Source organism: Nocardia gipuzkoensis, assembly GCF_021183645.1.
Taxonomy (GTDB): Bacteria; Actinomycetota; Actinomycetes; order Mycobacteriales; family Mycobacteriaceae; genus Nocardia; species Nocardia abscessus.
On sequence record NZ_CP089225.1, the window covers coordinates 1,372,794 to 1,834,166 of the forward strand.

At 68.7% G+C, this 461,373-nt stretch carries 369 protein-coding genes, 2 tRNA genes, 7 pseudogenes and 1 riboswitch (2 of these 379 running past the window's edge); of the genes and pseudogenes, 142 read left to right on the forward strand and 236 right to left on the reverse strand.

Translation table 11 applies throughout. The annotated features are described in order from the left end of the window. Positions 1-1,160 carry the 5' portion of a Re/Si-specific NAD(P)(+) transhydrogenase subunit alpha gene (locus LTT66_RS06390; protein WP_233065138.1) on the reverse strand. The gene continues 97 nt to the left of window position 1, outside the view, so the window shows 1,160 of its 1,257 coding nt (coding positions 1-1,160); its start codon is at positions 1,158-1,160; its stop codon lies beyond the left edge, outside the window. A 420-nt stretch (positions 1,161-1,580) separates the two neighbouring features. Here LTT66_RS06390 and LTT66_RS06395 point away from each other — a divergent pair, with 420 nt between their 5' ends. From LTT66_RS06395 to LTT66_RS06405, 3 genes are read left to right on the forward strand one after another with little or no spacing between them, the layout of a single operon-like run. Beyond that, complete coding sequence (locus LTT66_RS06395) at positions 1,581-2,042, forward strand: HIT family protein (protein WP_195067345.1); 462 nt, start codon at positions 1,581-1,583, stop codon at positions 2,040-2,042. Continuing rightward, positions 2,039-2,875 (forward strand): maleylpyruvate isomerase family mycothiol-dependent enzyme, encoded by an 837-nt coding sequence (locus tag LTT66_RS06400; RefSeq protein ID WP_233065140.1) that lies wholly within the window; start codon positions 2,039-2,041, stop codon positions 2,873-2,875. Before LTT66_RS06395 ends, LTT66_RS06400 begins: the two co-directional genes overlap by 4 nt. A gap of 6 nt (positions 2,876-2,881) precedes the next feature. Further along, positions 2,882-3,532, forward strand: a complete 651-nt coding sequence (locus tag LTT66_RS06405; RefSeq protein WP_195098478.1) for a Type 1 glutamine amidotransferase-like domain-containing protein — start codon at positions 2,882-2,884, stop codon at positions 3,530-3,532. A 108-nt stretch (positions 3,533-3,640) separates the two neighbouring features. On the opposite strand, the gene LTT66_RS06410 is transcribed toward LTT66_RS06405, so the two are convergent. Together LTT66_RS06410 and LTT66_RS06415 are read right to left on the reverse strand one after the other, a co-directional pair. Continuing rightward, complete coding sequence (locus tag LTT66_RS06410) at positions 3,641-4,150, reverse strand: GtrA family protein (protein ID WP_233065142.1); 510 nt, start codon at positions 4,148-4,150, stop codon at positions 3,641-3,643. A gap of 60 nt (positions 4,151-4,210) precedes the next feature. Continuing rightward, positions 4,211-4,540 (reverse strand): hypothetical protein, encoded by a 330-nt coding sequence (locus LTT66_RS06415; RefSeq protein WP_228820432.1) that lies wholly within the window; start codon positions 4,538-4,540, stop codon positions 4,211-4,213. Between the two features lie 198 nt (positions 4,541-4,738). Here LTT66_RS06415 and LTT66_RS06420 point away from each other — a divergent pair, with 198 nt between their 5' ends. Together LTT66_RS06420 and LTT66_RS06425 are read left to right on the forward strand one after the other, a co-directional pair. Continuing rightward, on the forward strand, positions 4,739-6,097 hold the full coding sequence (locus LTT66_RS06420) for an FAD-binding oxidoreductase (protein WP_233065144.1): 1,359 nt from the start codon (positions 4,739-4,741) through the stop codon (positions 6,095-6,097). A gap of 46 nt (positions 6,098-6,143) precedes the next feature. Beyond that, positions 6,144-6,428 (forward strand): GNAT family N-acetyltransferase, encoded by a 285-nt coding sequence (locus LTT66_RS06425; protein ID WP_233065146.1) that lies wholly within the window; start codon positions 6,144-6,146, stop codon positions 6,426-6,428. 171 nt (positions 6,429-6,599) lie between these two features. Here the strand turns inward: LTT66_RS06425 and LTT66_RS06430 are convergent, their stop codons facing one another. Further along, complete coding sequence (locus tag LTT66_RS06430; RefSeq protein ID WP_233065148.1) at positions 6,600-7,757, reverse strand: acyl-CoA dehydrogenase; 1,158 nt, start codon at positions 7,755-7,757, stop codon at positions 6,600-6,602. A 164-nt stretch (positions 7,758-7,921) separates the two neighbouring features. Next, on the reverse strand, positions 7,922-8,608 hold the full coding sequence (locus LTT66_RS06435) for a TetR family transcriptional regulator (protein WP_051046260.1): 687 nt from the start codon (positions 8,606-8,608) through the stop codon (positions 7,922-7,924). Positions 8,609-8,674: 66 nt separating this feature from the next. Here LTT66_RS06435 and LTT66_RS06440 point away from each other — a divergent pair, with 66 nt between their 5' ends. Further along, positions 8,675-8,905, forward strand: coding sequence for a helix-turn-helix domain-containing protein (locus LTT66_RS06440; protein ID WP_233065150.1), 231 nt, complete (start codon positions 8,675-8,677; stop codon positions 8,903-8,905). Between the two features lie 197 nt (positions 8,906-9,102). Here LTT66_RS06440 and purE read toward each other — a convergent pair whose 3' ends face one another. After that, positions 9,103-9,618: a 5-(carboxyamino)imidazole ribonucleotide mutase gene (gene purE / locus LTT66_RS06445; protein ID WP_043688091.1), complete on the reverse strand. Its 516-nt coding sequence runs from the start codon at positions 9,616-9,618 to the stop codon at positions 9,103-9,105. After that, positions 9,611-10,831: a 5-(carboxyamino)imidazole ribonucleotide synthase gene (locus LTT66_RS06450; protein WP_408638751.1), complete on the reverse strand. Its 1,221-nt coding sequence runs from the start codon at positions 10,829-10,831 to the stop codon at positions 9,611-9,613. The genes purE and LTT66_RS06450 overlap by 8 nt, the downstream gene beginning before the upstream one ends. Before the next feature lie 39 nt (positions 10,832-10,870). On the opposite strand from LTT66_RS06450, the gene LTT66_RS06455 reads away from it, so the two are divergent. Next, positions 10,871-11,410, forward strand: coding sequence for a GtrA family protein (locus LTT66_RS06455; protein ID WP_043688086.1), 540 nt, complete (start codon positions 10,871-10,873; stop codon positions 11,408-11,410). A gap of 2 nt (positions 11,411-11,412) precedes the next feature. Here LTT66_RS06455 and LTT66_RS06460 read toward each other — a convergent pair whose 3' ends face one another. The 3 genes from LTT66_RS06460 to LTT66_RS06470 are packed head-to-tail and all read right to left on the reverse strand — an operon-like array spanning position 11,413 to position 13,947. Further along, on the reverse strand, positions 11,413-12,717 hold the full coding sequence (locus tag LTT66_RS06460) for a sensor histidine kinase (protein WP_233065153.1): 1,305 nt from the start codon (positions 12,715-12,717) through the stop codon (positions 11,413-11,415). Between the two features lies 1 nt (position 12,718). Beyond that, the gene (locus tag LTT66_RS06465) at positions 12,719-13,396 is read right to left on the reverse strand and encodes a response regulator transcription factor (RefSeq protein ID WP_181721001.1); all 678 of its coding nucleotides are present in this window, start codon (positions 13,394-13,396) and stop codon (positions 12,719-12,721) included. Between the two features lie 17 nt (positions 13,397-13,413). Beyond that, entirely contained in the window at positions 13,414-13,947 is a 534-nt protein-coding gene (locus LTT66_RS06470; protein WP_233065156.1) for a PH domain-containing protein, read from the reverse strand. 159 nt (positions 13,948-14,106) lie between these two features. Here LTT66_RS06470 and LTT66_RS06475 point away from each other — a divergent pair, with 159 nt between their 5' ends. Continuing rightward, positions 14,107-15,060 carry an acyl-ACP desaturase gene (locus LTT66_RS06475; protein WP_233065159.1) on the forward strand — a complete coding sequence of 318 codons (954 nt, stop codon included), beginning with the start codon at positions 14,107-14,109 and terminating at the stop codon, positions 15,058-15,060. A gap of 67 nt (positions 15,061-15,127) precedes the next feature. On the opposite strand, the gene LTT66_RS06480 is transcribed toward LTT66_RS06475, so the two are convergent. Both LTT66_RS06480 and LTT66_RS06485 read right to left on the reverse strand, forming a co-directional pair. Beyond that, a complete protein-coding gene (locus LTT66_RS06480; protein ID WP_233065162.1) occupies positions 15,128-15,934 on the reverse strand; it encodes a biotin--[acetyl-CoA-carboxylase] ligase in 807 nt (268 codons plus the stop codon). Between the two features lie 28 nt (positions 15,935-15,962). Beyond that, positions 15,963-16,154, reverse strand: coding sequence for a hypothetical protein (locus tag LTT66_RS06485; RefSeq protein ID WP_233065164.1), 192 nt, complete (start codon positions 16,152-16,154; stop codon positions 15,963-15,965). Positions 16,155-16,360: 206 nt separating this feature from the next. Here LTT66_RS06485 and LTT66_RS06490 point away from each other — a divergent pair, with 206 nt between their 5' ends. The 3 genes from LTT66_RS06490 to LTT66_RS06500 all read left to right on the forward strand — a co-directional run bounded on the left by LTT66_RS06490 (position 16,361) and on the right by LTT66_RS06500 (position 19,155). Beyond that, complete coding sequence (locus LTT66_RS06490) at positions 16,361-18,001, forward strand: acyl-CoA carboxylase subunit beta (RefSeq protein WP_181721005.1); 1,641 nt, start codon at positions 16,361-16,363, stop codon at positions 17,999-18,001. Positions 18,002-18,202: 201 nt separating this feature from the next. Next, entirely contained in the window at positions 18,203-18,526 is a 324-nt protein-coding gene (locus tag LTT66_RS06495) for an acyl-CoA carboxylase subunit epsilon (protein ID WP_408638752.1), read from the forward strand. Beyond that, the gene (locus tag LTT66_RS06500) at positions 18,523-19,155 is read left to right on the forward strand and encodes a nucleoside triphosphate pyrophosphatase (RefSeq protein ID WP_181721007.1); all 633 of its coding nucleotides are present in this window, start codon (positions 18,523-18,525) and stop codon (positions 19,153-19,155) included. The genes LTT66_RS06495 and LTT66_RS06500 overlap by 4 nt, the downstream gene beginning before the upstream one ends. Here LTT66_RS06500 and LTT66_RS06505 read toward each other — a convergent pair. Next, complete coding sequence (locus LTT66_RS06505; RefSeq protein WP_233065166.1) at positions 19,084-19,860, reverse strand: helix-turn-helix transcriptional regulator; 777 nt, start codon at positions 19,858-19,860, stop codon at positions 19,084-19,086. The genes LTT66_RS06500 and LTT66_RS06505 overlap by 72 nt on opposite strands. A 169-nt stretch (positions 19,861-20,029) precedes the next feature. On the opposite strand from LTT66_RS06505, the gene LTT66_RS06510 reads away from it, so the two are divergent. The 3 genes from LTT66_RS06510 to LTT66_RS06520 all read left to right on the forward strand — a co-directional run bounded on the left by LTT66_RS06510 (position 20,030) and on the right by LTT66_RS06520 (position 24,031). Beyond that, positions 20,030-20,947 carry a sulfurtransferase gene (locus LTT66_RS06510; RefSeq protein ID WP_233069034.1) on the forward strand — a complete coding sequence of 306 codons (918 nt, stop codon included), beginning with the start codon at positions 20,030-20,032 and terminating at the stop codon, positions 20,945-20,947. Positions 20,948-21,144: 197 nt separating this feature from the next. Continuing rightward, positions 21,145-22,950, forward strand: coding sequence for an acetyl/propionyl/methylcrotonyl-CoA carboxylase subunit alpha (locus LTT66_RS06515; RefSeq protein WP_233065168.1), 1,806 nt, complete (start codon positions 21,145-21,147; stop codon positions 22,948-22,950). A gap of 142 nt (positions 22,951-23,092) precedes the next feature. Continuing rightward, positions 23,093-24,031 (forward strand): patatin-like phospholipase family protein, encoded by a 939-nt coding sequence (locus LTT66_RS06520; RefSeq protein ID WP_195067330.1) that lies wholly within the window; start codon positions 23,093-23,095, stop codon positions 24,029-24,031. A 60-nt stretch (positions 24,032-24,091) separates the two neighbouring features. On the opposite strand, the gene LTT66_RS06525 is transcribed toward LTT66_RS06520, so the two are convergent. After that, positions 24,092-26,182, reverse strand: a complete 2,091-nt coding sequence (locus tag LTT66_RS06525) for a serine/threonine-protein kinase (protein ID WP_233065170.1) — start codon at positions 26,180-26,182, stop codon at positions 24,092-24,094. Positions 26,183-26,310: 128 nt separating this feature from the next. Continuing rightward, positions 26,311-27,711 carry a serine/threonine-protein kinase gene (locus tag LTT66_RS06530; RefSeq protein ID WP_233065173.1) on the reverse strand — a complete coding sequence of 467 codons (1,401 nt, stop codon included), beginning with the start codon at positions 27,709-27,711 and terminating at the stop codon, positions 26,311-26,313. A gap of 201 nt (positions 27,712-27,912) precedes the next feature. Between LTT66_RS06530 and LTT66_RS06535 the strand changes: the two genes are divergently transcribed. Next, positions 27,913-28,257 carry a hypothetical protein gene (locus LTT66_RS06535; protein ID WP_233065175.1) on the forward strand — a complete coding sequence of 115 codons (345 nt, stop codon included), beginning with the start codon at positions 27,913-27,915 and terminating at the stop codon, positions 28,255-28,257. Positions 28,258-28,290: 33 nt separating this feature from the next. On the opposite strand, the gene LTT66_RS06540 is transcribed toward LTT66_RS06535, so the two are convergent. The 3 genes from LTT66_RS06540 to LTT66_RS06550 form a co-directional block, all read right to left on the reverse strand. Further along, positions 28,291-29,532 (reverse strand): YVTN family beta-propeller repeat protein, encoded by a 1,242-nt coding sequence (locus tag LTT66_RS06540; protein WP_233065178.1) that lies wholly within the window; start codon positions 29,530-29,532, stop codon positions 28,291-28,293. Positions 29,533-29,660: 128 nt separating this feature from the next. Next, entirely contained in the window at positions 29,661-30,995 is a 1,335-nt protein-coding gene (gene lat, locus LTT66_RS06545; RefSeq protein ID WP_233065181.1) for an L-lysine 6-transaminase, read from the reverse strand. A 65-nt stretch (positions 30,996-31,060) separates the two neighbouring features. Then, positions 31,061-31,513, reverse strand: a complete 453-nt coding sequence (locus LTT66_RS06550; RefSeq protein WP_043688065.1) for an Lrp/AsnC family transcriptional regulator — start codon at positions 31,511-31,513, stop codon at positions 31,061-31,063. 112 nt (positions 31,514-31,625) lie between these two features. On the opposite strand from LTT66_RS06550, the gene amaB reads away from it, so the two are divergent. The 3 genes from amaB (at position 31,626) to LTT66_RS06565 (ending at position 35,045) form a co-directional block, all read left to right on the forward strand. Continuing rightward, complete coding sequence (gene amaB / locus LTT66_RS06555) at positions 31,626-33,155, forward strand: L-piperidine-6-carboxylate dehydrogenase (protein WP_233065185.1); 1,530 nt, start codon at positions 31,626-31,628, stop codon at positions 33,153-33,155. A gap of 63 nt (positions 33,156-33,218) precedes the next feature. Beyond that, a tRNA-Met gene (locus LTT66_RS06560) sits at positions 33,219-33,292 on the forward strand. A 286-nt stretch (positions 33,293-33,578) separates the two neighbouring features. Continuing rightward, complete coding sequence (locus LTT66_RS06565) at positions 33,579-35,045, forward strand: subtype B tannase (protein ID WP_233065188.1); 1,467 nt, start codon at positions 33,579-33,581, stop codon at positions 35,043-35,045. 151 nt (positions 35,046-35,196) lie between these two features. Here the strand turns inward: LTT66_RS06565 and LTT66_RS06570 are convergent, their stop codons facing one another. Beyond that, complete coding sequence (locus LTT66_RS06570; protein WP_233065191.1) at positions 35,197-38,670, reverse strand: indolepyruvate ferredoxin oxidoreductase family protein; 3,474 nt, start codon at positions 38,668-38,670, stop codon at positions 35,197-35,199. Between the two features lie 285 nt (positions 38,671-38,955). On the opposite strand from LTT66_RS06570, the gene LTT66_RS06575 reads away from it, so the two are divergent. Further along, positions 38,956-39,435 (forward strand): hypothetical protein, encoded by a 480-nt coding sequence (locus LTT66_RS06575; protein WP_233065193.1) that lies wholly within the window; start codon positions 38,956-38,958, stop codon positions 39,433-39,435. A gap of 343 nt (positions 39,436-39,778) precedes the next feature. Then, positions 39,779-40,993: a lipase family protein gene (locus tag LTT66_RS06580; protein WP_233065195.1), complete on the forward strand. Its 1,215-nt coding sequence runs from the start codon at positions 39,779-39,781 to the stop codon at positions 40,991-40,993. Between the two features lie 53 nt (positions 40,994-41,046). Here the strand turns inward: LTT66_RS06580 and LTT66_RS06585 are convergent, their stop codons facing one another. The 3 genes from LTT66_RS06585 to LTT66_RS06595 are packed head-to-tail and all read right to left on the reverse strand — an operon-like array spanning position 41,047 to position 43,433. Further along, positions 41,047-41,883 (reverse strand): SDR family NAD(P)-dependent oxidoreductase, encoded by an 837-nt coding sequence (locus tag LTT66_RS06585; RefSeq protein ID WP_181721018.1) that lies wholly within the window; start codon positions 41,881-41,883, stop codon positions 41,047-41,049. Then, a complete protein-coding gene (locus LTT66_RS06590; RefSeq protein WP_233065197.1) occupies positions 41,880-42,827 on the reverse strand; it encodes a patatin-like phospholipase family protein in 948 nt (315 codons plus the stop codon). The genes LTT66_RS06585 and LTT66_RS06590 overlap by 4 nt, the downstream gene beginning before the upstream one ends. A gap of 60 nt (positions 42,828-42,887) precedes the next feature. Next, positions 42,888-43,433, reverse strand: a complete 546-nt coding sequence (locus LTT66_RS06595; RefSeq protein ID WP_233065199.1) for a histidine phosphatase family protein — start codon at positions 43,431-43,433, stop codon at positions 42,888-42,890. A 107-nt stretch (positions 43,434-43,540) separates the two neighbouring features. On the opposite strand from LTT66_RS06595, the pseudogene LTT66_RS06600 reads away from it, so the two are divergent. The 5 genes and pseudogenes from LTT66_RS06600 to LTT66_RS06615 form a co-directional block, all read left to right on the forward strand. Then, positions 43,541-47,707: pseudogene (locus LTT66_RS06600) on the forward strand (ATP-dependent helicase); the annotation flags it as partial. A 51-nt stretch (positions 47,708-47,758) separates the two neighbouring features. Continuing rightward, a complete protein-coding gene (locus tag LTT66_RS37575; protein ID WP_456299739.1) occupies positions 47,759-48,466 on the forward strand; it encodes an Lhr family helicase in 708 nt (235 codons plus the stop codon). A 93-nt stretch (positions 48,467-48,559) separates the two neighbouring features. Beyond that, the gene (locus LTT66_RS06605; protein WP_233065203.1) at positions 48,560-49,342 is read left to right on the forward strand and encodes a DNA-formamidopyrimidine glycosylase family protein; all 783 of its coding nucleotides are present in this window, start codon (positions 48,560-48,562) and stop codon (positions 49,340-49,342) included. Positions 49,343-49,430: 88 nt separating this feature from the next. Further along, positions 49,431-50,792 carry a hydroxysqualene dehydroxylase HpnE gene (hpnE, locus tag LTT66_RS06610; RefSeq protein ID WP_233065206.1) on the forward strand — a complete coding sequence of 454 codons (1,362 nt, stop codon included), beginning with the start codon at positions 49,431-49,433 and terminating at the stop codon, positions 50,790-50,792. 74 nt (positions 50,793-50,866) lie between these two features. Then, positions 50,867-51,442 carry a TetR/AcrR family transcriptional regulator gene (locus tag LTT66_RS06615; protein ID WP_233069037.1) on the forward strand — a complete coding sequence of 192 codons (576 nt, stop codon included), beginning with the start codon at positions 50,867-50,869 and terminating at the stop codon, positions 51,440-51,442. A 233-nt stretch (positions 51,443-51,675) separates the two neighbouring features. On the opposite strand, the gene LTT66_RS06620 is transcribed toward LTT66_RS06615, so the two are convergent. Then, positions 51,676-53,409 carry a glycerol-3-phosphate dehydrogenase/oxidase gene (locus LTT66_RS06620; RefSeq protein WP_233065209.1) on the reverse strand — a complete coding sequence of 578 codons (1,734 nt, stop codon included), beginning with the start codon at positions 53,407-53,409 and terminating at the stop codon, positions 51,676-51,678. Between the two features lie 697 nt (positions 53,410-54,106). Here LTT66_RS06620 and glpK point away from each other — a divergent pair. After that, positions 54,107-55,606 carry a glycerol kinase GlpK gene (glpK, locus tag LTT66_RS06625; RefSeq protein WP_233065212.1) on the forward strand — a complete coding sequence of 500 codons (1,500 nt, stop codon included), beginning with the start codon at positions 54,107-54,109 and terminating at the stop codon, positions 55,604-55,606. Positions 55,607-55,978: 372 nt separating this feature from the next. Here the strand turns inward: glpK and LTT66_RS06630 are convergent, their stop codons facing one another. From LTT66_RS06630 to LTT66_RS06645, 4 genes are all read right to left on the reverse strand, one after another. Then, positions 55,979-57,181, reverse strand: coding sequence for an aminotransferase-like domain-containing protein (locus LTT66_RS06630; RefSeq protein ID WP_233065214.1), 1,203 nt, complete (start codon positions 57,179-57,181; stop codon positions 55,979-55,981). Between the two features lie 63 nt (positions 57,182-57,244). Continuing rightward, entirely contained in the window at positions 57,245-58,252 is a 1,008-nt protein-coding gene (locus LTT66_RS06635; RefSeq protein ID WP_233065216.1) for a hypothetical protein, read from the reverse strand. 73 nt (positions 58,253-58,325) lie between these two features. Continuing rightward, a complete protein-coding gene (locus tag LTT66_RS06640) occupies positions 58,326-59,348 on the reverse strand; it encodes a hypothetical protein (RefSeq protein ID WP_233065218.1) in 1,023 nt (340 codons plus the stop codon). A gap of 340 nt (positions 59,349-59,688) precedes the next feature. Further along, a complete protein-coding gene (locus LTT66_RS06645) occupies positions 59,689-61,092 on the reverse strand; it encodes an NAD(P)H-quinone dehydrogenase (protein WP_233065220.1) in 1,404 nt (467 codons plus the stop codon). Positions 61,093-61,266: 174 nt separating this feature from the next. Between LTT66_RS06645 and LTT66_RS06650 the strand changes: the two genes are divergently transcribed. After that, positions 61,267-61,743: a gamma-glutamylcyclotransferase gene (locus LTT66_RS06650; RefSeq protein ID WP_043688019.1), complete on the forward strand. Its 477-nt coding sequence runs from the start codon at positions 61,267-61,269 to the stop codon at positions 61,741-61,743. Positions 61,744-61,820: 77 nt separating this feature from the next. Here the strand turns inward: LTT66_RS06650 and LTT66_RS06655 are convergent, their stop codons facing one another. The 3 genes from LTT66_RS06655 to LTT66_RS06665 all read right to left on the reverse strand — a co-directional run bounded on the left by LTT66_RS06655 (position 61,821) and on the right by LTT66_RS06665 (position 65,200). Continuing rightward, positions 61,821-62,963, reverse strand: a complete 1,143-nt coding sequence (locus tag LTT66_RS06655) for a M20 family metallopeptidase (RefSeq protein WP_408638825.1) — start codon at positions 62,961-62,963, stop codon at positions 61,821-61,823. A gap of 116 nt (positions 62,964-63,079) precedes the next feature. Further along, complete coding sequence (locus LTT66_RS06660; protein WP_233065222.1) at positions 63,080-64,321, reverse strand: M20 family metallopeptidase; 1,242 nt, start codon at positions 64,319-64,321, stop codon at positions 63,080-63,082. Between the two features lie 174 nt (positions 64,322-64,495). Continuing rightward, positions 64,496-65,200: an enoyl-CoA hydratase-related protein gene (locus LTT66_RS06665; protein WP_233065224.1), complete on the reverse strand. Its 705-nt coding sequence runs from the start codon at positions 65,198-65,200 to the stop codon at positions 64,496-64,498. Positions 65,201-65,557: 357 nt separating this feature from the next. Between LTT66_RS06665 and LTT66_RS06670 the strand changes: the two genes are divergently transcribed. Further along, entirely contained in the window at positions 65,558-66,337 is a 780-nt protein-coding gene (locus tag LTT66_RS06670) for a purine-nucleoside phosphorylase (protein WP_195067314.1), read from the forward strand. Continuing rightward, entirely contained in the window at positions 66,338-67,834 is a 1,497-nt protein-coding gene (locus tag LTT66_RS06675) for a phospho-sugar mutase (protein ID WP_233065226.1), read from the forward strand. Between the two features lie 15 nt (positions 67,835-67,849). Here LTT66_RS06675 and upp read toward each other — a convergent pair whose 3' ends face one another. Next, positions 67,850-68,473 (reverse strand): uracil phosphoribosyltransferase, encoded by a 624-nt coding sequence (gene upp, locus LTT66_RS06680; RefSeq protein ID WP_233065229.1) that lies wholly within the window; start codon positions 68,471-68,473, stop codon positions 67,850-67,852. Between the two features lie 144 nt (positions 68,474-68,617). On the opposite strand from upp, the gene LTT66_RS06685 reads away from it, so the two are divergent. From LTT66_RS06685 to LTT66_RS06705, 5 genes are read left to right on the forward strand one after another with little or no spacing between them, the layout of a single operon-like run. After that, entirely contained in the window at positions 68,618-68,938 is a 321-nt protein-coding gene (locus LTT66_RS06685; protein WP_181725569.1) for a type VII secretion target, read from the forward strand. Positions 68,939-68,942: 4 nt separating this feature from the next. After that, positions 68,943-70,052 (forward strand): C40 family peptidase, encoded by a 1,110-nt coding sequence (locus LTT66_RS06690; protein WP_181725568.1) that lies wholly within the window; start codon positions 68,943-68,945, stop codon positions 70,050-70,052. Continuing rightward, positions 70,049-70,390 carry a hypothetical protein gene (locus LTT66_RS06695; protein WP_181725567.1) on the forward strand — a complete coding sequence of 114 codons (342 nt, stop codon included), beginning with the start codon at positions 70,049-70,051 and terminating at the stop codon, positions 70,388-70,390. Before LTT66_RS06690 ends, LTT66_RS06695 begins: the two co-directional genes overlap by 4 nt. Beyond that, positions 70,387-70,734, forward strand: coding sequence for a YbaB/EbfC family nucleoid-associated protein (locus LTT66_RS06700; RefSeq protein WP_043687880.1), 348 nt, complete (start codon positions 70,387-70,389; stop codon positions 70,732-70,734). The genes LTT66_RS06695 and LTT66_RS06700 overlap by 4 nt, the downstream gene beginning before the upstream one ends. 26 nt (positions 70,735-70,760) lie before the next feature. Beyond that, positions 70,761-72,008, forward strand: coding sequence for a primosomal protein (locus tag LTT66_RS06705; protein WP_233065232.1), 1,248 nt, complete (start codon positions 70,761-70,763; stop codon positions 72,006-72,008). On the opposite strand, the gene LTT66_RS06710 is transcribed toward LTT66_RS06705, so the two are convergent. The 4 genes from LTT66_RS06710 to LTT66_RS06725 form a co-directional block, all read right to left on the reverse strand. Beyond that, positions 72,009-72,665, reverse strand: a complete 657-nt coding sequence (locus LTT66_RS06710) for a hypothetical protein (RefSeq protein WP_181725565.1) — start codon at positions 72,663-72,665, stop codon at positions 72,009-72,011. It lies immediately after the preceding gene. A 131-nt stretch (positions 72,666-72,796) separates the two neighbouring features. Beyond that, positions 72,797-73,894 carry an adenosine deaminase gene (locus LTT66_RS06715; RefSeq protein ID WP_233065234.1) on the reverse strand — a complete coding sequence of 366 codons (1,098 nt, stop codon included), beginning with the start codon at positions 73,892-73,894 and terminating at the stop codon, positions 72,797-72,799. 367 nt (positions 73,895-74,261) lie between these two features. After that, on the reverse strand, positions 74,262-75,551 hold the full coding sequence (locus LTT66_RS06720; protein ID WP_233065237.1) for a thymidine phosphorylase: 1,290 nt from the start codon (positions 75,549-75,551) through the stop codon (positions 74,262-74,264). A gap of 83 nt (positions 75,552-75,634) precedes the next feature. Next, a complete protein-coding gene (locus LTT66_RS06725) occupies positions 75,635-76,036 on the reverse strand; it encodes a cytidine deaminase (protein WP_233065239.1) in 402 nt (133 codons plus the stop codon). Positions 76,037-76,315: 279 nt separating this feature from the next. Here LTT66_RS06725 and sdhC point away from each other — a divergent pair, with 279 nt between their 5' ends. The 4 genes from sdhC to LTT66_RS06745 are packed head-to-tail and all read left to right on the forward strand — an operon-like array spanning position 76,316 to position 79,737. Continuing rightward, on the forward strand, positions 76,316-76,714 hold the full coding sequence (sdhC, locus tag LTT66_RS06730) for a succinate dehydrogenase, cytochrome b556 subunit (RefSeq protein ID WP_181725561.1): 399 nt from the start codon (positions 76,316-76,318) through the stop codon (positions 76,712-76,714). A 2-nt stretch (positions 76,715-76,716) separates the two neighbouring features. After that, complete coding sequence (locus LTT66_RS06735) at positions 76,717-77,148, forward strand: succinate dehydrogenase hydrophobic membrane anchor subunit (RefSeq protein ID WP_043687868.1); 432 nt, start codon at positions 76,717-76,719, stop codon at positions 77,146-77,148. Positions 77,149-77,164: 16 nt separating this feature from the next. Beyond that, complete coding sequence (gene sdhA / locus LTT66_RS06740) at positions 77,165-78,964, forward strand: succinate dehydrogenase flavoprotein subunit (protein ID WP_051168563.1); 1,800 nt, start codon at positions 77,165-77,167, stop codon at positions 78,962-78,964. After that, the gene (locus LTT66_RS06745) at positions 78,964-79,737 is read left to right on the forward strand and encodes a succinate dehydrogenase iron-sulfur subunit (RefSeq protein ID WP_043687867.1); all 774 of its coding nucleotides are present in this window, start codon (positions 78,964-78,966) and stop codon (positions 79,735-79,737) included. Before sdhA ends, LTT66_RS06745 begins: the two co-directional genes overlap by 1 nt. Positions 79,738-80,005: 268 nt before the next feature. On the opposite strand, the gene LTT66_RS06750 is transcribed toward LTT66_RS06745, so the two are convergent. Further along, complete coding sequence (locus LTT66_RS06750; protein WP_233065241.1) at positions 80,006-80,197, reverse strand: hypothetical protein; 192 nt, start codon at positions 80,195-80,197, stop codon at positions 80,006-80,008. Continuing rightward, positions 80,194-80,454 (reverse strand): hypothetical protein, encoded by a 261-nt coding sequence (locus LTT66_RS06755; protein ID WP_233065243.1) that lies wholly within the window; start codon positions 80,452-80,454, stop codon positions 80,194-80,196. The genes LTT66_RS06750 and LTT66_RS06755 overlap by 4 nt, the downstream gene beginning before the upstream one ends. A 210-nt stretch (positions 80,455-80,664) precedes the next feature. Here LTT66_RS06755 and LTT66_RS06760 point away from each other — a divergent pair, with 210 nt between their 5' ends. Then, positions 80,665-82,029, forward strand: a complete 1,365-nt coding sequence (locus LTT66_RS06760; RefSeq protein WP_233065245.1) for a hypothetical protein — start codon at positions 80,665-80,667, stop codon at positions 82,027-82,029. On the opposite strand, the gene LTT66_RS06765 is transcribed toward LTT66_RS06760, so the two are convergent. Together LTT66_RS06765 and LTT66_RS06770 are read right to left on the reverse strand one after the other, a co-directional pair. Further along, positions 82,013-82,510 carry an NUDIX domain-containing protein gene (locus tag LTT66_RS06765; RefSeq protein ID WP_233065248.1) on the reverse strand — a complete coding sequence of 166 codons (498 nt, stop codon included), beginning with the start codon at positions 82,508-82,510 and terminating at the stop codon, positions 82,013-82,015. The two genes, LTT66_RS06760 and LTT66_RS06765, sit on opposite strands and share 17 nt — an antisense overlap. Before the next feature lie 403 nt (positions 82,511-82,913). Continuing rightward, positions 82,914-84,626, reverse strand: a complete 1,713-nt coding sequence (locus LTT66_RS06770; RefSeq protein ID WP_233065251.1) for an AIPR family protein — start codon at positions 84,624-84,626, stop codon at positions 82,914-82,916. Between the two features lie 115 nt (positions 84,627-84,741). Between LTT66_RS06770 and LTT66_RS06775 the strand changes: the two are divergent. From LTT66_RS06775 to LTT66_RS06785, 3 genes and pseudogenes are all read left to right on the forward strand, one after another. Continuing rightward, positions 84,742-85,248, forward strand: a pseudogene (locus LTT66_RS06775) (succinate dehydrogenase iron-sulfur subunit); the annotation flags it as partial. A 160-nt stretch (positions 85,249-85,408) separates the two neighbouring features. Further along, the gene (locus LTT66_RS06780) at positions 85,409-85,825 is read left to right on the forward strand and encodes a prevent-host-death protein (RefSeq protein WP_195034811.1); all 417 of its coding nucleotides are present in this window, start codon (positions 85,409-85,411) and stop codon (positions 85,823-85,825) included. Continuing rightward, positions 85,822-86,247, forward strand: a complete 426-nt coding sequence (locus tag LTT66_RS06785) for a cytotoxic translational repressor of toxin-antitoxin stability system (protein ID WP_233065254.1) — start codon at positions 85,822-85,824, stop codon at positions 86,245-86,247. Before LTT66_RS06780 ends, LTT66_RS06785 begins: the two co-directional genes overlap by 4 nt. 20 nt (positions 86,248-86,267) lie before the next feature. Here LTT66_RS06785 and radC read toward each other — a convergent pair whose 3' ends face one another. Then, positions 86,268-86,939 (reverse strand): RadC family protein, encoded by a 672-nt coding sequence (gene radC / locus LTT66_RS06790; protein ID WP_233065257.1) that lies wholly within the window; start codon positions 86,937-86,939, stop codon positions 86,268-86,270. Positions 86,940-87,130: 191 nt separating this feature from the next. On the opposite strand from radC, the gene LTT66_RS06795 reads away from it, so the two are divergent. Further along, the gene (locus tag LTT66_RS06795; RefSeq protein WP_181724695.1) at positions 87,131-87,430 is read left to right on the forward strand and encodes a DUF6881 domain-containing protein; all 300 of its coding nucleotides are present in this window, start codon (positions 87,131-87,133) and stop codon (positions 87,428-87,430) included. A gap of 41 nt (positions 87,431-87,471) precedes the next feature. Here the strand turns inward: LTT66_RS06795 and LTT66_RS06800 are convergent, their stop codons facing one another. Next, positions 87,472-87,669 (reverse strand): type II toxin-antitoxin system VapB family antitoxin, encoded by a 198-nt coding sequence (locus LTT66_RS06800; RefSeq protein ID WP_233065259.1) that lies wholly within the window; start codon positions 87,667-87,669, stop codon positions 87,472-87,474. Between the two features lie 107 nt (positions 87,670-87,776). Between LTT66_RS06800 and LTT66_RS06805 the strand changes: the two genes are divergently transcribed. Next, complete coding sequence (locus tag LTT66_RS06805; protein WP_233065261.1) at positions 87,777-88,310, forward strand: DUF4396 domain-containing protein; 534 nt, start codon at positions 87,777-87,779, stop codon at positions 88,308-88,310. Positions 88,311-88,437: 127 nt separating this feature from the next. Continuing rightward, a complete protein-coding gene (locus LTT66_RS06810; protein ID WP_233065263.1) occupies positions 88,438-89,337 on the forward strand; it encodes a phenylalanine 4-monooxygenase in 900 nt (299 codons plus the stop codon). 39 nt (positions 89,338-89,376) lie between these two features. On the opposite strand, the gene LTT66_RS06815 is transcribed toward LTT66_RS06810, so the two are convergent. Beyond that, entirely contained in the window at positions 89,377-89,988 is a 612-nt protein-coding gene (locus tag LTT66_RS06815; protein WP_233065265.1) for an acyl-CoA-like ligand-binding transcription factor, read from the reverse strand. Further along, positions 89,978-91,438, reverse strand: coding sequence for an MFS transporter (locus tag LTT66_RS06820; RefSeq protein ID WP_233069041.1), 1,461 nt, complete (start codon positions 91,436-91,438; stop codon positions 89,978-89,980). Before LTT66_RS06820 ends, LTT66_RS06815 begins: the two co-directional genes overlap by 11 nt. Before the next feature lie 185 nt (positions 91,439-91,623). Here LTT66_RS06820 and LTT66_RS06825 point away from each other — a divergent pair, with 185 nt between their 5' ends. Beyond that, on the forward strand, positions 91,624-92,925 hold the full coding sequence (locus tag LTT66_RS06825) for a D-alanyl-D-alanine carboxypeptidase family protein (RefSeq protein ID WP_233065267.1): 1,302 nt from the start codon (positions 91,624-91,626) through the stop codon (positions 92,923-92,925). Positions 92,926-92,963: 38 nt separating this feature from the next. Here the strand turns inward: LTT66_RS06825 and yhjD are convergent, their stop codons facing one another. The 3 genes from yhjD to LTT66_RS06840 all read right to left on the reverse strand — a co-directional run bounded on the left by yhjD (position 92,964) and on the right by LTT66_RS06840 (position 96,085). Beyond that, positions 92,964-93,995: an inner membrane protein YhjD gene (gene yhjD / locus LTT66_RS06830; RefSeq protein ID WP_233065269.1), complete on the reverse strand. Its 1,032-nt coding sequence runs from the start codon at positions 93,993-93,995 to the stop codon at positions 92,964-92,966. Positions 93,996-94,062: 67 nt separating this feature from the next. Then, positions 94,063-95,094, reverse strand: a complete 1,032-nt coding sequence (gene trpS / locus LTT66_RS06835; RefSeq protein ID WP_195098568.1) for a tryptophan--tRNA ligase — start codon at positions 95,092-95,094, stop codon at positions 94,063-94,065. Between the two features lie 22 nt (positions 95,095-95,116). Then, positions 95,117-96,085, reverse strand: coding sequence for an oxygenase MpaB family protein (locus tag LTT66_RS06840; protein WP_233065272.1), 969 nt, complete (start codon positions 96,083-96,085; stop codon positions 95,117-95,119). 63 nt (positions 96,086-96,148) lie between these two features. Between LTT66_RS06840 and LTT66_RS06845 the strand changes: the two genes are divergently transcribed. Next, a complete protein-coding gene (locus LTT66_RS06845; RefSeq protein ID WP_233065274.1) occupies positions 96,149-96,784 on the forward strand; it encodes a TetR/AcrR family transcriptional regulator in 636 nt (211 codons plus the stop codon). 9 nt (positions 96,785-96,793) lie between these two features. Here LTT66_RS06845 and LTT66_RS06850 read toward each other — a convergent pair whose 3' ends face one another. From LTT66_RS06850 to LTT66_RS06860, 3 genes are read right to left on the reverse strand one after another with little or no spacing between them, the layout of a single operon-like run. After that, a complete protein-coding gene (locus LTT66_RS06850; RefSeq protein ID WP_233065276.1) occupies positions 96,794-97,288 on the reverse strand; it encodes a barstar family protein in 495 nt (164 codons plus the stop codon). After that, positions 97,288-97,782 (reverse strand): ribonuclease domain-containing protein, encoded by a 495-nt coding sequence (locus LTT66_RS06855; RefSeq protein WP_233065278.1) that lies wholly within the window; start codon positions 97,780-97,782, stop codon positions 97,288-97,290. The genes LTT66_RS06850 and LTT66_RS06855 overlap by 1 nt, the downstream gene beginning before the upstream one ends. Beyond that, positions 97,779-98,555, reverse strand: a complete 777-nt coding sequence (locus tag LTT66_RS06860; RefSeq protein WP_233065280.1) for an exodeoxyribonuclease III — start codon at positions 98,553-98,555, stop codon at positions 97,779-97,781. The genes LTT66_RS06855 and LTT66_RS06860 overlap by 4 nt, the downstream gene beginning before the upstream one ends. 62 nt (positions 98,556-98,617) lie before the next feature. On the opposite strand from LTT66_RS06860, the gene LTT66_RS06865 reads away from it, so the two are divergent. Beyond that, a complete protein-coding gene (locus LTT66_RS06865; RefSeq protein ID WP_233065283.1) occupies positions 98,618-99,508 on the forward strand; it encodes an alpha/beta fold hydrolase in 891 nt (296 codons plus the stop codon). A gap of 134 nt (positions 99,509-99,642) precedes the next feature. Here LTT66_RS06865 and LTT66_RS06870 read toward each other — a convergent pair whose 3' ends face one another. The 5 genes from LTT66_RS06870 to LTT66_RS06890 form a co-directional block, all read right to left on the reverse strand. Beyond that, entirely contained in the window at positions 99,643-100,887 is a 1,245-nt protein-coding gene (locus LTT66_RS06870; protein WP_233065285.1) for an acyl-CoA dehydrogenase family protein, read from the reverse strand. Positions 100,888-100,913: 26 nt separating this feature from the next. Further along, positions 100,914-101,789 carry an SDR family oxidoreductase gene (locus LTT66_RS06875; RefSeq protein ID WP_233065288.1) on the reverse strand — a complete coding sequence of 292 codons (876 nt, stop codon included), beginning with the start codon at positions 101,787-101,789 and terminating at the stop codon, positions 100,914-100,916. A gap of 73 nt (positions 101,790-101,862) precedes the next feature. After that, positions 101,863-102,741, reverse strand: coding sequence for a MaoC/PaaZ C-terminal domain-containing protein (locus LTT66_RS06880; RefSeq protein ID WP_233065290.1), 879 nt, complete (start codon positions 102,739-102,741; stop codon positions 101,863-101,865). A gap of 220 nt (positions 102,742-102,961) precedes the next feature. Then, positions 102,962-103,399, reverse strand: a complete 438-nt coding sequence (locus LTT66_RS06885) for a type II toxin-antitoxin system Rv0910 family toxin (protein ID WP_195067290.1) — start codon at positions 103,397-103,399, stop codon at positions 102,962-102,964. Between the two features lie 44 nt (positions 103,400-103,443). Further along, positions 103,444-104,661 (reverse strand): lipid-transfer protein, encoded by a 1,218-nt coding sequence (locus LTT66_RS06890; RefSeq protein WP_233065292.1) that lies wholly within the window; start codon positions 104,659-104,661, stop codon positions 103,444-103,446. A 397-nt stretch (positions 104,662-105,058) separates the two neighbouring features. Here LTT66_RS06890 and LTT66_RS06895 point away from each other — a divergent pair, with 397 nt between their 5' ends. Continuing rightward, a complete protein-coding gene (locus tag LTT66_RS06895; RefSeq protein ID WP_233069044.1) occupies positions 105,059-105,640 on the forward strand; it encodes a TetR/AcrR family transcriptional regulator in 582 nt (193 codons plus the stop codon). A gap of 68 nt (positions 105,641-105,708) precedes the next feature. Here the strand turns inward: LTT66_RS06895 and LTT66_RS06900 are convergent, their stop codons facing one another. From LTT66_RS06900 to LTT66_RS06910, 3 genes are all read right to left on the reverse strand, one after another. Then, positions 105,709-106,521, reverse strand: a complete 813-nt coding sequence (locus LTT66_RS06900; RefSeq protein ID WP_233065294.1) for a toxin glutamine deamidase domain-containing protein — start codon at positions 106,519-106,521, stop codon at positions 105,709-105,711. Positions 106,522-106,644: 123 nt separating this feature from the next. Next, positions 106,645-107,799 carry an MFS transporter gene (locus tag LTT66_RS06905; protein WP_233069046.1) on the reverse strand — a complete coding sequence of 385 codons (1,155 nt, stop codon included), beginning with the start codon at positions 107,797-107,799 and terminating at the stop codon, positions 106,645-106,647. Between the two features lie 385 nt (positions 107,800-108,184). Continuing rightward, positions 108,185-109,273, reverse strand: a complete 1,089-nt coding sequence (locus LTT66_RS06910) for a GlxA family transcriptional regulator (RefSeq protein ID WP_233065296.1) — start codon at positions 109,271-109,273, stop codon at positions 108,185-108,187. Between the two features lie 125 nt (positions 109,274-109,398). Here LTT66_RS06910 and LTT66_RS06915 point away from each other — a divergent pair, with 125 nt between their 5' ends. Beyond that, positions 109,399-110,292 carry an NAD(P)-dependent oxidoreductase gene (locus tag LTT66_RS06915; RefSeq protein WP_233065299.1) on the forward strand — a complete coding sequence of 298 codons (894 nt, stop codon included), beginning with the start codon at positions 109,399-109,401 and terminating at the stop codon, positions 110,290-110,292. Positions 110,293-110,444: 152 nt separating this feature from the next. Here LTT66_RS06915 and LTT66_RS06920 read toward each other — a convergent pair whose 3' ends face one another. Together LTT66_RS06920 and LTT66_RS06925 are read right to left on the reverse strand one after the other, a co-directional pair. Then, positions 110,445-111,662 (reverse strand): NADP-dependent isocitrate dehydrogenase, encoded by a 1,218-nt coding sequence (locus tag LTT66_RS06920; protein ID WP_040864988.1) that lies wholly within the window; start codon positions 111,660-111,662, stop codon positions 110,445-110,447. A gap of 361 nt (positions 111,663-112,023) precedes the next feature. After that, positions 112,024-113,523: an MFS transporter gene (locus LTT66_RS06925; RefSeq protein ID WP_195098602.1), complete on the reverse strand. Its 1,500-nt coding sequence runs from the start codon at positions 113,521-113,523 to the stop codon at positions 112,024-112,026. A gap of 128 nt (positions 113,524-113,651) precedes the next feature. Between LTT66_RS06925 and LTT66_RS06930 the strand changes: the two genes are divergently transcribed. The 3 genes and pseudogenes from LTT66_RS06930 to metX all read left to right on the forward strand — a co-directional run bounded on the left by LTT66_RS06930 (position 113,652) and on the right by metX (position 116,077). After that, on the forward strand, positions 113,652-114,380 hold the full coding sequence (locus LTT66_RS06930) for a TetR/AcrR family transcriptional regulator (RefSeq protein ID WP_233065302.1): 729 nt from the start codon (positions 113,652-113,654) through the stop codon (positions 114,378-114,380). Positions 114,381-114,406: 26 nt separating this feature from the next. Further along, positions 114,407-114,517, forward strand: a riboswitch (SAM riboswitch). A gap of 226 nt (positions 114,518-114,743) precedes the next feature. Continuing rightward, positions 114,744-114,923, forward strand: a pseudogene (locus LTT66_RS06935) (PLP-dependent transferase); the annotation flags it as partial. Next, positions 114,920-116,077 (forward strand): homoserine O-acetyltransferase MetX, encoded by a 1,158-nt coding sequence (gene metX, locus LTT66_RS06940; RefSeq protein ID WP_195067284.1) that lies wholly within the window; start codon positions 114,920-114,922, stop codon positions 116,075-116,077. The pseudogene LTT66_RS06935 and the gene metX, both read left to right, overlap by 4 nt. A 20-nt stretch (positions 116,078-116,097) precedes the next feature. On the opposite strand, the gene LTT66_RS06945 is transcribed toward metX, so the two are convergent. Continuing rightward, complete coding sequence (locus LTT66_RS06945; RefSeq protein ID WP_195150610.1) at positions 116,098-116,475, reverse strand: winged helix-turn-helix transcriptional regulator; 378 nt, start codon at positions 116,473-116,475, stop codon at positions 116,098-116,100. 69 nt (positions 116,476-116,544) lie between these two features. On the opposite strand from LTT66_RS06945, the gene LTT66_RS06950 reads away from it, so the two are divergent. Continuing rightward, positions 116,545-117,192 (forward strand): nitroreductase family protein, encoded by a 648-nt coding sequence (locus tag LTT66_RS06950; protein ID WP_233065304.1) that lies wholly within the window; start codon positions 116,545-116,547, stop codon positions 117,190-117,192. A gap of 47 nt (positions 117,193-117,239) precedes the next feature. Here the strand turns inward: LTT66_RS06950 and LTT66_RS06955 are convergent, their stop codons facing one another. Continuing rightward, on the reverse strand, positions 117,240-117,485 hold the full coding sequence (locus LTT66_RS06955) for a DUF3017 domain-containing protein (protein ID WP_233069048.1): 246 nt from the start codon (positions 117,483-117,485) through the stop codon (positions 117,240-117,242). A 560-nt stretch (positions 117,486-118,045) separates the two neighbouring features. Between LTT66_RS06955 and LTT66_RS06960 the strand changes: the two genes are divergently transcribed. The 3 genes from LTT66_RS06960 (at position 118,046) to LTT66_RS06970 (ending at position 120,011) form a co-directional block, all read left to right on the forward strand. Next, positions 118,046-118,948, forward strand: coding sequence for an NAD(P)-dependent oxidoreductase (locus tag LTT66_RS06960; protein ID WP_233065306.1), 903 nt, complete (start codon positions 118,046-118,048; stop codon positions 118,946-118,948). A 116-nt stretch (positions 118,949-119,064) separates the two neighbouring features. After that, positions 119,065-119,490 carry a hypothetical protein gene (locus LTT66_RS06965; protein ID WP_233065308.1) on the forward strand — a complete coding sequence of 142 codons (426 nt, stop codon included), beginning with the start codon at positions 119,065-119,067 and terminating at the stop codon, positions 119,488-119,490. 56 nt (positions 119,491-119,546) lie between these two features. Then, positions 119,547-120,011, forward strand: coding sequence for a tRNA (cytidine(34)-2'-O)-methyltransferase (locus LTT66_RS06970; protein WP_233065310.1), 465 nt, complete (start codon positions 119,547-119,549; stop codon positions 120,009-120,011). A gap of 45 nt (positions 120,012-120,056) precedes the next feature. On the opposite strand, the gene LTT66_RS06975 is transcribed toward LTT66_RS06970, so the two are convergent. From LTT66_RS06975 to LTT66_RS06990, 4 genes are all read right to left on the reverse strand, one after another. After that, on the reverse strand, positions 120,057-120,287 hold the full coding sequence (locus tag LTT66_RS06975) for a DUF167 domain-containing protein (RefSeq protein ID WP_233065312.1): 231 nt from the start codon (positions 120,285-120,287) through the stop codon (positions 120,057-120,059). Then, positions 120,244-121,236, reverse strand: coding sequence for a DUF4349 domain-containing protein (locus LTT66_RS06980; protein WP_233065315.1), 993 nt, complete (start codon positions 121,234-121,236; stop codon positions 120,244-120,246). Before LTT66_RS06980 ends, LTT66_RS06975 begins: the two co-directional genes overlap by 44 nt. Before the next feature lie 87 nt (positions 121,237-121,323). Then, positions 121,324-124,677 (reverse strand): error-prone DNA polymerase, encoded by a 3,354-nt coding sequence (locus LTT66_RS06985; RefSeq protein ID WP_233065317.1) that lies wholly within the window; start codon positions 124,675-124,677, stop codon positions 121,324-121,326. Between the two features lie 55 nt (positions 124,678-124,732). Continuing rightward, on the reverse strand, positions 124,733-125,188 hold the full coding sequence (locus LTT66_RS06990) for a hypothetical protein (protein WP_181725556.1): 456 nt from the start codon (positions 125,186-125,188) through the stop codon (positions 124,733-124,735). A gap of 221 nt (positions 125,189-125,409) precedes the next feature. On the opposite strand from LTT66_RS06990, the gene LTT66_RS06995 reads away from it, so the two are divergent. Beyond that, complete coding sequence (locus LTT66_RS06995; protein ID WP_233065319.1) at positions 125,410-126,372, forward strand: SDR family NAD(P)-dependent oxidoreductase; 963 nt, start codon at positions 125,410-125,412, stop codon at positions 126,370-126,372. 80 nt (positions 126,373-126,452) lie between these two features. On the opposite strand, the gene LTT66_RS07000 is transcribed toward LTT66_RS06995, so the two are convergent. Next, on the reverse strand, positions 126,453-127,208 hold the full coding sequence (locus tag LTT66_RS07000) for an alpha/beta fold hydrolase (protein ID WP_233065321.1): 756 nt from the start codon (positions 127,206-127,208) through the stop codon (positions 126,453-126,455). A gap of 186 nt (positions 127,209-127,394) precedes the next feature. Here LTT66_RS07000 and LTT66_RS07005 point away from each other — a divergent pair, with 186 nt between their 5' ends. Continuing rightward, positions 127,395-128,093 carry a class I SAM-dependent DNA methyltransferase gene (locus LTT66_RS07005; RefSeq protein ID WP_233065323.1) on the forward strand — a complete coding sequence of 233 codons (699 nt, stop codon included), beginning with the start codon at positions 127,395-127,397 and terminating at the stop codon, positions 128,091-128,093. A gap of 45 nt (positions 128,094-128,138) precedes the next feature. On the opposite strand, the gene LTT66_RS07010 is transcribed toward LTT66_RS07005, so the two are convergent. Both LTT66_RS07010 and LTT66_RS07015 read right to left on the reverse strand, forming a co-directional pair. Continuing rightward, positions 128,139-129,653 (reverse strand): DNA polymerase Y family protein, encoded by a 1,515-nt coding sequence (locus tag LTT66_RS07010; RefSeq protein WP_233069050.1) that lies wholly within the window; start codon positions 129,651-129,653, stop codon positions 128,139-128,141. A 100-nt stretch (positions 129,654-129,753) separates the two neighbouring features. Continuing rightward, the gene (locus LTT66_RS07015; RefSeq protein WP_408638753.1) at positions 129,754-130,542 is read right to left on the reverse strand and encodes a hypothetical protein; all 789 of its coding nucleotides are present in this window, start codon (positions 130,540-130,542) and stop codon (positions 129,754-129,756) included. 394 nt (positions 130,543-130,936) lie between these two features. On the opposite strand from LTT66_RS07015, the gene LTT66_RS07020 reads away from it, so the two are divergent. Beyond that, positions 130,937-132,058: a serine/threonine-protein kinase gene (locus tag LTT66_RS07020; RefSeq protein ID WP_233065325.1), complete on the forward strand. Its 1,122-nt coding sequence runs from the start codon at positions 130,937-130,939 to the stop codon at positions 132,056-132,058. Between the two features lie 46 nt (positions 132,059-132,104). Here LTT66_RS07020 and LTT66_RS07025 read toward each other — a convergent pair whose 3' ends face one another. Both LTT66_RS07025 and LTT66_RS07030 read right to left on the reverse strand, forming a co-directional pair. Next, the gene (locus tag LTT66_RS07025; RefSeq protein ID WP_195033003.1) at positions 132,105-132,740 is read right to left on the reverse strand and encodes a response regulator; all 636 of its coding nucleotides are present in this window, start codon (positions 132,738-132,740) and stop codon (positions 132,105-132,107) included. A gap of 109 nt (positions 132,741-132,849) precedes the next feature. Next, the gene (locus LTT66_RS07030) at positions 132,850-134,070 is read right to left on the reverse strand and encodes an ATP-binding protein (protein WP_228820460.1); all 1,221 of its coding nucleotides are present in this window, start codon (positions 134,068-134,070) and stop codon (positions 132,850-132,852) included. 311 nt (positions 134,071-134,381) lie between these two features. Here LTT66_RS07030 and LTT66_RS07035 point away from each other — a divergent pair, with 311 nt between their 5' ends. The 3 genes from LTT66_RS07035 (at position 134,382) to LTT66_RS07045 (ending at position 136,504) form a co-directional block, all read left to right on the forward strand. Then, positions 134,382-136,040 carry a PspC domain-containing protein gene (locus tag LTT66_RS07035; protein WP_456299734.1) on the forward strand — a complete coding sequence of 553 codons (1,659 nt, stop codon included), beginning with the start codon at positions 134,382-134,384 and terminating at the stop codon, positions 136,038-136,040. Further along, positions 136,033-136,251: a hypothetical protein gene (locus tag LTT66_RS07040; protein ID WP_181722491.1), complete on the forward strand. Its 219-nt coding sequence runs from the start codon at positions 136,033-136,035 to the stop codon at positions 136,249-136,251. Before LTT66_RS07035 ends, LTT66_RS07040 begins: the two co-directional genes overlap by 8 nt. 112 nt (positions 136,252-136,363) lie before the next feature. Next, a complete protein-coding gene (locus LTT66_RS07045; RefSeq protein WP_233065331.1) occupies positions 136,364-136,504 on the forward strand; it encodes a hypothetical protein in 141 nt (46 codons plus the stop codon). A 61-nt stretch (positions 136,505-136,565) separates the two neighbouring features. On the opposite strand, the gene guaA is transcribed toward LTT66_RS07045, so the two are convergent. After that, the gene (guaA, locus tag LTT66_RS07050; protein WP_233065334.1) at positions 136,566-138,140 is read right to left on the reverse strand and encodes a glutamine-hydrolyzing GMP synthase; all 1,575 of its coding nucleotides are present in this window, start codon (positions 138,138-138,140) and stop codon (positions 136,566-136,568) included. A 118-nt stretch (positions 138,141-138,258) separates the two neighbouring features. Here guaA and LTT66_RS07055 point away from each other — a divergent pair, with 118 nt between their 5' ends. Next, positions 138,259-139,059, forward strand: coding sequence for an alpha/beta fold hydrolase (locus tag LTT66_RS07055; protein WP_181722497.1), 801 nt, complete (start codon positions 138,259-138,261; stop codon positions 139,057-139,059). Between the two features lie 21 nt (positions 139,060-139,080). Here the strand turns inward: LTT66_RS07055 and LTT66_RS07060 are convergent, their stop codons facing one another. Together LTT66_RS07060 and guaB are read right to left on the reverse strand one after the other, a co-directional pair. Then, a complete protein-coding gene (locus LTT66_RS07060) occupies positions 139,081-140,244 on the reverse strand; it encodes a GuaB3 family IMP dehydrogenase-related protein (protein WP_181722499.1) in 1,164 nt (387 codons plus the stop codon). Between the two features lie 293 nt (positions 140,245-140,537). Next, entirely contained in the window at positions 140,538-142,082 is a 1,545-nt protein-coding gene (gene guaB, locus LTT66_RS07065; protein WP_269821998.1) for an IMP dehydrogenase, read from the reverse strand. 227 nt (positions 142,083-142,309) lie between these two features. Here guaB and LTT66_RS07070 point away from each other — a divergent pair, with 227 nt between their 5' ends. After that, positions 142,310-142,723: a DUF5319 domain-containing protein gene (locus LTT66_RS07070; protein ID WP_039795739.1), complete on the forward strand. Its 414-nt coding sequence runs from the start codon at positions 142,310-142,312 to the stop codon at positions 142,721-142,723. A gap of 226 nt (positions 142,724-142,949) precedes the next feature. Here the strand turns inward: LTT66_RS07070 and LTT66_RS07075 are convergent, their stop codons facing one another. The 3 genes from LTT66_RS07075 to LTT66_RS07085 form a co-directional block, all read right to left on the reverse strand. Continuing rightward, the gene (locus LTT66_RS07075; protein ID WP_233065337.1) at positions 142,950-144,101 is read right to left on the reverse strand and encodes an anti-sigma-D factor RsdA; all 1,152 of its coding nucleotides are present in this window, start codon (positions 144,099-144,101) and stop codon (positions 142,950-142,952) included. Further along, positions 144,094-144,672 (reverse strand): sigma-70 family RNA polymerase sigma factor, encoded by a 579-nt coding sequence (locus LTT66_RS07080; RefSeq protein WP_043687710.1) that lies wholly within the window; start codon positions 144,670-144,672, stop codon positions 144,094-144,096. The genes LTT66_RS07075 and LTT66_RS07080 overlap by 8 nt, the downstream gene beginning before the upstream one ends. Before the next feature lie 130 nt (positions 144,673-144,802). Beyond that, positions 144,803-145,687 (reverse strand): hypothetical protein, encoded by an 885-nt coding sequence (locus tag LTT66_RS07085; RefSeq protein ID WP_233065340.1) that lies wholly within the window; start codon positions 145,685-145,687, stop codon positions 144,803-144,805. A 630-nt stretch (positions 145,688-146,317) separates the two neighbouring features. Here LTT66_RS07085 and LTT66_RS07090 point away from each other — a divergent pair. From LTT66_RS07090 to LTT66_RS07100, 3 genes are all read left to right on the forward strand, one after another. Next, on the forward strand, positions 146,318-146,611 hold the full coding sequence (locus tag LTT66_RS07090) for a WhiB family transcriptional regulator (RefSeq protein WP_040865039.1): 294 nt from the start codon (positions 146,318-146,320) through the stop codon (positions 146,609-146,611). Between the two features lie 436 nt (positions 146,612-147,047). Further along, the gene (locus LTT66_RS07095) at positions 147,048-147,623 is read left to right on the forward strand and encodes a sigma-70 family RNA polymerase sigma factor (RefSeq protein ID WP_043720182.1); all 576 of its coding nucleotides are present in this window, start codon (positions 147,048-147,050) and stop codon (positions 147,621-147,623) included. Position 147,624: 1 nt separating this feature from the next. Continuing rightward, on the forward strand, positions 147,625-147,876 hold the full coding sequence (locus tag LTT66_RS07100; protein WP_181722509.1) for an RskA family anti-sigma factor: 252 nt from the start codon (positions 147,625-147,627) through the stop codon (positions 147,874-147,876). 225 nt (positions 147,877-148,101) lie between these two features. Here LTT66_RS07100 and groL read toward each other — a convergent pair whose 3' ends face one another. Then, the gene (gene groL, locus LTT66_RS07105) at positions 148,102-149,712 is read right to left on the reverse strand and encodes a chaperonin GroEL (RefSeq protein WP_233065342.1); all 1,611 of its coding nucleotides are present in this window, start codon (positions 149,710-149,712) and stop codon (positions 148,102-148,104) included. Positions 149,713-149,865: 153 nt separating this feature from the next. Further along, positions 149,866-150,168 carry a co-chaperone GroES gene (groES, locus tag LTT66_RS07110; RefSeq protein ID WP_028479292.1) on the reverse strand — a complete coding sequence of 101 codons (303 nt, stop codon included), beginning with the start codon at positions 150,166-150,168 and terminating at the stop codon, positions 149,866-149,868. Between the two features lie 584 nt (positions 150,169-150,752). On the opposite strand from groES, the gene LTT66_RS07115 reads away from it, so the two are divergent. Next, complete coding sequence (locus tag LTT66_RS07115) at positions 150,753-152,288, forward strand: Hsp70 family protein (RefSeq protein WP_233065345.1); 1,536 nt, start codon at positions 150,753-150,755, stop codon at positions 152,286-152,288. 174 nt (positions 152,289-152,462) lie between these two features. Here LTT66_RS07115 and tsaD read toward each other — a convergent pair whose 3' ends face one another. The 7 genes from tsaD to LTT66_RS07150 all read right to left on the reverse strand — a co-directional run bounded on the left by tsaD (position 152,463) and on the right by LTT66_RS07150 (position 159,429). Beyond that, positions 152,463-153,506 carry a tRNA (adenosine(37)-N6)-threonylcarbamoyltransferase complex transferase subunit TsaD gene (gene tsaD / locus LTT66_RS07120; RefSeq protein ID WP_043687684.1) on the reverse strand — a complete coding sequence of 348 codons (1,044 nt, stop codon included), beginning with the start codon at positions 153,504-153,506 and terminating at the stop codon, positions 152,463-152,465. Continuing rightward, a complete protein-coding gene (gene rimI / locus LTT66_RS07125; protein ID WP_181722517.1) occupies positions 153,503-154,009 on the reverse strand; it encodes a ribosomal protein S18-alanine N-acetyltransferase in 507 nt (168 codons plus the stop codon). Before rimI ends, tsaD begins: the two co-directional genes overlap by 4 nt. 5 nt (positions 154,010-154,014) lie before the next feature. Next, complete coding sequence (tsaB, locus tag LTT66_RS07130) at positions 154,015-154,731, reverse strand: tRNA (adenosine(37)-N6)-threonylcarbamoyltransferase complex dimerization subunit type 1 TsaB (RefSeq protein WP_233065347.1); 717 nt, start codon at positions 154,729-154,731, stop codon at positions 154,015-154,017. Positions 154,732-154,786: 55 nt separating this feature from the next. Beyond that, positions 154,787-155,239, reverse strand: coding sequence for a tRNA (adenosine(37)-N6)-threonylcarbamoyltransferase complex ATPase subunit type 1 TsaE (gene tsaE, locus LTT66_RS07135; RefSeq protein ID WP_043687676.1), 453 nt, complete (start codon positions 155,237-155,239; stop codon positions 154,787-154,789). After that, positions 155,232-156,320 carry an alpha/beta fold hydrolase gene (locus tag LTT66_RS07140; RefSeq protein ID WP_233065349.1) on the reverse strand — a complete coding sequence of 363 codons (1,089 nt, stop codon included), beginning with the start codon at positions 156,318-156,320 and terminating at the stop codon, positions 155,232-155,234. Before LTT66_RS07140 ends, tsaE begins: the two co-directional genes overlap by 8 nt. Beyond that, positions 156,317-157,459: an alanine racemase gene (alr, locus tag LTT66_RS07145; protein WP_274749926.1), complete on the reverse strand. Its 1,143-nt coding sequence runs from the start codon at positions 157,457-157,459 to the stop codon at positions 156,317-156,319. Before alr ends, LTT66_RS07140 begins: the two co-directional genes overlap by 4 nt. 524 nt (positions 157,460-157,983) lie before the next feature. Continuing rightward, positions 157,984-159,429, reverse strand: coding sequence for an NAD(P)H-hydrate dehydratase (locus tag LTT66_RS07150; protein ID WP_233065352.1), 1,446 nt, complete (start codon positions 159,427-159,429; stop codon positions 157,984-157,986). Between the two features lie 42 nt (positions 159,430-159,471). Between LTT66_RS07150 and LTT66_RS07155 the strand changes: the two genes are divergently transcribed. Then, positions 159,472-159,900: a cupredoxin domain-containing protein gene (locus LTT66_RS07155; protein ID WP_233065354.1), complete on the forward strand. Its 429-nt coding sequence runs from the start codon at positions 159,472-159,474 to the stop codon at positions 159,898-159,900. Positions 159,901-159,930: 30 nt separating this feature from the next. Here LTT66_RS07155 and LTT66_RS07160 read toward each other — a convergent pair whose 3' ends face one another. Then, the gene (locus LTT66_RS07160) at positions 159,931-160,422 is read right to left on the reverse strand and encodes a MarR family winged helix-turn-helix transcriptional regulator (RefSeq protein WP_195098704.1); all 492 of its coding nucleotides are present in this window, start codon (positions 160,420-160,422) and stop codon (positions 159,931-159,933) included. A 136-nt stretch (positions 160,423-160,558) separates the two neighbouring features. Here LTT66_RS07160 and LTT66_RS07165 point away from each other — a divergent pair, with 136 nt between their 5' ends. Then, on the forward strand, positions 160,559-161,743 hold the full coding sequence (locus tag LTT66_RS07165; protein ID WP_233065356.1) for an MFS transporter: 1,185 nt from the start codon (positions 160,559-160,561) through the stop codon (positions 161,741-161,743). Positions 161,744-161,796: 53 nt separating this feature from the next. Here the strand turns inward: LTT66_RS07165 and glmS are convergent, their stop codons facing one another. Beyond that, positions 161,797-163,680 (reverse strand): glutamine--fructose-6-phosphate transaminase (isomerizing), encoded by a 1,884-nt coding sequence (gene glmS / locus LTT66_RS07170; protein WP_233065359.1) that lies wholly within the window; start codon positions 163,678-163,680, stop codon positions 161,797-161,799. A 36-nt stretch (positions 163,681-163,716) separates the two neighbouring features. Here glmS and LTT66_RS07175 point away from each other — a divergent pair, with 36 nt between their 5' ends. Beyond that, positions 163,717-164,574 carry a poly(ethylene terephthalate) hydrolase family protein gene (locus LTT66_RS07175; RefSeq protein WP_181722530.1) on the forward strand — a complete coding sequence of 286 codons (858 nt, stop codon included), beginning with the start codon at positions 163,717-163,719 and terminating at the stop codon, positions 164,572-164,574. Between the two features lie 27 nt (positions 164,575-164,601). On the opposite strand, the gene LTT66_RS07180 is transcribed toward LTT66_RS07175, so the two are convergent. From LTT66_RS07180 to LTT66_RS07200, 5 genes are all read right to left on the reverse strand, one after another. Continuing rightward, positions 164,602-164,940 (reverse strand): hypothetical protein, encoded by a 339-nt coding sequence (locus LTT66_RS07180; RefSeq protein WP_181722532.1) that lies wholly within the window; start codon positions 164,938-164,940, stop codon positions 164,602-164,604. 48 nt (positions 164,941-164,988) lie between these two features. After that, positions 164,989-166,800, reverse strand: coding sequence for a hypothetical protein (locus tag LTT66_RS07185; RefSeq protein ID WP_233065361.1), 1,812 nt, complete (start codon positions 166,798-166,800; stop codon positions 164,989-164,991). 58 nt (positions 166,801-166,858) lie between these two features. After that, complete coding sequence (locus tag LTT66_RS07190) at positions 166,859-167,170, reverse strand: hypothetical protein (RefSeq protein ID WP_195067255.1); 312 nt, start codon at positions 167,168-167,170, stop codon at positions 166,859-166,861. 127 nt (positions 167,171-167,297) lie between these two features. Continuing rightward, positions 167,298-167,606 (reverse strand): DUF6802 family protein, encoded by a 309-nt coding sequence (locus LTT66_RS07195; RefSeq protein ID WP_043687643.1) that lies wholly within the window; start codon positions 167,604-167,606, stop codon positions 167,298-167,300. A gap of 96 nt (positions 167,607-167,702) precedes the next feature. Further along, positions 167,703-167,894, reverse strand: coding sequence for a PspC domain-containing protein (locus LTT66_RS07200; RefSeq protein ID WP_233065365.1), 192 nt, complete (start codon positions 167,892-167,894; stop codon positions 167,703-167,705). 146 nt (positions 167,895-168,040) lie between these two features. Between LTT66_RS07200 and LTT66_RS07205 the strand changes: the two genes are divergently transcribed. Then, positions 168,041-169,696, forward strand: a complete 1,656-nt coding sequence (locus LTT66_RS07205) for an ABC-F family ATP-binding cassette domain-containing protein (RefSeq protein WP_233065368.1) — start codon at positions 168,041-168,043, stop codon at positions 169,694-169,696. A gap of 500 nt (positions 169,697-170,196) precedes the next feature. Here the strand turns inward: LTT66_RS07205 and glmM are convergent, their stop codons facing one another. The 5 genes from glmM to LTT66_RS07230 all read right to left on the reverse strand — a co-directional run bounded on the left by glmM (position 170,197) and on the right by LTT66_RS07230 (position 177,211). Beyond that, on the reverse strand, positions 170,197-171,573 hold the full coding sequence (gene glmM / locus LTT66_RS07210) for a phosphoglucosamine mutase (protein WP_181722540.1): 1,377 nt from the start codon (positions 171,571-171,573) through the stop codon (positions 170,197-170,199). Positions 171,574-171,788: 215 nt separating this feature from the next. Beyond that, the gene (gene rpsI / locus LTT66_RS07215; protein ID WP_233065372.1) at positions 171,789-172,298 is read right to left on the reverse strand and encodes a 30S ribosomal protein S9; all 510 of its coding nucleotides are present in this window, start codon (positions 172,296-172,298) and stop codon (positions 171,789-171,791) included. Next, positions 172,295-172,738, reverse strand: a complete 444-nt coding sequence (rplM, locus tag LTT66_RS07220) for a 50S ribosomal protein L13 (RefSeq protein WP_040864934.1) — start codon at positions 172,736-172,738, stop codon at positions 172,295-172,297. Before rplM ends, rpsI begins: the two co-directional genes overlap by 4 nt. Positions 172,739-172,914: 176 nt before the next feature. Next, on the reverse strand, positions 172,915-174,603 hold the full coding sequence (locus tag LTT66_RS07225) for a hypothetical protein (RefSeq protein ID WP_408638754.1): 1,689 nt from the start codon (positions 174,601-174,603) through the stop codon (positions 172,915-172,917). A gap of 106 nt (positions 174,604-174,709) precedes the next feature. After that, complete coding sequence (locus LTT66_RS07230) at positions 174,710-177,211, reverse strand: FHA domain-containing protein (RefSeq protein ID WP_195067251.1); 2,502 nt, start codon at positions 177,209-177,211, stop codon at positions 174,710-174,712. 108 nt (positions 177,212-177,319) lie between these two features. Here LTT66_RS07230 and LTT66_RS07235 point away from each other — a divergent pair, with 108 nt between their 5' ends. Next, positions 177,320-178,765 carry a neutral zinc metallopeptidase gene (locus LTT66_RS07235; RefSeq protein WP_233065379.1) on the forward strand — a complete coding sequence of 482 codons (1,446 nt, stop codon included), beginning with the start codon at positions 177,320-177,322 and terminating at the stop codon, positions 178,763-178,765. 86 nt (positions 178,766-178,851) lie between these two features. Here the strand turns inward: LTT66_RS07235 and LTT66_RS07240 are convergent, their stop codons facing one another. Further along, a complete protein-coding gene (locus tag LTT66_RS07240; RefSeq protein ID WP_233065384.1) occupies positions 178,852-180,192 on the reverse strand; it encodes an FHA domain-containing protein in 1,341 nt (446 codons plus the stop codon). A gap of 145 nt (positions 180,193-180,337) precedes the next feature. On the opposite strand from LTT66_RS07240, the gene LTT66_RS07245 reads away from it, so the two are divergent. The 4 genes from LTT66_RS07245 to LTT66_RS07260 all read left to right on the forward strand — a co-directional run bounded on the left by LTT66_RS07245 (position 180,338) and on the right by LTT66_RS07260 (position 185,696). After that, a complete protein-coding gene (locus LTT66_RS07245; protein ID WP_233065386.1) occupies positions 180,338-181,543 on the forward strand; it encodes a DUF7373 family lipoprotein in 1,206 nt (401 codons plus the stop codon). 109 nt (positions 181,544-181,652) lie between these two features. Further along, positions 181,653-182,852, forward strand: coding sequence for a DUF7373 family lipoprotein (locus tag LTT66_RS07250; RefSeq protein WP_233065388.1), 1,200 nt, complete (start codon positions 181,653-181,655; stop codon positions 182,850-182,852). Beyond that, entirely contained in the window at positions 182,849-184,078 is a 1,230-nt protein-coding gene (locus LTT66_RS07255; RefSeq protein WP_233065391.1) for a DUF7373 family lipoprotein, read from the forward strand. Before LTT66_RS07250 ends, LTT66_RS07255 begins: the two co-directional genes overlap by 4 nt. A gap of 82 nt (positions 184,079-184,160) precedes the next feature. After that, entirely contained in the window at positions 184,161-185,696 is a 1,536-nt protein-coding gene (locus tag LTT66_RS07260; protein ID WP_233065393.1) for a serine/threonine-protein kinase, read from the forward strand. Between the two features lie 89 nt (positions 185,697-185,785). Here LTT66_RS07260 and LTT66_RS07265 read toward each other — a convergent pair whose 3' ends face one another. Next, positions 185,786-186,271, reverse strand: coding sequence for an imine reductase family protein (locus tag LTT66_RS07265; protein WP_233065395.1), 486 nt, complete (start codon positions 186,269-186,271; stop codon positions 185,786-185,788). A 507-nt stretch (positions 186,272-186,778) separates the two neighbouring features. Here LTT66_RS07265 and LTT66_RS07270 point away from each other — a divergent pair. Together LTT66_RS07270 and LTT66_RS07275 are read left to right on the forward strand one after the other, a co-directional pair. Further along, positions 186,779-187,096: a WXG100 family type VII secretion target gene (locus LTT66_RS07270; RefSeq protein WP_043720033.1), complete on the forward strand. Its 318-nt coding sequence runs from the start codon at positions 186,779-186,781 to the stop codon at positions 187,094-187,096. A gap of 36 nt (positions 187,097-187,132) precedes the next feature. Then, positions 187,133-187,435 (forward strand): WXG100 family type VII secretion target, encoded by a 303-nt coding sequence (locus tag LTT66_RS07275; protein WP_062973176.1) that lies wholly within the window; start codon positions 187,133-187,135, stop codon positions 187,433-187,435. Between the two features lie 121 nt (positions 187,436-187,556). Here the strand turns inward: LTT66_RS07275 and LTT66_RS07280 are convergent, their stop codons facing one another. Both LTT66_RS07280 and eccCa (LTT66_RS07285) read right to left on the reverse strand, forming a co-directional pair. After that, the gene (locus LTT66_RS07280) at positions 187,557-188,999 is read right to left on the reverse strand and encodes a type VII secretion-associated protein (protein ID WP_233065397.1); all 1,443 of its coding nucleotides are present in this window, start codon (positions 188,997-188,999) and stop codon (positions 187,557-187,559) included. After that, positions 188,999-193,033 carry a type VII secretion protein EccCa gene (gene eccCa, locus LTT66_RS07285; RefSeq protein ID WP_233065399.1) on the reverse strand — a complete coding sequence of 1,345 codons (4,035 nt, stop codon included), beginning with the start codon at positions 193,031-193,033 and terminating at the stop codon, positions 188,999-189,001. Before eccCa (LTT66_RS07285) ends, LTT66_RS07280 begins: the two co-directional genes overlap by 1 nt. Before the next feature lie 170 nt (positions 193,034-193,203). Here eccCa (LTT66_RS07285) and eccD (LTT66_RS07290) point away from each other — a divergent pair, with 170 nt between their 5' ends. Continuing rightward, positions 193,204-194,670: a type VII secretion integral membrane protein EccD gene (gene eccD, locus LTT66_RS07290; protein WP_233065402.1), complete on the forward strand. Its 1,467-nt coding sequence runs from the start codon at positions 193,204-193,206 to the stop codon at positions 194,668-194,670. 88 nt (positions 194,671-194,758) lie between these two features. Next, the gene (gene mycP, locus LTT66_RS07295) at positions 194,759-196,150 is read left to right on the forward strand and encodes a type VII secretion-associated serine protease mycosin (RefSeq protein WP_233065404.1); all 1,392 of its coding nucleotides are present in this window, start codon (positions 194,759-194,761) and stop codon (positions 196,148-196,150) included. An 86-nt stretch (positions 196,151-196,236) separates the two neighbouring features. Here the strand turns inward: mycP (LTT66_RS07295) and LTT66_RS07300 are convergent, their stop codons facing one another. Next, positions 196,237-196,476 carry a hypothetical protein gene (locus LTT66_RS07300; protein ID WP_233065406.1) on the reverse strand — a complete coding sequence of 80 codons (240 nt, stop codon included), beginning with the start codon at positions 196,474-196,476 and terminating at the stop codon, positions 196,237-196,239. A 255-nt stretch (positions 196,477-196,731) separates the two neighbouring features. On the opposite strand from LTT66_RS07300, the gene LTT66_RS07305 reads away from it, so the two are divergent. Both LTT66_RS07305 and eccE (LTT66_RS07310) read left to right on the forward strand, forming a co-directional pair. Further along, positions 196,732-197,013: a hypothetical protein gene (locus tag LTT66_RS07305; protein WP_233065409.1), complete on the forward strand. Its 282-nt coding sequence runs from the start codon at positions 196,732-196,734 to the stop codon at positions 197,011-197,013. 171 nt (positions 197,014-197,184) lie between these two features. Then, positions 197,185-198,828, forward strand: coding sequence for a type VII secretion protein EccE (gene eccE / locus LTT66_RS07310; protein WP_181722567.1), 1,644 nt, complete (start codon positions 197,185-197,187; stop codon positions 198,826-198,828). Positions 198,829-198,831: 3 nt separating this feature from the next. On the opposite strand, the gene LTT66_RS07315 is transcribed toward eccE (LTT66_RS07310), so the two are convergent. After that, positions 198,832-199,392, reverse strand: a complete 561-nt coding sequence (locus LTT66_RS07315; protein ID WP_233065411.1) for an NADPH-dependent FMN reductase — start codon at positions 199,390-199,392, stop codon at positions 198,832-198,834. A gap of 260 nt (positions 199,393-199,652) precedes the next feature. Next, entirely contained in the window at positions 199,653-199,859 is a 207-nt protein-coding gene (locus LTT66_RS07320) for a hypothetical protein (RefSeq protein WP_233065414.1), read from the reverse strand. 450 nt (positions 199,860-200,309) lie between these two features. Here LTT66_RS07320 and LTT66_RS07325 point away from each other — a divergent pair, with 450 nt between their 5' ends. Beyond that, positions 200,310-201,152, forward strand: coding sequence for an NAD(P)H-binding protein (locus LTT66_RS07325; protein ID WP_233065417.1), 843 nt, complete (start codon positions 200,310-200,312; stop codon positions 201,150-201,152). A 33-nt stretch (positions 201,153-201,185) separates the two neighbouring features. Here the strand turns inward: LTT66_RS07325 and LTT66_RS07330 are convergent, their stop codons facing one another. Together LTT66_RS07330 and LTT66_RS07335 are read right to left on the reverse strand one after the other, a co-directional pair. Beyond that, on the reverse strand, positions 201,186-202,181 hold the full coding sequence (locus LTT66_RS07330) for an NAD-dependent epimerase/dehydratase family protein (protein WP_233065420.1): 996 nt from the start codon (positions 202,179-202,181) through the stop codon (positions 201,186-201,188). 5 nt (positions 202,182-202,186) lie between these two features. Next, positions 202,187-202,996, reverse strand: a complete 810-nt coding sequence (locus LTT66_RS07335; protein WP_233065423.1) for an S-methyl-5'-thioadenosine phosphorylase — start codon at positions 202,994-202,996, stop codon at positions 202,187-202,189. Between the two features lie 209 nt (positions 202,997-203,205). Here LTT66_RS07335 and LTT66_RS07340 point away from each other — a divergent pair, with 209 nt between their 5' ends. Continuing rightward, entirely contained in the window at positions 203,206-203,529 is a 324-nt protein-coding gene (locus tag LTT66_RS07340) for a metal-sensitive transcriptional regulator (RefSeq protein WP_043687917.1), read from the forward strand. Positions 203,530-203,759: 230 nt separating this feature from the next. Here LTT66_RS07340 and LTT66_RS07345 read toward each other — a convergent pair whose 3' ends face one another. From LTT66_RS07345 to LTT66_RS07365, 5 genes are all read right to left on the reverse strand, one after another. Continuing rightward, positions 203,760-204,692, reverse strand: a complete 933-nt coding sequence (locus LTT66_RS07345) for a TAXI family TRAP transporter solute-binding subunit (RefSeq protein ID WP_233065427.1) — start codon at positions 204,690-204,692, stop codon at positions 203,760-203,762. Then, a complete protein-coding gene (locus LTT66_RS07350) occupies positions 204,689-206,110 on the reverse strand; it encodes a sensor histidine kinase (RefSeq protein WP_233065431.1) in 1,422 nt (473 codons plus the stop codon). Before LTT66_RS07350 ends, LTT66_RS07345 begins: the two co-directional genes overlap by 4 nt. Before the next feature lie 28 nt (positions 206,111-206,138). Further along, entirely contained in the window at positions 206,139-206,798 is a 660-nt protein-coding gene (locus LTT66_RS07355) for a response regulator transcription factor (RefSeq protein WP_233065434.1), read from the reverse strand. Positions 206,799-206,844: 46 nt separating this feature from the next. Then, complete coding sequence (locus tag LTT66_RS07360) at positions 206,845-208,251, reverse strand: MFS transporter (RefSeq protein WP_233065437.1); 1,407 nt, start codon at positions 208,249-208,251, stop codon at positions 206,845-206,847. 169 nt (positions 208,252-208,420) lie between these two features. Next, entirely contained in the window at positions 208,421-209,254 is an 834-nt protein-coding gene (locus LTT66_RS07365) for an LLM class F420-dependent oxidoreductase (RefSeq protein WP_233065440.1), read from the reverse strand. Between the two features lie 174 nt (positions 209,255-209,428). Between LTT66_RS07365 and LTT66_RS07370 the strand changes: the two are divergent. After that, positions 209,429-209,860 (forward strand): annotated as a pseudogene (locus LTT66_RS07370) (Hsp20/alpha crystallin family protein); the annotation flags it as partial. Between the two features lie 137 nt (positions 209,861-209,997). Here LTT66_RS07370 and truA read toward each other — a convergent pair. The 8 genes from truA to infA all read right to left on the reverse strand — a co-directional run bounded on the left by truA (position 209,998) and on the right by infA (position 214,859). Beyond that, positions 209,998-210,867, reverse strand: a complete 870-nt coding sequence (truA, locus tag LTT66_RS07375; protein WP_233069056.1) for a tRNA pseudouridine(38-40) synthase TruA — start codon at positions 210,865-210,867, stop codon at positions 209,998-210,000. A gap of 97 nt (positions 210,868-210,964) precedes the next feature. After that, positions 210,965-211,492, reverse strand: a complete 528-nt coding sequence (rplQ, locus tag LTT66_RS07380; protein WP_181722588.1) for a 50S ribosomal protein L17 — start codon at positions 211,490-211,492, stop codon at positions 210,965-210,967. A gap of 49 nt (positions 211,493-211,541) precedes the next feature. Beyond that, entirely contained in the window at positions 211,542-212,600 is a 1,059-nt protein-coding gene (locus tag LTT66_RS07385; protein WP_039796155.1) for a DNA-directed RNA polymerase subunit alpha, read from the reverse strand. Between the two features lie 106 nt (positions 212,601-212,706). Then, on the reverse strand, positions 212,707-213,312 hold the full coding sequence (gene rpsD, locus LTT66_RS07390) for a 30S ribosomal protein S4 (RefSeq protein WP_040864912.1): 606 nt from the start codon (positions 213,310-213,312) through the stop codon (positions 212,707-212,709). A gap of 20 nt (positions 213,313-213,332) precedes the next feature. Next, positions 213,333-213,746, reverse strand: coding sequence for a 30S ribosomal protein S11 (gene rpsK / locus LTT66_RS07395; protein WP_014349147.1), 414 nt, complete (start codon positions 213,744-213,746; stop codon positions 213,333-213,335). Between the two features lie 9 nt (positions 213,747-213,755). Further along, positions 213,756-214,127, reverse strand: a complete 372-nt coding sequence (gene rpsM / locus LTT66_RS07400) for a 30S ribosomal protein S13 (RefSeq protein ID WP_043687550.1) — start codon at positions 214,125-214,127, stop codon at positions 213,756-213,758. A 248-nt stretch (positions 214,128-214,375) separates the two neighbouring features. Beyond that, the gene (gene rpmJ, locus LTT66_RS07405) at positions 214,376-214,489 is read right to left on the reverse strand and encodes a 50S ribosomal protein L36 (RefSeq protein ID WP_011207363.1); all 114 of its coding nucleotides are present in this window, start codon (positions 214,487-214,489) and stop codon (positions 214,376-214,378) included. A 148-nt stretch (positions 214,490-214,637) separates the two neighbouring features. Continuing rightward, entirely contained in the window at positions 214,638-214,859 is a 222-nt protein-coding gene (infA, locus tag LTT66_RS07410) for a translation initiation factor IF-1 (protein WP_003418601.1), read from the reverse strand. Between the two features lie 481 nt (positions 214,860-215,340). Here infA and LTT66_RS07415 point away from each other — a divergent pair, with 481 nt between their 5' ends. Further along, positions 215,341-218,553, forward strand: a complete 3,213-nt coding sequence (locus LTT66_RS07415; RefSeq protein WP_233065443.1) for a MinD/ParA family ATP-binding protein — start codon at positions 215,341-215,343, stop codon at positions 218,551-218,553. Between the two features lie 48 nt (positions 218,554-218,601). Here the strand turns inward: LTT66_RS07415 and LTT66_RS07420 are convergent, their stop codons facing one another. Then, entirely contained in the window at positions 218,602-218,913 is a 312-nt protein-coding gene (locus LTT66_RS07420) for a DUF4254 domain-containing protein (RefSeq protein ID WP_233065445.1), read from the reverse strand. 359 nt (positions 218,914-219,272) lie between these two features. Between LTT66_RS07420 and LTT66_RS07425 the strand changes: the two genes are divergently transcribed. Together LTT66_RS07425 and LTT66_RS07430 are read left to right on the forward strand one after the other, a co-directional pair. After that, complete coding sequence (locus LTT66_RS07425) at positions 219,273-220,076, forward strand: GntR family transcriptional regulator (RefSeq protein ID WP_233065447.1); 804 nt, start codon at positions 219,273-219,275, stop codon at positions 220,074-220,076. Between the two features lie 4 nt (positions 220,077-220,080). After that, positions 220,081-220,689 carry a GNAT family N-acetyltransferase gene (locus LTT66_RS07430; protein ID WP_233065452.1) on the forward strand — a complete coding sequence of 203 codons (609 nt, stop codon included), beginning with the start codon at positions 220,081-220,083 and terminating at the stop codon, positions 220,687-220,689. A gap of 71 nt (positions 220,690-220,760) precedes the next feature. Here the strand turns inward: LTT66_RS07430 and eccCa (LTT66_RS07435) are convergent, their stop codons facing one another. Genes eccCa (LTT66_RS07435) through eccD (LTT66_RS07445) form a run of 3 tightly spaced genes read right to left on the reverse strand, consistent with a single transcriptional unit; the run spans position 220,761 to position 227,728 of the window. Further along, complete coding sequence (gene eccCa / locus LTT66_RS07435; RefSeq protein ID WP_233065454.1) at positions 220,761-224,840, reverse strand: type VII secretion protein EccCa; 4,080 nt, start codon at positions 224,838-224,840, stop codon at positions 220,761-220,763. Between the two features lie 45 nt (positions 224,841-224,885). Further along, entirely contained in the window at positions 224,886-226,265 is a 1,380-nt protein-coding gene (gene mycP, locus LTT66_RS07440; RefSeq protein ID WP_195098814.1) for a type VII secretion-associated serine protease mycosin, read from the reverse strand. Positions 226,266-226,297: 32 nt separating this feature from the next. Next, entirely contained in the window at positions 226,298-227,728 is a 1,431-nt protein-coding gene (gene eccD, locus LTT66_RS07445) for a type VII secretion integral membrane protein EccD (protein ID WP_233065455.1), read from the reverse strand. A 290-nt stretch (positions 227,729-228,018) separates the two neighbouring features. On the opposite strand from eccD (LTT66_RS07445), the gene eccA reads away from it, so the two are divergent. Continuing rightward, the gene (eccA, locus tag LTT66_RS07450; RefSeq protein WP_233065457.1) at positions 228,019-229,851 is read left to right on the forward strand and encodes a type VII secretion AAA-ATPase EccA; all 1,833 of its coding nucleotides are present in this window, start codon (positions 228,019-228,021) and stop codon (positions 229,849-229,851) included. Positions 229,852-229,908: 57 nt separating this feature from the next. Here the strand turns inward: eccA and eccB are convergent, their stop codons facing one another. Further along, positions 229,909-231,417, reverse strand: a complete 1,509-nt coding sequence (gene eccB / locus LTT66_RS07455) for a type VII secretion protein EccB (protein ID WP_233065458.1) — start codon at positions 231,415-231,417, stop codon at positions 229,909-229,911. 142 nt (positions 231,418-231,559) lie between these two features. On the opposite strand from eccB, the gene eccE (LTT66_RS07460) reads away from it, so the two are divergent. Then, positions 231,560-233,335, forward strand: coding sequence for a type VII secretion protein EccE (gene eccE, locus LTT66_RS07460; protein WP_233065460.1), 1,776 nt, complete (start codon positions 231,560-231,562; stop codon positions 233,333-233,335). Positions 233,336-233,404: 69 nt separating this feature from the next. Here the strand turns inward: eccE (LTT66_RS07460) and LTT66_RS07465 are convergent, their stop codons facing one another. From LTT66_RS07465 to dtd, 19 genes are all read right to left on the reverse strand, one after another. Next, a complete protein-coding gene (locus tag LTT66_RS07465; RefSeq protein ID WP_195067224.1) occupies positions 233,405-233,698 on the reverse strand; it encodes a WXG100 family type VII secretion target in 294 nt (97 codons plus the stop codon). Positions 233,699-233,758: 60 nt separating this feature from the next. Beyond that, entirely contained in the window at positions 233,759-234,064 is a 306-nt protein-coding gene (locus LTT66_RS07470; RefSeq protein ID WP_043687506.1) for a WXG100 family type VII secretion target, read from the reverse strand. 90 nt (positions 234,065-234,154) lie between these two features. Continuing rightward, the gene (locus LTT66_RS07475; protein ID WP_233065461.1) at positions 234,155-234,946 is read right to left on the reverse strand and encodes an ESX secretion-associated protein EspG; all 792 of its coding nucleotides are present in this window, start codon (positions 234,944-234,946) and stop codon (positions 234,155-234,157) included. Then, entirely contained in the window at positions 234,943-235,932 is a 990-nt protein-coding gene (locus LTT66_RS07480; protein ID WP_233065463.1) for a PPE domain-containing protein, read from the reverse strand. Before LTT66_RS07480 ends, LTT66_RS07475 begins: the two co-directional genes overlap by 4 nt. Before the next feature lie 43 nt (positions 235,933-235,975). Further along, positions 235,976-236,317 (reverse strand): PE family protein, encoded by a 342-nt coding sequence (locus tag LTT66_RS07485; RefSeq protein WP_233065464.1) that lies wholly within the window; start codon positions 236,315-236,317, stop codon positions 235,976-235,978. Between the two features lie 32 nt (positions 236,318-236,349). After that, complete coding sequence (locus LTT66_RS07490; protein ID WP_233065465.1) at positions 236,350-237,729, reverse strand: hypothetical protein; 1,380 nt, start codon at positions 237,727-237,729, stop codon at positions 236,350-236,352. Next, a complete protein-coding gene (locus LTT66_RS07495; protein ID WP_181725608.1) occupies positions 237,726-238,043 on the reverse strand; it encodes a type VII secretion target in 318 nt (105 codons plus the stop codon). Before LTT66_RS07495 ends, LTT66_RS07490 begins: the two co-directional genes overlap by 4 nt. 99 nt (positions 238,044-238,142) lie before the next feature. Further along, positions 238,143-238,430 (reverse strand): YbaB/EbfC family nucleoid-associated protein, encoded by a 288-nt coding sequence (locus LTT66_RS07500; RefSeq protein WP_233065467.1) that lies wholly within the window; start codon positions 238,428-238,430, stop codon positions 238,143-238,145. A 38-nt stretch (positions 238,431-238,468) separates the two neighbouring features. After that, the gene (locus LTT66_RS07505; protein WP_195067220.1) at positions 238,469-238,825 is read right to left on the reverse strand and encodes a hypothetical protein; all 357 of its coding nucleotides are present in this window, start codon (positions 238,823-238,825) and stop codon (positions 238,469-238,471) included. Positions 238,826-238,883: 58 nt separating this feature from the next. Continuing rightward, positions 238,884-239,663, reverse strand: a complete 780-nt coding sequence (locus LTT66_RS07510; protein WP_233065468.1) for an ESX secretion-associated protein EspG — start codon at positions 239,661-239,663, stop codon at positions 238,884-238,886. After that, the gene (locus LTT66_RS07515) at positions 239,660-241,504 is read right to left on the reverse strand and encodes a hypothetical protein (protein ID WP_233065471.1); all 1,845 of its coding nucleotides are present in this window, start codon (positions 241,502-241,504) and stop codon (positions 239,660-239,662) included. The genes LTT66_RS07510 and LTT66_RS07515 overlap by 4 nt, the downstream gene beginning before the upstream one ends. Positions 241,505-242,079: 575 nt before the next feature. After that, complete coding sequence (locus LTT66_RS07520; RefSeq protein ID WP_233065474.1) at positions 242,080-243,729, reverse strand: hypothetical protein; 1,650 nt, start codon at positions 243,727-243,729, stop codon at positions 242,080-242,082. A 109-nt stretch (positions 243,730-243,838) separates the two neighbouring features. Beyond that, positions 243,839-244,282: a TY-Chap domain-containing protein gene (locus tag LTT66_RS07525; protein WP_233065477.1), complete on the reverse strand. Its 444-nt coding sequence runs from the start codon at positions 244,280-244,282 to the stop codon at positions 243,839-243,841. Then, positions 244,279-244,770, reverse strand: a complete 492-nt coding sequence (locus LTT66_RS07530) for a DUF6301 family protein (RefSeq protein ID WP_233065479.1) — start codon at positions 244,768-244,770, stop codon at positions 244,279-244,281. The genes LTT66_RS07525 and LTT66_RS07530 overlap by 4 nt, the downstream gene beginning before the upstream one ends. A gap of 40 nt (positions 244,771-244,810) precedes the next feature. Continuing rightward, positions 244,811-245,098 (reverse strand): hypothetical protein, encoded by a 288-nt coding sequence (locus LTT66_RS07535; RefSeq protein ID WP_228820422.1) that lies wholly within the window; start codon positions 245,096-245,098, stop codon positions 244,811-244,813. Positions 245,099-245,142: 44 nt separating this feature from the next. Then, a complete protein-coding gene (locus LTT66_RS07540; RefSeq protein WP_233065481.1) occupies positions 245,143-281,619 on the reverse strand; it encodes a WXG100-like domain-containing protein in 36,477 nt (12,158 codons plus the stop codon). Between the two features lie 37 nt (positions 281,620-281,656). Then, entirely contained in the window at positions 281,657-282,157 is a 501-nt protein-coding gene (locus LTT66_RS07545; protein ID WP_181722753.1) for a YbaB/EbfC family nucleoid-associated protein, read from the reverse strand. Between the two features lie 17 nt (positions 282,158-282,174). Next, entirely contained in the window at positions 282,175-282,498 is a 324-nt protein-coding gene (locus tag LTT66_RS07550) for a hypothetical protein (protein WP_233065483.1), read from the reverse strand. Positions 282,499-282,702: 204 nt separating this feature from the next. After that, positions 282,703-283,146 carry a D-aminoacyl-tRNA deacylase gene (dtd, locus tag LTT66_RS07555; RefSeq protein WP_233065485.1) on the reverse strand — a complete coding sequence of 148 codons (444 nt, stop codon included), beginning with the start codon at positions 283,144-283,146 and terminating at the stop codon, positions 282,703-282,705. A gap of 166 nt (positions 283,147-283,312) precedes the next feature. Between dtd and LTT66_RS07560 the strand changes: the two genes are divergently transcribed. The 4 genes from LTT66_RS07560 to LTT66_RS07575 all read left to right on the forward strand — a co-directional run bounded on the left by LTT66_RS07560 (position 283,313) and on the right by LTT66_RS07575 (position 286,915). Next, positions 283,313-284,836: a hypothetical protein gene (locus tag LTT66_RS07560; RefSeq protein WP_233065487.1), complete on the forward strand. Its 1,524-nt coding sequence runs from the start codon at positions 283,313-283,315 to the stop codon at positions 284,834-284,836. Positions 284,837-285,195: 359 nt separating this feature from the next. Further along, entirely contained in the window at positions 285,196-285,654 is a 459-nt protein-coding gene (locus LTT66_RS07565) for a DNA-directed RNA polymerase subunit beta (protein ID WP_233065489.1), read from the forward strand. Next, complete coding sequence (locus LTT66_RS07570) at positions 285,651-286,079, forward strand: DUF4254 domain-containing protein (RefSeq protein WP_181722756.1); 429 nt, start codon at positions 285,651-285,653, stop codon at positions 286,077-286,079. The genes LTT66_RS07565 and LTT66_RS07570 overlap by 4 nt, the downstream gene beginning before the upstream one ends. 35 nt (positions 286,080-286,114) lie before the next feature. Continuing rightward, on the forward strand, positions 286,115-286,915 hold the full coding sequence (locus LTT66_RS07575; RefSeq protein WP_233065491.1) for a class I SAM-dependent methyltransferase: 801 nt from the start codon (positions 286,115-286,117) through the stop codon (positions 286,913-286,915). 448 nt (positions 286,916-287,363) lie between these two features. Here the strand turns inward: LTT66_RS07575 and map are convergent, their stop codons facing one another. From map to rpsH, 9 genes are all read right to left on the reverse strand, one after another. After that, a complete protein-coding gene (gene map, locus LTT66_RS07580) occupies positions 287,364-288,161 on the reverse strand; it encodes a type I methionyl aminopeptidase (RefSeq protein WP_181722758.1) in 798 nt (265 codons plus the stop codon). 30 nt (positions 288,162-288,191) lie between these two features. Next, entirely contained in the window at positions 288,192-288,737 is a 546-nt protein-coding gene (locus LTT66_RS07585; RefSeq protein ID WP_043687391.1) for an adenylate kinase, read from the reverse strand. Beyond that, positions 288,734-290,056: a preprotein translocase subunit SecY gene (gene secY, locus LTT66_RS07590; protein ID WP_181722759.1), complete on the reverse strand. Its 1,323-nt coding sequence runs from the start codon at positions 290,054-290,056 to the stop codon at positions 288,734-288,736. The genes LTT66_RS07585 and secY overlap by 4 nt, the downstream gene beginning before the upstream one ends. A gap of 171 nt (positions 290,057-290,227) precedes the next feature. Then, a complete protein-coding gene (gene rplO, locus LTT66_RS07595) occupies positions 290,228-290,671 on the reverse strand; it encodes a 50S ribosomal protein L15 (protein WP_051168540.1) in 444 nt (147 codons plus the stop codon). 1 nt (position 290,672) lies between these two features. Then, positions 290,673-290,852, reverse strand: coding sequence for a 50S ribosomal protein L30 (gene rpmD, locus LTT66_RS07600; protein ID WP_043687386.1), 180 nt, complete (start codon positions 290,850-290,852; stop codon positions 290,673-290,675). Then, positions 290,852-291,511: a 30S ribosomal protein S5 gene (gene rpsE / locus LTT66_RS07605; RefSeq protein ID WP_159922822.1), complete on the reverse strand. Its 660-nt coding sequence runs from the start codon at positions 291,509-291,511 to the stop codon at positions 290,852-290,854. The genes rpmD and rpsE overlap by 1 nt, the downstream gene beginning before the upstream one ends. Before the next feature lie 31 nt (positions 291,512-291,542). After that, positions 291,543-291,950 carry a 50S ribosomal protein L18 gene (rplR, locus tag LTT66_RS07610; protein WP_051168539.1) on the reverse strand — a complete coding sequence of 136 codons (408 nt, stop codon included), beginning with the start codon at positions 291,948-291,950 and terminating at the stop codon, positions 291,543-291,545. A 2-nt stretch (positions 291,951-291,952) separates the two neighbouring features. Next, entirely contained in the window at positions 291,953-292,492 is a 540-nt protein-coding gene (gene rplF, locus LTT66_RS07615) for a 50S ribosomal protein L6 (RefSeq protein WP_181722761.1), read from the reverse strand. A 14-nt stretch (positions 292,493-292,506) separates the two neighbouring features. Next, positions 292,507-292,905, reverse strand: a complete 399-nt coding sequence (gene rpsH / locus LTT66_RS07620) for a 30S ribosomal protein S8 (RefSeq protein WP_039795549.1) — start codon at positions 292,903-292,905, stop codon at positions 292,507-292,509. Positions 292,906-293,187: 282 nt separating this feature from the next. On the opposite strand from rpsH, the gene LTT66_RS07625 reads away from it, so the two are divergent. Next, positions 293,188-293,841: a Uma2 family endonuclease gene (locus LTT66_RS07625; protein ID WP_233065494.1), complete on the forward strand. Its 654-nt coding sequence runs from the start codon at positions 293,188-293,190 to the stop codon at positions 293,839-293,841. A 916-nt stretch (positions 293,842-294,757) separates the two neighbouring features. Further along, entirely contained in the window at positions 294,758-295,012 is a 255-nt protein-coding gene (locus LTT66_RS07630; protein WP_233065496.1) for a hypothetical protein, read from the forward strand. A 597-nt stretch (positions 295,013-295,609) separates the two neighbouring features. Here LTT66_RS07630 and LTT66_RS07635 read toward each other — a convergent pair. The 6 genes from LTT66_RS07635 to LTT66_RS07660 form a co-directional block, all read right to left on the reverse strand. Beyond that, positions 295,610-295,819, reverse strand: a complete 210-nt coding sequence (locus LTT66_RS07635) for a hypothetical protein (protein WP_233065498.1) — start codon at positions 295,817-295,819, stop codon at positions 295,610-295,612. Continuing rightward, positions 295,816-296,349, reverse strand: a complete 534-nt coding sequence (locus tag LTT66_RS07640; RefSeq protein ID WP_233065500.1) for a hypothetical protein — start codon at positions 296,347-296,349, stop codon at positions 295,816-295,818. Before LTT66_RS07640 ends, LTT66_RS07635 begins: the two co-directional genes overlap by 4 nt. Before the next feature lie 324 nt (positions 296,350-296,673). Further along, entirely contained in the window at positions 296,674-297,831 is a 1,158-nt protein-coding gene (locus LTT66_RS07645) for a helix-turn-helix domain-containing protein (protein WP_233065502.1), read from the reverse strand. A 97-nt stretch (positions 297,832-297,928) separates the two neighbouring features. Next, the gene (locus tag LTT66_RS07650) at positions 297,929-298,420 is read right to left on the reverse strand and encodes a hypothetical protein (protein ID WP_233065504.1); all 492 of its coding nucleotides are present in this window, start codon (positions 298,418-298,420) and stop codon (positions 297,929-297,931) included. Between the two features lie 165 nt (positions 298,421-298,585). After that, positions 298,586-300,013: a WXG100 family type VII secretion target gene (locus LTT66_RS07655; RefSeq protein WP_233065506.1), complete on the reverse strand. Its 1,428-nt coding sequence runs from the start codon at positions 300,011-300,013 to the stop codon at positions 298,586-298,588. A 3-nt stretch (positions 300,014-300,016) separates the two neighbouring features. Continuing rightward, the gene (locus LTT66_RS07660; RefSeq protein WP_233065508.1) at positions 300,017-300,337 is read right to left on the reverse strand and encodes a hypothetical protein; all 321 of its coding nucleotides are present in this window, start codon (positions 300,335-300,337) and stop codon (positions 300,017-300,019) included. A gap of 467 nt (positions 300,338-300,804) precedes the next feature. On the opposite strand from LTT66_RS07660, the gene LTT66_RS07665 reads away from it, so the two are divergent. After that, positions 300,805-301,287 (forward strand): DUF4352 domain-containing protein, encoded by a 483-nt coding sequence (locus LTT66_RS07665; protein WP_233065510.1) that lies wholly within the window; start codon positions 300,805-300,807, stop codon positions 301,285-301,287. A gap of 293 nt (positions 301,288-301,580) precedes the next feature. Here LTT66_RS07665 and LTT66_RS07670 read toward each other — a convergent pair whose 3' ends face one another. After that, complete coding sequence (locus LTT66_RS07670; RefSeq protein ID WP_233065512.1) at positions 301,581-302,981, reverse strand: Fic family protein; 1,401 nt, start codon at positions 302,979-302,981, stop codon at positions 301,581-301,583. Positions 302,982-303,294: 313 nt separating this feature from the next. Here LTT66_RS07670 and LTT66_RS07675 point away from each other — a divergent pair, with 313 nt between their 5' ends. Continuing rightward, a complete protein-coding gene (locus LTT66_RS07675) occupies positions 303,295-303,954 on the forward strand; it encodes a hypothetical protein (RefSeq protein WP_233065513.1) in 660 nt (219 codons plus the stop codon). 150 nt (positions 303,955-304,104) lie between these two features. On the opposite strand, the gene LTT66_RS07680 is transcribed toward LTT66_RS07675, so the two are convergent. From LTT66_RS07680 to rplE (LTT66_RS07690), 3 genes and pseudogenes are all read right to left on the reverse strand, one after another. After that, positions 304,105-305,658 carry an acyl-CoA carboxylase subunit beta gene (locus LTT66_RS07680; RefSeq protein ID WP_233065515.1) on the reverse strand — a complete coding sequence of 518 codons (1,554 nt, stop codon included), beginning with the start codon at positions 305,656-305,658 and terminating at the stop codon, positions 304,105-304,107. A gap of 400 nt (positions 305,659-306,058) precedes the next feature. Then, a complete protein-coding gene (locus LTT66_RS07685; RefSeq protein ID WP_014981705.1) occupies positions 306,059-306,244 on the reverse strand; it encodes a type Z 30S ribosomal protein S14 in 186 nt (61 codons plus the stop codon). A gap of 4 nt (positions 306,245-306,248) precedes the next feature. Then, a pseudogene (gene rplE, locus LTT66_RS07690) lies at positions 306,249-306,686 on the reverse strand (50S ribosomal protein L5); the annotation flags it as partial. 31 nt (positions 306,687-306,717) lie between these two features. Between rplE (LTT66_RS07690) and LTT66_RS07695 the strand changes: the two are divergent. The 3 genes from LTT66_RS07695 to LTT66_RS07705 all read left to right on the forward strand — a co-directional run bounded on the left by LTT66_RS07695 (position 306,718) and on the right by LTT66_RS07705 (position 310,209). Continuing rightward, the gene (locus LTT66_RS07695) at positions 306,718-307,080 is read left to right on the forward strand and encodes a serine hydrolase domain-containing protein (protein WP_233065518.1); all 363 of its coding nucleotides are present in this window, start codon (positions 306,718-306,720) and stop codon (positions 307,078-307,080) included. A 442-nt stretch (positions 307,081-307,522) separates the two neighbouring features. Continuing rightward, positions 307,523-308,731 (forward strand): cytochrome P450 family protein, encoded by a 1,209-nt coding sequence (locus tag LTT66_RS07700; RefSeq protein WP_233065520.1) that lies wholly within the window; start codon positions 307,523-307,525, stop codon positions 308,729-308,731. A gap of 236 nt (positions 308,732-308,967) precedes the next feature. Beyond that, positions 308,968-310,209 (forward strand): AraC family transcriptional regulator, encoded by a 1,242-nt coding sequence (locus LTT66_RS07705; RefSeq protein ID WP_233065522.1) that lies wholly within the window; start codon positions 308,968-308,970, stop codon positions 310,207-310,209. A gap of 170 nt (positions 310,210-310,379) precedes the next feature. Here the strand turns inward: LTT66_RS07705 and LTT66_RS07710 are convergent, their stop codons facing one another. From LTT66_RS07710 to rplN, 4 genes are read right to left on the reverse strand one after another with little or no spacing between them, the layout of a single operon-like run. Then, positions 310,380-310,565: a type Z 30S ribosomal protein S14 gene (locus tag LTT66_RS07710; protein ID WP_014981705.1), complete on the reverse strand. Its 186-nt coding sequence runs from the start codon at positions 310,563-310,565 to the stop codon at positions 310,380-310,382. Between the two features lie 4 nt (positions 310,566-310,569). Further along, a complete protein-coding gene (rplE, locus tag LTT66_RS07715; RefSeq protein WP_063021292.1) occupies positions 310,570-311,133 on the reverse strand; it encodes a 50S ribosomal protein L5 in 564 nt (187 codons plus the stop codon). 1 nt (position 311,134) lies between these two features. Next, positions 311,135-311,452, reverse strand: a complete 318-nt coding sequence (gene rplX / locus LTT66_RS07720; protein ID WP_040864865.1) for a 50S ribosomal protein L24 — start codon at positions 311,450-311,452, stop codon at positions 311,135-311,137. A gap of 1 nt (position 311,453) precedes the next feature. Next, the gene (gene rplN, locus LTT66_RS07725) at positions 311,454-311,822 is read right to left on the reverse strand and encodes a 50S ribosomal protein L14 (RefSeq protein ID WP_039795505.1); all 369 of its coding nucleotides are present in this window, start codon (positions 311,820-311,822) and stop codon (positions 311,454-311,456) included. Between the two features lie 337 nt (positions 311,823-312,159). Here rplN and LTT66_RS07730 point away from each other — a divergent pair, with 337 nt between their 5' ends. Continuing rightward, entirely contained in the window at positions 312,160-314,208 is a 2,049-nt protein-coding gene (locus tag LTT66_RS07730) for a M13 family metallopeptidase (protein ID WP_233065524.1), read from the forward strand. Between the two features lie 135 nt (positions 314,209-314,343). On the opposite strand, the gene LTT66_RS07735 is transcribed toward LTT66_RS07730, so the two are convergent. Beyond that, on the reverse strand, positions 314,344-314,808 hold the full coding sequence (locus tag LTT66_RS07735; protein WP_233065526.1) for a TetR/AcrR family transcriptional regulator: 465 nt from the start codon (positions 314,806-314,808) through the stop codon (positions 314,344-314,346). A gap of 50 nt (positions 314,809-314,858) precedes the next feature. Between LTT66_RS07735 and LTT66_RS07740 the strand changes: the two genes are divergently transcribed. Both LTT66_RS07740 and LTT66_RS07745 read left to right on the forward strand, forming a co-directional pair. Next, complete coding sequence (locus tag LTT66_RS07740) at positions 314,859-315,167, forward strand: cupin domain-containing protein (RefSeq protein ID WP_233065528.1); 309 nt, start codon at positions 314,859-314,861, stop codon at positions 315,165-315,167. Positions 315,168-315,285: 118 nt separating this feature from the next. Then, the gene (locus tag LTT66_RS07745; protein WP_233065530.1) at positions 315,286-315,726 is read left to right on the forward strand and encodes a nuclear transport factor 2 family protein; all 441 of its coding nucleotides are present in this window, start codon (positions 315,286-315,288) and stop codon (positions 315,724-315,726) included. Here the strand turns inward: LTT66_RS07745 and LTT66_RS07750 are convergent. Further along, complete coding sequence (locus LTT66_RS07750) at positions 315,675-316,808, reverse strand: MAB_1171c family putative transporter (protein ID WP_233065532.1); 1,134 nt, start codon at positions 316,806-316,808, stop codon at positions 315,675-315,677. The two genes, LTT66_RS07745 and LTT66_RS07750, sit on opposite strands and share 52 nt — an antisense overlap. A 255-nt stretch (positions 316,809-317,063) precedes the next feature. Here LTT66_RS07750 and LTT66_RS07755 point away from each other — a divergent pair, with 255 nt between their 5' ends. Next, complete coding sequence (locus tag LTT66_RS07755; RefSeq protein ID WP_233065534.1) at positions 317,064-318,044, forward strand: ABC transporter substrate-binding protein; 981 nt, start codon at positions 317,064-317,066, stop codon at positions 318,042-318,044. A 12-nt stretch (positions 318,045-318,056) separates the two neighbouring features. After that, complete coding sequence (locus LTT66_RS07760) at positions 318,057-319,436, forward strand: SagB family peptide dehydrogenase (protein WP_233065536.1); 1,380 nt, start codon at positions 318,057-318,059, stop codon at positions 319,434-319,436. On the opposite strand, the gene LTT66_RS07765 is transcribed toward LTT66_RS07760, so the two are convergent. From LTT66_RS07765 to LTT66_RS07805, 9 genes are all read right to left on the reverse strand, one after another. After that, positions 319,411-320,499: a DUF6545 domain-containing protein gene (locus LTT66_RS07765; RefSeq protein ID WP_233065538.1), complete on the reverse strand. Its 1,089-nt coding sequence runs from the start codon at positions 320,497-320,499 to the stop codon at positions 319,411-319,413. The genes LTT66_RS07760 and LTT66_RS07765 overlap by 26 nt on opposite strands. Before the next feature lie 124 nt (positions 320,500-320,623). Beyond that, the gene (locus tag LTT66_RS07770) at positions 320,624-324,124 is read right to left on the reverse strand and encodes a non-ribosomal peptide synthetase (RefSeq protein WP_233065540.1); all 3,501 of its coding nucleotides are present in this window, start codon (positions 324,122-324,124) and stop codon (positions 320,624-320,626) included. Positions 324,125-324,165: 41 nt separating this feature from the next. Next, on the reverse strand, positions 324,166-328,488 hold the full coding sequence (nbtC, locus tag LTT66_RS07775) for a nocobactin polyketide synthase NbtC (protein ID WP_408638826.1): 4,323 nt from the start codon (positions 328,486-328,488) through the stop codon (positions 324,166-324,168). A 7-nt stretch (positions 328,489-328,495) separates the two neighbouring features. Beyond that, positions 328,496-329,770, reverse strand: coding sequence for a beta-ketoacyl [acyl carrier protein] synthase domain-containing protein (locus tag LTT66_RS07780; RefSeq protein WP_233069057.1), 1,275 nt, complete (start codon positions 329,768-329,770; stop codon positions 328,496-328,498). A 64-nt stretch (positions 329,771-329,834) separates the two neighbouring features. Further along, positions 329,835-330,593 (reverse strand): thioesterase II family protein, encoded by a 759-nt coding sequence (locus LTT66_RS07785; RefSeq protein ID WP_181722786.1) that lies wholly within the window; start codon positions 330,591-330,593, stop codon positions 329,835-329,837. Between the two features lie 98 nt (positions 330,594-330,691). Then, on the reverse strand, positions 330,692-335,293 hold the full coding sequence (locus LTT66_RS07790; RefSeq protein WP_233065544.1) for a non-ribosomal peptide synthetase: 4,602 nt from the start codon (positions 335,291-335,293) through the stop codon (positions 330,692-330,694). 335 nt (positions 335,294-335,628) lie between these two features. After that, positions 335,629-340,698, reverse strand: a complete 5,070-nt coding sequence (locus LTT66_RS07795; protein WP_233065546.1) for a non-ribosomal peptide synthetase — start codon at positions 340,696-340,698, stop codon at positions 335,629-335,631. Between the two features lie 71 nt (positions 340,699-340,769). After that, complete coding sequence (locus LTT66_RS07800; protein ID WP_233065548.1) at positions 340,770-341,705, reverse strand: methionyl-tRNA formyltransferase; 936 nt, start codon at positions 341,703-341,705, stop codon at positions 340,770-340,772. A 73-nt stretch (positions 341,706-341,778) separates the two neighbouring features. Next, positions 341,779-343,113 carry a SidA/IucD/PvdA family monooxygenase gene (locus tag LTT66_RS07805; protein ID WP_408638755.1) on the reverse strand — a complete coding sequence of 445 codons (1,335 nt, stop codon included), beginning with the start codon at positions 343,111-343,113 and terminating at the stop codon, positions 341,779-341,781. Between the two features lie 105 nt (positions 343,114-343,218). On the opposite strand from LTT66_RS07805, the gene LTT66_RS07810 reads away from it, so the two are divergent. Continuing rightward, positions 343,219-343,689 (forward strand): hypothetical protein, encoded by a 471-nt coding sequence (locus tag LTT66_RS07810; protein WP_195098924.1) that lies wholly within the window; start codon positions 343,219-343,221, stop codon positions 343,687-343,689. A gap of 111 nt (positions 343,690-343,800) precedes the next feature. Further along, a complete protein-coding gene (locus tag LTT66_RS07815; protein ID WP_233065551.1) occupies positions 343,801-344,508 on the forward strand; it encodes a siderophore-interacting protein in 708 nt (235 codons plus the stop codon). Between the two features lie 71 nt (positions 344,509-344,579). Here LTT66_RS07815 and LTT66_RS07820 read toward each other — a convergent pair whose 3' ends face one another. The 3 genes from LTT66_RS07820 to LTT66_RS07830 all read right to left on the reverse strand — a co-directional run bounded on the left by LTT66_RS07820 (position 344,580) and on the right by LTT66_RS07830 (position 349,119). Beyond that, the gene (locus tag LTT66_RS07820; RefSeq protein WP_233065553.1) at positions 344,580-346,316 is read right to left on the reverse strand and encodes an ABC transporter ATP-binding protein; all 1,737 of its coding nucleotides are present in this window, start codon (positions 346,314-346,316) and stop codon (positions 344,580-344,582) included. Next, complete coding sequence (locus LTT66_RS07825) at positions 346,313-348,157, reverse strand: ABC transporter ATP-binding protein (RefSeq protein ID WP_233065556.1); 1,845 nt, start codon at positions 348,155-348,157, stop codon at positions 346,313-346,315. The genes LTT66_RS07820 and LTT66_RS07825 overlap by 4 nt, the downstream gene beginning before the upstream one ends. 144 nt (positions 348,158-348,301) lie before the next feature. Then, a protein-coding gene (locus LTT66_RS07830) for an IS5 family transposase (protein WP_408638756.1) occupies positions 348,302-349,119 on the reverse strand; the annotation gives its coding sequence in 2 pieces (ribosomal slippage) (positions 348,302-348,763 and positions 348,766-349,119; 816 coding nt in all). Positions 349,120-349,366: 247 nt separating this feature from the next. On the opposite strand from LTT66_RS07830, the gene LTT66_RS07835 reads away from it, so the two are divergent. The 6 genes from LTT66_RS07835 to LTT66_RS07860 all read left to right on the forward strand — a co-directional run bounded on the left by LTT66_RS07835 (position 349,367) and on the right by LTT66_RS07860 (position 356,051). Beyond that, a complete protein-coding gene (locus tag LTT66_RS07835; RefSeq protein WP_181725700.1) occupies positions 349,367-349,546 on the forward strand; it encodes a hypothetical protein in 180 nt (59 codons plus the stop codon). 122 nt (positions 349,547-349,668) lie between these two features. Then, positions 349,669-350,121: a TIGR03667 family PPOX class F420-dependent oxidoreductase gene (locus tag LTT66_RS07840; protein ID WP_233065558.1), complete on the forward strand. Its 453-nt coding sequence runs from the start codon at positions 349,669-349,671 to the stop codon at positions 350,119-350,121. A 5-nt stretch (positions 350,122-350,126) separates the two neighbouring features. After that, entirely contained in the window at positions 350,127-350,708 is a 582-nt protein-coding gene (locus LTT66_RS07845; RefSeq protein ID WP_233065560.1) for a putative glycolipid-binding domain-containing protein, read from the forward strand. Between the two features lie 50 nt (positions 350,709-350,758). Then, on the forward strand, positions 350,759-351,688 hold the full coding sequence (locus LTT66_RS07850; protein WP_233065562.1) for an RluA family pseudouridine synthase: 930 nt from the start codon (positions 350,759-350,761) through the stop codon (positions 351,686-351,688). A gap of 183 nt (positions 351,689-351,871) precedes the next feature. Then, positions 351,872-352,615: a CPBP family intramembrane glutamic endopeptidase gene (locus tag LTT66_RS07855; protein ID WP_233065564.1), complete on the forward strand. Its 744-nt coding sequence runs from the start codon at positions 351,872-351,874 to the stop codon at positions 352,613-352,615. 322 nt (positions 352,616-352,937) lie between these two features. Next, positions 352,938-356,051, forward strand: a complete 3,114-nt coding sequence (locus LTT66_RS07860) for a helix-turn-helix domain-containing protein (RefSeq protein ID WP_233065566.1) — start codon at positions 352,938-352,940, stop codon at positions 356,049-356,051. Between the two features lie 337 nt (positions 356,052-356,388). Here LTT66_RS07860 and LTT66_RS07865 read toward each other — a convergent pair whose 3' ends face one another. From LTT66_RS07865 to LTT66_RS07885, 5 genes are all read right to left on the reverse strand, one after another. Continuing rightward, entirely contained in the window at positions 356,389-358,584 is a 2,196-nt protein-coding gene (locus tag LTT66_RS07865; protein WP_233065568.1) for an MMPL family transporter, read from the reverse strand. Positions 358,585-358,623: 39 nt separating this feature from the next. Further along, complete coding sequence (locus LTT66_RS07870; RefSeq protein WP_233065570.1) at positions 358,624-359,091, reverse strand: EXLDI protein; 468 nt, start codon at positions 359,089-359,091, stop codon at positions 358,624-358,626. A gap of 192 nt (positions 359,092-359,283) precedes the next feature. Beyond that, complete coding sequence (locus tag LTT66_RS07875; RefSeq protein ID WP_233065572.1) at positions 359,284-359,673, reverse strand: NUDIX domain-containing protein; 390 nt, start codon at positions 359,671-359,673, stop codon at positions 359,284-359,286. Positions 359,674-359,831: 158 nt separating this feature from the next. After that, entirely contained in the window at positions 359,832-360,278 is a 447-nt protein-coding gene (locus tag LTT66_RS07880) for a type II toxin-antitoxin system VapC family toxin (RefSeq protein ID WP_233065574.1), read from the reverse strand. After that, the gene (locus LTT66_RS07885; protein ID WP_051046219.1) at positions 360,275-360,499 is read right to left on the reverse strand and encodes a ribbon-helix-helix domain-containing protein; all 225 of its coding nucleotides are present in this window, start codon (positions 360,497-360,499) and stop codon (positions 360,275-360,277) included. The genes LTT66_RS07880 and LTT66_RS07885 overlap by 4 nt, the downstream gene beginning before the upstream one ends. 107 nt (positions 360,500-360,606) lie before the next feature. Between LTT66_RS07885 and LTT66_RS07890 the strand changes: the two genes are divergently transcribed. Next, complete coding sequence (locus tag LTT66_RS07890; RefSeq protein ID WP_233065576.1) at positions 360,607-361,620, forward strand: NAD-dependent epimerase/dehydratase family protein; 1,014 nt, start codon at positions 360,607-360,609, stop codon at positions 361,618-361,620. On the opposite strand, the gene LTT66_RS07895 is transcribed toward LTT66_RS07890, so the two are convergent. The 12 genes from LTT66_RS07895 to rpsJ all read right to left on the reverse strand — a co-directional run bounded on the left by LTT66_RS07895 (position 361,532) and on the right by rpsJ (position 367,832). Beyond that, on the reverse strand, positions 361,532-362,353 hold the full coding sequence (locus LTT66_RS07895; RefSeq protein WP_233065578.1) for a phosphatase: 822 nt from the start codon (positions 362,351-362,353) through the stop codon (positions 361,532-361,534). The two genes, LTT66_RS07890 and LTT66_RS07895, sit on opposite strands and share 89 nt — an antisense overlap. Positions 362,354-362,567: 214 nt before the next feature. Then, the gene (gene rpsQ, locus LTT66_RS07900) at positions 362,568-362,840 is read right to left on the reverse strand and encodes a 30S ribosomal protein S17 (protein ID WP_181724136.1); all 273 of its coding nucleotides are present in this window, start codon (positions 362,838-362,840) and stop codon (positions 362,568-362,570) included. Next, positions 362,837-363,076 (reverse strand): 50S ribosomal protein L29, encoded by a 240-nt coding sequence (gene rpmC, locus LTT66_RS07905; RefSeq protein ID WP_043687268.1) that lies wholly within the window; start codon positions 363,074-363,076, stop codon positions 362,837-362,839. Before rpmC ends, rpsQ begins: the two co-directional genes overlap by 4 nt. Further along, positions 363,076-363,492, reverse strand: coding sequence for a 50S ribosomal protein L16 (gene rplP, locus LTT66_RS07910; protein WP_040864842.1), 417 nt, complete (start codon positions 363,490-363,492; stop codon positions 363,076-363,078). Before rplP ends, rpmC begins: the two co-directional genes overlap by 1 nt. 3 nt (positions 363,493-363,495) lie before the next feature. Then, positions 363,496-364,290: a 30S ribosomal protein S3 gene (gene rpsC / locus LTT66_RS07915; protein WP_043687258.1), complete on the reverse strand. Its 795-nt coding sequence runs from the start codon at positions 364,288-364,290 to the stop codon at positions 363,496-363,498. Further along, positions 364,291-364,695, reverse strand: coding sequence for a 50S ribosomal protein L22 (rplV, locus tag LTT66_RS07920; RefSeq protein ID WP_043687255.1), 405 nt, complete (start codon positions 364,693-364,695; stop codon positions 364,291-364,293). Continuing rightward, the gene (rpsS, locus tag LTT66_RS07925; RefSeq protein ID WP_043687250.1) at positions 364,692-364,973 is read right to left on the reverse strand and encodes a 30S ribosomal protein S19; all 282 of its coding nucleotides are present in this window, start codon (positions 364,971-364,973) and stop codon (positions 364,692-364,694) included. The genes rplV and rpsS overlap by 4 nt, the downstream gene beginning before the upstream one ends. A 15-nt stretch (positions 364,974-364,988) precedes the next feature. Continuing rightward, on the reverse strand, positions 364,989-365,825 hold the full coding sequence (gene rplB / locus LTT66_RS07930; RefSeq protein WP_181724135.1) for a 50S ribosomal protein L2: 837 nt from the start codon (positions 365,823-365,825) through the stop codon (positions 364,989-364,991). 33 nt (positions 365,826-365,858) lie between these two features. After that, on the reverse strand, positions 365,859-366,164 hold the full coding sequence (rplW, locus tag LTT66_RS07935; protein WP_011207266.1) for a 50S ribosomal protein L23: 306 nt from the start codon (positions 366,162-366,164) through the stop codon (positions 365,859-365,861). Beyond that, positions 366,161-366,850: a 50S ribosomal protein L4 gene (gene rplD / locus LTT66_RS07940; RefSeq protein WP_181724134.1), complete on the reverse strand. Its 690-nt coding sequence runs from the start codon at positions 366,848-366,850 to the stop codon at positions 366,161-366,163. The genes rplW and rplD overlap by 4 nt, the downstream gene beginning before the upstream one ends. Next, positions 366,847-367,512: a 50S ribosomal protein L3 gene (gene rplC, locus LTT66_RS07945; protein ID WP_043687243.1), complete on the reverse strand. Its 666-nt coding sequence runs from the start codon at positions 367,510-367,512 to the stop codon at positions 366,847-366,849. The genes rplD and rplC overlap by 4 nt, the downstream gene beginning before the upstream one ends. A gap of 14 nt (positions 367,513-367,526) precedes the next feature. Next, on the reverse strand, positions 367,527-367,832 hold the full coding sequence (gene rpsJ / locus LTT66_RS07950) for a 30S ribosomal protein S10 (protein ID WP_003938093.1): 306 nt from the start codon (positions 367,830-367,832) through the stop codon (positions 367,527-367,529). A 573-nt stretch (positions 367,833-368,405) separates the two neighbouring features. Here rpsJ and LTT66_RS07955 point away from each other — a divergent pair. Further along, entirely contained in the window at positions 368,406-368,882 is a 477-nt protein-coding gene (locus LTT66_RS07955; RefSeq protein WP_233065580.1) for a hotdog fold domain-containing protein, read from the forward strand. A gap of 74 nt (positions 368,883-368,956) precedes the next feature. Here LTT66_RS07955 and LTT66_RS07960 read toward each other — a convergent pair whose 3' ends face one another. The 3 genes from LTT66_RS07960 to LTT66_RS07970 are packed head-to-tail and all read right to left on the reverse strand — an operon-like array spanning position 368,957 to position 371,617. Continuing rightward, positions 368,957-369,610, reverse strand: coding sequence for an ATP-binding cassette domain-containing protein (locus tag LTT66_RS07960; RefSeq protein WP_233065582.1), 654 nt, complete (start codon positions 369,608-369,610; stop codon positions 368,957-368,959). Between the two features lie 49 nt (positions 369,611-369,659). Then, on the reverse strand, positions 369,660-370,595 hold the full coding sequence (locus LTT66_RS07965; RefSeq protein ID WP_233065584.1) for an esterase/lipase family protein: 936 nt from the start codon (positions 370,593-370,595) through the stop codon (positions 369,660-369,662). A 17-nt stretch (positions 370,596-370,612) separates the two neighbouring features. Then, the gene (locus LTT66_RS07970) at positions 370,613-371,617 is read right to left on the reverse strand and encodes an alpha/beta hydrolase (RefSeq protein ID WP_195067162.1); all 1,005 of its coding nucleotides are present in this window, start codon (positions 371,615-371,617) and stop codon (positions 370,613-370,615) included. A gap of 233 nt (positions 371,618-371,850) precedes the next feature. Between LTT66_RS07970 and LTT66_RS07975 the strand changes: the two genes are divergently transcribed. After that, positions 371,851-373,047: a lycopene cyclase family protein gene (locus tag LTT66_RS07975; protein WP_233065586.1), complete on the forward strand. Its 1,197-nt coding sequence runs from the start codon at positions 371,851-371,853 to the stop codon at positions 373,045-373,047. Positions 373,048-373,077: 30 nt separating this feature from the next. Here the strand turns inward: LTT66_RS07975 and LTT66_RS07980 are convergent, their stop codons facing one another. The 3 genes from LTT66_RS07980 to LTT66_RS07990 are packed head-to-tail and all read right to left on the reverse strand — an operon-like array spanning position 373,078 to position 375,757. Next, entirely contained in the window at positions 373,078-373,956 is an 879-nt protein-coding gene (locus tag LTT66_RS07980; protein ID WP_195098964.1) for an ABC transporter permease, read from the reverse strand. Continuing rightward, positions 373,953-374,777 (reverse strand): ABC transporter permease, encoded by an 825-nt coding sequence (locus LTT66_RS07985; protein WP_195154513.1) that lies wholly within the window; start codon positions 374,775-374,777, stop codon positions 373,953-373,955. Before LTT66_RS07985 ends, LTT66_RS07980 begins: the two co-directional genes overlap by 4 nt. Further along, positions 374,774-375,757: an ATP-binding cassette domain-containing protein gene (locus tag LTT66_RS07990; RefSeq protein WP_195154512.1), complete on the reverse strand. Its 984-nt coding sequence runs from the start codon at positions 375,755-375,757 to the stop codon at positions 374,774-374,776. Before LTT66_RS07990 ends, LTT66_RS07985 begins: the two co-directional genes overlap by 4 nt. A 434-nt stretch (positions 375,758-376,191) precedes the next feature. Here LTT66_RS07990 and LTT66_RS07995 point away from each other — a divergent pair, with 434 nt between their 5' ends. Beyond that, positions 376,192-377,718, forward strand: coding sequence for an aldehyde dehydrogenase family protein (locus LTT66_RS07995; protein ID WP_233069060.1), 1,527 nt, complete (start codon positions 376,192-376,194; stop codon positions 377,716-377,718). Positions 377,719-377,732: 14 nt separating this feature from the next. Here LTT66_RS07995 and LTT66_RS08000 read toward each other — a convergent pair whose 3' ends face one another. Continuing rightward, positions 377,733-378,971 carry a TetR/AcrR family transcriptional regulator gene (locus LTT66_RS08000; protein ID WP_233065588.1) on the reverse strand — a complete coding sequence of 413 codons (1,239 nt, stop codon included), beginning with the start codon at positions 378,969-378,971 and terminating at the stop codon, positions 377,733-377,735. 127 nt (positions 378,972-379,098) lie between these two features. Here LTT66_RS08000 and LTT66_RS08005 point away from each other — a divergent pair, with 127 nt between their 5' ends. Both LTT66_RS08005 and LTT66_RS08010 read left to right on the forward strand, forming a co-directional pair. Continuing rightward, positions 379,099-379,917, forward strand: coding sequence for an enoyl-CoA hydratase (locus LTT66_RS08005; protein WP_233065590.1), 819 nt, complete (start codon positions 379,099-379,101; stop codon positions 379,915-379,917). A gap of 48 nt (positions 379,918-379,965) precedes the next feature. Next, a complete protein-coding gene (locus tag LTT66_RS08010; RefSeq protein WP_233065592.1) occupies positions 379,966-380,991 on the forward strand; it encodes an SDR family oxidoreductase in 1,026 nt (341 codons plus the stop codon). 24 nt (positions 380,992-381,015) lie between these two features. Here LTT66_RS08010 and LTT66_RS08015 read toward each other — a convergent pair. The 7 genes and pseudogenes from LTT66_RS08015 to LTT66_RS08045 form a co-directional block, all read right to left on the reverse strand. Further along, positions 381,016-381,798, reverse strand: a pseudogene (locus LTT66_RS08015) (Nramp family divalent metal transporter); the annotation flags it as partial. A gap of 98 nt (positions 381,799-381,896) precedes the next feature. After that, on the reverse strand, positions 381,897-382,886 hold the full coding sequence (locus tag LTT66_RS08020) for an alpha/beta hydrolase (RefSeq protein ID WP_233069061.1): 990 nt from the start codon (positions 382,884-382,886) through the stop codon (positions 381,897-381,899). Between the two features lie 237 nt (positions 382,887-383,123). After that, the gene (locus LTT66_RS08025; RefSeq protein ID WP_233065594.1) at positions 383,124-399,875 is read right to left on the reverse strand and encodes a non-ribosomal peptide synthase/polyketide synthase; all 16,752 of its coding nucleotides are present in this window, start codon (positions 399,873-399,875) and stop codon (positions 383,124-383,126) included. A 234-nt stretch (positions 399,876-400,109) separates the two neighbouring features. Then, positions 400,110-412,391, reverse strand: coding sequence for an amino acid adenylation domain-containing protein (locus LTT66_RS08030; RefSeq protein ID WP_408638757.1), 12,282 nt, complete (start codon positions 412,389-412,391; stop codon positions 400,110-400,112). A 220-nt stretch (positions 412,392-412,611) separates the two neighbouring features. Beyond that, the gene (locus LTT66_RS08035) at positions 412,612-419,958 is read right to left on the reverse strand and encodes a non-ribosomal peptide synthetase (RefSeq protein WP_233065598.1); all 7,347 of its coding nucleotides are present in this window, start codon (positions 419,956-419,958) and stop codon (positions 412,612-412,614) included. 293 nt (positions 419,959-420,251) lie between these two features. Next, on the reverse strand, positions 420,252-421,235 hold the full coding sequence (locus LTT66_RS08040) for a helix-turn-helix domain-containing protein (RefSeq protein WP_233065600.1): 984 nt from the start codon (positions 421,233-421,235) through the stop codon (positions 420,252-420,254). Between the two features lie 143 nt (positions 421,236-421,378). Then, positions 421,379-422,263, reverse strand: a complete 885-nt coding sequence (locus LTT66_RS08045) for a M23 family metallopeptidase (RefSeq protein WP_228820963.1) — start codon at positions 422,261-422,263, stop codon at positions 421,379-421,381. A gap of 201 nt (positions 422,264-422,464) precedes the next feature. Between LTT66_RS08045 and LTT66_RS08050 the strand changes: the two genes are divergently transcribed. From LTT66_RS08050 to LTT66_RS08060, 3 genes are all read left to right on the forward strand, one after another. Continuing rightward, positions 422,465-423,511 (forward strand): nitronate monooxygenase, encoded by a 1,047-nt coding sequence (locus tag LTT66_RS08050; RefSeq protein WP_233065602.1) that lies wholly within the window; start codon positions 422,465-422,467, stop codon positions 423,509-423,511. Between the two features lie 61 nt (positions 423,512-423,572). Continuing rightward, complete coding sequence (locus tag LTT66_RS08055) at positions 423,573-423,965, forward strand: SCO5389 family protein (protein ID WP_043698802.1); 393 nt, start codon at positions 423,573-423,575, stop codon at positions 423,963-423,965. A gap of 118 nt (positions 423,966-424,083) precedes the next feature. Then, positions 424,084-424,632: an HD domain-containing protein gene (locus tag LTT66_RS08060; RefSeq protein ID WP_233065604.1), complete on the forward strand. Its 549-nt coding sequence runs from the start codon at positions 424,084-424,086 to the stop codon at positions 424,630-424,632. Positions 424,633-424,647: 15 nt separating this feature from the next. Here LTT66_RS08060 and LTT66_RS08065 read toward each other — a convergent pair whose 3' ends face one another. From LTT66_RS08065 to LTT66_RS08080, 4 genes are all read right to left on the reverse strand, one after another. Then, the gene (locus tag LTT66_RS08065; protein WP_233065606.1) at positions 424,648-426,288 is read right to left on the reverse strand and encodes a long-chain fatty acid--CoA ligase; all 1,641 of its coding nucleotides are present in this window, start codon (positions 426,286-426,288) and stop codon (positions 424,648-424,650) included. A 30-nt stretch (positions 426,289-426,318) separates the two neighbouring features. Further along, positions 426,319-426,465, reverse strand: coding sequence for a hypothetical protein (locus LTT66_RS08070; RefSeq protein ID WP_233065608.1), 147 nt, complete (start codon positions 426,463-426,465; stop codon positions 426,319-426,321). Positions 426,466-427,327: 862 nt separating this feature from the next. Further along, a complete protein-coding gene (locus LTT66_RS08075; protein WP_233065610.1) occupies positions 427,328-428,359 on the reverse strand; it encodes a cation diffusion facilitator family transporter in 1,032 nt (343 codons plus the stop codon). Continuing rightward, positions 428,356-428,751, reverse strand: a complete 396-nt coding sequence (locus tag LTT66_RS08080) for an ArsR/SmtB family transcription factor (protein ID WP_233065612.1) — start codon at positions 428,749-428,751, stop codon at positions 428,356-428,358. Before LTT66_RS08080 ends, LTT66_RS08075 begins: the two co-directional genes overlap by 4 nt. Before the next feature lie 571 nt (positions 428,752-429,322). Here LTT66_RS08080 and LTT66_RS08085 point away from each other — a divergent pair. The 4 genes from LTT66_RS08085 to LTT66_RS08100 all read left to right on the forward strand — a co-directional run bounded on the left by LTT66_RS08085 (position 429,323) and on the right by LTT66_RS08100 (position 433,004). Beyond that, positions 429,323-430,465 (forward strand): acyl-CoA dehydrogenase family protein, encoded by a 1,143-nt coding sequence (locus LTT66_RS08085; RefSeq protein ID WP_233065614.1) that lies wholly within the window; start codon positions 429,323-429,325, stop codon positions 430,463-430,465. An 81-nt stretch (positions 430,466-430,546) separates the two neighbouring features. Then, entirely contained in the window at positions 430,547-432,013 is a 1,467-nt protein-coding gene (locus tag LTT66_RS08090) for a flavin-containing monooxygenase (protein WP_195104523.1), read from the forward strand. Between the two features lie 85 nt (positions 432,014-432,098). After that, positions 432,099-432,836, forward strand: coding sequence for a DUF1542 domain-containing protein (locus LTT66_RS08095; protein ID WP_233069062.1), 738 nt, complete (start codon positions 432,099-432,101; stop codon positions 432,834-432,836). A gap of 95 nt (positions 432,837-432,931) precedes the next feature. Next, positions 432,932-433,004, forward strand: a tRNA-Arg gene (locus LTT66_RS08100). A gap of 26 nt (positions 433,005-433,030) precedes the next feature. Here LTT66_RS08100 and LTT66_RS08105 read toward each other — a convergent pair. Both LTT66_RS08105 and LTT66_RS37355 read right to left on the reverse strand, forming a co-directional pair. Then, positions 433,031-433,243 carry a hypothetical protein gene (locus LTT66_RS08105; protein WP_233065617.1) on the reverse strand — a complete coding sequence of 71 codons (213 nt, stop codon included), beginning with the start codon at positions 433,241-433,243 and terminating at the stop codon, positions 433,031-433,033. A 186-nt stretch (positions 433,244-433,429) separates the two neighbouring features. Continuing rightward, positions 433,430-433,633 (reverse strand): EndoU domain-containing protein, encoded by a 204-nt coding sequence (locus LTT66_RS37355; protein WP_408638827.1) that lies wholly within the window; start codon positions 433,631-433,633, stop codon positions 433,430-433,432. 141 nt (positions 433,634-433,774) lie between these two features. On the opposite strand from LTT66_RS37355, the gene LTT66_RS08110 reads away from it, so the two are divergent. After that, positions 433,775-434,032, forward strand: coding sequence for a WXG100 family type VII secretion target (locus tag LTT66_RS08110; protein ID WP_233069063.1), 258 nt, complete (start codon positions 433,775-433,777; stop codon positions 434,030-434,032). 31 nt (positions 434,033-434,063) lie between these two features. On the opposite strand, the gene LTT66_RS08115 is transcribed toward LTT66_RS08110, so the two are convergent. Then, complete coding sequence (locus LTT66_RS08115) at positions 434,064-435,305, reverse strand: IS256 family transposase (protein WP_233062422.1); 1,242 nt, start codon at positions 435,303-435,305, stop codon at positions 434,064-434,066. Between the two features lie 710 nt (positions 435,306-436,015). On the opposite strand from LTT66_RS08115, the gene LTT66_RS08120 reads away from it, so the two are divergent. After that, positions 436,016-436,858 (forward strand): MerR family transcriptional regulator, encoded by an 843-nt coding sequence (locus tag LTT66_RS08120; RefSeq protein WP_233065619.1) that lies wholly within the window; start codon positions 436,016-436,018, stop codon positions 436,856-436,858. A gap of 78 nt (positions 436,859-436,936) precedes the next feature. Further along, positions 436,937-437,269: a hypothetical protein gene (locus LTT66_RS08125; protein WP_233065621.1), complete on the forward strand. Its 333-nt coding sequence runs from the start codon at positions 436,937-436,939 to the stop codon at positions 437,267-437,269. Between the two features lie 77 nt (positions 437,270-437,346). Here the strand turns inward: LTT66_RS08125 and LTT66_RS08130 are convergent, their stop codons facing one another. From LTT66_RS08130 to LTT66_RS08140, 3 genes and pseudogenes are all read right to left on the reverse strand, one after another. Then, the gene (locus LTT66_RS08130; protein ID WP_233069548.1) at positions 437,347-437,541 is read right to left on the reverse strand and encodes a hypothetical protein; all 195 of its coding nucleotides are present in this window, start codon (positions 437,539-437,541) and stop codon (positions 437,347-437,349) included. 12 nt (positions 437,542-437,553) lie between these two features. Then, positions 437,554-437,802: pseudogene (locus LTT66_RS37220) on the reverse strand (hypothetical protein); the annotation flags it as partial. A 562-nt stretch (positions 437,803-438,364) separates the two neighbouring features. Then, a complete protein-coding gene (locus LTT66_RS08140; protein ID WP_233065623.1) occupies positions 438,365-439,318 on the reverse strand; it encodes an NAD(P)-dependent alcohol dehydrogenase in 954 nt (317 codons plus the stop codon). Positions 439,319-439,677: 359 nt separating this feature from the next. Here LTT66_RS08140 and LTT66_RS08145 point away from each other — a divergent pair, with 359 nt between their 5' ends. Then, entirely contained in the window at positions 439,678-440,763 is a 1,086-nt protein-coding gene (locus LTT66_RS08145; RefSeq protein WP_233065626.1) for a fatty acid desaturase family protein, read from the forward strand. Positions 440,764-440,767: 4 nt separating this feature from the next. Here the strand turns inward: LTT66_RS08145 and LTT66_RS08150 are convergent, their stop codons facing one another. Beyond that, entirely contained in the window at positions 440,768-441,991 is a 1,224-nt protein-coding gene (locus tag LTT66_RS08150) for an FAD-dependent monooxygenase (protein WP_233065628.1), read from the reverse strand. Positions 441,992-442,334: 343 nt separating this feature from the next. Next, the gene (locus tag LTT66_RS08155; RefSeq protein ID WP_233065630.1) at positions 442,335-442,487 is read right to left on the reverse strand and encodes a hypothetical protein; all 153 of its coding nucleotides are present in this window, start codon (positions 442,485-442,487) and stop codon (positions 442,335-442,337) included. Positions 442,488-442,672: 185 nt separating this feature from the next. Between LTT66_RS08155 and LTT66_RS08160 the strand changes: the two genes are divergently transcribed. Continuing rightward, positions 442,673-443,335, forward strand: coding sequence for a hypothetical protein (locus tag LTT66_RS08160; protein ID WP_233065632.1), 663 nt, complete (start codon positions 442,673-442,675; stop codon positions 443,333-443,335). Between the two features lie 120 nt (positions 443,336-443,455). Here LTT66_RS08160 and LTT66_RS08165 read toward each other — a convergent pair whose 3' ends face one another. The 9 genes from LTT66_RS08165 to hppD form a co-directional block, all read right to left on the reverse strand. Beyond that, complete coding sequence (locus LTT66_RS08165) at positions 443,456-443,812, reverse strand: hypothetical protein (RefSeq protein ID WP_233065634.1); 357 nt, start codon at positions 443,810-443,812, stop codon at positions 443,456-443,458. Further along, the gene (locus tag LTT66_RS08170) at positions 443,809-444,291 is read right to left on the reverse strand and encodes a hypothetical protein (RefSeq protein WP_233065636.1); all 483 of its coding nucleotides are present in this window, start codon (positions 444,289-444,291) and stop codon (positions 443,809-443,811) included. Before LTT66_RS08170 ends, LTT66_RS08165 begins: the two co-directional genes overlap by 4 nt. 106 nt (positions 444,292-444,397) lie before the next feature. Further along, on the reverse strand, positions 444,398-445,588 hold the full coding sequence (gene tuf, locus LTT66_RS08175) for an elongation factor Tu (RefSeq protein WP_043698828.1): 1,191 nt from the start codon (positions 445,586-445,588) through the stop codon (positions 444,398-444,400). Positions 445,589-445,701: 113 nt separating this feature from the next. Continuing rightward, positions 445,702-447,804, reverse strand: a complete 2,103-nt coding sequence (gene fusA, locus LTT66_RS08180) for an elongation factor G (protein WP_181724429.1) — start codon at positions 447,802-447,804, stop codon at positions 445,702-445,704. 137 nt (positions 447,805-447,941) lie between these two features. Then, positions 447,942-448,412 (reverse strand): 30S ribosomal protein S7, encoded by a 471-nt coding sequence (rpsG, locus tag LTT66_RS08185; protein WP_040739280.1) that lies wholly within the window; start codon positions 448,410-448,412, stop codon positions 447,942-447,944. Position 448,413: 1 nt separating this feature from the next. After that, the gene (gene rpsL, locus LTT66_RS08190) at positions 448,414-448,788 is read right to left on the reverse strand and encodes a 30S ribosomal protein S12 (RefSeq protein ID WP_039801925.1); all 375 of its coding nucleotides are present in this window, start codon (positions 448,786-448,788) and stop codon (positions 448,414-448,416) included. Positions 448,789-449,132: 344 nt separating this feature from the next. Next, a complete protein-coding gene (locus LTT66_RS08195) occupies positions 449,133-449,690 on the reverse strand; it encodes a DUF3558 domain-containing protein (RefSeq protein WP_233065638.1) in 558 nt (185 codons plus the stop codon). A 10-nt stretch (positions 449,691-449,700) separates the two neighbouring features. Further along, entirely contained in the window at positions 449,701-450,228 is a 528-nt protein-coding gene (locus LTT66_RS08200) for a DUF3558 domain-containing protein (RefSeq protein ID WP_233065640.1), read from the reverse strand. A gap of 134 nt (positions 450,229-450,362) precedes the next feature. Beyond that, complete coding sequence (gene hppD, locus LTT66_RS08205; protein WP_233065642.1) at positions 450,363-451,565, reverse strand: 4-hydroxyphenylpyruvate dioxygenase; 1,203 nt, start codon at positions 451,563-451,565, stop codon at positions 450,363-450,365. 161 nt (positions 451,566-451,726) lie between these two features. Here hppD and LTT66_RS08210 point away from each other — a divergent pair, with 161 nt between their 5' ends. Further along, positions 451,727-452,251 carry an Lrp/AsnC family transcriptional regulator gene (locus LTT66_RS08210; RefSeq protein ID WP_181724432.1) on the forward strand — a complete coding sequence of 175 codons (525 nt, stop codon included), beginning with the start codon at positions 451,727-451,729 and terminating at the stop codon, positions 452,249-452,251. 10 nt (positions 452,252-452,261) lie between these two features. On the opposite strand, the gene LTT66_RS08215 is transcribed toward LTT66_RS08210, so the two are convergent. After that, entirely contained in the window at positions 452,262-453,374 is a 1,113-nt protein-coding gene (locus LTT66_RS08215) for a winged helix DNA-binding domain-containing protein (protein WP_233065644.1), read from the reverse strand. A gap of 22 nt (positions 453,375-453,396) precedes the next feature. Beyond that, on the reverse strand, positions 453,397-454,371 hold the full coding sequence (locus LTT66_RS08220) for an NADPH:quinone oxidoreductase family protein (RefSeq protein ID WP_195069042.1): 975 nt from the start codon (positions 454,369-454,371) through the stop codon (positions 453,397-453,399). Between the two features lie 146 nt (positions 454,372-454,517). On the opposite strand from LTT66_RS08220, the gene LTT66_RS08225 reads away from it, so the two are divergent. The 3 genes from LTT66_RS08225 (at position 454,518) to LTT66_RS08235 (ending at position 457,004) form a co-directional block, all read left to right on the forward strand. Then, the gene (locus tag LTT66_RS08225) at positions 454,518-454,847 is read left to right on the forward strand and encodes a type VII secretion target (RefSeq protein ID WP_043698844.1); all 330 of its coding nucleotides are present in this window, start codon (positions 454,518-454,520) and stop codon (positions 454,845-454,847) included. Next, on the forward strand, positions 454,844-455,965 hold the full coding sequence (locus LTT66_RS08230; protein ID WP_233065646.1) for a transglycosylase SLT domain-containing protein: 1,122 nt from the start codon (positions 454,844-454,846) through the stop codon (positions 455,963-455,965). Before LTT66_RS08225 ends, LTT66_RS08230 begins: the two co-directional genes overlap by 4 nt. A 235-nt stretch (positions 455,966-456,200) precedes the next feature. Beyond that, a complete protein-coding gene (locus tag LTT66_RS08235; RefSeq protein WP_233065647.1) occupies positions 456,201-457,004 on the forward strand; it encodes an acyl-[acyl-carrier-protein] thioesterase in 804 nt (267 codons plus the stop codon). Between the two features lie 71 nt (positions 457,005-457,075). On the opposite strand, the gene LTT66_RS08240 is transcribed toward LTT66_RS08235, so the two are convergent. Then, positions 457,076-458,746, reverse strand: coding sequence for an FAD-dependent oxidoreductase (locus LTT66_RS08240; RefSeq protein WP_233065649.1), 1,671 nt, complete (start codon positions 458,744-458,746; stop codon positions 457,076-457,078). A 182-nt stretch (positions 458,747-458,928) separates the two neighbouring features. Between LTT66_RS08240 and LTT66_RS08245 the strand changes: the two genes are divergently transcribed. Then, positions 458,929-459,420, forward strand: coding sequence for a SixA phosphatase family protein (locus tag LTT66_RS08245; protein ID WP_233065651.1), 492 nt, complete (start codon positions 458,929-458,931; stop codon positions 459,418-459,420). Positions 459,421-459,442: 22 nt separating this feature from the next. Here LTT66_RS08245 and LTT66_RS08250 read toward each other — a convergent pair whose 3' ends face one another. Beyond that, complete coding sequence (locus tag LTT66_RS08250; protein ID WP_043698854.1) at positions 459,443-459,646, reverse strand: hypothetical protein; 204 nt, start codon at positions 459,644-459,646, stop codon at positions 459,443-459,445. Between the two features lie 58 nt (positions 459,647-459,704). Here LTT66_RS08250 and LTT66_RS08255 point away from each other — a divergent pair, with 58 nt between their 5' ends. From LTT66_RS08255 to LTT66_RS08265, 3 genes are all read left to right on the forward strand, one after another. Beyond that, complete coding sequence (locus LTT66_RS08255) at positions 459,705-460,073, forward strand: glyoxalase superfamily protein (RefSeq protein WP_181724440.1); 369 nt, start codon at positions 459,705-459,707, stop codon at positions 460,071-460,073. A 115-nt stretch (positions 460,074-460,188) separates the two neighbouring features. Then, positions 460,189-460,674 (forward strand): MerR family transcriptional regulator, encoded by a 486-nt coding sequence (locus LTT66_RS08260; protein WP_233065653.1) that lies wholly within the window; start codon positions 460,189-460,191, stop codon positions 460,672-460,674. Next, positions 460,671-461,373, forward strand: partial view of an aldo/keto reductase gene (locus LTT66_RS08265; RefSeq protein ID WP_233065655.1) — the 5' portion only. The gene runs 308 nt beyond the window's last position; the window shows 703 of its 1,011 coding nt (coding positions 1-703); the start codon lies at positions 460,671-460,673; its stop codon lies beyond the right edge, outside the window. The genes LTT66_RS08260 and LTT66_RS08265 overlap by 4 nt, the downstream gene beginning before the upstream one ends.

Sequence of the window (461,373 nt, forward strand, 5' to 3'; positions counted from 1 at the left end):
GCCGCAGGCGACTCCGCCGCAGTTGGCTCCGCCGCCTCGGCCGCCTCGGTCGCGTCACGGGTGACGCAGGAATCCGCCAGCACCTGGTCGCTGAAATCGGGCGCGAGTCGGCCGTCGACCAGCATCAACTCCAGCAGCGCCGCGATGTTCTTGGAGTACAGCTCCGAGGCGTGCTCGGGCATGGTGGCGGGCAGATTCAACGGCGAGGCGATGGTCACCTCGTGCTTCACCACGGTCTGGCCGGGCTCGGTCAGCTCGCAGTTGCCGCCGGTCTCACCGGCCAGATCCACGATCACGCTGCCGGGCTTCATGCCTTCCACCGCCGCGGCTGTCACCAGCCTGGGCGCGGGACGCCCCGGCACCAACGCGGTCGTGATCACCACGTCGAAGCCCTTGATCGCATCCTCCAAAGCCTGCTGCTGCTTTGCCTTCTCCTCGTCGGTGAGTTCGCGGGCATACCCGCCCTCACCGGCGGCATCGATCCCCAGATCCAGCCACTGCGCACCCACCGACCGCACCTGATCGGCCACCTCGGGCCGCACGTCATACCCGGTCGTGCGTCCACCGAGACGCTTGGCCGTGGCCAACGCCTGCAACCCGGCAACGCCGACACCGAGCACCAGCACCGTCGCCGGTTTCACCGTGCCCGCCGCCGTGGTCAGCATCGGGAAGAACCGCGTGGACTCCGACGCCGCCAGCAGCACCGCCTTGTAACCCGCGACGTTCGCCTGGGAGGACAACGCGTCCATCACCTGCGCACGCGAGATCCGCGGAATCGCCTCCACCGCGAACGCTTGCACCCCCGCCGACTTCAACGCACCGATCTGATTCTCGGCGTTGCGCGGCGCCAGGAAACCGATCAGCGTCTGCCCCGACGACAGCTTGCCGACCTCGGCGTCACTGGGCGGGGCCACCTTCACGACCACATCCGCCGACCACGGGTCACCGATCGACGCGCCCGCTTCCACATAGGCTTCATCCGGAATCAGCGCGCCCTGCCCGGCACCGGCCTCGACGACGACCTCCACGCCCTGCTTCAGCAGGCTCGGAATGATCTTCGGCACCAAAGCGACACGTCGCTCGCCCGCGTTCGATTCGCGAACGACACCGACACGCGCGCCGCGCGGCGATGGATCGCCTACGCTCTGCGTTGTCTCCACTTGTCAGACTTCCTTCTCTTACCGAGCTTCAGGCAACGGGTAGACGCTCAGACGATGTTACTGTCGAGTAAGTTCGCCTAAATCCTCGCAACTGTACCTGGCCCGCGGTGAGCGCAGCTGAGATGCCCGTCACACACGCCGGACGAGTCGCGCCGAGCCGCCGGATGCCCTCCGCTCGCCGCGGAGCGAGTTCGTACGCCGTCGAGTGACTGTTCGCCCGGTCTGCCCGTTTTCCCTTGTCGATCTGTGATCGTCGTCTCTGCAGGTGAACACGGCAAGACCGTACGGAGAAGTTCGTTACCAACCTCGAGGTTCGGCACCTGGTCACGGGGTCAGCCGATCGCTGCGCCGTGACGCGCGTCATACGGATCGGCACTCCGGGGGTGTTCCGCTCCGCTCGTACGCCGTATGGTCCAGCGTGTGAACGACTGCGTCTTCTGCCGCATCGTGGCAGGCGAGGCACCGGCGGCGAAAGTGTACGAGGACGACACGCTCTGCGCGTTCCTCGACATCCGGCCGGTCGCCCGCGGGCACACGCTGGTCATACCGAAACGGCACGCCGCCGAGTTGGAGGATCTCGACGCCGAGCTCGGCGCCCAGATCTTCCGTGCGGGGCATCGGCTCGCGCTGGCGATCCGGCGCAGCAGCCTCGCCGCCGACGGCGCCAACTTGGTGCTCAACGACGGCACCGCGGCGTTCCAGACCGTCGCGCATGTCCACCTGCACGTGATCCCGCGCAGGCACGGCGACACGCTGCGGTTCGCCAAGGGATTCCTGCTGCGGCGTCCGCACGACCCGGTCGGCACCGCCGCGGCCATCCGGGACGGCATCGCGGCACTGGACAACGAGGGCGAAGGCCCGGAAAAGGAAAGCGACGGATGACCGAGACGTTGGACCGGGCCACGCTGATCGGCCTGCTGTCGCGCCAATGGGAGGCGATCGACGCGCTGGTCGCTCCACTGGACGAGGGCCGCTGGCGCACTCCGTCGTCGCTGCCGGGCTGGACCGTGTTCGACCTGGTCGCCCACATCATCGGCACCGAGTCCTGGCTGCTCGGCGATCGCCCGCCCGCGCACGACCCGACCAGGGCCAAGACCGATGTGCGCACACTGCCCTACGTGCGCAACGAGACCGCGGTGCTCAACGAGATCTGGGTCGACCGGCTGCGCCCGCTGCCCGGCGCCCGGCTGCTCGAGCTCTATCGCGAGGTCGTGGAGCGCAGGCGTGCGGCGCTCGCGGCGATGAGCGACGCCGAGTGGGAGAAGGAGACGGTCTCGCCGATCGGGCAGGTGACCTACGGCAGGTTCATGCGGGTGCGGCTGTTCGACTGCTGGATGCACGAACTCGACATCGCCGACGCGCTCGGCGTGCCGGTCGAGGAAGGCGGGCCACGCGGCAAGCTGGCGTTCGACGAGTTCGCGGGCAGCATCCCGCGCGTGGTGGTCAAGAAGGGCGACGCGCCGGACGGTGCGCGGATCACCTTCGCGCTGAGTGGTCCGCTGGCCAGAACCTTGCGCATCCAGGTGGCGGGCCGGGCGAGCTACGTGGAGGCGTTCGACGAACCGTCCACCGTCGAGATCGGTTTGGACTCGCGGCTTTTCGTGCGGCTCGGCGGCGGCCGGACGACCGCCGAGGAGCATTTGGACGAGATCACCATCCACGGCGACGGCGAACTCGGACAGCGCCTGATCCGCCACCTGGCCTTCACCATCTGACCCGCGGTGCGACTCTTCCTGTCCAGCTACCGCTTCGGGGCGCACTACGACCGGCTCGTCGCGCTCGCCGGCCCGCCCGGCCGGGTCGCGCTGATACCGAATGCCTGCGACGCCTGGCCGGAAGCGTGGGCGGGCGCGGTGACCAGCGATATGTCACCGCTGCGCCAGCTCGGCTACCGGCCGGAGGTGCTCGACCTGCGCGAGTACGTCGGGCGGGAAGCCGAGCTGGAACGGAAGCTGGCCGAATTCCCGCTGGTGTGGGTGCGCGGCGGCAACACCTTCGTGTTGCGCGCCCAGTTCGCCCGCAGCGGCGCGGACCGGGTCCTCCCCCGGCTGCTCGCCTCCGATGCTCTCGTCTATGCCGGATACAGCGCCGGAGCCTGCGTGCTGACCCCGGACCTGCACGGCCTGGAATCGGCCGACGATCCGGCCGAGGTCGAACCGGCTTGCGGAATCGAACCGCGGTGGGACGGGCTGGGATTGGTCGATCGCCGCATCGTGCCGCACATCGATTCGGCCACCGACCCCGACGGTCACTGCACAAGGCTCGCGGCCCGTTACCGCGCCGAAGGCGTCGAGCACTGGGCGCTGACCGACGACGACGCGATCGTCGTCGACGGTCCGCGCACCGAAGTGCTGATCAATCCTGTGACGTAATGAAAGTCGGCAGCCGCAGACCGGCCCGCGCTGCTCGAGAACACGGCGCGGTCGGACGACGCGCTTGCCCGCCCGCGCCACGGGTGAGCGGCGCTCCCGCCCGGCACCTCAGTTCGCGCCGGGTATCAGTTCCGCTCTCGGCTCGACCGAGCGGCGGAAGACCACCCAGCGCATCGCGCTGTACATGTAGACGGCCTCGCACGCGCCCGCCAGCAAGCGGGACACGTGGTATTGCAGGCCGAGCGCGGCGAGTCCGCTGCCGACGCCGAGGATGAACGCGAGATAGTTGACGATCACCACCACGACGTACACCGCGGCCTGCCTGCCGACCGGCGCGTGCGAATGGAAGTTGAACGTGCGGTTGAGCACGAAGCCGAGTCCGAACGCGCACACGTAGGCCACGGTCACCGACAACCAGATCGGCAGATCGAACCAGCCGTGCAAGACGGTGAGCAGCGCCAAGTCCACAGCGAAGGTGCCGCTGTTGATCAACGCGAAGCCGAGGAAGGTCGGCGGGACAAGACGATTCAGCCCGAATGGCAAACGGCCGACGACGGCCTCGCACCAATGGGTGAACCGATCGGCGATCGTGTCGGCGGTCTCGGACAGCTCGTGCACGCGATCAGCGTGCCAGCGGTAGGTGTCCGTCAGATGAGCGGGTGGCGACCGCCCGGTGGCTCAGCTGATCTGTGCCCGGCCGGGGCCGTCGGCGCTGTGGTCCAGACCGGACCAGGCCGCGAGGCAGCGCCGCCGCGCGACGTCGTCGGCCTCCGCCAGCAGCGCCTCCAGCAACTCACGGGGGTCGCGGCGCCAGATGTCGGCCAGGTCGGCCAGCGCCTCCTTGCCGAAGACGCCCGAACGGTCCAGCGCGTTCAGCCATTCCTCGTGCTCGCCCGCGTGCACCCGGCGCAGCACGTCGGGATCGATACCGCCGTCGACGAACTCGCTGGAGAACATCGCGGCGACCAATTCCCGGCGACTCGGTTGTTCGCCCTGCATCCGTTCCATCCCTCCAAGTGGTACGCGGCGAGCCGCGTGGACTGCAGGCGCCATGGCGTGGCGGCAAGCCCCTGTCGGCATTCTGGTCTTCCGAAGGCGGTAATACCACTGTGGCGGGTGACATCACATTCCGGGGCTTTCGTTTGCCACACGCGCAGGGGTCGGCCGATCAGCAAATCTCGGGCGCCGGACGCTAGCGTGAAGGTTGTGGAACTGCATGACCTGATCGCGGCTCTCCCCGACGGCACGGTGCTCACCGACGCCGACCTGATCGCCGGCTACCGGCAGGACTGGGCGCGCGACCCCGACGCGGGCACCGCCCTGGCCGTGGTGCGTGCCACCAGCACCGAAGACGTGGCCGCCACGCTGCGGTGGGCCACCGCGCACCGCGTCCCGGTGATCCCACGCGGAGCCGGTTCCGGGCTGTCCGGCGGCGCGACCGCGGTCGACGGAGCGATCGTGCTGACCACCGAGCGGATGCGCGAGATCTCCGTCGATCCGGTGACGCGGACCGCGGTGGTGCAGCCGGGCCTGCTGAACGCCGAGGTCAAGCGCGCGGTCGCGGAGCACGGCCTGTGGTACCCGCCCGACCCGTCCTCGTTCGAGATCTGCTCGATCGGCGGCAACGCCGCGACCAACGCGGGCGGGCTGTGCTGCGTCAAGTACGGCGTGACCACCGATTACGTGCTCGGGATGCAGGTCGTGCTCGCCGACGGCGCTGTCGTGCGGCTGGGCGGACCGCGTTTGAAGGACTCGGCCGGGCTCTCGTTGACCAAGCTGTTCGTCGGCAGCGAGGGCACGCTCGGGGTGATCACGGAGCTCACCCTGCGTCTGCTGCCCGCGCAACCGCCGCAGAGCACGGTGGTCGCGAGCTTCGCCACGCTCACCGCGGCCACCGAGGCGATCCTGACCATCACCGGTGAACTGCGGCCGTCGATGCTCGAGTTCATGGACTCGGTGTCGATCAACGCCGTGGAGGACGAGTTGCGCATGGGCCTGGACCGGCAGGCGGCCGCGCTGCTGGTCGCGCGTTCCGACGCACCTGGCGAATTCGCCCGGCGCGAGGCCGAGATCATGGCGGCCGCCTGCGAGAAGGCAGGCGCGACAGAGGTTTTCCACACCGAGGACCCCAGCGAGGGCGAGGCCTTCGCGGCCGCACGGCGTTTCGCGATTCCCGCCGTGGAGAAACTCGGGCCGCTGCTGCTCGAGGACGTCGGCGTGCCGCTGCCCCGGCTCGGCGAGCTGGTGACCGGCATCGCCGAGATCGCCGAACGCAACGCGGTGACAGTGTCGGTGATCGCGCACGCGGGCGACGGCAACACCCACCCGTTGATCGTGCACGACCCGTCCGACGCGGACCTCACCGCGCGGGCGCACCGCGCTTTCGGCGAGATCATGGACCTGGCCATCGCCCTCGGCGGCACCATCACCGGTGAGCACGGCGTCGGGCGGCTGAAGAAGGCCTGGCTGCCCGATCAGCTCGGCCCCGACGTGATGGCCCTGACCCGGCGCATCAAGGACGCGCTCGACCCCGACGGCATCCTCAACCCCGGCGCGATCCTGTGACCGCCGCAACGGAACATACCCCGCCGACAAGGAGTTCTACCCGAACATGACGACCAGGCTCGAGCACAACGTCGCCGACACCCGTTTCGAGATCTACATCGATGACACCCTCGCTGGGTACGCCGACTACGCCGAACGCGAGAATCCGAAAGTCCGCGACTTCCACCACACCATGACCTTCCCCGAATTCCGGGGCCGGGGAGTAGCCGCCCAGGTCGTCGGATTCGCCCTCGACGACTCCCGCGCCGCCGGGTTCTCCGTCATCCCCACCTGCTGGTACGTGGAGAAGTACATCGCCGAAAACCGGGAGTACGCAGACTTGGTGAAGTGACGCGCACCTTGACCGTCCGGCTCCGGCCGAGCCCGAGATAGCCCCGCCTCTCGACAGCCCGCGCCTGAGGCGCAATACACCACCTCGAGCCTTGGAACGACACAACCGACCAGAAGACCGACAGCCGTCGCGGTGCACAAACCAGGACGGCAGTCGGTCTTCAGCGAAACATCACTTCAGCAGCGCGCGCGACATCACCAGGCGCTGGATCTGGTTGGTGCCCTCGTAGATCTGGGTGATCTTGGCGTCACGCATCATGCGCTCCACCGGGAAGTCGGTGGTGTAGCCCGCGCCGCCGAACAGCTGGACGGCGTTGGTGGTGACTTCCATGGCGACGTCGGAGGCGAAGCACTTGGCGGCGGCGGAGATGAAGCCGAGGTTCTGCTCGCCGCGCTCGGCGCGGGCGGCCGAGGTGTACACCATGAGGCGGGCTGCCTCGACCTTCATTGCCATGTCGGCGAGCATGAACTGGGTGTTCTGGAAGTCGGCGATCGACTTGCCGAACTGCTTGCGGTCCTTGGTGTAGGCGATGGCCGCGTCCAGCGCGCCCTGGGCGAGGCCGACGGCCTGCGCGCCGATGGTGGGGCGGGTGTGGTCGAGGGTCTGCAGCGCGGTCTTGAAGCCGGTGCCCGGCTCGCCGACGATGCGGTCACCCGGCACCCGGCAGTTCTCGAAGTACAGCTCGGCGGTGGGCGAGCCCTTGATGCCGAGCTTGTGCTCCAGCGGGCCGACCACGAAGCCCTCGTCGTCGGAGTGCACCAGGAACGCCGAGATGCCGTTGGCGCCCTTCTCCGCGTCGGTCACCGCCATCACGGTGTACCAGGAGGACTTGCCGCCGTTGGTGATCCAGCATTTGGAGCCGTTGATGATCCAGTCGTCACCCTCCCGCTTGGCCCGGGTGCGCATGCTGGCCGCATCGGAGCCCGCCTCGCGCTCGGACAGCGCGTAGGAGGCCATCTCGCCGTTGACGATGTCCGGCAGTACCTTCTGCTTCAGCTCCTCGGAGCCGTTCAGGATCAGGCCCATGGTGCCGAGCTTGTTGACGGCGGGGATCAGCGAGGACGAGCCGCAGACCCGGGCGACCTCTTCGATCACGATGCAGGTGGCCACCGAGTCGGCGCCCTGGCCGCCGTAGGCCTCGGGCACGTGCACGGCGTTGAAGCCGGAGGCGTTGAGGGCGGTCAGCGCCTCTTCGGGGAAGCGGGAGTGGCCGTCGACGTCCTTGGCGTGCGGGGCGATCTCCTTCTCCGCGAGAGCACGGATCGCGGCGCGCAGCTCATCGTGGAAGTCCTCGAGCTTGAACAGGTCGAAATCGGGGTTTCCCGCCATCGGGCTCACTCCTGGTCGTCGGTGGTGATCGCTGATTTCCGCCGAGCGAAGTCAGCGTATCGGCACTCAGTGCCACATCTTGGTCAAGTATACCCACATGGACGCTCTTCACATGCGTATACAGTGTGGCACTCAGTGTCAGATTGGTCGCACCCCGAGCCGGGTCACAGCGTACCGAGCTTGCGGACCAGCAGGTCCGCGATCTGCCTGGGCGGTGCGTCCCGGGGGAACACCGCGACGACCAGCTCGTCGGCGTTCGCGGCACGCCCGGCGCCGCGCGGAATCGCGGACAGCTCCACCCGCAGGTCCGCGGCGCCCGCGTCCGACTCTCCGCGCACCATCCGGCGCAGCAGATAGTTGTGCGTCGCCGTCACCGCGGCGGTGAACTGCACCCGCGCCAGATCGGGGACCTCGGGCAGCCGCTCGCGCAGGTAGTCGGTGAACAACCGCTCGTAGCGGAACACCGTGACGATCTCCCGCTCCCGCAGCGCGGGCACCCGGCGCACCACTTGATACCGCCGTGCCGCGATCTCCCGCCACTGCGTGAATCGCTCGAACACCAGCACCACCGCGGCGCACACCGCCTCCCACGGGTCCTCGCGCGACGCGGATAGGAACTCCGCAGCCTGCGCCAGCTGTGACTCGTGATCGGCGAAGATCACGTCCTCTTTCGACCGGAACTGCCGGAAGAACGTCCGCCGGGAGATTCCCGCCGCCTCCGCGATCTCGTCCACAGTCGTCGCCTCGTACCCCTTCTCGGCGAACAACCGCAACGCCTGATCCACCACCGTGAGCCGAAAATGCGCGGTGTCGTCGCCTCCCCGCGTCCGAGCGATATCCCCTGTAGTCACGCACCCACCGTAGTCAGGGGCCGAAGGCACAAGTTCCCCACGCCGGATCGTTTCGACTATTTCGCCGTGGTGCCCTCGTATGCCGAACTCACCACCCAGCAGGCAGCGGACATGCTGAACGTGTCGCAGCCCTTCGTTGCGGCACTCCTGGATACAGGCGAGATCCCGTCCCGCCTGGTCGGGCCGCACCGCCGAATTCGCTACGACGACTTGGAGCATTACCGGCGACGAGCCGATGCCGAGAGCCGGGCCGCGATGGACGAACTGGCGCTGCTCGGCCACGACCTCGGCATCTGACCACCAGCCGGTCGACTACAACGCGCCTTCCAGTTCGGCGCGGCGCTCGGTGACCCACCGGTGCGCGGCGCGGATGCGTGCAGGCACGCCATCCGCGCGTAGGCACATCATCGCGGGTTCGCCTGCCGCTGCGGCGGCTTCGATTCCGCGCTGGCATCGGTCCCCCACGCAGCGGAACTTCCCGCACCGCGTGCGGCTCAGCCCAGGAGCTTGGTGCGCAGTGCGTCGTCCTTCTCCAGGACCATCTGCTCGAGCCCGGCTTGGAACTGTTCCATACGGGTGCGCAGGGCTGGGTCGTGGGCGGCGAGGATGCGGGCGGCGAGCAGGCCGGCGTTGCGGGCGCCGCCGATGGAGACGGTGGCGACGGGGACGCCCGCGGGCATCTGGACGATGGACAGCAGCGAGTCCATGCCGTCGAGGTACTTGAGCGGGACCGGCACGCCGATCACCGGGAGCGGGGTGGCGGAAGCGACCATGCCGGGCAGGTGGGCCGCGCCGCCCGCACCGGCGATGATGACCTTCAACCCGCGGTCGGCGGCGTCGCGCGCGTAGTCGAGCATGCGCTGCGGGGTGCGGTGCGCCGAGACGACACCCACCTCGAAGCGGATACCGAACTCCGCCAGCGCCTCGGCGGCGGCCTCCATGGTCGGCCAGTCGGAGTCGCTGCCCATGATCAGGCCGACCGCCGGGGTCACAACCCCTGCTTCACTCATGCGGATCCCATCCATCGGTCCATACCGCGTGCGACATCCAGTGCGCCGCACGCTCGGCCTTCTCCCGTACCTCGGCCGCGTCGTCGCCGAGGATGTTGACGTGCCCGATCTTGCGGTCGGGACGCTCGCCCTTGCCGTACAGGTGCACCTTCGCCTCGGGAATCCGGGCGAACAGGTGGTGCAGCCGCTCGTCCATCGACATCGCCGGAGCCTGCGGCGCGCCGAGGATGTTCGCCATCACGGTGACCGGCGCCAGCGGCGTGGTGTCGCCCAGCGGATAGTCGAGCACCGCGCGCAGATGCTGTTCGAACTGGCCGGTGCGGGCGCCGTCCATCCCCCAGTGCCCGGAGTTGTGCGGGCGCATCGCCAGCTCGTTCACCAGCAGCTTCCCGTCGGTGGTCTCGAACAGCTCCACCGCCATGACGCCGACCACACCGAGTGCCCCGGCGAGGTTCAATGCCATGGTCTCCGCCGCGGCGGCCGTGTCCTCCGGCAGGTCGGGCGCGGGCGCGATCACCACGGCGCACTGCCCCTTGCGCTGCACGGTCTCCACTACCGGCCAGGTCGCCGCCTGCCCGAACGGTGAACGGGCCACCATGGCCGACAACTCTCGTTTCAGGTCGATCTTCGCCTCGGCGAGCAGCTGCACGCCGTGCGCGAGCTGGTCGGTGACGATCGCCGCGGCGGCCTCCGCGGACTCGGGCATCCACACGCCACGCCCGTCGTAGCCGCCGCGCACCGCCTTCAGCACGATCCGCCAGCCGTGCTCCTCGCCGAACCGCACCGCGTCGTCCACCGAGGTCACCGGCGTGAACGCGGGCACGGGCAGGCCGAGCGTGCTCAGTTTGGTGCGCATCGCCAGCTTGTCCTGCGCGTAGACCAGCGCTCGTGGCGGCGGCTGCACATTCACGCCCTCCGCGACCAGCGCCTCCAAGTGCTCGGTCGGCACGTGCTCGTGGTCGAAGGTCAGCGCGTGCGAACCGACCGCCGCCTTGCGCAGGGCGGTCAGGTCGGTGTGGCTGCCGAGCACCACCTCCGGGCTCACCTGGGCGGCCGGGTCCTCGGGGTTCTCGGCGAGCACGCGCAGCCGCTGGCCCAGCGCGATCGCCGCCTGGTGGGTCATGCGCGCCAATTGACCGCCACCGATCATGGTCACGGTGGGCATGGCGGATGGATCGAAGGAACGTGCGCTCACGTCGGACAATATTGTCATGTCCGGCGGGAATGATCGGTACCGGTACACTCCGGTCTTGTGTCATTCGTCGACGACGTGGTCAGCGTCCTCCCCAAGCCGCTGCAGGATATCGCGTACCGGCATCGGGAATTGATCAAGTTCGCGATCGTCGGCGCGACCACGTTCGTGATCGACAGCGGCATCTTCTACGCACTGAAGTGGACGGTGCTCGCGGAGAAACCGGTGACGGCCAAGATCATCTCCGGCGTCATCGCGGTCATCGCGTCCTACATCCTGAACCGGGAATGGTCGTTCAAGAATCGCGGCGGCCGGGAACGGCATCACGAAGCGCTGCTTTTCTTCGGCGTCAGCGGTGTCGGCGTCGTGCTGGCCTTCACGCCGCTGTGGATCTCCAGCTACGTCTTCGACCTGCGCCAGCCCAACGTGAGCTTCACGGTCGAGAACATCGCCGACTTCATCAGCGCCTTCGTCATCGGCAATCTGCTGCAGATGGCGTTCCGTTTCTGGGCGATGCGCCGCTGGGTCTTCCCGGACGAAATGAGCGAACTGGAAGCCGAATTCGTGGATCTCGTGGAAGAGGAACTCGGCCGCAACTGAAGTCACCGCGGCTCGGGCGCCCCCGCGTTCGCCGGCCGGACCTTCGAGGACCCGAGGAACACCGCGAACAGCGCGGGCCTGCGCCGCTGCAATTCCAGCCGCCCGCCGTCCGCCTCGACCAGCGCTCGCGCCAGCGCCAGCCCCACACCGGTGGAACCGCCCGCGGAGAAGCCCCGATCGAAGATGTGCGGCGCCAGCTCGTCGCGCACCCCGTGGCCTTCGTCGGCCACCTCCACGCACACCAGCGGCTCGCGGCCCACTCCCGGCCGCACCGTGCGCACCGACACCGTGCAGGTCCCGCCGCCGTGCATGAGGGCGTTGTCCACCAGCACCGCCACCGCCTCGCGCAATCGCGACCCCGTGATCGGGGCGCGCAGCGACTCGTCACCGGTGAGGGTGAGCGTCCGGCCCGCCTCGGTGAACGGGTGGGTCCATTCGGCGACCACCCCGCGCAACTCGGCCATCACCGGCACCGGATCGCGATCGGCCGCGTCTTCGTCGCGGGAGGCGCGGACCAGGTCGTCGATCGCGTCGGTGAGCCGGTCGACCTGGGCCATCGCCTCCTCGGCCTCGTGCACCACCTCCGGATCGGCGTGCGCGGACAGCTCGTCCAGCCGCAGCCGCACGGCGGTCAGCCTGCTGCGCAACTGATGTGAGACGTCCGCCACCAGGGCGTGTTCGCGCTGCAACCGTCCGGCGATCTCCACGGTCGCGGAGTCGAGCACGTCGGAGACGCGGTCCAACTCCGCGATGCCGTGCCTGCGCGGGTCGGGCCGGAAGTCACCCATCGCCAGCCGCGCCGCGCGCGCCGCCACGTCCCGCAGCGGGTCGGCCACCCGCCGCGCGGTGACCACCGCGACCGAGACCGCCGCGCCGAGCGAGGCGAGCACCGCCAGCGCGACCACCGCGACCGCCTGGCGCTGCATGGCGTGCATCGGGGCCGAGGGCACCTCCAGGCGCAGCGACCCGGACGTGCCCATCGACAGCGACTCGATCAGCGGGTCCGCTACCTCGGCCACCCCGATATCGCGGCGCGAGGCGTTGTCGGTGCGCGATGGATAGACGATGGTGAGCCTGCCGTTCTCGGGCACCAGCGGCGCCACCGAACGGATGTCCAGCTCGCCGGACACCATGCCGTCGCGCTCCTGCGCGATGATCTCCGCGGCGATGCGGTCCAGCCGGTTCTGCAGGTCGTTGCGCGTGATGTCCTCCACCCACAACCACGCCGTGTAGATCAGCGGCACACCGAGCACCACCGTGGTGAGAGTCAGCACGGTGAGCATCGAACGCAGGATGCGGCGGCGCACGTCAGTCGGTGTTCAGCCGGAATCCGACACCGCGAACGGTGACGATGCGGCGTTCCGCCATGGGCCCCTCGTCGCCGATCTTGCGGCGCAGCCAGGACATGTGCATGTCCAAGGTCTTGGAGCCGCGCAACTCCGCGTGGCCCCAGACCTCGCGCAGGATGGTCTCGCGCGGCACCACCTGTCCCGCCCGGTCGATCAGCACCTTGAGCAGCTCGTATTCCTTGTTGGCCAAACCGATTTCGACCCCGTTGACCAGCACCCGGCGCGCGGCGGGCTCCAGGCGGATACCGCCCACCTCGACCGTGTCATCGCCGATTCCGCTGCGCCGCAACAGCGCTCGCACCCGGGCGAGCAGCTCGGCGAGCCGGAACGGCTTGCCGACGTAGTCGTCGGCGCCCGCGTCCAGCCCGACCACGAAGTCCACCTCGTCGGTGCGCGCGGTGAGCATCAGCACGGCCAGGTCGGCCCCGCGGGCGCGCACCTGGCGGCAGACTTCCAACCCGTCCATGCCGGGCAGGCCGAGATCGAGGATCAGCAGGTCGTGGCCGCCTTCCAGAGCCCGCTGCAGCACGGCGGGGCCGAAACTCTCGACGGTCACCGAGTAACCCTCGCGGCCGAGCGCGCGCGACAGCGGGGCGGCGATGGCCTCGTCGTCCTCGGCCAGCAGAACAGCGGTCATACGCCCAGGTTACGGGCTCACCGGTAGCTGCGACGGTCGTCCCGGCCGTCCCGGTGGCGCTCCACCTCGAACACCTGGTGGTACAGCAGCGCGTGCACCTGCTGGACGGCCGGGATGTCGTCGTACTCCAGCGGCTCCGAGGAGGACGACTCGATGATCAGCGTGCCGGTGCCGAGCAACCGGTCGAACAGCCCGTGCCGGAATTGCACACTGGAGACCCGGCTCATCGGAATGTCGATGCCGCTGTGGGTGATCACGCCCTGGCGCACCAGCACCCGCCGGTCGGTGACGATGAAATGTGTCGACGTCCAGCTGACAATCGGTGCGAGACAACGCCACAGCAGAATCGCCACGTACACCACGAGCACCGCGAGCAGCAGCACCGAGCGTGTGGTGCCCTCGGCCTTCTGTGAGGCGAGCCCCCCTGCGAAACCGGCCAGCGCCGTGGCGACGATGAGCGTCACGATCGGCCAGAAAAGCATTTTCCAATGCGGATGGCGATGCAGCAGCAACTGTTCGTCGGGCGCCAGCACATCCTCCGGGTAACCCATGCCGAAAACCCTACCGCGTGAAGATCCCGGATCGGCTGACACCGCAGCGCGTCATACTGCACAATCAGCAGCCTGCGTGTGACTATTCCGCGCAGTGGCTCTCTGTATCGCGCAACGCCCGGATCACCATCATCACCGATTCCGACCGTGGAGGAACGCGTGACCAAGGACCTGACCCCGCTGCAAATCCTGACCGAACTCGAACCGGTCGCCGAGCAGAATCTGAATCGGCACCTTTCCATGGCGAAGGACTGGAATCCGCACGATTACGTTCCATGGAGCCAGGGCCGCAATTTCGCCGCCTTGGGCGGCGCGGACTGGGCGCTGGAGCAATCGAAGCTCAGCGAGGTCGCCCGGGTCGCCATGATCACCAACCTGCTCACCGAGGACAACCTGCCCTCCTACCACCGGGAGATCGCGCAGAACTTCTCCGAGGACGGCCCGTGGGGCGTCTGGGTGGACCGCTGGACCGCGGAGGAGAACCGCCACGGCATCGCCATGCGGGACTATTTGGTGGTGACCCGAGCCGTCGATCCGGTCGCCTTGGAAGAAGCCAGGATGATCCACATGAGCAACGGCGTCCAGTCGCCGGACGGCTGGGGCGGATTCCTGACAAGCGTCGCCTACGTCACCTTCCAGGAACTCGCCACCCGTGTGTCGCACCGGAATACCGGCAAGGCATGCAACGACGCCGTCGCCGATCGCATGCTGCAGCGCATCGCCGCCGACGAGAACCTGCACATGATCTTCTATCGCAACCTGTGCGGCGCGGCGCTGGACCTGGTGCCCGACCAGGCGCTGCCCGCGATCACCAAGATCCTGACGAATTTCCTGATGCCCGGCGCCGGGATGCCCAACTTCCGCCGCTACGGGGTGCTGATGGCCAAGCACGGCATCTACGACCTGCGCCAGCACTTGGAGGAGGTCGTTCAGCCGGTCCTCAAACAGTGGAACGTCTTCGACCGCACCGATCTCGGGCCACGCGGCGAGCAAGCGCGCCAGGAACTGGGCGAGTTCGTGGAGAAGCTGGGCAAGGACGTGATCAAGTTCGAAGAGCAGCGCGAGCGCGCGCTCGCCCGCGATGCCACACGCGGCATCGGCCAGTACGCCTGAGGCCCACCGCGCGCTGTCCGGTCGGCGGGCGATCCGGGGAGCGCGCGCCCGGCGCCGGTCGGCGCGCTCAGTACTGCGCGCGCAGATGAGTAACGTCGCCCGCGGACACCGCTTCGCCGCCGATGAGCAGGCGGCCGTAGTCGTCGACGTCCGCGGCGACGCCGGTCAGTGCCCGGCCGCCGGGCAACTCGGCGCGAACCTCGGTGCCGATCGTGGCGCACCGCTCACGGTAGGCGGCGGCCAGTTCGTCGATCGCCCAGTCCGCGTCACGCCAGGCGGTGAAGCGACGGGCGAACTCGGTCAGCAGCGATCGCACCAGCACCGTGCGATCGGTCTGCCGCGCGCCGGCGAGGGTCAGCGAGGTGGCGTGCGGCACCGGCAGTTCTGCTTCGGTGAGACTCACGTTGAGCCCGAGGCCGATCACGACGGCGGGCGCGCCACCGCCCGCGCCCGCCGCGACCTCGGCCAGGATCCCCGCGACCTTACGGCCCTCGATCAGCACGTCGTTGGGCCATTTGAGTTCCGCGGCCACGCCGGCCGTGGTCCGCAGCGCGTCGACCACGGCCACGCCGGTCAGCAGCGCCAGCCAGGCGAGCGAGGCCGGGCCGATCCCGGGCAACCGCACCAGCAGCGACATCGCGAGCTGAGCACGGGGCGGGCTGACCCAGCTCCGTGCGTGCCTGCCGCGACCCTGCACCTGGGTCTCCGCCAGCAGAACGACGTGGTCGGCGTCCGGATCGGCCGCCCGCGCGATCAGGTCCGCGTTGGTGGACCCGGTCGACTCGACCACGTCGATCCGCGAGAAGAACGCCAGTTCGGGCGACTCGACGGCGCTGCGCCGCAACTGCTCTGCATCCAACGGTGGCCTCTGCACACCGGCAGGCTACTCGCAGTCGACGGCACTACCCGGCCAGGTCGTACCCGGAGACGATCGGGTCGCGTGCCGCCATGCCCGCGCCGTCGCCCTCCTCCGGCTCGCCTTCGGCGGTCTCGGCCCAGTACTCCGGATCGCCGTACTTCGGCGTCGTTTCGGTGGTCTGCGTCCACGCCGTGGCGGCGCCGTATCCGGCGAACGCTCTACCCCATTCCCACATGACGCGCTCCTCCCCTGAGCCCGGAAATCCGTCGCCCCCACGCTATCCGGACCCCACCGGCGAGCGATACTCATTTTCCGCCTTCCCAAGCCTGCTACCGACCAGGAAGTTTGTCTGAGAAATTTGATCTAGCTGCGGTTTTCTACTCGCCGGTAGCACGGTCTGGGTTAGTAAGGACGCACTGGTACTGGTTACACTCCGAAGCCATGACGAGTGTCCAGCAGCAGCCCGCGTCAGGTCCGGCGGGCTCCCCCGATATCCACACCACCGCCGGGAAGCTGGCTGACCTGCGGAATCGGCTGGAAGAGGCCAAGCACCCGATGGGTGAGGCCGCGGTCGACAAGGTGCACGCGAAGGGCAAGATGACCGCCCGCGAGCGCATCCTGGCCCTGCTGGACGAGGGTTCCTTCGTCGAGCTCGACGCCCTGGCCCGTCATCGCAGCGTGAACTTCGGGCTGGAGAACAACCGTCCGCTCGGTGACGGCGTGGTGACCGGTTACGGCACCATCGACGGCCGCGACGTGTGCATCTTCAGCCAGGACGTCACGGTGTTCGGCGGAAGTCTCGGCGAGGTCTACGGCGAGAAGATCGTCAAGGTGATGGACCTGGCTTTGAAGACCGGCCGCCCGCTGATCGGGATCAACGAGGGCGCGGGCGCGCGCATCCAGGAAGGCGTGGTCTCCCTCGGCCTCTACGGCGAGATCTTCCACCGCAACATCCAGGCCTCGGGCGTGATCCCGCAGATCTCGCTGATCATGGGCCCGGCCGCGGGTGGGCACGTGTACTCCCCCGCGCTGACCGACTTCGTCGTGATGGTCGACGGCACCAGCCAGATGTTCGTCACCGGCCCGGACGTCATCAAGACGGTCACCGGTGAGGACGTCACCATGGAGGACCTGGGCGGCGCGCACACGCACATGACCAAGTCCGGTGTGGCGCACTACGTCGCCTCCGGCGAGCAGGACGCGCTGGACTACGTCAAGGATCTGCTGTCCTACCTGCCGAGCAACAACCGCGCCGAGGCGCCGCGGTTCCCGGCCACCGACCCGATTCCGGGCGCGATCGAGGACTCGCTCACCGACGAGGATCTCGAGCTGGACTCGATCATCCCGGACTCGCCGAACCAGCCCTACGACATGCACGAGGTCATTCGTCGCCTGCTCGATGACGACGAGTTCCTCGAGGTGCAGGCCGAGCGCGCGATGAACGTCATCGTCGGCTTCGGCCGCATCGACGGGCGCAGCGTCGGCATCGTGGCGAATCAGCCCACCCAGTTCGCGGGCTGCCTGGACATCGACGCCTCGGAGAAGGCCGCGCGGTTCGTGCGCACCTGCGACGCGTTCAACGTCCCGATCATCACTCTGGTCGACGTGCCCGGGTTCCTGCCCGGCACCGGGCAGGAATACAACGGCATCATCCGGCGCGGCGCGAAGCTGCTCTACGCCTACGGCGAGGCCACTGTGGGCAAAATCACGATCATCACTCGCAAGGCCTACGGCGGCGCCTACGACGTCATGGGTTCCAAGCACATGGGCGCGGATGTGAACCTCGCCTGGCCGACCGCGCAGATCGCCGTCATGGGCGCTTCCGGCGCCGTCGGATTCGTCTACCGCAAGCAGCTGCAGCAGGCCGCCAAGGAAGGCGGAGACGTCGATGCGCTGCGGCTCGAGCTGCAGAACGAGTACGAGGACACGCTCGTGAACCCGTACGTCGCCGCCGAGCGCGGATACGTGGACGCGGTGATCCCGCCGTCGCACACCCGCGGCCAGATCGTGTCCGCGCTGCGACTGCTCGAACGCAAGATGGTGACCCTTCCGCCGAAGAAACACGGCAACATCCCGCTGTGATCTAGCGATACCCTCGATAGGCCGCGCACAAAGGGTGGCATCAGACTCGGTACCACTTACCCTGGCGTGTACCGCCTTGTTGCGAAGAGGCAACAAGTGAATCCGAGGATGATCGCTTCATCCATAGCTTGCCGGAAAACGGGAACAGCCTGATCAGTTCACCTGATCGAGGCGAAGAGAGGACCTGGCACTGTGACGACCGTGGCAGAAGAAGATGTGTTGAGCGCCGTCGAGCTGGATCTCACAGTCGACCCGATCGCGGACGAGGGCGGTGCGACCACCTCGAACGCGGCCGCGCTACCCGCCGAGGCCACCGCTGAGCCGTTCTTCCGTGTCGTGAAGGGCTCGCCCACCGACGAGGAGCTCGCCGCGCTGGTGTGTGTGCTGTCCGCGGTCGCGAACGGCACCGCGCCGACCGGCCCCGGCGGCCCGCCCGACATGTGGGGCCGTCCCACCCTGATGCACCGCGGCTCTTCGCCGTTCTCCCCGTACGCCTTCCCACAGTTGTCCCATCTGCGCGGGTGACCCGCCTCATCCTGGCTTCCGCGTCCCCGGCCCGCCGGGAGGTTCTCCGCTCGGCGGGCATCGACCCGATCGTCCGGGTCTCCGCCGTGGACGAGGACGCGGTCGCCGCCGCCCTTCCGCAGGGCACGCCACCCCAAACGGTGGTGGTGGAGCTCGCCCGCGCCAAAGCGGCCGCTGTGGCCGCCGACATCCCCGAACTGGCTGCCGATTGCGTTGTGGTGGCCTGCGATTCGATGCTGCTCGTCGACGGCGAGTTGCAGGGCAAGCCGCACACACCGGAGGTCGCCCGCGCTCGGTGGGGTGACATGGCAGGGCGCAGCGCCGATCTGGTCACCGGTCACTGCGTGCTGCGGATGCGGGACGGCCAGATCACCGCGGAAGCGGTCGACTGCAGCAGCACCACCGTGCATTTCGCCAAGCCGGAACCGGACGAGCTGGACGCCTACATCGCGACCGGCGAGCCGCTCCAGGTGGCGGGCGCGTTCACCCTCGACGGGCTCGGCGGCTGGTTCGTCGATCGCATCGATGGCGATCCCTCCAGCGTCATCGGCATCGGGCTACCACTGCTGCGCCGACTGCTTGGCGATATTGGGATCGGCGTTACGCAACTGTGGGGCCACACGGCCTGACGGCGCGGTCAACGCCTCGGCGTCACCGCCCGTGGACATCGTCGCCGCGTCCGCGGCCTCCTCGCGCCGCGCGGCGATGAGTTCCAGTCGAGCCACGCACAACTCCGGCTCGACGAAAGGATGCATCCGCACGTCGATCGCGCCGCGCGCGCCGCCCCGGTCGAGCACCTCTTCGATCAGGCCCAGGTGCACACCGCACACCACCTCGGAGTGCGTCCGCGCGAGTTCGCGCAGCGGACACGCCGTCAGCCGGATCAGCACCTTGCCCTCGGTCTCGGCGGACGGGTCGCGCTCGGGCGCGAAGCCGAGTTCGGACATCAGCGTGATGGTCAGGTCCTTGGCGTCTTCCAGCGACTCCACCCGATGATCGCCGACGTCGAGTCTGGAGCCCCACGCGCGGCCCGCCGCGACCGCGGCTTCCGATCTGCGCCGCGGATCGGGGCCGAGCTGATCGGCGAGCACCTGCGCCAGATCCTGGTAGCCGACCGATCGCTGCACCGCGCTGTACCCGATGCGCGGACGCCCGCGGCCGCGCGGCGGCTGCTGGAACTGCCGGACCAGGGATTCTCTGGTGAGCACATCGAGGTGGAACCGGACCGTGGTGACGTGCTGTCCGGTGATTCTGGCCAGTTCCTGGGCGTCGAGAGGCTCGCTGGCGCCACGTAGGATCGCGAGCAGTCGCCGCCGCGGCCAAGAATCGGACATAGCTCACCCCTCCTCCCGGGAGACTTTATCGGATGTAGGTGCCCTTTATTCGGCCCTCATCCGATTTGTGATCTGAAACGAGAGTCACTGTCGACTCACACCTACCATCGCTGTGAGACTCCGAACCGCTGCCACCACCGTCCACCCATGCGTGAAGGACCCTGACACCGTGCCCGTCGCCCCGGACCCTCATCCCTCACTCGGTTCCTACGCACATCCTCACCGACTAGTAACCACGGAGTGGCTGTCGGCAAACATAGGCGCGCGGGGACTCAAGATCATCGAGGCCAACGAGGACACGCTGCTCTACGACATCGGGCACGTTCCGGGCGCCACCAAACTGGATTGGCGAAGCGATCTGAACGATCCGGTCACGCGCGACTATATCGACGGAACCCGCTTCACCGAACTGATGCGCGCCAAAGGGATAGAACGTGACGACACAGTCGTGATCTACGGGGATCGGGACAACACGCAGGCGGCGCACACGGCGTGGGTGTTCACCCTGTTCGGACACGAGGATGTGCGGCTGCTCGACGGCGGGCGCGCGGCCTGGATCTCCGAGGGGCGCGACACGACCTTCGAGCCCGACTACCCGGCGCGCAGCGGCTATCCGGCCGCGCGCCGCGACGACAGCACCTTCCGCGCCTTTCGCGAGGACGTGCTCGCCCACCTCGGCAAGCCGGTGATCGACGTGCGCTCGGCCGAGGAGTACTCCGGCGCGCGCACCCTGGCACCGGGCACCCCCGAGGAGGCGGCGTTGCGCGGCGGCCATATCCCCAGCGCGTCCAATATTCCGTGGGCCGAGGCGCTCAACGCCGACGGGCGATTCCGATCGCGCGCCGAACTCGGCGAGGTATACGGCGCCTTGACCGATCCGGACGAGGTGATGGTCTACAGTCGAGTCGGCGTGCGATCCAGCCACAGCTGGTTCGTGCTGACCTACCTGCTCGGGCGTCCGGGCGTGCGCAACTACGACGGTTCCTGGACCGAGTGGGGCAACTCCGTGCGCATGCCGATCGCCAAGGGGAACGAACCGGGCGAGGTACCCCCGCGGAGTGGTGCGCGACGCATGCGGAGCAGGTAGGGCCGGGCGAGGTCCCAAACACAGCCCGCATACGTTGTGATCCGCGACCTACTGCTCAGTAGGACTGGCCGAGTGCGGCGTCTGTTGGCAGACTGCCTACACTCGCCCCAGACGTAAGTTTGTCGATCACGGGAGCGGAGCCTACAGCAACCCATCCCCCGGCGAAGCGACCAAAAAGAATGCACACAGGAGGCTCAGTGCCCAGCCATGCCAGCGCGCGGATCACGAAGGTACTCGTAGCTAACCGAGGCGAGATCGCCGTGCGCGTGATCCGGGCGGCCAAGGACGCCGGTATCGGCAGCGTCGCGGTCTACGCCGAGCCGGACGCCGACGCCCCGTTCGTCAAGCTCGCCGACGAGGCCTTCGCCCTGGGCGGACAGACCTCAGCCGAGTCGTACCTCGTGTTCGACAAGATCCTCGACGCCGCCGCCAAGTCCGGCGCCGACGCCATCCACCCCGGCTATGGCTTCCTGTCCGAGAACGCCGACTTCGCCCAGGCCGTCATCGACGCCGGGCTGATCTGGATCGGCCCCTCGCCGCAGTCCATCCGCGACCTGGGCGACAAGGTCACCGCGCGGCACATCGCCGAGCGGGCGAAGGCGCCGATGGCCGCGGGCACCAAGGACCCGGTCAAGGACGCGACCGAGGTCGTGAAGTTCGCCGAGACCTACGGCGTGCCGGTCGCCATCAAAGCGGCGTTCGGTGGTGGTGGGCGCGGCATGAAGGTCGCGCACTCCATCGAGGAGATCCCGGAACTGTACGACTCGGCCGTGCGTGAGGCGACCGCCGCGTTCGGTCGCGGCGAGTGCTTCGTCGAGCAGTACCTGGACAAGGCCCGCCACGTCGAGGCGCAGGTCATCGCCGACAAGCACGGCAACGTCATCGTCGCAGGCACCCGCGACTGCTCGCTGCAGCGGCGCTTCCAGAAGCTCGTCGAGGAGGCCCCCGCGCCGTTCCTGTCCGACGAGGTCCGCGGGAAGATCCACGCTTCGGCCAAGGCCATCTGCAAGGAAGCCGGCTACTACGGCGCGGGCACCGTCGAATACCTGGTGCAGGGCGAGACGGTCTCCTTCCTCGAGGTGAACACCCGCCTGCAGGTCGAGCACCCGGTCACCGAGGAGACCGCAGGCATCGACCTGGTGCGCCAGCAGTTCCGCATCGCCAACGGCGAGAAGCTCGAGATCACCGAGGACCCCACCCCGCGCGGGCACTCCTTCGAGTTCCGCATCAACGGCGAGGACGCCGGCCGCGGCTTCCTGCCCGCCCCCGGCCCGGTCACCGTGTACTCCGAGCCGTCGGGCCCCGGCGTGCGCGTGGACTCCGGCGTGGTGGCAGGCAGCGTGATCGGCGGACAGTTCGACTCGATGCTGGCCAAGCTGATCGTCACCGGCGAGAACCGCACCCAAGCGCTGGAGCGGGCGCGGCGCGCGCTGGCCGAGTTCGAGGTCGACGGCCTGGCCACGGTCATCCCGTTCCACCGCGCGATCGTCGAGGACCCGGCGTTCATCGGTGACGGCGAGAAGTTCGAGGTCTACACCAAGTGGATCGAAAACGAATGGGTCAACACCATCGAGCCGTTCGCGGGCGCGGGTGTTCCGGCCGAGGAGGACGAGGACGAGCCGCGGCAGAAGGTCGTCGTCGAGGTCGGTGGACGCCGGGTCGAGGTGTCGCTGCCCGGCAACTTCACCGTCGGCGCGGGCGCGGCCGGCGCGGCGGGCAACGGCGCGGGTGTGATCCGCAAGAAGCCCAAGCCGCGCAAGCGTGGCGGCGCGGGCGGCGGCGCGGCCTCCGGTGACGCGGTCACCGCTCCGATGCAGGGCACCGTGGTCAAGGTCGCCGTGGAAGAGGGCCAGACGGTCGAGGCGGGCGATCTGATCGTGGTGCTCGAAGCCATGAAGATGGAGAACCCGGTCAACGCCCACAAGGCGGGCGTGGTCACCGGCCTGTCCGTCGAGACGGGCGCGGCCATCACCCAGGGCACGGTTCTCGCAGAGATCAAGTAATACCGGCGAAGACCGCACGGAGCGGGCGCGTGACGACGGAGTCCGCGCCCGCTCCCACTGTTTACGAGGTGGTCCTCGCCTGGTCACGTGCGCTGCCTCCGCCGGACCCGATCCGCACACTGTGGTGTCGTATCGTGATCCGGTGACCAGCTCGACAAGCGTCTCCCCCGTCGCGGAGCTGCTCCGCGCGCGCCGTGCCACCTCCAGCCGCGCCGACGGTCACCGCTTGGCGCTGGTGGTGGAGGGTGGCGGCAGCCGGGGCGTGTACTCCAGCGGCATGGTGTCCGCGCTGGAGGAACTCGGACTCGCCGGGGTGTTCGACGCGGTGTACGGCACGTCGGCGGGCGCGATCAACGGCGCCTGGCTGCTGTGTGGGCGCGCCATTCCCGGCATGCGCTCCTGGACCGATCCGGTGATCATGCGCCGCGCCATCGACCCGGCCCGCCTGCTGCGCGGCCGTCCGGCGTTCGATCTGCGGTATCTCGTGCACCAGGTGTACGACGGCGTCGAACCGATGGATTTCGAGGCGATCCTGGCCAACACCACGACGTTCCATCCGATCGCCACCGATATCCGCACCGGGCAACCGGTGGATCTGCATCCGCACATCACCGACAAGCGGACGCTCATGCGCGCGTTGCGGGCGTCGGCGGGCCTGCCCATCCTGGCCGGTCCACCGGTCGCCCTGGGCGACTCGGCCTACTTCGACGGCGGCCTCTCCGAAACCGTTCCGATCCGCACCGCGGTCCGGGCGGGCGCCACCCATGCCGTGGTCCTGCGCACCCGGCGAGTGGACGAAAGGCGTCCGCCGGCTTCGCGCCTGCACCAGATCGTCGGCGGCGGCTATCTGCGCGCGGTGGCGCCCGGCGCGTACCGGGCCTGGCTCGAACGCCCGCGCCAGCAGGACATCGAGGACCGGGCGCTCGCCGGTCTGGGCGACTCGGTCCTGCAGATCCACCCGCCCGCGGGCTCTCCCGATATCGACAGCGCCACCCGCGACACCACCCTGCTGGCCGCTGCCCTGCAGATCGGCCGCCGAGCCGTCCTCAGCGCGCTGTCCGCCGTCCTGCCCGCCGTCTGACCGCTTTCGCGCGTGCTCTGCTTCGCGGAGCGCAGCGCGACAGCGGCAGTGGGAATGCGGTCAGTCGAGGCGGACTCGGACGCCGTTGGACAGCACGAAGTCGTGCAGTTCGAGGTGCCCGGGAGTGGCGGTCGCGGGGAGGTCGAAGACGAGCTGGGTGGTCGCGGATTGCCCGGGACGCAGTTCGAAGGAGTAGCCGAGGCGCTGCTGGGTGTTCTGCCATATCGTGGCGGTGGCGTTGTGGTCGAAGGCGGTGCTCTGCGTGTCCAGCAGGCGCTGGCCCAAGGGGAGGAACCACTTCGTCTCGTCGGAGATATTGCGCACGGCCAGTGTGACGATCAGGAACGAGCCCGCGGCCGTCTGTAGCCCGACCCGTGACACGCCCGCGTCGACCTTCGTCACGACGAACTCGAACTTGCCGTCGCGAACGGGTGTGCCCACCGCCGGGTCGGGCGCGCGATCATCGCCGGGCGGTCCCGGATGCTCCACCGCCACCGCTGAAGGCGGCAGTGCAGGCCCGGGCGTGCCCGCGTCGCCGGTTCTGCTGCCCGCCGCGATCAACGCGACGCAACCTGCCGCGAACGCGAACGGGGCAAGGAAGACGACGACCAGCGCGCCGATCATCTTCGACAGCAGGCCGCGGCGGCGGCGCGGCCGTCGGCGCGGGACCGGGACGCCCGGCCGCCGCTGTGCGGACGGCGGATAGCCCGGTCGCTGCACCGCTGGGAAAACTTTCCGCGCCGGTAGCCCCGGCCTCGGATACGGCGGTACGACCGGACCCGGCTTCGGGGTCAGCACGCGCGACCGCAGCGCGAGCAACCGTTCATGCCAACCCGGCTGTCCCCGCCGGGCGGCTCCAGCGGCAGACCCGTTTTGATACCACCGCCGTGCCGCTGGATAAGGCTGCCCGGCAAACGGATAGCCATTGCCCGCGGGACGCTGCGGATCGGCATACCCCCGCACCGACGAGCCAGGATTCGAAACGTGCCCGCCCGGTGCGGGATTCGGGCTGGGCGTGACCGTAGACCAGTCGAGCTTGGTCGCCACGAGCGTCGGGGTCGGACCCGGCTCCGGCAACACTTTGGTCGGGTGAGGCGTTTGCCGCCGTTCCGGCTCCGCGGCCACGGGTCCCGGTGTGCCGCCTTCCGCGACAGCGGATTTCGAGATCGGCGTCGAATGCCGCTCTCCTGCGGCCGGATTCGCCGGACCGGCGCCTTCGGGCCGATACGCGTCGCTCCTCTGCGGCGGCACGGCTGCCCCGGCTACCTCCGGCACCGGCTTTGTCGGCGGACGACGCGATCCGAACGGCGTCGGCGGCACGGCTCGCGAGTCAGGCGCGAAAGCGCCGATCGCGGCGCGCGCGGCCGCCGCGAATTCTCCTGCGGTGGAGTACCTTTCGTTCGGCTCCTTGGCCAGCCCGCTGGCGATGACGGCGTCCAGCGCGGCGGGGACGGCGGCGCACACCGCACCGGCTCGTGGCGGCGCCGCCATCAGGTGGGCATGCATCTGCTGCGCGGGATCGGCGTCGCCGTAGAGCCGGGAGCCGGTGAGGCATTCGTAGAGCACGCAGGCCAGCGAGTAGACGTCGGCGCGTCCGTCCACCGTTCCGCCGAACCTTTCCGGCGCCATGTACGCGAGGGTGCCGATCGCCATGCCGGTGGTGGTCACGGCCGACTGGCCGAGAGCGTGCGCGATACCGAAGTCGATCAGGTAGGTGAAGCCGCTGGGATGGACCACGATGTTCGACGGTTTCACGTCGCGGTGCACCAGTCCGGCCCGATGCGCCACGTCGAGCGCGATGGCGACGTGCCCGATGATGCCGACCGCCACGGCCGGTGGCATCCGCCCCTCGGCCGCGAGCTTGCCCGCCAGGTCGTCACCCTCGACGAATTGCATGTCGATGTAGAGCCGTCCGTCGATCTCGCCGAATCGGTGGATCCTGGGTACATGCGGGTCGCGCAATTGCGCCACCGCCTCGGCCTCGCGCTCGAATCGCTTGCGGTATCCGCCGGTGGAGGCCAGGTCGGCGGGCAAGAGTTTCAACGCCACCCGCCGTGCCGCCGCCATGTCGTACGCCAGCCACACCTGCCCCATGCCACCCTTGCCGAGCAGCCGTTCCAGCCGGTAACCCGCGAATCGCACCTCCCCCATCGCGAACCTCCAGTCACCGTCGACGTCTGGTCGGCCGGCCTCCCGAAGACGTGGCCTCTTTCGGAGCGTAACCCCACCCCGCGTCACGCACCACTGTGTGCTGGACGACAGTCACGCGACGGTCCGGCCTACTTCTTCGGTTTGGGCTTGTCCCTGCCGCTGCCCTGGTTGGAATGGCCGGGTTTGCCCCGGTCACGCTTGTCGTCCGAGGATTGGGGCCCTGGCCCTGCCTCGTTCGCGCCGCCTTCGGCGCTCCCGGTGGCGACGCCGGTGGAGGCCGCCGTCGGCGGCAGCCAGCTCGCCCGCCCGGCCACCAGCGGAGTGCAGGTCAGCACGAGGCCGTCGACGGTGACGCTGTGCACGTCTACCGCCGGGTCACACGGCTGACCCGCACCGGGCACGACCAGCAGGGGCGCGGAGATCGGCACCGGCGCCGGTGTGGCCGGGCCATGCGACGGCAGAGCCGGTGGGAGCGCGCCTTCCTTCTTCGAGGACGGAATCGGGGATGCCTCCGGGCCCGCGTCGGCCACCTCGGGCCGGCCGAGCCACAGCGTCCCGGCGGCCGCCGCGGCGAGCGCCCCGAACGCCGCCAGCGCCAGGCGCGGACCGATGGACGCCCGCGCCCGGGGCGACGAGCCACCGGTCCGGGCCCCCCAGCGCGGTGGCGGCAGCACGGCGGTCGGCACCGACGACGACAGTTCGACCGTCGTCGCGTCGCGGCCCGTCACGGCCGCGTACCCCACCGACGCCAGTTCACCGGCGCTGGACCACCGCCGGGCCGGGTCTTTCGCCATGCCGCGCGCGATCACCGCGTCCAGCTCCGGCGGCACCGCCGGATTCAGCACGGACGCGAGCGGCGGCGTTTGCATGAGGTGGGCGCGCAACAGGCGCGGCGGGTCATCGCCGTCGAACGGCCTGCGCCCGGTAAGACACTCGTACAGGACGCAGGCCAGCGAGTACTGATCGGACCGGGGTCCCGACGTACCGTCGAACCGCTCCGGCGCCATGTAGGCCAGCGTGCCCACCACGGTGCCGGTGGCGGTGATCGAGGGCTGGTCGCTGCGGTGCGCGGTGCCGAAGTCGATCAGGTAGACCGTGCCGCCCGGCGTCACCATGATGTTGGACGGCTTGACGTCGCGGTGCACCAGGCCCGCGCGATGCGCGATATCGAGGGCGGTGGCCGTCTGCGACACGATCTCGATCGCCCGCTCGGGCGCCAGCCGCCCCTCGCGGCGCAGCAGCGCGGCCACGTCCGAGCCTTCGATGAACTCCATATCGATGTACAGGCGGCCGTCGAGTTCGCCGAAGGAATGAATCGGCACCAGGTGCGGCCCGCGCACCTGGGCGGCGAGCCGGGCTTCCCTGGTGAATCGCTGCCGGAATCTCGTATCCGCCGCGTATCCGGCGGCCAGCACCTTCAATGCGACGGCACGGTCAGCTCTGGTGTCGTGCGCGAGCCAGACTTCGCCTGTACCGCCGCTGCCCAGCAGCCGGTCGAGGCGGTAGTGGCCGAACCATAGCTCGTCCATCTCGATAGAACCTCCCGCTAGCCTTTTCCGCATGATCGAGCTACCCGAAATTCACGTCCGCACCGCGGAAAGCGCAAAAGCGACGTCGCGGCCATCCGATCATGTCCCAGCGAGGCCGCTCGGCGTCGCGGAATTCGCGGGAGCGTTTCCGGGTGCGCCGGCCGCCGCACCGGGCAGCGGGCACGGGACGGGTGAGCGCTGATGGAGCCGATCGAGATCAACGCGGGCGCGTGGTATCTGCGCGCGCTGCGCGCCGACGACCGCATCGATGACCGCCCCGCCTTGGCGGCGGGCGGCATCACCGAACCGGACTACGTGGCCCGGCGCACTGCGGGCTGGGCGGAGGAAACGCACTTCTCCTGGGCGGTCTGCGAACCGACGACCGCCGAACTGGTGGCCGAGATCGGGGTGACGCCCGCGAGTGACGGAACCGCGAACGTGCGCGGATGGGCGCGCCCAGGCCACGAAGCCGCGCTGGACGCCGGGCTGAAGTCCGTATGCCGCTTCGTCGAAGGCGGTTTGGGGCTGCGCCCGGTCACGTCCTGACCGGCGCACCGGGGTGTCGGTGGGACCGCGGGTTCAGCGCATGACGCCGGTGTGCCCGGTGGAGTAGCGTCCGGGCTGCGGCCAGATGGTGAGTCCGTGCGGGCCTTTGCCGACGGGGATGCGCGCCAGGAGTTGCCAATTGACGATGTCGATGGCGTACACCTCGCCATGGTGACGGCCGGATGCCCAGAAGACGCGCCCGTCGGTGGAGATATTGCCCATATCGGGACTGCCGCCTCCGGGCACGAACCACTTGTACACCAGCCCTTTCGCCGCGAAGTCCCACACCGAAACGCTGCCTTCGTGCCGGTTGGTGATGAGCATCCGGGCGGAATCACGAGTGATGTAGAGCCCGTGGGTCCCCTTGCCGGTGGGCACGAATCCGGTCTGGTCGAAGGTGTGCGCATCGAAGAGGTAGACGCCGTCGGCGGCCATGTCGGCGACGAAGAAGGTGTGCCCGTCCGGCGACAGCTTCACATCCTGCGGCTTGCCCGAGCGGCCGCCGGGCAGGTCGATCATTTTGACGATTTTGCGCTCGGCCACGTCGAAAGCCAGCATCCGGCCGATGAATTCGCACGATGCCAGGGCGAAGCGGCCGTCGGCGGTGAAGTCCATGTGGTCGACGCCCGCGCAGTCGGGCACCGCCATGGCATGCGCCTTCTGCCAGGTGAGCGGATCGTAGAAATCCAGCGACTTGTCCGCTTCCGCGACGACCAGCGCGTACCGGCCATCCGGCGTGTAGTACATGTTGTACGGATCGCGGACGGGAAAGGGTTCGCCCGGCTTGCCGGTCCGCGGATCGATCGGACGCAGGCTGCCGCCGCCCAGCGGCATGTCGTTGGTGACGTAGAGCGTCTGCATGTCATAGGACGGCACGACGTGCTGCGGCTCGAACCCGCCCGCGGGGAAGGTGTCGATCACCCGGAAGGTGCCCGGATCGATCACCGACACCGTGTTCGACCGACTGTTGGGCACGTAGACCAGCGGGCGATGGTCGGCCACGGTGGGGCTGAGCTCGCGGTTGGCCGCGTACACGTCGGTCGGTGAGAGCGGCGGCGGCATCCCGGGCAACAGATCGCGCATGTGCGGCGGGAACACATCGGTGGCCGGTTCGGCCGGGGTGGTCGGTGCGGCCACGGTGGTCCCGGCGGCCCGGCTTCCCTCGGTATCCACGGTGCCCGCGTCGCTGGCGGCGCAGCCCGCCACCGCGGACAGCACGACGAGAGGGACCACGAGGTGCGGCGCGCAGCATCGGTACGTGCGCTGTCGATTCACGTGCCGCACCTGCTCGGGGAGTGGTGAAGACGAGAGGACATGGCTGCGAAGCCTAGGAGGTGGATCCGGGATTCCGGCGGACCCCGCGCCGGAGCACACCGGAATGCCCGGATCATCCTGTTCGGACGCTATTCGAGGCTGGTCAGCACCCGATCGAGCGCGTCGACGGCTTCGTCGAGCTCGGCGACGGTGACCGTGAGCGGGGGACGGAACCGGATGCCCCGCTCACCGGTGCCCAGGATCAGCACGTGCTCGCGCTCGCGCAGCGCGGCGAGCACCTCGTCCCGCAGCCGGGACGACGACAGCGTGATCGCGCACATCAGGCCGCGCCCGCGCGGCTCGCTGACATCGAGGCGGCGGGCGGCCAGCGCGCCCAGCCGCTCGAGCAGGTGCGCACCCAGCGGACGGGACCGTTCGATCAGCTCGTCCCGCTCGAGCACCTCCAGGACGCGCCTGCTGCGCACCATGTCGGCGAGGTTGCCGCCCCAGGTCGAGTTGAGCCGGGAGCTGACCGCGAAGACGTTGCCGGACACCTCGTCCACGCGCCCACCCGCCATGACGCCGCACACCTGGGTCCGCTTGCCGAAAGCGACGACGTCCGGCTCCAAGCCGAGTTGCTGGTAGGCCCAGGTGGTTCCGGTCATGCCCACGCCGGTCTGCACCTCGTCCAGCACGAACAGCGCGTCGTTCTCGTGGCACAGCTGCTGCACGGCTTGCAGGAATCGCGGGCGCAGATGCCGGTCACCACCCTCGCCCTGGATCGGCTCGGCGATGAAACACGCTATGTCGTGCGGGCTTTCCTCGAATGCCCGCCGCGCCTGGGCGAGCGCGCACGCCTCCGCCTCCTCGACGTCGAAGGCGTCGGTGAGGTAAGGCGACTTGATGCGGGGCCAGTCGAACTTCGGGAAACGCGCGGTCTTCACCGGATCGGTGTTGGTGAGCGACATCGTGTAACCGGTGCGGCCGTGGAACGCCCCGGTCAGGTGCAGCACCTTGGAGCCGAGTTCCGTTGCGCGGCCGTGTGATTCGTTGTGCCTGCTCTTCCAGTCGAACGCGACCTTGAGGGCGTTCTCCACCGCGAGGCCGCCGCCGTCGATGAAGAACAGATGCGGCAGCCGCGGATCACCGAGCACCCGCACGAACGTCTCGACGAAGCGGGCCATCTCGACGGTGTAGATGTCGGAGTTGCTGGGCTTGTTCAGTGCCGCGGTGAGCAGTTCGGCACGGAACTGCGCGTCCTCGGCCAGGGCGGGATGGTTCATGCCCAGCGCGTTGGAGGCGAAGAAGCCGAACATGTCGAGGTAGGAGCTGCCGTCGCGTTCGTCGACGAGACGGCAGCCGCGGGACCGGTTGAGGTCGAGAACCAAGTCGAAGCCGTCGGCCAGAATGCTCGCCGACAAGATCTCACGAACCCGGGCGGCGGGGGTGACCGCCGGGCGGGTGCGTTCCAGTTCGATGGTCACGCCCCTGAGGGTACGTAAAAATTTACGGAACCTCTACAACAAAACGGATTAATTCCGAGCTAACCCTACCTGTCATAGAATGTCTGCAAGATGATGGTGCTCCGGGTTCGCACGTTGGCGGTGGCTCTGATCTCCTGGAGCAACTGCTCGAGGTGCCGCGGGGACGCCACTCGCACCAGCAGGACGTAGCTCTCCTCGCCGGCCACCGAGTGGCACGCCTCGATGCCGGGGATGTGCTGCAGGACCGCGGGAGCGTCATCGGGTTGCGACGGGTCGAGAGGAGTGATGGCGACGAATGCCGACAGCAGTTGGCCGAGCGCTTCGGGATCGACGTGCGCGGTATACCCGCGGATCACACCGCGTGCCTCTAATCGGCGGACCCGGGACTGCACCGCGGACACCGACAGACTCGCCTTCTCCGCCAGGTTCGACAGGGTGGCCCGTCCATCGGCCATCAGTTCACGAATCAGCAGGCGATCGATGTCATCGAGTACGGGTCTTGCCGGTGTATCCGCCATCAGCGAAGGCTAACTCAGCCGACCCGCCTCGTGTCCGAAACCTGACCTCCATCCTCCCGCCCTGTGGGACAGAAACGCCGCGACGCGGCCGAAAGGTACGGCGGAACAACACATGACCGAAGTACTCGACGACCAGACCACCCAGCGACTCGCCGCCCGCGCGGAGGCGGTGCTGCGCGAATTCGCCGCGGGACCACCGGAACCCGGCGACCTGCCCGCCCGCACTCCGATCACCGGAGGGCAGCTGATGACCCTGCGGTCCAGCTCGCTCACCGAGGTCGACGCCGCGATCGGCCGGGCCGCCACCGCCTTCCGCGCCTGGCGCGGCGTTCCGGCGCCCGCCCGGGCCGCGGTCGTGCGCAGGCTGGGGCAGCTGCTCACCGCGCACAAGAGCGACCTGGCCGAGCTGGTCACGCTGGAGGCGGGCAAGATCCCCGCCGAGGCCGCGGGCGAGGTGCAGGAGATGATCGACATCTGCGAATTCGCCGTCGGCCTGTCCCGCCAGCTGTACGGCCACACCATGCCCTCGGAGCGACCTGGCCACCGGTTGATGGAGACCTGGCACCCCCTCGGCGTGGTCGGGGTCATCTCCGCGTTCAACTTCCCGGTCGCGGTCTGGGCGTGGAACACGGCGATCGCGCTGGTCTGCGGCGACACCGTGGTGTGGAAGCCCTCCGAGACGACGCCACTGACGGCGCTGGCCTGTCACGCGCTGCTGCGGCGCGCGGCCGGCGAAGTCGGCGCGGATCCCGAAGTACATCAACTGATCCAGGGCGGCGGCGACGTCGGGTCGCGACTGGTCGACGACGAGCGAGTGCCGCTGGTCAGCGCGACCGGCTCGGTGCGGATGGGGCGGCTGGTCGCGCCGCGGGTGGCCGAGCGGCTCGGGCGCTGCCTGCTGGAGCTCGGCGGCAACAACGGCGCGATCGTCACCGCGTCCGCCGACCTGGACCTCGCGGCGCGGGCCATCGTGTTCGCGGCGGCGGGCACAGCCGGGCAGCGGTGCACCACGCTGCGGCGGCTGATCGCGCATCGTGACGTCGTCGGCCCGCTGCTGGACCGGCTGGAGCGGGCGTACCGGCAACTGCCGGTGGGCAATCCGCTCGACGAGGGGGTGCTGGTCGGGCCGCTGATCGACGGGAAGGCCCACACCGGGATGCGCGCCGCGCTGGACAAGGCGGTGACCGACGGCGGCGAACTGGTCTGTGGCGGCGAGCGAGTCGACGGGTTCGGCGACGACGCCTACTACGTGCGGCCCGCCATCGTGCGCATGCCGGCGCAGACCGCGGTGGTGCGGGAGGAGACCTTCGCGCCGATCCTCTACGTGCTCACCTACGACGACTTCGACCGCGCGATCGCCCTGCACAACGAAGTGCCGCAGGGTCTGTCGTCCGCGATCTTCACCACCGACCAGCGCGAGGCCGAACGCTTCCTCGCCGCCGACGGATCCGATTGCGGCATCGCCAATGTCAATATCGGCACCTCCGGCGCCGAGATCGGCGGCGCCTTCGGTGGCGAGAAGCAGACCGGCGGTGGGCGCGAATCCGGCTCGGACTCCTGGAAGGCCTACATGCGCCGAGCCACCAACACCGTCAACTACTCCACCGAGCTCCCCCTCGCCCAGGGCATCGAATTCGGCTGAGCCACCCCGTCCCACCAGGCGATTCGGTCATTCGCACCCACCTGTGTAGTGTTATCCGTACGACGCGGGGTGGAGCAGCTCGGTAGCTCGCTGGGCTCATAACCCAGAGGTCGCAGGTTCAAATCCTGTCCCCGCTACTGGAGGCCCGGGTCGGCGGTTCACACCGCCGACCCGGGCCATTTTGCTGTCGCCGTCAGGGACGACGATCGCCTTCCTGTGCCGCGGCACAGTAGCCGACAGATGGCCGATCGGGTCTCTTACCGCCTCGCGCAGCCGGAGATTTGCGCGAATGTGTGCCTCCGCGCCGCTATTCTTCGATCTCGGCTGCCTGATCACCACGTAAGACGTTTCGACGCAAGTTCCGGCGACGCCGACGCGGCCCGCGATGCCCGTGGTTTTGCCACGAACGCGAAGGAGAGAGCTGTGCAGCGCAGAGCGATGCTCACGGGATGTGCGGCGGCGGTCGCCGTGCCGATGTTCGCCACCGCCTGCGGTGTGCTGGACGGCGGCGCGAAAGCGGTGGACGAGCTGGCCTTCGACCCCGACGCGTTCACGACGGAGAAGAAGACGGTCGCCACCTTCGATCGCGACAAAGAGGTGACCTATCGCCGCTACACGGGGGTGGTCTATGTCGCGAAGCCGGTCGACAAGGCGTACCAGAGTTTGAACGTCAGCGTGCCCGTCGAGATCGATGGCCGCTCCGTCGACGCGAGCAAGGCGCCCATCCTCTTGAGCAACTCCGTCGCGGGGTATCTGTCATCGTCGGTGACGAACGGCGAACCGGACGACGGCGGTGATCGGGCCAGGAACCAGGATCTCGCCCTCGCGGCGGGTTATGTCGTCGTCGATTCCGGCGCTCGCGGGCGCGACCTGGTCGCCCCCGACGGCACGTACTACGGCGTGGCTCCCGCCGCCATCGTGGATCTGAAGGCCGCCGTCCGGTACCTGCGGCACAACTCGGGCCGCGTGCCGGGAAACACCGACCGGATCGTGGTCACCGGGGTCAGCGCGGGAGGCGCGCTGTCCGCCTTGCTCGCCGTGTCCGGGGACAGCCGGATGTACGACCGGTATCTCGCCGAACTCGGCGCGGCGGACGCCAGCGATGCCGTCTTCGCCGCCGCGCCCTACTGCCCCATCACCGATCTCGAGCACGCGGATATGGCCTACGAGTGGAATTGGGGCGCCAACCCACTGCGCTCGGGCGAACTCGACGCCGCTGCCTCGCGGGATCTCGGCACGGCGTTCGCGAACTACCAGGCGTCACTGGAACTGCAGGGCAAGAACGGATTCGGGCCCGTCACGGCCGACAACTACGGCCGTTACCTGGTTCGGACCTACCTCGAACCGGCGGCGACCGAGTACTTGACCGCGCTGCCGGACGCCGACCGCTCGAGCTACCTCGCGGCCAACACGTGGATCACCTGGGCGGGTGATCGGGCGGAGTTCACCTGGCCGAACTTCCTCGCGCACGTCGGTGAGCGGAAGAAGGGCGTACCCGCGTTCGACGCCTTCGACCTGTCCTCGGGCGAGAACAACGAGTTCGGTGGCGCAACCGTCAAGGCCAGGCACTTCACCCTGTTCAGCCTGCGGCGAGCCACCGGAGACCCCAGCGCGCAACTCGACAGCGACCTGCCCGAGAAGATCAGCATGATGAACCCCATGTTCTTTCTCCGACAGCGCAATCCCGCCCGAGCGAAGCACTGGTGGATCCGCGTCGGCACCAAGGACACCGATACGTCGCTGACGATCGTGGGCAACCTCGCCGCGAGCCTGGAGAATCTCGGCGCCGAGGTCGACGCCGCGATGTACTGGGACGCGGGCCACGGCAGCAACGAGGACGCCGCGGATTTCATCGAGTGGATCGGAAGGGTGACCGGCTACGCCGGGTGAGTCGGCACGGCGAGGTGCGACCGTGGCACCGGGCGTCGCCCGCGCCGCGTTCCGGTGACCGCGGCGGCGGAGTCCCCGGCCGCTCCGATGATCAGCCGACGGCCGGTCGCCGCGGCTCGCGCCACCGAGCAGCACCGCAGAAGACACCCCGCTAGCGGCGCGGCGGCTCGATACCGAGCTCCCGCAGACGCTCGGCGTAGACCGCGACGTTGGCGAGCTTGATCTCCTCGTACCCGCGCACCACGTCGGCGAGGGCCGCCGCCTGCACGGCGCGGTCGTAACCGGACCGGTCCAGCGTGTCGGCGAGGGTCGTCACCATCGCGCGGTAGTGCGCGAGCAGTTCGCGTTCCACCCGTCGCACGTGCGCGTACCCGAACGGATCGAACTTCGTGCCGCGCAGCCGCTTTCCCTTGGCCAGCAGGCGGAGGGCGAAGTGGCTGCCCGGCCCCATTCCGATCTTCTTCTCCCGTCCCATCGCGCGCAGGATCGGCGGGTGCAGCCGGTAGGTGAGCTTCGCCCCGCCGGGCACCTGCGCGGCGACCTCGGCCAGGAACGCCGGATCCGTGAGCCGTCGCGCCACCTCGTACTCGTCTTTGTAGGCCGTGAACTTGTACAGGCCGCGCGCCACCTGCTCGCTGAACTCGGTGCGATCGGTGACGCGCCGCTCCGCATCCCAGACGCGCTGCACGGTGCGCACATAGTCGCGGGCCACCGCCGCGCTGTGGAAGCCGATCAGCTCGGCGGCCCGCGACCGCAGCAGGCGCCGCGTCTCCCCAGTGGCGGTCACCCCGTCGAACAGGTCATCGGGCACCTTCACCGCGGCGGATTCGGGCACGCGCCGTGCGGTCGCCGCGGCGAACTCCTCCGGCCGCGCGATCGCGACCCGCCCCCAGCGGAAGGCCGCGAGGTTGGCCGCAACGGCGACGCCGTTGATCTCGATGGCCTCCTCGATCGCGGTGCACGGCAACCGCAGACCGCCGGTCTGATAGGCGGCGCCCACCAGCAGGAAGTTCGCGGCGGCGGTGTTGCCGAAGAGGGCCTGCGCGGCGGCCAGCGCGTCGAAGGACCGTACCGACCGCGAGACCTTCGCCAAGCGCTCCAGCAGCACCGCCTCGTCCGGATGGGCGACCGACTTGTCGTAGACCATGTCACCGGTCGGGGTTCTGCTGGTGGAGGCGACCGACACGGTGGTCGTGGCGCGGCCGTAGGACAGGTTCTTGTTGTCGGTCGCGGCCAGCAGATCGAAGGCCACGATGCAGTCGGCGGAGGCGGGGGCCAGCCGGTTGGCGGGCTCCAGCGCGCGCACGGCGAAACGCAGGTGCGAGACCACGGGTCCGGCCTTCTGGCTCATGCCGATCTGGTCCAGGCTCGCCACCTCGTACCCGGCTCGCATCGCGGCGGTCGCCAGCACCTGGTTCACGGTGACGATGCCGGTGCCGCCGATGCCTGCGAGGAAGACGTTCTGCGTGGTCGTCGGCGGTTCGTGTACGAGGTCGGGCAGTCGTGGCGGCTGCGGCCCGCGCTGCGCCGGGCGCGGCTTCCGGTCAGCCGGATCGGGTAGCTCCACCGTGACGAACGAGGGGCAGTCGCCGTCGAGGCAGCTGTAGTCGGTGTTGCAGGAGGTCTGGTCGATCCGGGTCTTGCGCCCGAAATCGGTGTCCACCGGCTGCACCGACAGGCAATTGCTCCGCACGCCGCAATCACCGCAGCCTTCGCACACCGCCTCGTTGATGACCACCCGCGTGCGGCGCGCCGGAAGGGTGCCCCGCTTGCGCTGCCGCCGTGCGTCGGCCGCACAGTGCTGGTCGTAGATCAGCACCGTGACACCGGGTACCTCGCGCAGCGCGCGCTGCGCTTCATCGAGTCGGTCCCGGTGCCACAGCAGGGTGCCCGGAGCGAGATCGCGCTTGCGGTAGCGCTGGGGCTCGTCGGCGCAGACGATGATCCGGCGGACGCCTTCGACGGTGAGCTTGTGGGTGAGCATCGGCACCGTGAGCGCGCCCTCGGCGTGCTGCGCGCCCGTCATCGCGACGACGTCGTTGTGCAGCAGCTTGAACGTGATGTTCACCCCCGCCGCGACGCACGCCTGCACGGCGAGCTGACCGGAGTGGAAATACGTTCCGTCGCCGATGTTCTGGAACAGGTGCGGTACGTCGGTGAACGGGGCCTGGCCGATCCACTGCGCGCCCTCGCCGCCCATCTGGGTCAGCCCGGTGACCTTGCTGTCGGCGCGGCCGGACATGGTGACCAAGGTGTGACAGCCGATGCCGCCGCCGGCCAGTGAGCCGTCCGGAACGGCGGTGGAGCGGTTGTGCGGACAGCCGCTGCAGAAGTAGGCCGCGCGCTTGGCGGGCAGCACGGACAGCGACAGCGGCTGCGGCAGCGCGCGTTTCAGCGCTACGTGACCGTCGAGCACGCGGCGCAGCGGTGCGGCGATCCGCCCGGAGGTGAGCTCGCCATCGCTGGCGAACAGCGGGCGGCCCGCGCCGTCGCGCTTGCCGACGATCTCGGGCGCGCCCGCGGCGCCGTACAGGATGTCGCGGATCTGGGTCTCCAGGAAGGCGGTCTTGTCCTCGACGACGATCAGCCGGGTGAGCCCGGCGGCGAACTGCCGGACCCGTTCGGGCGCCACCGGATACGGCATCCCGATGCGCAGCAGCCGGATGCCCGCCTCGTGCAGCGCGTCGTCGTCCACGCCGAGATCGATCAGCGCTTGGCGGACCGCGTCGAAGGTGGTTCCGGCGGCGGCGATGCCGATCGTGGCGCGCGCCGGGTGGACCTCGATCACGTCCAGCCCGTTACGCGTGCTGTAGGCCCGCACCAGCTCCCAGCGCGGACCGTAGAGATCCGCCTCGGCGAGCAGACTGTCGGCCGGAGCGGCCATCGGACGCTGCCGGTAGCGGAAAGGCGCGCCCGCCCAGTCGATCTCGGGCACGACGATGTCGATGTCACCCACCGAACCGTCGACGGTCCATGCGCCGTCGGCGACGTCGGCCACGATCTTCAGCGCCACCAGACAGCCGGACGCGCGCGACAGGGCCACGCCGTGCAGGCCCATGGTGATGACCTCGCGGGCGTTGCGCGGGAACAGCACCGGGATGTTGAGCGCCGCCAGCGAACGCTCGCTCACCGCGGGCACGGTGGAGGACTTCGACGCCGGATCGTCGCCGACCAGCAGCAGGACGCCGCCGCGCGGGTTCGCCCCGTACAGGTTCGCGTGGCGCAGGGCATCGGTCGCGCGGTCCAGGCCGGGGCCTTTGCCGTACCAGACACCGACCACCCCGTCGTGGGTCGCGGCGCCCGCGGGCAGCACCGCCTGACTGCCCCACACCGAGGTCGCGGCGAGTTCCTCGTTCAACCCGGGCACGAACGAGATGTCGTGCTCGGCGAGCACGTCCGGCATTCCGGCCAGCATCTTGTCGACGCCGCCGAGCGGACTGCCCTGATATCCGGAGACGAACGTGCCGATCCGCGAACCGGCGCGCAGATCACGCACGTGCTGCTCGACCAGCTGCCGGGCGATGGCCTGGACACCGGTGAGGACGACGGTCCGCGAACCGACGCGGTAACGGTCGGCCAGGTCGTAGGGGGCTGCGATCAGATCGCGGTCGGCGAGCTCGGTCATACAGATCCACCCGTCCACTCGGCGCCGATCCGGCGCTGGGCCTTGTTGAGCACTTGTTGCCGATATCGTGTCCCTGAAGAACGGAACGCACAACCTTGGTCTGAAACTCTGAGCAATATGCGCAATTTGTCAGCATCTCGATGGGCACAGCCTAAGCAGAGTGCGAGGTCCGTGTGACAGCGCGCACACCAATGCGTCGCAGGCAGGTGGCATTCGGCGAGCCCGTCCGGTGCCACACCGGGATACCTCCGCCGCCCCCGCGCCCAGCTGTGTGAAGGTGGAGAGATGGCATTGCTCAGGAGGGGCACGGCGATCCTCGCCGCCATCGCGTTCGGGGCGCTGACCGCGTGCGGGCAGCAGCCGGACCCGGCCGTCCCCTCCACGCCGGATCAGGCCGCGGCAGCGGCGCCCGGGACGCGGGCCGACCCCGGCCCCCGGCGCTACGCGGGCGGAACGATGGTCGTCATCCCGCAGGCCGCGGATCTGGAACCCAGTTCGGCGATGCCCTTCTCGGAGTACGACGTCGAAGACGGCACCGACAAGCTCGCGATCCACATACCGGGGCCGGTCGGCTGCCCGAGCATCGGGTTCACCGCGCGGGTCGAGGAATCCGCCGACCTGGTGCATGTGCGGCTGATCCGCGGCCTGCATCGCGGCATGCCACCGTGCCAGGGCGCGAACCCGGAGCAGAAGCGCGAGTACGGTGTGGTGGTCGTCGATCTGGAACGCCCGCTGGGCGATCGGACGGTGCTCAGCTTCCCATGAGCCACGCGACACGGGGTCGAGCCGGCGGACGACCGGGGAGGCCGCCTCCGTTAGTGATCTTGTCGAATGGCGGGCCACGGGCATTGTGAATTGTCCGGTTTTTCTCTCGCCGATTCGGTGTTCTTCCCGGTCGGGCGCTACTTTCGCAGCGGATGGTGCCGCCTTCGCGGCTACCGGCGGTCCCGGAGTCGAAGGAGGTGCGCCAGTCCGCCGAGACCGCTCAGGCCGTTCCGGCGGCGGTTCCTTCTGCTCTGTCCCGCAGTGAACGAGGTTCGCTGCGGATTTCCGTGTAGTGCCGGTCCGTCCGGCGCACCCGCGGCGGGCACGCCAGGCCGGTGCGCCGATGACGGCTGACTTTCGAAGGAAAACCGTGTCCAGAGTTCCGTTCAGGATTGCGATCTTGCTGGTGAGCATCGTCTCGCTCGGCCTGCTCGGCCTGCCGGCAACGGCTCAGCCGTTGTATCCCACCCCCGATCCTGATTTGTTCTACTCCGCGCCGTCCGACCTGGCGGCGTACGCACCCGGCGACGTAGTGCGCACCCGCAAGATCGACACCGGCCCCTACCTGGGGACCGAGGGCTGGCAGGTGGCGTTCCGGTCCACCAACTCGCAGGGCAATCCCGTCATGGGCATCACGACGGTCCTGCTGCCCGCCGGGGTCAAGAACCCGCCGCTGGTCTCCTACCAAGCTCTGATCAATTCCCTCGGCACCCAGTGCAACCCGTCGCGCTCGCTGTTCAACGGTGAACTGCAGGACGCGGTCGGCGCCATGCTGCCCATCGGACGCGGATGGGCGATCTCGCTGCCCGACTACCTGGGTCCGACTTCCGCCTACGGCGCCGCGCGACTGGCCGGCATGATGACGCTGGACAGCGTGAAGGCCGTGCGCAAGGTCGCCGAACTCGGCCTGTCCCAGTCGCCCGTCGCCATCGCGGGCTATTCCGGCGGCGGCATGGCCACCGCGTGGGCCGCCGCGATGCAACCCACCTACGCGCCGGATCTGCGGCTCGCCGCCGCCGTGGCCGGTGGCATCCCCGCCGACATGGAGGAGATGGCGATGTCGCTGGGCTTCGACCCGCATCCCGGGTTCGGCCTCGCCTTCGCCGCGGCCATGGGACTGGAGCGGGAATACCCGGACCGGCTGCCGATCTCGGATCAGCTCAACGAGAACGGTCTGTGGTTCCGCGAATTCACGCACGACGCGTGCCGGCGGTTCCTGCTGTTCCACGGCGCCTTCCGCAGCGCCGAGCAGATGGCGGCGACCAAGAGCCTGATGGACAGCCCGGAGGCGCACGCCGTCCTGCGGGAGAACAGCCTGCGGTACTTCGACGGCGTGCCGGCCGTGCCGACCTATCTGTGGCAGGGCCGCTTCGACACACTCACCTTCTACCGGCCCGTCGCCGAGGTCGCCGACCGGTACTGCAAGGCCGGCGCGCCGGTGCAGTTCCACACCGTCGACATCTCCGAGCACATGACCGCGGCGGTCGCCGGATTCGCCGACGCGTGGAACTACGTCGAGGCCAGGTTCCGCGGCGAACCCGCGGCGACGACCTGCTGATCGCACACGCTTCGCGGCCCGGGAGATGTTCTCCCGGGCCGCTTTTCGTTCGGTCAGTCGATGGAGCGCACTTCTCGCTCATACGCCGCGCGAGTCTGCTCGTCGGCCGGATGCAAAGCGCGATCACCGTCGAAGAGGCCGCGGACCAGGCGTACCGCGCGTTCCGGCGCGGCGGCCAGCGCGATGTCCACCGGGCCGAGGTAGCTCGGCACGGCCACTTCGGCCTTGCGGGTGGCGCAGGTGCGCAGGATGGCGGCGGCGACGTCCTCCGGGTCGACCGTCGGCATGCCGTGGCCGAGCCGCAATCCCGAGGAGAGGCGGGTTCGCACGGCCGACGGCAGGACGCAGCTGACGCTGACGCCGTGCGCGGCGAATTCCAGACGGGTCGCCGCCGAGAGGCCGACGGCCGCGAACTTGCTCGCGTTGTAGACGGCCAAGCCGGGGATGGGGACCTTGCCCGCCAGGGAAGCGACGTTGACGATATGGCCGCGGCCGCGCTCGATCATGCCCGGTGCGGCGGCCCGCATGCCGTGGATGAGACCCCAGACGTTGATGTCCAGCGTTGCCCGGCCGACCGCGTCCGGTTCCTCCAGGAACGCCCCGGCGGGCATCACACCCGCGTTGTTGATCAGGACGTCGACGCCGCCCACCGCCGCGACGACCGCGTCCCACTGATCGCGCGAGCGCACGTCGAGCTCGAACGCGCTCGCCCCGATCGCGGCGGCGGCCGCGTCGGCGGCGGGTTTGTCCACGTCCGCGAGCACGACCTGCGCTCCCTTCGCGGCGAACGCTGCCGCGGTGGCCCGGCCGATGCCCCGCCCTCCGCCGGTGATCAGGACTCTGGCCTCGCGCAGGTCGATGCCCGGGTAGCCGGATCCGGTAATTCTCATACGAAGGCTCCTCGTTCGAGTGCGCGCCGGGTACTGCGCAGGCTGTGTTCGAAAGTGGCGAGACGACGGCGTCCGTCCATGAAGTTGGGGCCCATCACCGCGAGATCGTCGGCGGTGGCGCCCAGGAAGAGCACTTTGGTGCCCGCCGCGCGCAGCTGCGCGATCTCGGCGAGGAGCTTGTCGCTCATCCGATCGCGCAGCTGTCGCTCGAGGAAATGCCCAGGCCCGGTAGCCGGGATTCGAGTCGCCGAGGCCATCGGGGCGAGCACGAGCACCTCGTCCAGTTTCTCGGGAACGAGCAGGTCCGCCGACGCGGTCGAGCCCGCGCCGCCGTCGACGAAACGACGGCCCGCGATCGTGACCGGCGGAAACCAGCCGGGAACGGCCCACGAGGCCCGCAGCGCCGCGCCGATGGTCGTGTCGGGGGCGCCCGGCGAGCCGAAGGCCACCCGTTCTCCGGTCGCGTAGTCCATCGCCACCAGCCGAGTCGCCGGATGCGGCACCCAGGTGCGGCCCGGAGTGAGCCGCTCGGCCAGCCGTTGCAGCCAGTTCGGGTCGCCGCCGCCGACCGGCAGCAGTCCGCTGGCGGCGGCCAGGAGCGCCTGCCCCGGTTCCTGGCGCCGCAGCGACAGCCGGGGCGAGCCGAGCCGAGGACGCGGCAGCGGCGGAAAGCGACCGGGCTCGCAGGCACGGTGCTCGCGCAGGATCGGATCGGTCGACGTGCCACGCTGCGCGGCCACCAGGTCGTCGACCGAGACGCCGCTGCCGAGCAGCGTCACCGTCTCCGCCCCCGCCGAGGTGCCGAGCAGCACATCCGCCTCGCGCGGATCCCAGTCGAGCACGTCACGGGCGGCGGCGAGCGCGGCGACGATCCACGCGGCCCCCACGGTGCCACCGCATCCGATGGCCAGGCCGCGCCGATACGACCCATTGTTGTTACCCATAGTCTCAGACACTAGCCCGACGCGGCTCGAATGCCACCCGTCGCGCGATCGGCCGGAGCGTCAGGCCGTGAAGTGCAACGTCCATTCCCCGCGATAGTGCAGGCGGGTGACGCTGCCGGGCGGGATATCGATGCGCCAGAAGGATTTCGGCGGCGCGTCCAGCGTCACCAGCAGCGCGGCCCTGATGATCGCCGGGTGGGTGACCGCGATGGTCGACACGGCCTGCGCGGCGACCTCGGCCATCCACGACCTGGTCCGTCCGATCACGTCCACCACCGACTCGCCGCCGTGCCCGCGGAAGGCCGGGTCGGTGAGCCAGGCGTACAGCTCGTCCTGGGGCACCGACATCAGTTCACCGCCGCGCCAGGCGCCCGCGTCCAGGTCGCGCAGCCGGTTGTCCTCCTCACCCGGCAAACCCAGCAGCGCGGCGGTCTCCACCGTCCGGCGCTCCGGCCCGGTGAGCACTCGGGGAGCGGTGAGCGGTCCGCACCCTGCCATCGCACGCCGGCCTGCCTCGGTGAGGGATTCGTCCACCGGGAAACGTGCCTTCCGCATCGCCTCGGTCATCCCATGGCTGACCAGGTCGAGTCTGAGCACTTTTTGCACCTGTGGAAGCGTACGGCCCGGCATCGGCGGCTGTCGTTCGATTGCTCCGGCTTCGCTCGCGAAACGGTACGGGCGTGCTTGTCGGTGGGCCGGTGCACACTGAATCCATGGCCCAGTTCTCCCGCGCCACCCAGGAGTGGTTCGACGGCGCGTTCCCCGCGCCGACCTCCGCTCAACTCGGAGCGTGGCGGGCGATCGCGGCGGGCGAGCACACGCTCGTCGTCGCGCCGACCGGGTCCGGGAAGACGCTCTCGGCGTTCCTCTGGGCGATAGACCAGCTGGCCGCCCGGGAGCAGCGGCCCGAACAGGCCGGTACCTCCGTGCTGTACGTGTCCCCGCTGAAGGCGCTCGCGGTGGACGTGGAACGCAATCTGCGGGCGCCGCTGGTCGGCGTCACGCAAACCGCCAAGCGCCTGGGGCTGGAGCCGCCGGACATCACCGTGGGCGTCCGTTCCGGCGACACCAGCGCGTCCGATCGGCGGTCCATGCTGCGCACCCCGCCGGACATCTTGATCACCACGCCCGAGTCGCTGTTCCTCATGCTCACCTCGGCGGCCAGGGAGACGCTGCGGAACGTGCGCACGGTGATCGTGGACGAGGTGCACGCGATCGCCGGTTCCAAGCGCGGTTCGCACCTGGCGCTGTCGCTGGCCCGGCTCGACCTGCTCACCGAACGGCCCGTCCAGCGCATCGGGCTGTCGGCCACCGTCCGGCCACCGGAGGAGGTCGGGCGATTCCTGGTCGGCAACGCGCCGATCACCCTGGTCGCGCCGCCCGCACCGAAGACGTTCGACCTTTCGGTGCGGGTGCCGGTGGCGGACATGACCGAGCCGGGCGAGTCCGATCAGCCGGGCTCGATCTGGCCGCATGTGGACGAGGCGATCGTGGAACTGGTGCTCGAGCACCGGTCCTCGATCGTGTTCGCGAATTCCCGCAGGCTGGCCGAGCGTCTCACCGCACGGCTGAACGAGGCCTACGCCGCGCGGCTCGGCGAACCGGTGGAGGTCGAGCACAAGCCGCCCGCCCAGCTCGGCGCGTCCACCGAGGTGATCCACGGCGCCGGGCCCCTGCTGGCGCGAGCGCACCACGGTTCGGTCAGCAAGGAGCAGCGCGCGCTGATCGAAGACGATCTCAAGAGCGGACGGCTGCGCTGCGTCGTCGCGACCAGCAGCCTGGAACTCGGCATCGACATGGGCGCCGTCGACCTGGTGGTGCAGGTGGAGGCACCGCCCTCGGTGGCCAGCGGATTGCAGCGGATCGGGCGGGCCGGGCACCAGGTCGGCGAGATCTCGCGCGGGGTGATCTTCCCGAAGCATCGCACCGACGTCATCCACTGCGCGGTGGCCTCGCAGCGGATGACAGCGGGACAGATCGAGGCGATCCAGATCCCGGCGCACCCGCTGGACATCCTCGCGCAGCAAACCGTCGCCGCGTGCGCGCTGGACCCGGTCGACGTCGACGAGTGGTTCGAGGTGGTGCGCGGCACCGGGAGTTACGCGGCGCTGCCGCGTTCGGCCTACGAGTCGGTGCTGGATCTGCTGTCCGGGCGCTATCCGTCCGACGAGTTCGCCGAGTTGCGTCCCCGGCTGGTCTGGGACCGCGACGCGGGGACGCTCACGGGGCGGCCCGGCGCGCAACGCCTTGCCGTCACCTCGGGCGGCGCGATCCCCGATCGCGGCATGTTCGCGGTGTACATGGTGGGCGAGAAGGCGTCCCGGGTGGGTGAACTCGACGAGGAGATGGTCTACGAGTCGCGAGTCGGCGACGTGTTCGCGCTCGGGGCGACGAGCTGGCGGATCGAGGAGATCACCTTCGACCGCGTGCTGGTGACGCCCGCGTTCGGACAGCCGGGCCGGTTGCCGTTCTGGCACGGCGACGGGCTCGGGCGACCGGCCGAGCTCGGCGCGGCACTGGGCGAGTTCGTGCGCACGGTCGCACAGGACCGGGCCGCCGAAGCGGCCGCTCCGGCGAGCAGGAAGACGTCTCGACGCGACGGGAGTGCGCCGTCGAAAACGTCACGCGCGCAGACACAGCCGCGACAGGACGGGGCCGAGACATCCGTCGGGCGCGGAGCGCGCGACATTCCGGTCCCGGAGCGCGTCGCGGGACTCATGCGCTCCGCCGGCCTGGACGACAACGCGACCGCCAATTTGCTCACACTGCTGGACGAACAGCGCACCGCGACGGGGCATCTGCCCACCGATCGCACCCTCGTGGTGGAGCGGTTCCGCGACGAACTCGGCGACTGGCGGCTGGTGCTGCACTCGCCCTACGGCCTCCCGGTACACGCGCCATGGGCGCTGGCCGTCGGAGCGCGGCTGCGCGAACGGTTCGGCGTGGACGCCGCGCCGAACGCCTCCGACGACGGCATCGTCGTTCGCCTGCCCGACACCACCGACGACCCACCCGGCGCCGAACTGTTCGTCTTCGAGTCCGACGAGATCGATGACGTCGTCACCGAGCAGGTGGGCGGCTCGGCGCTGTTCGCCTCCCGGTTCCGCGAATGCGCCGCGCGGGCGTTGCTGCTGCCCCGCCGCGATCCCGGCAAGCGCGCACCGCTGTGGCAGCAGCGGCAGCGCTCGGCCCAGCTGCTCGACGTGGCGCGCAAGTTCCCCGAATTCCCGATTCTGCTGGAGACGGTGCGCGAATGCCTGCGCGACGTCTACGACCTGCCGTCGCTGCGCGAGCTACTCGGCCGGGTGGGGCGGCGCCAGGTACGGCTGGTCGAGGTGGAGACGGCGACGCCGTCACCCTTCGCGAACGCCCTGCTGTTCGACTACATCGGGCAGTTCATGTACGACGGCGACAGTCCGCTGGCCGAGCGGCGCGCCGCCGCGCTATCGCTCGACTCGGGGCTGCTGGCCGAGTTGCTCGGCCGGGTCGAGCTGCGCGAACTGCTCGACGCCGCGATCATCGAGCAGACCGAGCGGGAACTGCAACGGCTCACACCGGAGCGGCACGCGCGCGACGCCGAGGGTTTGGCGGATCTGCTGCGGCTGCTCGGCCCGCTCACCGCCGCCGAGGCGGCCGAACGCTGCGACGAAGACCCCACCGCCTGGTTCGAGAGCCTGGTCGCCACCCGGCGGGCACTGCACGTTTCCTTCGCGAACCGCACCTGGTGGGTCGCGGTGGAGGACGCGGCCCGGCTGCGTGACGCACTCGGAGTCCCGCTGCCGATCGGCACGCCCGCGGCGTTCATCGAGCCGGTGGCCGACCCACTCGGCGATCTGATCGGCCGTTACGCCCGCACGCACGGCCCGTTCGGCACCGAGGCCGTAGCGGCCCGGTTCGGTCTCGGCACCGCGGTCGCCGCTACCGCGCTGCACCGGCTCGTAGCCGAGAAGCGCGTGGTGGAGGGGGAATTCACGCCGGGAGCAGCCGGGTCGGAATGGTGTGACGCGCAGGTACTGCGCCGGCTGCGGCGCCGGTCGCTCGCCGCCGCCAGGCACGAGGTCGAGCCGGTCTCGACCGCCGCGTTCGGATGCTTCCTGCCGTCCTGGCAGCACATCGGCAGCGGCGAGCTGCGCGGCGTCGACGGCGTGGCGGCCGTCGTGGAACAGCTTGCCGGCGTGCCGATTCCGGCCTCCGCGTGGGAATCGCTCGTCCTGCCCGCGCGGGTGCGGGACTACACCCCCGCCATGCTCGACGAACTCATGGCGACCGGCGAGGTGATCTGGTCCGGGCACGGCGCCATCACCGCCAAGGACGGCTGGATCGCGCTGCACCTGGCCGAGCAGGCGCCGTTCACACTGGCGCCGCCGGACGAGATCGACCTCACCGACGTGCAGCTTCGGCTGCTCACCGCGCTGGGCGCGACCTTCGTGCCGTGGACGCCGCCCGACCCCGAACAGACCGTGCCGGATCGAGTGCCGGTGCCGTTGGACGAGCCGGATCCGCCGCCCGGCAGCGCGGTCGACGGTCGCGGCGCGCACCGGCGATCCGCCGAGGCAGCCGGTCACACCGGCGGTGCTGCCACACCCAACGGGTCTGGGCCGGATGGCGGCCGACGTGGCCGACGATCACCGGTCGACTCGGAATCAGCGGCCGCCGTTGGGCATCCGATCTCCGGCACCCCGTCGGAACGGCTGATCCCGGTGCCACAGAGCGGCGGGGCCTACTTCTTCCGGCAACTCTCGGACGCCACCGGCCTGCTCGATGACGCCGCGGTGGCCTCCGCACTGTGGGAACTGGCCTGGGCGGGCATGGTCGCCGGGGACACGTTCGCACCGGTGCGGGCGCTGCTGTCCGGCACGACCCGCACCACCACGGCCCATCGCACTCCCCGGCGCGCCCCACGGGGCCGTGCCTACCTGCCCCGCCCGAGCATGCCCACCCGTTCCGGTCCGCCCTCAGTCGCCGGGCGATGGTCGCTGCTGCCCGAGCGGGTGTCGGACAACACGGTGCGCGCACACGCCACCGCCGATCTGCTCCTGGAGCGATACGGGGTCCTGACCAGGGGCTCGGTGCAGAACGAGGGCGTCCCCGGCGGATTCGCGCTGATGTACCGGGTACTCACCGAGTTCGATGATCGCGGTCGTTGCCGCCGGGGTTATTTCGTCGACTCGCTCGGCGGCGCCCAGTTCTCGACCACCGACGTGGTGGACCGTTTGCGTTCCTTCGATACCGAACGCGCCCGTCCCGAGTCCAGGCAGCCGACCGGCACCGTGCTGGCGCTGGCCGCGTGCGATCCCGCGAACCCGTACGGCGCCGCGCTCGCCTGGCCGAAGAGCGACGTCGAGGGCGGGCATCGCCCCGGTCGCAAAGCCGGGGCGCTGGTGGTGCTCGTCGACGGTGAACTCGTCCTCTACCTGGAGCGGGGCGGCAAGACCCTGCTCACCTTCACCGAGGACCCAGAGGCCCGCCGCGCCGCAGCAGCAGCGCTCGCCGACCTGGTCCGCCGCCGCCGGGTGGACTCGCTGGTGATCGACCGCGTCAACGGAGACACCGTGCACGGCAACACTTTCGCCGTATTCCTCACCGAAGCGGGCTTCTCCGCCACCCCGCGCGGGCTCCGTCTCCGGAGCCGCCCGTGAGTACTCACCTCGCTGGCCTCCGGCACGAACCAGACCGGGGTTCGAACGGCAGGCCGCGAAATCACGAGGTCGTGAGCGCGCCGGGGCCGTCGTATGCCTGAGGGCGACACCGTCTTTCTGGCCGCCGCACGGCTTCGCGCCGCGCTGGCGGGAAAAGAACTGACGCGCAGCGATTTCCGGGTACCTCGCTATGCGACGGTCGATCTGCGGGGACAGGTGGTCGAGAGCGTCGGCAGCTACGGCAAGCACTTGTTCATCCGGACACCGACCGTGAGCGTCCACACTCATCTGAAGATGGAGGGCAGCTGGCGCGTGTTCCACTGTGGACAGCGCTGGACCAAGCCCCGCGTCACCGCCCGGGTCGTCCTGAGCACGGCGGACGTCGAGGCCGTCGGGTTCTCCCTCGGCACCGTCGAAGTGGTGCGGGTGGGCGACGAACACCGGGTCGTCGACCATCTCGGACCCGATCTGCTGGGGGCGAATTGGGATGCTGCGGAGGCCGTCCGGCGATTGGAGCGCTACCCCGACCAGCCCATCGGCGTTGCCCTGCTGGACCAGCGCAACCTCGCCGGGATAGGCAATGTCTTCCGCAGTGAGGTGTGCTTCCTGCGCCGCGTCCACCCCGCGACCAAGGTCGGTGACGTCCCCGATCTGCTCGCACTGGCGAACGAGGCGCACCGCATTCTGGCCGAAGCGGCCGCGAAACCACCGCCACGGCCGCTGGCCTACGGCCGCACCCACCGTCCGTGCCCGCGCTGCGGCACGCCGTTCGCCGCCGACCTGCTCGGTGATACCGCACCCGATTACGACCGCGTGGCGCAACGAGAACGCGGCATCTTCTTCTGCCCCCAGTGCCAGCCGGTCCCCGCTGACTGACCCGCATCAGGCCAAAAGCCGCTCCGCCCTTGACGAGTCACTCCCGCCCAGCTTAACTTACAACTTGTCAGTTATAACGGGAGGCACCATGGGCGACCCACGGCGATACGTGGTGATCGGAGGCGGCCTGGCCGGGCTCGCCTCGGCGGTCTGGCTGGCAGAGGCGGGCAAGCAGGTCACCCTGCTGGAGCGCAGAGGCCGGCTCGGTGGCCGCGCCCACGCCATGCGCGCCGAGGCGGTGGACGATACGCCGGACAACGGTCAGCACGTGATCGCCAGTGGCTACGACCACTTGTTCCGCTATCTCACCAGTGTCGGCACGCGGCAGTACGTCGCTTTCCCGCACGGCGGCACACTGCGCTGGCCCGATGGCCGCAGCGTCACCATGCGCACCAAAGGAATCGCCGCGCTGCGCACGTTGTCCGGCGCGCATCCCGACGCGAACCCACTGGAACGCGTGCGCGCGGCCCTCGCCACGCTCCGGCTCGGCTGGCAGTGCCTGCACCAGCCCGCCGACCTGCCCGACCTCACCACCGAGCAATGGTTCAACCGGGTCGGCATGCCCGCGAAAGCGCGTGAGGCGCTGTGGGATTGGCTGGCCCTCGGCATCGCGGCGGAGCCGGTGCAGCGGGAATCGGCGAAGGTGTTCGCCGACGTGCTGGCCACCGGCATCCGGCTCGGCCTGCGGCACCGGCAGGCCGTCGACATCGGTTACCCGACCACCGACCTGGACACCCTGTATGTCACCGGGGCGCTGCGGATCTTCGATCAGCACGGCGTGCGGGTGCGTCATCGGGCCGTGGCTCGTCGCATTCATATCGCGGAGGGCCGGGTCACCGGCGTCGCCTTGGCCGACGGCACCACGATCCCGGCCGACGCGGTGGTGTGCGCGGTGCCCAACTCCAGCATCGGCGGCCTGCTCGATGAACTGCCCGAGCATGCCGAGATCTACGCGGCCGCCGACAAACTGGGCTACACGCCGATCGTCAGCACCAATCTCTACCTCGACCGCCCGCTGGGCACCACGGCCGAGTTCGAGGCGCTGATCGGGGGCACCGGCGTCATCGATGAGGTCTTCGACCGCCAGCGGATGACCGGGCGCAGCACCGCGAAAGCCTGGCTGTACTGCCTGACCACCAGTGGCGCGTACGAACAGATCCACAAGTCCAGCGATGAGATCGTCGCCGAGCAGATGGCGCTGCTGCGCCGCTATTATCCCGAGGCACGAGCGGCGAACGTGGTGCAGGCGCAGGTCGTGCGCATGCCGAAAGCCACTTTCTCGCAGGTCGTCGGCACCCACGGGCTGCGTCCGGGCCAGCGGACCTCGGTGCCCACAGTGGTACTCGCGGGCGACTGGACCGCCACCGACTGGTCGGCGACGATGGAGAGCGCTGTGCAGAGTGCGGCACGGGCGGTGGATCTGCTGCTCGAGCTACCTTCGATGGCGTGACCACGGACAGCTCCACGTCCGAGCGCGGCACCGCCGAACACCCGGATCCGCCTCGGGCGCGGCCGAAGCGCCGGATGTCCGCCGCCGACCGCCGTACCCAACTGTTGAACGTGGCGCGCGACATCGTCGCCACCGAGGGCTTCGGCGCGGTGAGCATCGACCGGGTCGCGCGCGAGGCGCGGGTGACCCGTGCGCTGGTGTACCAGCAATTCACCGATCTGTCCGGGCTGACGTCGGCGCTGCTGGATCGCGAGTCGGCCATCGCGTTCGCCGGTGTGCGCAGCGTGGACTGGGACCACGGTGACGTGGACCGGGTCGGCCGGGGCGTCCTCGCCTACCTGCACGCCGCGCCGACCAGCTGGCGCATCATGCTCAGCCCGTTCGACGGCGGGCCGCCCGAGCTCCGCGAGCGGCTCGCGCTCGGCCGCGCCTACGCCCGTGCGATCGGTGCGCGCCATCTGTCCCGATACCTCGGGGTCACCGTGGATCCGAACGGCCCGACAGAGCGAATCCTGTTGGCCGCCATGGAGGAACTGGCCCGCCTGCACCTGACCGACCCGATCGAGTACCCGGACGAGCTGGCGCTGCGCTATCTGCGCTCACTGGTCGCCTGGGCTATGCGGATGGAAACGCCCGACGGCGAGGACTGATCGAGCCGATCCGCCTCGGGCGGTGTTGCACAAGTAACCGCCAAGGGCTGGCTCGATGACTGCGGTCAGGCCAGGGGTGAGCCGCCGGTACTGGCGACACCGCGACCGCATCGTGCCGACCTTCACCCGCGCATCGCCGATACCAGGGGGCGCGGAGCAATCGTGCCGCACCGATGGATCAGCATGCGGCCATCCGGCTCAGCTTCCTGCGCCCGCCGGGTATGCCGGTCGGCTCACCCTTCCGATGGCACCGGCTCCAGAATCTCCGGGCGCGGCTCCGGAGCCGCGATCCGCAGGGCGTCGGCGGAGGCGTCGTCCGGTTGGGTCTGCGAGTGGACCTCCGCGTCGACCCGCGCCTGATAGGTGCGGACCTCCCGGTCGATTTCCTCGTCGTCCCAGCCCAGGATGGGTGCGATCAGCTGAGCCACCTGCTCCGCGCAATTGGCCCCGCGATGCGCGTACTCGATCGAGATCCTGGTCCGCCGGGCCAGGACGTCGTCCAGGTGCAGGGCGCCCTCGGCAGCCACCGCGTAGACCGCCTCCACCTGCAGATAGGACGGTGCGTCCGTAATCGGTTGCAGGAGTTCGGGTTTGTCCTCAGCGAAGGCCATGACCTCCTCGATGAGCGAACCGTACCGATCCAGCAGGTGCTTGATCCGGTAGGGATGCACGCCGAAGGTCTCGGCCAGCTGAACCGTCTGGTTGACCAGCGCGAAATAGCCGTCGGCGCCGAGCAGCGGCACCTTCGCCGTGACCGAGGGCGAGACCCGGGCCGGAATGTCTTCCGCCACCTCGTCCACCGCGTCGTAGGCCATCACGCGATACGTGGTGTACTTGCCTCCCGCGATACCGACCAGGCCGGGGGACACCCGGGCGACGGCGTGCTCACGCGAGAGCTTGGACGTCTCGTCGCTCTCACCCGCCAGCAGCGGGCGCAGACCCGCGTACACGCCGTCGATGTCGTCGGGCGTGAGCGGTGTGACCAGCACCTCGTTCACCCGTCCCAGCAGGTAATCGATGTCGGCCTTGGTCGCGGCGGGATGCGCCAGGTCGAGGTTCCACTCGGTGTCGGTGGTGCCGACGATCCAGTGCGCGCCCCACGGGATGACGAACAGCACCGAGGTCGCGGTGCGCAGGATGATCGCGGTGTCGCTGACGATCCGGTCCCTGGGCACAACGATGTGCACGCCTTTGGAAGCGCGCACGTGGAACCGGCCCCGCTGATGCGACAGGGCTTGGACTTCGTCGGTCCATACGCCGGTCGCGTTGATCACCACATGTCCACGGACCTCACCGGTACGCCCGTCCTCGGTGTCGCGCACCTTCACGCCGACCACCCGGTCCGCCTCCCGCAGGAACCCGACGACCTGGGTGGACGTGCGGATCACCGCGCCGTAGTGGGCGGCCGTACGCGCCACCATCATGGTGTGGCGCGCGTCGTCCACCACCGTGTCGTAGTAGGCGACACCGCCGATCAGCGAGTCGCGCCGCAACCCCGGCGCCAGCCGCAGAGCGCCCGCTCGCGTCAGATGCTGTTGACCCGGTACGGATTTGGAGCCGCCCATGGTGTCGTAGAGGACCAGGCCCGCGGCCACGTACGGACGCTCCCAGACACGGTGGGTCAGCGGGTACAGAAACCGCAGCGGCTTCACCAGGTGCGGCGCCAGGGTGGACAGCGTGAGCTCGCGTTCCCGCAGCGCCTCGCGCACCAATCCGAACTCCAGCTGTTCCAGATAACGCAGCCCGCCGTGGAACATCTTCGACGACCGGCTGGACGTGCCGGACCCGAGATCGCGGGCCTCGACCAACGCGACCTGCAAGCCCCTGGTCGCCGCGTCCAGCGCGATACCCGCCCCGACCACACCACCGCCGACGACGACGACATCGAAATGATCCTTGCCGAAGCGCTCCCACGCCGCACTGCGCTGCTCCGGGCCGAGGAACTGCGAATCCGGTTTCTTGGCCATGCTCGACTCCTCCAGCCGACGCGGATGTGTCCGATCGAGCCTTCAGGTCCAGGCTAGGCGAATCGCCGCGAATCGACCGCCGCACCCGAATCCGTGTCGCCCCGACCTACTCACCAGTAATAAGCCCCACCCTACCGACTCACGAACCTGCATCCACGCCCCAGTGAGGCAAGGAACACCGCACACCGCATCGACCATCGCAGCGAACCGAGACCCGCCCCGGCCACGCATCGAGCCTCACGATCACCCTCCGCCTTCCGAACCACCGGAGCGAAGCCGAAGAGACCGAACACGCACAGTTGGGCTGGCCACGTCGGCGCCGAAGGAAAGCAGCCGCCACTCCGACGCGAGTCCCAATACGGCCGCAAGCATCCAGCGCGCACAGCCTGGTCAACGGACAAGGTCGGCACACACCTCAGCGGCTGCCGCACAGGCGGTTGACCAGTACCGGTCGACCTGACGATCAGCCACCCGAACAGCGTGCGCTTCATCCGGAGCGCGAATGCCAACGCGCCCGGCGCACCCCAACCCCGGGTTCCGAGCGAAGCGAGACCGAGCATGCGCCGTTCGCGGCCCGGCTCGCGTCCGAGCGGCCGCCGCGTCGGCGACGAAGGAGCAAGCGGCGGTCGCTCGGACGCGAGCCACAAAGGGGCCGCGAACACGCCGCGACGAAGTCGCGGCCAAATACACTGCACGGATGCGTCGCTATGTGGCCGCCATCGATCAGGGCACGACCTCGAGTCGGTGCATCGTCTTCGACCGGCAGGGGCGTGTCGTCGGCGTGGCCCAGCGGGAGCACGAGCAGATCTTCCCGCAGCCGGGGTGGGTCGAGCACGATGCCGAAACCATCTGGCGCAATACCGAATTCGTCCTCGGTGCGGTCTTGGAGCGCAGTGGGCTCAGTGCCGGTGACATCGCCGCGGTTGGCGTCACCAATCAGCGCGAGACCACGGTGGTGTGGGACCGCGAGACCGGACGGCCGGTGCACAACGCGATCGTCTGGCAGGACACCCGCACCGACCGGCTGTGCGCCGAGCTGGGCGGCGATGCGGGACCGGCCCGCTACCAGGATCGCACCGGTCTCCCGCTGTCCACCTACTTCGCCGGGCCGAAGCTGCGCTGGATCCTGGACAACGTGCCGGGCGTGCGGGAGCGCGCGGAGGCGGGTGAGCTGTGTTTCGGCACCGTCGACAGCTGGGTGCTGTGGAACCTGACCGGGCGGCACATCACCGACGTGACCAATGCGTCCCGCACGATGTTGCTGGATCTGCGTTCCTTGCAATGGGATTCGGAGATCTGCCGCGAGTTCGGCGTCCCCGAGTCGATGCTGCCGCAGGTGCACAGTTCCTCGGAGGTCTACGCGCCGATCAGTTCCGGCCCGCTGGGCGGGGTGCCGGTCGCGGGCATTCTCGGCGACCAGCAGGCCGCCACCTTCGGCCAGGCCTGCCTGTCGCCCGGCGAGGCCAAGAACACCTACGGCACCGGCAATTTCATGTTGCTGAACACCGGCACCACACCGGTGTTCAGCAAGCACGGCCTGCTCACCACGGTCTGCTACCGCCTCGGCGACGCGGACGCGGTGTACGCCTTGGAGGGCTCCATCGCGGTCACCGGCTCGCTGGTGCAGTGGTTCCGGGACAACCTCGGCATCATCTCCGCCGCCGACGAGATCGAGCCGCTCGCCCGCAGCGTGGACGACAACGGCGGCGCGTACATCGTGCCCGCCTTCTCCGGGCTGTTCGCGCCCCGCTGGCGTCCCGACGCGCGCGGCGTGATCGCCGGGCTCACCCGTTTCGTCACCAAAGCGCACCTGGCGCGGGCGGTACTGGAATCCACCGCGTTCCAGACCCGCGAGGTGGTCGACGCGATGCGCGCGGACGCCGAGTCCCAGCGACTCGGCCTGGAACTGACCACGCTGAAGGTGGACGGCGGCATGGTCGGCAATGACCTGCTCATGCAATTCCAATCCGACATCCTCGACGTACCCGTGGTACGGCCGGTGGTCAACGAAACCACCGCGCTCGGTGCCGCGTACGCGGCCGGGCTCGCCGTCGGCTACTGGTCGGGCACCGACGACATTCGCGACAACTGGACCGCGGACAAGACCTGGCACCCCACCATGCCGGAGGTGGACCGGGACGCGCACTTCGCCGCATGGAACAAGGCGGTCGAGCGCACCTACGGCTGGGTGGACTGATCACGCCGGATCCGACGGCGAAAACCGCGCGCGTCCAACGATGACGTCGCCCGGCGCGGTTGCCGCCGTGCACCCGTTCTCGCCGTAGATCCGGAGACAAAGATCGGGCCGGTTCGATATCGAACCGGCCCGATCGAGGTAGGCGTGATTCAGTTCCCGGCCGACGACTCGACTAGCTCGGATGGCACCACGTCGTCACCGGCTGGCAGTGGTGTGCCGAAGCGACACCCGGCACCAGCGAAATCATGCCGACGGCAATCACAGCGCTCGCAAGAAATTTCACGATCATCGAATTACTCCCCTCCTATTGGATGTCCGCAACCCTATCGGGCGAACCCACGCGCAGGCAACCGAAAGTCTCTGTGTCCGAAGCTATTCACCTATCGCACGCGCCAAGCGCGCGACCGCCTCCCGAAGCGTCGCCGCCTCGGAGGTGGTGAAGCACAGGCGCATCGAATTGCGGTGGCCGCCGGCCACCGCGAACGCATCGCCGGGGACGTAGGCGACGCCGAGATCGATGGCGTGGGGCAACAAGTCCACCGTGTCGGTCCCATCGGTGAAGTCGACCCACACGAACATGCCACCCGCTGCCTCGGTGCTCACCAGCCGGTCACCGAAGCGCGCTCGCAGCTCGTCCACCAGGACCCGCGCTCGCGCGCCGTAGACGCGCCGGATCCCCTCCACCTGCGCCCCCAGCCAGTCGGCGTCGGCGAGCAGATCGGCGGCGATCTGCTGCGTCAGGGCCGAACCGCACAGGTCCGCGCCCTGCTTCAGCAACTCCACGCCCCTGCACACAGCGTTCGGCGCGGTCATCCAGCCCACCCGCAAGGTCGGGGCCAGCGTCTTGGACACACTCGACAGCCGGATCACGTTGGGCGAATACGTCGCGATCGGCTCCGGCGACGGCCGATCGAACCACAGCTCGCCGTAGGGATCGTCTTCGATCACCCAGAATCCGTACCGGTCGGCGAGTGCGGCGAGTTCACGTCGACGCGGTTCGCTCATGGTGACACCGCGCGGATTGTGGAAATTGCTCACCGTGTGCACCAGTGCGGGCCGCTCGCCACTGCCGAGCAGGTCGGCCAGCTCGTCGACCCGCATGCCCTCGGCGTCGAGCGCGACCGTCACAATGCGCGCTCCGGCAGCGCGGAACACCTGCAGCGCGCCGACGTAGGCCGGATCCTCGACCACGACCAGCGCGCCCGGATCCAGCAGCACCTCGGCGAGCAGCGACAGCGCCTGCTGCGAACCGTGGGTGACGAACACCTCCTCGAGCGGCACCGGCCGCCCCAGCCGCACCGTCTCGCGCTCCGCGAGCACCTCACGCAGCGGGCCCCAGCCCGCCGATTCGGTGTACTGCAGTCGCGCGCGGTCGGCCAGCGCCGCCTCGGCCGCCTGCGCGATCCGGTCCCGCGGCATCAACTGCTCATCGGGCAGGCCGCCCGCCAGGCTGATGACGTCGTCGCGGGCGGCCACCTTCAGCAGATCGCGAATCGCCGAACTCGTCAGGCCGTCGAGACGCCGGGCCAGCGGTGGAGTGATCGGCGACAGGGACACCTCCGAGAAATGCGCCATAAGGCACTGTCGCACATTCATATCAGAATCTGAAATATGAATCTCACATTCTGAGAAATGAACTCAGTCGATCAGGTAGATGAGGGTCCGTCCGTCCAGGTTCACGGTCGTGATCACCGGGAAGTACCTGGCCTCGGTGCCATCGGGACGGCGCTCGGTGATCTCGACGTTGAAGCGATCGGGGGCCATCTCCGCGATCCGCAGGCAATAGGCCGTGCCCTGCGGGATGTGCTGGTCAATGGTCTTCTGAAGGTCCGCAGGCGGCTCGACGTTCGCGCCAGGGGCCACGAACGTGTGCGCGCGGGTAGCGCTGCGCTCGGAATAGTACGCATGCTCGAAGCCGAGAATCGCCTTGATCCCACTGCTCGTATCCCCCGCCCCGTTGCCGAAGGTGACATTGCCCTCGGTGCGGGTCGGGCAGCTCATCGCCACGGCGCCGGTGGTGGCCGAAGCAGCCGTACCGTCCTGACCGTCCTCGCTGCCGCTGGACACCAGGATGGTCACCGTCAGCGCGACCAGCACCACCACGGCCGCGAGCGTCCCCAGCACGACCTTGCGCCGCGAGGAGTTGCGCCGCGCGGGCGAGGGCGTCTCGGGAACGCCCAGCGCAAGCCGCATGGCGATCGGGTCCTCGGCCCAGGACAGGCTCGACTCGGAGGGCGGCGGAGGCTTCGGAACGCCGCCTTCCAGCGTCGGCCGGTTCCACCAGGAGTCCTGCTTGCCGTCCGGGGACTGCGGGCGCACGGCCTCCGCGGCAGGCGGCTCGGGCTGGACGGGCGCGGGCGGTACGGACGGCCGTTCGGAGTAGACCGTCGAATCCGGTGCGCGATACTGCGGGGGCGGTGCGGACATCGCCTCCGGCTCACCCGCCGGGCGCCAGGTGAGTTCGGGGTGGTCGGTCGACTGCTGCGGCACCTGCCAGCCCGGGCCGGTGTCCGCGCCCATCGGCGGACCGAATTCCGCGACAGGCGGCCCGAATTCGGAGATCGGCGGCCCGAACTCCCCCACTGGGGGACCGAACTCCGACCCGGACTGGTCGGATTCATTCCTCGCATCACCCTCGGAGGTCACACCCAATCCTTTCCCGTGACACACGTGTGGGGCGGTCGCGAACGACCGCCCCACCCGTCGGAATCAGCTCGTGTCAGTACTGGAGTGAACCACCCCACTGGGTGGTGACACCACCCACTTCGGCGGTTTGCGGAGCGAAGTCGCCCGGCTGAAGCGGAAGCTTAACCTGTGCGGCGGCTTCCAGGGCGGCCGCGCCGCCCGGCTGCTCCCGGATCCAGTCCTCCACCGCGGCCTTGGCCTGGTTCAGCTGGGTGGTGTCGAACACCGCGGTGGTGTTGTTCGAGGCCAGGCCCTCGCCACCGGTGTAGGTGGTGAGCTTGACGGTGTTCTTGTCGACGAACTCCACCGAGACGCCCGCCTCACCGGCACCGGTCGGCGTGCGATAGCCGATGGTGCCGACGTAACCCGCCTCGTTGCTGAAGTGGTGGGTGTTGGCCACGTGGCCCGGCAGCAGGGTGCCGCCGTCGACGTTCGCGCCGATCTCCGCGTGCGGGCCGGTCATCTCCACGACCGGGGCGGCCGGGGCAGCCTCCAGACGCGGCGCCTGCCAACGCGGCTGCGCCTGTGGCTGCACCAGTGTCGAACTCTCCGGCTGCCGCGCCTCGGCATTGTCGCTCTCGGTGCCCTGCTGCGGGGCGGCCTGCTGGCCGGGCTGCGGAGCCGCCTGCGGTCCGGGCTGCGGCGCGGCCTGATCCGGCGTGACCGCGGCCTGCGGGTCGCTCGGCTTCTGCTGTCCGGGGACCGGCAGCGGCGCGACACGCGGCGGGGTCACGCCCGGCTGGGTCGGCTTGGACAGCCGCGGATCCTTCTGGTCCGGCATGGCATGATCCGGGTCCGCGTCCGGTTCCGGAGTGGTGACGCCGGGCTGACGCGGCGTCGGCTTGCTCTCCGGCTTCTGCGGATCCTGCTTGGACTCCGGCTTGTTCGGCTCCGGCTGCGTGGTCTCCGGGGTGCTCGGCGACTCGTTCACGCCCGGCTGCGCCGGAGCGGGCGTCGGCGGAGTGGTCGGCTGATCGTTGGGAGCCGCCCCCGCCGGCGCAGCGAAGAGCGTGGCCACGGCAGCCGCTGTGGCCAGTGGCAACGAGGTGCTCGCCATCGCTCGCTGCGCCCGACTCGGCTTACGATGTTTCACTTTCCGCATTCCCTTCCCGGGTGCGGCCCGGCAGGCCGCATTCAGTTGTCCCCTGGGTGAGACGCCTGATCGTCGAACGACCCGGGCCGTTCGCTCGTGCCGATTTGGAAAGGGCCATCCCCCCACACCGAACCCCGCGACCGCCTCCGATCGCATCTCTGCCGAGAGTGAACCACATGTGCGCACGATGGGCAACGCGGCGAATAGCCAAGGGTGGCAAGACCGCCCGCGTCCCGTGACCGCCCCGAGTTCGCAGGGCACGATGTCCGAGACCGGACACGGCACCGAACGCGCCAAACCGAGGTCAGTCCAAGTCGTCGTGGCGCATCAGCAATCGTGCCGCCTCGGTGACCGAACCGGTGAGCGACGGGTACACCGAAAACGTCTGGGCCAGGTCGTTGACCGTCAGATTGTTCTGCACCGCAAGGGCGATCGGCAGGATCAGCTCCGACGCGATCGGCGCCACGACGACGCCGCCGATCACCACGCCGGTCGCCGGGCGGCAGAAGATCTTGACGAAACCGCGCCGCAGCCCGGACATCTTGGCGCGCGGGTTCGTGTTCAGCGGCAGCATCACCGTGCGCGCGGGAACCTCACCGTTGTCGATCGCGGTCTGGCTGACGCCGACGGTCGCGATCTCCGGCCGGGTGAACACCGCGGAGGCGACGGTCTTCAGCCGGATCGGGCTGACGCCCTCGCCGAGCGCGTGGTACATCGCGATGCGGCCCTGCATCGCGGCCACCGAGGCCAGCGGCAGCAGGCCGGTGCAGTCTCCCGCGGCGTAGACGCCGGGCACCGAGGTGCGCGAAACACGGTCCACCCGCAGGTAGCCGCCGCGATCGAGTTCGATGCCGACCCGCTCCAGCCCGAGACCGGCGGTGTTGGGCGTGGAGCCCACGGTCATCAGCGCGTGCGAGCCGGAAACCGTGCGCCCGTCGGACAACTTGACCACGATGCCTTCGGCGGTGCGCTCCACGGCGTCGGCGCGCGCGTGCTTGACCAGTTCGACGCCGCGCTCGGCCAGCGCGTCCTCCAGCACCAGCGCCGCGTCGGCGTCCTCGCCGGGCAGCACGCGATCGCGGCTGGAGACCAGCTTCACCCGCACGCCCATTTCGGTATAGGCGGAGACGAACTCCGCGCCCGTCACACCGGAACCGACGACCACCAGGGTCTCCGGCAGCTCCACCAGGTCGTAGAGCTGACGCCAGTTGAGGATGCGCTCACCGTCGGGCTCCGCGCCGGGCAGCACCCGCGGGCGCGCGCCGGTGGCGATCAGCACCACCTCCGCCTCGATGGTCCGCTGCGCGCCGTCGGCCAGCTTGGCCAGCACCCGGTGCGCGGCAGGCCCGCTGCCGCGATCGATCAGCTCGCCGCGCCCGGCCAGCACGGTCACCCCGACAGTCTGCAGCTTGGAGCGGATATCGGAGGACTGGGCCAGCGCGAGCGCCTTGACGCGGGCGTTCACCTCGGGCAGCTGCACCTGCGCCTGGTTCGGGTCGAGGGTGATCCCGAGATCACGCGCCCGGCGCAGGTCGGTGCGGACGCCGGTCGAGGCGATGAAGGTCTTGGAGGGCACGCAGTCCCACAGCACGCACGCCCCACCGATGCCGTCGGAATCGATCAGCGTCACCGACGCCCCGTGCTGGGCCGCCACCAGGGCCGCCTCATAGCCGGCCGGTCCGCCACCGATGATCGCGATGCGGGTCATTGATACCTCCGCTCGTGCTTCGCGCCGGGATCTCCGGCACGGGGTAAACGTTATCCGGGAACCACCTCGCACTACCGACCGCGTTACCGGTGCGCAACCCTTCCCGGTCGCGCGCCGCGCCGCAGGTGCGGCAATCGAACGCGGTCTCTCCCGGTTATTGGCTACCCTTTGCTGGTGCCGATCTATGCCGCCTATGGGTCCAACATGGACTCGACGCAGATGCTCGATCGCTGTCCGCACTCCCCCATGTCCGGGACGGGCTGGTTGGAGGGCTGGCGGCTCACCTTTGCCGGTGACGACATCGGCTGGGAAGGGCCTCTCGCGACGGTCGTCGAGGACCCAGGTTCCCGGGTGTTCGTCGTGCTCTACGACGTATCCCCCGAGGACGAGCAGCGGCTGGACCGCTGGGAGGGATCGGACTTCGGTATCCACAAGAAGATCCGTTTGCGCGTCACCCGAAACGCCGACGGCGGGGGTGAGCCCACGCTGGCCTGGCTCTACGTGCTGGACGCCTACGAGGGCGGGCTACCCTCGGCCCGCTACCTCGGAGTGATCGCCGACGCGGCCGAAAAGGCAGGCGCGCCAGAGGATTACGTGCACGCCCTACGCACCCGCAACAGCCGCAACGTCGGCCCGGGCAACTTCGGCTGACCCGGGCGCCCGCGCAGGCGGCGACGGCGTGGCCGACCCGAGGGTTCGGCCACGCCGTCGCCGGTGTGACAAAGAACTCAGCGTGTGCCGAGCACGAGATTGCTCAGCACCCGGACGCCGACCGCGAGCGCGCGCTCATCGATATCGAAGGTCGGCTGGTGCAGATCCAGCTGCTCGCCCTCGCCGGACCAAACGCCGAGGCGCGCCATCGCGCCCGGCACCTCCTCCAGATACCAGGAGAAGTCCTCGCCGCCGCCGGATTGCGGGGTGTCCGAGAGCGCGTCGGGCCCGAGCGCCCGAATCGCGTCTTCGAACATGCGGGTGGAGTGCTCGTCGTTGACCACCGGCGGCACGCCGCGCCGGTAGTTCAGCTGGTAGCGCACGCCGGTCGGGGCGAGCAGGCCGTCGACGATCTCCCGCACCATCGGCTCCAGCAGCGACCAGGTCGCGTGGTCGCCGGTGCGGATGGTGCCGGTGAGCATGCCGGTTTGCGGGATGGCGTTCGGCGCCTTCCCCGCGCTCACCGCGCCCCACACCATCACGGTGCTGGTGCGCGGGTCGATGCGGCGGCTGAGCAGGCCGGGCAGGCCGGTGATGACCGAGCCGATCGCGTAGACCAGGTCGCTGGTCAGGTGCGGACGCGACGTGTGGCCGCCCGGCGAGTCGAGCACCAGTTCGATGGTGTCGGCGGCGGAAGTGATCGCGCCGACGCGGATGCCGACCCGGCCCACCTCGAGGCGCGGGTCGCAGTGCAGCGCGAAGATCCGCTCCACGCCCGTCATGGCGCCCGCGGCGACCACGTCGATCGCCCCACCGGGCATGACCTCCTCGGCGGGCTGGAAGACCAGCCGAACGCCGACCGGCAGATGCGGCACCTCGGCCAGCGCCAGCGCCGTGCCGAGCAGGATGGTGGTGTGCGCGTCGTGACCGCACGCGTGCGATACGCCCGGCACGGTGGAGGCGAAGGGCAGTCCGGTGAACTCCTGCAGCGGCAGCGCGTCCATATCGGCGCGCAGGCCGATCCGCGGCCCGTCGGGGCCGATATCACAGATCAGGCCGGTGCCGCCGGGAAGCGGCTGCGACGTGAGCCCCGCCTTGGTCAGCCAGGCCGAGACGAACTCGGTGGTGCCGAACTCGGTACGCGACAGTTCCGGATTGGCGTGGATGTGCCTGCGCCACCCGACGAGATCGACCGTGTGACCGGCCAGCCACGACTCCACCGCTGCCCGCCCGGATCCCACGGTCTCCGGCGCCGCGGAGTTCCCCGGGTCCTGCGTGATCACACGGACGCCCTCTGCCGGGCCCGTCGCCGGTGCCGCCGAACGGCCGGTTGTGCTCACCGAATGTCCTCCTGTCGTTGAACTAGCCGTTGCAACAACCTGTCTCTATGGATGTCATCGCGGGCGACGGCGATAGCGGTACGCGCGAGCGCCAGTGCACCATCGATGACCGCGCGATCCGCCGAGGCGTTGACGCTGGCCGCGGCGAAGCCTGGCTGATGTGTCACCGCACCACCGGCATCGATTCCGATGACCGGGTGAATGCCCGGAATGACGTTGGTGACGTTCCCCATATCGGTGCTGCCCAGCGGCCGCTGCGCCTCGAACTCCGGAGCGAGCGGCACGCGTCCCGATCCGGTGATCTGCTCGCGGTAGACGAGCAGTAGCTCCGGATCCGGGGTCAGCTCGGTATACGTCGGCGCGAGCGTCCGGATTTCGTGGGTGCAGCCGGTCGCGAGGGCGCCCGCCTCGAAACAAGCCGACGCTCGTCGCATCAGATCGTCGAGGGATGCGGAGTCGACTGCGCGTAGGTAATACAGCAGTTCCGCACGTCCGGGCACGATGTTGGGAGCTACGCCACCGTCGCCGACTATACCGTGCAGTTGCTGGCCCGGCAGGAGATGCTGCCGTAGCAAGCCGAGGGCAACCTGTGCGACGGTCACCGCGTCGCCCGCGTTGCGGCCCTGTTCGGGGGCCGCGCTGGCGTGCGCCTCGCGCCCGTGGAAGACCACCGACACGTCGGCCAGCGCCAGCGAGCGGGCGCCGACGATGTCGAGCGGACCCGGGTGCACCATCATCGCCATCGCGACGTCGTCGAACACCCCTTGTTCCAGCATCAGCACCTTGCCGCCGCCGCTCTCCTCGGCGGGCGTGCCGAACACCAGCACGGTGAGATCGAGCGCGTCGGCGACCTCGGCGAGTCCGAGCGCCGCGCCCACCGCCGAGGCGGCGATGACGTTGTGCCCGCAGGCGTGCCCGATCTCGGGCAACGCGTCGTACTCGGCGCAGATGCCGACGGTCAGCGGCCCGCTGCCGTAGCGCGCGCGGAAGGCCGTGGGCAGTCCGGCGACGCCGGTCTGCACCTCGAAGCCGCGCTCGGCGAGCGGTGCGATGGTCTTGGCCGCGCTGCGGGTCTCCTCGAACGCCAGCTCGGGCTCGGCGTGAATCGCGTGCGAGAGCCCGATCAGGTCGGCGGACGCGGCGCGGATCGCGGCGTCACTGCGAGCGGCCGCGCCGACCTCGCGCACAGCGTTGCCGTCGTGCTGCGATTCCGGGCGCCCGCTGCGCGGTGATGGCATGCAACACAGTCTCGCACTGTGTTTGTTTTGCCGCTCCTTCGGCGCGGCGGGTTCGCAGCTCGGTCTCGCTTCGCTCGAAACCGGGGGTTGGAGTGCGCTGGGCGCGTCAGGGGCGACCGCAGCGGCCATTGGCACGCCGTTCGAGAGACCTCCACGCCGCGCCTGGACGGCCGGTCAGTTCGCGCCGAACGCCAGGTTCTCCGGAGTCGTGGGCACCGCGAGGCCGGCCAGCGCCTTCGCGTGCAGGGCGCGCTTGATCACCGGCAGGTTCGGCTTGCGGTTGCTCGCCAGCGCGGCTGCCCGCTGCACGGCGGTCGCGAGCAACTCGGCGGCTTCGGCCTTGCCGTCCACGATGCCCGCGGCGATCGCCTCGTCGGCCGGGTAACGGTGGCCGGTGGTCATCGCCTGCACGCAGACCTGGTTGGTCAGCCGCTCGGTGAGCAAGGCGTTCATCCCGATGGTGAACGGCATGCCCAGGTGCACCTCGGGCAGGCAGTAGAAGCCGCGATCGGCGCGCATCACCCGGAAATCGTGCGAGGTGGCCAGCATGGCGCCCGCGCCGAAGGCATGGCCGTTGATCGCCGCCACGGTCGGCAGCGGGAAGGCGAGCAGACGGGTGTAGAGCGAGTGCACACGGTCGAGGTAGCCGTGCATCTTGTCCAGATTGGGGAACAGCCAATCGGTGTCCAAGCCGTTGCTGTAGAACTTCCCCGTCGCGGTGGTCACCAGCGCGGCGGGCCCCTCGGAACTCTCGACCTCGTCCAGCAGCCCGTGGAATTCATCGATCCAGTCCGGGTGGAAACGGTTCTCGCTGTCCGTGGTTCCCTCGGCGCCGAGGTACACGACGAACACTTCACCTTGGCGTTCGAGATACGGCATGCGGTGCAGAGTAACGGGCCACGGCAGACCTACCTACTCGCGGGTAGCAGTTGCTCACACCCCACCCCCGTCCCCCGATCCGGCCCCCAGCCGAACCGGCAGAGGGGCAACGAAGCGACACGCCTCCACCCAACCCGGAATCGCGCCCCAACCACCCGACGCAACCCATCACCCCGACCCCAGGTTTCGAGCGAAGCGAGACCGAGCATGCGTCGTTCGCGGCCCGGCTCGCGTTTGCGCGGCCGCCGCGTAGGCGACGAAGGAGCAAGCGGCGGCCGCGCAAACGCGAGCCACAAAGGGGCCGCGAACACCCAGCGCCGCAGGCGCTGGAAATCAAACACAGCTATCGTGACGATCATGCTTGCCGAACAGGCCGCCGAGGCGATCGCCGAACGTACGGGAGTGGCACGCCACCGGGTCGCGGTGGTGCTGGGGTCCGGCTGGCAGGACGCGGCCGCGGAGATCGGGGCGCCGCGGGCGTCGGTGCCGATGCCGGAACTGCCCGGGTTCGGGACGCCGACCGCGCAGGGCCATGTCGGCGTGATCCATTCCGTCCAGGTGGACGACAACGCCGTGCTGCTGCTGATGGGTCGCCAGCATCTGTACGAGGGCTATCAGCCCGCCGACGTGGTGCATCCGGTGTCGGCCGCCGTAGCGGCGGGCGCGGAGATCGTGGTGCTGACCAACGCCGCGGGCGGCATCCGATCCGGCCTGCGGGTGGGCGAGCCGGTGCTGATCAGCGATCATCTCAACCTGACCGGTCGCACGCCGCTGGCAGGCGCGACCTTCGTCGACCTGGTCGACGCCTGGGACCCCGAGTTGCGGGCGGTGGCCAGGGAGATCGACCCGAGCCTGACCGAGGGCGTCTACGCGGGCCTCACCGGGCCGCAGTACGAGACCCCGGCCGAGATCCGGATGCTGCGCACGATCGGCGCGGACCTGGTGGGCATGTCCACGGTGCTGGAAGCCATCGCCTGCCGCGCCCTCGGTGCACGGCTGCTCGGCATTTCCTTGGTCACCAACCTGGCCGCCGGGGTCACCGGCGCGCATCTGTCCCATGCCGAGGTGCTCGCCGAAGGGCACGCCGCGGCTCCGCGTCTGGGCAAACTGCTGCGCGGCGTGCTGGAACGGGTGTAGATGCTGCGCTTCGGCACGGCAGGTCTGCGCGGGCCGCTGCGCGACGGCCCGGACGGCATGAACGTCACCACGGTGAGCAGGGCGACCGCAGGAATCGTCGCGTGGCTGCGCGACCGCTGCCTCGGTGGCGGTGCGGTGGTGGTCGGCCGCGACGCCAGGCACGGTTCCGCCGAGTTCGCCGCGGCGACCGCGGAAATCTTTGCGGCGGCGGGCTTTCCGGTGACGCTGCTGCCGCGTCCGCTGCCCACCCCGGTGGTCGCGTACGCGGTGCGCGCGCTGGGCGCCGTCGCGGGCGTACAGATCACCGCCTCGCACAATCCGGCCTCCGACAACGGCTACAAGGTCTACCTCGACGGCGGGTCGCAGCTGATCGCCCCGGCCGACGCCGAGATCGAGCGCTGCATCGAGGCGGTAGCCGAGCCGATCGACCGTACGCCGGTCACCCCCGCCGACGACGACGTGGTGCGGCGCTATGTGCGCCGCGTCGCCGAATTGCCCACCCGGATCGGCGGATCGGGCGAGCGCGCCGGGATTCGGATCGCACTCACCCCGTTGCACGGCGTCGGCGGCGATCTCGCGGTCGAAGCCCTCGGCGCGGCGGGTTTCCCCGACGTCCATGTGGTCGCCGAACAGTTCGAGCCGGACCCCGACTTCCCCACCGTCGCGTTCCCGAACCCGGAGGAACCCGGTGCGGCCGACCTGCTGCTCGCGACAGCCGCCCGGGTCGGCGCCGACGTGGCGATCGCGCTGGACCCGGACGCGGATCGGTGCGCGGTGGGCGTGCCGCGGCGCGACGGCACCTGGCGGATGCTGCGCGGCGACGAGACCGGCGTGCTGCTGGGCGACTGCGTGCTGCGCACCGCCGCGGCCGGCGCACTGGTGGCGACGACCATCGTGTCCTCGCGGCTGCTGTCGAAGCTCGCTCCCGCGCGCGGCGGCCGCTACGCGGAAACGCTCACGGGATTCAAGTGGCTGGCCCGCGCGGGCGACGGCTTGGTCTACGCCTACGAGGAGGCGATCGGCCATTGCGTCGACCCGGCGGCGGTGCGGGACAAGGACGGTATCTCCGCCGCCGTGCTCGTCGCCGATCTGGTGGCCCGGCTGAAGGCGGCGGGCCGCGACCTGGACGACGAACTCGACGACTACGCGGTGGAATTCGGCCTGCACGCGGGCGACCAGGTGTCGCTGCGACTCGCCTCGGCCGCCGACGCAGCGGCGGTGGTCGATCGGCTGCGGGCCGACCCGCCGGACCAGATCGCGGGCGAGCCGGTGAAATACACCGATCAACTCCAGGCACGGGGCCGGATGCGCACCGACGCACTGATCTTCGAGGGCGGTTCGTCCCGCGTGGTGGTCCGTCCTTCGGGCACCGAGCCGAAGCTCAAGTGCTATCTGGAGGTGGTCGAACCGGTCGGCTCGCACGCCGATCTCCCGGCCGCGCGGGAGGCCGCGCGCGTACGTCTTTCGGCGCTGCGTGAGGTCTGTCAGCGGTTCTGACCCGCCCGCCGCCGATCAGCGCGGGCCGAACTGCCGGTCGCCCGCATCGCCGAGACCGGGCACGATGTAGGCATTCTCGTTCAGCCCAACGTCGACGACGGCCGTGACCAGCCTTACCGGGAGTCCCGAGTCGGCCAGTGCCGCAACGCCTTCCGGAGCCGCGACGACGCAGACCGCGGTGATGTCGGTGGCTCCGCGCGCCGCGAGCAGCTCGAGGGTGTGCCGCATCGAGCCGCCCGTGGCCAGCATCGGGTCGAGCACGAAGACCGGCAGCCCGGCGAGATCGGCGGGCAGCGACTCCATGTACGGCACCGGCAGGTGGCTGTCCTCGTCGCGGGCCAGGCCGACGAATCCGATCCTGGCGTCCGGGATCAACTCGGCGGCCGCGTCGACCATGCCGAGCCCGGCGCGCAGCACCGGCACCAGCAGCGGCGGCCGGGCCAGCCGGACGCCTTCGGTGGGGGCGACCGGCGTGCGGATCTCGAAACGCTCGACCTCCGCGTCGCGCAGCGCCTCGTAGATCAGGATCCCGGTCAGATCACGCAGTGCGGCACGGAAAGCCGGATTCGCCGTTCGCTCGTCTCGCATCGTGGTGAGCAGGGCGGCGACGAGTGGATGGTCCACGGTGTGGGTGCGCATGAGGGAACGATAAGGTCGGTCGCGAGCGCGCCGCCGAACGCCACCGGACTTTTTTGCGAAGCGGCGGAACCGAACCGGAACCGCGCGCGTCGAACCAAGTGGATGACGTACTCTGCCTGGGAACGACAGATGGGGGAAGCTCTGATGCGAAAGATGTCGGCGGACACCGAGGGCATTGCGGCCTACGGCGCGACCGCCCACGTCATGGCGGGTGAGATGGCGACGGCGGGAGCGAGCGCCGCGGCGGCGGAGCCCGCGTTGCTCGGTCCGATCATGGGGCTGATCGGCGGTGACTTCATGGCCGCCTATACCGCGGCGCACGCGGGCCACGTCGCGGCGATCGGCCAGCTGTCGGCGGTGCTGACCAGTATGGGCGGCGCGGCCACCGGCGCGGCCACGGTTCTCACCGAGACCGACGCCGCCCACGCCAGCGCGCTGCAGAACGCGGCCGGCGAGCTGGAGTGAGCCTGTGATCGACGTCAACGCGCTGGCACAACCCATCCTCGACCTGCTCGCCAGCTTCGGCAGCGGCGTGCTGCCCGCGGGCGGCCCCACCGACGCGCTACGCAGCACCTCGGCCGTCGTCGACCAGATCCATCAGATGGGCCGCGACAGCATCAACGGAATGAACGCCGCGTGGGACGGCCGCGCCGCCGACGCGGCCACCGCCAAGGCGCTGCGCGTGCAGACATCGGCGGCCACCATCTCCGATCGCGGCAACGAGATGGCCACGGTCGTGAACCAGGCCGCGGGCGAGGTCGAGACGGGTCAGAAGGATCTCACCGACATCGCGCAGTCCTTTGTGAACACCGCGGCGAGCATGGGCCCGGTCCTGGCGACGCCGGAGGGGCTGACGGTGCTCGTCGGCTCGGCGATCGACCATCTCAACCAGGCGCTCAATGTCGTCGGCCGGGTCCAGAACGAATTGCAGACGCACACCGCGTCGATGAACGACCTGACCCCGCCGCCCACCACGCCGTCGCTCGCCGGTGTGCCCGCTGCCGGTGTGCAGCAGGTGGTGTCCACCGCATCCGGCGCGCTGGGCAGCGCGGGTTCGTTGCTGAGCACCGTGATGGCCACACCGCTGCAGTCGCAGTCCTCGCGCAGTTCCCGCGGCACACCCGACACGTCGGGTACGCCCAGGCCGGACAGCGGTTCGTCGGGGACGGCCGACGACGGCAAGGGCGTGAAGATCACGCTGCCCGACGGCAGCGTCGTGGAGGCGCCCAACGAGCAGGCCGCCACGGCGGTGCGGTCGGCGATCGGCGCCGTCGGCACGCCCTACGTCTGGGGCGGCAACAGCCCGGGTGCGGGATTGGACTGCAGTGGGCTCACCAAGTACGCCTACGGCGAGGCGGGCGTAGACCTGCCCCGGCTCGCGGCCGAGCAGGGTAACGGAGCCACACCGGTGTCGGCCGGTGATCTGATGCCCGGCGACCTCGCGATCTGGGACGGCCACGTGGCCATGGTGATCGGCAACGGCCAGCTTGTCGAGGCGGGTGACCCGGTCCAGATCAGCTCGATTCGAACGGAGAACTCAGGCATGGACTTCTACGGTTTCTACAGGCCGACGGCATGACCCCACCCCAGGTCCCCAATGTCACGGTCGCGGCCAGCAGCAATCGGTCGGGCACCATCTCGGTCCGCGCGACCGATCAGGGTATGCCGGTGGAGATCAAGTTCGAGCGCAGCGAATACCGTTACGGCGCACAGTCGCTCGCGAACGAGATCCTGCGGCTCACCCAGCGCTCCGCCATCGCGGCCAGGGCGCGGCGGCGCGAACTGCTCGCCGAGGCGGGCATGCCCTCGGACATCCTCGACCGGCTCGGCCTGCCCACCCGTCAGCAGGCGGTGGACGAACTGGACCGGATCGATGACGCGGACACGGGACCGACGAGCTGGATGAGGCCGGTATGAGCGCGGAAATGGACGCCCTGGTGGCGTCGGCTACCCAGAAACTGGAGGCGCTGGAAGCCGCGCTGTACGGGTTGAAGCAGGTGCGCGGGCGTTTCACCTCCGAGGACGGCGCGGTGAGCGTCGAGGTGAACAGCGACGGCGCACTGGTCGGCCTCAACCTGGCGGAATCGGTCACGTCGCTGCCGCCGGCCGAGGTCGGGCAGCTGATCGTGTGGGCGTGCAGGCAGGCCGCCGAGGACGCCGGCGCGCAGCGGTCCAAGGTCGTTGCGACACTGAACGAGTCATTCGTCCCGGCCGGACAGCCGCCCGCGGGAGCGAATGGGGGCGGGCCGGATAGTGCCTGACGCGGAAGGTCGATAGGCTTCCGCACATGGCTTCTGGAGACATCGTCCCGATCGAGCTCGGCCTGACCGACGGCGATCTCGTCACCTTGTGGGCACCGCGCTGGCGAGACGGTGACGACGAGTGGGAGGCGTTCCTCGGTCACGAGGACGCCCTCTACGGTTTCGAGTCCGTGGCGGAGCTGGCCGCGTTCATCCGTACCAACACCGACAACGACCTCATCGACCATCCGGCGTGGAAGGTTGTCGCGGGTCTCTCGGCGGTCGAACTGGAGCCGGAGGAGAATTTCTCCTTCGATCTGGTCGCCGTGCCGGAGCTAGCGGCCGGCGATCCGGACGTGGACACCGTCGCCGAGCTGGAGGACACCCTCGGCATGGTGCGCAACATCGGCGAGGTGTGCGAACTCGAGACGGTGACCAAGTTCTTCGGTTCCCATCCGGTGCTCGGCGCGCTGCCCGGCGGTGTGAGCGCGTTCGTCGGTCGCGACGGCGAGGAACTGTGGGACCAGATCGGCGCCGCCATCGCCAAGGGCTGGGACGATGTGCTGGACGCCATCGACTCCGTCGTGCAGACGCCCGAGGTCGACGCCGAGGCGGTCGCGGTCGCCGAGGCCGAACTGCTGGCCGCCGAGGAGAACGTCGTAGACGCCGACGACGCGGCCGACAGCGACGAGGACGAGGAGTTCGAGCCCGTCGACCTCGAAGCAGAAGACGACGAGGACGAGGACGAGTCGTTCTGGCACGAGGTCGGCATCGACCCGGTCAAGATCATCACGTCCGAGGGCAGCGTCTTCACGCTGCGCTGTTACCTCGACGACGAACCGATCTTCCTCGGCACCAAGGGCGCGATCACGGTGTTCTCCTCCGAGCGCGCGCTGGCCCGCTACCTCGCCGACGACCACGAGCACGATCTGGCCCGCGTGAGCACGTTCGCCGACGTGCAGACCGCGGCGGTGGACGGCTCACTCGAGGTCGAGGTCACCGACGAGAACGTCTACGTGCTGCCCGGTCTGGCCGAGGACTTGGCCGAAGGCCCGGAGGCGGTCGACATCGAACAGCTCGACTTGGCGGTCGAGTTGTTCACCGACGCCGCCGACTACGCCGACGACGACACGGTCGAGCAGGCATTGGCGCAATCCACCCCGCTGGGCTGGTACGTCTCCTACCTGCTGAACCCCGACCCCACCCGGTTGGCGCCGAACCCGCCGTTCGCCGCCGAGGCCCAGGCCTGGCGCGAGCTGGAACGCAACCTGGAGTCCCGGCTCGACAAGCAGTAGTCACCTCAGCCGGATCCAGACCTGCTCGGCCTGCCCGAGCAGGCGTTCGTCGGCGCCGTAGACCGCGGTGGAGGCCCAGCATTTGCGGCCCTGCTCGCCGTGGAACTCGCCCACGACGACGCAGCGCTCACCGACCTGGGGCACATCGCGCACGGTGGCGGTCATCGAGCCGAGCAGGGCGGGACGTTCCAGCATGCCGGGCAGCGACCAGCCGCCGGGGCAGTCCATCGCGGCCCACAGCAGGGGCGGCCCCAGCGGGACGGTCTCGTCGGGAACCCACGGCGCGGCTACCCGGGCCTCGTCCACTCGACCGGGTTCGATGCGCAGCCCGTCGGCCCGCCCGCTGCCGCAGACGAAGCAGGATGCGAACATCTCGATGCTCGTGTAGCCGCGCGAGGCCGCTACCGCGTCGGCGAACGGAACAGCGTGCGGCGCGTCCCGCTCGAGTCCGCCGCTCTTCGACTCGGCGATCAGCGTGTCGCGGTCGTACAGCCGGTCCTCGCGCACGTCGAGCGGCGTCTCCAGCGGCGGGGGGCTGCGCAGGATCACGGTCGCCGTCGCCTCGTCGCGCTGCTCGGCGAGCAGACCGGCCACATAGCCGCCGTTGCCGGAGTCGGGCGGTCCGTTGAAACGGCGGGGAATACGCAAGGTCGCCATGTTCGTCACGCTAGCGAACCGGTTGCCGGGCGCCTACAAGGCCGCATCGCCGATTCGCACCTTTACGGCACGATGGGCCCGGCGGTTCCTTCGATGCCGCACCCGGCAACCGATCGTGAGGACGGTTTCCCCTACCCGATGAGCACCGCGTATCCGGGCTTGATGATGTCGTCGATGATCCGCAGCCGCTCGGGGAACGGGATGAACGCCGACTTCATGGCGTTGATGGTGAACCGCTCCAGGTCACTCCAGCCGTAACCGAACGTCTCGACCAGCTTGAGCATCTCCTGGCTCATGCTGGTGTCGCTCATCAGCCGGTTGTCGGTATTGACCGTGACGCGGAAGCGCAGCCGGGCCAGCAGGTCGAACGGATGCTTGTCCAGCGACGGCACGGCGCCGGTCTGCACGTTCGACGACGGACACAGTTCCAGCGGAATGCGCATGTCCCGGACATAGTTGGCGACCAGGCCGAGCTGTGCGTCCTCGACCGCGCCGGGCACGCTGATGTCGTCGGTGATCCGCACGCCGTGACCGAGCCGGTCGCACCCGCAGAACGCGAGGGCCTCGTGGATGGACGGCAGGCCGAACGCCTCACCCGCGTGGATGGTGAAGTGCGCACTGTTCGCGCGCATGTACTCGAACGCGTCGAGGTGCCTGCTCGGCGGGTAACCGGCCTCCGCGCCCGCGATGTCGAAGCCGCCCACCCCGCGATCGCGGAAGCGCACCGTCAGTTCCGCGATCTCCCGCGAGCGCGCCGCGTGCCGCATCGCGGTGAGCAGGCAGGTCACCACGATGGGGTGGCCCTGCTCCGCGGCGGCCGCCTCGCCCTCGCGGAATCCGGCCAACGTGTGCTCGATCACCTCGTCCAGCGTCAGTCCGCGCTCCAAGTGCTGTTCGGGGGCGAAACGCACTTCCGCGTACACGACGCCGTCGGCGGCGAGGTCCTCGGCGCATTCGCGGGCGACGCGGCGCAGGCCCTCCGGGGTCTGCATCACGGCGACGGTGTGGGCGAAGGTCTCCAGGTACCGTTCCAGCGATCCGCTGTCGGCCGCGTCGCGGAACCAGGCCGCCAGCGCCGCCTCGTCGGTGGCGGGTAGGTCGTCGTAGCCGCTGTGCGCGGCGAGTTCGAGCACCGTCGCGGGCCGCAGGCCACCGTCGAGGTGATCGTGCAGCAGTGCCTTCGGCGCTTGGCGGATCGAGGCGAGAGTCAGAGGCATCGGTCCAGTCATGTATCGACGGTAGCCGCACCGCGCCGAAACGGCAGCCGAGTCCGGCCGTGGCAACCATCTCGTTGCCCGCCGGATGCGGGCCGGTACACCGCGGGACACCGCCCGGACCTTCGCCACACGATCCGGCAGGATCGCCCGGTGTAGCGACGAGTGCCGCCGCCTCACCGCGACACCAGCCGTGAACCGGGAGGAGTTTCAAGCCACCGGACCGAGAATTCATCCCCCGAGCGCCGACGCGGATTGCCTTCGCCCGCCCATTTGCCGATTCGCGAGGAGCTGTGTGGGTGCGACCGCATACGCGGGGAGCCCGGTTAGGGACGGCTCGGCCGGGCGGGGCCGCTGTCCTCGCCCCTTGATCGCCGGAGGATCAGGAGACGATTCGGTCGAGGATCAGTGGGGCGGAGGTGAGCGAGGCGTCGGTTTCGATGGTGACGGCATCGCGCAGGGCCGCCGCCGCGCCGGTGAAGGCGTCGGGGGTGTCGGTGTGCATGGTGAGCAACGGCTGCCCCGCGGTCACCGCGTCGCCCGGTTTGGCGTGCATCTCGATGCCCGCGCCGAACTGCACCGGATCACCCTGACGTGCGCGGCCCGCGCCCAGGCGCCAGGCGGCGATGCCGACACCCAGCGCGTCGAGCCGGGTCAGCACGCCGTCGGCGTCGGCGCGCACGGTCTCGGTGTGTTTCGCGGTGGGCAGTGGCGCGTCCGGGTCGCCGCCCTGGGCGCGGACCATCGCGCGCCAGTGGTCCATCGCCCGGCCGTCGGCCAGCGCCTCGGCGGGGTCGGCATCGAGGCCGGCCAGCGCGACCATCTCGCGGGCCAAGGCGACTGTCAGCTCGACGACGTCGGCGGGCCCGCCGCCCGCGAGCACCTCCACCGATTCCGCGACTTCCAGAGCGTTGCCCGCCGTCCGGCCGAGCGGGACGTCCATGGCGGTGAGCAGCGCCACCGTCCGCACGCCCGCGTCGCTGCCGAGTTCGACCATCGCCGTCGCCAACTCCCGCGCCCCGTCCAAGGTCTTCAGGAACGCGCCGGAGCCGACCTTGACGTCGAGCAGCAGCGCAGCGGTGCCCTCGGCGATCTTCTTGCTCATGATCGAGCTGGCGATCAGCGGGATCGATTCGACCGTGCCGGTCACGTCGCGCAGGGCGTAGAGCCGCCGGTCCGCGGGTGCGAGGTCGGCTCCTGCCGCGCAGATCACCGCACCGATGGCAGGGTCGGTCAGCAGGTCCCGCATCCGCGACACCGGCACGTCCGCCTGCCAGCCGGGGATGGACTCCAGCTTGTCCAGGGTGCCACCGGTGTGACCGAGGCCGCGCCCGGACAATTGCGGCACCGCCGCGCCGCACGCTGCGACCAGCGGCGCCAGCGGCAGCGTGATCTTGTCGCCGACGCCGCCGGTCGAGTGCTTGTCCACAGTCGGGCGTGGCAGGTCGTTGAGGTCCATCCGCCGTCCGGAGGCGATCATCGCGGCGGTCCATCTGGCCGTCTCACGCCGGGTCATCCCCCGCCAGACAATCGCCATGGCCAGCGCGGACATCTGCTCGTCGGCCACCACACCGCGGGTGAACGCGTCGACCACCCAGTCGATCTGCGCATCCGACAGTTCCCCGCCATCGCGCTTGGTGGTGATGATCGAAACCGCGTCCAGTGCCGTCACGGTCGCCAGTTTGGCACGAGCCGGCGCAGACCCGGGTTCTCGCCGATGGGATGCAACCGCCTCGGCGATGCCGAGAGCACCGGCTACAGCTGTCCCGCGTCCAAGTCGTCCGGGCCGAACGCGTCCGGCAGCAGGGTGCGCAACGGCACCGCTCCCGCCTTGTGATCGACGAGCAGATCGGCCCCGCCGTGCTCGTAGAGCAACTGTCTGCAGCGACCGCAGGGCATCAGGATTTCGCCGCGAGAATCGGCCACGGAGACCGCCGTGAGACGCCCTCCACCCCCCGAAATCAAGTTACCGATGAGTACACATTCGGCACACAGGCCCAATCCATATGAGACATTCTCCACATTGCAACCGCTCACAATTCGGCCATCGGCACTGAGAGCAGCGGCGCCGACCGGAAACCGCGAGTACGGCGCATAGGCATGCTGCATGACTTGAAATGCGTTGTCGCGCAACAATTTCCAGTCGATTTCCGCCATAGGGAACCTCTCTCGGACCGACCCGATCACGGCCGCGCGAGGGCCACGACGCAACCCCGCACACATCAAGAAAGGTAAGCCTAACCCGATTGGATGTCGCGCAACGCACGGTACGCCGAATTAGTTCCGGGATTGCCGGGGGATTAGAGTCCAGAACAGATCGGTTCAGGTTTCCCCTGCGACGGGCCGGAGTACAGCCACCTGGGCATTCGCCCCCAACGCCGTCGGCGTCGGACCTGCAACCGGGGTCCATCAACGACGTTGGAGGCATCGCACTCTATGACCACGATTGAAGCTCCGGCCCAGCCGAAGCGGAAGACGCTGTACCGAGGCGACCCCGGAATGTGGTCGTGGGCGCTGCACCGGATCACCGGCGTCACCATCTTCTTCTTCCTCTTCGTCCACGTGCTGGATACCGCCCTGGTGCGCGTGAGCCCGGACACCTACAACGAGGCGATCGAGACCTACAAGACGCCGCTGGTGGCGTTGATGGAGATGGGCTTGGTCGTCGTCGTGCTGTTCCACGCGCTCAACGGCGTCCGCGTGATCCTGGTGGACTTCTGGTCCAAGGGACCGAAGTACCAGCGCCTGATGCTCTGGATCATCCTTGCGATCTGGTTCCTGCTGGCCGTTCCGGCGATCGGACGCCAGTTCTTCTACCTGTTCACGGAGCACTGATAATGAGCGCACCTGTTCTCGGTAAGTCCTACGACCGGCCGGCCAGTCTGGATCTGCCCCGCTCGCCGCGCGCGCGCTCGAGCAACAACTTCGAGAAGTACGCCTGGCTGTTCATGCGCTTCTCCGGCCTGCTGCTGATCGTGCTGGTGCTCGGCCACATGACGATCATGCTGCTGCTCGACGGCGGTGTGAAGCGACTCAACTTCGCCTTCGTCGCCGGTCGCTGGTCCAGCCCGTTCTGGCAGTTCTGGGACCTGAGCATGCTGTGGCTGGCGCAGTTGCACGGCGGCAACGGCCTGCGCACCGTCATCGACGACTACTCCCGCAAGGACTCGACCCGGTTCTGGCTCAAGACCCTGCTGGCCATCTCGATGATCCTGATCATGGGCGTGGGCACCTACGTCATCTTCACCTTCGACCCCAACATCAGTTAGGAACAGGCCCCCTCGCATGAGTGAGCGCAGCGAACGAATCATCGGGACTGGTGGATCTCGTCCTGTCCAGGAGCACCGCTACGACGTCGTCATCGTCGGCGCGGGTGGCGCGGGCATGCGCGCCGCGATCGAGGCCGGCCCGCGTGCTCGGACGGCGGTCCTGACCAAGCTGTACCCGACCCGCAGCCACACCGGCGCGGCCCAGGGCGGCATGTGCGCCGCGCTGGCCAACGTCGAAGAGGACAACTGGGAATGGCACACCTTCGACACGGTCAAGGGTGGTGACTACCTGGTCGACCAGGACGCCGCGGAGATCATGGCCAAAGAGGCCATCGACGCGGTGCTCGATCTGGAGAAGATGGGTCTGCCGTTCAACCGGACGCCCGAGGGCAAGATCGACCAGCGGCGCTTCGGCGGCCACACCCGCGATCACGGCAAGGCCCCGGTCCGGCGCGCGTGCTATGCCGCCGACCGCACCGGCCACATGATCCTGCAGACGCTGTACCAGAACTGCGTCAAGCACGACGTGGAGTTCTTCAACGAGTTCTACGTGCTCGACCTGGTGCTCACCGAGACCGAGCGCGGTCCGGTCGCCACCGGCGTGGTCGCCTACGAGCTGGCCACCGGTGAACTGCACGTCTTCCACGCCAAGTCGATCGTGTTCGCCACGGGCGGCTCGGGCCGGATGTACAAGACCACCTCGAACGCGCACACGCTGACCGGCGACGGCATGGCGATCGTGTTCCGCAAGGGCCTGCCGCTGGAGGACATGGAGTTCCACCAGTTCCACCCGACGGGCCTGGCCGGCCTGGGCATCCTCATCTCCGAGGCCGTCCGCGGCGAGGGCGGCATCCTGCGCAACGCCGACGGCGAGCGGTTCATGGAGCGCTACGCCCCCACCATCAAGGACCTCGCGCCGCGCGACATCGTCGCCCGCTCGATGGTGCTGGAGGTGCTGGAGGGCCGTGGCGCGGGACCGAACAAGGACTACGTCTACATCGACGTGACCCACCTCGGCGAGGACGTGCTCGAGGAGAAGCTGCCCGACATCACCGAGTTCTCCCGCACCTACCTGGGTGTGGACCCGGTGAAGGAGCTGGTGCCGGTGTTCCCGACCTGTCACTACGTGATGGGCGGCATCCCGACGCGCATCCGCGGCGAGGTGCTGCGCAACAACAGCGACGTCGTCCCCGGCCTCTACGCCGCGGGCGAGTGCGCGTGCGTCTCGGTGCACGGCGCCAACCGTCTGGGCACCAACTCGCTGCTGGACATCAACGTGTTCGGCCGCCGGGCCGGCATCGCCGCCGCGGAGTACGCGCAGCGCAGCGAGTTCGTCGAGCTGCCGGAGAACCCGGCGCAGATGGTGCAGGACTGGCTGGCCCAGTTGCTGAGCGAGCACGGCGACGAGCGGGTGGCCGACATCCGCACCGAGCTGCAGCGCTCGATGGACAACAACGCCTCGGTGTTCCGCACCGAGGACACGCTCAAGCAGGCGCTCACCGACATCCACGCGCTCAAGGAGCGCTACGCGCGGATCACCGTGCAGGACAAGGGCCAGCGCTACAACAGCGACCTGCTCGAGGCCGTCGAACTCGGCTTCCTGCTCGAGCTGGCCGAGGTCACCGTGGTCGGCGCGCTCAACCGCAAGGAATCGCGCGGCGGCCACGCTCGCGAGGACTACCCGGACCGCGACGACGTGAACTTCATGCGGCACACAATGGCCTACAAGGAGGGCTCGGATCTCCTCTCGGACATCCGCCTGGACTTCAAGCCGGTGGTGCAGACCCGTTACGAGCCGATGGAGCGTAAGTACTGATGACTGCTGTTGCCGAAGCACCCTCTTCGCAGAAGCCCGCTCCGGTCCCCGAGGGCTCGGTGATGATCACCGTCAAGGTGGCCCGGTTCAACCCGGAGGACGACAAGGGCGCGCACTGGGAGTCCTTCCAGGTGCCGGTCCTGTCGACCGACCGCTTCCTGAACGTGCTGATCTACATCAAGTCCTACCTGGACGGCACGCTCACCTTCCGCCGTTCCTGCGCGCACGGCGTCTGCGGGTCCGATGCCATGCGGATCAACGGCGTCAACCGGCTGGCCTGCAAGGTGCTGATGAAGGACATGCTGCCCAAGGGCGGCAAGTCGATCACGGTCACCGTCGAGCCGATCCGCGGCCTGCCCGTGGAGAAGGACCTCGTGGTGAACATGGAGCCGTTCTTCGACGCGTTCCGCGCGGTGAAGCCGTACCTGATCACCACGGGTAACGAGCCCACCCGCGAACGCATCCAGAGCCAGGCCGACCGCGCCCGGTTCGACGACACCACCAAGTGCATCCTGTGCGCCTGCTGCACCACCTCCTGCCCCGTGTACTGGAGCGACGGCAGCTACTTCGGCCCGGCCGCGATCGTGAACGCCCACCGCTTCATCTTCGACAGCCGCGACGAAGCCGCCCGCGAACGCCTCGACATCCTCAACGACGTCGAAGGCGTCTGGCGCTGCCGCACCACCTTCAACTGCACCGACGCCTGCCCCCGCGGCATCGAGGTCACCAAGGCCATCCAAGAAGTCAAGCGAGCACTGCTCTTCACCCGCTGACCTCTCGGCACCGAACCCGAAGGCCGCCTTCATCACCCGATGAAGGCGGCCTTCGTGATTCCTGAAGCGGACTGCATTTATCACGGACACTCGTTTGCCGGAAACTGTCGGCATTCGTCTTCTGCTAGCACTCGAGGTGGCAGGTAATCCGCTGTTACGTCGCAATCGTCGACAGCTTCCGAGTCGTCGACACCGATCAGATGTGGGATTCCGTACTCGTCGACCGCAGCCCAGGTCCCGTCATCCCAACGCAACCAACCGATGCGGGTCATGCCAGCGCCTCGTCCGCCAAGCCGCTGCTGTACGCCGATGCGGCGAGGTATTGCAGGCAGCTCGGGCCGTGCCCGGAATGCGTGTTGAGGACGAATCTAGCCTGGTCGAGGGAACGAAAAGCGCCCTCCACGAAACAGTTGCGATGGAAATAGCGCCACTGTTCGACGTCGGCCGAGGTAATGGTCATCGGGTGACCCGTTCCGCCCGCACCGACGGCGTGATGTGTCCGGCGTCCACCAGAGTCCAGTAGGCAAGCCGTTTGATGTCACAGGTTTCGGCGGGGCATTCGCGGTACTGCTGCATGATCCGGTGCGCTTCCACAACGGAGACACGAGGAAAGACGTCCGTGGTTCGTTCCGTTGCAGCAGAGGGTTCATCCTCGCGTTCGAGATAACGCAAACCCAGACAAAAAGCGGCGGCAGCCGCGAGCATCGTGACGACCAAGATTGCGACAAATGGGTGCATGACTGACCTCGAGTGTTTGGGGCACTATGGTGCGACGTGGACAAAGCCCAACGGCGCCGGACAGTTTCAGGAGACCGTGCACATGCCGTCATCGGTAAGACGCGCAACTCGGGCAGGTGTGTGCAACGGGTGTGTGAATGCGGGCGTGATCATGGCGTCCGCGCTGTTGTCCGTGCCACACTCCCGTACATGGGACGTCAACCCAAGCAGCCGAACAGGCACCTCGCGGAACTGCTGGAGGAAGCCGGTCTGAGTCGGAAAGGTCTCGCGCGCCGCGTAGTCGAGCACGGAAGCGCGGTCGGAGTCGAACTTCGCTACGACCACACCGCAGTAAGTCGGTGGCTGGCCGGTGAGCAGCCGAAGCCGCCTGGGCCGGAACTGGTCGCCGAAGTACTGACCGAAGTAGTCGGCCGTCGTGTAATCCCGTCCGACTGTGGAATGCCCGGCGGGCCGAGCACTGCCGACCTCGGATTGGAATTTTCGTTGAGCCTGTCGGAGGCAACAGCTGCCGCGACTGCGCTATGGAGGAGCGATGTGGAGCGACGACGTTTCTTGATAGGAGCGTCTTACGCCGCGGCGGTCTATCCGGCCGCGTCGATGCGCTGGCTGACCATGCCCGCGCCGGAACATCCGATTTCTTGCTCGGGTCTTCGCCGAATCGGCCAGTCCGATATCGACGCAGTGCGAAAGATGAACGCCGCTTTCCGCGACTTGGACAATCGTGTCGGTGGCGGCAAGGTTCGCTCGACTATCGTTCAATATCTCCACAGTTCGGTGGCGCCATTACTGCGTGGCAGCTACACCGAACCGATCGGGCGTCAGTTGTTCGCTACCACTGCTGAACTCACCAAGCTCGCCGGGTGGGCCGCGTATGACTTGGAAGAGCACGGCCTCGCACAGCGCTATCTGATCCAAGCATTACGGATGTCCCGCGCCGCAGGAGACGCCGGACTCGGCGCTGAGATCCTCGCCGCGATGAGTCATCAAGCCATCTACGTCGGCCGACCGGGCGACGCGATCGATCTCGCTCGGGCAGCGCGTATCTCGGCGCGCACCGCTGGACTGGCGGCTCTGGAGTCCGAATGCCACGTGATCGAGGCACATGGTCACGCAGCGCGCGCAGACAGTTCCTCGTGCGCCGGTTCCCTCAATGCGGCGGAACGAGCCTTCGCCCGCGCTGATAGTTCACGTCCTCCCTGGCTGGAGTACTTCGATGATGCCTATCTGTCCGCCAAGACCGCACACTGCTTCCGCGATCTCGGTGACACGGCTCGCACAGCACATTTCGCCGAACGGTCATTGAACATGTCGGACGGCTACGTCCGTGGGCGGGCGCTCAACCTGTGCCTTCTGGCATCTGCCCGCGCCGATGACGACCCCCGAGAAGCGGTAAGAGTCGGCACCGAGGCCCTTGAGATTGCCCACAGCCTGGAATCACAGCGGACGCTCGCATACCTTCGAGACCTTCGCCATCGACTCGCGCCGTACGCCACGCTCCCGGAAGTCAGCAAATTCCGACAGCAGGTGCTCTCGATCGCTAGGCGGGCAGACTGAGCGCCCGGTACACCGCCACCACTGTCGCTGCGCCGACGATCTCGCCGCGATCAATCATCGCGGCCGCTTCCTCGAGCGGAATCCATCGAACGTCCTCGGCCTCGTTGACATCGGGTTCAGTGTCGGTCAGGTCGGCACCGCGGGCAAGGTAAACGTCCTGCGGCTGATCCAAGGTGCCGATCGCAGGCTGATAAGTAACCAGCCGTTCCATTGACCGTGGACGCCAACCCGTCTCTTCTTCAACCTCCCGCGCCGCAGCGGCGGCGACGTTCTCGGCATGATCCACATAGCCACCCGGTAGTTCCCACACCCAGCGGTCGATGATGAAGCGGTGGCGGTACATGAGTAGTGCCTCGCGTCTTTCATTGAGCACCAACGTCATCGCGCACCTCGGCATACGTGCCACATACTGGGTGAACTTCACTCCGTCGGGTAGCTCGACATCGACGGTCGACAACTTGATATGGCGATTCTCGTCCACGACGTGCTCATCGTGGATTGTCCACTGCGTCCGGGCCACGGTTCGACCGTATACGCAGACGACCATCCACAGGCAACACACCCATGACTTGTTACCGCGTAGAGTCTCCGAAGCTGACTACCTGTCTTTCGCGCACGCCTACGGCGGCTACGACGTCACGACATGGCCGACCTTCCGACTCTTCGCCGACATCCAGGAACTTCGGTGGGCTGACTCGTTTGCCAAAGGACAAGCGAGGCAAACGAGTCGGCCAAGGCCATCCAAGAAGTCAACCGAGCGCTTCTGTCCACCCGCTGATGCCCCTTCCTAGCCGATAACCGAATGCCTTCTACTGAGTTCAAGGGATGCCTTCGCTGACTTGCACATACACCTCGATGCTTGGCAGGTGACTATGCAACAACGTCTAGCGATCCCGCATGAAGTGACTAATCATCTCCTGCGTGAAGGGCTGACGCTTCAGGCGATCAGCAGTGGGCAGCTGACCACCCGCCGAGCGAATGATCTTGTGGGCAGTCTCGCGAAAAATCGCCACATAGTCGGGTTGGCGTAGCGTATCCACGATCTGCTGACTTTGATCGTCAATCGATCGCTTATTCAAACTCGCAGAATTTCCGCCAAACAAATCATACTTGTAAGCAGTCAATATATGATATCGGATTGGCTTGAATTCCGGCTCCAAAGTTGTTCTGAAGGCAGTCTCTAACCGGTACGCGGCGAAGGCGGAAGCGAGGTAAGGAGCCAAACGATGACTGTCATCGAAAATCGAGTCGCCAACTTCGGCGTACAAATGCGCGGGGTACCTGGCAGCCAGATGCGGAAGATCAAGAAATGTCGCAGCAACGGCCCGCATCTGCTCACTGATCGTGACAATCCTGGTGCGGGTGACGTCGCGATAATAGAACTGACCAGCACGTCTTTCGTAGGTAAGTCCGGCGTTCATCGGATCCTGCGAGTAGAAATCCTCCAATCGCTTCTGAAATTTTGTTAGAGCAATGAGGTCGCTGTCATTTACTGCAGTTTGCGAATTCGTAGCCCGAATTATCCGAGTCGCAACATCTTCGTCGTCGGTCACCACAAGCCTCATGGGTACAAAAACCGAATCCGCGACTGCGGCCAACTGCTCCTTTGCAAGAAATATGCAATGGCTCGTCTGACACCCGTTCACAACTTGGTAGCCAGTAAGCGAGACGGCATCACCAGGCTTGGGAGCGTACGACCTAGCGACAACTGTCACGCCATTGTTGAGCACGGGCAGAAGTGACCTCGACGGCGAACCAAGTGTCTCAATGATCTGCTGGTTAACCGCATTTTCCTCGCCTTTGAATCCGCGCACGTTGTCATAAAAGACCCGCTCATTAAGCGACCCGTTCTCATTCTCAATAAGCTTTAGAAGCTCCCTTACCGAGATGACACCGAGGATCGCCTGGTTGATTCCAGGCATCTGCGGTAGGTTGACCGCCTTCTCCAGCACAATATCCGATTCGTTGGCGTGCAGCTTTCTCCTAGATGCTTCATACATACTGGCCGCGCCGTATACTTCGAATACCAATTCGCCCACGTAACTCAGGCTGCGAACTTCTTTCTGCACTGTTGCAACCCTGTCCTGCACCATACTGTCAGAAAGGGCGTCGTCATTAGCTGTTGTAACGTAAGCAAGATTTACTCGCGGCCGATCCTTAAGCCTTGAAGCATAGCCGTCATAGATCGCAAATAGCGCCTCGGAGATTGCTGATAGTTTCGGATGCTGCGCTGGGACCTCATTGGAAAGAACCTTTTTGATTGCATCACCGAAGTTGAGGATTTCCGATGTATTTACACTCGTCGATGTTTTGACTTGCATCAGAGTCAAAGTGACTTCAAGACTGCGTTTGCTGTCGCATACGGCGGATACTTCAGTTGGACCAGCAACAAGCTCACCATTGACCTCAAGGAGAGCAAGATCAATGCCGATTGTACCGGGATCAAGTAGCAAATCAGTCATGTCGATCTGATCCAGCAGGTCGTCACGCAGTAGCAGCGTCGCGACGAATAACTCGAATGCATCGGATTCGCGCATGTCAAGCAGTTCCTGCGTCTCGCGAAATTCCTTGAAAAGCCCCTTGATGAGGGGATCCACCCTGCCTCCTCGTGCAGTCTCTACCGCGCCAGACCGTCTCTGGCGCAGAGTACTTCGCTCCTTGTGGCAGCAAGATTACGCGGATTCACCGACAGGAAGCCGAGATCAGCAACCAAACCGGCTGGCCTGCAAGGTGCTGATGAAGGACATGCTGCCCAAGGGCGGCAAGTCGATCACGGTCACCGTCGAGCCGATCCGCGGCCTGCCCGTGGAGAAGGACCTCGTGGTGAACATGGAGCCGTTCTTCGACGCGTTCCGCGCGGTGAAGCCGTACCTGATCACCACGGGTAACGAGCCCACCCGCGAGCGCATCCAGAGCCAGGCCGACCGCGCCCGGTTCGACGACACCACCAAGTGCATCCTGTGCGCCTGCTGCACCACCTCCTGCCCCGTGTACTGGAGCGACGGCAGCTACTTCGGCCCGGCCGCGATCGTGAACGCCCACCGCTTCATCTTCGACAGCCGCGACGAAGCCGCCCGCGAACGCCTCGACATCCTCAACGACGTCGAAGGCGTCTGGCGCTGCCGCACCACCTTCAACTGCACCGACGCCTGCCCCCGCGGCATCGAGGTCACCAAGGCCATCCAAGAAGTCAAGCGAGCACTGCTCTTCACCCGCTGACCTCTCGGCCCAGCCGAAACGAAGGCCGCCTATCTCATCCGAGGAAGGCGGCCTTCGCCTTTCCTGCCCCAGCCCGGTTGCCGCGATCGGCAAGTACATCGCGTACTTGACGTACTTACGAATGCGCGAGACCATTGATCCAGCGATCGGGAGGTAACTGATGTCAACCGTGCACTATGACAGCTACACGGACGCACGAGCCCATCTAAAAGAACTGCTGGATGCGGCGGTACGAGGACGTGTTGCGACGGTACGGCGCGACACCGAGTACGCCGCGGTCGTCGATGCCGAGCGGCTCCGCTACATGCTTGCGAAGGTATGCCCGTCCGGCGCAGAAGTGGTTGCCGAAAACGCCGGATGGTCGGTGTTTCTACCGGGCCTGCCTGTGGCTGCCGACGGCGCCACGCTCGATGAGGCCCTCGACGAGACGATCACCGCACTGCGCGAATACGCCGACGACTGGCAAACCAGACTGCGGGATGCGCCGAACCACCGGGAGAACTGGGGCCTGATTCAGCTGATAGGCCTCAGCGATGACGATCAACTCCGTGAATGGCTGGTCGGAGCCGCCGGATGACCTGGCCGCAGCCGACTCGCAAACGGCACGAACAGTTCTGCGAGATCGAGGGGTGGGAGCGGATACGGGATGCACGGGGCCGCACTGGGACGCACCATGTCACGTACGAACTGGATCTGCCGGACGGCAGGATCTTGCGCACACGTATCTCACATCCCGTCGACCGCACAGGTTACGGCGCATCCCTGTGGTCGCATATTCTGCGAGACCAACTGGACGTCACCGAGGATTCGTTCTGGGAGTGCGTCCTGAACACTGTATTGCCGAATCGCGGTCGCCCCCAGCCGCCTAAAGCATCCCTTCCTCTAGACCTAGTTCACCTTCTGATTCATCGAGTGGGTCTCGCCGAGGACGACATCGCCGTGATGACCAAGGAGGAAGCGATCGCCCGTATCCAGCGATTCTGGACCGAAGGGCGCTGAGCACGAAAGCTTCACACAGTTCACCGGATAGCCGGAGCGCTGGCCCACCTCTCACCGGCGATCACCACGTGGTCGAGGAAGCGGAGACCCACGGTTCGGGCGGCTTCGGTGAGGAGGGTGGTGGTGCGGCGGTCGTCGGGGCTGGGCGTGGGGTCGCCGGAGGGGTGGTTGTGGACGATGGCGAAGGCTCGGCCGTCGTGGCGGAGGACGGTGTTCAGGATTTCGCGGACCGGGACGGCGACTTGGTCGATGGCGCCTTCGGCGACGAAAACCTTTTGGCGCAGGCGGTTCTGCGCGTCGCAGACCAGCACGAGCAGGCGCTCGACGCGGGCGCCGGCGAAGTGGGGGCGGGCCGCGGCGGCCACGTCGGCCGGGCTGCTCAGCCGAATCGCGGTGTCCGGCCTGCCGCGTGCTCGCGCGCCGAGGTGGAACGCGGCGATGATCGCGGCGGCCTTCGCGACGCCGACGCCTGCTCGGCGGGACAACTCCTCCGGGCGCGCCGACGCCAGCCCGGCGAGCCCACCGTGCTCGACCAGCAGTTCCACCGCTAGATCCAGCGCGCTCGCCCCGCGCCTGCCCTGCCGCAACAGCAGAGCCAGTAACTCCGCGTCGCTCAGCGCGTGCGGCCCGAGCGCCAGCAACCGCTCGCGCGGCCGCTGCGCCACGGGCACGTCGACAAGAGAGACCGCCATGACTCCCACCCCTCGCCTCACGCCAACAGTGCCCGGGATTCTGCCAGTGGCCACCGACAGTCCACGCCCATCGAGTCGCGGTCCACCCGCCCACCGGACTTCATCCCCACACCCACTGGACGTCGACCCATATGCTGGCTGATGTGGCGTTCGGTCTCCGAGTCGGTCGCGAACTGGGGAGTTGATGGACGATGTGGTACCTGAAGGCGCAATGGCACCACGACTTCGACGACGAGCCGGTCGAGCTGTTCAGCGAGATCGGCGACGACGGCTTCGAGGTGCGCAAGGTCGAGATGTTCCGCGACGGGCACAGCGACTGGGCCGAGACCGGCCGCGGCACCGGCACGACCGAACTCGGGCAGATTCCGGTTCCGACGCCGGACGAGCTGAATGCCGAGACCGAGTTCACCGCTCTCCAGATCGATGCTCAGGAGTTCGAAGAGGTCTGGCTGCGCGCACTCGATGAGCAACGGCCCACCGCTCCCCGATAGCCCCGTCCGACCGGAGGCGTCGAGCAGTGCCCGCGAGCCGCCTAGCGGTCTGCCATCGCGACGTCCGGTAGTCCGGCGAACGCGTTCGCGGCGAGCCTTTCCAAATTGTGCAGCTGGCGCTCGTGCACGACGATCCGGCGCAGGGCCTCGTTGATGGTGGCGTCGCTGGTCGCCGTGCCCATGATGGCGGCCGCCGCGGCGAGCAAATTCTGGTCGAGATCGATCCGCACGGATTTCATGCGCCCTCCTTCGTACTTTCGCCATCTTGCGGCATAGCGCCCGCTCATGTCCGGCAAATCGCGAACTCGGACTTGCATAAATACCCTACGGGGGTATAGTTCCAGCCATGGAGCACAGGCACGACCTCTCAGGCGAGCACCCCTCGCCTACCGCCCACCCGGCGATCAGCGCCGGGCAGCACACCGCGCACCATTCCTCGGCTACCTGGCGTATGGCGGCCATGGCGACGCTGCACTGCCTCACCGGCTGCGCCATCGGCGAGATCCTCGGCATGGTGATCGGCACCGCGCTGGGCTGGAACAACGCCTCGACGATGGCGCTGGCCATCGTGCTGGCGTTCCTGTTCGGCTACGCGTTCACCATGCGCGGCGTGCTGCGGGCGGGCCTGCCGCTGGCCGCCGCCGTCAGCACCGCGCTGGCCGCCGACACGGTGTCCATCACGGTCATGGAGATCGTGGACAACGCCGTGATCCTGGCCGTCCCCGGCGCGATGGACGCCCACCTGGACACCGTGCTGTTCTGGGCCACCCTGGCCTTCGCCTTCGCGGTGGCGTTCGTGGTGACCACGCCGGTCAACAAGTGGCTGATCGGGCGCGGCAAAGGCCACGCGGTGGTGCACTCGCTGCACGGCGCGCACTGATCAGCAGGGCGCGCGATTCGGGATATCTACTGCCGTGATCACGCAGGATGGCCCGTCCAGCTAGGCAGATTGCTCAGCTGGACGGGCTTTTGTTGTCGCCGGGTTCGAGCGGTGCTTGCATCGAGATATGTTCAGCGAGGCGCAGTTGTACTCGCCGGTGACCCGCACCGGCGACGGCGACGTGACCGTGCACCTGAGCGACGAGCACCCCGGCGTGCACGACCCGGACTACCGGGCCCGGCGCAACGCGATCGCCGCGTTGGCGCTGGACTACGCACCGGGAAAGCCGCTCCCCCGGATCGCCTACACCGACGAGGAGCAGCAGGTGTGGCGAATCGTGTCGGCCGAACTCGCGCGCAAGCGTCGCGAATATGCCAGCGCGGAGGTCCTCGCGGCCGCCGAGGCCCTGTCGTTGCCCACCGATCACATTCCACAACTGGACGAGGTATCGGCGGCGCTGGCGCCGCTGACCGGATTCCGCTACGCCCCGGCCGCGGGCCTGGTGCCGCTCCGGGAGTTCTTCGGCTCCTTCGCCGACCGGATCTTCCACTCCACGCAGTACATCCGGCATCATTCCGCGCCGCTGTACACCCCGGAACCGGACGCCATCCACGAGATCATCGGGCACGCCAACCAGATCGCCAGCCCGCGCTTCGCCGCCATCTACACGACGGTCGGCGCGGCGGTAGCGCGGCTGAGCACCGACCGCGCGCTGAAGTTCTTGGCCGACGTCTTCTGGTTCTCGATGGAGTTCGGCGTCGTCCGGGAACGCGGCGAAGTCCGTTGCTACGGAGCGGGTCTGCTGTCGTCCTACGGCGAGATCGAGGAATTCCGGCACGCCGAGTTGCGTCCGCTCGACATCGCCCAGATGGGGACCGCGACCTACGACATCACCCATTACCAGCCGATTCTCTACTGCGCGGACTCGATCGCCGAGATCGAGGACGTGATCGGCGGCTTCTTCGCGACCATGGACGACGACACTCCCGATAGGTTCCGGCAAGCCAGCGCCGCCGGGACGCACTAGGTCCGTATCACCCCGGCCGGGCGTGGCGGAACGAGACCTTCAGGATGGCGGCTCCGGCCTCAGCGGCATGCCCGCGCCCAGGAAATCCAATGTGCGGGTGATGTTCTCGACATTCAACGGCGTCATCGTCGCCATGGCCAGGGCCGCGCCTGCCATCGCGCCCGCCGCCACCCGCACCTCGAAATCATCGGCCGACCGGCCGACATGCTCGGCCAATAGGCTTGCGATGAGGTCGATGCTGCGGATGATCTCCAAGCCGATGGCCGACCGCAGCTCCGGCACGTGATAGAGCAGCGCCTGCCGCTCCTGCTCGAACGCGAGTTCGGCGGCGGGCAGACCGCTGAAGACCTCGAGCACGGCGTTGCGGAAGGCGGTCCACGGCGAGACCTCGCGCGGCTGGCGTTGCAACGCCTCGATCATCAGCGGATCGAGGTCGTCGGCGAGCACCAGCTGTTCCTTGGTCGGGAAATAGCGGAAGAAGGTGCTGGGCGAGACCTCGGCGGACGCGGCGATCTGCTCCACGGTCGTCTCGTTGTACCCCTGCTCACGGAACAGCCGGAAAGCCTCGAGGCGAATCGTCCGGCGGGTCCGTTCCTTCTTCCGCTCGCGCAGACCCTGCGCCGTCCCGTTCGCGGGTAGCTCAACCGACATGGATCGATTCTGCCGCACCCGGCTCGCGCACCTGGCCGGGTCGCCGCGCGCGAACCAATGTCGCCGTGAGCACCGCCGCCAGCAGGCACAGCGCGGCGCAGGCCCAGAGCATCGCGCTCATGCCGCCCAGGAAGGCGACCTGCACCTGGTGCAGCATCGACTGATCACCCAGGTCGCGCGCCGTCGCGACGCCCGCGTTGACGCCGTCGGCGATCGGTTCGCGGTTCAGCGCGCCGAGCTCCGACCGGTACCGGGTGGCCAGCACAGTGCCCAGCACCGCGACGCCGATGGTGCCGCCGGCCTGACGCAGCGCCTGCAGCAGCGCGGAGCCGGAGCCGGAACGCTCCGCGTCGAGTTCCCCCATCGCCATGCCCATCGCGGCGGGCATCACCAGCCCCATCCCGGCGCCGAGCAGCGTCAGCCACAGCGCGGTGAAGCCGTAACCGCTGTCCACGGTGGTCAGCGCGCCGAGGACGAGGGCACCGGCCAGAAGGGTGAATCCTGCGGTGATCACCCCGCGGATGCCCATTTTCGGCAGCACCTTGTCGACCAGCCTGCTGCCGACCAGGATGCCGCCGATCAGCGGAAGCAACCGCAGGCCGCTGCCGAGCGCGTCCACGCCGAGTACCGCCTGGAAGTACTGCGGAACGGTGAAGAACATGCCGAACATGGCGAAGTTCACCACAATCGAAAACGCGGTGCCCCAGCGGAACCCGTCGGCGGCGAACAGTCCTAGATCGACCAGCGGATGCGTGGTCCTGCGCTGCCAGGCCAGGAACGCGCCGAACAGCAGCACACCGGCCGCGACAGTCGCCCAGGCGGGGCCGTCGCCCCAGCCTTCCTCGCCGATCCGGATGAAGCCGTACGTCAGTCCGAGCATGCCGACGGCCGACAGCACGACACCGGGCAGATCGATCCGGAAGCGGTGCGCGCTGCGCGATTCCGGTACCAGCACCGCGACTGCGAGCGCGCCGATCACGACCATCGGCACGTTGATCAGGAACACCGAACCCCACCAGAAGTTGCGCAGCAACCAGCCGCCCACGATCGGGCCCAGCGGAAGACCGATCGCGGTGGAGGTGATCCAGATGGTGAGCGCCCGCTGGAGATCGGCCGGTTCCGGGAACATCGCGGGCAGCACCGACATCGACAGCGGCATCATGGCCGCCGCCGCGACTCCGAGCACCACGCGCGCCGCGATGAGCTCACCGGGCGAGGTGGCCAGGGCGCATGCGACGGAGGCGACGCCGAACAGCATCAGGGCGGCGAGCAGGAACTTCTTGCGGCCGTAACGGTCGCCGAGCGCGCCCGCCGGCAGCATCACCGCGGCCAGGGCCAGCGTGTAGGCGCTGCTGAACCATTGCAGCGCGGCGGTATTCGCGTGCAGGTCCACCGCGAGCGTGGGCAGCGCCACGGTCAGCACCGTGACATCGAGCCCGATGGTCAGCATCGCCGCCGCCAGAGCGCCGAGCGCCAGCCAGCGGCGGGTCGAGTCGTTCTGCACTGGAACCTCCCCGAAAATGGTATCTACAACTTTTTGATAGTAACTCCCATTTGATTGTTACTGTCAATACTGCGCTCGCATACACCAGCGTGTGCGGCCGATCACCGGATCGCTCGCTAGGCTCATCGGCGATGAAGATCACTCGCCGTGCCTTGCTCTGCGCGGGCGCCGTGCTGGCCGTCGCCGCGATCGGAGCGACGGCCGTGCCGTCCCTGGCCGTGCCGAGCACCACCACGCCGTTCACCACCCCGAACACCGACGCCTGCCCCCAGAAGACGTCGCCGCCCGCGCCGATCGACGCCTCCGAGGTGCCCGCGCCCGGACAGCCCACCCCGGCGCCGCTGCCGGTCCCCTCCCCGCCGATCGGCGGAGCCCGCCTCGGCGAGTGCGGCATCGTGCTACCCAAGGCCGCGCCACCCGCGCCGCAGGACATCTCGGCGACGGCCTGGCTGGTGGCGGATCTGGACACCGGCGAGGTGCTGGCGGCGAAGGACCCGCACGGGCGCTACCGGCCCGCCAGCACGATCAAAGTGCTGCTGGCCACGCTGGCACTGCGATCGTTGAATCTCGACAAGACGGTCATCGGCACGCAGGCCGACGCGGACGTCGACGGCACCCGGGTCGGCATCGGTCCCGGCGGCCGCTACACGAACCGGCAGCTGATGCAGGCGCTGATCATGGCCTCGGGCAACGACGCGGCGCATGCCCTCGCCGCGCAACTCGGCGGCGACGCCGCGACCGTCGCGAAGATGAACGAACTGGCGAAGTCGTTGCGCGCCATGGATACTCGCGCGGCCAGCCCTTCCGGTCTGGACGGCCCCGGCATGAGCACATCGGCCTACGACCTCGCCGTGCTGTTTCGCGAAGCCATGACCATTCCGCTGTTCGCCGAACTGATCCGCACCGAGCAGGTCGACTTCCCCGGCTATCCCGCCGACCCGGCCGTCCCGGGTGACACCGACCGACCCGGCTACCCGATCGGCAACGACAACCAGCTGCTCTACAACTACACCGGGGCCCTCGGCGGCAAGACCGGCTTCACCGACGACGCGCGCCAGACCTTCGTCGCCGCCGCGCAGCGCGACGGCCGCAGGCTCGCCGTCACCTTGCTCCAGGCCGAGGTGCAGCCGCTGCGGCCATGGGCCCAGGCCGCCCGGCTGCTCGACTACGGATTCGCGCTGCCCCGCAGCGCCTCGATCGGCAACCTGCCCGGTGCGGTACTACCCCAGCGCGACCAGAGCGCGGTCACCCTGGCCGCGCCGCCCGCGCCGGGAAGCGACCGGGCCACGCCTTCGGTGCCGGGCAGCGACCCCTCCGCTATGCCGCCGGCCGAAGATCGTCGCACCGGCGCCAGAACCACGCTGATCATCGGCGGCGTCCTCTTGGTCGCCGTACTGCTGCTGGGAGCACGGCAGGCGAACCGGCGGCGCTGACCGAACCGGCGAACGAGGAGCTCGAACCAGCGAACAGGTCAACGACGGCCGGGCAACTTGCGTAAACCGGAAAGCGCAAGGGCCGCAAGCGCGCCCGCGCCGAAGTAGGCCGCGCCCACGCCCACCGAGATGTCGCGTGCGCTGACCCGCGGGGCGATCACCGCCGGTCCGGGTGCGGGAATCTCCGCTTCCGGCTCGTTCTCCGCCGCGGTGGCGGCCCAGGCGGTGGCGAACAGGACGATGCGGTAGGTGACGTAACTGAACACCATGAGGCCGATGATCGAGCCGAAGGTTGCGCCCGCCGGGCTGCTCAGCACCGATCGCAGATAGATCTGCGCGACGATCTTGAACACCTCGAACACCACCGCGGCCAGGGCAGCCGCCTTGACGGCGCTGGCCAGCGTCACCGGTTCCCGGGGCAACCTCGCGATGACCCACGCGAACACCGCCCAGGAGGCGAGAAACCCGAGCGAGGTCGACAGCAGCCACAGCAGCACCCCGGCCCCGGGCGCATCGCCGAGACCGAGGCTCTCGAGCAGCCGCCTGCCGAGGGAGCTCGAGGCCACCGCCGACAAACCCAGCGAGACCGTGAAGGCGAGACCGAGACCGACCAGCGCCCCCAGATCGGACAGTTTGGTCATCAGCCAATTGCCGTCCGGAGACTTCTGCTCCCACTGCTCGGTGAGCGCCGCCCGCAGGTTGGACATCCAGCCCAGCCCGCTGTACACGCCGGTGACCAGACCCAGAACACCCACCGTGCTCCGCGACTCGACCGCCTGATCGACCAGGTCGTTCAACTGGGTGCCGAACGAGCCCGGGATGTTCTCGACGATCTTGGCCTGTAACTCCTCGAGCAGCTCCGGATTGTTGGACAAGACCACGCCCGCGACCGAGAAAGCGATCATCAGCAGCGGAAACAGCGACAGCACAGTGAAATACGTGATGCCCGCCGCGTAGTGGTCGCCCCGTTGCCGCTGGTAGCGCGCTCCCGTCCGGACCAGATGGTCCAACCACGGCTGCGCCTGAACCCGGCGTTCGATCCCGGCCTTGACGTTGTCGATCACCTGCACCGTTCGCCCCTTCGACCGAGAGACCTCGCGCGACACCTGACAGGCCGCACAAGGGTGAGGTAGCCGTTCAGCGACGCAGCAAACCGACCCGATCGTAAACCTGCGCGAGGGTGTTTCCCGCGATCTCTCGCGCGCGCTCGGCTCCAGCGGCGAGGATGCGGTCGAGTTCGCCTTGATCCGCCATGTACTCTTGCACCTTCGCGCGCAACGGCGTGACGAATTCGACCAGCGCGTCGGCCACGTCGGCTTTCAGCTCGCCGTAACCCTTACCTTCGAAATCCTTCTCCAAGGTGACGATCGGCGCGCCGGTCAGCGAACTCAGAATCACCAGCAGGTTGCTGACGCCCGGCTTCTGCTCCGGGTCGTAGCGGATCTCGCGTCCGGTGTCGGTGACCGCGGACTTCACCTTCTTCGCGGTGACCTTCGGGTCGTCGAGCAGGTTGATCAGGCCCGCGTCGGTGGAGGCCGACTTGCTCATCTTCGCGGTCGGATCCTGCAGGTCGTAGATCTTCGCCGTGCCCTTGACGATGTGCGCCTCCGGCACCACGAACGTCTTCTTGAACCGGGTGTTGAAGCGCTGGGCCAGGTTTCGGGTCAGCTCCAGGTGCTGACGCTGGTCCTCGCCGACCGGTACCTGATGGGCGCGGTAGAGCAGGATGTCCGCGGCCATCAGCACCGGGTAGGTGAACAGGCCCACGGTCGCGTTCTCCGCGCCCTGCTTCACCGACTTGTCCTTGAACTGGGTCATCCGGCTGGCCTCGCCGAAACCGGTGATGCAGCTGAGCACCCAGGCCAGCTCGGCGTGCTCGGGCACCTGGCTCTGCACGAACAGGGTGGACTTCTTCGGGTCGATGCCCAGCGCGAGCAGCTGAGCGGCGGCGGCCTTGGTGCGCGCCTTCAGCTCCTTCGGGTCCTGCGGCACCGTGATCGCGTGCAGGTCCGGGATGAAATACAGCGCGTCGTAGTCGTCCTGCATGGTCACCCAGTACTGCAGCGCGCCAAGGTAGTTCCCGAGATGAAACGAGGAGCTGGTCGGCTGGATCCCGGACAGAACCCGCTGTTTGCGTTCGGCGGCCGGGGTGGGCGCAGGACTGGACATGCCTCCGATTTTCGCACGCGGCTCAAGCGGAATTTCGCTGCACCCAGTTGCGCGGGTGCACACCGGGCATACTCGGCCGCCCGCCGCTGACCAGTTCGTGTTCCCGCTTGGAGAGCATTTTGTAGACCGGCGCGCTGGGGCCGGCGAGGGCGCCGCGCAGCACGGGGGGCACCAGCGGGACCGGCACGTGCGCGGTGCGGACCGCCCGGGAGAACGCCTGGTAGGCGACTTGCTCGGCCACGCCCCAGCGGATGCCGTACATGGTGCGGATCCGCCGCGGCAGACTGCCCTGCACCAGCACGTAGAACACCGAGGTGACCTGCTGCAACGGCACGCCCTGCGGGTAGGGGACGCGCTGCCCGGCCAGGTAGGAGCCGACCAGCCGCGCCTCGTCGGTGAGGAACAGTTCGTCGGAGGCCAGGTAGCCGTCGAAGAACGCGCGGAACTCGCGGTAACTGCCCGGCGCGGCGTCCGCGGGCATGCCGAACAGCTCGCCCCAGCGCACGTAGTCCTGATAGAGGCCCTCGCGCTCGCCGTCGGTCATGGGGCGCACCAGCAGGTCGTACATCACCTCGGCCGAGTCGAAGGTGAAGGCCATCGTCATGAACATCAGGTGCGGGTCGAGCGCGGAGTACCCGGTGCCTGCCGGGTGGTGGGCTCCGGCGTCCTCGGGTAGCGCGCCACGGACCTTGACGTGCCGCTTCCTGGTGAACGCCAGCGCGCGATCGGCCTCGGCCTTGCTGCCGAGGAACACCGCTTCGAACAGATGCCCGGTCAGCGCGAGCCGGGTGTAGGGCGTCGTCCGGTGCTCGGTGTTCTCGGCGGTGCCGACGTACAGCAGCGGGTGCACCGCGCCGATCACCAGAGCGCGCAGGCCGTAGGTCAGGCCCACCGCCCGTTTGCTCATCACCCGCCGAACCATCGAGTGATCGCTGAAATAGCCGGGCTCGGACACCGCTGCCTCCTCGTCGAGATCATCTGGCAATAGCATCCACCAGAATCTCCACTTCTGGCAATACCCTCTGCCAGAATTGTTGTCTGTCAGAATCGAACCGTGGCGGCGCAACGGACTTATGGAGGCATCTCCGCCGAGGAGCGCCGGGCGCAGCGGCGTGCGGCCTTGCTGGAGGCGGCGCTGGAGATCATCGGCACCGAGGGGCTGTCGAAGCTGACCGTGTCGGGGCTGTGTGGACAGGCCGGGCTCAACGAGCGGTACTACTACGAGAACTTCGACAGCCGGGACGCGGTGCTCACCGCCCTGCTCGACGGGATCGCCGCCGAACTCGCGGCGGCCATTATCGCGGCTGTGCGCACCGCACCGCCGGACACGCGCGCGACCGCACACGCCGCGATCACCGCGGGCGTCCACCTGCTCACCGACGACCCGCGCAAGGCGAAAGCGGCCCTGATCACGGCCATGGCGACGCCCGAACTGCGCGCCCGCACCACCGAGACGGTGCGCGCGTTCGCGCGGATGGTGGCCGCGGAGGGCATGGATTTCTACCGGCTGCCCGATGCGGCCCCGGACCCGGCGATCGACTTCCGCGCCCTGTATCTGGTCGGTGGACTGGTGCAGACACTGACCGCGTGGCTCCAGGGCGATTTGAATCTCACCCGGGACGAACTCATCGAGCACACCGTCGACGTATTCGTCCTGCTCGGCGAGGACCTGGTGGGCAAATTGCGCTGACCGCCCCGGTCACAGGAGCAGGGACACATCCTCGAGGTCGGGCGCGTCGCCCTGCAGCACCACCCGGAACAGCACGTCGCGCCGTGACCAGTAAGCCGCGCAATCCCGCATGGCCTCGGCGAACCAGTCGCGCTCGATCGGCTCCTCGGCGAGCAGTTCGGCCGAGTCGCGCACCACGGCAACGTATCCGGCCCCTTCGCCGAGGAAATCGTCCAGGTCGCGCAGGCATTCGTCGAAGGCGTCCTTGTTCCCCCCGAAGTAGTACGGGAACTGGAACGCGGCGGCGAACTCGTCGAACAGGCGGGCGGTGGTGGGCATCTTCGTGCCGCGAACCTCGCGCACCAGATAGCCGGGGGGCGCCTTGTCGCGCACCCCGCTGAACTCGGCCGCGTCGACCGCGAGGGCGCCGAAGGTGACCCGCGGCGGGGCGAGTTCGGCACGGGGCGGCGCATCGTCCGCGTCGGGACGGGCAAGGAACTGCGACAGCGTGACGGTCTTTGTCATCAGCGCATCCTCGTGAAGGTCTTGTAGTGGTCACCGGTGTACCACGCCGAGCCGTCGCTGCCGGTGACGATGCGTTCGGCGTCGCGGGACCGGCCGGGCTGCTTGGGATTGACGTCCCATTCCTGATAGGTGATCGACTTCCCGGAGCCGTCCGTGGCGGGCAGGTCGCCGCCGCGGTTCATCCATCGCTCGCCCCCTTTGGTACCCGGCGCGTTCGCCGAGCCCGGCCAGCGGCCCGCGTCGATCTCGCGCAGCGTTGCGTACGCGCGCTCCGGTACGCCGACGGCCTGGGTGACCGGCGACGCGGTGTCCCCGCCGCGCGGTGCGGTGGTGGGCAAGGTGACGGTGCTCGCAGCGACGGTGCTCGCGCGACTCGACGAGGGGGACGTGGTGGCATCGCCACCGTCGTACAGAGCCAGCACGGCGGCGATCAGCACCAGAGCGACCGCGCCGAGCATTCCGAGTACGCGCTTGGTCAACGGCGACCGGTTCATCGGTACTGCACCGTGACGGGCGCGTGGTCGGACCAGCGCTGGTCATAGGTCGCGGCGCGCTCCACCACCGCCTCTTTCGCACGGGCGGCAAGTTCGCCGCGCACCAGCTGATAGTCGATGCGCCAGCCGCTGTCGTTGTCGAACGCGCGACCACGGTAGGACCACCAGCTGTAGGGGCCATCGACCCCGGGGTTCAGGCTGCGCACCACATCGGCGTATCCCGCGGCCAGCAACTCATCGATCCACGCCCGCTCCTGCGGCAGGAACCCGGCCGACTTCAGGTTGCCCTTCCAGTTCTTCAGGTCACGCTCGGTGTGCGCGATATTCCAGTCCCCGGCCACCACGAAATCTCCGGTGCGGGCAGTGAGGTAGGCACCGAGTTCGGCCATGAACCGATACTTCTCGTCCTGGCGCACGGTGCCCGCGTCACCGGAGTGCACGTAGACGCTCGCGACGGTGACGTCGTCGAAGTCGGCCTCGAGATAGCGACCCGCGGCCGCGAACTCACTGCTGCCGAAGCCGATTCGCACGGCGCTCGGCGCCCGGCGGGACAGGATGCCCACTCCGGCGCGGCCCTTGGACTCCGGCTCGGCGTGCGAGAGCTGCCATCCCGCGTCGAGCGCCGGCGCGAGCGCGGCTCTGACCTGCTCGTCGGTGGCCCGGGTCTCCTGCACGCAGACGATGTCGGCCTCGGTGACCGCGAGCCAGTCCAGCAGCCCCTTGCCCGCGGCCGCGCGGACACCGTTCACGTTCACTGTCGAGATATACGGCACTCCACGACCGTACAATGCTGGTCTGATGAAGTCCCCCGGACACTGCCGTCCAGGAAGGGGTGATGACGATGTCGTCTGACGCCTCCCAGTCCTCCACCGCCGCCGCGCGCGGCTCCACCCGGGCGAACCAGCCCCAGCCGATCAAGGCATTGCACCTGGGTTCCGGCGATCCCTTGCTGTTGCTGCACGGATTCATGATGTCGCCGCACGCCTGGGAGCAGACCGCGGCGCGGCTGTCGACGCACTGCGAAGTGTTCGCGCCCGCCTTCGCGGGCCACTGGGGCGGCGCACCCAGCGACGGCCGATCGGTCGACGTGTACGCGCTCGCCGACCGGATCTGCGAACAGCTCGACGAACTGGGCTGGCGCACTTGCCATATCGCGGGCAACTCGCTCGGCGGCCTGGTCGGCGTCGAACTCGCCCGGCGCGGACGCGCCCGCACCCTCACGCTCATCGCGCCCGCGGGCGGCTGGCACGCGCCCTCGCTGACCCAGTGGCGGATCAACCTGAAATTCCTCTCCCTGGTGCCACTCGTCGAAATCGGCAAGCGGCTGGGCGGATTCGCGATCGGCAACCCACTCGCCCAGCGCGTCGCCCTGCTCGCGCTGAGCAAGAACGCCGCCGCGGTATCCCGCCGCGACGCCGCCGCGGCCCTCGCGGCCGCGCTGAACTGCTCGGCGATGATCCCGATGATCCTCGGCGCGATGCGAGCGCCGGCTCAGGAGGACCTGTCCACCCTGCGGACGCCGGTCCGGCTGCTGCTCTCGGAGTACGACCGGGTCATCCCCAACCGCGTCTACGCCCGCCGCTACCTGAAGGAACTGCCCGAATCCGCCGACCGCATCCTGGTCAACGGCGTCGGGCACGTACCGATGCTGGAAGCGCCCGACCGCATCGCCACCCTCATCGCCGAGCACGTCTACGCCAGCCGCACGCGCCTGCGCGCTGTGTAGTTCGGCCGCGACTTCGTCGCGGCGTGTTCGCGGCCCGCCTCGGGCGAAGTCGGAGACGGGCCGAGCCGGGCGCCCGGAGGTGGCACCGCTTCCACCGCGAGTGAAGTCGTCTTGGGCGCTGACGTCCCCGGGAATTACTGTGCGAGCAGACCCTTCGCTATGTGGGTCACCTGGATCTCGTTGCTGCCCGCGTAGATCATCAGCGACTTGGCGTCGCGTGCGAGTTGCTCCACGCGGTATTCGGTCATGTACCCGTTGCCGCCGAAGAGCTGGACCGCTTCCATGGCCACCTCGGTGGCCGCCTCGCTGGCGTACAGCTTCATCGCCGACGCCTCGGCCAGGGTCGGCGGTTTGCCCGCCCTGCCTCGCTCCAGGGTGTTGAACACCATGTTCTGCACGTTGATCCGGGCGATCTCCATCTTCGCCAGTTTCAGCTGGACCAACTGGAATCGACCGATCTCCTGGCCCCAGAGCTTGCGGCTCTTGGCGTACTCCACGCACAGCCGATGGCACTCGTTGATGATGCCCAGCGCCATGAATGCCACGCCGATCCGCTCGGCGGTGAAGCTGGAGCGGGCGCTGTCGCGGCCGTCGCCGCCCCGGTGCTCCTCGGTCTCGCCGAGCAGCCGGTCCCGGCCGACGCGCACGTTGTCGAAGAACAGCTCACCGGTCGGCGAGGAGTGCAGGCCCATCTTCTTGAACGGCTTGCCCTGGGTGAGGCCGGGCATGCCCTTGTCCAGGACGAAGGTGAGCACCTTGCGTTCGCGCCTGTCGCCACCCGCGCCATCGTCCAGCTTCGCGTAGACGATCATCACGTCGGCGTGGGGGCCGTTGGTGATGAAGGTCTTCTGGCCGTTGAGCAGGTAGTCCTCGCCGTCGCGCTTGACGTAGGTCTTCATGCCGCCGAACGCGTCGGAACCGGAGTCCGGTTCGGTGATCGCCCAGGACGCGACCTTCCGCATGGTGACGATGTCCTCCAGCCAGCGCTGCTTCTGCGCCAGCGTCCCCCGTGACATGATCGTGGTGGCGCCGAGACCGATGCTCACCCCCATCGCGGTGACCAGGCCCATGCACACCCCGGACAACTCACCGATGAGCACCGCCATCAGCGATTCCTGGCCGGCGAACGGGCTGCCGCCGGATGCCTTCTTCTCCGGCTTCGGCTCCCCCGCCTCCCGCGCCGCCTGCTTGGCCAGCATCTTCTGCACGGCCTCGCCGCCCATCACGTCGATGCCGAACTCTGCGAACAATTTCCGGATGACGGGGTAGGGCGGCAGTTCACCGCTGTCGAGCGCGTCCAGGTTGGGGCGGACCTCCTTGTCGATGAACGCCCGGACGGCGTCACGGATCATCACATCGGTCTCGGACCATTCGAACATCGTCGTTCTCCTCACGTTCCCCGAGGTCAGGGCAGCCGGGCGGCGATGTCGTCGATCAGCCAGGGACCCTCGGTCTCGATGGTCTTCACATCGTGCCAACCGGCCAACTCGGAGATCGCGCCGCCCTGCACCGCGAACACCTTGCCGGTGATCGGGCAGGTTTCGGCGGCCAGATAGGCGACCAGCGGGGCGATGTTGGCGGGGGCGAAGGCGTCGAATCCGCCCTCGGACGCTTCCGCCTCCGCCGCCAGCATCTCGCCCATGCCGGGAGTGGACAGGGTGAGCCGGGTGCGCGCGATCGGAGCGATCGCGTTCACCCGCACGCCGTAACGCCCCAGTTCCTCGGCGGCCACCAGGGTCAGCGCCGCGATCCCGGCCTTCGCCGCGCCGTAGTTGGCCTGACCCGCGTTCGGCAGGGTGGTGCCGGACGCCGAAGCGGTGTTGATCACCGCGGCCTTGGGCTGGTTGCCCGCCTTGGACTGCTGCTTCCAGTACGCCGCGGCGTGGTGCAGCACCGCCGCGTGTCCCTTGAGGTGCACGGCGATCACCGCGTCCCACTGCGCCTCGTCCATGCCCGCGATGAAGGCGTCGCGCAGAATGCCCGCGTTGTTGACCACGACGTCGAGGCCACCGAACTCGGTGACCGCCTGTTCGACGAGCTTCTGCGCGCCGTCCCAGGTCGCGACGTCGTCGGAATTGGCCACCGCCGTGCCGCCCGCGGCGACGATCTCGCGCACCACCTCCTGGGCGGGACCGGAGTCGGTGCCCTCCCCCGCGTTGCTGCCGCCGAGATCGTTGACGACCACCGCGGCCCCCTCCCTCGCGAACAGCAGTGCGTGCTCGCGGCCGATGCCGCGGCCCGCGCCGGTGATGACGGCGACCCGTCCGGCCAGTGCGCCCATGTTGTCTCCTGAAATTCCGCCGAATCCGGCGTGGGGTGGAAAGGTGCGGCGCAACCGCGCCGCCGCACCGGGATCAGTCGGCGATCTCCGCCAGTCCGTCGCTGAGCACGACGTCGTCGCCGCGCACGGTCTCGAAGGCGTACCGGGTGACGCCGTCGGCCGAGCCGGCCTTCCAGATGCGGGTCTCCAGGTCGTCGCCGGGGAAGACCAGCTTGGCGAAGCGCACCGCGAACCGCCTGAGCCGGTGCACATCCGATGCCGCGACCTCGGTGAGCACCGCCCAGGACGCGAAAGCCATGGTGCACAGCCCATGCGCGATGATGCCGGGCAGTCCGGCATCCTTGGCGACCTGCTCGTCCAGGTGCAGCGGCACCGGATCGCCGGAAGCCGGTGCGTAGCGGAAGGTCTGGTCGTCATCGACGTGCTGCGCCACCACCGCGACCGGCTCCTGCTCGCGCAGGCGTTCATCGAACTTGTGCGCCGGAGCGGCCTCGCCGACCGTCCTACCCGCGTCGATATTGCGGAAGAACGCGGTGAGGTACTGGTCGTTGACCGGTTCGCCCGCCTCGGTGCGGCATTCGATGCGGATGGTGATCGTCGTCCCGTTGGGGCGGCTGGTGTAGCCGATCGCCTTGGCGCGCGACACCAGCCGGTCGCCGGGCCGGATCGCGCGGTGGAAGTGGAAGTCCTGCTCCCCGTGCACGACCCGGCCGAAGATGTCCATCGGGGCGACGTCGATGACCGGCATCATCATGGCCTCGAAAACCGGGACGATGGCGAAGACCGGACCTGCCACCGTCCCGGCCAGATGCGCGGCGATCGGATCGTTGGTCGCGGCGGCGTACTCCGCGACGCGCTCAGCGGTGACCTCGAAACGTTCCTCGTCGCACCAGGTTTCCAGACCGCTGTCATCGAACTCGACCACACGGGCCGCGGCAGTATCGGAACTCATGCCGACACCTTTCCGGCACGAGCGGGGCCCTGCGTGGTCACGCTGCGCTGCCGCCTCCGGGCCTGACCGCTCATGCTGTGTCTCCTGCCGGCACGAGCGGGGCCCTGCGTGGTCACGCTGCGCTGCCGCCTCCGGGCCTGACCGCTCATGCTGTGTCTTCCGCCGGCACGAGCGGGGCCCTGCGTGGTCACGCTGCGCTGCCGCCTCCGGGCCTGACCGCTCATGCCGCTGCGGCCAGGGTGTCGAGCTGTTCGAGCGACCGGTCCAACTGCTTGACGCCGTCCTTTTCCACAGCTTTGCCGAGCGCGCCCTTGATCAAGGCGCCTTCGAAGTCACCGGAGACCAGGATGGTGCTTCCCGCGCCGTTGGGCCTGATGTCGAAGGTGAACTCGGTCTTCACTCCCGCCATTCCGGTTCCGCCGAGGGTCAGCCTGTGCGGCGCGGCCACCGAGACGATGGTCCACTCCAGCTTGTTCGCCATGCCGAGCATCACGATCTTGGCGACCAGTTTGGCGCCCTCGCTCAGCACGGCGGGCGGCTCCTCCATGAAGCGCTCGTGGATGGTGAACCACTTGTCCCAGGTCTGCGGGTCGGAGACGACCGCCCACAGCGCCTCGGGCGTGGCGTTGACGTCCTTGGTGGCTTCGATGTGTCCCATGTGTCGCACTCCTCGTCGAGTTCGTCCGCGGACCGGGCCGCGGTTCAGCGGTCGGCGCGCTGGTAGGCGGTGACGACGGCCGCGCCGCCGAGGCCGATGTTGTGTTGCAGGGCGGCGGTGACGCCGTCCACCTGACGCTTGTCGGCGGTACCGCGCAGCTGCCAGGTCAACTCGGAGCACTGCGCGAGACCCGTCGCACCGAGCGGGTGTCCCTTGGAGATCAGGCCGCCGGAGGGGTTCACCACCCACGTGCCTCCATAGGTGGTCCGGCCATCATCGATCAGCTGCCCCGCCTCGCCTTCCCCGCACAGTCCGAGCGCTTCGTAGAGCAGCAGTTCGTTGGCCGAGAAACAGTCGTGCAGCTCGATGACCTGGAAGTCGTCCGGGCCTAGCCCCGCCTGCTCGTAGACCTTCCGCGCGGCCTGCACGTTCATGTCGTAGCCGATCAGGTTCTTGGCGGTCTCGTCGAAGGTGGAGGCGAAGTCGGTGGTCATCGCCTGGCCGACGATCTCCACCGCCTGCCCGGCGAGGTCGTGGGCGTCGACGAAGGCCTCGCTCGCCAGGATCACCGCGCCGGACCCGTCGGAGGTCGGCGAGCACTGCAGTTTGGTGAGCGGGTCGTAGATCATCCGCGAGCCGAGGATGTCGTCCAGGGTGTACGCGTCCTGGAACTGCGAATACGGGTTGTTCACCGAGTGCTTGTGGTTCTTGTAGCCGATCTTGGCGAAATGCTCGGCGGTGGTGCCGTACTGCTTCATGTGCTCGCGCCCCGCGGCGCCGAACATCCACGGCGCCACCGGGAACAGCACCTCGGAGATCTCGGCCAGCGCCATGACGTGCTTGGCCATGGGCTGCTCGCGATCGTCCCAGGTGGAGCCGAGCGAGCCGGGTTGCATCTTCTCGAAGCCGAGCGCCAGCGTGCATTCCGCCAGACCGCCCCGGATCGCCTGTGCCGCGAGGTACAGCGCCGTCGAGCCGGTGGAGCAGTTGTTGTTCACGTTGACCACCGGAATGCCGGTCATGCCGAGTTCGTAGACGGCACGCTGACCGGAGGTGGATTCGCCGTAGACGTAGCCGACGTAGGCCTGCTCCACCAGGTCGTAGGCGATGCCCGCGTCCGCCAGCGCCTTGGTACCCGATTCCCTGGCCATGTCCGGATAGTCCCAGGCACGGGTGGTGCCGTCGGCTTCCTCGACGAGGCGGCGGCCCGGCTTCTCGAACTTCGTCATGCCGACACCGACGACGTAGACCTTGTTCGCCATCGAACTCCTCAGGTTGTGCGTGCACCGCGGGGGCGGCCGCCCGGAACGAGCTGAAAACAAACATACATATTTGTATGTAAGTGAGCAAGGCTCGATGGCGGAAGTGCCGCGATCACGCAATAACCAGGCAATTGCGTATCGCCTGGTACATACAGTGAGACATGCATGTGTTCTGATCACTGAGCGGTCGCGCCGCCGGTCGAACTCCTCGAGTGCCGAGGCGAACACTCCCCCGCCGATCGCGACCGAGTGACCCATTCTGCGCGTCACCGACTCGCCGGCACCCCATCCTGGCGTCCGGAACATACAGTGCTGTATGTAAGTGTAGGATCTAGCGGTGGCCAGGAGCGTAATCGTGAAACAGCAGCGCCGAACGCAAGAGCAGCGCAGCACCGAGATGCGCACCCGCCTGCTCGACGCGACCGTGGACTGCCTGGTCGAGTACGGATACGCGGGCACCACGACACCGCGGGTAGCCGAACGCGCCGGCGTGACGCGCGGAGCCCAAGTGCATCACTTCGGCTCGAAAACCGATCTGGTGGTCGCCGCGATCAGCCATCTGGCACAGCTGCGCGCCGAGAGCGCCATGCGGGAGATGTCCCGGGTGGAAGCCGGTGACGATCCAGTGGCGGCTGCGCTGGAGTTCCTGTGGGACCTGCACCAGGGGCCACTGTTCATCGCGACCGTCGAACTCTGGGTGGCGGGGCGGACCGATCCGGTGCTGGCCGCGGCGATGCAGAAGGTCGAGCCGTTCGTCAACAACGCCGTCCTGATGGCGGTCGCCCGTTTCGTGCCCGACGACGTGCGCCGCAAGGAGGCGCGCGACTTCGTCTACACGGCCATGGACGCGCTGCGCGGCATCTTGATCTCGAATTTCATCGACGCGGATGCCGAACGGGCGCAGCGCCGTTGGCGCCGTGCCTCGGCACACCTGCACGAGATCGCCGGCCGCGCCCTGGTCGGCCGACCCGCCGAGTAATCCTCGCCGGACCGCTTCGCCGGACCGCGAGGCACCAGAGTCCGGATTCCACCCGCCGCGCGAACGTTTCAGGAGTTGTTGTCGCGCATCGGGAACACGACGTAGTAATCCCCGTCGGGGATGATGTTTTCGTCCGTCACGGTGCCGACTTGACCGTCGAGATAGTAGATCTCGCCGTCGATGTTGGCGACGTTGTAGTGATGCCCGAAAGCGTCGGAGTATCGGTTCCCCGACATGATCGCGTTCTGGCCGGGCTGGTGCAGCCTCTCGGATATCGCTTCGTGGATCTCTCGATGGCTGTCGGCATGGAAACGTTCCGTCGAGGGCTCGATGAACTTCTGGGCCCCGCTCGGCCCCGCGACCGCCGGACGCCCGGCCAAGATGTCGCGCACCGCCCATGAGCACTCCATGCAGTTGCCCGCGGTCCGCGACCTGGTCGGGTTGACCAGCAGCAGTAGTTCGCGCACCTCGGCCAAGGTCGGTGACCGGTCGCCGATCCGGGACAAGATCGTGGCCTGGGCCGCGTAGGCTCGCCGCATCGCCTCCGCCTCCACCGCCGTCGGCTGATGCGCGTTGCGGATCAACCGGGACACGCCTGCGGGGCGTATCTCGGCGAGCGGCACTGTAGCGGATTCTCCGAATCGCGCCGCCGTCGATCCCGCCGAATCGTGGGCGCTTCGAGCGACCGCTTCCGCGCCTTCGCTATCGGCGCGGTCGAACCTCTGCGCCCCCTTGCGCAAGGTGTCGCCCTTTGCCCGATAGAACTGATCCAGTGCCTCACCCGCGGTGAGACGCCGACCATCGGAGTCCTTCCCGGTGCCGAGCAGTTTCTGCAGTTCTCGGCGAACCTCATCCCAAGCTGCCGACAGCGGACCTTTCATTTCGGCTTGGGAGAACCGTGGGCATCCATACGGCCACGGTGCAACGGGCGGCTTACAGTCGTCTTACCGTTGTCTTGTCACGGTCCGCTCCCGGCGATCACCTGGCGACCGATTGCGGCATGATCACCGCGCCGCTACCTGTGCCCGGGATTTCCGCGCGATCCAGACCGTCACGGCGAACAACAACACGCCGGTCGCGGCCAAGCCGGCGCCGACCACGGCCGGAGCCGTATAACCGAGGCCCGCGGCGATGACCAGCCCGCCGAGCCAGGCGCCCGCGGCGTTGGCGATGTTCAGTGCGGCGTGGTTGAGGGCGGCGGCAAGCGTCTGGGCATCGGCCGCGACGTCCATCAGCCGAGTTTGCAGACCGGGCGCCAATGCCGCCCCGGAGGCGCCGACGAGCAACGCGCCGACCGCCGCGGTGTAGGGGTTGTGGGCGGCGGCGACGAAGCCGCCCAGGATGACGGCCATCGCGATCATCGCCGCGAAGACGGCGCGATCCACGCCGCGATCGGCCAGCACACCGCCGACGATGTTGCCGATCACCATGCCCACGCCGAACAGCATCAGCACCAACGGCACCGCACCGGCCCGCAGACCCGCGACGTCGGTGAGCGTGGTCGCGATGTAGGTGTAGACGGCGAACATCCCGCCGAACCCGATGGCGCCGACCAGCAGCGTCAACAGCACCTGAGGACGGCGCAGCGCGCCGAGTTCGGTCATCGGGTTGGTCATCGTGATGCCGGTGAGTTCCGGGACGAAGCGCAGCAACGCGGCCACGGTGGCGATCCCGATCAGCGCGACCACCACGAACGCGTCCCGCCAGCCCAGATGCTGACCGAGCCAGGTGGCCGCGGGAACGCCGACGACATTGGCGGCGCTCAAGCCCAGCATAACCGCGGCAACCGCTTTGGCCCGCTGTCCTACCGGAGCGAGGGTTGCGGCGGCCAAGGAGGCGACACCGAAGTAGGCGCCGTGCGGCAATCCCGAGACGAACCGGGCCAGGACCAGCGTCTCGAACGTGGGCGCCAGCACGGTCGCGGCATTGCCCAGCGTGAAGGCCACCATGAGCGCGATGAGCAGCCGCTTGCGTGCCACCCGCGCGGCCAGCGCGGCGATCAGGGGAGCGCCGATCACCACCCCGAGCGCGTAGGCCGACACCGCGTGCCCCGCCGTCGGCTCGGAGACGTGGACGGCCGACGCGATATCCGGCAGCAACCCCATGGTGACGAATTCGGTTGTGCCGATTCCGAATCCGCCGAGGGCAAGGGCCAGCATGGCGGGCACGTGCCAATCTGTTCGCTCGGGCGGCGCGGCGGTGCTCGTGGTCACGGGACTGGTCACGTGTTCATGTAACCGTTCGCGGGCCGTCTTCGCTTCCCGGGCAAACGTGAGTTCGCCCACCGCGACGTCGATGAATGACGCAGGTCAACCCCAGAATCCCCGCAATAAGGACGAATGACCCGGTCGGCGTGCCACACTCCAGCATCGGCCCGCGCTCCCGATTACCCGACCAACCGCTGCATGCCGAAATGCCTCCGCCCCCGCTCGCTCCTGCCGCGCCCTGATCGTGGGCGAGTCCCGCGTGTCCGATTGCGGCCGCACCCGGACACGTCGAAGGCCGAACACTCGGCCCCACCACGCCTTGATGCGCGGCGACGAGCTACGCGGATCCAGGGGCACTCGCGTGCACCCGGGCGGGCCGAAGACCTCGTGCACCCGCGGGCACGATCACCCCGAACTGCCGCCCCGGGCGGACGTCCGCCGGTTCGCCCTGCCGGAAGGTGCGCCGGTACTCGGCGGGCGATACTCCGACCACACCGGAGAAGTGGCGGCGCAGATTGGTGGCGGTGCCGAGCCCGCACATCCGGCTGATCCGCTCGATGCCGTAATCCGTGGATTCCAGCAGCGATTGGGCATGGGCGAGGCGTTGCCCGAGCAGCCACTGCATCGGGGTGGCGCCCGTGGACCGTTGCAGGCGACGGTGGAAAGTGCGCTCGCTCATGTTCGCCTTGGCGGCCAAGGTCTCCACGGTGAGCGGTTCGGCGAGGTGGGCGATGGCCCACTGGAGCACCGGACCGAGGTCGTCCTCGGCGCGTGCCGGAACCGTCAGGTCGACGAATTGCGCCTGCCCACCCGAGCGGTGCGGCGGGATCACCATGCGGCGGGCCAGCCGGTTGGCCACGGCGGCACCGAGGTCCCGGCGCACCAAGTGCAGGCAGAGGTCCAGCGCGGCGGTCATGCCCGCGCTGGTCAGGATGTCGTCGTCGTCGACGTAGAGCACCGAGCCGTCGACCTCGACGCTCGGATAGCGCTCGGCCAGCAGCGGCGCGTGCTCCCAGTGCGCGGTGACGCGGCGGCCGTGCAGGAGTCCGGCTGCGGCCAGCGCGAAGGTGCCGTCGCACAGGGCCACCATGCGGGAGCCGCGGCGGTGGGCTTCGGCCAATGCGTCGAGCAACTCCCCCGGCAGTTCGCGTTCGGCGGTGACGCAGTCCTGCGCGACGGACGGCACGATCACCGTGTCGGCCGCCAGCAACTCGGCCAGGCCGTATCGCGGGCGCAGGAACGCCCCGAAGCCCATCTCTTGGGTGTCCGGTTCCGGAGTCACCGAGCACACACGCAGCTCATACCAAGGGTCGGCCAGATCGGGCTGCGGCGTGCCGAAGATCGACGCCACCACTCCCAATTCGTAGAGATCCCATGGATGCAGTGCTCCGGGAGCGATCGCCATGGCCACGGTTCTGCCGGTCATACGTCCCAGCATATGGCAGTAAACGTTCGATGCTGGTCAGTCCTGCCACTCACTGTCCTCCGCCCGAAGCGCCGACACTGATCTGCGGGCGCCCCACCCGAACTCACATATCGACGGAGGAACCAATGAACGACAACCGGACCCCGGTCACCGTCCTCGGCCTGGGGCGCATCGGCGCGGCGATCGCCGAGATCTTCCTGCGCGGCGGCCATCCGACCACCGTGTGGAATCGGTCGGCGGGCAAGGACGCGCGACTCGGCGAGCTGGGCGCCACGCGGACGGCTTCGGCGGCCGAGGCGATCGCGGCGGGACGGCTCGTCGTGGTGGCGTTGGCCGACACCGGCGCGGCCGGCGGCCTGCTCGGCGCGATTCCCGACAACCTGGATGGGCGCACCGTCCTGAACGTCGCCACCGGTCGTCCCGACGAGGCGCGCGACCTGGCCGGCGCGATCGACGCCCGCGGCGGGCATTTCCTGGATGCGGGCATCCTCGGCGTCCCGCAAACTCTCGGCACGCCCGACACCCTGCTGATGTACAGCGGCTCCCCCGCCGCACACACCGAACACCGCGCCACCATCGCCCAACTGGGCAACGCGAAGTACCTCGGCGCGGACGCGGGACTGGCGGGCCTGCACGACATGGCCGTGCTGGCGGGCATGTACGGCATGTTCTCCGGATTTTTCCAGGCGGTCGCAATGGTGGGCAGCGCGGACTTCACCGCGGGCGAGTTCACCGACGGCTTCCTGGTCCCATGGCTGCGCTCCCTGCTGGACATGCTGCCCGTGCTCGCCGCCGAGATCGACTCCCAGCAGTACCCGGTCAACTTCTCCGATCTCTCGGTGAACCAGGCCGGTCTGGCCAACATTCGGGTCACGAGCCGCGACCAGGGTGTGGCGACCGACCTGCTCGATCCCCTGCAGCGGTTGTTCGACACCGAAGTCGAACGCGGCAACGGCGCGGCGAGCTTCACCCGGGCCGTCGCGGGCCTGCTCGATCGAGCCGGGGCCGGCGCGAAGTAGCCCCGAAAACAGTCCGGGCACCCGTTCCACCGGAGGTGGGGCGGGTGCCCGATTGTGTCAGCCCGGCGCTGGGTGAGCACCCAGCGCCGGAGTCGGCCGAGGCGACGCGGCTCGGCCCCGCGGTTCGGCGCCCGAGACGGCGCCGCGCGAACTCAGCGCAGTGCGCGAGCCAGGTTGGCGTCCAGCGCGCCGAGGAACTCCTCGGTGCTCAGGTAGCCCTGGTCCCCGCCGACGAGCAGCGCGAGGTCCTTGGTCATCTGGCCGCCCTCGACGGTCTTGATGACGACGTCCTCCAGGGTCTGCGCGAAGCCGATGACCTCGGGAGTGTTGTCCAGCTTGCCGCGGTGCTCGAGGCCCCGGGTCCAGGCGAAGATCGACGCGATCGGGTTGGTCGAGGTCGGCTTGCCCTGCTGGTGCTGGCGGTAGTGCCGGGTGACGGTGCCGTGCGCGGCCTCGGCCTCACAGGTCTGGCCGTCCGGGGTGAGCAGCACCGACGTCATCAGGCCGAGCGAACCGAAGCCCTGGGCCACGGTGTCGGACTGCACGTCGCCGTCGTAGTTCTTGCAGGCCCAGACGTAACCGCCCTCCCATTTCATGGAGGAGGCGACCATGTCGTCGATGAGGCGGTGCTCGTAGGTCAGGCCCGCGGCGTCGAACTGGCTCTTGAACTCGGCGTCGAAGATGTCCTGGAACGTGTCCTTGAACATGCCGTCGTAGGCCTTGAGGATGGTGTTCTTCGTCGACATGTACACCGGGTAGTTCTGCTGCAGGCCGTAGTTGAACGACGCCCGCGCGAAATCCTCGATCGACTTGCGGAAGTTGTACATGCCCATGACGACACCGCCGTCCTCGGGCATCTTCACGACCTCGTGCACGATCGGCTCGCTGCCGTCGTCCGGGGTGAAGGTCAACGTGACGGTGCCGCCCTGGAACACCTTGAAGTCGGTGGCGCGGTACTGGTCACCGAAAGCGTGGCGGCCGATGATGATCGGCTTGGTCCAGCCGGGAACCAGCCGGGGAACGTTCGAGATGATGATCGGGGCGCGGAAGATGGTGCCGCCGAGGATGTTGCGGATGGTGCCGTTGGGCGAACGCCACATCTTCTTGAGACCGAATTCCTTGACCCGCGCCTCGTCCGGGGTGATGGTGGCGCACTTCACACCGACGCCGTGCCGCTTGATGGCCTCGGCGGCGTCGACGGTGACCTGGTCGTCTGTCTTGTCTCGGTATTCGATGCCGAGGTCGTAGTACTCCAGGTTCACGTCGAGATAGGGGTGGATCAGCTTGTCCTTGATGAACTGCCAGATGATCCGGGTCATCTCGTCGCCGTCGAGTTCTACGACGGTGCCTTCAACCTTGATCTTGGACATGGATCTTCGTGTCCTCCTAGGATGGTGCCCTCATTGCACGGCCAGGCGAACACGCTTGTGAGCGGACCCCAGCTGTTCCAACAGACAACGTATATGTCCCGCGTTGTCCGCGAGACGTGTGGTGCAAACAAGACAAGCGTACTGCTGCCGAAGTCCTCACCGCACGGGCAGCCCCCGGAGTGAGCTGGGCCACCTTTGTTACCGATTGGTAGGTCAGCGGTGCCTCTCAGCACCGCGACGGGCACCCGCGCAACCGCCGTCGCCGCTATGATCCGCCTTCCGTTCGAGCTCGGCAACTTCCCCGCAAAACGGCGAGGTCCGCACAACGCCGTGACGTTGCGCGGACCTCGCCGCCGATGGATCAGACCGCGACCGGAACCCGGGCCCCCTCCTCGGAGCCTTCGATCAGGTTCTGCGGCCGGTCCCGGATCATCAGGGCGATGATCGGGATGGCCGCGAGGAAGAACCCGGCGCCGACGTAGAAGGCCACGTCGTAGCTGTGGATCGCGGCGCGCGCGGCCAGGTTGTCGATGCCGGGGTTGTCCTGGGCGAAGGTCTCGGCGACCTGCACCGAGATGGTGGTCAGCAGTGCCGTCCCGACCGCGCCGCCGACCTGCTGCGCCGCGTTCAGCAGCGCGGACGCCACACCCGAGTCCGCTTCCTCCACCTGGTGCAGCGCCACCGTCTGCATCCCGACGAACAGCGGGCCCATGCCGAGCGCGATGAGCACCTGGGCAGGCAGCACCCCGGCGAGGAAGCTGTCGCCGTAGCCGAGCTGCGCCAGCAGTACCAAGCCGATGACACCCAGCACGGCGCCCGCCACCATCAGCGGACGGGGGCCGAGCTTCGGCAGCAGGGCGCTGGTGACACCCGCCGAGATCGCGATGCCCGCCGGGAAGGGCAGGAAGGCGAAGCCGGCTTTCAGCGCCGAGTAGCCCAACGTGATCTGGAAGTAGTAACTCAGGAACAGGAACATCGCGAACATCGCGATCGGGATGAGCAGTGCCGCGAGGAACGCCCCGCCCCGGTTGATCTCGCCCGGGATGTGCAGCGGCAACAGCGGGTTCGACGACCGCCGTTCGATCACCACGAAGGCGGCGAGCAGAACCGGTCCGGCGATCAGCAGCGCCAGGGTGCCACCGGCCAGCCAGCCGTCCTCGGCGGCGCGGCTGAAGCCGTACACGATGGCGATCAGGCCCAGCGTCACCGTGACGGCACCGGGCATGTCGTATCCCCCGACGCGCGGCGCCGGCACGTCCTTCGCCACCCAGGCCAGCGCTCCGAGCAGCGCGAGCAGCGCGATCGGCGTATTGACCAGCAGGCACCAGCGCCACGACGCGTACTCGGTGAGCGCGCCGCCCGCGATCAGGCCGAGCGCCGCACCGCCCGCGGAGATACCCGCGAACACGCCGAAGGCGGTGGCCCGCTCACCTGGCTCGGTGAACGTCACCGACAGCAGCGAGAGCGCGGCCGGGGCCAAGAGTGCGGCGAACGCGCCTTGTAGCGCGCGTCCGGCGAACAACTCCGCACCGTTCTGGGCGAGACCGGCCAGGGCCGAAGCGCCCGCGAAGCCGATCAGGCCGATGATGAAGATCCGGCGGCGCCCCAGGTAGTCGGCCATCCGGCCGCCCAGCAGCAGCAGGCCGCCGAAGATCAGCGTGTAGGCGGTGAGCATCCACTGCCGGTTGCCGTCGCTGATGTCGAGATCACGCTGCGCGAACGGCAGCGAGATGGTCACGATGGTGGCGTCCAGAACCACCATGAGCTGGGCCGATGCGATCACTGCCAGCGCGAGCCAGCGCGCTGAGCCGCCCGGTTTGTGCGGCGCGTGCACCGCTGTCGCCGTGTCCGTCACGGTCATCTCCTCGTCCCTCGATGAACTGAAGCCATCCTGGCATTGGACGCCATTTGTCGTCAAGCGAAAAATGTCGCAATACGACATTTGACTGTTACGGACAGAAGAACGGAGGGTTGGGTTACCATCGGGACATGCTCGAGTCATCGACGTCGATGGGCACGAGCGCCGCTGCAGCTGCCGCGAGCGCCCCGGGCCTGCGCGAACGCAAGAAGCAACAGACCAGGTTGCGCATCATCGCGGCGGCCCTCGACCTGTGCGACGCCCAGGGCTTCGAGGCGACCACGATCGAGCAGATCGCCAACGCCGCGGATGTCTCGCCGCGCACGATCAACCGCTATTTCGACAGCAAAGAGGACATCGTGCTGGGGCCGGTCCAGGACTTCGGCCGCACCGTGGCCGAGACCCTGCGTCAGCTGCCGCGCACCGGCAACGAACTCGCCGCGCTGCGGCAGGCCTTCCTGTCCGTGGTCGATCGAGCCGCCGAGGCGGGTGAGGCCGACCCGCTGTCGTTCCGGCAGTTCCAGAAGATGCAGCGGATCCTGCGCAGCAGTCCGTCGGTCAGCGCGCGCAGTCTCGAACACGCCGACGACAAGAACACCGCCATCGCCGCGGTGGTCGCCGAGCGCCTCGGCACCGAACCGGACGCCCGCGCGGTGCGGCTCATCGTCGGCACCTGGCAGCTGATCGGCCACGTCGGCATGGAGTGCTCGGACGACCTGTTCCTGGACGATGACATGGCCACCGCGGCCCGGGCCGGGCGCTCCAACTTCACCGAGACCTACGACGAATTCGTGCGCAGCTGCTGCGTCGCGCCGACTGCCTCCGATCAGGGGCGTGCGCTGGAGGATTTCGGACGCTGACGGACCGCCGGTTATGATGCCGGGCAGGTCATGAGTATCAGCGCCAAGCCCCGGCTCGCTGGTCGGCAACCCTCCATCCGCGGTGGGGTGCTCCGGGTGATGACCTGGCTCCCGAAAGCCGGGAGCAAGCGCGTACCAGGAGGTCGCCGGCATGTGTTGTTGTTCACACCGCTAACCCCTGCTGTACCGGCGAACACCTTTTGGGAGCAAACCATGAGTGAATCCACCGTGCGCGGGGCCGAACACGACCCGACGCAGTGGTCCTTCGAGACCGAGCAATCGGGCCGGACTCCGGACGGACCGATCGATGCGGCCGCCCTGCCGACCTACCGGACTACGCACCCCACTCAGGTCGGATCAGCCATGCACACCCGCGTGGCTAACATCGGGAAGGTGCGTTCCCTCGTGATTCACCCCGCGTCGACGACGCATTCGCAGCTCACACCCGAGGAACGGCTCGCCCCAGAACCGGTCCGTCTCGCGGTCGGCCTCGAGGACATTCCGGCCGATCTGCGCGCCGGTTTCGCGGCGGCGACGACGTGACCGTGGATACCGAACGGAGCGCCCGGACCTCCGCCGTCGCCCTGCCGCCCTCGGACGGGCAGCTCGGCACCATCGCCATCGGCGATGTGCGACTGGAGAACGGAGCGGTCATCCCGGACGTGCGCCTGGCGGTGCAACGCTGGGGTGAGCTCTCCCCCGGACTGGACAACGTCGTGCTGGTCGAACACGCGCTGACCGGCGATTCGCACGTCGTCGGCAAGCCCGACGACGTACACGAGATGCCCGGCTGGTGGGACGGCATGGTCGGGCCGGGCGCGCCGCTGGACACCGACGAATGGTGTGTGATCGCGACGAACGTGCTCGGCGGCTGCAAGGGCAGCACCGGGCCATCCACTCTCGCCCCTGATGGAAAGCCATGGGGCGCGAGGTTTCCCGAGATCTCCATCCGCGACCAGGTGACCGCGGAGGCCGCTCTGCTGGACCTGCTCGGCGTCGAGCGGCTCGCCGCCGTGGTGGGCGGGTCGATGGGCGGCATGCGGGTGCTGGAGTGGATGGTCGGCGCACCGGAGCGGGTCGCCGCGGCGCTGGTGCTGGCGGTCGGCGCTCGCGCTACCGCCGACCAGATCGGTACCCAGACCACTCAGATCGCGGCGATCAAGGCCGACCCGGACTGGCAGGGCGGTGACTATCACGGCACCGGCCGCGCCCCGACGACGGGCATGGCCCTGGCTCGGCGGATCGCGCACCTGACCTACCGCACCGAATTCGAGCTGGACCACCGATTCGAGAACAAACCGCAGGGCGACGAGGACCCGTGGAACGGCGGCCGGTACGCGGTGCAGAGCTACCTCGACCACCAAGCCGAGAAGTTGTGCCAGCGTTTCGATCCCGCCACCTACGTGTTGCTGACCGAGGCGATGAACCGCCACGACGTCGGCCGTGGTCGCGGCGGCATCGAGGCGGCGCTCGCGGCGACGCCGGTGCCCTGCGTGGTCGGTGGCGTCGACTCCGACCGGCTGTACCCGCTGCGTACCCAGCAGGAGCTCGCCGATCTGCTCCCCGGCTGCGACGGACTGGAGATCGTGCACTCCCGCGACGGGCACGACGGGTTCCTCACCGAGGCGGCGGCGGTGTCGAAACTGCTGACCGAGACCATGCGACTAGCCCGGACCGGTGTGCGACCCGAACGCTGACCGGTTCGCTGGTCGCCACCTCACAGCGCCGCGGCCCGCCGCGCCGCTTCGATTCGGTTGATATTGGTCTCGATCCACTCCCGCAGCGCCGCTATCGGCGTGCGCAGGCTGTGACCCAGCTCCGTCAGCGTGTACTCGACCCGCGGCGGCACGGTGGGATGCACTGTCCGCGTGACGAATCCGTCGGTCTCCAGCTGACGCAACGTCTGCGTCAGCATCTTCTGGGAGATGCCGTCGATGCGGTGGCGTAGATCGGTGTACCGCATGGTTCCCTCGGCGAGCGCGTCGATGATCAGCACCGTCCACTTGCCCGCGATGTGGTCCAGGACCTCCCGCGTGGGGCACTTCGCGGAGTAGACGTCGGCGGGCAGACCCGAATCTTCGAGATACGTGCGCACCTATCGGAGTGTAGCGCACTGAAAAGTGCCTTCTTCCCATTGGAGTGTGACTCTCCAATAGTAAGAAATATGGAAACACAGATACTTTCGGTGGCCGATGCGATTCGAGGACGTCGCACGGTACGGCACTATCGCCCCGACCCGGTGCCGCCCGACCTGATCGAGGAATTGCTCGAGTTGGCGATGCAGGCACCGAGCGCGTGGAACATGCAGGACCGGTCGATCGTGGTCGTCACCAGTGCGTCCGGCCGTGACGCGCTGTCGAAGGCGGCGTTCGGTCAGCCGCAGCCGAAGGAGGCGCCGGTGGTGCTGGTCTTCGTCGCCGATGCCGCCGCCTGGCGGAAGCACAACACCGATATCGCCGAACTGGCCGGCCGCAACGGCGCGTGGAACGCCGAATTCACCGCGTTGTTCGACGCGCGCGCCGAGTACCTGGCCTTGGAGCAGCGCGGACTGCTGCGGGAGAACGCCGTCAAGAACGCGATGATCGCGGCCACCTACGCGATGCTCGCCGCCACCGGGCTCGGCCTGGCCTCCGCACCGATGAACGGCTGGGACCCGGACCTGGTGAAGGAAGCCATCGGTATCGGCGACCGCGAGGATCTCGCCATAGCGGTGCTGATCACCATCGGCTACAGCGACGCAGTCCCGCCCCATCCCGGGCGACGGCCGCGTGAACGAACGATTTTCGCCGAGCGATACGCCGCTGCCCGCTGATCACCTAGGGCGACCCGGCCCGGCCGGGTCGCCGATCGCTCGAGCTGTCAGCCGACGCCGAGCGTGTTGATCGTGGCCGCGAGGAACAGGATGCTCGAGCCCAGCAGGGTCAGCGCGCCGACGTCGAAGGGTTTGCTGCGCACCGCGAGCAGCCCGACCTGCGCGGTCGGCAGGCACAATCGGAACGCCGCCGCCAGCAGCGTCGCACCGCCGAAGAAGAAGGCGCCGCGCCGCCACCGGTCGGACGCCACGAACACCACCGCCACCACCATGACCAGCGTCACAACCGCCATCGGCAGATGGCAGCGCAGAAACTGCGCCCCCAGACTCCGGGCACCACCCCGGTGCTCCGCGATAGGCGTGTCGGCATCGGTCACACCCAGATTCTTGCAGACTCCCCCACGCCCGGTCCGCCGGAGGTTCTTCGAGCCGAACGGCCGGACGGCGGCTGAGGGGCCCGGGTTGCGGCCGCTCACCTGCCAAGTGACCTCATCCATGCGTCGTGCTCAGCCGGTGAGAGCATCCGGCCGCCGCTGCACCCCGGTGCCCAGCGGGCATAGGTCTTCTGCGGCTCCACCGTGATCACGTCGACGACCTTCACCAACTCGGGCGGCACTTCCCCACCGAAGTGCCGGACTATGCCGTCGGTCTATCGGCATCGGCGGAACATAACGGCGGCCGATTGTGACTCCGGCCATAAAAGCCACGGTGTTACTCGCCGCCATCTGGCCACTTACCTGAACGTTCGGAACTGCTCCCGAAAGTGCGTACTTGTCGTTGTCGCCGGGTGGGCAAACACTCGGTCCTTGTCACGGGACCGTGAGTCTCACGCACAGCGCGCGATTGGAGTCGCATGAGCGATCAGAAACCTGCGGTATCCGTGCTCGGCACGGGTTCGATGGGTTCCGCCCTCGCGGAAGCCTTCCTCGCGGCGGGACATCCGACCACTGTGTGGAATCGCAGCCCGCAGCGGGCGGCTCCGCTGGTGGCCGCGGGCGCGCGCCAGCAGCTCGCCGTCGCCGATGCCATCGCCGCCAGCCCGCTGATCATCACGTGTCTGACTACGTTTCAGGCGACCCGTGGCAGTCTGATCGCCGCCGAGACCGAGCTGAACGGGCGAACCCTCGTCACTCTCAACAGCGGCGCCCCTGCCGACGCGCGGGATTTCGCGCGCTGGGCGAGCGGCCGAGGGGCGCGCTTTCTCGGTGGCGCGATCAAGAACGTACCTTCGGCTGTCGGAAAGCCGGACACATTGCTGTACTTCGGCGGCGAACAAGCCGTCTTCGACGAGCACAGCGAAACACTGCGAGCACTCGGTGGCGACCTTGTCCATCTGGGCGCCGAACCGGACCTCGCCGCTCTCTACGAATCCGCCGTCGGTGCCACACTTCTCCCCGCACTGCTCGGATTCTTCGAAGGCGCGGCGGTACTGTCCGCGCGCGGTCTGGCCGCACGCACAATGGTGCCGTATTCGATCAAATGGCTACAGATGATCGAGTCACTGCTTCCGATCATGGCCGACGAGATCGACAACCGGGACTTCACCCGGCTCGGCTCATCGATCGCGCTGTTCCACGCCGCGATCGGCGACGACGAGCGGCTCGGCCCGGAGTCGGGCGTCGATATGTCCTGGCATGCTCCGATGCACGACCTGCTGCGCCGAGCGGTAGCCGAGGGACTGGGTGAGCAGAGCATCACAGCGCTGATCCAGCTACTGGCACCCGACCCCCGGCGGATCAGGATCCACGAAGCCTGACATCCGCGCCCGGCCCGGATCCCGTCTCGCGCGCCGGATCAGAAAGCGTTGTCGCTCAGTTGTGTTGCCGCCCCTGGAAACAGAGGCACGTTCGGGGAGCTGACAGCATGTCGATCATGACCACTCGACGACTTCCCCTTCTCGCCGCCGCGCTTCCGGCCGTGGCGATGGCGCTGGGCTCCGGCGCCACCGCTACCGCGACCCCTCCGCTGTCGCCTCCGGTGACCGAGGAGGTCTTCTCGGTGCCCGGAACCGTGTCGGCGAAATTCCACAACCCGAACGCCGAGGGTGTGTGCTGGGTGTACAACGACGACACCGGCGAGATCTTCGGCGGCAACAACCCCACATCGTTCGCCATCGCGGACGGCAAGATGGTCCAGTCGTCGCTCGGCAACGGAAGCCTGCCCGCCGGACAGATGCACGTGCGTGGCGCATGCGCCTGGGAGCGCCCCACCGGTGATCCCCGCCACGGCTACACGTCGATGACCGACGTCATCACCGTCGACGTGATCGGCAAGCCGAGCACGGGCAGCTTCGGCTGAGCCCTGGCGGGTAGACCCGGCGCCCCGGCGGTGGCGGCGCCTGATTGACTGGAACGGTGTTCCATCTGATGTTCCACGAGCCGTGCATTCCGCCGAATACCGGCAACGCGATTCGGTTGGTCGCGGGGACCGGGTGTCATCTGCATCTGATCGAGCCGCTGGGGTTCGAGCTGTCGGAGCCGAAGTTGCGCAGGGCCGGGTTGGACTACCACGATCTGGCGTCGGTGACGGTGCACGCGAATCTGGCGGCGGCGTGGGAGGTGTTGCGCCCGGAGCGGGTCTTCGCGTTCACCACGCAGGCCGATACCCGGTTCACCGACGTGGCCTACCGCGAGAACGACGTGCTGCTGTTCGGGACCGAACCCACCGGGCTGCCCGCGGAGGTCCTCGCGGACCCGCGCATCACCGATCGGCTGCGCATCCCGATGCTGCCCGGCCGCCGCTCCATGAACCTGTCCAACGCGGCCGCGGTAACCGTCTATGAAGCCTGGCGTCAGCTCGGCTTCCCCGGCGGCGTCTGATCCACGCCACTTCGCGAATAATCTGCGAGACAGGGCGATCGACGCTCAGTCATCGATCTCGAATCGTTTGAAGCGGGAGGTCGCGCCCGCAGTCAGGCGAACGGCGGACTTGGGCACTCCGTAGTGCTCGGCGAGCAACTCGATGGCCGCTTTGTTGGCCTTGCCCTCGACGGCGGGAGCCCGCACATACAGGTGCAGGCTGCCGTCGTCGAGGGTTTCCACCATCGGGCCCTTACGGCTGTTCGGCTTGATGATCGCCCTGATCACCGTCGGCACGCTTGCCTCCTGTGCTGGTTTCCGCGCCTGCCGAGGCGCTGCTCACGGGCTCCGCGGGAGCCGGTGCCGATTCTCTCGTGCCCGAGGCGGGCTTCCCACGGCGCACGACCCGGACGATGCCCCAGAGCACGGCGGCCGCCACCGCGAGGAAGCCGAGCCATGGAATCGCCTTGCCACTGAACACGACCGCGTCCTGCAACCAGTCCACCAGGGAGTTCCAGCCGGAGACGATGCCGTCCCAGAAGCTGTCGGGGTCGTCGTCGGACTTCTTCTGATCGGTGGTGATCTCGATGGTCAGCGTGGACAGGGCGACCTGGTCATCGAGCCGCCGCTTCTGCGCGGTGAGGCTGTCCAGCTCACCTTGCCGGCTGGACAGCGCCTGCTCGGCGGTGATCAGGTCGGAGGTGTTGGTAGCACCTGCGATCAGCGCGCGCAGCCGCTCGACCGAGGCTTGCAGCGCCTTGATCCTGGCGTCCAGGTCCTCCCACTGCATGGTGACGTCGTCGCGGTTGGTGCTGACCCGGGTGACCTGCCCGATCCCGTCGAGGTCGGCGATGAACGCGTCGGTCTTGTCCGCGGGCAGCCGGACGACGAGGGTGGCGCTGGCTTCGGTGTCGCCGGTGCCGGGCTGCTCGGTGCGGCTGTCGACCCGCCCGCCCGCCGCCCGCACCCGCTCGATGACCGTGCCTGCCGCGGCGACCGGCGCGTCGGCGGTGATCTCGACGCTGCCGGTGACCACCTCCTTGCGGTCGGACATCGGTTCGCCGCCGGAGTTGTTGTCCCGCTTCGGCGGCGCCTGCTCGTGCAGCCCTGGCGGCACGAGCGCGGAGGCGGGCCCGGGGACCGCCATCGACGTCCGGTCCCGAGCGGGTTTCGCGTCCTCGTCACCGCAGCCGGCGAGCAAGATCAACCCCAGCACGCCGACACACAGCACAGCAAACTTCCTCATGCCTGGCACAGTAGCCGTTTACGCTGCGCGGACACCCCCGCATAACAGTTCTCTAGAACGCTTCTAACACTTCTCTAAAGCACTCGCTCAACGGAAGTCGCGCGACTTGGACACCATCCGCAGATCCATCCGCTGCAGATGTTCGGCGACCACGCTGACCACGCCCTCGGCATTCTGCACCCGGCCGCGGATGAGCAGGGCGGCAGCGCCCTGGGCGAGGCTCCGGTAACGCCGCCACAGCCCCAGCGAGCAGACGATGTTCACCATGCCCGTCTCGTCCTCCAGGTTGAGGAAGGTGACGCCCTCCGCGGTGGCGGGACGCTGCCGGTGCGTCACCGCGCCGCCCACCAGGACACGGGAGCCGTCGGGCACCTGCAGCAGGCTCGAGGCCGGAAGGACGCCGAGGGCATCCAGACGCGGGCGCAGGAACTGGGTCGGATAGCTGCCGGGTGAGACTCCCGTGGCCCAGACGTCGGCGGCGGCGGTCTCCAGATCGCTCATCCCGGGCAGGGTGGGCGCGGTGGTGGCCGCGCCGGTACCGGGCAGCCGGTCCGGGCGCTCGCCCGCGGCGGCGCCCGCCGCCCAGAGCGCTTCGCGGCGGGTGACGCCGAGGCTGCCGAGCGCGCCCGCCGTGGCGAGGGATTCCGCTTGGGCGACAGTGAGTTCCACCCGGCCGGTGAGGTCGAGGAAGGACGTGTAGGGCCGCTCCCCTCTGGCGGCGACGATGCGTTCGGCGAGCTCCTCGCCGATCTGCCGGACCGCGGCCAGACCCAAGCGCACCTCGGTGCCCGCCGCCTCCAGGGTGGCTTCGGCGCGGCTGGCGTTGACATCGGGGCCGTGCACCGCGACTCCGTGCCTGCGCGCGTCGGCGACCAGGGACTGCGGCGAGTAGAAACCCATCGGCTGGGCGCGCAGCAGACCCGCGCAGAAGGCGGCGGGATGGTGCAGTTTGAACCAGGACGAGTAGTACACGATCGAGGCGAAGCTCTGCGAATGGCTTTCCGGGAAGCCGAAATTCGCGAAAGCGTAGAGCTTCTCGTAGATGCGGTCGGCCACCTCGCCGGTGATGCCGTGCCGCTCGCGCATGCCCTGATAGAGCCGGTCTTTGAGGCGCTCCATGCGTTCCGGGGACCGCTTGGAACCCATGGCGCGGCGCAGCTGATCGGCCTCGACGGCCGTGAAGCCTGCGACGTCGACGGCCATCTGCATGAGCTGCTCCTGGAACAGCGGCACACCGAGCGTGCGCTCCAGCGAATTCTTCAGCGCCGGATGGTCGTAGACGATGTCCTCCACGCCGTTGCGCCTGCGGATGTAGGGGTGCACCGACCCGCCCTGGATCGGACCGGGGCGGATCAGCGCCACCTCGACCACCAGGTCGTAGAAGCTGCGTGGTCGCAGCCGGGGCAGGGTGGCCATCTGCGCGCGAGACTCGACCTGGAAGACGCCCACCGAGTCGGCGCGCGAAAGCATCGCGTAGACCTCGGGTTCGGCCAGGTCGAGCGAGTGCAGCTCGACGGTCTCGCCCTTGTGCTCGCGCACCAGGTCGATCATGTAGTGCAGGGCGGAGAGCATGCCGAGGCCGAGCATGTCGAACTTCACCAGATCGATGGCGGCGCAATCGTCCTTGTCCCATTGCAGGACGCTGCGACCGGACATGCGCGCCCATTCCACCGGGCAGACGTCGGCGATCGGCCGGTCGCAGATCACCATGCCGCCGGAGTGGATGCCCAGATGCCTGGGCAGCCCCTCGATCTCGGCGGCCAGTTCCAGCACCTCGGCGGGGATGCCGGTGTTCGTCTCGGCGCCGACGCCCGTCCAGCGGCTCACCTGCTTGCTCCACGCGTCCTGCTGGCCGGGCGAGAACCCCAGCGCCCGTGCGGCATCGCGCACCGCGGACTTGCCGCGATAGGTGATCACGTTGGCCACCTGCGCGGCGTACTCGCGGCCGTACTTGCGGTAGACGTGCTGGATCGCTTCTTCGCGGCGGTCGGATTCGATGTCGACATCGATGTCCGGCGGACCGTCGCGCTCCGGGGAGAGGAAACGCTCGAACAGCAGCTGGTTGCGTACCGGATCGACGTTGGTGATGCCGATCGCGTAGCAGACCGCCGAGTTGGCCGCCGAACCGCGGCCCTGGCAGAGGATGTCGTTGTCCTTGCAGAAGCTGACGATGTCGTGCACCACCAGGAAGTAGCCGGGGAACTCCAGGTCGTTGATCACCGCGAGTTCGTGCTCGATCTGCCGGTAGGCCTCCGGGTTCTCCTCGGGGGAGCCGTAGCGCGCCGCGGCGCCGGTCAGGGTGAGTTCGCGCAGCCAGGATTGCTCGTCGTGCCCCGCGGGCACGTCGAACGGCGGCAGGTGGGGGGCGATCAGCTGCAGATCGAAAGCGTATTCGCGGGCCAGGGCCGCCGCGTTCGCCACCGCCTGCGGGCAGTCGGCGAACAACCGCGCCATTTCCGCCCCGGATCGCAGGTGCGCGCCGCCCGCGGGGGCCAGCCAGCCCGCCATCTCGTCCAGGCTCTGCCTGGCCCGGATCGCCGCGAGCGCCATGGCTCGGCGGCGCTGGCTCGGTGCGGCGAAGTGCGCTCCGGTGGTGGCGAGCACGGGGAGGCCGAGGCGGTCGGCCAAGGTGATGAGGTGGGCGTTGCGCTCGTCGTCCTCCGGGACGCCGTGGTGGGTGAGTTCCACGCTCACCCGGTCGGCGCCGAAGCGGTCGGTCAGCTCGCGCAGCGCGGCCTCCGCCCGCTCCAGCCGGGTGCTTCCCGCGCGCAGGTCCAGTTCGAGGGCTTGGCGCAGGTGTCCCTTCCGGCATCCGGTCAGGATGTGCCAGTGTCCTTCGGCCGCCGCGCTGAGCGTATCGAGGTCGTAGCGCAGGATGCCTTTCTCGCCCGCGGCCATGTGGGCGGCGGCGATCTCGCGAGACAGCCTGCGGTAGCCCTCCTGGCCGCGGGCCAGCACCAGCAGGTGCGGCCCGGCCGGGTCCGGCGCTCCGGTGCGCGGCGCCGAGTCGGGGGCGGCGGCGTGCCCGCGTTCGGCGCCGGGAACGCGCGGCTCGAGTGCCGTGCCGAGGGACAGTTCGGCGCCGAAGACGGTGGGCATCCCCCATTCCCTGGCCGCCTCGGCGAAGCGGACGGTGCCGTAGAAGCCGTCGTGGTCGGTGAGCGCGATCGCCGCCAAGCCGAGCCGCACCGCCTCCTCCACCAGTTCCTCCGGATGGCTCGCCCCGTCCAGGAAGCTGTAGGCCGAGTGCGTGTGTAGCTCCGCGTACGGGACCGACGGCCCCTCGGCTCGGCGTACCGGCTCGGGCCGGTACTCCTCGCGTTTACGTGACCACGCCGGGCTGTCGCCGCCGTCGCCCGGATACCTCGCGCCGGGGTTCGCCCGCCCGGACAGCACCCGCTCCATCTCCGCCCAGCTGGGCGGACCGTCGCTCCAGCCCACGACTTCACCTCCTCGCCTCGAACATACATTCGAAGCCGGAGGAAGTACAGGCAGGTCAGGACGCCCGAAGCCGTTCGACGGACCCCGCGGCCAGGGCGGCCTCGACGCCCTGTAGACGACCCCGAATGAGCGCGCCGTAGGCATCGGAGGCCAGGACGTCGAGATGCCCGCGAGCGATGGCCAATTGCATCCGGGCCACTTCGAACTCGCCGACCCGGCGATGACTGTCGGCCAGGTTCAGATAGAGCGACGGCAGGAAGCCGCGCAGACCTTCGTCCAGCGGCACGCCGGGCCCGAACACCGCCGCCAGCGCGCGCTGATCCCAGCGCAGCGCCTCGGCGGCATTCTCCTGAAGGTCGGCGAGATGATGTGCGACCACACAGCGTTGCAATGCTCCGCCGTGTTCGCCGAGTTCGTCCCAGAGCTTCTCCAACGCCCGTCGCCCCGCCGCGGGGTCGACGCCACCGAGCCGCACCGCGGCAAACACCTCCGCCATCCGATCGTCCGACATGCGCCGAGTATCGCACATATGTTCGAACGTTTCGAGCGTTGTTCGATGCGTTTCCCGCGCCCGGAAACCCCCACGCCCGTGCGGTTCTCGAACACGCCCGCCGCAGCGGGCGACGCGCCACAGCGGCGGGAACAGGCATTCCCGGCCTGTGACCAGGACCACTTGGCAGTTAACTTACTTCGGAGTAAGTTCTTGGCCACCAGACCTGCAAAGGAGCAGCGATGACCGACGCAGCCGCTGAGCCCGCCCGGCGCCGCAACCGCGACCTCACCGGACGGCACGTCCTCATCACCGGAGCGTCCTCCGGCATCGGCCGGGCGGCGGCGGTGGCCATCGCGAGCAAGGGCGCCACGGTGTTCCTGCTCGCGCGCCGCGGCGACGAACTCGCCGCCGTGGTCGACGAGATCAGGGCCGCGGGCGGCTCGGCCCACGGGTACGCCTGCGACATCACCGATTCCGACTCCGTCGACCACGTCGTCAAGAGCATCCTGGACGAACACGGCCAGGTGGACATGCTGGTGAACAACGCGGGCCGCTCGATCCGCCGCGCCATCCACCGCTCCACCGACCGGCTGCACGACTTCGAGCGCACCATGGCCGTCAACTACTTCGGTGCGCTGCGGCTGACGCTGGCCCTGCTGCCGCAGATGCGGGAACGCAAGTTCGGGCACATCGTGAACATCAGCAGCGCCGGGGTGCAGATGGCCACGCCGCGTTTCTCGGCATACCTGGCGAGCAAGGCGGCGCTGGACAAGTTCACCGAGGTGGCGGCCGTGGAGACCATGGCCGACGGCGTCACGTTCACCACCATCCACCTGCCGCTGGTGCGCACGCCGATGATCGTCCCGAGTGGCGATCAGGGCCCCGCCGAGTCCCCCGAGTGGGCGGCGGCGACCATTGTGCGCGCGCTGATCGAACGGCCCAAACGCATCGACGTTCCGCTGGGCACCATCGCCGAGTACGGCGCCCTGCTCACCCCGAAGATCCGCGACCGCGTCCTGCACCGCTACTACCGCTCCCTGCCCGACTCCCCCGCGGCCAAGGGCGAGCAAACCGCGCTCGACGACGAAACGGCCGAACCAGCTGATGCGCTTCCCCCGCGACGGCCCCGATCGGCGGCGCGGCGGGTCACGGGCACGGCCTTGCGGCGCGCCGCCCGATGGGTGCCCGGCACGCACTGGTGAACCCGGTGGTCTCGTACCGAGAAGCAGGACGAGCGCGTAAGCCGCGCGTTCGGCGCTAGCTCCGGATGCCACGCACCCCGTCAGCCCGCCAGGAACGGCCGGACGGCCGCGGCGAACTCCCGGTAGCGATCGCGATGGATGCTGTGACCGCAGGTGAACGTGGTCACCGTGCAGTCGGGGAGACCGGCCCGCAAGACGGGGAGCTTGTCCGGATCCACCATGCCGCCCGGTCCGCCGCACAACAGCAAGGTGGGTGCGGTGATGTCGGAGAGCCGGTCCCACCACTCCGGGTTCGGCTTGCGGAACTGCTCGAGCGCCGTCTTCGTCATGGAGCGGTCGAACGCGAGCACCGCACGCGGGTGCCGGACCAGGCTGGAGGTGGCGTGCCACAGTTCGGGCACGGTGGGGAAGCGGCGGGTCAGGCGCAATTCCTCGGCGCCGGACTGCAACGGGAGCGGACACTCCTCGATGACCAGCCTGCGCGCCAGCCCCGGCCGCTCCTGCGCCACGCGCGACACCGCGTAGCCGCCGAGCGAATGCCCGACCAGATCCACCGAGGGCAACTCCAGTTGGTCGCAGAGGCGCAGCAGATCGTCGCCGAAATCGTCGAAGAGATAGGAATCGGTGTGCGAGCTGCGGCCGTGTCCGCGGAGGTCGGGGATGATCACACGACGTCCGGATTGCACCAGGACACGCGCGAACCGGTCCCAGGTGTGCCCGTCGCCGCCCATGCCGTGCACCAGCAGCACGGGAATGTCGCTGACCGCGCCCACACCCGAATCCCGATAGGCGATCCGCACGTCGCCGAAAGCCACTTGGGCCACCGTCAGATCCACGACGAACGAGAATACCGGCTGTTATGCACTCGACCCGCGCGGTGTAGCACGGATCACCCGCCGGTGAAAAATGCGGTACGAGTGGCGCATGCACCCGTAATTCGTGAACTCCCGCGCGGCCGAAGATGTTTCGAGCGGCCCGGTAAATGCCTGGCGCGGGAGCCGGCTCGGAACAATACTCGCGGCATGCCCTCCTTCGCCGATTTCGACCGCCGCGACTACCGCACCGTCGACGTCGCCACGGGATACGACGGGTGGGCGCCCACCTACGAGCAGACTGTCCTGGACGAGATGGATCTCGCGCTGCTCGGCCGACTGCGACTGGACCTCGGCCGAGTGCGGCGCGCGGCCGACCTCGGCTGCGGCACCGGGCGAACCGGAACTTGGTTGCGCGAGCGCGGAATCACGCACATCGACGGGGTGGACGTGAGCCAGGGAATGCTGGCATTGGCCGCCGAACGCGGCGCCCACACCACGCTGACCCGAGCGGACGTGCGGGCCACCGGCCTGCCGGAGGGCGCTTACGACCTGGTGATCGCCTCGCTGATCGATGAGCACCTCCCGGAGTTGGCGCCGTTCTACGCGGAGGCGTGGCGCCTCGCCGCACCGGGCGCGCGCTGCGTTCTGGTCAGCTATCACCCGCAATTCATCATGGTGTCCGGAATGCCGACGCACTACACCGATCCCTCCGGCGAGCCGGTGGCGATCAGCACGCATCTGCACCTGATCAGCGAGCACCTGTCGGCGGGCCTGGCCGCCGGGTGGGCCCTCACCGAAGTCGCCGAGGCAGTGGTGGACGACGCGTGGCTGGCGCGCAAGCCGAAATGGGCCGCCCTGCGCGGACATCCGTTCACCTTGGCGACGGTGTGGTCCCGCCAAGAGTGACTGGAGCCGATCACACGATTCCGCTGTGGCGCGCACTGGGGCCGGTCAGTCGTAAAGTCCCTCGGCGCGCCAGGTTTCGTCGTGGTAGACCAGCAGCAGGACCTTGTCGGCGGCGGGGGCGTCGTCGAGTTGGACCTGTGCGCGGGCGGTGAACTCCGTGTCGTCCGAATCGGGGGCCCACCAGCGCTCGTCCACCGGCCACGGTCCCGCCCAGCCGGTCAGCCGCCACTGCCTGCTTCCCCAGCGCAGCAGGACGGGGTCGGCGTCGAACATGGCGCGATCGGTGACTTTGACGAGCGCGCCGTCGGCGGCTTCCAGCCGCACCGGTGGACGGTTCAGCAGGAGCACGGCGGGGGCCGGCTCGGGCAGCCGGCCCGGCCAGGGCTGCGCGGGGTCGGCCGCGGGGACGAGTTCGTCACCCAGCGCGACCATGGTGATGCGTTCGGCGGGTCCGCGTCCGCCGCTGAGCACGCCGACCCGCACCGCTTCCCCGCCGAGCAGCCCTTGCACCCGGATCAGCGCCCGGCGCGCGCGATCGTCCTCTTCCCCGGCCCCGCCCCACAACCCGAGTTGCAGTGCGCCCGCCGTGACCACCTCGACAGGTTCCAGCCGCAGCACGGTGATCGGCGCGGTGGGCCGCGCGCCGTCGCGCCGGGTGAGCCAGCCGTCCAGCTGCCAGCGCACCCGGTCCGCCGTGCCCTCCGGCGTGAGCGGCTCCGCACATCGCCAGATCCGCGAAAGATCCTCCCCCGCCGCGGTTTCCGCGTGCACCGAGAGCCTGGTGCAGGCCAGCCCGGCGTCCGCGAGCGCGCTGTGCAGCCGGGTGGCGAGCAGGCGTCCGGCGAAGGCGGCCGCGTCGACCCGCTCGATCGGGGGATCGCAGCGGTACTCCGCCACCAGATCCGGCGGCGGCTGCCGCGCGGAGGGCGGGCGCTCCGGCTCGGCCCTGGCACAGCGATACGCCAGCACCGCGTCGGTCCCGAACCGGGAGGCGACCTCCGCCGCGGAAAGCGCGGCGAAATCACCGATCCGGCGCAAGCCCAAGCGGTGCAGCAGGTCGACCAGGTCGGCCCGTTCCGGGGCGGCCAGGCTCGGCTCGACCGCGAGTTCCCCCACCGGCAGCGGCGCGAGAAACCGCGCTCCGGCGCCCACGGGCACGACCGCGGCGCGCCGGGCGGCGATCACCGCCGTGGACAGCTCGTCGGCGATCCCGATCTGCGCTTCGGCCCCTGCCGCGGCCACCGCGTCGACCAGGCGCTCGGCCGCCGCCTCCTCGGACCCGAAGAATCGCGCCGCACCGCGCGCGCCGAGCACGAGCAATCCGGGACGCAGCACCTCCACGCCGGGCACCGTCGCGGCCACCGCCGCGACCACCGGTTCGAACAGCCGCGCGTCCCGATCCGGGTCTTGTTGCGCGAGAAACAACTCCGGGCACCGCGCCTGCGCCTCTCTGCGCTTCAGGCCGCGGCGCACCCCTTCGGCTCGTGCGATGGCCGAACAGGCCACCACCCGGTTGGCGAACAGCACCGCCACCGGCCGCGTCGCGGGCAGCCCCGCCATCGCCGCAGCGGCGACCGCGGGCCAGTCCGGGCACCACAGGGCCAGCACCCGCTTCGACCCCGGCCGGATCACGGCGACGCGCTGCCTTCCTCAGCCGCGCTCACGACACCGCCTCCTGGGTATCGGTGGCTTCCACTGGCCGAGCCGCCTTTTCGCGCAGTACCCATTCCACGCGACCCGCATTCGGGCACAGATCCAGCCGTCCGCGCCGGGGTGGTCCCGCCTTGCCCCGCACCTCGACGGTCAAGCCGAGCGAGCGCAAGCGTCCGCGCCCGCGGCCGAGACCGGTGTAGCCCGCGACGCGGGCGTCGAGCTGAAGGGACGCGCCGGGCCAGCGACCGTCGGCGACCACGAGGGTGGCGCCCTTGTTACGGGCGCGGGCCGCGATCACCCGGCTGCGGGCGGGCGCGACGGCGCCGCCGCCGAGCCCGAGCACGACCAGATCGAGCCCGTCGAGCAGAACCGCGGCCACCTCCACCGGATCGGGGCCGGGATCGCTGATCACGGCCAGCCGCCGCAGTTGCGCCCCCATTTCCACCGCGGCCAGCAGACCGAGCCGAGGCATGCCGACCACCGCGGCATGCCCACCGCTCTCGGTCACCGCGGCCAGCAGGCCAGCCAGCAGCGAACTCGCACCCGTGTACGCCACGACGGAACCCTTGCTCAAGCCACCATCGGGCAACAGCGGAGCGAGCGCCGCGGGCACCGGCAACGCCGCTTTCCGCGAACCGCTGTCGAGCGGGACGCGCTGCGCTGCCGATTCACCGCGCCCCGGCACCGCCGCCATGCGTCTGCGCAGCTCATCCAGCGTGGGAGCGCCCTGCCGCCCGCCACCGCGCAGCAGCGCGTCCCGATCCACCCCTCCCTGCGACATCGCATCCGAACCCATCTCAACCACCTACTTCCCACGATGGACCCGAGGCGAAGCATGCGGAGCGGCCCTCACGATTCGAGCGGCAGCACCGATTCAGCTATCGATCGGTATCGAATATACGTTCGATACAGACTCAGTAGAAACCGACCCCCAGGTTTCGTCAAGCGTTCCGGCCGAGTGTCGCGGCCGCGGCTCCCCTTGCGCAGTGACATGGGCCGATGCGAGGCACGACCGAGAACGCGGCGTGCGCCTGGCTACGCCGTCCAGCCCCCGTTTATCGGTATGGTGGACGGCACGCATCCGAACCGAGAGTCCGAGGGCGGGCGCGGCGCGCGATTCGTGCGCATGTCCCTCGCGTGCGCGAACACGAATCAGGCCAGCTAGCCCCATTTTCCGCTACCCTCGCACCGTGACCGAACGCGCTCGTCCCACTGTCGGCCCCCAATACCTCGTCGCAGGCCGCTACCGCCTCCAGTCGAAGCTGGGTGGCGGCGGTATGGGCGCGGTCTGGTTGGCGCACGACCGCCTGCTCGACCGGGACGTCGCGATCAAGCAGGTGCTCACCACGGCCGGGCTCGATGAGGAGGAAGCCGAGGCGGTCCGCAACCAGATCATGCACGAGGGCCGGGTCGCCGCGAAGCTCTCGCACGACCACGCGATCGCCGTGTACGACGTGGTGCTCGAGGCCGGTGAACCCTGGCTGGTGATGGAGCACCTACCCTCGCGCAGTGTCGCGAAGGCACTCGCGCTGGTCGACACGCTGCCGCCGATCGAGGTCGCGCAGATCGGCGCCCAGGTCGCCGACGCGCTGGCCGCCGCACACGCGGTCGGCATCGTGCACCGGGACATCAAACCGGGCAACATCCTCGTCGCCGACCGCGGCCCCGGCCTGGGCATGGCGAAACTCAGCGACTTCGGCATCTCTCGCGGTGCGGGCGAGGCATCCGACGAACCGGACGGCGTGATCACCGGCACCCCCTCCTACCTGCCCCCTGAGGTGGCGCGTGGAGCACAGCCGACAAAGGCCAGTGACGTGTTCTCCCTCGGCGCCACGCTCTACACCGCGATCGAAGGACAGCCGCCGTTCGGTTTCGACGAGGACAGCGACGTCATCGTGCACCGCGCCGCCATGGCGCAGATCATCCCGCCGACCCGCAGCGGCATGCTCACCCAGGCGCTGCTGCACATGTTGGAACCGGCGCCGCAGCGGCGGCCGACCATGGCCGAGGCGCGGGACGAAATCCTCACCGCCGCTTTCGGCCCCGGCACCGGACCGTACATTCTCGGGGCGCCCGTCCGCACCGAGGACGGAACCATCCCGGCTTGGGCCGCGCGCAATTCGGCGTCCGGGATCCGCAGCCCGCACTCCACGCCGCTCCCCCGCCCGCACCGCAACCTCGCTGGGGCGGCCGCGGCCCCGCCCGCGCAGCGCGCCAAGAACCCGCAGCCGAGCAACGCCCCCCTGGCCATCGCCGTGGGCCTGCTGATCGGCCTGATCATCATCATCGCGATCATCGTCGCCGTCCTCTGACGTCCTCGCACGTATGCGAAGCGCCGCGACGATCCGCGCGGCGTGATCAGTCGATGCGGCGGCGGTGGGCCCAGCGGGTCAGCGCGTTGCGGTTGGACTGCTGGGTTTTGCGCAACACGTTGGAGGCGTGCGTTTCCACGGTCTTGACCGAGATGAAGAGGGCTTCGGCGATCTCGCGATAGGTGTAGCCGCGAGCGAGCAGCCGCAGCACCTCCAACTCGCGCGGGGTGAGGGAGTCGAGTTCGGGGTCCAGGGGCGGTTCGGGTACCGGGGACTTCCCGGTGAACGAGTCCAGGACGAAGCCGGCCAGGCGCGGGCTGAAGACCGCGTCGCCACCGGCCACCCGGCGGATGCCGTCGGCCAGTTCGGCGCCCGAAATCGTCTTGGTCACATACCCTCTGGCGCCGGCCCGGATCACCGCGATCACGTCCTCGGCCGCGTCGGACACGCTCAGCGCCAGGCACACCGGCCCCGGCTCGATGCCGGCCAGCACCGCGACTCCGCCCCCGTCGGGCATGTGCACGTCGAGCAGGACGACGTCCGGACGCTCGGCGTTGATCCCGGCCACCGCCTCCGCCACCCCGCCGGCCTCGCCGACCACCTCCATGTCCGCCTCCCGGCTGAGCTCAGCACGCACACCCGACCGGAAAACGGCGTGATCATCGACGAGAAAGACCCGCACGGCCACCTACTTCTCCTAACTGACCCTTGACCCCCAACCCGTACCACACCCATCCCGCACACACCTCACGCGCTCCACGGAGCCGCGAGAACCAATCGGGTCGGGACGACTAGCGAGCAGCTCGAGCGGGCTCTTCGTCCGGGAGCCGGCAACCGGAGTCGGTGCGCGGCACGGTGATCCGGACTTCGGTGCCGCGGCCCGGCGTCGACACGATGTCCACCTGACCACCGCGGCGCTCGATCCGGCCGCGGATGGATTTGGCCAGGCCGCGGCGGTCTTCCGGCACCGACGCGAGGTCGAAGCCCGAGCCGCGGTCGCGGACGAAGACACTCACCTGGTGCGGCTCGGCCTCGGCGAACAGGTCGATCTCCGGAACACCCGCGTGCTTGGCGGCGTTGACCAGCGCTTCCCTGCTCGCGCCGAGCAGGGCGGTGAAGTGTTCCTTGGGCAGACCCGATCCGGAGCCGTCGACGTCCATCGATACGTCGCCGACGGTCACCGGCGTCACCTTCACGCCGTGCTGGTCCTCCACCTCGCCCGCGATGGTCCGCAGGGCCGCGGCCAGGCTCGACTGCGCCGGACCGGAATCCTCGAACAACCATTTCCGCAGTTCCCGTTCCTGGCTGCGGGCCAGCCGCAGCACCTCCTGCGGGTCGTCGGCCTGGCGCTGGATGAGGGCGAGCGTCTGGAGCACGGAATCGTGCAGGTGCGAGGCGATCTCCTCGCGTTCCTCGTTGCGGATGCGGGCGGCGCGCTCGGCGTTCAGCGCGCGCATCATGCGCAGCCACAGCGGAACCGTCAGCAGTCCGGCGCCGACCAGCGTGACCGCTACCGCGAGCAGCGCCGATCCGAGCGAGCTCAGGTCGATCCGCGCCAGCACCACCACGCCGAGGCCTGCCACGATCAGCGTCGCCCCGGCGACGATGCGCGACCAGGTCACCACCGAAGGCCGCGCGGGCAGCCCGAGCAGCGAACGCGGCCCGTCGACGTCGTACTCCCGCCACACCAGCGCCGCGCCGACCGCGACCACGATGATCGGCGCGATCACCTTCGCCGCGGTCCCGCTGAACACCCAGGACACGGCGACCGCGAGCCCGAGCCCGAGCATGGCGAGCCCGATCGCCTGCCGCCGCTCCGCCCCCGACGGTTTCACCTGGTCCGTGCCGCCGGGAGTGAAGATCCAGAGCAGTCCGTACGCCATGATGCCCGCCCCGGCCAGCGCGGACAGCAGCACGAACGCCATCCGCACCTTGAACACGTCGATGCCGAGATGGTCGGCCAGACCGCCCGCCACCCCGCCGACGATCCGGCCACCGGAACGGCGGACCATCCGCACCTGCGGCGGCCCGGGAACCGGCGCGAGCGCGGGTCCCGGCCCGCGGGCAGCGTCGAACCCCCGAGTGTCGAACGCGGGAACAGACGGATACATGTCTTCGATACTGGCACGGTTACGCAGCTGCCAGCCATCGGTAATCACCCTGATCTTGCTGGACGGCACCCGCCGCGACCAGGCCGAAACGCCCGCGCGCCGCCAGCCGCCGCGCATAGCTGAATGATTGCTACATCGGTGGATCGGTCCAAAGTGTTCAGGCGGTTTTTCAGGGTTCCCCCCGATGCGCCGACACGGGAGTCGGGCACACCATGAGAAACATGACGAAAACGAGCTTCGGCGACCAGGTCCAGCAGATATGGCAGACCCGGCCGGTCCGATTGCCGCGACAGGGACCGGTGGCGGGCGTCGCGGCCGGGTTCGCGCGGCGCTACGAGATCGACCCGGTGCTGGTGCGCGTCGCGTTCGTGGTCTCGACGATCTTCGGCGGGGCGGGCATCGTGCTCTACCTGCTGGCCTGGCTGCTGCTGAGCGCGGTGGGCGACCAGGCGTCCGCGGCCGAGTCGCTGGTCGGCAAGGGCTCCAGCTCGCAGTCACAGACCAAGACCATCGTGCTGATCGTGGCGCTGGCCATCGCGGTCAGCACGATGGGCCCGGTCGGCGTCGGCCTCGGCGGATCCGGCCTGATCAGCCTCGCGCTGATGCTGGCGGGCTGGTGGATGCTGCACCTGCGCACGCCCAACCCGCCGCCCGGTACCGCCGAAGGGTTCGGCGGATGCGTCCCCGACGGCGGGATCACCGCCACCGGCTACCCCGGAGCGGTCTTCCCGCCGGGAACGACCCGGACCGTCGGCGATCTGTACGTGCCGCCGACCGCCGTGTACACGCCGTACACCAGGCTGCCGGATTCGTACGTACCCGAGACACCGGTGCACGCCGCGACCGGCGACGAGGCAACGGTCCCGTTGAACAAGCCCGCGGCAGACGCGCAGGAACCGGCAACCGTGGTGCTGGACAAGTCGGCAACCTCCCTTGCTGGGCTCGAACCGAGCGCGTCCGCCGACGACGACAGCGGATCGGACGCGGCTGTCCGCGACCAGGCCGGTCCGCCCAGCACGGTCGGCGATCGAGCCGAACCGGCCGTCAGCGGCCCAGCCGATTCGGCCGCACACGAACCGGCGGCCGCGCCCATCGCGAGAACGTCACCGGTCGCACTCGGCAAAGACGCCGCCGACGGACCGGGGCACACTCCGCACCCGCACCGACCCGTGGCCGCCCACCCCGCGGTCATCGGGGGCCCCATCCCACCGTCTTGGGACCCGCTCGGCGTCGCTCCGCTCGCCTGGGACCTCCCGGAACCCACCCCCGTCCGCACCGTCGTGGCCCCGCCGCAGAAGCGCCCGCGCTCGCGCCTGACGCCGGTGGTGATCGGCCTGGCCATCCTGGCGGCAGCAGGCGCGGGCGCGGCAGCGGCCTCGGGCGTGGAGTGGATGACACCCGGCCGGATCGCCGCGGCGGCGCTGGCGGTGATCGGTCTCGGCCTGGTGCTCGGCGCGTTCCTGCGTCGCGGCTACGGCTTGCTGGTGCTCACCGCGCCGCTCGCCGGGTTCGTGCTGCTCGCCTCCGCGGTCGGTCCGGTCGAGTTCGACCAGGCCGCGATGGGCGACCACCACTGGGCGCCGGCCTCCGTCGCCGACCTGGCGGCGAACTACAAGGTGACCATGGGTTCGGGCACGCTGGACCTGCGCTCGGTGAAACTGACCGAGAACCGCGCCCTGGACCTCGACGTCCGGATGGGCGAAGCCCGCGTCCTGCTGCCCGCCGACATGACCGTCCGCACCCGCTGCACGGCGACCATGGCCGAGGCACTCTGCGTCGACGGGATCAGCGGTCCGAATACTCCCGGCGCGCCGGTGCTCGATCTCGACATCGACGTCCGCGCCGGAAACGTGGAGGTGCAGCGTGGCTGAAACCGAGAAGAACAACACGACCGAATCCCGCCGCGGCCCCGCCGCGTCTCTGCTCATCGCGGGTCTGCTGGCCCTCGCGGTCAGCGCGTGGGCCTTCGTCGGCCCCGCGTCCTGGCCCGCGACCAGCATGATTCCGATCGGTTGGATCGTCGTGCTCGCCGCGATCGTCATCGGCATAGTGCTGGTGATCTCCCCGCGCAAACGCCCCTGATCACGCCGAGCGGCCCGTCCATCCGGACGGGCCGCTCCACGTTCGTCCCCGAGCTGGAGCGCTGGAAACCCGGACCACGCTCCCCTCGCCCTTGTCCGACAGGAGAATCCCGATGAACCCCGGCGAACCCACCGATCAGGCGCCCCCGGCCGCGCGGACCGCACCGCCGGATCCTCGCCCCCGGCCCGCCGCCGCCCACGGCGCGCTGCTGGGCCATCTGATCCTGTACAGCGCCTTTCACCGCCCCCGCTGAGCTCGTCACCTCCCTTGCACGATGACGGCGTCCGGCTACCGCCCGCTGTGCGGCCGGGAGATCACTCCCACTCGATGGTGCCCGGCGGCTTGCTGGTCACGTCCAGGACCACGCGGTTGACCTCCGCCACCTCGTTGGTGATGCGGGTGGAGATGCGTTCGAGCACCTCGTAGGGCAGCCGGGTCCAGTCGGCGGTCATGGCGTCCTCGCTGGAGACCGGGCGCAGCACGATCGGGTGGCCGTAGGTGCGGCCGTCGCCCTGCACGCCGACGCTGCGGACCTCCGCGAGCAGCACGACGGGGCACTGCCAGATCTGCCGGTCCAGACCCGCCGCGGTCAGTTCCTCGCGGGCGATGGCGTCGGCCCTGCGCAGCGTCTCCAGCCGCTCCGCGGTGACCTCGCCGACGATCCGGATGGCGAGGCCCGGACCCGGGAACGGTTGGCGGGCAACGATTTCCTCGGGCAAACCGAGTTCGCGGCCCACCGCGCGGACCTCGTCCTTGAACAGCAGCCGCAGCGGTTCGACGAGTTCGAATTCCAGGTCGTCGGGCAGGCCGCCGACATTGTGGTGGCTCTTGATGTTCGCGGTGCCGGTGCCGCCGCCGGACTCGACGACGTCCGGGTACAGCGTGCCCTGCACCAGGAACTCGACCTTCGGCGCCGCGCCGTCGGCGTCGCCGTGCTCGAGCACCACCTCACCCACCGCGTCCTCGAAGGACCGGATGAATTCCCGCCCGATGGTCTTGCGCTTCTCCTCGGGATCGGTCACGCCCTTCAGCTCGCCGAGGAACTTGTCCACCGCGTCGACGGTCACCAGCTTGGCGCCGGTCGCGGCGACGAAATCCTGCTGCACCTGCTCGCGCTCTCCCGCCCTCAGCAGGCCGTGGTCGACGAACACGCAGGTCAAACGGTCACCGATGGCACGCTGCACCAGCGCCGCGGCCACCGCGCTGTCCACCCCACCCGACAGTCCGCAGATCGCGTGCTTGTCACCCACCTGCTCGCGCACCGAGGCGATCAGCGAATCCGCGATGTTCGCCGGGGTCCATGTGGCCGGAATGCCGGCCAGCTCGTGCAGGAACCGGCTCAGCACCTGCTGCCCGTGCGGCGAATGCAACACCTCCGGGTGGTACTGCACACCGGCGAGGCGGCGCGCGCGGTCCTCGAACGCGGCGACCGGAGCGCCCGCGGTGGTGCCGGTGACCTCGAAGCCCTCCGGCGCGTCGGTGACCGCGTCACCGTGGCTCATCCACACCGGCTGAATGGTGGGCAGGCCGCCGTGCAGCAAACCGCCGTCGATGTTGAGTTCGGTGCGCCCGTACTCGCGGGTGCCGGTATGCGCGACCGTGCCGCCCAGCGCCTGGGCCATCGCCTGGAAGCCGTAGCAGATGCCGAAGACCGGCAGCCCCAGCTCGAACAAGCGCGGATCCAGCTGCGGCGCGCCCTCGGTGTACACGCTGGCCGGACCGCCCGAGAGGATCACCGCCAGCGGCTGCTTCTCGGCGATCTCCTCCACCGTCGCGGTGTGGGGAACCACTTCGGAGTACACGCTCGACTCGCGAACGCGCCGTGCGATCAGCTGGGCGTACTGTGCTCCGAAGTCGACGACGAGGACCGGTCTCTGGGTTTGTGCCACCCACCCAGTTTAGTGAGCGGCGAAACGAGCGAATCATCGGCACAGTGGCCCGCGCGGGAGCCGAGCCGACCGCCCGAATCGTCACGCGCGGCCCGGCTCGCTGGTTATCCTTCTGCTCGTGCCCTTCGCCCGCGCGATCGATGCCGACATCCATTACGAGGACAGCGGCGGGGACGGCCCGGTGGTACTGCTGGCGCACGAGTTCTTCATGGACCGCACCATGTTCGCCGCCCAAACGGCCGCGCTCGCACCGGAATTCCGGATCGTCTCCTGGGATGCCCGCGGCCACGGCCGCACCAGGGACGAGGGCCTACCCTTCACCTACTGGACCGCGGCCAGGGACGCGCTGACCGTGCTCGATCATCTCGGCGCCGAACAGGCCGTCATCGGCGGCACCGCGCAGGGCGGCTTCACGGCGCTGCGCACCGCGCTGATCGCGCCGGAACGCGTCTCCGCGCTGATCCTGATCAGCACCGAGGCCCACGGCCCCACACCCGAGCAGTCGACCGCCACGCAGAAGTTCCTCGAGCAGTGGTACGACGACGGCTCCCGCGAGCGCGCCGTGCACCAGCTGGCTTCCTGGCTGATCGGCGACGACGAGTGGTACCGCTCGATCTGGACCCAGCGGTGGCTGGTGCGCGACCGCCGCGGCATCGAGGTCGCGGCGGGCTGCCTGCTGAGCCGGGACTCGGTGCTCGATCGCCTCCGCGAAATCTCCTGCCCCGCTTTGGTGATTCACCCCACCGACAGCGGCCTGGACCGCGAACGCGCCCAGGAACTGGCCCACGGGCTGTCCGGCGCCACGTTCATCGAGATCGCGGACGCGCGATTGGCGGTGACGATGACCCATCCCGAGCCGGTGAACCACGCGATCCAGCAGTTCCTGCGCGTCAGGACGAAACCGACCCGCGTGCGGTGAACCCGTTCACGCGAGCACCTCTCACGCGCGCACGCTCAGGCCGACCTTCTGGAATTCCTTCAGATCCGAGTAACCGGCCTTGGCCATCGAACGTCGCAGTCCACCAACGAGATTCAGCGACCCGAACGGATCGTCGGACGGACCGAAGAGCACCCGCTCCAAGCTCGGGCGCACGGTGTCGCCGACCGGCTCGCCACCCAGATCCCACGGATCGTCGACATGCAGCAGCGAACCGCGCGGCACCGACGGGTGCGCGGCCGCCGACGGCCAGTACCAGCCGCGACCCGGCGCCTCGGCGGCCGAGGCGAGCGGAACACCCAGCATGGCGGCATCCGCACCGCACGCGATCGCCTTCGCCAGCTGCCCGGAGGTGATGACGTCACCGTCCGCGATGACGTGCACGTAGCGTCCGCCGGTCTCGTCGAGATAGTCGCGGCGGGCGGCGGCGGCATCCGCGATCGCGGTGGCCATCGGCACGCCGATGCCGAGCACCTCGCCGGTGGTGGTCGCACCGGGGTAGGAGCCGTAGCCGACGATCACACCCGCCGCGCCCGTGCGCATCAGGTGCAGGGCGGTGCGGTGATCGCTCACGCCGCCCGCGACCACGGGCACGTCCAGCTCGGCGATGAAGGTCTTGAGGTTCAGCGGCTCACCGTCGCCGACGTGCTCGGCGGAGATGATCGTGCCGTGCACCACGAGCAGGTCGATGCCCGCCTGCAGCAGGGCCGGGGTGAGTGTGCGCGCGTTCTGCGGGCTCACCCGCACCGCCACGGTGACACCGGCGGCGCGCACCTGCGCGACGGCGGCGGCGAGCAGATCCGGCTGCATCGGCGCGGCGTGCAGCTCCTGCAGCAGCGCCACGGCGCGCTCGTACCCACCCTTGCCGACCAGCTCGAGCAACTGATCGATCTTGGCGCCGACATCCGCGTGCCGCGCCCACAGACCCTCGCCGTTGATCACGCCGAGACCACCGAGACGGCCGAGCTCGATGGCGAACTCCGGCGACACCAGGGCATCGGTGGGATGCGCGAGGAACGGGATCTCGAAGCGGTAGGCGTCCAGCTGCCAGGACAGCGAGACCTGCTTCGACGAGCGGGTCCGGCGCGAGGGGACGATGTCGACGTCGTCCAGCTCGTAAGTACGCCGGGCGGTCCGGCCCATGCCGATCTCCACCATGTCGCGCACGCGAAATCTCCTTAATTTTGGCAGCGCCTGCGGCGCTGCGTGTTCACGGCCCCTTGATGGTTCGCGTTCCAGCGGTCGAGACTCGCGCCTGCGGCGCATGCGCTTCGACAGCTGGAACGCGAGCCGGGCCGCGAACGGCGCTCGTAAGACTCGCGCCTCCAGTGGTTACGTTGTGGGGCAGGTGGGCAGCACAAGACGCGCCGCCGACTCCCGCGCAGCGTGCTCACCGCCACAGCCGGTGGGCACGCTCAATCATGCACGGACCGGTTGGTCCTGTACATGAACCTAGCGGGCTAACCCCGTCCGGTGTAGTTAGGGGCCTCGACGGTCATGGTGATGTCGTGCGGGTGGCTCTCCTTGAGGCCCGCCGCGGTGATCTGCACGAACTGGGCCTCCTGCAGGTGCGCGATCGACTGCGAGCCGGTGTAGCCCATCGCCGCGCGCAGGCCGCCGACCAGCTGGTGGATCACCTGGTTGACCGGGCCGCGGAACGGCACCCTGCCCTCGATGCCCTCGGGGACCAGCTTGTCCTCGGCCAGCACGTCGTCCTGGAAGTAACGGTCCTTCGAGAAGGACTTGGCCTGGCCGCGGCCCTGCATGGCGCCCAGCGAGCCCATGCCGCGGTAGCTCTTGAACTGCTTGCCGCCGACCAGGATCAGCTCGCCCGGAGACTCGGCGGTGCCCGCGAGCAACGAGCCGAGCATCACCGTGGACGCCCCCGCGGCGATGGCCTTGGCGATGTCGCCGGAGAACTGGATGCCGCCGTCGGCGATCACCGGGACGCCCGCGGGCTTGCACGCGGCGACCGCCTCCAGGATCGCGGTGATCTGCGGTGCGCCGACACCGGCGACCACCCGGGTGGTGCAGATGGAGCCGGGGCCCACGCCCACCTTGACCGCGTCCGCACCCGCTTCGACCAGGGCCGCGGCGCCCGCACGGGTCGCCACGTTGCCACCGACCACCTGGATCCGGTCGCCGACCTCGGTCTTGACCTTGGTCACCATCTGCAGCACCTGCGCCTGATGACCGTGCGCGGTATCCACCACCAGCACGTCGACGCCCGCGTCGGCCAGCGTCATGGCACGCGACCACGCGTCCTCGCCGACACCGACCGCGGCGCCGACCAGCAGGCGGCCGTCGCGGTCCTTGGTGGCGTTGGGGTACTGATCGGTCTTGACGAAGTCCTTGACGGTGATCAGGCCGCGCAGGCGCCCGTTGCCGTCGACGATCGGCAACTTCTCCACCTTGTGCCTGCGCAGCAGTCCCAGCGCGGCCTCGGCGGTCACGCCCTCCTGCGCGGTGATCAGGGGAGCCTTGGTCATCACGTCGGCGACGCGGCGGTCCTGATCCACCTCGAAACGCATGTCGCGGTTGGTGATGATGCCCACAAGCGCACCGGTCTCGTCCACCACCGGAAGCCCGGAGATGCGGAACCTGGCGCACATGGCGTCCACCTCGGCGAGCGTGTCGGTCGGACGGCAGGTCACCGGGTCGGTGACCATGCCCGCCTCGGACCGCTTGACCGTCTCCACCTGGGAAGCCTGGTCGGCCGCCGAGAGGTTGCGGTGCAACACGCCCATACCGCCCGCACGGGCCATGGCAATCGCCATCCGCGCCTCGGTCACCGTGTCCATGGCCGAGCTGACCAGTGGGGTGCGCAGACGGATCTCCCTGGTCAGCAAGCTGGAGGTCTCCACAGAGCTGGGGATGAGATCCGAGGCGGCAGGCAGCAACAGCACATCGTCGAATGTGAGGCCGAGCATGGCGATCTTGTTCGGATCGTCGCCACCCGTAGGAGGGCGGACTGCGATTCGTTCGCCCGGTACGGGATTACTCATTCGGATCGACCCCTCCTGGACGTCGATAGCGACCGGCGCCGGCAGAACCGGCGCCGTGACGGCTGATGGGATGGACGGTGGCGTTCGGCGGCGATGCGGTGGTGGCCCGCCGTAGCCTGTGCTCCATGGTATCTGTCCGGTGAACTCGCCGACGAAGTGAGCCCACCACCGAAACTGGCAGGCCGCATAGCTGGCGCAGACCACCCTGTTCTGCGTACCGTGGGGATGTGCGTGACCATCTACCACCTGGCTTGCCGCCGGATCCGTTCGCCGGAGACCCCTCCGACCCGTCCGCCGCGCTCGACGCCATCGAGCCCGGTGAACCGCTGGATCCCCACGAGCGCCTTGCGGTCGAGGAGGATCTCGCCGACCTCGCGGTCTACGAGGCACTGCTGGCCCACCGCGGAATCCGCGGACTCGTGGTCAGCTGTGAAGACTGCAGGCAGGACCACTACCACGACTGGGATATGTTGCGCGCCAACTTGCTGCAGCTGCTGGTCGACGGCACGGTCCGCCCGCACGAGCCCGCCTACGACCCGACGCCGGAAGCGTATGTCACCTGGGACTACTGCCGGGGATACGCGGACGCCTCGATGAACGAGGCCTTCCACGGCGACGGGTTCGACGGATTCGACGGCTGAGACCGGGCCCGGCCTGAACGCACGCGGCCTCTTCGAGGGCCGCGTATCTCACGCTTGCCGCTGTGATTTTCGACGCACACCATTACGGCGCCAATCGTTTGCCGAAACCCGTCCCGCCGGTCGAGTGCCCCTCTGATGCGCGGATTCTCGAACTGTCCGGTCCGAGAAAGACAAAAAGCCGATCGCCTGGCTGGCGATCGGTTCGTGTCTTGTTCGAAATAGTCGGTCAGCGACCGGGCGGCGTGAACGAGCCCGGGTTGGGGATGACCGGCACGCTGAAGGTCGGCGGCTGGTTGTTGTCCTGCGTCGGCGGCCGCGTAGCCGGTTGCGGCGGAGCCACCGTCGGATTCCCGGTATCCGCGGTGGGTTCACCCGTCGGCGGCTTGACGTCCGTGGTGGGCGGCTGCTGCGGCGGCGCGGGTTCCCCGGTCGCCGGCGGTGTGGTCGCCGCAGGCGGCGGCGTCGTCACCGGAGGCGCCGTGGTCGGCGTGCCACCACCGTTCGTAGTGCCGCCACCGTTGGTGGTGCCACCGCCGTTCGGCGCGGTCGCGTCGGCCGATGGGGAGGGCTTGTCCGTCTGCTCGCCCGGCTGCTGCAGGATCGTCGATCCCCCGCTGGTCGAGTTGGGCTTCGTAGTCGCACTGGTGCCCGGCGTGGCACGCGGGTCGGTGGTCTTGGGCACCGTCGACCCGAGCTGGTCGGCCAGGTCCTTGTCCACCTTGCTCAGCTCCGCGAGCAACCGCTCCCACTCGGTCATCAGCTCGGCGCGCTTGACCGGATCGCTGACCTGCGCGGCGTTCTCCTTGGCGCGCTCGAGGCGCACCTTCGCCTGCACCGGATTCTGCGTCACCAGCGTCGACGCCTCGCTCAGATCGGTGTCCGCCCGCTGCACGACGGTGGTCTGGGCCTGTTCGCTGAACACGACCTCCTTGACCCGCCACAGCGGATCACCTGGCTCCGCGTTGTACGAGAACGCCGTCATGCCGCCGATGACCAGGGCCAATGCTGCCGCGGCGCCCATGATCGGGCGTAGCAGCCGCAGTCGCCCGCCGCTGTGCGCCCCGATGCGAACCTGCCGCGCGCCGATCTCCTGGTTGACCGCGGCCACGATCGCATCCAGGTCCGGTTCGGCAGACATCGGAGCCGTGATCAGCTCCGCCCGCCAATCCGCGAGCAGCGTCGCGAGCTGATACTCCTCGGCGCTGTCGGTGTGCACCGGACCATCGCTGGCGATGGCGTCGATCAGAGCATCGTCGCGGCGTACCGCGGCGATGTCGACCGGGCCGCTGTCACCGGACGCCTCGGCGTAGGGACCGCTGTTTCGCGATCCAAGCCGCGCCTTCCAGTCACCCCGACCGCGCTCGCCATCCCTAGCCATACATTTCACCTGCCCTCGCCACTTGTGACTTGAGTTTCGCGAGTGCCCTGTGTTGGGCCACCCGTATCGCACCCGCCGTACTGCCCACGGCGACTGCGGTTTCTTCCGCTGACAAACCCATGACCAAGCGCAGGATCAAGATCTCCCGATGCTTCTCAGGAAGCGTCGCGAGCAAACGGTTCATCTGTCTGCTCGTCTCGGATTCGAGAGCTCGTTGTTCCGGTCCCTGGTCGGTGGATATGACATCTGGTACTTCGGCCATCGCCTCCGCCTTGTTACGGGCGGCATTGCGATGAGCGTCGGCGACCTTGTGCGAAGCGATCCCGTAAACGAAGGCCATGAAGGGCCTGCCCTGGTCTTGATACCTGGGCAAGGCTGTCATCACAGCCAGGCAAACCTCCTGCGCAACGTCGTCCGCGGAGAGCTGCCCACGCTCCGCGGCTCCGATCCGCGCGCGGCAGTAGCGCACCACCAGCGGGCGGACCATCTCCAGTACCTGAGCTAAAGCGGATCTGTCGCCCTGCGCAGCGGCAGCGACGGCGAGGTCCAACTCTTCGCCCGTGTGCGTCATCGTCAGAGATATTCCTGGCGTTACAAAGTGGCACGGTCCGGTGACGACCAGTGCTTCCACCGAAGGGGCGGAACGGATCTAACAATAGCGACCCGTTGCCGGGAACTGGGCAACACGGTGGTCTCCGTGATCACCTGCCCGCTACCAGGGGGCGCAATGTCCCGCCACCACGGGCGATTGCCGCTGCGCACTCGGCCGCCTCCGCCGCCGCGTTCTCCTCGCCCGATCCGGCGCGGAGCATGGCGCAAGCCCACTGCAACGGCAGCAGCCCGTGCTCGCGGCACCGTTGGGCGACCTCCTCGGCCGACACGCCGGATCGCTCGTGCGCGCCGCGCGCCGTGTCGGCCGCGGCGACCAGCAGGCGTGACTTCACCTGGTGCCGCACCGAGGGGGATCGGTCGGCCAGCTCCAGCGCGGCCGCCGCGTGCGCCGCCGCCGACTCGGAATCTCCTGTCGCCAAAGCCGTTTCCGCGGACACCCAGCACAGGCGAATCGCCGGACGCCAGCCGGCCTCGTACCGGCGCGCCGCCGAGGCGCTGCGCCGCAGCAGCCGATCCGCCAGGGCGAGCCGCCCGGTGCCCAGCGCGTCGGCGGCCAACCCGGTGAGCGCGTCGCAGATCGCGTCGGCGCGGCTGGGTCGGTAGCCACCCACCTCGTTCGCCACATCGCGGACGCCGGTCTCCGGCGCGGCATCGGCGGTGAGAATCAGCGCGGCGGCCCGGCCGTCGAACGCCGCCGCACGCTCGTGCCAGCCGAGCTGGCGGAGGAAAGAGCCCTCCGTACTTCTCGCCAGTGAGAGGAGTACGGGGTCGGTGCTGTGGTTGCATACCCTTCGCAATTCGGCGCGCGCCGCGGCGTAACGTCCCTGGCCGCCGAGCACCACCGCGCGATACCACCGGCCGAGCGCGTCGGAAGCGGGCGGCAACTCGGCGGCGGCGCGACCCGGATCGGCGCCGAAGGCGGCCTCGGCGAGGACCGCGACGTGAGGATCTCCGAGCGGAGCGGGCGCGAACACGGGCGCACTCTATCCTGACCGCCGCGCGTGCCGGGACGACGAAAGGTGATCGACCACCCGATCGGCATCCGCTCCCGCATTTCCGCGCCGAGCGGATGTTGCCATTAGGTAAATCTAGCCCCGGCAATCGCCTGGCTGCCGCGTCGGGAATTCATGCGCGTTTCGCGTAATTAACCTGCCGGCCCCGTTTCCGCCATCTTCGGATCCACGTCCCGCGAAGGCTGTCGGTGCCCGGAGTGACGGCCGCCATACGCCCGATGTCCCGGCCGGAGCGGCGCTACACCGCGGAAATCGCCGCTACCTGCGAAAACTATCGAGCGCACGGCACAAGTAGGACCGAGCCGCCTACGGCCAACCGAACAGTATCGCCGGAACCGACACGAAAAGTAAACAGTCCGGAGGTTAAATTTGGCAGCGCGAGATTTGGAAAAGTGCTGCGTCGAACTATTGACGGAATTTCGCGGCTGGACCTAACGTAGCTCATCGCCACGGACGGCGCCGCGCGAAATTGCAGCGACCGCGAAGGGCGAGCCCCCCGGGCACCCCCGCCGACACGGCGTCGTGGCCCACGAACTGTTGCAGAACAACTGCTCGACAACGCTGACGAGCTCGCACCACGAGGAGTTCACCATGCCCATGCCGACCCACCTCCCGGGACCCAACGCCGATGTCTGGGATTGGCAGATGCGAGGATCGTGCCGCGGGCAGGATTCCGCGGTGTTCTTCCATCCCGACGGCGAGCGTGGCCGAGCCCGCACCGCGCGCGAGATGCGCGCCAAGGAAATCTGCCGCACCTGCCCGGTACTCATGCAGTGCCGCACCCACGCGCTGAAAGTCAGCGAGCCCTACGGCATCTGGGGCGGCATGTCGGAGACCGAGCGCGAGATGCACGCGCGGCGCAACCGCCGCCGCATGGCCGTCTGAACCAATCTCCTCCCATCCGCACGCCAACGGGCGTCGAATCCCTAGCAAATAACGGGCCACTGCAACAGTGCTTCGGCCGAGCCGCTCACGCGACATGGTGACCGGTTCATCGCCGGAGGTCGGCGCGTGGGTTCCGATCGTCACGATCGATCGGCCGGCCGCCGTAGCGGAGGCCGGAAGCCGTGCACCCGCCGGTTCCGGCACGGCGCGACAGTGCTCGGCGTGTCACGGCGTGTCTCTTTCCGAGATGTCCGGCGTGTCGGCGCTTTTCGCCACGCGGCGCCGGCCCCATGAAGAGCTTGTGGGCACCCCACCGGAAGGGAGGTCATAGCGGCGCGCTACGGTAGTGACCGATGACACAGAATGGAGCGTTGTGACAACGCGGCCGCCAGCCGCAGAGGGCGACTCGTTCCGAAGAGATGCCTTCCCACCCCCGGTGGATTCTGCGGTTACGGCACGCGCAGCCGAAAGTATCGAGCTAGCCGCGCTTTTACATCGATGCGGCCGGGCCGACCAGGAAGCATTCGCCGAACTGTACGACCGGACGTCCGCGCGCGTCTTCGGTCTGGTATTGCGCGTCCTGCACGATCCCGGATATGCCGAGGAAACCACGCAAGAGGTCTATCTGCAGATCTGGCGGATGGCTTCGAGTTTCGACCCGGCGAAGGGTTCCGCGGTCACCTGGTTGATGACGCTCGCGCACCGGCGCGCCGTCGACCGGGTGCGGGCCGAGCAAGCCCACACCCAGCGCGAGGTCGCGTACGGGATCCGGGTGCTCGGCAACGAATTCGACGAGGTCACCGAAGAGGTCGAGCGCAGGTTCGAACAGCAGGCCGTCCTGGCTGGTCTCGCCACACTCACCGAAACCCAGCGGGAAGCCATCTCGCTCGCCTACTACGGCGGGCGCACCTATGCGGAGGTAGCCACCTACCTCGACGTAGGGTTACCTACGGTTAAGTCCCGGATTCGGGACGGATTGACACGACTGAAGAAAAGTTTGGGGGTGACGTGAGATGAACGAACGCCAGATCGATCTCGCGCACACCGTCGCGCTCGGATCGATCGACGACGAAGACCATCAGGAAGTGCAGGAATTGCTCGACAACGAGGACCCCGTGCTACGCGCGGAGTTCGTCCGGGAAGTCAGAGATACGAAAGAAGCGCTCTCCGCGCTCGCCGCAGCCACGGCGGCCACTCCGCCGCCGTCGCTGCGTGCTCGCCTACTCGCGGCCATCGCCGCCGAACAGCCCCCGGTCGCCAGCTGAATCCGGCGTTCCGCCAGGCATTCCCGCTCCGCGCGTACGGGCCGAAACGCCCGGATCATCCCGTGACCTTCGGCCCGCGGCCGATAGCGCGTCGAGCTTCGGAACACCCTCGCCCACCAGCGGAAGTCACGCCACGGCCTCGGCTTGTCGCCAGGACGGGCAAGGCCCCCGAACCACGTGGTCCGGGGGCCTTGCCTGCGGTGTTGCTCCGCAGCGGCACTGCGCTCAGTGCGCGTGGCCGTGGTGGCCGTGATCGTGCTGCTCCTCGGCGGGCTTTTCGACCACGGCGCTCTCGGTGGTGAGCACCATGCGCGCGACCGACGCCGCGTTCACGACGGCCGAACGGGTCACCTTGACCGGGTCGACCACGCCGTCGGTGAGCAGGTCGCCGTAGGTGAGCGTGGCGGCGTTGAAGCCCTCCTTGCCCTCGGCCACCTTGCTGACCACCACCGCGCCGTCCAGGCCCGCGTTGGTGGCGATCCAGTACAGCGGCGCCTGCAGCGCGGTGCGCACCACCTCGACGCCGACGGCCTCGTCACCGGACAGCGAGTCGCGCAGTTCGACGAGCTTGGCGCTCGCCTGCACCAGCGCGGTGCCACCACCGGGCACGATGCCCTCTTCGACGGCGGCCTTGGCGGCGCTCACCGCGTCCTCGACGCGGTACTTGCGCTCCTTGAGCGCGGTCTCCGTGGCCGCGCCGACCTTGATCACCGCGACGCCACCGGCCAGCTTGGCCAGCCGCTCCTCGAGCTTCTCGCGATCCCAGTCGGAATCGGTGGACTCGATTTCGCGGCGCAGCTGCGCCACGCGCGCCTCCACGTCCGCCGCGGAACCGGCGCCGTCGATGATCGTGGTGTCGTCCTTGCTGACGACGACGCGACGCACCTTGCCGAGCATGTCGAGGCCCGCTTCACGCAGGGTGATGCCCAGGTCGGGGTTCACCACGGTGCCGCCGGTGACCACGGCCAGGTCGTCGAGGAACGCCTTGCGGCGGTCGCCGAAGAACGGGGCCTTCACGGCCACGGCCTTGATCGTCTTGCGGATGGCGTTGACCACCAGGGTCGACAGCGCCTCGCCCTCGACGTCCTCGGCGATGATCAGGACCGGCTTGCCGCTCTCGGCCACCTTCTCCAGCAGCGGCAGGAAGTCCGGCAGCGAGCTGATCTTCTCGCGGTGCAGCAGGACGAACACGTCCTCCAGGACGGCCTGCTGGCTGTCGGGATCGGTGACGAAGTAGGGCGAGAGGTAACCCTTGTCGAACTGCACGCCCTCGGTGACGACGAGTTCGGTCTGCAGCGTCGAGGACTCCTCGACGGTGACGACGCCGTCCTTGCCGACGGTGGTCAGCGCCTTGCCGACCATTTCGCCGATCTCCTCGTCACGCGAGGACACCGTCGCGACCTGCGCGATGGCCTGCTCGCCGGAGACCGGGGTGGCCAGCGCGAGCAGCGCCTCGGAGACCACGTCGGCGGCCTTGGCGATGCCGGAGCCGAGGACGATCGGATTCGCGCCGGCGGCAACGTTCTTCAGCCCGGCGCGGACCAGCGCCTGGGCCAGCACGGTGGCGGTGGTCGTACCGTCGCCCGCGACATCGTTGGTCTTGGTGGCGACGCTCTTGACCAGCTGCGCGCCGAGGTTCTCGAACGGGTCTTCGAGCTCGATGTCGCGCGCGATGGTGACGCCGTCGTTGGTGACGGTCGGGCCGCCGAAGGACTTCGCGAGCACGACATGCCGTCCGCGCGGGCCGAGAGTGACCTTCACCGCGTCGGCGAGCTTGTCGACGCCGCGTTCCAGAGCCCGGCGAGCCTTCTCGTCGAACTCGATCTGCTTTGCCATGAGGATTCGCTCCTGTAGTGGATTGCGGCGCTCCGGACGCCTACGGGCCCGTCGCTCGCACCGCGTGTTTCAGTGCCGGGGATGTCGGCGCCGAACGCGTTCCGCCCCGGGTCGCGAAAGACACCGGGGCGGAACGCATGCGTGCCTGATCGGCTACTTGGTGACGACGGCCAGCACGTCGCGCGCCGACAGGATGAGGTACTCCTCGCCCTGGTACTTGATCTCGGTGCCGCCGTACTTGCTGTAGATGACGGTGTCACCCTCCTGGACATCCAGCGGGATGCGCTTCTCGCCCTCGTCGTCCCACCGGCCGGGACCGACGGCGACAACGGTGCCCTCTTGCGGCTTTTCCTTCGCCGTGTCAGGGATGACCAGGCCGGAGGCCGTCGTCGTCTCGGCCTCGTTGGCCTGGACGAGGATCTTGTCCTCGAGCGGCTTGATGTTCACGCTCGCCACGTTGAGCCCTCCACTTTCAGGGGATTCGGTCGTCCGGGACTGTTGCCCCGGACTCATCGGTTGGTCACGGTGCTGACCCTGCGCATAGCCCCGTCGTCGCGGGTGCCGGGACCCCTGCCCAGTGGTCAAGCTGCTGGCACAAGCACTACACACAGTGCCGACTAGCACTCTATACATGAGAGTGCCAGCGCTCAAGGCTGGGCGGTGCCAACTTTGCGCGGCGCGCCCATGACGGGTCCGGCTTGGCGATAAGTTCGAAGAAACAGTAACGTTCGGATAACGGATTGTGACACTATTGACGACGGTCGCTGTCCGGCCGCCACGTTCGTCGCCCGCGGGCGCGGGCGAGGCCGCACACCGGTACCACAGCGCCGCCGAAACACGCAGCGTCGCAGCACGATCTTCGCACTACCAGCTTCACCAGAGAGCAATACACACGTGATCCATGGCCGGTCCCCGCGACCCACCCGGACGAGGGGCCGGTTCGTTTCCCGGTCCGGGTCGCGCGTCATCCACACGGCGGTCCGGCAGTCCATTCGAGATGGTCGGCGACACCATGACCATCCGCTCGAAGGGAGGTGAACATGCGAACATCCCTCGGCATCTCGGCCGGGGCGGAGGTGGTGTGCTCGGCGTTGGTCGCCACCGCGTCCAACGGCGCACAGAGCTTCGATTACCGCGTCGTCTCCGCCGACGCGGCCCATTCCGATCTCGGTGACCTGGTGGCCTCCTCGATCGAGCTGATGACCACCCAGCTGCCGACCACGCAGCCGACGCGCGAGATCATCGGTCCGATCGGTGGGCGGTTCGCGGGCGCGCCGCGCGATGCCGTACCGATGACCGGTCATCCACCGACCAGTGTCGCGGTCGCCTACCGCACCAAGGAGCAGGCGCAGATAATCCGTTCGGCCACCGGCAAACAGCGCGACCTGCGGCTGATCCCGGAGGCCACCGCCGCCCTGACCTACCTGAAGCACACCGGCCTGCTGGACCGCTACGACACCGTCGCCATCGTCGACCTCGGCGCCTCCGGCCTCAGCGTCACCGTCGCCGACCGGACCGATGAGTCCGTGCTCCGTTCCGATCGCACCGCGGTCGTCAGCGGCAAGGCGATCGACGACCTGATCTACCACCATCTGGTGGACATGCACTTCGCCCGGCGCGGCGCCCGGCCCAACCGCGGCATGCTGACCAACCGGGGCCGCGCGGCGAAGGAGCACCTGTCCATCGCGCCCGCGGTCACCATCGACCACGTGGCCGGGCGTCCGCTGAAGCTGACCAGGGCCGACTTCGAAGAGCTGATCGCCGACCTGCTGCGCGATCTGGCGGTGTTCGTCACGGCCGCGTTCGCCCGAGCGCCCAGGCAACCGCAGGCGGTCGCGGTCATCGGCGGCGGCGCCAACATCCCGGCGGTGCTCGACACGCTCACCGCCGCGCTGGAGGTCCCGGTGTTCACCGTGCCGGACCCCGAGGCGGTGACCGCGAAAGGCGCCGCGCTGGTCGCGGATTCGGTGCAGCCTTCGGTGTTCCCGGTGGGCGCGCTCGGCGGCGACGCGCCGGCGGGGACGGTCACCAAGGTGTTCGGCACCCTGGCCGGAGCCCTCGTGGTCGTCGGCCTGATCGTCGGTTACGGCGTGAAGACGTTCGCGCCCACCTCGGACGACGAGGTCTCCCCCGCGGGCACCACGAGCAGCGCTTCCCAGCTGCCGCCCCCCACATCCGCACCGCCGTCGACCGCGGCGGCCACCACGCACGGCCACACCGTGGACAGCGCGGGCAGCGCGCCGACGACCACCGAACGCGGACCGCAGAGCGCGACCGGCGTTCCGCCGACCACGCAGGTGATCACCCCCACGCAGCCCACGCTGCGGCCGGACCCGAACCTCCCGCCGATACCGTTCCCCGAGCTACTCGGTCCGCTGTTCGGCAATCCGAATGCGGCGCAGACCGGTTCGCCCGAGCAGCCGTCGAGCCGCACACTGTCGCCGACGGCGCCGAGTGCCGCGGCTCCCGGCACGAACTCGGCACCGAATCAGGCACCCGCGCGGTCGAGCCTGCCGCTTCCGCCGGGAGGGAACTCGGGGTCGGCGGCGAACCCGGGACTGTTCCTCCCGAACTGAGGCGGCCGCAGTTCGATTGCTCCGGTAAGCCCAAGGAGGGGCCGGCGAGATGGGTCTCGGCGGACGAACTGGTCGGCGCTGCTGCCGGGTCTGCGAGTCGGCGGTGATCACCTCGCCGGGTCCGCGGGAAAGCAGGCCGGGGCAGCACCGGCCGCTCGCCGGGATTCGAGCAGGTCAGCGGACCATGCTGACCGACACCGGCAGACCGGGATCGGTGGCGACCGTCAGCGGCGAAGGCGCCGCGCCGCCCGCGATGACGTGCGCGCCCAGTGCGGCGATCATCACCCCGTTGTCCGTGCACAGCCGGGGCTTGGGCACCCGAAGGGTCAAACCGGCCGCGGCGCAACGCTCCTCGGCCATCGAGCGAATCCGGGAGTTGGCCGTCGCGCCTCCGCCGAGCACCAGCGTGCCGACACCGACGTCCTGCGCCGCGCGAACCGCCTTCATGGTGAGCACATCCGCGACCGACTCCTGGAACGAGGCCGCGATATCGGGAATGGGAAGATCCTCGGCGGCGACGCCGTCGCGCTGGGCTGCCTCCACGTAGCGGGCCACCGCGGTCTTGAGTCCGGAGAAGGAAAAGTCGTAGCGCGGATCGCGCGGCCCGGTCATACCCCGGGGGAAGGCGATGGCGCGCGGATCACCGCTCGCCGCGGCGGCATCCAGTGCCGGACCGCCGGGGAAGCCCAGCCCGAGCAGGCGCGCCACCTTGTCGAACGCCTCGCCCGCCGCGTCGTCGACGGTGCTGCCCAGCTCGACGATCGGCTCGGCCAGATCCGTGACGTGCAGCAGGTGGGTGTGCCCGCCCGACACCAGCAGGGCGACGCACGGCGGCATCGGCCCGTGTTCCAGGGTGTCCACCGCGACGTGCCCGCCCAGATGGTTGAGCGCGTAGAAAGGCACGTCCCAGGCCGCCGCGTACGCTTTCGCGGCGGCGACGCCGACCAGCAGCGCACCGGCCAAGCCGGGGCCGATGGTCACCGCCAGCGCGTCCGGCTTCGCGATTCCCGCCGCCGACAGCGCGCGGCGCATGGCGGGCACGATCGCCTCCAGATGGGCACGCGAGGCGATCTCGGGGACGACGCCGCCGAAGCGCGCGTGCTGCTCCACGCTGGAGGCGACCTCGTCGGCGAGCAGTTCGCACGTGCCGTCGGGGTGGCGGCGGACGATGCCGACTCCGGTTTCGTCGCAGGAGCTTTCGATGCCCATGATGATCACGACAGCACCTCGTCCGGGGTGCGCCAACGCCGGTCCTCGCTGCTCAGCGCGGGCCTGCGCATCGTGTACGCGTCCGCGCCACTGGGGTGGTAGTAGTTCTTGCGCAAGCCGATGATGTGGAACCCGTGCTTGGCGTACAGCGCGATCGCGGCCGCGTTGTCGGTGCGGACCTCCAGGAACACCGGTCCACCGCGCCTGCCTGCCTCGGCGAGCAGCGCCTCGAGCAGCAGGGTGCCCACACCCGCGCGGTGGCAGCGGGGATCGACGCCGATGGTGTGCACCTCGGCCTCGGGGTGTTCGGCATCACCCAGCAGGGCGATACCCGCGTAGCCCACCATTCGCCCGTCGTCGTCGCGTGCGGTGATGTAGCGGTTGTGCCGACCGGCCAGCTCGGACCGGAACGCCACGGCGGCCCACGGATCGTCCTCCGGGAACAGCAGCTGCTCCAGTTCGACGCAGCGGGTGATGTCGGCGGCCACCATCGGCTCGATCCGGAAAGCCACGGACGTCACGCTCCCGTCCGGTCGAGTCGGCGATAGGCGTTCTCCACCGCGTCCGGCCTGCGCAAGTACAGCGGAACCAGCGGCTCGGGCACGCTGCGCGAGAGCAGCTCGGCAGCCGCGACGCGCACCAACCCGACGGGCGACGGCGTCTCGGCGGGGACTACGGGAAGGTCGAAGAAGTCGACGTGCGAAGCGGATCCGGCGATGGCCGTGGCCTGGTCGGTATCCAGGTCGGAGGGCTTGCATACCTCGGGCCCGGCCACCCGCGTGCCTTGCCGGTACCGCGCCCAGTACACCTCGCGCCGCCGCGCGTCGGTCACCACGAGCAGTTCGGCGTCGGCCGGGAGGTCGACCGTGGGCGGCACGGCAGGCTCGACAGCGGCGTCGGCGGCGATCGCGTCGAGGCTGCACACTCCGTAGACGGGGATGCCGAGCGCGTCACCGAACGCGGCCGCGGTGGCCATGCCGACGCGCAGGCCGGTGAACGGCCCCGGACCCACACCGACGACGATCGCGTCGACTTCGGTCCTGGAACGGCCTGCCTCGGAGAGGCATTCGAGGATCTGCGGGGTGAGCACCTCGGCGTGGGCACGGGGGTCGACGCGCACCCGGGAGGCGACGGTCCGTGCCCGGACGGGATCCGCCACGTCGGCGCCCGGCTCCAGCTCCACCAGTCCCGCTGTGACGGCGGGTGTCGCGGTGTCGACGGCTAGTACAAGCATGATTGGCCCAACGATACCGGGTGGTAAGCGTCACCGACGCATAGCTACCCGATAGCTAATCCACCCATTCCCAGATCGCGGTGCGCACATCCGAATCCGGCGTACGCGACAGCAGCACGCGCAGGTGGCGCTCCGCGAGGTGCTCCACCACGCCGCGGCCCCACTCCACCACCACCACCGCCTGATGCAGATCGGTGTCCAGATCCAGTGCGTCCAGTTCATCGAGGTCGCCGCCGAGCCGATAGGCGTCCACGTGCACCATGGGCACCGGCGGCCCGCCTTCGCGCTGCCCGGCGCGGTGCTGGCGGGCGATGATGAACGTCGGCGAGCTGACCCGTCCCTGTACGCCGAGCCCCGCCGCGATGCCACGGGTGAGCGCGGTCTTGCCCGCGCCGAGCGGACCGTCCAGCACCACCAGATCACCGGCGCGCAGATCCGTGGCCAGTTCCCGGCCGAGGGCCTCGGTGTCGGCGACGGTGGGCAGCACCCGATACCCCGGATCAGCCACCGCCCACCTCCGAAGCGTCCCCGGCCACCGGCTCGATCGCACCGGCGCGTATCAGCAATCGCTCCAGCGCGGCGTTGACGATGTCCGGATACTGCATGTGCGGCATGTGCGCCGCGCCTTCCAGCCGGATGAGCTCGCTGCCCGGCAGCGCCGCGGCCAGCGCACGCGAATTGCGGAACGGGATCACCAGATCGTGGGCGCCGCCGAGCACCAGCACCGGTGTGCCCGCCAGCGCGGGCAACGCGGCCGACTCGTCGTGCAGCTCGATGGACTGGAGGAACTTCACGATGGTCTCCACCGGCGTCCGGTCGATCATCAGCGTCGTGAAACGCGACAGGGTCGGGCTCACCCGGCCGTGGAACGAGCTGACATGCAGGATCGGCGTGATCAGATGCCGCGCGGTGACGCGTCCGGCCTGCACCAGCGCGGGCGCGGTGTGCACCGCCAGCCGGAAGCCGTCGATGGCGGGATTGCGCAGCAGTTGCCCGATGCCCGCCGCGGTGACCCCGGCGGCCGCGGTCGACAGCAGTGCGATCCCGATCACCCTGGCCGCGAACAAATCCGGGAACCGCGCGGCCGCGGCCAGGATCGCCATCCCGCCCAGCGAATGCCCGACCAGCACCACCGGTCCGGTCGCGGCGGTGGCGCGCACCACTGCCGCGAGGTCGCACCCGAGCTGGGCGATCGTGCAGCTCGCGGCGCTCGGCACGCCGGAACGGCCGTGCCCGCGCAGGTCGAACAGCACCATGCGAACCCGTGCGCCCCACCGCTTTTCCAGGTCACGCCGCTGAAAGTGGAACGACGCCATGCTGTTGCAGAAGCCGTGCACGAAGATCACCGTCACCGGCGCGTCGTCGGGGCCGCAGGTCCGCGTGGCCAACGCGACGCCGTCATCGGCGAGCACCGTGCCCGCGCGGTCGGCATCGATCAGCCCGAAATCCTCGTCGCGGTGGTCGTCGCCGCGCGCGGGCCACAGCACGCGCGCGCCTGCGCGACGCAGGGCATGGGCGCCCGCCAGCGCACCCACGACACCCACGGTGGCCAGCCCGCCACGCAGCGGGGTCACCCGGAAGCGGCTCATCGCACGTCACCGATGAAGCGCCGCGTGGCCCGGCCGCGCGGCGAGCACACCACTTCGTAGTGGATGGTGCCGAGCAGGTCCGCCCATTCCTGGGCATGCGGTCGCGCGCCGAAGAGGACGGCGGTGTCACCTTCCCGGACACCGGCCGCGTTGTCGCCCAGGTCGACGACGAACTGGTCCATGCACACCCGGCCGACGTTCCTGCGGCGAGCCCCGCCGAGCCAGACGTCGAATCGTCCGCTCAAGGGACGGAACACGCCGTCGGCGTAACCCGCCGGGATCAACGCGACGGTGGTGTCGTGCGGCGCGATCCACTGGTGCCCGTAGGAAACGCCTTCACCTGCGGCCACCCGCTTGACCAGGGCCACCCGGGCCTGGAACGTCATCGCCGGACGCAGGCCGAAATCGTTGTCCGGTATCGGCGACAGGCCGTACATCGCGATGCCCGGCCGGACCAGGTCGAAGGCCAGGTCGGGCCGGGTCAGGGTGGCGGCGGAGTTGGCGATGTGCACCAGCTCCGGCTCCAAGCCGTGCTCCTTGGCGGTGGCGATCGCCTCCAGGAAGCGGGCGCGTTGCACGTCGTTGTTGGGGTGCTCCGGCTCGTCGGCGTGCGCGAGGTGGGAGAAGATCGCGCGGAAACGCACCGCCTGCTCGTCGACCAGCGTGCGCAGCGCGGCCAGTACCGCCGGGTACTCGACCGGCGACACGCCGTTGCGGTTGAGGCCGGTGTCCACCTTCACGGTGACCGTCGCCGTACGGCCCACGCCGCGCGCCGCGGCCTCGACCGCGCGCAAGTGGGCGAGCGAGGAGATGCCGATCTCCACATCGGCGGCCACCGCGGCCGCGAAGTCGGTGTCGGTGTTGTGCAGCCAGCACAGGATGGGCGCGGTGATCCCGGCCGCGCGCAACTGCACGGCCTCGGCCACCGTCGTGACGCCCAGCTCGGCCGCACCCGCCGCGAGAGCAGCCCTGCCCACCTCGACCGCGCCGTGGTTGTAGCCGTCGGCCTTCACCACCGCCAGCACCGCGGCATCGCCTGCGTGTTCCCGCAGGATCCGCACGTTGTGGGCGATGGCATCCAGGTCGATGACCGTTTCCACTTGCGCATTCACGGCAGTCGGTTCCGCCTCTCCGGGGATTCAAGCCGTACCAGTGGGGTGGTACAGGATGAGCGTTCGGTCCCTGCGTCCGATGTCCTGTGAGTTCTGGGCGTACCCGGCGAGTTACCCATGTGCTCGCGAGATCAGTCGTTGGGTTCGTTCCGGCCGAGTCTATGGGCGCGCTCGGTTCCGGTTCCACTCGGTTTGCGCGCCGGTCGGTACGCGTGATCGGCGCCACGACCGGCGCCGATTTCGACAGCGCGATAGACGCGGGCCTCGCTGGGCAGCCGTCAGGTCTTCGAATACGCACCGAAATCCGGCCCGCGACGGCACGGCGTTTGCCGGACCATCGACTTCGACACCGTCGTTCCGCCGACGCATCGGGGCATGGGTGCTCGCGAACTCGCACTGGGGATCACTAGAAGCCTGCGGCTCCGGACCGAGTGGATCGCCGTGGCGACCTGCGGGTGGCCTCGGCTCGATAGTGCGGCCGCGGTCTGTCGCCGAGTGAGCGACCTGCGTGAGCGTGCCGACCCGGTGGCCGGGAAGGGCTGCGGGCCAGGTCAGAAGGGGTGGGCGAGGCGACGCAGAACTCCGATCGCTGGACGGACATGCGCTGCCAGGACGCTTGCGGAGATGGGGGCTCCCGAGGGCGCGTCGTCATGGGCGGCGAGGTTCGCGGCCAGCGCGTGCACCCGCGCGGACGCGGCGGCGGACCAGGCCGGGTCGCGGCCCGCGGCGAGCAGCGTCCCGATGATGCCGGAGAGCACGTCGCCCGCGCCCGCGGTCGCAGCCCACGAACCGCCCGCCTCGTTGACCAGCACCGGACGGCCCGGTGCCGCCACAAGCGTGGCGCGACCTTTCAGCAGCACCGTGACCTGCCAGGAATCGGAGAACTCCCGGACCGCGGCCACCCGGTCCGGGCCGAGTTCGCGGCCGGTGAGACGAGCGAACTCGCCCGCGTGCGGGGTCAGGACCGTAGCGGCCGTGCGGCCGCGCACCAATTCCGGCTGGGTGGCCAGCAGGGTCAGGCCGTCGGCGTCGACCACCACCGGGAGGTCCGTTGCCAAAATGTCGGCAAGGAGCTGGCCGGCCTCGGCGTCGGTGCCCGCGCCGGGTCCGAAGACCCAGGACTGGACGCGACCGGCATCGGCGAGCTGCTGGGTGGCGATCACCTCGGGAAAGTGGTTCAGCACCTCGGCCGCCGCCGTTCCCGCATACCGCACCATGCCCGAAGTCGCGGCCACGGCAGCGCCCGCGCACAGCACCGCCGCGCCGGGATAGGTTGCGCTGCCCGCGCAGATTCCCGTCACACCCTGTGTGTACTTGTCGTCGGACGGGCCGGGAACCGGCCACGCGGCGCCGATCGATGCCGGCTCCAGCGCGACGAGACTCGGCTCCGGCAGGTCCAAACCGATGGGAACCAGCTCGATTCGGCCACACTGCGGCGCGGCGAGAGCGTGCACGGGCTTGTACGCGCCGAAGGCCACGGTGACCTCCGCACGGACGGCCGGTCCGTCGATCGCGCCGGTGCCCGGGTCGACACCGCTGGGCAGGTCGGCCGCGACGATCGGAGCGTGCAGCGCCGCAACGATTTCCGCCGCCCGCGGCCGCAGCGGGCCACGACCGGAGATGCCGACGATGCCGTCGATCACCAGGTCGGGGTCGCCCGGGTCGTCGGCGACCCGTCCGCCCGCCTTGCGCAGCGCCGCGAGTCCTTTCGCGTGCGCGCGCTCCGGGTTCAGCAGGACCGCGGTGACCGCGACGCCACGGCGGCGCAACTGCGCTCCGGCCCAGAGCGCGTCGCCGCCGTTGTCTCCGGACCCGACCAGCAAGGTGACCGCTCGTCCCGCCACCCCTCCGGTGCGCTCCCGGAGTTCGCCCGCCGCCACCGTGGCCAAGCCGTGCGCGGCACGACGCATCGGCACGCCGTCCGGCACCCGGGTGAACAGCTCGGCCTCCGCCGCGCGCACCTCCTCGACCGTGAAATAGCCCCGCTGCGTGGACATCGCCGCTCCCTCCGTCGGTGTGGGCTACTACGCTTGGCCATCATGCCAAGCGTCCGTCACCGCACCGGGACCCTCCGCGCCATCACGGGTGCCGCCCTCGCCGGAGCACTGCTGCTGTCCGGCTGCGGTGGCGACGAATCCGGTTCGGCCGCCACCACGACGAGGAAGCCCGCTCGGCCGACCACCACCGCTCAGCAGACCGGCGAGCGCAAGCCCGCCGCCGCCACCGTCGCGGTGGACGACATGAAATTCTCCCCGGCTGACGTCACCATCAAGGTCGGCGACACGGTCACCTGGAAATTCGATGACAAGGTCCCGCACAGCGTGCAGGGCATCGGCGACAAGGCGATGGGCATCAACAGCCCGATCTTCGACCGAGGCGAGTGGAGCTATACCTTCACCACCCCGGGCAACTACCGCTACCTCTGCTCACTGCACCCGGAGATGCGCGGGTCGGTCACCGTCCAATAGCGCGCATCCGAACGATCCGGACTCGCCTGTTCACACCGGACGGTAGTCCCGGGGGCGGGCGCCGCGGGCCGAGCTGGTGTTCAGGGCTTCGACCGCGGCTACGAGGGGAGCGAGTTCCGGATCGGCGGCGGCTTGACCGAGGGCGCCGGCCAAGGCGGCGTCGTGCGTGGGACGGGCCTGCTCGAGCAGGTCCAGGCCGGCCGGAGTGACATCGGTGTAGATGCCGCGGCGGTCGTCGGGGCAGAGGTAGCGCTGGAGCAAGCCGCGATCCTCGAGCCGGGACACCAGGCGGGTGGTGGCGCTCTGGCTCAGCACCACGGCCTCGGCGACCTGGTTCATCCGCAGGTGGCCGCCGGGCCCGTCGTGCTGACGGCTCAGGACGAGCAGCAGCGAGTACTCCCGAACGCTCAGGTCGTGGCCGGATTGCAGCGCCCGTTCGATGTGCGCCTCGATCCGGTCGTGCAGCAGCGAGAGTGCGTACCAACCATCGGCCAGGCCGGTCAGGGCGGCATCCGCGGTCATCGGCGTTCCTTCGCGTCGGGGATCGTGCCTCCAGGGTAGACGGGTTGCGCAATTGCCCGCGCTTGCAATTAAAGCGCGTCTGCAATTATTGTCTCCGCCTGTAAAGGTCGTACGCAACGTCCCTGGAGGCTCACACATGCCCCTCGCACTCCTCGCCCTCACCCTCGGGGCGTTCGGGATCGGGACGACGGAATTCGTCGTCGTCGGTCTGCTGCCCGACATCGCGGGCACCTACGCGGTATCCATCCCCACCGCGGGCCTGCTCGTCACCGGGTACGCGCTCGGCGTCGTGGCGGGTGCGCCGCTGATGACCGGGCTCGGCACCCGGGTATCGCGCAAGCGCATGCTGCTCGGCATGCTGGCGCTGCTCGTCCTCGGCAACGTCCTGTCCGCCGTCGCCCCGACCTTCGGGCTGATGCTCACCGGGCGGATCGTGGCCTCGCTCGCCCACGGCGCGTTCTTCGGGATCGGCGCGGTCGTCGCGGGAACACTCGTCGGCCCCGACCGGCGCGCCGGTGCGATCGCGATCATGTTCACCGGGCTCACCGTCGCCACGATGGTGGGCGTTCCGCTGGGCACGCTGCTAGGGCAGTACTTCGGCTGGCGGCTGACCTTCTTGTTCGTCGCGCTGGTCGGGCTGATCGGCCTGGTGGGCGTCGCGGCGCTGGTTCCGGCGCAACCCGCGCCCGCGGATGCCGCGCTGCGCACCGAACTCGCGGTGTTCCGCAATCCCCAGGTGCTGCTCGCCATGGCGATGACAGTGCTCGGCTTCGGCGGCGTGTTCGCCGCCATCACCTACCTCGCGCCGATGATGACCGAGGTCACCGGCTATGCGGAAAGCTCGGTCACCTGGCTGCTCGTGCTGTTCGGTCTCGGCTTCTTCCTCGGCAACCTGATCGGCGGCAAGTTCGCCGACCGGCACCTGATGCCGATGCTGTACCTCACGCTCGGCGGGCTCGCGATCGTCCTCGCGCTGTTCACCGTCACCGCGCACGGCAAGGTCGGCGCCGCCGTCACGATCGTGCTGATCGGCGCCCTCGGCTTCGCGACCGTCCCACCGCTACAGAAGCGCGTCCTCGACCAGGCGGCGGGCGCGCCCACCCTGGCCTCCGCGGTCAATATCGGCGCGTTCAATCTCGGCAATGCCGTGTCCGCCTGGCTCGGTGGCGTGGTGATCGCCGCGGGTCTCGGCTACACCTCCCCCAACTGGGTCGGTGTGGGCTTGGTCCTGGTCGCGTTGGTCCTCGCGGTCACATCCGGATACCTGGAACGTCGCGCCCCAGCCGTGCCGGCGCAGCCTTTGGCCACCGTGCCCGCTTAGGTGCCTGTCCCGCGGAGCAGCGGCCGCGCACTCGAGGGTGCGCGGCCGCCGAACTATTCCACGGTGACGGATTTGGCCAGGTTGCGTGGCTTGTCGACGTCGTAGCCGCGCGCCTGGGCCACCTCGGCGGCGAAGATCTGCAGCGGGACCGTCGACAACAGCGGCTGGAACAGCGTCGGCGCGCTGGGGATCTCGATGAGATCGTCGGCGAACGGGCGAACCGTGTCGTCGCCTTCCTCCGCGATCACGATGGTGCGCGCGCCGCGAGCCTGGATCTCCCGGATATTGCTGAGCAGCTTCGAGTGCAGTACCGCGCGCCCCTTCGGCGACGGCATCACCACTATCACCGGGAGGCCGTCCTCGATCAGCGCGATCGGCCCGTGCTTGAGCTCGCCGGCCGCGAAGCCCTCGGCGTGCATGTAGGCCAGCTCCTTGAGCTTGAGCGCGCCTTCCAACGCCACCGGGTAGCCGACGTGACGTCCGAGGAACAGCACCGTCGGCACCTGCGCGAGTTCCCGCGCGATCGCCCGCACCTGCGGGGCGGTCTCCAGCACGCGTTCGACCAGCTTCGGCATCGCCTCGAGTTCGGCGAACTCACGGGCGACCTCGTCCGGGTACTTGGTGCCGCGCGCCTGCGCCAAGGCGAGCCCGACCAGGTAATTCGCGGTCACCTGGGCCAGGAACGCCTTGGTGGAGGCGACGCCGATCTCCGGCCCGGCCCTGGTGTAGAGCACCGCGTCGGATTCGCGGGGGATCTGCGCGCCGTTCGTGTTGCAGATCGCGAGGACGCGCGCCTTCTGCTCCTTCGCGTGCCGCACCGCCTCCAGCGTGTCGGCGGTCTCGCCGGACTGGGAGATCGCCACCACCAGCGTGGAACGGTCCAGTACGGGATCGCGGTAGCGGAATTCGCTGGCCAGCTCGACCTCGACGGGCAGCCGCGTCCAATGCTCGATGGCGTACTTCGCCAGCAGACCGGAGTGATAGGCGCTGCCGCACGCGACGACGAACACCTTGTCGAAGTCGCGCAGCTCCTGGTCGGCGAGGCGCTGCTCGTCCAGCACGATCCGGCCCGCACCGTCGTGGTCGGTGCTGAAATGGCCCATCAGCGTGTCCGCGACCGCGGCGGGCTGCTCCTCGATCTCCTTGAGCATGAAGTAGTCGTGGCCACCCTTCTCGGCGGCGGCCAGGTCCCAGTCGATGGTGAACGGGCGGGTGCGCGAACCGGCGTCGTCGCCCGCGAAGTCGGTGACCCGGTAGCTGTCCAGGGTGATCACGACGGCTTGGTCCTGGCCGAGTTCGACCGCCTCGCGGGTGTGCTCGATGAACGCCGTGACGTCCGAGGCGATGAACATCTCCCCCTTGCCGACGCCGACGACCAGCGGCGTGGAGCGGCGCGCGGCCACGATCATGTCCGGGTGGTCGGCATGGGTGAAGACCAGCGTGAACGCACCCTCCAGGCGGCGCAGCACGGCCAGCGCGCTGGCCGCGAAGTCACCGGCGGTCGGGCCGTCGGCGTACGCACGGGCCACCAGGTGCACGGCGACCTCGGTGTCGGTGTCGCTGCTCAGTTCGACACCGGCGTCCTCCAGCTCACGACGCAGCGGAGCGAAGTTCTCGATGATGCCGTTGTGCACCACGGCGACCTTGCCGCTGTCGTCCCGATGCGGATGCGCGTTGCGGTCGGTCGGCGCGCCGTGCGTGGCCCAGCGGGTGTGCCCGATTCCCGTGGTGCCGGCGAAACGGTCCATCCCGGATTCCGCGAGTTCGGCCTCCAGATTGGCCAGGCGACCCGCCTTGCGTTCCACCGCCAGCGCGCCCGCGCCGTCCAGGATCGCCACACCCGCGGAGTCGTATCCGCGATATTCCATGCGGCGCAACGCGTCAACGACGACGCCGAGCGCGTCTCGGTACCCGACGTACCCCACGATTCCGCACATGGCTCACCACACTACTTATCGGATAACGTTCACGTCGTGTCGGCGTCTGTGAAATCGCTACTGAGCACCCTGACCAGCCGTGGCCCGCACCGCGTGTTGCGTGGCAATCTGGCCATCGCCGGCCAGCCGGGGGTGGTGTTCACGCCCGAGTCGGGGCGGAATCTGCCTGCCGTCGCGTTCGGACACGGCTGGCTGACCGGGGCGAGCCACTATCGCACCCTGCTCGAGCACCTCGCTTCCTGGGGAATCGTGGCCGCCGCCCCGGACACCGAGCGCGGGCCGATTCCGTCACATCTGGGCCTGGCCGCCGATTTGCTCACCACGCTCGACATCTGCACCGGCGTGCGGCTCGGCGACGGCGAGATCAGCGTGCATCCGGAGCGCCTCGCCCTGGCCGGACACGGCATGGGCGCGGGCGCCGCCGTGCTCGCGGCCGGCCGCCGCGACGTCGCCACCGTCGCGGCGCTGTTTCCCGCGCCGACGGCGCCCGCCGCCGAGGCCGGCGCGACCGACCTCGACATTCCGGCGTTGATCCTGGCCGGCGCGACCGACATCACCTCGGTCAGCTCCAACGCCATTCCGCTGGCCACCGCGTGGGGCGGCTCCGCCATCCTGCGCGCCGTCGACAAGGCCTCGCACAACGGCATCATCGAGGGCAGGCGCGTGCTCGCCGCCGTTGGCGCGGGCAAGCACGAATCGAAGACCGCCCGCACCACGCGCGCGCTGCTGGCCGGTTACCTGCTCGCCACGCTGGCGGGCGACAAGACCTACCGTGCCTTCGCGGACCCCGACGAGGTCATCCCGCACACCACCGTCGTGGACCCGGAAGCGCCCCAGGAGGAGGCGCCACCGAAGCTCAAGGTGGGGCAGCTCGCCGCACTGCTGCGGCGGTAGCGCAGACGCCGCGGGCCGCCGCGCCGGTCAGATCAGCCAGCTCTTGCGTTGGTAGAACTTGGCCTCTTCGTCCTCATCGTCGACCGGAGTGACCGTCTGATTGGCCCGGCGGGCGGCCATCGACCGGGCGATGGCCTCGCGCTGCTCCCGCGCTTCGTCTTCCAGCCGTTGTTCAACCTCCGCCTCGGCCGGTTCGCCCGCATGCGTGGCCCAGAATTCGTTCATGTCGGCGACCAGGCGGTCGGCGAACTCCCGGCCGGTCGCCGCGGTCTCCTCGTTGATCGCCTGGATCTCATCGAGCAGCAGTGACATTCGGCGCTGGTTCTCGGCGCCGAGTTGCCTGGCTTCCTCGGCGTAGTTCACCATGTCGCGCCTCCTCGCTCGTCCGGTACGGCGGCAGTCATCCGGCCGCGCTCACAGTGGGCCCGCCTCCGCGAGCTCCGCACCCAGCGGCCCCGCTTCGGCCAGTTCCGCGCCGCTGTCCACCGGTGTGTCCGATTCCGGCTCGCCCTGGTTCGGCATCGGCTTCGGGTAGTGCTCGCCGTCTTCTTCGCGCCGGGCGCTCGGCGGGGTGGCGCCCGGCAGACCGGGTTGCTCCGCATCGGTGTCCGGTGCGGGCGCCGGGCTGGGTGCCTTCTTCTCCTCGGCTTTCGATCCCTCGGCTTCCGGTGCTTCGGCTTCCGGTGCTTCGGACTCCGGCGCCTTGGGCTGCGCATCCTCGGCCTCCGGAGCCCCATGCTGCGCGTCCTCGGCCTCCGGAGCCGGAGGCTGCGCGTCCTCGGCTTCCGGGTCGGTCGCCGAGATGATCGGCATCCCGTGCTCGTTCAGCTCGACGGTGAACTCCCGCACCTCGCCCGTCGCCTCGGAGAGGAGGAATTTCACCTGGCCGTCCGGCCCTATCTCGAACCGCACGTGCTTGTCGCCCAGATCGAATTCCGCCTTCGGCCGGTGAGTTTCGTCCTTGTCGCCGGCGACGCCGTCGTCGGCTTCGGCGCTGTTCGGATCGGCGCTCTGCATGAGTTTTTCGATCGCGTCGTCGACTCCGCTGGTGATGGCGCCGCTCAGCGCGGACAACCCCGAATTCAGTGCCTGGCCGACACCCGTTGCCACCGACGTGATCTCCCGCGCCACCTGACTGATCGCGGCCAGTCCATCCAGCGACGGCAGTCTGAGCTCTGGGGTGGCGGGGATGCTCGGCGCTGCCGGTGTGCTGGGCGTGGCCGGAGCGCTCGGAGTGGTCGACGTGGGGATGCCGCTCGGTGTGGTGCTCACCGGGATCGTGGCGGCGGGCACGCCGGGCGGCCCGGGAGATCCCGTGGCCTTGGGCTCGTCCTGGACGGCGGGCACGCCGGGCTGCGGTGCCGCCGAGGTTTCCGGGTACGGGTAGGCCCGGTCTGCGACCTGCGCCAGCGCATCGGCCAGATTCTTGTACTGATCCTCGAACAGGCGGTCGACCTCGGCGCAAACGTCGACATAGGACGCCAGTTTCCGATCGAAGTCGGGTCGGAAGGTCTTGGTCAGCCACTCCTCGGTGACGCTGCGTACCCGGTCCCCGTACGCGCCGGTGAGCAGATTCCGGCTGTCGGAATTGATGAAGCCGAGCACACTTTTGTTGATCTTGTCCTCCGGCACGGCCAGCGCCGGGAAGATACGGCCGAGTGCGCGGACCTGGTCCGCGTCGATCCACTCCCGCGCATTGTGCACATCCACAACGACTTTCACGTCTTCGGGAGTCTTGCCGTCGATCTGGACGACTTTGCCGCCGCCCACCGGGCCCTCCAGCAGCTCCCTGGTGGCGAACGCTTTCGCGGCGACCGCCGAGCGCAGCGCAGCCGCCATGTCGGCGATCACGGCCATGGCCGCTCGGGCGTGCTGCCGGTCCTCGTCGGCCAGAACCGACTGTTTGCCGAGCATGTCGAGCGCGGCGGTGGCCGCCGTCCCCTGCCACAACTCGGGCAGCCGACGGGTGTAGCCCTGCTGCGCGTCCCATTGGCGATCGACCTCGGACAGGGCGACTTTCAGCGCCTCGCCCGCCTGCTCCAGCTTGTCCAGCCGCATGCCGCGCTGCTCGTCGTACATCGCCAGCAGTTCGGCGACATCCCCGCGCCCACCATTGCCGCCGAACGCCGCCTCGTACAGCGGCATGAACTCGATCCAGTACCGCAGCCCCGCGGTGCCCTCGTCCAAGAGGGTGTCGATCGACTTACCCTGCCAGGAAACCGTCATGATTCCGACTCCTCGAATGTGTGGCGTCGCGGGTGCGAACACGGGTCATTCGGCGGTCTCATGTCTTGTTCGTCTCGCCGGCGCGCTGCTGGTCGGTCTCGGCGTAGGCCACCACGGCGGCCCCGAGCGCGTCCGCGGTCGCGGTGGTGGCGTCACTCCACGTGCGTAGCCACGCACTGATCCGTTCGAGACCCTGATGCACCGCGATTCCCTGCGGCGCGTAGCCGCGGCCCGCCTCTCCGCCGATGCCGAACGGATGGTCGGCGATTCGCTTCGCCTGGTCGCGGACCGCGTCCGCCGATCTCCGGTAGTCGCTGCCCAGCGCACCGAGCTCCCCCGTCCGCACACCGACCGTCTCCGATCCGCCCACGATTCCCCTCCGTGCTCGTAGTGTCATTGCGCCGACGCGAATCCCGTGCGCGCCGGATGCCGCCGTACTTCCTTCGACGCAACACGCCGACACCCGGTTCCCCCGAATTCCGCTCCCGCGGCGAAGACTAGCTGCCGATCCTGCCCCGGTCGGTGCGAACCCACTCGGAGGTGCCGTCCGGGTGGCGATGGAATTCCCATGCGGCGTAGTCGCCGTCCTTCTCCACCACGGTGACGTGATCGGCGAAGCCGTCGTGGTCGTAGTCGGTCCAGACCTGCATCGCCTCCTCACCCGTCGTGGTGATGGTGTCGAGCGTGCCGTCGCCGTCGATGTCCTGGGTCGGGTGGTGCAATTCGATCGCACCCAGCCCATCGAGTGACGAGGACGCGTCGATTCCGGGTATATCCAGTCCGGGGAATTCGCCCGAGGTGATCATGACTCCTCCTCAGCGGGACTCATACGGTGGTGCGGTACCGCTCGAGCGGCATCGTTCCATCCTGTCACTCGCGCGGGCTCGACGCAGCCTCCCAGCTCACTTCTTCGGCATCAGCAACCACAGGACCAAGTAGATGATGAACTGCGGACCGGGCAGCAGGCACGAGACAACGAACAGCAGACGGACGACGTTGGCGTTCCAGCCGAGGTACTCGGCGAGGCCACCGCAGACGCCTGCGATCCACTTGTCGTGGGTGGAGCGGGTGAAACGGCGGGTCGGTGCGGTCATTGGTCTTCCCTCTCTGGCGGTGAGCGCTACGACCTCCACTGTGCCCCGCTCCGGGGGCCCCGCCATCGGCCCGGCGGCCGATACCGACCCTGATTTCTCCCGGGGCGAGGTCAGGGTGCGACCCCGAGCACGGCAGACTCGTGCAGGTGAGCACCACTCTGCATGCCCGCGGCCTGTCGGCCGGTCACGGCGAACGCACGCTGTTCGCCGACCTCGATCTGACCCTCGCGCCGGGTGACGTGATCGGCTTGGTCGGCGTGAACGGCGCGGGCAAGTCGACCCTGTTGCGCATGCTCGCCGACCGGCACGCGCCAACGGGCAGCATCACGCTCAGCCCCCCGGACGCCACGGTCGGTTACCTGGCCCAAGAGGCACAGCGGGTCGACGGCGAAACCGTCTTCGAATTCCTCTGCCGCCGAACAGGTGTCGCCGAGGCGCAGCGAACCATGGACGCCGCGGCCGAGCGCCTCGCCGAAGGCGGGCCGGACGAGTACTCCCCCGCGCTGGAGCGCTGGCTCGCTCTCGGCGGGGCCGACCTGGACCAGCGCGCCGACGAGGTCGCCGCCGACCTCGGCCTGGCCGCCAGCCTGCCGGGCGGGCTGGACACTCCGATGACCGGGTTGTCCGGTGGCCAGGCCGCGCGCGCCGGACTCGCCTCCGTCCTGCTGTCCCGCTTCGACATCCTGCTGCTGGACGAGCCGACCAACGACTTGGACCTCGACGGACTGGCCCGGCTGGAGCAGTTCGTCGCGGGCGTGCGGGTGCCGCTCATGGTGATCAGCCACGACCGGGAGTTCCTGGCGCGCACCGCGAATCGCATCGTGGAGCTCGACCTCGCCCAGCAGCAGGTCGGGCTGTACGACGGTGGGTACGAGGCGTATCTGATGGAGCGGGAGATCGCCCGCCAGCACGCGCGCGAGGCCTACGACGAGTACGCCGACACCAAAGCGGGCCTGGAGACCCGTGCCCAGATGCAGCGCAACTGGCTCGAACACGGTGTCCGCAACGCACGCCGCAAGGCGCGTGACCCGAGGAAGCTGGACTCGGACAAGGCGGGCCGCAAGATGCGCGCCGAATCCACCGAGAAACAGGCCGCCAAGGCCAGGCAGACCCAGCGCCGCATCGAACGACTCGACGTGGTGGAGGAGCCACGCAAGGAATGGGAGCTGCGCATGAACATCGCCGCCGCCCCGCGCAGCGGCTCGGTGGTGGCGACGCTGTCCCAGGCGACGGTCAGCCGCGGCGACTTCACGCTGGGTCCGATCACCACCCAGGTCGACTGGGCCGACCGCATCGTGCTCACCGGGGCGAACGGCTCCGGGAAATCCACCCTGCTGGCGATGCTGCTGGGAAGGCTCCAGCCGGACAGCGGATCAGCGAGCCTGGGCTCCGGTGTCCAGATCGGCGAAGTGGACCAGGCGCGCGGACTCTTCCGCGGGAACACCGCGCTGGCCGATACTTTCGGCGCCGAACTGCCGGACCTGCCGGAAGCGGAGATACGCACGCTGCTGGCCAAATTCGGCCTGCGCGGCCCGCACGTGCTGCGACCGTGCGACACACTCTCCCCCGGTGAACGCACCCGCGCCGCCCTCGCCCTGCTCCAAGCCCGCGGGGTGAACCTGCTCGTGCTGGACGAGCCGACCAACCACCTGGACCTCCCCGCCATCGAGCAGCTGGAACAGGCCGTCGAATCCTTCACCGGCACACTCCTGCTGGTCACCCACGACCGCCGCATGCTGGACACCGTCCGCGCAACCCGCCGCTGGCACATGACCGCGGGCGTACTCACCGAAACGCACTGACCGTAACCATCGCCCTCTGGCGAGACCGACAGTGCCACACAACCGAAGTCAGTTCCCCGCCCCCCACCAGCAACAGCCGAGACTCACAGCCGCCCGATGCCCCCTCACGAAACCCCGGCCCACCTACGGATTCGAGCGCGGGCATCCACCGTTCGCGGCCCGGCTCGCGTCCGAGCGGCCACCACGCACGCGACGAGTCACCGATACCAGCCCACCCGCGGCCAACCACACCAACCGCCTGCACTGAATCCTGAACTCGGAGAGCGAGGCGCCCTGCTCACCTCAGACCCCGGTTCAGAGCGCTGCGAGACCACAGCTTGCGCCGCCACGACCCGGATACACAAACCACCAGCACCGGCCAACCTACAACCAGCCACCACCAACCGCGTGCACTGAATCCTGACTCGAGAAACCAACGCCCCCAGCGCACCCGAACCCCAGGTTTCGAGCGAAGCGAGACCGAGCATGCGCCGTTCGCGGCGCCGCAGGCGCTGGAAAAATCACACAGCCGCGACCCGCTTGGCCAGGTCGTCCGCCAGTTGGCGCGCCTGGGCCGGGTCGGTGGCCTCCACCATCACTCGCACCAGTTGCTCGGTGCCGCTCGGCCGCAGCAGCACGCGCCCGGAGTCACCGAGCGCCCGCTCCGCCTCGAGCACGGCGTCTCGGATCTCGGGTGCGCGTGCGACCACGGCTTTGTCGCTGACCGGCACGTTCACCAGGATCTGCGGCACGGGCTGCAGCACGCTCGCCAGGTCGGCCAGGGTGCGCCCGGTCTGCGCCATCCGCGCCATCAGGCGCAGCCCGGTCAAGATGCCGTCGCCGGTGGTGCCGTAGCGCGGGAACACCACGTGCCCGGACTGCTCGCCGCCCAGCGTGAAGCCGCCGCGCCGCAGCTCCTCGAGCACGTAGCGGTCGCCGACGGCGGTCGTGCGCAATGTGATTCCGGCCGCCCGCATGGCGATGTGCAGACCGAGGTTGCTCATCACCGTGGCGACCAAGGTGTCCGCGGTCAGTTCGCCCGCCTCGTGCATGGCGAGGGCCAGGATCGCCAGGATCGCGTCACCGTCCACGACATTGCCGTAGGCGTCGACGGCCAGGCAGCGGTCGGCGTCGCCGTCGTGCGCGAGGCCGAGATCGGCGCCGTGCTCCACCACCGCGGCCCGCACCTGGTCGAGATGGGTCGAGCCGCAACCGTCGTTGATGTTCAGCCCGTCCGGCTCGGCGTTGATGGCGATCACCGTGGCGCCGGCCTCGCGGTACGCGGCGGGCCCCACCTCGGAGGCGGCGCCGTGCGCGCAGTCGACCACGACGGTCAGCCCGGACAGGTCGCGCCCGGTGGCCTCCACCAAGTGCTCCACATAGCGCTCGTGGGTGCCCGCGAGGCTGTACTGGTCCGGGATGGCCAGGCCGTTGTCCCGCGCGCCCGCCGCGTTGCGCACCCGTCCGATGCCTGCGCCGGTCGGGCGGAACGGCGTCTCGGCGGCGACGAGCGCCTCGATGCGGTCCTCGATCGCGTCGTCGAGTTTGTGCCCGCCCGCGGCGAAGATCTTGATCCCGTTGTCGGGCATGGGGTTGTGCGAGGCGGAGATCATCACGCCCAGGCACGCGTCGTACAGGCCGGTGAGGTAGGCGACGGCCGGCGTCGGCAGCACCCCCACCGAGAGCACGTCCACACCCGCCGCGGTCAGCCCCGCGGTCACGGCGGCCTCGAGCATCTCGCCGCTGGCCCGTGGGTCGCGGCCGACCACCGCGAGCGCGCGCTTCTTGCCCCGGCTCAGGATCTGCGCGGCCGCGCCGGAGACGCGCAGCGCGAACTCCGGACTGAGCGACTCGTTGGCAAGCCCGCGGACTCCGTCGGTGCCGAACAACCGTCCCATACCTCGCCCCTCATTGATGATCTGTGGCGTGAGCGTCGGCCCTGGAGGCACCGGCCTGTGCAGCACGAAGGCCCCGCGAACGCCGCGTCTTCATACAGCGCGAGAGCAGGCGACCAGCTGTTCGCTGGGAGCCTGCTCTCGTACAGCTGCCGCGACGACCGTACCGCGTCCGGCACCGCGAGGGTGCCGGACGCAGTAGGTCGACGATGCCGAAATCAGCGCTTCGAGTACTGCGGCGCCTTACGCGCCTTCTTCAGACCGTACTTCTTGCGCTCGGTGGCACGCGGGTCACGGGTCAGGAAGCCGGCCCGCTTGAGGGCGGGACGATCCTCCGGGGTGACCTCGATCAGGGCGCGGGCGATGGCCAGCCGCAGGGCGCCTGCCTGGCCGGACGGGCCGCCGCCGACCAGGCGGGCGTGCACGTCGAAGGACTCGGTGCGCTCGACGGTCACCAGCGGCGACTTGACCAGCTGCTGGTGCACCTTGTTCGGGAAGTAGTCCTCGATGGTGCGGCCGTTGAGCACGAAGTTGCCGGAGCCGGGCAGCAGGCGCACGCGCACGACGGCCTCCTTGCGGCGGCCGACGGTCTGCACCGGGCGGTCGATCACGACCGGCGGGTAGGACGCCGAGACCTCGGGGTCCTCGTAACCCGCGCCGTCCTCGACAGGCTCTACGGCGTCGAATTCCTCGACGAGGTCCTCGTTGAATTCCTCGGGAGCGGTCACTGGGCCACCTGCTTGATCTCGAACGGAATGGGCTGCTGGGCGGCGTGCGGGTGCGTCGGGCCCGCGTAGACCTTCAGCTTGCCCGCGATCGCGTTACCGAGCTTGTTCTTCGGGATCATGCCCTTGACGGCCTTCTCGACGAGCCGATCGGGGCGGGTCTCCAACACCTGACCGACGGTCCGCGACTTGAGGCCGCCCGGGTGCCCGGAGTGGTGGTGGATCAGCTTGTCCTGCCGCTTGTTGCCGCTGATGGCGACCTTGTCGGCATTGATGATGATGACGAAATCGCCACCATCGACGTGCGGGGCGTAGGTCGGCTTCGTCTTGCCACGCAGCAGATTCGCTGCCTGGACGGCGAGACGGCCGAGCACTACGTCAGTGGCGTCGATGACGTACCACTTACGGGTCACGTCACCCGCCTTGGGGCTGTACGTAGGCACAGTGCTTCCCTGTCTGTCGTCGGTGTTGCCAGCCGAGCGTGTGGTCGAGCTGTTTTCCCGGCGGCCGGTGGAGACCCGGGACTCGGTGGACGCACGGCGATTCACCAGGAATCGACCGGACGTTCCACACGCCAACGAGCCACGATACCAGCGGGGTATCGCGGGAAGAAATCGCGTCAGATCTCGATCGGCGGGCCGAGGTCGATGGCGCCGGGCGGGCCGGGTACCAGGTACCGCAGGGTGTCGACCTCGGGCCGCCCGCACTCCGCGACGCTTTGCTGGGCTTCCCTCTGGTTTCCCCGGGCGGTGGTGACCCCCGGTCGGGGCTGGGTGATGGCGTAAGGAACGGCCGGGCACGCGACGGGCTCGGCGAGTTCGTCCGAGACGATCGATCCCGCGTCGCGGACGACCGGCCGCGCGGTCAGCTCCACCCGATCACCCGCGGACGGCAGCGCGACCACGGCCAGCGCCACCGCTCCGACGACGGTATTGGCTCCGAACAAGTTGCCTTTCATCTTGTTCCAGAGCTTGCCTTTGCGGTGCCGGTCCTCGTCCTCGGACTCGGTGCCAGGGGCCTGCCATCCGCCTTGGTGCTGTTGCCCGGGGTACGGCTGCTGCTCCGCCGCTCCCGGATAGGGAGGCCGCGGGCCGAGCGGCGGCACCGGCCCGGACGGCGGGCCCGCGACGTCGCCGGCCGGAGGCCGACCGGTCTGATCGTCCGGCGAACTCGGCGGCCGGGTGAAGCGGCTGCCCAGCTCGGCGAGGTTCGGCGGGAGACCGCGGGGCACTTCGTCGCGCCCGATCCTGGTGGTCGCCTCGTCGGGCTGGGTGGGGTATCCCGGCCCGTACTGGACGCCGGGCACCGGCCGGACCGACGGCTGTTCCTGGGAGTGCTGCCCAGCCTCGGCCGGGCCCGGCTGCGCCGGTTGCTGCGGGGCGTACTCGGCCTGCGGCCGCGCTTCCATCGGGCGCTGCGGGGCGGGCGCGGGTTCGGCGTGCCTGCCCGCGGGCTCCGGTTCGTCTGCTTCCGTGTCGCTCACCAGCAGGTGCGCCGCGCCGAGCACGAGCGCGTGCATCGGATGGTCGGCCACTTGCAGCCGATGCCCGAGGTGGTTCTGGAAGGCCAGGCGCAGCGCGTCGTTGAAGCGCACGTTGCCCGACAGCAGGACCGTCGAGGTGTCCGCGCCGATCGAACGGGCCGCCGCCATGACCTCGATCACCACGTCGTCCGCCGACCGGGCGTCGCGCATGGCCGCGGCGTCGACCGGGACGTCGACCGACTCGGTGGGCTGCTCGTCATCGCCGTGCACCGCGACCACCAGCATGCTGCGGCCGTCGGAGTACACGCCCGTCGCGCCGATGCCGCGCGGCATCGTCCGGTCCGGCGGCTGCACCAGGCCGAGCGCGCGGACGTAGCCGGACAGCGCGACACTCTCCGGTAGCGGCTCCACGACGACGTCGAGTTGTTCCACCATCGCGGCGTACATCTCCACCTTCTCGTCCGGCCAGTTGTCCGGGAAGGGCAACGCCACCAGGTCCGGTTTGCCGCGCAAGTGCTTGCCGATCTCCGCGAGCGGGTTGTACATACGCGCGCGGAAGACCAGTTCGGCGGGCCAGGTCGCGCCCGCCACCACGATCTGCGGATGCCCGAGGATGTCGCGCACGTCGGCGATCGCCATCCCGAGATCCGGCCTGTTGCGTTCCACGCCTGCTGTATGCAACCGGCCCGACGAATCCGCCAGCAGATAGGCCGGCGGCGTCCACATGCCCTCCACCTGCACCGGGCGGATGGGAATCCCACCGCCACCGGCGGCCACGGACACCACATCCCAGCCGAGATGCACTGCCCCTACTCGCACCGTCACAGGCATAAGTGTGCCCGGTCCGCGGCCGAGATGCTCGTCGTTGCCTTCCCGCGCCGCTCGGCGCCGTTTCGGCGCACCGGGGCGCTCGCGAACCGTTCGGACCGCCTCACGCCGCCGACTTCTTCAGTCGCAACCGACGCCAAGTGAAAATCGCGAGCACCAGGGTGATCAACAGCAGCACGCCGACATCCAGCGCCCATATCTCCGGCTTGTGCTGCCAGAGCGTGTCGGGCTGCGCGTTCAGGAACAGCTCGCGGATGTTCACCGTCGAGGCGCCCGTCGCGTATCCCCAGCGAGCCGGGAACAGCCAGGACACCTGCTCGAGCACGACGCGACCGGTGACCGGGATCAAGCCGCCCGCCATCACCAGCTGGGCCATGATGGCCACCACCAGCAGCGGCATCACCTGTTCGTTCGATTTCGCCAGCGAGGAGAGCAACAGGCCGACGACCACGCAGCAGATCGCGGTCAGTGCGATATCGATGTACAGCTCCGCGCTGCCGGAGGCCAGCACCGCCCCCTCGCCCGGACGCTTCTTGCCCGCGAGCACGATGCCCACCAGCACCGCCGATTGCAGCAGCGCGGTCAGGCTGAACACGGCGATCTTCGCCATCAGGTACGCCGAGGGCAGCAGTCCGACCGCGCGTTCGCGGTAGAAGATCGTCCGTTCACCGACCAGGTCGCGCACCGTGAGCGTGGAGCCCATGAAGCAGGCGCCCAGAATCAATACCACCAGTAGCTGCTGTGTTTCGCTGCCGCCCTCGGGCACGAAGCTGCCGTCCGGCAGCGCTTTCAGCGCGCCGCGTTGGAAACCGTTCTTTCCCGGCACCACCAGCGAGAGCCCGCCGAGGATGAACGGCAGGATCACCAGGAAGGTCAGATAACCGCGATCGGCCAGGATCAGCCGGACCTGACGGCGCGCGAGGGTGGAGAACTGCTTGCCGCGGCTGGACTGTGGCGGACTGCCCGCGGACCCGTACGGCTGTGGGGGCGGCGGGGGCGGCGGCGCGAACGCCTGCCGGGAACGATAGGCCGCGAACGCCTGATCCGGGTTGGCGGCGACGTTGGCGAAGATCTCCGCCCAGTCGCTGGTGCCGAGCGCCGCGCCGACGCCGGCCGGGTTGCCGCAGTAGGCGGTCTTGCCGCCGGGCGCCAGCAGCAGCACCTGATCGCACATGTCCAGGTGCGCCACCGAGTGGGTCACCACGATCACCACGCGGCCCGCGTCGGCCAGTTCCCGCAGCATGACCATGACCTGGCGGTCCAATGCCGGGTCCAGGCCCGAGGTCGGTTCGTCCAGGATTAGCAGCGACGGACCGGTGAGCAGTTCCAGCGCCACCGAGGCCCGCTTGCGCTGGCCGCCCGAAAGGCGGTCGACCCTGGTGTCGGCGTGCTCGGTGAGCGAGAGCTCCTGCAGCACACCGTCGATGACCTTCTGCCGGTCCGCTTTGCTGTTGTCGCGCGGCAGCCGCAGCTCGGCCGCGAAACCGAGCGCCTGGCGCACCGTGAGCTGGCGGTGCAGCACGTCGTCCTGCGGCACCATGCCGATGCGGGAGCGCAGCGCCTCGTACTCGGCGTGCAGATTGCGGCCCTCGAAGGTGACCACGCCGCCGGAAGGCCTGGTGGTGCCCGCGATCAGGCGCGACAGCGTCGATTTACCCGCACCGGACGGGCCGATCAGCGCGGTGAGCGTCCCGCGGCTGGCCGTCATGTTCACGTCGACGAGCAGTTGCTTGTTGCCCTCGACGGTGAAGCCGACTCCGTGCACCGCGAGCCCCTGCTCGGCGACCGGCTTCTGCCGGTGCACCAGTGCGCCCTGCTGGACGACGAAGTCGACGTTGCCGACGGTGATGATGTCCCGCTCGCGCAGCACCACCCGTTGCTGGCGGTGCCCGTTGACGAAGGTGCCGTTCGCCGAACCGAGGTCCTCGATGACCAGCCCCTCCGCGGAGGAGACCAGCCGGGCGTGCTTGCGAGAGGCCAGCGGATCGTTGACGACGATCTGGTTGTCGGTGGTGCGGCCGATGCTCAGACCGGACTGGGGAATCCGGTCGGCGCGGGCGATGGGCGCGGTGCTGGCCCTGGCCCGGACCGGCGGCATGTTCGAGGTATCGGCCCTGGTCGTCATGTTGACGTTCAGCGCGGGCGCAGGCGCGTCCTGGGGCGCCGGGTACTGCGGACGCTGGAACTGCTGCGGCGGCCGCCGGACCGCGTGCGGCGGCGGACCGGGCTGCGCCGGACCGGGCTGCGGCGCCGGTTGCGCCGGGCGCACCGAAGGCCGTTGCGGGGGCTGCGGGTTCGCGGGCAGCAGGTGCAGCAGCGGGCCGCTGATGGCGTCACCGAGCCGGACCTGGGTGGGGCGGTCGATCGACACCGGCTGGGTCAGCCTGCGCGCGTCGACGAACACCCCGTTGGTGCTCTTGTTGTCGGTCAACACCCAGGCGCTGCCCTGCCAGGCCAGCGTCGCGTGCACACGCGAAACGAGCGGGCTGTCGACGAACAGCGTCACCTCCGGCGCACGGCCCATCGTGACCTGCTGGCTCGAATCGAATACTCGTTCGTTTCCATCATGGCGCACGGTGATGGTCTGCGCCCCCGGTGAAGACATGCAGCGGATACTATTCCATCGCCCGGACATCGGCGGTGCCCCCGATGCGCCAATTGCCCCGATCCGGCGACCGATGTGAACGCTGTGCCGGCCGACCTAGGGGGAGCCTTGCCGAGAGTCGACGCGCCCGCGCTTGTCGCGGCTCTGCTGGGGATTCTGGTGCTGGCCGGCGGGTGCACCCGCTCGGTCGACGGCCACGCCGTCTCCATCTACCACGATCCGTTCAAGGTCGCCGGACTGCCCACCACGAGTGGCCCGAGCGGCCCGCGCACCGGCGTACCCGACAGCCCGCTGACCGCGTCCAACGGCGACAGCGGCCCGGTGGACACCCTGGCGCTCAACGCCGTCGACGACATCCAGACCTACTGGCGCGACGCGTTCGGCAAGGAGTTCCAGGGCGAGTTCAAGCCCGTCGAGAAGCTGCTGTCCTGGAGTGCGAAGTCCGCCCGGGGCGAGGCGGTCGAGTTCTGCAAGGAGACCACCTACCGCTTGGTGAACGCCGCCTACTGCCGTCTGGACAATTCCATCGGCTGGGACCGGTCGGTCCTGCTTCCCACCATGGAGGAGACCTTCGGGAAGATGGCCGTGGTGATGGTGCTCGCGCACGAGTACGGGCACGCCGTGCAGACCATGGCCAAGCTCGTCGGGCCGAAGGACCCGGTGATCGTCAAGGAGCAGCAGGCGGACTGCTTCGCGGGCGCGTTCATGCGGCACGTCGCCGAAGGCAAGGCCGCGCACTTCACGATCAACACCTCCGACGGCCTCAATTCGGTGCTCGCCGCCACCGTCGCCATCCGCGACTCCGACCCCGACGACCCGGAGAGCGTGCACGGCTCGGCCTTCGAACGGGTCACGGCCGTGCAGATCGGTTTCACCGACGGTCCGCGCGCCTGCAAGGGCATCGACATCGATGAGATCAATCAGCGCCGCGCCGACCTGCCGCAGACGTTCAGCGACGACGCGGGGCACGGCGAGCATCCGATCACGAAGGAAAGCCTGATCGAGCTCACCAAAGCGCTCAAAGCGATCCTGCCGGTCGAGGACGAGCCGACCTACAACTATTCCCGAGCGACGATCGAATGCCGCAACGGTGTTGTCACCGCACCGGTCTCGTACTGCCCGGCCGAGAACACGATCGCGACAGATATACCGGCGCTGGCCGAGCGGGGCACTTCCAGCGTCGATGAGGACGACCCTCTGCCGCTCAAGGTGACCGGCGACTACAACGGCTACGTCGTGTTCATCTCGCGATACACGCTGGCCGTCCAGCAGAGCCGCGGCCAGAGTCTGGTCGGCGCCAAAACCGCACTGCGCGCGGCCTGTCTGTCCGGAGTGGTCACCGGCAAGCTGGCCGAATCGGGGCGGCCGGTGAACCAGGGCGATATCAAACTCGCCGCGGGCGATCTCGACGAAGCGGTTTCCGGTCTGCTCACCGACGGGCTGGCCGCGAGCGACGCGAAGGGCAAGACCGTCCCCAGCGGCTTTTCCCGTGTCGACGCCTTCCGCGCGGGAGTCCTCAACGGCGAAAGCACTTGCATGGCGCGCTACTCGTAAACAGAGGTGCCGCAACCGAATGTCTGGGCACCTATCGGTAGCCGACCACATGGTTCATGCGGGCGCCGGAAGGTCGTCGGCGGAAATCAGCGGCCGAACGGTGGCGGCGCGGCCAGTTCGAAGCGGAGCACACGGTTGCCGAGCATGATCTCGGCGCCCGGGACGAGCACCATGGATTGGTGCGGCGCCAAGCGCACCCAGTCGCGGTAGCCCGGCAGCCGGGTCCGGGTGCCATTGGTCGAACCGCTGTCCACCACCGTGACGTCCCAATTCACCAGGCGTATCTCGGCGTGCGCCCGGGACATGCCGCCGGAGGCGTCGTCGACGCGCAGCGGGACCAGTCCACTCTCCGCGGCCGGAGAACGCTCCGGGTCGCGGCCGATCACCGCGTCCGCGGCGAGCATGTAGGTCATGCCGTCGTCGAGGATCAGCATGCCCAGCGGCGGGCGGACCACTTCGATCAGCGCCTGGGTCTGGTCCACCGGCATGCCGCAGACGGTGCAGAACGCCGATCGCGGATCGCTGGGATGCGCTCGCGCACATTTGAATCCCATCACCTTGACGGTGAGCGCGGTGGCCTTCGCGGTCGCCTCCAGCCGACGCTGCAGTGCCGGGTCGGGCCGCGGCGCGGGATTGGTGCCGCCCACCTGGGTGGGCGCGTGGTGCGGGTCGATCGGCGTCTGCTCGGCCTCCGCGTCGAGCATCGCGGTGGACGGCGCGGTCGGGTACCGCGGTTGTCCGGCCACGTGCCGCGGTTGCGGCGCGGGCTGCGGCTCGGATCCGGTGCGCTGCTCGGCTTCGACGCGCGCCGTGGGCAGTGGCGCCGTCTCCGGGCGGCGATGCGCGCCCGCGGGACGGGACGCCCCGCCCTCACTCCACGCGTCGGCGCCGGAGCCCTCCGACCAGACGATCGCGCCACCCGCCTGCGCGATGCCCTCCACCAGCCGGCCGATGCCGCGCTCCGGTGGCAGATCCGGGATCCGGCCCTTCCCGTCGTCGACGAACAAGGCCGCCGCTCGTGCGGGCACCGCCGCGACCCGATCCACCGTGAACGCGGCGTCGCTGCCGCGGTATCGCTCGAACACGCCGTCACCGGCCAGCACGGCGGTGACCGCTCCGTGCAGGAAGATCGCCACGCCACCGTGCTCGGCGGCGGAGAGGATGCCGAAGTCGATCGGTTCGCCCGGGCTGATCCGCTCGGCGTGTTTCATGAGCCAGCGCGTCGCCTGCCGCGCCACCAGGGCGCCGGGCCCGTCCGGCTCCTGATCGGTCGCGTCGCGCACCAGTTCGGACAGTGATGCGAGGGCGACGGCGGCGGGCGAATCCCGGGTGGGCCTGCCCGGTCCGCGATGCGCGACGACGACGACCGCGCCCGCGACCCTGGCCACGGCGTGACTGCCTACGACGACCTCGACCTGCCGATCCATCAACGGTATCGGCCTCCACCGGGGGTGCAGTGCGGGGTCGTCGCCACACCGACAAGGGTATTGCAATAGGAACACCATCGGTCCCCCTGCCCGCCCTCCGTCGGGTAACTTCATGGTCAGCAACGGGAGGAACGAGGGGCCTGAGATGGTTCGGACGCAACGCATCGCACTCACCGCGTCTTGCCTGGCATTGGCAGGGATGCTGGCCGGTTGCGCCGGGGTGCAGGGCACGCCGACCGCGGGTGAGATCGATGTACGCATGCTGGAAGTCGGCACCTATCCCGTCGACAAGCACGAGTACAGCCAGGAGTCCGGCGGCAAAGGCGCGCTGTTGGAAGGCATGCGGATGTCCGACGCCGTGGTCCCGACCGTGCGCATCGACCCCGCGCTGAAATTCGGCCGCGGCAGCACCGTCGTCGTGGACGCCGAGCAGGCGCTCGACTTCGTCGCCAAGGTGTCCAAGCCGGTCTTCGACAATCGCAAACTGGTCGTCGGGTACGCCGCCAGCGGCGCCGACCGGCCCGATCCCGCCGGCCAGACCAACCCGGCGCCGGACACCACCGCGGTCACGAACGCCGTGTTCCGCTTCCCGGACGAGGCCACCGCGAAGCTCGCCGCGCGCGAACTCGAGGACGTCGACATCGCCGTCTCGCCGGACAACCGCAAACTCACCTCGGCGAAATACCCCGAGGCATTCATCCACTGGCGGCCGGGCGTCGCCAACGTCGGCACCTTCATGGCGCACAAGGAATTCGTCATCTCCTTGTTCATCCAGCGGCCCACCGCGGACGGCGACGACCTGGTGAAGTGGGTCGACAAAACCCTGGCCGCCGAAGTCGCACAGCTGGACAAGTTCGCCGCGACCCCGGTGAACAAGCTCGACAGCCTGAAGGTCGATCCGGACGACCTGCTCGCCCGCGTCGCGGTGGCCGACCGCAAGAACCGCGCTCCCGATCCGGCCGCGTTCGCCGTCTACGGCGGCTACCACACGGTGCACCGCGCCGACGACGAGTCCGTCCACCTGCGCCTGATCGAGGACGCGGGCGTGGATCACATCGGCCTCGTGGACGACAGCTACGTCGCCCGCACCCGCGACGCGGCCGCCGCCCAGAAGCTGCTCACCGGCCTGCAGGAGAGCGAAGGCGCCCACTACGACCCCATCAGCGCCCCCAAGGACGTGCCCGGAGCCAAGTGCTTGAAGCTCAACAGCAAGGGTGACCCGGACCGGGAGTACAAGTACCGGTGTTACGTCGCGTACAAGCGGTACGTCGGAGTCGTCACCAGTGATAAGGAACCCGACGTGCGACAGAAGGTCGCCGCGGAGTATGCGCTGTTGGCGAACAGTTTCTGAGTTCAGCACCGGTAGGCGCCCACGCTCTCGCGGTCCCTGATCGCGGGTGAGCGAAGTAGGATTCCGGCGCAACTACCGCAGTTAGGGGAGGGAAGTGCAGCACGGCGTCATGTCGAAATCGATTCGAACCGCCTGTGCCCTGGTGCTGGCCGGAGTCGTCGCCGTCGCGGGTGGCGCGTGCGGTGACTCGGAGGCCGGACCCGAGCAGTCCGCGCCGCCGGTCGACTTGGCGCAGCTCGACGTGGGCAACTACGCGACTCAGCCACGCGCGTTGGGGACCGCGAAGAATCCGGAGCAGGCGCGCATGATCGAGGCGGAGCGGCTGGCGAACTTCGTGCCACTGCCGTCGGACATCGACCCCGCGTTCGTTTCCGCGAATCCGTCCATCGCCAAGGTCTTCCTCGATCCGAAGGGATCGCTCGGGCGCATCATGGACGTCTCCCGGTTCGGCGAGGCCGCACCGGATTTCGTGTCCGGGTTCCTCAGCAGCGCGGGCAGCGCGCCGGACAACCGGGGCACGGACCTGGTCAACGCCATCCTGATCTTCCCCGACGAGCAGAAGGCGACCGCCGCGGCGGCGGCCCTGGAACGCGTCGACTTCGAGGCCAACAACCGCAACACACCCGTGCAGATCCCGAAGTACCCCGCCGCGCACGCGCACTGGCAGCCGACGGACCAGTCGATCGGGTCGTGGTTCGCCACCGGGAAATTCGTCATCTACACCTGGGTGTACGACTACGCGAAGGTCTACCTGGAGAAGGTCGACCTACCTCAGCTGCTCACCCTGGTCGAGAAGAGTCTCGACACCATCGTCCCGGCGATCGGCAGGTTCACTCCGACCCCCGTCGACCAGCTGATGAGCTTGCCGATCGATATGGACGGCATGCTCAACCGCGCCCTGCCGCGGCCACGGGAAGACTCCTGGATCGACCCGCCGGGGGCGTACACGGGCCAGGGCGCTCTGCACTTCACCACCGATTCGGCCGAGGACCGCAGGAGCATCGAAGCGGCCGGAGTGGACCGGTACGCCACCGACGGGACCGATCTGTTCCGCGCACGCGACGCGGCAGCCGCCGTACAGCTGCGGGAAGAGCGCGGTGGTCTGACGAAGAAGTTCCGCGCCACCGAGTCGCCCAAAGGGCTGCCCGCGGCGCGCTGCAAGGAGTACATCGGCAACAGGACGGTCGTCGTCCGGTTCTACTGCTCCGTGAGCTACGACCGCTACGCCGCATTCGCGTGGTCACATCAGTTACTCGATGCGCAGCAACGCATCTCCGCCCAATACGCCCTGTTGGTGAATGCCGCATGACCACATTCCGCACTGCCACCGCGGCACTCGCGTGCGCACTGGCCGCCGCGATCCTCACCGGTTGTGGTTCCACCATGCCGGGCACCGCGCATCCCGGCGAGATCGACGTCCGCCGTCTCGACACCGGCAACTACCCCACCGAGCCGCTGAACGCGCACGACGACGATTACCAACCGCTGTTCATCGACATGGGCAAGGTCGCCGCGATGCGGCTGGCCGATCACGTCGCGTCCGCCTATGACATCGATCCCCGGATGAAGTACAGCTGGACGCCCTCGAGCGTCAGCACAGGGGTGCTGCCCGGCGAACTCGGACGCCCCGAGGACATGAAGCCGATCGCGGAGCGGAACCGGATGATGTACGGGTTCCATACCAACGGGTCCGACCAGAACATCAGCCTGTTCGCCTCGGGGTGGCCCACCAAGCCCCGGCCCAACTCCACGACGGTCGCCACGACCGTCATGCAGTTCCCCGACCCGGAGCGTGCCCGCCAGGCCGCGACCGAGTTCCACGACGCCGATCTCGGCGCCTACCGCGACCAGAACGAGCCGGTCACGCTGCCTCGGCAGCCGCAAGCACGAGCGCACTGGCGTCCCGGCTCGCCGTTCCTGCGCACCGTGCTCGCGCACGGTCCCTATGTGGTGGCGTTCCTCGTCTCAGCGAACGCCCCCGACCGCAACGCCCTGATCGCGTTGGCGGAGAAGGCCTACGATGTCCAGCTACCGATGCTGGACCAGTTGCCCGCGCTCACCGAAGAAGAGATGCTGCGGCTGCCCTGGGACCCCGAGCATCTGCTCAGCCGCACCCTGAATCCGGCCAAGGTCCAATCCCCGAGCTACGACGACTCGCACGCCCTTTTGGGTCTTCGCGGAATCATCCAATACGCCGAAGACCGTGATTACGCGAAACAACGTTTCACCGCGATGGGCGCCGAGAAATTCGCGGTCTCCGGCGGAACGCTGGTCATCCGCACCGCGAGCCCGGAGGCGGCGCGCCGGGTCGCCGCGGAACGCATCACTCCGACGGTGGTCGCCACAGCGGTGGATCCGCCACAGCATCTGCCGGATTCGGCGTGTGTGGAGAACCGGTCCGGGCTTTTCGACGACCGGCGATTCACCTGCGTCGTCGCGTACAAAGAATACGTCGGATTCGTCGCGGCGAATCAACTGCTGGACGCTCAGCAGCGAGCTGCCGCACAGTATTCCATTTTCGCGAACAGCCGATAATGCCGCACTTTCGTCGCGACCCGGTTCCGATATGCTGCGTGGCGAACGCAGCGGCCCGCGTCCAGTCAGGAGATCGTGAAATATGGCGCTGAGCCCCGGGACCATCGTCGGCGGGTACCGCATCCTGCGGGTGCTCGGCGCGGGCGGGATGGGCACGGTGTATCTGGCCAAACATCCCAGCCTGCCCAGGACTGACGCGCTGAAGGTGCTCGGTGGGGAACTCAGCCGCGATTACGAGTTTCGTACCCGATTCGAGCGCGAAGCCAATCTCGCCGCCGGGCTCGATCACCCGAACATCGTCTCGGTTTACAACCGCGGTGAGGAACACGGCCAGCTGTGGATCGCCATGCAATACGTGGACGGCACCGATGCCGCCGCCGAACTGGCCCGCGATCCGCATGCGATGAATCCGCTGCGGGCCCTGCGTATCACGACCGAGGTGGGTAAGGGCCTCGATTACGCACACCGCAAGGGTCTGCTGCACCGCGACGTCAAACCGGCGAATTTCCTGCTGTCCACCCCCGCCGACGGTGAAGAAGAACGCGTCCTGCTCACGGATTTCGGCGTCGCCAAAGCCAATGACGACACCACCGAACTCACGCAGACCGGCAGCTTCGTCGCAACCATCGCCTATGCCCCGCCCGAGCAGCTCACCGGTAGCCCGCTCGACCACCGCGCCGATGTCTACAGCCTCGCGTGTTCGTTCTTCAAACTGCTCACCGGCCGCAATCCCTACCCCGGAACGCAACCCGCGCTGGTGATGATGGGGCATCTGCACGAGCCCCCACCGCTGGCCACCGCGGTCAGCCCCGGTCTGCCGCCCGCCATCGACCACGTCCTCGCCCGGGCCATGGCCAAGAACCCGGCCGAACGCTTCCACAGCTGCCGGGAATTCACCGACGCGGCCGCGAGCGCTCTCACTCCCGGCTACAACCCCGTGGCCACGAATACTTCCCCGACCTATCCGATCCAGGTTTTCGATCCGCGACCGCGGACCGATCCGCGCGTCGCCGTCTCCGGGCAGGGCAGCACCGGCACGCCACCCGCGCGGAGGAACTGGCTGCTCGCCGCAGCCGCGGGCGTCGTGACGGTCGCCCTCGCCGCGGGAATCGGTATCTGGGCACTGAATCGGGACGGATCCGCTCCCGGGCCCACGGGCGCCACACCGACCAGCACGACCGCGCTGTCACCGCTGGACCGAGCACGGGCGGACAACCCGGTGTTCCGGGGGAAGACGATCACGATGGTGGACGTGCCGCGCGGCTCACAGGTCTCGATCTTCCTGGGCGGCACTCCACAGACCAAGTTCCTGGAGGATCTCGGGTTCGTCTACAACTTCAACTACGGGCGGCAGGGCGACGAGGCGTCGCCGAGGGAACTGACGTCCTCCACCAGGCTCGAGGTCGCGCCGGACGGCTATGTGCTGGCCGTGCGCAGTGACGAAAAGGCCGGTGGCGGTGGCCTGCTCGGTCTGCCGTACCAAGTAGCGGGCACGCGCGCGACGGTGATTCCACTGGACGATCCCGCAGCCGTAGCCGCCCTTCGCAATTGGAGCGAGTCCTCGCAGCAAACATTGCTCGACCGCCTGGTGCCGGTGCTGCGCAATCGGGTGAAGTAGCCGACTCGTCGTTCATCGACGCAGCCAGGCGCCGAGAACACCGGGAGTTCGACGGAGAGCGGCTTCGTTCCGGCTCCGGGTTTCGATCGCTAACGGCGCAGGAGGTCCACGACGCCGGTGGTCGACTCGTTCCCGCCGCCTTCTGCGACCCGGCGCTGCATCAGTGCCATGAAGGGCGTGAGAAGTTCGGGGCTGACGCCCTGTTCGGCCGCGGTACGCAGCAACGTCGCGTTCGACTCGACTCCCTCGGCGTAATCGCCGCTCGCCAGCTGCGCGGCGGTGCCGTACGCGTACCCTGCCATCGCCTGCTGGTAGCCGACCAGCAGGGGCGCGAACTCTACCGGTGAGATGTCCTCTCCACCGATCAAGGCGAAGGCGTGCGCTGCACCGGCGAACATCCCCCACATCCCGCTGAGGAGAGCGATGTCGTACAAGGCCGCGAAACCGGCGTCCGCGCCGACATAAGTGACACCGGCGGGTACGGCCAAAGTCTCGGCATGGGTCTCGTGCAGTTCGGCCGAACCGCTGTAGAAGATGTACCCGCCGGGGACGAGTCCGTACCCTCCGATCGTCACTGACGATGCCCGACCGAATAGCGGACAGCAACATTCGAGTCACGTCGGATATCCCTTCGGGACACTCGAACCCGAACGGCCCGAGGGGAATCAGGGCGGGGACCAGGTCCGCTTCGTGAGCTTTTCGCGGTTGCGGACGACCGGCTTTCACCGCGGCCGAACTGCAATCTGCTGGTAGCGGCGGACTTAGGCGTTCGGTAAGGTGTACCGCAGCCAGCCCACTCGCCGATCATTTCAGCAGCGAGCAGGGGGAAGGAGGGGAGCCGAGCGCTGGCGTTGACAAGTCATGCAGACCCGGACCGCATCGTGGTCTTCCGAGCAGGCCCGTGTGTGGCCGCCGAAACCACGGACGAGCCGGGCTCAGGGGCGCAGTGCCCTGATCCCGTGGGGCGAAGCCGACTTTCTCGAGTCGGATGGAACCGATCAGACCCGCACCGCGTCCAACCAGATGTACAGGCCAACTGAGGCTTCCGCCGTTGGCCGAGACGGGAACCGAAAGGAGCCGAAATGGCAGGACAGCTCGAAGCGAGCGAAGAGGCGATCTCGAAGTTTGTAGACAACTGCCGGCAGCGGCATCAGGATCTGCAGACCGCGATCACCGCACTGAACAGCAAGTCGGATCAGACCACCGCCACCTGGAGCGGTGCGGCGCGTCAGGCGTTCGACACGTTCATGGACAGCTACTTCGCCCAGGCGCGGAAGCTGAACGACCAGCTGGATCAGACGTCGGACAAGCTCGCTCACGCCGGCCGGAAGTTCGCGGACCAGGACCAGCAGTTCGCCCAGCAGGTGGCGGCGCAGTCCTCCAGCCTGGACCTCCCCTGATCCGATAGCCGTACCACAGACAACAAGGAGCTCCCCATGGTAGCGAACGACCCCGGTCGGATTGCCTCCAACTTCGGCGAGGTCGAGGCGGGCGCACAGGCCATCGTGGCCGAGGCGCGCAGCGTCATGACCATGCTCGAAGATTTCCACAAGCAGGTCACCGACTTCGTGACGAACTACTGGAAGGGTGACGCGAACGACGCGTTCGCCTCGCTGCAGGCCCAGTGGAACACGCAGGTCACGCAGCTGAACACCACGCTGGAAAGCGCGGGCAAGATGGTCAGCAGCGGCAACTCCGATCTGCAGGGCACCGACACCGCGCTGGCGGGCCTCTTCTGAGATCCCGTCTCGGCTGATTCGAGCCCTCGGTACTTCGGTGCCGGGGGCTCGAATCGTTCTACACTCGAAGGCTTTCCATTACAGGCGACACCGCCTACAGGCGACACCGCCGCACGGCAGGTCACGGGACGACGCGGACCGAGTCTCCGAAATTCGAGCACGGGGTTTCCAACTGACTCCACCCGTCTCCCGCATACTGGCAACCGATGCTGACCTGAATGCCATGCTCCAACAGAACATGCCACCGGACGGTTGATCCGTCGCCGGGGCTTTCCGAGTAGGCCAGGCCGGAACGGCCCCCGAACACGACGTCGCGTTTCAAGTCGGTGAGCACCCCTGGCGGGCGCTGCGCGATCTGCGTCTCCAGCTTCGCGGCGACCTGTTCATAACCGGAACCCGCCGCCAGCGGCGTCTGCATCATCGTGATCCGCTGGCGGGCACCGGCTTCGGGAACGAGATCGACACGGGCGCGTCCGCCTTCCGGCGACGGAGCGACTCGCCAGCCCGGCGGAACCTGAAATCGGATGCGGCCGAACGCTTCAGGTGACGCGCCTATCGAGGTGCCCACCGGCGGCGTGGCGCTGGTCGGCGCCGCCTCGGTGCCCGGGGCGGCGGTAGCTCCGTCGTCTTCACGACCGGACAAGACCACCGCGCCGACCACCGCCAAGGCGACGGTCAACACGGCCGTGATCGCGGCGATCGCGAAACCAGCTGTGCGATAGCGCGATTGCCGCTGCTCGGCGGCGCGTTCCCGGAGCGGTTGCATCCACTCGGTGGACGCGGGCGCGGGCGACGGTTCTGGTGAATCGCCTGGTTCGAGCCGACGACCCCGGACGAGATCCACACCGGCGACCGGACGCAGCTCGACGGCAGCGCCCGCGGCCTGCTCGATCGCGGACCGCAGAAGGTCGAGTCTCGCGGTGTCTGCGAGGCCGACCACTTGGGCAAGGTCGATCAGGCCGCCGTCGAGCAGCCGAGCCACGAGCGCGCGCAAGCTCGCGAACCCCGGTGATTCCGCGGTGATGTCGTCGAGCGCGAGCGTGGGCTCGAGTTCGCAGGATTCGACATGCACGCCGCGATGGCTCCGGATGACCGCGGACGCGGTGGTGGTCAGCATGGCGAACTCCAGGACCAGCGTGCGCCGACTATGGCTGGTGCCCTCGTCCGCCGCTATCGAGCGCACCGCGATCTGCTCGAACACGACCTTCTGCGTGCAGCGGCGCGCCGCGTGTTCCAGCACATCGCGACGGTCGGCGCCCCATTCGGTGGGGCAGATCAAAGTCATCCGGGCGCAGGGCGCCGGAATGCGCAGATTCTCCAGCACATTCGCGAACACGGCCGCCATCGCGTCCACGACCGAGGGCGTACGGGGCGGCAAGGCAATGGCGTCGGCGGGCACGAACTGGACTACCGAGCCGACCTGCGTCCGCGGGTTCAGCGGCTGCCCCACCACCAGATCGAAGCCGTTGCTGCCCAGGACGACCGATGGCGGCACGTCCCAGTGCGTGTCGGCGCCCCGCGCCCAGACACGCGCCTCGGTGACGACGAGTTCGACCTCGGACATCAGAGCGACGGCATCCAAGCCGTCTGCACCAGGCCCTCGGTGTTCCGGGTGACGTAGGTGCCCCGGCCCGGGGGCATCGGGCTCGGACGCTTCGTGCCCATCAGGACACCCTCGTCCTTGCTGCAGCTCAGAATCAGGCCCGCGGAGCCCAGATCCCGCATCCTGGCGAGTGTGGCCTCGAACATCGCCCTGCTCGCACCGCCGGAACGCCGGGCGATGATCACGTGGAAGCCGAGATCGCGAGCGTGCGGCAGGTGTTCGAGCAGGGCCTGGACCGGGTTACCCGCGGACGAGGCGACCAGGTCGTAATCATCGACGATGACGTACAGTTCCGGTCCGCTCCACCACGAGCGATCCCGCAACTGCTGCGGAGTGACGTCGGGCCCCGGAGTGCGCTTGCTGACATAGGCGGCCAGGTCGTTCATGTTCTGGGTGAACTGCGGCGCCGTCGAGCCGTAACCGGCCAGGTATCCCTCCGGGACCAGACCGAGCATGCCGCGCCGGTAGTCACCGAGGATGAAGCGGGCTTGGTCTGGGGTGTTGGACGCGGCGATGCCCTCGATCAGCGAACGCAGCAGCGTCGTCTTTCCCGATTCGGTGTCGCCGATGATGATGAAGTGCGGGCTCTCCGCGAAGTCGATGTGCACCGGCGCCAGTTCGGACTCGTTGATGCCGAACGGGATGCGCAGGCACTTCGTGTTCGGGTCGACCTGCGACGGCCAGTCGCCCGCCAGGTACAGCAGTTGCTCGCGGGAGAGCTGCTCGGGCAGCATACGGACCTGCGGGGCATGCCGGCCCGGCGTCAACCTGGCGATGGTGGCGACCGCGTCCGCCACGGCCCGGGTGAGGTCGGTGGGGTCGGCGCTGCCGTCGATGCGGGGCAGACCGGTGAGCATGTGCAGGCACTCGGGCGTCATACCGCGCCCCGGCCGCCCCTGCGGAACCAGCGAGGCGAACTTGCGACCCAGATCGGAGTCCATCGGATCGCCCAGGCGCAGCTCGATCCTGGTGCCGATCTGATCCTTGAGCGCCGGCCGCGCCTCCGCCCAGCGATTCAGCGCGATCACCACGTGCACGCCGTAGGACAGACCCTGGACCGCGAGATTCATGATGGTCTGCTCGAGCATCTCGAAGTCCTGGCGGATCGAGCTGAAACCGTCGATCACCAAGAAGACGTCGCCGAACGGATCCTCGTGCGCACCGGCGGCGCCCGGGCTCGCGGCCGGGTCCATCGCGCGCAGCCTGCGGAAGTCCGCCATCGATTCGATGCCCAACTGGCGGAAGCGCGCCTCGCGCTGACGCACGATGGTGGTCATCTCGGCGATGGTGCGGCGGACCTGGTCCTCGTCCAACCGGCTGGCCACCGAGCCGACGTGCGGCAAGCCCTGGAGGCTGACCAGGGTGCCGCCACCGAAGTCGAGGCAGTAGAACTGCACCTGTTCGGCGGTGTGCGTCAACGACATCGCCATGATCAGGGTGCGCAGTGCGGTCGACTTGCCGGACTGCGGGCCGCCGACGATGGCGACATTGCCGCGGGCGCCGGACAGGTCGACGACCATCGGGTCGCGACGCTGGTCGTAGGGCCGGTCGACGATGCCGATCGGGGCACGCAGCGTGGACACCGCGGAGTACTCGCCGGTGAGGATGGAGCGCGGGAGAAGCTGGTCGAGCGTGGGCGCCTCGTCCAGCGGCGGCAACCAGATCTCGTGCGCCGGGCGGCCGTGGCCGCGGATCCGGGAGACCAGCATGGTCACGTTGGACAGCTGCTCGCCGTCCTCGTCCTGGTGTTCCTGTTCCAGGCTCGGTTCCGGTGGCAGCGGAACGCGATCCGCGGCACGGAAGTCCACATGTGTCGCGGTGAAAGGCCGTGCCTTGACGTCGATCTCGCCGGACTGCGTGGCCACGATCATGTCGCGCTGCGAGCCCCCGCCGACGTACGGGCCGGAGACATAGGAAGCCTGGAAGCGCTGGATCTCGCCGGAATCCGCCTTCAGGTAGCCGCCACCTGGATTGTTCGGCAGGTTGTAGGCGTCCGGCACACCGAGGACCTGTCGCGATTCGTTGGCGGAGAACGTCTTCAGGCCGATCCGATAGGACAGGTGGCTCTCCAGGCCCTTGAGCTTGCCTTCCTCGAGGCGCTGCGAGGCGAGCAGCAGATGCACGTGCAGCGAGCGGCCGAGCCGGCCGATCATGACGAACAGCTCCGCGAAATCCGGGTGCTGGGTGAGCAGTTCGGAGAACTCGTCCAGCACCACGAACAGCGCGGGCAGCGGATCCAGGTCGGCGCCCGCCGCCCTGGCCTTCTCGTATTCCGAGACGTTGGCGAAGTTGCCCGCGGCGCGCAGCACTTCCTGACGGCGGTTCATCTCGCCGGCCAGCGCGTCCTTCATGCGGTCGACGAGGTCGGCCTCCTCCTCCAGGTTCGTGATGACGGCGGCGACATGCGGCACTCCGTCCAGGCCGAGGAAGGTCGCGCCGCCCTTGAAGTCGACCAGCACCAGGTTCAGCTGGTCGGGCGAGTGCGTGGCCAGCAGGCTGAGCACCAGCGTGCGCAGGAACTCCGACTTACCGGAACCGGTGGCGCCGATGCAGAGACCGTGCGGGCCCATGCCGTTCTCGGCGGCCTCCTTGATGTCCAGTTCCACCGGGAGGCCGTCGGCGCCGACACCGAACGGGACGCGCAGGCGCTCCCGTCCGTAACGCGGCCGCCACGCGTGCTCCGGGTTGAAGGCCCCGATGTCACCCAGGCCCATCAGCTGCGCCCAGGTCGAGATCACCTCGGAGTCATCGGTTTCCACGTCACTGCTGCGCTGTGTGGCCGCACGGTACGGTGCGAGCCTGCGCGCCACCTGCTGCGCCTGCTCGGGGCTGATCCGGTCGATGAGCGCGAAGCGCTCCTGATTGCCGGTGGCGCCGCGGCCGACGCACTCGCCGTTCTCGACGATCATCTTGATACCGCGGGACACCGCCAGGCGCGGCGCGTAGCCGCACAGATCGATGATGGTGACACCCTCGTACCCGGATTCGCGCAGCTGATCGTCCTCGGCCTCGAGCAGGCCGCCGTCGACCACGAAGACGATGTGCACCATGTTCGCGTTGGCGGGCTGGTTGCGCGAGTAGCGGACCCGGTTGCCGAGCAACGGGTGCAGCCCCGTCATGGCCTCCCGGATCGAGCCGTAGAACATGCGCTGGGTGCCGATGCCGTCCTGCGCGTCGGGGTGCTGAGTGTGCGGGAGCCACTTGGTCCACTCCCATTCCGCAGCGGTGTCCGGGCCGCAGACGACCGCGACGAGCACCTGGTCCGGCGCCTGGAACATGCACAGCTGCACCAGCATCGCGCGGGTCATGTCCCGCGCCTGGGCGCGGTCACCGTCCAGCGCGATGGTGGCGAAGCCTTTGACCGCGATGGCGGTCGGCAGGTCGGGCACGGTCGAGTGCGCGCGCACGAAGCGGCGCAGCGAGACGGCGGCGATCGGCTCGAGCTCCTCGACCGGGCCGGTTTCCGGGGCGACCAGCCTGGTGGCCAGGCGCTGGCCGCCGAGACCGATGCGGGCGTGGCAGAAGTCCTTGTCCCCCGCGCGGCGCTCCCACATGCGGCTGGTGCCCGCGAGCATCCAGACCAGGCCGGGCTCCGGGTGGCTCCACTCGACGGAAGCGCGCTGCTGGCCGGCGGTCTCGTTGACGTCCTTGCGAACCTGGTCGAGATAACGCAGGTAGTCCTTGCGGTCCTCGTTCGCCTCGGCGGCCTTCTGCCCCTTGCCGCCCCCCTGACCGGCGAACATGCCGACCATCGAGAACAGCATCATCAGCGGGAACATCATGCTCATCGGATTGGAGGCGATACCGCCGCCCTGAGTGAACAGCAGGGCCATCATGCCGACCATGCCGATCACCATCACGACCGGCATCAGCTTCATCACCAGGTTTCCCGGTGTGACCCGGGGGATTTCGGGCGGTGGCTGTAGCGTCACCTCGCCACCGGGCGTTCGAGGCATCTCGCGGCGCGCACGGCGCTGGAAGCGGACAGTGCTCATCGACGAGAATCCCCCTTCGGCCAGCTGTGATCCGGCCTCAGTGTAGAGGTGACAGCCGACATGTCGTACAGTTCGACCAGCATTCTGCTGCCCGGACCCTGGGTTCGCAAGCTCGCACTCGGCCCGCGAGGCTGCGGAATCACGAGGTAGAAGACCGAGTTGGGGGAAGCTTGACGCACGCGCGACTTGACCACATCGACGAAGAATCCGCGCGCGGGATCGTCCGCGCTCCCGATCTCGCCCGGGTGACGATTCTGGCCAAGCACACCCAGGTCGACATGGCCATACCGGTCGACGTGCCGGTCGCGCTGGTCATTCCGAGCGTGGTCGACATGGTCGCCCAGCACAGCCGCAGCAACGACTTCGACAACGAGGGCGAGCGCTACGAGCCCGCGGATTGGGTGCTCGCCCGGATCGGCCATCCGCCGTTCTCCAACTCGCTCAGCCTCGGCGAGCACGGAGTCCGCGACGGCGAACTGCTGATGCTGGAAAGCGCTTCGCATACCGCGCCGACGCCGCTGTTCGACGACATCATGTACAACGTCGCGATCGCCGACACCGACCATTACCGCAGCTGGACCCCCCGCGTCGCGCGGATCACCGGCTCGGTGCTCGCGGCGGTCACCATGATCGTCGGCTGCCTCGGCCTGCTGCTGTCGCCCGGCTCGCTGCCGATCGCGGTGGGCGGTTCGATCGCGCTGGTGGTCGCGATCCTGCTCGTGGTCGCGGCGATGGTGCTGAGCAGGATGTACGGCGACACCGGCACCGCACTGGTACTCGGCGGCTGCGCACTGCCCGCCGCCTTCAGCGCGGGCATGCTCTTCGTGCCGGACCATTACGGCTGGGCGCACGTCCTGCTCGGATCGGTCCTGGCGGGCGCGACGGCGATCCTGGCATGGCGGGTCACCGGCGTCGGTCTCGCGCTGTTCATCGGCGTGGCCACGCTCGCCGCCTACGCGGTGCCCGCGGCACTGGTCGGCCTGCTCACCGGCCAGCCGGACCGCGCGATCGGCGCCGGCGCGGCGGCGCTCGGTCTCGTCGGGCTCTCCCTTGCCCCACGGATATCCATGCTGCTGGCGAAACTGCCGCTGCCGCCGGTCCCTTCGCCGGGCACCCCGATCGACCCGACCGAGGACGATCCGGACGATCACCGCGCGCTGCCGACCATGGAGGCGCTGCGGGTGAAGTCGGAACGCGCCCGCATGTACCTCGCCGGTCTCGTCGCGGCGACCACGCTGGTCACCGCCATCGGCGCGCTCGCGGCCACCGACCCGGCCTCCGGCGACCCGTACTGGCCGGGCATCGCGCTCGCGCTGGTCTGCGCCGCGGTACTGATGTTCCGCAGCCGCACCTACGCCGGTGCGGAGCAGGCCGTTGTGCTCATCGCGGGCGGCGCGGCGATCGTGCTGATCATGCTGGTGGGCGCCGGTTTCGCGATGCACCAGCCGCTGGCCGTCTTCGGCGCGGCGATGGTGGCCCTGGTCGCCGCGCTGATCCTCGGCATCATCATCCCGAACCAGTCGGCCACCCCGCCGATGCGCCGCGGCGTCGAACTGCTCGAGTACACCTTCGTCGCCGCCGTGCTGCCGCTGGCCTTTTGGGTAGCGGATCTCTACTCACTCGTCCGCGGGCTGTGAGCTGGGCTCGATGATCCAGAAACCCTTGGACGGCTCTCGTTTCCGTGTGGTTCGAACGGGAGCGGCCGCGTGCGTTCTCGCGCTCAGCATGTCCGTCGGATTCGGAGCGACCCCGCACGCGCACGCGGAGAAACCGACGGTGAGCCCGAATACGGCGCCGCCGCCGGGCGAGCCGGCGGCGCCGCCGGACAAGACCGAGCGGGCGTCGAACACCCCGTGCGTCAGCACCGGGTCCGGCGGCAACGGGCCGTCCACCCCGGAGGCGCAACGCGCGCTCAACCTCGAACACGCCTGGCGATTCTCCCGGGGCGCGGGCCAACTGGTGGCGGTGATCGACACCGGTGTCGCCCGGCATCCGCGACTGCCGGGGCTGATCGCGGGTGGCGACTACGTCAGCAGCGGTGACGGAACCGAGGACTGCGATGCGCACGGCACATTGGTCGCGGGGCTGATAGCGGCGACGGAGGTCGACGGTCAGGGCTTCTCGGGAGTCGCTCCGGAGGCGCAGATACTCACCATCCGCCAGACCAGCAGGCTGTATCAGAAGGAGGGCGCGAACCGGGACAAGGGGCCCGACGCATTGCCTCAGGGATACGGCACCACTCGCACGATGGCTTCGGCGATCCGTCGCGCGGCGGACATGGGCGCCACCGTCATCAATGTGTCCGAAGTCGCGTGCAGGCCGACTTCCGAACCCTTCGAAGACACCGATCTGGGGGCGGCGGTCCGGTACGCGGCGATCGAGAAGAACGTGGTCATCGTGGTAGCGGCCGGCAACAGCGGAGAGAACAACTCCGACAGCTGCAAGGGCACCAACGCGGTGATCGATCCTCTCGACCCCGCGGCGGACCCGTGGAGCAAAGTAGACCTGAACGTGTCACCGGCGCGCTATGACGACTACGTGCTCGCTGTCGGTTCCGTCAACGGGAACGGGCAGCCGTCGACGTTCACCGTTCCCGGGCCATGGCTGGGCGTCGCGGCGCCCGGCGAGAACATCACTTCCCTCGATCCACTGTTCAACGATCCGAACAGCAGAGGAACCGCGGTTCAAGTCGGCAGCGTCAATCAACAGGGACGGCTCGGGCCGATTCAAGGCACCAGTTTCGCCACGCCACTGGTTTCGGGTGTAGCGGCCCTTGTGCGAGCGCGTTTCCCGGAGTTGAGCGCGCTGGAGGTCATCAAACGGATTCAGGCCACCGCCCACGCCCCCGCGGAGGGATGGAACCCCTACGTCGGCTACGGCGCTGTCGATCCCGTTCAGGCGTTGACCGCAGAGGTAGGCCATGCGTTGCCGCCGAAGCGACCGTCTCCGGCCAAGAGTATTCAGCTCCCGATCCCTGCGCCGACACCGCCCCCGAACAATCGCGCCCGCGATGTCGCGCTGATCGGAAGCGGCGCCGTTACATCACTGCTCGTCTTGGGAATGCTCGCATCGTTCCCCATCCGGCGCAGATTCGGCCTCCACGGCGACGATACGTAGCCGAGCATGATCAGTGGCACATGGCTGCGCTATTCGCGACAACAGGTCTCCGCCATGTGCCACTGATCTTGAAACTTCGGGCGGACTCACTGTCCGGGTGCGGGCTCCAATTTGTAGTACCCGTAGCCGTCTCCGACGCAGACCGCTTCCTTGTGGTACATCCGCCGGAAGCTGTCCTTGCCCGTTGTCATGCACTCCTTGTACGTCATGCCGTGCTTGGTACGCATCGGTTGGGCGGCGGCGGTTCCTGCGGTCGACGCGGCGACCGTGCCCGCCACGATCGCGGCGGTGAACCCGATCGCCAATTTATATGCGGTGCGCTTCATCTTGGTGAATCCCCTCCATATCTGTGGCGAGAACTCCCTCTCGCCGACTCGGAGGGTACCGGAATCGGCACCGGCTACCAATCCGGGGTAAGTGCTGTTGCTCCTTCAATTTTTGTTTCCTCCCAAGCCTTTTCACCAGGTGCTTATCCGGCGTCATAATGGGCCACCATCACGTCCTGCTGGTGCTTGTACCGAAGACCGATGGCGGCTGTAGTAGACGGTGATCGAAGGCCACGAGCCCTCAGACGTGATTTCGTGGTGCAGGACAAGATCCTGGACGGAAACGTCGCCGAGCTGCTCGATCGAAGCCGCGATCGTCCGAAGCAACGCCGCAACATCCCCCTGGCCTGGACCAGCCGGGTTCGACTGCGAAAAATGGTTGATCCGGTATCGGTCGCCTGCCATGACTCCTCCTCTGGATTGCGCCCTCATCGGCGGTTGCGCTTCTACTTGTTTCTGTCACCGTTGTACGGGCCGCCCGCCGTTCGAGCGCGCCGCTTGCCGCACCCCGGTGACACCGCGCACCTCTGGATCTGACCGTCCGCGTACTCGCCGGAAAACCCAGAACACATGCGTGTGGCGGGTTTCGGAGGCACTATTCCTCCCCCGAACGGTGCTCGCGTTCGCCGAACGCAGTACAGTTCCCGGGGACTGTTGTTCAGCTCGGCCACAGTGGAGCGGCCGATATCGGGTACTTGGGGGACGACGATGGCGGAACCGGCCGGCGCGGGACCACGACCGTTGCTCGGGCGCATCTCGATGCAGAACCTGCTGGTCGCGCAGATCATCGGGTTGGTTGTCGGAGTCGTCGCGCTGTTCGCCGGTCTGCCGGGGCTTCCCGCGTTCGGCGTGGCGGTCGTCGTCGCGCTGATTCCGCTGATCCCGGTCGCCAAACGCACCATGCTGGACTGGATCGCCACCTGGTGGCGCTACCTCACCCGCCGGGATTACGAGATCGGCGACACCGTCGACTACCGCGGCACGGACGGACGTTCACTCGGCCTGTACTGGGACGGCAGCCGCGTGGTGACGGTGGTCGAGGTGCTCCCCCCGCCCGGCGGGCTGACCAGGATCGCTCGCACCACGGTGCACGCCTCGCACCTGCTTCCGCTGGCGGAGCTGGCGAAATGCCTGAACCAGCACGACATCCTGCTCAGCGGCATCGACATCATCAGCCACGGGCACCGCAGCCGTTCGGGCACGCCCGCGGGCAAGATCTACGAATCGCTGCTCGGTCCGCTGCCCGCCACCGCCCACCGCGCGGTGTGGCTGGCGATCAGCTTCGACGCGGTGGCATGCCCGGAGGCCACGGCGCGCCGCGGCGGCGGGGCGGAAGGCGCCTCGCGGGCGGTCACCATCGCCACCCAGCGGATCATGCGCACGCTCGAGGACGCCGACTGCAACGCCCGCATCCTCACCGCGCCCGAGATCCGCAAGGCGGTCTTGCAGATCACCAGCGGCTACGACCCGCGCACGCTCGAACACCGTTGGCGCTACGCCGAAATCGGCAACAGCGTGAACGTCGGCAGCGCCGTCGACCCCAAACGGCTCGACTCCGATCTGCTCGCCCAGCTGTGGGTCGCTCCGTCCCGGGGCACCACCGTGGCCGTGCGCCTGCGCCCCGGCAATTCGGCCGAGTCGGTGAACATCGGCGCCGCCTGGCGGCTGACCGCCCGCGAGCTGCCGGAGCGCTCCGAACTGCCGGGCATGGTCTCGATGAACGGCCGCCACCGCGATGGACTGCTGGCCCACCTGCCGATCGCGGTGCCCGGCGTCGACGACACCGTCCCGATGATCGAGCACCTGATCGACGTGGTCGACGATCTGCACCTGCCCTCCTCCGGCTGCGGACAGCTCATCGGATCGGACGACGAAGGCAATGGCGTCGCGGTCCGCATCGTCGGCGTCGGCATCTCGACGGTGTACGTCGCGGGCGAGCTGTACCTGGCGCAGCAGTTGGTGTTCCGCGCGCTCGCGGTCGGCGAACGGATCCTCATCCGCACCGACCGGGCGCGAGCATGGGAGAACCTGGTCACCACGATCGGAAATCCGGAGCGACTGACCATCGCGGTCGAAACCCACCAGTCCGACGCGGGATTCACCGCCACGGTGGTGGACGGGGTGCTCGCACCGGCCCCGCACGCGGGCGTCACCACCATCTACGTCACGGGCGATCCGATGGGCTGGCCCGCCAGCCGACCCGACCTGGCCATCCATCAACCGGGTGCGATCGGCAACCACGTGGTGCTGCGCACCGGCACGGCGCAGGTCGATCTGACGCTGGTGTCCATCCCCAGCGAAGCCACCTACATCGGCCAGCCACGCGGCCGCCGCGCCGTGGCGACCCACTAGCCGCTAGCCGGGATACGGATCGCCGGTCCGAGCGGCTCGCAAAGTGCGTGCCCACCAGGCCAATTGGCGCAGCATCCGGCCCGCCGCATCGATAGCGGCACCGTCGCTTGTGTCGCCGGTGTCGTCGAATCGCTTCTTGGCCTGATGAAAACTGACCGTCTCGCGGACCGAGACCATGTGGATCTCCGCGACGACTTGGCGAAGCTGCTCCACCGCCCGCAGGCCACCGGAGAGGCCCCCATACGAGACGAAAGCGATGGGTTTGGCGCGCCACTCGTGTTTCGCGGTGTCGAAAGCCGTCTTCAGCGACGCCGGGTAGCCGTGGTTGTACTCGGAGGTGACGACGACGAACGCGTCGGCATCCCGCAGCCGCGCGCGATAGGCCGTGGTCGCCTCGTTCTCGGTGAGCTCGACCGGCAACGGGGTGTGTGCCAGATCAATGACACCGGTGTCGAATTCGGGATGGGCGCGCACGGTACGCAGGAACCAGTCCCCGACCACCGGTGCGAACCGCTCCGGACGCACACTGGCCACGATGACCTCGAGCCGCAACGGAGTTTCCACCGCGCGAGCCTAACTCGGGACCTGTCCACAGTCGGTCACCGCCGCACGCGGAACCATGCGAAACCGGCCGGCTGAACCGTGCACCGCAAAGTGCTCGACGCGCTCCAGCGGCTCGTAAGCGCCACCCCGACGTTCGCGGCGCGGGCGATCTCCCGCCGACGTGCACGTGCCGGGCGATCCCACCCGCGGCGGGGTCGCGGCCTCGCTCACACGGCCGGCAGGCGCAACGCGCATTGGCGGCGGTCATCCGGTCGAGCAGCTCACGCCTCCGCGCGGTACACGACGTCTGCCGAGACCGCGCGCAGACGACGAGATGAAAGCCGCCGACCATCCCGCACGCACCACGACACGGACAACGCCACCCGCACGCCACCACAACCCGCACGCCACCACGCCCCCACACCACGATCACCCTGGCGGGCCGCCACCTCGACGCCGATCACCCGATCCTCGTCGGCTCGAAGCACCGGGCGATCATGGTGATCCGCACCTGCGATCCAGGCGCCGCCCCACACCGACACACTCGAAACTGCTCCGGCGCAACACTTCCCGTCGTTGACAAATACCTGGTCTCAAGGGCACCGGATACCCTATGGCCGACAGAAACCATTACCCGTAGCGGCACCGCAGCCACAACCCCACGATCACACCCCCGAGCCAGCGTCATGGACGCTGGTACACCGAACTGGACGGGTGAGCACTAGATGCCGCGCGTGCCCCCACACGCAACCAGCACCGGCCCAACCCCGTCTTCCGAGCGAAGCGAGACCGAGCATTGGCCGTTCGCGGCCCGGCTCGCGTCCGAGCGGCCGCCGCGTCCGCGACGAAGTCGCCAGGGGTGGTCGCTCGGACGCGAGCCACCAGGGGGCCGCGAACACGCAGCGCCGCAGGCGCTGCAAATCGAACACGGAGTAGAAATGATTCTGGTAACCGGCGCCACCGGGAATGTCGGCGCGGAACTGGTGCGGACCCTGAGCGAATCGGGCGAACAGGTGCGAGCGCTGGTGCGCGACCCCGCCAAGGCGGCGCTCGCCTCCGGTGTCGAGGCCGTCACCGGTGATCTCAACCGGCCGGAGACGCTGGCCGACGCACTCGACGGCGTGGACGGAATGTTCCTGCTCCCCGGCTACAACGACCTGCCCGGTCTGTTGGATCGCGCGAACAAGGCCGGGGTGCGCCGGGTCGCTCTGCTCTCCAGTGGTTCGGCCGCACTGCGCGACATGGACAACGCCGTGTCCCGCTACATGACGCTGTCCGAGGACGCGGTGCGCGCCTCCGAGCTGAGCTGGACTTTCCTGCGGCCGCGGTCGTTCATGTCGAACGCGCTGCGCTGGCTGCCGCAGCTCGCCGCGGGCGACGTCGTCCGCGTGCAGTTCCCCGGCGTTCGGGTCGGCGCGATCGATCCCGCCGATATCGCGGCGGTCGCGGCCGCGGCGCTCACTCGGGAGGGACTGGAGGGTCAGGTGCTCGAGCTCACCGGCCCGCAGGCGTTGCGACCGGCGGAGCAGGTCGCGGTGCTCGCCGCGGTGCTGAACCGGCCGCTGGTGGCGCAGGAACTCGGCGACGACGAGACCGAGGCCGAGCTCGCCGCCACCATGCCCCGCGAGTATGTCGACGCGTTCCTCAGCTTCTTCGTCGAGGGCACGCTCGATGAGGCGACGCTCTATCCGACCGTCGAGCAGGTGACCGGCCGATCGCCGCGCACCTTCGAGCAGTGGGCCACCGCCCACGCCGGGGAGTTCGCGCCGGCGCCGAGCTGAGCGGCCGCGTCCGGCCGACCGGGTGGCGACGGATCAGTCGGCGGCCGCGAACTCGGCCAGTCCCTGCGCAGGCGCCACGGTGGCCGTGAAATCCAATGCGTGCCTCGCCCTGGCCGGGTCGGCGACGAAATGCCGGACGTCGCCGATCCGGTAGCGGCCCGTCACCACCGGCGCGGGGCCGCCGCGGGCGCGCGCCATGATCGAGGCCACCTCCCACACCGTGATCGGCCGCCCCGAGGCGATGTTCAATGCGACGAAGCCGGGCAGCGCCCGCTCGACCGCCGCGACGGTAGCCGCGACCGCGTCACCGACGTAGACGAAATCCCGGACCTGTCCGCCATCTTCGAACACCTGCGGCGCGAGCCCCTGCGCCAGTTCGGCGCGCAGCCGCCCCACCAGTCCCGCGCGTGCTCCGGGGCCGTAGACGTTGTGCATGCGCAGCGCGGTGACCGCGCCGCCGGTCGCCAACCCCCAGGCGAGCGCGTAGTGCTCCTGCGCGACTTTGCTCGCCGCGTAGGGACCGCGCGGGCGCAACGGCGCGTCCTCCCCGACCGGTTCCCAGGTCAGCACCTCGCCGGTGTGCGGAGCGCGATGGTCGAACATGCCGCGGTCGAGATCGGCTCGGCGACGCAAGGTGGGGAAGAACGGGCCGCTGTGCGCGCCGCGATAGCGGCCCTCGCCGTAGACGGCGATCGATGAGGCGAGCACCAGGCGGCCGACCCGCGCCCGCTCCATGGCCCCGAGCAGCACCGCGGTCCCGAGGTCGTTGTGCGAGGCGAAGTCGGCGGCCTGCGCACCCGCGGTGACGCCCGCGAAGTGGCAGACCACGTCCACCCCGTCCAGCAGCGGGGCGAGCGCTTCGGCGTCGCGAACGTCGACTCGCGCGGCCTCTTCCGGCGCTCGCGCGTCCGGCCCGTGCACCTGGTCGAGCAGCAGATCCGCCCCGGCCACTTGGTGTCCCGCGGCGGTCAGCGCCCGGGACAGGTGCCCGCCGAGGAACCCGGCCGCGCCGGTGACCAGCACCCGCATCGGACTCAGGGCAGTTCGAACGGCAACGACACTCCCCCGTGGACGCGGCACCGGTCACACGTCTCGGTGCCGTCCACGGCGGCCACCGCGCGGCGGACGAGTTCCTTGAACGGCGCGAGGTTGCGTTTGAACTCGGCGAAGACGTCCACGGCGTGCACTCCCTCGCCCTCCTCCAGCCCCGCGTCCAGATCCGTGACGAGAGCCACGGCGGCGTAGCACATTTCGAGTTCGCGGGCGAGCACCGCCTCCGGGTGGCCGGTCATGTTCACCAGGTCCCAGCCCTGCGCGGCGAACCACCGGCTCTCGGCGCGGGTGGAGAAACGCGGTCCCTCGACCACGACCATGGTGGCGGCGTGCATCATGTGCAGCTCGTCGGACTCGGCTTTGATGGCGGCGGCGCGCAGTTCGTCGCAGTACGGATCGGCGAAAGACACGTGGATGCCGTCGCCGTCGAAGTAGGTCTGCGGCCGGCCGGAGGTCCGGTCGACCAGTTGATCCGGCACCGCGACCGTGCCCGGACCCCAGTCCGCCCGCAGGCTGCCGACCGCGCAGGGCGCGAAGATCCGGCGCACGCCCAGCGAGCGCAGCGCCCACAGGTTGGCCCGGTAGGGCAGGGTGTGCGGTGCGAATTCGTGGTTCTTGCCGTGCCGCGGCAGGAACGCCACCGGCCTGCCCTCCACCTCTCCGACCGCGACGCCCGCACTCGGGGCGCCATAAGGGGTCTCCACCTCGATGGTGGTCGCCTCGTTGTCGAAGAAATCGTAGAAGCCGCTGCCGCCGATGACGGCGAGCGCGGGCCGGGGGTGCGAACTCATACCTCGATTGTCTCGTCCCGCCGCGTCGCTCGCGCGGCGGGATCGGCGTTACCCTTTTCCATCCGGCAGCCAGGGCCTGGTCATCGGCCGATCCGCCTGGCAGGCTGGGCAGGCACGGCGCCGCCCGACCTGACAAGCCGGGCCGCACACTGTACCCTAGGGGGGTATTGATCCGGAGTTCCGGACCGGCAGGCAGCGAGGAGACATCGGTGGCAGCTTCCCCCCACGACCACACGGCGGCCGACCACGCGACACACGGCTACATCACCGCCAAGGACGACTACCTCAAGCGGCTGCGCCGCATCGAGGGCCAAGCGCGCGGCTTGCAGCGGATGGTCGAGGAGGAGAAGTACTGCATCGACATCCTCACCCAGGTGTCCGCCATGACCAAAGCCCTGCAAGCGGTGGCGATGGGCCTGCTGGAGGACCACATCAGCCACTGCGTGGTGGACGCGGCCGTCGCGGGCGGCCCGGAGGCCGAAGCCAAGATCAAGGAAGCCACCGACGCCATCGCCCGCCTGGTCCGATCCTGACCTCGCGACGGAAGGGACCAGCGACTCGTCCACACGGGGTAGATGTGGTGCCGGTCGACTGACAACGTCATCGAAGCGTTTGACCAGGCGACGTCTACACCGCGTGGATTTCGGGAAGAGGCCGGCCTGCCCAGCTGAGCGCTGCAACCTGCCCGGCTGCCCGACCGCCAGTCCGGCAGCCGATGGACACATGGCACTGGCACGTCCTCGACCAGTTGATCGCACGCCGGTCACCCGTGCCAGCGTCGATAGACACCAGCCGCTCCCGGGTGCAGCGGTAGAGGACCGGTGCTGACCAACGATCGACCGTCGAGGAACTGCGTTCCCGCCGCCTCGGTGGGAACTAGCGCGTCCGCGTGCCACACCAGTAGTTCCACGAGGGACGCCGCGATTTCCTCCGGCATGGAAGTCGCGGCCAGCAATAGGTTGGCCACCCCGATCGTATGTACGGCGGCGGCGCCGGGATAAGCGTCGGCGGGAACCGCGACGCTGTCATAAACCGGCCCGAACCGCTCCCGCATCGGGGCGGCTAGATCGCCCATGTCCAACAGTCGCATCCGGCCCGGCACCGCGAGTAGCGCTGTCGGCACGCCGCCCGCCCACAACAGCGCATCCACTTGACCCGCGGTCAGGGCGGCCACCGCCTCCGCCAGGGGTCGATGCGAAACCGCCACGTCGACGGCCGGATCCAAGCCCGCGACGCGCAGGATCCGTTCGCCGGTCAGCGCAGCGCCCGACCCTTCCGCACCCAGGCTCACCCGCGTTCCGCGCAGATCCGCGACCGATCCGATCGGACTGTCCGCGCGCACGACCAGTTGCAGGTAGTTCTCGTAGACCCGGCCCAACGCCGACACCCGGCCGGGGTTCTCCGGCAGCGAATCCGCGAGCGTCAGCGCGGCGTCGACTTCACCGCGTGCGAGCAAGCTCAGATTGTCCTGCGACCCGGAGGTGGTGACCCGGTCGATCTGCACGTCGCCGAGGTGCTCTGCGGCAAGGCCGAGCAACCCGGCGAAGGCGTAGTAGAAGCCGCCGACCTCGCCGGAAGCCAGCCGCACCGTCGCGCCCCGGCCGTTGGGAGCACAGCCCGCGATGCCCGCCGCGGCCAGCGCGAGGAAGCCACGCCGGCCGATGCCGCGGCGGAGGATCGATTCTCGACCGGTCATCTGGCCTCCGCCGCAGGCAATCGCATTGTCACCGCGAGACCGTGGGGAGGCACCGACGCCACGGTGAGAGCGCCGCCGCGCGCCTGCGCCAGCGCCGCGGCGATCGGCAGGCCGAGCCCCGAACCACCGGTCGCAGCCGAGGAGCCGCGGAAGAAACGCGTGGTGAGCTTGTCGATTTCGTCCGGGCGAACACCCGCGCCGTCGTCGCGGACGGTCACCGTGACCCAGCCCGGCTCGGTCTCGACGATCAGATCGGCGTGCGCGCCCGCCCCCGCGTACCGCGTCGCGTTGCTCAGCGGGACGTCGAGCATCTGCGCGAGCACGTCGGCAGGCGCCGCCACGTCCGCGCGCTCGGCCGCGGGCGCTACCCGCAATCGCTGTCCCGCGGCCTCGAACGCCGAGCACCAGGCGTCGAATCGATCGGCCACCACCTGCACGGCGTCGCACTGGTCGGCGTCCTCGGCGGTGCGCGCGACGTCGAACGCCGCGGGCGTCTCGGCCACCGCCAGGCTGAGCAGGCCGTCGAGCAGCGCGGTCAAGCGGTCGACCTCGGCGCTCGCGCTGCGGAACGTGCTCGCCGCGCTCGCCGGGATCGCCGGTTCCAGGGAATCGAGCCGGATGGTCAGGGCGGCCAGCGGGTTGCGCATGGCGTGCGCGGTGTCGGCGACCAGCTGGCGCTGCGCATCCGCTGAATCGGCGACGGCCGCGGCCATGGCGTCGAAGGATTCCGCCAGCGCCCGCATCTCCGGCGGCCCTCCGTACCTACCCGAGATCGATACCGGAGCGACGGTGTCGGCGCGCGGCTTGGGCAGCGTCGCCGTCAACTCCGCCACACCGTGCGACAGCGCCGCCAGCGGACGCAGTACCCAGCGGCCGATCGTCACCGCCAGCAGCACGAACAGCGCCATCGCGCCGACGCCGCCGAGCACGATCACCGCCCAGGCCCGCGCGATGTCGCCCCGGGCGCTCGCCGTCGACGCCTCGATCACCACGGCGCCGTTCACCTGCACACCGGTGCCGACCGGCCGCGCCACCAGCACGGTCGGCGCGCCCCACGGCGTCAGCTTGTCCACCGCGTGCGGGCGCTGATTGCGCCGTGCGGCCACCACCGCGGCGGCGATGCCGGGATCGTTCACGTCCGCGCCCGCGTTCACCGCCGCCGCGCCCCTCGCGTCGACCACCAGCACGTTTTCGCCGTACAGCTCGTGATAGCGCAGGACCTCGTCGGACAGGGTGCGGCTGTCCCCCGCCGTGACCGCGTCGTCGGCGAGGGTGGCGAAGCGGTCGGCGTCCCCGGAGCGCGCGAGCACCAGCTGCTGGGTGCGGTTGGTCGCGATGGTCAGCGAGAGCGGCACCGCGAACGCCAGCACCGCGATGGCGGCGAACGACGTCAGCGCGACGAGCAAGCGACGCCGCATGGCACACCTCCGGCCCTTCGGCCCGCGCTCACTGCCCCCACCGATATCCGTACCCGCGAATCGTGGTGATCAGGCCGGGCCGATTCAGCTTCGCCCGCAAGCCCGCCATGTGCACGTCCAGCGAACGCGAGACCGCGACGAAAGCGTCGCCCCAGATGCGATCCATCAGCAGCTGGCGGCTCACCGCCGCGCCCGGCCGTTCCACCAGCGCCTCGACCAGCTCGAACTCCTTCTGGGTCAGCGACACCGGCGCACCGGCGACCTCGACCACGCGGGCGCCGAGATCGACCCGCACATCCCCGGTGACCACCACCGACGGCGCGGGCTGGGCCGCGGCCGCTGCCCGCCTCGTCACCGTCTCCAGCCGCGCGACCAGCTCCGCGATCCGCGGCGGCTTCACCAGATAGTCGTCGGCGCCGCCGCGCAGACCGCGCACGATGGAGCGTTCGTCGCTGCGTGCGGTCAGGATCAGCACCGGAACCGAACTCACCTCGCGCAGTCTGCGCAGCACTTGAAGACCGTCGCCGTCGGGCAGTCCGAGGTCGAGCACGACCGCGTCGTAGGCGCGATGCGCGATCAGCAGATCCACGCCGCGGCGCATGCGTTCGGCGCGGTAACCGCGGGCGTTGAGCGCCTCGACCAGCGCGTCTCCCACGCCGTCGTCGTCCTCGACCACCGCAAGCCGCACGCGCCGATCCTCCCACAATGGGCGGACCGGCGCGTGTGCCGGGCGGTCAGTCACGCAGGGTGACCAACGACCGTCCCGGCTCGGCCGCCGCGGCGCCGGACCCGGTATCGGCGCCCGCGGCGAGCTCATCCGCGTCGATCGTCGACGAGGCCGAGGTCTCCCGCATGAAGTAGTAGGTGACCAGCGAGATGGCGATGCATCCGGCGACGTACCAGAAGTACAGCGACTCGTGGCCCGCTTTCTTCAGCGCCAGCGCGATCGTCTCCGCGGTGCCGCCGAAGATGGCGACGGTCAGGGCGTAGGGCAGCCCGACGCCGAGCGCGCGGATCTTCGTCGGGAAAAGCTCGGCCTTCACGATCGCGTTGATCGAGGTGTAGCCCGTGATGATCACCAGAGCCACCATCATCAGCCCCCACGCGGCGACCGGATCGGTGGTGCGCGCGAGCACCGTCATGATGGGCACGGTCAACAGGGTGCCCGCCACGCCGAAGAAGATCAGCAGCTTGCGCCGTCCCACCCGGTCCGACAGCGCGCCCGCCAGCGGCTGCAACACCACGAAGACCAGCAGCGCGACGAAGTTGATCCAGGCGACGGTGGACTTGGAGATGCCGGAGGTGTTGATCATGAACTTCTGCATGTAGGTCGTATAGGTGTAGAACGCGACGGTTCCGCCCAGCGTCAACCCCACGACCAGCAGGCATTCCCGGGGGTACTGCAACAGGATCCGCAGCGAGCCACGCGACTGCGGCGCACCGGAAGTCGCGCCCTTCGCGTCCTGCTTCGCCATCCGGCCGGACTCGGCGCGGAACTGCTCGGATTCGTCCATGCCGCGCCGCAGCCACATCACGATCAGCGCACCGGCAGCGCCGATCACGAACGGGATTCGCCAGCCCCAGGCGTTCATCTGGTCGGCGTCGAGGAACTGTTGCAGCACGATCTGCACCCCGAGCGCGACGAGCTGGCCGGCCACCAGGGTCACGTATTGGAAACTCGAGTAGAACCCGCGCTTGCCCGCCGAGGCCACCTCGGACAGATACGTCGCGCTGGTGGCGTATTCACCGCCGACCGACAGACCTTGCAGCAGCCTGGCCACCAGCAGCAGAGCCGGTGCGGCCAGGCCGATGGTCTGGTAGCCGGGCGTCAGCGCGATCATCAGCGAACCGGCCGCCATCACCGTCACCGACAGCGTCAGGGCCGAGCGCCTGCCGAACCGGTCGGCGTACCGGCCCAGCGCCCAGCCGCCGATCGGGCGCATCAGGAAGCCGACCGCGAACACGGCGGCGGTGGACAACAGCTGCGCCGTCGGATCGTTCTCGGGGAAGAACGTCTTCGCGAAGTACACGCTGAACGCGGCGTAGACGTACCAGTCGTACCACTCGACGAGATTGCCGATGGACCCGCGCAGAACGTTCGCGACCACTCGGCGCTCATTCACGGGCTGTGTCGTAGTCACAAGATCTCCTCCTCCGACGCCTCATCACGTCGTCGCAGATCAGTGTGTCGGCAGTCACAAGCTCGCGGAACGGCTCTCGATGCTTCCTAACAGTCCCTTAGGACGATCCCCGCGAACGGCTCCGGCCCCCGGCAGCAGCCGGGGGCCGGAGAAACGCGCATCGAATCGGTCAGGAGCGCGTAGTCAGCAGCGGCGCGAGAGTGCGCAGCGCCGGGAGATAGTTGTCGCCGAGGATCTGCACCGCGACGTGGTCCGCGCCGGCATCGAGGTGCTCGGACAGCCGGGCGGCGATCCGCTCCGGCGTGCCGTGCGCGACGACAGCGTCGAACAGCCGGTCGGTGGGCGGGACGGCCAAGTCGGCGTCGGTGAAACCGAACCGGCGCAGGTTCGCCACGTAGTTGGTCAGGCCGAGGTAGAACCCGACGGTCTGGTCGGCGACGGCGTGCGCCGTCGGGGCGTCGTCGGTCAGCACCACCTTGTGCTCGGTGGCCAGCAGCGCGTCCGGGCCGACGATCTCGCGGGCCTTCGCGGTGTGCGCGGCGGGTACGAAGTAGGGCAGCGCGCCCAGCGACCGCTCGGCGGCCAGCTTCAGCACGCGCGGGCCGAGCGCGGCCACCGCGCGGCGCTCGGCGGGCACGCCCGCGGCGTCGAGGTCGTCGAGATACTCGACCAGCGCGTCGTAGGGCTTGCGGTACTCACCGGTGTGCTCGGGATGCCCCACGCCGATGCCGAGCAGGAACCGCCCGGGGAAGCGCGCCTCGATCCGATGGAACGAGTCGGCCACCTCCTTCGCGGGCACCGCCCAGATGTTCACGATGCTGGTGGCCACGGTGATCGTTTCGGTCGCCTCCAGCAGCGGATCGACCGCTGCCAGATCCGCCGGGGGCGAGGCCCCCAACCACAGCGCGCCGTATCCCAGCTGCTCCAATTCCCGTGCGTCCTCCGGGCTGAACCCGTTGTACGCCCGCCACACCCCGAACCGTCCGAGACTGTCGAATGCCATGTCCGGAGCCAACACGGGCCCGCGGGTTGCTATTCCGTGTCGGCGGATCTCGGCCTTCTTCGACCCATCAGGTCGATGCCGTTCCGCTCGAAAAGGGCTAACGTGGCGATTGCACAGCTATCGGCGCCCGCCGCCGTGGCAGGCGTCGCCACTAACGAAATGGAGGTGATCGTTGTGCTCAGATTCGATCCATTCCATGACATCGACACCGTCGCTCGGCAGTTGCTCGGTGAAAGCGCTGGAACCGCTCGCGCACCCCGATTCATGCCGATGGATCTGTTCAAAGCGGGTGATCACTACGTCCTGAACGCGGACCTGCCCGGTGTCGATCCCGGCTCCATCGATGTCAGTGTCGACAACGGCACGCTCACCCTGCGGGCGCAACGCACCGTGCCGAGCGAGGAAGGCGTCCAGTGGATCGCCTCGGAACGCTTCGCGGGCACCTTCATGCGCCAGCTGTCGCTCGGCGAGAACGTCGACGTCGAGCACATCAGCGCCACCTACAACAACGGAGTGCTGTCGGTGACGATCCCGATCGCGGAGCGCGCGATGCCGCGCCGCATCCAGATCTCCGGGGCGTCCCAGGAACCGAGGACGATCGAAGCGCAATCGAGGCAGTCCGAGCAGTTGTCACCGACGCAACAGGAACAGCAGGGCGCGCAGTCGCAGCAGCAGTACCCGCAGTCCTCGAAGTGATCATCGCTACCCGCACCCGCGCACGGTGCGGGTAGCCCGGGAACAGTTCAATCGCCGCAGCAACCGGCGTCCGGAACCGGTACCGACCGCATCTCCCGCGTCTGCGCGTTGCGGGCGGCGAGTTCCCCGTCGGCCGGATAGTCGACGCCGATCAGGCTCAAACCGTGGGCGGGAGCGACGGTGACCGAGCTGGAGCGCTCCGTCTCCCGCAACAGATCGGCGACCCATTCCGGAGTGCGCCGGCCCTCGCCCACGGCGAGGACCGCGCCGACCAGACTGCGGACCATCGACCAGCAGAACGCGTCGGCGCTGACGTGGGCGACGAGCAGATCGCCGTCGCGCACCCAGTCGAAGCGCTGCAACTCGCGCACCGTGGTCGCGCCCTCTCTGCGCCGGCAGAACGCGGCGAAATCGTGCAGCCCCAGTAGTTCTCGCGATGCCGCGCGCATGGCCTCGACATCGACGCCGGATCGGCAGGCGACCACACTGCGGGCTTGCAGTGGCTCCGCCCCGTACGGCGCGGTGGTCAGCCGATAGGCATAGTGGCGGCGGACAGCGGAGAACCGGGCGTCGAACTCGGGCGCGGCCAGGCGCGCGTCCTTGATCCGCACGTCCTTCGGCAGGAAGCGCGCCATCCGGTGCACCAGTTTTCCCGAGTCCAGTTCCCCGGCGGTGTCGAAATGCGCGACCTGTGCCTCCGCGTGGACACCCGCGTCGGTACGACCCGCCACGGTCAGCTGGATCGGCTCGCGGAAAACCTTGCTCAGCGAGTCCTCCAGCACTCCCTGCACGGTGCGCAGCCCCGGTTGACGCGCCCAGCCGATGAAATCCGTGCCGTCGTAGGCGATGTCCAGCCGCACCCGCGACACCTCGGTCCCGGGCTCGCCCTCGCGCGGCCGGTCCGCACTCGATCCCACCGATTCCTCCACGGTCACATGATCCTCCGGTCGAAACGAACGAGCCCGCCGACCCAGTGCGGGTGGCGGGCTCGTACGTGAACTCCGACGCTCAGCGTCAGGCGTCCTTCTTGTCCTCGGCAGCCTCGTCGGCGGCGGGAGCCTCGGCCTCGGCGGTCTCGGTGTCGGCCGCTTCGGCCTTCTCCTCGACGACCTCGGCGGCCGGAGCCTCCTCCGTCTTCTTCGACGCGGCCACGCGACGAGCGCGATCGGCCTCGTTGGTCACGGTCTTCTCCCGGACCAGCTCGATGATCGCCATCGGCGCGTTGTCACCCTTACGCGGCAGCGTCTTGGTGATGCGGGTGTAGCCACCCTCGCGTCCCTCGAACGACGGGCCGATCTGCGCGAACAGTTCGTGCACGACGTCCTTGTTGCGGATGACCCTGAGCACCTCGCGACGGTCGGCAAGAGTGCCGCCCTTCGCCTTGGTGATCAGCTTCTCCGCGTAGGGGCGCACGGCCTTGGCCTTGGCCTCGGTGGTGGTGATCCGGCCGTGCTCGAAGAGCGCCGTCGCCAGATTGGCGAAGATCGCCTTCTGGTGCGACGCCGACCCACCGAAGCGGGCACCCTTCTTGGGCTTGGGCATTGTGGTGTCTCCTTGTATAAGGCCGGGCCGGGGCGCCTACCCCGGCGGCCTAGAGCTGTTCGGTCTCGGCGTAGTCCTGCTCGCCGCCATCGGTGTCACTGAACGTGCCGCTGTCGCTCCACGTGCCGGTGCTCGCGTCGTAGCCGACCACGCTGGACGGATCGAACGACGCCGGGCTGTCCTTCAGCGAGAGGCCGAGCGCGTGCAGCTTGACCTTGACCTCGTCGATGGACTTCTGGCCGAAGTTGCGGATGTCCAGCAGATCCGACTCGGTGCGGGCGACCAGCTCGCCCACGGTGTGCACACCCTCGCGCTTGAGGCAGTTGTAGGACCGGACGGTGAGGTCCAGGTCCTCGATCGGCAGACCGAACGAGGCGATGTGATCCGCCTCGGCCGGCGAGGGGCCGATCTCGATGCCTTCGGCTTCGACGTTCAGCTCACGGGCCAGGCCGAAGAGCTCGACCAGGGTCTTGCCCGCCGAGGCGAGCGCGTCCCGCGCGCTGATGGAGTTCTTGGTCTCCACGTCCAGGATGAGCCGGTCGAAGTCGGTGCGCTGCTCGACGCGGGTGGCCTCGACTTTGTAGGTCACCTTGAGCACCGGCGAGTAGATCGAATCCACCGGGATCCGGCCGATTTCCGCACCGGAGGCCTTGTTCTGCACGGCGGGGACGTAGCCGCGACCGCGCTCGACGACGAGCTCGATCTCCAGCTTGCCCTTGTCGTTCAAGGTCGCGATGTGCATGTCCGGGTTGTGCACCACGACGCCGCTGGGCGGGACGATGTCACCGGCGGTGACGGTGCCCGGGCCCTGCTTGCGCACGTACATCGTGACCGGCTCGTCCTCCTCCGAGGACACGACCAGACCCTTGAGGTTCAGGATGATGTCGGTGACATCCTCCTTCACGCCGGGAACGGTGGTGAACTCGTGCAGGACGCCGTCGATGCGGATGCTCGTGACCGCGGCCCCCGGAATCGAGGACAGCAGGGTACGCCGCAGCGAGTTGCCGAGGGTGTAACCGAAGCCCGGCTCGAGCGGTTCGATGGTGAACTTCGACCGGTTCTCCGCGACGACCTCTTCGGTCAGCGTCGGACGCTGTGAAATCAGCATTAGGATCATCCTCCTTTTTGGGCGCCCGCTATTTGACGCCTCGTCTCAGGGGTTGTGCGTGGCCGCCCATCGAGGGCGACCACGCACCAGCAGCACGTGTGCCGTGTTACTTCGAGTAGTACTCGACGATCAGCTGTTCCTGCAGCGGCACATCGATCTGGGCACGCTCGGGCACCTGGTGGACCAGGATCCGCAGCCGGCCCGGGATCACCTGCAGCCAGCCCGGAACCGGGCGGTCGCCGACGGTCTCGCGCGCCACCTGGAACGGCAGCGTGCCCAGCGACTTCTCCTTGACATCGATGATGTCGTACTGGGTGACCTGGAAGCTGGGAACGTCCACCTTCTTGTTGTTCACCAGGAAGTGGCCGTGCGAGACCAGCTGGCGGGCCTGCCTGCGGGTACGGGCCAGACCGGCGCGGTACACCACGTTGTCCAGCCGGGTCTCGAGCAGACGCAGCAGGTTGTCACCGGTCTTGCCCTTGAGGCGGTTGGCCTCCTCGTAGTACCGGCGGAACTGCTTCTCCATGACGCCGTAGGAGAAGCGGGCCTTCTGCTTCTCCTGCAGCTGGAGCAGGTACTCGCTCTCCTTGATCCGCGCGCGGCCGTGCTGGCCGGGCGGGTACGGACGACGCTCGAACGCCTGGTCGCCTCCGACGAGGTCGACGCGCAGACGACGCGACTTGCGGGTGATAGGGCCTGTGTAACGAGCCATTGTTCGCTATTCCTTTCCCGCTAGACGCGACGCCGCTTGGGCGGACGGCAGCCGTTGTGGGGCTGCGGGGTGACATCGGAGATCGTGCCCACCTCGAGGCCGGCGGCCTGCAGCGAGCGGATCGCGGTCTCGCGACCCGAACCGGGGCCCTTCACGAACACGTCGACCTTCTTGACGCCGTTCTCCTGCGCCTTGCGGGCGGCGTTCTCGGCGGCGAGCTGCGCGGCGAACGGGGTCGACTTGCGCGAACCCTTGAAGCCGACGTGACCCGACGACGCCCAGGAGATGACGTTGCCGCTCGGGTCGGTGATCGACACGATCGTGTTGTTGAACGTGCTCTTGATGTGCGCGTGGCCGTGCGGGACGTTCTTCTTTTCCCGGCGACGCGACTTCTGGGTCTTCTTGGGGCCGGAGGCCCGGGACTTCGGAGGCATCGGTTATCCCTACTTCTTCTTGCCGGCGACGGTGCGCTTCGGGCCCTTGCGGGTGCGCGCGTTGGTCTTGGTGCGCTGGCCACGGACGGGCAGGCCACGACGGTGGCGCAGGCCCTGGTAGCAGCCGATCTCGATCTTGCGGCGAATATCGGCCTGCACCTCGCGGCGCAGGTCACCCTCGACCTTGAACTCCGAAGCCTCGATGTAGTCACGCAGCTTCGTCAGATCGTCGTCGCTGAGATCCTTCGAACGCAGGTCCGGGCTGACGCCGGTGGCCTCGAGGATCTCCTGGGAGCGGGTACGGCCAATGCCGAAAATGTAGGTCAGTGCGATCTCCATGCGCTTCTCGCGCGGGAGGTCGACGCCCATGAGACGTGCCATCTGGCAGTTTCCTTAATCGTTGCGGAGGTCTGCTCCCTGTCCGTCCCCTCGTCTTGGTGGGGCACCGGCCTCCGAACCGGTGGTAGGCGCGCACGCCCAGGGCGAACCCTGATATCCGCAGCGTGCGGCTGGTGCTGGGAGTTCTTCTTGCCAATCCGAACTGCGGTTCGGTGCTTGGCTGGTGTCGCGTCGAGCGGCGCCTTCGGCAAGCCTCGGGCGGGTGGGGGCGAGGTCTGTCTCGCCTCCGCTCAGCCCTGGCGCTGCTTGTGGCGCAGGTTGTCGCAGATCACCATGACCCGGCCGTGACGGCGGATCACCTTGCACTTCTCGCAGATCTTCTTGACGCTCGGCTGAACCTTCACGTCCGTCCAATCTGTTGTGGTTCACAGGGGTGTGAACACAGTTTTTCCCCAGTCGGCGACTGGGGAAGCTCTGTAGTGAGTCTTTCGACTCGGCCCCGGCTCACGCCGGAGCTGCCGGTTCGGACCGACCCGATCGCAGCGAGCGCGATCACTTGTAGCGGTATACGATCCGGCCGCGCGACAGGTCGTAGGGCGAGAGCTCGACGACCACACGGTCTTCGGGGAGGATACGAATGTAGTGCTGCCGCATCTTCCCGCTGATGTGCGCGAGAACCTTGTGCCCGTTCTCGAGCTCGATCCGGAACATCGCATTGGGCAGCGGCTCGACAACTCGACCCTCGACCTCGATGGCCCCGTCCTTCTTCGCCATGTCCTCCGCGATCCCGGTTACGCTCAACCTGGTTTGTTTGCCTGGTCTGCCCGGATGGACCGGCCGCCGGAGCGGACCGCTCGCACACGAACAGGCGGCGCATAGGTGCACCGCCGCTCCAGCTTACCGATCAGTTCCGGATCGGGCAAAAATGCCTCCCTGTATACCCGCGTCGCCAGCGGTTTCGCAGCCCCCTTCCCACCCGTGGCGGGCGTCCGGTCCTGGGCCACGACGACGGCGGGTTGTCGCGTAAACTGGCCGCTGTCCAGGTATTTGGGTCGATCAGATCGAGGGGGATGCGTGAGCCGGCGGAGCGAGCGAGGCACCGGCGCGGCGCCCTTGATCACGGCCGAAGCTAGCGGCAGGGAGGCGAGGCCGTGAGTAAGCGTAGCGAGCGAGTCACCGGCAGAGCACCCCGTACCAGGACCCAGTCGAGCGGCAGACCGACCCCGACGGAGCCGAGCCGCAGCGAGGCGACGTCGTGAGCCGTGGTAACGACGGCCTGCCGATGCTGCCGCCGTGGCTGTCCGAGAGCGAGGTCACCCAGAGCGGCTACGAGGCTCCGGTACAGAATCTCCCACACGACGAACTGATCGAGGACTCCCCCAGCCGCCGACGCGGCCGGTTCAAGAATCGGTCCCCGGAAGCGGAACGCCCGGACGCCGCGCGTCCGGAGAAGCGCCGCAAGGGCTGGCGCCGGGACAAGAACGAGGGGCCCGCCGACGACGACCGACAGCTGAGCGAGGCCGCCCGCGCACCCGGGCCGGACGTGCCCGCACCCGGGCCGGACGTGCCCGCACCCCGGCCGGACGTGCCCGCGCCTGGTCAGCATCCGCCCGACGCCTGGGGGCAGCAGCCCGGCCACGACTACACCCCGCCCGCGCGGGAAAGCACCCCGCCCGCGCAGGACAACTTGTGGGAGGCTCCGCCGCAGCGCAACGCCCTTCCGCAGTCCAGCCTGCCCACCCGCAACCCCTCGCAGCCCTCACCCGGGTTCCAGCCGCTGGGCAGCAGGGCCGCGGAGCAGCCCAGTGCACAGCAGGCGCCCGCGCCGCAGCGCAGGTCCGATCTGCCGCCCCCGCCGCCGCTGCCCGACCCACCGAGGCAAGCGGTCGAGGAACGAGCGGCCCCGGCACCGCACGACGAGCCCGCCCGATCGGCGCAGAGTGAGAGCGGCCCCGGCCAGGCCACCGGCACCGGCCGACCGCCGTTCGCTCCGCAACCCGGCGGGTGGCCGTCCACCGGCAACCCTCGGCTCGACGCCGCGCTGTCGGCGGTGCGGCCGAGCCAATGGCCGGGCACGCTTCCGCCCGGGCAGCAGACCCCGCCGACGAGCAGTGGCCAGCCCGTCGCACCGCCGACGAGCCCGAATCCGGGATGGCCCGCGGGTGCCGACCCCGCAGCGCCGAGCGCCGGTGACACGCCCACGCAACCGCCCCATGGCGGGCATCCCACCGCACCTGCGCCGGGCACCGATCAGGCAGCGCGGCAGAGCGCAGGCTCGGCGGCGCCGACCGCCGCGCCGCCGGCCGGCGCCGACCCGGCAGTCCGGACCAGTGCACCAGCGGCCGGGAATGCCCCGGCGCAGGGCCGGCACGATCAGCCCCCGACGCCGACCGATCCCGTCGCCGGCTCCGAAGGCCCGCCGCCCTGGCTCGCCGGACCACGGCCCGAGGATGCCGAGGCATCCGCGCCGGGTGCGCCGCGCCGTCTCCCGCCGCTGCCCGACCCGCCCGCGCCGCACGAGCGGCCGGACAAGGGGGTAACCGGCACGCAGGCACCGGCACCGACGCACGACGAGCGGCGCTTGTCGCCACGCGGCGCGGATGGTCCGCCGCCCTGGCTCGGTCACAGCGCGCCGGAGCAGGCAGGTCAGCCGAGCGCATCCGGACTTCCCCCCGCGCCGAACGAGACTGCGGCACTAGGTGTTCAGACGCCCACCGCCCCAGCCCCGGAACAGCGATCGACGTCCAACGCGTGGCCGACGGATAGCGGCGCTACCGGAACACCTGCCGCCGCACCCACACCCGCTCCGCACGCCGGACCGAGCGGGGTCGGTGCGGTGCCGCCCGTACCCGGCGATGCCTTTGCCGCGAGTGGCCCGGCTGCTGTACAGCCGACCGAAGCCACCGGACAGCCCTCGGTGGCCGCGCAGGCGAATTCGCTCGAATCGCAGTGGGATCCCGCCGCCGCGGCGTCGGGTTGGACCGCCGCCGCCGTAGCCGGTGGCGCGTCCGCGCGACCGATCGGTGGACGCCACCGGCTGCCTGCCGAGCCGAACGCGCCGGTCACTCCGCCGGCATCTGCCGCGCAAGCGCCGGACTCCGACCAGGAACCGGTACCACAGCAGCGGCCCGCCCCGGCCCATAACGAGCCGGGCACTCCGCAGCCCGGACCGTACGCCCCGAGCGACTACGCCGGATACCCACCGCGGTTCGCGGGTGGGCAGGTGCCCGGTTCCGAAGCGCAGGCCCCGGCCGACCAGTGGACCGGCACGGGACACCCGGGCGCCGCAACGATCGCCCCCGATGGCCGCCCGGCTCAATTCGCCGGCGGTACCGCTCCCGTCGAGCAGCCCGCGGACCAGTGGCGCAGCGTCGCCGAGCGGAACTCCGCGCCCGAATCCGGTCCGGTCGCACCGCATTCCGCGCCACCGGCCCCACCGCAGCACCCCGAACCCCAGCACTACGGGCAACCAGGCGTTCAGCAGTGGGGCACCCCGCCGGGTTACGCGCAACCGCAGGCCCAGCAGCCGGGCGGCCAGTTCCACCCTTCGCTGGACAACGTGCCGATGCGCCGGGCCAAGCGGGCACCCGGATCCGGGTGGCGCAAGGCCGTGCATCACGTGTCCGGCGGCGCGATCAACCCCGGCATGTCCGCCGAGGAACGCAGGCTGCAGGAACTGGTCGCGCGGATCAGGCAGCCGGTGCGCGGTGATTACCGGATCGCGGTGCTGTCACTCAAGGGCGGTGTCGGAAAGACCACCACCACAATGGGTATCGGCTCGATCTTCGCCTCCGTCCGGGGCGACCGGGTGATCGCGGTGGACGCCAATCCGGACTTCGGGACGCTGTCGCAGCGGGTGCCGCTGCAGACCAGGTCCACCGTGCGCGATCTGCTCCTGGACTCGTCCATCCAGCGGTATTCGGACGTGCGCAGGCACACCTCGCAGGCCACCAGTCGCCTGGAAGTGCTGGCCAGCGAACGTGATCCGGCCGCCTCGGAGGCGTTCAGCGAAGAGGAGTACCGCGCGGTCGCCCGGATCCTGCAGCGGTTCTACAACATCATCCTCACCGACTGCGGTACCGGACTGATGCATTCGGCCATGTCCGGTGTGCTGGATCTGGCGCACTCGCTGGTGCTGATCTCCTCCCCCGCGATCGACGGAGCCCGCAGCGCCGCGGCGACGCTGGACTGGTTGTCGCTGCACGGCCACGACCACTTGGTACGCAATGCGGTGGTGGTGATCAACTCGCCGCGGGCCGGATCGCCGAATGTCGGTATCCAGCAGCTACGGGAGTACTTCCTGTCCCGGTGCCGCGCCGTGCACATCATCCCGTTCGACGCCCACATGTCCGAGGGCGCCGAGATCGATCTGCACCGGCTGCACAAGCAGACCAAGCGGGCCTACGTCGAGTTGGCCGCGACCGTCGCCGACGACTTCGCCACCGATCACCGCCGCTACCGTCCCTGACACCCGCCGGGCCGTGGCCCGGCGGGTAAGGGCGAGCGGATCAGCCGCTCACCACTCGGGCAGACGCCGCCTGCCCGCCATGACGTCGCGCACCAGATCGTCGTAGGCGTCCGCGAGTTCGGCGAGATGATGCCACGCGTTGTGCAACAACTCGTCGTGCGCGTCGAGAGTCATCAAGGCGTGGTGCGCGCGCACCGACGCCTCGGCGAGGCGATCGATCACCGCGCCCACCGTTTCGGTGTGCAACGTGGCGCCGAGCCGATGCTGCGGCACGCAGCGCATCACCCAGTCGTCGATGGCCATCACCAATTCGACTCTACGACGCTCGATTTCGCGGATCACCGCCACGGCGGTATCCACCGAACCACCGCGACCGACCACGCGGCGCTCATGTAGCACTGCCAGATCACGAGCGAACCACAGAAGCGGACCACCGACTACGCGGTGCCCGCGACACGCCCGAACCAATAGGTCGGACGTGGGAAGCAACCCCGGCGCCGAAGAGCGCACCGAAGGATCGACACACCTGGATGTGCCTGGGAGGGCCATTACGACCGTTGTATCCGAACCTGCCACGTTGCCTCGCCGTCATCGCCGCACAACACCGGATCAGGACGTTCATTACAATAAACCTCTGAAGGCAGCTGTCAAGCGTTAACGGGCCGAATGGAGTCACGGAGAGTACACTTCGTTACCTGCACGACCAACCGAGGAGCAAGATGGCGGACGGTCCGACGTATCACCGGATCGCAGACCTCCTCCGCGAGGAGATCCGCGCAGCCAAGTGGAAGCCGGGCGATCGTCTGCCCAGTCATTCCGAGCTTGCCGATCAGATGCAGGTCTCGATCACCACCGCTCGCAACGCGATCCAGGTTCTGGTGACCGAGAATCTGGTCTATACAGCTACTTCCCGCGGGACGATCGTTCGAAACCAAGAAGTGCTCGAATCCGTTGTGACCGACTCTATCCGCCCCGACCGGCCGCAGACCCCGCACGACATCTTCGAGGAGATCGCGCGGGCCGCGAACCGGGAGCCGTCGAAGGAGTTCAGCGCGAAAATGGAGCCGGCCAGTCCCGAGGTCGCGTCTTGGCTGGGTGTCCCCCCGGACTCCTGGGTGCTGGCCAGGACCGTGGTCCAGTATCTCGACAACGAACCGTGGTCGTGGGAGGTCAGCTTCTATCCCCGGGACCTGGCCGAGGCCACGGGAATCGACTCCCCGCACGACATTCCGGAGGGCACCACCCGCCGCCTCGCCGACCGCGGCCATGCCGAGACCGCGCACCGCGACACGCTTGTCGCCCGGCCCGCGAACGCGGAGGAAGCTTTGGTGCTCGGCGTCGCCACCGGCACCATCCTGCTCGATCATCTGCGCATCGGCGCGAACCACACCCGAGTCACCCGGGCCACCCGGCATCGCTCGCTCGCCACCGGCAATCGCCTCGCCTACGAACTCGGCGACGCCGAAGGCACCGCAGTCATCCGGAACACGCTCGCCGACTCGCCCGGGTCCGGTCCGGCCTAGCCCCATGACGATCGCGCTCCGTCAGGCAACAGTGGGCGATCTCGGCACGATCTGCCGCCTGCGCGTGCAGCGCACGGCGTGGCTCACCGCGCGTGGGTCCGACCAGTGGACGGTCGCCGGGCGCGGCCTGCCCATCGAGATCTTCGCCCGCGCCGTCGGGCACGCGCTGGACGCGGGCGAGACCTGGATCGCCGAGGTCGCGGGCGAGCCGGCGGGAACCATCACCGTCAACGACCGCGCCGACGCCGGTCTGTGGTCGCGGTGGGAACTCGACGATTCGGTGATCGTCCATTTCATGATCGTCGATCTGCGATTCGCGGGACTGCGCGTGGGCCATCGCATGCTCGCCCACGCGGGAATGCTCGCCCGCCACCAGCAACGCGAGTGGGTGCGGCTGGACGCCTGGACCACCAATACCGACCTGCACGACTACTACCGCTCGGCGGGATTCCGGCTGGTCCGCGTCGCGGGGCCGCTCGTGCTCGGCCCGTCGCGCGCGCTGTTCGAGCGGCGGGTCGACAGCTGGGAGCCCGACCTCCCCGTCCCGGTCCCCGCTGCGGTCGCGCGATCGGCTGCGGCAGCGATGTTGCGGCCACCGCAGCCGAACAACTGACTCGCGTGCGTGATGGCTGTAGCCGATTCAGCAAGTACGCCTGCCGGGTACCCGACCGCGACGCGGGCCGGTCAGACCGGCGGGAGGTGCGCGATGTGCACCATCTCGATCCCCCGGCTGCGCGACACCAAGGTCCCGCGGCCGGGCGGCAACTTGCTCGGGCGCACGTCGCCGATGAGCTTGCCCTCGTCGCGCGACCCGCTCATGATCAGCGTCTCCACCGACAGGTTCTTCATGGTGCCCAGGACCGGGTCGTACAGCGCACGGGACACACCACCGCTGCGGCGCGTGACGACGAGGTGCATGCCGATGTCGCGGGCCTGCGGCAGGTATTCCAGCAGCGGCGCGAACGGGTTCATGCCGCTGCCGGTCACCACCATGTCGTAGTCGTCGACCACGATGTAGATCTCCGGGCCGCTCCACCAACTGCGTTCCCGCAACTGCTGTGGCGTGATGTCCGAGCCGGGAATCCGCTTGGCCAGATATCCGGCCACCTCCTGGAGCATCGGACCACAGGTCTGCGACGAGGTGGAGTATCCGGCCAGGTGGTCGCCCTCGACCACGCCGAGCATGGTGCGGCGGTAGTCGATCATGATGATCCTGGCCTGCTCGGTGGTCGACTGCTCGACCACGCCCATCACGATGTTGCGCAGCAGGGTGGTCTTGCCGCATTCCACGTCGGCGAATGCCATGAAGTGCGGTTCGGCGCCGAAATCCAGCACCAACGGCTGCAATTCGGACTCGCCGAGCCCGACGACGACCCGGGTGGGGCCGAGTTCGATCCCCTGGGCTCGCGCGGAGGCCAACAGCTCGTCGCGGCCGAACCGCAAAGGCAGCATCCGTACTTCCGGCGCGCGGCGGTTCGGATACAGCTGCTCGAGTTCGGTGCGCGCGCCGGCGACGCCGTCGGCCAGGCTGCCCGGATCGGAGTCGGAATCCAAGCGCGGCAGCGCGATCAGCATGTGCAGCTGGTCGGGGGTCATACCGCGGCCGGGGCGTCCGACCGGAACCTGGTGGGCGGTGCGCCTGCCCATCTCCGAGTCCGACGGATCGCCGAGCCGCAGCTCGAGGCGGGTGCCGATCTGGTCCTTGACCACCGGACGGATCTCGGCCCAGCGCGAGGCGGCGATCATCAGGTGGATGCCGAACGACAAGCCCTGCGCGGCGATGGCGTTGATCTGCGGTTCCAGCACGTCGAACTCTTCGCGGATCACCGCCCAGCCGTCGATCACCAAGAACACGTCGCCGAATTTGTCGTCGGCCAGCGGGTTTTCCGCTCCGGCGGTGCCGTCGGGAACGCGCTGGTCATCGGTGAACTTGCGGCGCCGGAACTCGGCCATCGACTCGATGCCCAGTGCGGCGAACCGCTCCTCGCGCTGACGCATCAGCGTGGTGAGCTCGGCGACGGTGCGGCGCACCCGGTCGCTGTCGAGGCGACCGGCCACCGAACCCACGTGTGGCACTCCGGACAGGCCCGCCATGCTGCCGCCACCGAAGTCCAGACAGTAGAACTGCGCCTGTTCGGGGCTGTGCGTGGCCGCGGTCGCCATGATGATGGTGCGCAGCGTCGTCGACTTGCCCGACTGCGGGCCGCCGACCACCGCGACGTGGCCCTGCGCGCCGGACAGATTGATGGTGAGCACATCGCGCCGCTGCTCGTACGGCTTGTCGATGACGCCGATCGGCATCCACAACTGGCCGTGCCGGTTGACCGGCGACCGCCAGTCCGGGTCCGGTAGCAGCATGTCGACGGTCGGGGATTCGTCCAGGGGCGGCAGCCAGACCTCGTGCGCCGGGCGGCCGTGCCCGGTGAGTCGCTTGACGACCACGTCGAGCAGCGTGTCCGGGATGCCCTCGTCGGCGCCGGGGACCGCCCCGGCGGCCGACGGCGGCGGCGGCAGTTCCAGCAGCGGGTTCGACAGCGCCACCGGCTGCGCTTGCGTCTCGTCCTCGATCGGCTCGGGCAGTTCCACCGGCGAGGCGGTGAACAACGCGGGGCGGTGCCCGGCGACCGGGCTGCCGTCCTCGCCGGTCACCGTTCCCTGCGGCGCCACGTACGGCCCGGACACGTAACTCGCGTTGAACCGCAACGGATCCGAGGCATCGCTCTTCAGGTACCCCGAACCTGGCACGCTCGGCAGGTGGTAGGCGTCGGTGATGCCGAGCACCGCGCGCGATTCGTTCGCCGAGAACGTGCGCAGGCCGATGCGATAGGACAGATGGGATTCCAGGCCGCGCAGCTTGTTCTCCTCCAGGCGCTGCGAGGCCAGCAGCAGGTGCACGTGCAACGACCGGCCGAGCCGGCCGATCATGACGAACAGTTCGGCGAAGTCCGGCTTCTGCGAGAGCAATTCGGAGAACTCGTCGACGACGATGAACAAGGCGGGCAGCGGGTCCAGCGGCACACCGGCGGCGCGCGCCTTCTCGTAGTCGGTGACGTTGGCGTAGTTGCCCGCCGAACGCAGCAGTTCCTGGCGGCGGTTCATCTCACCGGCGAGGGCGTCCTTCATGCGGTCGACCAGCGACAGTTCCTCTTCCAGGTTGGTGATCACCGCGGCCACATGGGGCAGCGAGTCGAGGCCGAGGAAGGTCGCGCCGCCCTTGAAGTCGACGAGTACGAGGTTCAGCGCGTCCGGCGAATGCGTGGTGACCAGGGAAAGCACCAGGGTGCGCAGGAATTCCGACTTTCCCGACCCGGTTGCGCCGATGCACAGACCGTGCGGGCCCATGCCGTTCTCGGCCGATTCCTTGATGTCGATCTCCACCGGAGTGCCGTCGGGGGTGATGCCGATCGGCACCCGCAGCCGCTCCCGGGCCGTGCGCGGGCGCCACACCCGCGCCGGGTCGATCTGGGCGGCGTCCGGGATCTTCAGCAACGCCATCAGTCCCGGGTCCGTCGTGGTTCCCTCACCGAGGCTGACGATCTGCGCCGCCGTAGCGAGGCGATACCTGGCCAGCGAGCGCGCGAAGGACTCGGCCTCGGCCGTGCTCACCCGGTCCGCGGTGGCGAACTTCTCCACACCGGCCGCACTGCGTGCCGACACCTCGCCGTCGGCGGCGACCAGTTGCAGCCCGCGCCGCGCCGCGAGCCCGCCCTCCGGTGCGGTGAGGTCGAGCACCGTCACCGAATCCAGGCCCGATTCGCTGACCAGACGTTCGCTGCCGCTGACGTAGCCGTCATCGATGACGACCACGAGGTGCAGCCGCCCCTGAGTCGGCTGCGGATTGCGCATGAACCGGCCGCGTTCGAGCAGCTCGGCCGCCAGCGCCGTCTCCAGTTCGCCGAGCGAGTGGTACATCATCCGCGCCGAGCCCATGCCGTCGCGCTGGGTCGGATGTTGCAGCTGCGGCAGCCATTTCGCCCAGGACCAGGCCGGACCATCCGGATCGGCGCAGACGATCGCGACCGCGAGATGGTCGGGGCCGTGGAAAGTGACCAGCTCCATCAGCATCGCCCGCACCAGCATGTGCGCGTCCTCGGCAGGACCGCTGATGTTGATCGCGGGGAACGCGCGCAACGACACCGCGGTCGGAAGCCGATGCACCACCGAGTGGGTGCGCACGAAGCGGCGCAGCGCCACGGTGGACACCGGTTCCAGATCCTCCAGCGGCCCCGTCTCCGGGCGCGCCAATTTGGTGGCCAACCGGTGGCTGCCGACCCCGACGCGTACGTGCCCGAAGTCCGGGTCGTTGGGCCTGCGCTCCCACATCCGCCGCGTCCCGATCATGGAGGGCAGGTCGGCGGGTTCGGGATGACTCCACCGGAGCGTCTCCAGTTGCTTGCCGCCGGTGCGCCGCACGTCCTTTCGGACCTGGTCCAAGTAGCGGAAGTAGTCTTTGCGTTCCTCGTTGAGCTCGACCGCGCGCTTGGGGCCGCCGCCCCGGAAGCCCGCCATCATGCCGACCATCGACATGAGCATCATCATCGGGAACATCATCATGAACGGATTGGCCAGCATGTTGCGGCCCATCATCGCCATCATGGCGATCATGCCGACCACCGCGACCACCATGACGACGGGCATCAGTTTCATCATCAGCGGCGCGGGCAGTGCGCGCGCGATCTCCGGCGGCGCGGTCAGCGCCACCTCGCCGCCGGGTGCCCGGGGCGGTGCAATGCGGGGGCGGCGCACAAAGCCTTCGGTAGCCATGTTTCCTTCGTTCGGTCGGCGACGAGCGGTCGATGCCTCGCCGCGCTACGGATCGAACTCCGCGTTCAGGTCCTCCCCCGAGCGGCGGAACGGGATCGCCACCGCGGCGCCGATGGCCAGACAGGCCAGGCAGACGATGGAGCCGATGACGGCGATCCGGCGCGGCCGCGGGTCCGGGCCGGGCGGAATCACCGGCGCGGCAACGACCCGTGGCTGATCGGCCCCCGCGCTGACGGGCTGTTCGGGCAGCTGCGCGGTGAGCGCCGCGAGCGGATCGATCAGGCCGTGCCCGATCCGGTCGTCGCGTCCGGTGCCCGGCCCGTGGGCGGTGCGGATGATGCGGTCCATCACCTGCTGCGCGGTGAGTTCCGGGAATCGCGACCGCACCAGCGCCGCCAGCCCGGCCACGTAGGGCGCCGCGAAGCTGGTGCCCTCCACACCCCTGATTCCTTCGGTGGTCTGGACACCGTCGACCAATCCGTTGCCACCGGGCTTGCTGTCCAGCGACACGATATTGCGGCCGATCGCGGCGACGGCGACCCATGGGCCGTGCAGCGACAGCTCGGACACCTGGCCCGTCGAGTCCACCGAGCCCACCGAGAGCACGTAGGGCGTGAACCAGGCCGGGCTCGCGACCGTGACCACCGAGCCCCACCCGGAGCCCTCGTTCTGTTTCGAGCACGCGCCGTCGGGCTGCAGATTGCCCGCGGCCGCGACCACCACGACATTCCGTTCGTAGGCGTACTTCACCGCCGCGCCCAGCGAGGCGTCGGCGGTGTCCGATCCTGCTGTGGTGCAGGCGACTTCGGAGATGTTGATGACGGTGGCGCCGAGGTCGACGGCGCGGACGACGGCCGCCGCCAGCGTGAGCACGCTGCCGTAGCCGTCGCTGCTGATCTTGCCCGGCGGGTCGTCGCGGCCGCTGCGGTCCTTCGGCTCGTAGGCCAGGCTCAACTGCCGGATGGTGAGCAGGTCCGCGTCCGGCGCGACACCGGCGAAGGCGTCGCCGGGACTCGGCTGGGCCGCGATGATCCCGGCGACCAGGGTGCCGTGGCCGTCGCAGTCGACCGTCCCGTCGCTGTCGGAGACGAAGTCACCGCCCGGTTGCAGCGAGCGCAGTCGCGGATGGGGATTCACCCCGGTGTCGATGACGGCCACCTTCTGTCCCGCGCCGCGACTGAACTGCCACGCCGACGGGAGATCGAGCACCCGCTGCGCCATCGGAGGTTCGCTCGGCGGACTGCCGGTGAGCACGGGTTCGGCGCAGACGGCACGCTGTTCGGTCGGTTCCAGCGGCGCGGGCCGCCCGCTCAAACCCTGCGCGGCCCCGAGCGCGCCGGAATCGATCGCGGGCGGCGAGATCGCCTGCGCGCTCGGCCACGGCATGCCGATCCCAGCGCCGACAACCGTTGCGGCGCAAGCCATCCGCATGATTCTCCGGCGGAAGGCGCTGCCGGTCATATGTTGCGGGCCATCGAGTAGATGTTCATCACCCACAGCACCAGCGGGATCACCGCCACGATCAGCAGGTACTCGAAGATCTCGATCATCCGCCTGGTCACCGGGGTGACCTCGATGTGCGGGCCGATCACCCCGAAGCCGATCACACCTATCGCGAACGCGAGCAGCACGCCCGCCGCGAGCGGGGTGTATTCGGTGTCGCCCGCGGCCAACCCGACGACCAGGGCGACGGCGGTCACGCACCCGCCGCCGATCATCGTCGCGGCCTGGACGAGGTCGGCGAACGAGCGGCCGCGCAACGCGAGGATGATCGCGGTCAAGACCGCCAGCGTGATCCCTTGCCAGCGTGCCGAACCCAGCGGATCGGCCACGCCGAACGCGCCGATGACGGCGCTCGCGGCGCACGCCGCGATCAGGCCGGACTGGAACTGGTTGGCCGCGCGAGCCCGTTCCCCGAGCCCGGCCGCCGAGGGCAGAGCGCTGGCGCCGATGGCGCCGATGCCCTCGATGGTCGGTCGCGGTTCGTGGTCGGCCGGGTCGATCGCGCCGCCCGCGGTCGGCACCGGCGGAATCGGCAGCCGCGCGAGTACGGCCGCCAGTCGCGGCACCGCCGAGATGATCGCGATCCCGGCCACCAGCAGGCCGGCCGACAGCTTCGGCAGGCCCGGATGCCAGATCAGGTAGATCGCCGCGGCGACACCCGCGATCACCGCGAGCGCCGCGGCGCAGGAGAACAGCGTGGCGCCGGTACCGGTTATCCGATAGCCCAGCAGCGCCGCGACCAGCAGCACCGAACTGCCGAGCAGCAGATGGGGACTGCCGAGCGTCCCCGGCACGAGCAACGCGGCGCCGCCGAACAGCAGCAGCAGTCCGTCCAGCGACAACCAGGTCGCGGTGACCGGGTCGGTGTACTTGCGCGCCGCGATGCCCGCCGCGACGAATGCCGCGATGCCACTGCCGAGCAGGGCGAGTGCGGGCGCGAGCGGATCGCCGTTCCCGCGCGAAACCACCAGCACGGCCAGCGCGGTGAGCACGGTCAGGGCCGAGACGACCAAGCCCATCCAGCGGGCAGCCGTACCGGACCAGTTCTGGAATTCCTCTGCGGTGAGCCGCGATACCGCGTCGATGACGTCATCGAACAGCGCGGGCGCTTCCTTCGCGGCGACCGACCGCAGCACCAGCAGCTCACCGTCGTAGACCTCGGCCTCGGTGAGCGTGCGGCTAGGCGCGATCGCCTCCCTGCCCAGCCGGGCCAGGGTCCAGTGCTGCGCCTCCAGCGGCGCCGCCTCGTCCTCGGCCTCCGGCCGCTCCGGGTTGCGCGATTCGATCAGCGCCACCAGATCGCCGATGAAGGTGGCGATCGGCACGGTGGCCGGCAACCCGACATCGACCTGGGTGTTGCCACCGATGACCGAGACACGACTCAATACCGGCTCGGTGGCTCGTGTACCGCTCGCCGACTCGATCAACGGAAACCATCCCCCGCCCTCATCCGGAACACCGATTCACACCCCGACAACCGCATTCGACGGAACACGTCCTGAGTGAACGACTTCACCACTCGTCAAGCACTCTCACACATAGACGACTCTTGCGTTGCGACCTCCCGGCAGCTGAACCTAATGTAACGGACGCACCGGGCCACGCGCGATCGGTAGTCTGGTATCCAGATGAACGTCTCTACTACGAGAAACGAAGATTTCGGGGTTCGACAGCAATGACCGGCAACCGCCAAGCACAACGCGCATTCGACGCCGGAATCCTGTCGCTCGGATTGTCCATCGAGGGGCAAGAATCCGCACGTGATCTCGACTATGCAAAACTGGCTTTTCAACGCGCCACGGAGTGGGATCCCACGATGTGCGACGCCTGGCTCGGCCGCGCCGCCGCCGGAGAGCTGACCAAGGACGTTCTGTTCAATCTGCACAAGACCAGTGCGAGCACGCTTTATCGCGAGCAACGCAGGCTAGGTCTGCGTCCGCGTGAACTCGCCGGCCGCTTCCTGCCCGGCCTGTACATCGACTATCCGCTGACCAACCACACCGAGATCACGCTCGCCTGGGCGGCGCACCTGATCGCCGACAAGGAGTACGACGAGGCCGAGCGGGTGCTCGACGATCTCGACACGTTTCGCAGAGGTCAGCTCAGCAACACCGAAGGCGAGATCGACAACCGCATCTGCGCGTATGTGCGTGGCGTCCTGCACTACAACACTCAGCGCTGGCCCGATGTGATGACGGTGCTCGCCGGTTCGGCGGACTGGGAGGACCCGTATCTGGCGGCGGGCGCGCACGTCATGGTGGGCACCGCCTGTGCCCAGCTCGGCTTGTTCGGTGAAGCGATCCGGCGGATGCAGCAGGCCGAGGCGGGCCCGATCCCGGCCGCCCGTTCCACCGCGATGTTCTGCCGCGGTCTGTGCCTGCGGGAATCGGGCAACGAGGAGGAAGCCCAGGCGCTGTTCGAGAAGGTGTACTCGCAGGCGCCGGATTTCGAGGCGAACGCGGCCGCGATGCGCGACCGCACCTACCGGATCACCGTCACCAGCCGCGAGGTGATCGACGCGCGGACCGACAAGTGGGATCCGGCGTCCTCACCGTCGATGGAGCAGATGGAGCAGGCCGAGAGCCAGGACCGGGCGAAGAAGATCCTCGTCGAAGCCCGCGCCGAACTGGATTCGCAGATCGGCTTGGCCTCGGTGAAAACCCAGGTGGCCAAGCTTCAGTCGTCCGCGCAGCTGGCGAAGATCCGGGCCGAGAAGGGATTGGCCAGCCAGCCGCGCGGCCAGCACCTGGCCTTCACCGGTCCACCCGGCACCGGTAAGACGACCATCGCCCGGGTGGTCGCCAAGATCTACTGCGGCGTCGGGCTGTTGAAGACCGACAAGGTGGTCGAGGCCAAGCGCGTCGATTTCGTCAGCCAGAATCTCGGCGGCACCGCGATCAAGACCGAGAAGCTGATCGATACCGCCATGGACGGCGTGCTGTTCATCGACGAGGCGTACACGCTGATCCAGACCGGCCTGCAGGGCGGCGACGCGTTCGGCCGCGAGGCGGTGGACACGCTGCTGGCGCGCATGGAGAACGACCGTGATCGCCTCGTCGTGATCATCGCGGGCTACGACGGCGAGATCGACCGGCTGCTCACCGCCAACGACGGCCTGGCCTCGCGTTTTTCCAAGCGGCTCCAGTTCCCCTCCTACACCCCCGAGGAATTGGGCCGGATCGGGCAGGTCATCGCGCGCAAGCGCGACTCGGACCTGTCCGACGGTGCCCTCGAGCAGCTGGTGCAGGCCTGCGAACGCCTGTACGCGATGCAGAGCACCGACCAGAGCGGGCAGCCGCGCCGCGGCGTGGACCTCGCGGGCAACGGGCGCTTCGTCCGCAACGTGATCGAGGCCGCCGAGGAAGAGCGCGAATTCCGGTTGGCCAACGACGAATCGCTGGACCTGACCGACATCGATGAGGCGGTGCTGCGGCGCATCGAGGCATCGGATATGAAGCTGGCCCTCTCCGGCCTGCTCACCTCGTTGAACGTGGGTTGGACGGACTGAGTCCGCGCTGGTGTCTCCCGCTGCCTCGGCGGACCCGGTGTCCGGGTCCGCCTAATGTCATTGCGTGGGCAGCGAGTCGTGACTGACCAGCGCTTCGCGCGCGGACAGCGTGGGCCCGGGGACCAGCTGGCCGATGATCGCCCAAGGCGCCAGGCGCGGGGCGTTCCCCAGACCGAGCACGCTCGCGGTGGCGGCGTCCGGAATGCCGTAGCGCACACCGGTGTCGGCGACGTAGAACAGGCTGCCCCGGCGCGGGCTGCCCGGCTCCATGCCGGTCACCTGGACATACTCCCCCGAGCCCGGTGACATGTAGGCCGCGTCGACCCGGTCGCCGACGCCGTCGGAAGTGGACAGATCGACGGGTTTCGCGGATTCCGGAATCGGCAGGCGGGTGCCGACCAGCAGGCCGACCGTCGCGCGTTCGCCGGGGCCGTCGCCCGCGTCGTCCTCGCGCTGCGCCGGAGCGGTGCCCGGCGACTTCGCCCAGGCCACACAGGTCACGGGCGCGTCCTCGGCAGGCAGGATCTTGGGGTTGCGCACCGGGAAGTCATCGATCGGCAAACGCCGCACCACGGGAACCCGGTCCAGCACGTCGGGCGGCACGGTGGCGATCTCCCGCATGCCGTGCGAATCGGCGTACCTGATCACCTGTGCGGTGAACGGCGACACCGGCTGCACACCGTCGGCGAGCACGACATACAGCGCGGAATTGCCGTCGCGTCCCACGCCGGACACCGAGATGACCCCGCCGACCGGGATATCCGCCAGCGGGCCGGGCCCTCGCTCGCCCGCCTGCGGGATCTGCGGCGGAGTCAGCGGGGGTACCTGCGTCGTCGCACCGAGCAATCCGGCGCCGACCGGACGAGGCCGCTGCGCGGTGAGCTCCAACGCCCTGCTCATCACCGAATTCGCCGGGTCGATTTCGGCGCGCTTGCCGTCGTAGATCAGGTAGGTCTTCTTGTCGCGGCGGACCAGCAGCGCCTCTTCCTGGCCCGCGGTTCGGATCCGGTCGGTGAGCGCGGGCCTGCCCGCGACCACCGTCGTCGTCGCTCCCGAGGAAGCGGCGGCGCTACCGCCCTCGGACAGCGGAATCGTCTCGCACAGTGACCACTCCGAGTCGTGGCCCTGGGCGGAACCGGGCAACGCGCCCGGCGCTCCCGGAATGCCGAGCAGCGCTCCGCGCGGCAGATCGTTCAGCTTGCTGTCCTTCACCGCGTGCGGCTCGGCGTTCGCACCGGTGATCAACCGCGCCGATGCCAGGTTCAGCACCGGATGCAGGGTCTTGCCGCCGTCCTCGCGCTGCACCACCACGTACAGCGCGCCGCTCTGTTTTCCCGACACGATCAGGGCATCGCCGATCGCGCCCTGCGGGCGCAGGAAGGCCAGGATCGCGGCGCCGGCCACCACGAGCACGCCGAGCACCGCGCCGACCAGCAGCGAGCGAATCTGGGAGCGCATCGGGTCGTGCAGCATGCGCACGTCACGACGAACCAGTGCGTGATCGAGTCTGCGCAACAGGAATCGGTATCCGTTCACCTGGGCGCGGGTGGTCAGCTGTGCAGGCACGTGGTCTCCATCGAGCTATCGATCACCATCTCTTTCGACACGGTACCGTAATTCTCCGACGGCCCTGAACCGATGGAATCCGAAGCCGATCAATGGTGGCCGCAGCTAGCCGAGGCAGGGATAAACAACTGTGGACGAGACGATGAACGGCGAACCAACCGGCAGCGAAATTTCGGATGCGCCGGAGCCGGGAATTCAACGCCGGTCGGCCTACGACACATTGCGGGATCCGGAATTCTGGTTGTTTCGCATTTTTCCACTGCGCGTGGTCGTGCCCGTCGCATTACTCGCCGCCGCTGTCGCCTGGATTGTTCTCGCGCTCAGCGATTCGATCTGGGGCGCGTGTGCCGCGGGCGCGGTGGCCGGGCTCGCCGGTCTCGCACCGATCGGTGGCCGCACGCCCGCCGAACGCGTCGGCAGCGCGATCGCCCGACGCCGCCAGGGCCTGCGCCCGGCCGAGCGCCTCGCGCAGGCACCGGCCCTCGACGTGCCGCTCGCCGAGGGCGGCGGTTACGGCGTGCGCTGGGACGGCGATCTGCTGCTCACCATGCTCCGGATCGATCCGCCGCCCGACACGCTGACGCTGCTCGATCGCGGTTCACTGAGCACCGACCAGCTGCTCCCGCTCCCCGAAATCGCCCGCTGCCTGGATCAATTCGATCTCACCCTGGCGGGCATCGATGTGGTGAGCACCGGTGCGCGCACCGCGGGCACCGGCGTCGCCGCTCAGCTCTACGACCGCATCCTCGGCCCGCTGCCCGCTATCGCGCACCGCACCTGCTGGCTGGTGCTGCGGATGGATCCGCTGGCCAACGCCGAGGCGGTGGACAACCGCGGCGGCGGCAGCAGCGGCGCGCTGCGGACCGCGATCATCGCCACCCGCCGGGTCGCCAACCGGCTCGCCGCTCACGACATCGCCGCCTCGGTGCTCACCGCCACCGAGATGAACACCGCGGTGCGCCAGCTCACCCATGGCTTCGATGTCGACCAGCTCGCCGAATCGCCGAAATCGCTGGAGTTCCAAGGCCGCTTCCTCACCCAGTACCAGATCGCGGCCGACATGATCGGCCCGCGCGGACTGGCCGACATCTGGGCGGTGCCCAGCCTGTCCACCACGGTGACGTTGCGCTTGCGGCCGGGCGCGAGCCGCCATGATCGACACGCCGATTTCGCCGACACCGTGGTGCTCAACGCCGTCGTCCGCTTCGACACCGTCGTGCCGCCGGAGGAGCCGCCACTGCCCGGGTTGCGTGAGCTGGTCGGCAATCAGCTGCGAATCCTGTTGGACACCTTGCCAATCGGTTACGCGGGCCGCTGGGGCAGTGACATCGCCTATCGCGGCACCCTGGCCGCGCTCGCCGGGTTCGCGGTGCCGACCGCTGGTTGCGGCCAGCTGATCGGCGCCGACGAGCGCGGCCAGGGCATCGCGGTGCCGTTGATCGGCGACGGCACCCGGCACCTCGAGGTGATCGGCAACCTGGACCTGGCCCAGCAGGTGATCCTGCGCGCCACCGCGCTCGGCGCACACGCCATCGTGCACACCGCGCGGCCCGAGGCGTGGCACACCATGGTGGCGAATCTCGACGCGCCACACGTACTTTCGATCGCACCGCGCGCCGCGGGCGCGAGCTATCACCCGCCTGCTCCCCCGCCGCCGCCCGCCGCTCCCCATCCGAGCACGACGGTGCTGGTCTTCGACGGCATCCCGCCGATCGCACACGCGGGCGGCGCGACGATCGTGCACGTGCGGCGGCCGGACGATCCCGGCAGGTCGGTCGACGCGGACGTCACGTTGGTCCAGGACCCGCAGGCGCCCAACCGGATCACGGTGCGCACGGCCGCACGCAGCGCGACGGTGCTCATGGTCACCACGCCGGACGAGATGCACTACATCGGGGAGTCGCTGGCGGCGCGCTGACCGGCGGACACACGAAACGGCCGGCTGGAAACCCTTACCGTTCCAGCCGGCCGTCGTTCGTCCGCGCGATCAGAAAGCGGCGAAACCGTCGCCGACCTTGCCGTCGGCCTCGATGGCGCGACCCAGCGCGTTCTCCACCTTGGCGGCGAGGTTGTCCAGCTTCTGGAGGGTGTCCTCCAGCTCGGTGGTCAGGTTCTTGTGCGCGGTATCGAAGTTCGTGACCGCCTGCTCACCCTGCAGGTTCTCGCGGAACGCGGCGGCGGCGCCGTTGAGCTCGTCGATCTGCGCCTTCATGTTGGAGCCGTACTGGTTGAGGTCACCGACCATCTCGGTGATGGCGGGCGAGTTGTACTTGATCGTCATTGGTGTTTCCTTCTGGTCGTGAGGATGGCGATCCGGCTGGACGGCGACACCGTCCAGGGGTCACAGACCGCCCTGGTCGGAGCCGACGATGGTGTTCTTGCCCGAAGTCACGGCCTGCGAGAGCCGGTCGAGCTTGCCGTTGAGCGCGGTGACCTCGTCGTGCCAATCGGTGGCCGCGGTGTTGAATTCGCGGTGGGCGTCACCCTGCCAGCCGCGCGCGACGGCCTGCACCGACTCATCGATCTGGTTGATCGAGGTGCGGAGGGTGGAGATCGAATCCTCCATGCGGCTGACGACGCTGTCGATGCCGCCCTCTTCGACACCGTAGGTCTGCCCCGAGCCGTCGCCGAGAGTTGTGTAAGACATTGCGTTGATCCTTCCGTCAGAACTTGTGGTGGTGAGATCCGGACGATCTCACCGAGCAGTGAGGCAACCGAGTTACTTGCGACCCGAGAGCTACGGTGGCAGCCACCTCCCCCCGGGCAGCCCTTCCAGCAACGTGGCAATCGCCTGAGTCACCCGGTGGTCGGTGCCCGTCGTGACCGTCGACCAGATCTGCTGATCCGGCGAGACCGTGGGAGCGACGACGATGCGCCCACGGCCGGTGTCGTACACCACCACCGCGCCGGGCGCCCGGCTGGTCAGCCCGTCCTGGTAGGTGTAGGCCACGATTTCGGCGTAGGCCCGGCAGGAGCCGAACGCCAGTCCGAGCACGGCGGCGTCGCGTTCGCCGACACCGACCGCGTACATCGCGTCGGCGTAGCCGCTGGAGCCCTCGGCCGTGTCCAGCCGGTCGGCCAATTCGTCGGCGAGCGCGCTGAATCCGGCTATCTCGGCGGGCTCGCACGGCCCGAGCGCCGCCAGCAGCGGACGAGCCAGCGACACCTCCGAGCCGTCGGCCCAGATCGAATCCACCTCGAAACTGTCGCCCGAGCGCACGGCGAGCGCGTGCCGCTCTCCGCGACGCGCCAGACAGAAGCGGCGCGAACCGTCTTCGGTGTAGATGCGGGCGACCAGCTCGCAATCCGGCTGGGCCAGCACGAACAGCGCACCGGCCAGTTCCGGATCGACTTCGCCCTCCGCGTCGAGCACACCGTCGCCGGTCAGACCGGCTGCCGCGCGTTCCTGGGCGGCTCTGTATTCCTCGATCGAATCGTGTTGCGGTCCAACGGATAACGCCAGCGGCAGCGTCTGCACCCCGAGCCGTTCGGCGACGACGAGCAAGGCGTCGTTCGTCAGTGACGTCACTGCGCGCCTCCCGTCTCCGGCTTGGTTTCCGTCGGCGCCACGGCGCGAGCCGCGGGCTCGGCGCCGCCGAGTACCGCGGGCGCCGCCTGGATTTCGCCCTCGGCCCCGATCTGATCGCTCACCTCGCCTGGGAGGCCCGCGCGTGGGAATCGAGCCCCATCCTGCGCAGCCCCGGCCGAACCCATGGCGCCGGGAGCGAGCGGGGCGGGCTGGCCGCCTGCGCTCACCGCCGGAACCGGTGTCGTGCGCGGCACGACTTCGGACGTCGCGCCCGACTGGGCGTACACCGGCGCGCGGTACGCGGTGGGCACCCGGGGCATCGCGTGGACGGGCACCATCCCGAGCGGCACCGCACCGTACGGCGCCGCGGTCGATTTCGCGACCTCGGCCGGTGACGCGGTGCGTTCGGCGGTCAGCGCCTGGTCCGGCGCCACCACGGGCGGCTGCTGATGCTGCCACGGCATGGCCAGCGGTTCGGTGGCCATTTCGTAGTTCTGCATGACCCGCGAGGCCACCGCCTTCGCCATGTCCTGCTCGGCGTCGGTCTGCGCCGCGACCGCCCGGATCGGCGCACCGAGCATCCCGCTCATCGACTCGAGCGTGCGCTGAACCTGCTGAATGGCTTCCAGATCCGCGGTGTTCGGCATCGCGAGCCGGGCGATCTCGTACGCGGTGACCTGGGCCTGGAAGCGGGCGGCGTTGGCCGCCGCCGCCGCGGCCGCGTCGACCAGCCAGTCCCGCAGGGTCGTCACGCGGTGGATCACCTCGTCGCTGCGCCCCGACTGCCAGGCGCCGCGCATGTCCGCGAGCACCTTCTCGTACTCGACCACAGCCGCGCCGAACGACGCGGCCAGGCGCGACCATGCGGTGACAGCCTCGGCCAGCGGCACGGCGCCCGGCCCCGTGGTGAGGTCGCGCGCGAGCCGCTCGGGCGGTCGCGCGGTCCACACCACGCCGGTGAAACCTGGCTGCGGTGGTTCGATCATTGCTGGGGACGACCTTTCGGTTGCTCGACGACGCGGGAGCCGATCAGACGGACCGGCCGCCCGTGGTGTCGAAATCCGCGGTATTGGCCGATTCCATGCCGTCGAACCGGTTCGAGTGCAGCCGCAGCGTGGCCGCCAGCTTGCGCATCTCGTGCACGCTGGCCTGCGCGCTCGCCAGATACGACGACGCCACGTCGTTCGCGGTCTGCGCGGCCCGGCCGGAAACCTCGTCGCCGCCCGCGGGGACGACGGTCAACGCTTCCTCGGCGGAGCGCAGATCCGCCGCCAACCGGTCGGCGAGCGCGTCCAGCCCGGACGACGCCTTACCCGCCGTGACCGCGTCGAATTGCACGCTGTCGTACACCTCACCCCTCGCGTCACTCATGAGACCCTCCTGTGTACTGCTCGGCACCCGCGTCAGAGCGTGAGTTCCTTATCCGGCGGTGGTTCCGATGTGGTGTCGGCCGCGCCGACCACCGGCAGCGAGACCCCTTCGATCCGGCCGACCACCTCGTCGCCGTGCTGGCTGGTAACCATCTGGCCGCGCAACGCCTCGGTGGTCGATTCCCCCTCGCGGGCCAGGCCCGCGCCCATGGCCCCGGCGCCCATCGGCATGTATCCGCCACTGGTTCCGGTCGCGCCGGTGCTCGTCGCGGTGGTGGACGCCGCGGACGACGTTCCCGCGCCGGTACCGACCGCTCCGGGGGCGCCGGTGCCGCCGAGCGAGCCGCCGGCGACCCGGGTTCCCGGCCATGGGTTCAGCGGGGCGGCGGGCGAGGCGATCGCACCGATCCCGCTGCCGACACCGCCGGCTCCACCGGAGCCGCCCGCGGCCGAGCCCTCCCTGCCTTCCTTGCCTTCCTCCGACTGACCCGTGCCCTCGTGCACGCCAGGGCCCGCGATGGGTTTCGGCGCGAGCAACGACGGATTCGCCGCCGCCAGCTGCCCCAGCGACTGAACCACCTGGCCCGCCGTGCTGATCAGCGGCGTGATCATGCTCATCAGCTGGGTCAGTTGTTCGGCCGACTTCACACCCGTCGGCGCGTTGGTGATCGGAACCTTCTGCCCGGCCTGCGTCATGGTCGCGCTGTGCCCGACCATTTCGGCCTTCGTCTTGGCGGTGATCGCCAGCGCCTCGGTCATCGCCTCGATCGCGGAGGCGACCAGGAATCCCTGTCCGCCCGGCGAAGCCGCCAGCAGCGGCGCGAACGCCATGGTGGTGGAGAACTTCGCCACCACCGCCGACATCAGCCCGGCGCCCGTGAAGACGCTGCCCGCCGCGTTGACGAGCACCGACTTCTCCTGTGTGCTCTGCGCCGCCAGCTTGTCCGCGTCGGACTGCGCCTCACCGGCCTTCTTCGCGGCCTCCATCGCCGCCATGCCCTGCCAGACCGTCATCAAGGTCTGCACGAGCGACGAGCCGACCTGCATCACGGTCTGCATCACGGTGGACACGCTCTGTAGCAACTGAGTCGGGTCGACCGGTGGCGCGGGCGGCGCGGCGGCAGCACCGGCCGGTGCTGCCGCAGGCGCGCCGAGCTGCCCGGTGCCGAACGCGGAGGCCAGCTCGGTCAGCGGGCGCATGAGCGCGCCGAGATCGATCGCGGGCAGCGGTGGCAGATCCGGCAACTGCACGAAGGCCGGGATTTCGGGCAGGTGCGGTAGACCCATGCTGTGCAGGACATCGTTCACCGGCATGTCCAGCATGGGCGCAAGAGCGCTGCCCCGCAGCAATTCCAGAACTGCCGGATCCAGCGGATCGGCGCCGGGCGGCGGAGTGGCTCCTGGCGTCGTCATGACTGCGTGCGGATAGCTCCGATGGCCGCGCCCGACGCGGTGTCGGTGCCCTCGTACGTGGCGGCGGCCTGATGCGCCGTCACCGCGGTACCCGCGTGCACGGCGGCGAGCTGCGCCACCGACGACAGGTGGTTGGCCTGCGCGAAGGCGTACGAGACGAGGAACTCCTGGCCGATCAGGCCGAACACCGGGACCACCGCGGCGACCGTCGCGGCTTGGTCGGCCGCGGCGATCGCCCCCACACCGGCAGCCATGGCCGCCGATTCGCTTCCGTACACACGCAGCGCATCCGGGACTACTTCAATGTGGCTCATGATCATCGTCCAATCCCGAAACATCCCCCGACGTTTCGTATTCAACCTTACCTAGCCGAGACCGCATTTTGCGATCGCGTCGTGGTTAACATCCGGTGACTACCCGGTGGCCTCCTCATTGAATGCGGTGATAAGCGCACCGCGTTCCGAGAAAGCCCGGTGCGCGGCCGCTCGCGCGGTGTCCACCACCGTTTTCTCGAACTCCTCCGGCGAAAGTTTCGATACCGCACCGGAGAAACTCAGCCCCACCAATGCGGCGTTACCGTCCACTTCCGCGGTCACCGCGCCGTCGGGCGAAGTATCGGATACCCGGATCCCATTCATGGCGTCGTTGAGATCGGTGAGCCGGTAGAGCTGATTCTGTACCCGAGCGATGAGCTCGTCCATAGTTTCGACCATGACAACCTCGCGAATTCCCTTGTCGCTCAGACGGATCGCAGCCAGCTCTGCGGTTCGGTGTCGTACTCCTGCTCATCGATGATCTCCTGCCGCGCCACCTGCTGTTCGGTGGGTAATCCGGTCAGGGCCAGCATCTCCGAGGTGAATCCCAGTTGCTGCAAATGCGCCCGCCGTGCCAGACCGGCCCGGTTCGCCGCCTGTTTGCACAACCGCAGAATCTCCCCGGCCAGCGCTTCCGGATCCCGGCGCAACTGATCGGAATCGACCTTGATTCCCAATGGCAGGCCCATCTCGGTGGTGCGCACCGAAATCGACCCGGTCACCGACGTCGCCACGAATTCCGTGGGAAATTCACCCGCCTGCCCCGACTGTGCTGCGGTCATCGGCCTCCCCTTCCGAAAATTGCGATCGACAACAGGATCTCGCGCATGCCGCCCCCCATTACATTCGTTCGTCTTTGATGGATTGGACGACTTCGACTATCCGCGCATTGATCAATTCGGCCAGCCGCCTGACATCCGCCGCGACCACCGTCGGCGGCCGGCCCGGCACGATCACATAGCGCCCGTCGTCGACCAGATCGCGCCAGCCCAGATGTGAGCGGGTGATACCGCGGGGACCGAATCGCGAATGCCCCTGTTCGACCACGATCGTGCCGACTGTGGCGGCCGGCGCCCGATCGAAGGACTCGCTGCGACTCGCCGCACGGTCTTCGACGTCGTTCACCAGGGAGCGACCATAGGAATAGTCCAGGCCATCGCCCTTGCCGGCGGTCTCGATGAGATCGAAGGCAGACCGCTGACCGGCATCGACGTTCGGCAATGCGGCGGCCACGCTGTGCCCGAGCGACAACACGTCGTGTTCGACCACCGTGAATCCCCCGGTTCGCCCCTCGGCACCGGGCTTCTGGGTCACCAGGAAGGCGCGGTTTCCCTTGCGGCTGGCGAGCATTCTGATCGAGCCCTTCGCATTCCGCGCATCCCGGCCGTCGATCCCACGGATCACCAGCCGGATATCGGGAACCGCGAGCACGGCCATCAACTCCTCCAGCTCATGGCCCCAGCGCGTCCGAATCCGCTGCCACGCCTCGTACTTCTCCCGGCACGCGTCGTCGTAATACGTCGTGCCGCTGAGGTAGACGAACGGATCCGGCAGGCTCTCCTTCACCGCGTTCCACGCCGCGGCGAATTCGAGACCGGAGAACTCCCACGTGTCGGTCACTGCTCGACAACCGGTTTCGCCACCAGTGGCGCCTCGCCCAGCGCCTCTTCCAAGTGCTCGGTGGAATCCAAGTAGTCGGCGCGCTTGTGTTCCTTCTGCTGTCCGCCTTGAGCGCCGCCGCCGGGACCACCCATCGGCATTCCGCCCATCGGGGCTCCCATCATGCCCTGCCCCGCCGCGAGACCCGCGCGTGCGGCGGTGGCTGCGGTCACCCCGTTCGTCGTCGCGCGGGGGAACAACTTCGACGCCTTGTCCAGGTTCTGACTCGCAGCCGACTTCGGTGCGCCGGGACCTCCGGCCGAACCACCGGGGCCACCGGCGCCTTTCGCCAGCGCCGACTCGAGTTTCTTCGTCGCGTCCGAAAGATTCGGCATGCCGGGCAGTCCGGCCAGCGCAGCCTGCTGGGCAGCCTGCTGAGCGGCTTGTTGCGCGGCCTGTTGCGCCGCACCGGCCACTTGCTGGCCGATCTGCTGCGCCTGTTGCGCGAGTTGCTGCGCTGCCTGCTGCGCCTGCTGGGCCTGTTGCTGAGCAGCCTGCTGCGCCGCCTGCTGTTGCTGTTGTTGTTGCTGCTGGGCAGCTCGGCGCTCGGCGTCCAACTGCGCTCGGCGCTGCGCGGCTTCGAGTGCCTGGCGCTGCTGCTCGGACTGCTGCTGCGCACGCTGCATCGCTTGCAGCTGGGCCGAATTCATGCCGGGGCCAGGGCCGGGTGCGCTGGCGGTACCGGGCCCCGGGCCGCCTGGTCCGGGCACCTGGCCGGTCGTCGGCGGAATCGGGTCCGGCAGTTTCGCGATGAACTGGTCGGTTGTCTCGACGCCCGGGACATAGACCTCTTCCATCGCACGGACGTAATTCCGGACAGCCGCGTCTTCTTTCCGCTGCTGATAGGCGGCGTCGGTCTCCCCCGAGTTCCGTTGCGGCGGGTAGTCATCGCCCTGCTGAAGCCGCACTCCGGTGGTGTACAGCCATTCCGATACATATTCGAGGCTGTCCCCGATCAGCTTCATGTTCGCGTTCAGCTGGTCGGTGCCCGTGCTGTACGCGGTCATCGCCTGACGCGCGCGGTCGGCGCCGCCGTTGTTGTTCGGGCTGGTCCAACTCGATCGGCTGCTCGTCATCTGGTTACTGAGGATGTCGAACGTTTCCTTGAGTTCCCCGGCCAGCCACCGCCAGTCCGACGCGGCTTGCGCGACCTTGATCGGCATGGACGGACTGCCATCGGTGATCGACGCGATGATCGTCTGATACTGCGCGTAATCGAAGTTGTCCGGGTCGTCCGCCCGCGCGCCGCGCGGCTCGAATTCCACGTCACCCGGCTCCGCCAGGCTGGGCGGCAATCCGTGATTCTCCTCCGGGCGCCGGTTCCCGACCTCGTTCCAATCCGGATGCGCGTAGGTGTTTCCGCTGCCGTCCCCCGCAGTGGTCAAGCCGGCGGGATCCGGCCGGGCCGACAGGTTTTCGGTAATTCCTCTGTGCTCGCCCACCCGGCGTTCCAGCGTGGTGAAATCGACCCTGCTGGTGTCCTCGGTGCCCTGGTAGTGCCTGGCTGCCGCGAACAAAGTATCGGTCAGGTCGTCGAGGATGGTGATGTGGTCGTCGAGAATGCGACCGAGTTCTCGTCCCTTGTCCGAAAATCGGCTGGCGAGCGCCTGCGCCGAAAGCAGCAAGTCGGCGAACGGAGGCAGCGAATCGATCTTCGACAACTCCCGCTTGACCGACGCGACGCGAACGCGAACCCCGTTCGCCGCGTTGATCAGGCCTTCGAGCGCTCCGGGCCGCAGCTCCAAGGTGCCGTTCCCGGCCTCACGGGACAGGCCGGTCCATAGATTCGGTTCGTCAGACATGCCACGCTCCTTCCGGCTCCCCGGTCAGCACGCGCCTTCCCCCTGTTGTCACTGGTGGGAAGCGCTGGACATGAGTGCCGACGGCCCGGGGCGATACGATGCCGAGGTCCGATCCCGGAGACACAGACTCCGACCCGCACAACTGAATCCACCCCTGACGTGGGCGTCGGCTATGCGCGCGCCACGGCGCAGTGACCTGTTCGCCCCCGCGCTCGGGATCACGCTTCTGCGCCCGGCAACTCATACGCTGACGACCTTCCTCATCGCTGGCGCGCCACGACCGGCGGTGCGCCACACGTCAATATGGCAGCCGGTTCTTAAGGCATGCCAAATATTGTCTTACGAGGCACCAACGATTCTATGGGAACTCGAGTTGCCTCCGCATGTACAGACCCGAATCCTGGTGGCTCTCCGGCGCGGCCCACCCTCGCCCGACCAGCAGGTTCGCCCTCGAACCCTGGAAGAACGCGGATTTCGCCGCCACGATCCCCAGCCAAACGAGCGCGTCCGCCGGGGTGATCGATGACACAGCCTTATGGACCGTTCGGGCGACCATGGGGTCGAACGACTGCGGCTCAGTGCTTTTCGTCGTGCGAGGTGAGCGCGCCCACCCGGCCGTGCCGGTCCCGGAACCGCCGTTCGAACGCGGCGAGGTAGGCCGACGGCGCCACCGAGGACGAAGATCGTTCCAGCACACCGTCATCGGCGAGGTAGAAGATCGCCCGGCCGATCGCGATCTCGCCCGGTTCGACCGGTACGTAGACCATCCAGCCGACGCTGATCCGATCGGCGCGCAATTCCTCCGGCGGATAGTTCGCGGTGTCCACGCCACTGTCGCGGATGAACCGCGCGACTCGCGCGATCGCCTCCTCCTGCGCCATCGGCTCCGGCGCGGTGCTGGTCACCCCGGCCATGGTGAGCTGGAAGAAGGCGCCGTCGACGTCGAATCGGTCGTCGTCACCGAAGACGCTCGCGAGGGTGTCCCGCGTGAGGACACCCGCCTCGGCCGCGGACACCAGGGCGCCGACGGCGGCGCGCGGCGGCGCGGTCGAGTCGTCGCCGAGCAGCCCGGTCACGATGTCCACGACGCTGTCGGACGTCCACACGCCCGGCACCGCTTCGACGAACCGGTCCGGACCGGGCGACTCGCCGCGGTACCAACGGCCGTTCTCCCACCAGTAGCAGAACGACAGCAAACCGCTGGCGGCGCGGTGGTTCAACACTTGACCGGCCACCCACTCCGGCGCACCCGCGTACAGATCGGGCAATCGGGCGCCTTCGTTGTAGGCCGCCGCGAGTTCCGGCGCGTTCCACACGCCGCCGGAGAGCACCGCCCGCCCGCCGGGCAGCGCGTACAGCGAGCAGCCGCTGCGCTTGGCGCCCTCGAACCAGCTCAGGGAGGGCAGCAAGCGGGGGCCCCAGGGTGATCCGACCGCGACGAACGCCGCGGCCAGCACCGCCCACCGAGCCGCCATCAGCGGGAACGAGGGCAGATCGTCCTCCGACGGCACGGCACGCACACCCGCCTCCCGATCCGCCCGCGCTCGCGCCGCGGCAACCCGCGGCGGCCGCGACTGGCGATCGCCGTGACCGACATAGGCGCCGAGCCACACAGGCAGCGAATCCCGGGGATATGCCGCCAGATCCGCGAGGTAGACCTCGGGCGGAAACAATTGATCGTCCGGGAACGGCTCGTCGCCGTAGTCGTAGTCGACCTCGATCCGGCCCGCACTGGTCAACGTCAAAAGCAAACGCCACCAAGGTCCGTCGCCGAACCCGGCCGCCAGCTGCCGATGCTCCCGGACCAGCGCCACGATCCCGGGATCGGGATTCACCCGCACGACGCGGCCCCCGTCGTCGGAGTAGGCGGCCAGCGCCACCTCCGCGGCCACCGTCAGCGCGAACACCGCGTGCACTCGCTGCCAGCCCGGCGGACCGGCCGCACCCAGGTCGCGAGCAACCTGGTGCATGAGTGCCTTGGCGCGTTCGGCGACATCCTCCACCGGCGCCGCCTCGGACAGGGTAAAGCCGACATCGGGCTCCTCCCCGGCCTCGGCGTCCTCCGCCGACCGGTCGGCCGGATCGGCGGCGGCCGCGTCGGCCGTCCGCGCCTCGTCGGCCGTCCACGCCTGGCCGGCAGGCAGCGCTACGGGAGTCTCGGAATCGCCGTCATCCGCGGCGTCGCGGGGCATGTGGTCGGACGCCTCCCCGCCTGGTCTGGTCACGTCGCGGAAATCCCCTCATCTACCGCATCGGAGCCGGTGCGCACACTACGATGCCTGTGCTCTGTTCGCGGTCCATCCTGGCACAACGCCGGTTCGAGCGCGGTCCACGTCAGGGCTCCTGCCGCAGGCCGAGCAGCGGCAGGTCCAGCTCGCGATTCTCCGAACGTTCGTTCCACGCGGTGTAGGCCAGGGCGGTGGGGGCGTCGATGCCGAACCCGTCGCGCAAACCGGTGACAACCATGTCGGCCAGCCGCCGGTAACCGGCCGAGGGGCTCGGCCAGGGCAGTTCTGTCCACCAGTTGTCGTGGCTCGCATCGCGTTCCCGCCAGCCCGCATCGGCGATCACCGCGCGGCCCGCGGTGCCGGCGCGCAAGGCGGGGTCGAGCCATTCGTCATCCACCAACTCGGCCGAGAGAAGGTCGTCGAGCTGGAGGAATTGGGCATACCGCCGCCGCGGCCCCGTCTCGGATTCGACCAGCTTGACGATGGATCCGGCGCGCAGTGCGGCAAGTTCCGCGGCCAGCCCCGCGGCGAAGTCTTCCCACCCGGTCAACTCTGCTCCTGGTCCTCCAGCTCGATGGCCTGGTCGTGCAATGCGAGCCAGGAGTTGGCCACCAGGGACAGCTGCACCGAGCGGCCCAGATCCTCCAGCACCAAAGTTGCCTCCGGACCCGCCCAACGGACTTCGGCGGTGGCGCCGGGAATCCGGGCGGTGGGGGCATCGAGAGCGCCGGTCAACGCGGCGACCATCGCGGCGAAGGTGTCCCGCGAGCGTGCCCGGCCTTCCGCGTCGTCCGGGGCGAAATCGGTCACCCGCACCTTGACGTCCACGATCAGGCCCTCGCGCCCGTGGATCTTGCCGCTGCCCATCCCGAAACCGACGTCCAGCAGTGCCCGATCCGAATGGGCGGTCAGCACCTTCCAGCCGAACGACTCCGCCAGCCGGGGTAGCGCGTCCATCGGCTGGGAGCCGTCGAGCGAACGCAGGCCCCTCGCCAAGGCGACGATTTCGCTGTCGGTCAACGCGCGCCATTCCGTCATGCGCCCACCCTAGGCCGTGACATCGGCGACCACCGGATGATCACCGCGCCGACCGGCGACGATCGAGCTCCTCGATCTTGCGGGCCAGCGCCTCTTTGCGCTCGCGGGCATTGGAGCCGTCGAGCTGGCCGGCGAAGGCCGCGCGGGCCGCGTCGACCAGCGCGTCCGGCACGTCGGGATACGCGCGGGCGATCGCCCACAGCGCGTCCTCGGTCTTCATGTCGAGGCCGGTCTCGGTGTGGATGCCACCGCCGGTCAGCACCGAGCGCAGCATTTCGTCGAAGTTCTGCCGCAGTTCGTCGTCGGTCGGATAGTCGATCCGCATCATTCCTCCTCGCGTTGATGATTACTCGTTCGCATCGTCGGCTCCGATCATCCGGCGAAGATCTCGGTGCGCCGCACCGGATCGGCGACCACGGCCCGCACCAGCGCACCGATGTCCATCTCCTCCGGCACCGAGCGATAGGTCAGCTCGCAGAAGACGGCACCGTCGACGAGCACCGCGAACCGGGTGGTCCGCCACCCGACGGTGCCCCATTCGACGCTGACCGGCCCGGCGAGGTCGATCGTGCGATCACCGACTCGCAGGGTGAGCCCGCCGCCGTGTCGATAGAACACCACCGGCACCCCGCCGAGTTCACCGTAGACGCCGCTGGGCGGGCCCGCCTCCGACGGGTTGGCACGTAGCGCGCCGGTCACCGGGTCGAACTCGGCGGGCACACCGAAGCCTGCGAACGGACGGACGAAGAGAGTCTGCCCGGGATCCCGGCCCCGCTGCCCGTTTCCGTTCGGGCCGCGGTGGTCGGTGCGTCGGCCGTTGCCCGGCGGTGGGGGCATCGGCATTCCGGGCGGGATCGGAGGAGGCATGGGCATGCCGGGCGGCACCGGCGGGACCGTGCCGTCGGGGTAGCCCCGGCCGTCCGGGTGACCCGGCCAACCTGGTGGGGGCGGCGGTGCGGGTGGTCCCGGATACGGCGGTGCGGACGGTCCCGGAGTTGGCGCCGACGGATACGGGGGCGGGGTCGTCGGGTACGGCGGCAGTGGTTCCGGAGACGTCGTCGGGTACGGCGGTGGCCCCGGAGGCGTCGTCGGGTACGGCGGCCTCGGCTCGTTAGGTGTCGGCGGGCCGGGCGGCACTTGGGGTACCGGCGGAGCCGGGGGCGTGGGAGGAACCGGCGGCTGCGGCTGCGTCGGGGGCGTCGGTGGAACCGGCGGTACCGGAGGCACCGGTGGAACTGGAGGCACCGGAGGCGTCGGTGGTTCCGGAGGCACCGGAGGCGACGGCGGGTCCGGAGGCGTCGGCGGAACCGGCGGCGACGGCGGTACCGGAGGCGACGGCGGTACCGGCGGAACCGGCGGCGACGGCGGCTGCGGCGGGTCCACAGGCGACGGCGGGTTCGGCGGCACCGGCGGTTGTGGGGGCAGCGGCGGTACCGGCGGCACCGGCGGTTGCGGGGGCGGCGGGACTGGCGGCTGCGGCGGGCTCGGCGGCTGCGGGGGATTCGGCGGCTGTGGAGGTTCTGGCTGCGGCAGCGGGACGGGCCACGGCTCCACCTCGTTGTGGAACGGACCCGGCATCTCGAACTCGTAGTCCTTCGGCGGATGCGGAATGTGCGAGCGCAACGCCCAATTCGGCGGCATGCGACGGGAACGCACGCGGCCCGAAGCCGACGGATCCTCGGGCGGCTCCGAATCACCGTCGCGGGTCGAACGGGCACCACCCGACGGCTCCTCGTCACCGTCGCGATTCGCCCGAGCCCCACTCTCCGACGAATCCTCGCCACCGTCACCCTCCGGACGCGGCGTCTCCCCAGTCCTTTCCGCACCACCGCGAGCCGCCCGCGAGCCGGGCTCCCCCTCCTGCGGAGAACGATATGGGGAGTGCTCCCGATCGGCTTGGCGCACCATATCTTCGGCCTGGGCTAGCTCGTTCTCGGCATCGAGTAAACGCCGAGCGGCACGCTCCAGCTCCGCAACCCGGTCCTGCCACGGCCCCTGCTCATCCACCCGCATCGTCCGCGAACGCAGAGCGTCGAGCGCGTCGTCCAACGCATCCCGCGTCAGATCCTCATCGTTCACCGGCAACCCACGCCGAGCATCCGCCAGTTCCGCCTGCGCGTCGGCCAACTGCCGCGCTGCCGTATCCCGCTGAGCGGACAAACGCGCAGCGGCCTCAGCCTGATCCTCACCTGCGGGATCGGCGTCATGCACCGCTTTTTCGGCGCGGACGAGTTCGTTCTCGGCATCGAACACACGCCGAGCGGCACGCTCCAGCTCCGCAATCCGATCCTGCCAGGGACCTTGCTCATCCACCCGCATCGTGCGCGAACGCAGAGCATCGAGCGCGTCGTCCAACGCAGCCCGCGTCAGATCCTCATCGTTCACCGGCAACCCACGCCGAGCATCCGCGAGATCAGCCCGCGCATCGGCCAATTCGCGCAGCGCCGCATCCCGCGCAGCGGACAAACGCGTGCGCTCCGCATCCGCCTCCGCACGCGCGGACTCCTCGGCCGAACGCACCACCGGTTCTTGTGCTCGGTCGTTCGAGGGCTGGTCGGCTTCCCGGATGACCTGCGCGAGGGCGTCATCCAGCCGAGCCACTTCCTCCTCGGCATCGAACACGCGCCGGGCGGCATGCTCGAGGCCAGCGAGCCGCTCCTGCCACGGCCCCTGCTCATCGACCCGCATCGTGCGTCCACGCAACTCGTCCAGCACGTCATCCAACGCACCCCGCGTCAGATCCCCATCGTTCACCGGCAGACCACGGCGAGCATCCGCGAGATCCGCCCGCGCAATCGCCAACTGTTGTGCTGCCGTAACCCGTTGGGCGGCCAGGCGTTCCAGTTCAGCTTCGGCGGTGGCACGTGCCGACTCCTGGGCCGCTGCCTCCGAGGCAGGCGAATCCTGCTCTCGGGTTCGACCGCTCGCGGGCGGATCGGCGGCTCGGGTGGCCTGCTCGAGGGCGTCGTCCAATCGAGCCGATTCGGTGTCGGCATCGAACACGCGGCGTGCGGCGCGTTCCAACTCCGCGACCCGGTTCTGCCACGGACCCTGCTCATCGACTTGCATCGTGCGCCCGCGCAGCCTGTCGAGCACATCGTCCAACGCATCCGGCGTCAGGTCCTCGTCGTTCACCGGCAGACCACGGCGCGCATCCGCGAGATCAGCCCGCGCGTTCGCTGCTTCGCGCGCCGCCGCGTCTCGTTGGGCGGACAGGTGCTCCAGGTCGGCGCGGGCGGCGCGCTGGACGAGGTCGGTGAGGGCTGCGATGTCCGCCGCGCGCTGGACGACTTCCGCGCGCAGCTCGGCCTGTACCTCGGCGAGCTGGGCGGGGGTCAGTCGCTCGTGCTGGTCGAGTTTGCCGTCGCGGTAGACCTCGTAGACCTCGGCCCACCGTTCGGGGCCCGCGTCGGTGAGGTCCACGCCTACCAGCCGCGCGAAGTCGCGGCTGGCTCCGCGGTCCGGGCCGGGCGGGATGCCGGTCTCGCCGTCGAGCATGCCGAGGCGGGCGGGGGCCTCGGTGAGGTGGGCGACATCGCCGATGACGTCCAGCAGATGGCGAACGGCTTTGTCGTGCATCGGGAATTCGATATCCGACACGCGGGGATCGATCGCCCGATCGCCGTGGGTGTCCGGATCGAACACGTCCACCGCGGCAAGAGCGTCTGCATAGCCGGTGAGCGCGTCGATCAGGTTCGGGTGCAGGTTCGGCCGCTGCGACAGATTGGCGATCACCTCGCCGAGCTGCGCTATGCCGGTGATCCGCACTGTTCCCGGCAGGGCGTCGAGGCGCCGGACCAGACGGTCGTCGGCGGCGTCGATCGCGTCCGGGTCCATGCCGCGCAACAGCTTCGCGTACTTGACCAGCGCCTCGGCCCGCTGTTGACGCAGCGCGTTGCGGGTGTCGGTGTCCGCGATCGTCTCGGCGAGACGCCGCGGTGTCATCTCCGCGGGCTCGAGGCCGAGCCGGTGCGCCAGCAGGTTTCGCGCGTCGCCGACCTGGTGGTAGGTGTCGATATCCCAGGCTGTGCGCGCGTAGTCGATGATCGCCTCGATCTGTCCCGCGCGAATCGCGTTCTCGTCACGCAGCACCGCGAGCCGTTCGGCGAGCAGCTGCGGGGAACCCAGCTCGGCTTCGGTGATGCCGAGGCGCGCGGTGAGCTCATCGATGGCGGTGCCGATCTCCTCCCGCGACAACGACTCCGGCGCCTCGGCGGGGAGCGCGTCGGGGTCCACCGGAGCGTCGGGCACGACGCGCCAGCCGTCGCCGTCGTTCACCACCGTCGCTTCGAGCCTGCGTCCCTCGACCGCACCGGTGAAGTGACGCACCTGGGTAGCCCCGCCGTCGACGATCGCTATCCGTTCCGGGGTGAAACCGCCCTCGGGCAGCGGACGCCCCGGCTGCACGTCGCTGATCAGGTAGTGGACCTCGACGATGCCCTCGTTCACGGCCTCGGCGAGGCGGGGGTACTCCGCGAGCGCGTCGGCGATGACCCGATCGTGGTCGAGCCTGCCGTTTACGACCACCAAGCGCATCGGCCCGCCCGGCTCGCCGGGGACCAAGCCGAGCCCGGTGCCGTCCTCGAGCAGTACACCGCCCTGCGTGAGCACCCACTCCCGCCCGGCCATATCGCCGATCAGGCCGGTGAGCTCGTCCACCTCGGCGTCGGCCAGCAAGAAGTCCTCGGCGTCGGCGAGGAAGCCGGCCAGGCCGCGCGCGTGCTCGCGGATGCGGTCCATCTCCTCGGCGAGCGTGTCCGCCAGCTGATTCGGGTCGAGCGCATGCAGATCGGTGCCGAGCAGCTGCGCCCACACGGAGCGCTCGTCCATGATCTGGTCGCGGCGCAGCGCATTCTCGAAGAACGCGCGCAGACCCTGGTCCTGTCCCGGCTGGTCGGTGTCGTAGAGGTCGCCCCACTCGCGACTCGGCTCGCCACCGTTGTTGACGCCCTCCCAGTTCAGCAGGGTGGGATTGCCGCCGAAGGCGCGCACGACCTCACCCAGGAACCGGTTCATCGGGTTGGCGTCGAAGAAGCCGATCTCCTCGCTGAAGGGGATCCGCTCGTGTTCGGCGTTGTACCGGCGGGACGCCTCGGCGAGGCCGGTGAGCGAACCGATCCGGCGGACCTGCTGGTACCGCAGCAGATCGACAGCCCGGCGGACGTTCTCGGCGTTCGGCTCTCCGAGGTCGATGCCGAGGGCATCGGCCGCGGCCGCCAGGACGTCGGCCAGTTCCTGGCGCCGGGCCGATGCCTCCGACAGCTCGTGCAGCCAGTCCGCGAGCTCACCGGTGCTGGCGGGCAGCTCTTCGCCGGGTCGCATCGACTGATCCATGGTGGTGTCGGGCGTCTCGCCGTCGGTCGGTTCCGGTCTGGTCTCCGGCGCCGGGAGCGCACGGGCCGCGTCTTCGGCCTGTCGCTTCAAATCCGCGAGTTCGACACCGAGTTCCCGGCGCACCAGCTCCGGATCGGCCTCCTCCAGCCAGTACCGGTACTCCTCGCCGTCGCGGGCGGTCGGTGTGTCGTACTCGGCGGCCCGGCCGGCGACCCGGGAGGTCAGGCGCTTCAGCAGCGGGATGAGTTCCCGCTTCCGCCACATGGTGACGGCTTCCTTGAGGATGCGGGCGGGGTTGAACTTGGTCTGCAGCACGTCGTATTCGTCGCCCGGCGTGGGTGTCGGATCGTAGTGCTTGGTGAGCGGCAGCCCCGCTTCGTGGCCGAGCAGCGACTGGCCCGCGCTGTCGACGCCGGAGCCGGACGGGTACTTCGGGTTCTGACCACGGAATCCGGCCTTCAACGCCTCCCAGAGGCGACGCAACCGCGACATCGGCCGCTCCGGTTGCCGTGGTGCGGGCACGTTGGTGTCCGCGGGCTCGGGCGGGTCGAAACGTTCGGGTACCTCGACCCGCCAGCCGCCGTTCTCGTCGGCGACCAGCCGCGCGGGCACCCGCTCGTCGTCGACCTCGAGGGTGTAGCGGCGGGTTTCGCCCGGCTCGGGCGGCTCGGCGCCGGTCCGGCTGCGCGCCGCTCGAACGGCGTCGGCGAGGTCGGCGATGGCTTCCGCGTCGCGGCGCACCGCGGCGCGGGCCCGCGCCACCGTCGCGTCCGGATCGCGGTCGAGGTCCGCGGGATCGAGGCGGAGCCGCCGCGCCCAGGTGTCGCGAGTCGCCGTCGCCTGTGCGCGCAGGTCGGGGTGAACCGTGTCGCGGGCCCGCTCGGTCGCCGCGGCCAGCGCCTCGACCATGCCCGCCCGCAACAGGTTCCGGTAACGCAGGTCGGCGATGGTCGCACCAAGGTTCTCCGGCGAAAGATCGGCCTCGTCGAGGGCGAAGCGGCGCGCGAGCCGGTCGCGGGTCCGGTCGATGGGTTCGGGGCGCGGGGCGCGAGATGCCGGCGCCTCCCCGGAGCGGGCCGCTCCTTCGGCCGCATGCGGGCCCTGGCCCGATTCCGGTTCTCGGCCGGAATCATTCGACTCGGCCGGCCGGGTCGGCTGTGCGAGGGCGTCATCCAGCCGGGCCACTTCGTCCTCGGCATCGAATACGCGCCGAGCGGCGCGCTCCAGCTCCGCAACCCGGTCCTGCCACGGCCCCTGCTCATCCACCCGCATCGTCCGCGAACGCAGAGCGTCGAGCGCATCATCCAACGCAGCCCGCGTCAGATCCTCATCGTTCACCGGCAACCCACGCCGAGCATCCGCGAGATCAGCCCGCGCATCCGCCAACTCGCGCAGCGCCGCGTCCCGCTGCGCGGACGGATGTACAGACTCGCCACGCCGAGTCTCCGCACGGCCGACCTGCGCGTCCACCGACTCCCCTGACACCGCATCTCGCTGCGCAGAGGGGTGTTCCGGCCCGGCGGGAGCAGGGTCGGAGGGATCGGCGGACGTGACCCGGCCGACGGGCTCCGCGGGGGGAAGGGAGCCGGGGCCGGTGGGAGCCGCGGGCAGTTGCGGTGGACGCGGTTGCTCGATCGGCAGGCCCGCGCGGCGCAGGTCGTCGCGGACCTCGCGCAGGCCGTCGTCGGGTGCCTCGGCCAGCCAGAACTGTTCGTCGCCGTAGCGTTCGTCGCTGGTGAGGGGCTCGAAGTCGTCCGGGTAGCGCATGCGAGGGCCGTCGGCGTCATCGAGGAACCCGCGCGCTCTGGCGAGTTCGGCGAGTTCCGCCAGGGCCGCCAGCGGATCGCGCAGCACGGTGAACGTCTCGCCGAGACCCAGTGCCTCGGCCAGCAGGCGGACGTGCTCGGCCTCGGCCTCGGTGAGCGGACCGGCCTCGCGCTGGTTGGGCCAATCGCGCTGTTCCCTCAGGAACTCGACCACATCACGCACGGGATTCCCCGTGCGTCGGCGGCCTTCCGGGCGACCACCGGTAGGCGGCTCCGCGTTCGCGGGCGGAGTCGGCGGTCCGGACGGCGGGTTGCCACCCACGTCGCCTTCGGCCCGCAGGTCCGACTCGCGTGCATCCGCCTCGTCGGCCGAGCGTTCCCGCTCAGCACCGGCCTCGGCACGCGTCGGCTGCCCGGCGCCAGCATCCGCCACATGCGGAACCGCGTCCGCACCTGGGTCCTCAGAGGACTGCCCGGCACGCCCGGCAGCTCGAGCGGGATCATCGTCGTCCGCACCGGAAACCGGTTCTTGCACATCCGCATTCGAGGACGGCTCGGCGGCCCCCGTGGCCTGCGCGAGGGCGTCATCCAGCCGGGAGAGTTCGTCCTCGGCATCGAACCCACGCCGAGCGGCACGCTCGAGCTCCGCAACCCGGTTCAGCCACGGCCCTTGCTCATCCACCCGCAGCGTGCGCGAACGCAGACCATCGAGCGCGTCATCCAGCGCAGCCCGCGTCAGATCCTCGTCGTTCACCGGCAACCCACGCCGAGCATCCGCGAGATCGTCTTGGGCATCGGCCAATTCGCGCGCAGCCGCATCCCGCTGGGCGGACGGCCGCGCGGGCTCGGCATCGGCCCCGGTACGCGCCGGTCCTTCGACGGCGCCGTCAGCTGCACGCGAACTCGGGTCCACCCTGCGCGTAGCACTTCCCGTGACGGGTTCACCGGGTGGCGGCGCAGGCTGCGTATTCGGATCGATCGGGTCGGCGGTGGGTCCGTCGAGTTCGCGTTCGAGTTCGGCGAGGCGGTCCGTGGCGCGGCGGTGGATCTCGTCCAGCTCCGTCAGCAGGCGCGCGTGCAGCTCGTCCAGTGCCTGGGACTCGGGAGAATCGTCCGGCCCGGCGGACGGCTGGTCGAGTCGGGCGACGGCGGCGTCGAAGCGCTGATCGAGGTCCGCCGCGATCCTGTCGAGCTGGGCGAGCGTGTCACGCAGCAGCTCGTCGAATCGCTGGTCGGTGCGGCGGGCCGCGTCATCGAACTCGTCGCGGATGCGCTCGAGCGCCGCGTCGGGCGAGTGCTCCGGCTCCGCGTCGGGGCGGGCCGGGGCAGGCGATTCGAGCGGCGTCGCGCCTTCGGCCACCGCACCCTGGTCGGTACCCAGTTGCGCGGACAAGTCATCGAACCGCCGCGCAAGAGCGTCTTCGAGTTCGGCGAGACGGTCGAGGGCGCGCTGCCGGCTGCGGTCCAGATCCGCACTCGCCCGGCGCAACAGATCATCGAGCTGCTGGTCGATTCGACGGTGCAACTCATCGAGTTCGGCGAGCGCTCGGTGCGCATCGTCTCGCGCGGACGGAGACGGTCCGGGTTCGACCGGCGGATGGGACTGCGGCTGTTCGGCTTCACCCTGCTCGTCTTCCGGACGCGCAGCGGCTTGCGAGTCCGGCGCGTCCTGCGCACGGTCACCTGCCCCGCCCTGGCGTGCGCTGCCGGGCGCCGCGCGCGATTCGCTCCCGGGAGGCACGACCCGGGACTCCTCCAGCACGGTTCGCTCGCCATCACCCGGCTCGTCGGGCTCGTCGGGCTCATCCTGACGCGCGGTGGCCGGTGGATCCTCCGGAGGCTTCTGCGCACCACCGTCGGCGCTCGGCACACCGCGCTCGCCCTCGCCGGACCCATCCTGACGCACTGCGGCCGACGGAACCTCCGGAGGCTTCCGCACACCACCATCGGCGCTCGGCACACCCTGCTCACCGTCACCTGGCCCGTCGGACTCATCCTGACGCACCGAGGCCGACTGATCCCCCGAAGGCTTCCGCACACCACCATCGGCGCTGGTCTCCGGAAACGCGGACTCGGCCTCGTCCTGCGAACGTGTCTGCTCCCCGATGGGCAGGCGGCGGTCCGCGCCACCGGCGGGACCACCGGTCGGCCGTGGCGGTGTCGCGCCCAGTGCGCCCGGCGCGGGCGGCAGGTAGCCCCGGTTCGGCGGGAGGGGAGCCGGAGCGTACGGGATGCCCGCGCGCCATCCGGTCAGTGGCGGGCGGTCGGCGTCCCAGTGGAAGCCGAGCGCGATCGCGTGGGCGTTGGCCTGCTGCCAGCTCGCCCCGGGGTTGGCGGCGAGGAATCGGGCCTCGGCGAGCATGTCACCGAGCAGCACGAAGTCCTGTGGCAGCGGTGCGCCGTCGATCAGGCGGTTCCACGCCTCGGCGACATCGGCGAGGCGATCCATCCGGGTGTGCACGTACCGGCCGTGTGGGTCTGCGTGGTCGCGCACCCGATGCTCGTCGATCATCAGGTGGCTCTTGATCTGCGCCAGCTCCTCGCGCGTGAATGTCGGCGCGTCGACGCGCATGTGCTCGGCCAGCGCGGCCGTGATCCGGTCGGGATCGCCTCCGCCCGCCAGCAGTTCGCGAATGTCTTCGACGGTGTCGCGGACGGCGTCGGGATCGTCCGCGGCGAACCGGTCCGCGAGTTCGCCCGCGAACCGGTCGATTTCGTCGTGGATGCGCCTCAGCTGGGCGTCGACGTCGCCCAGCGGATCGATGCCCGGCTGCCGCTGGACCAGCTGCCGAGCGACGATGTCCACCACCTCGCGTGCGCGGGTTTCCTGCTCGGCGCGGCGATGACGTTCGATGCCGTCGGCGATCCCGTCGAGATCGGTGTCGTCGGCGAGGAAGCGCTGGTATTCCGCGTTCGCCCAGTCCTGGACCCGCTGCCAGGCCGCGATGTCGCGGTCCCATTCGCGCTGCAAGCCCTCCGGGATGTCGACCCGGTCACCCGGCGGCACATGATCCGCGGCGTTCCACGGCCGATGCATCGGCTGAATGTTGCGCTGCGGCGGGGCGAACCACGCATAGTTGCGGAAGACCGTGCCGAACGGCGGCAGGTGCTGCAGCCACGGCCGCGCCTGCACCCACTCGCCGATCTCCGGATGACGCTGGATCCACGCCTTCACCGCGGGATGCTTGGGCACCTGCGCCGCCATCAGCAGCAGGCGGACCACGTTGTAGGAATCCGCGCCCCAGTGCTGGCTGAACAGATCGTTGGGGTCCACACCCGACGTGTCGTATTGCGAAGGCGCCTGTGGCATGTGCACCGGCAGGGTGCTCTCCGGGACTTTGCCCGGCGGAACGTCGTCGGTCGGCAGGGTGATGTCGTTGACGACGTCCTCCATCGCCCACCCGCTGACGCCGTCCGGCGGATCCTTCGGCGTGAACTTCTTGGGCAGCTCGCCGCGGTCGCGCCCGAACTCCCAGTCCGGCCGGGTCGGGTCGACGTGGTGCCGGACGCCGTCGGCGTCGCGCCAGGAGGTGATATCCAGGCGGCGGCCGCCGATCCATCCGGTGCTCAACCGTTCGATCTCGGGCGGATCCATCTCCTCCACCCGCACGTTGTCCGCGCGGTCGGCGAGCACCCGCCGGTATTCGACGGTGGTCTCCGGCCGCACGATCGCCTGCGCCACCTCGGAGCTGCGGCGCAAGGCGTCGGCCAGCGCGGCGTCGTGGTCGGCGCGCGGGGCGCCCGGGCCGGGGCGGGGACCGAACACGATGACGCGCGGTCGTTCGCCGTCGACGATGCCGACTCGGTCGGTCACCATCCGGCCCCCGCCGCGTTCGACGAGGTCGCGGTACGCGCCCGCCACCCTGGCCATGTCGTCCTGGATGCGGCCGATCGCGTTGTGCGCGTCGTTCACCTCCCGCGCGACGGCGTCGAGTGCGTCGATGTCGCGCCGGCGAGCTGCGGCCGCGTCGTCGGAGAGTGTTCCGTCGGCGAGCCCGTCGCGGACCGCGGCGCGCAGGTCGGCGACGGTCCGGTCCAGCCGGTCCGGCTCACAGGCGGCCTGATCGACCCGCCCCTCCGAATCCAGCAGGCCCAGGCGGGCGGCGAGGTCGTCGCGCTCGTGACGCAGCGGCTTGACCTCGCGCAGCGCGTCGGCTCGCTGCTGGGCCAGCTCTTCCAGCGCGTCGATCACGTCCTGCGGGCGGGATCGTTCCACTCCCACGCCGGCCCTGCGCAACTCATCGATCTGCCGGTCCACCTGGTCGATCCGCTCATCGAGCTGGTTGACCTGCTCGGCGGCCGCCGCGAGCTTCTCGATCACCCGCCTGCGATGCTCGAGCTCCAGCGGCTCCGGCGCGACGCGGTCGGTGTGCGGCGCGTCGTCGAGGCCGCCGATGTCATCGATCGTCCGCACGTTCGCGGCTTCGTACAGCTGGAGGACGGTGGCTTCCAACTGATCCCCGCGCAGGGCCGACTCGTCCAGGTTGACGTTGTCACCCCAGAAGTCGCAGCGCGCGGCCCGGTCGTCGCGCTTGGCCCGCCAGAACTCGCGTTCACGGGTCAGCTTCTGACGCTGCTGCACGAGCCGGTCGTATTCGCCCAGCGGGGTGGTGGACAGCTCCAGATTCGCCAGTTCCGTCTCCAGCCGCGCGACTTCGGCGTCGGCGTCGGCGAAGTCCCGCGCGGCCTGTTCCAGCGCGTCGATGCGGGCGCGCCGTTCCGGCATCTCGGTGACCGCCATGGTCCGGCCGCGCAGGTCCTCGAGCGTCCGGTCCAGGCCGTCCGGTCCGGGGCGCAGGGCCGCCCAGTCGTCGGCGCCGTCGATCGGGAGCCGCCCGGCGAGGTCGTCGCGCTGCCGGCGCAATTCGTCCCGGTGGGCCTGCGCCTGCTCGAGTTCCGCCGCGAGCCGGTCGTATTCCGCCCTGGTCTCGGGGGACATCCGGTCCCGCGGGTCATCGGAACCATCGGCATCGCCGGCCCGCGACTCGTCCGCCGCGCGCGGCGATGTACCGGGTTCCGGGGTGTCGGCGGCGGATGACGCGAGGTCGAACGCATCGGCACGGCCGGTCCGCGCCTCGTCCGCGCTGCGCGGTGGAGTGCCCGGCTCCGCGATATCGGTGACCGATCCCGGGACGCCGGACGCATCGGCATCGCCGGTCCGCGATTCATCCGCGCTGCGCGGTGGAGTGCCCGGCTCCGCGATATCGGTGACCGATCCCGGGACGCCGGACGCATCGGCATCGCCGGTCCGCGATTCATCCGCGCTGCGCGGTGGAGTGCCCGGCTCCGCGATATCGGTGACCGATCCCGGGACGCCGGACGTATCGCCGGTCCGCGCCTCGTCCGCGCTGCGCGGTGGTGTGCTGGGTTTCGGAGTGGCGGGCGAATCGGCTGATGCAGCGGGGCCGGTCCGCGCCGGGGACGCCGAGTCCGGTATGCCCGCGCCCGAATCATGCTGTGGCGCGGTCCCGATCGGCGTGTACAACCTGCGCAACCACTGCGCCCGGTCCTCCGCCATCCGGGCGTCCCATTCCGCTTGTTGCGCGCGGAGTTCGGCCCACGGATCGTCGCGGTCGGCGTCGGCGGCGCGCCGCAACCGATCCGCCTCGACGGCGGCCGTCCATGCCTCGTGCTGCGCCTGCTCCAGCCGCAGCCAGGCCGCGCGGTCGGCGGCCATCCGGGCGTTCCATTCCGCCTGTTCGGCGCGCAATCGCGCCCACCGGTCATCCGGGCGGTCGTCGGCCAGCTCGCGCAGCCAGGCGGCGTGGTCGGCGGCCATGTCCGCTTCCCAGTCGGCCTGTTCGATCCGCATCTGGAAGTACCAGTCCGACCGCGGACCCGGCTCGTCGCCGGATTCGTCAGCCGAAGATGGTGTGGTGGGCGGCTTTTCCGCGCCGCCGGCGCCGGAGACGAGCTGTGCGGTGTCCGCGCCGCCCGGCTCGGCCGGGACATCGGTCCGATGCCCGCTCGCGGTGCGGTCCGGCTCGGCGGTTCCGGAGTCGGTCGCGTCCGCGCGGGGGGCGATCGGCACGACCCTGATCGTGCCGTCCGTGTCGACCCGCAACTCACGCGGCCGGGCGCCCCGGTCGAGCGCCTCCGCCACCTCCGGATACCGGGCCGCGGCATCGGCCAGCGCGCGAGGGGAATCCGTGCCGCCGAGATTCACCACCAGCACCATCGGGGGCTCCCCCGCGAGGATGCCGACACGATCGGTGATCGGCCGGGCATCGGCGCGCAGCAGCGCGTCACGTTCCAGGGCCGTCGCCATCGCCCGGTCCAGCCGCTCGACGCGCTCCTGCGCCCTGGCCAGCCGGTCCGGATCGCCCGCCGCGCGGGCGGCATCGCGTTCGCGCACCGCGGCCCGGTTCTGCGCGGCCAGCCGGTCGAGCACCGCCTGCCGCCGGTCGGCCTCGGCGCGGCGGCCTTCGTCGCGATCGGGCGGCCGCGGCGGATCGAATTGCGGTGCGTTGTGGTCCCTTTCGCCCGCGTCGATCGCGCGCGCGCCATCGTCGCGCGACCCGAAGGACAGCCGATCGGCCACCCGCCGCAGCGGTCCCCGGGGTTCGCGCCGGATCAGGTCCGCCCCGCCGTCGTCGAGCAGCCGGGTGATCCGCTTGACCAGTTTCTTGACGCTGGTGTCGGACATGCCGTGGAACAGCATGGCCAGTGCGTCGTCGAGGCTGCCGTCCCCGTTCGGGGCGGGCACCCGCCACCCGCCGCTGCCATCGGCTTCCAGCACGATGCCGAACGAATAGTCCGCGATCTCGATCGAGCCCAGCGTGGTCCGCGGCCACGACACGCCCCGTCCGCTGCCGCCCAACGGCACCTGCCTGGTGGCCAGCCGGTGCGCCACCACCGCCGGATGCGGTTCGCCGACCTCCGGTTCGGTGCGGAAGTTCGTCAGTGCGTCGTGCCGCAACGTGCCCTTGTTCTGCCTGCCCTCGTAGGCCTCGCTCCCGGCAACGTCCCGCTCGTCCTTCTTGGTGTAGAACATCTCCGGACCGAGCTGGCGCAGCCATGCCTCGAAGCCGAGATCGGTGTGCCGGGCCACCCGATAGCGCAGATACTGCGCCAGGAACTGCTTCATCGTCTCGTGGCGGTCCGGCGCACGATACGGTCCCTCCGCTTCGCGCGAGGAGAGCCAGCGGGCGGGTGCATCGGCCTCCCCCGGCGAGACCGCCAGGTACTCGAGGCGATGAGTGCCGCTCCACAGCACGTCGGCGTATGCCGAATTTCGCACGGACAGTTCGCGCAACGCGTCGATATGCCCGCCCCGCTCCGCCGCGACGACCAGCCGGTGCCCGCCCCGCTCACCGGACACCAGCGCGATGCGTTCGGTCAGGCGGACGCCGGTGGGATCGCGATCGAGCAGGGCGTTGATCGCGCGCCGCGCCGCCGCCGCGTCGGAGACCTCGGCGGCGGCGACCCGGGCGGGCGCCGCCGGATCGTCGGCCATCGGAAACGGCTGGTACTCCTCATGGTTGTCCGCCGCGGAGCGGGCCACTTCCATGACGATCTCGGCCTCGGGCAGGCCGACCTTGTCCACGTACCTGCGCAGAGCCGCCAGCCCGGCGTCCATCGCGCGCCGCTCGGGCGGCACGCCGTCGTCGGCGTTCGTCGCCTTCCGGTATGCCCGGTCGTAGGCCTGGGTGTAGGCGGTCTCGGCGGGCCCGACCGGGACGAAACGTCCCGAATCCCGCAGCACGCGTAGTGTTTCGAGTTCCACCGCGAAATCACCGGTGCGCATGCGCCGCAGCTCGGGCGAGTCCGCCCTGTTCGAATTGGGAGCGTGCTCCAAGTCGGCGGCGGTGAACCCGTTGGCGCGGTCCCATTCCCGGGCGTAATAGGTGGCGTAGTCGACGCCGTCGATCAGCGGCCCCTGCTCGACCAGCGCGGCACGCACGTCCCGCACCGCGGCCCGGAACGCCGCGGCGTCGAGCATCGGCGACCGGACCGAGGAGTTGCCGCGATAGGCACGCGCGGCGATCTTGCGTGCCTTCTTGCGCGCCTCGTCGAAGGTCCGGCGCAGCCGGTCGTCGTGCTCGGTGGTGCGCGGCTCGTCGGCGGTGAGGTCGTCCGCGCTGATCTCGTACCGCTGGCGCATCTCGCGCACCCGGGCGAATTCGAAGGCCCTGGCGTGCGCCTCGGCCTGACGGTCGAGCATGGTGCCGATGTACTCGTCCCGCGACATGGTGAGCCGATCGAGCGGCCCGGTACCGGCCCGCGCCTGCTCGGCCATGGCTGCCGCGTGGACGATCGCCTCGGCGAGTTCGATCGTCGAGGCATTCTGGTGCAGCACGATGACAGCAGCCGACGGGACGTACCCGGCGTCGGACCGCAGCACCTGTCTGCCGTCACGCGCGGTCGGTGTGTCATCGAACGTGAACCGGAGATCGACGCCGAGCCGGTCGATGACGCCCATCGCCCAGCGGCCCACGGAATTGCCGCCGCCACGCACCCGCTCGCCGCGCATGTTCGCGTAGACGCGCAGGTTGTCGCCGTCCAGCACCCGCAGCACGCGGTCGACCCTGGCGGTCAAGTGGTCGGCCGGTGCCGGCTCGTCGCCGACGGGACGGTCCGGTGCACGCTCGGCGCCGACCTGCCCCGGCTTCCGCTCCCGCATCCAGCCGCCGTCTGCCTCGGACCAGACGTCGCGCGGATCGGTCTGCTCGTGCCGCAACCGCACCGCACCGGACGCGTCGACGTCTACCCAGACCCGGTCGGCGAGCACATCCTCGACCACCAGGGTGTGCCGCAGGGACGTTTCGGGCGCCTCGGCGCCGGTCACAGGCGTGAACCGGTCGCCGGTCTCCGCGACGAACACCTTCGGCGGTGATCCGGGCAGCCACGCCACCCGGTCGGTGCGCCAGCTGCCACCGGCTTCGCGAACCTGCCTGTCCATCAGGTCGTGCCCGACGCGCGCCGCGAGCTCGAGGGCGACCTGGTCCCGCACCGCGACGGCGCGCGCACGATCGGCGGCCAGTTCGCTCAGCACCCGCACCTGAGTGTCGAACAAGGACCGCTGCTGCTCGCCGAGCTCACCGCGCACGCGTGCGAGGTCGCGCAGGTGCGCGAGCACAGCCGGGCGATCCTGGGCGAGCGCCCGGCGGTCGAAGACGTTGTTCTCGGGATCGAATCCGTCGAGCCCGCGGACCAATTGGTCCCACACCGCGTCGATGCGGCCGATCTCCCTGGTGTGGGCCGCGTGCCTGCGCACGAGTTCCTGCGTGTCGCGCGCGGCCTCCCCGGTCGCGGGCCGGTACTCGTCGGCGGCGCGTTCGTGCTGCTGGGCGGCGTCCCAGTCCCGGCCGTGCGCACTGCGCGCGCTGGTGCTCTCCTCGGCGGACCATGGCGCGTCGAACAGGTCACCGGCGAGCAGCGCGTCGACGCCCGCCGCCCGTCCCAGCTCTCGCAATCGCTCGGCGTCCAGCGCCGGATCGGCCTCCTGAGCACTGGACACCGCCGCGTCGTAGGCGTCGAGGTACTGCTCGCGCACCGCACGCTGGTAGTTCACCTCGACCGGCGCGAGCGCGGTCGGCCGTCCCGGATACCCGGCGTCCTCCAGCTGACGGAGGAATTCCGCCTGCCTGCCGGTCGCCACGGCATCGGCGCGCAACTGGGCGGCGACATATTCCTCGCGCGTCGTTCCCCGGATCCGGGAGGGCGTGACCTCCACCTCTCCGGCGCGGATCGCCTCGGTCAGCGCGGCCAGCCGCACGAGTTCGCTCGCCAGCTCCACCTGCCCGCGGTCATGGGTGTCGATCAGGATGTCCATGGTGCGGCGGTCGAAGGCGTCGGCCTCGCCGATCTCGTCGCCGAGGTCGGCGAACCGTACCCGGGCGCCCTCCGCGCGCAGCACCCGCGCCGCCTCGCGACCGACGGCGGAGTGTTCGAGCAGGTGCCAGACCTCGGTCGCGGCGACGTCGATCCGGCTCAGCTGCCACAGTTCTTCGCTGCGAACCTCGTTCGCCGTGCGCTCCGGCTGGCCGGCCTCCGCCGCGTCGTCCGGGGCCGGTTCCTGCTGGTTCTCGTTGTCGGTCCGCGGCGATTCGGCGTCGTGCGGCGTCGCGCGGGTATCCGCACCGGAGAACTCGGGCTCGGTGAAACGCAGAGTGGGCGCGGTGTTGTCGCCGGGACCGGCTGCCTCCACGCGGACTTCGGTGAAACCGTGTTCGGCGGCCAGCTGAGCGAGGAAGGTATCGAGCACCGCTTCCTCGGGCGTCCGGTAGAGATCGGTGCCGTCGGCGGCGGGATCGCCTTCCCGGTGCCACTCGCCCCGGATCTCGGTCACCAGGTGCCCGAGTTCGTCCATCGCGTCGCGGAACATGGTGGCGCGGTCGGCAGGCTCGGTCTTCGGGTGCATACGCACGCGCAGAACACCCTCGCTGTCGACGGTGGCGTAGATGCCGTAGTCGTCGGGACCGCGCAAGAAATAGACCTTAGTGAACTCGCGGACCACGGTGTGGCCGTCGCCGCCGGGGGGCCTGGTGAAGTCCGGCGGCTCGGACGGCGGCAAGGCCGGGGCGACGTCGCGTGCGCGTTCACGCACCTGCGCCAGCCGTTCCATGACCAGGTCGTGCCATTCGGCGCGGCCGTAGCGCTCGAACTCCGGCCGCAGCGCGGCGACCCGTTCGGTGAGGATGTCGACGGCCTCACGGGTGAGCGCGTTGTCTCGGTAGCGGACGTTTCCGTGGTCGTCGCGGCCGAGGAATCCCTCGGCGAACGGACTCACGGCATCGCGTGCCTCGGCGCTGTTCTCGAAGGAACGGCTGTGACCGATACCGGCGAGCTGACGGTCCGGCCCGGCGAGCCATCCGAGACGATCCCGATCCGGGAGGCGGACGAGCGTGTCCAGCAGCCCGAGGGCGCGGCCGGGAAGTGAATCGGCGTAACCGAGTTCGTGCGGATCGGCGAAGTCGCGATGCCGATCCGCGGCCGGTTCACCCGCCATCACCCGCTGGTATACGACGGTGGGCTCGTGCAGCACGGACTCGGGCACCGGCGCGTCGACGGCGCGTCCGAGCACCCCGGTCAGCACCTCGGCGACGGCGTGCCGCGGGTTGACGACGAGCTTGCGGATCAGTTCGGTGCCGTTGCCGAACCGGACCAGCTCGACGCGCCGGGCGCTGTGCACCGAATCGCCCTCGCGCAGCACGGTCACCTCGGCCTCGCCCGAGGCCAGCGCCTCCGCCACGATCTGGTCGAACGAGCGCTCACCATGGGCGGCATCCCAAGCGTCGCCGTAGAAATCGGCGTAGGTCCGGTCCGGTCCGAGGGGCTGGGCGTCCAGCAACGGACGCAGCGCCTCGAACGCGGCCTCGCGCGCCTGATCCTCGTGCTGCTCGGGCCAGGCGTTCGGCTCGGCCGCTTCGGCGGCCGCGTACGCGGCGTCGTACGCCTCGGTGTACACCCGCTCGAGCTCGGTTTCCGGGATGTCGTGCCTGGCCCGCAGCTCGCGGATCGCGGCGAACTCCATGAGACGCGCCGCGGTCTCCAGATCGAGCATCGCGCCGACGTAATCGCGGCGCGAGGACTGCGTCCGGACGCTCGCGGCGTCGGGCATGTCCGGCGCGTGGGCCAGGTCGGCGAGCGTGCCACCACGCACCAGCGCGAGCATCTGCTCGGTGTCGGTCAGCCCGGGATCGAGGACCAGCCGCCGCTGCGCCGGATAGTAGCGATCCGGCGCACCCGATTCGTATTCGATCCGCACCTTGTGCGTGGTCAGCGTCCGATCGATCTGCCTGCCGATCTCGGTCCGGGCCAGCTCCGCGCGAAGCTTCGCGGTCCGCTCGGCCGCCGCGGTCGCGGCCAGGTCGCGCGGCGTGGCGGCGCCGATCGGCTCGCTCGGCGCGATCGGCTCCGGCTCGACGGCCGCCCGGACCAGCACGCGGCCGAAGTCGTCGATCTCCACCGCGAGGAACCTGCGGTCGACGTCGTCGCGGCCGAGCAGCGCGGCCGCGAACGGGTCGCGTTCGGCGTCCCGCATAACCCGCTGCTGGTCACCGGCTTCCGCGGCGATCACCAGCCGGTCCGGCTCGCCCGGAATATAGGCGAGGTGATCGGTGAGCACCCGGGCGCCCGGCTCGCCGCGGACCGCCGCACCCAGCACGCCACGCGCGGCCAGCGCGGCAAGGCTGCGCCGCTGTCCCTCGAGCCGGGTCTCGGCCTGGTCCCGCAGATCCGCCAGGTCGGCGAGCACGCGCAGATCGTGCTGCCTGCGCCGCAGCTGCGCGCCGCGGTCGCCCTGGGTGGTCGTGTCCAGCTCGGCCTCGGCCGCCCGCAGCGCCCGCTCGATCTCCGAGCGCGAGACCGCACGTGTGCCGTCGCCGAACACCGCTTCGGCCTGTCGGGCGAACTCCGCGGCAGCCTCGCGCGCCCGCAGCCGCGCGTCCTGACGGTTCAGCGCACCCTGCCACAGTTCGTCCGCGGTCATCGGCGAGAACGGATGGTGCCTGCCCGCCTCCGCCGCGCCGTCCCGGACGGTATTGGCCTCGTCCCAGATGTTGCCGTAGTAGTCGGCGTAGTTCCGGCCGTTGTTCCATTCGGTCCGGCCGAGCGGCTCGCGCAGCGCCGCGACGCCGCGATCGTGGGCCTCGGCGCGCGTGCCCGCATTGTCCCAACCCCGGTCCGCCAGTTCCTGTTCGAACGCCTCCCGGTAGTGCTGCTCGAGCGGATGCTCCGCGATCTCGTAGCCGAGCTGCCGCAGTTCGGCCGCCAGCCGGAAGTGCCTGCCGCCGGCGGCGGCTTCCTCCTCGACCATCGCGTCGACGAACTCCTGGCGCGTCATCGCGCGGACGCGCTCGGGTGTGTTCGGCGTCGTGCGCTGCAGATGACGTTGCGCGTGCAGCGATTCGTGCGCCAGGGTCAGCGCCTGCCGCACATGCGAGTTGCCCGAGGTGAAGGCCAGCGCCGCCAGCTCGCGGCGCCGGAACTCGCCGGTCCGCCCGTCCGGCGCGGTTTCTTCGAAGCGAGTGCGGATCGGGCCGTTGTCCAGGCTCGCCAGGATCTGTTTGCCGAAGTCGGTCCGGCGGAGCAGATCACGGACCTGGTCGTCGGGGGTGTCCAGCACCAGGCGGTCGTTGGTCGGCGCGTCGACGTCGCCGTCGGCCCCGACCGGATTCTCCGCGTGCCGCAGCAGTAGGTCGTGCAGCGCGCGCACGGGTTTGCTCGCCGGGCCCTCGCCCAGCTGGTCGCGCATCACGACCTCGGCGAACGCTTCGGCCACCGCCTCGTGATCGTTCAGCAGGCCCTCGTCGTCGAGGCTGTATCCGCTGAGTTCCCGCAGCCACTGGCCGAAATCGCCGTCGGGGTCCTCGGCGGCCAGCTCGAGCAGCAGACGCTCCGCCCGCATCCGGGCGGCCAGGCCGCCGGCGTGATCGAGCGCGTGACCGTATTCGTGCACCGCGACGGCATAGGCGGGCCGCCGCAGCATCATCGGCTTGATCTGGTCGTTGCCGACGGCGTTGTGCACCGCGGCACGGAAGCCCCGCGCGCTCGTCGCGTGCTCGTAACTGAAGACGATCGCCCTGGTGAAGACCGCCTTCGTGACCTGGTCGATCTGCCCGTCGGCCCACCCGAGTTCGCCACGTTTCAGATCGCCGATGCCGACACCGCGCAGGTCGACGTGCGGGAACCGCTGGTACATGTCGACCATCGCCCTGGCGTATTCCCGCACCACCTCGGGGTCCAGGCCGGGCAGGTCGAAGCCGAACACCTCGAACTCGGGTTGGTCCATGGCTTCGCGCAGCAGATTCTGCAGCCGCTCGCCGACCTCCTGCGGACGCAACGCCGACCACTCGTCCGGGCCCGGGACGCCGAGCACCTCGGTATCGGGCAGGTCCGCGGCGATGTCCTCGGGTGGATGCGCCGCGCGCGCGGACTCGCCGGCCATCCGGTCCCGGTCGAGGTTCGGGTGGTCGCCCTCGGTGGACCGATCGTCGCGGTGGAGTCCATCGCCTTCCGACGGCCCCGGCCTGCCCGGCGTGAGCCGATCGATGAACCGGCCGAACCTGCTGCGCGGTTGACTGCGATCCGACAGGTCCGCCGAGCCGTCGTTGAGCAGCTCGACGATCCGGGCGACCAGCTTCTTGCGATCCGGCGCCGCCAAACCCTGCAGATGTATGGCCAGCACGTCGGAGTTCGATCCGGTCGACACCGGAGCGGGCACACGCCAGCCGCCGTTGCCGTCGGGTTCCAGATGGATGCCCAGATGCGTTGCCCCGACCTGGAAGACCTCCAGTTGGTGATGGGACGGGCGGCGGATGCCGGGATCGCCCGGCAACGGGATCTGGCGGGTGTACAACCGGTGGGCGACCTCGGCCGGGTGCGGCGGCGTCAGCGGCGGGTCGGCGTCGGCCGCCGTGCGATGTCCCGCCTCGTGGAAGCCCTCGACCAGCCTGCCGGGCACATGCCGGCCCTGGCGGCGGGTGCCGCGGGCCCGCTCGGCGTCTTCGGAGGTGTAGAACGCCTCGGAGCCCAACTGTTTCAGCCACTCGTCGAACCCGAGACGGGTCCGTCCTTCCGCCCGGTAGCGCAGATAATGCGCCAGCATCTGCGTGCGCGCCTCGTCCGTGCTCGGGTGGCGGTACTGCCCCTCCGCCGCCGTGACCGTGATGTGGTGCATGGTCGGCAGGCCACCGGCCCCGCGCACCGCCTCGCGGTAGTCCAGATAGTGCGACCGGTCCCAGAGCACATCGGCGAGTTCCGGGTGACTCGCCGCCAGTTCGCGCAGGGCGTCGATGTGCCGGCCGGGCTCGGCGACCACGACCAGGCGTGGACGCCGCCCCGGCTCCGAGTCGGCCGGATACCGCGCGACGCGGTCGCTGAGCCGCTCGGGCCGCGGCTCGCTGTCGAATTCCTGATCGAGGACGCGCCGCGCGAGGTCGGCGTCGTCGGGACGGCCGATCTCTTGGTTCGGCAGATCGGCGAGATCATCGGAGTCCGGCGCGATCCCGTCCTCCGGCGGCTTCGGATGACCCCACCGCGACTCGTCGTGATTTCCCGCGGCACGGACGACGTCCAAGGCGATCTCGGCGTTGTCCACTCCGACCCGGCCGAGATAGCGGCGGACCGCCTCGCGGCCCGCCCGGTAGGCGACCTCCTCGGGCGGCGCCGCCGCCGGGTTGCGGCGATGCGCCTTGTCGGCTTTGGTGTACGCCTTGTCGTACGCCTCGGTGTACGCGCGCTCGGCCGGGCTGACCGGGACGTACTCGCCCAGATCGCGCAGCTCGCGCAGGGATTCGATCTCCAGCGCGATATGCCGGGCGCGCTCGGCGACGCGGGCCCGGGTGTCCTCGCGGGGCGCCGGGGTATCGGTTCCGGCGGTGCGGTCGGCCGGCACGATGCCGTGCGCGCGGTCCCACGCCGCGCCGAAGTGGTCGCCGTAGCTGCGCCAGTCGACCATCGGGCCGAGGTTGTTCAGATGCTCGCGCACGGCGCGCACACCGGCGCGGAAGGCGGCCCGGTGGTAGAGCGGGTAGGACCGGACGACGCCGGACTTCCAGTACGTCTTCTCCGCGTACTTCAGCGCGTCGTCGTAAGCCTTGGCGTAGGCGCGTTCCAGGTCGTCGACGCCGATCCGGTGCAGATCGATCTTGCCGGTGAAATCCGCGTTCCCCGCGTACATCAGGGCGTACGCCTCGGCCATCCGATCCAGCATCAGGTCGACGTACTCGTCGCGGGACATGGCCAGCCGGGCCAGCGGTTCGCCCGCGGCTTCGCTCACCTGCTCGGCCAGCCGTGCCGCCCGGATCAGTTCCGCGGCGTGCCGGTCGGCGCCGCCGTCGGATTCGAGCACGACGGTATTGGTGACCGGGTCGTAGCCCGCGGCCGGGCGCAGGCCGTAGCGGCCGCTGTCCAGACGAACGATGCTCGCCTCGGGATCGGTGCTGAACCGGATGTCCACACCGAGCCGACCGAGCAGGTCGGCAGCCCATTTACCCTGATCAGTGCCGTACAGTGCGCGCAACGCCCGGTCGAGCATGTTGCCCGCGTGCTCGGTGATCGTCAGCGGGTAGGTCTCCTCTGCCCGGCGCCGAGGCGGATCGGTCCGGGGTTCTGTCGCGGGCGCGTCGGCGGAATCGCGGAGTACCTGCGCGACACCGGATTCATCGAGGTGGACGCGGATGCCGGTGGGTGGCGGATCACCGGCGCGGGCCGCCCGATCCGACAGGTCCCGCACGACGACATCGGTGATCTCGCCGAGGAGCCTGGCTCGGTCCGCGCTCACCCGCGCGTGCTGAGCGGTCAGTTCCGCGAGCAGCAGCACGTAGCTGGTGCCGTTCCAGATGTCGATGCGCTCGGACCGTTCCCGGAACAGGTCGAGGATTTCCTGCCGGGTGGAGGGGATCTCGTCGTCGGGCAGGTTGTAGGCACTCTTCAGCCGCCGGAACGCACGATCCCAGTCCGCCTCGATGCGCGACAGCTCGCGCATGGCGGCCGACTCCGACCGCTGGAGTCGCGCCAGCTCGCGGGCCGTCGCGAGATCGGAGGGAGCGTATTCCTCGGAGGTACGCGGGCGGTGCGCGGCGTCCCACTCCTCGCCCGCTTCATGCCGGGCGCTCAATCCGTCGCGCGGGTCCTCCCGCGAATCGAACCGCGGGTCGGCCAGCAGCGCGTCCACGCCCGCCGCGCGCCGTTGTTCGAGGTGCGGTGTCGAATCCGGTCGGCGTGCCGCCGAACCCGCGTCGAGCACGTGACGCAACTGCGCGTCGGCCCCGGCCAGCAGCTCCTCGAGGTCGATCACCCGCAGCGCCGCCCGCTCCAGCTCTGCCAGCCGGTCCTGCCAGACCCGCAACTGGTCGACGCGCGTGGTCCGGCCGTGCAACCGCTCCAGTGTGTCGGTCAGCGCGGCTCGTGTTCGCACATCCGCTTCGCTCGCCAGGCCGCGCATTGCCTCCGTGCGCCGGGCACGCGCCGCGTCGACCTCCGCGGCCACCGCGTCTCGCCGAGCGGTGAACCGGGCCGCCTCCGCGTCCCGGATCGCCTGGCGCGACGGCTCGCCCACCGGCGGGCCGTCCGTCCGATCGACGCCCCCGGTCGCGTCGAAGGCGTCCAGATAGGCCGATTCCAGCGCGCTGCGCTGGGCGGCATCGACCAGATCGCGCACCGGCCCGCCGTGCGGGTCGTAACCGGCTTCGCGCATCTCACGGTGGAATTCGGCTTGGCGGCCGAGCGCCTCGGCCTCCACGCGCACGCGCGCGGCGACGTGATCGGCCCGGTCCAGCTCGCGGATGCGGGCCGGGGTCACCTCGAGCCTGCCCTCGACGACCGCTCTGGCCAGCTCCGCTGCGCGCACGACCGCCGCCGCCTGCGCCAGCTGGTCGCGCCCACGGGTGCCGATGAACACTTCCATCGTCCGCCCGTCGAACCCGTCCGGCAGTCCCGGACCGTCGCCGGGTTCCTCGAACCGGATCGCGGCGCCGAGATCACGCAGCCGGGTGAGCGCCTGCCTGCCGATCTCGCTGCGCGCCAGCACTTCCCGCACCTCGGCCGCGGCGACGTCGATCGGCCGGTACTGCCAGCCTGCCGGCTGCCCTTCGTCCGCGCGCACGAGGTCGCGGGCGCCGGTCTCGTCGGCGGCGGAAGCGACGGGCTCATCGGCGCCGGGAGCGAAGAGTTCGTCGGCGCCGAGGCTTTCGGGCTCGGCGGGTTCGGCGTGCGGTGCGCCGGGTTCGCGTCGCGGTTCGTCCCCGTCCCTGGGCGGCCCCTCCTCCACCCGGATCGGGTGCCGCTCAGGCGCGCCCGGGGCTTCGGCGGCACTCCGTTCGACCCCGCCCGGCTCGTTGCGGGAAATGAACCGCTCCAGCCGGAGCCCGTCGAGGAACCGGCCGAGCCACCCGCGGTGACCACCACGGGCGACCGCGTCACGCAGCAGGTCGTAGGCCACGCGCACGGGTTCGCTGACCCGCCCCCGGCCACGCGATTCCACTTGGGCGAACGCCTCGGCCAGCGCCTCCGCCGGGTTGAGCAGTCCGGACTTGTCGAGGCTGTACCCGCTGAGATTGTCCTTCAGCCACGCCAGGTAGCCCTCGGTGGTCGGCGCGCCCAGTTGCTTGGACAGATAGTGGCCCAGCAGCGCGGCGTCGAGTCTGCGCCGGGCGTAACCGCTGCTGGTGATGTCGAGAATGTGGCCGAACTCGTGCAGCGCCATCGCATGGACGGGCCTGCGCGCGGCGCTCGGCTGGAGCCACCCGGATTCGACGCCCTTCTCCACGTCCTTGCGGAATTCCGTCGCGCTCGCGGCGTAGTGCGCGTTGAGCAGCAGATCGTCCGCGAACACTCTCAGGTTGCCACGCTCGATCATCTGCCCGGTTTCGGCGAAGACACCGCGCGGCAGGTCGCCGATGACGATCCGGCGCAGGTCCGCGCGCGGGAACCGCTCGAACATCTCGACCATGGACCGGGCGTATTCCCGCAGCACCTCGGCATCGAGGCCGTCCCGGTCGAAGCCACGAACCTCGAAGTCGGGATTGCCGGTGATCCGCCGCAAGGTGTCCCGCAGCTTCTCCCCGACCTGCGCGGGGCCCAGCCGCGACCACTCGTCGTCGAACGGCGCGCCGAGCAGCCGCGCGTCACCCTCGACCGCGTCGATCAACCGGTCGTAGAGCATCCGGACGGGCTCGGCCACATTGTCGCGGCCGTGCGCAACCACCTGGACCAGCGCTTCGGCCAACGCTTCCGACGAGTCCAGTCCGCTGGACGTCAGGCTGTAGCCGCTGAGGTTGCTGCGCAACCAGTCCAGGAAACCGTCCATCGTCCGGTTGTCCGGGTGGTTGTCCATGTAGTGGTCGAGCAGCTGGTCCTCGGCTCCGCCCCTGGCCGCGTTGTCACCCGCGTCCTCCAGCGCGTGCCCGAACTCGTGGACGGCGATCGAGTACGCGGGCCGCCGCAGGACGGCCGAGGAGTACAGCCCGTCGTCGACCCGGTTGTTCATCGTCTGCCGCAAGCCCTGAGCGCTCGCGAGGTATTTCGCGCTCACCGTGATCGACTTGGTGAAGGCGTGTCCGTTGTCGTATCCGGAGTTCGCCTCCGCGATCACCTTGCCCGGCAGCTCGCCGATCCCGATACGGCGGATGTCGACTTGCCGGAACCGGCCGTGCAGGTCGACCATCGCCCGGGCGATCTCGCGCACCGCCTCCGCGTTGAGACCGTCGCGGTCGAAGCCGAACACCTCGAACTCGGGGTTGTCGGTCATCCGGCGCAGGTCGTCGCGCAGCTTCTGCCCGACCTCCGCCGGGCTCAGCCGCGACCACTCGTCGGCGGCCGGGGCGCCCAGCAGTGTCGCATCAAAATCACCGGGAAGCGGCGTGGTTTCGGGTCCCAAATAGTCGGGTTCGGAGGCATCGGGCCGATGCTCGGTCTCGGGCGGGTTCTCGGTGCTGCGGGTCAACAGCTCGTGCAGCCCCAATTCGGCCGCGCCGAGGGGCCGCACGCCGCGCAGGGCGTCCGCGGCGAGGGCTTTGCGCAGTTCGACCTCGGCGAAGGATTCGGCCAGCGCCTCGGCCGGACGCAGCAGGCCTTCGCGATCGAAGCTGTGGCCACTGAGCTGCCCCAGCCATTCTTCGCCGTAGCGCCCTGCCAGGTAGGCGTCCTCCACCTGGTGCCGGGCGGCCTGCTGTCCCGCGTGGTCGAGCGCGTGGCCGTATTCGTGCACCACCGCGGCGTAGACCGCGCGGCGCAACGTGGTCGGCGAGTGCCCGTATCGGTCGACACCCTCGCGCATCCGCTCCCGGAAACCCTCCGCGCTCCTCGCGTAGTCGCTGCTGAGGACGATCGATTCGGTGAACACGCGGCCCGTGACCGGGTCCATCCGGGGCCGCGCCGCCCCGATCACCTTGGGCGGCAGTTCTCCGAGCCCGACGCTGCGCACGGCGGCGTTCGGGAAACGGTCGGCCATATCGACCATCGCTCTGGCGAATTCCCGTACCACCTCGGGATGCACGCCGTCCGCGTCGAAACCGAACACCTCGAATTCGGGATTCCCCGTCACCTGCCGCAGGTGCTCGCGCAGCCGCTCGCCGACCTCGGCCGCGCTCAGTCGCGACCACTCGTCGCCGGCCGGTGCGCCGAGCAGTTCGACGTCGCGAGCGTGCGGCGCGGAGTCCGCGTCCGGTGTGCGGTGCGGCGTCGCGGTGTCGCCCGTCTGCTGATCCGCGTTCTGCTGCGCGACCGGCTCGAAATTCGCGTCCTCGCTGAGGTATCTGATGGCCCGCGCGTCGGGCAGCGTCCCCTGGATGAGCACCTGGGCGAACTGGTCCGGCAGGTCGAAGATCGGCTTGAACTTCCACGACGCGCCCTCCGGCGGCAGCCCCGTGCGCCATTCCAGGATCACGCCGTCGCCGTTGGTGAAAGCCTCCGCCGAAGAGCGCGTGCGCGACCACGACGTGGTGTCGCTCTCCGCGGCGCGACGCTGACCGATGTGCTCTTCGGCGGACAGGCTCACGGTTCCCCGCGGCACCGCGCGGCCCGAAACCGCCTCGGTGTAGGCCGGATTGACCGAGCCGTCGGGCAGCAATCGGGGGATGCCGCGGTAGAGCGGTGCCCCGCCCTCCGGCAGATCGCCCTCGAACAGGACATCCCCGTCGCGGCCTAGCGAGTCGTCGGGTGCACCGAGGAAATCGGGCCGCTCATCGATCGGCCCGTCCGGATCGGGACGCCAGGAACCATCCGGACGCCGCGCCTGATCCGGCGTGCTCGGTTCGTCCGCCGCCCGCCCCGGCGTCGACGGCGGATCGGACGGAGGCCCGCTCGGTCGCACCCCGCCGGCGGCTTCGGGACCGTCCTCCCCGGGCTCGTCCCGCGGTGCCGAGTCGGTCCGACGCGCCTGGTCCCGCGCGGCCTCGGCGGCCTCCCAGTCCGCATCCATCCGGCGCATCCGCTCAACTGTCGCCTCGAGCTCGGTGAGCATCCCCTCCAGCACCGGATCCCGCACCGGCTCCGCGTCCGGATCACGACGCAAGCCAGAACCTTCCGGCACATCCGCCCCGGTCTCCGGCACCGGATCCAGCGCAGCCCTCGCCTCCGCGTCCATCCGGCGCATCCGCTCGACCGTCGCCTCCAGATTCGCGAGCATCCCGTCCAGCACGGCATCTCGCGGCGGCGGCTCGGCATCCGAATCCGGCCGAACGCCCGACTCGTCCGGCGACTTCGGCCCAGGGTGGGACGCGGCTTCCCATTCCGCGTCCATCTGACGCATCCGCTCGACCGTCGCCTCGAGCTCGGTGAGCATGTCCTCCAGCGCCGGGTCCGTACCCGGAGGCCGCTGCGCGGCAGAGCTTTCCGGTTGTGGCGCGTCGGCCAGATGGGCGGGCAGCGGTGGCGCGTACGGGATGTCGGCGCGCCAATCCGACAGCGGTGGGCGCCGATCGTCCCAGTGCGGCCCCTCGAGCCGCGCTACAGCCTCGTAGATCTCGTGCCACGTGACGTTGTAGTCGCTCTCCTCGCGGAACCTCCGCGCCAGCTCCGACCACGCGTGCGCGTCGGTGACGAGCCGGAAGTCCTCGGGCAAGGGGTCGCCGTCGGCGAGCCGGGCCCACGCCTCGGCGACATGGGCCAGCCGATCCACTTGCCGCCATTCGAGCTGCCCGGTGTCCGGATCGAGCATCAACAGCTCGTCCTCCATCAGCAGCTTCTTGATCTGCCGCAGGTCGTCCGCGGTGAGATCGGGCGTCCGCGTGCGCATGTGGTCGTTCAGGGCGGCGCGCAGGGCATCGGCGTCCGCACCCTCGACCATCATGTCGACGACATCGCCGAGGATTCGCCGTCGCTGCTCCGCATCGAGCGGGCCGCCGAACTCTCGCTCCAGCACCGAGTCCGCCACGTCGATGGCGTCCCGCAGCCGGTTCAGTTGCGCGTCCAGGTCACCCGTCGGGTCGAGCGCGGCATGCGGCAGCACGCGGCGACGGAGCACATCGATGACCTCCCGCGCGGCCGCGTCGCGCTCCCGCTGGTGCTGCTCGCGCACCCGCTCGGCGATCCGGTCCACGTCGTCGGCGTCACCGAGGAAACGCTGGTACTGCTGGTCCGTCCAGTGCTGGACGCGAGCCCAGTCCTCGCGCCGCTGCCGCGCCCGATCGCGCAACTGCTCCGGGGTGCCCCGGTCGTCGGTGACATCGTCCGGCTCGACGGGACGGACGAACGGCTGGTGCTCGGACTTCGGAGCGCGGAACCACGGATGGCCCTTGAAGCCCGGGCGCAGCCGGCCCGGGTTGTCCCGATCGGCGAACCAGGTGAAACCCGACAGCTTCGCCGTCTCGATGATCACCCGCATCACCTGCGAGATCGCGTCCGCGAACGGCATTTCGTAGGTGGGGATGCTGTTCGGGTTGACCGGTGATCCGCCACCCACGATGTGCGGCAGCAGATCCTGGTTCACCGGCTCCGGCGGCGGTGGGCTGTGTGGATCACGCGGTGCCGGGTCGGGCGGCGGCGGGTCGGCGAGCCAGTCGTGCACTGTCGCCTGGATCTGGTCCACGGCCCAGCTGCTGACACCTTCCGGCAGGTCGCGACCCTTGTAGTCGTGCTCGGCCACCCCGCGACGGTTCTGCTGCCAGTCCGGCCGGGACGGATCGACCTGCTGCCACTCCCCGTTCGCGGCCCGCCACATCGCCATGTCCAGGCCGCGCGGCGGCGTGGCCCGTTCTCTCGCCCCGAAGCTGCCGCCCGCGTGACGTAGCATCGGCCCGGCCAGGTCACCATCGATCGTCCAGTCGCCGACTCGGTTGGAGGTGACCCGGCGGTACTCCACCGTGACGTCCGGCCGCGTCATCGCGCGCACCACGGCTTCGGAGGTGTGCAGGGCATGCTGCAGCGCCAGATCGTGGTCGCTCATGCCCCGATGGACCGGGGCCGGCAACGGTTCCCGCGGACCGTAGACGATGATCCGGGGTGGGTCACCGTCGACCACGCCGACCCAGTCGGTCTCCATCCGGCCCCCGGCGGCCTCGATGTCCCGGCGCCCGGCGCCCGCCAGCTGCGCCATCCGATCCTGGATCCGGCCGATCCGGTTGTGCGCCTCGTTGACCTCGCGGCCCACCTGGTCGAGCATGCCGATCTCGCCGGACCGGTCGGGATGATCGGCCCCGAGCCGTTCGACACTCTCCGCCAACCGATCCGGGCCCAGGGCGGCCTCGTCGACCATCCCCTGCTCGTCCACCAGGCCGAGCCGCTGGGCCAGATCGTCCCGCATGCCGCGCCGCGGTTTGATCCGCAGCAGCTCGCGGGCGCGCTCGGCGGCCGCTCGATGCTGCTCGGCGAGGGTCTCCGCCAGCAGCGGCCTGCCCTCGACGGCGCCGTCGCGGACCAATTCTCGGAGCTGACTGTCGACGGCCGCGATCCGCTCGCGCAACTGGATGACGTGCTGGGCGGCCTCCTCCAGCTTGTTCAGATCCCGCAGCCGCCGCGCGCGATCGGCGGCCGAGCGCTGTTCGCTGACCTGCCTGCCGGCGTCCTCGCCCAGCGGAGCGATGTCGACGGTCCGGCGGGCGGCCGCCTCGTCCAGCCGCCGCATCGTGTCGGCCAGTGATTCGCGCGTGCCGAGCGCCCGTTCCGGATCGGAAACGTCCATCAGCCTGGTGATCCGGTCGTCGCGCTTGGCCTGCCAGAACTCCATTTCGCGGGTGAGCCGGTGGCGTTCGGCCAGCATCCGGTCGTACTCGCGGTTCGCCCAATCCGTCGCCGCGGCGACATCGAGCGGATGCCGCGCGCCGTCCTCGTTCGACGGCTCGTCACCGTTCGTCCGGTCCGTGCCGTCGCCACCCTGTTCGGGCGGCGGCCACACCTGTACCTGGTACGGCTCGTTCGCCGCCGACTCGTCGTCGCGGTTGTTCGCGCCGTCCTCCGGTTCGTCCGGCGTACGGGCGGGCGGATCGGCGGGCGGCTTGTTCGACCCGCCGTCGGCGGCGGAGGCCCGTGGGGGTTTCGCCGCCTCGTCGTCGGAATCGTTGCGCGCCAATGGCGCGACCTTGCGGTCGCCCGGCTCCGGACCACCGTCCGGATCGTCGGGTTCGGGGGTAGCTCGCGGCGGACCAATACGTCCATCGCTCGGCAGGTCGACGTGGTCGGGTTCGAGCGACAAAGGCGCGTCACCGGTGTCCGGCGGCTCGGTGGCCAACCGGGTCAGCAGGTCGTGCAGCGCACGGGCGGGAGCGCTCGCGGGTCCGTCATCGTCGCCACGGAGCACGTGATCGGCGAACGCCTCGGGAAGCGCCTCCTCCGGCCGCAGATTGCCGTCGCGGTCGAAGCTGTGGCCGCTGAGCTGGTGCAGCCAGTCCTCGAAACCGAGATCCGGAGGGCGGGTGTCGTCGTCCCGATAGCGCTCGTGCAGGAATTCCTCGGCCCGATGACGAGCGCTCTGCTGACTCGCGTAATCCAGCGCGTGCCCATATTCGTGCGCCACCACGGCCCGCACCGGACGCCGCAGCACCTCTGGCGAGAAGCGGCCGTTGTCGACACCGAGCTGCATCCGGTCGCGGAAGGTCTGCGCACCGGTCGCATGGTCGTAGCTGAGGATGATCGACTCGGTGAACATACGGCCGGAGGCGTCCAGCCGCGGCTGCGCCATGCCGATCACTTGGGGCGGCAACCCACCGATCCCGATGCTGCGCAGGTCGGCGCTCGGGAACCGGGCGACCAGATCGACCATCGCCCTGGCGTATTCCCGCACCACCTCGGGGTTGAGACCGGGCAGGTCGAACCCGAAGACCTCGAAGTCGGGATCGCCCATCTCGGTGCGCAGGTGCTCCTGCAGCCGCGCACCGACCTCTTCCGGATTCAGACGCGACCAGTCGTCCTCGCCAGGTACGCCGAGCAGGTCGGCGTCGCGAGCGGCCGCCGCGTCGCTGTCGCCGTCCTGCGGGGGAAGAGCCGATTCGTCTGCATCACTTGCCGATTCGTCGGCGTCACGGGCTGGGTCGGCGTCACGGGCTGGGTCGGAGTCACGTGCTGGGGCGGTGTCACGCGCTGGGGCGGCGGCGTTCGCATCACGGGCCGGGGCAGCGGCGTTCGCATCACGGGCCGGGGCGGCGGGCGGCATCTGATTCGGCGTCCGCACCAGCGCGGGTGATTCGATGCCGCCGATGACGTCGATCCGCACGAGCGCACCGTCGCGTTCGAGATTGAACTCGCTGACGGTCACATCCCCGTTCTTGGCGACGTGCACCAGGTGGTATTCGACCTCTAGCGTGCCGTCCCGATGCGCCGCGAGCAGTTCTTCACGAGCCCGCAGCAGCGCCCGCCCTTCGGCACTGTCCGGATCGACGCCGCGCGCATGCATCTGCTCCGGCGTCTCGGTCAGAATTCGCCGCAGATTCTTATCTATCGCCGCCGTGCGGCGCAGATACTCCGGCGAACCCTGCTGCGCCTCGGCCACTTTGGAGCCGCCGAGCTGCGAACCGACACCCTTGGCCTCGATCACCACCAGCCTGGGCGGCCCACCGTCCACACCGGGGACCAGCACCGCGATGTCGACGGTATCGGCGCCATCGATCGCGCCGTCGAACGGCGACAGCAGCACGGCGCCCGGCCGCTCGTCCGCATCGAGGGCGAACGCCTTGCCGCCCAGCTCGCCGAACGTCTTCGACGCGTTCACCAGCAACGGACCGAGCCGGTTGAACTCCGCCGCGTTGCGCTCCATCTCGGCGAGGCGATCCAGCTTGGCCAGCTTCTCCGCATCGCTCAGCGACGACTCCAGGATCGCGGTCTCCAGAGCCTGCACTCGCGGCTGGAGCTTTTCCTCGGCCAGATCGCTGATCTTCTTGATCCCGAACTCCGCCATGTGCCGCTTGACCGCGTCGTTGGCGGTGTCGCGTTGGCTCTGCAACGTCGCCCGCTCGGTGACCACCTTCGCGATCTGACCGGCGATCACCTCATCGACCACCGTGTACGAGTCCTCGGGACCTGGATCGGCCAGGAACCGGTAGGGCCGCTTCGTCAGATGATCGGGGAGGAATTCATTGTTCAGCGCGTCGCGCAACCGGAAGGTGTCGTCGCGGTAGGTGTCCGGGGCGTCATCCTGGTGATGCCACGTGCCGTCCGGATCACGGTAGGAGTCGGGGCGATCACCCAGCTTGTGCAGCAGTCCGTCGGCGTCGCGGTACATGCCGGCCGGAACGTCGTCGCCTGCTCCGTGCTCCGACCGGTGCTCGGCCTCGTCGGATTCACCGAGGAAGTCCGGTGTCTCGTCGAGTGTCCGGGCGCGCTGGGGCTGCGCGGCGTCCTCGTCCACCGAACCGTTGCGGTCCAGCGCCGCCACCCTCCGATCGCCCGGCTCCGGCACGTCGTCGGCGTCGCGCGGCGGCACCGGATCAGCCGCTCGCCGCGTTTCGTCCTGAGCGGCCGGATCGCGGTCACCCGGCGGAATCCGTGTCGGCTCCGGCTGATTCGAGCCGTCGCGAGAGCGCGCCGGATCCGGCGCCGGGTCGGACGGCGAACGCGGCGGTATCGGAGCGTCGTCGGCGGGCCGCCCACCGGCGACCCGCCACCAGGTGTCGGCATTCTTGCGGTGTTCGCGGGCATGCCATTCCGCCTGCGATGCCCGCAGCCGCAACGACCGTTTCGTCACTCCTTCCGGCAGATCCGAATCATCGATGCGGTCCACCAGGTCGCGCAGGCGCCGCGCCTGCTCGGCTTCCCTCCTGGAGTGCATGTCGGCCATCTCGGCCCGCATCCGCGCCCGGAACTGCTTCGGCGTCTCGTCGCCGCGGCGACCGGCGATCTCACCGTCGCGGCCGTAGATCGGACGGTCGTCGGTCGGTCGCACCCGCGGGTCGGACCCGCTGGGCGGCACCGCCTTGCCCTGACCGTCGAACAGGATCGCCGACACCGCCCGGAGTTCCGCGGGTGTGTCCGGCGGGAAGCCCCTGCGGATCTCCGCCCCCGGATCGGACACCTCGATGCGGAATTCGCCGGTGTCCGGGTTCATGCGCACGGTCAGGGTGTAGGCGTGGGCGCCGACTCCGTGCTCGTCCACCGGGCCGGCGTATTCGTCCACCACGAGGGCGCGCGGTCCACGGCCTTCGGCGACATCGCGCGGATCCATCCCCGCGGCCATGCGCAGCAGTTCGTCGGCGACGCCCTGATGACGGGACTGGTCCGGTCCGCCGTCCGGGTAGTCCCACAGCCGTCCGCCCGCGGCCTGCTGGATGTCGCGCAGTGACATGCCACTCTCGCCGACCGGTTCGTCCGGCGGCCGGATGGTGTCGCTTCCGGTGGCCTGCTGAATCTCCTCGAGCGAAAGCCGGGCGCATTCCCCGCGGTTTCTCGGGTCCTGCTGTGGCACGTCGGGATCCGGATCGTTCCGGGAGGTCTCGTCGGAATCCCGGCGACCCGGGCCATCGGTGTCGGGACCTGGACGGCGCGCCGTCCTGGAATCGCCGGAGTCACCGGCGAGCGGCAACAGAACCGGTTCGGCGTCGTCGCGGCGGCTGTCTTCGGACTCGGGAGTATCGCGAGATCGCGACGTCTCCCCCTCGGACCGGTCCGCACCAGCCTGGCGCGTCTCACCGGTCGGCCGCGCCTCACCCGTCGGCCGGGTCTCACCGGTCGGCCGGGTCTCACCAGTCGGCCTGGTCTCACCAGTCGGCCTGGTATCACCGGTCGGCCGGGTCTCACCCGTGGGCAGCGTCTCATCCGTCGGCCGACTATCCCCGACCTGCCGGGTCTCACCGGATTCGCGCCTGGATTCGGCTCGCGGCGCCTCGGACTCGGCCTTGCCCGCCTGCACCGCGGCCCTGTCACCGGTCGCGGCGGTGCGGTCCGCGACACCGGCCCGGGGCCGGTCGACGGGCGCCTTGCGCGTTCCGTCGTCCGTCGTGGCCCCTTGGGTGCGCGGGTCCGCGGACGGCCCGGTCCGCGCGTCGCTCGATCCGGGCGAAACGGGCGACGCGGATGTGGTCCCCGGCGCCACACCGCTCGACGGAGGCGCACTCGTGGTGGTCGGCCCGGCGGGCGGTGTCGCCGCCGGGCCGGTCAGCGGGGCGCCCGCGACCGGTGTCGCGCCGGTCGGCGGCGTGTCGGACACCGACCGCGTCTCCGGGTTCTGCACGCCGTCGACGGTGCCGCGCTGCGTGCCCGCCGGATCACCCGCCGCGACGCTGTCCTGCTGTCCCGCAGCGATATTCGGTTCCTCGGACCGGTCGGCACCGGCCTGGCGGTCGTGCCCTCCTTCGTCGGCGAGTCCCGCGCCGGTGCCGGACGTGGAGCGCTCACCGGAGGAGGAATGTTCCCCGGACGACGCACGCTCACCCGACGAAGACTGCTCACCCGCTGCGGACCGCTCACCCGACGAAGACTGCTCCCCGGACGACGCACGCTCACCCGACGACGCACGTTCGCCGGAGGCACCGGACTCACCGGACGCTTGCGCCGAGTCGGGCTCACCGTTGCGCGTGGCCTGGTCCCCGTCCGACCGCGCCCCATCGGAGCCCGCGTTCGAAACCTGTTCTCCGTCAGTCGAAGTAGCGCCGTCAGCGGCACCGGAGCGCGACGTGTCCGAGCTCGCGGGGCTCGTCGAGGTATTCGTGCCGTTCCCGGCCGCGGCGGGCATTCCGGCGCGAGGAGTGCCCGTACCGTTCGACGCCCCCGGACTGCTCGACGTACCGGCGGGGTTCTGTACCCCAGGGCCGGGAGCCAGGCCGCTGCCGTCGCCCGCGCCGGGCGTTCCCGCGCCGTCGGGCCGGAAACCCACGCGTGGGCCGCCCACGTCGGCGAAGAGATTGTCCAGGCGAGTTCCCAGATCCGGGCGGCTCATCGTGGTCGGCATGATCTTGTTCCACATCTGCGCGGAACCGACCTTGGCGACGCTGGTCATCGCGCCGTTGGAGGCGCCCGCGGTGAACATGCGCCAGTCGACCGGGGTGTTCCCGAGGTTCTGCAGCGCCTTGTCCAGCCCGTCCGTGGCCACGTCGAACCCGAACTGCGTCGCGGTCGCGGCCACGAAACCCGCTCCCGCACCGGCCAATCCCGCCGTCGTACCGGTGATCGCGCCGTGTAGGAACGGATTGAAGTCCGGACCGAACCTTCGGGTCAGCGCATCGCCCACCTTCTCGCCGAGCGGTCCGGCCGCGGCGCCACCCGCCGCGGAGCTGATGGCGGTCACGATGACCTGTTCGACGTTGATGTTCTTGCGGTGCCCCTGATCCACCTGATAGGCCTGCACGCCCAGCTCCTGCATGGTGCCGAGGATCGTGTCGATCGCGACATGCCTGAGCAGGAACCGCACGAACCGGTTCGCGACGATCCGCCCGACCCGCTGAATCACCGCCTGCACCAACCGCTGGCCGATGAGCCGGACCGCGATCCGGGTGAGCGCGATCGCCGCCGCGTCCACCGCGGGCTTGAACGGACCGGAGAAGAACGACGCCGCCAGCTCGGCCGCCAGCAATGCCAGCGACGACCAGTACATCAGCTTGCCGTACTCGATCTCGGTGCCGACGTCGTAGGCACCGTCGCCGATCTCCTTGAAGTAGTCGGCCAGCTTCGACAGCGTCTGGTCCTCTTGCGGATTGCTGCCGCTGAATGTCAGGAAGCTGTCGAAGGCCTTGACCATCTCCTCGTAGCCGTCGCCCGAGGGATAGGCGGTCATCGACGCGCTCTTGGCCGCCTCGATGTCGGGGATCACCGAGCGCAACTCGGACGCGGCGGTACGCCAGTCCCCGCCCAGGCCCCACATCTGGTCCTCGTTGCCCTCGGGCCACTCCATGCCGACGATCGGCTCGAGGTACTTCAGTGCGGCAGGCAGCTCGATGGCCATGGGCAGCTACCTCGTTCGCCCGGTGCGGCTACCGAGTTCACCAGCTCGAATCGGTGACCGATCCACCACGATCGCGTTCTACGGTCTCGGTGTCGGTGAAGCGCATGCCGCTGCCGTCGGAGAACTCCCTGCGCTCGCGCGCGTTCGGCGGCGCCGTCGGCGCGGGCACCGGCTCCGGTGCGCGCAGGTCGGGCATGCCCTCGACCAGGTCCGACAGCTTCGGCATCCGCGCCCGATGAGTGTCCAAGGGCGCCATCAGGTCCCGTGTCTTGCGGGCCACATCGGCGCTGGCCTGCTGCGCGGCATCGGTGATCGCCTTGGCGATCTCGGCATAGCTCAGGTCCTCGATGTTCGGCCCGAACTGGGTGTCGATGACCGTGTTGTCGGCGTTCACGACCACCGTCACCCGCTTACCGCGCACCGTCGCGCGGCCGGTGAGTTCGGCGCGCTCCTGCTGCAACCGGGCGATGATCCGCATCTGCTCCTGGACGCCGTCGAGGATCTCGGCCAGGTCCGCCTTGGCTTGCTCGTTCGTCATGGTCGGTAACCCCGGGCTCAGCGGATGCCGTCGCGGTTGCCGTGCTCCATGTCGCGCAGCAGGTCGGCGGTCTCGGTCTGTCCTTCGCTGAAGTTCTCGAATGTGCTTGCGACGTTACGAGCGCCCGAGATCAGGTTGTCCCGAGTGGTGGTGTAACCACCTTGGCCGTCTGGACCGCTGGCGAAGTTGCGGCCGATAGTATCGTCGCCCCAGCAGTTTCCCCGCGCGGCGATCGACGTGCTCAGCCTGTCGATGATGCCGTTGACCCGGTCCTGCACATGCCCCGTTTTCCGAGCCGCCTTGCGGAACAGATGCTCATCGAATTCGACATTGTCCGCCATCGCGTCCGCTCCTCCACCCTCGACTCCTTCCCAGCCACGGTAACACCGGATGACTAATCACCAGTGACGCCAACGTGAACGGGAACTACCTCGGCGCTTGCGGGCAGACGCCGTAGCAGGTGGGGAACGGTCCGAGTCACGAGATCTCGCCGGTGCCCCGAATTTTCGGGGCAAGACACCGGCTCGGAACTGCAACGTGAGGACTCACAACTCCAGCATGAGGGTCACCGGGCCGTCGTTCACCAAGTCGATCCGCATGTGCGCGCCGAACCGCCCGGTGGCGACGGTTGCGCCGAGTTCGCGCAACGCGTGCGCGAAGACGTCGACGAGGGGTGCGGCGATCGCCCCGGGAGCGGCCGCGGACCAGGACGGGCGCCTGCCCTTCTTCGTGTCCGCGTACAGGGTGAACTGACTCACCACCAGGATCGGCGCGTTCAGATCCGCGGCCGAACGCTCACTGTCGAGGATGCGTAACCGCCAAACCTTGTCGGCCAGCGCCTTCGCGGTCGCCTCGGTGTCGGAGTGCGTCACGCCGACCAGCGCGACCAGGCCGTGCGGGATCCCGCGGGCTGCCGGATCGATCCGGCCGACGACCTGGCCCTCGACGGTCACCTGGGCCGAACTCACGCGCTGCAATAGGGCTCGCACAACCCTCGATCATGCCTTCCGGGCGGGCCCGGGTGGCCGGACGGGTGGCCGCCCGCCGCACAGCCCGGTCAGCCTGGCCGGATACAGGTGCGCGCGGGCGGCAACCATGACAAACTCGGTGCGCAGAAGGATGCGTAGCGCGGTTGCCGCGCGGTGGCGGAGGATCATGCTGGAAACGAGGAGCGCGATGGATCTGGACGCGATGGAGCGTCAGATCGCGGCGGATCGGTACGCGGCGCTCGACCGTACGGTCGAATCCGACTTGCGCTTGGCCACCTCGCTCGGCGAACTCGCCAAGGGGTTGATAGCCACCAAGACCAACGGCTCGACGCGCGACCGCACCAGGGAGGCGCTGGCGCCTGCCGAGGAGGCGGTGGCGATCCGCCTGCGTCTGCTGTCCAGGGGCCAGGTCCTGACCGCTCGCTTGGCGGGCGAGTTGAACGACGCGCTGCGCTCGTTCGAGCAGGCGGCGCGGCACAGCGGCCGCAGGGAACTGGCCACAACGACGATCCGCCGCGCCTGCGACGTCTACCGCCAGGTCGCGCGGGACCATCCGGAGGTCGCCGGGCCGTGCGCCGACGGCCTGTCCAAGTGCGGTGTGTGGTTGGGCAGGCTGGACCAGGACGCCGCGGTGGCCGCGACCGAGGAGGCGGCCCGCATCCGTGCCGGCCTGGCTGCGGCCAATCCGGAACTGTCCGGTAAATACCTGGCCAGCCTGAGCACGCTCCTGCGCACGCTCATGGTCGGCCGGTCGCGCAAGCAGGCCATCGCCATGTACCGCGAGCGGTACGCCGCGTTCACCTCGACCAGCATGTCGATCCGGTTGCGCGCGTGCGGCATCCAGGACCTGGACCTCACTCCGAAGTCACACCGGGCATTGATCGAACTGGGCTGCCGCACGCTGGAACAGGCGGGACGGCTCACCCAGCAGCAGGTGATGTTCAAATCCTCCGGCGACCTGTCCACCGTCGAGGAGATCAACTGGAAGCTGGCGCTGGTCGGCCTGCGACCGCTCGCTCCCGGCACCGAGCAGGATCAACCGGCGACGCCCGTGCAGATCGGCTCCACCTTCGGCGCGCTGAGCGTGTACCTGCCGGAACGGGACGCCATCGCCCAGGTACGCGCCGCGATCATCGCGGCCTATGCCGTCGACGACGCCTACCCCCTCGACCGGGAGAGCTACCTCGGTACGAACGAGTCGAAGTGGAAGAGCCGCGAACCCGAACTGAACACCTCGCCCACCCTCGGCGACGACATCGTGCTGATCGATCAGCCCTACGGCGGCTGGGTGACGGTCATGAGCCTGAACTGGGAGCTCACGCCGGTGGCGAAAAACCCGCTGGCACTGCGCCTGTCCCAGGACTGGCCGGTCGCTGCGATCACGGTCACCGAGAACGTGGCCTACGAACTGTGCTGGTACGAGCGCGGCGCGGCCACCCAGTACGCCGCGCTCGGTCGTCCCGCCGGGCAGGCTCCGCTCGACAAGCCGCTCGCGCCCTTGAACTTCGAGACGCTGGCGTTGTACAACCCCGACCGGGCGACCGAGACCAAACTGCGCGCGGCATTCGGTAACACGAAAGTGTTCGCCAACCTCACTTATCTGCCGGACTGCGGCCTGCGCCAGATCAGTGTCGACACGCCGTTGTCCGAGCACGGCGATCGCGTCCTGTTCTTCCGTACGACGCCCTGAGGCTCGGCCGGGACGCCCCCGTCGCAGGATAGATTTGCGGCAAGGTAGCACGCCTGGTTGCGGCGGGGTGAACAAAATGCCCTCCGTTCCCGCCTCCGCATCCACACAAGTCATTTGACCAGGAAATACGTCTGCCGAAGTGAACGCGGAGCGGTCCGTCGCATCCTGCCGGCTACCACACCCACCGGTAACCGGCAGGCAAACGAATTTCTCGAGAACTAATTGAACGGAATGTTTGATTTGTTCCATGGAGTGCTCTACTGAGACAACGCCCACACGGTGTACCGGATCACAGCACTGATGCCGCAGCACCGGCCGGGCGGCTTGGAAAAAGTCGAACGAAGTTACCCGAGGGCCCCATGGACCAACTGGCGTTGGCGGACACCCCGACCGCCCGATGCGCCTACTATCGACACAACTGCGATCTGCCCGCCGGAGTTCATCCGGAACTCGGCCGAATCGTCGTCCGCGCCGGATTCGTCGGCGCGATCACGATGCCCGCCGCGTTGGGGCAGAAAGTGCGCGACGATCTCAACCAGCGCCGAATCGTGCTGGGTCCGATCGTCTCTCACGTCCGGTCCAAACGCTGGACCTTTCTGACCCGCCCCGATCTACCCGACGACGTCCGGCTGTTCGCCGAGCTGTTCCGCCTGAACGTCTCGATCGTGCCCAGCGGCGGTGAGATCGCCCTGCCGTCCCCCGCCGATGCCGACGCGGGCTACCGGCACTGGATCGTGGCTCCGCAGAACGGTTTCCGCCCGTCCGGCTCGTCCATCGTCGACGCCGTCCGATCCTGCACGAGAACGGGTAGGCGATGACGACCGGGGCCCTGCCCGCGAAACATCAGGTACTGCAAGCTTGTCGAGGTGAACTGCAAGAGACCAACCCGCTGCTGCGCGGTGCGCACGAACTCACCACCCTGCACGAGCGCAGGCTCAGCGCGGCTCACGATTCGCTCGACGAGATCGATGCGTTGCGTGCCAGCTTGATTCGCGACATCGATCGCTGGATCACGGTGCAATTGCCACCCGCGCACGGTGCGGCGCACGTGCACACCGAAACGGTCGGCGCGGTGATCGACCGTCTGGCCCAGTTCACCGCGAACGCCTACGCGGCGCTGGCCAGCGCCTCGGAATGGGATCTGTGGGACGCCTGGCAGCGCTTGGCCGAGCTGGCCGTCGGCTACGACGACCTGGCCGCCGAGGTCTGCGCGGGCGTGCGCAGACTTCCCGGCGCATCGTAGGTTCCGTCGCGGCTCCCCCTTCGTAGAGTTGGTGTATGGGGAGTCCGCCCGATCACGACGACGAAAAGTTCGCCCTGCACGCCAGCAGGGCGAGTTCGTTCGGCGCTCATGCCGCCGAGTACGCCGAACATCGTCCCGACTATCCTGCCGCGGCCATCCGATGGGCGCTGGCCGCCGTCGCCGACCGGCGGCCGCTCACGGTTCTCGACCTGGGCGCCGGAACGGGCAAGCTCACCCAGGGTCTACTCGAAGTCGGCGCGACGGTGATCGCCGTCGAGCCGGACGAGCACATGCGCGCCGAGCTGACCCGCCGGTTCCCGAGCGCCACCGCGCTTGCCGGTGCGGCCGAGGCCATTCCGCTCGCGGACGCTTCGGTGGACGCGATCGTCGCCGGGCAGGCGTTCCACTGGTTCGACCTCGACCGCGCCTATCCGGAGTTCATCAGGGTGCTGCGGCCCGGCGGCGTTCTCGCGGCCTTGTGGAACACCGACGACAGCTCGGTGGATTGGGTGGCGGGGCTGAAGCAGGTCGCCGGATCCAGCGTGTCCACGGCCCTGCCGCCGAGCGCACAGGCCCAGCTTCCGACACACCCGCTGTTCGTCGAGCACGAAGTCGAACGGTCGACCTTCCCGCACCGGCATCGACGCACCGCCGAGTCCCTGACCGCGACCATCGGCACGCAATCGCACACGCTGGTGATATCACCCGAGGAGCGGGCCGAAGTGCTCGGCCGGATCATGGGCTATCTGCGCGCCAGGCCGGAGACCGCCAGAGGTGAATTCGACCTGCCCCTCGTAACTTTGGCTCTGCGATCCACACTGCGCGCAGCCGACTGAGCGGCTACTTACGCAGGCCGAATCCCCAGGCCACGACGTTTCCCCGCACTCAGGCCGAGACGTCGGACAGGCCCGACCGACCTGAACTGCGGCGCGTGCCAAGCCAATTCGAGTAGCGGCCTACTCACGTCTGCGCTACCTGCCCGGCCATACGCTGACGGCATCGTTCAGAACAGTATCGAACCAAGGAAGAAAGGTAACCGTTCCATCCCGCAGGGGCACCGCCCCCGGGCTCACCGCTTCGGTTGAACACGCAGGACGCGGGTGCAAGGAACGACGTCACCGATCCAGCGAAAGCTGGGTATCGCCCGGTGGTCGTGTCGACGCATGGTGTCGGCACGCGGACACGCGGCGAGATCGACCAGGAGCCCTGGCGTCGGTGCGGCTCGTTTCCTCGCCGCGCAGTGTGCCGAACCGGACGGCCCGACGGCCGCGCACCCGCCGTACGCTACTCCGGACGCAGCGTCAGGATCCGCGGCCCGTCCTCGGTGACCGCGACGGTGTGCTCCCAATGTGCCGCACGGCTGCCGTCCACGGTGACCACGGTCCAGTCGTCGTCGAGCACCTTGGTCTGGGTGGTGCCGAGCGTGAGCATCGGCTCGATCGCCAGCACCGACCCCACCACGAGTTTCGGCCCCTTACCCGGTTCGCCCTCGTTGGCGAGGAACGGGTCGAGGTGCATCTCGCGGCCGATGCCGTGCCCACCGTAGCCGTCGACGATGCCGTAGGCGCGCCCGTGCTCCTTCTCGGCTGCCCGGGTGCCCTGCTCGATGGCATGCGAGACGTCGGTGAGCCGGTTACCCGGCAGCATCGCCGCGATACCCGCTTCCATCGACAGCTCGGTCGCCACGCTGAGCAGCCGGTCGGCCTCGATGATCGTGCCGACGCCGAAGGTCCACGCCGAGTCACCGTGCCAGCCGTCGAGAATCGCCCCGCAGTCGATGGAGACCAGATCGCCCTCGGTGAGGATCTCCTCGGCGGTCGGGATCCCGTGCACCACGCGATCGTTCACCGACGCGCAGATGGACGCGGGGAAGCCGTGGTAGCCCTTGAACGACGGCACCGCACCCGCGTCCCGGATCACCTGCTCGGCGACCTCGTCCAATTCCAGGGTGGACACCCCCGGTTTGGCAGCCGCGCGCACAGCCACCAGGGCGCGGCCGACGATCGCGCCGGCCGCCGCCATGGCATCCAGTTCGCCCGCCGTCCGGAAAGGCACGACCTTCTTCTTACGGTTGAAGACCATCCCGGCCTCAGCGCTCCATCGCGAACCGACTCAGTGGCCCAGCGCGCGCAGCGCCCGCGCGTTGACGTCGTCGACCTCGCCGACACCGTCCACCGAGACGACCAGGCCGTCGTAGTGGTCGAGCAGCGGCTCGGTCTCCTCCCGGTACACCCGCAGCCGGTTGCGGATCACGCCCTCGTTGTCATCGGTACGGCCGCGGGCGAGCATCCGCTCGACCACGGTGTCCTCCGGCACGACGAAGCGCAGCACGGCGTCGAGCTTGGTGTTCATGTCCTTGAGGATCTTCTCCAGCGCGTCGGCCTGGTCGACCGTGCGCGGGTATCCGTCGAGTACGAACCCGTTGGCGGCGTCGGGCTCGTTGACCCGCGCCTCCACCATCCGATTGGTCACGTCGCTGGGCACCAGGTCGCCCGCGTCCATGTACTTCTGCGCCTCACGGCCCAGCGGGGTCTGCTGGCTGATATTCGCGCGGAACAGGTCCCCGGTGGAGATGTGCGGAACGCCGAGCTTCTCCGACAGCAGGACAGCCTGGGTGCCTTTACCGGCGCCCGGCGGACCGAGCAGTACAACTCTCACTTGAGGAACCCTTCGTAATTTCGATTCATCAGCTGGCTCTCGATCTGCTTCACCGTGTCCAAACCGACGCTCACCATGATCAGCACCGCGGTACCGCCGAACGGGAGGTTCTGGACGCCACCGGAAGCACCGATATCGAGGAACAGGTTCGGCAGCACAGCGACCAGACCGAGATAGATCGAGCCGGGGAGGGTGATACGGCTCAGGACGAAGTTGAGGTAGTCGGCGGTCGGCTTACCGGGCCGGTAGCCCGGAATGAAGCCACCGAACTTCTTCATCTCGTCGGCGCGCTCCTCCGGGTTGAAGGTGATCGCGACGTAGAAGTAGGTGAAGAACACGATCAGACCGAAGTAGATGGCGATGTACACCGGGTTGCCCGGGTTCACCAGGTACTTCGAGATGATCTCCTGCCACCAGCTCGGGTCCGGGTTGTTCTGCGATCCCGTCAGCTGCGCCACCAGGTTCGGCAGATACAGCAGCGACGAGGCGAAGATGACCGGGATGACACCCGCCTGGTTCACCTTCAGTGGCAGGTAGGTCGAGGAGCCGCCGTACATCTTCCGGCCGACCACGCGCTTGGCGTACTGGACCGGAATCCGGCGCTGGCCCTGCTCGACGAAGATCACGGCCGCGACGATCGCCAGCGCGGCGACACAGACCAGGCCGAACACCAGACCGCCCCGGCTGTCCAGGATGGCCTTGCCCTCGGTCGGGATACGGGCGGCGATACCGGCGAAGATCAGCAGGGACATGCCGTTGCCGATGCCGCGCTCGGTGATCTGCTCGCCGAACCACATGACCAGCGCCGCGCCCGCGGTCATCACGAGCACGATGATGATCATGCCGAAGATGCTGGTGTCGGCCAGGATGTCCTGCTGGCAGCCCTGCAGCAGCTGGTCGCGGGCCGCCAGTGCGACCAGACCGGTGGCCTGCAGGATCGCCAAGGCGATCGACAGATATCTGGTGTACTGCGTCATCTTGGTCTGGCCGGATTGGCCTTCCTTGCGCAGTTCCTCGAACCGCGGGATGACGACCGTGAGCAGCTGGATGATGATGCTCGCGGTGATGTAGGGCATGATGCCGATCGCGAAGACCGACAGCTGCAGCAGCGCACCACCGGAGAACAGGTTGATCAGCTGGTAGATGCCGGCGGACTCACCGCCGGAGACCAGGTCGATGCACTCCTGGACCGCCTGGTAGTCGACGCCGGGGGACGGCAGCGAGGCACCCAGCCGGTACAACGCGATCAACCCCAGCGTGAAGAGAATCTTCCGCCGTAAGTCCGGAGTCCGGAAGGCCGATACGAAGGCGGAAAGCACTGATCCTCCTGGCGAACGACATGGTCATGACATGGATGTTCAGCGATGTCCCTGCTCGACACAGAAGGGACGCCGAAAACCACGACGAGGCTTGGCAGACAACAATTGAACTCTAACAGTGGCACCGGACGAGCCTTCACTCGTCCGGTGCCGCTGTAATGCAGAGTACCGTCAGCCCAGCTCGGTGACGGTGCCACCGGCGGCGGTGATCTTCTCTTTCGCCGAGCCGGTGACCTTGTCCACGGTCACCTGGACCGCGACGCCGATCTCACCATCGCCGAGGACCTTGACCAGCTGGTTCTTGCGAACCGCGCCAGCGGCCACGAGTTCGGCCTTGCCGACCTCGCCGCCCTCGGGGAACAGCTTCGCGATGGCGCCGACGTTCACGACCTGGTATTCCGTGCGGAACGGGTTCGTGAAGCCCTTGAGCTTGGGCAGCCGCATGTGCAGCGGCATCTGCCCGCCCTCGAAGGCGGCAGGCACGTTCTTGCGCGCCTTGGTGCCCTTGGTACCACGGCCCGCGGTCTTGCCCTTGGAGCCCTCACCGCGACCCACGCGGATCTTCTCGGTCTTGGCGCCGGGAGCCGGACGCAGGTGGTGCAACTTGATGGTCATGTCAGACCTCCTCAACGGTCACGAGGTGGCGCACGACGTTGATCAGCCCGCGGTTCTGAGGGTTGTCCTCGCGGACCACGGTCTTGCGGATACCGCGCAGACCCAGGGTCCGAAGGCTGTCCCGCTGATTCTTCTTGGCGCCGATCGAGCTCTTGATCTGGGTCACCTTGAGATCTGCCATTACTTGACACCTCCGGCAGCCTGAGCGCGCGCACGCAGCATGCCGGCAGGAGCGACGTCCTCGAGCGGCAGGCCACGGCGAGCCGCGACCTCTTCGGGACGCTGCAGCTGCTTGAGGGCAGTAACAGTCGCGTGCACGACGTTGATGGCGTTGTCGCTACCGAGCGACTTCGCCAGAATGTCGTGGATACCGGCGCATTCCAGCACGGCACGAGCCGCGCCACCGGCGATCACACCGGTACCCGGCGAGGCCGGACGCAGCATGACCACACCGGCGGCCGCCTCACCCTGGACCGGGTGCGTGATGGTGGAGCCGATCATCGGGACGCGGAAGAAGTTCTTGCGAGCCTCTTCGACGCCCTTCTGGATGGCCGCGGGAACTTCCTTGGCCTTGCCGTAGCCGACGCCGACCAGACCGTTGCCGTCACCGACGATCACCAGGGCGGTGAAGCTGAAGCGCCGACCACCCTTGACGACCTTGGAGACGCGGTTGATCGCGACGACGCGCTCGAGTTGGTTCTTCTCCGCGGCGCTGTCGCGACGGTCGCCGCCGCCCCGGCGGTCGCCACCACCGCGACGGTCGCCGCGGCCGCCCTCGGGGGCGCTGCCATTCTGTCCGGCGGGTCCGCTTCCGCCGTCACGCCTCTGACGTCCCGGCATCAGACGTTCCTTCCGTTCTTGTTATCGATCATCAGAATTTCAACCCACCTTCGCGAGCGGCATCGGCCAGTGCGGCGATCCGGCCGTGGTAGTCGTGCCCACCACGGTCGAACACGACGGCCTCGACACCGGCGGCCTTGGCCCGCTCGGCGAGCAGAGCGCCGACCTTCTTGCTCTTGGCCGACTTGTCGCCGTCCAGCGCGCGCACGTCGGCCTCGATGGTCGAGGCGGCGGCGATGGTCTTGCCGATCGAGTCGTCCACCAGCTGCGCGTGCAGGTGCCGCGAGGAGCGGTTGACCACCAGGCGCGGACGCTCGGTCGTGCCTTCCACCTTCTTGCGCAGGCGGAAGTGACGGCGCGTCTTCGACAGGCGACGCTGCGTCGACACGTCCTTGCCCAGGGGGATGCGCTTGGCCTTCTGGTTTTCGGTTTGCGCCATGATCACTTACCCGTCTTTCCGACCTTGCGGCGAACGACCTCGCCGGCGTAGCGGATGCCCTTGCCCTTGTACGGGTCGGGCTTGCGCAGGCCGTGGATGACCGCCGAAATCTGGCCGACCTTCTGCTTGTCGATTCCGGACACGGAGAACTTGGTGGGCGATTCCACCGCGAAAGTGATGCCCTCGGGCGCCTCGATCGGCACCGGGTGGCTGTAGCCGAGGGCGAACTCGAGGTTCTGGCCCTTCAGCGCGACGCGGTAACCGACGCCGAAGATTTCCATCTTCTTCTCGTAGCCCTGGGTCACACCGACGATCATGTTCGACACAAGGGTGCGGGTCAGGCCGTGCAGAGCGCGGCTGCGGCGCTCGTCGTCCGGGCGAACGACCTCGAGCTGGCCGTCCTCGCCCTTGGCGACGGTGATCGGCTCGGCGATGGTGAGCGACAGGGCGCCCTTGGGCCCCTTCACCGAGATGTCCTGGCCGTCGATGGCGACATCGACACCGGCCGGGATTGCGATGGGCTTCTTACCAATACGCGACATTGTCCTGACCTCCCTTACCAGACGTAGGCGAGGACTTCGCCGCCCACGCCCTGCTTGGCCGCCTGCTTGTCGGTCAACAGGCCGGAGGACGTGGAGATGATCGCCACGCCGAGGCCGCCGAGCACCTTGGGCAGGTTGGTGGATTTCGCGTACACGCGCAGACCGGGCTTGGAGACACGGCGCACGCCGGCGAGGCTGCGCTCACGGCTCGGGCCGTACTTGAGGTCGACGATGAGCGTCTTGCCCACCTGTGCGTCCTCGGTCCGGTAATCGGCGATGTAGCCCTCACGCTTGAGGATCTCGGCGATGTTCGCCTTGAGCTTCGAGTGCGGAGCCTTCACCTGATCGTGGTACGCCGAGTTGGCGTTGCGCAGACGTGTCAGGAAGTCTGCGATCGGATCAGTCATGGTCATGGTTCGACCTAGACACCTTTCTCGCCGCGGTTCCCATACAGCGCCGCCGTGCGCATCGGCACGGCCGCGGTGGGCCTACGACAATTCGGATGGTCCGGCCGACCCTTGCCGACCGGAGGAGGTTCGATCGCCCGAGCGCACGCATGCGGACATGGAGGTGCCCAGGCAACCGCTCTAGTGTAGGCAAGGGGTTCACCGGGGCAAAATCGGGGTCGGTGAGCGCCCGGTTTCGTCCCCCTCATGACCAGCGGAAATGGTCGGTGACCGGGCTAGCATAGGACCATGTCGAGTCCAGGCGTCGAACGCCCCGACCTGCCGGAGTTCATGACCTGGGAGGAGATCGAGCAGCTACCCGAGGAGATCGCCGAGCAGATCGAACTGTGGAACGGGCGCGTCGTCTGGCGGCAGCGCGGACCCGCCGAACATCAAGCGTTCACCTTCGCGCTGACCGGCGCACTCAAGCGCTGCGCACGCGACGGCATGGCCGAGCAGCCACAAAGCTGGTGGCGCGTGGACTTCGAAACCAACGTGTTCCTCGGCGACACCGGGAAGTCGGACTTCGTCACCCCCGACGTCGTCGTCTACCGCCGCCTCGACGCCCCCTACCAGGACATCCACGCCCAAGACGTGCTACTCGTGGGCCGAATCCGTTCTCCGTCGAGCAACGAGATCGATCCTTTCGACGAGCAGAGGCGTTACGCCGATGCGTGCATCCCCTGGTATTGGGAAGTGACGCTCGCTCGCAGGAAGAACACCATCGCAAGGGTCCGCGCGCACGCACTGGAAACCTCCCCCGGCAAGCTCCCACACGACGTCCAACCGCTGTACCCGGCCAACTACCTCCTGATCCGCGAGTGGTCACCGAACAACTCCGACGCCATCACCATCGACTTCCCGTTCCCGATCCACATCCCGTGGTCGGACCTGGAGTTCTGACCGCGCCCCGCGAGCACATCCTGGTGTACACCGACCCCAGCACCTCGCCGCATCAATGCCGCCCCGCCACACACCGACGTCCACGAGTCGCACATGCCGACGGCAAACGCGACCTCTCGACGACGCGCTACTCGCGAGGACCCAAAGGTTGGTTGTCGCCGCGCGACGCAACTAGCGACACCCTCACCGGCTAGGGGCGAGTTCTGGACCGTCGGCTCGATCAAGCCCGGCCGACACGGCTGGCGACGCACACAACGCAAGCTCCCCAATCCGGCAGCGTCGCCGAGACTCGTCGTGACGGCGCCGACAAGTCTCCTGCACAGGCGCGCACCTGCAGGGCAAGGACCAGCGCCTTTCGGGTGGGACGATCAGCCAGGTAGCACCATGTAGCCTCGCGCGCTATCTCCCGCCAGCACCAGTCCGCCGCGGCATGACCAATCCGACTCGCACTCGTCCTGACTCACGTCGCACGGATCGCCGCAGTGGAGTCTTCGGCGATTGCTTGCAACTGAGCAAGCGTGTCGAATTCTCGACCCACAAACATAGTCCCTCCAGCCGGTCTTTCTAGTGGTTATCGAAGCGCAATCATTATCGAACCTATCCAACTCACCCTAGAGCTACGGATAGACGCACCGGCACCATATTCGGTTCCAACGAATTTTGTGATTTGTGCCATATTGCCTTATCGGGCAAATTCGCTTGCTGCGTTCAGTAAACTGTAGATTCCCTGTCCCGTATCGGATGCCGCCCACGAAGTCTCCCCGTTCGCTGCATCGCCTCGTCGCGGGTTCGAGGTGGAGCTCAACAGGCGCGGGTGGCCCGGTATGCCAGACAGGTATGAACACTGTTGCGGCAGAGAGTAAATCATGTAATCTGGGGCAGCGGCGATTGAGTCGCATATAGGTAAGGGGAGGAAATGATTTCAAAGCTGATCGGTGGCACGGCTCTCGCTTTGATCTTGGCATTCGGCGCTGCAGGCACCGCATCTGCCGACATCGAGACTTGGCATGCCATCTATGTCGACGGAAGGTCGCATCAGTTCGGGTCCAAGGGCGAGTGCGAGAACTTCGGCAGGGCCAATGTGGGCAAATTCGCTGGCGAGTTCAGAGAATGGAGCTGCAACTTCCTCCCTCACTTCAACAAATGGGAGCTGCAGGGCCACAGGCGCTGAGCAGCGAGTAATTCCTCGATTCAATTCGAGGCGAGCGCACCTCCCCATCAGCTGGCGGAGGTGCGTTCGCTTCGTCGACTAGCCCGGAAGTTCTCTCGGGGATACTTCACATGGCTGTGCTGCGACGACGGCCGACGAAGTACCTGCCGACTCGGTCAGCGAGGCGTCAGCGTGTAGTGTCCGGGCGCCACCTCGCGGCAATACCAGTCCGATGCGGCATGGCGAACCATTTCGCACTCATCCCAGCTCACGTTGCTGGGCGGTGTGATGCAGTGCCCGTCCTTCGGGGAGGGGAAGCAGTGCGCGGCTACCGTTTCGGAATCTAGCCCTGCTGAGGCAGTGACCGTGGTTCCGAAACCACCGCCTGGGCGATGGCACCGGCGGTAACAGACTTCGCGACCATTCTCATCTCGACTCCCCTGATTGTTGTCAATGGTGGTCACGCGGACCGACCGAGCATCATGCCTGCCGGACGACGGCCCGGCACCATACTTCGACGCCTCGACACCCGATTCGGTTCCGACGACTTGTTCGATTGAGGCCGAATAGGCAGGGCGAGTGCGCCGACACCGCTGCATGCCGTCACATCATGGCGCATCACGGTTCCAGATAGAGGCGTTCACATGGCAATCGCGGCAAGCCGAGCGCGCCGCCGGGAACAACGGTGACATCGGCAGCAGCGCGCACGGCGCGCCACTCCAGAATGAACCGCATGGCCGCGGTGTGGCAGGCGGCGAAGTCCAGACTCATGCCGTCGAGCAGGACGCGCAGGTGGACATCGGGCTCCTCTGGACGCGGAGTGGTCACGCCCTCTCCTGCGGCCCGGCATCCGAAGACGCGTGCCGCGCACTGTGCGGAATCTTCGGTCGCACTCTCCCGGCGGCCACCGCGTCCACCATGGCGTTGAACCCATCCCAATGCCGCACGTGGTGAAGAACTTGATCCTCGGTGATTCCGCCGGGTTGCCGTTCCTCTCGACGGCAGCACACGAAATCCGCGGTGAGCAGGCTGACCATCTCGCCGTATGAGTAATGCATCTCCCGGGCGTCCGAAGCTGGCCGATAACCCTCTCGGTCAGCCGTTTCGAGCATGTCTTCCACATATCGGTCGATCGCCCAAATATGCAGGTCCATCAGATAGGCGAGCCGTTGGCTCATCGGACGTCCAGGCTTGCGGCTCTCGTAATGCCGGACCCATACGCCGAGCAGCCCTACGGCCGACATCATCAGCGCGTTCGTCGGCTCGGTGCGGGCGTTGAAGATGTCGAAGAATGCACGGGTGCCGGGCAGGCGCAGCTCAGCTTGCCGCAGTCCTGCCCAACCATGCGGCCCCGTCACCGCTGCTCGTCTTCGACCCGCCGAATGATCTCGCTCGCACGTACCGACTCATCCGGATCGCCGCCCAGGTCGATCAACCACGGCAACACCCAAAGAGCAATATCAATACCCCGGCGACCGCAGCCACGACGACCAGGACAACCGCAAGTTCCGACATTCGCTGTACCCCCTTGACGCAATGTGATGTGGACAGCCGGCGCCGGAGAATTGGATCGAGATCCCGGCGGCGGTGCTGACTAGAGAGTCACGCTGGGGGCGTCGAAAGAACCATGGCACTTCCGGATCGAATCGCCGGAAGTGCCATTTCGAATGTGTTGGCAGATATCAGCATTCGAGCTTGATCCGGTCAGCCAGCTCTCGCATCTCCCATGTCAGCGTCCGCCTGGTTGTCACGATCTTGCCGAGGATGTCGCGCGCATAGCGCTGCTGCACAAGCCATTCCGGGGCTGCCCTCTGCACACCCCACAACCCGTCCAGGGCTTCGCTGAACTGACCGATCTGCACCTGAGCATTGGCCACATCCAGCCGATGCCGAAGCCTGCTGGCTCCGTTCGGTTCAATCGTCGGTGCAGGGACTTGACCAGCGATAGCGAGCGTTTTCTCTGGCTCACCGGCAATGGCGAACGACTCGGCCGAGATGTAAGCGACCTCCATCGGCCCGAATGTGCGGCCGAGCAGCCGCTCTATATAGATCTCGCGACCGATCCGGTACGCAGCCGCACGCGCCATCGACATCGCGTCTTCAGCCTCACCTGGCTGGTTGTCGCGCACGGCCGCGTTGGCGACCTTTAGCCAAAGTCGACCCCATATCGCCACCGTGGACGCGCTCGCCCGCGAAAATCGCGGCTCGATGTCATCGGCCCACTTGGTCGCCAGCGCCCGAGCGTCATCCAGACGCCCTTGCCGCAGCAAGGCCCACAGCATGGTGTCGATGACCGTGGCCGCCTCGATGTGGCTCTCGGCCGCGTCCATCGCGCGATTCAGCACGGCGTCGGCGGCTTCGAACTGCCTGGTCTGGACGAGTAACGAGGCCGTCATGTTCAAGACGCGGAATCGGATCGAGCGCCCGTCTTCGACACTATCGGCGTCCCGGATCAGGCCGGGGAGCAGCGCAGTGACGTCGCGGTACTTGTCTGCGCTGATCATCGCCTGCACGGCGTCGAGCGTTGCCTGCACACCGGCGGCCGTCGCTGGCTCGTCGGCGTGCGGCGAATTCCCGAACAGCGCCGGCCACACGGGTTCCCATTGCGCTTCAGTGTCGGTATCGGGGATCTGGTAGTCGGGTTGGTCCTGTAGCTGCGATGTACGCACCTTCAGCGCCACTGCGAACTTGCGCAACGTCTCGAGGCGTGGTTCGTAATCGCCTTGTTCGATCTTCCTGATCTGTGACAGGGACACCCCAGAGGTATTGGCAAGGTCGCGTTGAGTCATACCGGCCCGCTTTCGGGCATTCTTCAGCCGGTCCCCACGGTCCACACTCATACCCCGAGGCTACGACTGATCGGTTCGCGCATAGAGGGATTCGTGCAACGACTGCCCAAGTGGAAGCGCATCCCCGCGAGCCATCGCAGCGCTGTCGTCACCACACGGGCAGTGACACAAGGATCGAAACGCTCAGGCCCAGCCAGGAGATCGCGACGCCTGTGCCGAACTGTCGAGCCCTGCCCCGCAACAGCAACAGGATGACGACAATCACTATCTCAGCAGCCAAGACGAAGGCGTACAGGAAGAGTAGATAGTACGCCGTGGCGATCAGGGGAACCGCATTCACCAGCATGGCCACCGAGCATCCGGCGAAGTGCGCTCGGCCGAACCCAGAGGTCGAACTCTCGTCCTCGTCGGCGGAAGCGACCGTGATCCAGATCGCCGCCAGCGGTAGCGCCAGGGGAAAGAACCGCAGTGCCGGTACACAAAGCAGCACCGCGGACGCGGTGAGCACGCCGAGCGCGACGCCTCTGAGTTTCGGAGAACTCGACCATGCCGATCCAACTCCGATGAGCGCGCCGACAGCGGAGATGGTCAAGTAACACCCGACAGGTGGCTCATTGCGATCCGGGTAGATCACCGCCATCGCGGCTGCCACGGCGATCAGCTGAGGAATGAACCACAGCGAAGTGGTCCAAGTCGCGGCAGTCCAATACCCGGAACCCGTCCGCAGAGCACGGAGGCCGACCATCGTTCACCCTCCCTCTGAAACATGAGCCGCAGCCCTTGGTGCTGAATCGGACGACGGACCCTACCTGCCCAACGGATGATCGTCCTCGGTAATCGTGCGAACCGACGGAGCCTTGTCCGGCGTCCCCGCCACAGTCCCTGGAAGATCGGTCGTCACCGGGAATCCAGGAGGCTGATCGCCCGGGTACTCCTGGTACGTCCTGAACTGGTCGAAGACATTGGGATCGGTACCGGGAAGCTCATGATGGAAAGGCAAGTTCACACCCGGTCCCCACGAACGGCCGGATGCCGCCGGATCCACGGCAATAGTCCGAGTGCTGCCATCCGGGCGGTCCTGGTAAGCCTCGAGGGAAGGGTAATCCGATCGAGCGCCTTGTACCTGAACACCGTCCTGGCCCGGAACGAAGACCAAGTCGCCGTTGACCGATATCGGATGTTCCGACATCGGCCCTGGAGGATTCCTGGCTATGTCGGGCGCAAACGGATTGGCGGCGTCGTAGCGGATACGAACTGTGCCGTCGTCCGTCTGCCATACGGTCGCCTCAGGAGTGCCGACCTTGGACGCTCCAGGACTACCGTCGGGATTCTGATCGACCGATGGATTCTGCCGAATGACGACGATGCCGTTCTCATAGTCCACATACGTAGCGACGCGCGTGTGTTCGGGATCGAAGTTCGGGTCAGCCGTCCGATTGTCACCCATGTCCCGGTTCGTGGGTGGAAAGCTCGTTACATCGCGCTGTTCGATGTACTGACTGGTCCGCACCACACCTTGATCTTGGACAGGATTGATACGTACCACCCGGATCTCCGGCCCTACTCCCTGATACTTCGGGTCGAAGCTTTTCGGGTTCAGCGCCTCCGCAGTGGTCCAGTCGTTAGGGCTGGTCGGTGGCCGACCGAAAACCTGCTGAAACGCCGCAGCAGAGGTGCGTATGCGTTCAGGGTCTGCCCTCGAATCCTCGGACCGGTTGGCCTGGATCGCGGCGTTGGCCGCTGCGAGCACGGACTCGGGCGCCATGACCGCGAGTTCGTCATTCGCAGCCGCGATCTTCGCACCCCACTGCGCGTCGAATGTCTCGAGTGTCGAGACCAGTCCGACGAGTCTTGAAAGTTGCACTCCTGTTTCGGAATTCCAGTCTTCTACACCACTGATGCTCCAGTCGTCACCGACCGTGACCGGCAGCGCGACGTAGTGCTGAAAGATCAAGCGGATCTCGGAAAGCGGGTGGGCCATATCGCGAGCGGCACCAGCACAAGCAGAACTTAGGTCATCGTAAGCGGTTGCGATGGCGCGCATCTGGGACTGCTCCCGATCAGCCCGTCCCTCCGCTGCGCTTCTCGCATCGCCGTGCCAAGGGAGGCCGTAGATCGTGCTGTGCATCGTGTTGGATGCCGTAATGATCGCTTCCGCGATGCGAGTGGCGTTGTCGGCAACCGCTTGAAGGCCGGAGACATCCCAGTTCAGCACTTCGATAGGGGTGGGCATGACTTACCGTCCCCCGTGCGGGCCGCCAGAGTTGATATCGGGAACTGCCGCGAGCCGGTTGGCCGCGTCGATATCTGTGTTCTGGAACTTGTCGGCAGACAACGCCAGCAGTGCGGAGAACTGGTTGAACCGAGCCCGCAACACATCTTTGGCCGTCTTGCTCCTGCCATCGCTGCTGCTGATGGCCGCCCCGACGGCGGAGCCCTTCAATTTGTCGGCGACCGGGTCAGCGCCCAGGTGCGGTGCACGATCGATTTCGCTGGGCAACAGAGCCATAGAACCTGCCGCCGCGCGCAGCGTGTCCGGGTCTACTTCGAATGCCATACCTCCCCCTTTCACCCCGCACTCGGGGTGTCGCACCTCTCCTGCAAGTACAACTTGCCGTTCAGGCCGTCCGAGCTCGATACAGCTTAACCGGGCATCCTCAGACCTACCTCGCGTGACCAAGCCACTCCCGCAGTGAAGCTCAGGCGGGTGTGCAGCGGCGGGGCGTCGAAGCCGGTGAACCTCATGGACTGCGCATCAGCGAAAGCTTCCTAGTTGGCACTCATACAGACCGAGCGGAACAATTCCTATACTATTACCCAGGGGGTCAACCCGTGTCCCAACCGCCGCCGTCGCCCGGACACAACACCGGCCCCGGCTATCCCACGCAAGGAATGCCGACGCCGCCACCGGGCTACCAGCAGCAGCCAGGTTTCCAGCAACCCGGATTTCCTCCCTCGCCCGGATACCCTCCGCCCCAACAACCCAAGAAACGAGCCGTCTGGCCGTGGATCCTCATCGGCGCCATGACCCTGCTCTGCGGAGGCTGCTTCGGCATCATCGGACTCTCGGCCAACGATTCCGAAACCGACGGCAAAAGCCCCGCTGGAAAGAACGTTGCCGCCGTTGGATCTGCCGTCCGTGACGGCCAATTCGAGTTCAAGGTGACCGCTATCGATCCCCCGGTCGCATCCGTCGGTAGCGGCGTGCTGGAGGAAAAGGCACGTGGAGAGTTCCTGGTGGTGCACGTCGACATCACCAACACAGGCAAGGAGCCTCGATCGTACTTCGACAGCAATCAGAAGCTGATCGATGATCAGGGCCGCGAGTATGCGAACAACTCGGCCGCGGCGCGACGGTTGGGTGCGGATACATGGACGTCTGATTTGAATCCAGGTTTCACGATCCAGGTGAAGATCGTGTTCGACGTGCCACCGGGCACGGTTCCTGCCGTGTTGGAGCTGCACGACAGCATGCTTTCCGGCGGCGCCAAGGTCGCACTTCGATGACGCGGCGGGGTTCGGCGGAGCCAGTCGGACGAAGAGTTCACGCAGGCACCGCCGAACCCTGAAGCTAGTCGTGGTACCGAATAGACATCTTCCTTCGCAGTAGTACTTTGCACGAGGCGGGCAGCGCAGAGTCAGTTCTTGCTCTAGACATTCGGTGAATTCCAAAACACTCGCGTCTCCGCACCGCGCAGGATGCCATGCTCCGCTTCGGTGATGCCGTTGCGTGGGCAGAGGTCAATGAACCAGCCCGTTCAGGACAGTAGGGGGATCGAGCCGATAATCCTCAGTTTCCTTCATGTCTTCGACGGTTTCGACTTCGCCCGTGTCGGACCGCCGTCTCTATTCTTCGACAGCACCGGACGTGCTGGGCCGGATGTTTGTGTGTCTCCATCCGGGCTGGCGAGACGCCGTTCCAGGGCGGTGAAAGCACTGATCGCCTCGGGTGACTCGAAGGCCCTGTTGCGGCGACCCACGCTGAGCTGGCGGAGAATTCCGGCTTCGGCCAAACGCTGCACGGCGGCGTTTGTAGCGGGAAAACTGCGTCCGATGAGTGCCGACGCAGTACCGACCGTGAGGACCCGAGCTCCGACCAGCTTGCCGAGCAGCAGGTCCAATGCGGAGTTCGCCCGCACCGGCGCCACTCGGTCCCGCCACGATCTCTGCAGATCGGCAGCCTTCATCTCGAAGTCGGTCGCATCCTGCGCCGCACGAGTGCACGCGGCGCCGAAACGCGCCACCCAAATGTTCAGATCGTCGGTAGCTTGATCGGAATCAGGCGCACCCACGTGCCGAAAGCGAGTCAGACCGTCGATGTAGCTGTCGCTCCACGTGGCGAGAATCAGCGACACAGGCGCGACGACGCGTTCCGCCACGCCGCGGCGGCGCAGTATCAGGTGGATCAACGCGCGACCGGTTCGGCCGTTGCCGTCGATGAACGGGTGGATCGTCTCGAACTGTGCGTGCGCGATGGCGGCCTGCGCGACAGCGGGCAGATCGTCGCTATTGCAGAACGAGATCAAGTCCTCCATCAACTCGGGTACGAGCTCCGGCGGTGGCGGAACGAAGGCGGCCGAGCAGGGATTGAAGGAGCTGCCACCGATCCAGTTCTGTACGTCTCGTAAACATCCGCCATGCTGTGCGAGCTTGGTACCCGCGAGCAACGGTCGATGAATCTCGAGCAGAACATCCTCGGTGATCGACTCACCGGGGCCAACCGCATTGGCGGCAACAGCCATGGCATCGATATTCGCCAGCACCTCGGCGGCCGTCACATCCGATGATTCTCCTTCGAGCTGACGCGCCGCCTCCGCGCGCAGCAGTCGACGCGCGCCGACTACCAACCCCTCGATCCGTGACGATGCGATGGCCTCGGCGCGCAGCAACAACCGAGACAACGCTTCTGTCTCGACGAGCGCCACCGCCTCCGTATCGAGACGGGTGATCGCCACCTCCGCATCGACGACGTCGGCGGCGGTTTCGCTGGTCAAAACGATGCGGCGACCAGCCAACGAATCGGGCAGATACACGTGGTACGTGCCGGAGCCACGATCTCGTCGAGACAGGCCACCGCCATCCAAGTTGCCAACCCACCGCCGCTGCGCAAAAGCACCGCGCCCTGCAGGCGACGTTCCGCCATATCCACTGATCACGTGGTCCGGTCGGATATCGAATTGCCGCACCACGCCGAAACGCACGGGTAGACCGGGACGCACTGAACGATGTCGACCTGCCCGTCCGGGGCAGCGCGTCTGAACAGCGCCGAACAAGAGCTTTGCGGCAATCGCCCGATGCGGCCGCGGGGCCGGCGACAGCGTTCGCTTTTGGTTTGCCGAGCCTCATGCCGTATCCAAATATCTTGCGGCTCAATTGGTTCCCTAATGTCGACAATGTCACAGAACTTGCCTTGTCGACGGTGCGATCGCTACCAATAGTGCGTTCACATCGCACGATACGACGTTCGATTCGTCCACGTCGGGGGTGTCGGGGGTCGGGGAGGAAATGAATTCAATGTTCTATCGCGCTGCAAAGCACATCGGTCGTAAGGCGCTCATCGGTGCGCTGCCGCTGGCCGTGGCGACTACGTTCGCCGGTGCCGGAGCCGCATCGGCCACCAACTACGCCGAGCAGCAGGCGCAGTTGGCCCAGGCGATTTCGGCGACGGGCACGTCCGCGGACATCGGCTACCACGCCACGGTCGCGCCGGACCTGAGCACCGTCTCCACAACGCTGGATGCCGGTACGTTCCAGCTCGGCGAGACCTCGATCAAGGTCGTGAACAAGGCGGGAGCGGCGGTCACCGAGCTTCCGCGCACGCTGGCCACGCCGTCCGGAACCACCATCGCCCTGGATGCCAAGGTGTCCGAGGACGGCCGCACGCTGTCGGTGACGACACCCGAGGTCTCGGCAGCGACGGGCGCGGAGTTGAAGGACATCGCGACGAATCCGGGAGCGCAGTACCCGGATCCGGTCATGAACGGTGCGGCCGCGGGTGCGGGCGTCGGTGCGGTCGCCGCCCTCATCACCTGCATTCCGACCCTGGCGATCTTCGTCGTCGGTTACGCGCTGTGCGCCGTGGTCGGTGTGGTGACCACCGCCATCCTGGGCGCCGTGATCGGCGCGATCGTGGGTACGGTCGCGCCCGATGTCATTCCGCAGGTGCTGCCCTGACAATCAGCGATTGACCTGCTGAGCTGAAGTCGCGAAAGGCGCTGCGGCGAAAACCATCCGCCGCAGCGCCTTTCCTCGGGTCGTCTGCGATCCGCTACTCGGCGCAGGCTCGGTGGTCTCACCGTCGCCGCGCGAGAGGCGGCGGGAAGATCACATCGGGTACACCGGGTGCTTGCGCGGGTTGAACTCCGGCTTGACCGGCGGCTTGTCCCGCAACAGGCGCAGCGCGTTCCGGATCTCCAGACGGGTGCGCGCCGGTTCGATGACCGCGTCGATGTAGCCGCGTTCGGCGGCGATCCACGGGGTGGCGATCGTCTCGTTGTACTGGTTGATCATGAACTCGCGCGCCGCTGCCCGATGCTCCTCCGGTACCGCCGCCAATTGCCGTTTGCCGATGAGGTCCACCGCGCTGTCGGCGCCGATCACCGCGATCCGGGCCGTCGGCCAGGCGAAACTGATATCGGCGCCCACCTGCCGGGCCGCCATCATGCCGTAGGCGCCACCGTAGGACTTGCGCACGACCAGGTTGATGATCGGGACCGTCGCCTCGATGATCGCACGCGGGACCCGCCCGCCGCGGATGATCACGCCGTTGGCTTCCTGCTCGAGGCCCGGCAGCACGCCCGGGGTGTCCGCGACGAACACCAGCGGGATGTTGAACGCGTCGCAGAGCCGGATGAAGTAGGTCGACTTGTCCGAGCACGCGGCGTCGATGGAACCACCCAGCACCAACGGCTGGTTCGCGATCACACCGACCGGAGAGCCGTCGACCCTGGCGAACCCGGTGATCAGATTCGGGGCGAACGCGGCGCGGATTTCGTGGAATTCACCGTCGTCGAAGATCCGCAGCAGGATCTCGTGCATGTCGTAACCGGCGCGATCGGAATCCGGGATGATCGTGTCGAGCTCGCGATCGGTAGCAGTGATCTCCGGCTCCAGGCCGGGGTTCACGATCGGCGGCTGCTCGAGACAGCTCGTCGGCATGTAGCTGAGGTAATTGCGCGCCCACTCGTAAGCTTCCTGCTCGGTGTCGGCCACGTGATGCAGGGTGCCGCGTTTGGCCTGTACCTCGGCGCCACCGAGCTCCTCGGCGGTGACGTCCTCACCGTTGACGGCTTTGATCACCTCCGGCCCGGTGACGAACATGTAGGAATCCTTGGTGCCGATGAGCACGTCGGTGTTGATCGGCCCGTACACCGAACCCGCCGCGCACTTGCCGAGAATGATCGATACCTGTGGCACATACCCGGACAGTTTCTCCAACACCCGGGAAATATCACCGAACGAAGCGATCGAACCCACCGCGTCCTGGATGCGCGCGCCGCCGGAATCATTGATCGTCACCACCGGGCATGCGTTGTCGAACGCGAGTTGCAGCGCCCGCATGAACTTGCGGGCGGACGTGATACCGACCGACCCGCCGTACACGGTCTGATCGTGGGCGATCACCACCACCGGACGGCCGCCGATCAGACCGCGACCGGTGACCAGCCCGTCACCGTAGAGAGCATCCGGTCGGTCGGGCTGACGAGCCAACGCACCGGTCTCGATGAACGTCCCGCGGTCGAGCAGCATGTTCACACGCTGGCGAACACTCGGAACGCCCTTCTTCTCCCGCTTGGCGGCACCGGCCTCACCCGCCGGTTCCGCAGCGATCGTCAGGATCTTGACCAGTTCATCGAGCTTCGCCTCGGTACCTGTCACGCTCGCCGCCACCTTTCGAACCAACTGTTGCGCCCCCGCGACGTTAAGCGCTATCGACACAAAACGTGTCATCGAACTGGATATCCGGGACAAATCACAGCCGAGGTCGGCCACACATCGGATCCCTCGACAGTCAGAGGAACGAAGGACTGGCAAGACGCCGTTCCATGGCGGTGATCGCCTCGGGCGACTCGAAGGCACCGTCGCGGCGGCCGACGGTGAGCCGGCGCGGGATTCCAGCTTCGGTCGAACACTCCACGGCGGCGTTCGCGGCGGGAAACCGCGTCCGATCAGTGTTGCCGCAGTGGAAGCGCCTCCATGGAAGGCGAGGGCACGGACTCGGTGTGAGTCCGTGCCCTCGATGTCTCGCTATCCCGGTGCGCTCACGAGGAGCGCGAGCTCACCAGGAGCTCTTGTGCACGCCCGGCAGCTCGCCCCGGTGCGCCATCTCGCGCAGGCACACGCGGCAGAGGCCGAACTTGCGGTAGACCGCGTGCGGGCGACCGCACCGCTGGCAGCGGGTGTAGGCGCGGACCGCAAACTTGGGCTTGGCGTTGGCCTTGTTGACCAGTGCTTTCTTTGCCATGTGCTCAGTTCTCCTTGAACGGGAAGCCGAGGTGCTTGAGCAGGGCACGGCCTTCTTCGTTGTTGGTCGCGGTGGTCACCACGGTGATGTCCATACCCCGCGGACGGTCGATGCGGTCCACGTCGATCTCGTGGAACATCGACTGCTCGCTCAGGCCGAACGTGTAGTTGCCGTTGCCGTCGAACTGCTTCGGCGACAGGCCGCGGAAGTCGCGGATACGGGGCAGCGCGATGGAGACCAGGCGGTCGAGGAACTCCCACATCCGGTCGCCGCGCAGGGTGACCTTGGCGCCGATCGGCATGCCCTCACGCAGCTTGAACTGCGCGATGGACTTGGTCGCCTTGCGGATCTGCGGCTTCTGACCGGTGATCAGGGCCAGGTCCTCGACGGCGCCGTTGATCAGCTTCGCGTCGCGGGCGGCGTCACCGACACCCATCACGACCTGCCTCGCCCTTGCTCGCTTCGGAGTCTTGATGCTCAACAATGGGAATTGGAAGGGCATGCAGATCGTGGACGCCGACTACATACAGGCCTCGGTTACGCCGAGCACCGAGCACAACCGAGGCTACGGGCGCCTGTGGTGGGTGAATGCCGAGGGAGTCGTAGCATCACCCGCGCTCGCCGTCACCGGTCGAGGCGATCAGCAAACCCGTATGGGACCGCTGGTTCCGTCCGCTCCGCGCGACACATTCTGGGCATTGGGTTTCAACAACCAGATCGTCGCCGTGGTGCCGGAAGAAAACGTGGTGGCCGTCCGGCTGGGCCCGAAACCGCCCCCAGCAGCGCCGTTCGGCTTCCAAGAACTCACCACCGGTGCGCTCGAGGCGATCCGATAACTCTTCCACCATCGCCGAACCGGCGCAGAGAAGGGTCGACTTCACGCGCGGCATCCTCGGGCAGCCGGTGGCATTGCTTCTCGGCCGCAGGCCCATCGGACGCCCCGGCCCGCGGCTCGTGATGAGGGCGCCACACGCCGAGCAGTCCAACTGCCGACACCAGGTCGCGCCCGATGTCATTCCGCAGGTGCTGCTTTGACAATCAGCGATTGACCTGCTGACTGAAATCGGGAAGGGCGCTGCGGCGGAGACGATCCATCGCAGCGCCCTTCGTGGTAGCAACGTCGTGCCACATCTCGCTCCCATATTCGTTCTTCTGCGTCGCACTTTCGTTGTGAGGCAGCGATTCCCAGATCCGGTGGTTCGGTGCGTCGCTGCGGCCGACACTGGGCGGGCACACGTCAGCCGTGTCCGTGTGACCGAACGCACCATGGGAGACATCATGACCGAGCCCGTCGCTCAACTGCCTACCGCTGGCGAGTTGGTTTTCGATACCTTCGATAGGATCCGGCGGAGTGGACCGATCGTTCCGATCGAGCTGCCCGGCAATGTCGTGGCCTGGTTCGCCGTCAGCCACAAAGCGGTGAGCGAAGTCCTGGCTGGAGACGGCACCGTGTTGAGCAAGAATCCGCGCAACTGTCCTGCGCTGCAGGACGGCACGATTCCAGCCGACTGGCCCTTGCGCGCGCTCACCGATATCGACCACATGATCAACATGGACGGTCAGGATCATCGACGGCTGCGGAAAACGATCAGCCAGGCGTTCACCCCACGCAGAGTCGCCGCGCTCGAGCCCCGAATCCAGCAGATCGCCACCGAGCTCCTCGACAAGATTCCCGACCACAAGGCCGAAATCGATCTCGCCTCCAGCTACACCACCCCCCTGCCGGTGCGGGTGATCGGCGAACTGTTCGGTGTACCGGCGTCCGAACAACAACAATTCCGGATCTGGGCGTCCACGGTCATGTCGCAACTGAGCACCGGCGACGAGATTCAGGCCGCGATGGCGGATATGCTCGGCTATCTCGCCGGACTCCTGGACCGCAAACGGCGCGCACCCGGCGACGACCTCACCTCCGCTCTGCTGGAGGCCAATGAATCGAACAGTTTGACCGACGACGAACTGGTCAACATGTTGTGGTTGGTGCTCATGGCCGGACACGAAACCACCGTGCACCTGCTCGGCAACGCGGTGGTCACGCTGTGCACCCATCCCGAGCAGCTCGCCAAAGCCCAGGCCGAAGACCGGTGGAGGGACGTCGTGGAGGAGATGCTGCGCTTCCGCTCTTCGGTGGCCGCTATTCTTCCCACTCGGTATGCGGTACAAGACATCACCATCGCCGGCGTGGACATTCCCGCGGGAGCCATGGTGGGGTGGTATGGCGGCGTCGGGCGGGACCCGGAGCACTATCCGGACGCCGGTAGCTTCGACATCGACCGCGATCACCGAGACCAGCTGGCGTTCGGCCGCGGACCGCATGTCTGCCTCGGCGCTCATCTGGCCCGGCTGGAAAGCCACATCGCCTTGTCCACCCTGTTCAACCGGTTCCCGCGATTGAACCTGGCTGACGACCCCACCCGGATCTACGGCCCGAATTTCATCACCTGCGGGCCCCTCACACTTCCCGTGCTGCTCGAACCCAGCGCGTAGTGCGGAGTGAATTCGGCACAGCCGGGGAGTTTCGCGCTTTTCGAGGCTCGATGGCGTCCGTAGCCGACGGAGTGACGCTCGTGACCGACGCTGCGATCGAGCGGCGGTCACGCCGATCGGTCGCAGCGTTTCCCGCTGATCCCCTTCTCACAGCGGGATATGCCGGACAGCTACAGGCCCTCCCAGGTGATGTTGAATTGTCAAGTCCCGAATAACACATCTGCCAAGGCGTCATCATGATGTACACGGAGCTTGTTACGAAAGACATCGACGAGTGGGAAGCGCTCAGCGACAGCTTTCTGCCGTCCGAGTCCCGGTATCGTGATCCGCGCAACTGGTGGATCCGTGCCACCGTTCAGGACACTGTTGCTCACACTCTCCTGCGCTTCGACCAACGCAGCGAGCGTCTGGCCTGGCGGACCCCGTCACACACCCGGCAGGGCGGTAAAGACTATTGGTTGGTCGTGCCGCAGCGGGCTGTGGGGGGAGTCAACACCTTTGAAATGAATGACAGGTTAATGCGCGTAACTCCCGGCAGCGCAATGCTATTGAGCCCAGATCAGCCGTTTCGGTACTACATGCCACGCATGGTGACGAACGCGGTTCGCATACCGCGTGCTGATATCGACAATCGACTGTCGTCCGCCAGACCACCGCAAACGACGCTCGACATGGCATCGGGCCTGGGCCGGATCGTGCAGAGCATGATCCGCGAAACGCATGCCGAGCGATCCAGCCTCGCGGACTGGGAATTCAACGCCGTCTGCGATCGAATCACTGAGCTGACCTGCTTGATCCTGCTCGGCGATATGGGCCCGCAACAAAGCCATCTGGCTGAAACGGCCGCAGCCGTTCGACAGTACGTGCGGGAGCACGTCGGTGTCGGAGACTTGCGTCTGCCTGCGGTGGCATCGGCTCTGGGCTGGTCGCCCCGGCAGTTGCGGCTCGCCCTCCAGCAGAGCGGTACCACCTACCGGGACGTGCGGCAGGACGAGGCGCTGCGCGCCGCGCGCGACCTGCTCTCCCAACCGGGAAAGAACACGACTGTCAGCGAGGTGGCTGCACGTTGCGGTTTCACGCAAACCTGGTTCTCCCAGGCGTTCAAGGCACGCTACGGCGAAACACCCCGAGATTTCCAGAGGCGCCGATCGAGGGAACTCACCGATCGACTGGTGTCGGACCTTGACGGACCTCATCCAGCTGCGCTCGAAACGCACCACGCAGCCGGGGTTCCCCCGGCGACCAGGCGCCGTTATGCCACGATGCCGCCGCCCGTGCGCTCGCCGACATGGTCGGATCGGGTGGGCACCGCATTGAAGGCCGCCCTCACCGAAGGTACGCCCTCGCTGGCGGAGGCCGCCCAACTCCTCGAGGTCGGGCCACGGACGCTCCAACGCCGGTTGGCCGACGAAGGAACAACGTGGAGCCGCGAACTGCACCAGGCACGCCGACGGTACCTCGACAACACCACCGCATAGGTCTCGCTGGGCACTCGCGACCCTCAGCTGTGCGGGACGAGCGGGCGCGCCGCGAGCACAGCCGCGATGAGATAGCAAGGAAACTCCTGGAGACAGCGAGGGCACGGACTCGGTGTGAGTCCGTGCCCTCGATGTCTCGCTATCCCGGTGCGCTCACGAGGAGCGCGAGCTCACCAGGAGCTCTTGTGCACGCCCGGCAGCTCGCCCCGGTGCGCCATCTCGCGCAGGCACACGCGGCAGAGGCCGAACTTGCGGTAGACCGCGTGCGGGCGACCGCACCGCTGGCAGCGGGTGTAGGCGCGGACCGCAAACTTGGGCTTGGCGTTGGCCTTGTTGACCAGTGCTTTCTTTGCCATGTGCTCAGTTCTCCTTGAACGGGAAGCCGAGGTGCTTGAGCAGGGCACGGCCTTCTTCGTTGTTGGTCGCGGTGGTCACCACGGTGATGTCCATACCCCGCGGACGGTCGATGCGGTCCACGTCGATCTCGTGGAACATCGACTGCTCGCTCAGGCCGAACGTGTAGTTGCCGTTGCCGTCGAACTGCTTCGGCGACAGGCCGCGGAAGTCGCGGATACGGGGCAGCGCGATGGAGACCAGGCGGTCGAGGAACTCCCACATCCGGTCGCCGCGCAGGGTGACCTTGGCGCCGATCGGCATGCCCTCACGCAGCTTGAACTGCGCGATGGACTTGGTCGCCTTGCGGATCTGCGGCTTCTGACCGGTGATCAGGGCCAGGTCCTCGACGGCGCCGTTGATCAGCTTCGCGTCGCGGGCGGCGTCACCGACACCCATGTTGACGACGACCTTCACCACGCCCGGGATCTGCATCACGTTGGCGTAGTCGAATTCCTTGTTCAGCGCGTCCTTGATCTCTTCGCGGTAGCGCTGCTTCAGCCGGGGCTGCACTTTTTCCGTCGTGGTCATATCAGATGTCCTTCCCGTTCTTACGGGAGATCCGGACCCGCTTGCCGCTCTCCTCGTCGGTCCGGTAGCCGATACGGGCCGGCTTGCCGTCGGAGTCGACGACCATCACGTTCGAGACGTGGATGGGGGCTTCCTGGGTCACGATGCCGCCCGAGGAGGCGCCGCGCTGGTTGGCGGAGTTCGCGACGTGCTTCTTGATCCGGTTCACGCCCTCGACGAGGACCCGGTTCTCCTTCGGGTAGGCCTGGATGACCTTGCCCTTGGCGCCCTTGTCCTTGCCCGAGATGACGAGCACGGTGTCACCCTTGTGCACCTTCATGTCAGAGCACCTCCGGAGCCAGCGACACGATCTTCATGAACTTCTTGTCGCGCAGTTCGCGGCCCACCGGGCCGAAGATGCGAGTGCCGCGCGGGTCGTTGTCCGCCTTGATGAGCACGGCCGCGTTCTCGTCGAACTTGATGTAGGAACCATCCGGACGACGGCGCTCCTTGGTGGTGCGCACGACGACAGCCTTGACGACGTCACCCCGCTTCACGTTGCCGCCGGGGATGGCGTCCTTCACGGTAGCGACGATGATGTCGCCGATACCGGCATAGCGACGCGACGAACCGCCGAGAACGCGGATGCAGAGAATCTCCTTCGCACCCGTGTTGTCGGCGACGCGCAGTCGCGACTCCTGCTGAATCACTTCAGCGTCCTCCTTGACCTGGACGTATGTGCACGCCGGATTGCCGACCCGACGGGCATGGTCGGTTGCCCTCCGGACGCGCGCCTGCCAGCGGTTTTCCTCGGTTCGAGCAAGAAACGCGGAACCAACCACTGGGGGTTCACTGCCGGATTGCGGGCATAGCTCCCGCAGGCAACCGGTCTAGTGTATGGGAATCCGCAGGTCGTTCCCAAATCGGGGCCGCGCGGCGGTGCCCATTCCCCAATCCGGGCTGGACTGCCTCCGCGCCGGTAGCCCCGTGTCCTGCAAGGCTGCCTTCGTACATCTGCGGCAACGCCGCGTCGGGGAGAGGACTCTCGTGACATCTACCGGTCGGCCAGCGAAGCTGGATCGTCGTGCCTTCCTGATCGCACTCGGCGCGGTTCCGGCCGTCGCCGCGCTGGTCGCGTGCTCGGACGAGGCCGAACCCGCGAGCCGGACGCTCACCGGCGTCGATCTCACCGGCGCGGACGAGACGATCCGGCCGCAGGACGACCTGTACCGGCACGTCAACGGCAAGTGGCTGCGGGAGTACCAGCTGCCGCCGGACAAGGTCGCCTTCGGCTCGACGAGCGAGGCGGCCGAGCGCACGCAGCAGCAGCTGCGGGAGATCATCGAGGGGATCCGCGATCCGGAGCCGGGCTCGGAGGAGCAGCAGATCAAGGATCTCTACGACGCGCGCCTGGACTGGGACGAGATCGAACGCCTCGGTATGACGCCGCTGGCGCCGCTGTTCGCCAAGATCGACGGCGCCACGACCAAGCCGGACCTGGCGAAGGTGATGGCCGAGCTGCCGATCGGCGGGCTGATCGGCCTCGGCATCGGCGTCGACCGGAAGAACTCCAACGCCTACATCCCCTCGGTCGGACAGTCCGGTCTCGGACTCGGTGAGCAGTACTACCGGAAGCCGGAGTACGCCCAGGTGCTCGCGCAGTACCGGATCTTCCTCGAACGCCTCGCCGCGGGCGCCGGGCTGGCCGACCCGGCCGGGACCGCCGGGCGGGTGTTCGACCTGGAGCAGCGCATCGCGCCCGCACACTGGGACAACGTGCGCAACCGCGACACCGACGCGACGTACAACGTGTACAGCTGGGCGGATATGACCGCACTGGCCCCGGGCTTCGACTGGGATCCGTGGCTGGCGGGGAACACCGATCGCCCGCGCGAGCTGTTCGCGACGATGGTGGTCAATCAGCCGTCCTACCTCACGGCGGCCGGTCAGCTGTGGACCGAGGTGGACATCGCCACGTGGCGGGACTATCTGAAGCTGTACGTGCTGCGAGAGTTCGCCCCCTACCTGCCCAAGGCCGTCAACGACGCGAATTTCGAGTTCAAGGGCAAGGTGCTCAACGGGCAGGACGAGCGTCCCGAGCGGTGGAAGTACGGGGTCGGCATCGTCGATGAGCATCTCGGCGAGCAGCTCGGGAAACTGTACGTGGCGAAGCACTTTCCGCCGGACGCCAAGGAGCGCGCCAAGGAGATGCTGGCCGACGTCATCGCGGCCTACCGGGAGAACTTCACGAATTCGACCTGGATGTCGCCGGCGACCAGGACCGCGTCGCTGGCCAAACTGGACAAGATCGATCCCAGGATCGGCTACCCGGACAAGTGGGTCGACTATTCCAAGCTGAAGATCACCAAGGGCAAGCTGATCGAGTCCCTGCTCGCCGTCAACGAGTTCGAAGTCAAGCGCGCGTTCGCCCGCCTCGGCACCCCGGTCGACAAGTCCGAGTGGGGCATGTCGCCCCAGACGGTGAACGCCTACTATTCGTCGACTTCCAATCAAATCGTCTTCCCGGCTGCCTACCTCCAGCCGCCTTTCTTCGACAAGGACGCCCTGCCCGCGGTCAATTTCGGCGCGGTCGGCGCGACCATAGGGCACGAGATCGGCCACGGCTTCGACGACCAGGGCTCCAAATACGACGGAGACGGCAACCGGCGCGACTGGTGGACGCCCGAGGACCGTGCCGCCTTCGAGGCCAAGGCCAAGCAACTCGTCGACCAGTACAACGTGCTCGTACCGGAGGGCCTCGAACCGAGCCAGCACGTCAACGGCGAACTCACCGTCGGCGAGAACCTCGCCGATCTGCGCGGACTGCAGATCACGCTGGCCGCCTTCCGCATCGCGGAGAAACGCCGCGGTATCGATGATCCCGACTACCGCACCATGTTCCTGTCCTGGGCCCGCAGCTGGCGCGAGAAGCAGACCGAGGAACTCACGGTTCGCTACCTGGCCGCCGATACCCACTCCCCCGCCGAATTCCGTTGCAACCAGGTGGTGCGCAACCTCGCGGAGTTCTACAAGACCTTCGAGGTGAAGGAAGGCGACAAGCTGTTCCTGCCTGCGGACCAGCGGGTGACGTTCTGAGCCGACCGGTCGCGTTCCGACCCGGCGCGTGGTGAGTTCGAGCCTGCCCGTTGTGGCAGGCTCGAACTGTATCCGGACCGAGCCTGCCGCGAGCGCAGGGAAATGCCGCTCAGGGATTTGTCGGGCGGATCCCGCTCACCGATTTCGGAGCAGACCGTCGATGAGGGCGTCGAGGCCGAGTTCGTAGGTGTCCTGGGTCGCGAGGGACAGGTAGCCGGAGCCGAGGGCGGCCAGGCGGGGGTAGGTTTCGGCGGCGAGGATATCGACGATCCACGGGCGCGCGGCGAGCACGTCGTGCATAGCTCGCGCCGCGACGCGGACGCGCTCTCGCGGGTCCTCCGGCAGCTCGGGCCAGACCACCTGGTCGGCGTAGTCGTTGAGCAGCAGCCGGAGCAGGTCTTCCTTGTCGCGGACGTGGTGGTAGAGCGCCATCGCCGTGCAGCCCAGCTCGGTGGCCAGGCGGCGCATGGTCAGTTTCTCCACACCCTCGGCATCGATCACCGCGTTGGCCGTCGCTCCCGCCGCGCTGGCGACCTTGACCACCACCTTTGCCGAGGGACCGGCCCGCGTGCGGGCGCTCGGGGTGTGGAGCGCGGTCAACGCGGCGGGTGGCGCCCCCGGATGGGCACGTCACAGCCGGTGAACGCCGGATGAGCACCGGTGACGGCGGCTGGCAACTCGCGACCTTCCACGTCGAAACCGACGCCGACGTGCACGCCGACCACTGGGAAGTGCACCCCGGCAGCGACGAAGCGGTGTGCTGCCTGACCGGCGCGCTGCGCCTGTATCTGCGGCCGGAACGCGTCGGCGACAGCGAGACGATGGTCCGCCTGACCGCCGGAACAGGCTGCGTCGCCCCCCGAAACCGTTGGCACCGTACCGAACTGGACGAGCCGTCCGACGTCATGTCCATCGGCCTGCGCCACGACACCCGTCAGAAGCCCGTCGCCGCGGGCTGATCCTGCCGCCATGGTTCCCGCGCATGCGACGCGTGCGCGGGAACAGGCTCTATCGGGCGAGCACCGCGACGTCCGATTACCGCCGGTCCCGCTCCCGCCGCACGGTCAGACTGGCCGCATGACACCGACCACGACCGACCCGATGACCGTACTGACCGGAATGTACGCGGCGGAAGCGGAATACCTGGCGGCAGGCGGACCGGGGAGCGCCTCGTTCGAGCTGCTCGCTCCGTTCTTCCACCCTTCGGTGGTGCTCCATCAGGCCGAGAATCTGCCCTATGGCGGAACCTGGCGCGGCCACGACGGCATGGAGCGGTTCTTCCGCGCCATGAGCGAGACCTGGGAGACTTTCGACCTGCGCGACCAACGTTTCCTGGCGACCGGGGTAACCGCCGTGGTGCACACCGAAGTCCACGCACGAGCACGCGCGACCGGCCGCGAACTCACCTTCGCGATCCTGCAGACGCTCACCTTCGTGGACGGCCGCATCGCCGAGGTGCGGCCGTTCTACTGGGATACCGCCGCAGTGGCGGCCGCTTGCGCGGTATCCGGTCCATAGCCGACCATCGCGACAGCCTTCGGCCATTCGCGAGCCAATCGGATCAAGAACTCCAGCTCCGCCGCCCGATCGCGTCTTTCGGCCCGCGCGTCGCCTCGCGCGGAGACATTGGGCGCCGGTGCGTTGCCGTGACGCTTCGCTCGCACGGCCCACGCCGCTCGAAATGCGAAGGCGCGCACCTCGTCTCCGCTCAAACCGGACGAGCCGAGCTCCTCGGCGTCGGGCGTGTACGGCTTCAAGTGCAGGAGCGCGTCCCAGATCTCGACGGTCATTCGGTACAGCTGTGAGGCGGGATCTCGCGGAGCGGAAGGGTCTCGAAGTAGGACGACTTCCGGTACCGCCGCGGTCAATTCGCGCCACAACGGACGCAGCCGACGACAGATACGGCCGGTCCGATCCCAGCCCGCTCGCGCCAACAGCACAATGAACAGCGGGATCGCGGTCAGCAGCGTGATGGCGCCCAGCATCAGGACGGCCACCACGGCCAACACGGGCCCCGGTCGGCTCGGCGGCGTGCCTGCGAGCGCTCGAACGAGCAGGATCGGCCACGAGATCGTCCAATAGATCGAGAACGCCAGCAACAGGGCGTAGGTGAGCTTCTCCCGTGCCGGTGAGTCCGCGACACGCAGTTCGCGGACGCAGGCACGGCCGAAGAGAAGGCCCGAGATGCATCCAGGAAACGCCGAGACCGCCCAGACGACTTCCAGGTAGTCGATGCGAAAGACGCTGTGCGCGAGAGGTGCGCCGGTGATCAGCGACGCGGCGACGGCAGCCGCTGTCGAATCGTATCGGCGCTGCCGCTCTCGCGCGCCCTTCGCGGCGGCGCCATCGACGAGCCGGGCCAGCCCGTAGAAACTCGCGAGTGCCATCATGCCCAGCCCTAGGTACAGGCACTGAGCGAAGTACGGATGACCCAGTGCTGCCACGACTTGGTACACCATCACCCCGGCCAGGTTCCAGCCCCATGTCCGGTTGATCAGCCGGTCGGAGTTCGTCTCGTTGACGAAGAACCACCGCCCGATCGTCATGGGCAGGACGAAGACGACGACCGCGATCACCAACGAAACCGGTACAGCGTCCATCGTGGTGACTGTAAATCCTCGGGACGGCGCCCGGCCACCGCGAGGGCCGTCCCCGATCAGCGGACGGGCACCCCGGCAGTCGCTGTGCCCTGGCCCGAATGCCGACCTCGTGCAGCGACCGGTAGGACCAGACCGCGCTCAGGACGGCGATCGAGATATGGCCACTCGGCTGGATAGGTTAGCCTTGGCTGACTTATTCTGAGTCGGGCTCCACGGAGCCGGATCGAGGGTGTTCCTCGACGAAGGAGGGTGACGATGAAGGCTGTTCGGACCCGGCGCGGGTTGGCGCGCACGGCGGTGGCGGCACTGGCGGGCGCGCTCGCCCTCGGCCTGGCGGGCTGCGGGTCGGACACCGGCAACGGCGGCTCCGGCGGCGAGTCGATCACGATCACCCACGCCAGGGGCGAAACCACTGTCGAAGGCACCCCGAAGAAGATCGTCACCCTCGGCAACCAGTGGCTCGACACCGCACTTGCCCTCGACACCGTCCCCGTCGGCTACATCGACAATGTCGCCATCGCCGCGCAGTCGGTCCCGCCGTGGCAGCCGGACAAGCTCGGCTCGGCGAAATCGATCAGCAGTATCTCGGCCATCTCCGAGCAGGTCGCCGCGCTCGAGCCGGATCTGATCCTGGTCGATCCGTTCATCGCGGACCAGAAGACCTACGACGAACTGTCCCGCGTCGCGCCCACCGTGCCCGGCCTGACCAAGGATACGGTCGGTGCGTGGCAGGAGCAGGTCACCACCCTGGGCAAGATCCTCGGTAAGCAGGATGCCGCCGCCAAGGTGATCGCGAGCGTCGAGGACAAGATCGCGGGGCTCGTGGCGGCCAATCCGGGACTGAAAGGCAAGACCTTCGCCAGCACCTGGCTGGGCAGCCCCTCCCAGCTGATGGTGCTCACCGACCCCAACGACGGCTCGGCCCGCGTTTTCGGGCAACTCGGCTTGGGCATCCCGCGGAATCTGGTCGAGCAGCCGTCCAGTGGGGGCCGCCTCGCGCTCTCCACCGAACGCATAGATGAGATCACCGCCGATCTGCTGCTGGCGGGCTACTCCGGGACCATGGACGAAAAGTACCGCCAATTGCCGGGATACGCGGAGTTGCCCGCGGTGCAGAAGGGTTCGGTGGTGTTCCTGACCACCCAGGAGATCACCGCGGTGAACCAGCCGACCGCGCTGTCGGTGCCCTACATCCTCGACAAGCTGACCCCGGCGCTGGCCGCGGTCGCCAAGTAAGAGTCGCCCGCCGTGCCCACCCTCACCTTCTCCGATCAGACCCGGCTCGCGTTGCGGGCCGGGGCCACCTGCCTGACCACGCCCGCCGGTGCGGTGCTGCTCAATCCTCCGCACAACGAGAAACTGACCGGCCTGGCCAAGGGACAACTGCTCGCGCTCAAGGCCCTCAACCGGGGACCGGCGACCGTCGCCGAGCTGTCGCAGGCGGCGAACGGCGACGACGTGGCCGAGCTGATGGCACGGCTCGCCGCGGGAGGCTGGTTGTCCGTGACGGTCCGCGACGGCGGCCGCGACCTCTACAGCGTGCATCCGTTCGGCAAGCCGCGCCCGCAGCCCGACAGCAGGCCCGCCTGGTCGGCGACGCTGTCGAAGTTCGCTGTGCTGCATCGTGATTCGGACGGGTTCGTGCTCGAGCATCCGCTGTCGTGGTGCGACGTGCGCATCCACGATCCGCGACTGCTCGCGCTGCTCGACGGACCGGGCGCGGCCGACAGCACGCTGCCGATCGCGGTGAAGACGCAGTTCGCCGACGATCTGTTCCGGTGTGGATTCCTCGTCGCCGACCCCGACGCCGAGGAGCGCGCGTTCACCACCCGCAGCTGGAGTGCGCCGGACCTGTGGTTCCACCGGCGCAGCACGCTCGGCGAACGCACCGTCACGTGGGAGCATTTCGGCCCGACCGAATGGGCGAAAGGTCAATTCCCGCAGCCGCCCGCCCGCAAGGCGGCCTATCCGGGCGAGCCGTTGCCACTGCCCGCGCCCGATCTGGCCGCATTGCGCGAGGCCGACCCGCCGCTGACCGCGGTGCTCGAGGACAGGGTCTCCACCCGCGCCTTCGACGACGCCAACCCGGTCACCGTGGCCCAACTGGGTGAGCTGCTGTATCGCACGGCCCGGACCAGGAGCACCCGCTCGGAGGTCGAGGGCGAGGAACTGGTGTCCAAGCCCTACCCCAGCGGGGGCAGCGTCTACGAACTCGAGCTGTATCCAGTGGTGCGCAATGTCGAGGGCCTCGCACCGGGCATGTATCACTACGACTCGGTCGAGCACGTGCTGCGTCCGGTGGCCGCCGCCGACAGTCCGGCGGTGGCGAAATTGGTGAAGTCCACCTCGGCGACCCTGTCCGACGGCGCCGAACCGCAGGTGCTCATCGTCATGGGCGCGCGTTCCGGACGTGTCATGTGGACCTACGAGCAGGTCTCCTACGCCGTCATCCTCAAACACGTCGGTGTGCTGATGCAGACGATCTACTTGGCGGCTACCGCCATGGGTCTGGGCGCGTGCGCGCAGGGTTTCGGCGACACCGCGGCCTTCGTGACCGCCGCGGGTGTGGACGAACTCGAGGAATGCAGCGTCGGCAGCATCATCATCGGCTCGCCCGCGCCGCGCTGAGACGCGGCGACCGGCCGGCGGCCAGGTAGGCGCGTTTGGCCTCCGGCCACCGGGCCGCCATGTCCAGCAGGTAACGCAGTTCCAGGTCGTGGCCCGCGGCGACATCCGTGCCGGAGTCGGCGACGAGTCCGGACTCCGCGTCGCGCACGATACGCAGTGTGTGGCTGCGGATGTCGTCGGGTGGATAGTCGGACGCATGCCTGCGCAGTTGCAGCAGCGCGTCGCGGATCTCGATCGCCATCCGGTAGCGGCGCAGCGCCGGTCCGCGGCGGTGGGATTCGTCGACCAGCACGATATGCGGGATCGCGGCGGTCAGATCGGCCCAGAGTGGTTGCAATGTCCGGCAATCACGGCTGTCACGGTCCCATCCGACGCGGACCAGCAGCATGCGCACCAGCGGAATCGCCAGCAGCGCCGTGATGACGGCGAAGAAGGCGAATCCGCTCAGCGACCATCCTTCGCCCTGATCGGTCGGCGAGACTCCCATGGGTGCCCGCACGACGACGACCACCGCATAACAAATCCAGAAGGCCCCTACGCAGATCAAGGCGACGTAGGTGATCCGCTGGGCGAGCGGCGTTTCGGCGGAACGGATTTCGCCGATACCGGCGCGTGCGAGCAGGAAGCCCGCCCCGGCCAGCGGCAGGCAGGTCGCGGCGGCGCTGAAGGCGTACCACCGCGAGAAGGTTTCGGCAGGCAACAGCTCCAGGGCGATCGCCACGTCGATCAGCACGGTGAATATCGCCGCGGTCACCGCGACCGAGTCGTAGCGGCGCTGCCGCCGAGCAGCGCCGCCGGAATCCGCGCCGGCCAGCAGGCGTGCTACACCGTACACACTGCCGGCGGTCAGGAATCCGACCATCGCGCCCAGGTGCGTGACGACTGCCGGGGCGCCGGTTCGAATCGACACCACCGCGAGAAGCATGCCGATCCCGGCGAACCCCAGTGCCCGGTTGATCAGACGATCGGTCGCGCTGTCCCGGACGAATATCCAGCGCAGGATCGCTACGAGGACGGCGAAACACGTGATCGCCACCGTCGGAAACAGCGGTACCGCCGTCATCTCCGCCGGTCCCGGTGGGTAGCGGCAACGATGTCGTGCTTCCCGGTCCGATCGTGCATGGAACGAACGATAGGGGCCGAGCGGCACCGAGGCCACTCGCCCGTGGCTACCGGCGGCCTCGCTCTCACGCCTGGGCCAGGATCTCCTCGTCGCTCATCGACGCCACCTCCATATAGAGGCGCGCGACCGCGGACAGCCGCTCCGGGACGCCGCGATCGGCTTCCCGTTGGGCGAGCCGCTCGGCCAACCCCGCCACGGTCCGCGTCGCGAAGACGTCCGCGACCAGCGCGTGGTCGACCTCCAGCCATTCCCGCACCCGCGCGATGACGGTGGTGGCCAGCACCGAATCGCCGCCGAGGCCGAAGAAATCGTCGTGCACACCGACGGTGTCCACGCCGAGGACTCCGGCCACGATATCGGCGAGTGCGGCCTCGACGTCGTTGCGTGGTGCGCTGTTCTCGGCGGCGCCCGCGCCGGGTTCCAGCAGCGCGACCACCGCGCGCCGGTCCAGTTTGCCGTTGCCGGTCAGCGGCATCTGCTTCAGGAATTCCACCCGGGTGGGAATCATGTAGGCGGGCAACAGATTCGCGACAGCGGCGGTGATGTCGCCGATGTCGTCCCGCTCACCAGCGACGGCCGCGACCAGTTTGGGCGCGCCCGCGCCGACCACCGCCGCCACGGCGTGGCGCACGCCGGGCACCGTGCGCAGCGCGCTCTCCACCTCGCCGAGTTCGACTCGGTAGCCCCGGATCTGCACCTGATGGTCGGCGCGACCCAGGAATTCGATGGTGCCGTCGGGCCAGTATCGAGCCATGTCACCGGTCTTGTACCACCGGATGCCCTCGTATTCCACGAATCGCTCGGCGGTGCGTTCCGGGTCGTTTCGATAACCCGCCGCGACATTCGCACCGCCGACCCAGAATTCACCGGGCACCCAGTCGGGACAGTCGCGGCCGGCCGGTGAGACCACTCGGCATCGGACATTGCGCAGCGGAACGCCGAACGGCACGGCCGCCCACTCCGCGGGTGGCTCGCCCACCACCTCACAGATGGTGTTGTGGATCGAGGTCTCGGTGGCCCCGCCCAGTCCGGAGAAGCGGCAGCCCGGGACCTGGGCCGCCAGCCTGCGCGCCAGATCCGCGCCGACCCAGTCGCCGCCGAGGGTGACCGCGCGCAGCGAATCGCCGAGCTGATCGCCGCCGATGTCCAGGATCATGTCGAGCATGCTCGGCACACAGTTGAGGATCGAAACCCGATGGTGGCGAAGCAGTTGCACCCAGGTCGTCGCTTCGGCGCGCTGCCCGGGATCGACCGCGACCACCGAGCCGCCGGCCGAGAACATGCCGAAGATGTCGTAGACCGACGCGTCGAACTCCAGGGCCGACAACGCCAGTACGCGGTCGGCGCTGCCGACCTCGAACCACTCGTTCACCGCGTCGATGGTGTTCATCGCGCCACGGTGCGGCACGTCCACGCCCTTGGGCACACCGGTGGAACCGGAGGTGAAGATCACGTAGGCGATCGCTTCGGTATCCGGGAAAACCGGCGCGGCCAGCGGGTTCGGGTGCTCGCGCGCCGCATCGATGGAGACGCACGGGATCGGCACACCCATATCGCCGCCGGGAAGGGTCACGGCCGCGACGATCGCTCCGGTCCGCAGGATCTCGGCACGCCTGCCGACCGGCTGATCGAATCCGATGGGCACGTAGGTCGCGCCCGCGGCCAGCACACCGAGCACCGCGAGGATCTGATCGGGCCCCTTCGGAAGCTGGACCGCCACGGCGTCGCCGGGCCGCACCCCCTCACGGTGCAGCGCGCCGGCGACGGCGAGTGCGCGTGACGCGAGTTCGCCGTAGCTCCACTCCCCCGCCTCCGCGCCGAGGCCCCACACCACCGCGGGCGCACCGGGATTCGTGGCGGCGTAGTCGAAGAATCCCTGGTGCAGGCAGCGACCGCTGACCGGCCCGTCGGTGGCGTTGACCGCCGCGCGCACCTCGGCCTGGGCGACCGGCAAGCGCACCGCGGCCTCGGCCTTCCAACCTGCCTCGCCCTCGCCGAGGCGGTCGATGGCCTGCGTGTAGCGGGCGAACATGGCGTCGACCATCCCCGCGGGGAATGCCGATTCGCGGACGTCCCAGTTGAGCAGCAGCCCGCCGCGCACCTCGGTGACCTGGGCATCCAGCAGCACCTGCGGGCCCTGGGAGATGATCCACACCGGATCGCCGAAGGTTTCGGTCACCCGGTCGGCGAACAGTTCGCCCAGATTCAGCGCGCTGGTGTAGACCACGGGCGCCAGCACCGGCTCACCACGGTGCCTGCCCAGGTCGCGCAGTACCTCGAGTCCGGAATAGGACGTGTGCGCACCGCTGTCGTGCATGCTGCGCTGCAGAGCACGGGCCCGGTCGGCTACCGACATGTTCTCCGTGACATCCACCTCCAGCATGATCGACGAGGTGAAATCGCCGATCACCCGGTCGATTTCGGGATGGACCGGTTCGCGATGGAACAGCGGGACGTTCAGCAGGAACCGGCTCTGCGCCGACCAGCCTCCGATGGTTTCGGCGAAGACCGCCGCCAGCGCCATGGCCGGGGTGATGCCGCGCTGATGGGCCGCGGCGAGCAGACGCCGCTTCGCCTCCGGCGCCAGCCAGTGGTCGTAGCGCACGGTGCGGTGCGGTGCGCTGCGCTCACCGACCGGAACGGTCGGAAGCTCCGGCGCGCCGGGCAGTTCCGGCAACCGCTGCTGCCACCACTGCCGGTCGCGCTCGCGGGCGGCGCTGTCCTCCTGGCGTTCGGTGCGGTAGCGGCGATAGGTGTAACCGGGGGCGGTCACGGTGGCGCCGTGGTAGAGCTCGGCGAGTTCGGAGATCAGCACCCGGTAGCTCATCGCGTCACCGGCCAGCATGTCGACGTCGAGATGCAGGCGGGTGCTGTTCTCGTCGCGCAGGGTGAGCGTGATGTCGATGACCTGACCGTCCTCGATGGCCAGGCGCTGATGGGTCTTCCCTTCGCGTAATTCGGCCAGCGCGGCGTCGGCCGCTTCCGGCCCGTGCGACCGCAGGTCGACCACCGCGAAGACCGGCCTGCCGGGTTCGGGCATGGTCTGCTGCGTGCCGTCGGGCAGGAATCGGGTGCGCAACATCGGGTGGGCCGCGACCAGATCGGCCACCGCGCGCTCGAGTCGCGCGGGATCGATCCGGCCGCCGTCGAATTCGACGTAGAGGTGGGCCGCGACGCCGCCGAGTTCCTGTTCGTCGGAACGGCCGATCCAGTAGGCGTGCTGCATGGTGGCCAGCGGGAAGGGGTCCTCGTCGGCCTGCGGCTCGGCGGAGGCCGGTTCGGGGGTCTGCTCGACCTGCGAGCCGGACTCCTCCGCCCCCAGCAGACCGTGCCATGCGTCCACCGTGGGGCTGGCCGCGAGCTGAGCGAAGTTGATATCGACGCCCCGTTTGCGCCAGCCACCGGCCAGCTTCATCGTGCGGATCGAGTCGAGACCCAACTGGATCAGATCGTCGTGATCGGCGACCTCGCCCGCGGCGATACCGAGCTGGCCGGCCACCGCGGCCCTGATCTCCTCCTTGGTGATGCCGACTCCGCCGTCGCCCGGCCGCTGTGCCGACTCCATTCCGCTGTCACTCCTTGCCTGATCCGACATGAACGCCTCCACTACCCCCGGCCGCGTACCGCGATGAAAACTCGCTGGTCGAGCAGGGCGACCGGATGGTCAGCCGTGGGCAGGACCAGCTCGGGCGTGAGGCCTGCCGCGACCAGTTGATCCCGCCATTCGCGCTCGGTCAGGAAGATCCGGTCGGTGCCCGCCCGCACGTCGGTCAGGCCGGCGTGCGGCTGATCCTCCCGCGGCGACATCAGGAAGTGCACGGAGGTCAGCTGCTCGCAGTGCGCGTGACAGGTCTCGATGATCACCACCGCGCCACCGGGTTCGAGCAGATCGTGCAGTTGCCCGAGGGTCACCGCGATGTCGTGGGCGTTGTGCAGCACATTCGCCGCGATCACGATGTCGTAGCGCGGCTGATCCGCCAGGTCCGCGTTCATGTCGACGATCCCGTACCGCATCCACGGGTAGTCGGCGAACCGCCGCTTCGCGGCCTCGAGGAAGAAGGTGGACACGTCGGTGAAGTGGTACTCCACCGGCAGTCCGGACAGCGCGGCCGTGACGTCGTCGGTGGTGCCGCCGATGCCCGCGCCCAGTTCCAGCACACGCACCGGCGACCGGTCACCGCGCAGGCCGTCGACCAGGTCGGCGACCGCCCGGCCCGCGGCCAGGTTCAGATAGCGGCTGCTGAGGTTGTCCCGGTAGGCGGCCTCGGCCGTGGTCATATCCCCGTTGGGGAACAGCAACTCCTGGACGCGCATGCTGTCCTGGGCGAGTTCGGTCAGGTGGTCGTCGGAGGCTTGCAGGAAGGTCGCGAGCGGACGCGGATATCCCAGGTCCGCACAGACTTCGACCAGACTGGGCCTGGTCGGCGCCTGCACCGGCCGCGCGTACCGGTAGCCGTGATCCACGTCGCCCTCGAGGGAGCCGTTCGCGGCCAGTGCCTGCAACCATTGCCGCAGCAGCCACCGGTGCCGCGGGGCGAATCGCATGCGCGTCGCGATGTCGTCCACGGCGCGAATGTCGGTTTCGGACAGGAACGGTCGCAGCGCGGCCAGCATGGCGCGCAGTCCGAACAGATCCATATCGTGCCGCGCCGAACGGAAGCGCTCGGCGTCGAAGTCGCTCGGAACGGCGTGCTGGGCAGCCTCTTTCGCCCTGGCGACCCGATCGGCGGCACTCGCCATCGCACCCGAGGGCAGACTCCGCACCACCGGCGCCGACCGCGTCGGTGGCGCTACCTCGGCAACCACCGCCTGCGGAGCGGCACCGCCCGCTTCGGCCCCGATGAGCCGGACCACGTCATCGAGCGAGGCGCCGCCGATGAGATCGCCCACCGGCACGTCGGCGCGGAATTCGCTCTTGACGCGCCTGCGCAGTTCCAGGGCCTGAAGGGAGTCCAGACCGATGGCGACCAGCGACCGGGTGCTGTCGATCGTGTCGGCATCGTCGGCGCCGATGATCTCGGCGAGCAGCCGCACCATGCGGGCGGGCACGTCGGCACCGGTCACCTGCGCGCCGCCGACCTCGCGGCCGGAATCGGCCACCGGGGCGGACACGGCGATCGGTGTCTCCAGCCCGGACAAGACGGGACCGTAACCGAAGGCGCCGAGCACGGTGCGCCCGCGATCCCAGTCGAAGGCGGCGACGACCGCGTTGCCACGCAGCCCGCCGAGGCCGAGGGCGATGGCATCCGGCGAAGCCATCGGTAGATACCCGACCTCGGCCAGTTTCGCGAGGTCGGCATCGCCCTTGCCCTCGAAGACGTCCCACTGACCCCACTGCACCGACACGCACCGCAGACCGTCGGCGTCCAGGCGCCGCGCGATCGCGTCGACCATCCGGTTCGCCGCGGCGTAGACGACCGTGCCACGTCCGCCGAGTGTGGCGGCGAGCGAGGAACACAGGACGATCTCGCAATCGTCGGCCCTGGTCAGCGCATCGAGGACATTCGCGATGCCGACGACCTTCCCGGACAGGGCTTGCTCGACCGGACCGTGGGTGATCTCGGTGAGTTCGAGTTCGCCGATCACCGAATTGTCCGCCGCCGCGTGGATCACGAGGTGTGCCGGGGTGTCCCGGAGCCGGTCGGCCAGCCGCGCGACCGACGCCCGGTCACCGATGTCGCACGGCACCACCGTGACCTCGGCCGACCCCAGCGCACGGATATCGCGCAGTCGCCGCGTGACCGCCTCGGTCTCCCCCGACCGGCTCAGCAGCGTCACCCGCCGGGCCCCGTTGCGCACCACGTGTTCGCAGAACTCGAGCCCGAGACTGCCGGTGCCACCGGTGATGACCACATTCTCCGGGTTCGACGGCCCGCGCAGCAGCGCGGAGTGGTCCGCTTCGACGAGCCGCTTGGCGTACAGATTGCCGTCACGCAGCGCGAGCTCGGGCTCCTCGGCCGTGTGCAGCGCGGTGACTATCGACGGTACCGCCTGCGCGTTCGCCTGGTCCGCAGCGAGATCCAGATGGCGGAACGCGACACCGGGATATTCCGTGCTCGCCGAACGGAAGCCGGCGCTCGCGCCTGCGTGTACCGGATGCGGCGGCGCGTCACCCGGGACTGCCGCTTCACCGGCGACGGTGAGCAGCCAGTATTCGGTCACCCCCGCATCGGGCTTCGACCACCAGCGCCGCGCGCCGAGGAACTCGGCGACCTCCGCGACCGCGGCGGAACCGTCCAGCTCGGGAAGGTTCGGCAGCAACACCACGATGGTGTCGATATCGCCGTCGCCGCTGCCCGCTCCGATATCGAGCAGTCGTCCGCCCAGCCCCTGATTCGTCGCGTATTCGACCAGTGCAGCGGCGAGTTCGGCGCACTGACCGGTGTGATCGACGATGCCCAGCGCGCGGGGCGCGGTCATCGACCGCCGCACCAGCCGGACCCACTCTTCCACGAGCAGTTGCGGTTTCGGGGCGGCTTGCGCCACCGTGACCGATTCCGGCTGTGCCGGGGCGGCCTGCGCACACGCCGCGGTGCGGGCGGACGATCTGGCGCCCCCGAGGGTGACATCGTGGGGAAGCCACAGTGTCATCTCGTTCATCCGCACATTCGGGAAGTCCGGCAGCGGCAGCCGAGCGGGCGCGCCGGGGTCGATGCGCAGGCTCTCCCAGCGGTAATTCAGGTCGTTGACCGCGAGTACCGCGAGATTCCTGGTGAATTCGGTCAGATCGGTCGCCGTGCGGCTCGACGTGCCGCTCACCGTGGTGGCGCGATCGGCCGCGAATTCGGCGAGACTCTCCTCGACGGCCAGCTGCAAGGTCGGATGCTCGGCGAGTTCGACGAAGGTGTCGATCTCCCGCGCGACCGCGGCCGCGACGGCGCGGTCGAATCGGACCGGGTTGCGCAGATTCCAGAACCAGTACTCGTCGACGGGGAGATCGGGAGTGATCGCATCACCGAGCGTCGCGCCGAGACAGTCGATCTCGGAGTCGAGGAAGCGGGCATTGTCCAGCCTGCTGTGCACGGCGTCGCGGATCACGTCCCGGAACTCGTTGAGCAGGCTGGTATGCGCCGGGTAGCGGACCCGGATCACGCGGGCGAACCGGCCGCGTTCGGCGAGCACGTCCACGACGGCCTGCACGGTGTCGCGATCGCCGGAGATCCCCACCATGCGGGGCGAGTTCACCACCGACACCTGCGCCCACCCGGACTGACGCGCCAGCACGTCCTCGCACTCGTCCCGATCGGCGGCGACGACCGCCATGGCATAACGGTCGGAGGCGATCTTGTCGACCGCGCGGGCGCGGGTACCGACGACGACGATCGCGTCGGCGAGGGTCATCGTCCCCGACAGGTAGGCGGCGGCGATCTCCCCCTGGCTGTGCCCGATCGTGGCGGCGGCCTCGATGCCGACCGATCGCCACATCGCGCCGAGACCCACCATCTGCATGAACAGGGCGGGCTGGACGATCCTGGCGTTGTCGTCGGCCTCGGCCTCCGCGTCGAGCAGGTACGGCAGCGGGGATTCGCCGAACAGGTCACGGAAGACACCGTCACAGCGATCGACCTCGAAGCGGAACGCCTCCACCCGGTCGTAGAAGAGTCTGCCCATGCCAGGGCGCTGACTGCCCTGGCCGGGCAGCACGTAGGCGATCCGGCGCGCGGCGGCTGGTTCGGTGGTGCCGACCACCGCCGGGTGGTCGGATCCGTCGCGCACCGCCGTCAGCGCCGCGTCGAGATCGTCGCGGCCGGTCACCATCAGCAAGGCGCGGTGACGCCGCGCGACCCGGGTGCGCAACAGCATGTCCGCCACGCGATCGACGGTGACGGCGGGGCGATCCGAGACGTAGGAGAGGATGGACGCTGCCTCTTCGCGCAGCGTAGCGGGGGTATCCGCCGACAGGAGAACCGGAATCGATCCGTCGGGCAGGCGATAGTTAGAAATCGTCGTTCTCCTCACGAACGGGCATCGCGATGATCGCGTGCGCGTTGGATCCACTCGCGCCGAAGGAGGACACCGCGCCGTAGCGGACGCCGTTCTTCGGTTCCCATGGCTGGAGTTCCGTGGCCAGCCGCAGACTCGACCGGTCCCAGTCCACGCGGGTAGTGGGCTTGTCGGAGAACAAGGTCGGCGGGATCTGTCCGTGCCTGCCCGCGAGCAGCAGCTTGATCAGACCCAGCATGCCCGCGGCCGCCTGCGCGTGGCCGGCGTTGGACTTCACCGAACCGAGCAGGGGTCGGGTACCGGCGGCGCCGTAGGTGTTCTGCAATGCGACCAGTTCGACCGGATCGCCCGCGCGGGTGGCGGTGCCGTGTCCTTCGATCATGCCGATGTCGGCCGGATCGATACCCGATTGCGCGATGGTCTTGCGGATCAACCGTTCCTGAGCATCGGTGCGCGGCACGAGGATCGGTTTGCCCTTGCCGTTGTGATTGTGGTTGGAGGCCAGCAGACGGCCGTATACGCGGTGCCCGAGTCGCCGTGCGCGCGACTCACGTTCGACGACGACGATGCCCGCTCCTTCACCCCACAGCGTGCCGGTGGCGTCGTCGGAGTACGCGCGGCAGTGACCGTCGGTCGACAGCGCGTTCAGTTTGGAGAATTCGTAGAAGACCCCCGGACCTCCCATGACGCAGACCGCACCGGCCAGCGCCCATTCGCAATCCCCGTCGCGCACGGCGGCAGCGGCGAGATGAACCGCGGTCAGGGATGAGGCGCAGGCGGCGTCGACGGCCATCGACGGGCCGATCAGCCCGAGGCAGTGTGACACTCGTCCCGCAGCGCTCAGCAATCCGTAACCGATGGTCCGAACCCCGGTGTATTCGTTGACTTCCGCCGCCACCGGTCCGTATTCCATCGGCGAACAACCGATGAAACATCCGGCGTCCTCACCGGCGAGCGCGCCCGGATTCAATCCCGTATTCTCCAGCGCCCGCCACGCGACGCGCAGCGCGACTCGCTGCTGCGGATCCGTCGCAATCGCCTCGCGCTGGCCGATGCCGAAGAAAGCGGGGTCGAATTCCGCTGCGTCGTCCAGGAATCCGCCCGCGTCGCAGACGTTGCTCCATCCGTCGAGCTCCGATACCGAAAGCAGATCCTCGACCGGCCAGCCGCGATCGCGCGGAAAAGGCCCGACCAACTCCCTCGACGCTGTGAGCGCGGACCAGAACGATCCGGGACTGTCGATTCCACCCGGCGCCTCGACGGCCATTCCGGAAATGACGATGTGATCGACGTCCTGCGCCGTTGCTGATGTCACCGCTGATCCTCGAGTTTCATACCGCCGGTGCGGGATGCGCCTGTTCGGCAAGCAATTCCGCGATGGCAGAGACGTGGTTGTGCAGATAGAAATGTCCGCCCTCGAACATCGTGACCTCGACGTCGTCGCCGTGGCGGTGCCAGCCGTGCAGGTCCGCCATCGAGACGATCGGGTCGCGATCACCGCCGATCGCGTGAATCCTGGTGGCGACGCGGACCGTCTCCGGGCACCGGTACGCCTCGGAGGCCTTGTGGTCGGCCTTGATGGCGGGCAGCGACAGCCGCATGATCTCCCGGCTCGCGAGCACGTCGGAGTTGATGCCCTCGAGCATGATGAGGTGATCGAGCAGCTCGTCGTCGTCTTCCGGTGTGGGCTTGCGATATTCGGCTCGCGACGGCGCCACCGCCGCCGAAATCGTGAGCTGCCGTACATCGACGCCCGCGGCGAGGGCGAGCCTGACGAATTCGAAGGAAACGAGCGCGCCCATACTGTGCCCGAATGCGACAATCGGCACATCGCGGTTGTAGTTCGACATCCGGAATTCGGCGAAAGCGCCCGCGGCAATATCCTGGAGCGAGGTCAATGCCGGTTCGCCGGCACGGTCCTGACGTCCGGGATACTGGAAGATGATGACGTCGTAATGCGCACTGAACGCTTTGGAGAGTGTGCGATACGCGGACGCTCCCGCACCGGCGTGCGGAAAGATCAACAGCGGCAGCCGCTCGGGCGAATCCGGCTTGTGAAACTTTCTGATCCATCCCGGTTTGTGCTGCATAGTGCTACCCACTTTCGAAACTCCCGCCGACAACTACAGCGGAAGCAAACCCGCAAACCGTTCGATACATGGTGCAACGCAGCAGTTATCGGCCTATCTTAGGTAAGGCTATCATAAGTTTTTGCCTCGCACCGGGCGAGCGCCGCCGCCAGAACCGCGACGCTGCGATCCCACAGGGCAGCCAGGCGGTCGATCTCGGCCTGCGTGAACAACGCCGCACTCCAGCGCCACGTGATCATCAGCTGCGGTCCGCTCTCGGTGGTGTGGACCGCGGCGATCAGGCCGAGGGAATAGCGCAGCGGCAGATCGGGTTCGGGCGCGATCGGCACGGCCGCGGTCAGCGCCGGATCGGTGATCATCGACCACGTTCGGTCGGCCTGCCCGCCGAGATCCACCCGGCCCAGATAGTTGAACTCCACCTGAGGTTCCGGTGTACCGGACAACTCCGCGACCGCGAGCACCGATTGCAGCAGCCCGAAATCGAGCCCCTGTTCCGGCACCGACGCGATGTGCGCGGCAACCGAATCCAGCAGTGCGCGGGCCGAGGCCGGTTCCGCCTGCGCCCGGTCCACGTCGATCGCGTTCGCACCCGCGCCGAGCCGAACCGGGTAGGTGGCCGAGAACCAGCCGACGGTACCGGAGGTGTCGGCCCCCACGACCGTGTCGGCCCGGCCGTGGCTCTCCAGCCCGATGAGCGCTCCGGCGTCCCACTCCTGGCCGCGCTCGCGCCGCCAGGACACCAGCGTCATCGTCAAGGCCGACAGCAGGAATTCCCGGACACCGTCGGCCCTGGTCAGCGCGCCGAGAATCTGCGCGGTGGTCGACGCGGGGACGGTCGCCGAAGTGAGCCGCAGCGACGACCACGTATCGGCCGGGAGCGGTTTGCGCTTCCCTACAGCGGGATCCGGGCCACTCACCTGCTCGACCCAGTAGTCGCGCTGGGCGAGCACGCCGGGCTGCGCGGCCCGCTCCCACATCAGCTGACACCAGCGCCGGTAGGAGGTGGGTTCGGCGATCGCCTTCGGCACCGCGCCGGAGACGACCTGATCCCATGCCGCTGCCATGTCGGCCAGCAGGATTCCCCAGGACACCACATCCACCGCGAGATGGTGAATGGCGAGGAAGAGGATGTCGCCACCGGGCGCACCCCGGAACCACACCGCGCGCACCATTTCCCCGGCCACCGGGTCGAGCTCGTCGATCGCGAGGAGGCTGGCCGAGGTCAGCGCCTCGCCGAAAGAGTGTGCCGGACCGTCGAATGCGTGACTCGCGAGCACGTCCGACGCGGACACGCATCCGGGTTCACGGGTGACGAGGCGCGGGCCGTCCCGCGTCTCGTCCAGGCGGGAGCGCAGCGTGTCGTGCCCGTCCAGCACCGCCTGCAACACCGCTTCGAGGTCCGCCCCGGTGATGCCCTCGGGCAGCGCGAGCAGCACGTGCTGGGCCAGGCGCCGGTACCGGGGCTGGCGGTGCATCCAGGAAACGATGGGCAGCGGCAGCACCGGGCCGTAGTCGTCTCCGCTCGGCACACGCGAGGGCGCCTCGCTCGCCCGGCTGTCGATCGCGGCGGCGAGGTCACGAATCGTCGGCGCCGCGAGCACCATGCGCACGTCGATCGCGATGCCGTGCCTGCGAGCCTTGTTCACCAGCGAGATCGCGACGATGCTGTCCATGCCGAGAGCGAAGAAGTCGTCCGTCACGCCGGGCGTGCGGCCGTCGAACACCTCGGTGAGCACCGCGGTGAGAGCCCGTTCGGTCTCGGTATCCGGCTCGGCGGAAGCCGAGGCGCCCTCCCCGCTGAGCGAACGTTCGGCGAGCACGGCGAGTTCGCGCACGTCGAGTTTGCCGTTGGCGTTCACCGGGAGCCGCGGCAGCACCACCAGCCGTGCGGGAATCATGTACGCGGGCAGGCGATCGGCCAGCGCCGACCGCACGGCGACCGGATCGGCGGCGCGGCCGGGCTCGCACACCACGAATCCCACCAGGGTCACCGCATCCCCTCGGCGCACCACGGTCGCCGCGGCGGCGGCGATTCCCGGCAGGGTTCGCAAAGCCGTTTCGACCTCGCCGATCTCGATGCGGTACCCACGGATCTTCACCTGATCGTCGGCACGCCCCAGGTAGCCGAGGTTGCCGCCGGGCAGTCGGCGCACCAGATCGCCGGTGCGGTACATCCGCCTGCCCTCGGCGAAGGGGTCGGCGACGAAACGACCCGCCGTACCGGCCGGGCGTCCGGCATAACCGCGCGCCAGCTGCGGACCGGCGAGATACAGCTCACCGATCACGCCGACCGGCACCGGGCGGAGCCTGGAATCCAGTACGTAGGCGGTTGTTCCCGCGGTCGGCTTGCCGATCGTCGGCACGTCGAGGCCGGTGGCTCCGGGTGCGGTGACATCGGCGACCACCGCTTCGACGGTCGTCTCGGTCGGGCCGTAGCAGTTGTGCACCGCGACGCCGGGCAGGCCGCGCAGGCGATCCCACAGCTGCGTGTCGATGGCCTCACCGCCGAGGGCGAGCACGGCGGGCGGCCGGTCGAGCAGTCCGGCGGCCACCAGCTGCCGGAACATCGACGGGGTGGTATCGATCATGTCGATTCCGTGCCGCCGCATGCCGTCCACCAGGCGCTGCGCGTCGCGCATGGCCGCGTCGTCGAACAGGTGGATGCCGTGGCCGTCGAGCAATCCGACCATCGGCTGCCACGAGGCGTCGAAGCTCAACGACCAGGCGTGCGCGATCCGCAGGGGGCGCCCCAGCTTTTCCACCGCGGTCCGGTACACCCGTTCCCGGTGATCGGTGAAGTACGCGACAAGGGCCGCATGAGAATTGACCACACCCTTGGGTTCGCCGGTCGAGCCGGAGGTGAAGATGACGTAGGCGCTGCCGGCCGGATGCCGCGCGATCGCGGGCAATTCGGCGGTGGCGCGTCCGGCGATGTCGAACTCGTCGAGGTCGAGCACGATCGCCGGGTCGAGATCGGCGCCGTGGCCGTCGGAGACGAGCACCAGCTTCGGACCGGCCTGCCGGAGGATGGATTCGATACGGGCCGCGGGCAGTCCGACGTCGACGGGCACATAGGCGGCGCCCGCCGCGAGCGTGGCGAGCACAGCGATGATCGCGCGCTCCCCACGCGGCAGCTGCACGGCTACGACATCTTCCGGCCCGACACCGCGCGCGAGCAGTTCACCGGCCAGTCCCTTCGCGCGTTCGGACAACTCCCGGTAGGTCAGCGCGGAGGTGTCCGTGGTGAGGGCGACCGCGTCGAGAGTCGCGCTCACCTGACGCTCGAACAGCTCGAAAACCGTCACCCCACCCTCGCGCCCGGGTACTTCGGGCGTGGTTTCGAACAGGCGTGCCTCCGCGCGCGCCGCATCCGGCAGCACGTCGAGATCGTCGGTGCGCAGATCCGCCGCGTCCGGCAGACGCCGCAGGACGGCCAGCATGGCCGCGCCGATGTCGTCCGGCAGATACGGCACCGATTCCCGCACGGCCTCCACGACGACGGCCAGTTCGTCACCGTGCACGTGCGAGACCACGGTGAGCGGGTAGTGCGTCAGGTTCTTGGCCATCATCGGCCGGAAAGTGACCTCGCCCACGGTATTCACGCCGACCGCGTCGTCCATGGGGGCGTTCTGGAAGACGAACATGGTGTCGAACAGCGAGCTGTATCCGGCCGCGCGCTGCACCGACGACAGACTCAGATATCCGACATCGCGCATGGCGGCCGATTCGCGCTGCAGGCGTGCGCATTCGGACGCGACCGGCGCCGCCGGATCCGTCCGGAACACCACCGGGATGGTGTTCAGGAACAGGCCGATCATGCGTTCCACGCCGGATATCTGCTCCGGACGGCCCGTGACGATGGTGCCGTAGACGACGTCGCGGCGATCGGTCAGCCGCGACAGCAGGATCGTCCAGGCGAACTGCACGACGGAGTTCAGCGTCAGTCCGTGCTGCCGCGCCCAGCCACGCAGCCGCGCGGTGTCGTCCGCGGACAGGATGAAGCGGGTCACCTCGGCCGTCGCCGACGTCGCCCCCCGGGCGAGTCCCATGCTGGTTCCGCCGTCGGCGATCATCAGGGGTCCGCTGAGACCGGCCAATTGCTCGCCCCACCAACGCTGCGCCGCCGACATGTCCTTGGCGCCGAGCCAGCCGATGTAGTCCCGGTACGGCCGCACCCGAGGAAGCGCGTCGGCCGAGCCCCCGGCCAGATACAGTGCCCGCAGCTCACCGAACAGCAGTCCGAGCGACCAGCCGTCCAGCAGGATGTGGTGGATCGTCATGATCAACCGCCACCGCGCGGCGTCGTCCTCGCCCGGTGGCAGCGTCACCAGCGTGGCGCGCAGGGACGGTCCCTTGCCGAGGTCGAACGGGCGTGCCAGCTCCTCGGCTTCGACGTCGTCCAGTTCCTCCACCCGCGCCGCACGTTCGGTCCAGGGCAGTTCGACCCGGCGCGGCACGATCTGAACCGGCTTGGGCACGTCGCGATCCCAGAACACCGCACGCAGATTCGGGTGACGGCGCAGCAGCGTCTCGAGGCAACGGCGCAGCAGTGCGGCGTCCAGCGGTCCTTCGATGTCGACCACGAACGGGATGGTGTACACATCCTGCCCGGCACCGCTCAGCTGGGCCAGCGAGAACAGCCCCTCCTGCAATGGGCTGAGCGCCAGCACATCCTCGATCTCCGCAATGGCCTGACTCATACCCGTTCTCCTGCCTCGCTGCCTTCGCCGCGTCATCGACACCCGGTGATCCCGGCGTTCAGAGCGGCGTATCGCCGACGCCACGAATTCGCCGGCGGCACCCGTGGATGGCGCCCGCACGTCGTCGCTGTCGTCGATACGGCCTTCACCCCACCAAAAAGGCAAGGCTTGCCTAACTCAGAGTGATGGTAACCCACGCCGTCGCCGAGATATAGAGATGTGGTTTGGCTAACCTAATACGCCCCGAGCGCATGTCCCCGCAGGCACCACCACCCCCGCCCACACGACGAATCGTGTGGGCGAGGGCGGGTGAGATCCATGCCGCGACAGGGCGATCAGCGTTGCGTCGCCCACGAACTCTGGAGAGCTGCCAGTGCGTCCGCGTCGAGCCCGGAGGCGGACATCGGGGCGTGCTCTTGTTCGTCCACAGCGTCGTCGGGCGATACCGCGGGCGGATTCGCGATGGCCTCATCCACCGCCGCGGCCAATTCCGTGATGGTGAAGTGCTCGAATATCATCTGCGGGCTCAGCGGCAGACCGGCCTCCGCGGCCCGCGCCGCCCATTTGATGGCGATGACGCTGTCACCGCCGAGGCCGAAGAACCCGTCCTCGCGGCCGACCTCGGTGATGTCGAGCAGTTCCTCCAGGATCGCCGCCAAAGTGCGCTCGGTCTCGGTCTGCGGTGCGACGTAGCCGGATTCGAACGCGGCGGGCGCCGCGTGCCGGACCACCGAGCGGCTGGTGTCCCAGCCCTCCGGCAGGACGTCGAGCTCGCCGAAGGCCAGGTCGGGCTGTTCGGCGAAGGCGCGCAGCACCCCCACCAGCACATCGGCGAAGATCTCTCCGGTCTCCGCGACGTACAGATCCGGATTGACCACCACCCGCGCGACGAGGTCGCCATTGGTGTCCACCGAGTAGTCGAGGTGGAAGTCCATGAACGAGACGTCGTAGTACCCGGCGATACCGGTGAGCATGGTCGACCCGTCCGCGGTGAACGGCACGGGCACGGGGCGGTGCCGGAAGTGCATCATCACCTGGAACAGCGGATTGCGCGACAGCGAGCGGGCCGGATTGAGCGTCTCCACCAGACGTTCGAAGGGCACGCCCTGGTGACTGATCGCGTCGAGCGCCGCGTTGCGCACACGCTCGAGCATGGTGCGCGGCGTCGGATCGCCCGACACGTTGTGGCGCATCACCACCACGTTCGCGAACAGGCCGACGAGTTCGTCGGTGGTCTGACCGATCCGGTTGGCCACCGCGGCGCCGATCGCCACGTCCTCGCCGCCGCCGAGAATGTTGACGACCGCGGCGCTGACCGCCTGGCAGAGCATGAATTCGGTCGCACCGGCCTCCTCGGCCCTGGCGCGCAGCGCGTTCCAGGTCGCCGCGGGCAGCACACGGGCCGCGCTGAGCCCGTTACGGCCGAGGACGGGCGGACGCGGGTGATCGTGGGCGACGGCGATCTCGTCGGGCAGACCGTCGAGCGTCTTGCGCCAGTAGTCCAGCTGCGCCTGACCGTAGGCACTGACCTCGCGGTTGGCGCCGCGGTCGAAGATCTCCCGCTGCCAGATCGCGAAGTCGGCGAACTGGATGGGCAATTCGGCCCAGCCGGGGGCGGCCCCGTTCGAGCGGGCGCGATAGGCGACGGTCAGATCGTCCAGGAAGATCTGGCACGACCGCATGTCGGCGATGATGTGGTGCATCAGGATGGACAGCACGTGAGTCCGCGCATCCAGTCGCAGCACCCGCAACCGCACCATCGGCTCGGCGGCCAAATCGAAGACGTAGTCCCAGTCCGCGGCCAGCTCCTCCTGGAGCCGGGCGTCGACATCGTCGGCCTCGCCGATGTCCACGAGCGGAACCGGCACCGGCGCGGGCGGCGCCACCAGCTGATACGGCGTCCCTTCGTATTCGGGGAAGGTGGTTCGCAACGATTCGTGCCGGGCCACCACGTCATCGATGGCGGCGCGCAGCGCGGCCACGTCGAGCGGACCGTCGAAACGGACCGGGTAGCTGACGTTCTCGCCGTCGATCGCGCCCTCCAGCCTGCGCTGCAGCCAGTAGACCCGCTGCGAGTAGGACAGCGGGATTCGTTCCGGACGTTCCCTGCGCACCAACTCGGGCTTCACCACGCGTGTTTCGGCGACCGGCGCGGGCTCGGTGGCCTCGTCCTCGTCGAAGGCGTCGATCTCGTCGAGGTCGATATCGAACTCGTCGCGGAAGGCGGCGACCAGATGGGCGGCCAGCGCGGTGACGGTCGGCTTGTCGAACGGGACGCGCATGTCTATCTCGATGCCGAACTCGGCGCGGATCATGGTGATCAGCCGCGCCGCGAGCAGCGAATGGCCGCCGAGTTCGAAGAACGAATCGTCGGCGCCGACCCGCTCGCGGGTGAACAGCGTGGCGAACAGTCCCGCGATGCGGACCTCGGTCGGCGTCCGCGGCTCCCGGTACGCGCGGGCCTCGGCGAAGGCGGGCGCGGGCAGCGCTCGCTTGTCCAGCTTGCCGTGCGCGGTGAGCGGAACCTCCTCGATCACCGCGAAGGCCGAGGGAACCATGTATTCCGGCAGCGCCGCCGCCACGTGCGCGCGGACCTGGTCGAGATCTACCTCGGCGCCCGGAGCCGGCACGACGTAGGCCGCCAGGACCGGGCCGAGCATCTCGTGCTCCGCGACGATCACGACACAGTGCGCGACCGACGGATGGTCGGTGACGGTGGCCTCGACCTCACCGAGTTCGATACGGTGCCCGCGCACCTTGACCTGTTCGTCGGCGCGGCCGATGAATTCGATCTCACCCGCGGCATTGCGGCGGGCCAGGTCACCGGTGCGGTAGAGCCGCCCGCCCGCCAGGAAGGGATCGGCGACGAAGCGTTCCGCGGTCAGGCCGGGCCGGTGCAGATAGCCGCGGGCCAGCTGGCGTCCGCCCAGATAGATCTCGCCGACGACCCCGGAAGGCACCAGCTGCATGGCGTCATCGAGCAGGTAGAGGTACACATTGCGGTTCGGCAGTCCGATCGGCACGATGCCGTTGCCCTGCGGGCCTTCGACCTCCATGTGCGCCGAGCACACCACCGCCTCGGTGGGGCCGTAGTGATTGCGCAGGTCGGCGTCGAACTGGGCGGCGAACCGGTCGGCCACCTCGCCGGGCAGCGCCTCGCCGCCGACCGGAACGCGCCGCAGCGTGCGCCAGTCGTTCACCTCGGGCAGCACCAGGAAGGTGGCCAGCATGGACGGCACCATGTGCAGCACCGTGACGCCGTGACGGGTGACCAGATCCGCCACGTAAGGAATATCGCGGTAGGCGTTCGGCTTCGGAATCACCACGCGCGCTCCGGCGGTCAGCGTGACGAAGATGTCGAGCAGCGATGCGTCGAAACTCACCGAGGTCGATTGCAGTACCCGGTCCTGCGGGGTGAGATCCCATTCCGCGTTGAAGCCCGACAGGTGCTCGGCGATCGCCTCGTGCGGCACCGGAACGCCTTTCGGCTTGCCGGTGGAGCCGGAAGTGTAGATGACGTAGGCGGTATTCGACGGGTGCAGCGGCGTCGTGCGATCGGCGTCCACCGGGTCGCGGTCCGGCAGCGCCGCGGCGTCCTGTTCGGCCGCGGTCACCGCTACCGTGTCCAGCGTCAGCTTGGGACGGGCGTCATCGAGCAGATATTCGGTCCGCTCGGCCGGGTAGGCGGGGTCGATGGGCAGGTAGGCCGCGCCCGCCTTCTGCACGGCCAGGATCGCGACCACGAATTCGACCGATGTGGCCATACGCAGCGCGACCAGGTCTTCGGGGCCGACGCCCTGCCCGATCAGCCAGTGCGCCAGACGGTTCGCGTGTTCGTTCAGCGCGCGGTAAGACAGTTCGACCTCATCGGAGACCAGCGCGACGTTCTCCGGTGTCGCGCCGACCTGCCGCTCGAACATGGCGATCATGGTGGTCGGCTGCTCGTCGACGAGTGTGCCGTGCGAGATCGCAAGCAGATCGCGCCGCTCGGTCGCGCCCAGCAGGTCGAGATCGCGGATCAGCTGCGCGGGATCGCGCAGTGCGCTGTCGAGCAGCTGCACGTAGTGGTCGAGCAACTGGACCACCAGCGATCGTTCGAGTTCGTCGACCAGATAGGTGGCCTCCACGCGGGCGCCGGCGCCATCCTGGACGACCATCAGGCCGAGCGGCTCCTGCGCGACGACGCTGCCGAGGGTCAGTTCGCTCGCTTCGATGCCGGGCAGGTCGAATCCGTTGGCCGCGCCGCGCACACTGAAGCTGAGCTGGACCAGTTGTGCCATGGCGTCGCTGCCCGCCACCCGCTCGGGGCCGACCGCCTGGATCACGCGATCGACGCCCACGTCCTGGTGGGTGAAGGCGCCGACCACGGTCTCCTTCGTCCGATCCAGCAGCGCCGCGAAGGTTTCCGCACCGCGCGGCGTCGCGCGGATCAGCAGGGTATTGCCGAAATATCCGATCAACGCCTCCGCCCTGGCGTCGCGACGGTTGGTCACCGGCATGGAGACCAGGAAATCCGTGGCCGCGGTGTAGCGATGCACCAGCGCTTGGAACCCCGCGAGCAGCACCATGTACGGGGTCGCCGACTGCGCCCGCCCGGTCGAGGACACCAGCTCCATCAGCTCCCGCGGCAGTTCACGCACCACGCGGTCGGCGTTCTTGGACCCCGCCCCGCCCGCCCGGCGGCTCGGCAGTTCCAGCCGTTCCGGCAGGGGGGTCAGCGCGTCGCGCCAGAATGCCAGGCCGGCGCTCTCGTCGCCGCCGGATCGCCCGAGCACTTCGACGTCGACATACTGCGCCCTGACCTCGGGCAGATCACCCGCGCCACGGTAGGCCGCGTTCAGCTCGGTGAAGAACACCGGCCACGAGTCGTCGTCCCAGCCGATGTGGTGGACCACGAGGACGAGCACGTAGGACGCCGCGCCGACCCGGATCAGCGTCGGCCGCAACGGCAGATCGGTGGACAGGTCGAACGGGCGGGCGAATTCGCGCCGCGCGAGGACCTCGATCCGCCGCTGCAGCACGCTGTCGGGCAGGTCGGTGAGGTCGTGCCGCTGCCAGATGAGTGCGGCATCCTCGCGGGAGACCTGGTACGGCTCACCGTCGTCACCGACGTGATAGGTGGTGCGCAGCACCTCGTGCCTGGCGACGACGGTCGCGAACGCGGCCTGCAACCGCTCCGGATCTTCGAGTCCGTCGAGCCGGTAGGCCACGCAGACATTCAATGTGGTGTCGCTGGGATCGAGCCGCTGGACGAACCACATCCGCTGCTGCGCCGCCGACAAAGCGCTCGGCTCGCCGCCGCGCCGGGCCGGTGCGGCCTGCTCCCGCGGCGATGCCTGCACGCCCTGTTCACGCAAACGTCTCTGTAGTAACTGCTTGCGGCGCTCGAGAATGTCGTCTGCCATGTCCGTCCTTCGAATCGTCTGTCGGGCCCGATGTCCGGACATGCCGGACGAGCGGTGGTCTGGCGATCAGGTCACTGATCGGTGAGATAACCGCCGCGCGCGAAGAATTCGGCTCCGTCGTGTTCGGCGCCCGCCGCGGTGCGCACCCGGGTGATCACCAGCGCGCGGTTGCCGCCCCGGTGGGCGTCGGCTCCCGTCACCACCGCGCCGCCGCCCTCCTGCACGATCACGCGGCCGGGTGTGCCGCCGTAGCGCGCTTCGGAGACCCGCGCGGCCAGTACCTCGATGCGCTCGCCGCGGTAGTGGGTGAACGCGCGCGGGTACGGCGCGGAGAGCGCGCGCACGAAACGCTCCAGGTCCTCCGCCTGCCAAGTCCAGTCGATCCGGCTGTCGCGCTCGGAGCGCTTGTGGAAGTAGGTGCACTCGGCCTTGTTCTGCGGCCGCCACACCGCGGTACCGGAGTCCAGCGCGGCCAGCGCCTCGCCGAGCGCGCCGGGAATCAGTTCCATCCCGCGCATCACCAGTTCGGTGCCGGTATCGGTGGGGCCGATGGGAATCGAGCGCTGCACGAGGATGTCGCCGGTATCCAGACCCTCGTCCATGCGGTGCACGGTCAGGCCGGTTTCGGAGGCGCCGCTGATCAGCGCCCACAGCACCGGAGAGAACCCGGTGAACTTCGGCAGCAGCGAATCGTGCAGGTTCAGGGTGCCGTGCGGCGGCAGGTTGTACAGCTCGGCGGGCATCCACGTGTACCAGCTGTTCACCACGATGACATCCGGTTCGACCCGCTTGACGAGATCGATGGTCTCCGCGTCCGCCCGTTCGGTGAGGTGCACCGGAATCCCGTGTTCGCGCGCCAGTTCCTCGACCGAATCCGAGAAGATCGCTTTGTAGGACTGCTCGCTCGCCGGATGCGTGACCGCGAGCACCACCTCGTGTTCCGAGTCGATCAGGGCTTGCAGAGTCTTACGACCCCAGGTCTGGAAACCGAACGACACGATACGCATGAACCGAAAACCTTCCCTCAAAAAACAAAGGTTAGCCTAGCCTATCTCGGCCGTGCGCGCGTGCCGAACCTGATCAATCGACCGACAAGACCGCGTTCCCGCGTCGCGCCGCGGCTTGCCGGACCGTCGCCGTCTGGAGTACCCGGTCCGAAAGTGCGCCCAGGCAGCTGAGATTCGGAAAGCCAGGACCTTGGGCGAGCGCCGCCAGGTTCGGTAGATACAGCTTGCTGTCCAGGCCCGACACCGCGAGGTCGTATCCGATGGCGGCCTCGATCCGCGCCTGCGTCAGCTCGCCGCCCACCGCGAGCTCGAGCAGATCCGCGGCGTTCGCGTCGAACAGTTCCAGGAACCACAGCGGACGGCCGCCCGTCGCGTCGATCACCAGGTCGGCGGTGTGCACCTGATCCGGGCGCATCTCGTTGCGCAACGTCAGCGCGACGGCGCCGTCCTGATCCGCCACCCGGACCACACGGCCCTGCATGTGATGCACGCGATTGTCGGCGAGTAGGCTCTCCTGCACCCGAACCGAGAACACACCGCGATCGGTCCGCCTGATGACATCCCTGCGCTCATCGACGCTCAGCGCTCCCCATTTGATCGGGTCGCTGAAAAGCGAGTTCTCGAAATAACTCTCACCGCGGGTGTAGATCGTCGCCATCGGCGAGATCACCGAGATCGACAGCATGCCGTGGCGGATCAGTTCGTCCAGCGCCGAACCGGCGGTCTCGCCACCGCCGATCACGGCGACCCGGGAGGCGACGGGCAGACTGCGCTTACCCGCCAGATCCCAGAATTCGGCGATGCTGAGCACCTTGGGATGTTTGGTCAGCGCTTTCTCGCTGCGGCCCGGCCCGGTGATCATGAGGCCGTCCGCCTCGATCTCGGTCGGGCGGCCGTCCGCGTCGACCGCCGTGACCTGCCACCCGTCGGCCGCGGCCGCGATGGATCGCACTGCGCCGACGACGAGTTCGAGATCGATCGCACGAGCGACCCACTGCAGGTATTTCGCCCAGACATGATGCTGTGGACTCGGCCTGCCGCGGTCGATCCACTCGGCGTAGGTGCCCTGATCGACCAGGAACGAGGTCCAGCTGTAGGCCATCATGGCCTCGTTGATGGCCCGGTTGCGACCACGGGCCCACGTGGAGTGGTAGGGGAAGCCGATGTCCTTCTCCGGACTGGTGCCGAGCCGATGCTGCCCATCGGTCCAGCCACCGCTCGGCAGCCAATTACCGCCCACCGCGTGGGCTTCCACCACCACGACGCGCGGCGCGGGCAAGCCCAGTTCGCGCAGTACATGAGCCTTGGCCGCCACCGCCAACGCCTTCGGACCCGCACCGACGACAACAAGCGTTCCCACTGTTTCTCCCACTCTCGACTCGCGCCGCACCCGTGGGCACGCCCACATCGACCGAACCTGCGCGCCTATGTTTGCATAGCCTTACCTTACAGTGAAGGCGCGTGCTCCACTCGACCATGGGTGAGCGCACACCGGAATGATTGGAATGAACAGATGATCGGAATCAGCCGAAAGACCATCAGCGCTATCGCTGTTGCCGCCTCGGTCCTCACCGGCGCCCTCGGCACGGTCGCCATGAGCACGGTCGCCGAGGCCGCCCCGCTCGTCACCCCGCTGCGCGCCAAGGCGCCCGGCACCGGCGAACTGCGCGCCAAGATGGCCGTCCTGTTCAACGCGGGCGCTTCGCGCTCGGCCAGGGCCGCCGAAGTGGAGACCGGCGAGGCGGGCCTGCCCGCCTTCGATCGCGCCGCGGCGCTGATCTCGGTCGCACCCGCGAGCTGGCGCTGGGATGTCGTCGGCCCGGTGAGCGTCGACGGCGACGTGGTCTACGCCAAGCTGCTGACCTCGACCGAGGGCTACGAACCGTGGTACTTCGACGTGTCCTGGCGGCAGGTCGGCGGCAGCTGGAAGCTGACCCGGGAATCGGTGTGCACCATCGGCAATTTCGTCGGAACGGGCTGCTGAACGTCGACCGCTCCCACCGAAGTGCCCCGCCTCACGCGGGGCACTTCGGTGTTTCGGACCGAATGCCGCTACCGCGTGACCGCCAAGTATTCTTAGGCTAACCTCAGTTGCATGAGCAGAGGATTCAGTGGCGTCGTGGTCAAGGCGTGGGGCGGCAAGGACTACCGGCTCACTGTGACATCGACCGAAGAGGTTACGGACCATTTCGTGCGGCTCGGTTTCGATGCCGGTGGGCTGCTGGCCGATCATCCCGTCCATCCCACGCAGTGGATCCGCGTGTGGATTCCCGAGGCGGACAGCGACAAACTGCATCACCGGGCGTTCACCCTCGTCGATCCCGATCCCGCGGGCGACCGGTTCTGGATCGAGTTCGCCCTGCACCACGGCCCCGCCGCGGACTGGGCGCGCAACGCGGGCGTCGGTGATCCACTCGACGCGAGCGTGCTCGGCTCCAAATTCGCACTGCCGGAACCCGCGCCGAGCGAGTACATCGTCTTCGGTGACACCGCCTCGCTGCCCGCGATCAACTCCCTGCTCGACGCCATCGGCGACACTCCGGCTCGGGTCTGGCTGGAATGGCAGTACGAGTCGGACCAGACCCTTCCGGTGCGCAACAAGCCCCACCATCAGGTGACTTGGCTGCAGCGCGTGGACGACGGCCGGCTGATGCGCGAGCAGGCACAGGAGATCACCTGCCCCAAAGACGCATTCGGCTGGGTCGCCTGCGACGGCGCCACCACGCGCTCGATCGTCAAGAGCCTCAAGACCACCCACGGACTGCCCAAAACCGCGATCAAGTCCCAGGCGTACTGGAAGTAGCCACACCCCGGCCCCGAACGACAACGCCGCCCGCTACCCGAGGTAGCGGGCGGCGACGTCTCTCCGGACCGTCAGACCGCGGCGGGTTCCAGACGCCAGCCCGCGGCGCGGGAGCGTTCGTTCCAGAAGTCGGCATAGCGACCCCCGAGTTCCAGCAGCTCGTCGTGCGTGCCACGTTCGACGATCCGGCCGCCGTCGACGAACAGGATCTGATCGGCGTGCGCGATGGTCGCCAGTCGATGCGCGACGACGATCACCGTCTTGCCCCTGGTCACCTCGTGCACACCGCGCACCACCACCGCCTCGCTGTGCGGGTCGAGCGCGCTGGTCGCCTCATCGAGCAGCACGATCGGGGCGTCCTTGAGCAGTGCACGGGCGATCGAAACCCGCTGCCGCTCACCGCCGGACAGCGCCGCGCCGCCCTCGCCGACCGGTGTGGCCAACCCTTCGGGCAAGCGCTCGACGATCTCGTCCACGCTCGCGGCCTGCGCGGCACGCCATACCTCGGCATCGGTCGCCTCCGGCTTGCCGATCCTGATGTTGTCGGCCACCGAGCGATCGAACAGATAGACGTTCTGGAAAACCAGGGAGAGCTGGTTCAGCAGCGTCGCCGAGGGTTGTTCGCGCACGTCGTGTTCGCCCACCACGACGCGACCGGAGTCCACGTCGTAGAACCGGGCGGCCAGCCGCAGCAGGGTGGTCTTCCCCGCGCCGCTGGGTCCGACGATCGCGGTCGTGGTACCGGCAGGCACACTGAAGGTCACCTCGCTGAGCACCGGCTCGCCCGGACGGTAGCCGAAGCTCACATTGTCGAAGACCACCGCGGGCGCGCCCGGGGTCACCGGTGCTTCCGCCTCGGGAAGAACGGGTTCGGCAAGCAGATCGCCGACCCGCCCGACGGCCGCCGCCGCGGCGCGCAACCCGTTGCCCAGCTGGGCCGCCTGATTCAGCGGTTCGATGAACCGCGAGCTGACCGCGATCAACGCGATCGCCGCCGCCGCGGAGATCGACCCTCCGGTGGCCCTGCCGACTACGACGTAGGCCAGCACCAAGAAGACCGCCTGGACCGACAGCGCGAACACGATCAACCCGGGAACCGCGGTGAACACCTGACGCGCGGTCGCCGACCGCTGCCTGCGCAGCGCCGCCTCCAATGCCCGGTTGCCCGCGCCGACGGCGCCGAAGGCCCGCAGAACCGGCTGCGCTTGGGCGAATTCGAGTACCCGGGCGTCGGCCTCGGCCGCGGCGGCGTGGGCCTGTTCGTCGGAGCTGCGGTACGCGCGCGAGGCCAGTCCGTTCACCAGGAACAGGACCGGCGCCGCCAGCAGCATCGCCAACGAGATCCGCCAGTCGATCAACAGCATGCCCACGGCGACGCCGAGCGGAACGACGATCCCGTTGAGCACCCGGGCGACCAGATACGCCACGGCGCCTTGGATTTCCCGCACGTTCTCCACGGCCATGCGCGACAGCGGGCCCGCGCTGTGGGTTTCGAACCAGCCCAGCGGCAGAGCGTTGAGATGATCGCCGATCCTGGTCTGCAGACCGCGCTGCATCCCCACCGCGATGCGCAGACCGACCGAGGTCTGGAAGTAACCGAAGATCGCCATGGCCGCGACGGCGATCGTCATCAACAGCGCCCAGGTCCACGCCCGGCCGAGATCGCCGTCGAACAGCGACTCGAGCACCGGCACGAGCAGCAGGTAGGCGACGGACTGGCTCAGCGCCTGGGCGATTATCACCGCCGGCAACGTGGGGGCGAGCCCGGCGTATTCGGCCGGAACGAGTCCGAGAAGCTTGCGAATCATCGAGTCTCCTCGCTTTCCACGAGCGCGACCGCGTCCAGCGCCGCCTCGTTGATCTCCCAGAGACGCTGATAGGTGCCGCCGGCGTCGCGCAAACTCTGGTGGTCGCCCTGTTCGACCAATATTCCGTTCTCCAGCACCAGGATCCGGTCGACGCCGGTGATGGTGTGCAAGCGGTGCGCGATCACCAGGACGGTACGTCCGGCGACCAGCGCCGCCAGCGCGTCCTGCACCGCGGCCTCGGACTCGGGATCGGCGAACGCGGTGGCCTCGTCCAGCACCAGTACGGGGCTGTCGGCGAGCAGCGCGCGGGCGATCGAGAGCCGCTGCGCCTCGCCGCCGGAAAGGGTCGCGTCGACGCCGATCTCGGAGTCGTATCCGCGCGGCAGTGACATGATCCGGTCGTGGATCTGCGCGGCGCGCGCGGCGCGCGCGAGTGCGTCGTCGGTGGCGTCCTGCCCGGCCATCCGGAGGTTGTCGCGGATCGAGCCGCGGATCAGTCGGACGTCCTGGAAGACGAACCCGACCGTTCGATAGAGCTCTTCGGTGGAGTAGTCGCGAATATCGCGGCCGCCGATGGTGATCCGCCCACCGGTCACGTCGTAGAACCGGGGCAGCAGCTTGGCCAGCGTGGATTTACCGGAGCCGCTCGGACCGACCAGCGCGGTGAGAGTGCCGGGAGCGAGTTCGAGATCGATGCCGCGCAGCACCTGGCGATCGTCGCGGTAGCCGAAGGTGACCGACTCGAAGCGCACCACCCCCGCCCGATCCGGAACTCCCGATTCCGCCGCCGTCCCGGCCGCCAGTTCGGGAGTCTGCTGCAGTTCGTGCAGGCGCACCGCGGCGGCGCCCGCCGCGCGCAACGCCTGTCCGCCGTAGCCGAGACCGAGCAGCGAACCGCCGAGACCGAGTCCGACGAGCAGGAACGGCAGCACATCCAGCGGCGCGACCCAATCGAGTCCGACCGCGGCGAGTCCGGACAGCACGATCACCAGCATCATGAAGACCGGCGTGATGACGATGTCGGAGACGGCCTGCAGCCGGATCATGGGCGTCTTCCACCGGTCGAACGCACGGGCCTGGGCGTCCACCGCCTCTTGATATTCGGTGTGTGCCTTGCCCGCCTGCCCGAAGGCACGCACCACCTGGATGCCGTCGACGAATTCGACGGTGCTCTCCTGAACGCGGTTCTCCCACCGGGTGTATATGGCGAGCCGGTCGCGGCTGTCCTGAGCCATCATCCTGCTGAGCGCGACGGCGTAGATCACCAGCGGGATCAGCAGTACCAGGGTGAGCCGCCAGTCGACACCGAACAGGTAGCCGAGGGTCACGATCGGGACGACGAGCGCGCCCACGAACTCCAGCCTGGCGTGCGCGACGAGATAGTGCAGTGCCTCGACGTCGTCCTGCAGGTACTTCTTCACCTCGGTCGAGTTCCGGTCGCCGAACCAGCCGAGCGGCACCCGGGTCAGCTTGGCCGCCAGCGCCCGGCGCACGTCGAGCTGATACTTCCCGTCGAGCAGATGCGTCCAGGTCAGCGCACCGGCCTGGAGCAGGGCGCGCACCACGAGGACCAGCACCGCGATCGTCAGCAGACGCCACACCCGATCGGTGTCCACCTGCTCGTCCAGTAGTTCGCGGCAAGCCTCCACGATCAGCACGAACGGCACGACCGTGCACACCGACGCGACCGCCATCACGACGCTCGCGACATTCAGCGGACCGCGCACGGGCGCGAGGATCTCTTTGCGTGCCTGCGCCTCCCGGCGCTTGCGTTCTTTCTCGACCGCCTTCGGCGGCCGGTTTCCCGTCTCCGCCCCCGGCGGCGCGACCTCCACCGTCATCTGTCCTCGCCTCCCGACCTTCCCGGCGCAGCGCGCCGACATCCACCCATCGTCATCACAAGGAAGGCTAGGCTAACTTACTAAGATGCGATAGAGCTGGACCCCGCCCACCCCGGAGTTGTCCTCCCCGACTTAGAGCGTGTCTCACGTGGCTGATTTCGCGAGTTTCTTGTAGCAGGTCAGTGTCGCGGCAAGGGTGAGCAAGGCGAGGAAGTGGGTGGCTTCGCGGTCGTAGCGGATGTTGAGGCGGTGGTAGCCGGTCAGCCAGGAAATCGTGCGCTCGATCACCCACCGGTGGCGGCCGAGGCGCTGGGAGGATTCGGTGCCTTTGCGGGCGATGCGGACGCCGATCCCGCGGTTTCGCACCCATTGCCGCAGCTCGGCGGTGTCGTATGCCTTGTCGGCGTGCAGCTTGCCGGGTTTGCGTCGGCGCGGGCCGCGCCGCGATCGGATAGCAGGAATCGCTTTGACCAGAGGCCGCAGCGCTTCAGCGTCGTTGGTGTTGGCGGCCGAGATACCCACCGACAGCGGGATTCCCGCGCGGTCGGACAGCACGTGGATCTTCGAGCCGGGCTTGCCGCGATCAACCGGGCTCGGGCCGGTCAAAGGTCCCCCTTTTTCGCCCGGACACTCGCCGCGTCGATGACCGCTCGCGACCAGTCGATCAAGCCTGCGCCGCCCAGCTCATCCAGCACGACGCTGTGCAGACGCCGCCACAGCCCGGCTTTGGTCCACACACTGAACCGGCGATGCGCCGTCGGCACGGTGACCCCGAACGAGGGCGACAGCATCCGCCACGCACAACCGCTGGTCAGCACGAACACCACCGCGGTGAACACCGCACGCTCATCAACCGGGGCGGTGCCACCACCCTGCGGACGCGCAGTGAACTCCGGAAGCAACGGCTCGACCAGGGCCCACAACTCGTCCGGGACCAGACGTCTCGACAACTCATCGACCACGAGTCGAACATCATGCAGCACATCACATTCCGGCACAACGCGAACGAATTACAACCACGTAAGACACGGTCTTATTTCGGCAATGTGCGAAAACCGTTTCGGACCCGAGGTTTTCGAACTGCCGACGCACCGGGGAATCCTCCGTGAACGGCAGTACATCCTGGTGCGATAGCCCGTGCACATCGCTAACTTCGAGCGAAAGCGGAACTATCGAGGCGCAGGAGTATCGAATATGTATGGCACGGAGATGTTTTCGGTTCTGTCGAATTGCGCGCGCGACCCCGGCGACCTGACCGCGGGGCAAGCGCACCGCGCCATGCAGGTCCACCTGGATTGCAGCGTCGAACTGTGCCGGGTCCGCCGCCGCGCGCGCAGGACGCTGGTCGAGGCTCGCTTGATGGTGCTGGACGAGCGGGCCACCCCGTAATGGAACGCGTCGCGCGGTCGTGCCTGCGACTGCCCGGACGAGCGCAAGCCGCTTCCCGCCTACCCGATCGGCTGCTGAGCGGCGAGCGGAATCGTCCGGGGTGCCGCGGCGTTGTCCCTGCCATGACCTCCACGGCATCCGATCGATCCGCCGCCCCCGTCGTCGACACCGAGACCGAATTCGGCGCGAAAGTCGCCGAACGCCTGAACCGTGAGTCCGTCCTCTGGCTGACCACCGTCGGCCCGACCGGCACACCGCAGCCGAACCCCGTCTGGTTCCAGTGGCGCGACGGTGAATTCCTGATCTTCAGCAAGCCCGGCCAACCGAAGGTACGCAATATCCAGCGCAATCCCCGTGTCGCGCTGAACCTCAACAGCACGGAGACCGGCGGCGACGTCGTCGTGCTCACCGGGACGGCGCGCGTCGTCGAGCAGCGGCCGAGCGCGGCCGAAATCGCCTCCTTCACCGAGAAGTACGCCGAGGGCCTGCGCTCGATCGAGATGACCGACGAACAGTTCTACGCCGAGTACTCGGTGGTCGTGCGGGTGACGCCGGATCGGCTGCGCGGATTCTGAATCCGATGACCTTCGCACCGCCGCCGTCCACCGCCGCCTGGCGGCATCGCACCGCACGCGAGGGGTTCGAGGTGGCCTATTTCCGGGTCACCGAGCAGGGTGTGCTGATCGACGGCTGCACGACGGCCGTCGAGGACGGCGCGGCCTGGACGGTGGACTACCGGATCGCGCTCGACACCGAATGGCGCACGCGCCGGGCCCAGGTGGCCATACGCAAGCCGGGCGGCTGGAACACGCTGGTGCTGGACGCGGACGGTGCGGGGTCCTGGCTGCTGGACGGCATGCCCGCGCCACTGCTCGACGGCTGCCTCGACGTGGACCTGGAGTCCTCGGCGTTGACCAACGCGCTACCCGTGCACAGGTCGGCGCCGGAGGTCGGGGAGGGCGTGGACGCACCCGCGGCCTATGTGTACGCCTCCGGCGCGGCGGTGGCGCGGCTGGAGCAGCGCTACGACCGCATCGTCGACGGTGAGCACGGACCGAGATTCGACTACGCGGCCCCGGAGTTCGATTTCGCCTGCGTCTTGGAGTACGACAAGTCGGGCTTGGTGCTCGACTACCCGGGCATCGCGGTGCGGGCTCACTGAGGTCCCGGCCGTCGCGGCATGCGGTAGGCCGGCGGCTAGGGTCGATACCGATGAGAAGGCGGCAACAACCGCCGTTGCCGAAGCGGCACGGCTTGGACCCGGCCCGGCTGCGACTACCGGAGCAGGGCGACTGGGCGACCATTCGCGACCATCTGGTGGAGCGCCTGCCCCGGGTGCCCGCCACACGGATCGATGAACTGCTGCACGCGGGCGGCATCGTCGACCTGGACGGTCCGATCGCTCCCGACGCACCGTACGTACCGGGTGGCGCGGTCTGGTTCCACCGCGATCTCCCCGAGGAGACGGTGGTCCCGTTCGACATCCCCGTCGTGCATCGCGACGACGACCTGCTGGTGGTGGACAAACCGCACTTCCTGGCCACGATCCCGCGCGGTCAGCACATCCTGCAGACCGCCCTCGTGCGGCTGCGCCGGGAGCTGGACCTGCCCGACCTGACCCCGGCGCATCGGCTCGACCGCGGCACGGCGGGCCTGGTGCTGTTCGTGATCAACCCGGCCCGCCGCGGCGCCTACCAGACCATGTTCCACAAGCGCACGGTGCGCAAAGAGTACGAGGCGATCGCCCGGTTCGACCCCGATCTCACCCTGCCCCGGGTGGTGCGCAGCCGGATCATCAAGGAGAAGCAGGTGCTCGCGGCCCAGGAGGTGCCGGGCGAACCCAACGCGGAAACCGAGGTCGAACTGCTCGAGCACCGGGACGGGCTGGGCCGCTACCGGCTGCGCCCGCACACCGGCCGGACCCACCAGTTACGCCTGCATATGAACAGCCTCGGCATCCCCATCCTCGGCGACGACTTCTACCCGGTGCTCACCGACAAACCCGTCGACGATTTCACCAGGCCACTGCAGCTGCTGGCCGCTACGCTCGAGTTCACCGATCCGGTCAGCCGCGAGCCACGCCGCTTCGAGACCAGTCGCACGTTGCAGGCTTGGACCGATCCGCACGGGTGGGCCCACTGACGGCACCGGGGCCGGTCGGGCGCGAAGCCACTATCGCGCGGCCGTCGCGGCCCCCGCGGCAGTATCCCGTGCTGCCCGCGTGTCGAGCATGGCGCCGACCTCGGCAGCCCCGAAAAGTGACACATCCATCAGTTCAGTCCTGACAGATAGCGAACCTGTTGCAACTCCGTACACTGGTGCGGGATGCCTGAGCCAGACCTAGCAGCAACAACCCAGCAACGCCACAGAGTGCGCGCCTACATCGACGTCGCCGTCGTAGTGCTCGTCCTGGCAGCCACCAATCTGATCGCGCACTTCACCACCGCGTGGGCAAGCGTGGTGACGGTGCCCGCCGCGGCGATCGTGCTGCTCGCCCTGGTCCGCAAACGCGGCCTCGGCTGGTCGGAGCTGGGCCTTTCACCCCGGCACTGGCGCCGCGGTTCGCTCTACGCGCTCGGCGCGGTGGCACTGGTCCTCACGGTCGTCGCGATCGGGGCGGCGCTACCGCTCACCCGGCCGTTCTTCCTGGCCGATCGCTACGCGACCATCTCGGGCGCACTGATCGCCTCGATGATCGTCATTCCGCTGCAAACGGTGATTCCCGAGGAACTGGCCTTCCGCGGTGTGCTGCACGGCACACTGCACCGCGTCTACGGCGCCCGCGGCGTCTTCGCGGCGGGCTCCATGATGTTCGGCCTCTGGCACATCGCGTCCTCCTTCGGCCTCACCTCGGGCAACCGCGGCTTGAGCGGCATCGTCGGCGGCGGCGTCGCCGGCCAGATCATCGGCATCCTGCTCGCCGTCGTAGCGACGGCCGCGGCGGGCGTGGTGTTCACCTGGCTGCGCCACCGCAGCGGCAGTCTGCTCGCCCCGATCGCCCTGCACTGGTCGGTCAACGGCGCGGGCGCGCTGGCGGCCGCCCTGGTTTGGCACACCACGTTCGCCTGATTCTCGCGGATTCACGACGGGCGAATCGGATCCACGTCGGTTTCCCCGCACAGACGGTGCCCGAAGCGGCGAAAGTCACCCAACGGCGCGGTAGGAATTCGAACGCAGTTTCGACACGCGGTGGCGCCGACGAAATGGCCGCTCATCCGGATAATCGAGCAACACCGCAGTTTTCGGCAGCTCGGCGTGTCGCCGTCGGTCACCTGTCCGCGACATTGACCACGAACAGAGGTCGGTTTAGTCTCACTGGCGATCACACATATGTTCGAGCACTCATGTCTCCACCACTCGGCATGACACCTGCTCTTGGGAAGGCTCGCCGATGCCCGACGAACTGTCGAACGGTAGTTCCGAGATTGCCGCGCTGGCACAGCAAGTCGAGACCGCGCGCGGCAAATTGCCCCTGCAGCTCGATCCCGCGCTGCTTCAGGTGCTCTCCGAACGCGAGATCGCCGCGGAGCGCGAACTGGCGGAATGGATTCGCGCGCAGCGACGCAAGCAGCGGCGCCGGGAGATCGAAGCGGAATTGGCCGCCGAGCAGCGGGATCGCAAATCGGCGGCCGCCTTGCGCCGCTCCGACGAGGCCGACGCCCGCTGGCATCGGCGGGCCCTGGCGGCGCGGCGGCGGGTGTCCAGCGCGGACGCGCGGCTGGCGCAGCTCTACCGGCGGGCGGAGTGGTCGTCGCGGGCCTTGATCGCCGTGGTCGTGCTCGGCATGGTGTGGGCCGGGGTCAACGTGCAACACAACTTGGTGCCCAGCGGCGACATGTCGGATCCGCTCTACTGGTTGAGCTACGGCATCGAGGCGATGATCTCGATCCCGATCATCACCATCATGGTCGCGGCCACGACGGCCGCCAGGTGGGGCCGGGAGCTGGCGCGCGGCAAGGTGATCTTCTTCGAGGCGGCACTGCTCGGCACTACCGTCGCGCTGAACACCGGACCGCATCTCGCCGCGGGCGACCTCGGCCGCGCCGTCGAGTACGCGATCGCGCCGGTAATGGTCGGCGTGGTGATCTGGCTGCACGCCTGGGTCTCCGCGCGGTACGCGGTGCTGATCGATGGCGCGCCGGTGATCGATCGCGACCCGCAGCCGATCCGGATCGACGCGGACCGTACCCCGGGTAGGCCGGATGGCGGCGATCATCACTCGCTCCCGGGAGGCGGCGTGGACGCGAACGGCGGCCGATTTCGCTGGGAAGAAGAGACCGGCACCGCGCCCCTGAACAGTGGCCGCGTGCCGGAATACGACTCCCCATCTGGTCCCCACGAGCGCACCCGGTCCGCCGGCTCGAACTCGCCTGTTACGCCGCGCACCGACCACGCGAAGTCGTCGGCGACCAACGGTCACGCCATCGATCCGCCGATCAACGGCCATACCGTCACCGCGTCGGTCGACGGTCATCCCTTCGATCGGTCCGCGCTCGATCACGCTCCGGTCGAGGCGGCCGGCCCTGGAAACGCCGAAGTGCACGCGGGTGCCCCCGTTTCCGGCCCGGCCGAACAGTTCACCGACGGTCATGCGGTCGAAGATCCGGACGACGCCGCATTTCCGCAGGTTTCGAACGGTCACCCGGTGGAAACCACCGTCAACGGCCATACCCACGACGTCTCCGTAAACGGCCACACCGTCCTGCCGGTCGACCGGACCACCGAGCCCGCTGTCAACGGCAACGCTTACCACCCGCGCATCAACGGAAACGACGGGCGTCCGGCCATCAACGGCCACACTCCCACTAACGGCATCGCCCACCACCTCCAGGCCAATGGGCATACAGTGCGTTCAACCACCAACGGCCACACCATCAAGACCCCCACCAACGGCAACGCACATTCCCCGCAGATCGACGGGCACAGCGTGCGCCCGACCGCCAACGGTCACACCGTCGAGACGCCCGCCAACGGCAACGCACATCCCTCCCGAGCCAACGGGAACACCCTGCGCCCGATCACCAACGACCACACCGTCGAAACCCCCACCAACGGCAACGCACATCCCTCCCGAGCCAACGGGAACACCCTGCGCCCGATCACCAACGACCACACCATCGAAAGCCCCGGCAACGCACAGGCCCCGCAGTCCAACGGCCACACCGCGCGCCCAGTCACCAATGGGCCCACCGCTGACGCCGCGACGGGCGATGCTCCCCCTCGTCAAGTCGGCAGCGTTTCGAGCACCGACGGCCCGCTTGCGCCCGGCCCCGGCAATGGACGCCTTGGGCAGGTCAACGGCCACGCCGTTCATCCAGCCACCAACGGCCACGCCGTCGAATCCGTCGCCAACGGCAACGCACACCCCCTGCAGATCGGCGGGCACAGTGTGCGCCCGACCGCCGATGGGCATGCCGTCGAGTCCTCCCCCACCGGCGACGCTTACGCTTTGCAGGGCGACAACGTTCCCACCACCGACGGCCCGCTTGTGAGCCCCACCAGCAATGGACACCACGGGCAGACCACCACCGGCCACACCGCCGAGTTCTCCACCGACATCGACGCGCACACCCTTCCGGTCACGAGGCGCAGCCTTGCGCCCGGCACCGAAAACCGGCCGGGCACCCGCGCCGCGGACGGAAGCCCAGATCCGTCTGTCGTAAACGGTCAGGAAGTTTCGACTCCGGCACCGAATCATCCAATGGCGTCTGTCGCCGATCCCGTCTCGGATGTCGCCGCCGAACCTGCGACCCGACCGGACGAACCCGCACAGCCCTTCCCGGTAGACGCGGAGCAAGCAGCGCACGGCCGAGCCGAAGACGCGCCCGTCGACGGCGAGCCGCGTCTCGACCCTGCCCAACCATCCGCGCCACAGCAGATCTCGCTCGATGACCTGCACGAGGGATTCGAATTCGACGAGCCTTCCGTGGCACAGGCGGGCAATGCGGCACCGCCGCAGGCGAAGCCCGAGAGAGGCGAACGCCCGGTCGATCGCGCGCTTCGTGGCAGCGACACCGTCCGCCACTCGGGTTCCGGTGCCGTGGATCCGATGCCGGCAACCACCGACACGGCCGCGCAAGTGAACCCGAACGCCACCGCCCCGCGCGCCACGAAACGCGGAAAGTCGCTGTCCGCCGAGCAAAACGACCGCTCTGCCGACGCGGAGAGCGAACAACTCGCGCTCGAGGAAGCCCCGGAGCATGCCCGCCCGCGCGCCGAAGCGCTGCCGATCCTCGACGCGGAAGACGACGAGGACGACGAGTTGCCCGCCGAGCACGAGGAAGCAGCCACCGACGACGACGAAATCTCCGCGCTCGCACGGGCCATCACCGGCCGACGCCTGTCCAACCTGCCGATCGAGGAGGTCAGGGAGATTCTCACGCTCGCCGACCAGGGCGGTTCCACCCCTGCCATCGCGAACGAGCTCGGCGTCTCCCGCTCCGCGGTCACGCGTGTGCTGGACTCGGCGATCAAAGTTCATCGCCCCTACGCGGTCATCGGCTGAGCGCCGACCGCGCCCATCGTCCTATCGTCCGGCGTCCCTCAGCTGCTTCCGCCCCCACAGCTGCTCCCACCACCGCAACTGCTTCCGCCGCCGCAACCGCCCCCGGAATCGCCACCGCCGTCCCCCGCGCCCCATCCGCGCCGACGGCGTCGCTGTGCGTCGCCGGGCCGCTTGCCTGTGATGCGGACGACCGCCAACACGACGATCGCGACCACCACCACGAAGAGCAGATACTCCATGTGGCAACGCTATCCGGTCGTCCGTCGGCACGCGCCGACGTTGCGCGAAAAGCCGTGCACCCGGCGGATTCCGGGTGCACGGCTCGGTAGTCGACAGCTCAGCCGCGGTTCGACGGCTCCTGTCCCGATCCGCTCTCGCCGACCGCGGTCCCCACCACGCCGCGATCGTAGGCAGGGGCAGAGTGCTGCGCCCCTGAACCGTTGGGCTTGCGGTCACCGTGACCCGGCCACCACGCCTTGTGCCCGATGATCGCGGTGAGCGCGGGTGTGAAGAACATCGCCATGACGAAGGCCGCGATCGCGATGCCCACCGAGATGGCGAAACCCATCTGCGCGAGGACGTTGTTGCCCGCCAGCATCATCGACGCGAACGTTCCCGCCAGGATCACCCCGGCCGCCGCGATGGTGGGTCCGGTGTGCCGCAGGGCCAGCGCCGCCGCTTGTTTCGGCTCGTTGCCTTCGCGGGCCTCTTCCCGGAGCCGGGCGACCATCAGGATGTTGTAGTCGGTGCCCAGCGCGACCACGAACAGGTACATGATCACCGGCAGCGTGAAGATCAGCCCGGACTCGCCCTGGAAGTGCTGGAACACCAGCACCGCGGCGCCCAGTGTGGCGGCGAAGCCGAGGAACACCGACACCATCAGGTACCACGGCGCGACCAGACTGCGCAGCAGCAAGCCCAGCACGATCATGATCAGGATCGCCGCGACCGGGAAAACGATCGCGTAGTCGCGCGCCATCGCGTCCTGGAAGTCGACGAACACCGAGGTCAGGCCACCGACGGCGGCCGTGGTACCGGCAGGCGCGGCCGCGTGCGCGACGTCGCGCAGCGGTCCCTCGACCGTGTCCAGCGCGGCGTCCGACTCCGGCGCGGCGTCGAGCGTCACCGCGAAGTCGGCGATCGTCTTGTCCGTGGACAACTTCGGCTCGGCCACCTGCCCCACCCCGGGTACACCGGCCAGCGCGTTGCGGTAAGCGGTGAGCTGCTCGGCGGTCAACGCACCGTCTGACCGCAACAGGACATCCGAAGGCTGGGTGGTCCCGGCGGGCATGCCCTTGACCAGTTCCTTGCTGTAGACGACGGATTCCGACGCCTCCGAGGTCGACCCGGAGCTGAGATCGAACGTCGGGTGGAAGCCGAAGGCGAAGATCCCCAGTACCAGCAGCACACCGCCGGAGGCCGCGGCGAAGACACCGGGCCGTCGGCCCAGCGCGTTGCCCGCCGCGGCGAATCGCGCGCCCTTCGGCTCGGCGCGCCACGCCTTGGACGGCCAGAACACCTTGGTGCCCAGCAACGAGACCACCGCGGGCACCAGCGTCAGCCCGGCCGCCAGCGCGACCGCCACTGCGATCGCCAGCGCCGGACCCAGAGCGCGGAACATGCCGAGCGTGGAGAGCACCAGGGCCATGAACGCGATGATCACCGCGCCGGCCGCGGACGTGATCGCCTCACCGACCCGGCTGACGGCGCTGACCATGGCGGTCTTCGGGTCCTCGCCCGCACGCAACCGCTCGCGGTAGCGGAACATCAGGAACAGGATGTAGTCGGTGCCGACGCCGAACAGCACCACCACCAGGATGGCATTGACCGAGGAGTCGATCTGCAGGTCGAAGGCCTTGGCCATCATGGCGATCAAGCCGCCGACCATGCTCGAGACCGCGCCGATCACGACGATCGGCAGCAGCGCGATCACCGGGCTGCGGAAGATGACCAGCAACAGCACGAGGATCAGCACGATGGTGGCCACGCCGATGATGGCCATGCCCTTCTCGCTGGATTCCGTCTGGTCCAGCACCTGCGCCGCCTGACCGGTGATGCCCGCCTTCAGATCGGTGCTCGCGACGCGTTCCTTCAGCTGCGTGCGCAGCGCCTTGACGGCGTCGCCCTGCGTGGTGTCGTTCGGACTCGTCACCTTCGTCATCTGCACCGCGATGATCTGGATCAGGCGGTTCTCCGACGGCGGCGTCGGTTGCACCCCGGTGACGTCCTTGATCTGCGCGTCGCGCAGGTCGTCGCCGATCGACACGACCGACGCGGCGTCCGCCTCGGTCAACGGCGCGCCGTCCGCCCGGGCGAACACGATGATCGCCGCAGGGGCGGAGCTCTCCGGGAAAGCTTTCTGCTGCAACTCCAACGCTTGGATCGACTCGTAATGCGAGGGAAGGAAAGCGGATTGATCGGTCGTCGATTTCAGTTCCGGCGCCGAGGCCACCACCGCGATGGCGAGCAGCACCCACAGGCCGATCACCTTCCACGGATTGTGGACGACCACGGCCCCCAGTCGTGCGAACATGTGCGAATAAATCCTTTCCGGATTTCGAGAAAGCGGCGGTCAGATCGGCAGGTCTTGCGAGGTCGGGTTCTCCGCCACGTCGACGGCCGTTCGGTAGATGTGCTCCGGAATCCGGCCTCGCAGTTCGGCGGGCTCGTCCACGATCTCCACCGTGTAGTCACCCCACTCGCGCTCGCCGCTGCCGACCCCCAGCAGCTCGCGCCAATTCTTCCATTCGGTCCAGTCGACCGCGACGGATATTTCGCGCCAGCTCGTCTCGTGCCGATGCACCACGAACTTGCCTTTGCGGCTCACATAGACCCGCAACACGTTCATCCCGACCTTGGTGTACTCGCGGAATTCACCGAGCAGCCTGCCGGAGAAGCGCTGCTTGCGCCCGCCACCCGGCCCCACCCGCAACACGATCTCGCGGAGGTCGTCCGCCTCGCCCGGCGCGGCGGATTCCTTCACGACAGTGACGCCACCAGCCGACTGCTCGACAGCGCCCTTGTCCGAATCGGTAGTCATGGTTCCCCATTTCATAGATCAGTGCGCATCCAGGCATGCGTCTACTGCCAACCGGCCCGAAGGCGAATCCGTCTCTCCAACTGCGGAATCGATGTTCCCAGAACATCCGGGCCGATGTCTTACTATAAGTAGATGTATACGTATAACGCAAGCCTCGGCCGCGGCAGGTCCGGCGTGGGGCGCCGCGCTCGACTAATCGACCTGCCCTATCGGACGGCCGTGTTCGAGGTACCGAGGGCAACCGTCGATGTGCGCCAGGCGCGCTTGCCGCACCCGCCGAGCCAAACGCGGTATCAGGTAGTCATCGATGTCGGCGATCGAAACCCACCGCCAGGCATCGAGTTCCGACTCCTGCAATCGAATGGTTCGCTCATCGGCGCCGAGTTCACCGCAGTCGAAGACGTAGAGGACCTTGTCACCTTCACCAGGGCTCGGCGCCCAGTCGTGCACGAGCAGCCGACGAGCGAAACGATCGATCCCGAGTTCCTCACCGACCTCCCGCCGGCAGGCCGCCGCAGGCGCCTCCCCTGGCTCCACATACCCACCCGGCAGATCCCAGCCACTGCCATACGTCTTCCGCACAAGGAACACATCCTCGCCGCGAACGAACAACGCCCCCGCAGCCAACCGCGCCCGGCCGAACTCCGACATCACCCCAGCCAACCACGAAAGCCCCGACCAAGGCTTCACCTCCGAAACAAGGGCGCGGCGAACGCACTGCCACGCAGGCCGATCCGGCGCTAGGACGTGGGGCTCAGATCGTCCGGCAGAATCCGAAACGCCGGGTAGCGGCCGAGGGGACGCAAGGTTCGGAAGTCGCGTCGGTCGAGTGTGAGGATGGTGTCGGTGTCGAATTCATCGGCCAAGGCGACACAGACCGCGTCCACCAGGTCCAGATTCAGATCGCCATACTTCTTCCGGATATCTACCGCAGTATGCAGTTGCGCCGCATCGACGCTCGAGATGACGAGCCGCGTCGACGCGACCCGGTCGGCGATCAGAGCCAGGATACCGTCGGCCACTTCACGCCCGGCTCGAACGCTCGCCACGTGATGCACCTCGGTGAGCGCCAGCGGACTGACGACAATGGCGCCCGCCGAATCAGCGGCTCGTCGCACTGCGAAGTGCTCGGGGTCCGAACGATTGAACAGCGCGAGGATTCCCGAGGTGTCGGCGACGACGATCATGCGGGTCGGTTCATCGCGTTGCGGATGTCATCCTTGCCGATCGGGCCACCCAGATCGAAAGTCTCGTCATCGCTGAGCAATGGCGACTCCCACCTGCGGTGCCGCATGAGGTACGCCCGGACCGCGTCACGAGTGATTTCGTGTTTCGATCGACCCTCGGCATCCGCTTGCGCGTTGAGCGCCGCCTCTTCGTCTTCCGGCAATCGCATGGTCCAAGCCATACACTGATGGTATCAGGATTGATACCAACGTGCCCGCCGCTTTTCGCAAAAGCGACCTGGGTCGCCCGACCCGAGCAACCCGGCCCACTCGATGACAAGATCGTGTGGTGCGCGTCCTCGTCACTGGAGCGAATGGATATCTGGGCCGGGCGGTCGTCGATCTGCTGGACAGAGCCGGGCACGAGCCGATCGCGATGGTCCGCGGCGGCGCGTCGACTGTCCGGGCCACGAGTCGGGTCGCCGACCTACTGGACGAGGGCGGGGTGCGAGATGCGCTGGCGGGCGTGGCGGCGGTCTGTCATCTGGCCGGGCTCACTCGTGCGCGAGAGTCGGCGGACGATCCGCTCCGGTACTTTCGTGTGAACACCGGCGGGACCGTCGCCTTGCTGGACGCGATGGTCGCGGCCGGGGTCGCTCGGATCGTGTTCGCCTCGACCGCCTCGATCTACGGCAGCCCGGAGCGCCGGCCGATGACAGAGCGACTGCCCGACGCGCCGCCGCACCCGTACGCCGCGAGCAAGCTGGCGGCCGAGTGGGCGATCCGCGCCCAGGCGCGCACCGGTCGTTTGTCCGCTACCGTGCTGCGCTTGACGAACGTCGCCGGCGGGGCCGATCCCGATCCCACGCGCCTGATTCCCCGTACGTTCGCCGCCGCGACGAATGGTTCGGCATTGGAGGTCAACGGCGACGGCAGCGCGGTTCGCGACTACCTGCACGTTCTCGACGCCGCAGCCGCTTTCGTCGCGTGCGTCGAGCACACGTCACCGCCGGGCGAGTTCGGGCAGTACATCATCGGCAGCGGCCGTGGCAGCAGCATCCGCGATGTCGTTGCCGCCGTCGAGCGGCGGACCGGCCGCCGAATCCAGCTGATCCATCGCCCACCGGCGCCCGAACCGGCCGCGCTGATCAGCGATCCCGCCAAGGCGGCGTCCGAATTGGGCTGGTATCCCAGGCATTCCGACCTCGAGACCATCGTCCACGACACGTGGCGCGCGGCGACGACCGGCGGAATTCACCCGAGCCCGTTCGAGGTCACCGGCCCAGGCCCGCCCGGTCGAGCAAGTAGGCGGTCAGCGGCTGATAGTGGTCGGGGTGCACGCCGTCGTCGAGCGGAACCGTGACGGCGATCTTGCCCTCGTCCTGCCCGGCGAACAGCGCGGGGTCGTTGCTGTCGGCGAACCCGACGGTCTCGATGCCCGCCTCACCCGCCGCCCCTGCCCAGCCGTGATCGGCGATGACCAGGTCGGGCCAGCGGCTGGGGTCGGCGTCGCGCAACTCCCGCAATACCGCCCGCATCGGGTGCGGGTCATGCGTGTGTTTCAGCTGACCGTCGGTGCCGAGTGCGGCAACCCCCGAGCTGTAGACGATTTCGCGATACTGCGGGCCGAAAGAACCGAGGACCTGGTAGGACCATCCGGCCGCAGGCGTCGGCACCACGCAACCCGCCGCACGCAAGGCATCCTCGACAGCGCGATAGACGCCCATGAGCGTCTCCGGATGTCCGGTCGCCAGGAGCACGGTTTCCCGGCGACGAGCCGCGAGCCCGATCCGCGCGCCCATCGCGTCGAGCGCATCGAGGGTCAGGTCCGCGTCGATGGTGTCGGCACCCCGCCGATGACCCGGGTCGGGGCTGACTCCGCACAGTCGCGCCATCATCGCCAAGGTCTCGTCGAAGGTCCGATCCCGCAGTGTCAGGCCGAACTGATACCTCGGATTCTTCTCCACCATCTTCCGATAGTTCGAGAGATTCCCCTCTCGAGGCGTCGCGACGTCCCCCGCGATCCGAGTCTTCAGCAGGTGCTCCCGCAGCAGCGCCCGGTCATCGGGTCGGCCTGGCCGAGTCACATACCCCACCGCTCACACCTCCACATCGGCCGTAAGCCGCGACCGACTTGCCGTTCCGGTCGTGCCCGCAGCCGTATGACGTGTGGTCCGTTCGCTGCCCGCGACACAACACGACAGTACCTATCGGGATCGGTTCCGACGGACTTCCCAGGTATCGGACAGGGCGAAGGCCCGCCTCCCTGGACGGGAAGCGGGCCTTGCGGTTTCACGCCGTGGCGAAGGCTTACTTGGCCTTCTCCAGGACCTCGACCAGACGCCAGCGCTTGGTGGCCGACAGCGGACGGGTCTCCATCAGCTGAACGCGGTCGCCGACGCCGGCGATCTCGTTCTCGTCGTGCGCCTTGACCTTCGAGGTGGTGCGAATGATCTTGCCGTAGAGCTTGTGCCGGTTACGGTCTTCCAGCTCGACGACGATCGTCTTGTTCATCTTGTCGGAGACAACGTAACCGACACGCACCTTGCGGGTGCCGCGCTGCCCTTCAACTTTGTCGCTCATGCGGCATCTCCCTTGCCAGCGGGGGCGGTGGCCAGACCGAGCTCGCGCTCACGCATGACCGTGTAGATGCGCGCGATCTCGTGACGGACGACGCGCAGACGACGGTTGTTGTCCAGCTGACCCGTCGCCATCTGGAAGCGCAGGTTGAACAGCTCTTCCTTGGAGTCGCGCAGCTTGGCCACCAACTCCTCTTCGGTGAGCTCGCGGAGCTCTGCGGCCGGTGTTCCGGTAGCCATCAGAACTGCTCCTCCCTGGTCACGATCCTGCACTTCATCGGGAGCTTGTGCATCGCGCGGCGCAGGGCCTCACGAGCGGTCTCCTCATTCGGGTAGCTCATCTCGAACATCACGCGACCGGGCTTGACGTTCGCGACCCACCACTCCGGCGAACCCTTACCCGAACCCATGCGGGTCTCGGCGGGCTTCTTGGTCAGCGGGCGATCCGGGTAGATGTTGATCCAGATCTTGCCGCCACGGCGGATGTGGCGAGTCATCGCGATACGCGCCGACTCGATCTGCCGGTTGGTGACGTACGCCGGCTCCAGCGCCTGGATGCCGAACTCGCCGAACGCCACCGAGGTGCCGCCCTTGGCCATGCCGGAGCGGCCCGGGTGATGCTGCTTGCGGTGCTTCACCTTGCGAGGCATCAGCATGCGTCAGCCCTCCTGTGTCTCTGCCGGCGCGTCGGCCACCGCGGTGGCGGCGCGCCCGGCCTCGGTGCTGGTCGCAGTGGTGCCGGTGGAACCGGACCGACGCGGACGGCTCGGCCGCTCCCGGCGCGGACGCTCGGGCGCGGCGGCAGCGGCGGCCAGCTCACGCTTGCCACCGACGATGTCGCCCTTGTAGATCCAGACCTTGACGCCGATGCGACCGAAGGTGGTCTTGGCCTCGTAGAGGCCGTAGTCGATGTCGGCGCGCAGCGTGTGCAGCGGCACCCGACCCTCGCGGTAGAACTCCGAGCGCGACATCTCGGCGCCACCGAGGCGGCCCGAGCACTGCACACGGATGCCCTTGACGTTCGGCGAACGCATGGCCGACTGGATGGCCTTGCGCATCGCGCGACGGAACGCCACACGGTTGGACAGCTGCTCGGCGACGGCCTGGGCCACCAGCTGGGCATCCGACTCGGGGTTCTTCACCTCGAGGATGTTCAGCTGGACCTGCTTGCCGGTGAGCTTCTCCAGCTCGGCGCGGATGCGGTCGGCCTCGGCGCCGCGGCGGCCGATCACGATGCCGGGACGCGCGGTGTGGATGTCCACCCGCACGCGGTCACGGGTGCGCTCGATCTCGACCTTGGAGATGCCCGCCCGCTCCATACCGGTGGCGAGCAGCTTGCGGATCGCGACGTCTTCCTTGACGTAGTCCGCGTACTGCTTGTCCGCGTACCAACGCGACTTCCAGTCGGTGGTGATACCGAGGCGGAAGCCATGGGGGTTGATTTTCTGTCCCATTTACTTTGCCCCTCCCTTCCGGCGGTTACGAGTGGATCCACCGGCGGTGGGGATGCTCTCGACCTCGATGGTGATGTGGCTGGTGCGCTTGCGGATGCGGAACGCACGGCCCTGGGCCCGCGGCTGGAACCGCTTCAGGGTCGCACCCTCGTCGACGTAGGCCGTCGAGATGACCAGCGTGGCCGGGTTCAGGCCGAGGTTGTTCTCGGCGTTGGCGGCGGCGCTGGCGACGACCTTGGCGACCGGCTCGCTCGCGGCCTGGGGCGCGAACTTGAGCAGGGCGAGGGCGTCCTCGACGCGCTTGCCGCGGACCAGGTCCACGACACGGCGTGCCTTCATCGGGGTCACGCGAACGTGCTTGGCGGTCGCGCGCGCAGTCGGGTTCTGAGTCTCAGTCGTCGTCATCGCCGCTTGCTCTTCCGGTCTTCCTTGACGTGGCTCTTGAACGTCCTGGTCGGCGCGAACTCACCGAGCTTGTGCCCGACCATGTTGTCCGAGATGAACACCGGCACGTGCTTGCGGCCGTCGTGCACCGAGAACGTGTGCCCGATGAAATCGGGGATGATGGTCGAACGACGCGACCAGGTCTTGATGACCTGCTTGGTGCCCTTCTCGTTCTGCACGTCCACCTTCTTCAGGAGGTGGTCATCGACGAACGGGCCTTTCTTGAGGCTGCGTGGCATTTCTTACCTCCTCCTTCAGCGCTTCTTGCCGGTCTTGCGACGGCGGACGATGAGCTTGTCGCTCGGACGGTTGGGCTTGCGGGTGCGGCCTTCCGGCTGACCCCACGGCGAGACCGGGTGGCGACCACCGGAGGTCTTGCCCTCACCACCACCATGCGGGTGGTCGACCGGGTTCATGACGACACCACGGACCGTGGGGCGGCGACCCTTCCAGCGCATGCGGCCGGCCTTACCCCAGTTGATGTTCGACTGCTCGGCGTTGCCGACCTCGCCGACGGTGGCGCGGCAGCGCACGTCGACGCGACGGATCTCACCGGAGGGCATACGCAGCGTGGCGTAGGGGCCTTCCTTACCCAGCAGCTGGATGCTCATCCCCGCCGAGCGGGCCAGCTTGGCGCCGCCGCCCGGACGCAGCTCCACCGCGTGGATGGTGGTACCGGTCGGGATGTTGCGCAGCGGCAGGTTGTTGCCCGGCTTGATGTCGGCCGTCGGGCCGGACTCGATGCGGGTGCCCTGCGTCACGCCCTTGGGGGCGATGATGTAGCGCTTCTCGCCGTCCACGAAGTGCAGCAGCGCGATGTTCGCGGTGCGGTTCGGGTCGTACTCGATGTGCGCGACCTTGGCCGGGATGCCGTCCTTGTCCAGGCGACGGAAGTCGATCAGACGGTAGGCGCGCTTGTGCCCGCCACCACGGTGCCGGGTGGTGATCCGGCCGTGGGCGTTGCGGCCGCCGGACTTGGTCAGCGGACGCAGCAGCGACTTCTCCGGTTCCGACCGGGTGATCTCGGCGAAGTCCGAGACGCTGGAGCCACGACGGCCCGGCGTAGTCGGCTTGTACTTACGGATTGCCATGAGTTCTTCTCTGCTTTCTGGATTCCCGGGCGCTTACGCGACCGGGCCTCCGAAGATCTCGATGGGCTTGCTGTCGGCCGAGATGGTCACGAGCGCGCGCTTGGTGTTCTTGCGCTTGCCGTAACCGAAGCGGGTCCGCTTGCGCTTGCCCTGACGGTTGGCGGTGTTGACGCTGGTCACCTTCACACCGAAGACCTTCTCCACGGCGATCTTGATCTGCGTCTTGTTCGAGTCCGGGTGCACCAGGAAGGTGTAGGTGCCCTCCTCGATCAGCCCGTAGGACTTCTCGGAGATGACCGGCGCCAGCAGAATGTCGCGGGGGTCGGCGATGGTGGTCACTTGCTCTCCTCCTGTGCAGCCTCGGCCGGGCCGTGCACGAACGTGTTGAGCGCCTCGACGCTGAACACCACGTCGTCGCTGTTGAGCACGTCGTAGGTGTTGAGCTGGTCCGGGGCGATCGGGTGCACGTTCTGCAGGTTCGCCACGCTCTTCCACGCGGCGACGTCCTCGCGGCCGACGACGACCAGGAACTTCTTGCGGTCCGACAGCTCGGCCAGGAAGCTCTTGGCGGTCTTGGTGGACGGGGCCTGGCCCGACACCAGTTCGGTGATCACGTGGATACGCTCGTTGCGCGCCCGATCGGACAGGGCGCCACGCAGGGCGGCGGCCTTCATCTTCTTGGGCAGGCGCTGGCTGTAGTCGCGCGGCTGCGGGCCGTGCACGGTGCCACCGCCGGTGAACTGCGGCGCGCGGGTCGAACCCTGGCGGGCGCGACCGGTGCCCTTCTGCCGGTACGGCTTCTTGCCACCACCGCGCACCTGGCCACGGGTCTTGGTCGCGTGGGTGCCCTGGCGGGCCGCGGCCTGCTGGGCCACGACGACCTGGTGCATCAGCGCGATGTTGGCGGTCACGTCGAAGATCTCGGCGGGGAGATCGACGGTGCCGTTGGTCTTGCCGCCGATCTCCTTGACCGGCAGCGTCAGATTTGCAGACTTCTTCTCAGTGTTCACAGCTGAGCTCGTCATGCGTGCGCACCACCCTTCACGGCGCTCTTGACGATCACGACGCCGCCCTTGCGACCCGGGATCGCTCCCTTGATCAGCAGCAGGCCGTTTTCGGCATCCACCTTGTGCACCGACAGGTTCTGCGTGGTGACCCGGTCGTTACCCATCCGGCCCGACATGCGCATGCCCTTGAACACGCGGCCGGGGGTGGCGCAGCCACCGATCGAACCCGGGCGGCGGTGCACGGCCTGCGCACCGTGCGAGGCACCCTGACCACGGAAGCCGTGGCGCTTCATGGTGCCCGCGAAGCCCTTGCCCTTGCTGGTGCCGGTGACGTCGACGTAGCTGCCCTCTTCGAACACGTCGGCGCTGATCTCCTGGCCGACCTCGAAGGTGGAGGCGTCCGCGACGCGGATCTCGACGACGTGGCGGCGCGGGGTGACGCCCGCCTTGGCGAACTGGCCGGAGACCGGCTTGTTCACCTTGCGCGGGTCGATGGCGCCGAAAGCGACCTGGACGGCGCTGTAGCCGTCGCGCTCCACGGTGCGGATCTGGGTGACGACGTTCGGCCCGGCCTTGATGACGGTCACGGGAACGACGCGGTTCTTGTCGTCGAAGACCTGGGTCATGCCGAGCTTGGTGCCCAGGATGCCGGCGGCCGGCCTGTTCTTGTTGTCAGTCATGTCTCGAGTCCCCGTCACTGAATGTTGACGTCGACGCTGGCCGGCAGGTCGATGCGCATCAGCGCGTCCACCGTCTTCGGCGTCGGGTCGAGGATGTCGATAAGGCGCTTGTGCGTACGCATCTCGAAGTGCTCGCGCGAGTCCTTGTACTTGTGCGGCGAACGGATGACGCAGTACACGTTCTTCTCGGTCGGCAACGGCACCGGGCCGACGACGCGTGCCCCGGTGCGGGTCACCGTCTCCACGATTTTGCGCGCCGATGCGTCGATCGCCTCGTGGTCATAGGCCTTGAGCCTGATGCGGATCTTTTGTCCCGCCACGCTAAGTGTCCTTTTCTCCGCTTTCCTTCGTGATCCGGAAGCCGGCTACACCAGCCCTCTGGACCACCCTCATTTGCACAGCCCGAACACACGAAGACGTCCCAGCCCGAGCGGTCCGGCCCGGAGGAGGCAACCTGCGTGATCACGCAGGGCCCCTATTGGGCTGGATCCGGCACAGTGGAGACCAATGACCGGGCACGCCCGATCCTCGCCGCTGTTCATCTGTCATGGTTCTCCGGTCCACGCGGTCGGGCGTGTCGCCCGTCCGCTCATTCCTCGGCCTCGGATCGCAAAGCATCTCAGGCCTGGAACGTGTCCCGGACGTACCCGCGCCGGAAACCCGGCGAGGTACACGATGGGGTACTGCTCACCTCGCCCGGCCAGTCGTTTCACAGGGAAACAGACGCGGCCCGGTGCAAGGCAACCCGAACAGTATGCACGACCCCGGTCGGTGACTTCAAATCCGTCCCCCTCCGGTCGCCGTTGCGCCCGATTCGGACAGCACTCAGCCGCCCGGCGCACTCCGAAGCCGCAGTCGGCCGCGAGAAACTTACTTTTGAGTAAGATATGCGCATGACGAAAGAGACCGCGACCTACCGCGGCTGGAAGAAGCTGCCGGACAACCGGCTGGGGCATGCCCTGTTCTCGCTCGGGATGGTGGCCCGGGTGCCCTACTTCGGCACCGTGCTGCCGAACGTGGTCCGGCTCGAACCGGGGTTGTGCGAGGTGACTTCGCCGAAGTGGTTCGGAATCCACAACCACCTGGGCACTTTTCACGCAATCGCGGCGTGCAATCTCGCCGAGGTCGCGATGGGCATGCTCAGCGAGGCGACGGTGCCCGGGACGCACCGGTGGATCCCGAAGGCGATGCACGTCCAGTACCTGGCCAAGGCCGAGACCGGTCTGCGGGCGGTGGCGAAGCTGCCGGAGGTCCCCGATTTCGCGAGCATCACCGAAGGGCGCGAATTGGTGGTGCCGGTCTCGATCTACGACAAGCACGGCCTCGAGGTGGTGCACGCCGACATCACCACGTGGGTCACGCCCAAATAGCCGCGGCCGAACCTCCGCGATCCGGGAGCCCGGTTTCGAGAGCGAAGGCCAGGATCTTCACGAGCGCTATGCCTTCACTCGGTAGCGACGACTCGACCCTGGTCGATATGCAAGGTTCGCTCCGCGCATCCAGCGAGCCCGTCCTTCGCGCAAGCCGAGACGACGATCGTCATGTTCTGCCTCGCCAGAGTTCGCAGCATTTCCGCGAGATAGCGACGGCCGTCGTCATCCAGGTCCGCCATCGGATTGTCCAGCACGAGCGCCGCCGGATCGGACACGAGCGCCCTGGCCAAGCCCAGCCACTTCTTCTCACTGCGGGAAAGGCGCAGAACGGGTTTGGCACAGAGTTCGCGCAAGCGCGACAGACGTACTGCTCGATCGACAAGGCGCGCGGCCGCGTCTCCGCTGTGACCGGCGATTTTCGCCGAATACGCCAAAGTCTCGGCGACGGTCCACGTCTCGTTGCCTTCGTGCATGTCGGGAACCCAGCCGACCTTGGCTCGGACCACCCACGGCTCGACACTCGGATCCGCGTCCTCCACGCGCAGCTGCCCTCGGTGCGGGCGCAACTGACCGGCTAGCATCAGCAGCAAAGTCGTCTTTCCCGCACCGTTCGGACCGACTACCGCGGTGACTCGGCCCGCAGGGGCTTGAAACGTCACATCATCGACAACGGCCACTCCCGCGAATTCGCGGCGCAGGCCGGTACAAGTAATGCCGAGACCCACCGAGCTACTCCGTTTTCGTCGTGAACAAACTTGTCCGGCCGCGGTGAGATCAGCAGGGCAACGCTCGCTGATCACCCGCGAGCGCCGAGAGAACGGCGGCGGTGGTGCGCGGGTCTTCCAGCATGCCGCTGTGGCCCGCGGCGTTGCCTGCGCAGCCGTCCTGCAGCCAGACATTGCGGTCGGCGGCGGTGGGCGCGGCGAGCAGGGCGGTGTCCTGCGGCGTGATCACCTGGTCGGCGCGGGAGGCGATGGCCGTGTACCGGAGGCCGGGCACGGTCTCGCCCCCCGCGTTCAGCCGGTTCAGCAACGGTGACCCGACCACCTGCTGCTGTCCCGGAGTCCCGAAGACCTGGGCCGCGATCTGGGCGTTGCCCAAGCCGAGCGAGGCCAGGTCCGGGTAGCCCGCGCGCAGCCCGTCCCAGGTCGTGCCGCGATACGGCGTGCCGAGCGTCACCACCTGCGAGACCGCGTCCGCGCCGCGGGCCCGCAGATACTGCCGGATCACGGTGCCGCCGGTGGAATGGCCGACCAGCGCCACCCGGCTCGCACCGGTCGTTTCCCGCACCGAGCGCACGACCTCGGCGAGTTCGCCCGCCATCCGATCGATGTCGGCCACCCCGTAGAGCTCGCGCCCCATCAGGGCGGCGCCGATCGGCCCGATGCCGGTCGAACTGGAACCGGTCTGCCCGCTCACCGCGTCGACGACGCCCGGCGCCGCACCCAGATTCGCGGCGAACACGCAATGCCCCTCGGCCCGTACGGCGGGCGCGAGCAACGGAAAGCTGCGGCCGACATCGGTACCCGAGCCGTGCACAAGGATGACCGGTTCCGGCCGCACCTGGGTGGGCCGGCAGGACCAATCGTTGGCGCCGTCCAGCGCCGGCGTCTGTGGGGCGGCGGCCACGCTCGGCGCGTGCAGCAGCGTCGCGCAGGCCGCGACCATCATGAGGGCGGCGACTCGCGCGGCCCGAAAGCGAAGAGGCATCTCGAAATCCCGGCCGATCAGATTCCCAAGGGAGCGGCGAGGGTCGGCCAGGAGTCCTTCAGCGCGTCCTCCCAATATCCCCAGGAATGGGTACCTTCCGGCCGGAAGTTGTATCGCGCGGGGATTCCGAGACTGTCCAACCGGTCTTTCATGTTGTGCGAGCAATAATTGGTGGCCGCCTCGATGACCCCGCCGACCACGAGTTGATTCGCGAAACCCCACGGCCCGTTCAGGGAGTATTTCCCGCCGTACTGGTCGTAGACGCCGGGTATGCCATTTCCGCTCGCGATGTAGATGGACTTTCCGCGCAGTCCCTCCGCATGCACATACGGGTCGTTGGCCTTCCATTGCGGATCGTCAGCGGGCCCCCACATATTGTCGAGCTCGGCCAGGCCCCACTCCTCGACGGTCAGCCGGACGAACTCCCGGCCGACCGGATCGCTGGTCTGTGCGCAGCCGCTATAGGCGGCGACGCTGGAGAACAAGTCACCGGTGGTCGCGGCCAGCGCGAGGGTCGTCGTCGCCGACATGGAGAAGCCCGCGACCCCATTTCGTCCGCTGGTGCCGAGATAGGCGTCGATCAGCGGCGGCAGTTCGCTGCTGAGGAAGGTCTTCCACTTCTGGCGACCGAGTCTGGGATCGTCCTTCTCCCAGTCCGCGTAGTAGCTGAACATCCCGCCGATCGGCGTGACCGCGTGGACGTTCTTGTCCGCGAGGAATTGCATCGCGTCGGTCTTGGTGGCCCAGGTGGAGCCGTCGATGCCACCGGCCGCGCCGAGCAGCATGTACAGCACCGGGCGCGGCACGCTCGTGTCCGCCGCGCGCTGCACTTCGACCGGAATATCGAGATCCATGGCGGCGGAATGCACCGTCAAGGTCAGGTTCCGCGCATCGTGCTCCCGCACGGAAACGATAGAAGACTCCGCGGGCGCCGCGTTCGCCTGCACCGACACGACCGCCGATGCCGCGGCGCCGATGACGGCCGCCGACAACACCAACCGGCGGAAGTGACTTCCTCTCATGACTCCCCTTATCCCGAATCCCGGAACGCCTCGCGTTCCGAGACCACGGTATGGTGCGCCGCAATCCATTTCACGACTGAACTTGCTGGGCCACTGATTCTGGGGGCACGCGCGGAAGCAGAATTCTCGCCGTCGTACCGCCGATTTATTCCGATATCGCGAGACCCGAATTCCTTGGGCTCGCGCGCTTCGGATAGTTGCGCTCGCATCGGCCCAGCGGATTGAATGCCCCTATGGGTGTCAGCGCGGGCCGGGAAGTCGATGTGTGCGTGGTGGGGCTCGGTCCCACCGGGCGGGCGCTGGCGCACCGCGCGATGCGCGCCGGGCTGTCGGTCACCGCCGTCGACCCGCGGCCCGAGCGACTGTGGCCGCCCACGTTCTCCTGCTGGGTGGACGAGTTGCCGGGGTGGCTGCCGTCCACGGCCATCGCGACCACCATCCCGGCGCCCACGGTCTGGACCGAGACCGAACACCGCATCGACCGCCCGTACTGCGTGCTGTCCAAGCCGGGTCTGCACGCGGCGCTCGCGCTCGACGACGCCACCGTGGTGCCGGGCCGCGCCACCCGGGTGGACGCGCACGAGGTGGAACTCGCCGACGGCACGGTGCACCGAGCCGCGGCGGTGTTCGACACCCGCGGGCTGCCTTCGCTCGGACGGCGCCGGGCGGCGAGCGCGCACGGGATCTTCGTCGACGCCGAGACCGCCGCGCCGATGGTCGTCGAGGGCGAGGGTCTATTGCTGGACTGGCGACCGGAGAACGGCGCAGGCCCGGACGAGCCACCGTCGTTCCTCTACGCCGTACCGCTGGGCGACGGCACGGTGATCTTCGAGGAGACCAGCCTCGGCCTGCGCGGCGGCATGCCGCAGCACGAATTGCGCAAACGCACGCTGCACCGCCTGGCCGCGCACGGCATCCGCCTCACCGGCGCCGAATCCAGCGAAGCGGCGCACTATCCGCTCGACCAGCCGCCACCGCGCCGCGGTACCGCGCGCGCCATTCCCTTCGGTTCCCGCGGCGGCATGATGCACCCGTGCACGGGGTACAGCGTCGCCGACTCATTGGCGCTGGTCGACACCGCGATCACCGCGCTGCGCCAGGGCCGCGACCCGATCGCCGCGCTGTGGCCGCCGCGTGCGCGACTGGTGTATTGGATGCGGATGCGCGGCCTGTACGGCCTCGGCAGGCTCACCACCGAACAGTCCATCGCCATGTTCGACGCGTTCTTCAGCGCCTCCCCGCGCGGCCAGCGCGCGCTGCTGTCCGCCCACGACGACTACACGGCACTCGGCGCCGTGCTGTTCGACACGGTTGCGAACACCTGGCCGTTCCGCTGGCGCTACGACCTGGTCGGCTGGACCAACCGGGATCGCTGGCTGGATTACGACTTCGCCCAACCGCGGGAATCGGCCGAACGCCGGGTGCGGTGAGCACGACCGGCGCACGGCGAGGGCCTGCGGCTAGGGCCCCGTCTCCGCGGCCCGCCGGTATCCCCTGACCGCCGGATAGGCGAACACGACGATCAACCCGAGCGTCCAGGCGACCGTCTTGATCAGCGGCTCGGCGACCGCGCCACCGTAGGACAACCCGCGCATCGCATCGATCGCGCAGCTCATCGGCTGGTTCGCCACCACGTCCTGCAACCAGACCGGGTAGGCGAAAACGGGCACGAAACCGGAGTTGAAGAACATCAGCAGCGTGTTGACGATGCCGATGATGTTCACCAGCATGACGCCCTCGGAGACGGTCGCCAGCGCGGTGACCAGAACGGCGAACGCGACCCCGAACAGGACCGGGATGCCGATGAACGCCACCGCAGCCGCAGGCCCCTGATCGAACCGGAAGCCGAGCAGCAGGCCGACCGCCACGACGAACAGTGTGGTCACCAGGACGCGGACCGCCTCAGCGAGCAGTCGTCCGGTGAATCCGGCCGCACGATGCACCGGCATCGTCCAGAACCGGCCGAGCAGCCCGGTCATCTTCTCGGTCTTGAAACCGAGCGCGCTCACCACCGCGCCGGACATCGCGGCGACCAGCGTCAACAGCGGAACGGTGCCGTACACGGCGGGCATGCCGGTGGCCCCGGTGACCGGCTTGTTCAGGACGATGTAGAACATCACCAAGGTCAGCGCGGGATAAACCAGCGTCTGGATGGTCGTCGCCGGATCGCGCGCCCAGACCAGCAGCAGCCTCTTGCACTGGATCAGGCTCTGCGTGACCCAGGTGACCAGCGAACCCTCCGGCTTCGCCCGGACGATCGGCAGCGGTTCGCTCGCGCGTACCTCGACCTCGTCGGCCCGCTGGCTGGTGCGCTCCACGGTCGATTCCACCGGACTCATGACCGCCTCACACTCGCCCAGATCGCCAACGGAACGAACGCCGCGGCGAGCCCGATCAACCACACCAACGGCACCCACAACACCTGCCAGGTCACGCCGTCGGCCGCCATGTCGCGCAGAGCGAAGGAGAACTGGGAGATCGGCTGATTGCGCACGAAGGGACGAATCCACTCCGGGAAATTGCGTTCCGGCACGAACCCGCAGGAGAGCATGCCGAAGATCAGCGTCGGCAGGGTCAGCGCCTGGCTCAGCGACTCCGGACTCTTGGTCAGGCTGCCCAGCGCGTCGGCGCCGATCGCCAGCACCGTGCCGACGCCGAGGGAGAACGTGCAGAACAGCACGGCCTGGCCGAGACCCGCGTCGAAGCGGAAGCCGATCATGTGCCCGAAGAGCACCGCCGCGGTGAGCGAGGTGACCGAGCGGACCAGTCCGGCGCAGATGCGCGCGGTGAACGGCACCAGCGTCCCGATCGGCATGGTCTGCAGGCGGGTGCTCAGTCCGGTCATCGCCTCGAACGCGGCCAGTTGTGCGTTCGACATCATCGTGAACGCCATGGTCTGCAACACGATGATCGGCATGACGTACTGGGCGTAGTCGACGCCCTGGAACTTCATCACGTAGCGCAGCGGCAGGTAGAAGCCGACGGTGAACACCAGCGGCGTGACCATCGCCACGATCAGCTCGCCCTTGGTGGCCATGGTCCAGATGATCCGGCCGGTCAGCGCGCGCCACTGCGCGAACGACGACAGCCGCGCCGCGGGAAGCTCGGCGAACAAGCTCACCTCGGCCTCGGCGTGTTCCGGGGCGGTCGCAGCGGTCACGCGCGCCCGCCCGAATGGCCGGTGATGGACAGGAACACGTCATCGAGCGAGGGGCGGCGCAGCGCGATGTCGGCCAGGTCGACGCCCGCGCTGTCGAGTCTGCGCAGCGCCTCGGTCAGCGTGGCGGCGCCCTCCGGCGCCGGGATGGACAGCCGGTCGCCGCCGTCGAGGTCGGCCATCACCGCGGGCGGCACCAGGTCGCCGAGCGCGTACGCGGCGGTGCGCAGCTTCTTCGGATCCAAGGGGACCACTTCGCAGTAGCTGCCGCCGGTCTTCTCCTTGAGTTCGTCGGCGGTGCCCTCGGCGATCACCGTGCCCTTGTCGATGACGATGATGTTGTCGCTGAGCACATCGGCTTCCTCCAGGTACTGCGTGGTCAGCAGCACCGTGATGCCTTGCGTCTTCAGCGCGGTGACCAGATCCCACACACCCTGGCGGCTGCGCGGGTCCAGGCCGGTGGTCGGCTCGTCCAGGAACACCACTTCGGGACGCACCACCAGGCCGCAGGCGATATCGACGCGGCGGCGCATGCCGCCGGAGTAGTGGCGCACGGCGCGGCGGCCCGCGCTCACCAGGTCGAATTCCTCCAGCAGGGTGTCGGCGCGCTTGCGGGCGACGGACTTGCCCAAGCCCATCAGCCTGCCGAACAACTCCAGGTTCTCCCGGCCGGAGAGGTTCTCGTCCAGCGCCGCGTACTGACCGGTCATCATGATCGATCGCCGCACGCCCGCCGGGTCCTTCAGCACGTCGTGCCCGGCGACGACGGCGGTGCCGGAGTCGGGGCGCAGCAGGGTGGACAGCACCTTCACCATGGTCGTCTTGCCCGCACCGTTGGGCCCCAGGATGCCGAGGACGGAAGCACGTTCGGCGACGAAGCTGACGCCCTGCAGCGCATGCACGTCGCCGAACGACTTGCGGACGTCCGCTACCCGGACCGCTGGCTCACCCGCATGCGAATCTGCTTGGTTGGAACTCGGCATCAACTCTCCACTATCGGCCGGTACGGCGACGACCACGTCGCCCGAGCGCACGCGCACGCCCAGATTGGTGATCCGTCGCGCTCGGCGTGATGTTACCGGCCGATGGTCTGGCCTTTCGCCGCGCGCGGGGACACATCCGGGGCACCGCCGGACGAAGTCTTGCCCCGACCCGCGCCGGGCCGAGCGAAGGCTCGCCGGCCGCCCAGTTCGGCGTGCGCCAATTGTGTCCTTACTCACATTTCTCGCCGCCCGTCCGTCACGCAAGGGATCGACGCTGGTGAGCGCGATCCGGTGCGGCCGGGAGCCGGCGGCCGAGCCTTGTCGGGCCGCCGCGCCAGACCATAGTCTGCTTCGCGGGGGACCACACTCACTCGTCCGCGGCTGTGCCCCGCTGAGCGGTCCGCACGCCGGTTTCGACACTGCGAGAGGTGATCATGGCCGAGTCCGCGCAGCCACGGTTGGCGGCGCGTCCGGGAGGAACGGGCCGAACGAACGTGCTGACGTCTTATGATCCGCGCACCGGTGAGGTCGTGGGCAATTACGCCGTGATGAGCGCCGGCGAACTGAATCGCGCGGTGCGCGCGGCCCGCTCCGCCGAAAAATGGTGGGCGGAGCTGGGATTCAGCAGCCGCAGACGGTGGCTGCTGGACTGGAAACGCGAGATCGTCCGCCGCTCGGGCGAATTGGTCACCCTGCTGTGCGAGGAGACCGGGAAGCCGGAAGCCGACGCCGCGATCGAGGTGCTGCTCGCGGTGGAGAACCTGGACTGGGCCGCGCGCAACGCGGGCCGCGCGCTGGACCGGCGGCGCATCGGTTCCAGCTGGCTCACCCGCAACCAGCGAGCCACCGTCGGTTATCTGCCGCTGGGCGTCGTCGGCGTGCTCGGCCCGTGGAACAACCCGGTGTTCACGCCGATGGGTTCGATCGCCTACGCGATGGCGGCGGGCAACGCCGTGGTGTTCAAGCCGCACGAGCTGACCACCGGCGTGGGCGTGTGGCTGGCCGACAGCTGGTCCCGGCTCGCACCGAACCAGCCGGTGCTGCAAGTGGTCACGGGAGACAAGGCCACCGGCAACGCGCTGTGCCGGGCGAAGGTCGACAAGATCGCCTACGCCGGTTCGGAGGCGGGCGCGCGCGAGGTGATCTCGGTGTGCGCGCAGACCATGACACCGGTCGTCGTGGAGCGCAGCGGCAAGGGCAGCATGGTCGTGCACGTCGACGCGAAGCTGGACGACGCCGCCGAGGCCGCCGTCTTCGGGGCGATGGCCAACGCCGGGCAGAACGCCACCGGCATCCAGCGGGCCTACGTCGCCCAATCGGTCTACGACCGGTTCCTGGACCTGGTCGTCGACCAGGCGCGCAAACTGCGGCCCGGCGCGGATCGGAAGGCGTCCTACGGCCCGATGATCATGGAGTCGCAGGTCGAGGTGGTGCGCAAGCAGGTGCGCGACGCGGTGGCCCGCGGCGGCCGCGCGGTGGTCGGCGGTCTGGAGTCGATCCGCGAGCCCTACATCGAGCCGATCGTGCTGGCCGAGGTGCCGGAGGAGAGCATCGCGATCACCGGTGAGGGCATCGGCCCGGTGCTCATCGTCAACAAGGTGGCGAGCATGGACGAGGCCGCCGAGCGGATCAACGCGGTCGGCACCGACGTCGCGGTGTCGGTGTTCACCAGGGATGTGCACGAGATCGAGGCGTTCGCCGAACAATTGCGCGCCGGGGTGGTCACCATCAATTCCTCGACCGCCTACGCGGGCATTCCCGCGTTGCCCTTCGGCGGCGTGGGCGAATACGGCCAAGGCCACAGCCACGGCGACCAGGGGCTGCGCGAGTTCAGCAGGACCCTGGCCATCACGCGCAAGCGGTACCGGGCGCCGGTGAACCTGTCCACGTTCGATCGGCACCCGCGTCATCTTCGGTTGGCCCGGACGATATTCCGGATCCGGCACGGCCGCCGCCCCTGAGCGGCGGATACCGCTCAGCCGAGCAGCACCGCGTCCATGAGCGCGGTGACCCGTGCCAATTGCGCGGGCCGGGAATCGAATCGGATCAACCGGCCCACATCGATCACCTGGCTGATGGCGGCGTGCACCCGGAAACGCGCCTCCACCGGATCACCGTCCAGCAGGTTCGCCCACTCCAGTACGTTCTGCCGCTGGATGGCGCGCAGCTTGTGCTGCTCGGCCTGCGGCAGATTGGTGAACTCCGCGTAGTAGACCGGCATGATCTCCGGCATGGCGAAACTCAGTTTGGCGTAGCGGTCGGCCAGTCGTCGCGCGGCTTCCTCGCGGCTGGCCGCCTCGGCGAGCGCCTCGGTGATCGCGATGGCCAGCCGGTCGCCTGTGCGGTAGAAGGCCGCGGCGAGCAGGTCGGCTTTGCTCGCGAAGTACCGGTACACACTCGAGGCGTTGATGCCGACCGCGGCGCCCACCTCCTCGATGCTCGCCTCGTGATAGCCCTGCCTGCCGAAGATCCGGATGGCCTCGGTGAGCAACTGTTCACGCTTCGAGGTCACCGGGATGCCGCGCACGGGCGGCCCGGGATCCGGTTCGGCCGGCGCGGGCGGCAGCTCGGTACGCAGAACCGACCAGGCCATCTCGTGCAGCAGCGGCAGCAGCCGCGCGCTCGACAGTGCGGTGCGGTGCGCGGCGATGCTCGCGATCGCGCTGAGCACGCCCGCCGCCAGCATCGCCGTGTCCGCGGACGGCGCGTCGGGTCGAAGCAGCGCGATCGGCCCCATCAGGGTGCTGTTCAGGTCGTCGTAGATCTTCCGGATCCGAACCCGGTCGTCGCGCTCGAGATAGCGCCGCTCCCACCGGTAGAGCCCGGCCTCACGGCGGATCTCGACAGTGTGCTCGCTGATCGCGCGGATCAGCGCGTCCAGGCGCTGCCGCGGATCCAGCCGGGTGTCATCGGCGGCCTCGGCGACGGTCAGCAGGTGCCGCGCGCCCTCCTCGGCGGCCGCGACCAGCAGCGCGTACTTGTTGGTGAAGTGCCGGTACAGAGCCGGACCGGAGATGCCCACCTCGGCGGCGATCTCGTCCACGCCGACCGGGTAGTACCCGCGTTCGCTGAACGCTCGCGCGGCCGCCCGGATGATCTGGACCTTCCGGTCCTTCGGACGGCGTCGCACCGACGACGCGCCCTCCGCGCCCGCCCTCCTGCCCGGGTCGGGCCGCGCGGGAGCGAGGCCGACCTCGCTGCGATCCGCGACCATGCACCTCTCCGTTCTCCGGCGGCGCTGGTTGACAGCGCCCGACAATGGAACCTAAGTTAACCACAATTCGCAAAGTTAACCACTATTCACGGCTTGGCGTCCGCCGAATTGCAGCTTAGGAGCGAACATGAGCAACAACGATTCCGCGGTTCCGACCGCCGAGCCCACCGCCACGAGGTTCACGGCGGTTCAGGACGGCAAAGTACTCCGGATCACGATCACCAACCCTAAGCGGAAGAACGCCATCGACTACGACACCATGGTCGCGCTCGGGGACACCTTCCGCTCGGCGGCCGAGGACCGCGCCGTGCGGGCGATCGTGCTGACCGGCGAGGGCGGCGATTTCTGCACCGGCGCCGATCTGTCGGCCAGCGCCGACGAGGCACGCCGCGGCATCACCTCGGACATGGTGATGGACGCGGCGAACCGGCTGGTACGCGCCATCGTCGACGCGCCGGTCCCGGTGATCGTGCGCATCCGGGGCGCCGCGGCGGGCGTCGGCGTCGGCATCGCGCTGGCCGCCGACCTGGTCTACGCGAGCGAGGACTCCTATCTGCTGCTGGCCTTCATCAACATCGGCCTGATGCCCGACGGCGGCGCGGCCGCGCTGGTCGCCGCGGCGGCGGGCCGCCCGCTGGCGGCGCGGATGGCGCTGCTCGGCGAGCGGCTGCCCGCACGCGAAGCCGCGGCCGCCGGCCTGTTCACCGCGGTCGTGCCCGATGACGAACTCGACGCCGCGGTGGAGGCCGGGGTCACGAAGATCGCCGCCGGACCGCGCCGTGCGCTGGAGCTCACCAAGCAGGCGCTGAACCAGGCCACCCTGATCTCCCTCGACGCGGCCCTGGCCGCCGAGAAAGCAGGCCAGACCGAGCTGTTGCGCTCCCCCGATTTCGTCGAGGGCGCCACCGCGATGCTCACCAAGCGCAAGCCGGTCTTCGCCGACTGATCAGCCCGCCGGAACAGGCCGACCGGCAGGCGACTATGTTCATCGGCTATGACTTACCTGGTTACCGGGGCAACTGGGTTCATCGGTCGATTCCTCATCCCTGAGCTCCTGAAACGCGAGGGTGACATCCATGTACTGGTACGGCCGGGTGACGCCTCGGCCGACCGGTTCGCCTGCTGTGCGCAGGAATGGGCGGGCGGCGACCGCGTCCGTCCGGTACGCGGCGATCTCGGCGCCCCGGGGCTGGGCATAGACCCGACCTGGCTGGCCCAGCATCGCGGCGCCATCCGGCACGTCTTCCACTTGGCCGCGAGCTACGACCTGGCCGAGCGCGGCGGCGGGACCAGGCACCTGGTGGACGTCGCCGAGGAGCTGAGCGTCGATCAGCTGCACCATGTCTCGACCGTGGAGGTGGCCGGGTCCACCGAGGGCCTGTTCACCGAGGACATGTTCGATCACGGCCAGGAACTGGCCACTCCACTGCAACGGGCCGAATTCGAGGCCGAGCGGATCGTGCGGGAGTCGTCGCTGCGCTGGCGGATCTACCGGCCCTCGATCGTGATCGGGCATTCCAGGACCGGCGAGATCGATCGGATCGACGGACCGTACTACTTCTTCCGTCTGCTGCGCATGGGCGCGCAGCTACCGAGGCTGCTGCCGGTGCTGGTCCCCAAACTGGGCGAGACCAACATGGTCCCGGTCGATTTCGTCGCTCGCGCCCTCGACCACATCGCCCACCGCCCCGGTTCCGACAAGACCACCTATCACCTGGTTGATCCGCGCAGACAGAGCGCGGTCGACGCGCTGAACCTGTTCGCCGACGAGGCGGGCGCGCCGCACCTGGTGGAGGTGATGCCCAAGCGCACCCTGGACATGATGCTGCGCGTCCCCGGCGCCAATTGGCTGCTGCCCCGGGTCGGCGTGCCGCTGGATGTCCTGGAGCACAGCGAATTCGCCTGCTGGTTCGATTGCAGGCACACCAGCGCGGCGCTGGCGGGCACCGACATCAAGGTTCCGCCGTTGGACGCCTACGCGCCGCGGATCTGGAAGTACTGGATCGAGAACTGGGTCTGATCGGCGCCGCACCGGGCGGGGCCGCTAGCGCCCGGTGACGGTGAGATAGATCAAGGCGACATCGAGGACGGAGATGATCGCGGCGACCGACCAGGCCAGCACGGTGGTGCGCGATCACTCGTGAAGCGCACCAGGGGAATCAGCGCGAAGGGGATGCCGAACGACAGCACCACCTGCGAGATGATCAGCGCGCGAGTGGGATCGAGCCCCGCGGCCAAGACCACGATGGCCGGGATCAAGTTGATCAGCCTGCGCGTCAGCAGGGGAATCCGCTTGTGCAGCAGCCCCTGCATGATCATCGCGCCCGCGTAGGCGCCGACCGACGTCGAGGCCAGACCGGAAGCGAGCAGACCGATCGCGATCAGCAGGGCGGCGGCCGGGCCGAGGACCTCGCCGATCGCGGCGTGCGCGTCCTCGATGGTCTCGACGTCACGGCCGCGCAGGGTGCCTGCCTGCCAGCAGCAGCATGGCCAGGTTCACCGTGCCCGCCAGCACCATGGCCAGCCCGAGGTCGACCTTGGTGACCCGCAGCAGCCGGGTGCGCAGCGACCCGGGGGCCGGATGCCCGTGCCGGTCGCGGGCCAGGCCGGAGTGCACGTAGACCGCGTGCGGCATCACCGTCGCGCCGATCATCGCCGCGGCGAGCAGGACGTTCTCGGTGCCCTGGAACCCCGGCACGAGACCGCCCACGGTGCTCGCGACCGAAGGCGGCGCGATCACCACGCTCGCCAGGAACCCGATCGCGATGATCGCGAGCATTCCGGTGATCACCCGTTCGAACGGTTGCTCTCCGCGGCGGTCCTGCACCGTGCCCGCAAAAACCGACCGCCTGGTCGCTCGCGGCAACCAGGCGGTCGGTGGAGTTCAGCCGGACATTCCGGCTTCGTTCGGCAGTGCGGCTGTGATCAGATGCCGAGACCCCTCGCGAGCACCGGCCACGACAGCTGGAACTCGTCGCGCCAGTAGCCCCAGGAGTGGGTGCCGGTGTTACGGAAGTTGTAGGTGGCGGGGATGCCCAGCTGGTCCAGCTTGTTCTTCAGGTTGTTCGTGCAGTAGTTGGTGCCCGCTTCGATCACACCGCCGATGATGATCTGGTTGGCCAGGCCGTATGCGCCGGGAAGGGCGTACTGGCCGTTGAGCGTGTCGTACTGACCGGGCAGGCCGTTGCCGGTGGAGATGTAGAGGTCGAGCCCGCGCAGCCCCTCGGCGTTCACGTACGGGTCGTTGGCCACCCACTCCGGCGACCCTTCCGGACCCCACATGTTCTCGGTGTTGCCACCGCCCCAGGTCTCGACGGTCAGCTTGACGAATTCGGCGCCGACCGGGTCACTGGTCTGCGCGCAGCCGCTGTAGGCCGCGGCGGCCTTGTACAGGCCGGGCTTGGAGATCGGCAGCGCCAGCACCGTGGTGCCCGAGGTGGACAGGCCCGCGATGGCGTTCACGCCGTTGGTGCCCAGCGCGCCGTCGATCAGCGGGGGCAACTCCTCGGTGAAGAAGGTCTTCCACTTGTTGCGGCCGAGTACCGGGTCGTCCTTGATCCAGTCGGTGTAGTAGCTCCACTTGCCGCCGATCGGCTGGATCACGTTGACGTTCTTGTCCGACAAGAACTGCAGCGCGTCGGTCTTCGCCTGCCACGAGGCTTCGTCCTCGCCGCCGCCGGCGCCGTTGAGCAGGTACAGCGTGGGACGCGGAACGGATGCGTCGGCCGGGCGCTGGACGTCGATGATGACCTTCTCGTCCATCGCCGCCGAGTACACGTACAGGCGGATGCTGCGCGCGTCCTTGTATTCGGCTTTGGTGATACGCGAACCGTCCGGGGCGACCGGGTCGGCCAGCAGGCTCTTGGAATCGATGATCGGGTCAGCTGTCGCGCTGGACGCGCCGAGACCGGTCATCATTCCCGCGAGCACTGCGGTTGCCGCGATCGCGGCCGCGGCCCGCAGGCCACCGCGCCGGGTCTGTCGACGTATCAATTTCGCACCTTCGCTTCGTCTCGAGATTCGCTCTGCATACCCCACGCGCCGGGTGGATGCCAGGACATCCCGCCCGACCATACGGCCTATGTAGTCGTCACAAAAGGGGACTTCGTTACCGCACCGTTGCCCCATCATGCCGGAACGGTGTCGATCCGATCATGACCGCCCCATGTTCCGTGTCGTTTCCCACCCCGGGGGATCCAGCAGTTCGGTCAGGCGGGGGCCGATCTGCGCCAGCGCTGCCGGGGAGGTCATCTGATCGTGCGAGACGCCGACGGGATGATCATCGACCCGGCCGTCGACGTAGGGTTGCCAGCCGTGCGCCGCGGTGTCGTGACCGGCCGCGCTGAAGTAGTCCAGACGGCCGCGGTAGACCTTCGGCCGATGCTCGGCGATCAGCTCGGCCGAGCGCACCGCGCTGCGGTAGATCCGGCGCACCCGATCCGGGGTGAGCACCGCCATGTCGGGCGGGATGGTGGCGTGCAGCGCGGCCAGCGCGTCCTCGCTCAGGTCGTGGATGTCGCCGTCACGGGGCAGCGGGGCGTCCGCGCCGATGCCGAGTTCGGCCAGCGCCTCGCGGATCGCCGCCCGGAAGTCCGTGACGTCGATGTCCGGATGGCTGTCGAGCATGGTCAGCAGCCCGATGTCCTCCCCCGCCGCCTGCAACTCGGTCGCCACCGCGTGCGCCAGCACACCGCCGAGCGACCAGCCGAGCAGCCGGTAGGGGCCGTGCGGCTGCACCGCGCGGATCTCGGCCACGTAGCGGCGCGCCATCTCGGTCAACGACTCCGGCAGGTAGCCCTCTTCGGTCAACGCGGGCGACTGCAGGCCGAAGATCGGCGTGCTCGCGGGCACGTAGCGCGCGAGACCGGCGTAACACCAGGACAATCCGTACATCGGATGCAGGCAGAACAGCGGCTGGGCGGCGGCCGTGTCGTGCGGCACCATGGTCCGGATCGGCAGCAGCACACCGAGCGCCGCGTTCGAATCCTGGTCGTAGTCGTGGTCGTCGGCCAGGGCGGCGAGGATCCGGGCGGCCAGCGCCGCCGGGGTGGCATCGGTGAAGAACCACTGCACCCGCACCTCGGCGCCGGTGAGCGTGCGCAGCCTGCTGACCGCGCGCGTGGCGACCAGCGAGTTGCCTCCCAGATCGAAGAAGTCGTCGTCCATGCCGATCCGCCGGCCGTCGCCGGGCTCGAGCACCTCGTCGAACACCTCGAGCACGGTGCGCTCCAGCGGCGTGCCCGGCGCGCGATACGGGCGGGCCGCCGGCCGCGGCGCGGGCAGCGCCTTGCGGTCGAGTTTGCCGCTGGCGTTCAACGGCAGTTCGGCGAGCGCGACGACCGCCGAGGGCACCATGTAGGACGGCAGCGCGGCACGGGCGTGCAGCAACAGCGCGGCCTCATCGATCGACTCCCCCGGCACGGCGACCACATAGGCGGCCAGCCGGTCCCCGCCTGCGCCGCGCACCAGCGCGACAGCGGCGTGCCGCACTTGGGGGTGACCGGTCAACACGGTCTCGATCTCACCCAGCTCGACGCGCTGGCCACGCAGCTTGACTTGGAAGTCGCCGCGGCCCAGATATTCCAGGGCTCCGTCACGCCAGCGCACGATGTCGCCGGTGCGATAGAGCCGGGTGCCGCCCGCATGGGCGACGAAACGCTCGGCGGTGAGGGCCGGGGCCCCGAGATAGCCGCGCGCCAATTGCACACCCGCGACGTACAACTCGCCCGCCGCGCCCGGCGGCACCGGCCGCAACTGCTGGTCGAGCACGTGCACGCGGGTGTTGGCCACCGGAACACCGATCGGAATCGCCGCCGCGGCCGTATCGCGCACCGGGTGGTCGGTGACCACGGTGGCCTCGGCGGGCCCGTACCAGTTGACCAGCGCGGCGCCGGGTGCGGTGGCGGCGAAGGTCGCCGCGGTCTCCCTCGACAACGCCTCGCCCGCCGCGAACACCCGCCGCAACGACGGGTAGCCCGTGGCCGGGTTGGCGACGGGGTCGAGGAACACATCCAGCATCGACGGCACGAAATGCACCGTGGTGACCGCGTTCTCGACGATGACCCGGGCCAGGTAGGCCGGATCGCGATGGCCGTCGGGCGCGGCGACCACGATCGATGCTCCGGTCTGCAACGGCCAGAACAGCTCCCAGGTGGAGATGTCGAAGGTGATCGGCGTCTTGTGCAGCACCACGTCGTCGCCGCCGTGCGGATAGGCCGACTGCGCCCAGCGGAACTGGTTGACCATCTGCCGGTGCGTGATCATCACGCCCTTGGGGCGGCCGGTCGAACCCGAGGTGTAGATGACGTAGGCGACGGTGTCCGGGTGGACGTGCTGCTGCGGCCACGCTCCCTGGTACGGCGGCAGATACAGCGTGTCCACCGCGATCACCGGGACACCGGTCGCGGTGTCGAACGCGTCCGCGGTGGTGGTCAGGACGCAGATCGGGGCCGCGCTGCCGAGAACGTACTCGCTGCGTTCGGCCGGGTGATCCGGATCGATCGGGACATAGCCGCCGCCGGCCCGCAACACCGCGTAGATCGCCACGACCAGATCGATCCCGCGTCGCATGGCCACGGCAACCAGCGTTTCCGGGCCTACGCCCCAGCGCATCAGCTCGACGGCCAAGGACCGTACGCGCGAATCCAGTTCGGCGTAGCTGAGGGTGGTGTCGGCGAAGCGCACCGCTGGCGCGTCCGGCGTGCGCGCCACCTGCGCGTCGAACAGCGACAGCAGCGTCGCGCCGTCCAGCAGTTCGGGCGCGTCGGTGGCATTGCGTGCGGCCAGCTCGGCGCGCTCGTCGTCGAGCAGCACATCGATCTCGCCGACGCGCGCCTGCGGGGTCGTCACGAAGCGTCCGATCAGCGCCGCGAGCCGGCGGGCGAGCGCTCGAGCCGCCGGTTCGCCGGTCAGATCGCGCAGGTACTTGACCGAGACGCGCAACTGACTGTCCAGCACCACCAGCACCGTGAACGGATAGTGGGTGCCGTTGACCGCGCCGACGCCGGTGACGTTCATCCCGTCGATGGCGCTGGCCTGGTCCAGCCCCTCCCGGTCCACCGGGAACGACTCGAACACGACGAGCGAGTCGAACAACCCTTCCACGCCGACGGCTTCCTGGATGTCGCTCAGCCCCAGGTAGTGGTGATCCAGCAGCGCGGCCTGCTCGGCCTGCAACTGGCGCAGCAACCCGCCGAGCGTGTGGGTCGCGTCCAGCCGCACCCGCACCGGGATCGCGTTGAGGAACAGCCCGACCATCGCCTCGACGCCGTCCAGCTGGGGGGGCCGTCCGGACACGGTGGCGCCGAAGACCACGTCGTCGCGATCGACGGTGCGACCGATCAGCAGACCCCAGGCCGCCTGCACCACGGTGTTCACCGTGACGCCGAGACCCGACGCGAGCCGGGTGAGCGCGGTGGTGTCGGCCTGGGACAGCTCGAATCCGACCTCGCCGACGCCCGCGGAGATCTCGCGGCCGGGATCGACCGGCGCGAGCGGCGTCGGTTCGGTGACACCGGCCAGCGCGGCGCGCCACGCGGCACGGGCCGCCTCCGCGTCCTGCGCGACCAGCCAGGCCAGGTAGTCGCGATAGGACCGCACCGTGGGCAGGTGCCGGGAGTTGCCGCCGAGCGCGTACAGCGTGAGCAAGTCCTTCATCAACAGCGGCATGGACCAGCCGTCGATGAGGATGTGGTGGCTGGTCACCAGCAGGTGGTAGCGGGCGGCGGTGGAGCGGATCAGCGCGAACCGCAGCAGTGGCGGGGTACGCATGTCGAAGTGGTCGGCGAGATCGGCCGCCTGGAGCCGCTCCAGCTCGGCCGCCGCGGCGGCCGGTTCCAGCTGACTCAGATCGATCAGCCGCCACGGCACCTCCAGCGAATCCTGCACGATCTGCACGGGATTGCCGTCACTGTCGTCGGCGAAGGCGACGCGCAGATTGTCGTGCCGGTCGAGCACCGCCTGTGCGGCGGCATGCATCCGGCGCGCGTCCACCGCGCCCCCGAGATCCAGCACGAACTGGGTGGTGTAGACGTCCACCGAGTTCTCCGCGAGCAGGGCGTGGAACAGCATGCCCGATTGCAGCGGGGTGAGCGGCCAGGCGTCGGTCAGGTCCGGGTAGGCGCGGGTGAAGCGGTCGATGTCGGGCTGCTTGAGCCGCACCAGCGGGAAGTCCGACGGCGTGAAACCGCCCGCGTCGGGGCGCAATCCGTGCTCGGCCAGGCCACCGAGCGCGCGAATCCAGTGCTCGGCGAACATTTTCACGTCCTCGCCACGGAACGCGGCGGCGGCGAAGTCGAAGCGGGCCAGCAGGCCGTCGTCGGTGGCGTCGACGGTCAGCACGAGCAGCAGGTCGTCGGACGGGATGTCGGTGTGCACCCGCGCCGGGCGCAGATCCCGGTAACGCAGCGCGAACCGGCCGCGGCCGAGGCCGCGCAGTTCGGCGGCGGTCTCGGCATTGAGGTGGCGCAGCAGGCCGTAACCGACACCGCGCGAGGGCACCGACCGCCGCAGCTCCTTGATCTGCGCGATGGCGGTGCCCGCCGCGGGACCGCCGATCAGGGCGTCTTCGATGTCGAGCCGGGTCAGCCGCAGCGGAAGCGGGTATTCGGTGACGAAGCCGCCCACCATGCTCTCGGCGTCGGCGTGGGTGGCCGCGCGCGGATCGGCGGGCAGCCGCACCACCGAACCGATGGCGCGCGTGACGGTCTCGCCCGCGGAGGTGTGCAGGGCCAGCGCCAGCGCGGTGAGCACGATGTCGTCCACTCCGGCGTGGTAGGCCTCCGCGGCGGCGGCGACGGCCTCCGCGCCCTCCGCCGTGATCGTGAGCGAGACCCGGCTGCGTGCGCGCAGATCGCGGCCGTCGGCTCCCGCGCCCTCCGGGAGGCTGCCGAGCGTGCGGCGCCACCAGTCCATCTCGGCTACGGTGGCCGGCTCGTAGGCCTTGGCCGCCAACGCCCGGATGAGCATGCCGAGGCCGGATTCCGCGGCCGCGGGCGCGGCGTGGCGTGCCCGGTTCCAACGCGCGGTGAGCTGGTCGGCGATGGTCCGCCAGGAGATGTCGTCGACCACGAGGCTGCTGGCCACGATGATGAGCGTGGAGCGCGCCTCCGGACCGCCGGTGAGCACGAAGTAGATGTTGCGCCCCTGTTCGGGGTCGAGCGCGGCCGCGGCCGCCTGCACCACGTCGTCGATGGGTAGCGAGGTCTCGCCACGCTGGGCGTCCAGCCTGCGGAACGCCTCGCCCGTGCGCTCGTCGGCGGCCGGGATGCGCAGCACGGGCGCGCCGCTGTCGTCGTAACCCACCCGTACCCACAGCATCGGGTGCTGGTCGAGCACGGCGGACACCGCGCCGCGCACCGTCTCGACCGAACAGGTCTCCGGGACGTCGAGGGCGATGGCCCGCACCTCGACGCCCTCCTCCAGCATCCGCGCCGCGTCCGGCGTGAGCGGCAGTTCGCCCGCCTCGTCGCCGTGGCCGCCCTCCACCGCGGCGGCGCGGGCCAGTGCGGCGACGGTCCGGCATTCGAAGACATCACGCGGCGCGAAACTCACCCCGCGGGCGCGTGAGCGGGAAACCACCTGGATGGACACGATGCTGTCGCCGCCGAGGGCGAAGAAGTCGTCGTCCAGGCCGACCCGGTCCACGCCGAGCACCTCACCGATCACTTCGGCGATCACGAGTTCGGCCGGGGTGCGTGGCGCACGGTAAGCGCGGGTGTCCACGGCGGGCTCCGGCAGCGCCTTGCGATCCAGCTTGCCCACGGGGGTCAGCGGGATGGCGTCGAGCACCACGATCGCCGCCGGAACCATGTACTCCGGCAGCGTGCGCCCGATCCGCTCGGTCAGCGCGGCCGGATCCGCCGTGGCGTCGCTGGCCGGCAGCACGTAGGAGACCAGGATGGTCGCGCCGGAACCGGTTTCCCGGCCGAGGGTGACGGCGAAGTCGACCTCGGGCTGGGCCGCGAGCGCGGCGTCGATCTCGCCGAGCTCGATGCGGAAGCCGCGCACCTTCACCTGGAAGTCGTTGCGGCCCACGTATTCCACGACCGGCGCGCCCCCGGCCCTGCGCCAGCGCACCAGGTCACCGGTGCGGTAGAGGCGCTCGCCGGGCGCACCGTACGGGTCGGCGACGAATCGCGCGGCGGTGAGCCCGGGGCGGGCGTGGTAGCCGCGCGCGAGCTGGATGCCGCCCAGATACAGTTCGCCCGTGACGCCTTCGGGCACCGGGTGCAGCCTGCTGTCGAGCACCAGCGATCGCATGCCGCGGATCGGGCCGCCGATCGTGACCGGTTCGCCGGGCCGCAGCGGATCGCTGATATTGGTCATGATGGTGGTCTCGGTCGGCCCGTAACCGTTGTGGAAGTCGCGCTCCGGCACGTCCGTCCACTTGGCCGCCAGATCGGCGGGCACCGCTTCACCGCCCGCCACAATGGTCCGCATCCCCGCCAGCGCGTCCGGGTCGAGCGAGGCGAGCACCGACGGCGTGAGGAAGGCGTGCGTGACGCCCTCGGCGCGAATCAGTTCGGCCAGTTCCTCGCCACCGAAGGTCAGCGGTGGCGCCAGCACGAGACCGCCCGCCGCGCCGAGCGCGAGGAGCAGTTCCAGCATCGACGCGTCGAACGACGGCGACGCGAACGCCAAGGCGCGCGAGGACCGGTCGAGCCGGTAACGCTCCACCTGTTCGGCGCTGAAGTTGGCCAGCCCGGCGTGGGTCACCACGACGCCCTTGGGCAGACCGGTGGAGCCGGAAGTGTAGATCACGTACGCGGCGTTGTCCGGGCGCGGCGCCGCGCGCAGTTCGGCGGGCCGCAACGGCTGATCCGAGCGCACGGCGACGTCGACGGTGAAGTCGCGATCGTCCAGCACGAGCCACGCGCCACCGGCGAGGGCGGGCAGGTTGTCCAGCTCGGCGGTGAGCGTCACGCCGAGTGCCACACCGGAGTCCGCGACCATGTGCGCGATGCGCTCGGCCGGGTAGGTCGGGTCGATCGGGACGAACGCCGCCCCGGTCTTGGCCACCGCCCACAGCGCCAGCACTGATTCCACCGAACGACGGATGGCGATGGCGACCAGCACATCCGGTCCCGCGCCGCGGTCGATCAGCGCGCGCGCCAATTGCGCGGAGGCCGCGTCGAGTTCGGCGTAGCTGAAGGTGCGGTCGTCGGCGACCACCGCGATTCCGGCCGGGTTCGCCGCGACGGCGGCGGCCATCAGCTCCGGCAGCGTGCCCGGCGGCACGGCGGGTGCGCCGATACGGGCGATCAGGTCGGCGCGCTCGGAGTCGTCCAGGATCTCCAGATCGCCGACGGCGGTGGCGGGATACCGGGCGACGGCGGCGAGGATGCGGCGGAACCGGCGGCCGAACTCGACGACGGTCTGCTCGTCGAACAGGTCGCGGGCGTAGGTGAATTCGGCGGCGAGACCGGCCTCGGCGCCGGACTCGGTCCGCTGCTCGCGCACGGTCAGCAGCAGATCGAATTTCGCGGTGTCGGCGGCCGGGTCGAGCGCGGTGAAGCTCAGGCCGGGCAGGTGGAAACTGGTGGCGGTGAGGTTCTCGAACGACAGCGCCACCTGGAACAGCGGGTGGCGGCCCGCCGATCGCTCCGGGTCGAGCGCCTCGACCAGCCGCTCGAAGGGGATGTCGGCGTTGGCGAAGGCGCGCAGATCGGTTTCCCGATTGGCGGCGAGCAGTTCGGTGAATGCGAGACCGGGCGCGACCCGGGTGCGTAGCACCAGCGTGTTGACGAACATGCCGATCAGGTCGTCGAGTTCGGCTTCGCCGCGCCCCGCGATGGGTGTGCCGATCGCGATGTCGTCGGTGCCGGACATACGCGACAGGAAGACCGCGAACGCGGTGTGCACCACCATGAACAACGTGGCGTTGTGCTGCCGCGCGAGCCCGGCCAGCGCGGCGTGCACGTCGGCGGCGACGACGAAATCGGTCTTGCCGCCCGCGAAGGACTGGGCAGGCGGGCGCGGCCGGTCGGCGGGCAGGTTCAGCTCGTCGGGCAGGTCGGCGAGTTCGGCTGTCCAGTAAGCCAGTTGCGCTCCCGCGAGCGACTCGGGATCGTCGTCGGCGCCGAGCACGTCGCGTTGCCACAGCGCGTAGTCGGCGTACTGGATGGGCAGCGGCGCCCAGGACGGCTCGCGGCCGCCGCCACGCGCCACGTACGCCGACATCAGGTCCCTGGTCAGCGGGCCCATCGACCAGCCGTCGGCGCTGATGTGGTGCGCGACGAAAACCAGTACGTACTCCGACCCGGCGAGCTGGAAGAGTTTGGTGCGCAACGGCACCTCGGCGGTGACATCGAAGCCCGTCGCGACGATGCGCTGTATTTCACCGGCGACATGCTCGTCCCCGATCTGCGCGGGAGCCAGGTCCACCGGCACCTCGTGCGGCGCGAGGACCCGCTGTACCGGGCCGTCCGGGGTCTGCGGGTAGATCGTGCGCAGGATCTCGTGGCGCGCGACGATATCGGCGACTGCCCGGCCCAGCGCGGTGACGTCCAGGTCGCCGGACAGGCGGATGGCGGCCGGGATGTTGTAGACCGAGGCCGAGGTGTCGAACTGGTTGAGGAACCACATGCGCTGCTGCGCGAACGACAGCGGGAGGTGGTCGGGCCGCGGTCCCGCGACCAGCGGGACGCGTTTGCGCGCACCGGTGCCGTGTTCGACCTTGATCGCCAGTCCGGCGACGGTGGAGGCTTCGAACAGCACACGCACCGGAACACGCGCGTCCAGCGCCGCGCCGATCCGTGCCGCGACCTGAGTCGCCAACAACGAGTTACCACCCAAGGCGAAGAAGTCGTCGTCCGCACCGACACGCTCCACACCGAGCACCTCGGCGTACACGGACGCCACGATCTCCTCGATCGGAGTCGACGGCGCACGAAACGCCTGAACCTCGAACTCCGGCTCCGGCAACGCCTTACGATCCAACTTGCCGTTCACATTCAACGGCAAAGCATCCAACACCACCAACGCCGAGGGCACCATGTACGACGGCAACCCGGCAGTGAGTTCGGACTTCACCCGCGCCACATCGACACCGGCATCAGCATCGGCGGCAACCAGGTAAGCCACCAGGCGGTCACCGGTCTTCGGATCCGACTTCGCGATCACCGCCGCCTGCGCGACCTCCGGCAGCGCGAGCAGTGCGGCTTCGATCTCACCCAGCTCGATACGGAAACCACGGATCTTCACCTGGAAATCCGTACGACCCCGATACTCGAGCTCACCACTGCCGTTCCAGGCGACCAAGTCACCCGTGCGATACATCCGAGCACCAGGCTGGAACGGATTCGCCACGAACCGATCCGCAGTCAGATCCGCACGACCGAAATACCCACGCGCCAACTGCGCACCAGCCAAATACAACTCACCCGACACACCCACCGGAACCGGACGCAACCGCGCATCCAACACAAACACCCGACTGTTCCACTCCGGCACACCGATCGGCACCGAAGCCCCATCCACAACAGTCACCCGGTGACTCGTGATCGACACCGCCGCCTCAGTCGGACCATACAAATTGAACAACTCGGTACGCGGATTCTCCCGCAAAAACCGCTGCGCCACCGAACCCGGCAACGCCTCACCGATCGCCAACACCCGCCGCGGCGACCAGTCCCGCGCATTCGCGGCCGCCCGGTGCACCAGCAGCGCGTCGAGCATCGACGGCACCACGTGCAGTGTCGTGACCGACTCGCGCGCCATCAGCTCGTTCAGATACGCCGGATCCCGATGACCGTCCGGCGAGGCGATCACCGAACGCCCGCCGCACACCGCCGCCGACCAGAACTCCCACACCGACAAGTCGAACGTCGCCGCCGTCTTCAGCAGGACCGAGTCTTCCTGGGTCAGCCCGAAATAAGCTGCCTTCCAGAGTAATTGATTCGCGATCGCCGCATGCGACACCGCGACGCCCTTCGGCTGCCCAGTCGAACCAGACGTGAAGATGACGTATGCCGTGTTCTCCGGTCGCAGCGGTACGGCCCGCTCGGCATCGGTGAGCGGCACGCTCGCGACCGCGGTGAGTTCGAGGTCTTCCAGTCGCACCACCGGGGCGACATCGGTATCGAAGTCCGACTCCGCATTGCTCAGCACACACACCGGAGCGGCGACGGAGAGGACGTAGTCGGTTCGCTCCGCGGCTTGGTCCGGGTCCACCGGCACGTACGCGCCACCGGCCTCGGCCACCGCGTACATCGCCACGACCAGATCCACCGATCGGCGGAACGCGAGCGCGACCCGGCGTTCGGGCACGACGCCCACCGAGATCAGGTAGCGGGCGAGGCGGTTCACTCGGGCGCCCAGTTCGGCGTAGCTCAGCTCGGCGCGTTCACCGTCGGGCAGGTCCGCGACCAGGGCGACCGCTCCCGGCGTCGCCGCGACGGTCCGGCGCAGCAGGGAGCACAGTGTCGCGTCCGGTTCCACCGGGTGGATCGTGTCGTTCCACGTGGTGAGCACGTCGGCACGCTCGGTGTCGGCGAGGATGTCGATATCCCCGACCGGCACCGTGGAATCCGCGACTACCGCCGTGAGGATGCGCGAGAACCGATCCGCGAACCCCTGCACCGTCTCCCGATCGAAAAGATCGGTCGCATACGTCAGAAACCCGCCGATACCGGCGGCCGCACCGGACTCCTCATATCCGTCGCCGACGATCAAGTGCAGATCGAACTGCGACACATCCAAATCGGCATCGACACCGGCCACCGTCAACCCGGGCAGCTCCAACGCGGTCCGCGCGATGTTCTGGAACGACAACCCGACCTGGAACAACGGATGGTGCGCCGTGGAACGCGGCGGATTCAGCACCTCCACCAACCGCTCGAACGGCACGTCCGCGTGCGCCAACGCCGCCAGATCCGACTCACGCCGGCGCGCGAGCAGATCCGCGAACGACTCACCCGGCTCGACCCGCGACCGGAAGACCACGGTATTGACGAACATACCGATCAGATCATCCAGCGCACGCTCACCACGACCGGCGACAGGCGTGCCGACCGCGATGTCGTCCGAACCCGACAACCGAGCCAGCAATACCGCGAACGCCGCGTGCACCACCATGAACAGCGTCGCACCGTGCGCACGGGCGAGCTCGACCAGACCCGCGTGCGTGGCGGCGTCCACGGCCACACCGACCCGGGCACCCGCCAACGACGCCACGGCCGGGCGTGGCCGATCCGTCGGCAACTCCAGCACATCGGGCAGACCGGCCAGTTCGGCACGCCAGAACCCGATCTGCCGCGCGGCCACCGACTCCGGATCCGACTCCGCGCCCAGCACCGCACGCTGCCACAACGCGTAATCCGCGTACTGCACCCGCAACGGCGACCATCCCGGCAGCTCACCGGCCGTGCGCGCCGAATACGCCACCATCACGTCCCGCACCAGCGGACCCATCGACGACGCATCCGCCGCGATGTGATGCACCACCACCGCGAGCACGAACTCCCGCGGCGCGTCCGCGATCCGCAGCAACCGCACCCGCACAGGCACTTCGGCGGTCACGTCGAAGGGCGTCGACGCGAGCGCGTACACCTCGCTCGCGACCTCGGCCGCACCGATCGGGTGCACCGCCACATCCAGCGCCACCTGCCCGGGGGGCAACACCACCTGCACCGGACCATCCGGAGTCTCCGGATACACCGTGCGCAGCACCTCGTGCCTGCCCACCACGTCGTGCAGCGCCGCACCCAGCGCCGCCACATCCAGCGCACCGGTCAGGCGCACAGCGAACGGCAGATTGTAGGCCGCCGCACCGATCTGTTCCCCCGCGTCATCGGTCTGATCGAAACGATTCAGGAACCACATTCGCCGCTGCGCCAACGACAACGGCAACCGCTCCGGACGGGCGATACTGCCCAGCTCGACACCACGCTCACCGTGCGTGTGCGACTCGATCGCCGCCGCCAGCGCCGCCACGGTGGGCGCTTCGAACAGCGTCCGCACCGCCACACGCGCACCGACCGCGGCCCCCAGACGCGCCACCACCTGCGTGGCCACCAGGGAATTTCCACCCAGTGCGAAGAAATCGTCGTCCGCGCCCACTCGGGGCGACCCGAGCACCTCGCCGAACACCCCGGCCACGATCTCCTCGACCGCGGTCGCGGGGGCGCGGAATTCCCGGGCGGTGAAGACCGGCTCGGGCAGTGCCTTGCGGTCCAGCTTGCCGCTGGGATTGAGCGGGAACTCCGCCAGCGCCACGATCGCCGCCGGAACCATGTACGCGGGCAGCGTCGCACCGATCGCCTCCAGCAGGCCGGCCTGCTCGATCGCGTACCCCGGCGCGGGGACCGCGTAGGCGACCAGCTGGTCGCCCAGCGCCGAAGACGCGACGAGCGCGACGGCCTGGCTCACCGAGGGCTGCGCCAGCAGCGCCGCCTCGATCTCCCCCAGCTCGATCCGCTGACCACGGAACTTCACCTGGAAATCGGTCCGGCCGAGATAGTCGAGCCGATGCGGCAGTTCTTCGGTCGGGGCGCGCCAGACCACCAGGTCGCCGGTCCGGTACATCCGCTCGCCGAGGCCGAACGGGTTGGCCACGAACCGGTCGGCGGTCAGATCGGGACGCCGCACATAACCGCGGGCCAGCTGGTCACCGGCGAGATACAGCTCGCCCGGCACGCCGGCAGGCACCGGCCGCAACCACGAATCCAGCACATAGACCTGGGTGTTCCACTGCGGCACACCGATCGGCACGGACCGTTCGTCGGCCGCGGTCGCGGGCCAGTAGGTCACCGAGACCGCCGCCTCGGTCGGGCCGTACAGGTTGTGCACCGCGGCGTCCGTCACGGCGCGCACCGCGGCGACGGTCTCCGGCGGCAGCGCCTCGCCGATCGCGAAGATGTCCCGCAAGGTGGGGCACGAGCCCGGCGCGGTGTGCGCGGCGAAGACCGTCAGCATGGACGGCACGAAGTCGGTCACCGTGACGCCTTGCGCGGCAATGGTTTCCGCGACGTACACCGGATCGCGATGTCCGTCGTGAGTGGCGACGACCAGCTTCGCGCCCACGCGCAGCGGCATGAAGTAGCCCCACAGCGAGACGTCGAACGTCGTCGCCGTTTTCTGTAGGTACACGTCATCGGCGTCGAGCGGGTACGCCGCGAGCATCCAGCTGATCTGGTTCTGGATCGCGAAGTGCGAGATGGCGACGCCCTTGGGGCGGCCGGTGGACCCCGAGGTGAAGATCACGTATGCCGGATGGTGCGGCAGCAGCGGACGCACCAGTTCCTCGGAACGCACCGGAGCGTCGTCGAAGCGATTCGGGTCCAGGGCGTCCAGCAGCAGTACCGCGGCGCCTTCCGGCAGGTCGACCGCGTCGGCGGAGGTCGTGAGCACACAGACGGGCTGGGCGGTGTCGAGGATGTGCGCGATGCGTTCAGCCGGATGATCCGGATCCAACGGCACATACGCCCCACCCGCCGCAACGATCGCATACATCCCCACCACGAGATCCAACGACCGACGAACCGCCAACCCCACCAACGACTCCGCACCCACACCCTGCGAAATCAACAACCGCGCCAAACGATTCACCCGCGCATCGAACTCCCGATACGTCAGCCCCACACCCTCGAACACCACGGCGACCTCGTCGGCATATGCCTCCGCCGCCCGGCGGTAACCGTCCAGCAGCAACTCGGCGGGCACCGGATACCGGGTGCTGTTCCATTCGAGCAGGATGCGTTCGCGCTCCACGGGGGCGAGCAGATCGATCGCGCCGATCGGCCGGTCCGGCTCGGCGGCGGCGACGGTCAGCAGCCGGTCCAGCCGCCAGGCGAACTCGGCGATCGTCCGTTCGTCGAACAGGTCGGTGGCATAGGTGAACATCGCCGTGAAGCCGGCGGCCTCGCCCTCGGCTTCGGGTGCCACGGTCAATTGCAGATCGAACTTCGCGACCGCGGCGTCGAGCTCGACCACCCGGGCAGACAGTCCGGGCAGGGCTATCTCGGGCCTGCTCATGTTCTGGAAGAACAGCGCCACCTGGAACAGCGGATGATGCGCCTGCGACCGCACCGGGTCGAGCACCTCGACCAGCCGCTCGAACGGCAATTCCGCATGCGAGAAGGCGCCCAGATCCGTCTCTCGCACCTGGGCGAGCAGCGCACGGAACGACGCGCCGAGGTCGATCCGGGTGCGCAGCACCAGCGTGTTGACGAACATGCCGATCAGCCCGTCGAGCTCGCGCTCGCCACGGCCGGCCACGGGCGTGCCGATGGTGATGTCGTCGGTGCCGGTCAGGCGGGCCAGCAGCAGCGCCAGCGCGCTGTGCACCACCATGAACTCCGAGGCGCCCGCGCTGTGCGCCAACTCGGCGAGCCCCCGGTGCACCGAGGCGTCCACCGCGAAGGCGTACTCCGCACCCCGGCCGGAGGCGACGGGCGGGCGCGGCCGATCCGAAGGTAGGTCGATCCGGTCCGGGATGCCCGCCAAAGCGCGACGCCAGTAGCCGAGCTGGGCCGCGGCCACCGAATCGGGGTCGTTCTCGTCACCGAGCATTTCGCGCTGCCACAGCGTGTAGTCCGCGTACTGCACCGGCAGCGGCTGCCAGGACGGCCTGGCCCCGTTGCGCCGGGACAGGAACGCGCTGAGCAGATCCCGCAGGAACGGCGCTACCGACGCGCCGTCGGCGGCGATGTGATGTACCACCACCACGACCACATGGTCGCCGGGACCGATTTCGGCCAGGGCGATGCGCAGCGGCACTTCCGCCGACACATCGAAGCCGGCCAGGGCGAATCCGCGCAGCCAGTCGGTGAGTTCGTGCTCGGCGAGGGGCTTCGGCGCGAGGTCGGGGACGGCCTGCGCGGCGGGCACCACCACCTGATAACCCGTACCGTCCACCGCCGGATACACCGTCCGCAACGTCTCATGACGCTCGACCACATCAGCGACCGCCGCCCGCAACGCAGCCACATCCAACACACCCGACAACCGCACCGCGAACGGAATATTGTTCGCCGCAGAACCAGTATCGAACTGATTCAAAAACCACATCCGCTGCTGCGCCAACGACAACGGCACACGCTCCGGACGCTGCAGCGCCACCAACGCGTGCCGGTCCCCCGCGCCCTTCAACGGCTCCAGCCGCGCGGCGAGCGCGGCGACGGTGGGGCTCTCGAAGATCAGTCGCGCGGGCACCCGCGCCGCGATGGCGGCTCCCAAACGCGCGGCGACCTGCGTGGCGATCAGCGAATTGCCGCCGAGCTCGAAGAAGTCGTCGTCCGCGCCGACCGGTGCGCCGGGGCCGAGCACTTCGGCGTACACCTCGCCCACCAGCTCTTCCAATGGGCCGACCGGCGCGCGGAACACCTTGGTCTGTAACCGCGGCGCGGGCAGCGCTGCGCGGTCCAGTTTGCCCACCGGGGTCAGCGGGATCTCCTCCAGCACCATGACCGCCGTCGGCACCATGTGCGCGGGCAGGGTCTGCTCGGCGAAGGCGGCCAGTTCGGCCGCGTCGGCGGCCATCCCCGGGGCGGCGTGCACGTAGGAGACGAGAATGGTGGCGCCACTGTCCAGGTTGTGCCCGACAGTGACCGCGAAGTCGACCGTCTCGTGCGCGGCCAGCACCGCGTCGATCTCACCCAGCTCGATCCGGAAACCCCGGATCTTCACCTGGAAATCGTTGCGACCGAGATACTCCAGCTCACCGCTGGCCGTCCGACGCACCAGATCACCGGTGCGGTAGAGCCGGGAACCGTTCGCCTCGAACGGGTTGGCCACGAAGCGGGATGCGGTCAGCGCGCGCCGTTCGTGGTAACCGCGGGCCAGTTGGGCACCGGTGATGTACAGCTCGCCGACCACGCCGCTGAGGACGGGCACAAGGCGCTCGTCCAGCACGTACTCGGTGACGGCCCGGATCGGGGCGCCGATGGTCACCGGCTCGCCGGGCACCAGCGGCGCGCTGATGTTCGTCATGATCGTGGTCTCGGTCGGGCCGTACCCGTTGAAGAATTCGCGGGTCCGGCCACCGGACACCGGGAGCACCCAGCGCCGCACCAGCTCCGGCGGGCACGCCTCGCCACCGGCCACCACCACCCGCAACTCGTCCAGACCCGCCGGGTCCACCGACGCGAGCGCCGCAGGCGTCACGAACGCGTGGGTCACGGCCTCCCGGCGCACCAGGGACGCGAATTCCTCGCCGCCGAACACCGTGGGAGACGCGACGACCATGGTGGCCGCGCCACCGAGCGCGAGCAGCAACTCCAGCACCGACGCGTCGAACGACGGCGACGCGAAATGCAACGTCCGCGACGCACTCGTCACCCGATACCGATCACGCTGCTCGGCACAGAAACCCGCCAACCCCGCCTGCGTGACGACCACACCCTTCGGCTTACCGGTCGAGCCCGAGGTATAGATGACGTAAGCGGGATGCTCCGCGCGCAGTGGGCGCACCCGATCGGTGTAGGTCACCGGGTCGGCGGGGAACTCTTCCAGCCGCCGCGCGCATTCGGCGGTATCGATGGACAGCCACTCGACCCGGTCCGGCAGGTCGGTGCGAACCTCGTCGACGGCCAGCCCGAGTACCGCGCCGGAGTCGACGATCATGTGCGCGACGCGATCGGCCGGGTAGTTCGGATCGACCGGAACGAACCCCGCACCCGTCTTGGCCACCGCCCAGACCGCCACCACCGACTCGACCGACCGCGGTATACCCACCGCGACCAGATCCTCCGGACCCACGCCACGATCGATCAGCAGACGTGCCAGCCGGGTGGAGCGTTCGTCCAGCTCGGCGTAGCTCAGCTTGGCCAGCGTGCTGGTCGCGTCGGCGAACACCACGGCTGCGCCGCTCGGGTTGGCCTCGACCGCCGTGGCCATCAGCTGCGGCAGGGTGGTGACGCGGGGGCGGCGGGTCCGGGTCGGGCGCACTCGGGCCGGGCGGGTCATGCGCGCACCGCTTCCGCAGTCTCGTCACACCGCTGACCGACCGCCCGAACCATCGTGCTGCCTACCCTGTCTGTTGTCGCCACGCGCACGTTCACCATGCTCTCGCCCTCATGATCATCGAACGCGCGCATGCCGATCGTTACCGAACCGCCGGCCCACGCCGAGCGCGAACCGGCCGTGAGCCGGGGGTTCCGGGTCGCGGGCGCGGACGCCTAGGGCGAGTGCCGGGGACGATTATTCCCTGCCGACGCGCGATTCGGGTCGCGGCGTCGGCCGGGAACGATCAGCGGCGACCGCGAGCAGCGCGGCCAGCTGCGGGCCGATCACCGCCAGCGCCTCCGGCGCGGCCATCCGGGCGTGGGTGACCTCGACCGGCCGGTCGACGACCATGCCCCGCACGTACGGCCACCAGTCCGCCGCGGCGGCGCGCAACTCGTCGTTGGGGTCGGCGACGGCCGCGCTGAAGTACTGCACGGTGCCGCGGAAGACCCCGGGCCGGTGCTCGGCGATCAGCTCCGCGGAGCGGACCGCACTGCGATAGATCCGGCGCAGCCGCTGCGGGGTCACCGCGACGAGATCCGCCGGGATCATGGCGTGCAGTGTGGCCAACGCCTCGTCGTCGAGTTCGTAGACATCGTCACCCGCGGCGACCGCCGTGCCCAGACCGAGTTCGGCCAGGGCGCCACGCACCGCGGCGCGGAAGCCGACGACGTCCGGATTCGGATGGCTGTCCATCATGGCCAGCAGCTCCACCTCTTCGCCCGCGTCCTGCAACCGGGTGGCGATGGCATGGGCGAGCACACCGCCGAGCGACCAGCCGAGCAACCGGTACGGGCCCTGCGGTTGGACCGTCCTGATCTCGGACAGGTAGCGCTCGGCCAGCTCGTCCAGCGAACCGGGCAGCTCGCCGTCCTCCGACAGCGCGGGTGATTGCAGGCCGAGGATCGGCTGCTCGGCGGGCAGGAACTGGGCCAGCCCCGCGTACGACCAGGCCAAGCCGTACATCGGGTGGAGGCAGAACAGCGGGGCCGCCGAACCGCCCGCGCGGATCGGCAGCAGCACTTCCAGCGCCGCGGTGGCGTCGGCGTCGCCCGTGTCGATGCGAGCGGCCAGGCCCGCCACCGTGGCGTCGGTGAAGAACCACTGCACGCGCACCATCGCTCCGGTCGCGTCGCGCAGCCGCCCGACCACCTGCGCCGCGAGCAGCGAGTTGCCGCCGAGGGCGAAGAAGTCGTCGTCGAGTCCGACCCGGTCGGCGTCGAGCAGTTCGGCGAACACCGCGGCCACCGCCTGCTCGGTCGCCGTCTCCGGCGCACGGTAGCCGACCCCGCTGCCGAACTCCGGCGCCGGCAGCCCGCGGCGGTCGAGTTTCCCGTTCGGTGTCAACGGCAGCGCCTCCAGCACCACCACCGCGTCCGGCACCATGTAGCCGGTGAGGAACCCGGCGACCTCGGCCCGCACCGCCGCGGGGTCGATGGTCACGCCGGTGTCGGCGACCACGTAACCGATCAGGCGCTCCCCGGCGTGCTCGTCGGCACGTACCAGCACCACCGCCTGACCGACCCCCGGACACCGCAGCAGCGCCGCTTCGATCTCGCCGAGCTCGATCCGGAACCCCCGCAACTGCACCTGCTGATCACCACGCCCGGCGTACTCGAGCGCAGCGTCGTCCTCACCCGCGCGCCACCGGCCGATATCGCCACTGCGGTACATCCGCGACCCCGGCGCACCGAACGGGTTCGCCACGAAACGCGTCGCCGTCAACCCCGGACGGCCCAGATACCCGCGCGACAACTGCGCACCGACCACATGGATCTCACCCGCCACACCCACCGGCGCGGGATGCAGCCGCCGATCCAGCACGAACGCATCCAAACCCGGGATCGCCCGCCCGATCACACTGGCCGCGTCCTGCACATCACGCTCCCGCAACGGCAGGAACGACACATGCACCGTGGTCTCGGTGATGCCGTACATGTTCACCAACCGCGCCGAGGCGTCGTGGCGCTCATACCAGCGGCCCAGCTTACGCAGATCCAAAGCCTCACCACCGAACACCACATACCGCAACGCGAGCTCACCCGCACCGGCCACCCGATCGGCCTCCACCAGCTGATAGAACGCCGACGGAGTCTGATTCAGCACCGTGACCCGCTCCCGGACCAACAGCTCACGCAACTGCTCCGGCGAACGGGACGTCACATAGTCGACCACGACCACACTGCCACCGTGCGCCAGCGCGCACCACAACTCCCACACCGAGAAATCGAACGCGAACGAATGGAACAACGTCCACACATCGGTGTCATCGAACCCGAACAACGGCTGGGTGTTGGCGAACAACTCCACCACATTGCGGTGCGCCACCCCGACACCCTTGGGCACACCCGTGGAACCGGAGGTATAGATGACATACGCCAAATTGTCCGGACGCAACCGCGCCACCCGCTCCGCATCACCCACCGGCGTATCGGAATACGTTCCCGCCTCCGACAACAGCACCACCGGCAACTCACCAGCCGGCACCGCCTCACGCTGCTCCGCGGTGGTCAGCACACACACCGGCCCGGCGTCTTCGAGCATGAACTCCAACCGCTGCACCGGATACGTCGTGTCGATCGGCAGATACGCCGCACCCGCGACCAACACACCCAACAACGCGACCGGCAACTCCTCAGTCCGCGACACCGCCACAGCCACCAAAGACTCCGGACCCGCACCCTGGGCGATCAACGCCCGCGCCACCTGATTGGCGCGCCGCTGCAACTCACCGAACGTCAGCGACCGGTCACCGAAGCGGACCGCGACCGCCTCCGGACGCGACCACGCCTGCTCGGCGATCACATCCGGCAGCGTCGCACCGGGGACCCACGCCCCCCGCGCATTCCATGCGCTCAGGACCTGATCGCGTTCGCCGGGCGCGAGCACGTCGATGTCGCCGACCACGGCGGTGGCGTCGGCCGCGACCGCCGCGAGGACACGGCGGAACCGGCTCGCGAAGTTTCGCACGGTCGATTCGTCGAACAGGTCGGTCGCGTAGCCGACCACCACCGAAATACCCTGCGCACCTGGTTGTTCGGCCAGGGTGACCTGCAGGTCGAACTTGGCGGCCGACACCTGCGGATCGATGCCGGACACCGTGAGGCCGGGCAGGTCGAGCGTCGCGGGCGCGAGGTTCTGCAGCACCAGCATCACCTGGAACAGCGGATGCCGCGCCGCCGAGCGGACCGGATCGAGCAACTCGACCAGGCGCTCGAACGGCAGGTCGGCGTGGCCGAACGCGGCGACGTCGGTCCGGCGGACCTCCGCGAGCAGGGCCTCGAACGGCGTACCCGGCTCGACCTCGGTGCGCAGCACCAGGGTGTTGACGAACATGCCGATCAGGTCGTCGAGTTCCGCCTCGCCGCGCCCGGCCACCGGCGTGCCGATGGCGATGTCCGAGGTGCCCGACAGCCGGGCCAGCAGCACCGCGAGCGCGGCGTGCACCACCATGAACAGCGTCGAATTGTGCTGCTGGGCGAGGCGTTCGAGCTCCGCGTGCAGGTCGGCATCGATGTCGAAGGCGAAGGTCGCTCCCCGATAGGACGCCTGCGCGGGGCGAGGCCGGTCGGCCGGAAGCGGTAGTTCGTCCGGCAGACCGGCGAGCGTGCCGCGCCAGTACTCGGCCTGCTGCGCGATCAGGCTGTGCGGATCGGTCTCCGAACCGAGCACCTCGCGCTGCCAGAGGCTGTAGTCGGCGTATTGGACAGGCAGCGGGGCCATGGCCGGTGTCTCGCCTCTGCTGCGCGCCTCGTAGGCCAGGACCAGATCCCGGGTGAGCGGTCCGAGCGACCAGCCGTCGGAGCTGATGTGGTGCGCGACGAACGCGAGCACGTGCTCGGTGGGGTCGTCCGCGCTCGCGGGCGCGACCTCGAACAGTTCCACCCGGAACGGGACCTCGGTGGTGACCTCGAATCCGGCCGTGACGACCGCGGTCACCGCGGCGACCAGATCCGCCGCCTCGACGCGGGTGGGGATCAGGCTGATCGGCACTTCGTCCGCCGCGAGCACCTGCTGTATCGGGCCCTCGGGCGTCTGCGGGTAGATCGTACGCAGGATCTCGTGGCGGGCGATGAGGTCCGCGACCGCTTGCCGCAGCGCGGTGACGTCCAGCTCTCCGGTCAGGCGGATGGCGGCCGGGATGTTGTAGACCGACGACGCCGGGTCGAATTGGTTCAGGAACCACATGCGCTGCTGTGCCAGCGACAGCGGAATCCGCTCCGGACGCGGCCCCGCGACCAAAGCCTTGCGTCCGCCGCTGCCCGCGTGCTGCTCGACCTTCGCTGCCAAACCGGCGACAGTCGCCGCCTCGAAGATCGTGCGGACCGGGACGCGGGTGTCCAGCGCCGCGCCGATCCGTGCCGCGACCTGAGTCGCCAACAACGAGTTACCACCCAGGGCGAAGAAGTCGTCATCCGCGCCGACACGCTCGACACCGAGCACCTCGGCGAACACGGACGCCACGATCTCCTCGATCGGAGTCGACGGCGCACGGAACGCCTGAACCTCGAACTCCGGCTCCGGCAACGCCTTACGATCCAGCTTGCCGTTCACATTCAACGGCAAAGCATCCAACACCACCAACGCCGAGGGCACCATGTAGGACGGCAACCCGGCAGTGAGTTCGGACTTCACCCGCGCCACATCGACACCGGCATCAGCATCGCTCGCCACCAGATACGCCACCAGGCGGTCACCGGTCTTCGGATCCGACTTCGCGATCACCGCCGCCTGCGCGACCTCCGGCAGCGCGAGCAGCGCGGCTTCGATCTCACCCAGCTCGATACGGAAACCACGGATCTTCACCTGGAAATCCGTACGACCCCGATACTCGAGCTCACCACTGCCGTTCCAGGCGACCAAGTCACCCGTGCGATACATCCGAGCACCAGGCTGGAACGGATTCGCCACGAAACGATCCGCAGTCAGATCCGCACGACCGAAATACCCACGCGCCAACTGCGCACCAGCCAAATACAACTCACCGGACACACCCACCGGAACCGGACGCAACCGCGCATCCAACACAAACACCCGACTGTTCCACTCCGGCACACCGATCGGCACCGAAGCCCCATCCACAACAGTCACCCGGTGACTCGTGATCGACACCGCCGCCTCAGTCGGACCATACAAATTGAACAACTCGGTACGCGGATTCTCCCGCAAAAACCGCTGCGCCACCGAACCCGGCAACGCCTCACCGATCGCCAACACCCGCCACAGCGAATCCGGCATACCAGCCGTCAACAACGCATCCAGCATCGACGGCACGACGTGCAGTGTCGTGACCCATTCCTGTGCAATGAGCTCGTTCAGATACGCCGGGTCGCGGTGACCATCCGGTGAAGCGATCACCAAACGCCCGCCGCACACCGCCGCCGACCAGAACTCCCACACCGAGAGATCGAACGTCGCCGCCGTCTTCAACAGGATCGCATCCGCCGCGTCGAGACCGAACTCGACATTCTTCCACTGCAACTGATTCGCGATCGCACCATGCGGCACCGCCACACCCTTCGGGCGGCCCGTCGAACCGGACGTGAAGATCACATACGCGGTGTTCTCCGGACGCAACGGCGCGACACGATCGGCATCGGTGACCGGCTTGGCCTCCACACCCGACAGATCGAGCTCATCGATCCGCACCACCGGCGCGACATCGGTATCGAAATCAGCATCCGCATTCGACAGCACACACACCGGCGCCGCCGTCTCCAGGATGTAACTCGTGCGCTCGGCAGCCTGATCCGGATCCACCGGCACATACGCACCACCGGACTTCGCCACCGCATACATCGCCACGATCAAATCGACCGACCGGCGAAGCGCGAGCGCGACCCGCGACTCCGGACCCACACCCAACGAGATCAAATGCCGCGCAAGACGATTCACCCTGGCGTCGAGTTCGGCGTACGTCAGCTCGACCCGCTCGCCGCCGACCCCATCGGCGACGATCGCCGTGGAGCGCGGGTCCGCCGCGACACTGGTGTCGAGCAGCGAGACCAGTGTCGCGCTCGCGTCGACGCTCTGGTCGGTTGCGTTCCAGCGCGCCAGCACGTCGTGCCGTTCGGCATCGGCGAGCAGTTCGATATCGCCGACGGTGGCGTTCACATCGGCGACCACGGCTGCGAGGATGCGCGAGAATCGCGCCGCGAAGCTTTCTACGGTCGCGTGGTCGAACAGGTCGGTCGCATACGTGAAGAACCCACCGATACCGGCAGCCGCACCGGACTCCTCATACGCATCACCGACGATCAAGTGCAGATCGAACTGCGACACATCCAAATCGGCATCGACACCGGCCACCGTCAACCCGGGCAGCTCCAACGCGGTCCGCGCGATGTTCTGGAACGACAACCCGACCTGGAACAACGGATGGTGCGCCGTGGAACGCGGCGGATTCAGCACCTCCACCAACCGCTCGAACGGCACGTCCGCGTGCGCGAACGCCCGCAGATCGGATTCACGTTGCTTGCCCAAGAGGGCAGCGAACGACTCACCCGGCTCGAACCGCGTCCGGAAGACCACGGTGTTCACGAACATACCGATCAGGTCATCGAGCGCACGCTCACCACGACCCGCGATCGGTGTTCCGATCGCGATATCCGAACTGCCGGACAGCCGGGCCAGCAATACCGCGAACGCCGTATGCACCACCATGAACAACGTCGCGCCATGGGCACGCGCCAAGTCCACGAGTCCGGCGTGGGTCGCGGCATCGATCTCGATATCCACCCGTGCGCCGGCCATGGACGCCACCGCGGGTCGCGGCCGGTCCGTCGGCAACTCCAGTACGTCCGGGAGACCGGCCAGTTGCGCACGCCAGAATCCGATCTGCTGCGCGGCCACCGACTCCGGATCGGACTCCGCGCCCAGCACCGCACGCTGCCACAACGCGTAATCCGCGTACTGCACCCGCAAGGGCGACCACCCCGGTGCGTCACCCGAGGTGCGCGCCGCGTACGCGACCATCACGTCCCGCACCAGCGGACCCATCGACGACGCGTCCGCCGCGATGTGATGCACCACCACGGCGAGCACGAACGTATCCGGCGCTCCGTCGAGTTGGATGAGCGTCGCCCGCAGCGGCACCTCGGCCGTCACGTCGAAGGGAGTCGCGGCCAGGGTGTACACGGTGCTCGCCACATCGGTTTCGGCAAGCACTCGGGGAGTCAGGTCCAGGGCAACCCGCCCGGCGGGCAACACCACCTGTACCGGACCATCCGGAGTCTCCGGATACACGGTGCGCAGCACCTCATGGCGCGCGACCACGTCGTTCAGGGCCGCGCCCAGCGCAGCCACATCCAGCGCACCGGTCAGGCGCAGCGCGAACGGGAGGTTGTAGGCCGCCGAACCGATCTGTTCGCCGGCATCATCGGTCTGGTCGAAGCGGTTGAGGAACCACATCCGCCGCTGTGCCAACGACAACGGCAACCGCTCCGGACGGGCGATACTGCCCAGCTCGACACCACGCTCACCGTGCGTGCGGGACTCGAGCGCCGCCGCCAAAGCCGCGACCGTGGGCGCTTCGAACAGCGTCCGCACCGCCACCCGCGCGCCGACCGCGGCCCCCAGACGCGCCACCACCTGCGTGGCCACCAGGGAGTTACCGCCGAGCGCGAAGAAATCGTCATCCGCCCCGACCCGTCCCAAGCCGAGGACCTCACCGAATACGCCGGCCACGATCTCCTCGACCGCGGTGGCGGGCGCGCGGAAATGCTTGGTCTCGAAGGTCGGCTCCGGCAGCGCCTTGCGGTCCAGCTTGCCGCTGGAATTCAGCGGGAACTCCGCCAGCGCCACGATGGCGGCCGGAACCATATAGGTGGGCAGGGTTTCACCGATCGCGGACCGCAGGGCTTGCGCGTCGATCCGGTCTCCCGGAGCGGGGACGACATAGGCGACGAGCTGATCACCCAGCGACGACGGCGCGACCAGCGCGACCGCCTGGCTCACCGTGGGCTGCGCCAGCAGCGCCGCCTCGATCTCCCCCAGCTCGATTCGCTGACCACGGAACTTCACCTGGAAATCGGTCCGGCCGAGGTAATCGAGCACCGCGTCGTCGGCGTCGTTACGCCACACGACGAGGTCGCCGGTCCGGTACATCCGCTCGCCCGAGGCGAACGGGTTGGCCACGAACCGATCGGCGGTCAGATCGGGACGCCGCACATAACCGCGGGCCAGCTGGTCACCGGCGAGATACAGCTCGCCCGGCACACCGACGGGAACCGGCCGCAACCACGAATCCAGCACGTACACCTGAGTGTTCCACTGCGGCAAACCGATCGGGACGGAACGCTCGTCCGCCGCCGCGGGCCAGTAGGTCACCGAGACCGCCGCCTCGGTGGGCCCGTAGAGGTTGTGCACAGCGGCGTCGGACACCGCCTGCATCGCCGCCACGGTCTCCGGCGGCAGCGCCTCGCCGATCACGAAGACGTGCTTCAGGGTCGGGCAGCTTCCCGGCGCGGTGTGCGCGGCGAAGACCGTCAGCATGGACGGCACGAAGTCGGTCACCGTCACGCCTTGCGCGGCAATGGTTTCCGCGACATACGCGGGATCGCGATGGCCGTCCGGCGTGGCGACGACGAGTTTCGCCCCCGCGCGCAGCGGCATGAAGTAGCCCCACAGCGAGACGTCGAACGTCGTCGCGGTCTTCTGCAAGTACACGTCGTCCGGACCCAGCGGGTATTCCGCGAGCATCCAGGCGATCTGATTGTCGATGGCCGCATGCGAGACCGCGACGCCCTTCGGCCTGCCGGTCGATCCCGAGGTGAAGATCACGTACGCCGGGTGGTCCGGCAGCAGCGGGCGCGCCAACTCCTCCGCACGCACCGGGCTGTCGTCGAATCCGTCGAGATCCAGTGTGTCCACGGCGAGGGTCGGGACGTCACCGAAGAGAGCCGCCGCGTCCGCACCGGTGGTCACGACGCAGACGGGCTGGGCGGTGTCGAGAATGTGCGCGATGCGTTCAGCCGGATGATCCGGATCCAACGGCACATACGCCCCACCCGCCGCAACGATCGCATACATCCCCACCACGAGATCCAACGACCGACGAACCGCCAACCCCACCAACGACTCCGCACCCACACCCTGCGAAATCAACAACCGCGCCAACCGATTCACCCGCGCATCGAACTCCCGATACGTCAGCCCCACACCCTCGAACACCACGGCGACCTCGTCCGGGTGCGCCTCGACGGCACGGCGGTAACCGTCCAGCAGCAGCTGCGAGCGGACGGGGTAGCGGGTGTCGTTCCACTCGTGCAGGATGCGGTCCCGCTCGACCACGCTGAGCAGCTCGATATCACCCAGCGCGCGACCGGGATCGGCGGCGACCGCGCGCAGCAGCCGATTCAGGCGGCCCGCGAATTCGGCGACCGTCTGTTCGTCGAACAGATCGGCGGCATAGGTGAACATCGCCGCCAGGCCCGCGTCCGGACCTTCCTGCGGCGTGAGGGTCAGCTGCAGATCGAATTTCGCCACCGCGCCGTCGAATTCGACCGCGCCGACCGACAGACCGGGCAGCTCGAGCTGCGCCTGATCCATATTCTGGAAGAACAGCGCCACCTGGAACAGCGGATGATGCGCCTGCGACCGCACCGGGTCGAGCACCTCGACCAGCCGCTCGAACGGCAACTCGGCATGCGAGAAGGCCGCGAGGTCACGCTCCTTGGTCGCCGTCAGCAGTTCGGCGAACGACGCCGCCGGATCGACTTCGGTGCGCAACACCAGCGTGTTGACGAACATACCGACCAGATCATCGAGTTCCGCCTCGCCGCGACCGGCGACCGGCGTGCCGATGGTGATGTCGGAGGAACCCGACAGCCGGGCGAGCAGCGCCGCGAAGGCGGCATGCACCACCATGAACAGCGAAGCGCCACGCGCGTGTGCGAGGTAGTCGAGCCGGGCCCGGGTCGGCGCATCGACGGTGAAGGTGTATACCCCGCCGCGCCCGGAGGCCGACGCGGGCCGCGGCCGGTCCATCGGAAGGTCGAGCCGATCCGGAATGCCCGCGAGAGCGTCGCGCCAGAAGGCGATCTGCGTCGCGGCCACGGAGCGCGGGTCGTTCTCGTCGCCGAGCACGGCGCGCTGCCACAGTGTGTAGTCGGCGTACTGCACCGGTAGCGGAGCCCAGTCGGGGGCAGCGCCCGCGCTCCGCGCGACATAAGCGGTCATCAGGTCGCGCACCAGCGGCGCGATGGACGTGCCGTCGGCCGCGATGTGGTGCACCACGACAGCGAGCACGTAGTCCTCGGAGCCGACGCGTGCGAGCGAAAGCCGCAGCGGCACCTCGGCCGCCACGTCGAAACCGGCGACGGCGAAAGTGCGCAGCCAGTCCGGGAGCTCGTCGGCGGTAAGGCTGTGCGGCGTCAGGTCGGGGACGGCCTGCGCGGCGGGCACCACCACCTGATAACCCGTACCGTCCACCGCCGGATACACCGTCCGCAACGTCTCATGACGCTCGACCACATCAGCGACCGCCGCCCGCAACGCCGCCACATCCAACACACCCGACAACCGCACCGCGAACGGAATATTGTTCGCCGCAGAACCAGTATCGAACTGATTCAAAAACCACATCCGCTGCTGCGCCAACGACAACGGCACCCGCTCCGGGCGCTGCAGCGCTACCAACGCGGGACGCGCCGGGGCGCTGTCGAATTCGGTGAGCCGGGCCGCCAGCAGCGCGACCGTCGGCGCTTCGAACACCGTGCGCGCGGGCACCCGCGCGCCGATCGACGCCCCGAGCCGGGCGGCGACCTGCGTGGCGATCAGCGAATTGCCGCCGAGCTCGAAGAAGTCGTCGTCCGCGCCGATCTCGTCGCCCGCGCTGAGCAGGTCGCCGAAGACACCGGCGACCAACTGCTCGAGCGGGCCGGACGGGGCGCGGAACTCCTTGGTCTGCAACTGGGGGGCGGGCAGGGCACGACGATCCAGCTTGCCCACCGGCGTCAGCGGGATCTCCTCCAGCACGGTGAGCGAGGTCGGCACCATGTGCACCGGCAGACTGCGTTCGGCATGCCCGATCAGCTCATCGATGTCGATCGAGCGGCCACTGGCGGCGTGCACGTAGGAAGCGAGAATCGTCGCGCCGCTGTCCAACTGGTGTCCGACTGTGACCGCGAAGTCGACCGTCTCGTGCGCGGCCAGCACCGCGTCGATCTCACCCAGCTCGATCCGGAAACCCCGGATCTTCACCTGGAAATCGTTGCGGCCCAGGTACTCCAGCTCACCATTCGGCGTCCAGCGCACCAGGTCACCGGTGCGGTAGAGCCGAGAGTGGTTCGGGTCGAACGGGTTCGGCACGAAACGCACGGCCGTGAGGCCGGGGCGCAACTGGTAGCCGCGAGCCAGCTGCGGTCCGCCGATGTACAACTCGCCGACCACACCGATCGGCACCGGCACCAGGCGCTCGTCCAGCACGTACTCGGTGGTCGCCTGGATCGGCGCGCCGATGGTCACCAGCTCGCCGGGCACCAGCGGCGCGCTGATGTTCGTCATGATCGTGGTCTCGGTCGGCCCGTAGCCGTTGTAGAACTCCCGATCGCCGTCGGCGATCGGACGCACCCAGCGCCGCACCAGCTCCGGCGGGCATGCCTCGCCACCGGCCACCACCACCCGCAACTCGTCCAGACCCGCCGGGTCCACCGACGCGAGCGCGGCGGGGGTGATGAACGCGTGGGTCACGGCCTCCCGGCGCAACAGCGCCGCCAGCTCGTCACCGCCGTAGACCGTCGGCGCCACCACGACCATGGTGGCCGCGCCACCGAGCGCGAGCAGCAACTCCAGCACCGACGCGTCGAACGACGGCGACGCGAAATGCAACGTCCGCGACGCACTCGTCACCCGATACCGATCACGCTGCTCGGCACAGAAACCCGCCAACCCCGCCTGCGTGACGACCACACCCTTCGGCATGCCGGTCGAGCCCGAGGTATAGATGACGTAAGCGGGATGCTCCGCGCGCAGCTGCCGCAGCCGATCCGCATAGGTGACCGGTTCGGTCGGGTACTGCTCCAACTGCTGGGCGCAGGTGTCGGAATCGATGATCAGCCATTCGATCTCGCCGGGCAGGTCCGCCACCACGCGCGTGACGGCCAGGCCCAGCACGGCGCCCGAGTCCTTCACCATGTGCTCGACACGATCGGCCGGGTAGTTCGGATCCACCGGAACGAACCCCGCACCCGTCTTGGCCACCGCCCAGACCGCCACCACCGACTCGACCGACCGCGGAATACCCACCGCGACCAGATCCTCCGGACCCACACCACGATCGATCAGCAGACGTGCCAACCGGGTGGATGCGGCGTCGAGTTCCGCGTAGGTGAGGTGCCCGCTGGAGCTGACCGCGTCGGCGAAGACAACCGCGGTGCCGGTCGGATGGGCCTCGACCGCGGTTGCCATCAGCTGCGGGAGGGTGGTGACCCTGGGTCGCCGGGTACGTGTGGGCCGCACCCGCGCGGGCCGCGTCACGCGAGCCCCGTTTCGCGTTCCCTGGTCGCTTCGTGCTTCCTGGTCCCCCATCCAAGAGCCGGCAGACTATTCCCCGACAAGCGAAACATGAAAACTCTGCACATCCTGCCTGTTAGAACACGTCCATGACACATTTCCAGCGGACGCCCTGATACAGCAAACCAACCGGGTGTGTGCATGGTCACACACCCGGCGGCTTGCGTCCGACCGCGAATCGCCCTCACTCGGTGGCGAACAACTCGGTGAGTTCGACGATCGTAGCCACATTCGTCCAGGGTCCCGCGGGCACCGCGCCGACTCCATTGTCGAGCACCACCGCGTGCAAATCCTCCATCCCCGTCGGGTCGAGCGTGTCCAGCCCGATCCGATCCGTCACCAGATGGGTTACCCACTCGTCGGCGAGCGACTCGGTCAGCTCGCCGTCCGCGTCGACCAGCACCACCGACGCGCCCACCGATCCGGCGGCGACCACTTCGACCACAGCGGCCGGTGACTGCGGGCTGCCGTGCTGGAAGGTGCGCGACTCGAAGGTCAGCTGGGTGCGTGCGCGCAGCCGTCCGGCCGCCGTGGCCAGGTCGTCGTAACTGAACACCTGCGCGCCGACGAACGCCGGGTCGCTGCCGCGCAACGCACGGGTGCGGTGGGCGTAGGTGACCGGGCGCGGTGATTCGGCGGCGATCTCGGCTACCACAGTGGCGTCGTCGAGTGCCAGCCAGTCGACCGCGCCGATCGAGCGCGAATCACCGACCGTCACGCCGACCTTGATCTCCAGGTCGTCCGGCAGTGCCGCGTCGAGTGCGTCGACCGGCACCACCGCGGCGCCTGCTTTGAGGACGGCCCAGGTGGCGACGACGGCCTCGATCCCGCGGTCCAGCCGTACCGCCACGCCCGCGCCGGGTCCGCAGCCGCGCGCGATGAGCACCCGCGCCAACCGCGACGAGCGGGCATCGAGATCCTGGTAGGACAGCGCGTTTTCACCGAAGACCACGGCGGGTCCATCCGGATCGTCTTCGACCGCGGCCGCCAGCACCTGGGTCAGCGCCGTGCCCGCGGTCGCCGCGGGCGCTTCGACGCTCACCGGCTCGGACGCGGCCGCCATCCGCTCTCGCTCGGCTTGGTCGAGGATGTCGATGTCGCCGATGAGGGTGTGGGGGTTGGTGGCGATGGTGGTGAGGATTTGTTGGAGGCGGTGGCCGAGGGTGTGGATGGTGGGTTCGTCGAAGAGGTCGGTGGCGTAGGTGAGGATGGTGTCGAGTTCGCCGGGGGTGCCGTCGGGGTGGTGGTGGGGGTGGATGTTGACTTGGAGGTCGAATTTGGCGGCGACGGTTCCGGTGTCGAGGGTGGTGATGGTGAGGCCGGGCAGTTGCAGGGTGGGTTGTTCGTTGTTCTGGAAGGACAGTACGACCCCGAACAGGGGGTTGTGGGTGGTGGCGCGGGTGGGGGTGAGGACTTCCACGACGCGTTCGAAGGGGATGTCGGCGTTGGCGAAGGCGGCGAGGTCGGTTTCGCGGGCGCGGTCGACCAGGGCGGTGAACGGCAGTGCGGTTTCGACGTGGGTGCGCAGGGTGAGGGTGTTGACGAACATGCCGACCAGGTCGTCGAGGGCGCGTTCGCCGCGTCCGGCGATGGGGGTGCCGATCGCGATGTCGGTCTCGCCGGTCAGTCGTGCCAGGAGTGCTGCCAGGGCGGCGTGGACGACCATGAACAGGGTGCAGTTGTGTTCGCGGGCGAGGGTGTTGAGGGCGTGGTGGATGTCGGGGGAGACCGCGAAGCCGGTGTTGGCGCCGCGCATGCTGGCCACGGGGGGTCGGGGGCGGTCGAGGGGTAGTTCCAGTTCGCCGGACAGTCCGTGGAGTTGGTCGCGCCAGTAGGCGAGTTGGCGGGCGGCGACGGAGGTGGGGTCGTCGTCGGTGCCGATCACTCGGCGTTGCCAGATGGCGTAGTCGGCGTATTGCACTTCCAGGGGTGCCCAGCGGGGGGAGTTGCCGCCGATGCGGGCGAGGTAGGCGGTGACCAGGTCGCGGGCCAGGGGTGCCATGGAGGCGCCGTCGGCGGCGATGTGGTGGGCGACCACCGCGAGGAGGTGTTCTTCGGGGCTGGTTTCCAGCAGCAGCGCTCGCACCGGGACGTGTTCGGTGACGTCGAACCCGGTGGACATCAGGTCGGTGATCTGGGTGATCGGGTCGTCGGTGACGGTGACTTCCAGTCCGGCGGGCATGGCTTGGGCGACGGTGAGGATTTCTTGGAACGGTAGCCCGCCGGGTCCGCCGGCGGGGTAGCGGGTGCGTAGCGATTCGTGGCGTTCGAGGACGTCGGCCAGCGCGTAGCGCAGTGCGGAGACGTCCAGGGCGCCGCTCAACCGGATCGCCATGGGGATGTTGTAGGCGGGAGAGGTGGGGTCGAATTGGTTGAGCACCCACATGCGTTGCTGGGCCAGCGACAGCGGGATCGGTTCGGCGCGTTCGGCGCGTTCCAGCAGCGGGCGGCGGCCGCCGCCGGCGCCGGGTACCACGCGGGCGGCCAGCGCGGCCACGGTCGGGGCGGCGAACAATTCCCGCACGGCCAGATCCGCATCCAGGGCTTCGTTGATCCGCGCGACCACCCGGGTGGCCAGCAGCGAGTTCCCGCCCAACGCGAAGAAGTCGTCGTCGAGGCCGATGTCGGTGGCACCGAGCAGGCCGGCGAACACGTCGGCTACCGCCTGCTCCACCGGTGAACTCGGCGCCCGGAACGCGACCGCGGACACAAACTCCGGCGCCGGCAGCGCGCGGCGGTCGAGTTTCCCGTTCGGTGTCAACGGCAGCGCCTCCAGCACCACCACCGCGTCCGGCACCATGTAGCCGGTGAGGAATTCCGAGACCTGGGTGCGCAGCACCGACGCATCCACGCTCGCACCCGCATCCGCCACCACATACCCGATCAAACGGTCCCCGGCGTGCTCGTCGGCACGCACCAGCACCACCGCCTGACCGACCCCCGGACACCGCAGCAGCGCCGCTTCGATCTCGCCGAGCTCGATCCGGAACCCCCGCAACTGCACCTGCTGATCACCACGCCCGGCGTACTCGAGGGTGGCCTGACCGCCGAAACCGACCCACCGGCCGATATCGCCACTGCGGTACATCCGCGACCCCGGCGCACCGAACGGGTTCGCCACGAAACGCGTCGCCGTCAACCCCGGACGGCCCAGGTAGCCGCGGGAGAGCTGGGCGCCCGCGACATGAATCTCTCCGGCCACCCCGACCGGCGCCGGATGCAGCCGGTCGTCGAGCACGTAGGCGTCCAAGCCGGGCAGCGCGCGCCCGATCACGCTGGCCGGGTTGTCGGCCATCTGCTCGTCCAGCGACAGGAACGACACATGCACCGTGGTCTCGGTGATGCCGTACATGTTCACCAGCCACGGCGCGTCGACCGGGTGGCGCTCATACCAGCGCCGCAACTGGCGCAGATCCAGCGCCTCACCGCCGAACACGATGTAGCGCAGCGCGAACTTGCCCTCGTCATGGTGCGCCGCGCGGTCGGCCTCGGCGAGCTGGTAGAACGCCGAAGGGGTCTGATTCAGCACGGTGACCTGCTCGCGGATCAGCAGTTCACGGAACTGCTCCGGCGAGCGGGAAGTCAGGTAGTCGACCACGACCACGGTGCCGCCGTTGGCCAGCGCGCACCACAGTTCCCACACCGAGAAATCGAACGCGAAGGAATGGAACAACGTCCACACATCGGTGTCGTCGAACTCGAACAGCGACTGGGTGTTGGCGAACAACTCCACCACATTGCGGTGCGCGACACCGACGCCCTTGGGCACACCCGTGGAACCGGAGGTGTAGATGACATACGCCAGGTGGTCCGGACGCAGCGGCGTCAGGCGCTCGCGGTTGCGGACTCGTGCGTCGTCGTAGCCGGTGGTCTCCTCCAGCAGGAGCACCGGGATATTGCCCACGGGTAGCGACTCCCGCTCGGTGGCGGTGGTCAGGATGGCAACCGGGGCGGCGTCTTCGAGCATGAACTCCAGCCGCTGCACCGGATAAGTGGTGTCGATCGGCAGATACGCCGCACCCGCGGTCAACACACCCAACAGGGCGACGGGCAGTTCCTCGGTGCGCGGCACCGCCACGGCCACCAAGGATTCCGGACCCGCACCCTGGGCGATCAACGCCCGCGCCACCTGATTGGCGCGCCGATGCAACTCACCGAAGGTCAGGGTGGTATCGGCGTAGCGGATCGCTACCGCGTCCGGACGGGAACGAGCTTGTGCGGCGATGACCTCGACCAACGTCACCTCCGGCACGATCGCACCCGGGGTGGACCACTCGTGCAGCACCAGCTCCCGCTCACCCGCGGCCAGCACATCGATATCCCCGACCACCACCGACGCGTCCGCCGCGACCGCGGCCAGGATTCGGGTGAACCGATCCGCGAAATCCTGCATCGTCGCCGGATCGAACAAATCCGTCGCATAGGTGAACGCCGCCGAAAACCCCCGCGGCTGCCCCTGCCGATCGATGTCCTCGGCCACCGCCACCTGCAGGTCGAACTTCGCCAGCGGCACCGCCAGATCCACCGCCGACACCGACAGCCCCGGCAACTCCAATTCGGTACGCGCCAAGTTCTGGAAGGTCAACATCACTTGGAACAACGGATGCCGCGCCGGCGACCGCACCGGATCCAGCAACTCCACCAACCGCTCGAACGGCACATCGGCGTGCCCGAACGCCTCCACATCCACCGACCGCACCCGCCCCAGCAACCGGTCGAAGCCCACCCCAGGATCGATCTCGGTCCGCAACACCAGCGTGTTGACGAACATGCCGACCAGCTCATCGAGTTCTGCCTCACCCCGCCCGGCTACCGGCGTTCCCACCGCGATATCCCGGCTCCCGGACAACCGCGCCAGCAGCACCGCCAATGCCGCGTGCACCACCATGAACAACGTCGCATTGTGCGCGTGCGCTACCCGCACCAACCCCGCGTGCACCCGCGCATCGACCTCGAACGCCAACGTCGCACCCCGATGCGACGCCACCGCCGGACGCGCCCGATCCGCCGGCAACTCCAACTGCTCGGGAAGCCCGGCCAATCCGCTACGCCAGAACGCGATCTGCTGCGCGAGCACGGACTCCGGGTCGTCCTCGTCGCCCAGGATCTCCCGCTGCCACAGCGCGAAATCCGCGTACTGCACCTCCAACGGCGCCCACCCCGGGCCCGCACCACGGGTGCGCTGCACATACGCACTCATCAGATCCCGCGTCAACGGACCCATCGAAAAACCATCACCGGCGATGTGATGCACCACGCATACCAGCACATGCTCGACATCGCTCAACTCGATCAACCGCACCCGCACCGGGGGCGCCGCCGTCACATCGAAACCCTCCCCCACCGCCGCGGCCACCAACGCCGCCACCTCCGACTCACCCGCGCGGCGCACCATCACATCCGGCACCGCCCGCGCATCCCCCACCGGCAACACCACCTGATAACCCACACCGTCCACATCCGGATACACCGTGCGCAGCACCTCGTGCCGCTCGGCCAGATCCCGCACCGCCGCCCGCAACGCCGCCACATCCAACTGCCCCGACAACCGCACCGCGACCGGGATATTGTTCACCGCACTTGCGGGATCGAACCGGTTCAAAAACCACATCCGCTGCTGCGCATACGACAACGGCACCCGCTCCGGACGCGGCTGCGCCACCAACGCCCGGCCCGCCGCCGACCCCGCATGCTGCTCCACCCGAGCAGCCAGCGCCGCGACCGTGGTCGCCTCGAACAGCAACTGCACCGGCACCCGCACACCCAATGCCGCGCCGACCCGCGCCGCCGCCTGCGCCGCCAACAACGAATTCCCGCCGAGTTCGAAGAAATCGTCGTCCGCGCCCACGCGCCCGTCCTCCTCGGGCACCAGCAACCCCGCGAACACCTCCGCGACGATCTCCTCCACCGGCGTCGACGGCGCACGAAACGCCCGCGCGGCGAACACCGGCTCCGGCAACGCCGCACGATCCAGCTTGCCCACCGGCGTCAACGGAATCGACTCCAACGTCATGATCGACGCCGGGATCATGTACGCGGGCAACGATTCGCCGAGGTACTCGGCGAGCACGCCGGTGTCCACGTCGGCTCCCGGCCGCGGCAGCACGTAGGCCACCAGTGCGGTCGCACCCGACGGCAGCGTCTTGCCGAGGGTGGCCGCGAAGTCGATGTCCGGGTGGCTGGTGAGCGCGTTGTCGATCTCGCCCAGTTCGATGCGGAAACCGCGGATCTTCACCTGGAAGTCCGAGCGCCCCAGATATTCGATGACCCCGCCGTCCTGGCCTGCGGACTCGGTGCGGCGCACCAGGTCACCGGTGCGGTAGAGCCGCGCGCCCGGGTTGCCGGTGTCGGCGCCGAAGGGGCTGGCGACGAACCGCTCGGCGGTCAGGCCCGGCCGGTTCAGATAGCCCTGCGCCAGCGCGGGACCGGATAGATAGAGTTCGCCGACCACCCCGGCAGGCACCGGTCGCAGCCGCGAGTCCAGCACGAACGCGCCGACTCCCGGGATGGCCGTGCCGATCGTGATGGGCTCGTCCGGCGTCATCGGCGGCGTGCTCGTGGCGAGGATCGTCGCTTCGGTGGGCCCGTAGCCGTTGTAGAACTCGTGCTCGTCTGCCCAGCGGCCGAGGAGTTCCGGACCGAACTTGTCACCGGCCACCACGACGGCCTGCAAATCCTCCAGACCCGCCGGATCCACCGATTCCAGCGCGCCCGGCGTGATGAGCATGTGCGTGACGCGCTCGCGCCGCAGCAGATCCGCCAGCTCGAAACCGCCGAAGACGGTCGGCGGCGCGATCACCAGCGTCGCTCCGGAGGAGAAGGCCAGCAGCAGTTCGAGCACCGAGACATCGAAGTTCGGCGAGCAGACGTGCAGCACGCGCGACTCTTCGGTCACCCCGTAGTGCTCACGTTCCGCGGTCACCAGCCCGGCCAGGCCGCTGTGCGTGACGACGACGCCCTTGGGCTTGCCGGTCGAGCCGGAGGTGTAGATGACGTAGGCCGGGTGCCGCTCGTCCAACGGGCGGACCCGGTCGGTGTAGGAGATGGGATGCTCCGGGCGCGCGGCGATGCGCGCGGACTGCACCGGGTCGTCCAGCTCGATCCAATACACGCCGGTGCCGAGCACCGCGCGGTGCGCCGAGGTGGTCAGGCCGACCGTGGCGCCGGAGTCGGCGACGATGTGATTGATGCGGTCGGTGGGATAGGTCGGGTCCACCGGCACGTAGGCCGCGCCCGTCTTGGCGATGGCCCAGACCGCGAGCACCGACTCCACGCTGCGCGAGATTCCGATGGCTACCACGTCGCCGGGACCGACCCGGCGTTCGATCAGTTCCCTGGCCAGCCGGGAGGACGCCGCGTCCAGCTCGGCGTAGGTGAGCTCCCGGTCGTCCGCCGGATCTCCCGTCGGGTTGAACCGGATCGCGACCTCGGTGGCGGCGGACTCGACGGCGGCGGTGAGCAGCTGCGCGAAGAGCGGACTGCCCGACCTGCGGCGACGGCTACCGCGAGCGGAACGACGGGCGGTTTCCATTCGAGTGCATTCACCTCTCGCATCGAGCCAGGACCCGGGCCCTACCCTGCTCAGGGCTTGATATCCGGGGCCAGCGCGGACCGGGCAATCATATAAGGGACTGACCACTGAACCCGCGCGCTGTATTGGATTGCCGCGGCTGCCGCCACTGCGGTCCGCGCCCCCTACTTCCGTGCTGTCCTCTCGTCGGACACCGCCCACTCCCCCTGAAATCGGTGTCTTGCCTGATCGCCTGCCGTTATATCGGCGCGGGGCCGGTCATGTTGCACGGTTACCCGGATCGGTGAACATGTTCACAACCATCCGCGCCGGGTGGCTTGCACCCCCGCCTGGAATCTCGTGCTCGCGCCGAGACGCTCCAGCAGCCGGGCGGTCCGGCGGACCACGGTGCGCCGGGACATCCCCAGCCGGCGCGCGATGGTGTCGTCGGTCGCGCCGAGTCCCATCAGGGTCAGGATCGCGCGGTCGCGTTCGTCCAGCGCCTCCGCGGCCGGATTCACCGAGATGGGCGCGGCCATCGCCCACAAGACGTCGAAGGTCTTGATCAACAGCTCGAGCGTGGGCGAGCCGGTGATGCGCAGCCCCATCGGGTCGGGCCTGCGCTCGTCGGCGTGCAGCACCAAGCTGGCCCGCTCGTCGTCGCTGATGATCAATTTGAACGGCGGCTCCGGCAGCGTTCTGGCCTGCGCACCGCTGGCGTTGGTGGACAGGGCGTGGCGCAGGCGCTCGGAATCCTGGTAGACGGTGTCCTGGTACAGGGTCTGGTAGCGGATGCCTTCGCCGAGCCTGGCCCGTTTGAGTTCGAACAACTGGCGCTCGCGCTCCGGATCGCTGAGATAGGGGCCGCGCTCGACCAGCTTGACGCAGCTGCGCGCGGCGGTCTGCATCTCCTCGAAATCCGCGAGCATCTCCAACCGCTCGTACACCGGCACCACCGCGCCGTTACCGCGGGGCGAGCGCCGCACCGAGCGGAACGTCTCGCTCAGCCGCGCGGCGGCAGCGTGCATCTGGTTGATCTCCTGTTGTCTGCGCCGCGCCTCGGCTTCGGACAACGATTCCGGTGCGTGCGCGTCCCACAGCGATTCGCCGTCCGGCGACTCGATGCGGACCGCGGCACGCAATTCACACAACACATCCAACGAGTCCGCCGCGAGGTCTTCCGAAACGCCCAGGTACTGCGCGATATCGGCGAGACTCGACCGGGGGTGGTGCACCAGCACGGCGTAGACGCGGCCGTGCGGTGACCCAGGCTCGAAGATGTCGCCCAGCTCGATCACGGCCCGAGCCTAGCGACCGACCGGTGTCCGCGTGGCCGCTCTACGAGACGCGCACGCGATCCGCTTCCTCCGCGATCGGGACGCGGGAAGCTCCACTGTGCGCAACCGAGCGCTCGTCGGAATATCAAGCCGGACAGGAAAAGTCAGTGCGCGGACGGGCCCCAGCCCAAAGGCACGCCCTTGGCGGCCAGATACGGCATCGGGTCGATCTTGGTGCCTGCCTGATCCCAGATCTCCAGGTGCAGGTGCGGACCGGTGGACTGCCCCCGGTTGCCGACGGTGGCGATCACGTCGCCCGCGTTCACCCGCTGACCCGCGTGCACGAACATCTCGTTCACGTGTCCGTAGACCGCGGTGGTGCCGTCGTCCTGCAGCACGCGCACCCACAGGCCGAAACCGGAGGCGGGCCCCGCCTCGATCACCGTGCCGTTGCTGACCGAGTGGATCGGCGCACCGAGCGCGTCGGCGAAGTCGATGCCGTAGTGCATGGCGCCCCAGCGGCTGCCGAAGCCGGAGCTGACCGCACCGGCCACCGGGCGCACCGCGGACGCCTGGGGTGCCGGCGCCACCTGCTGCTGCACACCCTTGAGGACCTCCTCGGCCTGGGCCAAGGGGCCGGCGATCTCCGGAGGAAGATTGGGAATACCGAACGGGGCGGCGACCGGGGCCGCGATCTGACCCGCGACCGCGGCGGGCTCGGGCGCGACCTCGGCGACCGGCTCGGCGGCGGCCTTCGCCTCGGCGACCGGCAGGATGCTCGAGCCCTTCACGACGGTGGGCGCGGCCTGCTCGTCCTCGTCGCTATCGTGTGAACCGGGCAGCAGCGGCGACGCGTAGGCGAGCGCCGGAGCGGCCTGGCTGGCGGCGCCGATGAGGGCGCCCGCGGCGACGGCGGCGGTCGCGGCGGCTTTCACCCGCTCGGTGGCGGACGGCTCGGCGCGGTGCCGCTTCGGACGGCCCGCCTCGCCGCCCTCGCCGAGGAGGCTCTGGACGGTAATGGAACTGGGGCCTACACGGTGCTGCGACAAAGCTGAGTCCTCGGTCGTAGAACAGGGTCCGGGATGCCTGCCCGTCCCACCGGTTCGATAACGATCCGATGAAGTCGGGCGATAACGGTTTGGCATCCGTCGTGACGGGAACTCTACCTCGTCGTGACCATTCCGCAACCTTCCAGCGGAAAAACGCTGGTGAGGCTCGGGTCACATGTCCAGATGAGCGAGACTTGATCCGTGATCCTCGACCACTTGGACGTTCCGATCGTGCTGGCCCCGATGGCGGGCGGCCCATCCACTCCCGCACTGACCGCCGCGGTGGCCGAGGCGGGCGGTTTCGGACAGCTGGCCGCCGGTTATCTGAGCGCCGCCGACACCGCGGCGCGCATCGCCGCGACCCGCGCCGCCAGCGGCAAACCGTTCGGCGTGAACCTGTTCGTGCCCGGCCCCGCGACGCCCGCCGCCGACTTGGCGGACTATCTCGCCGAACTCCGCGCCGATCACGAACTCGGGGAGCCGCGATTCGACACCGACGACTGGGACGCCAAGCTCGATCTCCTCGTCGCCGACCCGGTCGCGGCCGTGTCGTTCACCTTCGGCTGCCCCAGCGCCACCGAAGTCGCGCGGCTGCGTGCCGCGGGCTCGGAAGTGTGGGTGACGGTCACGTCGGTCGCCGAGGCCCGCATCGCGGTCGACGCGGGCGCCGACGTGCTCATCGCCCAGGGCGCCGAGGCGGGCGGGCACCGCGCGACGTTCGTGGACCGCCCGGACGACGACGCGACCGACCCGCTCGGCCTGTTGGCGCTGCTGCAACTGCTCACCGCCGCCACCGACCTGCCCTTGGTGGCCACCGGCGGCCTGGCGACGGGCCCGGGCATCGCCGCGGCGCTCGCGGCGGGCGCCACCGCGGCGCAACTGGGCACCGTTTTCCTGCGCTGCCCCGAGGCGGGCACCAACCAGGTGCACCGCGCCGCCGTGGCCGCGGACACTCCCACCATGCTCACGCGCGCGTTCACCGGACGCCGGGCGCGCGGGCTGCGCAACCGATTCCTGCTGGAGCACACCGCGACCGCACCGGCGGGATACCCGGAGATCCACTACGCCACCGCCCCGCTGCGGGCCGCAGCACGAGCGGCGGGCAACTCCGATGAGGTCAACCTCTGGGCGGGTCAGACACACGCGCTGGCACCGGAGCTACCCGCGGGCGAACTGGTCGCGACGTTGGCCGCGGCCACGAAAACCGCACTGGAGACAGCTCTTTCGCGCCGAATCCAGCATTGTTGACAACGAGTTTCGTTTAGACTCGAATGGCATCGCACGACGTCCAGCACTGGAGGAGAGCGCCATGTCCCTTGATGTCCCCACCGCACTACTCGAACGCGCCGAGCGCGGCGAGGTCGATGACGCCGACTTCGTCGAGGTCGTCCGCACCTCGCTGCCCTACGCGTGGGAAGTCGTGAGTCGGGTCGCCGGTGAACTGCGTTCCGGCACCGAGGAATACGCCGACAACACCATCGCACCGCCGGACGAGGTGGCCCGCGGACAACTGCTGCGCGCCATGGCCTCCGACGCCATTCGCGGTGGGCTGGAGCGGCACTTCGGCGTGAAACTCGCCTTCCAGAACTGCCACCGGGTCGCCGCTTTCCCGCTCTCCGCGGTCGGCGGCGAGACCTACACCACCTTCATCGGCACCCGGGCCCAGCTGCTCAACCAGAACCCGGAACTGCGCAACTGCTGAGCAGCACGAGCTGATAACCCGGCGCGGCAAACCGTTTCGGCCCGCGCCGGGTTTTTCGTGCATGCGGCCGCGCGTCGCCACCGGCCGCGACGCTGCCGTTCACGTAGGGTGAACCGCCATGAGCAGCAACGATCTTCGCGATGAGGTCGAAGTCCGGCTCGCACCGTGGCAGCAGCAGCTCGGGCCCGACCGCGTCGCCTACACCAATCACGTGCTGCGCGTCCTGACGCTGTGCGACCTGCTGGCCGCCGACCAGCAACCCCGGCCGAGCGCCCGGGAGGAGTTCCTGACCGCGGCCACCCTGCACGACATCGGCATCTGGTCGGCGGGCAGCTTCGACTACCTCGCCCCCTCCTGCGACCAGGCGCGGGCCTGGCTGGCGAGCATCGACCGCGACGACCTGACCGAGCTGGTGGTGTCGATGATCGACCAGCACCACAGAGTCCGCCCGGCGGGCCCGCCGCACGATCCGGTGGAGATCTTCCGGCGCGCCGACGCGATCGACGTCGAACTCGGCCTGCTCGGCCGGTTCGGTATCTCCCGCGGAACCTACCGCGAGCTGGCGAAGCGGTATCCGCACCACGGCTTCCACCGCAGACTCGTGCAGCTGGCCGCGCGGCGGTTGCGGACCCACCCCGCGTCACCACTGCCGATGCTGAAGTGGTGACGCGGGCGGCCGGGTTCAGCCGAGCGTGGTGACCTCCAGGTCGCCGTCGGCGTACTGGCTGCGCAGCCGCTTCTTGTCGAACTTGCCCACGCTGGTCTTGGGGACCTCGGCGATGAACGTCCAGCGTTCGGGCAGCTGCCATTTCGCGAACTTGTCGGCCAGGAACTCGCGCAACTCCTCGGGCTTCACCTCGGCGCCCTCGGCGAGCACGATCGCCACCAGCGGGCGCTCGTCCCACTTCTCGTCCGGCACGCCGATCACGGCGGCCTCGGCGACCGCGGGGTGCCCGATCACGGCGTTCTCCAGATCCACCGACGAGATCCACTCACCGCCGGACTTGATCACGTCCTTGGAACGGTCCACCAGAGTGAGGTAGCCGTCCTGGCTGATCTTGCCCACGTCGCCGGTACGCAGCCAGCCGTCGTCGAACTTCTCCGGATCGACCGCCGTGCCGTCCGGCGAGTAATAGGAGCCGGTGATCCACGGACCGCGCACTTCCAGCTCGCCCAGCGACACTCCGTCGTTGGCGACGACGCTGCCGTCGTCGGCGACCAGGCGCGCCTGGACACCGGCCGGGAAGCGGCCCTGGGTCACCCGGTAGGCCCACTTGTCCTCGTCGGTGAGCGCGGTGGCGGGCGGATGCGCGACGCTGCCCAGCGGCGAGGTCTCGGTCATGCCCCACGCGTGCAGCACCCGCACGCCGTGCTTGTCCTCGAAGGTGCGCATCATCGAGGGCGGCACGGCCGAGCCGCCCACCACGACCGCGCGCAGGTGTGTGATGTCCTGCGGGTTGGCCGCCAGCCCGGCCAGCACGCCGCCCCAGATGGTGGGCACCGCGGCGGCGAAGCTGGGCTTCTGCGCGGCCATGCACTCCAGCAGCGGGCCCGGCTGCAAGAACCGGTCCGGCATCAGCAGATTCGACCCGGACATCAGCGCCGCGTACGGCAGGCCCCACGCGTTCGCGTGGAACAGCGGGACGATGGCCAGGATGGTGTCGGTGCCCAGCAGTCCCATCCCGTTGTTCGCGCCGACCTGCATGGCGTGCAGCCAGTTCGAGCGGTGCGAGTACACCACGCCCTTCGGGTCGCCGGTGGTGCCGGAGGTGTAGCACATCGCCGCCGCGGAGCGCTCGTCGATCACCGGGAAGTCGTAGGTGTCCGGCTGCGCGCCGAGCAACTCGGTGTAGGAGTGCACCTGGATGCCCTCGGGCGCGGTGAGCGTCGCCGCGTCGCCATTGACCACGATGACGTGGCGGACGGTCGTCAGGTGCGGCAGGATCTGCCCGAACAGCGGCACCAGCGTGCCGTCCACCAGCACCACCTGGTCCTCGGCGTGATTCGCCACGTAGACGACCTGCTCGGGGAACAACCGGATGTTCAGCGCGTGCAGCACCGCGCCCATCGCCGGCACCGCGATGTAGGCGACCAGGTGCTCGTTGTTGTTCCACATGAACGTGCCGACCCGGTCGCCGACCCCGATACCCAACGAGCGCAGCGCGTTCGCCAACCGCGCCGATTCGGCGCCGACCTCGCGGTAGGTCATGGTGCGCACGCCGGACCCGGTCCAGGTGGACACGGTCGAATCGCCGGCGAACGTCGATGCGTAGCGCAGCAACGTCGCCAGCGACAACGGCTCGTCCTGCATAGTGCTCAACATCGGAACTCCTTTTTCTTCGGTGACTTCCCGTCAGAAAGCCAAGTCGGTTTCGGCCACCTTCGGGGTCTCCGACCCGATCCCGTCCAGCGACCCGAGCCTGCGGGTCGCTCGGGGATACAGAATCGGTTCGCCACTGGTGAGCACTGCGCACGACAGCGCGCGTTCGGGGTAGGCCACGCCATGTTTTGGGTGAATCCGAGATGGCCTGAGGCGCGGCGGGTTTCGGAGCCGAACAGCCTGAGCGTCCTACCGCCGGGCATAGGGCCGTACCCGGAGCGGAAGTTCATGCCGCGCGTCAGATCGGGCACGGGTATGTGGAGGGCTGGATGCACAGCGCTGCGACACAGCAGTCGCATGCGCTGCCGGATGCGCTCGGCACAGCAGGGACCAACGGCGACCTCGCCCGGTTCCACCTTCGTGGCGGTCGACGCGACGACGCTCGGATTCTCCGGGATGTGACTACGTCGGGCCAGGTCGGGCAGCATCGCAAGGGTCGGTACACGCACCAGCATGGTTCAGCACGCACCGACCATGAGCCACATCACACCGGCGATGCTACCCAACGGTAGGCCGCCCCGGGCAAGGCCGACCGGGGAATCCACGCGCCCCGATCCGAAGGCGGACGCCCTCAGTTACCGCTGGTCAGCTCGGTGCGCGTCCTCGGCGACGGGCGCAGCAGGCTCTAACTGTCTCCGGCACCATGACTTTCGGTGGCAGACGCCCCGGGAGTTCCCCCATCCCCGGCACCACGACTCTCGATGGCGGACACCCTGGGCTCCAACTGCCCCCGGCCCCACGACTCTCGGTGGCGGGCGCTCTTGGTTCTAGCCAGCCCCGGCATCGCGACTCTCGGTGGCGGACGCCCCGCGTCCCAGCTGCCCCGGCACCGCGCCTCTCGATGGCAGATGCCCCGGGCTTCCCGCCAGCCCCGACTTTCGGCAGCGGATGTCCTGGGTTGTCCCCTGTCCCCGGCGACCCTCGATGGCAGGTGCCCCGGGTTCCAGCCAGCCCAGCATCGCGACTCTCGGCGACGGACGCCCTAGGTTCCAACTGCCCCCGGCACCGCGGCCTCGGTATGCGCCGGATAAGCGTGCACCACAGCGGTGTCCAGCTTGGGCATTACGTGGGTGAGCGTGTGCTGGGCCTCGTGCGCGACGCGATGCGCGTCCGCGAGGGTGATCGTCGGGGCCACATCCAGTTCGACGTCGGCGTGCAGGCGATGGCCGATCCAGCGCATCCGCAGGCTGCGCACGCCCTGCACACCCGGCTCGGCGGCCAGCGCCCGCTCGGCCGCGGTGACCAGACCGGGCTCGACGGCGTCCATCAACCGGCGCAGCACGTCGCGCGCCGCGGTCCGCAGCACCGCGAGAATCGCGACGGTGATCAGCAGTCCGACGATCGGGTCGGCGAGCGGGAAACCCAGCGCTACCCCACCGGCACCGAGCAGAACGGCCAGCGAGGTGAACCCGTCGGTGCGCGCATGCAGACCGTCGGCGACCAGTGCCGCCGAGCCGATCCGCCGTCCCACCCGGATCCGGTACAGCGCGACCGTCTCGTTGCCCAGGAACCCGATCAACCCGGCCGCGGCAACCCAGCCCAGATGCTCGATCGGCACCGGATCGAGCACCCTGCGCGCCGCCTCGTATCCGGCGATCAGCGCCGACAGGGCGATCATCGCGACGACGAAAAGGCCGGCCAGGTCCTCCGCCCGGCCGAACCCGTAGGTGTAGCGCCGGGTCGCGGCCTTGCGTCCGAGGGCGAACGCGATCCACAGCGGTACGGCGGTCAGCGCGTCGGAGAAGTTGTGCACGGTGTCCGCGGCCAGGGCGACCGAGCCCGACGCGGCGACGATCACCAGTTGCAGCGCCGCGGTGCACCCGAGCACGACCAGGCTGATCTTGACCGCCCGGATGCCGACCGCGCTCGCCTCCAGCGCGTCGTCCATGCTGTCAGCGGCGTCGTGGCTGTGCGGGACGAAGACCTCCCGCAGTGCACCGACCAACCCCGACCGATGCCGGTGATGGTGCCCGGCTTGGTGCTGATGATGGTGATGATGATGCCGGTGGGTCATGACGCACTCGCCCCGTCCCGGCCGGCGAGTTCCCGCACCGCGCCCACGCCGCGGTGATGTGCCGGCACACCCGGCCCCGCGTGTTCGGCGTTGTACACCGCGTCCACGACCAACTGCCGGACATGCTCGTTCTCCAGGCGATAGAAGATCGTCGTCCCCGATCGGCGGGTGTTCACCAACCGCGCCATCCGCAGTTTGGCCAGATGCTGCGACACCGAAGGCGCGGGCTTGCCGACCTGCCCGGCCAGGTCGTTGACCGACAGTTCGCGGTCGACCAGCGCCCAGAGCACTTGCACCCGGGTGGGGTCGGCGAGCATGCGGAACACCTCGACAACCAGGCCGGCCTGATCCTCCGCGAGCGGCGGTCGCAGTTCCTGGCTATCTGCATTCATACGCAGATATTAGAACAGGCGAAGGCCCCGCACCAGCGCTCCGGGCCGGTGTGCCGACGGCACCCCCTGCGTTGCCGCCGACACACCGGTCGACCCCGAATTCGAACAGTCTTTGTCTTAGTCGAGTGTGGCGTCAGTGCGCCAGCCCAGCGGACCGATATCACCCGAATGAGACAAACCAATTCCGCAGGTATCGGCACGATTTCGGTTCATGTCCGAGAGAACTGCCGCGACCAGCATGAACACTGTGGCGCCGCAGGAAAGTTCACGCGCAATTGTGCACACAGCTGCACGTGCACCACGCCGGATCCGGCGTCCCGGCAACCACGATCGCGCACTCGCGGACGGTGCCGCGCCGCTACGGTCGGGACATTGTGCACCGAGCGGCTCGCGTGCGCGGCAATCCTGTCCAGACTGTGACCTTCGGCCGTGTCCACCGGTTGGTCATCGCGACGCCGGTGCGCGCCGGCCACCGTGTTCGCGTGACCGCCCACCGGCACCGACGAGCCGGTGACGACGCCCGGTTAGTGTGAATCACGAGAACCTTCGAGCGAGCCGCGGAGTAGACGACATGCCAGTGGATCGAATGCTGCCCACCCCCGAGGCCCGGGATCTGCTGGAGCTGACCCGCGACATCGCCGACAAGCTACTCGAACCGCGCGTGGCCGAGTGCGAGAAGACCGGAATCTTTCCCGACGGCGTCTTTCCCGCGCTGGGCGCCGCCGGACTGCTCAGCCTGCCGTATCCAGAGGAATTCGGCGGCGGCGCGCAGCCCTACGAGGTGTACCTGCAGGTGCTCGAGGAGCTCGCCGCCCGCTGGGCGGCCGTGGCCGTCGCCGTGAGCGTGCACAGCCTGTCCTGCCATCCGCTGTTCGCCTTCGGCACCGAGGAGCAGAAGCAGCGCTGGCTGTCCGGCATGCTCTCCGGCGAGACCATCGGCGCCTACAGCCTGTCCGAGCCGCACGCCGGTTCCGACGCGGCCGCACTGCGCTGCCGCGCCACGCCGGTCGAGGGCGGCTACCGGATCACCGGCGCCAAAGCCTGGATCACCAACGGCGGCCGCGCCGACTTCTACACCCTGTTCGCCCGCACCGGCGAAGGCTCCCGCGGCATCTCCTGCTTCCTGGTCCCCGGCGACACCGAGGGCCTCGGCTTCGGCAAACCCGAGGAGAAGATGGGCCTGCGCGCCGTACCCACCACCACCGCCACCTACGACGACGCGTTCCTCCCCGCCGAACGCCGTGTCGGCGCCGAGGGACAGGGCCTCTCGATCGCCTTCAGCGCCTTGGACTCCGGCCGCCTCGGCATCGCCGCGGTCGCCACCGGACTGGCGCAGCGCGCCCTCGACGAGGCGGTCGCCTACGCCAAGGAGCGCGAGGCGTTCGGCCGCCACATCATCGACCACCAGGGCCTCGGTTTCGTCCTCGCCGACATGGCCGCCGCCGTCGACTCCGCGCGCGCCACCTACCTCGACGCCGCCCGCCGCCGCGACGCGGGGCTGCCGTACTCGCGCCAGGCCAGCGTGGCCAAACTCGTCGCCACCGACGCCGCCATGAAGGTCACCACCGACGCGGTCCAGGTCTTCGGCGGCTACGGCTATACCCAGGATTTCCCGGTCGAGCGCTACATGCGCGAGGCCAAGGTGATGCAGATCTTCGAGGGCACCAATCAGATCCAGCGCTTGGTCATCGCGCGTCAGCTCGCGGACAACTGACGCCGCCGCGTGGCCGAAAATACCGATTGAGTGACCGCGGATGTCTTCGGACCTGCGGATACTCTTCCGTACTCTGGACGCATGACAACGCCGTCCATCATCATCATCGGAGCCGGATTCGGCGGGCTCGGCATGGCGCTGGAGCTGCGGCGGGCCGGGTTGGACAACTTCACCATCCTGGAACGGGCCACCGACCTCGGCGGCGTCTGGCGGGAGAACACCTACCCCGGCGCGGCCTGTGACGTGCCCTCCCCGCTGTACTCCTGGTCCTACGAGCCGAAATCCGATTGGCCCCGGCGTTTCTCCGAACAGCGCGACATCCACGGGTACATGCAGGGCGTCGCCGACAAGCACGGCCTGCGGCGCTTCATCCGGTTCGGCACCGAGGTGCTCGACGCCGAGTTCGACGAGCGCACCGGCCAGTGGATCGTGCGCACCGCCGACGGTGCGCAACTGACCGCGGACATCCTCATCCCGGCGGTCGGCCAGCTCTCGCGCCCCGCGTTGCCGAACATTCCCGGCATCGACACCTTCACCGGTCCCGCGTTCCACTCCGCCGAGTGGAACCACGACGTCGACCTGACCGGCAAGCGCATCGCCTGCATCGGCACCGGAGCCAGCGCGATCCAGTACATCCCGCGCATTCAGCCCGCCGCCGCCCATCTCACGCTGTTCCAGCGCTCCGCGGCCTGGGTGCTACCGAAGGCCGATGTCCAGTACAGCCCCCTGCACCACGCGCTGTTCAAGTACTTCCCGCCCAGCCGCCTCGCCGAGCGCTTCGCCATCTGGTCGTTCTTCGAGGTACTCGCCCTGGCTCTGACCGACATCCCGGGAATCAAGGCGCCGGTGATCGCGCTGGCCGACCGGCACCGGGCCAAGCAGATCCCCGACGCCGAATTGCGGGCGAAACTGACGCCCGACTACGCGGCCGGATGCAAGCGCGGCCTGTTCTCCAACGAGTACTTCCCGGCGCTGGCGCAGCCGAACGTCACCGTGGAGACCACCGCCATCGAGGCGATCACCCCGACCGGGATCCGCACCGCCGACGGCGTCGAGCACGAGGTGGACGTCATCATCTACGGCACCGGCTTCAAGGGCACCGAGTTCCTCGCGCCGATGAACATCTACGGCCTCGGCGGGCGCAAGCTGGCCGACGTGTGGGCCGACGAAGGCGCGCGCGCCTACCTCGGCCTCTCCGTGCCCCAGTTCCCGAACCTGTTCATGATGTACGGCCCGAACACCAACGTCGGCTCCGGCTCGATCATCTACATGCTCGAATCCCAGGCCCGCTACATCCGCCAGGTCGTGCGGTACCTGACCGACCGCCCCGGCCGCTACCTCGCCGCCCGCGCCGCCACCGAGCAGCGCTGGGACGACTGGCTGCAGAACCGGTTGAAGGACACCCCCTGGAACTTCTGCTCCAGCTGGTACCGCAACGCCTCCGGCCGGATCACCAACAACTGGCCCGGCGCCACCGTCCTCTACCGCTGGAAGACAAGGTCTTTCGACCCCGCCGACTACGAGGAAGCCCAAGCGCCCGCACACTGACCGCACGCCCAGCCAGACCCCAGCTAGCCGACAGTAAACTGGCGTTGTCCGAGCTCGAGCGGAAGAGGTGCCCATGTCGTGGCTGATGATCGCCCTATTGCTTGTAGCGCTGATCGCCGCACTGGTGTGGCAGATACGACAGAGCAAACAGCGCGGAGCCCTCGCGCTGGCCGACGCTCTCGCCGACGCCCGGCAAGTGAACGAACGGCTGGGCGGTCAGGTCTACAGCCTCAGCGGTAGCAACGACGCCGCCGTCCAGGCGCTCGCCGACGCTTCCGAACGGCATATCGCGGCCGGTTCGCAACTGGATCAGGCCCGCACGCCCACCCAAGCGCGGCTGGCGAAGCAGACCGCGCTGGAAGGGCTCTACTACATCAGGGCCGCGCGGACCGCGATGAACATGGACCCCGGCCCCGCGATCGCGGCCCTCGACGGCCAGGACACCGCGGGGCAGGTCACCGAGAAGCGCGTCGTCGAATACGAGGGCAGGCAGGTCGCGGCCGCGCCCGGCCCTTCGTCGTCGACACCGAACTACTTTCCCGGCGGCCGAGTAGCCGGGCGCCCGGTACCCGCGGGCTGGTACTCCGAGCCCTGGTGGAAGCCCGCGATGGTCGCCGGCGCCTGGGGCATCGGCTCAGCCCTGCTGTTCACGTCCCTGTTCGCCGGGATGTCCGGAGTGGGCTACGACGCTCAGGGCTTCGAGAGCGGCTACGGCGAGGACTTCCAGGGCGGACCGGCCGCGGACGGCGGCGGCTACGATCCCGGGTCCAACGATGGAGGCGGCTTCGACGGCGGAGGCGGCTTCGACGGCGGAGGCTTCTGATCCCTCCGCGACGCCCCAACGACAGCGATGCGGACTCCGGGCCCGTCACCCGGTAGACTGCGAACGTCCCGGGCGGGCCCGAGCCCACCCAGCACGCCTTCGTAGCTCAGGGGATAGAGCACCGCTCTCCTAAAGCGGGTGTCGCAGGTTCGAATCCTGCCGAGGGCACAAACCAGCGTCGGTGTTTCCGGAGGTCAACGCGTTTTCTCGGAGAATCCCGACAAGACCGATATTATGAGCTCAGAAAGCACGCCTTGGGGGTCGTTGAGGTAGCGATACCCCTCCACTGGGGGATTGAACTGGCCGAGCACGTTCGCCACGGCATCGCGTTCCGCTTCAGTGACCGGGATCTGGCGCTTGACGAGACTGGCGCACAGCACGTCGACGAGCATCGCCCACTCACCCACGTCGCTATAGGTCCGGTAGCTTTCGACCAGATCAGACGGCAGGCGGTCGGCGACGCTTTCGAGAAGGTCTCGCGAGTCCTTACTAATCTTGTTGAGCCGGCGGTTACGAGCTTCGATGGCTTGCGGGTCTCGCTGACGCTTTCACGCTTCTCGTGCCGCCCTGTCCGGATTCATCGCTCTCCTAGCCTATTTGATCGGGTCGCCATTCGCGTCGTTCCTGACTACACCCTCGCCGCAGATGGGGTAGCCGGTCACGACTGAGCCGTCGGGAGCGACGATGACTTCGATTCGGACGCCGTTGCGGGTGCCGTTGACCTTCCAGTTGCCGTTGTCCTGGAGGACTGGCGGCTGGTCCGGGTTCTTCGCAACGTCGAGTATTCGGTCGATGATCTTGTCGCTTTCCCAGTCATCGCTGCGGCATTGAGCCTAGGCCGCGAGTAGCATTGCTGCGTGAGTAGTGCTGGGGGGACACCGAATTCAAGTCAGCGGGTTTCCGTCGTACCTGACGAAGTCGATGAACTCGGTCAGCATATGTCGAACCTGGTTCAAGCGCTGAGGTCGGCTCTCGATGTCGCTGCACGGGAAGTGGATGGCTTAGTCGGCAGCTGGACCGGAACAGCTGCGGACACGTTCGGGGAGGGGTGGCTCGCCGTCCATGAAAATGGTACGCAGTTGTTGAACTCCCTTGCTGCTCTGGCCGGTTCACTCGGGGTGGTGGCAGGCAGTTACGAGCAGCAGGATGGAGCGTCCGCTGCGAACCTGGGGGTCAAGTCCAGGGGCGTGGTGTAGGAGGGGCGGTCACCGCTGATCCGGTTGGTGGTCAGGCGGTGAGGGCTGGGGTGGTGGTTTCCTCCTGTTCATTCGGGTTGGTGTCGGTGGTGGTGCGGGATCGGGTCAGGACGTCGAGGCCGAGGTAGCGGCGGCCTTCGATCCATTCGTCGTGTTGTTCGGCGAGCACGGCGCCGACGAGGCGGATGATCGCGGCGCGGTCGGGGAAGATGCCGACGACGTCGGTGCGGCGGCGGATCTCCTTGTTCAACCGTTCTTGGGGGTTGTTGGACCAGATCTGGCGCCAGATCTGTTTGGGGAAGCTGGTGAACGCGAGCAGGTCGGCGCGGGCGGTGTCGAGGTGGTCGGCGACTTTCGGCAGTTTCTCGGTCAACGCGTCGAGCATCCGGTCGTATTGGGCGGCAACTGATTCCGGGTCTGCTTGATCGAATACCGAGTGCAGCAGGGTCCGCACCCACGGCCACGACGTTTTCGGACACACCGACATCAGATTGACTGTGTAGTGGGTGCGGCAGCGCTGCCAGCTCGCGCCGGGCAGGGTGGCGCCGATCGCGGCTACCAGTCCGGCGTGTGCGTCGGAGGTGACCAGACGGACTCCGGTCAGGCCGCGGGCGACCAGGTCCCGGAAGAACGACAGCCAACCGGCTCCGTCCTCACCTGAGGTGACTTGGATACCGAGGATTTCGCGGTAGCCCTCGGCGTTGACGCCGGTCGCGATCAGGCAGTGCACGTTCACCACCCGCCCGTTCTCCCGGACTTTCAGCACCATGGCGTCGGCGGCGACGAAGGTGTATGGACCTTGATCCAGCGGACGGGTGCGGAACGCTTCGACCTGGGCGTCCAGGTCGCGGGCCATCATCGACACCTGCGACTTGGACAGGCTTGTGATCCCGAGGGATTCGACAAGCTTCTCCATCCGCCGGGTGGATACTCCGAGCAGATAGCAGGTGGCGACCACGCTGGTGAGTGCGCGTTCGGCGCGTTTGCGGCGCTCCAGCAGCCAGTCGGGGAAGTAGCTGCCCGATCGCAGTTTCGGGATCGCGACGTCGATCGTGCCGACCCGGGTGTCGAAATCACGATGCCGGTAGCCGTTGCGGGAGTTGACCCGCTCGGGCGAGCGTTCGCCGTAGCCGGCACCGCACACCGCGTCGGCTTCGGCGCTCATCAGCGACTGGATGAACGTCGAGAGCATGGTGCGCAGCAGGTCAGGGCTGGCGACGGCGAGTTGATCGGACAACAACTTCGACGGGTCGATAGGCTCGACAGAGGTCATCGCGTGAACTTCTCCTTCGTTGAGCTTGGCGGTTCAAGAAGGATCACGCGGTGACCGCCCACTATCCGGCTACGACACGCTCACGCGGTCGCTCCGAAATCGCTGGTACACCACTCTGCCGGACGCAACCAACCTGGGCTCGACGAGTCTGAATCTATGAGCAGCCGGTTCACCGTCGATATCGATCAACTCGAGCAAGTCGCAACCCGATTCACCGGGCTAGTGCCGCGTCCAGGAAGGTTGATGCGGTAATCGCCGGAGTGGCGGGTTGATCGTGGGCCGGGAACCGAGAACGATCAGTTCTCGACAGGCTGCTCCGGATCTGCGTAGTCCAGCTCCTGAGTGACGTTGCACGGACGACGATCCGCCGACCGCCTTGTACTGCCGGTGCAAGGCGCCGACTGGCAGCTGGCAGGAAACCCCATCCACCGCCAGGTCATGCCGTGCGACCATCGGCGACTGCGTCTCGCAACGCCCAACCCGATACCCGCTGCGACTTCGCCAGGTAGTCGGCCCGGTTCGCCGCGGCGTTCCCCGGCGGCCTTCGAGGTCAGGGATTGCGGTACCGAAATCCGAGGCCAGTGTCGCCTCGGCCTGGGTTTTGAGAGTTGATCGGCGCCAGACCCGTCCTCGACTGCACAGTTCGTGATACTTCGAGCGTTTACTACAAGAGTATTGACTATATAAATCAACGCTGTAATGCTCGATTCATGCGAGCGACAGACAGTGATCTCACCGTGGAGGAGCTGGCCGCGCGAGCCGGTGTGCCGACGAGCACCGTGCGGATGTATCAGTCGAAGGGGTTGCTACATGCGCCTCGTCGGGTCGGCCGCACCGCACGCTACGACAGCTCGCACCTGCAGCGCCTCGAGTTGGTGCAGCGACTACAGGATCGCGGCTTCTCGCTCGCCTCGATCACCGAACTACTGAGCGCCCGTGCACAGGGTGCGACGGTTGCCGATCTGCTCGCGCTGCCCGGCGGCCCCGAGGATTGGGTGCCGTTCGGCCTGCGCGAGATCAGAGTGATGATCAAGTCGAAGGACCTGCGGCCCAGCTTGCTGCGCAAGGCAACTCAGCTCGGGTTGATCCGTTGGCGGCGCGGCAGGCCGCAGGCGCGACGCTGGGCGCTCACCAGCGGACTCCGTGTCGCTGAACTGGAAATACCGGCGAGTGAGGTGCTCGACCAAGTCGTCCGGTTGCGTGCCCACACCGATCAGATCGCGGCCGACTTCGCCGACATCTTCGAACGCACACTGTGGCCACACATCCAGGCCGACAGCACCGAAATTGACCAGCTCGACCGGGTCAGGGCGCTGCTGGAGGAGCTGACCGGCCTGGCGGAAGGAGTGGTGGTCAGCGCGTTGCGCGAGTCGGTCCGACACCTCGCCGAACAATTCGCCGAACGACACGACCTGCTGCCCGCCGAGGGCGAACACCCCGCTTGGCTGGACCGCCCAATTCCCGTGCTCAACGAACGCCTCCTCGAACCTATCGACGACGACGTCCAGGCCGTGGATCAATTCCTGGCCGCCGATCACACCCCGGCGGAGTGATGAATCCGTCCACCAACCCCAATGCGACATAGACCGGTACGGGCTGAAGGAGCGCTACGTGGACAGATGGGCAGGCAAATGAGCATCCGCAATACGGCCTCGACCTGGCTCGGGTACTGTTGGCAGCTCATCCTTGGCGTCGTATCGGGCGCCGCGCTGACCTTTGTCTGCATGATGGCCCTGGTGGAAGCCCTCTACTTATGGGCCATCCCGGCGGGATCGATTGCTGCCCTGGCAATCTGGACTGTGATCGTTATTGTCAGTACCATACGCATGCACTTTCGTGCCCGGAATTCCGCGAGGATTCGATTCCTGGCCGGGCTCGGCGTTATACCCGGCTACGCCGGCATAACCATGATCATCATCGTGTCCATTGAGGGGATGTGGTGGAGTCTCGTCTTTGAATGGTGACGGCGTATGGCATTGAGGCTGGCATCATTGGGCTGCGCAACGCCGGTTGTCCGCTACGGCCTGCAACTAGTGCCGCGTCAGGCAACTTTCGGTAGGTAATCGGGATGCCGGATCTTCGATCCGACGGCGAAGTCGCGGATCGGTTCGGCATGCTGGTTGCGCCAGCGGATGTAGAAGCCGATCGCGTCGTCCTGTTCGCTATGGCTGCGGTGGTCGGTGCCGCCCAGCGCGAAGTACCGCAACGCGGAGAACTCACACTCGATGCGGTTCAACCAGGATGAATAGGTCGGCGTAAACACCAGTTCCACATCATTGGCCGCGCACCAGTGCCGCACCTCGCGACGCTTGTGAACCGAATATTGTCCACGATCAGATACAGCTTTTGAGCTGGCCAGCGTCGACGCAGGGACTTCAGGAAGTCCAGGAACTCCGTCCAGCGTTTCCGGTCGCGGATGCGGTAGTACAACTGTCCGGTGCGCAGGTCCAGGGCACCGAACATGTGCCGCCCCCCTGGGTGCGGTTGCAGGTCGCACGCAGACGTTTCGGTGTTCGCCGAGCAAACCAGCCGCGACCTGGGCGAGGCTGCAGGTTCAACGGCCCGAACTCGTCTACGCAGACCACACGTCCGTCGCCAGGCGGGTCGTCGTACAGTCGAGTATCCAGTTCAACTTCTCGGTGAACTCTGGCCATGCACCGGCACCGCACGGCTCAACCTGCCCGCTCACATCGTGGCCCGCTGGGCGCCAGGCGGCTCCGTCGTGGAACACCTCGACACCGAACACTGCCGGCTCACTCTCGGCGCCTGGTCTTGGGCCGGTGTCGCCGGCATCCTCGCCACCTTCGACACCGAACTCACCGACCTTCACCCACCCCAACTCGTCCACGCATGCCGCCGACTCACGCGCCGATGGGCCACTATTGCCGATACCTGAGTGGAACTCGGCTTTCGCCATCGTCCGCACCCAGTCGCGGACGAACTCCGAGCGCGCCGGCAGAGCGGCGAAGGGGCGCCGAGATCGGTTGCTATCGGTGGAAAGTGACGTCACAGGTCAACGTGTCGCACTGGCCCGGACGTGTCGGGGACGCACTATCCGATCAGCGGATCTCGACCACCACTTTGCCGAGTGCGCGCCCCGCGCCGACATGGGCCAGCGCGACCGCGGTCTCCTCGAGCGGGAAACTGCGGTCGATGTGGATATCGATCCGGCCCGCGACACACGACTCCGCGAGGGGTGTGAAGTGCGCGGGCCCTTCCTTCACCGCGAGGACCCCGAGCCTGCGGCCGGTCATCATCCCGGCGACCGCGCCGACCGTCGTCATCCGCAGCAACGCGCCTGTGGTGCCGCCGACGCAGCGGTACCGGCCGCCGCGGGCGACCGACCTGCGATAGGCGAAGACCGACCGGTGGGCGACGAGGTCGAGTACCCGGTCGTACGGTCCGGTCCGGGTGAAGTCCTCTGCGCGATAGTCGATGACCTCGTCGGCGCCGAGCGTGCGCATGAACGCCAGTTTGGCGGCGTTGTCCACCCCGGTCACATGCGCCCCGGCACTCTTGGCCAACTGGATCGCGAACGCTCCCGAGCCTCCGCCCGCACCGTTGATCAACACCGACATACCGGCTGCGATACCGGCCGTGCCCTGCAATGCGATCGCCCCCGCTTGCGGCAGGGTCGACGCCTCGGCGAAGCTCAACGCCGCCGGTTTGCGGGCCAGCGCTGATTCGGGAGCCACCGCGTATTCCGCGAACCCGCCCTTGAGCATGAGATTGTCGCCGTAGACCTCGTCACCCGGCGCGAATTGAGTGACCTCGGAGCCGACCACCTCGACCCGCCCGGCGATATCGGATCCGAGAACCGGGCGTCTGGGTGCCCGGAGCCCGCCGATGCGCGAATACAGCGGTGTCCCCCGCAAGGTCTCCCAGTCGGAGAGGTTGATCGACGTAGCGTGCACCTGGACGAGCACCTCTTTCGGCCCCGGGGAAGGCACCGGGACCTCCGCGATCGACAGAACGTCGGGACCGCCGTAGCGGTCGTATACGACGGCCCTCATGCGATTCCAGCGCGAGAGATCGAGCGACAGCTTGGCACACGGCGAAGTCTAGTCGGCGACCTGTCCCCCGACCCGCGAACGGTGCGTCAGCCTTCCGCGCGACACGCCGAACCCGATCTCACACAGGAACATCGACGAAAGTCGGCCGGCCACAGCACATACCGGTCAGCCGCCTCGGTCCGCGGTGGAAATCCGATCTCACACCGCAGTTTGATTCCATGTCATACCAGGGGATTACGAGTAACGAGAATCCGGCCGATAGCTTCGGGGTATCGACATCGGCGCCCGCTCCGACATCGACCGGCCGGCATCGTCGACGGACGGAGGTGGCGTCTCCGACTCAGCTCTCAGGAAGATCTATGACGACACCTGCCTTGGTCCCCGAGTCATCTCCACGGTCAACGCGGCGCGGCGCTGACGGTGACTACGCCCGTCTATTGCGCCGGATCTCCGACGCGGGGCTGATGGACCGGCGCCCCGTCTACTACGCCGTCCGGCTCGGCCTCGTCGGGGTCGCGTTCGCAGCCGGGTGGGCGGCGTTCGTCCTCGTCGGCGATTCGTGGTGGACGCTGCTGGTCGCGGCGTTCATGGCCGTGTCGTTCGCGCAAATCGCACTCGTCATGCACGATGTCGCACACCGCCAAGTCTTCCGGTTGCGGCGGCGGACGGAGCTCGTGGGACGAGTCGTCGGCAACGCCGGCATCGGCCTGGGCTACGGCTGGTGGCAGGACAAGCACACCCGGCATCACGCCAACCCGAATCACGAGGAACTCGACCCCGATGTCGCGCCCGACATTCTGGTCTGGTCACAACAGCAGGCACGGTCCAGCCGCGGTCTGGCTCGTCTCATCGGGAGGGCGCAGGCGTTCCTGTTCTTCCCCCTCCTGTTGCTGGAGGGCCTGAACCTCCATGTGGCCGGCGTACGTGCGCTCCGAAATCGATCGGTCAAACACCGCGGATTGGAGGGCGCACTGCTGTTCGGCCACTTCGCCGCCTACCTGACCGCACTGTTCGCGGTTCTGCCCGCCGACAAAGCCTTCGCGTTCCTCGCTGTCCACCAGGGCCTCTTCGGCCTGTACATGGGCTGCATCTTCGCCCCGAACCACAAGGGCATGCCGACCTTGACCGGCGACGAACGCCCCGACTACCTCCGCCGCCAGGTGCTGACCTCCCGGAACGTGCGGGGTGGCGCGTTGACCGACTTCGCGCTCGGCGGGCTCAACTATCAGATCGAGCACCATTTGTTCCCGAGCATGCCGACGCCGAACCTGCGTCACGCCCAGGTGATCGTCCGCGACTACTGCACCGAAATCGGCGTGCCCTACCACGAAACCGGGCTGATCTCCTCTTACCGCGAGGCGCTGAGACACCTGCACCACGTCGGCGCGCCCCTGCGCACCCCCGATCGACACCCGGATGCCGGAGTGCCACAACGCAATCGATGAACACCTACGGCTTGGCCGATGAGGTGATCGGTGGTTCGGCCGGGGCTCCGGAGTCCGGCACCCCGGCGTAGTCGGGCAGCTCGACGCCGTTGATCGCACGCTCGATCAGTTCGGTGAACCATTCGCTGTCGAAATCAGGGCTCGGCTCGGTGTCCGGGCCAGGGACGTCGCGGCTGCGCACGTGCAACCGGCCGATCTCCTGGTTTGCCTCGACGAACGAGCGCATCCGCCTCTCGTAGCCGGCGAACCCGGCTTCCGGGTCCCACCCGGCGGCGGCCAGTTCGCCGGCCAGTAGGTAGGCGCCGACCAGGGCCAGCCCGGTGCCCGCCCCGGACATCGGTGACGAGCTGAACGCCGCGTCCCCGAGCAGCCCCACCCTCCCGTTCGACCAGCGGTCCATCACCACTTGGGCGACCTGGTCGAGGTAGAAGTCCGGGGTGTCGTCCAAGTGCGTCAGGATGCGCGGGGTCAACCAGCCCATGCCCGCCATCCGCTCACGCAGCAGGCGCTTCTGGGCCGCGACGTCGCGGTAGTCGACCTCGAGGTCGGCCGCAGGGAAGGAGAACATGGCCATCGCCCGGGTGGCGTCGGGGATGGGCCGCAGGCCGGCGGAGCGCCCGGACTCCTGGTAGTCGATCAGCCAGCGGTCCAGCCCGAATTCGTTGGGCACACTGTAGAAGGCCAGCACGTGTCCGAGGTGGCGGACGAACCGCTCCCGTGGCCCGAAGACCATCGCTCGCAGCGCCGAGTGCAGCCCGTCCGCCCCGACCACCAGGTCGAAGCGCCGCCGGTCGCCGCCGGCGAAGGCCACGTCGACCCCGTCAGCGTCCTGGGTGAGTTCAGCGATCCGGTCGCCGAAGATGTATTCGGCACCATCTCGGGTGTCGTCGTAGAGCACCCGGGACAGATCCCCGCGCAGGATCTCGATCTCCGAGATGTACCCGTCGCCGCCGTTGTCGTCCGCGCGGTAGGTCTCCAGCACGTTCCCGTCCACGTCCACGGTGTACGCGCCGGCGGTCTCGGTGCAGGCCGCGCGCACCGCCGCGTCCAGCCCCATCCGCCGGATGACCTCCTTGGCCACCCCGCGCGCGTCCACCGCCTGCCCGCCGGGACGCAATTCGGGAGCCCGCTCCACCACGGTCACCTCGGCCCCCCGCCGGCGCAGCCAGTGCACCAGCGCGGGCCCCGCGATGCTCGCCCCCGCTACCAACACCCTGATACCGCTCACTGCGCCACCTGCTCACCCGTGCGGATCACTGTCCGGACCGTTTGCTGCTGCGCGAGGTCGTCGACGCTCATCATTGCCTCCATGTGTTTCCTCCCGCGCTGGAACGGTCCCAGCACAGGCCCACCGCCGCTGTCGGTGCATCCAGCGGTATCGACGGCGGATCCACACAGAATTCATCGGTGCAGCCGAGATCGTGTCCCACGCAGATGGTGTGGCTTCGGGACTGCCGCGGGCTTGGTTGACAGCGATCAGGGATGCCTCGGTTTCCAGTGCCTACAACTGGCTCAATGGCGTCGCCGCCAAGGACGACTCGGCCGCCCGGCCCCGATCGGATCACGAGGATCTACGCGGTGACCACGTGGAGTTCAGAAAGCATGCCTTGGGGGTCGTTGAGGTAGCGGTATCCCTCCACTGGGGGATTGAACTGGCCGAGCACGTTCGCGACGGCATCGCGTTCCGCTTCAGTGACGGGGATCTGGCGCTTTGGCCGAGGCATTCACCGACGTGGTCTTGAACGCCGCGCGAGCCGCACCGCCCGCACAGGTGCTGCACCGCCTGTTGGTCGCCACCGCGAACTCCCCCACGCCCTCTTAGCCGCCGCGTCGTGCAGAGATCGGTTTGCCATGACATGATCCGCTCGAGAGGTGAATTCTCTTGCGGCACCGGGATACTGTGAGCGGTATGCGGTGGGTGGTTGCGGTAGGGCTGGTACTGCTGCTGGGTGGATGCGCGCAGGTCACGGCAGGGAAGCCGCAGCCCGTGGCGGGGTCGTCACAGGTAGGGGCCGGGCCGTCGCAGGCCGGGGCGCCGGACAAGAATGGGAATCTGGCGGATAGAACCGAGTGGGTTCGGCAAGGGTCGCCGGCCGATCTCACCGGCTTCCACTCGGTGCGGATCGACGGCGGCCCGATGACCGATCTGCGCAGCGACATCGCGTTCGTCAGCCCCACCCACAAGATCAGCTGCATCACCGGCGTCGAGTTCGATTTCGACGGATTCGACTGCCTGGTCGAGCTGAAGGAACCGGCGCCCGCGCCGGGTGAGGGCTACGGGCAGTGGTTCGGCGGGTACGTGACCTACTCCGGGCAGCGGTTGACGGTGGGTCAATTCCGAGGCGACCCAGGACTTTTCATCAACGGCGAGGGCCCCACATTGCCGTACGACAGCACCGTCACCTTCGGCGAATACCTCTGCCGCCTCGCGACAACCGGCCTCACCTGCGTGAACCCTGCCCAGCGCACCGGCGTGCAGCTGAGCAGCGAAGGCGTCGTTCCGCTCGGCTGCCTGCGCGAACTACCGGAAGCGGAGCGCGAACCGACCGTCGGCCGCGCTTACGCCTGCTGAGCCGGAGCACTCGAAAAACGATGTGCCCCATGATGGGCGCATCCGCGTAGCGCTCGTGCCACGTCCCCGGAAAACGCGAACGGCGCCGCTCCCGAAGGAGCGGCGCCGTTACCAGCTGGATCAGCCTTCCGTGGCCTTCGGATGGCCGGTTCCCGCGTGCGTTATCCAGGTGGTTCGATGCTCGTCATCGATCAGGTACCAGATTCTGCCTCCGCTGGTGACTTCGTACTGCCAGCGCTCGAGAGTGGCACCCTTCCACACCGCCGATCCCATCGAACCCTTGAGACGGTGCTGCCGATCCGGGTTTGCCGATGCCCTGGGATTCGAGCGGATGGCGTCGAACGCCCGACGAAGATTGGCAGCCGCGTGCTGCGCCAAATGCTCCCATCCGGTACAGGCTTCGGTTGTCGCGAACCGGACTTCGAATTCTTCGCCGACCGCAGGGGGCGCGACGCGATCGCCACGCTTCGGACTCATTCGGCAGGCTCCTCCGGCTCGGGCACCGGGACCGGGCCGAGATCGCCTTCCGGCTCACGAGTCAGAATCGCCAGCAGCGCCGGGTCGGCATGGATCTCGGCTGTGTGCCGCCACTGTGTCAGCAGCGTGGCCAGTGGAGCGAGGTTCTCCAAGGCCGCCGCACCCCGCGCTACCGCGACCAATTCATCGAGGAACTGATCGAGGTCCCCTGCCGGAAGGAAGGTCACCCAGGGAACGGCGTCGGGCAGGACATCGCGCACGGCCTCCGCTCCCAGGCGGCGGACCAGACCCGCGAGCAGTCGCGCGGTGAAATCGACAACCACGCCTTCGGCATCCATCTGCGCTACCCGCATGAGCGCCAGATCATCGGCGTCACGCCGACGCAACCGCAACGCGCGCACGTCGTCCAAGAGCCTCGTGGTGACCGCGGGCTTATGTAGTAAGTCGCTGAACGGAACCACGTCGTAGGCAGCACTCATAACATCCACACTACCTCGGATGTATCGGACCGCCCGCAGCGAAGTCGGGAAAACGCGAACGGCGCCGCTCCCGAAGGAGCGGCGCCGTTACCAGCGATTCAGCGAATCACTTGATGATCTTCGTGACGCGACCGGCGCCGACGGTGCGGCCACCTTCGCGGATCGCGAAGCGCAGACCCTCGTCCATGGCGACCGGCTGGATCAGCTTGACGAGCATCTCGGTGTTGTCACCGGGCATGACCATCTCGGTGCCCTCGGGCAGGGTCACAACGCCCGTCACGTCAGTCGTACGGAAGTAGAACTGCGGACGGTAGTTGTTGAAGAACGGGGTGTGGCGGCCGCCCTCGTCCTTCGACAGGATGTACGCCTGGCCCTCGAACTCGGTGTGCGGGGTGGTGGTGCCCGGCTTCACGACGACCTGGCCGCGCTCCACGTCCTCACGCTTGATACCACGAACCAGCAGACCGACGTTGTCGCCCGCCTGGCCCTGGTCGAGCAGCTTGCGGAACATCTCGATACCGGTGACCGTGGTCTTGGTCTTGTCCGGACGGATGCCGACGATCTCGACTTCCTCGTTCACGTTGATCACGCCACGCTCGACGCGACCGGTGACGACGGTGCCACGACCGGTGATGGTGAACACGTCCTCGACCGGCATCAGGAACGGCTTGTCGGTCTCACGCACCGGGTCCGGGATGGACTCGTCGACCGCGGCCATCAGCTCCAGCACCGACTCCGACCACTTCGGGTCGCCCTCGAGCGCCTTCAGACCGGAGACCCGCACGACCGGCGCGTCCTCGTCGAACTCCTGCGAGGCCAGCAGCTCGCGGACCTCCATCTCGACGAGCTCGAGGATTTCCTCGTCGTCGACCATGTCGGCCTTGTTCAGCGCGACCAGGATGTAGGGCACGCCGACCTGACGGGCGAGCAGCACGTGCTCACGGGTCTGCGGCATCGGGCCGTCGGTGGCGGCGACCACGAGGATGGCGCCGTCCATCTGCGCCGCACCGGTGATCATGTTCTTGATGTAGTCGGCGTGACCCGGCGCGTCGACGTGCGCGTAGTGGCGCTTCTCGGTCTGGTACTCGACGTGGGAGATGTTGATCGTGATACCACGAGCCTTCTCCTCCGGCGCCTTGTCGATCTGATCGAACGCGAAGCTCTCGTTCAGATCCGGGTACTTGTCAGCCAGCACCTTGGTGATCGCCGCGGTCAGCGTGGTCTTGCCGTGGTCGACGTGACCGATGGTGCCGATGTTGACGTGCGGCTTCGTCCGCTCGAACTTCGCCTTCGCCACTTTTTTGTCCTCCTGGACTTGTTGGTGCGTGCAGTTGCAGCAGTGCGGTTACTTGAAAGGGGTCGTACTGACGCCCGGCTGTCGGGGCAAGTGTGGCACTCGCCCCGACGGTCTCACTCGCCGGTCGCCTTGGCGATGATCTCCTTCGACACGTTGGCCGGAACCTCCGCGTACGAGTCGAACACCATGGAGTAGTTCGCCCGGCCCTGGGTCTTCGACCGCAGGTCGCCGATGTAACCGAACATCTCCGAGAGCGGAACCAGCGCCTTGACGACACGGGCACCACTGCGTTCCTCCATGGCCTGGATCTGACCACGGCGGGAGTTCAGGTCGCCGATCACATCGCCCATGTAGTCCTCGGGCGTGGTGACCTCGACCGCCATCAGCGGCTCGAGGATCACCGGACCGGCCTTGCGAGCCGCTTCCTTGAGCGCCTGCGCGCCCGCGATCTTGAACGCCATTTCCGACGAGTCGACGTCGTGGTAGGCGCCGTCGAGCAGCGTGACCTTCATGTTGACCAGCGGGTAGCCGGCGAGCACACCGTACTGCATGGCGTCCTGGGCACCGGCGTCCACCGAAGGGATGTATTCCTTCGGCACGCGGCCACCGGTGACCTTGTTCTCGAACTCGTAGTGCGCGCCGTCCTCGCCGACGAACGGCTCGAGGGCGATGATCACCTTCGCGAACTGGCCGGAACCACCGGTCTGCTTCTTGTGCGTGAACTCGAGCTTCTCGACCCGCTTGGTGATCGTCTCGCGGTAGGCCACCTGCGGCTTACCGACGTTCGCCTCGACCTTGAACTCGCGCCGCATGCGGTCGACGAGAATGTCGAGGTGCAGCTCGCCCATACCGCCGATGACGGTCTGGCCGGTCTCCTGGTCGAGCTTGACCGAGAAGGTCGGGTCCTCTTCCGACAGACGCTGGATCGCGGTGCCCAGCTTCTCCTGGTCGGACTTGGTCTTCGGCTCGATGGAGACCTCGATGACCGGGTCCGGGAAGGTCATGGACTCGAGCACGATCTGGTTCTGCGGATCGCACAGGGTGTCACCGGTGGTGGTGTCCTTGAGGCCGATGACCGCGTAGATGTGGCCTGCCGAGGCCGCGCCGACCGGGTTCTCCTTGTTGGAGTGCATCTGGAACAGCTTGCCCAGACGCTCCTTCTTGCCCTTGGTCGAGTTGATCACCTGGGCGCCGGAGTCGACCTTGCCGGAGTACACGCGGACGTAGGTCAGCTTGCCGAAGAACGGGTGCACCGCGATCTTGAACGCCAGGGCCGCGAAGGGCTCGTCGGCGCTCGGCTTGCGGGTGAGCAGCTCCTCTTCCTTGCCGGGCACGTGGCCGGTGGTGGCCTCCACGTCCAGCGGCGAGGGCAGGTAGTCGATGACCGCGTCCAGCATGGGCTGCACGCCCTTGTTCTTGAACGCCGAGCCACACAGCACGGGGTAGAGCTCGGAGGTCACCGTCAGCTTGCGGATGGCGCCCTTGATCTCATCGATGGTCAGCTCTTCGCCGCCGAAGAATTTCTCCAGCAGCGCCTCGTCCGACTCGGCGACGGTCTCCAGCAGTTCCTGGCGGTACTGCTCGGCCCGGTCCTTCAGGTCGTCCGGGATCTCCACGACCTCGTACTGCTCACCGAGCTTGGTCTCGCCACGCCACACCTTGGCGTTGTTCTCGACCAGGTCGATGATGCCCTCGAAGGTGTCCTCCGCGCCGATCGGCAGCTGGATGACCAGCGGCTTGGCGCCGAGGCGGTCCTTGATGGTCTGCACGGTGAAGTAGAAATCCGCACCGAGCTTGTCCATCTTGTTGACGAAGCAGATCCGCGGCACGTCGTACTTGTCCGCCTGACGCCACACCTGCTCGGACTGCGGCTCGACGCCTTCCTTGCCGTCGAACACCGCGACGGCGCCATCGAGCACGCGCAACGACCGCTCCACCTCCACGGTGAAGTCGACGTGCCCGGGGGTGTCGATGATGTTGATCTGGTTGTCTTTCCAGAAGCACGTGGTAGCCGCGGAGGTGATGGTGATACCACGCTCCTGCTCCTGCTCCATCCAGTCCATCGTGGCAGCGCCGTCGTGGACCTCACCGATCTTGTACGTGATGCCGGTGTAGAAGAGGATGCGTTCAGTTGTGGTCGTCTTGCCCGCATCGATGTGGGCCATGATGCCGATGTTGCGGACCTTGTTCAGGTCGGTGAGCACGTCCTGTGCCACGGAAATCTTCCCCGCTCGTAGCTAGTTGGGATTATCGGGGACGACCCTGTGGTCGCCTCTATGTCAACGCCGGACGCGGCCGGTGAGTGCCGCGTTCCGGCTGTGCCTCCCGACCCAGACGACGGGCCGGGCAGACGTCACCAGCGGTAGTGCGCGAAGGCCCGGTTGGACTCGGCCATCTTGTGGGTGTCCTCGCGGCGCTTGACCGAGGCGCCGAGGCCGTTGCTGGCGTCGAGCAGTTCGTTGGCCAGGCGCTCGACCATGGTCTTCTCCCGGCGCGCCCGCGAGTAGTTGACCAGCCAGCGCAGCGCCAGGGTGTTCGAGCGGCCCGGACGGACCTCGACCGGCACCTGGTAGGTGGCGCCACCGACGCGGCGCGGCTTGACCTCGAGTGCGGGCTTGACGTTGTCCAGCGCGCGCTTGAGGGTGACGACCGGATCGGTGCCGGTCTTCTCACGCGCCTGCTCCAGCGCACCGTAGACGATGCGCTCGGCGGTGGACTTCTTGCCGTCCAGCAGGATCTTGTTGACCAGCTGAGTAACCAGCGGCGAACCGTAGACCGGGTCGTTGATCAGCGGACGCTTGGGTGCGGGGCCCTTGCGTGGCATATCAGCTCTTCTCCTTCTTGGCGCCGTAACGGCTGCGGGCCTGCTTGCGGTTCTTCACACCCTGGGTGTCGAGGGAGCCACGGATGATCTTGTAGCGCACACCCGGGAGGTCCTTCACACGACCGCCGCGCACGAGCACCATCGAGTGCTCCTGCAGGTTGTGACCCTCGCCGGGGATGTAGGCCGTGACCTCGACCGAGCTGGTCAGGCGAACACGCGCGACCTTGCGCAGCGCGGAGTTCGGCTTCTTCGGGGTCGTGGTGTACACGCGGGTGCACACGCCACGACGCTGCGGGCTCCCCTTGAGGGCCGCGGTCTTCGTCTTGGCGACCTTGTCGCGGCGACCCTTGCGGACCAGCTGGTTGATGGTTGGCATAGACCGGCTTTCCTTATTAGTTAACGCGGTGTGTGGACTTCATGTCTGTTTTAAGTTCGCGGCGCTCCCGGGGCCGTTCGTGGTCGCGCTGGCTTCCACTTCCCGGCCCGTCGTTCACACCGCTGTCATCGAGCTTTCACTCGCACGTCCGGCCACGTTTCTCGCGTCCCGAGGTCGGGCGTGTCGCGCGCGGCGCGGAGCCCGAATTCCGGGCACGCTGGATTCGTCGGCCGCTCTCGCTGGCCTACGGTCACGCACGAACTTGCCCGTATGCTTCCGGGCACAGCGATCCACGATACCCGCGGCCGGGACACAGGGTCAAAGCGGGTCGGTTCCGTGATCGTCTACCTGGCCAGGTTCAAGGTCATTTCCATCAACTTCTTGGCCGCGTCGCAGGGGTCGGGGTGCGCCGAGCCGGGCCGGTAGTTGATCCACCAGCCGATCACGCCGTTGTCCGGGGCGCTCGCCGTGACACCGCAGGAGTCGGGATCCTTCGGCCTGCGGATCTGCAGCGCGAGCGAACTCTGAATGGTGATGTTGGTGGTTTCGTAGCCGAGCTTGTTGTTCGTCTGCTTCTCGTTGCTCAGCGTTCCGTTCTCGTACCAGTTCAGCGTGGCCATGCCGTTGCCGCCGGGCGCGCCGACCAGGTCCCACATGCAGACCGCGCCGAAGAACGCGTCCGAGACCGAGACGCTCTCCCCGATCGCCTTGCCGATCTGCTCGTCGGAGAGGATCTCGCATTCGCGTAGCAGCTTGTCCAGCTTGGTGTTGACCGGCTGGCTTCCGCCGACCGGCTGCGCGGTTCCGGAGACCACCTGACTGCACCCGCCCACGGACAACGCGAGGGCCGCGGCGACGGCGGCGGACGCGGCGCGCCTGTACAGATCTCGACCGACGTTCACACTCCACCCCTCACTGAATTCGCTGCAGCGTCAGTTCGGCGAGCGCGCGGCTCCGGTCACACGGGTTACCGGTCGCCGCGCCGAACGATCCGATATTGGTGGACCACTCGAAGAAATCGTCCCCGAGTTGCACCGCCAGATCGCAGATCGTTCCACTCGGATCCAAGGCGGCGAATCCGTCGCGCCCGGCCACCGTTATCGGATCGGGCGCGCGGCCGTTGACGGTCACCCACGCCCGTTCACGCTCGATGGGACTGCCCCGATAAGAAGCGAAAGTTATACTAGGAGAACCCATTCCGGCCGACTGCCAGTTGCAGCCGACGGCGTTGCGGAACACTCCGGAGATCCGGCCGAGGCCGCCGCGATCGCGCACCTCGTCGTCGGTCACGTGACCGCACTCGCCGACGAACGGGCCGAGCGCGACCACCTTCGGCGCGGGCCGCGAAGGACCCGACTCCTCGGACTCCCCGCCCGAACCGCAGGCCCCCAGCGTGAGCACCAAGGCGGTCGCGAGGACGACCGCCGACTTGATCCGCATGGAAAGAACTCTACCGACGAGGCAGCCGAAGCGGCTCGACAAGAGTGCCCGCCGCCTGACAAGCCACCGGCCGGTGATCCGGGCGGATGCGCGGCCGCACGCGCGAGGATTTCGCCGGACCGCGAAGCAGCCGGTCACAAATTGCCCCGTGCCTCCTGTTCGCGTTCGATCGCCTGGAACAGGGCTTTGAAATTCCCCTTGCCGAAACCGAGGGACCCGTGGCGTTCGATGAGTTCGAAGAACACCGTGGGGCGGTCGGTGAGCGGCCTGGTGAAGATCTGCAAGAGATAGCCGTCCTCGTCCCGGTCGACCAGGATGCCACGGCGCTGGAGTTCTTCGACCGGGACGCGGACCCGGCCGATGCGAGCGCGCAGTTCGGGGTCCTCGTAGTAGGCGGCGGGTGTCTCCAGGAACTCGACTCCCTCGCGGCGCAAGGCGTCCACGCAGGTGAGGATGTCGCCGGTGGCGAGCGCGATGTGCTGGACGCCGGGCCCGCGGTAGAACTCCAGGTACTCATCGATCTGTGAGCGCTTCTTGCCCGCGGCGGGCTCGTTGAGCGGGAACTTCACCCGGTGGTTCCCGTTGGCGACGACCTTGCTCATCAGCGCCGAGTACTCGGTGGCGATGTCGTCGCCGACGAATTCGGCCATGTTCGTGAAACCCATGACCCGGCGGTAGAACTCGACCCACTCGTCCATCTGCCCGAGTTCGACGTTGCCCACGACGTGATCGATCGCCTGGAACAACCGGGTGGGCGCGCCGTCGCGCCGCTGATAGCCGGAGCGGCGGGCGACATAGCCCGGCAGATAGGGCCCGCAATAGCCGGATCGGTCGACCAGGGTGTGCCTGGTCTCGCCATAGGTGGCCAGCGCGGCCGAGCGCACCGTGCCGAAGTCGTCGGTGTCGTCGTGCGGTTCGACCAGAATGGTGGCGCCGTGCGCGCGGGCCCACGCCACACAGCGGTCGACGTCGGGCACTTGAAGGGCGATGTCCACCACGCCGTCGCCGTGCCGATCGTGGTGGGCGACCAGCGGACTGTCCGGGTCCACCGCTCCGGTGACCACGAAACGCGCCGCGCCGCTGCGCAGGACGAACGCCTTGTGGTCGCGATTTCCGGTCTCCGGACCGGAATACGCCTCCAACCGCATCCCGAAGGCGGATTGCAGGAAATGCGCGGTCTGGGTGGCGTTGCCGACAACCCAGATCAGGGCGTCCCACCCGATGACCGGGAACGGGTCACCGCTGTCGTCGTGGTCGACCAACCCGACCAGCGTGCGCAGTTCGCCGTCGCTGGGAACGGCGCCGGACCGGGCGTTCGGCAGGTGCTCGATGGTCATGTTCCAAGGAAATCGCCGAGTCTGCGGAGTAGGCAACAGCGTCAACTCGCGATAGGCAGTGTGGCGAATTCGGCTAGGAACGGGCGGGTGATGCTGGACAATTTGAATAGCATCGACGCGGCGGGCAGCGAGCCCGTCCGAGTGCTGGAACGGAGGCGGTCATGGCGCGCACACCGGCGAAGCTGGACGAACTCGATCTCGCCATCCTCACCGCGATGCACGAGTACCAGAAAGCGGGCATTCTCGAACTGTCCCGCCGGACCAAGGTCGCCAGGGCCACGGTGCAATCACGGATCGCGCGCATGGAGGAGTCCGGCGTGATCGCCTCCTACGACCCGCAGATCGATGTCACGGCGGCGGGGTTCGACGTGCAGGCGTTCGTCACGCTGGAGATCGCCCAGGGGGCGCTGGACACCGTGGCTGCCGAACTCCACGGCATCCCCGGCGTGCTGGAGGCCTACGCCACCACCGGCACCGGCGACGTCCTGTGCCGGATCGGGGCCGACTCGCACGCCGGGTTGCAGGCCGTGCTGCTGAGTATCGACCGGACCTCCTCGGTGGCGCGCTCGCACAGCGTCATCGTGCTGTCCACCGTGGTGGCACGCCGGGCACTGCCGCTGCTGCGCACGCTGAGCCCGACCGGGACCACCAAGGCGCCCGCGTATCGCCCGGCCCGCGAGCCGTAGCCCGTCCGGCTCAGGGGCGCAGGTCGGCCCCCACGTCGAGAATCTCCACACTTCCCTGCTTGCCCGCCTCGAGGAAGGCGAGCAGAGCGTGCGCCTCCGCCTCGACCTCGGCGCGCTCCGCCTTCGTCCAGTTCCGGGTGGGACTGATGCGCAGCCGGGCGGTCCCGGTGTTCGCGAAGACCTTGTACAGACCCGCGAGAAATCCGTCGACCAGCACCGGGGAGACCTGGGCGGCGAAGGAGCGCAGCGGTGGAGGCGCCCCATCGGGCACGATCCGGGTCCGGTCCTGGTGCGAGAGCAGGGCGTTGTCGTACCAGCCGAGCAGGCGCACCGGGGCGGGGATGTCCGGATCGGCCAACTCGCCGTGGGCGACGTCGTAGAGCGTGCGGCCGCGCTCGTCGGTGTAAGTGCGCACCCGATCACCGAGTTCCGCGACGGCCCGCTTCATGCCGAGCAGCCTCGACCAGGTCTGCATGTCCATCGTGCTCGCCGGACCGAAGGCGCACAGGTATCGGAAGAGCAACTCCGCCAAGGGATATGTGGGGTCCAGCGGTGCGCCCAGCCAGGGCTCGACCCGCGACCAGATCGGCCTGCTGTTGTCCTTCCACTTCCCGCGTGGCGGGGTCTGCAAGACGGGCAGTTGATACAGCCAGGTCTGCACCACCGCCCCCGGGTCTCGGTCGGGGTACACCTCGGTGGCGCGGGCGCGCAGCTCCGCGGCGGACATCGGCTCGTCGCCGAGCACGGCCTCGCCGTGCCCGCGCACCTCCTCCGGATCCAGTCCGACCATGGCGCCGTAGTTGAAGCCCTTGCGGAAGGGCGCTTTCTCCAGTTCCGGCTGCACGTGCGGCGCGATCCGCAACGCGTCGGGCGGCGTGACCATGTGAATGGTCCCCCGCATCAGGGTGATCCGGACCAGGGAACGGTCCTCCAGCGCGTCCGACACCGTCGCCGGATCGAATGCCGCGACGCGGCTCCACAATCCGACGAACGGCGGCGGGGAATCCTGCGCCTGCAACCCGACGAGGTGGTCGCACATCTGCTGCGCAGTCAGCCGCGAGCGCTCGAGCAGGTGCTGGCGAGCCAGCAGGGTCCGATTCAGGACCCGATCGGACAGCTTCATGATGTGGGCAGGCCGGCGTGCGTCAGCGCAGCGTCACCACGACCTTGCCGGTGGCCGTCCGGTTGTCCAGCGACGCGACGGCCTCGGCGGCCTTGTCCAACGGGTACAGCACCGGCTCCGGCGGCGCGATCTTGCCGGAGGCCAGCAGGGGCTCCACCTCGGCCCACTGCTCCTGCAGGTAGCCCGGGTGCGTCATCACCCATTCGCCCCATGCCGCGCCGGTGACCTCGACGTTCTTCAGCAGCAGCCGGTTGACCTTCACCGTGGGGATCTCCCCCGCGGTGAAGCCGACCACCAGCAACCGGCCCGCCGAGGCGAGCGAACGGATGCTGTCGGTGAAACGGTCGCCGCCGACCGGGTCGAGCACGATGTCGACGCCGCGACCGCCGGTCAGCTCCTTCACCGCGGCGAGCCAGCCGTCGGTGAGCACCACGTCGGTCGCCCCGTTGGCGCGCGCCACCTCGGCCTTCGCCTCGGTGCTCACCACGGCGATCACCCGGCCCGCACCGAGCGCGGCCGCCATCCGCAGGGTCGAGGTGCCGATGCCGCCCGCGCCGCCGTGCACCAGGACCGTTTCGCCCTCCGCCAGCCTGCCGCGAGTGCGCAGGCAGAAGTGCACGGTCAGATCGTTGAACAGGATGCCGGCGCCCGCCTCCAGCGAGACATTGTCGGGGAGCCGGAACACCATCTGCGTGGGCGTGACAGCGGTCTCGGCCATCGCGTTGCCGAGCATGGTCAACGCGACCACCCGGTCACCGGGCCGCACGTGTGCGTCCTCGGGGGCTTCCCGCACGATGCCGGCGACCTCTCCGCCGACGACGAACGGCAGCTCGGGCTTCATCTGGTACAGGCCGCGCGTCATCAGCACGTCCGGGAAGGCCACGCCCGCCGCGTGCACGTCGATCACGACGCCGCCCGGGAAAGCCGCGGGCTCCGGGATATCGACGATCTGAACCGCTTCCGGTCCTTCCAGCTTGCTGACCTGGGCTGCGCGCATGTGCTGACCTCTCTGTCCTCGCGTCGGCATGATCCGTGCCGACGCCACACCGACAACATAACGGTCGCGGCTCGACGACGCCCATCGGCACCACCCGATTTTGCTATGCTGACCGCGACCTCACGGTCGGGAGGGAAGGGGGATTCATGGTCGAGCAAAACCAGTCCGGACCTGCGACGACGATGCAGGTCGACCCGGCGGCGCTGCGCTCCTTCGCACAGACGCTGCGCACCGAGGCCACGTCGGTCACCGACCTCGGCGGCGATGGTTTCGGCGCCGTCGCCGGGGCGCTGCCCGGCACCGATTTCGGCCCGGTGGCCCAGCGCGCGAACGACGCCGCGCACCGCTGCCTGGAGCGGATCGGGTCGCGGCTCACCACGATCGCGGACAACCTGCACAACGCGGCGGGCAAGTACGAGCTGGCCGAGGACGACTTCGCGGCGAAGCTGCGCGCCATCGGACTTCAGCTGCCATGACGCTCACCATCCCCGACGTCGCGAACTGGCAGCCGGAGCAGCTTTCGGCGGCGGGCGGGCTCGCCGAACAGATGTCGCGGGGCCTCGACACCGCCGTCGGCAAGGGCGCCGACGACACCCGAGCGCTCGCCGACGCGAACAAGTGGTCCGGCTCCGCGGGGGATGCCGCGAACGCCCGGATGCAGACCGAGAAGACCCGCGCCTCCGCGGTGAGCGCCGCCCTGCTCGAGCTGAAGACCGCGCTCACCGCCCAGGTGCAGAATCTGATCGAGGCCCGAGCCAAGGTACTGAGTTTGCGCGACGACGCGCTGAACCAGACGCCACCCTTCGATGTCGCGCCCAACGGCACCGTGGACGCCAAGACGCGGATCGACTACCTGCGCACGCACGCCGACAAGGCCGACGTGGAGGGGCTCGTCTTCCAGGAAGCGCTGCAGGCGGCCACACGGACGTGGGAGCTCACCAACGCGCTGAAGACCGCCGAGGACGTGGCGAACCAGGCCGAGATCCAGGTGGAGGGCGCGGTCGGAAAATTGGAGGCGGCCTTCGCCGGGCTCGGCGAGCCGAGCGCGAACGTGCCCGCGGCCCCCACCGTGCCCGCGGCCACCGCACCGGTGAGTACGTCGGCCACCCCGGTCGCGAGTCCATCCTCGGACCGGCCGAGCCAGCTGATGTCGGGCCAGAACAACTCCGGCTCGTCGTCGGGCACGCCGTATTACGGTGGGCCGAGCTCGTCGGCGCCGACCGGCCCGCTGCCGAGCGGTGACGTCGCGCGATGGATCTCCGAGGCGAAGCAGAAGCTCATCGCGATGGGGTACGCCCCCGAGGACATCGACGAGCGGGCGATCGCGTTGATCATCCAGCACGAGTCCGCCGGCAACCCGTACGCGGAAAACCGCTGGGACAGCAACTGGGTGGCCGGGCATCCGTCGAAGGGCCTCATGCAGACCATCGACAGCACCTTCAGCGCATACAAGGCGCCCGGTCACGACGACATCTGGAATCCGGTCGACAACATCATCGCCGGAGTTCGGTACTCGATCGATCGCTACGGATCGCTCGGCAACGTCCCCGGTGTCGCCGCCGTGAACTCGGGCGGGGCCTACCAGGGTTACTGAGCCCCCATCGTGGTGACCTGCGCCTGCGCGCCGCCGGTCGCCGCCGCCCCATGGGACGGGTCCGCGCTCCCGACGCCGGACGGAAGACCCCATTTCCGCTGGCCCAGGTCCCAGCAGGCGGACTATTAAGGAGGTACGGACGGCTCGACGCGAGGGTGTGACGTACGCCCCGTAAAGTCGTCACAACAGCACCGCATGAAGAAACGCGGCACACCGTGCAGCGCGAGGAGCACAAGTGTCACTCGATCAGCCACTCGCCCCGCTTCCCCAGGAGGGCATGGGCTTTGCTTCGGCGTGGCCCGTCCGGGCTGGTGATGTGGATCCCTATGACCGGTTGCGGTTCGATGCCGTCGCCCGCTACCTGCAAGATATCGCCTGGGAAAACCTGCATAAGACGTTCTTCCACCGGACCGACCCGAACTGGATCATCCGCCGGACGGTCATTGATGTCATCCGCCCGATTCTGTGGCCGGACGAGGTGCGGCTGCTGCGGTGGTGCTCGGCGATGTCCACCCGGTGGACGAACATGCGCGTGCGGATCACCAGCGGAAACGGCGGATTGATCGAGACCGAGGGCTTCTGGATCAATATCAGCGAGTCCACCGGGATGCCCGCGCGGATCAGCGACGAGGGCCTGGCCTACCTCGCTCGCACGTCCACCGAGCACCGCCTGCGGTGGCGGCCGTACCTGACCGACGCCACGCCGCCGGAGTCGGACACCGACCTGCCGTTCCCGGTGCGCGCCACCGACATCGACCAGTACAACCATGTCAACAACGCCTGTTACTGGCAGGCGGTGGAACAGTTCCTGGTCGAATACCCGAAGCTGCTCGCGGGACCACATCGAGCGGTGATCGAATACGTGGCGCCGGTGCTGGCACGTCAGCATGTGAGCGTGCGCAGCCGGTACGAGCCGGGTGACCGGACGGGACAGCCGGTGCTGCGGCTGTGGTTCGTGGTCGGCGGAACCACCACGACAGTGGTCCGCATCATGCCGCTGCCCGCCTCTCCGGGTATCCCGGCCGTACCAGTCGAGTGACGCGGGATTCGCGTTCAGGTCCTGCGTGGGGTGGCCGGTCGAATCCAAGGATCCGACCGGCGTCCTGATCGTCAGCCGCGGGCGGCTTTGAGGAGGTCTTCCCGGGTGGTGAACTTGATTCGGGGGCGGCCAGCGGACTTGCCCGCGGACTTCTCCGCTTGGTCGATCGCTCGCCAGCCCGCGCGGTCGACCAAGTCGGCCTGACGCTCGGCGAGCAGGGCCTTCAGGGCGGCGCGGTCGGCTTGCGGCGCAGCGAGTTTGCCCGCGGTGAAGTCGGCGAGCAGCAGCTCCACCGTCTCCTCGGAGTCGGTCCGATTCGAACCGATGACGCCGCGTGGGCCACGCTTGATCCATCCGCTGACGTACACGCCGCTCAGCATCGTCCCGTCCTCGCCGATGACCCGGCCGTGCTCGTTCGGCACGACACCGCGCCGCTCGTCGAACGGCAGCTCGCCGACCCGCTCGCCGCGGTAGCCGATCGACCGCAACACCAGCGAGGTGTCGATGGTCTCGGTGCGGTCGGTCGGCCGCGCCACGAGCTGACCGTCTTCCTCGAACAGCTCGTTGTGCACGATCTCGATGGACTCGACCCGCTCGGTGCCGGTGAGCGCGATGGGGGAAGTCAGATAGCGGAACACGATCCGCTTGTTGCCTTCCGCCCTGCGGCCGCCGGCGTACTCCTGGGCCAGGGTGTACTTCAACGCCAGCGACGGCTCCACCTGTGGATCGTCGACGATCGCCTGGCTGGCGTGATCCAGTTCCAGGTCGGTCTCGTCCACGACCACGTCCACGCCCTTCAGATGCGCGAGCGCCAGGAATTCCGGCGAGGTGTAGGCCGCCTGGAGCGGACCCCGCCTGCCGAGCACGACGACTTCGCGAATATTGCTCTGCCGCAGAGCCTCCAGCGCGTGGTCGGCGATATCGGTCTTGGCGAGTTCGTCCGGGTCGACGGTCAGCACGCGCGCCACGTCCAATGCGACATTGCCGTTGCCGACGATCACGGCCCGCTCGCCGGACAGGTCGAAGGTCCGGTCGGCGAAGTCGGGGTGGCCGTTGTACCAGGCGACGAACTCGGTGGCGGAATGGCTACCCGGCAGGCCCTCCCCCGGGACGCCCATCCTGCGGTCGCTGGAGGCTCCTACCGCGTAGATCACCGCGTGGTGGTGGCGCAGCAGTTCCTCGTGCGAGATGTGCGTGCCCACCTCGACATTGAGGTAGTACTGCAACGTCTCACGACGGAACGCGGACTCGAACATGCCCGAGACCGTCTTGGTGCCGGGGTGATCGGGCGCGACGCCCGCCCGCACCAGGCCCCAGGGGGTGGGCAGCCGGTCGAACATCTCGATCTCCACGTCGGCCCTGCGCAGCAGTTCGTCGGCCGCGTAGCAGGCCGCGGGGCCCGCGCCGACGATCGCGACTCGCAGGGTGCCCAGCTCCTTCGGCGGACGCGCGGGGGTGACGATCGGATCGAAGTTCGATTCCAGCGGATGCCGTTGGAAGTAGGCGGCATTGATGTCGCGGAACCGTGCCAGCGAAGCCGTCAGGTCGTCCTCGGAGAAGATGGCCTCCACCGGGCACGCGTCGACACAGGCGCCGCAGTCGATACAGGTGTCGGGGTCGATGTAGAGCATCTCGGTCGTCGCGAACTCCGGCTGATCCGGGGTAGGACGGATGCAGTCGACCGGGCACTCGGAGACGCAGCTGGCGTCGTTGCAACAACGCTGCGTGATTACGTAGGCCATATTGTGCTGATCCTCGAAGAAGTACGTGGGCTGTGGCCACCCATGGGGTTGTGGTGGACAGATGAGCGGCGTCCGTCACGATCGCCACGGGGATCGCCCGCGGCAACGCGTGATGTGATGCCGCTTTCAGTTTGCCTCGAGTGTGGTCGAGACCTCGCGCCCGGAGGCCTTACCGTATCTGCATGGCGCGGACTCTGATCCTCATGCGGCACGGCAAGTCGGCGTATCCGCAGGGCGTCGACGATCACGAGCGACCGCTGGCTCCGCGCGGCCGGCGCGAGGCCGCACTCGCGGGCGATTGGTTGCGCGACACCCAGCCACCGATCGACGCCGTGCGCTGTTCCACCGCAACGCGAACCCGCGAGACGCTCACCGCCACCGGCATCACCGCGCCGGTCGTCTTCGAAGCGGGAATCTACGAGGCCGCGCCGGAGACGCTCATCGAACTGGTCCGGCTCAGCGACGAGGACGTCGCGACCCTGCTGGTCATCGGGCACGCGCCGGGCATGCCGTGGACGGCGTGGGAGCTGGCGGGCAATCGCGACGGCACGGCCGCCGTCGAACTCAGCCGGAAGTTCCCGACCTCGGCGCTGGCGGTGCTGCGCTTCGACCGCGCCTGGGCGGACGTCGACACAGGTACCGGAGAGTTGACACACTTCTGCATCCCGCGCTGACCGCACGCGATGGAACGCGCGGTCAGCGCAGTAACTTGCCGCCGACCACAACGACCCCACCGAGGACGAGCAGCAGCGCGAACGCGGCAAGGCCGCCGAACAACCACCACACCACGCCGAGCGCGAGCGCGAACGGCGCGATCGCGACAGCGGTGATCACCGGGCTTTCCTTGACCGTCGCCCAGGCCGAACGAGCCCTGATGCGGTCGATGTCCTTTCCAGGCATGTCCCCAGCGTAAGCCGGAATCCGGGACTTTGTCGGCGCACGATGGAATGCTCGCCGGATGGACTGGAAAATCGAGCTCGTCGCCATTCCCGTGACCGACGTCGACCGCGCCAAGGACTTCTACACCAAGATCGGTTTCAATGCCGATCACGACCACCGGGTCAACGAGAACCTGCGCTTCGTACAGCTGACCCCGCCCGGTTCGGGTTGCTCCATCTGTCTGGGCGAGGGCATCACCGAGGCGGCGCCGGGCAGCGTCGAGGGCATGCAGATGGTGGTCGCCAGCGCCGAGGACGCCTACCAGCAGTTGATCGCCGCCGGTGTGGACGCCACTCCGGTCCAGGATCTCGGCTGGGGCCTGTTCACCTTCTTCGCCGATCCGGACGGCAACAAGTGGGCCGTCCAGCAACTGCCCGTCTACAGCTGAGCGCGCGATCGCTTTCCGTCGACCGGCGGGCGCTGGAAAATCGCACACAACCCCTTGCTTGGAGTGCACTCCAGGTAACTAGCGTCATCGTTGTTCAACGGGAAAGGCGAGTGCAGTGAGCGTTCGAGAACACAGCGCGGCCGGGAACGAAACCGCGTCCCCGGCGAGCGCGAGCGACGACCGGGAGCTGCCGCGGTATTCGATCGGCGAGGTGTCCGAGCGTTCGGGACTGAGCCGGGACACGCTGCGCTGGTACGAGCGGATCGGGTTGATGGACTACATCGGCCGGGATCACTCCGGTAAGCGCCGGTTCAGCGACCGGGATCTGGAATGGCTGGCGCTGATCGGCCGCCTGCGCACGACCGGTATGTCCGTGGCGGACATGGTCCGCTACGCCGAGCTGGTGCGGGCCGGAGACACCACGCTCCGGCAACGGCTGGAGATGTTCCGGGACACCCGCTCCGAGGTACTCGCCAAGATCGATGAACTTCGTCAGACCCTGGCCGTGCTGGACCACAAGATCGCCCTGTACGAGGGCAAAGTCGAGGCGGACCCGCCGGCCATGGTCGCCACGCACGACAGCGAAGGGATCAAGGTATGACAACGGTCGGCACGCTTCCCACCACCACACTGGGCACCGGCGGCATCCGAGTGGGGACGCAGGGCCTCGGCTGCATGGGCATGAGCGAGTTCTACGGGCCCAGCGACCTCACCGAATCCCGGGCGACCCTGGATCGGGCGCTGGAGCTGGGCGTCACGCTGTTCGACACCGCCGACGTCTACGGCTCCGGGCACAACGAGGAATTCCTCAGCGATTTCGTCGGCGCCCACCGCGACCGGGTCGTACTCGCCACCAAGTTCGGCATCGTCCGCAAGGCCGACGACCCGGCCTACCGGGGCTTCGACAACTCCCCCGCCTACATCCGCGGCTCGGTGGAGGGCAGCCTGCGCAGGCTCCGGATCGACACCATCGATCTGTACTACATGCACCGCAAGGACCCCGCCGTGCCGATCGAGGACACGGTCGGCGCAATGGCGGAATTGGTGCGGGAGGGCAAGGTGCGTGCCCTCGGCCTGTCCGAAGTGACCGGCGCCGAATTGCGTGCGGCGCACGCGGTGCATCCGATCGCGGCCGTGCAGTCGGAATGGTCGCTGTTCTCCCGGGACGTCGAACGCACCGCGGTGCCCGCGGCGGCGGAGCTGGGCGTGACGTTCGTGCCGTACTCCCCGCTGGGACGCGGCTTCCTCACCGGCTCGTTCACCGGCTCCACGGACGCGAAGGACTTCCGTTCCTCGATGC

What these genes read in the sequence shown, in the direction of transcription:
- LTT66_RS06400 (WP_233065140.1), top strand. Translation starts at nt 2,039, where the DNA reads ATGACCGAGACGTTGGACCGGGCCACGCTGATCGGCCTGCTGTCGCGC.
- LTT66_RS06415 (WP_228820432.1), bottom strand. Translation starts at nt 4,540, where the DNA reads ATGGAACGGATGCAGGGCGAACAACCGAGTCGCCGGGAATTGGTCGCC.
- LTT66_RS06425 (WP_233065146.1), top strand. Translation starts at nt 6,144, where the DNA reads ATGACGACCAGGCTCGAGCACAACGTCGCCGACACCCGTTTCGAGATC.
- LTT66_RS06430 (WP_233065148.1), bottom strand. Translation starts at nt 7,757, where the DNA reads ATGGCGGGAAACCCCGATTTCGACCTGTTCAAGCTCGAGGACTTCCAC.
- purE (WP_043688091.1), bottom strand. Translation starts at nt 9,618, where the DNA reads ATGAGTGAAGCAGGGGTTGTGACCCCGGCGGTCGGCCTGATCATGGGC.
- LTT66_RS06450 (WP_408638751.1), bottom strand. Translation starts at nt 10,831, where the DNA reads ATGACAATATTGTCCGACGTGAGCGCACGTTCCTTCGATCCATCCGCC.
- LTT66_RS06465 (WP_181721001.1), bottom strand. Translation starts at nt 13,396, where the DNA reads ATGACCGCTGTTCTGCTGGCCGAGGACGACGAGGCCATCGCCGCCCCG.
- LTT66_RS06470 (WP_233065156.1), bottom strand. Translation starts at nt 13,947, where the DNA reads ATGGGTTACCCGGAGGATGTGCTGGCGCCCGACGAACAGTTGCTGCTG.
- LTT66_RS06485 (WP_233065164.1), bottom strand. Translation starts at nt 16,154, where the DNA reads ATGTGGGAATGGGGTAGAGCGTTCGCCGGATACGGCGCCGCCACGGCG.
- LTT66_RS06490 (WP_181721005.1), top strand. Translation starts at nt 16,361, where the DNA reads ATGACGAGTGTCCAGCAGCAGCCCGCGTCAGGTCCGGCGGGCTCCCCC.
- LTT66_RS06505 (WP_233065166.1), bottom strand. Translation starts at nt 19,860, where the DNA reads ATGTCCGATTCTTGGCCGCGGCGGCGACTGCTCGCGATCCTACGTGGC.
- LTT66_RS06525 (WP_233065170.1), bottom strand. Translation starts at nt 26,182, where the DNA reads ATGGGGGAGGTGCGATTCGCGGGTTACCGGCTGGAACGGCTGCTCGGC.
- LTT66_RS06530 (WP_233065173.1), bottom strand. Translation starts at nt 27,711, where the DNA reads ATGGACGAGCTATGGTTCGGCCACTACCGCCTCGACCGGCTGCTGGGC.
- LTT66_RS06535 (WP_233065175.1), top strand. Translation starts at nt 27,913, where the DNA reads ATGGAGCCGATCGAGATCAACGCGGGCGCGTGGTATCTGCGCGCGCTG.
- LTT66_RS06550 (WP_043688065.1), bottom strand. Translation starts at nt 31,513, where the DNA reads ATGGCGGATACACCGGCAAGACCCGTACTCGATGACATCGATCGCCTG.
- amaB (WP_233065185.1), top strand. Translation starts at nt 31,626, where the DNA reads ATGACCGAAGTACTCGACGACCAGACCACCCAGCGACTCGCCGCCCGC.
- LTT66_RS06570 (WP_233065191.1), bottom strand. Translation starts at nt 38,670, where the DNA reads ATGACCGAGCTCGCCGACCGCGATCTGATCGCAGCCCCCTACGACCTG.
- LTT66_RS06575 (WP_233065193.1), top strand. Translation starts at nt 38,956, where the DNA reads ATGGCATTGCTCAGGAGGGGCACGGCGATCCTCGCCGCCATCGCGTTC.
- LTT66_RS06580 (WP_233065195.1), top strand. Translation starts at nt 39,779, where the DNA reads ATGACGGCTGACTTTCGAAGGAAAACCGTGTCCAGAGTTCCGTTCAGG.
- LTT66_RS06585 (WP_181721018.1), bottom strand. Translation starts at nt 41,883, where the DNA reads ATGAGAATTACCGGATCCGGCTACCCGGGCATCGACCTGCGCGAGGCC.
- LTT66_RS06590 (WP_233065197.1), bottom strand. Translation starts at nt 42,827, where the DNA reads ATGGGTAACAACAATGGGTCGTATCGGCGCGGCCTGGCCATCGGATGC.
- LTT66_RS37575 (WP_456299739.1), top strand. Translation starts at nt 47,759, where the DNA reads ATGCCCACCCGTTCCGGTCCGCCCTCAGTCGCCGGGCGATGGTCGCTG.
- LTT66_RS06605 (WP_233065203.1), top strand. Translation starts at nt 48,560, where the DNA reads ATGCCTGAGGGCGACACCGTCTTTCTGGCCGCCGCACGGCTTCGCGCC.
- hpnE (WP_233065206.1), top strand. Translation starts at nt 49,431, where the DNA reads ATGGGCGACCCACGGCGATACGTGGTGATCGGAGGCGGCCTGGCCGGG.
- LTT66_RS06615 (WP_233069037.1), top strand. Translation starts at nt 50,867, where the DNA reads ATGTCCGCCGCCGACCGCCGTACCCAACTGTTGAACGTGGCGCGCGAC.
- LTT66_RS06620 (WP_233065209.1), bottom strand. Translation starts at nt 53,409, where the DNA reads ATGGCCAAGAAACCGGATTCGCAGTTCCTCGGCCCGGAGCAGCGCAGT.
- glpK (WP_233065212.1), top strand. Translation starts at nt 54,107, where the DNA reads ATGCGTCGCTATGTGGCCGCCATCGATCAGGGCACGACCTCGAGTCGG.
- LTT66_RS06630 (WP_233065214.1), bottom strand. Translation starts at nt 57,181, where the DNA reads ATGGCGCATTTCTCGGAGGTGTCCCTGTCGCCGATCACTCCACCGCTG.
- LTT66_RS06640 (WP_233065218.1), bottom strand. Translation starts at nt 59,348, where the DNA reads ATGGCGAGCACCTCGTTGCCACTGGCCACAGCGGCTGCCGTGGCCACG.
- LTT66_RS06645 (WP_233065220.1), bottom strand. Translation starts at nt 61,092, where the DNA reads ATGACCCGCATCGCGATCATCGGTGGCGGACCGGCCGGCTATGAGGCG.
- LTT66_RS06660 (WP_233065222.1), bottom strand. Translation starts at nt 64,321, where the DNA reads ATGCCATCACCGCGCAGCGGGCGCCCGGAATCGCAGCACGACGGCAAC.
- LTT66_RS06665 (WP_233065224.1), bottom strand. Translation starts at nt 65,200, where the DNA reads ATGCCGTATCTCGAACGCCAAGGTGAAGTGTTCGTCGTGTACCTCGGC.
- LTT66_RS06670 (WP_195067314.1), top strand. Translation starts at nt 65,558, where the DNA reads ATGCTTGCCGAACAGGCCGCCGAGGCGATCGCCGAACGTACGGGAGTG.
- LTT66_RS06675 (WP_233065226.1), top strand. Translation starts at nt 66,338, where the DNA reads ATGCTGCGCTTCGGCACGGCAGGTCTGCGCGGGCCGCTGCGCGACGGC.
- upp (WP_233065229.1), bottom strand. Translation starts at nt 68,473, where the DNA reads ATGCGCACCCACACCGTGGACCATCCACTCGTCGCCGCCCTGCTCACC.
- LTT66_RS06685 (WP_181725569.1), top strand. Translation starts at nt 68,618, where the DNA reads ATGCGAAAGATGTCGGCGGACACCGAGGGCATTGCGGCCTACGGCGCG.
- LTT66_RS06695 (WP_181725567.1), top strand. Translation starts at nt 70,049, where the DNA reads ATGACCCCACCCCAGGTCCCCAATGTCACGGTCGCGGCCAGCAGCAAT.
- LTT66_RS06700 (WP_043687880.1), top strand. Translation starts at nt 70,387, where the DNA reads ATGAGCGCGGAAATGGACGCCCTGGTGGCGTCGGCTACCCAGAAACTG.
- LTT66_RS06705 (WP_233065232.1), top strand. Translation starts at nt 70,761, where the DNA reads ATGGCTTCTGGAGACATCGTCCCGATCGAGCTCGGCCTGACCGACGGC.
- LTT66_RS06710 (WP_181725565.1), bottom strand. Translation starts at nt 72,665, where the DNA reads ATGGCGACCTTGCGTATTCCCCGCCGTTTCAACGGACCGCCCGACTCC.
- LTT66_RS06715 (WP_233065234.1), bottom strand. Translation starts at nt 73,894, where the DNA reads ATGACTGGACCGATGCCTCTGACTCTCGCCTCGATCCGCCAAGCGCCG.
- LTT66_RS06725 (WP_233065239.1), bottom strand. Translation starts at nt 76,036, where the DNA reads ATGGCGGAAATCGACTGGAAATTGTTGCGCGACAACGCATTTCAAGTC.
- sdhC (WP_181725561.1), top strand. Translation starts at nt 76,316, where the DNA reads ATGACCACGATTGAAGCTCCGGCCCAGCCGAAGCGGAAGACGCTGTAC.
- LTT66_RS06735 (WP_043687868.1), top strand. Translation starts at nt 76,717, where the DNA reads ATGAGCGCACCTGTTCTCGGTAAGTCCTACGACCGGCCGGCCAGTCTG.
- sdhA (WP_051168563.1), top strand. Translation starts at nt 77,165, where the DNA reads ATGAGTGAGCGCAGCGAACGAATCATCGGGACTGGTGGATCTCGTCCT.
- LTT66_RS06745 (WP_043687867.1), top strand. Translation starts at nt 78,964, where the DNA reads ATGACTGCTGTTGCCGAAGCACCCTCTTCGCAGAAGCCCGCTCCGGTC.
- LTT66_RS06750 (WP_233065241.1), bottom strand. Translation starts at nt 80,197, where the DNA reads ATGACCATTACCTCGGCCGACGTCGAACAGTGGCGCTATTTCCATCGC.
- LTT66_RS06760 (WP_233065245.1), top strand. Translation starts at nt 80,665, where the DNA reads ATGGGACGTCAACCCAAGCAGCCGAACAGGCACCTCGCGGAACTGCTG.
- LTT66_RS06780 (WP_195034811.1), top strand. Translation starts at nt 85,409, where the DNA reads ATGTCAACCGTGCACTATGACAGCTACACGGACGCACGAGCCCATCTA.
- LTT66_RS06785 (WP_233065254.1), top strand. Translation starts at nt 85,822, where the DNA reads ATGACCTGGCCGCAGCCGACTCGCAAACGGCACGAACAGTTCTGCGAG.
- radC (WP_233065257.1), bottom strand. Translation starts at nt 86,939, where the DNA reads ATGGCGGTCTCTCTTGTCGACGTGCCCGTGGCGCAGCGGCCGCGCGAG.
- LTT66_RS06795 (WP_181724695.1), top strand. Translation starts at nt 87,131, where the DNA reads ATGTGGTACCTGAAGGCGCAATGGCACCACGACTTCGACGACGAGCCG.
- LTT66_RS06800 (WP_233065259.1), bottom strand. Translation starts at nt 87,669, where the DNA reads ATGAAATCCGTGCGGATCGATCTCGACCAGAATTTGCTCGCCGCGGCG.
- LTT66_RS06805 (WP_233065261.1), top strand. Translation starts at nt 87,777, where the DNA reads ATGGAGCACAGGCACGACCTCTCAGGCGAGCACCCCTCGCCTACCGCC.
- LTT66_RS06810 (WP_233065263.1), top strand. Translation starts at nt 88,438, where the DNA reads ATGTTCAGCGAGGCGCAGTTGTACTCGCCGGTGACCCGCACCGGCGAC.
- LTT66_RS06815 (WP_233065265.1), bottom strand. Translation starts at nt 89,988, where the DNA reads ATGTCGGTTGAGCTACCCGCGAACGGGACGGCGCAGGGTCTGCGCGAG.
- LTT66_RS06820 (WP_233069041.1), bottom strand. Translation starts at nt 91,438, where the DNA reads ATGCTGACCATCGGGCTCGATGTCACGGTGCTGACCGTGGCGCTGCCC.
- LTT66_RS06825 (WP_233065267.1), top strand. Translation starts at nt 91,624, where the DNA reads ATGAAGATCACTCGCCGTGCCTTGCTCTGCGCGGGCGCCGTGCTGGCC.
- trpS (WP_195098568.1), bottom strand. Translation starts at nt 95,094, where the DNA reads ATGTCCAGTCCTGCGCCCACCCCGGCCGCCGAACGCAAACAGCGGGTT.
- LTT66_RS06840 (WP_233065272.1), bottom strand. Translation starts at nt 96,085, where the DNA reads ATGCTATTGCCAGATGATCTCGACGAGGAGGCAGCGGTGTCCGAGCCC.
- LTT66_RS06850 (WP_233065276.1), bottom strand. Translation starts at nt 97,288, where the DNA reads ATGACAAAGACCGTCACGCTGTCGCAGTTCCTTGCCCGTCCCGACGCG.
- LTT66_RS06855 (WP_233065278.1), bottom strand. Translation starts at nt 97,782, where the DNA reads ATGAACCGGTCGCCGTTGACCAAGCGCGTACTCGGAATGCTCGGCGCG.
- LTT66_RS06865 (WP_233065283.1), top strand. Translation starts at nt 98,618, where the DNA reads ATGACGATGTCGTCTGACGCCTCCCAGTCCTCCACCGCCGCCGCGCGC.
- LTT66_RS06870 (WP_233065285.1), bottom strand. Translation starts at nt 100,887, where the DNA reads ATGTTCGAATGGTCCGAGACCGATGTGATGATCCGTGACGCCGTCCGG.
- LTT66_RS06875 (WP_233065288.1), bottom strand. Translation starts at nt 101,789, where the DNA reads ATGGGCGCACTGGCCGGACGGGTCGCCGTCATCACCGGCGCGGGCCGC.
- LTT66_RS06880 (WP_233065290.1), bottom strand. Translation starts at nt 102,741, where the DNA reads ATGAGTTCCGATACTGCCGCGGCCCGTGTGGTCGAGTTCGATGACAGC.
- LTT66_RS06885 (WP_195067290.1), bottom strand. Translation starts at nt 103,399, where the DNA reads ATGGGACACATCGAAGCCACCAAGGACGTCAACGCCACGCCCGAGGCG.
- LTT66_RS06890 (WP_233065292.1), bottom strand. Translation starts at nt 104,661, where the DNA reads ATGGCGAACAAGGTCTACGTCGTCGGTGTCGGCATGACGAAGTTCGAG.
- LTT66_RS06895 (WP_233069044.1), top strand. Translation starts at nt 105,059, where the DNA reads ATGCGCACCCGCCTGCTCGACGCGACCGTGGACTGCCTGGTCGAGTAC.
- LTT66_RS06900 (WP_233065294.1), bottom strand. Translation starts at nt 106,521, where the DNA reads ATGAAAGGTCCGCTGTCGGCAGCTTGGGATGAGGTTCGCCGAGAACTG.
- LTT66_RS06905 (WP_233069046.1), bottom strand. Translation starts at nt 107,799, where the DNA reads ATGCTGGCCCTTGCCCTCGGCGGATTCGGAATCGGCACAACCGAATTC.
- LTT66_RS06910 (WP_233065296.1), bottom strand. Translation starts at nt 109,273, where the DNA reads ATGACCGGCAGAACCGTGGCCATGGCGATCGCTCCCGGAGCACTGCAT.
- LTT66_RS06915 (WP_233065299.1), top strand. Translation starts at nt 109,399, where the DNA reads ATGAACGACAACCGGACCCCGGTCACCGTCCTCGGCCTGGGGCGCATC.
- LTT66_RS06920 (WP_040864988.1), bottom strand. Translation starts at nt 111,662, where the DNA reads ATGTCCAAGATCAAGGTTGAAGGCACCGTCGTAGAACTCGACGGCGAC.
- LTT66_RS06925 (WP_195098602.1), bottom strand. Translation starts at nt 113,523, where the DNA reads ATGACCGTGACGGACACGGCGACAGCGGTGCACGCGCCGCACAAACCG.
- LTT66_RS06930 (WP_233065302.1), top strand. Translation starts at nt 113,652, where the DNA reads ATGCTCGAGTCATCGACGTCGATGGGCACGAGCGCCGCTGCAGCTGCC.
- LTT66_RS06950 (WP_233065304.1), top strand. Translation starts at nt 116,545, where the DNA reads ATGGAAACACAGATACTTTCGGTGGCCGATGCGATTCGAGGACGTCGC.
- LTT66_RS06955 (WP_233069048.1), bottom strand. Translation starts at nt 117,485, where the DNA reads ATGGCGGTTGTGACGCTGGTCATGGTGGTGGCGGTGGTGTTCGTGGCG.
- LTT66_RS06960 (WP_233065306.1), top strand. Translation starts at nt 118,046, where the DNA reads ATGAGCGATCAGAAACCTGCGGTATCCGTGCTCGGCACGGGTTCGATG.
- LTT66_RS06965 (WP_233065308.1), top strand. Translation starts at nt 119,065, where the DNA reads ATGACCACTCGACGACTTCCCCTTCTCGCCGCCGCGCTTCCGGCCGTG.
- LTT66_RS06980 (WP_233065315.1), bottom strand. Translation starts at nt 121,236, where the DNA reads ATGAGGAAGTTTGCTGTGCTGTGTGTCGGCGTGCTGGGGTTGATCTTG.
- LTT66_RS06990 (WP_181725556.1), bottom strand. Translation starts at nt 125,188, where the DNA reads ATGTCGGACGATCGGATGGCGGAGGTGTTTGCCGCGGTGCGGCTCGGT.
- LTT66_RS06995 (WP_233065319.1), top strand. Translation starts at nt 125,410, where the DNA reads ATGACCGACGCAGCCGCTGAGCCCGCCCGGCGCCGCAACCGCGACCTC.
- LTT66_RS07005 (WP_233065323.1), top strand. Translation starts at nt 127,395, where the DNA reads ATGCCCTCCTTCGCCGATTTCGACCGCCGCGACTACCGCACCGTCGAC.
- LTT66_RS07010 (WP_233069050.1), bottom strand. Translation starts at nt 129,653, where the DNA reads ATGGCGGGGCTGCCCGCGACGCGGCCGGTGGCGGTGCTGTTCGCCAAC.
- LTT66_RS07015 (WP_408638753.1), bottom strand. Translation starts at nt 130,542, where the DNA reads ATGGGTTCGGATGCGATGTCGCAGGGAGGGGTGGATCGGGACGCGCTG.
- LTT66_RS07030 (WP_228820460.1), bottom strand. Translation starts at nt 134,070, where the DNA reads ATGGTCCGCCGTTCCGGTGGCCGGATCGTCGGCGGGGTGGCGGGCGGT.
- LTT66_RS07035 (WP_456299734.1), top strand. Translation starts at nt 134,382, where the DNA reads ATGAGAAACATGACGAAAACGAGCTTCGGCGACCAGGTCCAGCAGATA.
- LTT66_RS07045 (WP_233065331.1), top strand. Translation starts at nt 136,364, where the DNA reads ATGAACCCCGGCGAACCCACCGATCAGGCGCCCCCGGCCGCGCGGACC.
- guaB (WP_269821998.1), bottom strand. Translation starts at nt 142,082, where the DNA reads ATGAGTAATCCCGTACCGGGCGAACGAATCGCAGTCCGCCCTCCTACG.
- LTT66_RS07075 (WP_233065337.1), bottom strand. Translation starts at nt 144,101, where the DNA reads ATGGCTAGGGATGGCGAGCGCGGTCGGGGTGACTGGAAGGCGCGGCTT.
- LTT66_RS07080 (WP_043687710.1), bottom strand. Translation starts at nt 144,672, where the DNA reads ATGACGCACACGGGCGAAGAGTTGGACCTCGCCGTCGCTGCCGCTGCG.
- LTT66_RS07090 (WP_040865039.1), top strand. Translation starts at nt 146,318, where the DNA reads ATGCCCATGCCGACCCACCTCCCGGGACCCAACGCCGATGTCTGGGAT.
- LTT66_RS07100 (WP_181722509.1), top strand. Translation starts at nt 147,625, where the DNA reads ATGAACGAACGCCAGATCGATCTCGCGCACACCGTCGCGCTCGGATCG.
- groL (WP_233065342.1), bottom strand. Translation starts at nt 149,712, where the DNA reads ATGGCAAAGCAGATCGAGTTCGACGAGAAGGCTCGCCGGGCTCTGGAA.
- LTT66_RS07115 (WP_233065345.1), top strand. Translation starts at nt 150,753, where the DNA reads ATGCGAACATCCCTCGGCATCTCGGCCGGGGCGGAGGTGGTGTGCTCG.
- tsaB (WP_233065347.1), bottom strand. Translation starts at nt 154,731, where the DNA reads ATGCTTGTACTAGCCGTCGACACCGCGACACCCGCCGTCACAGCGGGA.
- LTT66_RS07140 (WP_233065349.1), bottom strand. Translation starts at nt 156,320, where the DNA reads ATGAGCCGCTTCCGGGTGACCCCGCTGCGTGGCGGGCTGGCCACCGTG.
- LTT66_RS07150 (WP_233065352.1), bottom strand. Translation starts at nt 159,429, where the DNA reads ATGTCCACGCAGCGGGGCTATTTCACGGTCGAGGAGGTGCGCGCGGCG.
- LTT66_RS07155 (WP_233065354.1), top strand. Translation starts at nt 159,472, where the DNA reads ATGCCAAGCGTCCGTCACCGCACCGGGACCCTCCGCGCCATCACGGGT.
- LTT66_RS07160 (WP_195098704.1), bottom strand. Translation starts at nt 160,422, where the DNA reads ATGACCGCGGATGCCGCCCTGACCGGCCTGGCCGATGGTTGGTACGCA.
- LTT66_RS07165 (WP_233065356.1), top strand. Translation starts at nt 160,559, where the DNA reads ATGCCCCTCGCACTCCTCGCCCTCACCCTCGGGGCGTTCGGGATCGGG.
- glmS (WP_233065359.1), bottom strand. Translation starts at nt 163,680, where the DNA reads ATGTGCGGAATCGTGGGGTACGTCGGGTACCGAGACGCGCTCGGCGTC.
- LTT66_RS07180 (WP_181722532.1), bottom strand. Translation starts at nt 164,940, where the DNA reads ATGGTGAACTACGCCGAGGAAGCCAGGCAACTCGGCGCCGAGAACCAG.
- LTT66_RS07185 (WP_233065361.1), bottom strand. Translation starts at nt 166,800, where the DNA reads ATGACGGTTTCCTGGCAGGGTAAGTCGATCGACACCCTCTTGGACGAG.
- LTT66_RS07195 (WP_043687643.1), bottom strand. Translation starts at nt 167,606, where the DNA reads ATGATCACCTCGGGCGAATTCCCCGGACTGGATATACCCGGAATCGAC.
- LTT66_RS07200 (WP_233065365.1), bottom strand. Translation starts at nt 167,894, where the DNA reads ATGACCGCACCGACCCGCCGTTTCACCCGCTCCACCCACGACAAGTGG.
- glmM (WP_181722540.1), bottom strand. Translation starts at nt 171,573, where the DNA reads ATGGGACGGTTGTTCGGCACCGACGGAGTCCGCGGGCTTGCCAACGAG.
- LTT66_RS07230 (WP_195067251.1), bottom strand. Translation starts at nt 177,211, where the DNA reads ATGTCTTCACCGGGGGCGCAGACCATCACCGTGCGCCATGATGGAAAC.
- LTT66_RS07240 (WP_233065384.1), bottom strand. Translation starts at nt 180,192, where the DNA reads ATGGATCGGCAGGTCGAGGTCGTCGTAGGCAGTCACGCCGTGGCCAGG.
- LTT66_RS07245 (WP_233065386.1), top strand. Translation starts at nt 180,338, where the DNA reads ATGGTTCGGACGCAACGCATCGCACTCACCGCGTCTTGCCTGGCATTG.
- LTT66_RS07250 (WP_233065388.1), top strand. Translation starts at nt 181,653, where the DNA reads ATGTCGAAATCGATTCGAACCGCCTGTGCCCTGGTGCTGGCCGGAGTC.
- LTT66_RS07255 (WP_233065391.1), top strand. Translation starts at nt 182,849, where the DNA reads ATGACCACATTCCGCACTGCCACCGCGGCACTCGCGTGCGCACTGGCC.
- LTT66_RS07260 (WP_233065393.1), top strand. Translation starts at nt 184,161, where the DNA reads ATGGCGCTGAGCCCCGGGACCATCGTCGGCGGGTACCGCATCCTGCGG.
- LTT66_RS07270 (WP_043720033.1), top strand. Translation starts at nt 186,779, where the DNA reads ATGGCAGGACAGCTCGAAGCGAGCGAAGAGGCGATCTCGAAGTTTGTA.
- LTT66_RS07275 (WP_062973176.1), top strand. Translation starts at nt 187,133, where the DNA reads ATGGTAGCGAACGACCCCGGTCGGATTGCCTCCAACTTCGGCGAGGTC.
- LTT66_RS07280 (WP_233065397.1), bottom strand. Translation starts at nt 188,999, where the DNA reads ATGTCCGAGGTCGAACTCGTCGTCACCGAGGCGCGTGTCTGGGCGCGG.
- eccCa (WP_233065399.1), bottom strand. Translation starts at nt 193,033, where the DNA reads ATGAGCACTGTCCGCTTCCAGCGCCGTGCGCGCCGCGAGATGCCTCGA.
- mycP (WP_233065404.1), top strand. Translation starts at nt 194,759, where the DNA reads ATGTCCGTCGGATTCGGAGCGACCCCGCACGCGCACGCGGAGAAACCG.
- LTT66_RS07300 (WP_233065406.1), bottom strand. Translation starts at nt 196,476, where the DNA reads ATGAAGCGCACCGCATATAAATTGGCGATCGGGTTCACCGCCGCGATC.
- eccE (WP_181722567.1), top strand. Translation starts at nt 197,185, where the DNA reads ATGGCGGAACCGGCCGGCGCGGGACCACGACCGTTGCTCGGGCGCATC.
- LTT66_RS07325 (WP_233065417.1), top strand. Translation starts at nt 200,310, where the DNA reads ATGATTCTGGTAACCGGCGCCACCGGGAATGTCGGCGCGGAACTGGTG.
- LTT66_RS07330 (WP_233065420.1), bottom strand. Translation starts at nt 202,181, where the DNA reads ATGCGGGTGCTGGTCACCGGCGCGGCCGGGTTCCTCGGCGGGCACCTG.
- LTT66_RS07335 (WP_233065423.1), bottom strand. Translation starts at nt 202,996, where the DNA reads ATGAGTTCGCACCCCCGGCCCGCGCTCGCCGTCATCGGCGGCAGCGGC.
- LTT66_RS07345 (WP_233065427.1), bottom strand. Translation starts at nt 204,692, where the DNA reads ATGACCGGTCGAGAATCGATCCTCCGCCGCGGCATCGGCCGGCGTGGC.
- LTT66_RS07350 (WP_233065431.1), bottom strand. Translation starts at nt 206,110, where the DNA reads ATGCGGCGTCGCTTGCTCGTCGCGCTGACGTCGTTCGCCGCCATCGCG.
- LTT66_RS07365 (WP_233065440.1), bottom strand. Translation starts at nt 209,254, where the DNA reads ATGGCATTCGACAGTCTCGGACGGTTCGGGGTGTGGCGGGCGTACAAC.
- rplQ (WP_181722588.1), bottom strand. Translation starts at nt 211,492, where the DNA reads ATGCCCAAGCCCAAGAAGGGTGCCCGCTTCGGTGGGTCGGCGTCGCAC.
- LTT66_RS07385 (WP_039796155.1), bottom strand. Translation starts at nt 212,600, where the DNA reads ATGCTGATTTCACAGCGTCCGACGCTGACCGAAGAGGTCGTCGCGGAG.
- rpsD (WP_040864912.1), bottom strand. Translation starts at nt 213,312, where the DNA reads ATGGCTCGTTACACAGGCCCTATCACCCGCAAGTCGCGTCGTCTGCGC.
- rpsK (WP_014349147.1), bottom strand. Translation starts at nt 213,746, where the DNA reads ATGCCTCCGAAGTCCCGGGCCTCCGGCCCCAAGAAGACCCAGAAGTCG.
- rpsM (WP_043687550.1), bottom strand. Translation starts at nt 214,127, where the DNA reads ATGGCACGTCTCATGGGCGTCGACCTCCCGCGCGAGAAGCGCATGGAG.
- infA (WP_003418601.1), bottom strand. Translation starts at nt 214,859, where the DNA reads ATGGCGAAGAAGGACGGGGCCATCGAGGTCGAGGGTCGAGTTGTCGAG.
- LTT66_RS07425 (WP_233065447.1), top strand. Translation starts at nt 219,273, where the DNA reads ATGGCGGACGGTCCGACGTATCACCGGATCGCAGACCTCCTCCGCGAG.
- LTT66_RS07430 (WP_233065452.1), top strand. Translation starts at nt 220,081, where the DNA reads ATGACGATCGCGCTCCGTCAGGCAACAGTGGGCGATCTCGGCACGATC.
- eccCa (WP_233065454.1), bottom strand. Translation starts at nt 224,840, where the DNA reads ATGGCTACCGAAGGCTTTGTGCGCCGCCCCCGCATTGCACCGCCCCGG.
- mycP (WP_195098814.1), bottom strand. Translation starts at nt 226,265, where the DNA reads ATGGCTTGCGCCGCAACGGTTGTCGGCGCTGGGATCGGCATGCCGTGG.
- eccA (WP_233065457.1), top strand. Translation starts at nt 228,019, where the DNA reads ATGACCGGCAACCGCCAAGCACAACGCGCATTCGACGCCGGAATCCTG.
- eccE (WP_233065460.1), top strand. Translation starts at nt 231,560, where the DNA reads ATGAACGGCGAACCAACCGGCAGCGAAATTTCGGATGCGCCGGAGCCG.
- LTT66_RS07465 (WP_195067224.1), bottom strand. Translation starts at nt 233,698, where the DNA reads ATGACGATCAAGTACAACTCGCCCGCCATCACCGAGATGGTCGGTGAC.
- LTT66_RS07470 (WP_043687506.1), bottom strand. Translation starts at nt 234,064, where the DNA reads ATGTCTTACACAACTCTCGGCGACGGCTCGGGGCAGACCTACGGTGTC.
- LTT66_RS07480 (WP_233065463.1), bottom strand. Translation starts at nt 235,932, where the DNA reads ATGATCGAACCACCGCAGCCAGGTTTCACCGGCGTGGTGTGGACCGCG.
- LTT66_RS07485 (WP_233065464.1), bottom strand. Translation starts at nt 236,317, where the DNA reads ATGAGTGACGCGAGGGGTGAGGTGTACGACAGCGTGCAATTCGACGCG.
- LTT66_RS07490 (WP_233065465.1), bottom strand. Translation starts at nt 237,729, where the DNA reads ATGACGACGCCAGGAGCCACTCCGCCGCCCGGCGCCGATCCGCTGGAT.
- LTT66_RS07495 (WP_181725608.1), bottom strand. Translation starts at nt 238,043, where the DNA reads ATGAGCCACATTGAAGTAGTCCCGGATGCGCTGCGTGTGTACGGAAGC.
- LTT66_RS07500 (WP_233065467.1), bottom strand. Translation starts at nt 238,430, where the DNA reads ATGGACGAGCTCATCGCTCGGGTACAGAATCAGCTCTACCGGCTCACC.
- LTT66_RS07505 (WP_195067220.1), bottom strand. Translation starts at nt 238,825, where the DNA reads ATGACCGCAGCACAGTCGGGGCAGGCGGGTGAATTTCCCACGGAATTC.
- LTT66_RS07515 (WP_233065471.1), bottom strand. Translation starts at nt 241,504, where the DNA reads ATGTCTGACGAACCGAATCTATGGACCGGCCTGTCCCGTGAGGCCGGG.
- LTT66_RS07530 (WP_233065479.1), bottom strand. Translation starts at nt 244,770, where the DNA reads ATGACGGAATGGCGCGCGTTGACCGACAGCGAAATCGTCGCCTTGGCG.
- LTT66_RS07535 (WP_228820422.1), bottom strand. Translation starts at nt 245,098, where the DNA reads ATGATGCGGATCGACTATCCGACCGACGACGAACTGCGGCAGAACTTC.
- LTT66_RS07540 (WP_233065481.1), bottom strand. Translation starts at nt 281,619, where the DNA reads ATGGCCATCGAGCTGCCTGCCGCACTGAAGTACCTCGAGCCGATCGTC.
- LTT66_RS07545 (WP_181722753.1), bottom strand. Translation starts at nt 282,157, where the DNA reads ATGACGAACGAGCAAGCCAAGGCGGACCTGGCCGAGATCCTCGACGGC.
- LTT66_RS07550 (WP_233065483.1), bottom strand. Translation starts at nt 282,498, where the DNA reads ATGGCGGACAATGTCGAATTCGATGAGCATCTGTTCCGCAAGGCGGCT.
- LTT66_RS07560 (WP_233065487.1), top strand. Translation starts at nt 283,313, where the DNA reads ATGCTGGAAACGAGGAGCGCGATGGATCTGGACGCGATGGAGCGTCAG.
- LTT66_RS07565 (WP_233065489.1), top strand. Translation starts at nt 285,196, where the DNA reads ATGGACCAACTGGCGTTGGCGGACACCCCGACCGCCCGATGCGCCTAC.
- LTT66_RS07570 (WP_181722756.1), top strand. Translation starts at nt 285,651, where the DNA reads ATGACGACCGGGGCCCTGCCCGCGAAACATCAGGTACTGCAAGCTTGT.
- LTT66_RS07575 (WP_233065491.1), top strand. Translation starts at nt 286,115, where the DNA reads ATGGGGAGTCCGCCCGATCACGACGACGAAAAGTTCGCCCTGCACGCC.
- map (WP_181722758.1), bottom strand. Translation starts at nt 288,161, where the DNA reads ATGGTCTTCAACCGTAAGAAGAAGGTCGTGCCTTTCCGGACGGCGGGC.
- rplO (WP_051168540.1), bottom strand. Translation starts at nt 290,671, where the DNA reads ATGACCATCAAGTTGCACCACCTGCGTCCGGCTCCCGGCGCCAAGACC.
- rpmD (WP_043687386.1), bottom strand. Translation starts at nt 290,852, where the DNA reads ATGGCAGATCTCAAGGTGACCCAGATCAAGAGCTCGATCGGCGCCAAG.
- rpsE (WP_159922822.1), bottom strand. Translation starts at nt 291,511, where the DNA reads ATGCCGGGACGTCAGAGGCGTGACGGCGGAAGCGGACCCGCCGGACAG.
- rplR (WP_051168539.1), bottom strand. Translation starts at nt 291,950, where the DNA reads ATGGCGCAAACCGAAAACCAGAAGGCCAAGCGCATCCCCCTGGGCAAG.
- rplF (WP_181722761.1), bottom strand. Translation starts at nt 292,492, where the DNA reads ATGTCGCGTATTGGTAAGAAGCCCATCGCAATCCCGGCCGGTGTCGAT.
- rpsH (WP_039795549.1), bottom strand. Translation starts at nt 292,905, where the DNA reads ATGACCATGACTGATCCGATCGCAGACTTCCTGACACGTCTGCGCAAC.
- LTT66_RS07625 (WP_233065494.1), top strand. Translation starts at nt 293,188, where the DNA reads ATGTCGAGTCCAGGCGTCGAACGCCCCGACCTGCCGGAGTTCATGACC.
- LTT66_RS07630 (WP_233065496.1), top strand. Translation starts at nt 294,758, where the DNA reads ATGATTTCAAAGCTGATCGGTGGCACGGCTCTCGCTTTGATCTTGGCA.
- LTT66_RS07645 (WP_233065502.1), bottom strand. Translation starts at nt 297,831, where the DNA reads ATGAGTGTGGACCGTGGGGACCGGCTGAAGAATGCCCGAAAGCGGGCC.
- LTT66_RS07650 (WP_233065504.1), bottom strand. Translation starts at nt 298,420, where the DNA reads ATGGCGGTGATCTACCCGGATCGCAATGAGCCACCTGTCGGGTGTTAC.
- LTT66_RS07655 (WP_233065506.1), bottom strand. Translation starts at nt 300,013, where the DNA reads ATGCCCACCCCTATCGAAGTGCTGAACTGGGATGTCTCCGGCCTTCAA.
- LTT66_RS07660 (WP_233065508.1), bottom strand. Translation starts at nt 300,337, where the DNA reads ATGGCATTCGAAGTAGACCCGGACACGCTGCGCGCGGCGGCAGGTTCT.
- LTT66_RS07665 (WP_233065510.1), top strand. Translation starts at nt 300,805, where the DNA reads ATGACCCTGCTCTGCGGAGGCTGCTTCGGCATCATCGGACTCTCGGCC.
- LTT66_RS07675 (WP_233065513.1), top strand. Translation starts at nt 303,295, where the DNA reads ATGTTCTATCGCGCTGCAAAGCACATCGGTCGTAAGGCGCTCATCGGT.
- LTT66_RS07685 (WP_014981705.1), bottom strand. Translation starts at nt 306,244, where the DNA reads ATGGCAAAGAAAGCACTGGTCAACAAGGCCAACGCCAAGCCCAAGTTT.
- LTT66_RS07695 (WP_233065518.1), top strand. Translation starts at nt 306,718, where the DNA reads ATGCTCAACAATGGGAATTGGAAGGGCATGCAGATCGTGGACGCCGAC.
- LTT66_RS07700 (WP_233065520.1), top strand. Translation starts at nt 307,523, where the DNA reads ATGACCGAGCCCGTCGCTCAACTGCCTACCGCTGGCGAGTTGGTTTTC.
- LTT66_RS07705 (WP_233065522.1), top strand. Translation starts at nt 308,968, where the DNA reads ATGATGTACACGGAGCTTGTTACGAAAGACATCGACGAGTGGGAAGCG.
- LTT66_RS07710 (WP_014981705.1), bottom strand. Translation starts at nt 310,565, where the DNA reads ATGGCAAAGAAAGCACTGGTCAACAAGGCCAACGCCAAGCCCAAGTTT.
- rplE (WP_063021292.1), bottom strand. Translation starts at nt 311,133, where the DNA reads ATGACCACGACGGAAAAAGTGCAGCCCCGGCTGAAGCAGCGCTACCGC.
- rplX (WP_040864865.1), bottom strand. Translation starts at nt 311,452, where the DNA reads ATGAAGGTGCACAAGGGTGACACCGTGCTCGTCATCTCGGGCAAGGAC.
- LTT66_RS07740 (WP_233065528.1), top strand. Translation starts at nt 314,859, where the DNA reads ATGAGCACCGGTGACGGCGGCTGGCAACTCGCGACCTTCCACGTCGAA.
- LTT66_RS07745 (WP_233065530.1), top strand. Translation starts at nt 315,286, where the DNA reads ATGACACCGACCACGACCGACCCGATGACCGTACTGACCGGAATGTAC.
- LTT66_RS07750 (WP_233065532.1), bottom strand. Translation starts at nt 316,808, where the DNA reads ATGGACGCTGTACCGGTTTCGTTGGTGATCGCGGTCGTCGTCTTCGTC.
- LTT66_RS07755 (WP_233065534.1), top strand. Translation starts at nt 317,064, where the DNA reads ATGAAGGCTGTTCGGACCCGGCGCGGGTTGGCGCGCACGGCGGTGGCG.
- LTT66_RS07765 (WP_233065538.1), bottom strand. Translation starts at nt 320,499, where the DNA reads ATGACGGCGGTACCGCTGTTTCCGACGGTGGCGATCACGTGTTTCGCC.
- LTT66_RS07770 (WP_233065540.1), bottom strand. Translation starts at nt 324,124, where the DNA reads ATGGAGTCGGCACAGCGGCCGGGCGACGGCGGAGTCGGCATCACCAAG.
- LTT66_RS07780 (WP_233069057.1), bottom strand. Translation starts at nt 329,770, where the DNA reads ATGGCCGTCGAGGCGCCGGGTGGAATCGACAGTCCCGGATCGTTCTGG.
- LTT66_RS07785 (WP_181722786.1), bottom strand. Translation starts at nt 330,593, where the DNA reads ATGCAGCACAAACCGGGATGGATCAGAAAGTTTCACAAGCCGGATTCG.
- LTT66_RS07790 (WP_233065544.1), bottom strand. Translation starts at nt 335,293, where the DNA reads ATGAGTCAGGCCATTGCGGAGATCGAGGATGTGCTGGCGCTCAGCCCA.
- LTT66_RS07795 (WP_233065546.1), bottom strand. Translation starts at nt 340,698, where the DNA reads ATGGCAGACGACATTCTCGAGCGCCGCAAGCAGTTACTACAGAGACGT.
- LTT66_RS07800 (WP_233065548.1), bottom strand. Translation starts at nt 341,705, where the DNA reads ATGCGTATCGTGTCGTTCGGTTTCCAGACCTGGGGTCGTAAGACTCTG.
- LTT66_RS07805 (WP_408638755.1), bottom strand. Translation starts at nt 343,113, where the DNA reads ATGTGGGCGTGCCCACGGGTGCGGCGCGAGTCGAGAGTGGGAGAAACA.
- LTT66_RS07810 (WP_195098924.1), top strand. Translation starts at nt 343,219, where the DNA reads ATGATCGGAATCAGCCGAAAGACCATCAGCGCTATCGCTGTTGCCGCC.
- LTT66_RS07815 (WP_233065551.1), top strand. Translation starts at nt 343,801, where the DNA reads ATGAGCAGAGGATTCAGTGGCGTCGTGGTCAAGGCGTGGGGCGGCAAG.
- LTT66_RS07820 (WP_233065553.1), bottom strand. Translation starts at nt 346,316, where the DNA reads ATGATTCGCAAGCTTCTCGGACTCGTTCCGGCCGAATACGCCGGGCTC.
- LTT66_RS07825 (WP_233065556.1), bottom strand. Translation starts at nt 348,157, where the DNA reads ATGACGGTGGAGGTCGCGCCGCCGGGGGCGGAGACGGGAAACCGGCCG.
- LTT66_RS07835 (WP_181725700.1), top strand. Translation starts at nt 349,367, where the DNA reads ATGTTTTCGGTTCTGTCGAATTGCGCGCGCGACCCCGGCGACCTGACC.
- LTT66_RS07840 (WP_233065558.1), top strand. Translation starts at nt 349,669, where the DNA reads ATGACCTCCACGGCATCCGATCGATCCGCCGCCCCCGTCGTCGACACC.
- LTT66_RS07845 (WP_233065560.1), top strand. Translation starts at nt 350,127, where the DNA reads ATGACCTTCGCACCGCCGCCGTCCACCGCCGCCTGGCGGCATCGCACC.
- LTT66_RS07850 (WP_233065562.1), top strand. Translation starts at nt 350,759, where the DNA reads ATGAGAAGGCGGCAACAACCGCCGTTGCCGAAGCGGCACGGCTTGGAC.
- LTT66_RS07855 (WP_233065564.1), top strand. Translation starts at nt 351,872, where the DNA reads ATGCCTGAGCCAGACCTAGCAGCAACAACCCAGCAACGCCACAGAGTG.
- LTT66_RS07860 (WP_233065566.1), top strand. Translation starts at nt 352,938, where the DNA reads ATGCCCGACGAACTGTCGAACGGTAGTTCCGAGATTGCCGCGCTGGCA.
- LTT66_RS07865 (WP_233065568.1), bottom strand. Translation starts at nt 358,584, where the DNA reads ATGTTCGCACGACTGGGGGCCGTGGTCGTCCACAATCCGTGGAAGGTG.
- LTT66_RS07870 (WP_233065570.1), bottom strand. Translation starts at nt 359,091, where the DNA reads ATGACTACCGATTCGGACAAGGGCGCTGTCGAGCAGTCGGCTGGTGGC.
- LTT66_RS07880 (WP_233065574.1), bottom strand. Translation starts at nt 360,278, where the DNA reads ATGATCGTCGTCGCCGACACCTCGGGAATCCTCGCGCTGTTCAATCGT.
- LTT66_RS07885 (WP_051046219.1), bottom strand. Translation starts at nt 360,499, where the DNA reads ATGGCTTGGACCATGCGATTGCCGGAAGACGAAGAGGCGGCGCTCAAC.
- rpsQ (WP_181724136.1), bottom strand. Translation starts at nt 362,840, where the DNA reads ATGAGCGACAAAGTTGAAGGGCAGCGCGGCACCCGCAAGGTGCGTGTC.
- rpmC (WP_043687268.1), bottom strand. Translation starts at nt 363,076, where the DNA reads ATGGCTACCGGAACACCGGCCGCAGAGCTCCGCGAGCTCACCGAAGAG.
- rplP (WP_040864842.1), bottom strand. Translation starts at nt 363,492, where the DNA reads ATGCTGATGCCTCGCAAGGTGAAGCACCGCAAGCAGCATCACCCGGGC.
- rpsC (WP_043687258.1), bottom strand. Translation starts at nt 364,290, where the DNA reads ATGGGACAGAAAATCAACCCCCATGGCTTCCGCCTCGGTATCACCACC.
- rplV (WP_043687255.1), bottom strand. Translation starts at nt 364,695, where the DNA reads ATGACGACGACTGAGACTCAGAACCCGACTGCGCGCGCGACCGCCAAG.
- rpsS (WP_043687250.1), bottom strand. Translation starts at nt 364,973, where the DNA reads ATGCCACGCAGCCTCAAGAAAGGCCCGTTCGTCGATGACCACCTCCTG.
- rplB (WP_181724135.1), bottom strand. Translation starts at nt 365,825, where the DNA reads ATGGCAATCCGTAAGTACAAGCCGACTACGCCGGGCCGTCGTGGCTCC.
- rplD (WP_181724134.1), bottom strand. Translation starts at nt 366,850, where the DNA reads ATGACGAGCTCAGCTGTGAACACTGAGAAGAAGTCTGCAAATCTGACG.
- rplC (WP_043687243.1), bottom strand. Translation starts at nt 367,512, where the DNA reads ATGACTGACAACAAGAACAGGCCGGCCGCCGGCATCCTGGGCACCAAG.
- LTT66_RS07955 (WP_233065580.1), top strand. Translation starts at nt 368,406, where the DNA reads ATGACGAAAGAGACCGCGACCTACCGCGGCTGGAAGAAGCTGCCGGAC.
- LTT66_RS07965 (WP_233065584.1), bottom strand. Translation starts at nt 370,595, where the DNA reads ATGCCTCTTCGCTTTCGGGCCGCGCGAGTCGCCGCCCTCATGATGGTC.
- LTT66_RS07970 (WP_195067162.1), bottom strand. Translation starts at nt 371,617, where the DNA reads ATGAGAGGAAGTCACTTCCGCCGGTTGGTGTTGTCGGCGGCCGTCATC.
- LTT66_RS07975 (WP_233065586.1), top strand. Translation starts at nt 371,851, where the DNA reads ATGGGTGTCAGCGCGGGCCGGGAAGTCGATGTGTGCGTGGTGGGGCTC.
- LTT66_RS07980 (WP_195098964.1), bottom strand. Translation starts at nt 373,956, where the DNA reads ATGAGTCCGGTGGAATCGACCGTGGAGCGCACCAGCCAGCGGGCCGAC.
- LTT66_RS07990 (WP_195154512.1), bottom strand. Translation starts at nt 375,757, where the DNA reads ATGCCGAGTTCCAACCAAGCAGATTCGCATGCGGGTGAGCCAGCGGTC.
- LTT66_RS07995 (WP_233069060.1), top strand. Translation starts at nt 376,192, where the DNA reads ATGGCCGAGTCCGCGCAGCCACGGTTGGCGGCGCGTCCGGGAGGAACG.
- LTT66_RS08000 (WP_233065588.1), bottom strand. Translation starts at nt 378,971, where the DNA reads ATGGTCGCGGATCGCAGCGAGGTCGGCCTCGCTCCCGCGCGGCCCGAC.
- LTT66_RS08005 (WP_233065590.1), top strand. Translation starts at nt 379,099, where the DNA reads ATGAGCAACAACGATTCCGCGGTTCCGACCGCCGAGCCCACCGCCACG.
- LTT66_RS08010 (WP_233065592.1), top strand. Translation starts at nt 379,966, where the DNA reads ATGACTTACCTGGTTACCGGGGCAACTGGGTTCATCGGTCGATTCCTC.
- LTT66_RS08020 (WP_233069061.1), bottom strand. Translation starts at nt 382,886, where the DNA reads ATGACCGGTCTCGGCGCGTCCAGCGCGACAGCTGACCCGATCATCGAT.
- LTT66_RS08025 (WP_233065594.1), bottom strand. Translation starts at nt 399,875, where the DNA reads ATGACCCGCCCGGCCCGAGTGCGCCCGACCCGGACCCGCCGCCCCCGC.
- LTT66_RS08035 (WP_233065598.1), bottom strand. Translation starts at nt 419,958, where the DNA reads ATGGAAACCGCCCGTCGTTCCGCTCGCGGTAGCCGTCGCCGCAGGTCG.
- LTT66_RS08055 (WP_043698802.1), top strand. Translation starts at nt 423,573, where the DNA reads ATGTCCCTTGATGTCCCCACCGCACTACTCGAACGCGCCGAGCGCGGC.
- LTT66_RS08060 (WP_233065604.1), top strand. Translation starts at nt 424,084, where the DNA reads ATGAGCAGCAACGATCTTCGCGATGAGGTCGAAGTCCGGCTCGCACCG.
- LTT66_RS08065 (WP_233065606.1), bottom strand. Translation starts at nt 426,288, where the DNA reads ATGTTGAGCACTATGCAGGACGAGCCGTTGTCGCTGGCGACGTTGCTG.
- LTT66_RS08075 (WP_233065610.1), bottom strand. Translation starts at nt 428,359, where the DNA reads ATGACCCACCGGCATCATCATCACCATCATCAGCACCAAGCCGGGCAC.
- LTT66_RS08080 (WP_233065612.1), bottom strand. Translation starts at nt 428,751, where the DNA reads ATGAATGCAGATAGCCAGGAACTGCGACCGCCGCTCGCGGAGGATCAG.
- LTT66_RS08085 (WP_233065614.1), top strand. Translation starts at nt 429,323, where the DNA reads ATGCCAGTGGATCGAATGCTGCCCACCCCCGAGGCCCGGGATCTGCTG.
- LTT66_RS08090 (WP_195104523.1), top strand. Translation starts at nt 430,547, where the DNA reads ATGACAACGCCGTCCATCATCATCATCGGAGCCGGATTCGGCGGGCTC.
- LTT66_RS08095 (WP_233069062.1), top strand. Translation starts at nt 432,099, where the DNA reads ATGATCGCCCTATTGCTTGTAGCGCTGATCGCCGCACTGGTGTGGCAG.
- LTT66_RS08110 (WP_233069063.1), top strand. Translation starts at nt 433,775, where the DNA reads ATGTCGAACCTGGTTCAAGCGCTGAGGTCGGCTCTCGATGTCGCTGCA.
- LTT66_RS08115 (WP_233062422.1), bottom strand. Translation starts at nt 435,305, where the DNA reads ATGACCTCTGTCGAGCCTATCGACCCGTCGAAGTTGTTGTCCGATCAA.
- LTT66_RS08120 (WP_233065619.1), top strand. Translation starts at nt 436,016, where the DNA reads ATGCGAGCGACAGACAGTGATCTCACCGTGGAGGAGCTGGCCGCGCGA.
- LTT66_RS08125 (WP_233065621.1), top strand. Translation starts at nt 436,937, where the DNA reads ATGAGCATCCGCAATACGGCCTCGACCTGGCTCGGGTACTGTTGGCAG.
- LTT66_RS08140 (WP_233065623.1), bottom strand. Translation starts at nt 439,318, where the DNA reads ATGAGGGCCGTCGTATACGACCGCTACGGCGGTCCCGACGTTCTGTCG.
- LTT66_RS08145 (WP_233065626.1), top strand. Translation starts at nt 439,678, where the DNA reads ATGACGACACCTGCCTTGGTCCCCGAGTCATCTCCACGGTCAACGCGG.
- LTT66_RS08155 (WP_233065630.1), bottom strand. Translation starts at nt 442,487, where the DNA reads ATGCCTCGGCCAAAGCGCCAGATCCCCGTCACTGAAGCGGAACGCGAT.
- LTT66_RS08160 (WP_233065632.1), top strand. Translation starts at nt 442,673, where the DNA reads ATGCGGTGGGTGGTTGCGGTAGGGCTGGTACTGCTGCTGGGTGGATGC.
- LTT66_RS08165 (WP_233065634.1), bottom strand. Translation starts at nt 443,812, where the DNA reads ATGAGTCCGAAGCGTGGCGATCGCGTCGCGCCCCCTGCGGTCGGCGAA.
- LTT66_RS08170 (WP_233065636.1), bottom strand. Translation starts at nt 444,291, where the DNA reads ATGAGTGCTGCCTACGACGTGGTTCCGTTCAGCGACTTACTACATAAG.
- rpsG (WP_040739280.1), bottom strand. Translation starts at nt 448,412, where the DNA reads ATGCCACGCAAGGGCCCCGCACCCAAGCGTCCGCTGATCAACGACCCG.
- rpsL (WP_039801925.1), bottom strand. Translation starts at nt 448,788, where the DNA reads ATGCCAACCATCAACCAGCTGGTCCGCAAGGGTCGCCGCGACAAGGTC.
- LTT66_RS08200 (WP_233065640.1), bottom strand. Translation starts at nt 450,228, where the DNA reads ATGCGGATCAAGTCGGCGGTCGTCCTCGCGACCGCCTTGGTGCTCACG.
- hppD (WP_233065642.1), bottom strand. Translation starts at nt 451,565, where the DNA reads ATGACCATCGAGCACCTGCCGAACGCCCGGTCCGGCGCCGTTCCCAGC.
- LTT66_RS08210 (WP_181724432.1), top strand. Translation starts at nt 451,727, where the DNA reads ATGGCGCGCACACCGGCGAAGCTGGACGAACTCGATCTCGCCATCCTC.
- LTT66_RS08215 (WP_233065644.1), bottom strand. Translation starts at nt 453,374, where the DNA reads ATGAAGCTGTCCGATCGGGTCCTGAATCGGACCCTGCTGGCTCGCCAG.
- LTT66_RS08220 (WP_195069042.1), bottom strand. Translation starts at nt 454,371, where the DNA reads ATGCGCGCAGCCCAGGTCAGCAAGCTGGAAGGACCGGAAGCGGTTCAG.
- LTT66_RS08225 (WP_043698844.1), top strand. Translation starts at nt 454,518, where the DNA reads ATGGTCGAGCAAAACCAGTCCGGACCTGCGACGACGATGCAGGTCGAC.
- LTT66_RS08230 (WP_233065646.1), top strand. Translation starts at nt 454,844, where the DNA reads ATGACGCTCACCATCCCCGACGTCGCGAACTGGCAGCCGGAGCAGCTT.
- LTT66_RS08240 (WP_233065649.1), bottom strand. Translation starts at nt 458,746, where the DNA reads ATGGCCTACGTAATCACGCAGCGTTGTTGCAACGACGCCAGCTGCGTC.
- LTT66_RS08245 (WP_233065651.1), top strand. Translation starts at nt 458,929, where the DNA reads ATGGCGCGGACTCTGATCCTCATGCGGCACGGCAAGTCGGCGTATCCG.
- LTT66_RS08250 (WP_043698854.1), bottom strand. Translation starts at nt 459,646, where the DNA reads ATGCCTGGAAAGGACATCGACCGCATCAGGGCTCGTTCGGCCTGGGCG.
- LTT66_RS08255 (WP_181724440.1), top strand. Translation starts at nt 459,705, where the DNA reads ATGGACTGGAAAATCGAGCTCGTCGCCATTCCCGTGACCGACGTCGAC.